The organism is Blastopirellula marina, from assembly GCF_002967765.1.
Taxonomy (GTDB): Bacteria; Planctomycetota; Planctomycetia; order Pirellulales; family Pirellulaceae; genus Bremerella; species Bremerella marina_A.
Genome location: NZ_PUHY01000010.1, coordinates 1 through 461,373, shown reverse-complemented (window position 1 = coordinate 461,373; position 461,373 = coordinate 1). Strand labels below are relative to the sequence as shown.

The 461,373-nt window shown below is 54.7% G+C and carries 372 protein-coding genes, 4 tRNA genes, 1 rRNA gene and 1 pseudogene (1 of these 378 only partly in view); 182 read left to right on the top strand and 196 right to left on the bottom strand.

Translation table 11 applies throughout. From position 1 onward, the window contains the following. Nucleotides 1-546, top strand: partial view of a LysM peptidoglycan-binding domain-containing protein gene (locus tag C5Y83_RS12860; protein ID WP_105330143.1) — the 3' portion only. The gene continues 342 nt to the left of window position 1, outside the view; 546 of the gene's 888 nt are visible here — the last part of the coding sequence; its start codon lies beyond the left edge, outside the window; it ends in the stop codon at nt 544-546. 45 nt (nt 547-591) lie between these two features. Here C5Y83_RS12860 and C5Y83_RS12855 read toward each other — a convergent pair whose 3' ends face one another. From C5Y83_RS12855 to C5Y83_RS12845, 3 genes are all read right to left on the bottom strand, one after another. After that, nucleotides 592-1,575 (bottom strand): alpha/beta hydrolase, encoded by a 984-nt coding sequence (locus C5Y83_RS12855; RefSeq protein WP_105330142.1) that lies wholly within the window; start codon nt 1,573-1,575, stop codon nt 592-594. A 205-nt stretch (nt 1,576-1,780) separates the two neighbouring features. Further along, complete coding sequence (locus C5Y83_RS12850) at nt 1,781-2,452, bottom strand: hypothetical protein (RefSeq protein ID WP_105330141.1); 672 nt, start codon at nt 2,450-2,452, stop codon at nt 1,781-1,783. 61 nt (nt 2,453-2,513) lie between these two features. Then, nucleotides 2,514-2,948: a DUF2752 domain-containing protein gene (locus C5Y83_RS12845; protein ID WP_146117762.1), complete on the bottom strand. Its 435-nt coding sequence runs from the start codon at nt 2,946-2,948 to the stop codon at nt 2,514-2,516. A gap of 177 nt (nt 2,949-3,125) precedes the next feature. On the opposite strand from C5Y83_RS12845, the gene C5Y83_RS12840 reads away from it, so the two are divergent. After that, on the top strand, nt 3,126-3,668 hold the full coding sequence (locus tag C5Y83_RS12840) for a GrpB family protein (RefSeq protein ID WP_105330139.1): 543 nt from the start codon (nt 3,126-3,128) through the stop codon (nt 3,666-3,668). A 6-nt stretch (nt 3,669-3,674) separates the two neighbouring features. Here the strand turns inward: C5Y83_RS12840 and C5Y83_RS12835 are convergent, their stop codons facing one another. Together C5Y83_RS12835 and C5Y83_RS12830 are read right to left on the bottom strand one after the other, a co-directional pair. Next, nucleotides 3,675-6,731, bottom strand: a complete 3,057-nt coding sequence (locus C5Y83_RS12835; protein ID WP_158262342.1) for a PVC-type heme-binding CxxCH protein — start codon at nt 6,729-6,731, stop codon at nt 3,675-3,677. Between the two features lie 131 nt (nt 6,732-6,862). Next, nucleotides 6,863-7,471 carry a hypothetical protein gene (locus C5Y83_RS12830; RefSeq protein ID WP_105330137.1) on the bottom strand — a complete coding sequence of 203 codons (609 nt, stop codon included), beginning with the start codon at nt 7,469-7,471 and terminating at the stop codon, nt 6,863-6,865. A gap of 53 nt (nt 7,472-7,524) precedes the next feature. Here C5Y83_RS12830 and C5Y83_RS12825 point away from each other — a divergent pair, with 53 nt between their 5' ends. Further along, nucleotides 7,525-8,409: a hypothetical protein gene (locus C5Y83_RS12825; RefSeq protein WP_105330136.1), complete on the top strand. Its 885-nt coding sequence runs from the start codon at nt 7,525-7,527 to the stop codon at nt 8,407-8,409. 38 nt (nt 8,410-8,447) lie between these two features. Here the strand turns inward: C5Y83_RS12825 and C5Y83_RS12820 are convergent, their stop codons facing one another. The 5 genes from C5Y83_RS12820 to rny all read right to left on the bottom strand — a co-directional run bounded on the left by C5Y83_RS12820 (nt 8,448) and on the right by rny (nt 14,075). Further along, a complete protein-coding gene (locus C5Y83_RS12820; RefSeq protein ID WP_105330135.1) occupies nt 8,448-9,305 on the bottom strand; it encodes a hypothetical protein in 858 nt (285 codons plus the stop codon). A 41-nt stretch (nt 9,306-9,346) separates the two neighbouring features. Continuing rightward, a complete protein-coding gene (locus tag C5Y83_RS12815) occupies nt 9,347-10,141 on the bottom strand; it encodes a bestrophin family protein (protein ID WP_105330134.1) in 795 nt (264 codons plus the stop codon). A gap of 44 nt (nt 10,142-10,185) precedes the next feature. Next, a complete protein-coding gene (locus tag C5Y83_RS12810) occupies nt 10,186-11,613 on the bottom strand; it encodes a sulfatase-like hydrolase/transferase (protein ID WP_105330133.1) in 1,428 nt (475 codons plus the stop codon). A 76-nt stretch (nt 11,614-11,689) separates the two neighbouring features. Continuing rightward, a complete protein-coding gene (locus C5Y83_RS12805; protein ID WP_105330132.1) occupies nt 11,690-12,493 on the bottom strand; it encodes a TIGR00282 family metallophosphoesterase in 804 nt (267 codons plus the stop codon). Nucleotides 12,494-12,521: 28 nt separating this feature from the next. Then, the gene (rny, locus tag C5Y83_RS12800) at nt 12,522-14,075 is read right to left on the bottom strand and encodes a ribonuclease Y (protein ID WP_105330131.1); all 1,554 of its coding nucleotides are present in this window, start codon (nt 14,073-14,075) and stop codon (nt 12,522-12,524) included. An 814-nt stretch (nt 14,076-14,889) separates the two neighbouring features. Between rny and tilS the strand changes: the two genes are divergently transcribed. Further along, nucleotides 14,890-15,915 (top strand): tRNA lysidine(34) synthetase TilS, encoded by a 1,026-nt coding sequence (gene tilS, locus C5Y83_RS12790; protein ID WP_146117761.1) that lies wholly within the window; start codon nt 14,890-14,892, stop codon nt 15,913-15,915. Nucleotides 15,916-15,932: 17 nt separating this feature from the next. Next, nucleotides 15,933-17,057, top strand: a complete 1,125-nt coding sequence (locus C5Y83_RS12785; RefSeq protein ID WP_233207204.1) for a glycoside hydrolase family 16 protein — start codon at nt 15,933-15,935, stop codon at nt 17,055-17,057. Between the two features lie 112 nt (nt 17,058-17,169). Here C5Y83_RS12785 and C5Y83_RS12780 read toward each other — a convergent pair whose 3' ends face one another. Beyond that, on the bottom strand, nt 17,170-18,768 hold the full coding sequence (locus C5Y83_RS12780) for an MFS transporter (RefSeq protein WP_105330128.1): 1,599 nt from the start codon (nt 18,766-18,768) through the stop codon (nt 17,170-17,172). A 332-nt stretch (nt 18,769-19,100) separates the two neighbouring features. Here C5Y83_RS12780 and C5Y83_RS12775 point away from each other — a divergent pair, with 332 nt between their 5' ends. From C5Y83_RS12775 to C5Y83_RS12755, 5 genes are all read left to right on the top strand, one after another. Then, a complete protein-coding gene (locus tag C5Y83_RS12775; RefSeq protein WP_105330127.1) occupies nt 19,101-20,426 on the top strand; it encodes a glycosyltransferase family 39 protein in 1,326 nt (441 codons plus the stop codon). Nucleotides 20,427-20,513: 87 nt separating this feature from the next. After that, nucleotides 20,514-23,747, top strand: coding sequence for an AsmA-like C-terminal domain-containing protein (locus tag C5Y83_RS12770; protein WP_105330126.1), 3,234 nt, complete (start codon nt 20,514-20,516; stop codon nt 23,745-23,747). Nucleotides 23,748-23,992: 245 nt separating this feature from the next. Further along, a complete protein-coding gene (locus C5Y83_RS12765; RefSeq protein WP_105330125.1) occupies nt 23,993-24,334 on the top strand; it encodes a hypothetical protein in 342 nt (113 codons plus the stop codon). Nucleotides 24,335-24,509: 175 nt separating this feature from the next. Then, nucleotides 24,510-25,388 (top strand): diaminopimelate epimerase, encoded by an 879-nt coding sequence (gene dapF, locus C5Y83_RS12760; protein WP_199195035.1) that lies wholly within the window; start codon nt 24,510-24,512, stop codon nt 25,386-25,388. Nucleotides 25,389-25,419: 31 nt separating this feature from the next. Then, nucleotides 25,420-26,268: a lysophospholipid acyltransferase family protein gene (locus C5Y83_RS12755; protein ID WP_105330124.1), complete on the top strand. Its 849-nt coding sequence runs from the start codon at nt 25,420-25,422 to the stop codon at nt 26,266-26,268. Here C5Y83_RS12755 and C5Y83_RS12750 read toward each other — a convergent pair. Further along, complete coding sequence (locus tag C5Y83_RS12750) at nt 26,265-28,070, bottom strand: NPCBM/NEW2 domain-containing protein (protein WP_105330123.1); 1,806 nt, start codon at nt 28,068-28,070, stop codon at nt 26,265-26,267. The two genes, C5Y83_RS12755 and C5Y83_RS12750, sit on opposite strands and share 4 nt — an antisense overlap. 187 nt (nt 28,071-28,257) lie before the next feature. On the opposite strand from C5Y83_RS12750, the gene xseA reads away from it, so the two are divergent. The 6 genes from xseA to C5Y83_RS12720 all read left to right on the top strand — a co-directional run bounded on the left by xseA (nt 28,258) and on the right by C5Y83_RS12720 (nt 35,052). Continuing rightward, on the top strand, nt 28,258-29,502 hold the full coding sequence (gene xseA / locus C5Y83_RS12745) for an exodeoxyribonuclease VII large subunit (RefSeq protein WP_105330122.1): 1,245 nt from the start codon (nt 28,258-28,260) through the stop codon (nt 29,500-29,502). 107 nt (nt 29,503-29,609) lie between these two features. Continuing rightward, nucleotides 29,610-29,984, top strand: a complete 375-nt coding sequence (gene xseB, locus C5Y83_RS12740) for an exodeoxyribonuclease VII small subunit (protein WP_105330121.1) — start codon at nt 29,610-29,612, stop codon at nt 29,982-29,984. A gap of 85 nt (nt 29,985-30,069) precedes the next feature. Beyond that, nucleotides 30,070-30,966, top strand: coding sequence for a polyprenyl synthetase family protein (locus C5Y83_RS12735; protein ID WP_105330120.1), 897 nt, complete (start codon nt 30,070-30,072; stop codon nt 30,964-30,966). Nucleotides 30,967-30,971: 5 nt separating this feature from the next. After that, nucleotides 30,972-32,873: a 1-deoxy-D-xylulose-5-phosphate synthase gene (gene dxs, locus C5Y83_RS12730; protein WP_105330119.1), complete on the top strand. Its 1,902-nt coding sequence runs from the start codon at nt 30,972-30,974 to the stop codon at nt 32,871-32,873. A 98-nt stretch (nt 32,874-32,971) separates the two neighbouring features. Then, the gene (locus C5Y83_RS12725; protein WP_233207203.1) at nt 32,972-33,862 is read left to right on the top strand and encodes an NAD(+)/NADH kinase; all 891 of its coding nucleotides are present in this window, start codon (nt 32,972-32,974) and stop codon (nt 33,860-33,862) included. Between the two features lie 80 nt (nt 33,863-33,942). Continuing rightward, nucleotides 33,943-35,052, top strand: coding sequence for a hypothetical protein (locus tag C5Y83_RS12720; RefSeq protein WP_105330117.1), 1,110 nt, complete (start codon nt 33,943-33,945; stop codon nt 35,050-35,052). 15 nt (nt 35,053-35,067) lie between these two features. On the opposite strand, the gene C5Y83_RS12715 is transcribed toward C5Y83_RS12720, so the two are convergent. Beyond that, nucleotides 35,068-36,303 (bottom strand): class I SAM-dependent methyltransferase, encoded by a 1,236-nt coding sequence (locus C5Y83_RS12715; RefSeq protein WP_105330116.1) that lies wholly within the window; start codon nt 36,301-36,303, stop codon nt 35,068-35,070. A gap of 84 nt (nt 36,304-36,387) precedes the next feature. Here C5Y83_RS12715 and C5Y83_RS12710 point away from each other — a divergent pair, with 84 nt between their 5' ends. Next, the gene (locus tag C5Y83_RS12710; RefSeq protein WP_105330115.1) at nt 36,388-37,155 is read left to right on the top strand and encodes a DUF6690 family protein; all 768 of its coding nucleotides are present in this window, start codon (nt 36,388-36,390) and stop codon (nt 37,153-37,155) included. A gap of 177 nt (nt 37,156-37,332) precedes the next feature. Here C5Y83_RS12710 and C5Y83_RS12705 read toward each other — a convergent pair whose 3' ends face one another. After that, the gene (locus C5Y83_RS12705) at nt 37,333-38,754 is read right to left on the bottom strand and encodes a DnaA ATPase domain-containing protein (RefSeq protein ID WP_105330114.1); all 1,422 of its coding nucleotides are present in this window, start codon (nt 38,752-38,754) and stop codon (nt 37,333-37,335) included. 448 nt (nt 38,755-39,202) lie between these two features. Continuing rightward, nucleotides 39,203-40,147 (bottom strand): GNAT family N-acetyltransferase, encoded by a 945-nt coding sequence (locus C5Y83_RS12700; RefSeq protein ID WP_105330113.1) that lies wholly within the window; start codon nt 40,145-40,147, stop codon nt 39,203-39,205. A 164-nt stretch (nt 40,148-40,311) separates the two neighbouring features. Here C5Y83_RS12700 and C5Y83_RS12695 point away from each other — a divergent pair, with 164 nt between their 5' ends. Then, a complete protein-coding gene (locus C5Y83_RS12695) occupies nt 40,312-41,421 on the top strand; it encodes a PDZ domain-containing protein (RefSeq protein WP_105330112.1) in 1,110 nt (369 codons plus the stop codon). Between the two features lie 135 nt (nt 41,422-41,556). Beyond that, nucleotides 41,557-42,033: an MgtC/SapB family protein gene (locus C5Y83_RS12690; protein ID WP_105330111.1), complete on the top strand. Its 477-nt coding sequence runs from the start codon at nt 41,557-41,559 to the stop codon at nt 42,031-42,033. A 12-nt stretch (nt 42,034-42,045) separates the two neighbouring features. Here the strand turns inward: C5Y83_RS12690 and C5Y83_RS12685 are convergent, their stop codons facing one another. Then, nucleotides 42,046-42,933 (bottom strand): LysR family transcriptional regulator, encoded by an 888-nt coding sequence (locus C5Y83_RS12685; protein WP_105330772.1) that lies wholly within the window; start codon nt 42,931-42,933, stop codon nt 42,046-42,048. A 281-nt stretch (nt 42,934-43,214) separates the two neighbouring features. Between C5Y83_RS12685 and C5Y83_RS12680 the strand changes: the two genes are divergently transcribed. Beyond that, nucleotides 43,215-44,066 (top strand): HEAT repeat domain-containing protein, encoded by an 852-nt coding sequence (locus C5Y83_RS12680; protein WP_105330110.1) that lies wholly within the window; start codon nt 43,215-43,217, stop codon nt 44,064-44,066. 11 nt (nt 44,067-44,077) lie between these two features. On the opposite strand, the gene C5Y83_RS12675 is transcribed toward C5Y83_RS12680, so the two are convergent. Next, nucleotides 44,078-44,704, bottom strand: coding sequence for an SGNH/GDSL hydrolase family protein (locus C5Y83_RS12675; protein ID WP_105330109.1), 627 nt, complete (start codon nt 44,702-44,704; stop codon nt 44,078-44,080). A 32-nt stretch (nt 44,705-44,736) separates the two neighbouring features. Continuing rightward, a complete protein-coding gene (locus tag C5Y83_RS12670) occupies nt 44,737-45,138 on the bottom strand; it encodes a methionine-R-sulfoxide reductase (RefSeq protein WP_105330108.1) in 402 nt (133 codons plus the stop codon). A gap of 200 nt (nt 45,139-45,338) precedes the next feature. Here C5Y83_RS12670 and C5Y83_RS12665 point away from each other — a divergent pair, with 200 nt between their 5' ends. The 3 genes from C5Y83_RS12665 (at nt 45,339) to C5Y83_RS12655 (ending at nt 50,004) form a co-directional block, all read left to right on the top strand. After that, nucleotides 45,339-46,778: a di-heme oxidoredictase family protein gene (locus C5Y83_RS12665; RefSeq protein WP_105330107.1), complete on the top strand. Its 1,440-nt coding sequence runs from the start codon at nt 45,339-45,341 to the stop codon at nt 46,776-46,778. Nucleotides 46,779-46,984: 206 nt separating this feature from the next. Next, on the top strand, nt 46,985-48,697 hold the full coding sequence (locus C5Y83_RS12660; protein ID WP_105330106.1) for a di-heme oxidoredictase family protein: 1,713 nt from the start codon (nt 46,985-46,987) through the stop codon (nt 48,695-48,697). Between the two features lie 41 nt (nt 48,698-48,738). Continuing rightward, entirely contained in the window at nt 48,739-50,004 is a 1,266-nt protein-coding gene (locus C5Y83_RS12655; RefSeq protein WP_105330105.1) for a glycoside hydrolase family 71/99-like protein, read from the top strand. Between the two features lie 5 nt (nt 50,005-50,009). Here the strand turns inward: C5Y83_RS12655 and C5Y83_RS12650 are convergent, their stop codons facing one another. Continuing rightward, nucleotides 50,010-50,849 carry an alpha/beta hydrolase gene (locus tag C5Y83_RS12650; protein WP_105330104.1) on the bottom strand — a complete coding sequence of 280 codons (840 nt, stop codon included), beginning with the start codon at nt 50,847-50,849 and terminating at the stop codon, nt 50,010-50,012. A gap of 457 nt (nt 50,850-51,306) precedes the next feature. Between C5Y83_RS12650 and C5Y83_RS12645 the strand changes: the two genes are divergently transcribed. The 4 genes from C5Y83_RS12645 to C5Y83_RS12630 all read left to right on the top strand — a co-directional run bounded on the left by C5Y83_RS12645 (nt 51,307) and on the right by C5Y83_RS12630 (nt 53,553). Continuing rightward, nucleotides 51,307-52,299: a DUF1559 domain-containing protein gene (locus C5Y83_RS12645; RefSeq protein WP_105330103.1), complete on the top strand. Its 993-nt coding sequence runs from the start codon at nt 51,307-51,309 to the stop codon at nt 52,297-52,299. Between the two features lie 125 nt (nt 52,300-52,424). Continuing rightward, nucleotides 52,425-52,850 carry a carboxypeptidase-like regulatory domain-containing protein gene (locus C5Y83_RS12640; RefSeq protein WP_146117760.1) on the top strand — a complete coding sequence of 142 codons (426 nt, stop codon included), beginning with the start codon at nt 52,425-52,427 and terminating at the stop codon, nt 52,848-52,850. An 81-nt stretch (nt 52,851-52,931) separates the two neighbouring features. Next, nucleotides 52,932-53,267: a hypothetical protein gene (locus C5Y83_RS12635; RefSeq protein WP_105330101.1), complete on the top strand. Its 336-nt coding sequence runs from the start codon at nt 52,932-52,934 to the stop codon at nt 53,265-53,267. A gap of 97 nt (nt 53,268-53,364) precedes the next feature. Beyond that, nucleotides 53,365-53,553, top strand: coding sequence for a hypothetical protein (locus C5Y83_RS12630; RefSeq protein WP_105330100.1), 189 nt, complete (start codon nt 53,365-53,367; stop codon nt 53,551-53,553). Between the two features lie 78 nt (nt 53,554-53,631). Here C5Y83_RS12630 and C5Y83_RS12625 read toward each other — a convergent pair whose 3' ends face one another. The 8 genes from C5Y83_RS12625 to C5Y83_RS12590 all read right to left on the bottom strand — a co-directional run bounded on the left by C5Y83_RS12625 (nt 53,632) and on the right by C5Y83_RS12590 (nt 62,635). Then, nucleotides 53,632-54,690, bottom strand: coding sequence for an alpha/beta hydrolase family protein (locus C5Y83_RS12625; RefSeq protein ID WP_105330099.1), 1,059 nt, complete (start codon nt 54,688-54,690; stop codon nt 53,632-53,634). A 32-nt stretch (nt 54,691-54,722) separates the two neighbouring features. Then, entirely contained in the window at nt 54,723-56,075 is a 1,353-nt protein-coding gene (locus tag C5Y83_RS12620; protein WP_105330098.1) for an arylsulfatase, read from the bottom strand. 127 nt (nt 56,076-56,202) lie between these two features. Then, nucleotides 56,203-58,092, bottom strand: coding sequence for a hypothetical protein (locus C5Y83_RS12615; protein WP_105330097.1), 1,890 nt, complete (start codon nt 58,090-58,092; stop codon nt 56,203-56,205). A 43-nt stretch (nt 58,093-58,135) separates the two neighbouring features. Further along, nucleotides 58,136-60,031: a hypothetical protein gene (locus C5Y83_RS12610; RefSeq protein ID WP_105330096.1), complete on the bottom strand. Its 1,896-nt coding sequence runs from the start codon at nt 60,029-60,031 to the stop codon at nt 58,136-58,138. Between the two features lie 157 nt (nt 60,032-60,188). Continuing rightward, nucleotides 60,189-60,746: an MOSC domain-containing protein gene (locus C5Y83_RS12605; RefSeq protein WP_105330095.1), complete on the bottom strand. Its 558-nt coding sequence runs from the start codon at nt 60,744-60,746 to the stop codon at nt 60,189-60,191. Nucleotides 60,747-60,790: 44 nt separating this feature from the next. Then, entirely contained in the window at nt 60,791-61,219 is a 429-nt protein-coding gene (locus tag C5Y83_RS12600; protein WP_105330094.1) for a hypothetical protein, read from the bottom strand. 123 nt (nt 61,220-61,342) lie between these two features. After that, a complete protein-coding gene (locus C5Y83_RS12595; RefSeq protein WP_105330093.1) occupies nt 61,343-62,071 on the bottom strand; it encodes a leucine-rich repeat domain-containing protein in 729 nt (242 codons plus the stop codon). 75 nt (nt 62,072-62,146) lie between these two features. Further along, a complete protein-coding gene (locus C5Y83_RS12590) occupies nt 62,147-62,635 on the bottom strand; it encodes a hypothetical protein (protein WP_105330092.1) in 489 nt (162 codons plus the stop codon). A 254-nt stretch (nt 62,636-62,889) separates the two neighbouring features. Between C5Y83_RS12590 and C5Y83_RS12585 the strand changes: the two genes are divergently transcribed. After that, nucleotides 62,890-63,801 (top strand): metallophosphoesterase family protein, encoded by a 912-nt coding sequence (locus tag C5Y83_RS12585; protein ID WP_158262341.1) that lies wholly within the window; start codon nt 62,890-62,892, stop codon nt 63,799-63,801. Nucleotides 63,802-63,954: 153 nt separating this feature from the next. On the opposite strand, the gene C5Y83_RS12580 is transcribed toward C5Y83_RS12585, so the two are convergent. The 6 genes from C5Y83_RS12580 to C5Y83_RS12555 all read right to left on the bottom strand — a co-directional run bounded on the left by C5Y83_RS12580 (nt 63,955) and on the right by C5Y83_RS12555 (nt 68,709). Beyond that, nucleotides 63,955-64,362, bottom strand: coding sequence for a hypothetical protein (locus tag C5Y83_RS12580; protein WP_105330090.1), 408 nt, complete (start codon nt 64,360-64,362; stop codon nt 63,955-63,957). Between the two features lie 364 nt (nt 64,363-64,726). Further along, the gene (locus tag C5Y83_RS12575) at nt 64,727-65,200 is read right to left on the bottom strand and encodes a hypothetical protein (RefSeq protein WP_146117759.1); all 474 of its coding nucleotides are present in this window, start codon (nt 65,198-65,200) and stop codon (nt 64,727-64,729) included. Nucleotides 65,201-65,338: 138 nt separating this feature from the next. Next, the gene (locus C5Y83_RS12570) at nt 65,339-65,623 is read right to left on the bottom strand and encodes a hypothetical protein (protein ID WP_105330088.1); all 285 of its coding nucleotides are present in this window, start codon (nt 65,621-65,623) and stop codon (nt 65,339-65,341) included. Between the two features lie 67 nt (nt 65,624-65,690). Next, nucleotides 65,691-67,235, bottom strand: a complete 1,545-nt coding sequence (locus tag C5Y83_RS12565; protein WP_105330087.1) for a hypothetical protein — start codon at nt 67,233-67,235, stop codon at nt 65,691-65,693. Nucleotides 67,236-67,444: 209 nt separating this feature from the next. After that, nucleotides 67,445-67,873: a hypothetical protein gene (locus tag C5Y83_RS12560; RefSeq protein WP_105330086.1), complete on the bottom strand. Its 429-nt coding sequence runs from the start codon at nt 67,871-67,873 to the stop codon at nt 67,445-67,447. A gap of 32 nt (nt 67,874-67,905) precedes the next feature. Beyond that, nucleotides 67,906-68,709, bottom strand: coding sequence for a hypothetical protein (locus C5Y83_RS12555; RefSeq protein WP_105330085.1), 804 nt, complete (start codon nt 68,707-68,709; stop codon nt 67,906-67,908). A gap of 146 nt (nt 68,710-68,855) precedes the next feature. Here C5Y83_RS12555 and C5Y83_RS12550 point away from each other — a divergent pair, with 146 nt between their 5' ends. The 6 genes from C5Y83_RS12550 (at nt 68,856) to C5Y83_RS12525 (ending at nt 74,212) form a co-directional block, all read left to right on the top strand. Then, nucleotides 68,856-69,233 (top strand): GntR family transcriptional regulator, encoded by a 378-nt coding sequence (locus C5Y83_RS12550; RefSeq protein WP_105330084.1) that lies wholly within the window; start codon nt 68,856-68,858, stop codon nt 69,231-69,233. A gap of 2 nt (nt 69,234-69,235) precedes the next feature. Then, nucleotides 69,236-70,183, top strand: coding sequence for an ABC transporter ATP-binding protein (locus tag C5Y83_RS12545; RefSeq protein WP_105330083.1), 948 nt, complete (start codon nt 69,236-69,238; stop codon nt 70,181-70,183). Continuing rightward, the gene (locus C5Y83_RS12540; protein ID WP_105330082.1) at nt 70,183-70,884 is read left to right on the top strand and encodes an ABC transporter permease subunit; all 702 of its coding nucleotides are present in this window, start codon (nt 70,183-70,185) and stop codon (nt 70,882-70,884) included. The genes C5Y83_RS12545 and C5Y83_RS12540 overlap by 1 nt, the downstream gene beginning before the upstream one ends. A gap of 4 nt (nt 70,885-70,888) precedes the next feature. Beyond that, nucleotides 70,889-71,932 carry a peroxiredoxin family protein gene (locus tag C5Y83_RS12535; protein ID WP_105330081.1) on the top strand — a complete coding sequence of 348 codons (1,044 nt, stop codon included), beginning with the start codon at nt 70,889-70,891 and terminating at the stop codon, nt 71,930-71,932. A gap of 436 nt (nt 71,933-72,368) precedes the next feature. Beyond that, a complete protein-coding gene (locus C5Y83_RS12530; RefSeq protein WP_105330080.1) occupies nt 72,369-73,517 on the top strand; it encodes a DUF1559 domain-containing protein in 1,149 nt (382 codons plus the stop codon). 185 nt (nt 73,518-73,702) lie between these two features. After that, nucleotides 73,703-74,212: a hypothetical protein gene (locus tag C5Y83_RS12525; protein ID WP_105330079.1), complete on the top strand. Its 510-nt coding sequence runs from the start codon at nt 73,703-73,705 to the stop codon at nt 74,210-74,212. Between the two features lie 134 nt (nt 74,213-74,346). On the opposite strand, the gene C5Y83_RS12520 is transcribed toward C5Y83_RS12525, so the two are convergent. The 8 genes from C5Y83_RS12520 to C5Y83_RS12485 all read right to left on the bottom strand — a co-directional run bounded on the left by C5Y83_RS12520 (nt 74,347) and on the right by C5Y83_RS12485 (nt 82,274). Next, nucleotides 74,347-74,634 carry a hypothetical protein gene (locus C5Y83_RS12520; protein ID WP_158262340.1) on the bottom strand — a complete coding sequence of 96 codons (288 nt, stop codon included), beginning with the start codon at nt 74,632-74,634 and terminating at the stop codon, nt 74,347-74,349. An 84-nt stretch (nt 74,635-74,718) separates the two neighbouring features. After that, nucleotides 74,719-76,059: a hypothetical protein gene (locus tag C5Y83_RS12515; RefSeq protein ID WP_105330077.1), complete on the bottom strand. Its 1,341-nt coding sequence runs from the start codon at nt 76,057-76,059 to the stop codon at nt 74,719-74,721. A 173-nt stretch (nt 76,060-76,232) separates the two neighbouring features. Further along, on the bottom strand, nt 76,233-76,706 hold the full coding sequence (locus C5Y83_RS12510; RefSeq protein ID WP_105330076.1) for a hypothetical protein: 474 nt from the start codon (nt 76,704-76,706) through the stop codon (nt 76,233-76,235). Further along, nucleotides 76,673-77,692 carry an HD-GYP domain-containing protein gene (locus C5Y83_RS12505; RefSeq protein ID WP_105330075.1) on the bottom strand — a complete coding sequence of 340 codons (1,020 nt, stop codon included), beginning with the start codon at nt 77,690-77,692 and terminating at the stop codon, nt 76,673-76,675. The genes C5Y83_RS12510 and C5Y83_RS12505 overlap by 34 nt, the downstream gene beginning before the upstream one ends. A 227-nt stretch (nt 77,693-77,919) precedes the next feature. Then, the gene (locus C5Y83_RS12500; RefSeq protein WP_105330074.1) at nt 77,920-78,411 is read right to left on the bottom strand and encodes a GNAT family N-acetyltransferase; all 492 of its coding nucleotides are present in this window, start codon (nt 78,409-78,411) and stop codon (nt 77,920-77,922) included. A 66-nt stretch (nt 78,412-78,477) separates the two neighbouring features. After that, complete coding sequence (locus C5Y83_RS12495; RefSeq protein WP_105330073.1) at nt 78,478-79,413, bottom strand: DNA integrity scanning protein DisA nucleotide-binding domain protein; 936 nt, start codon at nt 79,411-79,413, stop codon at nt 78,478-78,480. 251 nt (nt 79,414-79,664) lie between these two features. Continuing rightward, the gene (locus tag C5Y83_RS12490; protein ID WP_105330072.1) at nt 79,665-81,176 is read right to left on the bottom strand and encodes a hypothetical protein; all 1,512 of its coding nucleotides are present in this window, start codon (nt 81,174-81,176) and stop codon (nt 79,665-79,667) included. Between the two features lie 396 nt (nt 81,177-81,572). Beyond that, complete coding sequence (locus C5Y83_RS12485) at nt 81,573-82,274, bottom strand: HEAT repeat domain-containing protein (protein WP_105330071.1); 702 nt, start codon at nt 82,272-82,274, stop codon at nt 81,573-81,575. 367 nt (nt 82,275-82,641) lie between these two features. Between C5Y83_RS12485 and C5Y83_RS12475 the strand changes: the two genes are divergently transcribed. The 3 genes from C5Y83_RS12475 to C5Y83_RS12465 all read left to right on the top strand — a co-directional run bounded on the left by C5Y83_RS12475 (nt 82,642) and on the right by C5Y83_RS12465 (nt 85,251). Further along, a complete protein-coding gene (locus C5Y83_RS12475) occupies nt 82,642-83,169 on the top strand; it encodes a hypothetical protein (RefSeq protein WP_105330069.1) in 528 nt (175 codons plus the stop codon). Between the two features lie 75 nt (nt 83,170-83,244). Continuing rightward, on the top strand, nt 83,245-84,651 hold the full coding sequence (locus tag C5Y83_RS12470) for an SPFH domain-containing protein (RefSeq protein ID WP_105330068.1): 1,407 nt from the start codon (nt 83,245-83,247) through the stop codon (nt 84,649-84,651). A gap of 336 nt (nt 84,652-84,987) precedes the next feature. Beyond that, nucleotides 84,988-85,251, top strand: coding sequence for a hypothetical protein (locus tag C5Y83_RS12465; protein WP_105330067.1), 264 nt, complete (start codon nt 84,988-84,990; stop codon nt 85,249-85,251). 400 nt (nt 85,252-85,651) lie between these two features. Here C5Y83_RS12465 and C5Y83_RS12460 read toward each other — a convergent pair whose 3' ends face one another. Then, a complete protein-coding gene (locus C5Y83_RS12460) occupies nt 85,652-86,329 on the bottom strand; it encodes an NAD(P)H-hydrate epimerase (RefSeq protein WP_105330066.1) in 678 nt (225 codons plus the stop codon). A 79-nt stretch (nt 86,330-86,408) separates the two neighbouring features. Between C5Y83_RS12460 and C5Y83_RS12455 the strand changes: the two genes are divergently transcribed. The 3 genes from C5Y83_RS12455 to C5Y83_RS12445 all read left to right on the top strand — a co-directional run bounded on the left by C5Y83_RS12455 (nt 86,409) and on the right by C5Y83_RS12445 (nt 88,787). Then, nucleotides 86,409-86,645, top strand: coding sequence for an FmdB family zinc ribbon protein (locus C5Y83_RS12455; protein WP_105330065.1), 237 nt, complete (start codon nt 86,409-86,411; stop codon nt 86,643-86,645). Between the two features lie 84 nt (nt 86,646-86,729). Next, the gene (locus tag C5Y83_RS12450; RefSeq protein WP_105330064.1) at nt 86,730-88,058 is read left to right on the top strand and encodes a PQQ-binding-like beta-propeller repeat protein; all 1,329 of its coding nucleotides are present in this window, start codon (nt 86,730-86,732) and stop codon (nt 88,056-88,058) included. A gap of 378 nt (nt 88,059-88,436) precedes the next feature. Next, nucleotides 88,437-88,787 carry a hypothetical protein gene (locus C5Y83_RS12445; RefSeq protein WP_105330063.1) on the top strand — a complete coding sequence of 117 codons (351 nt, stop codon included), beginning with the start codon at nt 88,437-88,439 and terminating at the stop codon, nt 88,785-88,787. A 12-nt stretch (nt 88,788-88,799) separates the two neighbouring features. On the opposite strand, the gene C5Y83_RS29425 is transcribed toward C5Y83_RS12445, so the two are convergent. From C5Y83_RS29425 to C5Y83_RS12430, 3 genes are read right to left on the bottom strand one after another with little or no spacing between them, the layout of a single operon-like run. Continuing rightward, nucleotides 88,800-89,168 carry a DoxX family protein gene (locus C5Y83_RS29425; protein ID WP_158262339.1) on the bottom strand — a complete coding sequence of 123 codons (369 nt, stop codon included), beginning with the start codon at nt 89,166-89,168 and terminating at the stop codon, nt 88,800-88,802. Between the two features lie 23 nt (nt 89,169-89,191). After that, on the bottom strand, nt 89,192-89,632 hold the full coding sequence (locus tag C5Y83_RS12435) for an SRPBCC family protein (RefSeq protein ID WP_199195034.1): 441 nt from the start codon (nt 89,630-89,632) through the stop codon (nt 89,192-89,194). Then, nucleotides 89,629-90,000 carry an ArsR/SmtB family transcription factor gene (locus tag C5Y83_RS12430; RefSeq protein ID WP_233207202.1) on the bottom strand — a complete coding sequence of 124 codons (372 nt, stop codon included), beginning with the start codon at nt 89,998-90,000 and terminating at the stop codon, nt 89,629-89,631. The genes C5Y83_RS12435 and C5Y83_RS12430 overlap by 4 nt, the downstream gene beginning before the upstream one ends. Before the next feature lie 355 nt (nt 90,001-90,355). Between C5Y83_RS12430 and C5Y83_RS12425 the strand changes: the two genes are divergently transcribed. Beyond that, nucleotides 90,356-91,192 (top strand): hypothetical protein, encoded by an 837-nt coding sequence (locus C5Y83_RS12425; protein WP_105330062.1) that lies wholly within the window; start codon nt 90,356-90,358, stop codon nt 91,190-91,192. A gap of 9 nt (nt 91,193-91,201) precedes the next feature. Here C5Y83_RS12425 and C5Y83_RS12420 read toward each other — a convergent pair whose 3' ends face one another. From C5Y83_RS12420 to arfB, 5 genes are all read right to left on the bottom strand, one after another. After that, nucleotides 91,202-92,329 carry a DUF1570 domain-containing protein gene (locus C5Y83_RS12420; RefSeq protein ID WP_105330061.1) on the bottom strand — a complete coding sequence of 376 codons (1,128 nt, stop codon included), beginning with the start codon at nt 92,327-92,329 and terminating at the stop codon, nt 91,202-91,204. Between the two features lie 62 nt (nt 92,330-92,391). Next, a complete protein-coding gene (locus C5Y83_RS12415; RefSeq protein ID WP_146117758.1) occupies nt 92,392-93,930 on the bottom strand; it encodes an ABC transporter permease in 1,539 nt (512 codons plus the stop codon). A 138-nt stretch (nt 93,931-94,068) separates the two neighbouring features. Continuing rightward, a complete protein-coding gene (locus C5Y83_RS12410; protein ID WP_105330059.1) occupies nt 94,069-95,367 on the bottom strand; it encodes a Gfo/Idh/MocA family oxidoreductase in 1,299 nt (432 codons plus the stop codon). Nucleotides 95,368-95,572: 205 nt separating this feature from the next. Then, nucleotides 95,573-96,319 carry a UvrB/UvrC motif-containing protein gene (locus tag C5Y83_RS12405; RefSeq protein ID WP_105330058.1) on the bottom strand — a complete coding sequence of 249 codons (747 nt, stop codon included), beginning with the start codon at nt 96,317-96,319 and terminating at the stop codon, nt 95,573-95,575. Nucleotides 96,320-96,436: 117 nt separating this feature from the next. Further along, complete coding sequence (arfB, locus tag C5Y83_RS12400; RefSeq protein WP_105330057.1) at nt 96,437-96,874, bottom strand: alternative ribosome rescue aminoacyl-tRNA hydrolase ArfB; 438 nt, start codon at nt 96,872-96,874, stop codon at nt 96,437-96,439. Between the two features lie 124 nt (nt 96,875-96,998). On the opposite strand from arfB, the gene C5Y83_RS12395 reads away from it, so the two are divergent. Further along, the gene (locus tag C5Y83_RS12395) at nt 96,999-98,342 is read left to right on the top strand and encodes a PQQ-binding-like beta-propeller repeat protein (RefSeq protein WP_105330056.1); all 1,344 of its coding nucleotides are present in this window, start codon (nt 96,999-97,001) and stop codon (nt 98,340-98,342) included. Nucleotides 98,343-98,422: 80 nt separating this feature from the next. On the opposite strand, the gene C5Y83_RS12390 is transcribed toward C5Y83_RS12395, so the two are convergent. Together C5Y83_RS12390 and C5Y83_RS12385 are read right to left on the bottom strand one after the other, a co-directional pair. Continuing rightward, a complete protein-coding gene (locus C5Y83_RS12390) occupies nt 98,423-99,226 on the bottom strand; it encodes a sugar phosphate isomerase/epimerase family protein (RefSeq protein ID WP_105330055.1) in 804 nt (267 codons plus the stop codon). A gap of 284 nt (nt 99,227-99,510) precedes the next feature. Beyond that, complete coding sequence (locus tag C5Y83_RS12385; protein WP_105330054.1) at nt 99,511-100,401, bottom strand: hypothetical protein; 891 nt, start codon at nt 100,399-100,401, stop codon at nt 99,511-99,513. A 305-nt stretch (nt 100,402-100,706) separates the two neighbouring features. On the opposite strand from C5Y83_RS12385, the gene C5Y83_RS12380 reads away from it, so the two are divergent. Next, nucleotides 100,707-101,546 (top strand): hypothetical protein, encoded by an 840-nt coding sequence (locus C5Y83_RS12380; protein WP_105330053.1) that lies wholly within the window; start codon nt 100,707-100,709, stop codon nt 101,544-101,546. 108 nt (nt 101,547-101,654) lie between these two features. On the opposite strand, the gene C5Y83_RS12375 is transcribed toward C5Y83_RS12380, so the two are convergent. Both C5Y83_RS12375 and C5Y83_RS12370 read right to left on the bottom strand, forming a co-directional pair. Then, on the bottom strand, nt 101,655-104,957 hold the full coding sequence (locus C5Y83_RS12375) for an aminotransferase class I/II-fold pyridoxal phosphate-dependent enzyme (protein WP_233207201.1): 3,303 nt from the start codon (nt 104,955-104,957) through the stop codon (nt 101,655-101,657). A 280-nt stretch (nt 104,958-105,237) separates the two neighbouring features. Then, the gene (locus tag C5Y83_RS12370) at nt 105,238-105,465 is read right to left on the bottom strand and encodes a hypothetical protein (protein ID WP_105330052.1); all 228 of its coding nucleotides are present in this window, start codon (nt 105,463-105,465) and stop codon (nt 105,238-105,240) included. Between the two features lie 341 nt (nt 105,466-105,806). Here C5Y83_RS12370 and C5Y83_RS12365 point away from each other — a divergent pair, with 341 nt between their 5' ends. After that, complete coding sequence (locus C5Y83_RS12365) at nt 105,807-107,375, top strand: alkaline phosphatase D family protein (RefSeq protein ID WP_105330051.1); 1,569 nt, start codon at nt 105,807-105,809, stop codon at nt 107,373-107,375. 113 nt (nt 107,376-107,488) lie between these two features. Next, nucleotides 107,489-108,388, top strand: coding sequence for an endonuclease/exonuclease/phosphatase family protein (locus tag C5Y83_RS12360; RefSeq protein ID WP_105330050.1), 900 nt, complete (start codon nt 107,489-107,491; stop codon nt 108,386-108,388). A gap of 100 nt (nt 108,389-108,488) precedes the next feature. Here the strand turns inward: C5Y83_RS12360 and rsmA are convergent, their stop codons facing one another. Continuing rightward, the gene (rsmA, locus tag C5Y83_RS12355; RefSeq protein ID WP_105330049.1) at nt 108,489-109,403 is read right to left on the bottom strand and encodes a 16S rRNA (adenine(1518)-N(6)/adenine(1519)-N(6))-dimethyltransferase RsmA; all 915 of its coding nucleotides are present in this window, start codon (nt 109,401-109,403) and stop codon (nt 108,489-108,491) included. 24 nt (nt 109,404-109,427) lie between these two features. Further along, nucleotides 109,428-110,027 carry a riboflavin synthase gene (locus tag C5Y83_RS12350; protein WP_105330048.1) on the bottom strand — a complete coding sequence of 200 codons (600 nt, stop codon included), beginning with the start codon at nt 110,025-110,027 and terminating at the stop codon, nt 109,428-109,430. A gap of 263 nt (nt 110,028-110,290) precedes the next feature. Between C5Y83_RS12350 and eno the strand changes: the two genes are divergently transcribed. From eno to C5Y83_RS30070, 4 genes are all read left to right on the top strand, one after another. Beyond that, nucleotides 110,291-111,577, top strand: coding sequence for a phosphopyruvate hydratase (gene eno / locus C5Y83_RS12345; protein WP_105330047.1), 1,287 nt, complete (start codon nt 110,291-110,293; stop codon nt 111,575-111,577). A gap of 98 nt (nt 111,578-111,675) precedes the next feature. Further along, a complete protein-coding gene (locus tag C5Y83_RS12340; RefSeq protein ID WP_105330046.1) occupies nt 111,676-112,041 on the top strand; it encodes a hypothetical protein in 366 nt (121 codons plus the stop codon). Nucleotides 112,042-112,063: 22 nt separating this feature from the next. After that, nucleotides 112,064-112,648, top strand: coding sequence for a hypothetical protein (locus C5Y83_RS12335; RefSeq protein ID WP_105330045.1), 585 nt, complete (start codon nt 112,064-112,066; stop codon nt 112,646-112,648). Nucleotides 112,649-113,342: 694 nt separating this feature from the next. Next, nucleotides 113,343-113,717: a carbon storage regulator gene (locus C5Y83_RS30070; protein ID WP_105330044.1), complete on the top strand. Its 375-nt coding sequence runs from the start codon at nt 113,343-113,345 to the stop codon at nt 113,715-113,717. A 30-nt stretch (nt 113,718-113,747) separates the two neighbouring features. Here C5Y83_RS30070 and C5Y83_RS12325 read toward each other — a convergent pair whose 3' ends face one another. Further along, on the bottom strand, nt 113,748-115,874 hold the full coding sequence (locus C5Y83_RS12325; protein WP_105330043.1) for an esterase/lipase family protein: 2,127 nt from the start codon (nt 115,872-115,874) through the stop codon (nt 113,748-113,750). 234 nt (nt 115,875-116,108) lie between these two features. On the opposite strand from C5Y83_RS12325, the gene C5Y83_RS12320 reads away from it, so the two are divergent. Continuing rightward, nucleotides 116,109-117,167, top strand: coding sequence for a DegT/DnrJ/EryC1/StrS family aminotransferase (locus C5Y83_RS12320; protein WP_105330042.1), 1,059 nt, complete (start codon nt 116,109-116,111; stop codon nt 117,165-117,167). Nucleotides 117,168-117,262: 95 nt separating this feature from the next. On the opposite strand, the gene C5Y83_RS12315 is transcribed toward C5Y83_RS12320, so the two are convergent. Beyond that, nucleotides 117,263-117,490, bottom strand: coding sequence for a carbon storage regulator (locus C5Y83_RS12315; protein WP_105330041.1), 228 nt, complete (start codon nt 117,488-117,490; stop codon nt 117,263-117,265). Nucleotides 117,491-118,297: 807 nt separating this feature from the next. On the opposite strand from C5Y83_RS12315, the gene C5Y83_RS29420 reads away from it, so the two are divergent. From C5Y83_RS29420 to C5Y83_RS12305, 3 genes are all read left to right on the top strand, one after another. Beyond that, nucleotides 118,298-118,657: a hypothetical protein gene (locus C5Y83_RS29420; RefSeq protein WP_158262338.1), complete on the top strand. Its 360-nt coding sequence runs from the start codon at nt 118,298-118,300 to the stop codon at nt 118,655-118,657. Nucleotide 118,658: 1 nt separating this feature from the next. Then, a complete protein-coding gene (locus C5Y83_RS12310; protein ID WP_158262337.1) occupies nt 118,659-119,423 on the top strand; it encodes a tetratricopeptide repeat protein in 765 nt (254 codons plus the stop codon). A gap of 82 nt (nt 119,424-119,505) precedes the next feature. Further along, nucleotides 119,506-120,927 carry a sulfatase-like hydrolase/transferase gene (locus tag C5Y83_RS12305; protein ID WP_233207200.1) on the top strand — a complete coding sequence of 474 codons (1,422 nt, stop codon included), beginning with the start codon at nt 119,506-119,508 and terminating at the stop codon, nt 120,925-120,927. Between the two features lie 41 nt (nt 120,928-120,968). Here the strand turns inward: C5Y83_RS12305 and C5Y83_RS12300 are convergent, their stop codons facing one another. The 4 genes from C5Y83_RS12300 to C5Y83_RS12285 all read right to left on the bottom strand — a co-directional run bounded on the left by C5Y83_RS12300 (nt 120,969) and on the right by C5Y83_RS12285 (nt 123,401). Then, entirely contained in the window at nt 120,969-121,526 is a 558-nt protein-coding gene (locus tag C5Y83_RS12300) for a hypothetical protein (RefSeq protein ID WP_105330039.1), read from the bottom strand. A 120-nt stretch (nt 121,527-121,646) separates the two neighbouring features. Further along, on the bottom strand, nt 121,647-122,420 hold the full coding sequence (gene surE / locus C5Y83_RS12295; RefSeq protein ID WP_105330038.1) for a 5'/3'-nucleotidase SurE: 774 nt from the start codon (nt 122,418-122,420) through the stop codon (nt 121,647-121,649). Between the two features lie 269 nt (nt 122,421-122,689). Then, the gene (locus C5Y83_RS12290; RefSeq protein WP_146117757.1) at nt 122,690-122,962 is read right to left on the bottom strand and encodes a hypothetical protein; all 273 of its coding nucleotides are present in this window, start codon (nt 122,960-122,962) and stop codon (nt 122,690-122,692) included. A 160-nt stretch (nt 122,963-123,122) separates the two neighbouring features. After that, nucleotides 123,123-123,401 (bottom strand): hypothetical protein, encoded by a 279-nt coding sequence (locus C5Y83_RS12285; protein ID WP_105330036.1) that lies wholly within the window; start codon nt 123,399-123,401, stop codon nt 123,123-123,125. Here C5Y83_RS12285 and guaA point away from each other — a divergent pair. The 3 genes from guaA (at nt 123,400) to C5Y83_RS12270 (ending at nt 127,359) form a co-directional block, all read left to right on the top strand. Continuing rightward, nucleotides 123,400-124,983 carry a glutamine-hydrolyzing GMP synthase gene (gene guaA / locus C5Y83_RS12280; protein ID WP_105330035.1) on the top strand — a complete coding sequence of 528 codons (1,584 nt, stop codon included), beginning with the start codon at nt 123,400-123,402 and terminating at the stop codon, nt 124,981-124,983. The genes C5Y83_RS12285 and guaA overlap by 2 nt on opposite strands. 416 nt (nt 124,984-125,399) lie before the next feature. Beyond that, entirely contained in the window at nt 125,400-127,073 is a 1,674-nt protein-coding gene (gene ettA / locus C5Y83_RS12275) for an energy-dependent translational throttle protein EttA (RefSeq protein ID WP_105330034.1), read from the top strand. A 100-nt stretch (nt 127,074-127,173) separates the two neighbouring features. Beyond that, nucleotides 127,174-127,359: a hypothetical protein gene (locus C5Y83_RS12270; protein WP_105330033.1), complete on the top strand. Its 186-nt coding sequence runs from the start codon at nt 127,174-127,176 to the stop codon at nt 127,357-127,359. A gap of 165 nt (nt 127,360-127,524) precedes the next feature. Here C5Y83_RS12270 and C5Y83_RS12265 read toward each other — a convergent pair whose 3' ends face one another. Together C5Y83_RS12265 and proC are read right to left on the bottom strand one after the other, a co-directional pair. Beyond that, nucleotides 127,525-127,776, bottom strand: a complete 252-nt coding sequence (locus C5Y83_RS12265) for a hypothetical protein (RefSeq protein WP_105330032.1) — start codon at nt 127,774-127,776, stop codon at nt 127,525-127,527. A 71-nt stretch (nt 127,777-127,847) separates the two neighbouring features. Next, nucleotides 127,848-128,663: a pyrroline-5-carboxylate reductase gene (gene proC / locus C5Y83_RS12260; protein WP_105330031.1), complete on the bottom strand. Its 816-nt coding sequence runs from the start codon at nt 128,661-128,663 to the stop codon at nt 127,848-127,850. A 172-nt stretch (nt 128,664-128,835) separates the two neighbouring features. Between proC and C5Y83_RS12255 the strand changes: the two genes are divergently transcribed. The 3 genes from C5Y83_RS12255 (at nt 128,836) to C5Y83_RS12245 (ending at nt 131,820) form a co-directional block, all read left to right on the top strand. After that, complete coding sequence (locus C5Y83_RS12255) at nt 128,836-129,225, top strand: hypothetical protein (protein ID WP_105330030.1); 390 nt, start codon at nt 128,836-128,838, stop codon at nt 129,223-129,225. A gap of 180 nt (nt 129,226-129,405) precedes the next feature. Further along, on the top strand, nt 129,406-130,821 hold the full coding sequence (locus C5Y83_RS12250; RefSeq protein WP_105330029.1) for a hypothetical protein: 1,416 nt from the start codon (nt 129,406-129,408) through the stop codon (nt 130,819-130,821). A 153-nt stretch (nt 130,822-130,974) separates the two neighbouring features. After that, nucleotides 130,975-131,820 (top strand): hypothetical protein, encoded by an 846-nt coding sequence (locus tag C5Y83_RS12245; protein ID WP_105330028.1) that lies wholly within the window; start codon nt 130,975-130,977, stop codon nt 131,818-131,820. Between the two features lie 9 nt (nt 131,821-131,829). Here the strand turns inward: C5Y83_RS12245 and C5Y83_RS12240 are convergent, their stop codons facing one another. Then, entirely contained in the window at nt 131,830-132,606 is a 777-nt protein-coding gene (locus tag C5Y83_RS12240; RefSeq protein ID WP_105330027.1) for a hypothetical protein, read from the bottom strand. Between the two features lie 234 nt (nt 132,607-132,840). Here C5Y83_RS12240 and C5Y83_RS12235 point away from each other — a divergent pair, with 234 nt between their 5' ends. Beyond that, nucleotides 132,841-133,305 carry a hypothetical protein gene (locus C5Y83_RS12235; protein WP_105330026.1) on the top strand — a complete coding sequence of 155 codons (465 nt, stop codon included), beginning with the start codon at nt 132,841-132,843 and terminating at the stop codon, nt 133,303-133,305. 235 nt (nt 133,306-133,540) lie between these two features. Further along, entirely contained in the window at nt 133,541-134,467 is a 927-nt protein-coding gene (locus tag C5Y83_RS12230) for a DODA-type extradiol aromatic ring-opening family dioxygenase (protein WP_199195033.1), read from the top strand. 21 nt (nt 134,468-134,488) lie between these two features. Here C5Y83_RS12230 and C5Y83_RS12225 read toward each other — a convergent pair whose 3' ends face one another. Together C5Y83_RS12225 and C5Y83_RS12220 are read right to left on the bottom strand one after the other, a co-directional pair. Further along, entirely contained in the window at nt 134,489-134,740 is a 252-nt protein-coding gene (locus tag C5Y83_RS12225; RefSeq protein WP_105330025.1) for a hypothetical protein, read from the bottom strand. A 64-nt stretch (nt 134,741-134,804) separates the two neighbouring features. Further along, a complete protein-coding gene (locus tag C5Y83_RS12220) occupies nt 134,805-135,356 on the bottom strand; it encodes a hypothetical protein (protein ID WP_105330024.1) in 552 nt (183 codons plus the stop codon). 227 nt (nt 135,357-135,583) lie between these two features. Between C5Y83_RS12220 and guaB the strand changes: the two genes are divergently transcribed. From guaB to C5Y83_RS12180, 8 genes are all read left to right on the top strand, one after another. After that, nucleotides 135,584-137,056, top strand: a complete 1,473-nt coding sequence (gene guaB, locus C5Y83_RS12215; protein WP_105330023.1) for an IMP dehydrogenase — start codon at nt 135,584-135,586, stop codon at nt 137,054-137,056. After that, nucleotides 136,995-138,380 carry a hypothetical protein gene (locus C5Y83_RS12210; protein ID WP_146117756.1) on the top strand — a complete coding sequence of 462 codons (1,386 nt, stop codon included), beginning with the start codon at nt 136,995-136,997 and terminating at the stop codon, nt 138,378-138,380. The genes guaB and C5Y83_RS12210 overlap by 62 nt, the downstream gene beginning before the upstream one ends. A gap of 194 nt (nt 138,381-138,574) precedes the next feature. After that, nucleotides 138,575-139,183 (top strand): heme-binding protein, encoded by a 609-nt coding sequence (locus C5Y83_RS12205; RefSeq protein ID WP_158262336.1) that lies wholly within the window; start codon nt 138,575-138,577, stop codon nt 139,181-139,183. Nucleotides 139,184-139,305: 122 nt separating this feature from the next. Continuing rightward, nucleotides 139,306-140,523, top strand: a complete 1,218-nt coding sequence (locus C5Y83_RS12200) for an FG-GAP repeat domain-containing protein (protein WP_105330020.1) — start codon at nt 139,306-139,308, stop codon at nt 140,521-140,523. A gap of 293 nt (nt 140,524-140,816) precedes the next feature. Beyond that, nucleotides 140,817-142,331, top strand: coding sequence for a hypothetical protein (locus tag C5Y83_RS12195; protein ID WP_105330019.1), 1,515 nt, complete (start codon nt 140,817-140,819; stop codon nt 142,329-142,331). A 394-nt stretch (nt 142,332-142,725) separates the two neighbouring features. Further along, nucleotides 142,726-147,312 (top strand): reprolysin-like metallopeptidase, encoded by a 4,587-nt coding sequence (locus C5Y83_RS12190; protein WP_105330018.1) that lies wholly within the window; start codon nt 142,726-142,728, stop codon nt 147,310-147,312. Between the two features lie 589 nt (nt 147,313-147,901). Next, entirely contained in the window at nt 147,902-162,250 is a 14,349-nt protein-coding gene (locus tag C5Y83_RS12185; protein WP_105330017.1) for a GEVED domain-containing protein, read from the top strand. A 320-nt stretch (nt 162,251-162,570) separates the two neighbouring features. Next, nucleotides 162,571-162,963: an acyl-CoA thioesterase gene (locus tag C5Y83_RS12180; RefSeq protein ID WP_105330016.1), complete on the top strand. Its 393-nt coding sequence runs from the start codon at nt 162,571-162,573 to the stop codon at nt 162,961-162,963. A gap of 29 nt (nt 162,964-162,992) precedes the next feature. Here the strand turns inward: C5Y83_RS12180 and C5Y83_RS12175 are convergent, their stop codons facing one another. Both C5Y83_RS12175 and C5Y83_RS12170 read right to left on the bottom strand, forming a co-directional pair. Beyond that, nucleotides 162,993-165,743, bottom strand: a complete 2,751-nt coding sequence (locus C5Y83_RS12175; protein ID WP_146117755.1) for a dockerin type I domain-containing protein — start codon at nt 165,741-165,743, stop codon at nt 162,993-162,995. Between the two features lie 85 nt (nt 165,744-165,828). Then, a complete protein-coding gene (locus tag C5Y83_RS12170) occupies nt 165,829-167,781 on the bottom strand; it encodes a hypothetical protein (protein ID WP_105330014.1) in 1,953 nt (650 codons plus the stop codon). 632 nt (nt 167,782-168,413) lie between these two features. Between C5Y83_RS12170 and C5Y83_RS12165 the strand changes: the two genes are divergently transcribed. Beyond that, a complete protein-coding gene (locus tag C5Y83_RS12165; RefSeq protein WP_158262335.1) occupies nt 168,414-170,780 on the top strand; it encodes an SdrD B-like domain-containing protein in 2,367 nt (788 codons plus the stop codon). A gap of 93 nt (nt 170,781-170,873) precedes the next feature. Here the strand turns inward: C5Y83_RS12165 and C5Y83_RS12160 are convergent, their stop codons facing one another. Beyond that, nucleotides 170,874-172,292 carry a BBP7 family outer membrane beta-barrel protein gene (locus C5Y83_RS12160; RefSeq protein ID WP_105330012.1) on the bottom strand — a complete coding sequence of 473 codons (1,419 nt, stop codon included), beginning with the start codon at nt 172,290-172,292 and terminating at the stop codon, nt 170,874-170,876. A 536-nt stretch (nt 172,293-172,828) separates the two neighbouring features. On the opposite strand from C5Y83_RS12160, the gene C5Y83_RS12155 reads away from it, so the two are divergent. From C5Y83_RS12155 to C5Y83_RS12130, 6 genes are all read left to right on the top strand, one after another. Next, nucleotides 172,829-174,850, top strand: coding sequence for a preprotein translocase subunit SecA (locus C5Y83_RS12155; RefSeq protein WP_105330011.1), 2,022 nt, complete (start codon nt 172,829-172,831; stop codon nt 174,848-174,850). Nucleotides 174,851-175,182: 332 nt separating this feature from the next. Then, on the top strand, nt 175,183-177,231 hold the full coding sequence (locus C5Y83_RS12150) for an HlyD family efflux transporter periplasmic adaptor subunit (protein WP_158262334.1): 2,049 nt from the start codon (nt 175,183-175,185) through the stop codon (nt 177,229-177,231). Between the two features lie 84 nt (nt 177,232-177,315). After that, nucleotides 177,316-178,257: an efflux RND transporter periplasmic adaptor subunit gene (locus tag C5Y83_RS12145; protein ID WP_158262333.1), complete on the top strand. Its 942-nt coding sequence runs from the start codon at nt 177,316-177,318 to the stop codon at nt 178,255-178,257. 72 nt (nt 178,258-178,329) lie between these two features. After that, entirely contained in the window at nt 178,330-180,576 is a 2,247-nt protein-coding gene (locus tag C5Y83_RS12140; RefSeq protein ID WP_105330008.1) for an efflux RND transporter periplasmic adaptor subunit, read from the top strand. 182 nt (nt 180,577-180,758) lie between these two features. Next, nucleotides 180,759-181,094: a DUF3467 domain-containing protein gene (locus C5Y83_RS12135; RefSeq protein WP_105330007.1), complete on the top strand. Its 336-nt coding sequence runs from the start codon at nt 180,759-180,761 to the stop codon at nt 181,092-181,094. 269 nt (nt 181,095-181,363) lie between these two features. After that, the gene (locus C5Y83_RS12130; RefSeq protein ID WP_105330006.1) at nt 181,364-184,855 is read left to right on the top strand and encodes an Ig-like domain-containing protein; all 3,492 of its coding nucleotides are present in this window, start codon (nt 181,364-181,366) and stop codon (nt 184,853-184,855) included. Nucleotides 184,856-184,895: 40 nt separating this feature from the next. On the opposite strand, the gene C5Y83_RS12125 is transcribed toward C5Y83_RS12130, so the two are convergent. Both C5Y83_RS12125 and C5Y83_RS12120 read right to left on the bottom strand, forming a co-directional pair. Further along, nucleotides 184,896-186,308, bottom strand: coding sequence for a porin (locus C5Y83_RS12125; RefSeq protein ID WP_105330005.1), 1,413 nt, complete (start codon nt 186,306-186,308; stop codon nt 184,896-184,898). 181 nt (nt 186,309-186,489) lie between these two features. Then, nucleotides 186,490-187,845 (bottom strand): porin, encoded by a 1,356-nt coding sequence (locus C5Y83_RS12120; protein WP_158262332.1) that lies wholly within the window; start codon nt 187,843-187,845, stop codon nt 186,490-186,492. Nucleotides 187,846-188,657: 812 nt separating this feature from the next. On the opposite strand from C5Y83_RS12120, the gene C5Y83_RS12115 reads away from it, so the two are divergent. Continuing rightward, nucleotides 188,658-197,264 (top strand): cadherin domain-containing protein, encoded by an 8,607-nt coding sequence (locus C5Y83_RS12115; protein ID WP_105330003.1) that lies wholly within the window; start codon nt 188,658-188,660, stop codon nt 197,262-197,264. Between the two features lie 196 nt (nt 197,265-197,460). Continuing rightward, entirely contained in the window at nt 197,461-198,564 is a 1,104-nt protein-coding gene (locus C5Y83_RS12110; RefSeq protein WP_199195032.1) for a M24 family metallopeptidase, read from the top strand. Nucleotides 198,565-198,726: 162 nt separating this feature from the next. Here C5Y83_RS12110 and C5Y83_RS12105 read toward each other — a convergent pair whose 3' ends face one another. Continuing rightward, nucleotides 198,727-199,281 (bottom strand): YqgE/AlgH family protein, encoded by a 555-nt coding sequence (locus C5Y83_RS12105; RefSeq protein WP_105330001.1) that lies wholly within the window; start codon nt 199,279-199,281, stop codon nt 198,727-198,729. Between the two features lie 33 nt (nt 199,282-199,314). Then, complete coding sequence (locus tag C5Y83_RS12100) at nt 199,315-200,325, bottom strand: ketoacyl-ACP synthase III (protein ID WP_105330000.1); 1,011 nt, start codon at nt 200,323-200,325, stop codon at nt 199,315-199,317. 409 nt (nt 200,326-200,734) lie between these two features. Between C5Y83_RS12100 and C5Y83_RS12095 the strand changes: the two genes are divergently transcribed. Next, on the top strand, nt 200,735-201,283 hold the full coding sequence (locus tag C5Y83_RS12095) for a hypothetical protein (RefSeq protein WP_105329999.1): 549 nt from the start codon (nt 200,735-200,737) through the stop codon (nt 201,281-201,283). A 3-nt stretch (nt 201,284-201,286) separates the two neighbouring features. On the opposite strand, the gene C5Y83_RS12090 is transcribed toward C5Y83_RS12095, so the two are convergent. Continuing rightward, complete coding sequence (locus C5Y83_RS12090; RefSeq protein ID WP_105329998.1) at nt 201,287-201,817, bottom strand: hypothetical protein; 531 nt, start codon at nt 201,815-201,817, stop codon at nt 201,287-201,289. 500 nt (nt 201,818-202,317) lie between these two features. Between C5Y83_RS12090 and C5Y83_RS12085 the strand changes: the two genes are divergently transcribed. The 4 genes from C5Y83_RS12085 (at nt 202,318) to C5Y83_RS12070 (ending at nt 206,740) form a co-directional block, all read left to right on the top strand. Then, entirely contained in the window at nt 202,318-204,009 is a 1,692-nt protein-coding gene (locus C5Y83_RS12085) for a serine/threonine protein kinase (RefSeq protein ID WP_105329997.1), read from the top strand. Nucleotides 204,010-204,297: 288 nt separating this feature from the next. Beyond that, nucleotides 204,298-205,713, top strand: coding sequence for a 3-isopropylmalate dehydratase large subunit (leuC, locus tag C5Y83_RS12080; protein WP_233207199.1), 1,416 nt, complete (start codon nt 204,298-204,300; stop codon nt 205,711-205,713). A 63-nt stretch (nt 205,714-205,776) separates the two neighbouring features. Next, complete coding sequence (gene leuD, locus C5Y83_RS12075) at nt 205,777-206,373, top strand: 3-isopropylmalate dehydratase small subunit (protein WP_105329996.1); 597 nt, start codon at nt 205,777-205,779, stop codon at nt 206,371-206,373. Nucleotides 206,374-206,458: 85 nt separating this feature from the next. Beyond that, nucleotides 206,459-206,740 carry a hypothetical protein gene (locus tag C5Y83_RS12070; protein WP_105329995.1) on the top strand — a complete coding sequence of 94 codons (282 nt, stop codon included), beginning with the start codon at nt 206,459-206,461 and terminating at the stop codon, nt 206,738-206,740. Between the two features lie 22 nt (nt 206,741-206,762). On the opposite strand, the gene C5Y83_RS12065 is transcribed toward C5Y83_RS12070, so the two are convergent. Next, nucleotides 206,763-207,428, bottom strand: a complete 666-nt coding sequence (locus tag C5Y83_RS12065; protein ID WP_146117754.1) for a hypothetical protein — start codon at nt 207,426-207,428, stop codon at nt 206,763-206,765. A 233-nt stretch (nt 207,429-207,661) separates the two neighbouring features. On the opposite strand from C5Y83_RS12065, the gene C5Y83_RS12060 reads away from it, so the two are divergent. Further along, nucleotides 207,662-208,681, top strand: a complete 1,020-nt coding sequence (locus tag C5Y83_RS12060) for a hypothetical protein (RefSeq protein ID WP_105329993.1) — start codon at nt 207,662-207,664, stop codon at nt 208,679-208,681. Between the two features lie 159 nt (nt 208,682-208,840). Here the strand turns inward: C5Y83_RS12060 and bioB are convergent, their stop codons facing one another. Further along, nucleotides 208,841-209,854 carry a biotin synthase BioB gene (gene bioB, locus C5Y83_RS12055; RefSeq protein ID WP_105329992.1) on the bottom strand — a complete coding sequence of 338 codons (1,014 nt, stop codon included), beginning with the start codon at nt 209,852-209,854 and terminating at the stop codon, nt 208,841-208,843. Between the two features lie 190 nt (nt 209,855-210,044). Here bioB and C5Y83_RS12050 point away from each other — a divergent pair, with 190 nt between their 5' ends. After that, nucleotides 210,045-210,635, top strand: coding sequence for a PSP1 C-terminal domain-containing protein (locus C5Y83_RS12050; protein ID WP_105329991.1), 591 nt, complete (start codon nt 210,045-210,047; stop codon nt 210,633-210,635). A 44-nt stretch (nt 210,636-210,679) separates the two neighbouring features. Here the strand turns inward: C5Y83_RS12050 and C5Y83_RS12045 are convergent, their stop codons facing one another. Beyond that, the gene (locus C5Y83_RS12045) at nt 210,680-211,195 is read right to left on the bottom strand and encodes a DinB family protein (RefSeq protein WP_105329990.1); all 516 of its coding nucleotides are present in this window, start codon (nt 211,193-211,195) and stop codon (nt 210,680-210,682) included. Between the two features lie 38 nt (nt 211,196-211,233). Then, nucleotides 211,234-211,719, bottom strand: coding sequence for a VOC family protein (locus C5Y83_RS12040; RefSeq protein ID WP_105329989.1), 486 nt, complete (start codon nt 211,717-211,719; stop codon nt 211,234-211,236). A 330-nt stretch (nt 211,720-212,049) separates the two neighbouring features. Here C5Y83_RS12040 and C5Y83_RS12035 point away from each other — a divergent pair, with 330 nt between their 5' ends. Beyond that, entirely contained in the window at nt 212,050-212,616 is a 567-nt protein-coding gene (locus C5Y83_RS12035; protein WP_105329988.1) for a hypothetical protein, read from the top strand. 6 nt (nt 212,617-212,622) lie between these two features. On the opposite strand, the gene C5Y83_RS29415 is transcribed toward C5Y83_RS12035, so the two are convergent. From C5Y83_RS29415 to C5Y83_RS12020, 4 genes are all read right to left on the bottom strand, one after another. Further along, the gene (locus C5Y83_RS29415) at nt 212,623-212,793 is read right to left on the bottom strand and encodes a hypothetical protein (RefSeq protein WP_158262331.1); all 171 of its coding nucleotides are present in this window, start codon (nt 212,791-212,793) and stop codon (nt 212,623-212,625) included. Continuing rightward, entirely contained in the window at nt 212,783-213,508 is a 726-nt protein-coding gene (locus tag C5Y83_RS12030) for an MBL fold metallo-hydrolase (protein WP_105329987.1), read from the bottom strand. The genes C5Y83_RS29415 and C5Y83_RS12030 overlap by 11 nt, the downstream gene beginning before the upstream one ends. Before the next feature lie 197 nt (nt 213,509-213,705). Next, nucleotides 213,706-214,122, bottom strand: coding sequence for a hypothetical protein (locus tag C5Y83_RS12025; RefSeq protein WP_105329986.1), 417 nt, complete (start codon nt 214,120-214,122; stop codon nt 213,706-213,708). A gap of 21 nt (nt 214,123-214,143) precedes the next feature. Next, nucleotides 214,144-215,064 (bottom strand): DUF1559 domain-containing protein, encoded by a 921-nt coding sequence (locus tag C5Y83_RS12020; RefSeq protein ID WP_105329985.1) that lies wholly within the window; start codon nt 215,062-215,064, stop codon nt 214,144-214,146. 496 nt (nt 215,065-215,560) lie between these two features. On the opposite strand from C5Y83_RS12020, the gene C5Y83_RS12015 reads away from it, so the two are divergent. After that, nucleotides 215,561-216,529: a DUF4261 domain-containing protein gene (locus C5Y83_RS12015; protein ID WP_105329984.1), complete on the top strand. Its 969-nt coding sequence runs from the start codon at nt 215,561-215,563 to the stop codon at nt 216,527-216,529. 9 nt (nt 216,530-216,538) lie between these two features. Here the strand turns inward: C5Y83_RS12015 and C5Y83_RS12010 are convergent, their stop codons facing one another. After that, entirely contained in the window at nt 216,539-217,204 is a 666-nt protein-coding gene (locus C5Y83_RS12010; protein WP_105329983.1) for an ester cyclase, read from the bottom strand. A gap of 49 nt (nt 217,205-217,253) precedes the next feature. After that, entirely contained in the window at nt 217,254-218,273 is a 1,020-nt protein-coding gene (locus tag C5Y83_RS12005; RefSeq protein WP_105329982.1) for a putative zinc-binding metallopeptidase, read from the bottom strand. Nucleotides 218,274-218,601: 328 nt separating this feature from the next. On the opposite strand from C5Y83_RS12005, the gene typA reads away from it, so the two are divergent. Next, a complete protein-coding gene (typA, locus tag C5Y83_RS12000) occupies nt 218,602-220,410 on the top strand; it encodes a translational GTPase TypA (protein WP_105329981.1) in 1,809 nt (602 codons plus the stop codon). A gap of 76 nt (nt 220,411-220,486) precedes the next feature. Here the strand turns inward: typA and C5Y83_RS11995 are convergent, their stop codons facing one another. The 4 genes from C5Y83_RS11995 to C5Y83_RS11980 form a co-directional block, all read right to left on the bottom strand. Further along, nucleotides 220,487-222,013, bottom strand: a complete 1,527-nt coding sequence (locus tag C5Y83_RS11995) for a reverse transcriptase family protein (protein ID WP_158262330.1) — start codon at nt 222,011-222,013, stop codon at nt 220,487-220,489. A gap of 390 nt (nt 222,014-222,403) precedes the next feature. Further along, on the bottom strand, nt 222,404-224,065 hold the full coding sequence (locus C5Y83_RS11990; RefSeq protein ID WP_105329979.1) for a metal-binding protein: 1,662 nt from the start codon (nt 224,063-224,065) through the stop codon (nt 222,404-222,406). Further along, nucleotides 224,062-225,951 carry a hypothetical protein gene (locus C5Y83_RS11985; RefSeq protein ID WP_105329978.1) on the bottom strand — a complete coding sequence of 630 codons (1,890 nt, stop codon included), beginning with the start codon at nt 225,949-225,951 and terminating at the stop codon, nt 224,062-224,064. The genes C5Y83_RS11990 and C5Y83_RS11985 overlap by 4 nt, the downstream gene beginning before the upstream one ends. Before the next feature lie 89 nt (nt 225,952-226,040). Beyond that, a complete protein-coding gene (locus tag C5Y83_RS11980; RefSeq protein WP_199195031.1) occupies nt 226,041-227,345 on the bottom strand; it encodes an acyltransferase family protein in 1,305 nt (434 codons plus the stop codon). Nucleotides 227,346-227,580: 235 nt separating this feature from the next. On the opposite strand from C5Y83_RS11980, the gene C5Y83_RS11975 reads away from it, so the two are divergent. Then, nucleotides 227,581-228,141, top strand: coding sequence for a DUF6891 domain-containing protein (locus C5Y83_RS11975; RefSeq protein ID WP_105329976.1), 561 nt, complete (start codon nt 227,581-227,583; stop codon nt 228,139-228,141). A gap of 64 nt (nt 228,142-228,205) precedes the next feature. Here C5Y83_RS11975 and C5Y83_RS11970 read toward each other — a convergent pair whose 3' ends face one another. The 11 genes from C5Y83_RS11970 to C5Y83_RS11920 form a co-directional block, all read right to left on the bottom strand. Then, entirely contained in the window at nt 228,206-228,601 is a 396-nt protein-coding gene (locus C5Y83_RS11970; protein ID WP_105329975.1) for an immunity 22 family protein, read from the bottom strand. A 313-nt stretch (nt 228,602-228,914) separates the two neighbouring features. Continuing rightward, nucleotides 228,915-229,532: a hypothetical protein gene (locus C5Y83_RS11965; protein ID WP_105329974.1), complete on the bottom strand. Its 618-nt coding sequence runs from the start codon at nt 229,530-229,532 to the stop codon at nt 228,915-228,917. Between the two features lie 70 nt (nt 229,533-229,602). Then, nucleotides 229,603-229,992 carry a hypothetical protein gene (locus tag C5Y83_RS11960; RefSeq protein ID WP_105329973.1) on the bottom strand — a complete coding sequence of 130 codons (390 nt, stop codon included), beginning with the start codon at nt 229,990-229,992 and terminating at the stop codon, nt 229,603-229,605. A gap of 69 nt (nt 229,993-230,061) precedes the next feature. Further along, on the bottom strand, nt 230,062-230,580 hold the full coding sequence (locus C5Y83_RS11955; protein ID WP_105329972.1) for a hypothetical protein: 519 nt from the start codon (nt 230,578-230,580) through the stop codon (nt 230,062-230,064). A gap of 7 nt (nt 230,581-230,587) precedes the next feature. Further along, nucleotides 230,588-232,033 carry a sulfatase gene (locus tag C5Y83_RS11950; protein WP_105329971.1) on the bottom strand — a complete coding sequence of 482 codons (1,446 nt, stop codon included), beginning with the start codon at nt 232,031-232,033 and terminating at the stop codon, nt 230,588-230,590. A gap of 101 nt (nt 232,034-232,134) precedes the next feature. Next, nucleotides 232,135-236,193 (bottom strand): M56 family metallopeptidase, encoded by a 4,059-nt coding sequence (locus C5Y83_RS11945; protein WP_105329970.1) that lies wholly within the window; start codon nt 236,191-236,193, stop codon nt 232,135-232,137. After that, entirely contained in the window at nt 236,190-236,585 is a 396-nt protein-coding gene (locus C5Y83_RS11940) for a BlaI/MecI/CopY family transcriptional regulator (RefSeq protein ID WP_105329969.1), read from the bottom strand. Before C5Y83_RS11940 ends, C5Y83_RS11945 begins: the two co-directional genes overlap by 4 nt. Before the next feature lie 226 nt (nt 236,586-236,811). Beyond that, nucleotides 236,812-237,915 carry a DUF3524 domain-containing protein gene (locus C5Y83_RS11935; RefSeq protein WP_105329968.1) on the bottom strand — a complete coding sequence of 368 codons (1,104 nt, stop codon included), beginning with the start codon at nt 237,913-237,915 and terminating at the stop codon, nt 236,812-236,814. 5 nt (nt 237,916-237,920) lie between these two features. Next, on the bottom strand, nt 237,921-238,895 hold the full coding sequence (locus tag C5Y83_RS11930) for a CPBP family intramembrane glutamic endopeptidase (protein WP_146117753.1): 975 nt from the start codon (nt 238,893-238,895) through the stop codon (nt 237,921-237,923). 161 nt (nt 238,896-239,056) lie between these two features. Further along, nucleotides 239,057-240,433, bottom strand: a complete 1,377-nt coding sequence (locus tag C5Y83_RS11925; RefSeq protein ID WP_105329966.1) for a PAS domain-containing methyl-accepting chemotaxis protein — start codon at nt 240,431-240,433, stop codon at nt 239,057-239,059. 188 nt (nt 240,434-240,621) lie between these two features. Next, nucleotides 240,622-243,003, bottom strand: coding sequence for a right-handed parallel beta-helix repeat-containing protein (locus tag C5Y83_RS11920; protein ID WP_146117752.1), 2,382 nt, complete (start codon nt 243,001-243,003; stop codon nt 240,622-240,624). 286 nt (nt 243,004-243,289) lie between these two features. Between C5Y83_RS11920 and C5Y83_RS11915 the strand changes: the two genes are divergently transcribed. Further along, complete coding sequence (locus C5Y83_RS11915) at nt 243,290-243,667, top strand: hypothetical protein (protein WP_105329964.1); 378 nt, start codon at nt 243,290-243,292, stop codon at nt 243,665-243,667. 2 nt (nt 243,668-243,669) lie between these two features. Here the strand turns inward: C5Y83_RS11915 and C5Y83_RS11910 are convergent, their stop codons facing one another. From C5Y83_RS11910 to nadC, 13 genes are all read right to left on the bottom strand, one after another. After that, the gene (locus C5Y83_RS11910; protein WP_146117751.1) at nt 243,670-245,322 is read right to left on the bottom strand and encodes a hypothetical protein; all 1,653 of its coding nucleotides are present in this window, start codon (nt 245,320-245,322) and stop codon (nt 243,670-243,672) included. An 83-nt stretch (nt 245,323-245,405) separates the two neighbouring features. Then, the gene (locus tag C5Y83_RS11905; RefSeq protein WP_158262329.1) at nt 245,406-245,912 is read right to left on the bottom strand and encodes a tetratricopeptide repeat protein; all 507 of its coding nucleotides are present in this window, start codon (nt 245,910-245,912) and stop codon (nt 245,406-245,408) included. 20 nt (nt 245,913-245,932) lie between these two features. Continuing rightward, on the bottom strand, nt 245,933-248,128 hold the full coding sequence (locus C5Y83_RS11900) for a hypothetical protein (RefSeq protein ID WP_105329961.1): 2,196 nt from the start codon (nt 248,126-248,128) through the stop codon (nt 245,933-245,935). A 25-nt stretch (nt 248,129-248,153) separates the two neighbouring features. Continuing rightward, the gene (locus C5Y83_RS11895; RefSeq protein ID WP_105329960.1) at nt 248,154-248,816 is read right to left on the bottom strand and encodes a hypothetical protein; all 663 of its coding nucleotides are present in this window, start codon (nt 248,814-248,816) and stop codon (nt 248,154-248,156) included. Between the two features lie 61 nt (nt 248,817-248,877). Then, the gene (pilO, locus tag C5Y83_RS11890; protein ID WP_105329959.1) at nt 248,878-249,426 is read right to left on the bottom strand and encodes a type 4a pilus biogenesis protein PilO; all 549 of its coding nucleotides are present in this window, start codon (nt 249,424-249,426) and stop codon (nt 248,878-248,880) included. Continuing rightward, complete coding sequence (locus C5Y83_RS11885) at nt 249,423-250,151, bottom strand: PilN domain-containing protein (protein ID WP_105329958.1); 729 nt, start codon at nt 250,149-250,151, stop codon at nt 249,423-249,425. Before C5Y83_RS11885 ends, pilO begins: the two co-directional genes overlap by 4 nt. Then, nucleotides 250,148-251,221 carry a pilus assembly protein PilM gene (gene pilM / locus C5Y83_RS11880; RefSeq protein ID WP_105329957.1) on the bottom strand — a complete coding sequence of 358 codons (1,074 nt, stop codon included), beginning with the start codon at nt 251,219-251,221 and terminating at the stop codon, nt 250,148-250,150. The genes C5Y83_RS11885 and pilM overlap by 4 nt, the downstream gene beginning before the upstream one ends. A 65-nt stretch (nt 251,222-251,286) precedes the next feature. Further along, nucleotides 251,287-251,925: a Tfp pilus assembly protein FimT/FimU gene (locus C5Y83_RS11875; protein WP_105329956.1), complete on the bottom strand. Its 639-nt coding sequence runs from the start codon at nt 251,923-251,925 to the stop codon at nt 251,287-251,289. 1 nt (nt 251,926) lies between these two features. Further along, nucleotides 251,927-252,169 carry a hypothetical protein gene (locus C5Y83_RS11870; RefSeq protein WP_105329955.1) on the bottom strand — a complete coding sequence of 81 codons (243 nt, stop codon included), beginning with the start codon at nt 252,167-252,169 and terminating at the stop codon, nt 251,927-251,929. A gap of 21 nt (nt 252,170-252,190) precedes the next feature. After that, complete coding sequence (locus C5Y83_RS11865; protein WP_105329954.1) at nt 252,191-254,389, bottom strand: LamG domain-containing protein; 2,199 nt, start codon at nt 254,387-254,389, stop codon at nt 252,191-252,193. Between the two features lie 2 nt (nt 254,390-254,391). Beyond that, entirely contained in the window at nt 254,392-255,183 is a 792-nt protein-coding gene (locus C5Y83_RS11860) for a hypothetical protein (RefSeq protein WP_105329953.1), read from the bottom strand. After that, nucleotides 255,176-255,793 carry a prepilin-type N-terminal cleavage/methylation domain-containing protein gene (locus C5Y83_RS11855; protein ID WP_105329952.1) on the bottom strand — a complete coding sequence of 206 codons (618 nt, stop codon included), beginning with the start codon at nt 255,791-255,793 and terminating at the stop codon, nt 255,176-255,178. Before C5Y83_RS11855 ends, C5Y83_RS11860 begins: the two co-directional genes overlap by 8 nt. Before the next feature lie 204 nt (nt 255,794-255,997). Beyond that, complete coding sequence (nadC, locus tag C5Y83_RS11850) at nt 255,998-256,966, bottom strand: carboxylating nicotinate-nucleotide diphosphorylase (protein ID WP_233207198.1); 969 nt, start codon at nt 256,964-256,966, stop codon at nt 255,998-256,000. Between the two features lie 64 nt (nt 256,967-257,030). Between nadC and C5Y83_RS11845 the strand changes: the two genes are divergently transcribed. Next, nucleotides 257,031-257,462 carry a ComEA family DNA-binding protein gene (locus tag C5Y83_RS11845; protein ID WP_199195030.1) on the top strand — a complete coding sequence of 144 codons (432 nt, stop codon included), beginning with the start codon at nt 257,031-257,033 and terminating at the stop codon, nt 257,460-257,462. Nucleotides 257,463-257,469: 7 nt separating this feature from the next. On the opposite strand, the gene C5Y83_RS11840 is transcribed toward C5Y83_RS11845, so the two are convergent. Beyond that, on the bottom strand, nt 257,470-258,393 hold the full coding sequence (locus C5Y83_RS11840) for a hypothetical protein (protein WP_105329951.1): 924 nt from the start codon (nt 258,391-258,393) through the stop codon (nt 257,470-257,472). A gap of 285 nt (nt 258,394-258,678) precedes the next feature. Here C5Y83_RS11840 and C5Y83_RS11835 point away from each other — a divergent pair, with 285 nt between their 5' ends. Next, entirely contained in the window at nt 258,679-259,038 is a 360-nt protein-coding gene (locus tag C5Y83_RS11835; RefSeq protein ID WP_105329950.1) for a hypothetical protein, read from the top strand. A gap of 37 nt (nt 259,039-259,075) precedes the next feature. Further along, nucleotides 259,076-259,429 carry a hypothetical protein gene (locus C5Y83_RS11830; protein WP_105329949.1) on the top strand — a complete coding sequence of 118 codons (354 nt, stop codon included), beginning with the start codon at nt 259,076-259,078 and terminating at the stop codon, nt 259,427-259,429. A 137-nt stretch (nt 259,430-259,566) separates the two neighbouring features. Here the strand turns inward: C5Y83_RS11830 and C5Y83_RS11825 are convergent, their stop codons facing one another. The 3 genes from C5Y83_RS11825 to C5Y83_RS11815 all read right to left on the bottom strand — a co-directional run bounded on the left by C5Y83_RS11825 (nt 259,567) and on the right by C5Y83_RS11815 (nt 261,797). Next, nucleotides 259,567-260,013 carry a hypothetical protein gene (locus C5Y83_RS11825; protein WP_105329948.1) on the bottom strand — a complete coding sequence of 149 codons (447 nt, stop codon included), beginning with the start codon at nt 260,011-260,013 and terminating at the stop codon, nt 259,567-259,569. Between the two features lie 165 nt (nt 260,014-260,178). After that, the gene (gene rpsU, locus C5Y83_RS30170; protein WP_105329947.1) at nt 260,179-260,433 is read right to left on the bottom strand and encodes a 30S ribosomal protein S21; all 255 of its coding nucleotides are present in this window, start codon (nt 260,431-260,433) and stop codon (nt 260,179-260,181) included. Nucleotides 260,434-260,540: 107 nt separating this feature from the next. Further along, complete coding sequence (locus C5Y83_RS11815) at nt 260,541-261,797, bottom strand: PQQ-binding-like beta-propeller repeat protein (RefSeq protein WP_105329946.1); 1,257 nt, start codon at nt 261,795-261,797, stop codon at nt 260,541-260,543. A 405-nt stretch (nt 261,798-262,202) separates the two neighbouring features. Here C5Y83_RS11815 and C5Y83_RS11810 point away from each other — a divergent pair, with 405 nt between their 5' ends. Next, complete coding sequence (locus C5Y83_RS11810; RefSeq protein ID WP_105329945.1) at nt 262,203-263,888, top strand: ABC1 kinase family protein; 1,686 nt, start codon at nt 262,203-262,205, stop codon at nt 263,886-263,888. A 15-nt stretch (nt 263,889-263,903) separates the two neighbouring features. On the opposite strand, the gene C5Y83_RS11805 is transcribed toward C5Y83_RS11810, so the two are convergent. From C5Y83_RS11805 to C5Y83_RS11775, 7 genes are all read right to left on the bottom strand, one after another. Further along, complete coding sequence (locus C5Y83_RS11805; RefSeq protein WP_105329944.1) at nt 263,904-264,089, bottom strand: hypothetical protein; 186 nt, start codon at nt 264,087-264,089, stop codon at nt 263,904-263,906. 263 nt (nt 264,090-264,352) lie between these two features. After that, nucleotides 264,353-265,549: a type II secretion system F family protein gene (locus C5Y83_RS11800; protein WP_105330763.1), complete on the bottom strand. Its 1,197-nt coding sequence runs from the start codon at nt 265,547-265,549 to the stop codon at nt 264,353-264,355. A 50-nt stretch (nt 265,550-265,599) separates the two neighbouring features. Beyond that, nucleotides 265,600-267,327: a GspE/PulE family protein gene (locus C5Y83_RS11795; RefSeq protein WP_233207197.1), complete on the bottom strand. Its 1,728-nt coding sequence runs from the start codon at nt 267,325-267,327 to the stop codon at nt 265,600-265,602. Nucleotides 267,328-267,347: 20 nt separating this feature from the next. Then, complete coding sequence (locus C5Y83_RS11790; protein WP_105329943.1) at nt 267,348-267,674, bottom strand: STAS domain-containing protein; 327 nt, start codon at nt 267,672-267,674, stop codon at nt 267,348-267,350. An 18-nt stretch (nt 267,675-267,692) separates the two neighbouring features. Further along, nucleotides 267,693-268,097, bottom strand: a complete 405-nt coding sequence (locus C5Y83_RS11785) for a response regulator (RefSeq protein ID WP_105329942.1) — start codon at nt 268,095-268,097, stop codon at nt 267,693-267,695. 40 nt (nt 268,098-268,137) lie between these two features. Continuing rightward, complete coding sequence (locus tag C5Y83_RS11780) at nt 268,138-269,634, bottom strand: sensor histidine kinase (RefSeq protein WP_105329941.1); 1,497 nt, start codon at nt 269,632-269,634, stop codon at nt 268,138-268,140. A 258-nt stretch (nt 269,635-269,892) separates the two neighbouring features. Continuing rightward, entirely contained in the window at nt 269,893-270,786 is an 894-nt protein-coding gene (locus C5Y83_RS11775; RefSeq protein WP_105329940.1) for a methyltransferase domain-containing protein, read from the bottom strand. A gap of 369 nt (nt 270,787-271,155) precedes the next feature. On the opposite strand from C5Y83_RS11775, the gene C5Y83_RS11770 reads away from it, so the two are divergent. Next, nucleotides 271,156-271,341 carry a hypothetical protein gene (locus C5Y83_RS11770; RefSeq protein WP_105329939.1) on the top strand — a complete coding sequence of 62 codons (186 nt, stop codon included), beginning with the start codon at nt 271,156-271,158 and terminating at the stop codon, nt 271,339-271,341. Nucleotides 271,342-271,535: 194 nt separating this feature from the next. Here C5Y83_RS11770 and C5Y83_RS29410 read toward each other — a convergent pair whose 3' ends face one another. After that, entirely contained in the window at nt 271,536-271,709 is a 174-nt protein-coding gene (locus C5Y83_RS29410; RefSeq protein WP_158262328.1) for a hypothetical protein, read from the bottom strand. Nucleotides 271,710-272,057: 348 nt separating this feature from the next. Here C5Y83_RS29410 and C5Y83_RS11765 point away from each other — a divergent pair, with 348 nt between their 5' ends. Both C5Y83_RS11765 and C5Y83_RS11760 read left to right on the top strand, forming a co-directional pair. Further along, a complete protein-coding gene (locus C5Y83_RS11765) occupies nt 272,058-273,377 on the top strand; it encodes an AAA family ATPase (protein ID WP_233207196.1) in 1,320 nt (439 codons plus the stop codon). Nucleotides 273,378-273,497: 120 nt separating this feature from the next. Continuing rightward, entirely contained in the window at nt 273,498-274,046 is a 549-nt protein-coding gene (locus C5Y83_RS11760) for an REP-associated tyrosine transposase (RefSeq protein WP_105329937.1), read from the top strand. A 117-nt stretch (nt 274,047-274,163) separates the two neighbouring features. Here the strand turns inward: C5Y83_RS11760 and C5Y83_RS11755 are convergent, their stop codons facing one another. Further along, nucleotides 274,164-275,411 (bottom strand): CBS domain-containing protein, encoded by a 1,248-nt coding sequence (locus C5Y83_RS11755; RefSeq protein WP_105329936.1) that lies wholly within the window; start codon nt 275,409-275,411, stop codon nt 274,164-274,166. Between the two features lie 361 nt (nt 275,412-275,772). On the opposite strand from C5Y83_RS11755, the gene C5Y83_RS11750 reads away from it, so the two are divergent. Together C5Y83_RS11750 and C5Y83_RS11745 are read left to right on the top strand one after the other, a co-directional pair. Continuing rightward, nucleotides 275,773-276,870: an FHA domain-containing protein gene (locus C5Y83_RS11750; protein WP_105329935.1), complete on the top strand. Its 1,098-nt coding sequence runs from the start codon at nt 275,773-275,775 to the stop codon at nt 276,868-276,870. Between the two features lie 175 nt (nt 276,871-277,045). Next, the gene (locus C5Y83_RS11745) at nt 277,046-280,486 is read left to right on the top strand and encodes a protein kinase domain-containing protein (RefSeq protein WP_105329934.1); all 3,441 of its coding nucleotides are present in this window, start codon (nt 277,046-277,048) and stop codon (nt 280,484-280,486) included. A 6-nt stretch (nt 280,487-280,492) separates the two neighbouring features. Here the strand turns inward: C5Y83_RS11745 and C5Y83_RS11740 are convergent, their stop codons facing one another. Then, nucleotides 280,493-283,030 (bottom strand): hypothetical protein, encoded by a 2,538-nt coding sequence (locus tag C5Y83_RS11740; RefSeq protein WP_105329933.1) that lies wholly within the window; start codon nt 283,028-283,030, stop codon nt 280,493-280,495. A 101-nt stretch (nt 283,031-283,131) separates the two neighbouring features. Next, the gene (cls, locus tag C5Y83_RS11735; RefSeq protein ID WP_105329932.1) at nt 283,132-284,565 is read right to left on the bottom strand and encodes a cardiolipin synthase; all 1,434 of its coding nucleotides are present in this window, start codon (nt 284,563-284,565) and stop codon (nt 283,132-283,134) included. A 97-nt stretch (nt 284,566-284,662) separates the two neighbouring features. Between cls and C5Y83_RS11730 the strand changes: the two genes are divergently transcribed. From C5Y83_RS11730 to C5Y83_RS11715, 4 genes are all read left to right on the top strand, one after another. After that, entirely contained in the window at nt 284,663-285,271 is a 609-nt protein-coding gene (locus tag C5Y83_RS11730) for a cob(I)yrinic acid a,c-diamide adenosyltransferase (RefSeq protein ID WP_158262327.1), read from the top strand. A gap of 371 nt (nt 285,272-285,642) precedes the next feature. Further along, nucleotides 285,643-287,217, top strand: a complete 1,575-nt coding sequence (locus C5Y83_RS11725; protein WP_105329930.1) for a mechanosensitive ion channel family protein — start codon at nt 285,643-285,645, stop codon at nt 287,215-287,217. A gap of 126 nt (nt 287,218-287,343) precedes the next feature. Further along, the gene (locus tag C5Y83_RS11720) at nt 287,344-287,817 is read left to right on the top strand and encodes a hypothetical protein (protein WP_105329929.1); all 474 of its coding nucleotides are present in this window, start codon (nt 287,344-287,346) and stop codon (nt 287,815-287,817) included. 159 nt (nt 287,818-287,976) lie between these two features. Next, complete coding sequence (locus C5Y83_RS11715; RefSeq protein WP_105329928.1) at nt 287,977-289,803, top strand: SLC13 family permease; 1,827 nt, start codon at nt 287,977-287,979, stop codon at nt 289,801-289,803. 13 nt (nt 289,804-289,816) lie between these two features. Here the strand turns inward: C5Y83_RS11715 and C5Y83_RS11710 are convergent, their stop codons facing one another. Continuing rightward, nucleotides 289,817-290,206, bottom strand: a complete 390-nt coding sequence (locus tag C5Y83_RS11710; protein ID WP_105329927.1) for a VOC family protein — start codon at nt 290,204-290,206, stop codon at nt 289,817-289,819. Between the two features lie 206 nt (nt 290,207-290,412). On the opposite strand from C5Y83_RS11710, the gene C5Y83_RS11705 reads away from it, so the two are divergent. Further along, nucleotides 290,413-290,835, top strand: a complete 423-nt coding sequence (locus C5Y83_RS11705) for a YciI family protein (RefSeq protein WP_105329926.1) — start codon at nt 290,413-290,415, stop codon at nt 290,833-290,835. Between the two features lie 20 nt (nt 290,836-290,855). On the opposite strand, the gene C5Y83_RS11700 is transcribed toward C5Y83_RS11705, so the two are convergent. Next, nucleotides 290,856-291,494 carry a helix-turn-helix domain-containing protein gene (locus C5Y83_RS11700; protein WP_105329925.1) on the bottom strand — a complete coding sequence of 213 codons (639 nt, stop codon included), beginning with the start codon at nt 291,492-291,494 and terminating at the stop codon, nt 290,856-290,858. A 650-nt stretch (nt 291,495-292,144) separates the two neighbouring features. On the opposite strand from C5Y83_RS11700, the gene C5Y83_RS11690 reads away from it, so the two are divergent. The 4 genes from C5Y83_RS11690 (at nt 292,145) to C5Y83_RS11675 (ending at nt 303,990) form a co-directional block, all read left to right on the top strand. Further along, complete coding sequence (locus tag C5Y83_RS11690) at nt 292,145-292,708, top strand: hypothetical protein (RefSeq protein WP_105329923.1); 564 nt, start codon at nt 292,145-292,147, stop codon at nt 292,706-292,708. A gap of 614 nt (nt 292,709-293,322) precedes the next feature. Further along, entirely contained in the window at nt 293,323-293,718 is a 396-nt protein-coding gene (locus C5Y83_RS29130; RefSeq protein ID WP_146117749.1) for a carboxypeptidase regulatory-like domain-containing protein, read from the top strand. A gap of 99 nt (nt 293,719-293,817) precedes the next feature. Continuing rightward, on the top strand, nt 293,818-294,765 hold the full coding sequence (locus C5Y83_RS11680) for a DUF1559 domain-containing protein (protein ID WP_105329921.1): 948 nt from the start codon (nt 293,818-293,820) through the stop codon (nt 294,763-294,765). A gap of 534 nt (nt 294,766-295,299) precedes the next feature. Continuing rightward, nucleotides 295,300-303,990 (top strand): hypothetical protein, encoded by an 8,691-nt coding sequence (locus C5Y83_RS11675; RefSeq protein WP_146117748.1) that lies wholly within the window; start codon nt 295,300-295,302, stop codon nt 303,988-303,990. Nucleotides 303,991-304,150: 160 nt separating this feature from the next. Here the strand turns inward: C5Y83_RS11675 and C5Y83_RS11670 are convergent. Beyond that, nucleotides 304,151-304,223 (bottom strand) — tRNA-Arg (locus C5Y83_RS11670). 157 nt (nt 304,224-304,380) lie between these two features. Next, nucleotides 304,381-304,462: transfer RNA gene (locus tag C5Y83_RS11665), tRNA-Ser, on the bottom strand. A gap of 200 nt (nt 304,463-304,662) precedes the next feature. On the opposite strand from C5Y83_RS11665, the gene C5Y83_RS11660 reads away from it, so the two are divergent. From C5Y83_RS11660 to C5Y83_RS11625, 8 genes and pseudogenes are all read left to right on the top strand, one after another. Next, nucleotides 304,663-305,217: a hypothetical protein gene (locus C5Y83_RS11660; RefSeq protein WP_105329919.1), complete on the top strand. Its 555-nt coding sequence runs from the start codon at nt 304,663-304,665 to the stop codon at nt 305,215-305,217. Further along, nucleotides 305,214-305,735 carry a hypothetical protein gene (locus C5Y83_RS11655; RefSeq protein WP_105329918.1) on the top strand — a complete coding sequence of 174 codons (522 nt, stop codon included), beginning with the start codon at nt 305,214-305,216 and terminating at the stop codon, nt 305,733-305,735. The genes C5Y83_RS11660 and C5Y83_RS11655 overlap by 4 nt, the downstream gene beginning before the upstream one ends. Continuing rightward, entirely contained in the window at nt 305,732-306,259 is a 528-nt protein-coding gene (locus tag C5Y83_RS11650; protein ID WP_105329917.1) for a hypothetical protein, read from the top strand. Before C5Y83_RS11655 ends, C5Y83_RS11650 begins: the two co-directional genes overlap by 4 nt. Beyond that, entirely contained in the window at nt 306,256-306,756 is a 501-nt protein-coding gene (locus C5Y83_RS11645) for a hypothetical protein (RefSeq protein WP_105329916.1), read from the top strand. The genes C5Y83_RS11650 and C5Y83_RS11645 overlap by 4 nt, the downstream gene beginning before the upstream one ends. Further along, nucleotides 306,749-307,405: a hypothetical protein gene (locus C5Y83_RS11640; protein ID WP_105329915.1), complete on the top strand. Its 657-nt coding sequence runs from the start codon at nt 306,749-306,751 to the stop codon at nt 307,403-307,405. The genes C5Y83_RS11645 and C5Y83_RS11640 overlap by 8 nt, the downstream gene beginning before the upstream one ends. Continuing rightward, nucleotides 307,402-307,869 carry a hypothetical protein gene (locus C5Y83_RS11635; protein ID WP_105329914.1) on the top strand — a complete coding sequence of 156 codons (468 nt, stop codon included), beginning with the start codon at nt 307,402-307,404 and terminating at the stop codon, nt 307,867-307,869. Before C5Y83_RS11640 ends, C5Y83_RS11635 begins: the two co-directional genes overlap by 4 nt. A 10-nt stretch (nt 307,870-307,879) precedes the next feature. After that, nucleotides 307,880-308,605 (top strand): annotated as a pseudogene (locus C5Y83_RS30165) (radical SAM protein); the annotation flags it as partial. A 779-nt stretch (nt 308,606-309,384) separates the two neighbouring features. Next, a complete protein-coding gene (locus C5Y83_RS11625) occupies nt 309,385-310,128 on the top strand; it encodes a prolipoprotein diacylglyceryl transferase (RefSeq protein ID WP_105329912.1) in 744 nt (247 codons plus the stop codon). Between the two features lie 25 nt (nt 310,129-310,153). Here the strand turns inward: C5Y83_RS11625 and rho are convergent, their stop codons facing one another. After that, on the bottom strand, nt 310,154-311,482 hold the full coding sequence (rho, locus tag C5Y83_RS11620) for a transcription termination factor Rho (protein WP_105329911.1): 1,329 nt from the start codon (nt 311,480-311,482) through the stop codon (nt 310,154-310,156). Nucleotides 311,483-312,426: 944 nt separating this feature from the next. Here rho and C5Y83_RS11615 point away from each other — a divergent pair. Further along, nucleotides 312,427-313,653: a DUF255 domain-containing protein gene (locus tag C5Y83_RS11615; protein ID WP_105329910.1), complete on the top strand. Its 1,227-nt coding sequence runs from the start codon at nt 312,427-312,429 to the stop codon at nt 313,651-313,653. A gap of 82 nt (nt 313,654-313,735) precedes the next feature. On the opposite strand, the gene C5Y83_RS11610 is transcribed toward C5Y83_RS11615, so the two are convergent. The 6 genes from C5Y83_RS11610 to C5Y83_RS11585 all read right to left on the bottom strand — a co-directional run bounded on the left by C5Y83_RS11610 (nt 313,736) and on the right by C5Y83_RS11585 (nt 320,400). Continuing rightward, entirely contained in the window at nt 313,736-314,968 is a 1,233-nt protein-coding gene (locus C5Y83_RS11610; protein WP_105329909.1) for a rhomboid family intramembrane serine protease, read from the bottom strand. 110 nt (nt 314,969-315,078) lie between these two features. Then, complete coding sequence (locus tag C5Y83_RS11605) at nt 315,079-316,422, bottom strand: rhomboid family intramembrane serine protease (RefSeq protein ID WP_105329908.1); 1,344 nt, start codon at nt 316,420-316,422, stop codon at nt 315,079-315,081. A 104-nt stretch (nt 316,423-316,526) separates the two neighbouring features. Beyond that, nucleotides 316,527-316,745, bottom strand: a complete 219-nt coding sequence (locus C5Y83_RS11600) for a hypothetical protein (protein WP_105329907.1) — start codon at nt 316,743-316,745, stop codon at nt 316,527-316,529. Then, complete coding sequence (gene glpK / locus C5Y83_RS11595; RefSeq protein ID WP_105329906.1) at nt 316,745-318,238, bottom strand: glycerol kinase GlpK; 1,494 nt, start codon at nt 318,236-318,238, stop codon at nt 316,745-316,747. Before glpK ends, C5Y83_RS11600 begins: the two co-directional genes overlap by 1 nt. 18 nt (nt 318,239-318,256) lie before the next feature. Then, the gene (locus tag C5Y83_RS11590) at nt 318,257-319,834 is read right to left on the bottom strand and encodes a glycerol-3-phosphate dehydrogenase/oxidase (RefSeq protein WP_105329905.1); all 1,578 of its coding nucleotides are present in this window, start codon (nt 319,832-319,834) and stop codon (nt 318,257-318,259) included. A 44-nt stretch (nt 319,835-319,878) separates the two neighbouring features. After that, nucleotides 319,879-320,400 carry a tetratricopeptide repeat protein gene (locus tag C5Y83_RS11585; protein ID WP_105329904.1) on the bottom strand — a complete coding sequence of 174 codons (522 nt, stop codon included), beginning with the start codon at nt 320,398-320,400 and terminating at the stop codon, nt 319,879-319,881. Nucleotides 320,401-320,661: 261 nt separating this feature from the next. Between C5Y83_RS11585 and C5Y83_RS11580 the strand changes: the two genes are divergently transcribed. After that, nucleotides 320,662-321,810, top strand: a complete 1,149-nt coding sequence (locus tag C5Y83_RS11580) for a hypothetical protein (protein WP_105329903.1) — start codon at nt 320,662-320,664, stop codon at nt 321,808-321,810. A 67-nt stretch (nt 321,811-321,877) separates the two neighbouring features. On the opposite strand, the gene C5Y83_RS11575 is transcribed toward C5Y83_RS11580, so the two are convergent. Next, nucleotides 321,878-322,240 (bottom strand): response regulator, encoded by a 363-nt coding sequence (locus C5Y83_RS11575; RefSeq protein WP_105329902.1) that lies wholly within the window; start codon nt 322,238-322,240, stop codon nt 321,878-321,880. 515 nt (nt 322,241-322,755) lie between these two features. Between C5Y83_RS11575 and C5Y83_RS11570 the strand changes: the two genes are divergently transcribed. The 6 genes from C5Y83_RS11570 to C5Y83_RS11545 all read left to right on the top strand — a co-directional run bounded on the left by C5Y83_RS11570 (nt 322,756) and on the right by C5Y83_RS11545 (nt 331,532). After that, nucleotides 322,756-323,280 (top strand): chemotaxis protein CheW, encoded by a 525-nt coding sequence (locus C5Y83_RS11570; RefSeq protein WP_233207195.1) that lies wholly within the window; start codon nt 322,756-322,758, stop codon nt 323,278-323,280. Between the two features lie 136 nt (nt 323,281-323,416). Next, nucleotides 323,417-325,138, top strand: coding sequence for a methyl-accepting chemotaxis protein (locus tag C5Y83_RS11565; RefSeq protein WP_105329901.1), 1,722 nt, complete (start codon nt 323,417-323,419; stop codon nt 325,136-325,138). 102 nt (nt 325,139-325,240) lie between these two features. Continuing rightward, entirely contained in the window at nt 325,241-326,068 is an 828-nt protein-coding gene (locus tag C5Y83_RS11560) for a CheR family methyltransferase (RefSeq protein ID WP_105329900.1), read from the top strand. A 42-nt stretch (nt 326,069-326,110) separates the two neighbouring features. Further along, entirely contained in the window at nt 326,111-329,236 is a 3,126-nt protein-coding gene (locus C5Y83_RS11555) for a chemotaxis protein CheA (RefSeq protein WP_105329899.1), read from the top strand. A gap of 12 nt (nt 329,237-329,248) precedes the next feature. Next, entirely contained in the window at nt 329,249-329,854 is a 606-nt protein-coding gene (locus C5Y83_RS11550) for a chemotaxis protein (protein ID WP_105329898.1), read from the top strand. 145 nt (nt 329,855-329,999) lie between these two features. Next, nucleotides 330,000-331,532, top strand: coding sequence for an ABC1 kinase family protein (locus tag C5Y83_RS11545; protein WP_105329897.1), 1,533 nt, complete (start codon nt 330,000-330,002; stop codon nt 331,530-331,532). Nucleotides 331,533-331,562: 30 nt separating this feature from the next. On the opposite strand, the gene C5Y83_RS11540 is transcribed toward C5Y83_RS11545, so the two are convergent. The 3 genes from C5Y83_RS11540 to C5Y83_RS11530 form a co-directional block, all read right to left on the bottom strand. Beyond that, on the bottom strand, nt 331,563-331,871 hold the full coding sequence (locus tag C5Y83_RS11540) for a polyhydroxyalkanoic acid system family protein (protein ID WP_105329896.1): 309 nt from the start codon (nt 331,869-331,871) through the stop codon (nt 331,563-331,565). A 150-nt stretch (nt 331,872-332,021) separates the two neighbouring features. After that, nucleotides 332,022-332,231 carry a hypothetical protein gene (locus C5Y83_RS11535; protein WP_233207194.1) on the bottom strand — a complete coding sequence of 70 codons (210 nt, stop codon included), beginning with the start codon at nt 332,229-332,231 and terminating at the stop codon, nt 332,022-332,024. 204 nt (nt 332,232-332,435) lie between these two features. Beyond that, nucleotides 332,436-333,137: a (5-formylfuran-3-yl)methyl phosphate synthase gene (locus tag C5Y83_RS11530; RefSeq protein ID WP_105329895.1), complete on the bottom strand. Its 702-nt coding sequence runs from the start codon at nt 333,135-333,137 to the stop codon at nt 332,436-332,438. Nucleotides 333,138-333,491: 354 nt separating this feature from the next. Here C5Y83_RS11530 and C5Y83_RS11525 point away from each other — a divergent pair, with 354 nt between their 5' ends. From C5Y83_RS11525 to C5Y83_RS11515, 3 genes are all read left to right on the top strand, one after another. Then, nucleotides 333,492-335,057 carry a sodium:proton antiporter gene (locus tag C5Y83_RS11525; RefSeq protein WP_199195028.1) on the top strand — a complete coding sequence of 522 codons (1,566 nt, stop codon included), beginning with the start codon at nt 333,492-333,494 and terminating at the stop codon, nt 335,055-335,057. A 147-nt stretch (nt 335,058-335,204) separates the two neighbouring features. Next, nucleotides 335,205-336,389 (top strand): ribonuclease D, encoded by a 1,185-nt coding sequence (locus tag C5Y83_RS11520; protein ID WP_105329894.1) that lies wholly within the window; start codon nt 335,205-335,207, stop codon nt 336,387-336,389. A gap of 76 nt (nt 336,390-336,465) precedes the next feature. Continuing rightward, the gene (locus C5Y83_RS11515) at nt 336,466-337,437 is read left to right on the top strand and encodes an SMP-30/gluconolactonase/LRE family protein (protein WP_105329893.1); all 972 of its coding nucleotides are present in this window, start codon (nt 336,466-336,468) and stop codon (nt 337,435-337,437) included. A 3-nt stretch (nt 337,438-337,440) separates the two neighbouring features. On the opposite strand, the gene C5Y83_RS11510 is transcribed toward C5Y83_RS11515, so the two are convergent. Beyond that, entirely contained in the window at nt 337,441-339,666 is a 2,226-nt protein-coding gene (locus tag C5Y83_RS11510; RefSeq protein WP_105329892.1) for a DUF11 domain-containing protein, read from the bottom strand. Nucleotides 339,667-339,832: 166 nt separating this feature from the next. Between C5Y83_RS11510 and C5Y83_RS11505 the strand changes: the two genes are divergently transcribed. The 3 genes from C5Y83_RS11505 to C5Y83_RS11495 all read left to right on the top strand — a co-directional run bounded on the left by C5Y83_RS11505 (nt 339,833) and on the right by C5Y83_RS11495 (nt 343,204). Then, entirely contained in the window at nt 339,833-340,159 is a 327-nt protein-coding gene (locus C5Y83_RS11505; protein WP_105329891.1) for a tetratricopeptide repeat protein, read from the top strand. A gap of 263 nt (nt 340,160-340,422) precedes the next feature. Then, a complete protein-coding gene (gene uvrB, locus C5Y83_RS11500) occupies nt 340,423-342,498 on the top strand; it encodes an excinuclease ABC subunit UvrB (protein ID WP_105329890.1) in 2,076 nt (691 codons plus the stop codon). 280 nt (nt 342,499-342,778) lie between these two features. Next, nucleotides 342,779-343,204: a hypothetical protein gene (locus C5Y83_RS11495; protein ID WP_105329889.1), complete on the top strand. Its 426-nt coding sequence runs from the start codon at nt 342,779-342,781 to the stop codon at nt 343,202-343,204. A gap of 19 nt (nt 343,205-343,223) precedes the next feature. Here the strand turns inward: C5Y83_RS11495 and C5Y83_RS11490 are convergent, their stop codons facing one another. From C5Y83_RS11490 to C5Y83_RS11480, 3 genes are all read right to left on the bottom strand, one after another. Continuing rightward, nucleotides 343,224-344,576, bottom strand: coding sequence for a mandelate racemase/muconate lactonizing enzyme family protein (locus tag C5Y83_RS11490; protein ID WP_105329888.1), 1,353 nt, complete (start codon nt 344,574-344,576; stop codon nt 343,224-343,226). Between the two features lie 123 nt (nt 344,577-344,699). Then, on the bottom strand, nt 344,700-345,332 hold the full coding sequence (locus C5Y83_RS11485; RefSeq protein WP_105329887.1) for a response regulator: 633 nt from the start codon (nt 345,330-345,332) through the stop codon (nt 344,700-344,702). Nucleotides 345,333-345,968: 636 nt separating this feature from the next. Beyond that, nucleotides 345,969-346,040, bottom strand: a tRNA-Cys gene (locus C5Y83_RS11480). A gap of 245 nt (nt 346,041-346,285) precedes the next feature. On the opposite strand from C5Y83_RS11480, the gene C5Y83_RS11475 reads away from it, so the two are divergent. Both C5Y83_RS11475 and C5Y83_RS11470 read left to right on the top strand, forming a co-directional pair. Continuing rightward, nucleotides 346,286-346,615, top strand: coding sequence for a hypothetical protein (locus tag C5Y83_RS11475; protein ID WP_105329886.1), 330 nt, complete (start codon nt 346,286-346,288; stop codon nt 346,613-346,615). Nucleotides 346,616-346,765: 150 nt separating this feature from the next. Then, on the top strand, nt 346,766-347,104 hold the full coding sequence (locus tag C5Y83_RS11470) for a hypothetical protein (RefSeq protein ID WP_105329885.1): 339 nt from the start codon (nt 346,766-346,768) through the stop codon (nt 347,102-347,104). Nucleotides 347,105-347,205: 101 nt separating this feature from the next. On the opposite strand, the gene C5Y83_RS11465 is transcribed toward C5Y83_RS11470, so the two are convergent. From C5Y83_RS11465 to C5Y83_RS11450, 4 genes are all read right to left on the bottom strand, one after another. Next, the gene (locus C5Y83_RS11465) at nt 347,206-347,475 is read right to left on the bottom strand and encodes a hypothetical protein (protein ID WP_146117747.1); all 270 of its coding nucleotides are present in this window, start codon (nt 347,473-347,475) and stop codon (nt 347,206-347,208) included. A 115-nt stretch (nt 347,476-347,590) separates the two neighbouring features. Beyond that, nucleotides 347,591-351,166, bottom strand: coding sequence for an efflux RND transporter permease subunit (locus tag C5Y83_RS11460; protein ID WP_105329883.1), 3,576 nt, complete (start codon nt 351,164-351,166; stop codon nt 347,591-347,593). A 45-nt stretch (nt 351,167-351,211) separates the two neighbouring features. Next, entirely contained in the window at nt 351,212-352,492 is a 1,281-nt protein-coding gene (locus tag C5Y83_RS11455; RefSeq protein ID WP_105329882.1) for an efflux RND transporter periplasmic adaptor subunit, read from the bottom strand. Next, nucleotides 352,489-352,962 (bottom strand): MarR family winged helix-turn-helix transcriptional regulator, encoded by a 474-nt coding sequence (locus C5Y83_RS11450; RefSeq protein ID WP_105329881.1) that lies wholly within the window; start codon nt 352,960-352,962, stop codon nt 352,489-352,491. The genes C5Y83_RS11455 and C5Y83_RS11450 overlap by 4 nt, the downstream gene beginning before the upstream one ends. 205 nt (nt 352,963-353,167) lie before the next feature. On the opposite strand from C5Y83_RS11450, the gene C5Y83_RS11445 reads away from it, so the two are divergent. Further along, nucleotides 353,168-353,962 (top strand): hypothetical protein, encoded by a 795-nt coding sequence (locus C5Y83_RS11445; RefSeq protein ID WP_146117746.1) that lies wholly within the window; start codon nt 353,168-353,170, stop codon nt 353,960-353,962. Nucleotides 353,963-354,061: 99 nt separating this feature from the next. After that, nucleotides 354,062-354,472: a nucleotide pyrophosphohydrolase gene (locus C5Y83_RS11440; RefSeq protein ID WP_105329879.1), complete on the top strand. Its 411-nt coding sequence runs from the start codon at nt 354,062-354,064 to the stop codon at nt 354,470-354,472. A 17-nt stretch (nt 354,473-354,489) separates the two neighbouring features. Here the strand turns inward: C5Y83_RS11440 and C5Y83_RS11435 are convergent, their stop codons facing one another. The 7 genes from C5Y83_RS11435 to C5Y83_RS11405 are packed head-to-tail and all read right to left on the bottom strand — an operon-like array spanning nt 354,490 to nt 357,442. Continuing rightward, nucleotides 354,490-354,867 (bottom strand): hypothetical protein, encoded by a 378-nt coding sequence (locus C5Y83_RS11435; RefSeq protein ID WP_105329878.1) that lies wholly within the window; start codon nt 354,865-354,867, stop codon nt 354,490-354,492. A 45-nt stretch (nt 354,868-354,912) separates the two neighbouring features. Next, nucleotides 354,913-355,311 carry a hypothetical protein gene (locus C5Y83_RS11430; RefSeq protein WP_105329877.1) on the bottom strand — a complete coding sequence of 133 codons (399 nt, stop codon included), beginning with the start codon at nt 355,309-355,311 and terminating at the stop codon, nt 354,913-354,915. A gap of 21 nt (nt 355,312-355,332) precedes the next feature. Then, the gene (locus tag C5Y83_RS11425) at nt 355,333-355,752 is read right to left on the bottom strand and encodes a hypothetical protein (RefSeq protein WP_105329876.1); all 420 of its coding nucleotides are present in this window, start codon (nt 355,750-355,752) and stop codon (nt 355,333-355,335) included. Between the two features lie 33 nt (nt 355,753-355,785). After that, on the bottom strand, nt 355,786-356,187 hold the full coding sequence (locus C5Y83_RS11420; protein ID WP_146117745.1) for a hypothetical protein: 402 nt from the start codon (nt 356,185-356,187) through the stop codon (nt 355,786-355,788). Nucleotides 356,188-356,197: 10 nt separating this feature from the next. Beyond that, the gene (locus C5Y83_RS11415; protein ID WP_105329872.1) at nt 356,198-356,587 is read right to left on the bottom strand and encodes a hypothetical protein; all 390 of its coding nucleotides are present in this window, start codon (nt 356,585-356,587) and stop codon (nt 356,198-356,200) included. A gap of 7 nt (nt 356,588-356,594) precedes the next feature. Beyond that, nucleotides 356,595-357,023, bottom strand: a complete 429-nt coding sequence (locus tag C5Y83_RS11410) for a hypothetical protein (RefSeq protein WP_105329869.1) — start codon at nt 357,021-357,023, stop codon at nt 356,595-356,597. Nucleotides 357,024-357,079: 56 nt separating this feature from the next. After that, nucleotides 357,080-357,442, bottom strand: a complete 363-nt coding sequence (locus C5Y83_RS11405) for a hypothetical protein (RefSeq protein ID WP_105329867.1) — start codon at nt 357,440-357,442, stop codon at nt 357,080-357,082. Between the two features lie 165 nt (nt 357,443-357,607). On the opposite strand from C5Y83_RS11405, the gene C5Y83_RS11400 reads away from it, so the two are divergent. Beyond that, nucleotides 357,608-358,216: a nitroreductase family protein gene (locus C5Y83_RS11400; protein WP_105329864.1), complete on the top strand. Its 609-nt coding sequence runs from the start codon at nt 357,608-357,610 to the stop codon at nt 358,214-358,216. A 151-nt stretch (nt 358,217-358,367) separates the two neighbouring features. Here the strand turns inward: C5Y83_RS11400 and C5Y83_RS11395 are convergent, their stop codons facing one another. Both C5Y83_RS11395 and mnmA read right to left on the bottom strand, forming a co-directional pair. After that, entirely contained in the window at nt 358,368-358,778 is a 411-nt protein-coding gene (locus tag C5Y83_RS11395; RefSeq protein ID WP_105329862.1) for a hypothetical protein, read from the bottom strand. 386 nt (nt 358,779-359,164) lie between these two features. Then, entirely contained in the window at nt 359,165-360,289 is a 1,125-nt protein-coding gene (gene mnmA, locus C5Y83_RS11390; protein ID WP_105329859.1) for a tRNA 2-thiouridine(34) synthase MnmA, read from the bottom strand. Between the two features lie 232 nt (nt 360,290-360,521). Here mnmA and C5Y83_RS11385 point away from each other — a divergent pair, with 232 nt between their 5' ends. Continuing rightward, the gene (locus C5Y83_RS11385; protein ID WP_105329857.1) at nt 360,522-362,642 is read left to right on the top strand and encodes a prolyl oligopeptidase family serine peptidase; all 2,121 of its coding nucleotides are present in this window, start codon (nt 360,522-360,524) and stop codon (nt 362,640-362,642) included. A gap of 111 nt (nt 362,643-362,753) precedes the next feature. On the opposite strand, the gene C5Y83_RS11380 is transcribed toward C5Y83_RS11385, so the two are convergent. The 4 genes from C5Y83_RS11380 to C5Y83_RS11365 all read right to left on the bottom strand — a co-directional run bounded on the left by C5Y83_RS11380 (nt 362,754) and on the right by C5Y83_RS11365 (nt 365,680). Next, nucleotides 362,754-363,299: a hypothetical protein gene (locus C5Y83_RS11380; protein ID WP_105329854.1), complete on the bottom strand. Its 546-nt coding sequence runs from the start codon at nt 363,297-363,299 to the stop codon at nt 362,754-362,756. A gap of 90 nt (nt 363,300-363,389) precedes the next feature. Beyond that, nucleotides 363,390-363,983 (bottom strand): hypothetical protein, encoded by a 594-nt coding sequence (locus tag C5Y83_RS11375; RefSeq protein WP_105329851.1) that lies wholly within the window; start codon nt 363,981-363,983, stop codon nt 363,390-363,392. A 148-nt stretch (nt 363,984-364,131) separates the two neighbouring features. Continuing rightward, a complete protein-coding gene (locus C5Y83_RS11370) occupies nt 364,132-365,010 on the bottom strand; it encodes an endonuclease/exonuclease/phosphatase family protein (protein ID WP_105329849.1) in 879 nt (292 codons plus the stop codon). 37 nt (nt 365,011-365,047) lie between these two features. Then, nucleotides 365,048-365,680 (bottom strand): DUF6000 family protein, encoded by a 633-nt coding sequence (locus tag C5Y83_RS11365; protein WP_105329846.1) that lies wholly within the window; start codon nt 365,678-365,680, stop codon nt 365,048-365,050. Between the two features lie 161 nt (nt 365,681-365,841). Between C5Y83_RS11365 and C5Y83_RS11360 the strand changes: the two genes are divergently transcribed. Next, nucleotides 365,842-366,867 carry a phosphotransferase enzyme family protein gene (locus C5Y83_RS11360; RefSeq protein WP_105329844.1) on the top strand — a complete coding sequence of 342 codons (1,026 nt, stop codon included), beginning with the start codon at nt 365,842-365,844 and terminating at the stop codon, nt 366,865-366,867. Nucleotides 366,868-366,965: 98 nt separating this feature from the next. Here C5Y83_RS11360 and glyA read toward each other — a convergent pair whose 3' ends face one another. After that, entirely contained in the window at nt 366,966-368,219 is a 1,254-nt protein-coding gene (glyA, locus tag C5Y83_RS11355) for a serine hydroxymethyltransferase (RefSeq protein WP_105329842.1), read from the bottom strand. A 210-nt stretch (nt 368,220-368,429) separates the two neighbouring features. On the opposite strand from glyA, the gene C5Y83_RS11350 reads away from it, so the two are divergent. Continuing rightward, nucleotides 368,430-368,810, top strand: coding sequence for a hypothetical protein (locus tag C5Y83_RS11350; protein WP_105329840.1), 381 nt, complete (start codon nt 368,430-368,432; stop codon nt 368,808-368,810). Nucleotides 368,811-368,875: 65 nt separating this feature from the next. Here C5Y83_RS11350 and C5Y83_RS11345 read toward each other — a convergent pair whose 3' ends face one another. The 3 genes from C5Y83_RS11345 to C5Y83_RS11335 all read right to left on the bottom strand — a co-directional run bounded on the left by C5Y83_RS11345 (nt 368,876) and on the right by C5Y83_RS11335 (nt 371,471). Continuing rightward, on the bottom strand, nt 368,876-369,970 hold the full coding sequence (locus C5Y83_RS11345; RefSeq protein WP_105329837.1) for a hypothetical protein: 1,095 nt from the start codon (nt 369,968-369,970) through the stop codon (nt 368,876-368,878). Between the two features lie 240 nt (nt 369,971-370,210). Further along, a complete protein-coding gene (locus C5Y83_RS11340; RefSeq protein WP_105329835.1) occupies nt 370,211-370,546 on the bottom strand; it encodes a thioredoxin family protein in 336 nt (111 codons plus the stop codon). 199 nt (nt 370,547-370,745) lie between these two features. Continuing rightward, on the bottom strand, nt 370,746-371,471 hold the full coding sequence (locus C5Y83_RS11335; RefSeq protein WP_105329833.1) for an SDR family oxidoreductase: 726 nt from the start codon (nt 371,469-371,471) through the stop codon (nt 370,746-370,748). Nucleotides 371,472-371,697: 226 nt separating this feature from the next. On the opposite strand from C5Y83_RS11335, the gene C5Y83_RS11330 reads away from it, so the two are divergent. Next, a complete protein-coding gene (locus tag C5Y83_RS11330; RefSeq protein WP_105329831.1) occupies nt 371,698-372,543 on the top strand; it encodes an enoyl-ACP reductase in 846 nt (281 codons plus the stop codon). 244 nt (nt 372,544-372,787) lie between these two features. Here the strand turns inward: C5Y83_RS11330 and C5Y83_RS11325 are convergent, their stop codons facing one another. Next, complete coding sequence (locus C5Y83_RS11325) at nt 372,788-373,063, bottom strand: hypothetical protein (protein ID WP_105329830.1); 276 nt, start codon at nt 373,061-373,063, stop codon at nt 372,788-372,790. A 295-nt stretch (nt 373,064-373,358) separates the two neighbouring features. On the opposite strand from C5Y83_RS11325, the gene C5Y83_RS11320 reads away from it, so the two are divergent. The 8 genes from C5Y83_RS11320 (at nt 373,359) to C5Y83_RS11285 (ending at nt 382,986) form a co-directional block, all read left to right on the top strand. Then, a complete protein-coding gene (locus C5Y83_RS11320) occupies nt 373,359-373,865 on the top strand; it encodes a CBS domain-containing protein (protein ID WP_105329829.1) in 507 nt (168 codons plus the stop codon). A gap of 116 nt (nt 373,866-373,981) precedes the next feature. Then, on the top strand, nt 373,982-375,100 hold the full coding sequence (locus tag C5Y83_RS11315) for a calcium/sodium antiporter (RefSeq protein ID WP_105329828.1): 1,119 nt from the start codon (nt 373,982-373,984) through the stop codon (nt 375,098-375,100). Between the two features lie 121 nt (nt 375,101-375,221). Then, on the top strand, nt 375,222-376,526 hold the full coding sequence (locus C5Y83_RS11310) for a diphosphate--fructose-6-phosphate 1-phosphotransferase (RefSeq protein WP_105329827.1): 1,305 nt from the start codon (nt 375,222-375,224) through the stop codon (nt 376,524-376,526). 64 nt (nt 376,527-376,590) lie between these two features. Continuing rightward, a complete protein-coding gene (locus C5Y83_RS11305) occupies nt 376,591-377,460 on the top strand; it encodes an HAD family hydrolase (RefSeq protein WP_105329826.1) in 870 nt (289 codons plus the stop codon). Nucleotides 377,461-377,547: 87 nt separating this feature from the next. Then, nucleotides 377,548-378,993 carry a decarboxylating NADP(+)-dependent phosphogluconate dehydrogenase gene (gene gnd / locus C5Y83_RS11300; RefSeq protein WP_105329825.1) on the top strand — a complete coding sequence of 482 codons (1,446 nt, stop codon included), beginning with the start codon at nt 377,548-377,550 and terminating at the stop codon, nt 378,991-378,993. Nucleotides 378,994-379,090: 97 nt separating this feature from the next. Then, nucleotides 379,091-379,876 carry an SDR family oxidoreductase gene (locus C5Y83_RS11295; RefSeq protein WP_105330758.1) on the top strand — a complete coding sequence of 262 codons (786 nt, stop codon included), beginning with the start codon at nt 379,091-379,093 and terminating at the stop codon, nt 379,874-379,876. Between the two features lie 268 nt (nt 379,877-380,144). Further along, entirely contained in the window at nt 380,145-381,593 is a 1,449-nt protein-coding gene (gene zwf, locus C5Y83_RS11290) for a glucose-6-phosphate dehydrogenase (protein WP_105329824.1), read from the top strand. Between the two features lie 340 nt (nt 381,594-381,933). Then, entirely contained in the window at nt 381,934-382,986 is a 1,053-nt protein-coding gene (locus C5Y83_RS11285; RefSeq protein WP_105329823.1) for a tRNA dihydrouridine synthase, read from the top strand. 20 nt (nt 382,987-383,006) lie between these two features. Here C5Y83_RS11285 and queG read toward each other — a convergent pair whose 3' ends face one another. Next, nucleotides 383,007-384,155 (bottom strand): tRNA epoxyqueuosine(34) reductase QueG, encoded by a 1,149-nt coding sequence (gene queG, locus C5Y83_RS11280; protein WP_233207193.1) that lies wholly within the window; start codon nt 384,153-384,155, stop codon nt 383,007-383,009. A 117-nt stretch (nt 384,156-384,272) separates the two neighbouring features. Between queG and C5Y83_RS11275 the strand changes: the two genes are divergently transcribed. The 4 genes from C5Y83_RS11275 (at nt 384,273) to dusB (ending at nt 387,874) form a co-directional block, all read left to right on the top strand. Further along, complete coding sequence (locus tag C5Y83_RS11275; RefSeq protein ID WP_105329822.1) at nt 384,273-384,761, top strand: hypothetical protein; 489 nt, start codon at nt 384,273-384,275, stop codon at nt 384,759-384,761. Between the two features lie 51 nt (nt 384,762-384,812). After that, nucleotides 384,813-385,787: a YwqG family protein gene (locus C5Y83_RS11270; protein ID WP_105329821.1), complete on the top strand. Its 975-nt coding sequence runs from the start codon at nt 384,813-384,815 to the stop codon at nt 385,785-385,787. 198 nt (nt 385,788-385,985) lie between these two features. Beyond that, nucleotides 385,986-386,627: a hypothetical protein gene (locus C5Y83_RS11265; protein ID WP_105329818.1), complete on the top strand. Its 642-nt coding sequence runs from the start codon at nt 385,986-385,988 to the stop codon at nt 386,625-386,627. 164 nt (nt 386,628-386,791) lie between these two features. After that, complete coding sequence (gene dusB / locus C5Y83_RS11260) at nt 386,792-387,874, top strand: tRNA dihydrouridine synthase DusB (protein ID WP_105330756.1); 1,083 nt, start codon at nt 386,792-386,794, stop codon at nt 387,872-387,874. Between the two features lie 54 nt (nt 387,875-387,928). Here the strand turns inward: dusB and C5Y83_RS11255 are convergent, their stop codons facing one another. Together C5Y83_RS11255 and C5Y83_RS11250 are read right to left on the bottom strand one after the other, a co-directional pair. Then, nucleotides 387,929-388,594: a hypothetical protein gene (locus C5Y83_RS11255; RefSeq protein ID WP_146117744.1), complete on the bottom strand. Its 666-nt coding sequence runs from the start codon at nt 388,592-388,594 to the stop codon at nt 387,929-387,931. A gap of 73 nt (nt 388,595-388,667) precedes the next feature. Then, nucleotides 388,668-390,971 (bottom strand): alanine/glycine:cation symporter family protein, encoded by a 2,304-nt coding sequence (locus C5Y83_RS11250; protein WP_105329813.1) that lies wholly within the window; start codon nt 390,969-390,971, stop codon nt 388,668-388,670. Between the two features lie 281 nt (nt 390,972-391,252). Between C5Y83_RS11250 and C5Y83_RS11245 the strand changes: the two genes are divergently transcribed. The 10 genes from C5Y83_RS11245 (at nt 391,253) to C5Y83_RS11200 (ending at nt 399,842) form a co-directional block, all read left to right on the top strand. Further along, entirely contained in the window at nt 391,253-391,933 is a 681-nt protein-coding gene (locus tag C5Y83_RS11245) for a helix-turn-helix transcriptional regulator (RefSeq protein WP_105329811.1), read from the top strand. 19 nt (nt 391,934-391,952) lie between these two features. Next, nucleotides 391,953-392,552: an NADH-quinone oxidoreductase subunit B gene (locus C5Y83_RS11240; protein ID WP_105330755.1), complete on the top strand. Its 600-nt coding sequence runs from the start codon at nt 391,953-391,955 to the stop codon at nt 392,550-392,552. A 63-nt stretch (nt 392,553-392,615) separates the two neighbouring features. Next, nucleotides 392,616-393,431, top strand: a complete 816-nt coding sequence (gene sufC / locus C5Y83_RS11235) for a Fe-S cluster assembly ATPase SufC (protein ID WP_105329809.1) — start codon at nt 392,616-392,618, stop codon at nt 393,429-393,431. Nucleotides 393,432-393,541: 110 nt separating this feature from the next. Beyond that, nucleotides 393,542-394,957, top strand: a complete 1,416-nt coding sequence (gene sufB / locus C5Y83_RS11230; protein ID WP_105329807.1) for a Fe-S cluster assembly protein SufB — start codon at nt 393,542-393,544, stop codon at nt 394,955-394,957. Between the two features lie 106 nt (nt 394,958-395,063). Further along, nucleotides 395,064-396,389, top strand: a complete 1,326-nt coding sequence (gene sufD / locus C5Y83_RS11225) for a Fe-S cluster assembly protein SufD (protein ID WP_105329805.1) — start codon at nt 395,064-395,066, stop codon at nt 396,387-396,389. A gap of 77 nt (nt 396,390-396,466) precedes the next feature. After that, nucleotides 396,467-396,781: a non-heme iron oxygenase ferredoxin subunit gene (locus C5Y83_RS11220; protein WP_105329803.1), complete on the top strand. Its 315-nt coding sequence runs from the start codon at nt 396,467-396,469 to the stop codon at nt 396,779-396,781. Between the two features lie 15 nt (nt 396,782-396,796). After that, entirely contained in the window at nt 396,797-397,117 is a 321-nt protein-coding gene (locus C5Y83_RS11215; protein WP_105329801.1) for a metal-sulfur cluster assembly factor, read from the top strand. Between the two features lie 56 nt (nt 397,118-397,173). Continuing rightward, nucleotides 397,174-398,199 carry an ATP-grasp domain-containing protein gene (locus C5Y83_RS11210; RefSeq protein WP_105329798.1) on the top strand — a complete coding sequence of 342 codons (1,026 nt, stop codon included), beginning with the start codon at nt 397,174-397,176 and terminating at the stop codon, nt 398,197-398,199. 19 nt (nt 398,200-398,218) lie between these two features. Further along, nucleotides 398,219-399,229, top strand: coding sequence for a hydantoinase/oxoprolinase family protein (locus tag C5Y83_RS11205; RefSeq protein WP_105329796.1), 1,011 nt, complete (start codon nt 398,219-398,221; stop codon nt 399,227-399,229). 4 nt (nt 399,230-399,233) lie between these two features. Beyond that, nucleotides 399,234-399,842 carry a hypothetical protein gene (locus C5Y83_RS11200; RefSeq protein ID WP_105329794.1) on the top strand — a complete coding sequence of 203 codons (609 nt, stop codon included), beginning with the start codon at nt 399,234-399,236 and terminating at the stop codon, nt 399,840-399,842. Between the two features lie 65 nt (nt 399,843-399,907). Here the strand turns inward: C5Y83_RS11200 and C5Y83_RS11195 are convergent, their stop codons facing one another. After that, nucleotides 399,908-401,260, bottom strand: a complete 1,353-nt coding sequence (locus C5Y83_RS11195) for a DUF1598 domain-containing protein (protein WP_105329792.1) — start codon at nt 401,258-401,260, stop codon at nt 399,908-399,910. A gap of 511 nt (nt 401,261-401,771) precedes the next feature. Between C5Y83_RS11195 and C5Y83_RS11190 the strand changes: the two genes are divergently transcribed. Then, a complete protein-coding gene (locus tag C5Y83_RS11190) occupies nt 401,772-403,799 on the top strand; it encodes a sigma 54-interacting transcriptional regulator (protein ID WP_105329791.1) in 2,028 nt (675 codons plus the stop codon). 167 nt (nt 403,800-403,966) lie between these two features. After that, on the top strand, nt 403,967-404,494 hold the full coding sequence (locus C5Y83_RS11185) for a chemotaxis protein CheX (RefSeq protein WP_105329788.1): 528 nt from the start codon (nt 403,967-403,969) through the stop codon (nt 404,492-404,494). A gap of 133 nt (nt 404,495-404,627) precedes the next feature. Here the strand turns inward: C5Y83_RS11185 and C5Y83_RS11180 are convergent, their stop codons facing one another. Then, nucleotides 404,628-405,062, bottom strand: coding sequence for a thioredoxin family protein (locus C5Y83_RS11180; RefSeq protein WP_105329786.1), 435 nt, complete (start codon nt 405,060-405,062; stop codon nt 404,628-404,630). Between the two features lie 464 nt (nt 405,063-405,526). Here C5Y83_RS11180 and C5Y83_RS11175 point away from each other — a divergent pair, with 464 nt between their 5' ends. After that, the gene (locus C5Y83_RS11175; RefSeq protein WP_105330754.1) at nt 405,527-406,525 is read left to right on the top strand and encodes a Gfo/Idh/MocA family protein; all 999 of its coding nucleotides are present in this window, start codon (nt 405,527-405,529) and stop codon (nt 406,523-406,525) included. Between the two features lie 204 nt (nt 406,526-406,729). On the opposite strand, the gene C5Y83_RS11170 is transcribed toward C5Y83_RS11175, so the two are convergent. Then, on the bottom strand, nt 406,730-407,854 hold the full coding sequence (locus C5Y83_RS11170) for a serine/threonine-protein kinase (protein WP_105329784.1): 1,125 nt from the start codon (nt 407,852-407,854) through the stop codon (nt 406,730-406,732). A 174-nt stretch (nt 407,855-408,028) separates the two neighbouring features. Next, on the bottom strand, nt 408,029-409,000 hold the full coding sequence (locus C5Y83_RS11165) for a D-2-hydroxyacid dehydrogenase (RefSeq protein ID WP_105329782.1): 972 nt from the start codon (nt 408,998-409,000) through the stop codon (nt 408,029-408,031). A gap of 196 nt (nt 409,001-409,196) precedes the next feature. Here C5Y83_RS11165 and C5Y83_RS11160 point away from each other — a divergent pair, with 196 nt between their 5' ends. From C5Y83_RS11160 to C5Y83_RS11145, 4 genes are all read left to right on the top strand, one after another. Continuing rightward, nucleotides 409,197-410,615 (top strand): MATE family efflux transporter, encoded by a 1,419-nt coding sequence (locus C5Y83_RS11160; RefSeq protein WP_105329781.1) that lies wholly within the window; start codon nt 409,197-409,199, stop codon nt 410,613-410,615. 418 nt (nt 410,616-411,033) lie between these two features. Next, nucleotides 411,034-411,834, top strand: coding sequence for a DoxX family protein (locus C5Y83_RS11155; protein WP_146117743.1), 801 nt, complete (start codon nt 411,034-411,036; stop codon nt 411,832-411,834). Nucleotides 411,835-411,848: 14 nt separating this feature from the next. Beyond that, complete coding sequence (locus C5Y83_RS11150; protein WP_105329777.1) at nt 411,849-413,627, top strand: Gfo/Idh/MocA family oxidoreductase; 1,779 nt, start codon at nt 411,849-411,851, stop codon at nt 413,625-413,627. 166 nt (nt 413,628-413,793) lie between these two features. Continuing rightward, nucleotides 413,794-414,639 carry a sugar phosphate isomerase/epimerase family protein gene (locus C5Y83_RS11145; RefSeq protein ID WP_105329776.1) on the top strand — a complete coding sequence of 282 codons (846 nt, stop codon included), beginning with the start codon at nt 413,794-413,796 and terminating at the stop codon, nt 414,637-414,639. Here the strand turns inward: C5Y83_RS11145 and C5Y83_RS11140 are convergent. The 13 genes from C5Y83_RS11140 to C5Y83_RS11080 form a co-directional block, all read right to left on the bottom strand. Continuing rightward, nucleotides 414,608-414,940: a hypothetical protein gene (locus C5Y83_RS11140; protein ID WP_146117742.1), complete on the bottom strand. Its 333-nt coding sequence runs from the start codon at nt 414,938-414,940 to the stop codon at nt 414,608-414,610. The two genes, C5Y83_RS11145 and C5Y83_RS11140, sit on opposite strands and share 32 nt — an antisense overlap. Before the next feature lie 90 nt (nt 414,941-415,030). After that, nucleotides 415,031-416,989 (bottom strand): PDZ domain-containing protein, encoded by a 1,959-nt coding sequence (locus tag C5Y83_RS11135; RefSeq protein ID WP_105329773.1) that lies wholly within the window; start codon nt 416,987-416,989, stop codon nt 415,031-415,033. Continuing rightward, nucleotides 416,990-418,015, bottom strand: a complete 1,026-nt coding sequence (locus C5Y83_RS11130) for a S1C family serine protease (RefSeq protein ID WP_233207190.1) — start codon at nt 418,013-418,015, stop codon at nt 416,990-416,992. A gap of 1 nt (nt 418,016) precedes the next feature. Continuing rightward, entirely contained in the window at nt 418,017-419,783 is a 1,767-nt protein-coding gene (locus C5Y83_RS11125) for a S1C family serine protease (RefSeq protein ID WP_105329770.1), read from the bottom strand. Nucleotides 419,784-419,798: 15 nt separating this feature from the next. Beyond that, nucleotides 419,799-421,022 carry an NPCBM/NEW2 domain-containing protein gene (locus C5Y83_RS11120; protein WP_105329768.1) on the bottom strand — a complete coding sequence of 408 codons (1,224 nt, stop codon included), beginning with the start codon at nt 421,020-421,022 and terminating at the stop codon, nt 419,799-419,801. A 42-nt stretch (nt 421,023-421,064) separates the two neighbouring features. Then, on the bottom strand, nt 421,065-422,075 hold the full coding sequence (locus C5Y83_RS11115; protein ID WP_146117741.1) for a hypothetical protein: 1,011 nt from the start codon (nt 422,073-422,075) through the stop codon (nt 421,065-421,067). A gap of 59 nt (nt 422,076-422,134) precedes the next feature. Then, nucleotides 422,135-424,114 carry a hypothetical protein gene (locus C5Y83_RS11110; protein ID WP_105329765.1) on the bottom strand — a complete coding sequence of 660 codons (1,980 nt, stop codon included), beginning with the start codon at nt 424,112-424,114 and terminating at the stop codon, nt 422,135-422,137. Between the two features lie 57 nt (nt 424,115-424,171). Further along, entirely contained in the window at nt 424,172-426,496 is a 2,325-nt protein-coding gene (locus C5Y83_RS11105; protein ID WP_105329764.1) for a hypothetical protein, read from the bottom strand. Then, nucleotides 426,493-429,273 carry a hypothetical protein gene (locus C5Y83_RS11100; RefSeq protein ID WP_105329763.1) on the bottom strand — a complete coding sequence of 927 codons (2,781 nt, stop codon included), beginning with the start codon at nt 429,271-429,273 and terminating at the stop codon, nt 426,493-426,495. Before C5Y83_RS11100 ends, C5Y83_RS11105 begins: the two co-directional genes overlap by 4 nt. Continuing rightward, nucleotides 429,270-431,600, bottom strand: coding sequence for a BatA domain-containing protein (locus C5Y83_RS11095; RefSeq protein ID WP_105329762.1), 2,331 nt, complete (start codon nt 431,598-431,600; stop codon nt 429,270-429,272). The genes C5Y83_RS11100 and C5Y83_RS11095 overlap by 4 nt, the downstream gene beginning before the upstream one ends. Before the next feature lie 12 nt (nt 431,601-431,612). Next, nucleotides 431,613-432,515, bottom strand: coding sequence for a DUF58 domain-containing protein (locus C5Y83_RS11090; protein WP_105329760.1), 903 nt, complete (start codon nt 432,513-432,515; stop codon nt 431,613-431,615). After that, a complete protein-coding gene (locus tag C5Y83_RS11085; protein WP_105329758.1) occupies nt 432,484-433,530 on the bottom strand; it encodes an AAA family ATPase in 1,047 nt (348 codons plus the stop codon). Before C5Y83_RS11085 ends, C5Y83_RS11090 begins: the two co-directional genes overlap by 32 nt. A gap of 163 nt (nt 433,531-433,693) precedes the next feature. Continuing rightward, a complete protein-coding gene (locus C5Y83_RS11080) occupies nt 433,694-438,514 on the bottom strand; it encodes a PQQ-binding-like beta-propeller repeat protein (protein ID WP_105329755.1) in 4,821 nt (1,606 codons plus the stop codon). Between the two features lie 423 nt (nt 438,515-438,937). Between C5Y83_RS11080 and C5Y83_RS11075 the strand changes: the two genes are divergently transcribed. Continuing rightward, a complete protein-coding gene (locus tag C5Y83_RS11075; protein ID WP_105329753.1) occupies nt 438,938-439,276 on the top strand; it encodes an HU family DNA-binding protein in 339 nt (112 codons plus the stop codon). 144 nt (nt 439,277-439,420) lie between these two features. On the opposite strand, the gene C5Y83_RS11070 is transcribed toward C5Y83_RS11075, so the two are convergent. Further along, a tRNA-Phe gene (locus tag C5Y83_RS11070) sits at nt 439,421-439,493 on the bottom strand. Between the two features lie 423 nt (nt 439,494-439,916). Here C5Y83_RS11070 and C5Y83_RS11060 point away from each other — a divergent pair. From C5Y83_RS11060 to C5Y83_RS11020, 9 genes are all read left to right on the top strand, one after another. Next, nucleotides 439,917-441,539 carry a hypothetical protein gene (locus C5Y83_RS11060; protein ID WP_146117740.1) on the top strand — a complete coding sequence of 541 codons (1,623 nt, stop codon included), beginning with the start codon at nt 439,917-439,919 and terminating at the stop codon, nt 441,537-441,539. 44 nt (nt 441,540-441,583) lie between these two features. Beyond that, on the top strand, nt 441,584-442,474 hold the full coding sequence (locus C5Y83_RS11055; protein WP_105329748.1) for a hypothetical protein: 891 nt from the start codon (nt 441,584-441,586) through the stop codon (nt 442,472-442,474). Nucleotides 442,475-442,503: 29 nt separating this feature from the next. Further along, on the top strand, nt 442,504-443,193 hold the full coding sequence (locus tag C5Y83_RS11050; protein ID WP_105329746.1) for a MotA/TolQ/ExbB proton channel family protein: 690 nt from the start codon (nt 442,504-442,506) through the stop codon (nt 443,191-443,193). An 18-nt stretch (nt 443,194-443,211) separates the two neighbouring features. After that, nucleotides 443,212-443,727: an ExbD/TolR family protein gene (locus tag C5Y83_RS11045; protein WP_105329744.1), complete on the top strand. Its 516-nt coding sequence runs from the start codon at nt 443,212-443,214 to the stop codon at nt 443,725-443,727. Next, on the top strand, nt 443,724-444,437 hold the full coding sequence (locus C5Y83_RS11040; protein ID WP_114304678.1) for a biopolymer transporter ExbD: 714 nt from the start codon (nt 443,724-443,726) through the stop codon (nt 444,435-444,437). Before C5Y83_RS11045 ends, C5Y83_RS11040 begins: the two co-directional genes overlap by 4 nt. A gap of 63 nt (nt 444,438-444,500) precedes the next feature. After that, a complete protein-coding gene (locus C5Y83_RS11035) occupies nt 444,501-447,917 on the top strand; it encodes a PQQ-binding-like beta-propeller repeat protein (RefSeq protein ID WP_105329743.1) in 3,417 nt (1,138 codons plus the stop codon). Further along, on the top strand, nt 447,917-450,274 hold the full coding sequence (locus C5Y83_RS11030; RefSeq protein WP_105329742.1) for an ABC transporter substrate-binding protein: 2,358 nt from the start codon (nt 447,917-447,919) through the stop codon (nt 450,272-450,274). The genes C5Y83_RS11035 and C5Y83_RS11030 overlap by 1 nt, the downstream gene beginning before the upstream one ends. An 11-nt stretch (nt 450,275-450,285) precedes the next feature. Further along, nucleotides 450,286-451,836: a hypothetical protein gene (locus C5Y83_RS11025; RefSeq protein ID WP_146117739.1), complete on the top strand. Its 1,551-nt coding sequence runs from the start codon at nt 450,286-450,288 to the stop codon at nt 451,834-451,836. A gap of 108 nt (nt 451,837-451,944) precedes the next feature. Then, nucleotides 451,945-453,102 carry a hypothetical protein gene (locus tag C5Y83_RS11020; protein ID WP_105329740.1) on the top strand — a complete coding sequence of 386 codons (1,158 nt, stop codon included), beginning with the start codon at nt 451,945-451,947 and terminating at the stop codon, nt 453,100-453,102. A 46-nt stretch (nt 453,103-453,148) separates the two neighbouring features. Here C5Y83_RS11020 and C5Y83_RS11015 read toward each other — a convergent pair whose 3' ends face one another. Both C5Y83_RS11015 and C5Y83_RS11010 read right to left on the bottom strand, forming a co-directional pair. After that, entirely contained in the window at nt 453,149-454,456 is a 1,308-nt protein-coding gene (locus C5Y83_RS11015; protein WP_233207189.1) for a serine/threonine protein kinase, read from the bottom strand. A 228-nt stretch (nt 454,457-454,684) separates the two neighbouring features. Further along, nucleotides 454,685-455,350, bottom strand: coding sequence for an RluA family pseudouridine synthase (locus C5Y83_RS11010; RefSeq protein WP_199195027.1), 666 nt, complete (start codon nt 455,348-455,350; stop codon nt 454,685-454,687). Nucleotides 455,351-455,375: 25 nt separating this feature from the next. Between C5Y83_RS11010 and C5Y83_RS11005 the strand changes: the two genes are divergently transcribed. From C5Y83_RS11005 to C5Y83_RS10990, 4 genes are all read left to right on the top strand, one after another. Continuing rightward, nucleotides 455,376-455,963 (top strand): Maf family protein, encoded by a 588-nt coding sequence (locus tag C5Y83_RS11005; protein WP_105329737.1) that lies wholly within the window; start codon nt 455,376-455,378, stop codon nt 455,961-455,963. Nucleotides 455,964-456,007: 44 nt separating this feature from the next. Continuing rightward, on the top strand, nt 456,008-456,262 hold the full coding sequence (locus C5Y83_RS11000; protein ID WP_105329736.1) for a hypothetical protein: 255 nt from the start codon (nt 456,008-456,010) through the stop codon (nt 456,260-456,262). Nucleotides 456,263-456,341: 79 nt separating this feature from the next. After that, nucleotides 456,342-456,887 carry an RNA polymerase sigma factor gene (locus C5Y83_RS10995; protein ID WP_105329735.1) on the top strand — a complete coding sequence of 182 codons (546 nt, stop codon included), beginning with the start codon at nt 456,342-456,344 and terminating at the stop codon, nt 456,885-456,887. Next, the gene (locus C5Y83_RS10990) at nt 456,884-458,137 is read left to right on the top strand and encodes a hypothetical protein (RefSeq protein ID WP_105329734.1); all 1,254 of its coding nucleotides are present in this window, start codon (nt 456,884-456,886) and stop codon (nt 458,135-458,137) included. Before C5Y83_RS10995 ends, C5Y83_RS10990 begins: the two co-directional genes overlap by 4 nt. Before the next feature lie 4 nt (nt 458,138-458,141). Here the strand turns inward: C5Y83_RS10990 and C5Y83_RS10985 are convergent, their stop codons facing one another. The 4 genes from C5Y83_RS10985 to rrf all read right to left on the bottom strand — a co-directional run bounded on the left by C5Y83_RS10985 (nt 458,142) and on the right by rrf (nt 461,172). After that, on the bottom strand, nt 458,142-459,089 hold the full coding sequence (locus C5Y83_RS10985) for a methyltransferase domain-containing protein (RefSeq protein WP_105329733.1): 948 nt from the start codon (nt 459,087-459,089) through the stop codon (nt 458,142-458,144). Between the two features lie 106 nt (nt 459,090-459,195). Continuing rightward, a complete protein-coding gene (locus tag C5Y83_RS10980; protein ID WP_105329732.1) occupies nt 459,196-459,792 on the bottom strand; it encodes a hypothetical protein in 597 nt (198 codons plus the stop codon). A gap of 107 nt (nt 459,793-459,899) precedes the next feature. After that, complete coding sequence (locus C5Y83_RS10975; protein WP_105329731.1) at nt 459,900-460,943, bottom strand: suppressor of fused domain protein; 1,044 nt, start codon at nt 460,941-460,943, stop codon at nt 459,900-459,902. Nucleotides 460,944-461,063: 120 nt separating this feature from the next. Then, nucleotides 461,064-461,172: ribosomal RNA gene (gene rrf, locus C5Y83_RS10970) — 5S ribosomal RNA — on the bottom strand. Nucleotides 461,173-461,373: the final 201 nt, after the last annotated feature.

The window sequence follows — 461,373 nt, the reverse complement described above, 5'->3', positions numbered from 1 at the left end:
GTTGGCAGCGTGAGCCTGGCAACACGCGTTGAAGCGATGGACGCCCCAAGTTCGGCCAGTCGCGCAGTCGTTCCGATCGAAATCCCAGGTTCGGCTCAACCGCTACCTCCTTCGGTGACTTCGCCGGTGATTACTACGCGGCAAGTCATGAAGCCCCAACTGCCAGAAACGCAAGTTCAACAGCAGTTCACTCCCCTGCCCCGCATTGCCCCGCCAAATCACGGGACGAGCAATAGCGGTTCACCAATAACGCGGGAGCACCGCGTACGCGATGGAGATAGCTTGGAGTCAATCGCCGAGAAGTACCTCGGCGATCCGCTCCTCGCGGATGCCATCTATCAGGCCAATCGTTCGCAACTTGATTCGCCCGACCTATTGCCGATTGGCGTCAAGCTGAGGATTCCGTCTGGCAGCCCTGTGGCTCAAGCAGACCAAGCCGCACCACAACTGCGGCCGATGACAAAGATGAAGCCGATCCAATCAACTGGGGATCGGCTGCCTGGGGGCGACCAGCCTTGGACAACCCTCGCGCCGCCTGGGATCTAAACGTTTCCCGGCGGCGATGTGTCTGGCGATAGAAAACGCCAGCGACTATTTCAGCGGCGTCGAGCGGTCATGCCAAGGATCGTTGGCTTGCAGTTCCGCTAGATGCGTGTTGGTGAAGTAAAGGATGTCCTTCAAGCAGTTAGCCCGAGGGTCGGCCAGTAAGGCGGTGCCTGACAGGTCGTTCGGCTTCGGAGCAAAGAAGAGGGTGCGATCCATGGGATCGTCCATTCGTTTTTGTCGAAACTTCTCGAGCGAAGTGAACATTCGCTTGGCATCGGAGAAGTCACTTCGGTTGCCTTCACCGACAATGATCATGATCGACAGTTCATTCTGGATAATGGGCATCTTCAGTGCCTGATTCGCATTGAAGCCTTTAAAGCTTCGCGGCGGCGAGATCAGAACCAGCCCTTTCACGTCTTGTCCCTGCTTCAGCGAGGGAAGCGTTGGCCAGCTCCAATCGCGGGCAGCGAAATTCACGGCAGCAATCGCGCTGAAATCGCAACCGATGATCGTCAGCATCTCGATGTTGAGATTGCCCTTGTTGTTTTCATCCATCAGGAAGCTCTTAATCGCTTCCAAGTCTTGGGCAACGAAGGTCTCGAAGTCGCTAGCGCGAATTCGGTCGAGATCGATGTCGGTAACCTGCCCGCCAGGTCCTTGAACGGATTTGCTCGCTCCGTGACCGCGAAGGTCAACGGTCACGACAGCCAGTCCTTGTTTCTGCATAATCCCCGCTAGAACACGTAAGTCGTTCTGGCTGCGTTCCCAACCGGGCAACATGATCACCGGGATCGCCTTCTTTCCTTCGGCACTACCGTAGTAGGTAGCATGGATGTTGACGCCATCCTTGGTGGTCACCGTAATCGCTTCCGGTGGTGGGATTTCCTTCCGCGGCCCGGCCGGTTTGGGCGTGGGCTTCGGTGTGGTCGGCTTCGGAGTTGCTGCTGGCGGCTGAGCTTGAACGCTGGAGGCATCCCAGGTCAAAAAGGCGCACAGAGCGACGATTAGCGAGAATTTAAGCAAACGCATCTTGGCCGGATTGATTGGAGGTCGTGGGGAAGAGAACGTCACCGAAGTGGCGTAACGTAAGTCAGTGTTTGACTTTACTAAATGTTAGACGCTGTTTTCACGCGGGTCAACTTTTCCGCGTCTGAGGGGCGAATGTATGATAGCTCACCCCTCGCAAGAATATGCGAGACAAAAGTAGTCCCGTATCATTGCCGTACCCGTCCGTTTAGCGAGAAATGAAGCTCTCGTCGAGCATCAAGTCTTCGTTGACATTGTACTTATAGAAATTGCGAGCAATGCGGTGCGAGATTAACTGCATGAACGAGCTGCGGAATTCACGCTCGTTGCCCGTGCTGGACATTATGCCGTTGGTAGGGAATTCGATGGCTTTAGGGGAATCTCGGAAGACCACTTCGCCATTGTTGTGAATGTCGTAGACATTAATAACGTACTCGGCGGTTCCCTTGTAGACGCCTGGGTTGGGTTGGATTTCAAATCGAACTAGATCGATTGCCACCACCATGTCGGCCCCCAGGGCCTTGCCGGCTTCGCGGTAGTCGACACTGTCCCAGCCGCTACGATCTTTCCAGTCGTCAATCTTTTGCTGCGAAACGACCGACACGTCCTCGATATGCGAGACGAGAAGTCCTTCGACCTGTTCGGCGAGTCGACGCGAAGTTGAGGTTTCGGAATAAAAGGAAGGTCCGGCGACGCAAAGCACGGCGACCTTCTTTTCAGCGAGTCCATCGAATCTGGCCGGTTGGTAGTCGCCACGCGACAAGAGCGCTGCCAGCAAGCCGACGCAACCACTGTTACCCAGCAGCAACAAGCACAACAACAGAAGTGGCAGAATGCCCGAGAACGACTGCGGCGAAATTCGATAGCGTCCGTGTTTCATGGACTCGATCCATCCGTGGTGAATTGTCAGTTGGCCGGAAGTCGTTTCAGGCCAAGGTTTCTCATAAGTTGATTCGATAGAGCCAATCGACCAGTGTCACCGCGACCACCAACATCGTGATCGTGATTAGCACCGCGTCGCCAGGTACCCGCACGGTCATTCGCCCTACGATCGCAGAACTCATAAACCAAGGGGAAAGTACCAGAGCGATCAGTCCCATCAAACAGCCGGCCGAGTTCGCTTTCAGCGATCCCACCACGTTTCCCTTCATCAAGTACGACCAACTGGTGGTCATCCCGCAGGAAGGGCATCGCATGCCGGTCAATTGCACCATCGTGCATGGCGGAAGCCCCAATTGTTGATGGGTTCCCATGCCACGCGCGCTGGGCGTTAACCAAGCGGCTGTTCCCAGCAAAACGGCCAAGATCAGTCCGCCTGTCCCCAGCAAAAGTCGCTCGTACCAGCGAAGTGGTCGGGGAGTTGGAACTTCAGTCATGACAGAATTGCTCTTCAATCGGGCGCGAACGATACCGAATACGGGTAAACCAAGCAAGACAAGATTCACGTATTCGATGCTATCATCGTATTTTACCGGCGAAAAGGATGCTGGCAGTTTAGGCGTTCAGAACGCGGCCCCCGAACCCAAATCGTTCCTTAACCCCGTTGTCCGTCCATGACCAACCACCGCCTGATTGAAGTCGTCCCGGCTAACCCCGCATGGCCTCGCGCGTTTGAAGCCGAGACGGAGCGCATAACAGAGGTGCTAGGCGTTCTATTGATCAAAGCTCATCACATTGGAAGCACCGCCGTTCCTGGACTCGCAGCGAAACCGATCATCGATATCTTGCTGGAAGTTACGGACGTGGTGGCGCTCGATGCGAAGAATCGCGCGATGGAGCGACTCGGCTATACGCCGCGCGGCGAATTGGGAATAGCTGGCCGCCGATTCTATCTGCGTGGCCTGATTGAAAGAACGCATCACGTGCATGCGTTCGTCGTGGATTCGGCGGACGTGATGCGGCATCTCGCGTTTCGTGATTACTTGATTGCTCATCCAAAAGTTGCTGAGGAGTATGCCAGCTTAAAGCGGTGGTGTGCCCAAATGTGCCAGCACGACAACGAAAAATATTGCGACGGCAAGCAGGCATTTGTCGTCGAGCACGAGCAGAAGGCCATCGCGTGGTATCACGAGAATCATCGTGATCGCTCGTCATAATTGGCTCTACTTGTCGCTTTGCAGGTATGCGAACAAATCGCGGATCTCGGTAGCTGAGAGCCCTTCCAAGAGACGGTCAGGCATCAGTGATTTCTCAATCGCGACCGGGCCCGCTTCGATCTCATCGCGTGGGATCACGAGTTCCGGATTCTCCGCATTCTGCAGCGTGATGGTTTTTTCGTCCTGGTTCTTGAGGAAGCCGGAAATTACCCGCCCATCGTCCGTCAACACCCGGTAGTTGGTGTACTCCTCCCGAATCGCAGCACTGGGATCAACAATCGAAAGCAGCATGAAGTCGAGATTGGTTCGCTCGTAGCCGGTAAGCTCGGGCCCAATGCTTGCTCCTTCTCCATGTAGCTTGTGACAGTTCGCGCAGCGTTTCTTGAAAAGCGCCAGGCCATGCTCGGCGTTGCCGCTTCCGGTTTTCAAAATGGTTGCGGTCTGCGTTAGCTCCGCAGCCAATTGATCTGGCGTGGCACGCGTGGTGCCCCATAGCTTCGCGATGCGTTGGTTTAGCTTCTTATCGCCATGTAACTTCAGATTTTCGAGCAGGTCGACAGAAACCGCCGTACGTGGAATTTGCTCCACCTCGACGGCATCGAGCAGGTGATAAGCGGCCGCCGCACGGGCAGTTGTCAGTTCGATGATTGCCGCTTGGATTGCATCCGACTCTTGAGGATAGCGGGCCACCAATTGGTTAGCGATTGACGGGGCCTCGAACGAGCCGAGGCTAGTAATCGCCGTGACACGAACGGCTTCGGGGGCGGAAGATATGGCGACACGCAGCAAGGCATCCCGCGCCTCGCTGGAGCCAACCTGGCCTAAGAGCTGAATCAGTTTCAATCGCTGATCTTGCTTCGTCTTGGCGTTTTCGATCATCTCGATCGCCGTAGTTTCGGCTTCCTTTTGCCCAGCGCGTACTAGCAATGCCAGTTGTGAAGATGATCCTCGGTTGGCTGCCGCGACAATGGCCTCGCGTAACTCTTCAGGCATGTGCTCGATCTTGCGACCGGTGAATGCGGTATCGATCGAAGTCAACATTTCCTGACGCAACGCTTGTTCATCGGCAGCGCCAAGTACGTTCGCAAGTCGCGTTAAGTTGACTTCCGTCGGTTCAGCGGCCAAGCGTTGAGCGAACCTGGGCAACACGACTTCGCGACCAATCTTGGCGGTTTCCAAGGAATTGACGAGCATTTCGACGTCCAGAGACGAGTCGTCGGCGTGTTCTTCAATCGCCCACCAGGTGAGCAGTGGAAGATGTGGATCGCTGGCTAATTCGTCCCTTTTAGCGAGATTCGTGGCCATGTCCAAACCGACGGTGCCTGGAATGCGTTTGGCAGTGGAGGCGAGTTGGCTACAGACCTCCGGGTGAGACTCCTTCTGTGCCAACGAGATCAGCTCTGTTGCATTCGATTCGACCAGTTTCGGCGTCAACAGTCGGACACCCCACATGCGCACGTACGGATCTTGGTGCACAAGTGCGATCTCGGCAGCACGTTGTTCGTAGCGACCAAGGGCATCGATCGCCCACAAATATTCCAGGGCCAACTGATCGTTGGTTTCTGGCAGCTTCTCGATTAAGCGATCTGCAAACTGAGGATCGCCATGTTCACGCAGCATTCGCTGGCATAGTTGCCGTGTTAGCTTGTTAGAGCTGGCAAGCTTCTCGATAAGCTGCTCTGTTGAAAGCTTGCTGAGATCGCTGGGCGTTTGGGACGGATATTCAGTGGGTTGAATTCGCCAGATTCGACCTCGTTGCCGATCCCAAGTATCTCGCGGATCGACATGGGTTAGGCGGGTATCGCACCAGTCGGTGATGTACACGCACCCATCGGGGCCTGATTTAATATCGACCGGACGGAACCATACATCGTCCGTCTCCAGCACTTTGAGTTCATCTTCTGTCTGAAATGTTGAACCATCTGGAGATACCTTCGAGACCGCCACGTAGTTGTGCAGCGGGACCGGCGCGATGATGCGGTGTTGGTAACGCTTGGGTAGTGTGTTGCTTTCGTATTTGATCAGCGTGTGGCTGAAGCGTTCGACGTTGGCATGTTTCATCTGTGGGAAAAAACCGTAAGCGTGGGGATTGGTCAGCGCTCCATGCTTCCCCCAGCTTTTCTGGTAGTAGCCACCTTGCACGTAATGGAAGCCGCGTGTGTTACCTCCGTTGTGGCCTGAGTAGATCCGCCCTTTCTCGTCGAATTCGACCGCAAACGTATTGCCACCCCCTTCGGCGAAGATCTCGAACTGATGCGTCTCCGGGTGATAACGCCAAACGCCCTGCCCTTTGAAGTGAACTGGCGGATGGGAAGGATCTTTCAGGACATTGACGGTCGCCCAGCATGTGCTTCCCTGAGCTGCATACAGCCAGCCATCAGGGCCCCAAGTCAAACTGTTGGCAACCGCATGCGTATCTTCCAAGCCAAAGCCTGAAAGATGGACCTCGGGATCTCCATCCGGTACATCGTCCTGATTGGCGTCGGGATAGAAAAGGAGATAGGGGGGATTCAAAATCCAAACACCCCCGCGACCAGGCAAAGCGCTCGTCGCGATGTTCAGCCCCTCGACGAAAGTCTTCTGCGTGTCGTAGTTGCCGTCTCCGTCGATGTCTTCATGGATGGTGATCTTATCTGCTCCACGGTCATGATTCGGCGGCGCGGGCGGAACCTTGTCGAACACGGCGCGTAAGTGCTCGTCATACTTCACAATCTTGAGCCCGGCGGGAAACGGATATTGCAGATACTGCACAACCCACATCCGTCCCCTTTCGTCGAAGTTAATGCAGACTGGCTGGCGAACGCTTGGTTCGGCGAGGACTGCTTTGACGGTGACATCATCCGGCGTCACAAATTCCTTTTCCGCTTCTGCCGGGGACTTGGCCGCAATTGTGAAATCCCCCACCGCACCGCGTCCGTCGAAGTTGCGAATGTGTTCGCGAACTGCCTCGTTCTCGGCGGCATCGAGAGAACGCTGTTTGGTATTGGGCTCTTCAGCGGAAGCCACCGTACCGAACACAACAAGGAGCAGGGATAGGCCAATGCCACACAGTACGGTTTTCATGGTAGCCATCGATGCGGTGAGTGAAGGTCGGATCAGGAAGGGAAAAGGCGGGGCGTCGATGCTGTTAGTTGTACTGTGGGACTTCATGGAATGCCAGTTTTCTCCTTAATGTTTCGTGATATCGGTTCCCTTTAATTTGCTACCTTACGTCGAGCGATCTGCAGTTTATGTTGATAGGCTTTCGGGAGAATCTCCTGATAGGGCGTCAAAAGCCGAATCACCACGACAAAGTCCTTAAGCCGAAATGCCGCGTCGGCCTTCTCGCAGACTTGGGGCAGATTCTGCTGACGCTTGAATTGAGTCATCGTGGCGTCGACTTCATCGTCGGTATCGTCACCGCAGAGACGCTTGATTTCCGCATCGATTCTTTCGCAAACCTCATCGTCGGTAGCACTTGCCCGCATCTGCTGAAGGTGCGTTTGAGAAGCAAACTGCGGCAATTGGTCAAAAATCGCCAACAGCCAGACCGCCGGACGGTTTTGGGAAGAAAGGTCGGCGAGGTACGGCTGCAGCACATTTAAGGGAAAGTTGGCCAGAACATGGGCGGCTCCGCTGAGCAGTCGTTCGTCCGAATGCGAATCGGCACACATTAGCAGAGCGGGAATTACTTCGCTTGGGGAGCAGCGTGGAAGTGCACTCAGAGCTTGAGAGATGGCTTCGAACGTGGCGACATCATACGTGCCATCGGAAGGCAACGGCGAATGTTGTTTCAGCGTAGAAAGGGCTTCATGGCAATTCATTCCGCTGAGTATACCAGCTATATTGAGGGGACACCTCTTTCAAGGATTATCTTATGCGATATGTTGCCTCCCTACTTCTTCTGCTGACCCTGAGTTTGCAGTTGATTGCCGCAGAACCAAGTGTGGCTGACCTGGAGAAGATCCAGGCCAAAGTGCAGATGCGCAACGGCCAGATCTACGGCTTGCAGGTTAATTGCGACGGCTATACCGATGCCGAGTACGAAATCATCGGCAAGCTAACCGGCCTAAAATCGATTTCGCTTAGCGGGAAGGAGTTGAACGACGAACAACTCAAGATCCTGGCTCGCTTGAAGGAATTGGAGTCGATCATGATCAATGGCTCGCAGTTGACCGACGACGGCTACCGTGGCTTCACGGCATTTGGCAAGCTGTCACGTCTTTCGATTTTTCATCCGTCCCGCAAGCAGGAATCGTTCAGCGGTAAAGGGCTTGCTCATCTGAAAGCGATTCCCACGCTCACGCAGCTTACGTTCGCGGGGGCGACGGCTGGGGACGAAGCTTTGCAGGCAGTTGGTGAACTGACCCAGCTAGAGTCGTTTCGGGAGTGGCACAACACTGAGACGTCGGCCGGGCTTAAAAACTTGGTGAAGCTGAAGAATCTCAAGTCGATCCGTCTCGGGCAACGGCTGCCCAACTGGGGCAAGATGACGCCTGCAAGTTTCGACAATGAAACTCTGGCCATCCTGGCGGAAATTCCTTCGCTGGAAACGATCGAACTGACTGAGGCCCGCCTAGACTTCGACGGGATCATACAGCTGAAAGAGCTGCCGAACTTGAGAGTCCTTAAGATCAGTCAGGTTGATATCGCCGCAGAAGATGTCGATCGACTTGAGGCTGCCCTGCCCAAAGTAAAGATCGAATGGGAACCACTGACGGACGAGCAAGCCGAGATGCTCACGAAAAAGCTGAAACTCTAAGTGTGGGTCGGAAGAAGGCTTTCGTTGGCTGTCGCTTATTAACCAGTTGGTCGCTGCCAGAGGATCTCTAAATCACCGTCAACAAAGCCAAGCCCAACCCCTTCCACCGAGCGAAGGGTTTGAGCGGCTACCGAGTCGCCAGCCAGAACTTCCTTAACTACTTCGCGGAGTTGTGTGAGGCATTCTTCCCAATCGTCGCCGCTGTAGTCGAGCGGGATATGGAGGCCGCGCGTTTTCGGCTCCCAGATTTCTGCGCAGGGCCAATCAGAATCGTGACGTTGAAATTCGTCTGTGCCGACCAGTTCGACGGCGAACTTCGAGTTGGGATCGTCACCTGGTTCATAAAGGTTAAAGGCAAAGCCGACGATATCTTCCGGGGCACCGTCCGAGAGGCTTTCTCGTAACCAATTGCGAAACTGATCTTCGAAGGGTAACGCTTGCATATTGCTTATGTGAGGATGGGGACGGCGAGGAGCCGATTTACGTGAGGGTTTGTAAGTGTTGTATTCCCGAAATTTAGCGTGAACCAGGATTCCGGCAATAGTCATCACAATCACGAACAGAAGAATTCGCGACAGATACTCACTAAAGAGTGCCCATTCCCAGTACGACTGCGTTACCTCGGTCTCTCGCCCTTTGGTGACCAGAATGTAATGCCCGCCTGCGTTTATGCCGTTCATGGCACTGCCTGCCATGCCGCCTCCGTTCATCAAAAAGCCACTGGCAAATAACAGTATGAAATAGGCGAAACCGCAAGCAGAATAAAGCGTCAAGGTCGCTCTCTGAAAGTCCTTTTCCAGACGAATAAAAATCAAGCAGCCAACGATCAGAGCGGCTAGGATCATGACAATTGCCACGGCCAATGCATGCCAGAAGATTTCGATCCGAGCGTCCATTAAAGATTATTCGCTGGGATTGGTCCCTTCTTGTGGTAAAACTATCCCAACGTCTCGCGCACGAACGACTCAATCACGCCACAGTAACGTTCCAGCGGTAAGTCGTCGTAGTCGGTGCCGAATGGTTCTTCGATGGCCTCGGCCACCATCTCCATTCCAAGAAGAAACCCGCCTGCCAGCAAGTCGATTGGGATGGCAAACCAGCCATGATTGATACCTAGCGGCCAGGGCGAAACAAGGCAGTACAAGATTACGCTACTCCAGGCCATGTAACGATAGCTGGGAACCATCGGAGTATTGCGAATTCGTTCGCAACCACCGCAAACATCAAGCAGCCCATTGGCTTGTCGCTCTAAGATGCGGATGGAGGTGAATAGATCGTTGTTACGATTCCACTTGTTCATAAACTTAAAGATCTGCAGCGAGATGAAGCCGGGCCGATGCTGGACGTCGGAGATTTCCGGAAAGAGGGCTTCGAGGTTTGGTAGTGGATCGCGCTGACCACGAAGATGCATCCGCAGCGCTTGAGGAAACGTTGCCAACAATTCGGCAAACGCTTTTCGGTCGTCAGAATCGACCTCGGCAAAGGCAGCCGCCTTTACGGCCAGATTTCGGGACTCATTAATCAATTGTCCCCAAAGTGTTCGAGCTTCCCACCAGCGATCGTAGGCCGAACGATTGCGAAAAACGAGTAGAACCCCAATCGAAACACCAAGCACCGTTGTGATTTCATCTCCCCAGTCCCATTCGGGGAAGACGATTGCCTGCGTTACGGCGGTAGCGATCGTACTGTAAACCGCCAGCAGAAGCATCCAGAACAGCAGTTGGAGGTGCATTGGCTCGTTCGATGCAACAAGGGAAGCTCAAGTCATTATGTCGACTATTTCTGAGGAGCCAGTTTTATATCCCAGTTCTTCCACGGCTCAAATCCCTTTTGCCCAGTTCCGTACGGCGGGACACCCTCCTCAGGCTGCAGCTTGCGATGGGCAACCAACTTCTCGGTTAGCTGCTGCACGATTTCTGGATGTTGATCGGCGACGTTGTTCTGTTCTAGTAAGTCGCCCGGCATCGAAAAGAGGAAGATTTGATGAAGTTTCGGTTTGATGCCGTCGCGAATATCTGGGCCGTTAACGATCAGCTTCCAGTTGGCAGTCTTAATGGCGATGGTTTCCTTCTGCGGTCCCGGTTGTCCATGGTAGGAATACCAATCCCGTTCGGGGAAATCGCTTGCGGTTCCGTTGAGCAAAGCGTTCACGCTAACGCCATCCAATGGTCGATCGGCTGGTTGGCCTGACGCAGGATCGATCCCGGCACTGGCCAAGATCGTTGGCATGACGTCGATGTAACCCATCGTGTTTTCGATCTTGCGGCCACCTTTCCAGCCAGCCGGCCAGCGGACACAGGCGACGACGCGGACGCCTCCTTCAAATGTGGTCAGCTTGGCACCACGGAGCGGTCGATTGTTGCGTGGAAACTGCCCAACGCCTCCGTTGTCACTTAGGAACCAAACTTGGGTATTGTCGGCTTCTCCTGTTTGTTCGACGGCGTCCAATACCTGACCCACTGCTTGGTCGAGCGTCCAGATCATCGCGCGATAGATTTGAGAGTTGTTCGGTTTTGCGTCCGCATTGACCTGTTTCAAGGCGTCTTCTTTCGCTTGAAACGGAGAGTGTGGAGCATTGAACGGAATGTAACAGAAGTAAGGTGCGTCGTCCTTCGCTACTTCGCGAATGAACGCACAGGCCGCGTTAGCGACCAGATCGGTTGAGTAACCCTGCTCTTCCGAAGGATCAAAGTCGACGTGCCAGTCCCTCACGCCTTCACGCGTCAAATCGAAGTAGTCAATCGCGCCGTTGTAATGACCAACGAAATGTGTGAAGCCCTGCGAGTTGGGGTGCCACTTCAACTGGTGATGTCCTAGATGCCATTTTCCGAAGATGCCGCGATGTTGGTAACCCGCCTCGGCCAGGGCTTCGGGCAGGGTGCGTTCTTCAACTGGCAGGCCGTAGTCGCAATAAGGCGGAATGACCGCTCGTGCCAGGCCGAAACGGATTGGGTAGCGACCGGTCATGATGCCAGCTCGCGTCGGCGAGCACATCGGAGCGACATAGAATCGATCGAGTTCGATCCCATCGCTGGCGATCCGATCGATGTTAGGGGTCTTCACCCAATTGCCGTGATAGCCCACCGCGTTCCAGCCGAGATCATCGGCCAGCATCAGTACCACGTTAGGACGCTCAGCGGCAGCGAGTGATTTGCCCGCGAGAAGGGTAACCGTCAATGCTAAAAACAAAGTGAAACGAAACATCGATGTAGCACTTAGGCGTATGGGACCGGTGAGATGCATCGAGAAACCTAGCTTGGCGAGAGAAGGATTTGCCGGCCTACTTGAGCAGTTCTTTTAGCCCAGCTTCACGCAGTTGAAAACGCTCGATTGCGGTTGCTTTGCCCGTTTGCGAATCGACATCGACAATCGCTCCGTTGATGCGAACATCATCGCGGGCTACGTCGAAAGGCGTTGGCCGGAACGAGACAGTTGTCTCAAGAACGCGGTCAATTCGGCGACCGATGATGCTTTCGTGTGGGCCGGTCATGCCGACATCGCACATGAATGCCGTCCCCTTAGGAAAGATCTGTTCGTCAGCAGTTGCTACGTGGGTATGGGTTCCCAAGCAGTAACTGACGCGACCATCCAGGTGACGTCCCATCAATTGTTTGTCGCTGGTGGCTTCGGCATGAAAGTCGACGCAGCGAACTTTGATGTCGGACGGGATCTGAGAAAGAACGCGATCGATCGCTGTCCAGGGGCAGTCGACAGGACGCATGAAGACGCGTCCCATCACGCTGATCACGGCGACACGCAAACCTTCTTTTGACTGGACGATCGCAAAATCTTTACCCGGAGCCGAGGCCGGATAATTGGCTGGCTTCACGATGTTGGGCTGTGATTCGAGCGTTTTATTGAGTTCTTTGCGGCGATAGATGTGATCGCCCATGGTCAAACAGTCGACATGGGCGTCGATCAATTCGCGATGGGCGGCCGGCGTTAAGCCGGATCCGCCGCACGCGTTTTCCGCATTGGCCACGACCAGCGAAAGGTTGTACTTCTCGCGGAGCGCCGGAACCGCGTCGCGAACGATATCGCGTCCGACTTTGCCGACGATATCGCCGATGTGCAGAATCCTCAAAGGAGACAACCTTTCCGTGGTGAGAGTTTTACCTCGCGAATTCCGTAAAGCGGGATTCGCGAACCATGGTAACTTTGATTTCGCCCGGGTACGTCAGCTGTTGCTCGAACGCCTTGGCGATATCACGACAAATCTTGGCGGCCATCTCGTCGTTGACTTCCTTGGCGGAAGCAATCACACGCAGCTCGCGACCTGCTTGAATAGCGAACGCCTGTTCGACGCCATGGAAGCCGGTGGCAATCGCTTCGAGCTCTTCCATACGCTTGATGTAACGTTCGAGCGTCTCGCGACGGGCACCTGGACGCGAGGCACTACATGCATCCGCCGTGGCGACCAGCATCGTGTAGGGATACTCGGTGATAATCTCGTCATGATGACCGAAAGCCGCATGGACGACTTCTGGCGATTCGCCGTGTCGCTTCAAAAGGTCGGCACCAATCTTGGGGTGTCCACCTTCCAATTCGTGATCGGCTGCCTTACCGATGTCGTGCAGCAAGCCCGCGCGGCGAGCTACCTGCGGATCGAGACCGATCATTTCGGCTAACAGTCCAGCAATAAAACCGACTTCGACGCTATGTCGCAACACATTCTGGCTGTAGCTGGTGCGAAAATGGAGACGCCCCAGCATTTCGATTAACCGTGGTTGCAGCCCCATGACGTTGATTTCGGTCGCGGCCTCTTCCCCCTTTTTGCGGATCGTTGTTTCGATTTCCGCTTGGGTTTCCTTGACCACTTCCTCGATGCGCGATGGGTGAATCCGACCATCAGCGATCAACTTGTTAAGCGCCTGTCGAGCGATCTCGCGTCGAACGGGATCAAAACCACTGACAATCACCACGCCCGGCGTATCGTCGATGATGACATCGACGCCGGTTTCTTTCTCGAAGCTGCGGATGTTCCGCCCTTCCCGACCGATGATGCGTCCCTTCATCTCGTCGCTGGGGATATCGACCGTACTGGTGGTCGATTCGGCCGTGTGCGCCGCAGCGAAACGCTGCATTGCGGTCAGCAGCATGTCTTGAGCAATCGGACGAACTTCGTCCTCCAGACGACGCTGGTGCTTGAGAATGATGGCCCCTGTCTCGGATTGCAACTGCTGATCGAGCAGCTTCAAAAGCTCGCTCTTCGCCTCTTCGGCATTGAGCCCGCTCATTCGGTGCAGGCGTTCCTGCTGATCCCGAATGATGTTTTCCAAAGTGGTCGAACGCTTCTCGTTTTCTTCGATCTTCTCGGACAGACGACGCTGGTTTTTCTCGACCATGTTCTCCTGTTTGCGGAGATGAGTCGCTTGCTGTTCCAGCGATTCTTCCCGTCGATCGAGCGACTTTTCTCGTTCCCGAATTTCGTCTCGTTGCTTGGAGAGATCTTTTTCGGACTGCGTCTTCTGTTTAAGAGCTTCTTCCTTGGCTTCGAGAAGGGCTTCCTTTTTGAGATTCTCGGAATCTTGTTTGGCTTTGTCGAGAATTTGAGTCGCCTCGGTCTCCACATCTTTCTTGCGAAGCCGATCGATGAATTTGACGAGCAGCGCGGATCCAACCGCCGCGATGACTGCCGTCAACGCGATATACCATCCCGATCCCACGTTTTACTACTCCTGCAGCTAAATGGAATAGCGTTCAACGAGGCGAAGGGCATGCCTGAATGAGACTCCAGCGGTCTTCAATCGACCAGCGGAATTGCTAGGAAGAAATCCGTCGAGTTTCCGGAAGTGGGAATCGTTCCCCCGAACGAACCGACTGAGTGCGCAGGTGCGAACCCAGTCAAGTTTCGTGTCGACGACCGGACGCGGGTCCGGACGATGGGCCTGCACGTTTGGAAGAACCTTGGCGGGCTCTTTCCCAGGCGTCACGAGGGAGAAGATCGGCGTCAATTTCCAGCCAGCCAAGCAGCGGTAGATGGACCACTGCGGTTTCTCGTTGCGAAGAAGCGCGTCGCGATCCAGTCTTCGTACGAGCACGGACCGGACTCAGAATTTCCACCTTAAAAGGACAGACCGCCAACAGGAGCCGTATCACGAAAAGGAGTACTTGCACGCTTATTTGCCCTCCGAAAAGCCAAATGGGGCTAGAAGGTTTACCTATCCGGTACTTCGACTGAGCTTCTTCCAAGCCGATCTCAGGCGATGTCATTCGCTTGATTCGTTGAATGCTTAGATCAACACAATCGTGGGGAAGTGCGCACGATAATAGAGCGCCCAACCCGTTCACGCTATATTAACAGAGTTACCCCCCAAAGGGAAGCAAGCAATTTCGGCGTTGCGGGAATCCTGCTTAACATTTTTTTCGCATCGCGAGATCGACGGAAATGCTTTGCTACCCTAAGCTTTTTGGCTCTCGCATTCCTGGCAGAATGGGGGATTATTAAGGGAATTCTCCCTGCCTGCCAACGATGCCTCAGTGACGATTGTTGACCACCCCATGAGCGACCTCTCGCAGCGATTTTTCGAGCAATGGCCGCGAGATTCGTGGCGAAATCGCTCGATCTTGGTGGCAGTCTCCGGCGGGGCGGATAGTGTCGCATTATTACGGCTCTTGGCGGATAGAGCGGACCCTGCCACCCGAAATAAGCTCGTTGTCGTTCACTTCAATCACCGTCTGCGTGGGTCAGCCTCGGACGAAGATGCGGCGTTCGTCGAAGCTTTGGCTGCCAAGCTAGAACTGGCAACGTGTTTTGAAGCTGCTAGCAGTGGTTGGGTGCAAGAGGCCGTCGGTGGCCAAGGGCTGGAAGCCAATGCCCGAGGAATGCGTTACGCGTTTTTCGAGCGCGTGGCACGAGAGGTCGAAGCACGTTACTTGGTGACGGCCCACCATCGAGACGATCAAATCGAAACCGTGCTACATCGAATCTTGCGAGGCACTGGTATCGCTGGTCTGGGTGGGATTCAGACGGCTCGCGAGTGGCTGCCTGGCGTGGGCTTGGTGCGTCCCCTGCTCTCGTTCTCGCGACATGAAATCGTTCAATACTTGCGTTCGATCGATCAGCCTTGGCGAGAAGATACTTCCAATGCCACCGACGCGTTCACCCGAAATCGCATTCGCAATCAGTTGTTGCCCCACTTGCGCGATGCCTACGGCGATCACGTCGACGACGCCCTCTTTCGACTTGGTCGGCAGGCCAACGATTGTCAGGAAGTCATCGACCTTCAGGTGCAAGAACTTCTCGATACGGCGGTAAAGACTTCGACGTTCGGTCGATCGGTCGTCGTACGGAAGCTGGAAAAAGTTCATCCTTATCTGGTGCGGGAATTGTTCGTTCGCATCTGGACCGACCAGAATTGGCCACGCCAGGAAATGACGCAGCTGCACTGGGAGCGTCTGAGTAATCTGGCGAAATCGGACGATCTGACCGCCACCGATACTATGCCAGGAAATATCCGCGTCTTCCGAGACGAGGATGTCCTGGTTTTACGAATGCTTGGATAGAGAGAATCACCTCTGATATGACTTTGCGTATGCTCTTTTGTGTTGTTGGAATTGTTGCCAGCAGTGTTGGTCTCGCCCGTGCTCAAGATCTACCCTCATTACCCCCCGGGGCGAGGTTGACACTCGAAGAAGATTGGTCGTCGGAAAAGATTGACGCCGAAAAGTGGTACGTTTATCGAAAAAAATGGGGAGACGGAAACCATGGCGTGGTGCCTGAGAATGTGGCGATTGAAACGGACGAAGTGCATGGTAAGTCACGGAACGTCTTGGTCTGCACTGCGCACGGCGATCGTTATGATGGCCCCGTTCAAGGATGGTGGGGAAACAAGACGCGGGTTGGAGGAGTGATCGTCAGCCAAGCGTACTTCGCTTCGGGACGGTTCGAGGTCGTTCTGAAAATCGGGACCAAGCAATCGCATTCTGGTGGTCCTGCCGATCCGGTTAAACCGAAGGGCTGTGTCCCAGCGATTTGGACGTACGGTTATCGCTGGGTGGAGGGTGATTCGGCGAGAAAGAATGCGTTTCAAGCCGATGTCCCGCTCTATAATCCGCACATGCCAGCCTACAACATGGCGGTTAACGAGTATTGGTCGGAACTCGACTTCCCCGAGTTCGGCAAGTCGGGTGACTTTAATCGTGCGATGTATAACACGTTTCTCCAAAACCGCCACGATAACCGCTTCTTTGACGTAGCCGATGCCATCGACGGCGAGTATCACACGCTCACCACGGAATGGCGAACTCAACTCCGTCCGCTGCCAGGAATCACCGATAAGCAAGTTGTGGAAGCAGAAGGTTACTACTGGATTCACGATCCTGCAGTTCCGTTCAGCGAGTACTGGGGAAATCCGCTCAAACGAATCGGGCCAGATCAGTATTCCTTGTACGAAGGAAAGGTCGCCACGCACTATCTCGACGGAAAAAAAATTGCTGAGAACGACAAATGGGTTCCTGCGATGGCGGGGCAACTTACGCTCGGTGTCTGGTTGCCGAGTTGGGCCGGGCCGGCCGACTGGAAGACTGCTCAGGTCCGCTTCGCCCAGGTCAAAGTCTGGCAGTATGATGACGAAGGGGACGTGCGGGGCATCATGAAAGGACGCAACCCGAACAACTTTGCCCCAGATGGAACCCCTTTGAAGTAACCTCGAGTCACGTCGGCCCGGCAAGGACTACCTGGTGAACACGAACCGACAAAAAAAGGCGAGCCACGAACGTGACTCGCCTTTCTCATTGGACCTGGATATCGGTTGAGGACTACTCGACGGGGCCCTCGACACCGCCAGTGTACTTCTCGGTTTCCGATTCTTCCCCATGCAGGACGACTTGCTTATAGCCACCTTGCAATTGGAAGTAGATAACGAGAATCAGGTAGCAAACGCCCATTGTCGCCGGAACCAAGGCGGTCCACTTCAACGCCATACGTCCACCGTAGATATTGGCTTCTTCGACGATTCGCTGAGTTTCTTCTAGTTTCGCTTCGTTAGCAGGCTTGTTGGCGTCCCACCATTCATTGAGGGCCAGGGTCTCTTTGGAGACGCCCCCTTCTTTTTCTTCGATTTCGGTACGTCGTGCCAGTTCCTCACCATCGTCGCTCAGGACACCCACTTTGGCACCATTGAGGGCGTAGACTTCTGGGAAGAAAAGGAATGACTTTTTCTCGGCCGATCGGTATTCCTCGAACAATGTTGGGTCGAGTTGTTCCATCTTCTGCGTGGCGAAGTAGTCCTGCTTGTAGCCGATGCCGGGGCCGCCAAGCAAACCAGCAGAAAGCATCCCGATACCCCCCATCACACCCATCGTGATGGCACCACCACGCGGGAATCGTTCGCCGACCACACCCAGCATGGTTGGCCAGAAGAACGTTTTACCCAAGCCGTAAACCGTAGCAGCGGCGACAATCGCGTAGCCGGTGTTGGCCGATCCAAGCCAATACAAACCGGTGCAACCAAAAATGGCACAGACAAACAACAGACCAAGAGGGTTAATCTTGTGAACGATCGGTCCTGCGAAGAATCGTAGGACAAACATGATCGCCGAAGTGTAGATGAATAGCAGGAACGCGTTCTCTTTAATCACGTTTTCCATGATGTTCGTGATCCAGCTGTCGGTACCCAGTTCCACGTAACCGACCATTGCATGAATCAGGAACAGGAACAACAGCAACGGCGAAAGGAACTGAAGCAGCATTTCCTTTGTTGTCACGCCTGCGGCGGCGGCTTCCGACGGTGGGAAGGCTTCCTTCACGACCATGAGGCCGTAGATCAACGTCGGCACCATGTACAGTGCCAACGGGATTTCCCAGTAGGCGTGAACGATTTTAGCGCCTTCGCCGCAGAACAGATAACCGATGATACCGCCGATGATCAGACCAGCAGGCCAGCCTGCATGCAGGATATTGAGATAGTGGGTCTTTTCTTTTGGGAACAGAGTTGCCACCAGTGGATTGATGACCGCTTCGCACACACCGTTAGCCAATGCGAAAATGAACACCCCAACGTAAAGGCACCAGTAGGTGGCATCCTTACCTGCAAATAAGAAAACCGGAGTTGCCGCTAAGGTGATGATTACCGACAAGGCATGTAGGACGAATGCCAACGTCAACAGCTTCTTGTAGCCAAGGAAGTTGTCGGCCAGGAAGCTGAAGAAGATGATCGTGACACCGAAACCAACCAGGCCACCACCAGTGATCGTCCCGAGTTCCACCTTGGTGAAACCGTAACGGTTCGCCCAGTCGTTCAAGATCCCAGCACGAACCCCGAAACCGACACCGGCGGCGATAAGGGTCATGAAACTGGCTATGAGAAGCGCCATCCGGTTGTATTGCGGCGGCTGCGACGTTTCGGCAGTGGACATGGGATGAAGAACTCCTACACGGTGATGTGCATAATGGGGGGAAATATTGACGACCGCCCTGGAGATGGGCAGCTTGCGATCGGTATTAGTCAGTCTATGGGGTGAGACTGGAGAAGATTAGATTTTCGAGGAATGGATGCTCGCACTGGTTGCGGCAGTCCGAGTATACCGACTCAAACATGGAAGTAAACTATTGTCCTGGGGCGATTTCCGGCAAGATTTCCCCCAAGACCCTAAAATTGCACAAACGATCACAGCTTTACTGCCTTACCAGGATTGGCATCGTCGGCTGAGAACGCTGAAGGCTCAAAATTCGAGAATCATCCACCTAAATGTCTAGCGTAAAACAAGTTGCGAATCCAAAACCGCGAGAGTTTTTCTGGCTTCTGGCTTTGATCGTGGTTGTGGGGCTTCTCGTTCGGATCGGCGCGGCCGTCTGGTGGGAATCGAGAATGCCCGCAGGTGAGCGATTTTTGTTCGGTGATAGTCTCGGCTACGAGATCCATGCACGGCACATCGCTAAGGGAGAAGACTTCGCGTACGGCTCCGCCTATGTGACGCGAACGCCTGGTTACTGCGTGATGTTGGCTCCTTTCTACTGGTTTGCGGATGAGCCGCCGACGATGGCGTTACGGATGGTCGGAATCGTCTGTGGTGCGGCAGCAATCGCCCTGGCAGCGTGGATCGCGCGGATGTTGTTCGATCCGGTAGCCGCCGTGATCGCGGCCGCGCTGGTTGCCCTTTACCCCGGGGCAATCGCGATGAGCGTCTTCATCCTTAGCGAAGCCCCCTTTGCGCCGCTCATGCTGTTGAACCTCGGTTGGATCATTGTGGCACTCAGGGGCGAGACCATGACGAAGCGTCTTAACTTTGCCGCATTGGCCGGTGTTGTTTTCGGAATCGCCATTCTTACGCGTCCCAGTTGGTTGATGTTCCCCTTCTTTGCCGTGCCGTTTGGAATCGTTTTTTACCCGCAGCGTAAGCAGCAGTTGGCGATCTATGCGATGGCCGCCTTAACCGCTGCGATGGTGATGACTCCGTGGTGGGTTCGCAACTATCAAGTGATTGGCCAGTTTGTGCCGACGACCCTGCAAGTTGGTGCCAGTCTTTACGACGGCATTAGCCCGATCGCGACTGGGGCCAGCGATATGCGTTTTGTGAACGACTTCGAGCAACAACTACAAGCGATCGAAGCCGAAGCGACCCAGCCGCTACCTGGCACACACGAATCACGCCGCGATGCCATGATGAAGCAGGCCGCCATCGAGTGGGCCTTTGATAACCCAGTTCAAGTCATGCGACTGGCGGCCGTGAAGTTTTGGCGATATTGGACGCCGCTGGGCAATAACGAAGAAATGAGCGGCAAGATGGCCTTCGTTCTGGCGGCTGGTTATTTGCCGATCGTTGTCACAGGGCTATGGGGAACGACGCTTTACGCCCGGCGATCTTGGACGTATTTGCTGCTCGCGCTGCCGATCTTCTATTTCTGTTGTCTGCACATGGTCTTTGTTAGCTCGATCCGCTATCGTCAGCCCCCAATGCTAGCGTTGGCGGTGCTCAGTGCCGGGCTGTTAGCAAGCTGGCTGCATAAAGCGTGGCCGAATGCTGCTGAAGTACCCGCAACCAAGGGGGAAAGCGATTTCACCGAGAAAAGCTAGCAGGCTTCAAACCGGCGTTTACCAGGAAGCCTGATTCTGCCAAGATTTAGCGCCGGATGCTCCCATTGGAAAGGATTCCAGAGTCGGGTGAGTCGATATTTTTCCGCAACATATCGCTTTCTGAAGTGGACTACGTTTATCGTAGTGATCGTTGCGTGCGCGCTGGGGATCTATCTTTATCACAATCTGAACAACGAGATTCGCTCGTATGTCGAGCAGAAGTTCGCCAGTCATTACGACAATCTGTTAGTCTCGGTCCGCTCTGCTCGCTTTGTCGAGGGTAAAGGCATCGAGATCCGAGGCTTCTCGCTTTCCAAGCGATCGAGCGTCTATCAAACGCAAGAGATGGTCTCGGTCGACGAGATCATGGTCTACTGCACGACCAATCCAATGGAGTTCGCTTCGGGCGAGTTCCAGGTCGATCGGATCGTCGTCAAGCGTCCACGGCTGACAGCCACGATGGAAGCGGACGGCCAGTTGAGTCTCCGGCATCTCTTCCCCGCGCCTAAGTGGGGGGACGACAATCCAGAGGTTGAAGTCCAGGACGCTTCGTTTCTGTTAGCGGACCGACACGGCGGCAATGTTCGGCGAATCTTGGATGACGTTGATTTTGAAATCAAAACCGAAGTCGTTCCAGGCACCGGTCAAGCCGCGGGCAAGAACCGAATTCAAAAACGGATCAAAGCGATCCTCAATTCGCAAAGCTGGGAATCTGCGGCACTGACGGCGACGATCGACGAACAGTCGCAATCGTTCACCACGCAGGGAACCGTTAGCAATCTGCGAATCGACGACCATCTCTGGCAACAATTTCCAGAAGAACTGCGGGCGAAGATCAAAGAGCTGACCCATCTCAGTGGGATGGCCAACGCCTCGTTTCAAGCTTCCGGAAGTGCCAACGGGCCGATCAATTACTTGGCCACAATCGATCTTCGTGACGGAAGTTGGAGCGATCCACGACTGCCGAACACCATCGAGCGCATTCAGGGACGCGTGATTGCTTCGCCCCCTGGCGTACGCATCGAAAAGTTGGTTGCTTACTACGAAAACGGCTCGGTTAGTGCCTCGCTTGATCGAACCGGCTGGGCCGCGAATAGCCCGATGCACGTCTCGGCCACGCTGAAGAACTTCAACCTGCATGAGGGGCTAAAGGGATTGCTGCCGTACGCGATGCGAGAGAGCTGGGAACGGTACCAGCCATCCGGCACGCTGGACGCCTCGGTGAAGCTCGACTTCGATGGTAAGCGGTGGACTCCCGAGATTCACGCTAACTGTCGCGGTACGAACTTTGTCTATTCCAAGTTCCCTTATCCTGTGACTCAGGCACGTGGTAAGATCGATCTGAAGAACCAATTGCTCGATATCGATTTGTCCGCCTATGCCGGCAAGTCGCGGATCTCCATTATCGGCAGTGTGACTGACCCAGGCCCGAATAGCAGTGGCCCGATTCGCATTCGCTCGTTGGACCCGATCAGTTGGGATCCAACCTTTGAGCATGCTCTGAAAGTTTGTCACGATGGTGTTTACGGCGTTGCTTGTGATTTCCATTTGCAAGGGCAAGCCAACGTCGATTTCACGTTGATCACGCATAGCAATCCCAACGTCGAGGCGGAAAAGACATTGCGGATGCAGATCATCGGCGCATCGGTCAAATACGAGAAGTTCAAGTATCCGATCTCGGATATCAACGGTCACATTATTTGGAAAGATGGTGTTGTCACGATCGAGCAGCTCACGGGCTTCAACGATAGTGGACATATCACCTGTCGCGGAACGTGGCGTGAAATCCCTGGCGATAAGCGAGGCGATTTGAATCTGACGTTTGCCTGTAAAGATGTTCCTCTCGATGATGAACTCAAGGCCGCCCTGCCCGAGTCTGGACGAGAAGGATGGGACCAATTGCGTCCACGTGGGTCGATCGATCACATGGATGTTCAGCTGCATTGGCCCGATGCCCAGGGAGAATGTGATCTGTGGGTGAACGCTCAAAAATGGGAACGTAGTCGTAACCTTTCTGGTCGTGCAATCTCGGTCGAGCCGGTTGGTTTTCCTTATGTTCTGGACGACGTCGTTGGCAGTGCCGAGTTTCGTAACGGACAAGTCACGCTGAAGAATCTCACGGCTCAGCATGGCAACGTGCGTGTCTCGACCAACGGAAGTTGTTACTTTCCGGAAGATCGACGTTGGCAAATTCGATTCCAAGATCTGCGGATCGAGAACATTGTGATCGATCGTGCTTTGTTATTGGCTGTTCCCGAGAAACTGGAGAAGTCGCTACAGCAATTACAAATTGGCCCCATGTTCCATGCCAACGGCGAAGTGGTCCTATCAAACCCCAACCCTGGCCGACCCATTCAGATGAACTGGAACATGACCACGCACATGGCCGGTGGGCAGATTCGGCGTGGATCGCACATCGACAATATCTACGGAGCGATTCGTTTCGAGGGGCAAGCAGACGAAACAGGAACGCGAACCTTTGGTGAGTACATACTTGATAGTGCCACGTGTCGTGGGATTCCTGTGTCGAATATCCGCGGTCCGTTTTGGATCGACGAAACACAGTTCCTGATGGGTCGTCATGTCCCTCGTAACGATAACGAGCCACCACGCCATGTGACGGCCAACACCTTCGGTGGCATGGTGAACTTGGATAGTCGCATGCTGCTGGCCGGCGTGCAGCCGTTTCAAGTCGATGTCGCCTTGGCCAACGGAACGGTCGGCCAAATGCTGATCGATACCGGCCAGCAAAACCGAGCCCAAACTTCGGGGCGTGTTTACGGCAACATTAGCATGACCGGCACCATGGAAAGTGAATACACTTATGAAGGCTCAGGCTCGATTCAACTGCGTGATGCCAACGTCTACCAGCTTCCGTTAGCGGTGGCGATGTTGAAAGTGCTGAATGCCCGCTTCCCAAACACGAATGCTTTCGACACAGCCGATGTGAACTATCGCCTTTCTGGCAACTACATCTACCTCGACGATATCCGCCTATCTGGCGACGCCCTTTCGGTGAAAGGGAACGGCGAAGCGAAGCTCGACGGGCAGATCAGCATGCAGTTCTACACCGAATTCGGTAATCAATCGTTTGATTTGCCCGTTGTACGAACCGTACTTGGCGAAGCGAGTCGCAGTTTGATGGTGATCCATGTCGGTGGTACGATCGATAACCCAACGACCGAACAAGAGATCTTCCCCATGGTAAATCAAACGCTGGAGCAGCTCTTCCCGGCAAAATCGGTTCGCCTGCCGATCGGGGCACCACCTTTACCGGAACAGCCCGCTGGCGTGCGACGTGGTAATTCGATTCCTCATTAGATACGGACTCGATTCCCTGAATCGCCGAGATTCTCCCTGAAGATGGGGGGCGTCTGTGACGATGATATCAGATAGTACCGTTAAGATAGCGGAAAACACCTCGACGTGCTCTCACGTATCCGTAGACGTTTGACTTGCAGCGGATCCTGACCCAGGCTTAATCCTGGGGTACTCTTCTTACAACGAGAGTCCCTGATCCGTTTTCGAGAATGAATCGAACTAGGATTAGTCGAGGAGTCAACGCGATGAGTATCGGACCGACCGGAATGTCGTTTGCCGCTAGCGTAGCAGGTAGCGATCTAGCTCAGCGCAATTCGTCTGACGTATCTCAGACCCAACAGGCCACTAGCAACCAGGCCCGCGTGGTCGATTCGGCCGAGAAAGCAGAGAAAGCTGCTGGCGTTGGCGACCCAGACGAAAGCGAAAAGATTTCCGACCGCGATGGTGATGGTCGCCGAGCCTGGGAACGCCCCGAGAATCACTCCGAAGAAGCCGACGAGTTGGACGTGGAAGGAGAAGTCATCCACGACGACCGACCACCAAAAGATGGCGGAATCACGGGGCAACAGCTCGATATCAGCGGCTAGTTTTCGTCCAAAACGGGGGAGCTTTCTGCTATCTGGCTCCTCAAAGAAAAGTCTGTAACGGTCCTGCGAACGGCGTAGAATTGTCGCCAATAGCGGTCTTAACTCCTAGACCCCCTTCGCGATATGATAGAAGCTCTCGAAACGTTGCCAGAAAATCCCATAGTTTGGAATCCTGATGTCGCAGATGCGTTTTACGAAGATGCACGGAGCCGGAAACGACTACGTCTATGTGAATTTGTTTGAAGAGTCGCTCCCGGCTGCACCGGAGAAGCTGGCGCCGCTTGTTTCGGATCGCCATTTTGGGATTGGCGGTGACGGGATGATTTTGATCATGCCTTCCGAGGTAGCCGATGCCCGGATGCGGATGTTCAACTCCGACGGATCCGAAGCCGAAATGTGTGGTAACGGGCTCCGCTGTGTTGCGAAGTTCGTTTACGACCACGGTATCGCGAAGAAAGAGAAACTCCGCCTCGAAACCGGCGCCGGCCTATTGGCCGTCGAATTGGAAACCGATGGGGTAACGGCTCAGCGTGTGACCGTGAATATGGGGCAGCCGATCCTAGATGCGGCTAAGATTCCCACCACGTTCGGCGGAACACCGGTCGTCGATGAGAAGCTTGAGATCGACGGACAAATGTTCGAGGCGACATGCGTCTCGATGGGCAACCCGCACTGCGTGATTTTTGTCGACAAAGCAGACGACGATTTGGTGCTGGGGATCGGTCCGAAAATCGAACATGCTCCACCGTTCCCGGCCCGCGTGAATGTAGAATTCATTGAAGTCATCAGCCCGACCGAAGTTCGTCAACGAACATGGGAACGTGGCAGTGGCGAGACCTTGGCATGCGGCACTGGTGCTAGTGCTGTCTGCGTGGCGGGCGTGCTGGCAGGCAAGCTGCATCGCCGCATCGTAAACCACCTGCTCGGGGGCGATTTGGAGCTCTACTGGAGCGAAGAAGACAATAATGTCTACATGACCGGCCCGGCAGAAGAAGTTTTCAGTGGTGTCTGGACGATACCACAGGGTGTGCCTCTTTATTCGGAACTCGCCTAACTTACCAAAGGTTGGTAAGGGCAAGGATGCCATGCGTAAGAAACTTCATCCCTGGATTGCACGAACCGGCGGTATGGCCCTGGTGACGATGCTGAAGTCCGTGATGAGTACGTTGGACATCCGGGCGATGTACTTCCAAGCCGAGAACGATCCGGCGAATCCCTTTTGCCCGCGTCGAGGCATTTATATTTTCTGGCACGAGTACATCACGATTCCCTTTGCTTTACGGGGGTATTGTGACATCTCAATGCTCTTAAGCCGCCATCGCGATGCTGAGTGGCTCGCACATGCGGCGTCGCTGATGGGCTTTGGGACCGTCCGTGGCTCTTCCAGTTGGGGAAGCATCGCAGCGCTGAAAGAGTTGATCAAGATTTCGCGCCGCCAGCATTTGGCCATCACGCCCGATGGCCCACAAGGTCCACGTCGCGAGTTGGCGCAAGGTCCGATCTATTTGGCCTCGAAGCTGCAAATGCCGCTCATTCCGATGGGCTTCGGCATGGATCGTCCGGTGCGACTGGGAACTTGGGACAAGTTCGCCCTGCCCCGCCCTTTCAGTCGCGCACGTATGATCATGGGGGAAGCGATCTACGTTCCTCGCAAGATGGATCGTGACCAGGCCGAAGCGTACCGGTTGCAAGTCCAGCGGATGTTGACGCAATTAACCGTCACGGCTGAAAACTGGGCGGAGTCCCATTTGCCGGGCGAAAACGAAGTGGCGTTCTTCCCGACAGCTACGCCGCTGGAGGTGCAGAAAGATACCTCCGCCAAGCGCCGTTTTTGGCAACAGGCGGCCGCAAGTGATCTAAATCCCATGCGGCCGCCCGCGAAAGAAATGGCGGACGGCGAACCGGCCATTTTGCCGTTTCGTGCCGCCTCTTAACGGCTGATCTTGGGCGAACCCCAAACCGACCAGCAACCGCGATTGTTTTCGCCAGTCGATTCGGTGATCAGCTCCAGCTTGTTCACCCCGGTGATGTCGAGGTCTAGCTGAGCGATGTCCGTTCCTTGGATTTCCTTCGAGCGAAACAGTTCTTCACCGTCTCCTTTGATGATAAACACGACGCCAGCTCGGTCTGAGGAACCTGGCTGAAGGCCGGCAACCGCGGACAGCTTTTTCCATTGTCCGTCCAAAGCAAACGTGAAGTTTGATTTCGCATGGGCGTACAGTCCTTTGCCATGGAATTGTCCGCCCGGCATCAGGAAGAAGCCACCGCTGCGACTGCGACGCGATCGATAAACGGCATTCCGCATGGGACGTCCAAACTCAACCTGTTCGGTCTCAGTTGCGATATCGGACAGAAACGTTTCGTCTTCCGTCACATCCTCTAAGGAAACCGGCGTGGTTGTGCCTTCGTAGGCCAGGCATTGTTTGAGAAAGTCCGCGATGGTGGCATCGGGATGGGCTGCGAGGTACTTCTTAGCCAATGCTCTCGCTTCGGCCAGTTCGCCGTCATGCAGCTTCTGTTCGATGTCACCGGTAATCAGCGAGTCACTGAGAGCTTGGATATTCGGCTCTCCCTGTTCGTTCGCTGTGAAATTGTAGCCAACTTCCGAGGTCGCTCCGTTAGCGTGACAGAAGTTCAATCGCAAAGCACTTGAACCTGGCTTGTGCTCGTCGAGTGTGATCTCGAACGTGCCATCTGGCTGAACTTCCCGTGTCCACTGGTAAGCATCATAGTTGCTGCCCCCATCTGGATCGCTGTAGGCAATAACAGCGAACGGTTCGATGTTCGATTCCACTTTGCCGCGAACGGTCAGCGATTTCCCTTCGCCACTGAACGACACGTTGGAAACACGAACGTGACCACGATCGAACCGCTGTTTGTTGCTTTGCGTCAGAAGAGGGTGACACATCATTCGTGTCGCACTGGCAAGCGTCATGAAGCTGCCTTTCTTGCCAACAAGCTCGGCGCGGTAAGTATAGTTGCCCGAGCCCATCAAGGCGGTGCCTTTCGAACGTTCGGACGAAAGTTCGTGGTTGTGCGGCAGACTTAGCCCATGTCCCAATTCGTGGGCCATGCCGCCGATGAACACGGTGTTGAAGTCGGCCAGCGAGCGGCGTTGATTGCGGTTGTGTTCGTTGTAGCGAAACGGCTCGTCGGTCTTGGTGAGGTTCAACGTGTCGAGCATTTCGCAATCGGCAGCAAAGCAAATGCCGCGAACCTGATTCGCTCCGCCGAGGCCATAATACGGCGAGTAAATCTTATACACCCCGTCGTCCTGCTTGTCGCATAGACCACACAAGATCAACAGGAACTCGCGTTCTGGATCGACTTGTCCACGAAGTTGCTGGCCAATCTCACGCAGCATCTTCAAGCCGTACTGAACGTCGTAACCGTAGCCATCATGGTTCTCGGCTCCTTTGACGACATGAATCTTGACCTGCTCGCCGTCCATTTCGAGTGGCAACTGGGCATCTTTCAAGCCGACACGGGCGAACTCCGTATCGTAGAAGTCCTTGATATCAAGCACGATTCGGTTGATCCGCTCTTGGTACTTCGGCAGCGGTTCGCGGTCGGCGGCATGAAAGTAGATCACGCGAAGCTTGAGGTCTTCTTTATCGGCACCTTCATGAAAGGCCCGCACACGGGCTTGCAAAGCTTGGGCAATCGAGGTTTCGTCGGCCAGCACCGGGAGGCCAACGACAAGAAGCATCAACAGCGAGAAAGCAAACTTCCACATGGAAATTCGGATCCTTGGGGGAGGGAGAAAGAAGGTAGGCTGCGCACAACTATATATTAGCTCAGATCACGCTCGATGTCCTCTCCCTGAGGCCGCGTACCTTCCGAAATCGTCGGTTCTGGTCTATCATCGAGACCTCACACGTGTGCTCTCAGAATGCTGTTTTTTCCGGGATTTTATTGTCGACATGGATGCCGAACTCGAAGGCTGGCCAGAACCAGGAGACAAACCGCCGGTACTGAGTGTCTCGCAGTTGACGTCACTCATTCAGGGAACGCTTGAGATGGCGATCCCTCCGGTCTGGGTGGCTGGAGAGATCTCGAATCTGTCGCAACCTCGTAGCGGGCACGTCTATCTGACGCTCAAAGATGACGAAGCCCAGATTCGTGCGGTCATCTGGCGGAACACAGCTGCGAAGCTACCTTTCGATCTGGAAGATGGTCAGGAAGTTCTTTGCCACGGGCAACTTGATGTCTACCCACCCCGTGGCAGTTACCAGCTGGTGATCCGGGAAATTGAGCCGCGTGGCGTTGGTTCCCTGCAACTGAAATTGCGGCAGTTACAACAGAAATTATCGGCCGAAGGCCTGTTCGATGCCGATCGCAAACGGCCGCTGCCGAAGTTTCCTCGTCGTATTGCCTTCGTCACGAGTCCCACCGGGGCGGCCGTTCGCGACTTCCTCGAGGTGATGAACCGTCGCTGGAAGAATGTCGAGGTGTTGGTCATTCCGGCACGTGTTCAAGGGGAAGGAGCGGCTCAGGAGATCGCCGCCGGAATTCATCGGGCTCATCTGCTCACGGAGCGTCCCGATGTAATTGTCGTGGGACGTGGTGGTGGAAGCATGGAAGACTTGTGGTGCTTCAATGAAGAAGTCGTGGTGCGGGCAATTGCAACTTCCGAAATCCCGACGATTTCGGCCGTCGGCCACGAAATCGATGTCACGCTGGCCGACTTTGCTGCCGACGTCCGGGCACTAACTCCGAGCGAAGCAGCTGAGTTGGTCGTTCCTTCGATGGCAGAAATTGAAGAACGACTCGGCACCTTTCAGCAGCGTCTGGCCACCGGCTTACGGACGACCTACGATCGTGCCGCGGCCAAGTTGGAACTGCTTGCTCGAAATCGTGTGTTCACCCATCCATTTGAAATGGTGCACGATCACCAGCGGACCCTCGACGACTTAGATGCCGCCGCAACACGGGCCATCCGGCGCCGGCTGCAAAACGCGCAAGAAGCCTTAGCACGGAGATCAGCCCAACTGGAAGCCATGTCACCGTTAGCCGTGCTTGCGCGCGGTTACTCAGTCACGCGCACGACCGAGAAGGAAGTGATTCGTGAGCACGATCAGGTTCAGCCGGGGGATGAAATCGAAACAATTCTCCCGAACGGAAGAATTCGCAGCCGTGTCGAATCGACTGAACCAAACGAGTCGTAGAACGTAATTTCGGCTGTGGGAACCATTCTGTCGCGGGCAGCACAGCCAAATATTCAGAACAGTCGCAACTCGGTCCCCGCAGAGGGCCCCCAACCTAGGACATCCCATTGGCTAAGAAGAAGACCCCCGAGAGCCAGCCAGACGAATCCGCACCGAAATTCGAGCAAGGCTTGTCCGAACTGCAACAAATTGTTCAACAGCTGGAAACAGGACAGTTAGGCTTGGACGAGGCCCTGGAAAAGTATCAGCGTGGGATCGAAGTCCTCAAGCAGTGCCACACGGTTCTCAAATCGACCGAAAGGAAGATCGAATTGCTCTCAGGCGTCGATGCGGAAGGGAACCCCGTTACCCAGCCGTTTGAGGATGAGCAAATGTCGCTCGACGAAAAGGCTGAGTCACGGGCCAAACGGAGGGGCGCTTCCAAGAAATCTGGAGGGAAATCGACCACGGATAACGTGGACGAAGGTCGCAAGTTGTTCTAAAATAGGACCTTGCAACGGAAGGCGGCTGGGAGGCCACGAAGTAAGTGCCGTTGCCCCGTAGTCTTATAAGCGCGCAGGAATGAGCATGGCCGAAGTGTCAACGGACACGTTTCTCGAAATTGCCGAACGTCTTCGACCTGAGGTTGATGCCGCACTCGCTCGACTCACTGAATTCGACGACGACTGTCCGACCCGTTTGCGCGACGCAATTCGTTACAGTTTGCTCGCTCCGGGCAAGCGGCTTCGCCCTGTTCTGGCGTTGCTGGCCGCCGAGGCGTGCGGTTCCGATAGAAGCAATGCGATTGCTCCGGCCTGTGCCGTCGAGATGATCCATGCCTATTCATTGATTCACGATGACTTACCGGCGATGGACGACGACGACTTACGTCGCGGGCGACCGACTTGCCATCGCCAGTTTGATGAAGCGACTGCCATCTTGGCGGGAGACGCACTGTTAACGCGAGCTTTCGAGGTTTTAGCGACAGAAATCCCGGACGCCAACCAATCTCGACGTTGTTTACGCGAATTAACCCACGCGGCCGGTGCGAGCCAACTGGTCGGTGGTCAGGTCGATGATTTGCAGTTCGAGTCACTACCGGGAACGGCAGACGACCTGGCGAAGATTCACCGCCGCAAGACCGGAGCCATGATTACTGTCTCGCTTCGCTTAGGCGGAATTGTGGCCGATGCGGACGAATCCTTGCTTGATGCTCTCACACAATACGGAGACGCGGTTGGCTTAGCTTTCCAGATCACAGACGACTTGCTCGACGTCCAAGGGGACGAGAAATCGATGGGCAAGCGTGTAGGCAAAGATGCTGGGAAGGGAAAGATGACCTTTCCTGGGATTTGGGGTATTGAAGAGAGCCGACGCAAGGCGGAACAATTGATACATCAGGCGAGTGACGCCGCAACCACCCTTCCCTGCGGGGGGCACGCACTCATTTCCCTGGCTCACTACGTCCTGGAAAGGAACCATTAATCGTCATGGCGGAACTACTCCCCTCGATTAAATCGCCGGAAGACTTGCAGAATCTCAACACCGCCCAACTGAATCAGTTGGCTGGCGAGATTCGCGAGGTGTTATGCAACTTGGTGGCGACTCGGACTGCGCACTTTGCATCCAATTTGGGTGTTGTCGAGTTGTGTATTGCGCTGCACCGAACGTTTGACTTCAAACAGGATCGTTTGATCTGGGATACAGGGCACCAGGTCTATCCGCACAAACTGGTAACGGGTCGTTACGATCAGTTCAACACGATGCGGACCAAGGGCGGCCTGATGGGCTACCCGAACCCCAATGAGAGCGATTACGACCTCTTCATGACGGGTCACGCAGGTGCCAGTGTTTCGACCGTTATGGGGTTGGCCAGCGGCGACTACCTGGCCGGTCATGGCGATCGTCACGCGGTCGCGGTGATTGGCGATGGCGCGTTCCCTTGCGGGATGGTTTTCGAGGCGCTAAACAATGCCAAGACGCTTAAGGGCAACCTGCTCATCATCTTGAACGACAACAAGATGTCAATCTGCCCACGAGTCGGTGGTGTCGCTGATTATTTCGATCGGTTGCGGATGAATTCCTTCTACACCGGATTCAAGCACGAGATCGTCAAGGCGTTGAACATGGTCCCGGTCTTCGGCGACCCGACCGAACGCTTCCTAGCGCAACTCAAAGAAGGCGTCAAAGCGGGGCTTCACGGCGGAATGCTGTTCGAAGAACTGGGTGTCAACTACATCGGACCAATCGATGGCCACAACATTCCGCTGTTGCGGAAGTACATGGAAATGGTCAAGACGCAGAAGGGACCAACCCTGCTACATGTGGTGACCGAAAAAGGACACGGCTACGATCCAGCCGCGGAAGATCCGGTCTACTATCACACGCCACCTGCGATCTGTAAGCCAGGCGAAGCGAAACCGGAAGAAAAGCGAGAAGGCTCGAAGGCCTATACCAATTACGCCCGCGATGCGATCGCTGACGTGATGCGGCGTAACGACAAAGTCACCGTGCTGACGGCAGCGATGTGCCAAGGGACGAAGATGGAGCCGCTCCGTGATGAGTTTGGCGACCGCTTCTTCGATACCGGTATCTGCGAATCGCATACGGTCGCGTTTGCCGCTGGTCAGGCGAAAGCTGGGCTTCGTCCGATCGTCAACATCTACAGCACATTCCTGCAGCGGAGCTTCGATCAGGTCTTCCAGGAAGTCGCTCTGCAAGACTTGCCAGTCGTCTTCACCATGGACCGCGCTGGGATCACGGCTGCCGATGGTCCGACACATCATGGTATGTACGACGTCGGTTACATGCGGATGTTCCCGAACATGATTGTCATGGCCCCGGGCGATGCCGACGAACTAACGGAGATGCTCCAGTTTGCCGTCGACGCGGACCATCCGACCGCGATTCGTTATCCGAAGACCAACGCCGAGAACATCAAGCGAGATCGTACCCCACTGGAGCTTGGCAAAGCTGAAGTTCTGAAACGTGGCCAAGATGGTGCAGTGATTTGCTACGGTGCTCAACTTGCCGATGCGAAGAAGGCTGTAGAAATGCTGGCCAAAGATGGGCTCGACGTCACGTTGGTCAATGCTCGCTTCGTAAAGCCATTCGACGCCGAAACGATCCTCCCGATTCTGCGTGAGTCGCCATTTGTGATCACGGTCGAAGAAGGAGCCCTACTGACCGGGTTCGGCAGTGCCCTTCTGGAACAAGCCGCCGATGCGGGGGTCGACGCAAGTCACGTAAAGCGACTTGGAATTCCCGACGTCTTCGTGCAACATGGAGATAGAGCCGAAATCTTGGCCGAGTTGCAACTCGATTCGCTCGGCATTGCCACCGTTTGCCGACAATTGGCAGGCGCGGAGCGAAAGGTTTCGTCCTCTCATTAAAATCCCGTAAGGTCCGCAATCGGCGGATCGAGATGCGGTCGTCGACTTCATTTACGGGCGTAATCCGCACTCCTGGACCTTACCCGGGCATCCCTCCCATGACTTTGACTCCTCCGCGTCCAAAAACACCTGACTGGGTTGGCAAGGAAAAGCCACGCGTCATGCTGCTGGGAGCCGGCAATCGGCCTCACGTGCAGGAGGAGACCGAGCGACTGCTGCATGTGTTGCCGCAGTTCGCCGAAGTGGTTCTAACCGACTTGAACTGGGAGTCGGATCTTTCTCAGGTCGAAGCGGACTTCGCAATTGTTTTAGGTGGCGACGGCTCGATCCTCGGCGCCGCACGCAGCATGGGATACAACCAAACGCCAATTATTGGCGTGAATATGGGTAATCTCGGGTTTCTGACGACGTTTACCCCAGAGGTTTTCGTCGATCAATTGGCCTCATTGGTCGCTGGAGAATGTCAGATTCTCGAGCATATGATGCTCCGCTGCCAGGTTCTGCAGAACGACGAAGTCATTGCCGAGCGGATCGGATTGAACGAAATGGCGATTCTCGGCGGTCCGCCGTTCCAAATCCGCACGATTGACCTTTACGTGGATGGACTGTTAGCGACATCATATAGCTGCGATGGCTTGATCATCAGCACACCGGTCGGTTCGACGGCCCATAATTTGTCTGCTGGTGGCCCCATATTGCGGGCCGATCTGCGGGCGTTCGTGGTCAGTCCGATCAATCCGCACACCCTGACGATGCGGCCTGTGGTCGATACGGGAGATCGATGCTTCGAGATGCATCTGCGAGGTGCTGATCGAAAAATGTCGGTCGTTGTCGACGGTCGCGTCCTCAGTCCGATCACCAGCGACCATCGCGTCCGGGTCGATCAAGCGGAACCCAGGTTCAAGCTCGTCGCGACCCACGATCACAATTACTACCGCACGCTCCGCGAAAAACTAGGCTGGGGCGGTCAAATCGACCATGGGCGGTAGCCGAAGTTTGAAGTGTTCCGCTGCCCCCGGATGATATCGGAACACCGTTCAAAAATGACCTGAACTGCAAGGATGCAATCATGAAATTCTTCGCGACGATCGCGATTCTGTTGGGCGTGGCTGCGGCTGCGATCGCTGACGATGCCACCGTCAAGCTCGAATACAAGTTCGCCGTAGGGGACGTGGTTCGTTCAAAGATTACCCACCTCTCGACGGTCGATACCAAGATCAAAGGTGTCAAGCAAACCGCCCAGTCGCGCAGTATTTCGACGCGCAAGTGGCAAGTCGAAAAGGTCGATGACGACGGCTTGGTGACGTTCGTCCACTCGGTCGAAAACATCAACATGTGGCAGAAGGTTACCGATCGTCCCGAAGTTTCGTACAACAGCGAAACTGATGAATTGCCACCTGCGATCTACGCTCAAGCTTCTAAGAGTGTGGGTGTGCCCCTTTCGCGAATCACCATCGATCGTCAAGGTCGCTTGGTCAAACGCGAGCATCTTGGTGGCACGCCAAGCAGCGAATCGCAAATCTTGGCCATCCTCCCAGAAGATCCCATCGCGGTAGGTGCCGCCTGGTATTCGCCAGACGATCTGACCGTTCGGGCCGGCAACGGATCACTGAAACGAATCAAAACGCGTCAGGTCTTTCGTTTGGTGAACGTGAGTGCTGGGGTCGCGACCATCACCACGGAAACACAAGTCCTCACTCCGATTGACGACCCGATGCTGAAGGTCGAACTGATCCAAAAACTAACAAAGGGCAAGCTTCGTTTTGATATCGAGCAAGGTCGCATCCTTTCGCAACAGATCGACCTCGACGAAACCGTGATCGGTTTCCAAGGGGAAGAAAGCGTGATGAACTACCTCGGACGGATGACCGAAGAACTGGTCGATTCCGCTCCGAAGAAGATCGCCTCATTGCCGGCCGCACCGAAGGCGATGAAGCTGACGCCACCTAAAGCGGAAAACGTGCCGACACCTGCCGATCCCACGACCAAGCCGGAAGAAAAAGTTGAGCCTGCCGAAGAGCCAGCTAAGCAGGAAATGCCGAAGGATGAACCAGCCGAGGATACCCTTGCTGGCGAGCCAACGCCAGCGGATCCGACAACCAAGCCTGCGGAAGAAGAACCGGTTGCCGAGGTTGCGGAAGCTCCGGCACTGACTGCTCCGGAAACGAAAGAGAATTAAGGGGAATGTTCGCGGTTATCCGGTACGTCGACAAAAGAGGGCTCGATTGCCATCGACGGTCGGAGTGAAGATGATTGTACCCGTGTTCGGTCTGCGAGATTTCAATTGAACCAGTAAGGCCTCGAGCTTCAACTCGAGGCCTCTTTGTTTGAGTTCCAGCGTTCCCCAATCTGCTTTGCGAACGGCTTTCTTTAAACGTTTCGTGTCGATCTTCTCGATGTTCAAGACCTCAAATTTCGATAGCAACGGGTGGTCAACGTTTGAGGGGCCCGTCAGGTAGTGCGATTGTGCGGAAACTCGCGCCAGCCCCAATTCAGCTGCCAAGGTATCGACCATGCCCGCGGCAACCAAGGAAGGATCTGGGTCAAACAGGCTCGCCGCAATTTCCGTAGCCGGACTCGGTGGACGAGGCACGCCAACGTAGGATGCTGCCTGACCGTTATTATCGAGACGGGTTGCTCGGCGAGCGCCAGGTTGAATCGCAAGCTCACCCAACCAGACTACCAATTGTTTGCACTCACGATGGTGCGTGATCCATTCGCACTCCCCTTCCGCTTCCCACTCTGAAGGAAGCGAACTTGCCGGGGCCAGCTTTAAAGCGGCGTTGCGGTTGCGCCGCAGCATTGTTTCCAACTGCGCGAGGGACGGACTAAAGTTATCCAGCTGAATTGTGCGGCGGTTGTCGCTGCGGCGATCGGGATCGATATGCCATGCGGCGAATGCTTCCAGCGAGACTTCTTCGGCCAGGCAGCACTGTGTGTCGGCAAGCTTTGCGCCATAGGTAGAAACGTTGGCGGCAGCGAAACAAAGATGTTCCTCCGAAGCATCAACCGCTGTGGTTGGCCCGCGCTGAGCCAATGCAATCAAGTCTCCGCCGATTCCGCAGCAGAGATCAGCCAGCGGTTGGCTTGAGGGAAACTTTTCGGCTTTGTATGCCGCGATCGCTTCGTCGGTCGACTGTTCGTAACCGATACGCGTGAAGAACATCTGCTCGGCACGCGAGAACTTTTTAATACCTCGCCGACGGAGCTCGATTTGGCGAAGCAGGGCCTGAGTTTGCTCGGCCGTCAATGAATCACGCAGTTTCTTCAGCGTCGAGATGGCATTGGGATCGCTCTCGCTTAACCAGGCAAACCAATCGGCCGCTTCCTTCGATGTAAGCCAGATGGAGACGTTAAGGGATGTCGATTGGTCGGAAGATTCCATGTTGTCGTGCTGGGAAAGACGTGGCGGCGGCTCGGGTTCTAGCATGTGCTGGCATGGCATTCATGACTTAGCTGGCTGGCGCTCGATGAATACAGCTAGACGCACGCAATCTGGGAAAGGAGAACCGAGGTGTTTCGTCGAACCGTCATGTTTTGGACAGCCGCAGCCGCCAGTTTTGGTGTGCCGTACGGCTATTATAATCCAGACGTGCGCGAGTCGGTGTCGACTTATTGGAACAAAGCCCAGAGCTATCTGCCAACCGGCTCCGCTTCGCAAGGCGATGCACCGGATGCTTCGATTGAAGCTGGCCAAGGGCTAATCGCAGCCCAAACATCTTCCGGCATGCCGTCGATCAACGGAAGTGCGCTTGGTGGATCGAACTCACAGCCACTCGCGGCTCCGATCTTTCAAGAGTTTGACCACTTCATCAATTTCAACGCGACCCCACGCTGGATTATGGAAACGTGGCCGCATGTCAGCACCACGCTTTCCGACCTCAATCTTGAAGGGATGCGGGTTCCGCTGGTGAGTGGATCACGAGTCGATGACATTGCCGGTTCGCTGACCTACTACTTCGACAAAGATAAGCAGCTGCAGCGAATCACATTCCATGGAACCACCGGTGACGAACGTCGCTTGGTTTCTACGCTAACGCAGCATTACAACTTCGAGTCCGAGCCCACCGTGGCTGGCTCGCTGTACATGGTGAAATGGAACGGCGAGCCGGTGAGCGTATTCCGGGCCGAGCCTTCGCCGGTCGTCAATCAGAACTTGCCGCACACACGGTTGAAGATCGATCTCGAGATCAACCGTCCTTCTCGGTACTACTCGCTTAGCCCGGAAATGGCCAAGCTAGTCGATCACGACAAGCACGCTGGTCGCTGGGGCTTCCAGTAAGATGAGAAACCACGGATTTGACGGATGGGCACGGACAACAAATTAACGGCTGTCGACTAAGTCAACGCCTTCGTTCCGTGCGCATCCGTCAAGTCCGTGGTCAAGCGGAAGTCTATCTGAAAGGAGCTCCTGCTCTCTCTCAAAGGTAGCCAAGACTTTCAATTACCGCAGGACCAACTAGCGGCTTGTGCGTAGTTCCGCTTCGGCCAGTTCGATGGCTTCTTTGGCTTTCAGCGAACGATCGGCAATCTGCACGATCGATTCATCGGAAAGCCACTTGTTGACCTTCTTCTCAGCCGAGATCACGGTACTGTGGCTCTTACGGTGAAAGTGTTGGCAGATATCTGACAACGCCGCGCCGGTGTGCTTACGAGCCAACCACATCGCCAGCATTCGCGGGTTACTTGCTCGGCGTGACTTCGATTGCGAACGCAACAGCTTGGTATCAACACCGAAGACGCGACAAACGGCTTCTTCGACATCGTCCAGTCGCATCATGCTGCTGCGCTGTGGAATCAAGTCGGCCAACAGGTTCTCCAAAACAGGAATCGTCAGCGAGTTCCCTTGCACCGCATTAAAGGCCCATAACCGATTGATCGCACCGGAAATAAGCCGTCCTTCACCAGGCAACTGACGTGTCAGCCAATGCGTGATCGGTTCGTTCAGCGGAACGCCGCGTTTCTCGGCCAAGCGTTGAACGAGTGTTTCTTTGCAAAGGTCGTCCAGCGGATCGACCTTACAGATTAAACCACTCGAGAATCGTGCTACCAGTTCGGTACCCAGTGCCGACAATTCCGTCGGACGCTGATTGCCAGCGAGAATTACTTGGCCGCCGCGACGATTGATCGCATCGAGCGTATGGAGCAGTTCTGTTTTCGTCGCTCGTTTGCCAGCGAAGAACTGCACGTCGTCGATAATCAGCACACCAACATCACGATACTTACGGCGGAAACTGGCGACACCGGACGATTGCAGTGCTTCAAGGAAAAACGTCGTGAACTGTTCAGCCGATAGATAAACAACGCGGCCAAGTTCCTTACGCTGCTGGGCGAGACCATAAATCCCTTCCAGCAAATGAGTTTTGCCGCTACCAGATGGGCCATGGATATAGAGGGGCGAGATCTGCCCCGGCTGCTGCAGTACCATGGTCGCTGCCGTTTTCGCCATCGAATTACAATCGCTGACGACGAATTCTTTCAGTGAGGCAAACCGGCGGCGCGGCAAGCTGCTGGGGCTGCTCGCGCTACTCGAAGTCGTAGGTTGAGATGCACGTACCGGCTTGGCGGTGGCTGGCATCTTTTTCTCCGCGCGTTGTTGGCTTGGGCCTTGCGCCTTCTTGGCGGGGACTTGACCTTCGCGGTAGATGACTTGGTGACCAGAAAGTTGTACGTCGGATAAGGCCTGACAAACGGCTTCGTGGAAGTTCTTACGGAGGAAATCGAGATTCAGACGGCTCGTCGATTCGATCAGCAAACAACCCTCGCTCACGCGGAGCTGAGTGTTGTTGTTTCCGAACCAAAGATCGAAGCGATCTTGTCCTACCCTTTCGATCATTGCAAGACGCAACGCGGGCAGAATTTCGATGTCTTCCGTGACCACAGGCTGACTCTTTCAGCGAGTTAAAAGGCTTGATTCCCAATCCGAAAATCGCCTAGTAACCCCAGACGGGCGAGAGGCAAATACAGGCGGCATCAACAGCCGCGTGGAGGACGATTGTATGCAAGCTAGCACCCCTGTCAAACCTCTCGACGAACCCCTGGAAGAAAAAAAGTGGCAGGGGAAAAACGCGCCTGCGGAAAGCCCCTCATTTCTCGGAGATTCACATCGAATTGCGGCTTTCCCTTTTTCTAACATGATCTGAACAGAGGCGTGGAAAATATGTCGAATCCTGGGGAAACGCATTCAAGAAGGTAACTATTGATGTTTCTATCTCATTGAAAAGAAACATGTTACGTGTTCCAAAAACCGGATCATACCGCTTGACACGGTTGGTCACGCTTTATGAAGAATCTAGGAAGGGTCGGTAAGCGGGCTACCGAATCGCAAGTCAAGCGACGGCCACATTGAGCGAAGCGAGCGGCTTCAGATACAGCTCTTTGGAATCGGACAGACCAAACCCAAACTGGTGGTACAGGACCATCGCAGGCGTGTTGCGTTGATCGACCCCAGTCAGAATCGATTGGCAGCCCAACCGCTTCGCTTGCTGGATCACAAAGCAAAGGATCTCTCTTCCCAGACCTTGCCGCCGGAACGTAGGCAGTAGACCGAAATAAATTAGTTCCAACTGGTGGTTGGCAGTGTGATGTGCCAAGATGGTTACCCCGACCGTATCGCCCCCCTGTTTGATGGTGTACCAGTGGGCCGTGTTTTGGCTGCTGGTGGCGTAGTAACCGGCTAGCACATCGCTGATCTGACGAAGCCCGTCGACCTCGGGGCAATCGAGACTGCCATCGTACGTATTGGCCACAAGCTTCTCGAAGCTTGAACGGCGAAAGTCTTCGCAAGGGATAAATGAGAGCCGATCGGTTGGAGGAGGAACGTTCAGGTCGTCAAGGAATGCGTGCAATTGATCGAGCAACGTGATCGCTCGAAATCCCATCCGCGTCAGGTGCTCGCCAGCCGCAGGGTTTTCGGCACCAACCAGGCTCTGCACGAGATGGCTACCCGATTGCTGGGCAAATTTGACCGATCGTGTAACCAATTCATCCGCCAGGGTGTCCGGTATGCCAGAGATCAATCCTGGTCCCCAGATCGTGGCGATCTTTCCTGGCTGATTGAGGCACCACGTCGCGGCGACGACGCGATTGTTATTGGTCGCGGAAAGCAGACCATCCAGGCTGATCTTCCCTTCCTTCTCCGCAGCCAGAAGGGCCGTAACTCGGCCTCGGTTCACATGCCGAGATCGACCACCGGTGGCCAACCATAACGCGGCTCCTTGATGTCGCGGCGATGCCCGACCGATCTCGAATTGTTCTGAACCTTGCCTATCCATAGCCCTTAAGCGTAACAAGGACGCGGAAATCTGTCTTCAGGGAAATTCATGCCTCGAATCGGCCGGTTTACCTTTCCTTGATGGGGTGGATTCGGGAGAATACCAACTAACAAGGCGTCTCTTACGGCCAATTCGCCGTGATCACGATTGAGAGGGAGGTAGTTATGAGGTCGCTAACGAATTTCGGGCTGGCAATCATGCTAGGTGGCATGCTGCTGGCATTTCCTCATGGAGCGTATGCTCAGGGGGCACTCGACAAGTTAAATAACTTGCTGGATCGTGTGCAAAACAATCTGCCCGATCGCCCAGCCGATCCTCAACCACCCGCGAATACAAGCGGACGTCCCTACCTGGGCGCGATGCTTGATACCTATGAATCGGAAAACGATCCCCTTCTCAATCAGAAAGGGATTATCGTCACCGAGGTCAATCCAGGCGGTCCTGCCGATCGAGCTGGTTTGAAGAAGGGGGACCTAATCGTCACAGTTGACGGTCAGCGATTCCAAACACTGAACGACCTCGGCAAATGGATGAGCGGTAAGCAGCCGGGGGACAAGCTTAGTTTGAAGGTTGTGCAAAGTGGCCAATCCAAGGATTTGAATGTCGTTCTCGGAAGTCAGCCAAGTGACACTCCGGTTCCGCCACCATTGACCGACCCAGGGCAACCGTATGATCCGCTCGGTGTTGAAGGAACCATGCCAAGTCCAGAGCAGCTTCCGGCCGCCGCCCCGACAGGTGGTCGTCGCGTGCTTGGTGTGCGCGTACTTCCCGTCGATGATCAACTGCGTGCCCAAACCGGTGTCTCGATTCGTCGTGGTGCCTTCGTCGAAAGCGTCAGCCCTGGTGGAGTTGCCGATCAAGCTGGTATCCCTGTAGGAGCGGTGATTGTCGCTTACGACGGACGTCGTGTGGACGATGCCAACGAATTGATTCAGATGGTTCGCAACTCGCCCGACGATCGCTGGATTGGGGTGAACTACTACGTTGGCAACCGGATGGAGTCGACTAATCTGTATTATGGTGACCCACGGAATATGCCACCACAGCCCGGCACACCGCAAGCTGGTAGTCCATCGATGGGTGAAGACCGCCCTGCCCTGCGACTGCTTCAGAATGCTCTACAAGGAATCGACGGCAATGCGGGCGTCAGCGGCGAAGTTGTAACGCCGGAGCAGGTCGAATCGCTGAGTCGACGTGTGCGTGAGCTTGAACAGGAAGTTCGTCAACTTCGCGAAGAGCTGAAAGCCATCAAGTCAGGCGGCGCCGATTTGTAAGTGACTTCGCATGATCCGCACAACGCAACGAGGGCTTCAATCGAAGCCCTCGTTTGCTGCGCTGGGGCACGTTCTTGCGAAGTGAAGAGCGTGTTAAAATTGGGTTAGTCCCACACGCCCCCAGAAAGCTGTTTCATGTTCGATATTCTTCTCATTGCGACGGTCACCTCCAATCTCGACGCGTTCCTACGACTCTTGTTTGCGGTCATCTGTGGCTCGGTGCTGGGGTGGAATCGGGAGAAGCACGATAAACCGGCAGGCCTGCGAACCAATATGCTGGTCTCGTTGGGCGCTGCCACGATCATGGTGATCGGCATGAGCTTCACCGCCGAACTCGGCGAAAACGATCCTGGTTGGCTACGGATCGATGTATTTCGCCTTGTTGCGGGGATCATCGGCGGGGTCGGGTTTCTCGGCGCTGGCTCGATCATCCGAGCACATGGTGGGGTGCATGGGTTGACCACGGCAGCAACCATTTGGGTATCGGCGGCCACCGGAACCGCCTGCGGCATCGGTTACTATGGCATTGCCTGCATGGCCGTGTTATTGGCGTGGGGAACACTGGTCATCATGGGCTATGTCGAACGCACGCTTTTCGGTGAAGAAGATTAGTCGTGCGAAGCATTACGGCTGATGGGTTTGCGAGAAGGCCCGGATGTGTTCTTTGAACCGTTCCAACAGCTTGCATTGAAAGCGATACGGATTCCAGATCATGGCGAGCTTCCGGGTAGGCTTCGTGCCCGCTAACGATCGGTAGACACGCCGATTGCTTGAATCAAGTTTTTTGGCCATCGCGGGAATCATGGACACCCCGTGGTTCATCGAAACTAGTTCCTGAACGGTCGCTAGTTGACTGGTTCGCTCGACGGAGATCGGGTTGAAAGAGCGATGCCGGCAGAACGTTACGATGTTATCCGATAAGCAGTGTGCTTCGTCCAGCAAGACAAACGGGAATGGCTCGACATCGGCCAGCTTGATCTGCTTCTTGGCACACAGGGGGTGTTCGACCGGTAACACCAAGAGAAGCTCTTCTTCGAACAGTGGTTCAATCTCCAAATGTTTGGCCGAGATTGGTAGCGCCAGGATCGCCAGATCAATTTCTCCTTGTTGGCACCGGCGAAGGAGATTGTCGGTGGTGTCTTCCTGCACGGTGAGATGGGCCTTAGGAAATGCCTTGGCAAACGGGCTGAGCATTTCTGGAAGGAAGAAGGGTGCAATCGTCGGAATCGCGCCCAAGCGAACTCGCCCGCTCTCGCCGTCGTCGCAGATCTCGGCCTTCGTGTCTTCGACAAGCGAAACGATGCGATGTGCTCGTGATTGCAGCAGGTGCCCAACATCGGTCAGAACGACCTTCCGTGACTGTCGTTCGAACAGAGGTTGCCCTAGCTCTTCTTCCAACCGCGCGATCGAACGGCTGAGCGCCGGCTGCGAAATACTGAGCACTTCCGCTGCTCGGGTGAAGTTGCCCAGTTCGGCGACTTTCAAAAACTGTTGCAGTTGCTCGATGTCCACTTGCTTCTTTCGATAATACTGACGATGCGTCAAGTGCATTGTGCGTGTGGTCTAGTATGCGATGTGTGCATGGCCATGGGTACCCCTGCTCTGGTTGGAGTTCGGTAGCTACGGGTGTTTGTTCGAGGAAAGCACCGATTTATCGGATTGTGTCGTCCGTAGCTGGACAGAACGCAGCATGATCGTTTAAGACAGGAAACAGGGCAGATTTCATCAGAATGCTCCATTGAAATGATCGTGACGACTTGAAGTGCCCATCCATTTTCCAAGTTGAGGAGCATGTGGATATCTCGCAACGTGTGGAAGAGTTCCTGAAAGCACGGCCACAGATCGTGACCGATCCCGATAACTATCGCCGACTTCACCGCGAGTTAGTTGCTTGCGACCGGGACGAAGTGCTGGCCTGTTTCGAGCGTCGCATGCAGCTATCGAACGAAGAGGATCGGTCCGAAGCGGTTGAAATGGTAACTCGCCTCTACGGTAGCGACGCGACGAAAACGATCCTTCGCTTTATTGACGATCCGTCGATCGTCGTTCGCTGGGTCGTGTGCGGTTGCTTGCATGATTATGGGGACGCTCAAGCGGAGTTCGCGCTGCTCAACCGGCTGAAGTACGACCCCGATTGCCAGGTTCGCGGGACGGCAGCGAGTGCGTTAGGTAGGATCGGCGTCGTCGAGGTGTTGCCGGCGCTATACCAGGTTTTTGAAAACGATCACGATGTCGACGAGCTTGGGCATACTCCGTCTAACTGCGCGTTAGATGCGATGACGAACGTCTTGCGAGATTGGGTCGTGCGACAGATTCAGGGGACCCCGGCTCGAAAGTTCGAGGAAGTGACCAGCCGTGGAAAATTAACCGGCCAGGTAAACGCCGAAGAGATTCCATTCGATCCGGAAGGTCGTATCCAGAACACCGAACGTTACGCCCATGTTCCCCTTAATAAAATGGGCTTCGGCTGGATGTCGCAGTTGGATCTAGAGACCAGCTTGAAGGCGCCCTTCGAGATTGAAGTGGCCTACGTAGATCCAACTTGCCGTATCGAGCGGATCATGGTGTTTCAGCAAATCGCCGACGGAGGCGACGCGAACTGGGCTGGGCATACGATTCTCGATCCCAGCGTAATGAAATCGTGACTGCCGACCGTTTACACAATCACACGCCGCGGGCTACCGATCTGCAGAATCGCGTCAGCAATTGCTCGGGCGATTTTTTCACCTCCCTGCGAGGACGGCTCGATCGGGGAGACTTCGGCGTAATCGCGCGAGTCGTCGCAAACCAGTCGCAGGTCGATCATCGTTGCCCCAACGCGGAAAATGTTGCGAGTGATTGCATCGTTAAAGACGCTCAGACCAGCTCGTTCTTCCCGGCTGAGCGATGGGATGCGGTCGTATACCGTGCAAGCGACCAGCGGTTTCTCGAGCTGCTTCAAATGGAGTAACAGCTCGCGATGTTCCTGGGCGAATCGATCAACCACCTGTGCGACACGCTCCAACGAGCGCGCCATCGATTGAGGATCCTCGGTAAATAGATCCCCGGCAGCAAATAAAGCGTCGTTACCTCCGATGCTCAAAACCAAGTGCGTGGTGTCGGCCGGCAGTTGTTCCAACTGCCGGTACACATTGGTGACGCACGCTCCATCAACAGCTCGTAAACTGGCTTTACCACCACTGGGCAGGCGACGACGAAGATGGTCGATCACCGACATCCCGCCGGAAACGTAAGAGGCGTTATCGAAGATCGAATCTCCCAGCAAGACAACATGCCCCGACATCTTCCATCTCCCTCAATCAAAGAGTTAGCCAACTAGTCTTTGTTGACAATCACTTCTGGAAGTGGTTCGCCATCGGGTACGAACCGCATTGAGATCGAATTTACGCAGTGACGTGTGTCTTTCGGTGTGAATCCCTCCCCCTCGAACACATGGCCTAAGTGCCCATGACAATTGGCACAGATGATTTCAGTCCGCCGCCCGTCGGCGTCTGGGACACGTTCGACCGATTCTTCCAAGTGCTCGTCGAAGCTGGGCCAACCGCAGCGACTGTCAAATTTGTTGTTGGAGTGGTAAATCGGCAAGTTACACCTACGGCAAATGAAGGTGCCCTGTGCTTTCCAATCGGTATATTTACCCGTAAAGGGGCGTTCGGTTCCCTTTCTCAGGATGACATGTTCTTCCGCGTCGTTCAGTTCATTGAATTCTGGGGGCATCGAGCTTGAGCTCCTCTGGGTTAGTACGCTAAGCGATCGTTTCTTTATTCTAACGAGAAGTGACCACTGGAAAATCGGCGATAGAATCCGTCTTAGGTTACCGCCAAGTCGCAAATTCGTTGCATCTCTCGGCGCAATCCCCTAAACATAAAGACACGGAACCCTTCTCTTCTCAAAATCGATCAGGCAAGAGAAATCGTATGGCTAGGCGGACTTGCTTCTACAGCTTGATGGTGGTTTTCTCTCTGCTGACAACCGTTCAGGCTCAGTTCGAGCAACAAGAGGACAACGCTACCCAAGGTCGAGAACTGTTTCTTCACCAATGGCAGCCGAATGATCCTCTCAGCCCCAATGGCGACGGCCTCGGCCCGCTGTTCAATGGCAAAGGCTGTGTGAATTGCCATTCTCTGGGGGGTGTCGGCGGTAGTGGTGACAAAACGCACAATGCCCAGTTTCTCTCGTTCTTGCCAGAAGCCGGTGATTTCACGGAAAGAACCGCGAAGAAGTTCCTCGGCAACCTTCATCGGATGCACCCTGACTTTGTCGATAAGGAAGGTCGTTTCTCCCTGGGGGTCTTGTTACATCGCGAGAGCACCAACCCCGATTACGCCAGCAAGCACGCTGATGTGACCGCTACCCTACCGACCACGACCCAGTCAAAGGCGCGCATCCGCAAGATGCTGACTCGCCGCGATCTACCCTTGATCGATGCGTTGCCGCTGAATCTCGTGATGTTTCATGAAGGCATTCAATATGCCATGGCCGAACGAAATCCGCCGCAATTGTTCGGTGTGAACGATATCGATAAAAAGATCAGCGATGCCGATCTCGATGCGTTGGTCGAAATGCAGAAAGCCAGTAACAACGGGGTCTCAGGTCGCAAGTCAGGGCGATTCGGTTGGCGTGGCCAAATGAAGGATCTCGATCTGTTCATCAAAGGAGCTTGCGCGACAGAACTTGGCCTACAAGTTCACGAATTCCATCAAACCAAGGACCCGCTGAAACCTGATTATGAATTGGAAGGAAGCGATCTGACCGGCGAGCAGGTCGACTCGCTTATTCAATACGTGCGATCACTGCCACGACCGGAGCAAGTCCTTCCCGAGAACTACGAAGAAAAGCAGGAAATCATTCAGGGCGAACAGCTCTTCACTGCGGTGGGTTGTGCTGAGTGTCATGTTTCGAACGTTGGGACGCTCAAAGGGGTTTACTCCGACTTTCTGTTACACGACATGGGACGTCTGTTTGAAGACCCGATCCCAGCTGAGCCGTTGCCTGAGATTACCATCAGCGAGAATATGGATGTCATCAGTGGCTATCACGGTATGGTGCGGCGAAAACCGTCTCCTTTGTTGGCTGTTGACCAGGACCATCACAAGGAGTTTCGCACGCCGCCGCTATGGGGTGTTGCCGATTCCGCCCCATACATGCACGACGGTCGCGCACACTCTCTGCGTGGGGCAATTGAATGGCATGACGGCGAAGCGAGAACTTCGGCCCGTCGGTTTGCCTTGATGAGCGAAGAGAATCAGTACAGCCTGATTCAGTTTCTACAAACTTTGAAAGCACCTAAATCGGCCGAAGAAGCCCCGCCAGGAATTTCGGCGACTGCTTCTCTGGATGAATCGCTTGACCGCTAAGTCGATCCGTTTGGTAAAGGTGACTATCTCCATGCTATTTATGGCTGACCTGGCCTGTTTCGCGCAGTGAAAATACCGCGAGAAAAGCACTTAAAAGTGTATGTGCAAATACCTTTGCAAAATGTTTGCATGCTCAGTGTTTTTTGCCTACACAGAGGGGGATTCGTACCGCTTCGTTGGTGTTTCTCCAGGAAGGGAATTTCGAGATGTCGCGCCCCGTCAGTGCCCTCAGCTTTCTATGTGCCGCGTTCGCCGTAACGCTGGTAAACGCTCAAACCCACAATTTTGAAGAACGCGCCACCGCAGGTCGCGATCTTTTTGTCCACGAGTGGCAACCTAATGATCCACTCAGCCCGCATGGCGATGGATTGGGACCTGTTTACAACGCGACCAGTTGTGTCGCCTGCCATGGCCAATCTGGTGTCGGAGGAAGTGGCGGGAAGGCCAATAACGTCGAAATTTTGGCGGTGATTCCGGAACCTGGTGAACCGACCGTTCGCAACGAACGATCGTTTTTGAATCGGTTGAAAGAAACTCACCCGATGTTTGTCGACTCGCTCGATCGTTACTACTTGGGTGTCGTGCTTCACCGGCACAACACCACTTCGGGATATGACGACATCTACAACGAACTAACCACGCCGTTGGAAATGTCGATCGACTCCCGGTCACGTATTCGCCGAATGATGAAGCGACGAAATCTATCGTTCATCTCGCAGCTTCCGTTGAAGTTGGTTGGCTTCAAGAAAGATCTGCAATACGCGATCGCGGAACGAAACCCGCCACAGCTATACGGTGTCGACCTGATCGACCGTCACATCAAAGATACCGACTTGGTCGCGATTGCGGAGTCGCAAAAAGGAAGCTCTTCGGGCGTCTCGGGCCGTTTCACCGGCCGATACGGTTGGCGAGGTCAGATGAACGATCTCGACATGTTCATCAAAGGAGCCTGTGCGGCAGAGCTTGGCTTGCAGGTTGCGGAGATGAATCAGGCTCCCAATCCTATGAAGCTAGATTATCGCATCGAGAATCCTGACCTCGATTCTCAACAGACGAGCAATTTGATCTCCTTCGTCCGATCGTTGCCACGTCCTGAATTGGTGATTCCTGACGATCCCAACGAACGAAGCTACGTCACTCAAGGTAAGTTGCTGTTCAGCCAGGTCGGCTGTGCCGAGTGCCATGTCGAAAATGTCGGCACACTGGACGGTGTCTATTCCGACTTCCTGCTGCACAACATGGGATCGTCCTTCGAAGATCCGATTCCCGCCAAGCAAGTTCCATCCTTCCGCGTTGTCGCCGGGATCAGTGATGTGGTGATCGAAACCGGTGGCGAAGATCGCTACAACGCCGATAAGGCATCCGCGGAAGAATACAACACCGTGGGTAAAGCTCAATTTGAAGAGCATAAGGCCGAGTCGATCAAAGTTTACGACAAGTTCGTCGCAGAGAACGGCATGCCTCCTTACTACGGAATGGATCCGCGTCGCACGCAGTTCTCACCACAAGCTCCGCCAAATCCTTACTCGTCCAAGTATGATGACGACATTCTGGCAAATACGAAAACGATTCAGTTCGACTCGATTGAAGAACAGAATCACTACAAGGAATATCGCACGCCAGCCCTGTGGGGCGTCGCCGATTCGGCTCCGTATCTGCATGATGGACGTGCTGACACCTTGCGAGCGGCCATCGAATGGCATGGCGGCGAAGCGTATGCCTCGATGATGCGTTTCTCGCAACTGACGGAAGAGCAGCAAACCAGCATTCTGAAATTCCTGGGAGCTCTGAAAGCACCGAAGTCAGCCGAAAAAGTGCCCGACCACATCGCTGGCGATGAAAACTCCGAACCAGCAACCGGCGACAAGATTTCCGCGTTTTCGTCAGGTACAATCGAAAGCTTGGGGGCTGGCAGTTAGTGCTACCCAGGCTTTTGTGATCTGGAACGGAAAGACAATTCATGTCGATCGGCAATCCATGGAAACGCAGCCGAGCTCTTCAGCTCGGCTGCGTTGTTTTGTTATGGGCGTGGCTCACCTGTGCAACCAGCGGTCAAGACCTCGCCCAGACGGATACGATGGTGGATGCCACGACCCTGAACGGCAAGGCGTTATGTGGTTATCAGGGCTGGTTTCGCTGTCCCGACGACGGCACGAGTTCGGCTTGGTTACACTGGAGCCGACGTCGTTCGATCTCGCCGGAGTCGCTAACCTTCGAGATGTGGCCCGACTTAAGCGAGTTCACCCCCGAAGAAAAGTTCGCGGTCCCTGGCTTCACTCATGCCGATGGAAGTCAGGCCTACCTTTATAGTGGTGCGAAACCCAAAACGATTCACCGACACTTTCAGTGGATGCAGCAATATGGCATCGATGGGGTCTTCGTTCAGCGCTTCCTGGTGAATCTACGCCAACCTTCCTTTGATTCAATCTTGCAAAATGTACGATCCGCGGCCGAGAAGACGGGCCGTGTGTACGGCGTTTGCTACGACCTTTCAGGCTATCCCGCCGATCGAATCGTCGAACGATTGACTTCCGATTGGAAGGTATTGGTCAACCAACGCAAGGTCACCAGTGATGGGCGTTACCTGCATCATGAGGGTCGACCGGTCGTCTTCATCTGGGGACTTTACCCCGATCGTTTCGACGCTGAGATCGCGCATCAGCTAATCGATTTCTTTCATGAGGAAGGTCCGTATCAAGCGACCGTGATTGGCGGATGTCCCTGGAACTGGCAGCGCGAAGGGGACCAGCGTTGGGCCGCAGCATTTCGCAAACTGGAGGTCCTCAGCCCCTGGAATCACGGCAATGTTGTCCAGCGTCGAGGAAAGAAAGTCGCCAATACCGAAGTTTGGAAAGACGACATCCAGGTGACCGGCCCTGCTGGGGTCGCTTATCTTCCGGTGGTCTACCCTGGGTTTGCCTGGACGAATCTAAAGGGGGCGAATGCCGAGGGAGCAACGATCGATCGGCGCGGAGGCGAGTTCTTTTGGGAGCAATGTGTCGCGGCGGCCAAGCTGAAGACGGGAATGATTTATGTCGCTATGTTTGACGAGGTCGATGAAGCCACGGCCATTTACAAGGTAACCAACAACCCGCCGCAGCAGGCCCACTTCAAAACGTACGAGGGCCTGCCTTCCGACTGGTACTTACGCCTCACCGGCGAGGCGACCAAGATGATTCGGGGCGAGATACCGATTACTGAGAAGTTGCCTATCACGCCCAATTAGGGCGGCTATTTGGTTTTTGGCTCAAGCCACCCCAGCGAGGTCAGAAACTTATCGGTCTCTTCGATCGTGGCATCGTACCAGCGGTTGTTGTCTTTGCCATGATTAAAGAAGCCATGCCCCTGCCCTTCGTAGATTCGCAGTTCGCTGGTCACGCCTGCTTCCTTCATCTTCTTCTGGAAGTTCTCAGCCGTGGCAACTGGGATTAGCTTGTCCTGTGAACCGAGATAAACGATGTGCGGTGGGTCATCCTCGCTGATGTTATGCGCTGGTGAAAATTCGGTATAACGATCCTTCACCCGCTGCGTCCCCCAGCCGCCTGGCCCGTTGTCATAAACCGGGTTGAATAAGATCATCGCATTTGGCTTCGTCGATACGCCTGACTGACGCACACTTACGGTTCCTAGATACGCGGCCAAATGCCCGCCAGCCGAACCTCCAGCGGCCGCGATCCGGTTGGGATCGATCCCAAGGTCCGTGGCGTGCGAACGGACCCAACGCATCGCATCCAGGGCATCTTCAACGCATTGGGTGGGTGGATCGTTACTCTTGCGGTCTAGCAAACGGTATTCGACCTGAATGGCAACCATGCCTCGCTCCGCGAGATACTTGCTGTGCTCAGTAAACTGTCCAGGCGCACCACCAACCCAACCCCCGCCATGAAAAAAAACGACGGCTGGTCGGTTATCGGTTTTCTGCCAGCCGTCCGGTTTGGTGACGTACAGCTTCAGCTTTCTTCCATCGACCTCTTTGTAGACTTGCTCTTGGCCAGATGGTTTGGCAGCACTGAGCAGCGAAACAACAGCAAATACAAGGGTTAACGTTAAGGGGATTATTCGACTAGGCATGAGGATCTCGCACAGAAGCTTGGGAGTAGTAGGTGAATGTTGATCTTAATCGATTCCACTTGGGTGAGCCAATCAGGTTCCCCACATAACTACTAGGTGTTTCGCTTGGTGGGAAAAATGGCAGCAGATTTCTAGCAATAATTCTCAGTGTTTAAGAGAATCGGCCATGTCAGCAAATCGTTTGTCCGTATAATCTGACGCATGACCCATCAGTGATGGGGAAAGCCGCATTAATCGTACATAAAGGTACTCGAGTGTGTTAAGAAATGTAGACACATGATAAATTAGCGGCGCGAATGATATAGCAATGAAATTTAAGAAACATGTGTTTTTTTGTGTTTTTTGGTTGCGCTATTCATTTTTGAGCAAACGATAACCTCCCTTATTGCCTCTAGGGGGGCCGTATCGGCTCGACGATTCAATCTCCTCTTCCAATCTCTGTCGAAAGGTTCCTGTAATGTCGCGTTACGAAACCCGATCCCGTCGTGGGTTCACACTGGTCGAATTGCTAGTTGTGATCGCCATCATCGGTGTCTTGATCGCTCTCCTGCTGCCGGCTGTCCAGCAAGCTCGTGAAGCAGCTCGTCGTATGCAGTGCACCAACAATCTGAAGCAACTCGGATTAGCAATGCACAACTATCACGACACCTTCAAGGCCTTTCCAGCGATCAGCTACGATCATGAAGTCAACGGCGGTGACGAAGGTTCGCATTCGAGCTGGAGCTGGGGCACGCTGCTTCTGCCGTTCATCGAACAAACCACCACCTACGACGCCCTTCAGCCAAGCTCGCCGCAGCGTCTGCACGAAGCGGTCAACAACACCGTGAAGCTGAATGTGCTGAAGAACCCAATCCAAGGTTTTCGTTGCCCTTCCGACACCGGCCCTGACCTGAATACGCACTACCGCATCAACCAGGGCAGCCCCGATCACGAATTGGCTTTGTCCAACTATATCGGTGTCAACTCGGCTGGCGATATCGATCGTAGCTCGACGCACAATGGCATGTTCGTTCCCGGCACCAACGTCCAAGGCAACAGCCGTGTGCGTGTGGCTATGCGTGACGTCACCGACGGTACGAGCAATACCGCGATGATCGGTGAACGTGCCTGGATGTTGATGGGTACGGAACTAGGGGCTGGCGTCATCTACGGTCACAACGGTAACGCCGACGTCGAAAACAACCACGACTTCAATAACGGCTTCATCACCGTTGTCGGTGGTGGAAAGCCTCACATCAACGAAACCGCCACCTGCGGCAGCGGGTGTAACGACAACGATGGTCGCCAAGGTTTCTCCAGCAATCACCCAGGTGGTGCTGAATTCGTCTTTGCGGACGGTTCGGTTCACTTCCTGAGCGAAAACATCAACGACAACATCGGCGGTGCTACCGATAGCACCTACGAAATGCTGTTGAATCGCTTCGACGGCCGAGTGGTTGGCGAATACTAATCGCCGCGCGTTTGATGTTGATTGTCATCTAGCAAATTCAAGACGCCTTGTGTGGCCAACATGAGGCGTCTGTTCTTTGCAACTGCATTCGAGTTTGAGTTTTTAGATAAGAGGTATCTTTCGATATGAACAAATACAGTTGGTTTCTCTCCTGTTTCATTTGTCTGACATCCCTGGTAGCGATTGGCTGCAGCAAGGGAGATATGCCTGAGATTGGCCATGTTTCCGGAACCGTCACCCTCGACGGCAAACCCATGGAAGGCGTTCAGGTCATGTTTGAACCCGTCGATGGAGCCCGCAGTTCGACCGCCATGACCGATGCGGAAGGCAAGTACGTTTTGCAGTACAATGGTAATACCGAAGGAACGAAGACAGGCGAAAACCTCGTTCGTTTGATTTCGGCTCGTGGTGCCACGCGTGACGATAACGGCCGCGTGACCGACCCAGGTAAGAAGGAAGCCTTCCCTCCTGAATACAACTCATCTTCAACCCAAGTCGTGAATGTTGAGGGTGGCGAGAACGTTTTCGATTTCAACGTCACCACGAAGTAACCAGCTTCGCGGCACTTTGGTTCACCATGCAAGACCGGGTATCCTGAGGGGATCACCCGGTTTTTTTGTGGAGTGAGATTGGTGGACGCATTTCAGATCATGCTGGTCGTGATACTCGGCCTGGGCGTCGTTAGTGTGATTATTGGCTTGGCTGTCTTCGCCCAGCTATTTCAAGCCTGGATGCGGGTGAAGCTTGCTGGTGGCCAGGTCACATTGATCCAGATCGTCTCTATGAGGCTTCACGGAGTGCCGATCAACTTGATCGTCGACGCCTATCTGGTGTTGCTTTATCGGGGTACCCCCAAGCCGATGCAGTTGATCGAGAAGTGCTACCTCGCGCATCCCGGTACGATTTCGGATCGTGAAGATTTGATTCGGTGGGTGGAAAACGAGCCAGACAGTGCCGATGTGAAGTGACGTTCCTTCCGGTTCGCCATGACGGTGCGTGATTAATTCGCTAAACTAGGCGAGGTAACACACCACTCTACGACAAACCGTTTCGAAAGGAAGCACCATGAAGTTGACCGATTTCTACAACGAAGTTTCGCGCCACGTCGACACAGACAAGACCGAGATCACGGTCGCCGATACCAAGCGAGTCCTCAGCGAGGCCTTCCTGCTGTTGGCCAAGATGGATGCGACCGAAGCGGTCGACACGATCTCGAAAGGTCTGACCACGGCCAAGAAGAAGCTGGCCAAATAGTTTTAAGATCAAGATAGTAACGCACCCAATCGCCATCGTGGTTATTGGGTGCGGTCAAGTTGCCCGTCGATCGCACGTCTAATCCTGGTTTGCGACGTACGCGTTCAGCCAGGCGAGGACCTTGTCGCCCGATTCCATGGAAAGGGAGTGCCCTTCACCATGGTTGACCAGGCCTTGCCGGATTGGCTCGCCGTACAGTTTGGCGATCTTCTGGCCACTGAGAATCGTTGGCCAGCTTCGTTCGCCGTCGGCACATCCCCTGCCCTCTTCGCCACCGAGAACCAGGAACGGCCGTGGAGCAATCAAAGCGAACAACTCGTGGTGCGAACGCGCGAAGTCTTTCTTATCAACAGCATCGCTCAAATACCAAATCGCATTCCAATTGCTAAAGCCAATCTCGACGCCCCCTTCACTGGCCACGCCCGCACAGACACGATCGTCGAACGCCGTCAGATACAACGTTTCTTTGGCACCAAGCGAATGTCCGTACGCGCCAATCCGCTGAGGATCGACGTTCGGTTGAGCCAGCAGCACGTCGACGGCGCGCATTCCATCGGCCAACATCACGGCCATTCCCTTGCTGCCAGGATGATTCTTCAAAGCTGCTTCGGTTGAACCCTTATACGAGCTACCTTCCCACAGAAAGTTTTCCGGGCAAAGGACGACGAAACCTTCCTTCACCAAACGTAGTCCCATGTGCCGGGCTGGCTCGGCATCGAGGCCGACTAGCTTGTTAAAGGTCCCGGCATTGGTTCCATGAAAAGCTACGATCGCTGGTAGTTTGGCGTTCTTATCACCGAGCGGGGCGAGCAGATAAGCCCGAACCATGCGTCCTGGTTCAGCCTGGTAACGAATGAGCGTACGCGTGCAGTCATCCAGTTCTTCCCGCTTGATCACTTCAAGCTTTAGCGGTAAGTCGGAGTTGGCATACACACCGAGGAACTCTTTCCAGGCGGTCTCGACTTCTGCACGCTGCTGTTGCCACTGTTGGAGTGACTCGACTTCATCAACCGGCGAAGCATGCTGCTGGACGACGTGTTCTGGAACGGTCGTCACATCGGTTAGCCAAGATACTTCGTCCGCAAACGCGTAGGAAGCCGACAGCAAAACGATAACCCAGCTGAACCGACGAGGCATAGATTCTTCTTTCCAGAGCGAAGCGATTACGGTTACTTTTTCTTCTTCTTCGGCGGACCATCGTCCAACGGCCAGAACTCGTTGGGTGTGTGCGACTGAGTCATGATCGCGGCAATTTGGTCGGCGATCTGCGGATACTTGGTAGCCAGGTTCGTTGTTTCACCTGGATCGGTGTCCAGGTCGAACAGTTGCACCGGCGACTTGGTTCCGCGCCGATAACCTTTCCACTTTCTCATTCGCACAGCTTGCTGCGATCCTGGTGGAAACTCCCAGTACATCGCATCATGTCCTTTTTGCTGCTTGCCGAGCAGGGTCGGCACGACCGAGATTCCGTCGAGGTTGGCTGGCGTTTCGGTTCCGGCCAGTTCGCAAAGCGTGGGGAAAACATCACGCATTCCCCACACAAAGTCGCTCACTTCCCCGGCGGGTGTATGCCCTGGCCAGCGTACAGCCATCCCTGCACGAATGCCCCCTTCGTGTAGGTCACGTTTGATTCCTTGGAACGGTCCATTGGAATCAAGCAGTTTGACAAAAGGTGCGTTGGGACCATTATCGGAGGTGTAAAAGACGATTGTATTGTCATCGATTTTTAGTTCCTTCAGCAGATCCATGATCTTAGCCACGGTCATATCGGCCCGCGTGATCATGGCGGCGTAGTTCTTTACCTGCTGCGGCCACGGTTTGTCTTTGTAAAGTGCATAGGCGGGATCATCGGCTGGTATCTCGTACTTACCGTGCGGCAACGTGTAGGGCAGATACAAAAAGAACGGTTTGTCGTGGTTCTCGTTGATAAAGCGAAGGGTGTCTTCCTCGAAGATGTAATGGGCATAACGCTTCCCGGTCTCCATCCGCTCACCATCGTTCCACAGCCAATCGGTGTAGTGATCGTGGGCGTGGACTTGATCGAGGTATCCCAGGAAATGGTCGAAACCTTGCTTCTCAGGCGAGCCCTCGAAGCCAGGATTTCCCAGCCCCCATTTTCCGATGCCGCCGGTGACATAACCTGCTTTCTGCAAGACTTCGGCCACGGTCAGGTCTTCGTCTTTCAGGAAAACGAGCCCGTTTTGATCGGTCTTGTTGCGGTTAGCTTTGGCTTGGTTATCGCGTCGGCGGCAATGCCCAGTATGCAGTCCGGTCATCAGCACGCATCGCGTCGGCGCACAGACGGCCGATCCCGAGTAATGATCGGTGTATCGTGTCCCTTCGCGACACATTTGATCGAACGCTGGCGTTTGAACTTGTGTCGACCCCATCGCGCCGAAGTCGGCATACCCGGCGTCGTCGATCATGATGTAGATGATATTCGGCTTTTTGACGTCAGCTGCGGTGGCGAGTGAAGCGAACACACAGACGAAGGCAAACGCAAAAGCGATTCGAGCAGGCATGGCAGGCTTTCATGGACGGCGGGAAGGATGCCCTCCTAGTTTAGCCGCTACCTATGGCTACTTCCAGAATCGCTTCGTCGATTTGAGATGGAAACAGAAAGCAGGAATTCACAGAATTCTCTGGCGCCTAGGGCGTTGCAGAGATCGCTTCCAGATAGAGCTTGGCATTGGCGACGTCGGTCTTTCGCAGTCGTGGCTCGTACTGGCGAAGTGGCTGGTCACGCGTTTGCCATACGTTATCGATCATGCTGGTCGCCGCCTGACGAGCCAAATCGCGATGCCCCCGCACCCATAAGTTGGGCATCGCCATGCGGAGAGCACTGCTGCGAAAACCTGGATCGTCAAGTTTGGAAATGGCCGCCAACAGGGCCTCCCACTGTGCCCGCGCATCCTGCGGGAAGCCAGCACTTTCATAGAGGAAGGCAAGAGCCTCTCGTTCGGCGATTTCTTGCCACGGATCGGTCGGCATCAATTGACGGCGGAGATCTAAGACCCGTTTCTTTTCGGCGGGAATTTCCAACTGCCACATTATTTGACTTAGCCGTTGTCGTTTCTTGATGTCGGAGTTCTCCGGGAGGACATAGCGACGGAGTTTCTCGTCGAGCGACAATTGCGTTGGAATTGTCAGCTGTGCTGTCTTCAGCTGCCTGCGTTCATGGACCGAAAGAAGGGGCAAGACGTCATTTTCCAGCAGGTGGTCTTGTTCGGACTGGGTCAGCAGTTGGGCGAACAGAACCAGTTCGTGCCGACTCTCGTACCCGCCAGTTGGGGCTTGTCGAACAAGAGCCGTGACGTGCGGGACGTTTTGTTTCAATAGCTCGACCGCTGAGTTGTTTGCCTCGTCGTTGTTGCGGGAAAGCCAAACTCGGGCGATCTGACAAATCGCGGTCATGTGCTCAGGACGTTGCGGCGGAATGGTCTCGGCCCACTCGAAAGCTTGATCGACGTATCCTTCGGCTAGCATCGCTCGGCAGAGGGACAGCCCTTTAAGGATTTCCATTTCTTGGCGTTTGGTCGTGTCGTCTAATTCTGGTACTTGTCGGCGGGCAAGGTAGTCGGCCTCGAATCGATTGATGCATTCTGTCGCCTTGGTTGGCTGGTTCAGAATTAGCCAATAAGCGGCGGTGGTTAGGGCATCAGGACGCGAGGCTTTCGCGGCTGCCGCAATCGCGTCGCGCGCTAAAGCCTCTTCGTTTCGATCCGCCATGTGAAGACCCAACTTAGCCAAGCCAGCGAGCGACTTGTTCGCCAGGCTTTCGGGCGAAGCCTGCTGCACTTCCCCAAGAGAGGTCTGAAGATGCTGCTTCGCTCGCGATAGATCGTCAGCCGCCAAGTAGCCTTCAGCGGTGACCAGATTCGCCTGGATACGCTGAAAAGGATCGGTCTCGCCTCGAATCGCAGATTCAATCACACGATGGCGGGCTTGCCGGGCGGCCATCGATAGCCAGTGCTCGGCAAGCGTATTATTAAACACCAGCGGGCCAGCGAGCGGTAACGCGGTCATCACGTCGGAGTCTGGACTGTGACATGCCAGCATGGTCGTTAGCAATTGCTGCCCAGCTGAAACGGGTGTCACGCAGTAGGTAACCGGGATGGCACTGGCAGGGCCGACGTTTTGGTTGGCGCGAAGGACATCCCAGGCCTCACGTAGCGTTTGCTGGGCCGCTTCCTCTTGTCCCGCGGCGTACTGGCAGTAGGCAATCGTGCTGAAGTTTTGCAGACGACTCGCGCCAGCTTCCGGTGCCGTGATGAACCTCTTCAGTTCGGGGAGCAATTGAGGATCGATCGTGGTTGGCGACATGCTGGCCAGACGGTTACCGACATCGGTGCGGGCCGATTCTTCGTAAGTCGGATTCGCTGGTTGCCCAACGACCGGGGAACGTAGCGGACTTTGTTCGGGAATTGAATACTGTAAGAGCTCTGCCGCTCGCTTAAACGTCGCATCCTGTCCCATGACCGAGGAGTCAGGAAGCAGTATCAGGGCAACCAAGGGAATGAGCATTAAGCGACGAAACATCGGATCCGTTCTCCCGGGAACACGTACGGTTTATCCTTTTCGATCAACCTTCTTCGTTGAGGGCTTCTAATAACAGCTTGGCATTTTCGGCGAAGGTTACGCGTTCGATCGCCTTGAGGTCAGCGACTTCCTGTTCGTGAACTTCCCATAAATCATCGACTAGCCTCTCGGCAGCCGGTCGGGCGAGATCGATATGCCCATAGAGCAGCGCCGTGGTCATAAACCGATCAAGTTGTCTCAGGCGAACTGCAACGTCCGAAATCGCGAGCGTGTCGGTTAGCACCTCTTCAAATTTCGGACGACTCCCCTCGACGTCACCTTGCCGATGTTGACTCTTGGCGTAATCGAGATTCAGGTTGATAATGACGGCTTCGGGAAACGAAGGAAGTCGATTGAGTGTGGCCTGAAGTTTCTGAATCTTCTCCTGATCGTCAGTCTCTAACATTAAGCAGCGTAATGTATAGGCCTGGGAGGATGGCTTCTCTTGCGAAGTGACGTAGCGTTCGATTTGCTCGTCGGCCGAAAGATGGTCGTAGAAGCGACGATTCTCCCACTTGGCACACTGTTGATTGTACGGTGTTAGGTGCGGCATCATGACCTGATCGATCATCTCGAACTCGCCCACTTCGGCCAGGCGTGAGATGTAGTTCCGCACTTCCAACTCCAGGAAGCTGCCCCCCTCCTCTTTCAACTGATCGAGCTTGGCCACGTGCTCGGCGTTGCGCACCAGGATTTCTCGCGCCAGCTGACGCGACGTCTCCGTTTTCGTGGCCAGTAACGCTTTGGCAATCGCTTGGATGCTCGTAAAACGTTCGCTGGCATTTGGTGGGATCCTCTCAGCAAACGTGATCGCTTCCAGGAATTTACCTCCAGCCAAGGACGTTCGAACGAGAGAGTAATTCTTCTCAATTTCACGCTGCTTTTCGACCGAGCGACCCGGATGAAGCATGCTGGCGTACAGCGGCTGGGGACGCTGATTGTAAACTTCCAGCCACTTGTCGGCTTCTGAATCGAATCCCATGACGCGATAGACGTTTGCCAGTTGCAGAGCCATGGAAGCGGGTTCTGGTGCTTGCTCGGCGATGCGAACCATGCGCAAAGCGAGGTCCTTTTCGCCGATGTTGCAGAACAACAAAGCCATGTGTGCGGTCCATTTCGGATACGATTCGGCCAGCTCTTCTTGCGAGAACTGTTTGACTTCGTCCAGGGCATTCTCAATTGCGTCGACCGCTCGGGGATTGTCTTGGGCAGTGAGATATCCACCGGCGACCGCCACCCAAGTCAACGCATGGCGATCGGTTGTGACCTCGCGATCGACTAAGTCATTGATCAACGAGTGCCTACCCTGCGAGGCGGCCATTCTGGCTAACGTTCCGGCAGGATGATTCCAGAGTGGTGGACCGCCGACGGTAATGGCACGCATGATATCGTCGTCGCTGCTGCCGATGGCCAGCATTGCCATGGCGATCTTGTCCCCTTCGCTGTTGCTGACACCGCAAATCGGAGCATCGAGGGAATAGTCGGGCTTCTGCTTCTCGATCGCCAACACGTCGACCGCATCGCGCAGGGCTTTCTCAGCCAGCGTTTGTTCCCCTTCGCGTGCCAGCCAACTGGCCAATTGGCAGAGATGCCAGATTCGACGTTCGCCATCGACTCGATTGTAACTTACCAGCTTACAAATCGGATCGACGATCTTGCGATTGGTAAGCTTGGGCGCTCGCTCATGCAGTTCAACCGCCAGTTGGTAAGGAAGCGATGCATAGCAATTCTTCGACGGTTGCGGCAGCGAGTAGTTGAGGCTCTCGTCTTTTGGGACTTCCGTTTGCAAGAGAATCGCGATCTTCGCCATGCGACCGTTCGGCGCGTCTTCTGCGAAAACGAACTTTGGCATCGCGCTGGAAACGATCAACAAGATTACGCACGAAAAGAACAAACGCATCGATCGATCTCAGTTGGGGCATGATGTATGAGACGTTCACTTGCCGCAACATAGCGAATTGCTACCAAAGGGGGAAGCGATTCGCGCGAATATCTCTCGCATGAAGATCCAGCAGCGCAAGCCGGGAACAAGACGCATGCTGGGCAAAAGAAGGGATCTAGCCGTTTCGCTTGGTGATCACGTCCCCGACGTTCACTGTGCCAGGCTCGACGATCTTGGCATAGATTCCCCGCAAGTGCATCTGTTTGCCGGCCGGCGAATTGACAAACTTTACGGCGTCAGTTCCGAAACGCTCGGCAAACTTCTTGCAGCCGTTGTGAGCGATCGCGGTGATCTCGAGCGTCGCCTCACCGATTTGAAGCTGCGTTCCAGGCGGCAAGTTCGATTCGCTCAGATCCAAGTCGACAAACAGATTGTCGCCAGCCAAAGGCCAACGATCCGATTCGCCGGCGATTAGCTGAATGGCTCGCGAGTTCATCATGGCCACTTGAACATCCGGATGAGGCGAACCATCGGGAAGCGATTTCCAGCAGCCCAAGGCCCAGTTGTCACCATGTACGCCACCTTTGGGACTCAGCTCGCACGAGGCGAGCGATTGTCGTTGGTCGGTCGCGGGACGAATAACGATTGCTTCCAGCGTTCCTGCATTCTGCGGAGACGCTTCGATCGAAGGGATTCCCTCGTTTAACTGATCCATGGTTAAATGTTTCGGCATCAGGTCTCTCTTCTTTCCGGAATGTACGATGGTCAGCGTGAATTTTAGAAGGTGGTGCGCGACGGGGCGATAGGCAGAGGTTGTAAATCAGGCTCGACGAAAGCACGCTTCGCTTCCCAAGTCATCAACCGCTCACGCGAGTAATAATTCAGCAATGCTCGCTTCTGCATGAGCTCGGGATGATGCGCGCTAAATGCCTCGGCGGTTTTGTGAGGACCGGTGCGAAGATTGGCGGCATAAACCAGTCGCACAAATGCCTGGGTGATGGTCTCGTGATACCCGCGATCAATTGCCTCAGGGGTGTTAGTTGCCGCGTTATAAGCTTGAATCTTCGCTCGCATCGAATCGAGGGCCTCATCCCACCTGACTTGCCGACAAATTAAAAAGGCGGCGCGAATGTGTGCGGCATGCGTCCAAGCTTCCGGCGGAAGCGAGCAATCGGTAAACGCGGTGAGAAACTCGTCATCCGTCATCGAACAAAGCCTGAGAAGATGATCGCCCGACAGGTTTCATAGGAAAGACACGGCAAGCTCATGAAAGTTCGAGCAAACGTGAGGAAGAAAACGAACCGAAGTCGAGTCGGAACAAGCGTCGACTCAAGGCAACAAGTGCGGACCGACTTCGCTTTGGTAAGACCGAAGAACCCTCTCTTCGGAAACGTTGGTTCCGCTAATGTAAACGACTTCCAATGATGGAAAGTCTTCCAGCAAAACACAATTTTGATCGGTTAACGAGGTCTTCTTTAGACTCAACGAGTTCAAACTTGGTAGGTTCTTCAGCAATTCAAGCCCTTCCGCCGTGATTGCCGTCTTGTCGAGATGCAACATCCACAACTGATCGAGCTGGGCGATCTCGTTCATGCCTTGATCGGTAATCGGGCAACCTACCAACATCAGTACGTTAAGCGATCGAATCTGAGAAAGGTCTGCCAGTCCTTGGTCGGTGACCTGGGTGCCGGCTAACTCAAGCTGAACGAGACGTGGCAATTCGCTTAGGCAGTGTATGCCGGCATCGCTAACTTGTGTGTTGTTCAAGCGAAGATGTGTCAGATACGCCAGCTTGCCGATGTCAGCCAGATCAGCGTCAGTTACCGAGGTTCCGCTCAGGTCGATCGCACCGATGTACGATCGGCCTTGCCCGCCTCGTCCTTCCAGGGTGCCGCCCCAGGTAACACTGCCACCAAGCTCGGCGACGCGATCGGCCAGTTTCCGCTCGTGGGCCAATTGACGAATCGGTTCACGCAGCAGTCCGAAGAGGATGCCTGCGATGGCGATCATCAACAGCAGTAGCAAGAGCGAGAATTGCTTGAAGTGCGGTCTGGGCATGTGGGGCACGATGGTTAGGGGATGAGAAGCTTGCTGCGAATGCGTACTTGTGCCTTGACTAATGTTCGTTCAAGTTCAGTCCCGCTTCATGGTCCAGGCAATCCCTTCTTCCAGGCTCATCTCCGCATAGATCCTACCCAACTCCCGTTGACCTCTGCCCAAGGCAATACAGGACACGGCGAAACGTGTCGTTAAGTCGTCCCACTGGGTTTGGGGATGATTGGCCAAAATTTGGGGCAACGCATGGATCGCTTGGAAGTAGTCATGCTTCACCGCCACGGGCATCGCTGGACCCGACGGCCGAGCTAGATCGATTGCGGAGATCAACGCCAACGCATTCCAGTCGATGGTTACCGATCGGCGGATGTATTCGATGAGATAAGGAACGGCCGGGTACGAAACCTCGCCAACCGTGTCTTGGTAAATCAAGTAGTTCCAACATAGGTCCCACACCCCTTCCGTAACTTCGCCGTTGAGAAGCTCGTCGAGCAACATGCGGCAGTCGAACTGGCCACCCATCGCGTCGGTGAGGCCATCCCAAGAGGGATCGTTGAGGGGTAACACGTATTGGTATTGAACTCCATTGGGTATTGGGTACCGTCCATTTGCCCCCCATCGTAACGCTTCTTCCGAGCAAACGCGAACATTCGTTTCCCCTTCCTGAAAGGTATCTGAATGCTTGGCTGGAAAACTTAACCTGATTTCCGGGAACCAACCGCATTGATTTCGTTGTCCAGGTGCCTGATTTCATTTACTTTGAAATAGACCGAACCACGGTTTTCTCTCGTTAGCTTCCCTCCCGCCTAAAGGTCACGATCGTGCCGATTCATCTTTCTTCTGTCAGTCGTCGTCAGTTTTTGGCTAGCTCGGCCGCCGCGTTGGCCAGTGTTTCCGTTCTGCGTGTTGGTTTTGCTGCGGAAGGCTCCACCACGACCACGCTAGCCCTGGTATCGGATACCCACGTCCCGAAAACTACCGATACGACGGCCCGGGGCGTGAACATGACCGATAATTTGAACAGCGTCGTTCGCGAGATTAATTCGCTGGAAACGAAGCCCGCTGCGGTGCTCTTTAATGGCGACTGTGCTTACCTCAAGGGCTTGCCGGAGGACTACGCCAACTTCGCCACATGCGTTCAGCCGCTGATCGATGCCGGTCAACAGTTGCACATGACGATGGGCAATCACGACAACATTCCGAATTTCTACAATGCTTTGAAAGAACAACGTCCTGAAAAGCCGCTGGTCGCGTCGAAGCACGTTACCGTGTTGGAAACACCGCACGCGAACCTGCTCCTGCTCGACTCACTGATGAAGACCGACATCGTTACCGGCGAGTTGGGCGAAGCGCAGCTGAAGTGGTTGGCCGAGGCACTGGATGCCCGAGCCGACAAACCGGCGATCGTGATGGCACATCACACGCTACACATGGAACCCATTCAAGTCGGCAAAACCATCGGCGGAATTGCCGATACGGCTGAATTTCTGAAGGTGCTGCACGCCCGACCGCAGGTCAAAGCGTACGTCTTCGGACACTCCCACGTCTGGGCGCATACCAAGGATGGCGAGCTCGACCTAATCAACCTTCCGGCAGCCGCTTACGTCTTCGACGAAGCCCAACCCAACGGTTGGACCCTGGCCCGGTTAAGTGATTCCGGTATCGAGTTTGAGCTACAAGCGCACGACAAGTCCCACAAGCATCACAAACAGGTCTTCGCCGTCAATTGGTAACACACTGCACCGCTGTTTTGGACCATGGGATGCCACTTCCTGACGTAGGCGTGGCTCCCATTGGGCTCAGCTGGCAAATGCCAATAAGGACGTTTCTCGACGTGGTGGGCTTCTCGATTTGTCACGACGCGGTCGCTGGTATCGGACTCTCTTCTATACCGCTTCCATGGCGAATGTCACCTTTTTCGGCTGGCGGTCGGCCTCGCTGGTCTGCAGGTAGGTCGTCCATTCCTCTAACGCTTTAAGAAAGCCTTCCAGGCTGAGCGTTTGGAGGTACTGTTCGTCGTAACGAGAGTAGATTTTGGCCTTGTCGCTTTGCAATTCGACGGCCCAGGTTTCCGAGTGCCAATCGGACGAAGCCACTTCACCAGCGGCCACCGATTGAGCTCGTTTGATTCCGTCACGTAAGCGCGGAATCGTTTCGGATGCGCACAGGCCTCCGTTGTCCATCAGAACACAATCCAACAGGCTAACGCCGTGTCGATTGACGAAGTTGGAGTTGCACACCGGGGTGTAGCCAACTGGTTCAGACTTCCACGAAAAACTGCACTCGATATTCATCTTGTCACCAATGCAACAGCAAAAGGGGAAAACGAAACTCGATGAGGTGTGAATCGTCGCTACTATTCTTTAGTACTTCAGACCGATTTGGGAATGGCAAGTTCACAATTATTTCGGCACATTGTCCTTACTTTACGCTGATTTAGTAATTCGAATAGTGACCAGAAGATTATCACCTTTAAAAATTCATTAAGCTTGCATGAGAGTAACTTGAATGCAGCGTTGGCTTTCCGCTTGATGTCAAACGAAAGCAAACGGAAAGCGTCCACGTAAATAAGTTTGCGCCCGGAATATTTTGCCTAACAACGGATAACCGCCGTTGCGCTATTGCGGCTCGTTCGCGGGCATCTCGCCGTTCGGTTTGTCACTTTTGGGGTGTCAGATCGACGATACGGATATTGGCGGGCAATGCCAATTCGAGTGTCCCATTGACTGGGGGCGGCAACAAGGTGACCTTATTGACGGTCAGCTTCGAGCTATGACTTGGCGAAGCGGCATTGAGATTCTTGAGGTTGGCGGTACCCTTATCGAAACAGCGCCAGGTCACGGAAGAGACGACGTAAGCGTCGCGAGATTCAACTCGTTCGTATTGCATTTGAGGATGACGCAATACGGAACCATCGTCGTGAAAAAGAACGGACTCCCCTGGCAACTTCGTCTGACGATCGAACCTAATTAAGAGACGGTTGAAACCATTATCGATCACTAGCTGTGGCTGATCGTCTCCGTCCGAATCACCTTGCATCCGGAACTTGCCTGAATCGGCCGCAATGAGAAAAGGCTTTCCGAGCTCTGGCATAAACATCTCTCGTGGGTCCAGCGGGAGCATGCCAGGCATTTGGTCGATGCGTCGGATCGTCAGCGAGTTCTTCGCTGGTTTATAGTCGTGCCAACGGGAACCATCAAACAGTCGCTGGCGAGTGGTCTCTGAATTAGTGTGAATCAGTTGATCGAGAAAGAGCGTTAAGCTTAGTTTCTACTCAGTTCGTGGCGACCGCGTCCATTCAACGCTCCCTCCGCCAGGTAGCTCATGGATTTCGGAAATCTCTTCCGTAACGGTATGATCTCGCAAAACTTGGGTGACCACGAGTTCCACGGACCCCAACTTGACGAAATTCACCTGCCAAGCGGCCAGGATTGCTTCGCGACTTTCCTCTTCCGCTGCTGCGACGGCCGAAAGAATCAGCAAGACGAACAGGGGTAACGTGAACTTCAATAGCCCGTGAAAGGGTTTCGCAATCAGGCAAAGGGATCGACTCATCGTGCAAACGTTCCCTGATTAAACGGTGAGTTGATTCGACCGGCGGGGTCCCCTGCCCGCCCCGCGATTATTTCAAATCCAAGGAGACGTCGTCGTCGCGGAAGTCCCCTTGGTTGGGAACCATGTTCGCACCCCATGAGATCAGCCGCACGCCACCTTCAGGCGATTTTTCGTAGGCGAACTCTTTGCCAGAGTGGGTGTCGACCGGCAGCGAGGGAAGGAATTCCGGAACAAGCTGTGCCAGCTTGTCCGGGTATGCGCCATGCTTTTGTTTGTAGGCGACCAAGGCCAGACCAATGATTGTGAAGTCGCGGCGAACGCTCCCGCGATGCTCGGTATGAACTCGCTGCCAAGCATTGGCGCGGAGGGCCATCGCAACCGATTCACCGAACCAGCGACTCGCGCCTTCACGATCTTTGGCGATCGCCTCGACAAGCGTCGTTTCGTCGTCTTCCAAGTCATCGAGCCACATGTCGGCTGATTCATCCAACTCGACGATCGCTTGCATTTGCTTTTCACGATCGTCGATCGAAAGAACGGCAACCGTCTTGTCTTGGATCTCATTGGCTCGTTGGATGGCCAGGTCCCAGTTGACGTTCGCCTTGCGCAGCTTGGCGACTTCGTCTTTGTGTTCCACCATGTCCCAATCGAAGAACGACGCCAACGCTAAGTCAGAATCGCGTAGCATCTCGACTTCTTGCTGAATTACAAAACGTTCGCCAACGTCGGCGGCGATCTTCGCGGCAGGCATCGGCGGTAATTTTCTCAGAGCGGCCAGGTAAGCTTGGGCCTGTTCGGTCGACAACAGCCCACTTTGCAGCATCGCCTGCTCGGCGGCGAACCCGTGAGCATCGACCCAATGCGCTTTGGCCCCTGAAACATCCAGCGGCGAGCCTACCGCGATCAGGCGAGCCAGTTTGTGAATGGCCAGCAGGTCGGTCGTCGCCCCCGTAAAGTCTCCTTCGGCCAGCTTATTCATGCCTCGCAGACCAAGGCATTTGGCCAGGTAGGGCAGACGGTATTCAACCGCAAACGAGGCACTCATCAAGCTGGGCGGATTCGCGACCGAAAGAATCGGCGCGTAGTAAGCTGGCAAGTCGGCGATGGCAACCAATCGATCGAGCTGTGTTTGGTTGGCGGCCAGATATTCAGCCAACAGTGGATAATCGGTCGTCTTCCACGCTTTGGCGTCCGCCTCGGTGAATTCGATATTGAAAGTTTGCGACAATGATTCCATCTGTTTCTCGTCGCCACCGGCTTTCGACTGGAGGAACGGCTCGGAGTAAATCATTTTCGGTGCGGCGGGATCGAGTGTTTCAATTCCTAACATCTTCAATGAAGCAGCTCGCACTGGTTCCACCAGCACCTCGTCGCCAAACAACTGGACCAAGTGCACGACCGCGTTTTCGGCAGGATCGATATCTTGGCTCATCCGAGCATTCAGTTCGCGCGTTGCCCCGGTGACCGCCGCGGGAATCTGCGGCGTGACTATTTTGGTTCCGGCCGACAACTTGGCTTCTGCCGCCATAACGGACGAACCCAGGCCGTGGTAACCGAGCAAAGCGATAACGAGACCGAGCGAAGCGAACAACAAGCGATGTGGCAAATTCATAGAGCTGCGACCAACAGAGAGGAACATGGTTCGACGCGACCCGGCACGCGAATCGAGCGGATTGCCACGTCGAACTATGCTCGATGATAGTCGACAAACCACACGGGAGGCTACGGTTTGGTGGCTTGCGGCGATCGTCAAACACACAATCAATTGTCAATTTGCTGGAAATAATCCTTACGCTTACCTCCCACTCGTAAGAATCTTACCTAGCTGGAAATTCCTTGTCGCCACAGCTCGAATATTGTCCGTTGCCTTTCAGGCGACTCGAAGGTGTTCCTCAGCCACAGCCCGAAATCGATGTCCTCTTCCCCTTCTGAATAGAAAGGAGTTGCTGCCGGTGGACTAACTTCGTAGTCGATGTCGATCGTGATTTGTGGCATTCGCATCGAAAGCCGCCGCAATTGTCCGTCGACGACATGCGAGATTGGAAACGGCGAAGTTATCGGGCACCAAGCATTATTCCACCACAGTAGCAAGCCGTCCCGGCCTGCGAGTAAGCCGATCAGGTGTTCGCCAAGTTCGTCGTACATCCCGAGGGGCTTGGTGACAGGTGAGTTGTCATCAACGAGGCTGACAGGCACCTCGATCGCCTTCCGGTCCGAAAACCAGCGATAGTTGCAAAGTAGGATTCGCATGGTTCGCTTCTTCGCTGAATATTCCGATGGAGCTAATCCGAAGGCGCGGACAATGGTTCCAGGTCGTGCATGCTACCCGGGTTGCCGTCGGCAAGATCCGCGAGCGAATACTTAAAGACGATTCCTCGCCGGGAATAGATTAGATTTCCGCGATAATCCCAGCACGCGGAATCAACCTCTTCGTCCAGCAATGCTTCATGCCCTTCCAGGGAAAACTGAAAGGTATAGCCATGTTCCAGGTAGCCAAGATAGCGGGCAAACAGGCGTGGGTGCTTTGGGGTCGGTTGATGAACCCAGCCGTCGTCTCCCTCGCAGGCCACGGTGAACTTACTGGCTTCCGGGATATCGCGATACGTTCCGTAGTGGTCGCCAAGGCGTCGCCAACCGTCGCGCTGCCACTTGGCGTAAAGAACACTCAGGTCTTCGCCGCCATGTTCGGGCTGCAACTGGTTTAGTATGAATGGTACCCGTCCCTGCTCGGGCTCCCATCCGTTGAGCGACAACCGGTAGGCATCTTGCCAGACGCCGCCACCAAACCACGAACCCATGTTGCTTCCCTCGGCCTTGGTTCGAAGGTATGGAAGCCGGCAGATGCCATTCCAGGTCTGACCGGCATCCCCCATCGCCAGATAAACCATCCAGTCGCCATCGAACGATACGTCGCATCGCTTGGAATATAACTTGCCGTGAAACCACGAGCCATGTTCCAGCGTGTCGCGAATTGTATTCCAGCGAATCACATGAAAACACTTCGATGGCTTGCGGCGCAAGATCACCACAATCGGTGCCCCTTTCGCTGGAAGCAGGTGAATTCGAGCTGGAACGTGAGGAAGCATGACGCTATGAGAAAGCCGTGTCGGTCGTCCTGGGGCAAGTCTAGTCTGTTTGCGGGCTTTCTCCCAGGACAATTGTTGACACACATAGGTTCGGGCTATACGATGCCTTAGTGCACTAGTTCACTAGGTCAGGCCGAGGATTTCTGATGCAGATCGATCCCAAAAGTCACACGCCTATCTTTCGGCAGATTGCCGATCAAATTCGCGGCCGCATCCGCAGCGGCGTGCATCGCCCGGGCGAGTCGCTGCCTTCCCTACGGCAACTCGCCTTGGATATTAAGGTGAATCCCAACACGATTCAGCGGGCGTACGAACTGCTGGAACGGGAAGGGATGATCGAATCGCGCCGTGGTGTCGGTATCTTTGTGGCCGAAGAGAACGCCGCCCCACGAAGCATCGCCGAGCAGCAGATCCAACAGCGTCTGGCGAAACTCGTCGATTCGGCGGCGGCTAAGGGCATCAATATCGAGCGGCTGCGAACGTTGTTTGAAGATACGCTCCAAACGCGCGTTCAGGATACCTAATCATGCACCAGGCAGATCGTTCGGTTCTCGCGGCTTCTCAGTGTGCTATCCGAATCGATGGCCTGACCAAGCGTTTTGGCAAGTCGGTAGCCGTTGATGATCTTTCACTTGTCGTCCCGCCAGGGCAAACATTTGGCCTGCTTGGCCCCAATGGTGCTGGCAAAAGTACGACGATTCGGATGATGGTTGGCCTGACTCAGCCTGATGAAGGAACCATCGAGATTTTAGGAGAAGCGGCAACCGAGCGAACCGTGGCCGTAAAACGCCGCATCGGCTATGTCCCGGAGAAACATCACATTTATCCCTGGATGCGCGTAAGTGAAGTGTTGGGCTTTGTCTCGTCGCTCTATCCCCAGTGGGATGACGACCTCAGCGACGAGCTGCTAGAGGTCTTCGAGCTTCCCCGCCACAAACGGGTGCGTCATCTTTCCAAGGGGATGGTTGCCAAATTGGGGCTGCTCGTGGCGTTAGCTCCGCAGCCTGACGTGTTGCTGCTGGACGAGCCGACCTCGGGGCTCGATCCGCTGATTCGAGACGAATTCCTTGAGGGGATCTTGGCTACCCAGGCCCAAGCGAAAGGGCGTGCCGTCCTTTTTTCGAGCCACCACATCGACGACGTCGCCCGAATCGCCGATGTGGTGGGCATCATGGATGGTGGGCGGTTGATTCTCACCGAAGAAGTCACCCACATACACGATCGAGTCAAGCTGATGCAGGCCGTCATCGAGGATGGAACACTCCCTCGCTCGACGCCTGAGGAGGCGATCTGGACGCAGGTCGATCGCCGTCAGTGGAGTTTAACGCTCTATCCATTCTCTCAGGAACTAGCCGAACAGATCGCCGCGGAGAACCCGGTTACGCGTTACGAAATACTCGACATCAGCTTGGAAAATCTTTTCAAGCAAGTCATTCGAGGACGCCGGCAAGTGGCGCGGGAGAAACGCTCATAATGATTCGCGTTCTGCTTTGGAAAGATATGCGATTGATTCGGACGATTGCCCTCTTGGCGATTCTGAGCGTCCCGTCGGTGTTGCTGCTCGGGGGCATTGTCTGTTTCATCGTTCAAGACGAATCGATCGGCGGGCAAACGACAGTCGCCAAGCTGGCGGCAACCTTCGGTGGGGGCACGGCATACTTACAAGCAATTGGCTACTTCACGGTTACCGTCTGTGCCGGTTGTATCCTGGCCGGGGAACGGCAAGATCGCACGTGCGAGTTCCTGGCCTGTTTGCCCCCTCTACGCTGGCATCATTTGGTGAGTAAGTGGCTGGTTGTCGTTGGTTTTATTCTGCTTTGGCTGCTCATTTATGGGGCACTGTTCCTGACGACGGTTCAATTAGAACAATCGTTTGGGACGAAGCGATTCTCGGAACAACTCATGCCAATTGGCGGCATGGCCCAGCTTCTAATCGGATGTAGCGGTATCGCTTGGGCCGCCTCGGCGATCGCGCGAAGTTCAGTGATTCCGATCTTGGTTGGTTTCATCACGCCGGGATTTGTCGTTCCACTGATAGGCATGTTGTTTCAGTTCTTCGAGATCTCAGTCGACCTGCCCAACCAGACTCCCTTAATGTTGGCTGCCGTCTGCCTGCTGGGGGTTGCCGGATTTGTCGCAGGGGCGTTCTTTTACTTGATTCGAAGCGAGGAATAAGTCGATGTCTCTGGCGGCCATGATCAACCATTCGCGGAAAGTGTTTCTGTTGGTCAGCGTGCTGGCCGTACTGTCTACGTTCGTAGTCGTCGGTGTCTTGCTGGCGATTCGGCTCCAAGTCAACGAAAGGCGTTCTCCTTTCGTGGTACCGGAAAATGCCGATTTGGTGGCTTTGCATCAGCAAGTGATGAGGCTGCATCTCGGACCCGAGATGGATGAGTGGCAGCGGAAAGAAACCTTGGCAGCCCTCGACCGTATCATCCAGCAGCTAGAAAACATCGCTGCGCCCGACGAGCCTATTCTGCTGGAAACAAACGAAATTCGCAGTTATTACCAAGCGATCGCGATGAGCCATGGCGAGCAGCCCTCGGACGCCAAGGCTATATCGGGGCTTTGCCGAGAGGTGGAACAGACGCTAAGTCAGTGTGAAATGGCATCGACGGAAAGTCTCGGTGCCTTGATGCTGGCCGTGCAACTTCTCGCACGCCAATCGATTGAGAAGGAGGAAGTAAGTCGCCAATTGACGCACATCGAAACCATGGTTGCGGGCAAACTGCAACCTGCCGACGAATCAGGCTTCCGCAAGATGCTGAGTGGGACTCGCCACCGCTTGGAGTTGATAGGTTCAACGCTTGATTTGCGGGGCGAAACGCTGACCGGAGAAACACTGGACCTGGCGGACCTCCGAGGACGCGTTGTACTGATCGAATGCTGGAGCACACATTGTGCGCCGTGTGTCGAGGCGATGCCTGCCTTAAAGAATGCCTACGCCAAATTTCACGAGCAAGGTTTTGAGATCATCGGTCTCCCGACCGACCCCTACCCCGGCAAGCTAATCGCCTTCGCGAAGCAGCATCAAATCGCCTGGTCGCAAATCTTCGATCGGACCGGCAATCTCGAACGAATGCAAGCTTGGGGAATCCAGGCGATACCTTCGTCGATCTTAATCGGCCCTGACGGACGCGTGATCGCGCTCGACGTTCATGCCCACGCTTCCGAACCAGATCGAGACTTAAATCGCTGGCTGAAAAAGTTACTCTCGCCGTAGCACGAGCATGGGAAACGGCGCGCCGACGCCTTACGGACGATGCTTTGGTACGCCAAAGCAAAGTAATAAATCGTCATAAAGTCTTATAGTTCTGATTGTGCGCCAAAATATATATGTGCACGCTTCCGGTTTATCACTTGGGTTCAGAAATACGTCCCGCAGTCGCCAGGGTTTGCCTCCCATTTCAGGTGGTTAGTCTCCGGTTTTGGGGTGTTTTGCGCGATGCAGAGTATGCCGTGCGCAAACGAGAGGTAATTAATCCAATTAGCGCCTAGAGCACATAGATAATTAATAAAATGTGCGTGCATAATTCCGAAGTCCTCTTCTAGAATATTGCCCTATCGGGACACGAACCTACGTCCGTAAGTTATCCGGAGGAGGTCGTTTCCAGCTTCGTTGTCGTTCTTACTTCTTACTAGGACTCGGAGAATTGGCTATGTCGCGAATGCGCGCTCCACGAGGTTTCACCCTCGTCGAATTGCTGGTGGTTATCGCCATCATTGGTGTTTTGGTTGGGCTTCTCTTGCCGGCGGTGCAGCAAGCACGCGAGGCTGCCCGACGTATGCAATGCTCGAACAACATGCGTCAGCTCGGTCTGGCGGTTCACAACTTTGCCGATACCAGCGCTGGTTACCTGCCGGCCGGTTGCCGTGACTACAACTTCATGAGTTGGGTCACCTTCATTCTGCCGCAGATGGAACAAAACAATCGCTACGAAGCGATGAGCGTTTCGTATGTTGCTTACGGTGCTTCGACCGGAACCGGCGGTTGGGTTTACGACTCAAGCGACTCGACCGAAGGTGGTCGTTACGACCGCTTACAGAACGTGCGAGCCTGGGCGGGCGGTGTCGAAAATTATCAATGTCCCAGCAGCTTGGAAAACGACTTCTATACCGCTGGGCCGACGGGCAACAAGGTGTGGCCAAAGATCAATTACGTCGCTTGTGCCGGTCAGACGGCAATTGGCGACGCCCAGACCCGTACTGGTAGTTCGATCGCTGGCGGTCGCAACTGGCGGGTGTCGAACTATTACGGCTTGAAGCGAATCGGTGGTAATTCGTCCGACGTCGTTATGGAAGCAGGGGCCTTGTTTGGTAACGGCTTGAAAGTACCGCTGCCAGGTACGGCCGCCGGTCGTGAAGAAGCGATGGGTAATGCCAAAGGGGAATCGCTCGCTTCGTGCACTGATGGTTTGTCGAACACCGCGATGTTCTCGGAAATTCTGCAAACCAACAGCGACACCTCGCACAGTGCGACCTACAGCGACTTCCGTGGTGGTCCTTACCGTGGCGAAAACGCCTTCTTCTCGACCTACTACGAACCAAACACCAAGAACCCGGACGAAATGATGTCGTCGTCGTATTGCCACAAGGCGGGTACCGACGTCACTCCGAAAGCTCCATGTATCGCTGAAAACGCGCCTGCGGGTTACGCGATTCGTATCTCGGCTCGCAGCCATCATCCTGGCGGCGTGAATGTGACTCGAGGCGACGGTAGCGTCGGTTTCTTTGCCGATACCATCTCGCGTCAAATCTGGCGAGCATTCGGTACTTCGCAAGGTGCCGAACCGATCAGCTTCGACTAATTCTCGGTACTCCATCTTCAGACGCTGCCACATGATTCGCAGCGTCTGATCGATGGTGCGTATCACAACAGATGCGGTCCAGTAGACCGAGCGTGTTATATGACTTACGGCGGAACGATATTAGTCGGACTGGCGTAAGTCTTTTGGGCGTCTGAAAGGAATATAAGAAAGCGGGCAATCATATCATGAGTTTTAACGTGGATTTTAAGCGGGCTGGCCTTTCGCTGGTTGTATCAATGCTGGCATTGGCAATCGTGGGATGCAGTTCCGCCCCTCCCAATCCCGAGGGAAGACAAACGGTTACCGGTACGATCAAGCTGAACGGATCACCGCTTGGCGGGATGGCCGGGATTACCTTCGTGCCAGTGGATGGGGGCGATGGCGGTGGTAGAGGACAGATTAAGGAAGGAAGCTACGAGCTTTCTGGCTACGACGGCGTAAAGCCAGGCAAGTATATCGTTCAGATCTACGCTACGGTCGATTTCGACAAAAGCACCGGCGAGATCGGCGATAACACCATGCAGTTCGGCAACGAAATCACGGTGAGTGTGGTTCCTCCGGAATTCAACGAAAAGAGCAAGATTGAATTCGAAGTGGTCGATAGCGGAAGCAACGTTTTCGACTACGATATTCAAACCGATTACGTGCCCAAGATGCCGAAGAACGCTAAAGGCAAGGACGCCGTCCCTTTGTAAATCGCGACGTTCGGCATCCCAGCCAACTGCCAACAAAATCTTGAAAACGCCCACGTTGCGAACCGAACGTTCGCCAGCGTGGGCGTTTCTGTTTGGGATAGGAAATCGTCCTACTTATTTGGCAATACGCGGGTTCACAAACCAAAGCCACGCGTAAATCCGAACGACCAGCGGCGCGAACCGCACTTGGGGCACTTCCGAAGTACGAACACAAGGTATTCGATCAGCGAAAGCATGAAATCGAGTACCAATGCGGCAACGAAAATCATCACAAAGCCAAGCAAAATGATCGGAGGAATTTGTAGCAGACTCCACCATCCGAAATCACTCTGCTGGTGCGGGACATCACCACGAAGATACAGACGAACCATACGCACTGCGGCGGTTAACAAAAACGTGGCGATTCCCATCAGAAAAAGCATGTAGAGTCCGCACGATGTGACCGGCAGGCAGCCTCGCGCCTCCTCGAATTGGCAGTTTCGGCATTTGTAGATCATGCATCGGTGCTAGTAGTTCAAGTTCGGACCGAAATCAGGGATCTCGCCTCGCTGGACGACCTCGCTCCATTCACCAAGCGTGTCTTGATGATCCTTCCAGAATTGGCCACACGAATCGAAGAACACGAGGACGACCGACTGCTCGCCATGTTCCAGCAATGCTTTCGCCAACGACATATTGGGACCGAATGAGCCTAACGTCGGCGAACCGCTGGTCCGACCAGAGGCGAGCAGGTGTTCTTTGGCCTGAGCGAGATCGCCACGATGAATCGCCGACATGCCGAGGGCGAAATGACTATAAAAAATCGCGTTTCCATCATCGCGGAAGTACTCGGGTAACTTATCACTAGTGGCAAGGGAGAGAAGCTCCTGAGCGTAATCCTCTACCACGTCAAACTGCTTGGCTTTGACCGCGGCTTTGGCCAGTTCGCACAACGAATGGATTCTCTCCAAAGACTTCGTCATCTCCTCGACATCGATTTCTTCCGAGGCCATTGTCAGCAGTGGATCGAGAGGTGCATGTTGACGCTTTGTTTCCGCTTCTTGATAGGCATCGAGCGCCAGATCGGCGAAGTTTCGATCCTCTCCCTGCGAGCGTCCAACTTGCAGTGAATAGAGATGGGCCAGACGCTTTGGCCACTCCGGGTTCTCGGGTTCGAGCGATTTGGCTTGTTGTAGGAGCGATTCGCTTTCGACTGGGTCGTTTAGTGTGAAGAAGGCGGCTGCATTTCCGAGGACGCGCGGCTGATCGGCATGGCGTGCGACTTGTTTCCGCCAGATTCGTTGGGCGACTTCGTACGATTCGGGATCTGATCTGCGCAAGACGCTGGCCACGGGGGAACCGGCGGTGGTCGATTCTGGGGCGTTTTCAATCAACCATACCACATGCCGCATTCGTGCCTGTTGTGTGGCGATTGATTCCTGCTGTATCGCGAAGTAATAGGTAAGCAACAAGATCCGAATCGCCAAATCTTGCGGGGTCTCGCGCGATCGGGCTTCGAAGGTTTCCGCTTCCGAGGCGGTCATTTCTCGGCCAAGATGCGAGATCTCGTTTTCTGCCAGCCAGCGAATATGCTCGATCGGATCGTTGGACGCTTTTCCTAACAGGGCCACTGCCGTTTCCAAGCTCGGGCCGGCGTCGAGAGCGATGGTCGACACCGTGGTCAAGCGAACTTCGATGTCGTTGTGGTCGAGTGCCGCTTCCAGGGCGTTGACATTCCAGAAACACTTGCCTGAACGGCTAATCACGCTCAGCGCTACTTCGTTGGACTTGAGCTCAAGTTCGCACCAAGGACAGGTTCCTTGAGCGATCAGTTGGTGCATGACTTCGCAGTTTTGGTCGGACGTCATGATTGGCTTCTATAGGAGGAATAGCCGGGCATGTAAATACGGCGGCCGAGGGAAAAGAAGGACAAAACGGTCCAACTATTGTCCTGGTTGGATGGAGAATAGTCCAAGTGTTTGAAGAGAATATGCGACGATTTATCGTCGTTTGCTCGGGCGAGTCGACCAAGCAATAGGCTTTACACCAAGAAGCTTTTCTCGTTGAACATGCTGGCCAACTGAGGACAAGCAAAGCCGATTTCAAAGCAACATTGATTCACTCGGCGGCAGCGGGCCACGTTGACCTGCAAGATCCCCTGCTCTTCGGTCCACAGGAACAACTTTTCGTGCGGGAAGAGTTGTTCGCTATGGTAGACCCCGATGCCGGTCTTCGAGATGTTGGTGATCAGAACCTGGTGGAGCTCGTGCAAACGATCGATGGTGGCGAACGTTTGCCGATAACCGAGAATTCCCTTTTGCAGATGGCGAAACCGCACATGCTGGCGTTGATCCGACATGCAGGGTAAGCATGGTCCTGATTTCTTCAGTTCGTCCAGTTTGGAACGCGGGACTTGAACCTTGAACGGCAGCTTACCCAGAATATTGAGAAACGCCGGTTTCTGGTGGGGTTCGCTTTCACCTACGAAGGTTTCTTCATCAGTGCTTTCCAGCATTGCACCATCTCCGCATCAAGTTTGTCGTTGGCAAGTCGGTCCAGGGTTTCCAAGGCTTCGTTGGTCGTGTTTGCGGTGCGATATGGTCGACTACTTGTTAACGCATCGAAGACATCGACCACGCTGCAAATTCGGGCAAACGGATGGATCTCGTCACCGATCAGTCCCACCGGATAGCCTGATCCGTCGATTCGTTCATGGTGTTGATAGACCATCATCAGCTGATCGCGGCTGACTTCAGGGCGATTCACCAACGCGACGAAACCATCGAACGGATGGCGGCGGATTATGTCCCAATCCTGATTGTCGAGACGTCCCTTCTTGTTGAGGATCGTGCGGGGAATTTTTAGTTTGCCCAAGTCATGGAGCAAGCCACCAACCGAGAGCGATCGTAGCTTTTCGTCGCTGGAGAAGCCGAGTTCTTTCCCCAACAGCATCGCATAGCTGGCCACGTTATAGCTGTGCGTGTAAGTGTGATAATCGTGACGTAGAACGCTGAATAAGTCGGAAACGGCGACCTCGTTACCGGCGAAAAGTTCGACCATGTGATTGCTGAGATCGTCGACTGCTTCGAGCGTTTGGTCGAGTTGATCAGCCTGAAAGACCTCGTGCAGAATGCTCCGCCCGGTATCCCCCAGAAACTGAAGTCGCCGTTCCAGCGGCAGACTTTCGTTGGCGATAATGACTGCAACATTGTCTTCCAGATGTTGCTGATAGACTTCGACGTGGTCGCGTGAAATGAAGACTGTCTCGATTCCACTTTCCAACAACTTGGGAAATTCATCCGGCGGGATCTCGATGTTCCGGCGACGAAACAAAACGGGAGCATCGTCTCGCCCTTGGCACAAATAGATGTCGACCGGCAGTTCGCCTGTTACGCACAAGGTATGCAGCGGTACCGGTAAGAATTTCTGTCGTTGTAAGTAGGCGGTTGTCGTAGACATTGCTTCGGGGGCTAAAAGCAAATCGCCGAACGTCGTCGGCATCTGGTTTCAAAAACTACTTCAATAGTAGGGTAGGACGTCCACCCCAAGCTGGCCCGAAGAAGGTTCGTAGATTAACCAAATCATCGAACAGCCAGCGCCGGTTAAATGGCTGGCAAAGCAGAATCGGTACAAGCGGCACATTCCGCACCGCCCGGCATGGGGCTATCGGTGCGCATGAAATGTGCGGTCGATGAAATGGCTTCACGACTAGCGATTCGACAATACGTCTAACCGTCGATCGGCTTCTTCCAGAAACTCATCGCATCGGTCTTCGGATCGCCTGGGTCGAAGCCGTGGCGAAGATAAAGATTTCGTGCGCGGTTATCAGCACGGACCTCTAAGGTAACGCAGGCACAGCCGTACTGGCGGGCCAGGTTATCGACACCTTCCAGCAGCGCGGTACCTACGCCTTGGCCACGAGCCGATGGCGAAACGCAAAGATCATGGATGTTGATCAGCGGTTTCGCTTTGAACGTTGAGAAACCGAGGTAGCAAACGGCCATTCCGACGAATTTGCCTTCGATCTCGGCGAGTAGTCCACGGAAGGTATCGATGTGGCTAAGCCGCGGAATCAAGTTTTGCTTCACGTAATCAGGCAGCGGCGCTCCGTCCCCCATCGGATCCCGAGCATACTCGTCCAGCAGCGAAAGCACGGCGTTCGCATGTTGGGGATCACTTAGATCGATTGGATGAAGCGTTCCGGAGAATGTTTGGGACATGTTCGCCTCGCGTAACGACGTCGCTGACAAGGTGAGAGCCAGCGGCTCGACCAGCCTCGTCGCGAGCTAATCAATCGCGTTTTGGTTGTTATCGAAGTCGAGGTCTTTCCACTTCATCGCACGGCGAGAAGGCTCGATTCGGAGGACAACTTCGCCCCCTTGGAAAAGCCGTACCGTCCCGTTCGACTCACTTACGGCGATCGCAATGGCCTTGGTCTTCTTGCTGATCGCCGCGGCGGCCCAGTGGCGGGCACCAAGCCCTTTGCTGAGCGTGACACTGGCCGAGGCGACGTCAAGCATCCGTCCTCCGGCCTCAACGGTGCCGTCGGCATTCACGACAATCGCTCCGTCGAGTTGGGCGATCTCTTTCAAGTTCTCGCGGACGCTGCGATCGCTGATGTTGCGTTCTTTCTTCGGGTAGCCCTTCAGTGGGTCAAAGCCTGCCGGAGCACTGTTCGATAAGACCTTGCGATGATCTCCCACGACGAAACAGGTTCCCACGGGCTTTCCTTCGCGCCCTTCACGGCCGATTTCGACCGCCAAGTCGACAACCATCTTCAGTGTTTCTAACGGGACACTTGTTTCCAGCTTACGCAGATCGCGCGAGGTCAATCGGCCCAGGCGTTCGTCGAGGCGGATGAAGCTGATCGTATCGATCCGTTCTTCATCGAAGCCGCTGTACAGAGCGACTACTTTCGCCCCCGTGGAAATCTGATCATTGGCGACGGCTTCGACCAACGCGTGCATCAGCTTTTCCAGGATCGGGCTCTCTTCCAGATCGACGACGACACCCAATAGTTCGGTGTGTTCGATTCCTTCCAGGAACTCATCCCGATCGGCGGCGACAATGACTTTATGCCCTTCGGCGATCGACTTGAGTTTGTCCCACTCAGGCGTGCCGTCGATGAATATCAGGACAGCATCAGCCTCCGCGACTTCGAGCATTTGAATCGCGAGCTTGAAGAACTCGTTGAACTGACTCGAAAGCTTTTGATATTTCATCCTCGGCGGAGTTTCATTCCCAGAGGTTATTGATGGCTGCGCACGGAATTCAGAGCTTCGTGGTTGGTGTCGTGATGAATTCCGGGGCTTCTGCTCAGAGCCCTAATTTGCTGTCCTAGCGCAGGTGTCAATAATCCGACCGACCGTAGCGCGCGTGCCGATAATCGTAGGCCAGATCGCTGAGACTGACAAGCGCCGCCCAGCGATTTCCGCGCTTCGTGAACGCAATTTTTTGCGATTCACGGGAAAGCTTAATCGTGCGACGTTTGCACGATCTCGGCGGTCCGGCTTCCAGGCTTGGTACCGAAGACGATTTGATCGTACAGGACCAACGCATGCAGGGCATGGCCTTTCGGCCCGATGCTCCATTCATGCCGTGAATTTCGCTCCATGATCGTCGTCAGGTAGTTCACTGCGTTCACGATCTTGGGCGAGGTTAATTCCTCTGGCGGCAGCGATAGAATCAGGAATTCCAGGATGTGGCCGGTCGTTTGCAGCCGACGATCGACATCGCGTTCCACGCCCCGTTGTTCAAACCATTCTGTGCTGAAGCTGCCGTCCGGGTTTTGCAGTCGGAATGTATGTGTGTGGTAATCTTGGATGTATTCCTCGGCTTTGGCCCAAATACCGTCCATCGGCAGGCCTGCCTCTTTCCGTGCGGCGAGGGCGAACGCAATGCCGGTCAGGCGATGGGTTCCGCCACATGCGGCCCCCACGACTTTCTGCTGGATCTCTTCTTCCAACAAACGCTGCAGGCTCCATTCCTGGCCGTCACGCGATTTCCACGTAGCATCGGCTGGCAGGTAGTGACTCAGCGAGATCAGCTTGAAGGTCAGTTCCGACTTAGGAATACAGGTTGCCTTCTCGAACTCGATGATGTCTTGGACCGTGAATTTCTGGCCGCCTGCTTGGATCTCGAAGCTGGCTGGGACGTAGCTTTGAGCGAGCATGGCCAGGAATTGGCCATGGTGCCCTTGGACGCGTGGCCCCTGGCGTGGAATTAGCTGACCATTTTTGACCTCGAACAGGCGATGTCCACGGCAAGGTTTGTTCCAACAGATCCAACCGATCGCGTTGACCGGTTGTCGATATTCCGGAGTCCGGATTTGCGAGTCGACGCCGAACGGCAGGAAACCGTGCATCGTTTCCCAGACGTCATGCTTGCCGGCATCGGTCATTTGATATTGGTAGTAAAAATCGAGAACCCGCTCGATGCGAGGCTTCAGGGCTTGGACCGAACGTGGCAAAGGTGCTTCCGGAATCGGTTGAATCTCTGGCTTGTTGACCAGGGTTTCATCGTCCGACGCCTCGCTCTTGGCGGATTGCTTTTCTTCCGATCCATTGTCGTTGATGGGTTTGGCGGTCTCGTCTTCCATCAACTCGGCGGGCTGCTCTTCGATTGGCGCTTCGTCCGCCACGGTCATCGGCTCGAGCGCGCTAGCAGGAAGTTCGATTGCTTTGGCCGGGACGTCCGATTTTTTCTCGGTGCTGTCCTCGAGCTCTTCGCCGTTGGCGTCCCTGATGACCAGGCCGACGACTTTGTCTTCCGCCGGAGGGGTAGGTTTAAACGGATCTTTGGGGACCGCCGCCACGCGAATCATCGGTTCGTGGGCTTGCGGGGCAGGCGGTTCCAGCAGCGATTCGTTTGCTGGATTCAAGATCGGCGCGATGATCACGTCTTGAGCGAAGACCGTCGAGCCGCTGAGTGTTGTCCAGCTCCAGAACGCGATTGCGCCGAGGAGGATTTGAGTCCGTCTTTGCATTCGTCTAAATCTTTAGTACCTGAGCAGCTTGCCGGATGGGTCGTTCGGCTGCGTGAGATCGTTCGAATCGTCAGATAAGAAACGTGGGGCGAATTGCACGAGTAGGTGGGACCTCTTCCGCGGAATCGAGGGGATGTTTTGATCCCGCGTTGTGGGCAAGAGGTTCATGCAGTTCCGTTTCTAATCTTCAGTGTATACGGGACGCCACGCTAATAGCAAACGGCATCGTTAGTGGTCTTACTGAAATGAAACCAAGGGCGTTCCAAGTTTTTGCGTAACCCCTTGGGACAAGTCGATCGTCGCAAGGTGGGAATCCGTAACTTGAAGAATGTTGCGTATCTTTGCGCGGACCCGAACGACCGTACCAACTTGTCACGGTTCGGTCGGCATTACCACTTACCGCAGGAAGCTAGGGATGAGCTGTTCAGCAATCGAGGTGGTGGGAGGTTCAGGATTTCCCCCTTGGGCGAATTCGCGCCATTTGGCTGTGTCCCCTTGATAGTCGACCTTGCTGCTTTTGCGGAGCGATTCGATTGCCGCAAATCGCATGGCTGGGTCGCGTGCATCGAGTGCTGGTACTAGCGCTTCATGGGCAGCACCGCTGCTGAATTCACCGAGCGACTTCGCGGCCGACAGGCGAACATCATAATCGCGGTCGCGGATAAGGACGTCGCCTAGCAAGGCCACCGCTTCCGGATTCTTGGTGACCCCCATCGCGGTCACGGCTTCACGACGAACGGCTTCATCACTGTCGTACAGGGAAGACTTCAGCCCGGCAAATGCTTCTGGCGTATTCAGCTTGGCCAGGGCACGCACCATGTGAACGCGAATAACCGAGTTCGATTCCTCGGCCAGTTCCTTCGAGATATTGGTCGAATGCCGCGTCCGATCGGCCTGCGAAAGGCCGCTGGCCCGATTGGCCACACTATCAAGCGATTGGATCCGCTGCGTGGGGGTGGGGCCGTATTTTGCGAGTATCTCCGGGTCGTCCTTATCCCAGTAGATAAGGGGATCGACGATGGCGCCATTGGACGCACACCCGGCGAAACCGAGGAGCAAAACAAGGTACATTCCGCGAAGCGTGGACTTATGGTCCATGAATTCCGTCCAACTTGCTACCACAACGAGACTTTGGCCACTGAAGCGGGCAGACGCTACCAAAAACCGAGGCTGGGATCCAGGCGGATTTGTGTTCGATTTTTAGGTCCAGTATCTCGCCGTTAAAAACTTGCCCGGGAATGTTTTTCCTTTGCCGGAAAAACTGATATGGTAGGCACTTAGCGAGACAGAACTCCGATTTCTCGGCGTCCCAGCCGCATGCCCTAATAGGCTTTATCGGCAAGATCGAGCTAGTTTGTACGAAACACTTGCGGCGGCTCACATTTATTTCCTGGCGGTGCCAGCAGTTTGCCGCGGCCCTGTGCCACCTTTTCGGACCTTACTTCAGCCCCACGGGAGGCCTCCGGTGATCGACCCTCAAGAGCATGCCAAGAATCGCGGACTGGTTGAATCGATTCTTCAGTATATTCCTGGCTTTTCCGGCTATCTGGCCCGCGAATACCGTCGCGAGAGTGATAGCATGACACGAACCTTTCTGGCCGACCAATTGCAGAAGTCGAAGAAAGGGCTCGATGAGTATGGCCAGACGCTGGTTGGCCTGGGGGCCCTAGATCAGTTGCCGATGCTCGAACGCCTGCGAAGCCGGCTCGATATGGCCATCAATCGATTACGGGCCCAGATGCCAGGATACAGCGGATTCTTCGACTTCGTTCAAGTTGACGAAGGGTTGCTGACCGACATCTACGAGCATGACTTGGCGCTGGTCCAGCAAGTCGATGCGTTGGCGACGGAAATCCAAGGACTCGGAACTTCATCACTGACGCCGGCTCAAGTCGTTCCGGAAATCACCGCCAAAATTGACGGCCTGCTCGGCAAGATCGACCACCGCGAGAATCTACTCAAAGGGGTCGCCGCGGGACCGGACGCGAGCTAACGGATGTCCCCCAGGCCCAATTTCAACACACTCGTCATCGACCACATCGTAATTGTATAGAAAGAGAGAAACCTGATGAGCTTGCAACTGGAAGTTATTCAGTTCTTCGATAACTCCAATCGCTCCATCGTGCATCGCATGCCACCGGAAGGCTCGGCCGCCATTAAGTATGGGGCTCAGCTCATTGTGCAGCAGAATCAGGAGGCCGTCTTCTTTATGGACGGCAAGGCGATGGATTCGTTCGGTCCAGGGCGCTATACCCTGCAGACCCAGAACATTCCCATCATCACCAGCATCCTGACGATTCCGTGGGAGAAATCTCCATTTCAGGCGTCGGTCTATTACTTCGGTAAGCAGACCTTCCTGGATCAGAAATGGGGCACACGTCAGCCGATCACGATCCGTGACAAAGATTTCGGTATGATCCGCCTGCGGAGCTTCGGCAAGTTTTCGTTCCGCGTGGTCGATGCCCCGTTGATGCTGAACACCATTGTTGGCACCCAAGGCAAGTTCACCACCGACCAGGTCAGTGCTTATTTGAAAGACCTGATCGTGTCGCGGCTGACCGATTTGTTGGGCACCTCGCAGATCAGCATGTTGGATTTGCCAAGCAAGTTCGACGAGATCGCCTCGGGCACACGCTTCAAAGTGGCGGACGATTTCGCCAAGTACGGTTTGGAATTGGTCGACTTCTTCATCAACGCGATCACGCCCCCAGATGAAGTGCAGAAAGCGATCGATGCCCGCAGCAGCATGGGCGCGATTGGCGACCTGCGAGCATTTACCATGTACCAAGCCGCCAACAGCATGAGCAAGATGGCCGAAAACGGCGGCGACGGAGGTGGCGCCGGGGCAGGAGCCATGCAAATGGGTATGGGCGCTGGTTTCGGAATGATGATGCCCGGCATGATGAACGCTGCCATGCAGGGGTATCAGCAACCAGGGACGCCGCCGCAAGGTGGACCCGGCGGGCAGCCGATGGGAGCACCGACAGGCCCGGCACCGGTTGCTCCGATGGGAGGCTCGATGAGCTTTGACGACCTGCAAGGAGGAACCGCCGCCCCGGTCCCGGCGATGAGTGCCAAGGACATCATCAAGAACGTGGCCCAAGTCAGCAGTTGGCCATTGACTGAAAGCTCGGCCGATGAGTGGGTAATTAATGTTCCCGTGAGTGCTTTGCGGAAGCAAAACGTGCACGTCACGTTCGGGCAAAAGGATGACGACGGAAACGAACTGGTCGTCTACCACAGCTTCTGCGGGCCAGCCAACGAACGAAACGCTATGGCCTTGTTGCGTTACAACACCAAGATGATCCATGGTGCGTTCGCGGTCGAAAAAGGTGACGCCGGCGAAATCATCACCGTCCGGGCCAACCAATTGGCCGATGCCGTCGATCAGTTGGAAGTCACCAAGACCCTGACTGCAATCGCCTGGCAGGCCGACAAAGTCGAAGAAAAATTGCTCGGGACCGATAACTACTAAGCGGTCCTCGATCGAGTCTTCCGAAGTTGAAAAGCCCGCGTTCGCGTGGGCTTTTTCCTGCGCTAAGGATGGTTTGGTTGTTTCGATTCGTACAGCCGACGGCTTGTCAAACACAGGTTCACAATCGTCCGCCCCGGGCCTCTGGTCCGTGTCTTCCGACGTGGGACATTGGTGATCGTTGGTTTCGATCACATCGCTGGACTGGTGGGTCGCACTTTTCGAAGACCCGGTTAGGATGCCCGAGGCACACAGATTTTCTGCTTCGGCCAGGTTGATTGAAGGGCTGATTCCTTCGGCCAAATCATTCGGCGTCTCGAGGTTCACTTGTGGAGGGGAATGCGAGCGACGTCGTTTGGGCCGCGGTGTTGGGCCTGGCGGGCGCCACGACCAGAGATCTTTCTCTTCCTGCTCGCGTTGTGCTTGATAACGTTGGCGGCGATCTTTCTCGTGGCGGGCATCTTCCTGTTCGTCGTTCACACGCCGGATCATCCGGCGCAGCCGATTGCCGATTCTCGACCAGGAGAACTTGCTACGCGTGACCGGTCGGGTAACGCACAGCTGGATGTCGTCAAGAATCTCTTTCGGTGTTTGCGGGGGTAGGGGGTGATCGTTGCCCGTTTGTTTAAACTGTTTTTCTTTCAGCGAAGCGTCCAATGCTCGTAAACGTCCCGACACGTCGACCAACGTTTGATCGACATGCGAGATCAGCTCGCGGACCGAATGCTTGATCTCGTCTCCTGTTGGAGGCTTCGACCGACGCAGCGGCGGCAAAACGCCTGCGGTGTACGCGTCGAGTTCGGCAGCGAGTTGGAGATACGTATCGGACATGAAATCGGAACGAGTGCTGGCACCGCATGAAATGTTGATTTGTGGCTTCGTTTATCCAGAGATCGTGTCAACTTAGCAACTCATTTTTTCCTGCCTGCCAGCGCAAGGTGTTGCCCAGGCTAGAGAAGAAATTTTCTGGCCGGTGGCCGGGCGCCCTGTGGGTTCGATAGATTTAGCGACCTAGCACTTCCTCGAGCAACTTCCGTGGGGTCCCGATATCGATGATATGCAGTTCACCGATATACGGCCGTGCGGAATCTTTCTCGTAGCCTGGCTTGGGCGTGACGAAGGTTGCGGTGAAGTTGGCTTCGATGGTCGGATCGTTGGGCTGTCCCGTGTCGCAATCAAGACCGCTGGGAATGTCGATTGCCAACGTGCGGGCGGTTGAGGTGTTGATCTCGCGGATGGCCGAGGCGATCGGCTGGCGCGGGGCCGAAGTGACGCCAGTTCCCAGCAGTGCGTCGACAACCCAATCGGCATTCGCAACAGCCTCGCGAAATGGAGCGGAAAGAGGCTCATTCGAGCAGTCGATTATTTCGATGTCGGTCGCTTCCAGAATGCGGAAGTTAATTAGGGCGTCTCCCTGAATCCGTTCGCGTGGGCAAAATCGGGCGATCTTTACCGCGACGCCGGCCAGGTTTAAGTGACGGGCAATCACATAACCGTCTCCTCCGTTATTTCCCGGGCCACACGCGATTAAGACCTGTTTGGGGGCCTGAGCGATGAGCAACTCGGCGCAGCCACGACCGGCGTTTTCCATCAGGATTACACCGGGTATGTGGTATTTATCGGCAGCTAATTGGTCGACGGCACGCGATTGTTCTCGGCTGAGGGGAGGCCTGGAAGTCATGGGTGCAGTTTCCTGGGGTATGATTTACAATATTAGTCGTCTATTTCGACTGTAACCGATTTACGTCTCAGGTGAACCGATGCCACTGTTTGAATACACATGCCAAGGCTGCCAGTCTCAATTCGAATTGTTGGTACGTGGCAACGACAAGCCCAAGTGCCCGCAGTGCGGTAGCGTCAAGTTAGAGAAGGCATGGAGTGTTCCGGCTGCGCATACCGGCGGACGTTCCAGCGATTTGCCAATCTGCGGCCCAGCACCAAGTGGCGGCGGCTGTGGACTGCCACAATGTGGCGGCGGTGGCTGTCATCTTGGTTAGCCGTTACACGATTAGTGACCACCCTGCCCTGCTTCGTTTTCCTGCCCCGTTCGTCCTACCCTTCCACGACTTAGGTTATCGCTCATGACCCGACTCGGCGCCACTTGCTCGCTGATTGTGCTCGGACTGTTTGTTTCCCTTGCTAACGCCGAAAGCTGGCCACAATTCCGTGGCCCCAACGGCGACGGTATCACGGAAGCCAAGAATGTTCCGCTCAACTGGAGCACCACCGAAAACGTTGCCTGGAAGACGGCGATCCCTGGCAAGGGCTGGTCTTCGCCGGTCATGGTGGGCGATTCGATTTGGGTGACGACCGCGCTGGTCAATTATCTCAGCGAAGAGGAAAAGAACGAACGCTTGAAGGATGCCAAGCCGTTTGCTCGCAATCAATCGAACCTGGCGTCATCGGTCAAACTGCAAGCGATTCAGGTCGATTACAAGACTGGCGAGTTGTTGAATACGGTTGACCTGTTTGATGTCGACGACCCGCTAACGGTCCATTTGACCAATTCGTACGCATCGCCCACGCCGGTGGCGGACGGCAAGTTTCTGTACTGCTATTTCGGGACATACGGTGCATGCTGCGTCGATACCGAAAGTGGCGAAGTGGTCTGGCGAAACGAAGAAAACGACCTGGAATACAACGTCGGTCCTGGGAGTTCGCCCGTTTTGGTGGGGGACTTGTTGGTGCTGACCTGCGACGGGGTGTTCGAGCAGTACATTACCGCCGTCGATAAGAAGACCGGCAAGACCGTTTGGAAGACGCCACGTCCCCCGTTCCGGGCGGAAGATGGTGATCAACGCAAAGCGTACGCGACGCCACTGGTGATCGAGGTGGCTGGCAAGACCCAGTTGGTGATTCCCGGGGCGCAATGGGTTTGTGCTTACGAGCCTGAAACCGGCAAAGAGATCTGGCGTGTCGATCACGGCAGCGGGTTCTCGAACGTGCCGCGGCCGATCCATCATGACGGCACGGTTTACATCTGCACTGGGTTTATGCGTCCGCAGTTGATGGCCGTGCGAACCGATGGCGAAGGAGACGTTTCGAATTCGCACATCGAATGGACCTTCAGCCGTCAGGTGCCGACAACGCCTTCGCCGATCTTTGTCGATGGACTGATTTACATGGTCAGTGACCGCGGGGTTGCCACGTGTGTCGATCCAGAGACTGGCCACGATGTCTGGACGAGCCGGCTTGGCGGCAACTACGCGGCCTCGCCAACCTATGCCGACGGGCGGATCTATTTCTGCAGCGAGTCCGGCATGACTACCGTGATCAAGCCGGGAGATAAGTACGAAGTGCTGGCCGAAAATGATTTGGGCGAACGAATCATGGCCTCGCCCATCTTCCTGGATGGCAACCTCGTCATTCGCACCTCGGACCATCTGTTCCGGATCACGGAATCGAAGTAGCTGCCGCTCCTTTCCGTCTAGATACGATCTAACTTCACGCTCGCGTGACAGCCGATGGCATCGATTTCGAGATGTCAAACGGTTGCACGCGGGCTTTTTCATGTCGTGTCTGCTCGTTCGACATCGTTATTGTCTGTCGCTGATCTCAGGCAAATTGTGTTATTGCTGCATTGGGTATTGTACGGGAAAAACCGTATTCCCCCCTCGGGTGGAATGCAGCCTGCACGCTGTAGAGTGCTTTTTCAAGATTTGCTGAAACTCTGCGTTTTTCTGCACGCGCACGAATGATTAGGACCCTATTCTTCCGGCAACAGCGGGGCTTGTTTACACACATGCACGCTTAAAAGCCCAGAGACGGCACGAAAGGAATAGGCATTCATGCCAAAGAATCGATTTGAGCAAGCGTTGAAGAAGATTGCCCACGAACTCGGTGTTATGAAATTCCCCGAAGTCAGCGAACTCGATACGCACTGGGCGATTTTTGAATTGCACCGTCAGGTACAAAGCCGCGACGCGCGTGTCTCATTCTTAGCAACGAGTTTGTCGACACCAGCCAAGTCGGAACATGCCAAGTTGGTCGTTGAAAAGATCGAAGCGTTGCTGCTTTCGGAACAGCCACTCACGCCTGAACAATCGATCTCGGCTTACACAAAGTTGCGATATCTAATTGACGAATTTCATCCTGAATTCGAGTGCGCTGACGAGTTGGTACCGGTTGCCGGAAGCTAACCGAAACATCTTTTAGAACGGGCTGAGAACAAAACGCCCGTACGCGATAAAGCCACAGATCGCGGCAACGACTAACCAATAGATCACCGGGCCGAAACTCGTTTCGCCGGCGGCGAAATGAAGCCCGGTGAACAGCAGCATCTCGGCCACGATAACCAGTGCGGCGATTGGTGTCAGGAAGCCAAGCGATTTGGAAACCCCTGGCACAATCAGGCATACGCCAACTGCGATTTCCAGCCCGCTCATGCCCAGCCAAACCGGCTGTGGAATAGCTTTCAGCGAAGGCATTGTCTGTTCGGCGGAGTGCGAGAATTTCCACACGGCCCCCATGACCGTATGCAGCGCGAGCAGGACTTGTAAGACCCAAAGTAAGATGTTCATGGTTGGATTTCTGCTGAAGGCAATCAGGAATGATCGGTCGACGAGTCGGCAATAATCGTGGCAAGCTTTTCTAGCATCTTGCCCCACCCAAAGTTGGCTCCTTTGAATGCTTGCTCCACGCCCGGCTGAGTAAGGTCGAACCCGGCATGCTCGAAGCGTAATAACGTTCCCTCCCCTGCCGGCTCAAGCAAGAAGCGAACCGTGGTGCCGATCAGGTTTAACGCTGACCAGGAAAACTCCAAATGCTTGGGTGGTTCGCAGGTCAGTACTTCGCAGCGCACCACAATCCCCTCGAAACCGACTTTCGGATTGGGAGGTACATGGAAGTTGAAGTGATGTCCCACAATCGGCTCAAAGGTGTTCGGGTACATCCAATCGGCGAGTGACTCGCGATTCGCGATGGCGTCCCAAACTTCCTCGGGCGGCTGCGGCAGGTGTAGCTCTCGGCGGATACTCTCGCTCACGATTTCTTCTTTCCTTTCAGCAGATGCTGCTGGAGCCGCTCGAGATGGTGATCCCAGAACTTCTCGTAGTGGGTCAGCCATTCTCGGATCGGGATCAAACGATCAGGCAAAAGGTGATAACGCCGCTCTCGCCCGTGCCGCTCTTCCGTTACCAGGCCGGCATCGAGCAAGATGCGAAGGTGCTGAGACACCGCCGGACGGCTCATCTCGAAGTGCCCAGCGATCACTTTAACGGGCGCGTCCCCCGTGCTTAGAAGATCGAGGATTTGGCGACGCACCGGATGGCTGACTGCAGTAAACACGTCAGGTTCTGGCGTTTGTGTATTCATGATGCGATTAATATAGGTAAGCAAGTGCTTACGCGTCAAGCGGGAGATGTTTTGGCTGGCGAAGTTTCTAACTGAGATGAAGTCGATTTCATCTTCGCTTCAGCTTGGGTTCAGGGCTGCCTCGTATCCTTCTGGTACACGTTTGTTGAATTACCACGAGCTTACCGGAGGGAAGCCATGATCGATGTTGTTATGCCTGTGCAGATTATTGCTGTGATCACTGCCGTGGTTTTGATTGGGCTGTGCTGGGTATCGACCGAGTCGTACGAGGACGAAGGACAAGTCGAATAATGAGCCTGCGAAATTGTTTCCCCTAGCTTGAGGGTGGTGGTATAACCGGCGGGAGATGCGAGTTTTCTGCCAACGACTCCCCTTCCTGCTCAGGAGTTTTCTTATGTTCCCGCGGAGAATTGATGTCGCCTTATTGGCGGTTACTTTACTCTTGCCCTCATTTGCTGCTTCTGCGTTCGCCCAGCAAGCAGCCGAAGAGATGAGTTTAAGTGAGTTACAAGCAGAGCGGATTGAAGTGTTGAGCCAAGCCGTCGAGCAAGCTCGCACTTTGTACCAAAACTCAACCGTTCCGTACCACGAAGTGTGGGAAGCACAACGCACGCTTTACGAAGCTCAGTTGGAACAAAGCAATTCGAAAGAAGAACGCGTCGCGATCCTCGAAAAATATGTTGAGGCCGCCAAGTTGGATGAAGAGATTGCGGTTCAATTGCTGGAAGTAGCACGAGGTTCGAGTCGAGACGTTTCCCGCGCGAAAGCGGAACGATTACGCATCGAAATCATGCTGAAAGAGATCAAGAGCCAGAAAGAGGTTGCCGCGAACGCAGATCTTCGGCAGCAAGAGATTCTTGCTGTTCATCATTTGCAGATCCAGGAATTTGAGCTAACCAAAGCGGAAGCGAATTTGCGGATCGCGAAGTTAAGAAGTGAAGTCACCAAGCTGCATGTCGGGGAAATGCGATTGCGACACGACTTGAAGGAAGTGCAGCTCAAGCATGCGGAGAAACTAGCCCAACAAGCTGTGCAGTCGGATCTAGAGACGGCAAACTATCAATTAGAAGCCGACGTTGCCAAAGCCAGCTTGCGCAAGGCAGAAGCCAACTCTATCGAGAGTGAAATCCAAATTGCCCACGAGCAGGCAAATGTGGACATTGCGAAGGTTGAAGTTGAGGTCGCCAAGGAACAACTGGAAAGCATTCGTAAGAGACTGGCAGACGGTTAATAGCACTGGTTACGGCCGCAGGCCCGACATCATCTCGCGGACTTCACTTTCCAATTGCAGCAGGTCGGCCCCGAAATGCTTCTGAAACATCTTGATGCGTGCTCCCTCAGGCGGATCGTTTAAGGGAGCGATTTGCGAGAGCTCGGTGAGATAGGCATCGTACTCGTCTGGCATTCGCTTCTGAAGGAAATAGGTCACCGCCCAAGCTTGGGAATAGCGATCGAGCGCAGTAGCTGCTTTGCGAAGGGAGTCGTCGTTACTCAGCAAGTCTGGCAGAAAAGGTTGTCCGCCACGTGCTGCTTTTTGAAACTGACCTAAGCGTGGTTTGCTAATCTGGCCGATGCCCCGCCAACCGCGGCTGCTGGAAACGTCGGGTGTTTCAAAGTAGATCGCAAGTCCCTCGCTGAACCAAAGAGGCACGTCGGCGAAGCGCTGCTGCACTCCCGAGTTGAAGGCCAGTTGGTGCGTTGCTTCGTGGACGATTGTGGCGAGGCTCCACTGAAAGTCGGGCCGCGACATGAACCGCTGAATATCGCGGATGCCCAGATTACGGCGTGAGTCGCCTGCTCCGCCTGTTAGATCGAACATGACCACGTAGTTCGTGTGCATGCTGTAGAAACCAATCACACTTTTTGCGGCATCGCCAAGTTCGGCTTGGGCGTAGTTCGCAAAGTTGTCTTGATTGTCGAACACGAGCGCAACGAGCGGCTGCTTTGGTTCGTGGATCGTGACGCCTCGCTGCGACCAATATGAAGTGAAGCCACGATGAAGCCGCTCGAGCATGCCGGCCACCCACTGCGCGTAGGGTCGTGATGTATTGTATGCGACCAGGTAATGAGCCGTTTCGTAAACTTGCGAGCCTGGCGGCATCTCGGACAGGACTGTTTCAATCAGTTCCTGCTTCGTTTGCAGTCGAAAGGGATCCGTTGTTCTTTTGCGGTTGGTGATCTCGTCTTGCTGGATCGGCCACATCTTTCCATCAGGCGTGTGCAGGACGATGCCTGCTTCGTGCGTGGCGATGACTTGGCCGCTGAGATTGATCTGCTGCCCATCACGCTCGAACGTAATTTCGTCGGCGCATGCCGCGGATGCAGCAAGCAGGCAAATCGAAGCTACCAAGATCGGGACAAATCGCATCGTGCTTTCCTCTTCGTTTTCAGGCGTAGGGGGACACTCGCAGTATAGTACGTGGTGCCTGATTACGGCAGCGAATCGCTAAAATCGCTACGACCCGCCAGGTAACGAATCAACGTCGCCAAGATGGCAACTACGATCAGGTTCATCAGCAAAATGCCAGCCACGTTGTCCTCGCCGCCGAAATGCAGGAGGCCGAAGATTCGACGCGAGATCGTATCGATCCCTGCCGGCAGCACCAACACCGATGCCGCGACGTCGTTACAACCCAGAACGTAGGCCATTAATGTCCCGGCGGCAATCGAGCTGACGTTGCCTGGCAAGATAACGCGTGTCCAGGTTCGCCACCAGTTGCTACCATCGATCGCAGCCATCTCGTGCAATTGACGCTGTGAAGCGAACGCATGCCAGTAATAGAACGTTACGATCGGCAGGGTAATCGTCAAGATTGCCAGCACCGGGGCAAAGATGCTGCGGTCGATTAGCGGAGCTAGCCAGGCCAACCAGGGGCGATTGGTACCCCAAGCAATCGAAAGGCCGACGATAGGCCCCGGCAACGCGAAGAGGGCCGCACAGAAGAGTGTTACGAACCAGGCACCGAAGCGGCTACGTGTCGCCCAGTCGCTAAGTAACAAGGCGATAATCGTCGTCACGAATGCAACCGCGCCGCCAATTGCTAACGTCCACTTGAGTTCAGGGGCGTATACCGTAACGCTGCTGAGAGTCAGCTGCACGGCTTTGCCGAGCGACCACCCGCGAATAAATTCGCCATTCACCTGATCAATAGTGATGCCAACTTTGTAGATCAAACCGACGATCGGCGGGCCCAACGCAGCTAGAAATAGAAGCCAAACTAACAACGTCCAGAGCCACCTCTGCCGGCCTAGCGGCAATGGCGTTGGCCGACGCGTCGCAACTTCCTGTCCGCGAGGCCGCATCGCTTCTGCGACCCAAGCGGCAAGCAAAACCAGTCCAACGATCACCATGGCCCCGGGAGCAATCGTGAGCCCGGTTTCGCTGGTCGATTGTCCGAGCGGAATCCCAGTGAAGACGACCTCGGCATAGGTTCGTACATTGCAGACACTGGCGATACTCATTTCACCAAATACGGCAATCGCGATCCAAGCTGCCGCCACCAAGATGGCATCCCAGCTTTGACGAAGCGTGACACGTGCGAGCACGATCAGCGGCGAAACATCAAGCCGGGCGTCCTCTTCCAAACTGGCGGGCCCGCGACCGAACGCCACGCCTGTGAGAAGTACGGCCCAAGGAAATGCAGCGAGGCTGTGTAGCCAAATCACACCGGTCCACCCGTCGATCAAATTAGCCGAGGGATCGAACGGGTTCGCAATTTCGAGCCAACCTTGTGGCCCGAAGAGATTCCTCCAGCCGGCGATGTGTACGTAGATCGGAAGAAAGAGCCACACGACCAACAACGTTTGCAGCGTACCACGGCCTGCAATGTTGGTTCGAAATAGCAGCAACGCTGTGACGATCGCTGGAGGGAGCGTGCACAGGACGGTCGCCAAGGCAAACTTCAACGAACTGCCGGTGAGGGAAATGCTGAGTGGATCGCCCCACACCAGCAAGAGCCCGGCGAGCACGGCTAGTACCAAAGAGACGGCGGAAATGCCGATAACGTGGTTTCGAGTTGGGGAGAAGTCAGAAGTCACGAGCGCAAAAGAAAGGAGGCCAGGGTTGTTCCTGGCCTCCAGTGTAATCCGTTAGGATCGCTCGTACGATTAGACCAACTTGGTTTGGCCAGGAACGGCGATTGGAGTCGGGATTTCGACTGGACCCCAAGCGTAGCTCTTCGGAGTCAGGTCTTCCTGGCTATTCCAAGCTTCGTCCCAAGTGATCTTCTTACCGGTGTAAGTCGCCATGCGGCCCATGATGGCCATCATGGTGCTCTTGGTCATGTAATCACCATTGTTGATGATGTCACCCGAACGCATACCGGCGTAGAGCGCCTTGTGTTCCAGGTCGTACATGTCGCCGCCTGGACCGTCGTACTTCCAGTTGTTCATCCCTTCGACAACACCGGCGAGGATCTTGGCGTTACCCTTGGTCCCCATGACGAAGTCTTCGGTTTGGTTGAAGCAGCCAGCCATCTGACGGGTGTAGTGGAACACCTTCTGACCGGTTTCATATTCGTACATGACGGCGTGGTGATCGAAGATGTTACCGTATTCTTCACCGGTACGAACTTCGCGACCACCCAGGCCGTAGGCAGCTGCCGGCGGCTGATCGTCCATGCACCACAAAGCCTTATCGAGGCTGTGAATGGCTTGTTCGGCGATGTGATCGCCCGACAGCCAGGTGAAGTACAACCAGTTGCGGATCTGGTATTCCATTTCGGTCCAATCAGGCTTACGACCTCGGTGCCAGAGGGTGCCGGCGAGGTAGTTTTCCTGAATCGAAACGATATCGCCGATCGCACCCGACTTGATCTGTTCGACGGTTGCTTGAACCGACGGATGGTATCGCCAGCACAGACCGCTCACGATGCTCAGATTCTTCTGCTTGGCCTTGTTGCAGGTTTCCAGAACTTTGCGGCAACCAGGCGCGTCGATCGCGACAGGCTTTTCACAGAAGACATGCTTGCCAGCTTCGATGGCGGCTTCCAAGTGAGCCGGACGGAAGTGAGGCGTTGTGCAAAGCAGAACGACGTCGACGTCGGTTGCCATGACATCTTTGTAAGCATCAAAACCGCTGAAGCAGTTTTCATCGGACACTTCAAAGCGATCGCCCAACTGGCGGCTGAGAATTCGCTTCGATGCCTGGACCTTGTCAGGGAAGATGTCGGCCAAAACGGTGATTTTGAGGTTCTCGTCACCCTTCGTCGCATTGACCGCGGCACCGTTACCTCGTCCACCACAACCGATCAGAGCAACCTTCAAGGTGTCGCTACCAGCGGCGTGGGCACTTTGCGAAAGTGTCAGACTGCCGACGGCAGCGGCAGTACCCAACGCGGCGGAGCTTTTCAAAAAGCTGCGTCGCTCGATATTCGAGTTGGAGGCGGGAGTTGTCTTGTCAGACATGCTGTTTCCTTAAATCGATGTAGGCGGGATATACCGGGATATGTTCGGGGCAGACGAGGGTATGTTGTCGAATTGTAGCCAGTTTGAAAACCGATTGCAACAAAATCACACAATCGGGAGGTGTTAGGTAAGTTTTAAGTTTTTTGGAAGACAATCGCGAAGAAAGCAGCGCAGAAGAGTGGTTTGATTTTAGCTTTCAGGGGGGTTAACGCGGATCTTCCCGCTTTGAGATCCGATCGCGGAGCTTGGCCGCTTGTTCGTACCGTTCATTCGCGACGGCATCGGCTAGTTGCTCGTTCAACGTTTGGCCGACTTCGAACTGCTCACGAAGGGTTTCCCTAAGTTCGATTAAACGGACGTGAAGTTCGTCTTCATCGAAGTCGTTTTCTGGATCGTATTCTTGATGCACGGAGCGAAGTTGCTCGACACCCTGAGTCAATTCTTCGATCGCATGTTCCGGGGTGTGCTTTTCCAGCTCAATCAGCGCTTTCGCTTGAATGCGGTGGAACATTACAAACGGGCGAAAATGCTCGTGACTGTCGATCCATTCCTCGTCGGTTGAATGATCTCGACAGACGTCCATCAACGCCAACGTGTGATCGGCATCGCGGACTGCCTTTTCATATTCTCTGAGGGCCAGCCAACAAATGCGGCGGTGATAAAGCTGCACGAATTCCCGATCGATTTCCAGGCAATCGTCGTCGGTCAGCATGATCGAATCGTCGGCGATGTACTGAGCCTGAAGGTACTCAAGGTACGAATCGAAGTTAAATGGCTTCTCACCGTCGGGACGACCGGAGGTTTCCATTTGCAGCAATCCCATTTCGATCCGCATCTGCAGAACGTCCCGTCCGTCTGTAGCGGTAACGAGCCGGGCAGTGAGCCGACCAGGCTCGAACGTCCAGGAATTCAAGATTTGGTCGATGTCTTCGTGCTGGTCTTCGGAGGCCATAGATTCCATGCTAAGTAAAGCAATTCGCGTCGTCCAAACAGATTATAGGCCATCCGCGCTCCTGGGAAAGGTCGGCCAATCTTGGTCCGTCCTCCCTGTAGAGGGGGTGTTGGGAGCCTAATCGTCGCGAGAGATATTTTTAGACGCTCGACGCTGGCTTTTTCGCTCACTTCGCTGGCGTTTTTTCTCGGCATTGCGCCGAACCGAGCCAAGCGATGGCTTCGTCGGAACGCGGACTTTGGGACGTTTAGCCGAGATGGTCAGCATCTGCTTCAGCTTCGCCAAGCAGGCTTCCATGTTACTACGCTGGTCTCGGCTCTCTTCGCTGCTGATGACCACGCAGCCCTCTTTGTTGATTCTGGCCCCCCAATGCTTCTCGAATCGCTGCTTGATGGCTGGTCCGATCGCTTCCGTTTGGCGCACATCCCATTTCAAGATGGCCTTCGTATTCGTCTTGTTGACGTGCTGGCCGCCTGGGCCGCCAGAGCGGGCATACGAGAATTGCAGCTCGCTCCAGGGGATGTGAATCGAATTGTTGATGGTGAATGAAGACATAAAGGAAATCGATCGGTTGGCGATTAAGGACGCGGTTTTGGAGCGAACGATCGGGTTAGCTATACTGCCAGGATAAAACGAAACCTCGCCTAGCACTACCTACCGCAATCCTCAGGACTATTTCATGCCGACTTGGGTTCACTCACTCGGACTCGTGATCACCACGATTTTCACGCTGTTTATCACGGACTCTCCCAGTGCGGCGGAAGATTGGCCGACCTTTCTTGGTCCGCGGCATAACAGCACCTCCAGTGAAACTGGCTTGCTAAAGCAATGGCCCCAGCGAGGCCCGAAAGAATTGTGGCAACGAAAGCTGGGAACGGGCTATGGGATTGGTTCGATCAGCGAAGGGAAGTTTTATCAGTTCGATCGTTATGGCGACGTTAATCGCTTAGTGGTGCTGGATGCAAAAACGGGGGACGAACTGTGGACGTACGAGTATCCCACGCAGTACGACGATTACTTGGGCTACAACAATGGTCCGCGCTGTAGTCCGATTATCGACGGAGATCGCGTTTATCTATACGGCGCTGAGGGAGAACTGCACTGCGTGAGCATTCCCGAGAAGAAGCTTCTTTGGAAACGAAATCTATCGCAGGAATACATGGTCGTGCCGAACTTTTTTGGCATTGGCAGCACGCCGGTCATTTTCGAAGACAAATTGTTGGTCATGGTCGGCGGTAGTCCGGAGGAGTTCAAAGGGCTGGGCCCATACGACATCGCTCGCGTTGACGGCAATGGTAGCGGCGTCGTAGCGCTCGACAAATTGACGGGCAAAGAGATCTACAAAATCTCCGATGAGCTCGCCAGCTATGCCAGCTTAACTTTGGCGGAGATTGATGGACGTCCCTGGTGCTTCGCCTTCCTGCGAGGCGGCTTACTCGGATTCGACCCACGCGACGGCAAGATCGATTTCCATTATCCATGGCGAGCCAAGAAACTGGAAAGCGTGAATGCCAGCACGCCCGTGATCGTCGGCGACGAAGTCTTCATCTCCGAGTGTTATGCCGTTGGCAGTACGTTGTTGAAAGTGAAGCCAGGCGGGTACGAAGTCGTTTGGAAGGACGAACTGCGAAGCCGCGATCATGCGATGGAGACCCACTGGAACACGGCCGTCTACCAAGATGGTTATTTGTACGGCAGCAGTGGTCGTCATCCTCACGAAGCAGAGCTACGCTGCATTCAGTGGAAGACCGGCAAAGTGATGTGGTCGGTACCTGGCTTAGCACGCTGCTCGTTGCTGGCGGCCGACGGTCACTTGATCTGCTTAAGCGAATATGGCTCGCTCATGTTGATTCAGACCGACCCCAAGCAATATCGGCTGGTTTCCAAAGTCACTCTCCAAGACGATGATGGCCGCGATCTCCTGAAACCGCCCGCCTGGGCCGCGCCGATCCTTTCGGATGGACGTCTTTACGTGCGTGGCGAGGATCGTCTGGTCTGTCTGGAAGTTGCCGCCAAACGCTAGCAGCCTGTTGGATTTCTCAGATCGGCTACGTCATTGAGATTGGGGCGATTGCGCTGTAGCGAGGTAGGAAGTGCTGACGCTCAGCACTTCATCGCTTGCAGATAACCCATGCTGTGCGAGAGCATTTCGTCGTATTCCAACTTCTGCACGTCACGTCCCATGAGTTCGATATCGAACGGTCCATGATAGCCAAGTTGTACGAGCTTGGTGATCGTTTCGTTGAGCGCTAGATGGCCATTGCCCAGTAAGCAGCGATTCGGTTCCTCGAGCGGTTCGCAGCCGCGGTCGCCAACTTGCACCAAGGCCAGGTATGGAATCAACAGATGAAGGTTATCAAGGACATCGGCCTGATCGCCGAACTCGTAAAGGTCGAGCACCAGCTTGAAGCGAGGAGAATCGATCAAGTCGATCAGCTGCAACGCGTCGGTCATGCGGCGGATGAGGGTCCAATCGCAACCGTATTTGTGACGAATCGGTTTGATGGCCAGCGTCACGTCGTGCGCTTCGGCGTACGGAATCAGCTCGTCCAGTGCACCAGAGAACAAACGCTGAGCATGCTTGCTGATATGGCCACCGCGGGCACCGCTGTAAACGATCAAGCAGCCGGCATGAAGTTCATGGGCAAGATCCACCGCATGACGGGCGTCTTCGAGGGCGTCCTTGAAGTTGCGACCATCGCTGCCAGTGAATCCGCCAGCCCAACTAAGGGCAGAGACTTCGAGACCGAGCTCTTCGAGGAGGATTGCTCCTTTGGCCTCGCCATAATCATGAATCTTGTCTCGCCAGACATGAATTGCCGAGAGGCCCGCTTCGCGGTATCGAAAGCAGTCTTGCTCAAACGACCAGCGAAGTGTGGTCATTTGATTCATCGAGAACTTGGCCATCCGTGCGACACTCGTCAGATTAGATTCGACTCGAAGCTACCGCGTGTCCCCGAGCGGCAGCACAAAAGTGATGCCAAGTATAGGAAGCAAGTACGTTTTGTAAACGGCTTGACGAACGAGTTTTCGCTCTTCATTTTGCGAGATTCGCGTTCGCTCGGGACTGTGACGTTCTACGGCGTGCTAGCGTAATCGTTGGGCACAAAAAAAGACGCGAGGTCTTCTCCGATTTCGGCAGACCGCACGTCGTAATTGCTTGTTGGAAGCGAGAAATACTCGGCGATGGATTAGTCGAGGTCCCACGCGTCAAGGTACTCGACCGACTTGAGTTCCATGCCAAAGTCATCGAGCAATCGCTTGTGCATATCTTCCAGATGGCCGGCTCCATAGAAAACGGCAATCTTCTCTTTGCCGTTCTTGATCTCGCGACCCATGACCTCGAACGCCTTGGCGTTTCGCTGGCTGATGATGGTCGATCCGTTCTTCCCTTCAATCGCCCGCATCTGGCTGTCCATATCTGAGATTTGCGAGGCGAACACGCGGCGAAGCTTCTTCGCGCGATCGGACGAGAACAACGCCATCATGATTGCGGCATCGGTCGAGCCACCCTTGGATTGTTGAACGAGGCCCTGACCCATGGCTCGGGCAAACATTCCCAGGATGCTATCGCCTCGCTCTTCCATATCCTTAGCGAACTCTTCGGGTGACATATCGGCGTGGATAAAGTTCTCGGGGGAGTAGTCGACCTTCTCTAGCTGGAATTCAAGTTCCAGCATGTCTTTCATCCCGTTTTGCAAACCGCTGACCGGGCTACTATGCCCTGCCCCGCCTGCTGGAACCCGTGTCCCTTCAGGCGCGACCAATTCGTACATCACGGCGTCGTAGGCTTTGAATCGCTTGTTCAATTCTTTGTAGTACGAATCTTCTCCGACGTGGACCGCGCCGATCAGATCGACCTTCAGCTTGCTACCATCTTTGGCCTGGTAGTGGGCAATTGCCGTCTGCAGGGCGGCTGGCTGACCGGAGTCGTTCTTTTTAACGCGAACGAATTCTGGTCCGTTGCTCTTCTCGGCTGCTTCGGTTTGACTTCCCGACGCTAGCAGCATCGAAAGGACCAGCATCCACAAACGGCGATCACAGAGAGGACGGAGGGCAAGCAGGAAGGAACGGGCGGACATATCGGAAAATCCTCGGCAATTGCTAGCGAAACAGGACGTTACTATCCTACCCGAAATATACGCGGAACGACTGAAGAGGGGCAAATGAATTCGGTTTGGGAAGAGATTCCGGCAGTTTAGGCGGGGTTGGAGGGCTAGGATGTTGAGATTTGCCGATTAGAACGAATTTTCGGCAGAGTTTGCCAAACTGGTTCAATTCGTACTCCCAGACATTCCGATACAAACGGCAACGCAGGAACTTTCGCCATCGCTAAGGTGGCGTCGTCCATACCATTACCGTGGAAGTCACAAGGTAGAAGTGGACCATGTTGAGTAATCGTAAAGCACTGTGGACTCTGGTGATCGTGGCCAATTTGGCGGCTGCTTCCAGCGTGCAGGCACAGTACGACACCGTGTACCCCGCCGCCATGCAGCCGTTTACGGATGTGAATCTGGAAAACTATGATTTCCAGTGGTTCGCACCCCCCATCACCGAACAGTACGGTCAAGACACCATTGATCCGAACACCGGGATATTCTTCGAGTATCACCGATTGTTCATGAATGTCAGCCGTGGGCACAACGTTGAAGGCGGCTTCAACGGCGATGCCACCTACGGCAACCGCGTCGACTTCGGTTTCATGACCGAAGAGGATAGCGGATGGTTGTTTAGCGGATGGCGGCTCGATGGCCCCGCTTACGACTTGGTGAACCGAGGCGACCTGAACAGCTTCGAAGGAAACCGCACCTGGCGTCTACCCCAGTTCTATGAAGGATTCTGGATGGAGCCAATGGTCGGTCTGCGATTCACGCAGTTCAACGACAAGACCAACCCATTCATCTTCATGCAGAACAATATGCTGCTTGGACAGGTGGGTACCCGAGTCTTCTCGCACCGAGGTCAATGGACCTTGAAGAGCGAACTGCGAGCCTTCGCCGGTAACAACTGGGTGTACCGCGGCGACATCGGCGACTACTCGAACGCCGTGATCGGTGGTGAGTTCGCCCTGGGTGCTGCCTATCACCTGACCCGCGAGATCTCGATCGACGTATCGTGGAACACGTTGTACTTCGGTAAGGGTGTTGGTCGCGACCCGATCGCCATCTTCGACAGCCAGGAAATGGCGGTCACCGGCGTCGCGTTTGGTGTTACCTTAAACCGATAGCCCCTGCGAATTCCACGGAATGAAAATAAAAAGCCTCGTCATGATCGACGAGGCTTTTTTTATGCGCAGAACGAGTAATCATAAAAGGAGAAACACCGAACAATCTGCTTAGCCGGCGCTGGCGTGGTTTTCTCTTTGCAGCTTCGACCACAATGCGGCCAGCTTGTTGATCGTTTGACGGATCTGATCTTTCGTGTGATGAGCATTCACGAATAGTCGCAAACGAGCAGCCGACTCTTCGACCGCGGGATAAGTCAGCGGACGGGCGTTGACACCGTCGGCCAATAGCTTCTGTGCCAGGATCATGGTCATCATCGAATCGCCGACGATGATCGGCACAACCGGCGAAAGCTCGCTACCACCAATGTTCAAGCCCGCCTTCTTCGCCAGATCGCGAACGAGTTCCGAGTTCTGATGCAGCTTGGCGATCCATTCAGGATTCGCTTCAATCAACTTGAGTGCTGCCAAAGCGGCTGCTGTCGATGAAGGGGACAAACCGGCACTGTAAACAAAACCGGATGCGGTGTGTTTCAAGTAATCGATCAAGTCGTGACTACCAGCGACGAATCCGCCACTGGATCCCAAAGCTTTGCTGAGGGTACCGATCCAGATATCGATTTCGCTGGGATCAATTCCAAAATGTTCGTGCACGCCGCGGCCAGTCTTGCCGATGGTACCCAACGAGTGGGCTTCGTTGACCATCAGCCATGTCTTATGGCGATTGCGGATCTCGACCAACTCGGGCAGAGGACACATGTCCCCTTCCATGCCGTACACACCTTCGGCGACGATCAGCACGCGACGATAGTCCTTACGGATGTCGTGCAGTATCTCGTCGAGTTCCCGCCAATCGTTATGCGGATAAGGGCGACGACGGGCTCCGGAAAGGTTGGCCCCAGTGATGATGCTGCTGTGCGCCATCGAGTCGTGCAGAATCAGGTCACCCGTTCGTAGCAGATGGCCAATCGTTGTTTCATTGGCGGCGTGACCACCTGACATCAGCATCGAACTTTCAACCCGCATGAACTTGGCGAGTTCGCTTTCCAGCTCACGATGTATTTCGCGTTCGCCCGAGATCAGCCTGCTTCCGCTCGTGCTGGTTCCCTGCTTGTGGATTGCTTCGATTGCCGCCTGTTTGACTTCAGCATGTTCAGCGAGGCCCAGATAGTTGTAGCCAGCAAAGTTGATGACTTCTTTGCCTTCGACCGACGCCGTGGCCGACGTGGGACCGTCAAGCACTTGGAAATAGGGATTGGGCAGCCCCAATTCTCCTAGTTGATCGGCCATTTGCCGAACCTGGCGATACTCAGGTAGCGCCGAGAAGCCGAACATTTCCTGAGGGATCTCGCTCGGCACCGTAGGACGCAAATCATCGGTGGCCAGGTAGATTTCGATCGAGTCGGCGACTTGGGCAACCGTACGCATCGAGGGAAGCACATCATCGGGGAAGCGTGCCCCGTACAAGTCTTCGATCGAAGCAATAATCTCCATTCGTTCCAGCGAATCGAGATCGAGTTCTAAGATGTCGGTTTCAGGTTCGATGTTGCGAGCGCGATCCCGAGCGATCTCGCGAATCTTATCGATCACCAACTGAACGGTTCGTTGGCGGACGATCGGATCGGAAACGGCCAAACCTTCGGCGTCCGCTCGGGCAGCTTCCAACTGAGCCCGGCGAAGTTTGACGCGTTGAATCTCTTCCGAGACTTGAACTTCGTCCCACGCGACCCAACGTTCGAGGACCGGCAGGGTGTGTGTCAGAAAGTGCTCTTTGCACGCGTGCCGTTGGATTTTTCCGCTGGAAGTCTTCGGGATCGAGCCGCGTCGAATCAACGCTACGCCATCGACTGAGATCTCTTGTTCGATCGCCACTTCACGACGAATTGCCGCGATGATATCGGTGAGCTCTTTGCGTTTGGCTCGTGGTGCCTCGGCGACAATGATCAAGCGTTCGCGATCGGCGACTTCCGCCATCACCGCTGCCGCCGTCATTCCTTCCATTAGGTCGTGACACTGCGTAACGGTTTGTTCAATGTCTTGCGGATAGCGATTGACGCCCCGCACGATGATCATGTCTTTCAAGCGACCGGTAATGAACAATTCGCCGTTGTTCATGAAGCCAAGGTCACCCGTACGAAGGAAAGGCCCTTCATTGGTGTCAGAAGTGTAAGCGTGGAAGATGGTCTCGGTCGCTTCGTCGTTTCGCCAGTAACCTTTGGCGATGCTCGGTCCGCAGACCCAAACTTCTCCTACTTCGTCCGGTTGCTTCCGTTCGAGCGTATCAGGATCGACAATCAAGATGCGTTGGTCGGGCAACGTGTTCCCACAGCCAACGATCACGCGGGCTCCGTCGTCGTCGGGATCGGCGTCGACGACTTGGTGTTGATCAAGTGAGTAACCGTCGACCGCTTGGATCACCGGCGGGCTTTTCTTCATGCCACCGGAAATAATCAGCGTAGCCTCAGCCATCCCATAACACGGATAGAACGCTTCTCGTCGGAATCCGCATGGCTCGAAAGTCTTGGCGAAGCGATCGAGCGTTTCGGGACGGACTGGTTCTGCACCGTTGAAGGCCAGTTCCCAACTGCTGAGATCTAACTTCTCGCGCTGTTCAGGCGTGATCTTCTGGCAGCAAAGTTCGTAAGCGAAGTTCGGGCCACCGCTGATATTGCACTGATATTTCGAGATCGCACGCAGCCAACGATACGGTTGCTGCAGGAACGCCATAGGGGACATCAACACGTTCGGCTGACCAATTTGCATCGGCTGAAGCACACCGCCGATCAGACCCATGTCGTGGTACATCGGCAGCCAGAAACAAGCTCGCACGCTGCGGGTATGTTCGAAGGCGTATGAAATGAGGGCTGAGTTGTGCATCATGTTGCCGTGCGACAACATCACCCCCTTGGGCGTTCCGGTCGAACCGGATGTGTACTGCAGGAAGGCCATCGTCTCGGCGGTGAGGCGTGGTTGATCCCACTTCTCCGATAGCTTTTCTTCGACTTGATCGATGCGGATCCAATCGATCGTCTTCAGGCCGGGCGTCTCTTCCAGCATGGGCACCATGCGTTCGTAAACGTCGGCAATGGTCAAAGCGACCTTGGCTTGGGCGTCGTCGGCGATGGCCTGGATACGGACCATGTTACGGTTACGACGCGGTGGGTAGGCCGGCACTGCAACCACGCCGGCGTATAAGCAGCCAAAGAACGCCGCGATGAAGTCGAGCCCAGGAGGGAACAGCAACAGCGCGCGTTCCCCTTCCATACCACGGGCTTGAAGCTCGGCTGCGATCGCCTGGCAGCGGCGATCGAGTTGCTCGTAGGTGAGCTTGATCTCTTCATCTTCCCCGTCGACCAGGAAGGTGAAAGCAACCTGCGACCCCAGATGCTCGGCACGATGACGCAAACGATCCACGATGTTCGTGGACGGAGGGGTGAACGAATTGAGCATCTCGGGAGTCACGAGCTTTTCAATCTCCAATTAAGCAAATCGCAATGAAATCATATGCGTCGGAAGAAGCAGATAGTTACCAGCTTTTCCGCAAACGTTGGGCGGTAATGTGGAAAATCGATGCATACCAACCGAAGCAACCACGCAATGTGCGTGTGTTAGCGATAGGGGACGAGTCAGTTGACGAGGATTCATAGGAATAACGTGCATGCGACCATCTCGCGGTGCGTCCCTGGATCGGACCCTACGCCCAGGTACGGCCGCAGCTTTTGAGAATCCGATTTTCATAATCCCCGATCAGACCCCCCACGATATCCCAGCCTTCAGGACGTCGGACTTCGATATCCCCCTGGCGATTAATGCGGACAATGGAATTCTCGGTAATGTGCGATTTCTGCAGATCTTCGGCAGTTAATTCGTCATCGTGCAGAGCGTCCATCAACTCTCTGCCTGTCATTTCGATGAACTGCATGGCTTGGAAACTTTCGGCTATGAACGAGCTTAAGTCAATTTCGGCCCAGTTTCGGGCAAACTGTCATGATAACCGAAACGTGCGTTTGGGGGAGTATCGCGCCCTAGGATAATTGAATTCGAAAAACAGGCCCAATGGGGGAGCGAAATCAGGTTGTTTCTGGGCTTTATGGGGGATGCGAACATCCTGTCCCAGGTTCGATTACCACTTTCTTGTGAAGTTATGGTTGAGATCGGCAAGTGAATCGCTCATCCTGATTGGCTCTGCTAGATGGAAGGGATAATCTGCTTGGATCGATTATTCCTTTGCAATGAAGCCTGCCTTCGGAGTCCTTCCTGAAAATGTTTCGTTCCTCAGCTGCCACGTTTCTGGCCGATCGGCGTCAATTTGTCTTGGGGGCAGGTTCGCTGGCCTTGCTTCCTTGGTTCGGTCAATGCTTGCAAGGCTCGGCGAAGAAGAACGCCTCGTTCTCAAACGATCCCTTCACTCTGGGTGTCGCCAGTGGCGATCCCCTGCCCGACGGTTTTGTGTTGTGGACACGTTTGGCACCAGAACCAATCGAAGGTGGTGGGATGCCCGCCGAGATCTTCGAGGTGACCTGGGAGCTCTCGGAAGACGAAAGCTTCAGCACGATCGCTAAGAGTGGTAAGACATTCGCCACACCGCAGTTGGGACATAGCGTGCATGTCGAAGTCCACGGACTTCCGGCCGACAAGTGGTACTTCTACCGCTTTCAATGTGGCGACGCAATCAGCCCGGTCGGTCGCGCACGTACCACACCCAAGTTCAATGCCGACAAGGATGAATTGCGGTTTGCGTTCGCTTCGTGTCAGCACTGGGAACAGGGCTACTTCACAGCGCTAGGACACATGGCCAAGGAAGAGCTCGATTTAGTACTTCACCTGGGCGATTACATCTACGAATATGCCCCGAAAGCTGATCGCGTTCGGCGGCATAACAGCCCTGAAATCGAATCGCTGGATGATTACCGAAATCGGTACGCGTTGTACCGAACCGATCCCGACCTACAAGCGGCCCATGCGCGATGTCCTTGGTTAGTCGTGTGGGACGATCACGAGTTCGACAACAACTGTGCTGGCGATATCTCGGAAGAAAAAGGAATCGATCCGGCTAATTTTCTGTTGCGACGTGCCAACGCCTATCAAGCCTATTACGAAATGATGCCGCTTCGCCGCCGCTGTATGCCCCAGGGCCCGCACATGAAGCTATATCGCCGCATTCCTTACGGTCAGCTGGCCAATTTCCAGATGCTGGACACCCGCCAGTATCGCACCGATCAGCCGAACGGCGACGGATTGAAGCCCTACAACGAATTGGAAGCAGATCGTTTCGCGACGCTGCTGGGCGACACCCAAGAACATTGGCTGATGCGAGACTTAATCGCTTCGCACAGCAACTGGAACATCCTCGGCCAGCAAGTCATGATGGCCCATGTCGATCGCCAGGAGGGTGAGGACGAAAAATTCAGCATGGATCAGTGGCCAGGCTATAGCCACTCGCGTAATCGCTTGCTCGAGTTCATGCGTGACCGCAAAGTTCCGAATCCGGTCGTGCTGACGGGCGACATTCATAAGAACTGGGTGAACGATTTGAAGGTCGATTTCCAGAACGAACAGGAAGCCCCGATGGGAACCGAGTTCGTCGCTACTTCGATCACGTCCGGTGGAAACGGCGGTCAGATGGAAGATGCGGAGAAGATCATTCAAAGCGAGAACCCATTCGTAAAGTTCTTTAACGGCGAACGTGGTTACGTTAGCTGCACCGTGACTCCTAAGGAGTGGCGCAGTGATTACCAAGTCGTCGAGTTTGTCGACAAGCCGGACGCACCGCTCGTGACGCGAGCTTCCTTTGTTGTTGAATCGGGGCAACCGGGCGCACACCGCCTGTAATTGCCTCAGCTGAAATATTGGCAACCGCGAGCGATGTCCGGGTTGCCAAGTAGGTTCCAGCAACTCACCCTCCCCCATCGGATTTTGAACATCGCAATTGAGAAAGTTAGATCATGCGAGCCGTTTTACTTTGTGCTTTGTCGCTGATTCTAGGATTGTCGACGGTGACCGTATTGTTCGGTGCTGGGCCTGAGACGAAGCCAAACGCTGACCTTACGGTAATGTCGTTCAACATCCGTTATGGTGCAGCCAACGACGGCGAAAATCATTGGAACAAGCGAAAGGAATTCGTCGCTGAGACGATCCAGGAAGTGTCGCCCGACCTGCTGGGACTTCAGGAATGTTTGCCATTCCAACGTGATTTCATTGCGAAGCATATGCCGGACTACGCCGTGCATGCTGCTGGTCGTGAAGATGGAAAAGAGCAAGGCGAAATGTGTGCGATCTTCTATCGGAAAGATCGATTTGAATTACTCGATAGCGGTCACTTTTGGCTAAGCGAATCGCCCGATGTTGCCGGTAGCAAGAGCTGGGACAGCAGCTTGCCACGCATGGCCAGCTGGGTTTTGTTGAAGGACAAAAAGTCGGAAAGCGAGAAGCCGATTATGTATACCAACACGCACTTCGATCACCGAGGGGAAGAAGCGCGTATCGAGTCAGCGAAGATGATACGCGAGACGATCCTGAACGGAATTGGATATAAAAAGTGCGATGCCATCGTGACCGGCGACTTCAACGCTGGTGAAGGTTCCAATCCATACGAAGCGATGTTTGCCGAAGTCGACGGCGAGAAGTCACCAGTTGTCGATACCTATCGGGCTTTCGTCCCAGAAAAGAAGGATGGCGAAGGTACCTTCTCTGGTTTCAAAGCGAATGGCACCCAAGGAGCACGAATCGATTGGATTGGTGTCTCCGCCGCTTGGAAAATCGAAGACGCTCAGATCTTGCACAACAGTCGAGACGGCCGCACCCCGTCGGATCACTTTCCGATCACGGCCAAGCTGACGCGCTAGAGAACAATCTTAACCACGATTAAATGCTTCGATTTCCATCCAGGGAATCGAAGCATTTTTTATCGGTGCCCATCCTTGTAATCCGTCGTTAATCCTCGCGTTAGCTTTCTTTTTCGGCTAGTTTTTGGCGAAAAAGTTCGCTCATGGCGAGGATTTCATCGACCGTGAAGTTCTCGCTGCGGCTGCTCGCGTCGAGGCCCCCCTGCTCCATCACTTGATCGACCTCTGCTTTTTCCAAGCGACCTTTAAACGCGCTTTGCAGTACGCTACGCAGGAACTTCCGGCGGTGGAAAAAGAGCGAACGGTTGAACTCGTGAAAGAACTCGAGATCGGGGATCTGAGCCCGACGTTCAGGTTCGATGTCGATCTGTAAGATCGCGGAATGAACTTTCGGTGCCGGCCAGAAGACGCTCGGCGGCAAGATCCGCACGATCTCACAGCGACATTGGCTTTGAATCCAAACGGACAATGCGCTGTAGTCTTTGGTATTCGGCGGAGCCGTAATGCGTTCGGCCAGTTCCTTTTGAATCGTAACCGTCATGCTCTTGGGCGTGATCTCGGTTCGCAACAGGTTCGAGATAATCGGCGTGGCTACGTTGTACGGCAAGTTGGCGGCCAGCTTGAAGTGATCCGTGCCGATCTCGGCCATCTTCTCGCGGATCGTCTCAATCATCTCGGGACGGAAGTGATTTTTATTACGCAGCGCGTCGAAATTCAGCAGCGTCACGTTCTCGAAGTCGTCTAGTTCTTCCAGGGCGAACGTGGCCATGTGAGGATCGATCTCGACCGTCACCAAGTGCCCAGCCTGGGCTGCCATGCGTGTGGAAAGGGTGCCGGTACCGGTTCCGATTTCCAGAACGACGTCATCTTTCTGAATATCTGCCGAGCGAACCAACAGGTCGAGCAGATTCATATCGATCAGGAAGTTCTGACCATGTTTCGAAACAGGGCGGATTCCGATTTCGCGGAATTTGCTCGTAAGGTACGAGATCGTTTGATTGCGAAATTCAGGCATGCGGGAAATCGGTTTCCAAAGGAACTAGTTGTTGGGTTGGGTTTCGAGCTGCCGCTGGACATACTTGGCCAGCAGATCGGTTTCAATATTAACGGTGTCGCCGACCACGCGTTTGCCAAGCGTGGTGGCATCGAGCGTGTGCGGAATCAACGCAACGCTGAAACGATCATTCGTGACATCCACCAAAGTTAAGCTGATGCCGTCGATCGTTACCGAGCCCTTGCTGGCCATCTGCCGTGTGGTTTCAGTAGGTACTGAGAACCACATCGTACACCACTCGCCGTCATCGTTGCGCTCGGCCAGTGTGGCGGTGGTATCGATGTGCCCCGTCACGAGGTGGCCGCCAAGGCGATCGCCGAGTTGAAGGGATCGTTCTAAGTTCACCAGACTGCCAATCTTAAGTTGACCGAGATTGGTTCTATTGAGGGTCTCTTCCCCTGCTTCGAAATCGACGACATTTTCTTCGATCGAAACGACCGTCAAACAGCAGCCATTCACGGCGATACTGTCGCCCAGGCTCGCGCTGCCGGCGACGAGGGGATTTTCTAATGAAAGTCGAACCCCCGGTCCTTCGGGCTTAAGGGCGACGACTTTTCCTTGAGTTTCAACAAGGCCGGTAAACATGGTTTCCTCGAAACGTCCAGTTAGGGGCTGGATTGAGTAACGGAACGACTACTCACGAATTTAACGGCAGGGAAAATTCCCCACAACGACCCGTCCCATCCTTGGCAAGCACGCCCTAAATGGGTCAAAATAGCGGCGATTTTTGAAATTCCGCTTGAACCAGTCATGGATTTCGAGCTTCTCCGCATGCTGCCCCACACTTGCGGAATTCCTAAAATAGCACTCCCATTTTTGAAAACTTAGATAGAAGACGAGCCAAAACCATGAGCATGATTGTCGACGTTCGCGGGCTTCAGATCCTGGACAGCCGTGGAAATCCAACGGTGGAAGTCGAAGTGATTTTGGACAGCGGCGTGGTTGGCCGCGCTGCCGTTCCTAGTGGGGCATCGACCGGTGTGCACGAAGCTTTGGAACTTCGTGACGGGGACAAGAGCGTTTACCTGGGCAAGGGTGTCACCAAAGCGGTTGAAAACATCAACGACGTGATCGCGGATGCTTTGATTGGCGAAGACGCGACCAGCCAGACGCACATCGACGAATTGATGATCGAATTGGACGGTACACCGAATAAGAGCAAGCTGGGCGCGAATGCGATCTTGGGTGTTTCGCTCGCCGTCGCCAAAGCCGCTGCCGCAGCTTCCGGTCTGCCGCTGTACCGTTACCTGGGTGGCGTTGGCGCTCGCACGCTGCCAGCTCCGATGATGAACATCGTCAACGGTGGTTCGCACGCAGACAACAACGTCGACGTCCAAGAGTTCATGGTCTTCCCACTTGGCTTCGACAAGTTTGGCGACGCGCTTCGCTGTGGCGTGGAAGTCTTCCACAGCTTGAAGAAGGTCCTCAAAGGTAAGGGGCTCAACACGGCTGTCGGTGACGAAGGTGGTTTCGCCCCGGACCTTGGTAGCAATATCGAAGCTTTGGATCTGATCATGGAATCGATCGAAGCTGCAGGCTATAAGGCGGGCGAACAGGTCTTCATCGCTTTGGACGTTGCTTCCAGCGAACTGTACAACAAGGACAAGAAGACCTATACGATCGACGGTAAGGAAATCGATTCCGCCGGTATGGTCGACTTCCTGGCCGCTTGGGCTGCCAAGTACCCGATCGTTTCGATCGAAGACGGTTGCGACGAAGACGACTGGGAAGGCTGGAAGATGCTGACCGAAAAGATCGGTAGCAGCTGCCAATTGGTGGGCGACGACCTATTCGTGACCAACACCGAGCGTTTGCAGCGTGGTATCGACGAAGATATCGCTAACAGCATTCTGATCAAAGTGAATCAGATTGGTTCGTTGACCGAAACGATCAATGCGATTCAATTGGCCCACGCCAACAACTACACCAGCATCGCCAGCCACCGGAGTGGTGAAACGGAAGACTCGTTCATCGCCGACTTGGCCGTTGCGTTGGGGACTGGTCAGATCAAGACAGGTTCCGCTTCGCGTAGCGATCGCATGGCGAAGTACAATCAGCTTCTACGAATCGAAGCTGAACTGGGCGACCTGGCCCTTTATGGTGGTCCAGCATTGCTGAAGAAGCGTGGCAAGTAAGCCTTGGCCCGCACAGATTGCCTAATACGAACAAGGGGCCCCTCGTGGCCCCTTGTTTTTCTTTCGCGTGGTTTGTCACGGTGAGTTAGACTAAGGGCATGAGCGCCACCCCAGCCCCGCAGCAAGAGCCGATCACTGATTCTCCTTGGTTTTGGCTTTATCTGTTTGCCACGACAGCGCTCATCTTGCTGGTGGTATTCCGCTCGAAGCTGGATATCCGCCAAGCCGAGATCGAACGGCAGCATCAAGCTCGTGAGCTTGCCAGCCAGACGCTGGAAGTTGGCCAAGATGCCGCCCCGAGTGATTCCCCGTTAACAGTATCGACCCCTGAGAACACGCTAATTGGTTGGAGCTATATCTACGTCGTTCTTGGTTTGCTCGTTTCGGTCGGCTGGGTTCGATTGTGGTACGTGCGATTTCGCAAGCCAGACGATCCTCCTCCGTCAGCCGATCAGCAACCCTGAGTTACACCTACGGTGATCCTGAATGTGGATTTTTGAACAATCGCTCCCTATCATCATCATCGCCGTGGTCGGTGGTGCCGTGTTGGCGGGCACGATGTTGCAGACGGGCAAGCAGCTTTTCCTGTATCTGCTGATCGGATGGATCGCGGTTTGTTCCCTGTTGTTGGCGCTTGAGTATGTCATTGTTACCGAAGGCGAGCGTATCGAGGCGGTTGTCTACGATATCGCCGTGGCTCTCGAGGCAAATGATGTCGAAGGGGTAACCGATTGTATTTCAGATGCGGTCCCGAATCTGAAAACGCAAGCCGAACGCCAAATGAGTTTGGTTCAGATCGAGACTGTGAAGGTAAAGCAAAACCTGGAGGTAACGATCAATCATGGATCAACGCCGCCAATCGGGATTGCCAAGGTCAACGTGAAGATGACCGGCCATTTGAAGAGCAACGATGTGATGGATGGGCAGTTCGCCACATTCCTTGTGCTAACCTTCCAGCAGGACCCCGACGGCCAATGGAGAGTCGTTTCCTATCAGTTCTTTGACCCACGTGGCGAGCAGGCGGGGGAAATTACCCCTCCCCTATCAGCTGTAACCGTCTCAGCATTTTGATTTTTTTTCCTTTCGTTAAGACTATTGGAAAGGCCGTAGGTCGTTGGAACAACTAAAATCTGCGTACCTGCGTCGGGCTTGAACGACGTCACTCCGTCCATCGACGTGTGAGTGACACCGAACCGCTCAATACCAAGCCCCAGCCCGGCCATGTGACCTGAGTCGCTTTCAAAGCGGCACGCTGCCCTTGGTCATATGGCTGGGCACTTTTTTGCGCGTCGGGCTCTTTATCATCGCAGCGTTCCAGACGTCCTTTTTGATAACGCGGCTGCTAAAGCGCGGCTGTTTTGGACAGATTGCCGCGATCGTCGCCAAAAAAAGCTTCGTGCGCCCGCCTGTGAATAGTTTGCGGAAACAGCGGTTAACTCACCAGTTGATAGCATCGCGTAGGCAACGCAAGTGCTAGCTATTTAACTGGTTAGTCAAATAGTGATGATTGGATGGATACCGTCCAGTTTGGCGGTTTCGGGACTGTCATTTTGTGATTTTGACAAACTTGCTTGCCAAACTATTGAAAGTTTGTACACTACTTGGCAGTCAAGGATTTGGCTTAGTTAGTGATAACTTCCTATGAGTGAACCAGTTACGTCAAACTGGTGTCATTTGATCGTTTTTTGGCATCCTCTTTGCTAATCCAAAGAGCACCAACAAAACCACTCAAGGAAATCCCTTTTTTGCAACGGAGTGTGAATCCATGTTAGTTTTGACTCGCAAGCAGCAGCAGCAAATCCAAATCGGCGAAGGCGTCACCATCACCATCTTGAAGGTGAAGGGCAACACGGTTCGTATCGGTATCGAAGCTCCTTCGGATGTAAAGATCGTTCGCAGCGAACTCGAACCAGAGGAAGAGCCCGCTCCCGCCGAGGAAACCGAGTCAAAGACGACCGTCAATCGCATCGATCAAATCGAAGCTGCGAGTGCCGGTAGTAACTCTCAGGCAAAGGAAGAGTACCGGGTTGTTTCCTTTCGCGTGAAGGCCGATTCGACCGAATCGAAGCGAAACGATTCGCCACGTGCCGTCAGTATGAGAGACTTTCTCGCTTCGCGATCGTCGAATGCCATCGGTTAACATGGATACCTTCGACTCCCCTGATGATTGCTAATTGGGCGACGGGGGAGTCGAATAGATGCTCCTTCTCAACGGGTTCGTTTCAGCTTGAGGCGAACGTTGTACAGGAGCAAGCGGTTCCGCGACCGGGGCAGCATGACTTGCTGGCATGATCTCGTTGTCGGCTTGAGGCGTCGTTGCCGGTTGCTGGATGGAGCTGTAGTACTCTTCCCGCAACTGTTTGATATGTTCTCTTAAGATGCGTCGGACCTCTAACACGCTTTGCGGCGTTCGATGCACTGAGTTGTGGTCGGCCGTGACGACCAACTCGGAAACCGCTTCATCCAAGTGGGCGCTCTCGTATTTCACGACGCCGTCGCTGCGTCCTGAGAAATAGCCGAGCCAAGTATCTGGATCAACGATACCGATCACCGTGTGATACTTCACCCATGGTGCTTTCGGAGCTTCATTGATTGCCGGCAAGACCGGAGAGTCTGGAGCCAATGAATCGACACTAGTGCTGATCTGTAGTAGCTCTTCATTGCTGAAGAAGCCAGGGTTGCTAGACACCAGGCGATTGCTGCTACCAGTGACAAAGCTCGGTAGCGTGATCAAGCTTTGTCCCAGCCAGCGAGTTGTCGAATTTGCAAAATCGCTTCCCCGATGGGGCGTTCCCATCGTAATCACACGACGGATCGAATGGTTGGGATGAAAAAAGAGCACATCTTCCAGCGCCTTGGCATCGACCGGATCGCCTTTGAGCTCGGACGGTGGCCGCTCGGAAACCAGATGCCAGAAGTTACTTTGGCTCTCGATCGTTTGCATCCTCGAGACTAGCCCGCCCATGCTGTGTCCGACGAGCACCATCTGATCGAGCGCGATCGCCGCATGATCGGGATCGAGTTCGTTGCGCATTGTTGCCAGGTCGTTGCGGAACTGGGCGGCTGAAATCCAGAATGGTTGTCCCGTGGGGTAGAGGTAGAACCAGAACTGGTAGTTGTTTCGGATTTCAGGCTGAGCACGTAAATCGTTGAACATTTCCAGCCAGGTCATCGGGCTCGACCAGAGACCGTGCACCATCATCACGGGAATCTTTTTCGGATCGTACGGTTCCAGCATGTAGATCCCGCGTTGATCCTGCTGCTGCCCGGGGGTTAGCATCCCGAGTGTTGCCATGTAGACCTGGCTCATCGAACTGGAATCGAGCAAGTAAGCCAGCGGCGTACTGATGTCCGCTTCCAGCGGCACCTTCTTCCCTTTGACTTCGATCTCAGGTTGTTCTAGCGGATCGTACAAATGGATATGGCAGTAATGGATGTGCTTCTTCGTATCTGGGTCGACATCTTCGGTGTGCGCGACTTCAAGGAATGCGGTTAGGGCAAACGTAAGATTGGGCGGGAAGTATTCGGAACCGGGGGCCGTTGGCGGCTTATCTTTACACTCGGCGATCAGCGGCACGCCAAGTCCATACTGACGATGCTGATTCTTGAGACCTTCCACTTCGAAGTCGGAAGTGAATTGGAAGTCTTGGAATTTGGTGTCTTTCCAACGACCAACCGTATCGAGCGAGACAATAAAGACTTGGTTCGGGGTCTTGATGCGATAGGTCTCGCCCTGCTTCAGCTTGCCTTGCAGTTTGACCAGCCGCAACGAACCTTCGAGCGACTTATTGTAAATATCGCAAGCTTGGCGGAATCGCGGATCGTAACCGTCGGATCGCGCACCATCTTTGCATTCAAACAAGTAGTAATAGGCATGGGAAACGCTGCCGGCGTATAGTTCCAAGGCGGTCGCGTTCTTACCCAACGCATCTGCGCGTGTGGCAGCGATGTAGGAAAGTTCCGCGTAGGTGTAAAGTGCGTCGGCAGTCGGTTCTTTTTCGATGATCTGGGCCAACTCACTCAAGCCGCGAGAATAGTCCCCGTCGGCATATTTGTCGAGACTCAGTTGTCGCAATGATTGACGGGTGCGATCGGTGACTTTGGGGCCGCCGTACGACATTAACTGCAGCGGAGCATCCAGCGGATTGGTGGGCGTTCTTCGAACGCTGGCGAACCGAGAATTCATACAGCCAGTGTTGGCGAGGCAGCAGATTGCGACCATGGTCACAAGTATTGCCCGCGTCATTCGTGGAACCCCAGCGATGACAGGCATGATTCGGTTGTTGAAGCGGATCATGTGACGCGAACTTTGTACTCGGTGTATGTCAGCTACTTCATTGTGGGGTTAGGGTTCGCTTGGTTGCGGCTCGTCCAGGCTGGACACGAGGCGACAAGCCGGGAGACAATACAAAGATCGTGAAAAGCTCGTCAATGCGAGATCGGCTGAAAGCCACCATATTCAGGGGATTCCCCGTAGGAGCACCTAGCAATTTCATCACCGAAGACCTCCCCCTTTGATCCAAATTGGAATATGTGGCCTATTGCTAACGATCCGGCCATTCGCGAGGCGCTGCTGTGCGCTTACGAAGATGGTAGCTGGGGCCGCTATCACGGGCCGAACGTCGAACGGCTGGAGGAAGTACTGGCAGAGATGCATGGCGTGAAGCATGCAATGGTTTGTGCTTCCGGCACCATCGCGGTTCAAATTGCCTTACGGTCGCTCAACGCTCAGGATGGTAGTGAGGTGATCCTGGCAGCTTACGATTTTCCAGGCAACTTCCGCGCGATCCAAGATGCAGGGCTATTTCCTGTGTTGGCCGATATCGATCCGAATACCTGGTGTCTTGACGCCGGCAATATCGAGGCAGCCATCTCTAAATCAACGGTCGCGATCATCGTTTCCCATCTTCATGGGGGGACGGCGGCTATGCGACAAGTCAACGAAATCGCCGCGGCTCACGGAATTGCCGTGATTGAAGATGCGTGCCAGGCGACTGGCGCGATCGTGGAGGGAAAATGGGCCGGTTCGAGCGGCGAGCTTGGCGTTCTCAGCTTTGGAGGTAGTAAATTAGTCACCGCCGGGCGAGGTGGGGCGATCTTAACTGATCGCGACGATCTCTTGCAGCGCGCAAAAATATACTGCGAGCGAGGGAACCACGCGTTTCCACTCAGCGAGTTGCAAGCAGCGGTGATACTTCCTCAGCTGGAGCAACTAGAAATACGTAACCAGAAACGCAGTAAGAGCTTGTCTCTACTTCGTAAAAAGCTGACGGACATAGAATCAGTGCTTCGCCCGGTGGTGTGCAGCTCCGAACATCCCGCCTTCTACAAACATGCGTGGCTGTGCGAATCCTCGCAACGAGCGCAGCACTTAACACAATTGGCGATACGTGATCAGGTACCCTTGGGCGAGGGATTCCGCGGATTCTATAAGCGGCCGAGCAGCCAAACGCGGAAGGTGGGATTACTACAGCATTCTCGGGACGCGGCCTCAAGAACACTTCTATTGCATCACCCGGTCCTGTTACAGGACGAGATGGTTATCGATTGGCTTGCAACATGGTTGCGGTGTGCAATTTCCGAAGAATGAGAGATCCCCATTCTCTAATACGGAAATCAGTTCCCCGGCACCGCTAGCGTTGTGAGCAGCATCGTAAAAAGCCGCACGGTGCGGGGATTCTGCAATTAGGTTGTCGAGTGGCTGTAGTCGAGTTGACCGACGTTCATGAGGCCAGCGAGGGCTGCCACCGAGTCGTCATCTAGCTCGACTTCAACTTCGCCGCGAAGAATGCGGACGTCTTTGGGGGCATCGACGCCGATGGTAACTCGATTGCCAGAAATACGATTGATCACGATTTCGATGTTGTCGCCAATCTTGATCGAATCACCAATTTTTCGACTCAGTACTAACATGACCTCTCACTCCTCCCTGGCGGATAAAATAGATCGTCTTGACCAACATGGTTGTTTAGGCGGCCAGAGCACTCCGTCAACTGACCAACCCGACTTGGCTTCGAGGTAGTGCAATTCAAGGGCCAGAAATTCACAAAACTGTCTTGCTTGGGTTTGATTATTTTGTAAGTTGTTCTGCCAGCATGGTTTTCGTTTCCGTAAATCTTTCCGTTTTGATTCAAGATTATTACGGCCTTGGCCGACAGTTCGTCTTATTTTGAGATGATGGCATCAATCTGAGATGTCCCACCTAGTTCGCGCGGTCAAAGATTGGCCCATCGTGCCACTTTCAGACCTCCCATTTACGCGGATTCTTCCCTAAGACGGGGCAAATTGCCGCGAATTCCCCCGAAGTCCAGTTCTTGTGAGGGGATCCCGGCAGATAACTGGTCGGATCTCGATCAAGAATCATGGTTTGGGTACTCAAAGACCAAGTTGGTTTCCGAAGAACCATGAACAGGGCCATATCGGCAGCAATTCTCGAGTTAAAGTCGACCTGTTTTACGCATTCGTTAAGTCCGAACTCTCTACTAGCTGGACTAGCATCCCTCTGCAAGGTGGCTAATTCTAGGGAAATGATGATTTCCCAGCGGGTTCATTGCCGATACGCTGTAAGTGCACTACCATTGTGGAGGGTCCCTCTCAGGAACTAGGGGCCGTGCCTGATCGTCACCAGCTATTCATGACAGTCGACTTCGAATGCCCCCTCGAAAATGGATATGCGCGGTTATCGTTCGAAGAACGGAACTAGGGATGGAGTTTTGGTTGATGTCCGATCAACCAACCAATCGTTGGGCGTTTCCCACTTTCCCGGTTCCCTCTTTCGATGATCATTCCCAAATCATCGGCAACGTTGAAAAGCGTTGGCATCTGCGAGTTCGTCCGCTAGCATCAGAGCCCGTCGCTACCTTGCGTCGATCCCGTAACGAAGAGCCTGGTGTGATCTGGGCCTTTCCCGTGCATTACCTCGGGAAGCACTGGGATGCTGAGGGCGCGGTAGACTACCGGTATCGATGGTGCCTCTTGGAAGAGGCCCAGCGTCGTATCCGGCGAAAGCCCTTGCAACGGATTATTCAAGATGTACATCGTGAATACGCAGATAAAGTGCCTCTTCATTCTGATATCTAGCGTGACTTTTATGATGGAGGCTGGCAGGCATGCGTCTGCCGACGAGCCCACGCCATCGGTAACGGAACTCAATCAAAAGCTCGTTGAAGCCCGCGACGCCTCCGACTTCAAGCAGGCGGTTGCCGTGCTCGATCAATGGATCAATCTGCAGCCAGATCGTCCCCAACTTTATTACTTGCGTGGGTGCGACAACTTCTTCGCTGGTAAGTATCGAGATTCGGTTCGCGATTTTGATCGCTTGATTGAACTCGACCCTTCTCGCAAGCAAAGCTTGTGGGAACGAGGCATCTCGCTTTACTTCGCCGGCGACTACGCTAAGGGCGCTGAGCAATTCGCCGACTACCAGAACTATCACGATCAGGACGTCGAGAACTCGACCTTTCGGTATCTTTGCGTTGCCAAAGCGGATGGCCTCAAGAAGGCTCAAGAAACGTTACTTCCGATCGAACGCGATCCACGCCCTGGGTTGATGGAAGTGTTCCGTTTGTACGAGGGAAAGGTCACGCCGGAGAAGGTGCTAGAAGAAATGCAGAACACGATGCTCACCGGTCAGGCAGCGGCTGGGTATCGTTTCTATACGCTGCTATATGTTGGACTGTACTTCGAGGCTCACGATGAAGATGCCAAGGCGGCCAAATACTTGGCACAAGCCAGCGATCCTAAACTGCTAGAAGCGGGGAGCCAACGCATTAGCCGCTACATGTGGGACACTGCGCGTCTCGCCCATCAAGAGGCCGCCAAACGCGTCAAACAGGCCGAAAACTAGCATCCTGCTTACGCATCGGCTAGGTTAGGGGGACACGTCCTTTCATGATCCCCCTTCCCCTTCTCTGCTAAAGAGCCTGCTCGTGTTGAACACCCTACGTCTCTCGATCGCGATCTTGGCGATCTGCGCGTTTACGTCCGTAACTAAGGCGGACGATCGTTTGAACTTCCTGGTTATCATGTGCGACGACCTCGGCTACGGCGATCTCGAATGTTATGGTCATCCGTCGATTCGGACCCCTAACTTGAACAAGCTGGCTGATGAAGGTGTGCGATTTACTTCGTATTACAGTGCCGCCCCGGTTTGTTCTCCCTCGCGTGCTGGATTGATTACCGGACAAACGCCGACTCAGGTGGGGGTTTACGATTGGATTCCTGGTGGCTCACCGATGCACGTTCGTGCTGAGGAAGTTACCTTGCCGAGACTTCTGAAGTCCGTCGGGTACGAAACAGGGCTCTTCGGAAAATGGCACTGTAACGGCAAGTTCAACTCGCCCGATCAGCCACAGCCGAACGACTTGGGATTTGATTACTGGTTCGCTACCCAAAACAATGCTGGGCCATCGCACGAAAACCCGACCAACTTCGTGCGTAACGGAAAGCGGGTTGGGCCAACCCAGGGGTTCTCATGTCAGGTCGTGGCCGATGAAGCAATCCATTGGTTGTCCGAGGTTCACGATGATGATAAACCATTTTTCGCTTTGGTTACCTTTCACGAGCCGCACGAGCCGATCGCTTCGCCGGACGAGTTAGTGAAGACTTATCCTGACGCTGAGAAGAAAGGCGAGGCTCTCTACTACGCGAACGTGACCAATATGGATCAAGCGGTTGGCAAGCTGATGGCCAAAGTTGACGAGTTGAACCTGCGTGACAACACCTTGGTGGTGTTCACCAGCGATAACGGCCCGGAAACGCTCAACCGTTATAAGAACGCGTGGCGTTCGCATGGTTCGCCTGGGCCGTTGCGTGGCATGAAGCTGCATATTTATGACGGAGGAATTCGCGTGCCTGGGATCGCGCGTCTGCCTGGCAAGATCGAAGCCGGTGTGGAGTCGGACTTGCCCGTTTGCTCACTCGACTTGTTGCCGACCTTCAGCGAGTTGGCCGGAGCCGAGATCCCCGCAGGAACGAAGCTTGACGGAACGAGCCTGGCCAAGATGCTCGATGGCGAAACCGTCAAACGTGAGAAGCCATTGTTCTGGCACTATTACCGTGCATTCGGCGACTCGAAGGTAGCCGTACGGGATGGCGATTGGAAGCTTGTTGCGTTGTGGGATCAAGGGAACGTTTCGCCCGGATCGGCTTATAAAAAGGGAGACTATTCCCTGATCAAAGACGTCAAGTTCACCGACTTCGAGCTGTACAACCTTACCGAGGACATCGGCGAAACGAAGGACCTCAAGGAACAACACCCAGAGATCGCCGCTCGGCTGAAGAAGGCGTTGCTCGCCAAGTACGACGAAGCGACCGCGAATGCAATCGACTGGTTTGCTGAGCGGAACTGATTTGTCCCACCTGAATCGAGTGTCAGGCGGGAGTCAGAAAGTTAGTTGTACGGACCATAGCCTCCCGATGGCCCGTACCCACCGCCGGGACCTTGGCCGTAACCTTGACCCTGGCCATATCCCGGCCCGCCGCCAGGTCCGTTGCCAAAGCCAGGTCCGTTGGAACCTTGACCCTGGCCGTAGGGCGCGACGGGGTATGGGGCTTGGTAGGGGAAGTTTTGATAGATCGGTCCGAGACCGCCGTAAGGTGGCCCCCACAACTGATACGGTACAGAGTACGGACGGAATGGTCGCTCCCATTCGCCGTACGGGCGAACTGGTCGTCCCCATTCTTCCACGATGTGCAATTGATCCAAGCTGCCGTCCGCGTTTCGTAACGTGGCGCGACGATGGTGGTAACCCGACTTCATGTAGGTCGGGTTCTCGTAGACAAACGCAGGTTGCGGCTGGGCATACTGCGAAACTCGCTGACCTGTTTCCGGATTGTGGCTGTACTTACTGGGCGCGAGCGTCCAGTCGTTAGCTTCACCTACGGAAGGTACGAATACGAAGGCGCTAAGGGCAAGAACCCCGAGCAGAGTCACTTTTCTTACGAACATAGCAGTGTCGATGGATCTGGCGCAATCACACGAAAGTCCATTCGTGCCTATCTGCGCACTGCGACGCCGGCCTCAAATGCCGGAAAAATGAATTGAAAAGTGAATCGGGGTACTTCTACCCTAATCAACGACTCGCAAATTCCAAGGCTTCATTTCGTCAATTTGTGCTCGCTCGGTCATGTCGAAGTGCAGCGGCGAGAGGGTCAGATACCCTTTTTCGAGTGCGGAGAGGTCGGTTTCTTCCTTGCCGTGAGCAGGCGGCGGATCGCCGGTAGCCCAGTAATAGTCACGGTTTCGGGGATCTTTCCGCTTGATGAAGTGCTCGCCGTAACGGACAACGCCCATCGGTACCACTTTCAGCTCTGCTTCGCCGGGGGGGAGCTTTGTGGCAGCGGTCGGAATATTCAGGTTATACAGTCTGGGGGAGTCCGATTTGTGCTCGAGAATCTGCTGAATCACCTGACGAGCCATCTCGGCAGCCCGATCAAACTGGGCATGCTCGTTCCACTCGAGTGAGACCGCGATGCTGGTGATTCCGAAGAAAGCACCTTCAATCGCCGCTCCTACGGTACCGGAGTAAAGCACATTAATGCCCGCGTTCAGCCCGCCGTTGATGCCGCTAACAATCAAGTCAGGTCGCTCCGACATCAGCTCGACAACACCCAGCTTCACACAGTCGGCCGGGCTGCCTTCCACGGCATAGCCACGTCGACGATCGCCATCGAAGACTTCTTTGCAGACCAGCGGACTAAGGAAAGTAATCGAGTGCCCGACCCCACTTTGCTCGGTGGCTGGGGCGATGACGGTCACATCTCCCAAGCTGCGTAAAGCCTTCTCCATCGCGGCGAGGCCAGGTGCATAAATACCGTCGTCATTCGCCAATAAGATTTTCATCGTGGTTCCACCTCGGGTTTTTCCTTCATCTTACGGCAAATGAACGCCCCGTAAACGAGGCTCGCATGGACTTAACATATCAAGGCTTGCGGTAAAAATGGGTTTGTTAGCAGTCTGTTGATTTTCTGCTTCGTTAGCGAGTCATTGAGATTGGGGCGAGGGCAAGGCGTGAGTCCGCAGGCATATCCACGAGATATGTCGAGGAATTCACAACGCCGCAATCGCCCCAATTTCAATTACGTAGCCGATCTGAGAAATTCAACAGGCTGTTAGCCAGTGAGGAGTTCTTCTGCTAAGTCTTCGATGATTTGGGGAAACGTCGTTGGATTGACCTCGAAGCTAAGCCGGCAGCGAAGGTACTCGTACTTCTCAAACTCGTAAATCGATCGCACGATCGTAGCGACGAGCTGAATATGGCCGCAACGGTCCGCATTATGGATGGTTAGCTCGCATTCGCCTGGAGACAACGTTTCGAGAGTTGCCGAGCCTTCTCGTGTCTGATCGAGTCCGCGAAGTTCCCGAACAAATCGTTCGATTGCCATCCGATCGAACCATACGGATGGATTGGTTCCCATAAAGCCGTAGCCTGCGGCCCTAACCTTCGCATGAATGTGATTTCGATTCTCCGAGGTATTTTTTATCCTGCGGATCGTGAAGTACCGGCTAGTAACGTCAGCGATTCTCATTCTTGGCCTGTGTCGTTTATGCATGGGGAACCAAGCTGGCGAGGCGCAAGGTTCGCCAGGTCGCTGGACCGATCTTGCGCATTCCGAGGTAGTTCTCCAGACGTTGGTACTTCATGGGACACCAATATCCCGCACAGGTTTCCCGCGACTTGCCTCTTTCGGCGACTTCAGCCGGTTGGAAGGTGGGAAAACTCGCGATATAATCGCTCGTTTCCACTTCCCGCCACTTCCCTCGGCGGGTTTTTTCATTTCCCGGCCCTGTCCATTCGGCCCAACGACCACGGACGGAAACCATGCAAGAAACCTCCTCGGTCAATTCCCCTGGTGCCACCGACATTTACTCGGAACGTGTTCTCGTTCTCGACTTCGGTTCGCAGTACGCCCAATTGATTGCTCGCCGAGTTCGTGAGCAGCACGTGTACTGTGAGATCGTTCGTCACGACATCACGGCCGAGCGAGTCGCCGAGTTGGCTCCGAAAGGGATCATCCTATCTGGTGGCCCCTCCAGTGTTTACGAGCCTGATGCCCCCAAGTGCGACCCTGGCATCTTCGACCTGGACATTCCTGTCCTGGGCATTTGCTATGGCATGCAACTGATGTGCGATCGGTTTGGGGGAAGCGTCCGTAACGCTTCGGCCCGGGAATATGGTCACGCTCATATTAAGATCACCGATCCCTCGGATCTGCTGGCCGGGCTCCCCGACGAAACCGATGTTTGGATGAGCCACGGCGATCAGGTCGAACAAATCAGCGGTTTATTCCGCCCATTGGCTTCGACCCGCACATGCCCAGTGGCCGCGATGCGACACGTCGATCGCCTGCAGTTCGGCATTCAGTTCCACCCGGAAGTAACGCATACCCCGCTGGGCAGCCAGATTCTGCGAAACTTCGTGATCTCGATTTGCGGTTGCGATGGGACTTGGAAACTGGGTGACTTTGCCCGCGAAACAATCGCCCGTATCCGCGAAGAAGTCGGTACTTCCCGCGTTATTTGCGGTTTGTCCGGGGGCGTCGACTCATCGGTTGTGGCAGCGTTGCTCTACCGAGCGATCGGCGATCAGCTGTCCTGCATTCTGGTCGATAACGGTTTGCTTCGGAAAGACGAAGAAGCAGCCGTCATTGCGGAGTTTTCCTCCCACTTCAAAACCGACCTGCATGTGGTCAATGCACGTGAACGCTTCCTGAAGAAGCTGGAAGGCGTTTCTGACCCACAGGAAAAGCGGAAGCGGATTGGCTACGAGTTCATCGAGTGCTTCAAAGAAGAAGCCTCGAAGATCGAAGACGCCAAGTACCTGGCGCAAGGAACGCTCTATCCGGACGTGATCGAAAGTGGTGCGGCCCTCGATGGGCCCGCTGCTGTGATCAAACTCCATCACAATGTGGGTGGATTGCCGGCGGAACTTGGTTTCGACCTGGTCGAGCCGCTCCGGGATTTGTTCAAGGACGAAGTCCGGAAACTGGGGATCGAGCTTGGCTTGCCGGAAGATATCGTGTGGCGACATCCGTTCCCTGGTCCTGGCTTGGCCGTGCGTTGCCTGGGTGAAGTGACCGAGGAGAAACTGGCCGTCCTGCGAGAGGCGGACGCGATTGTGGTCAACGAGATCAAATCTGCAGGTCTCTACCGGCAGACATCGCAAACGTTTGCCGTTCTCCTGCCGGTGCAAAGCGTCGGCGTTATGGGAGACGCCCGAACGTACGACAATGCGGTATGTGTTCGCTGCGTCGACACGGACGACTTCATGACGGCGACCTGGAGCGATCTGCCCTACGAAGTGCTGGCACGCATCTCGACCCGCATTATCAACGAGGTGAAGGGTGTGAACCGCGTGTGCTACGACATCAGCACGAAGCCACCTGCGACGATCGAGTGGGAATAGAACTTCGCACGCTTGCACGCGTGCGATAGCAAGGCAAAACGGGTTGATCTCAACCGAGAAATGAGCGCATAAAAAAAGCGTGGCTAGGGGGACTAGCCACGCTGTTGATCGGGATGGTTCGAGTTAAGTTCAAGCTCATGGCAGGGCGAGGAGGGGATGGTGGATCCTCGGAGCTAAACCTAATCGTACCGATGAGATAAGTGAGATTAGTGAGGGTTGGTGTGTGCTTCCAACACTTCGGATCGTACCAGAGAATCGACCGTTTGCAACTATAAAAAAAGGCGTGGGGGAACATATTTTTCCGGCAGGATTCCCTTTAAGGGATTGTGATTTCCCTAGTGGATGCTGGCACGTGATATGTTCATAATTGCGCAAGGACTATTAATTTTCCCCTAAGAAGGGATTTGGTTGTTTCTATGAGTAAGAAGTACATCTTCCAGATGGAGCGATTGACCAAGAAGATCGGGCCTCGCGAGGTCTTAAAGGAGGTCTTCCTGGCATTCTATCCTGGAGCGAAAATTGGCGTTCTTGGCCGGAATGGTGCGGGAAAAAGTACCCTGCTCAAGATCATGGCCGGAATTGATAAAGAGTTCGACGGAGAAGCCCGCCTTAGTGATGGGTTTACGGTTGGCTATCTTTCGCAAGAGCCGCAGCTCGATCCTGACAAGAATGTCTACGAAAATGTCGAAGAAGCGGTCGCCGAACGCCGAGGGCTGCTCGATCGATTCAACGAGATTAGCGGCAAATTGGGCGAAGATCTCCCTGAAGAAGAGATGAACGCTCTCTACGAAGAGATGGCGACGCTACAAGACAAGATCGAGGCGACCAACAGTTGGGAACTCGATCGTGAGATCGAAATCGCCATGAGCGCGATGAATCTTCCCGAGCCCGAGTCAGGCGTCACGAATCTCTCTGGTGGTGAACGCCGCCGCGTGGCGCTTTGTCAGTTGCTGCTTCGGAAGCCCGACTTGCTGCTGTTGGACGAACCGACGAACCACTTGGACGCCGAATCGATTCTGTGGCTGGAACATCACCTGGCCGAATACCCAGGTACGATCGTTGCCGTGACCCACGATCGTTACTTCCTGGATAACGTCGCTGGCTGGATTCTGGAACTCGATCGTGGCAAGGGAATTCCGTTCGAGGGCAACTACTCTTCGTGGCTTGAGCAAAAGCAGAAGCGTTTGGCGGTCGAAGAGAAGCAAAGCGAAGCTCGCCAGAAGACTTTGCAGAAGGAACTGGAATGGATTCGTTCGTCCGCCAAAGCGAAACAGTCCAAAGGTAAAGCTCGTGTGAACGCCTACGAGAAGTTGGTGGCCGAGCAATACGACGATCAGCCAGACGAATTCGAAATCCAGATTCCGCCAGGCAAGCGTCTTGGCGATCTGGTGATCGAGGTGAAAGACGTTAACAAGGGTTACGACGATCGAGTTTTGGTCGAAGACCTAAACTTTCGTCTACCGCCTGGAGGAATCGTCGGCATCATTGGTCCCAACGGTGCCGGTAAGACGACTCTGTTCCGTATGCTAACCGGCCAAGAGACGCCTGATTCGGGCGAGATCGTGATTGGCGAGACGGTAGAACTCGGCTACGTCGATCAGTCCCGTGATGCCCTCGATCCTGATAAGACCGTTTTTCAAGAGATCAGCGGCGGTCACGATATCATCGAATTGGGCAAGCGGAAGATTAACGCGCGTTCGTACGTATCGCGCTTCAACTTCAAAGGCCCCGATCAGGAAAAGAAGGTTGGTGTGCTTTCCGGTGGTGAACGCAATCGCGTTCATTTGGCGACACTCCTTCGAAAAGGTTCTAACGTCCTGCTGCTTGACGAACCGACGAATGACTTGGACGTCGACACGCTCCGTGCTTTGGAAGAAGCGATTCTGAACTATGTCGGCTGCGTGGTCGTAACGAGCCACGATCGCTGGTTCCTCGATCGTATTGCGACGCACATCTTGGCGTTTGAAGGAGATGGTTACGTTCATTGGTGCGAAGGAAACTTCGATACCTACGAGCGAAATCGTAAGGAACGCATGGGTGGAAATGCCGACGAGCCACATCGCTTCAAGTACAAGAAGTTAAAGCGATAGCAGGCAGGTCCTTGACCACGCAGGCAAAACGCTTTTTACTAACAGAGATTCACGTTCCTGAATACGTTTCAGGCCATTAAGTTTCCAGGAGGTTTTTACCGTGTCTATCATTCGTGTGGGCTCCACCGAAAAGTACGCTGCCGGATGGGAATCGGCTTTTGGTCCGGCCCCAGCCAAGAAGAAATCTGCATCGAAAAAGTCCACCACCAAGGCAGCCGCCAAAAAGGCAAGCAGCACCGGCTCGTCTAAGAAGAAGGCCGCCAAAAAGAAAACCGCTAAGAAATAAGCGGTCGATAGCGATCGGATAAACCCTTCGGAGCGATGAATCCGAACAGACCCCAAAAAATAAGGACCTGGCCAATTGGCCAGGTCCTTTTTTTGTTTGTGTTAAGCGTTTTCGGGAAAACGTTGATTCGGAGTTTCATTTGGGCGATTGTTTACCGCAGAACGACTACGACCAATTTTCAAAGTCTTGGCCACCAGCATCGAGATCGTCACCGGTGTGCCACTTCTCGAGTGCTTTCAGTACCTCGTCTCGTTCTTCTCGGTTTGTCCACAGGGACTCGCCTTGTTCCAGGCGAACTTCGTATCGACCTTCGCATTGGCAGTCGTCTTCTCCACAGAAGTGGGGAACGGCTGCGATCCATAGGATGCGATAAATCGGTACGTGTTTGTCGTCAATGATGCAAAAGAGCGAACTCATGGGCGACTCCTTTTCTAGCAGGCAGTCTATTTACCATTTCATTATATTACTGGCATCGGTGGTTTGGGTTGTCAATCTAACCCTAATTCCCGAGACCGAGCTGCCGCCGCGGAAATCGCGTCGATCATTGCTCCGCGGAAGCCAGCTTTTTCCAGGACATGCACCCCAGCAATGGTGGTTCCGGCTGGGCTGGTCACTTTGTCTTTCAAGGATCCAGGGTGTTCTCCGGTAGACAACACCATTTCGGCTGCCCCTTTCACGGTTTGCGCTGCCAGTTGGGTGGCCACGGTTCTTGGCAAGCCTTCACGGACGCCGGCGTCGCTCATCGCTTCGATCAGCATGTAGATGTAAGCAGGTCCGGAACCTGACAATCCGGTGACCGCATCTAGCAACTTCTCAGGGACTTTCACGGCCACGCCAGCCGATTCGAGCAGTTGCTGGGTTCGTTCAATATCTTCCGGAGCGGTGTCGTCGGTTGCGGAATAACCGCAAGCTGCCATGCCTACCAGGCAAGGGGTGTTGGGCATGACGCGGACAATACGCGAAGTCGGAAAGATCGATGTCAATTTAGGTAAGGTGATGCCAGCGGCGATCGAAATCAGCAAGCAGCCAGCTGGGATATCGGAGATCGACTTGGCAACTTCGCCCATCATTTGCGGCTTCACCGCAAGAATGATGACGTCGCTTTCGTCGATCACCGCTTGGTTGTCTTCGGTTGTTTCGCAGCCGGGAATCGTCTTCTTAAACCGCTCTAGCGCTTCGGGATAGGGATCAGAAGCAACGATTGCTTCGGCAGCGATCCCTCCTCGATCAACGAAGCTGCGAGCCATGGCGAGGGCCATTTGCCCAGCACCGATGAATCCCACCTTTAGGGAACTTTTCGTCATGCTTGCATCCTCAAAGCGGTGTTGGTGGAACGGTCACTCTACGGAATATCGCTTTCGGGGACAATCGGCATGGCTCGTCTGCCCCTCGAAAAGCGGGAAATTGCTCTGGACAGACCTGCGGTATGTTGCGACTATCCGCGCCTGCAAATTTCTACTGTTGGGAGTCGGAGAAATGAACCGCACACATCAAGTCATCGTTTGGACACTCGTTTGCCTGTTAGGGTTATCGATGCCGCTGTCGGCCCAAGCCGATTGGTACAACCCGTTAACCTGGGGAAGCAGCACTTCGGCGCCGAAAAAGCCGAAAGGTCCGAGCACCTTCCAGAAGATCAACAACGGCACGAAAGACTTCTTCTACAAGTCGGCGGATTTCCTCAATCCGTTCAATGACGGCGACGATGCGAAGACCACCAAGCGAACTAGCTACAATGGTGGATATCGTTCGACGAGCAAGAAGCAAGAAGATTCGTCCTGGTTTGGTGGTTGGTTCTCGAGCGAACCGGAGCCGGGCCCGCCGCAGACGGTTAGTGAATTCATGGACTTGCCACGTCCGAAGTTCTAAGTCACAGCGAAAACGCATTCTCGAAAGCCACTCTGACTCCCCATGCAGAGTGGCTTTTTTCGTTCTTGCAAGAATCATGCGTCGGTGCCGAATGAACTTTCAATGCCATCGTCAACATCCATGGATCAAAAGAGGCCCGGTGAAAGCCTGGGCTGATCGGGGCATAATAGGGATTGCCCCATGTCGCAGAAAGGTTTCCGCATGTCAGATTCGCCATTAAATCGCATTCCTTCCATCTCTCAGTTGATGGAGCTTCGTCCACTGAAGGATCTCGCACACAAGGTCTCCAGCAGCACGGTCGCTGCCGGGATCAAGTCGTATCTCGAACCGTATCAGAAGATGGCGATGGAAGTGGCTCCTACCCTGCCCTACACTTCGCTTCAGGGATTGGCCAGCGAGATATCGAATTGGATTCTCGGTAAGAAGGGATTAGGTCGTCCCGAGGTCATCAACGCTACCGGTCAGGTTCTTGGACGCCAGTTTCCTGTTGGACCGATGGCGGAAGAAATCATTGTGCAGGCCCATGCCCGGCGGCATGACTATCACCTTGCTTCTGCGCAAGCCGACTTCCGGCAAAGTGTTGAGCAACTGCTTTGCGAGATGACGGGGGCTGAGGCTGCGATTGTCTTTCAAGATCGCGAAGCTGCGATGTATCTCATCACGAAGCATCTTGCAGCGTACGACACCTACGTGCCGCGTTCGCAGATGTCCGCTACCTTCGATGGACTGAACTTGCCGAAGCACTTCGAGGAAGTGAATGGCATTCATGAGATTGGAGCGAGCAACGAGATTGATTTCAACGAGCTGAAAGAAGGCATTCAGGGGAAAGCGGCACGCCTATTGTGGTTCGATCGCACAAACTTCGATGGGCCTGGCAGCACAGTAATCCCACCAACAACAAAGCTACTAGAGGCATTTCGCGGAGCTAAAGCCGAATGCTGGGTCGACCTGGGGATTGCCGGTCTCGTGTCGGATGAAACGCACGAGACATTTGAGTTGACCAGTGCCAAGCAGGCTGTCGCTGCTGGGGCAGACGTTGCTTTGGTCGGTGGTGGTTTCTTAATGGGGGGACCCGATTGTGGAATCGTGCTTGGTAAACGTGAATCGATCGCCCTGCTCCGTCATATGGCGATGGCTGCTTACCTGCAAGCGGGCGATGCCTGCTTGGTCGAATTGGAAGCTTGCTTACGAATTCATCAATCGGGCGAACGAGTTGAGGATCGTCTGCCTCTACTTTCACTTATTTCGACTTCGATCGAGAACCTTGATTTGCGAGCAACACGCTTAGCGGAACAGCTGACCATCTCTGCTTGGATTGACGAAATTACCATGCGGGAAGTCGAAGCTACGCCACTGCCAGGCGGCATCAAATTGCCGTCGCGCCAGGTTGTGTTAAAGCTCTCGGAAGAAGGCAAGATGTCGGTGCCAGAGCATCTTCAAAACTTCCCAGCGGTCGCCAGTTTAAGCGGCAGCGAGGGTGAGGTTGTATTGGATATACGGACGATCTTTCCTCGCCAAGACTCGGAAATTGTGGGAAAGTTGTTGCCAGAGACACACACCTTTGAGGGGAGTGAATCGGAAAGTGGCGAAAAATAGGGCGTCCGGGGCACTTGAATAGACCCACTTGGATGTATCGCGCTCCATGATAAAGTAACCTAGGCAAGTTAAGGCCCGGGCAATTCATGTCCCTGGTCAAATCGACTTGTCCGAAAACCGTTTCGTCTGGTTCGTTTTATCTGGGAAGTTTACATGCTCCGAGGATTCGCCCTTTTGCTGCTGCTTCTGCTGCCGTCGTGGGTAGCCGCGCAGGAACTGTTGGTTCCTCCCGAGCACCATGAGTGGGCCAGCTTTCCGGAAGGATCGTGGAAGCAGATCAAGCAGGTCACCGAAACGTTCAAGGATGGTGAACTCGTTTCTTCGATGACCACCACGTTGACGATTCGGTTGAAGGAAGTTGGCCGCGACTACATCGTGCTCGAACGCGAAGCGAAGTCAGAAGTTAGTGGGCAAGTCTTCGAGAAGCCGATTCGTGAATTCCGCAGCGGCATCAATGGTCAGACCGGAACGCAGCGCGTACGCATCACGCCTGGTGGCGAGCAAAAACTCTCGATTCTGGGTAAGCCCTTCAAATGTGAAGTACGTCAGATGGAAGTTTTGGGGGAACCAACCAGGGTCACGGGCAAAGTCTTTTACAACGCCGACACGCCCCCGTACATTCTCCGCCGCGAACACACTTTTACGCCAGCCGGAGCAGATGCCCCGGACAAGCAAATGGTCTCGGAAGTAATCGCACTAGATAAGCCATACCCGGTGCTTACCGAGATTAAAACGGTCGCCTTTATCGTTCAGAAGACGACATCAACGGATGAAACAACCGAAACCGTCGAAGCCCAATGTGCCGATGTGCCCGGCTTTGTGGTCGGAACTTGGATGACCGCTTACGGCGCGGACGGCAAGCTGAAATCGAAGACGACCGTCCAGCTTCTCAACTACGAGGTCGCTTCCGAAGTGATGGTGCCTGCCACGACGCCAAACAAGACCGGTATCTTCCGCAACAAGCGACAGCAGCGACGCGTGTTTGAGGAAGGGACTTAGTAGGCACTTTCAGCAAACGTCGACACGGATCGTCTGGCACATTTCGCACCGCTGAAAGTAGAGCGACGTATAGTCGCCAAACTCTCCGAATAGATGAACGCCTTTTGCTGGATTTCCACTCAATAACGCCAGCGGTTTAAGCTGGCCTTTCCGACTCTGTTGAGCGAGATCACAAACAGGATTCATGCAGCGGGCCTCTGGAATCCCGTTGAGAAATGGCATGTGCAAATGGTCGCGAAAGTCCTCGTCGTTTTCGAGAGGTGCATCCAACAAGTCTTCGTTCTCTTGGACGACTCTCTCTTTTAATAATTCCAAGTCGTACGTGGAAAGCTCGTCCACACCGAAGATTCCGGAGAACCTGTAGGCATCTTCGACGTTTTGCGGATCGTACCTCCGATCATGCACAGTGACCTCGCTTTGAACAAACTGCATCGGAAAGTCATCCCCCGGCCACTCTTCATGATCACTGGTCCTGGCATCGCTTCGATTGAAGAAGAATTTGAGGTGCTGATCGTCAAGCAGCTGATATCCGATCGTGACCACTTGAAAGTCAAAGCAGTAGAACAGCGGTAGCCAGCGAATCCCTGGGACTTCTATGGGGATCTTCGGATCGTTGAGATCGAACAAATAGATCAGGTGCACGTGTAATCCGTCGCAATCTTCGCGCGACGTTCCCTGGAAAGTCGAACCACCTCCGAACTGATGCGAGAACTTTCCGGGGTGGTGCTCAACGCCGGCAATTTTCTGGTTGCCAAACAAGAACGGGGAGTGGATTCCAGTCGTCATGGTCGAGCTATTCTCGTGGGCTGTGGCTGGTGAGGGGTGTGAGGTTCATCACCATTTCGTAAGGCGGTTGGCAACCGTGGTAGCAGCATTGAGTCAAATCGTTGTACTTGGTGGCTGTATCTGGCTCACTACAAATGATCGCGCATGTTGAGTAAATGCTTTACTTCGCATAATCACATGTTTATGCTTGATCCGCCAGTTACCGCACCATGATCAATTGAAAAAGGGTAAGACATGACCACTGAGATTGCCCGTGCTGAGTCGATGTGGATGCAGATTAAAAGTCAGCTTCATCTTCTCTCACCTGAGAACCTGACCGATGACGAGCAAAAGATGGCAACCCAGGTCGAGGCGGACCTGAAACGTGTCCTGAAAGGAAGCGGATGGCGGTATTCAAGCAACAACTATATTGTCCGAGGACAAAGTTGCGTTCAGGCTGCCAATGACCGAGGCGCTTATGTTGCTCCTCACCTACCATGCAAGTTTACGATCATCTCGGTAACCCATAAAAGCAAACTGCATACGTACAACGCGACCTTCTTTAGATCGAGTAAGGGAAGAAGTCACTACTGGTTATTTGATACATACGTGATGGGCACTACGAGCGTCTACTATGCCGGCCCGTTTCTTCCATCGGTGTTGTATCACAACACCGAAAACAAGACCTATTATGGTGGCCGCCCTGGGAAGTGGTGGTAGTTCCTATTGGCGTGTGGCATTGTCCGCACGCATTCTAAGAGGCCATTTAAGCAAGCTTCCGCCCTCGTTGGCGTAGCTGCTCGTTCGCTTCGGACACCGTATTGGTGGTTCCCTTTTTTCAGGATTGACGCATATAGATGACATGTCAATAATTTTCATGTGTGGTGTTTGGTGAAGTGGCTACCGGTTCGTGGATCGGTTTCACCAGGTCGTTTGGAAAGAGGAACATGTGAAGATGACGTCGGAAGATTTGTCGTCCAACGATTCGGTGAAGTTGAATCGACGCGAATTCAACACGGATGTGGCAGTGGGAGGTACCGCTATGGCCTTTTCAGGTGCGATTGGAGCCGAAGCTCTTGCCACTCCAGTAGGGCCAGATGGGGCGGGTGATGGCAAAATGCCGGTCATCTTCGTCGCCCATGGCTCACCAGATCTAGCAATCACCCCGTCGAAGGGCGCTCCTTTCACCAAGTGGGGCCAACAGCTTCCCGCCCCAAAGGCGATTCTGGTGATCTCGGCGCATTGGGAGAAGACGCGTCCCGTGATGCTTAGCACCACGGACCCCAAGGAATTGGTCTACGACTTTGGTGGCTTTCCTCAGGCCTTGTACGAAGTTCGTTATGATGCCCCTGGCGCGAAGGCATTGGCTGAACGGGTTGAAGCGATCCTGCCACGTTCATCGGTCGCGCGTTCCGGCCGTGGGCTCGATCACGGGGCGTGGACCCCGCTGGTGCACATGTATCCCAAGGCAGACATTCCCGTGCTACAGGTCTCGATGCCAAGTGCTGAGGGACCGAAAGGGCTGTTCGAATTCGGCCGAGCATTGGCACCACTGCGTAACGAAGGTGTGCTAATTGTTGGAAGCGGCAACATCACGCATCCGATGCTCGAACTACGACGTGGTTTGCCGATGGTCACGCCTCAGTTTGCTCAGGAATTCGACGATTGGGCAGCGAAGGCAATCGCGGCTCGGCAATACGATGTGCTGATGGACTACGCCAGCAAAGCTCCGGATGTTCGGCGAAACCACCCGACGCCCGATCATTATCTGCCGTTGCTGGTGACTGCCGGTGTGGCCAGCGTGGCCGATGCGAAGCCTAAGTTCCGCCTGGAAGAGTTTGAATACAATCTCTTCAGTCGACGTTCGGTTGAGTTTTCGTAGCGGGCTTAAAGCTTACGAACGCTATCGCTTTTCGCCTCGTTCCTTTTGCTGCTCCAGCTTTCGAGCCTCAGGTATCGAAACGTAAAACATCACGTAGCCGCAGTCCACGCAGACGTTGGCCAGCATGGGGCTCGAATGCGCCTCTTTAAACAGCCAGGCGCTCGGGTTGGCATAGACCTCTAGGGATAGGTTGTACATGTTGCCGCCATGGCCATGATCGACCGGCCGAACGCCGCTGACGATTCTGGTCGACTCGCATTGAAGGCATTTCATTTCGATTCTTTGGTTCACGTGGGAAGGCGGTTCACTCCGCGGACGGTCGCCGTGAGAGCCTCGTCTAGCGCGATGAGGCAGATGTGCCCGGAGCAGTCGATGGGACGGCACTTACCTTTGGAAAATCTTCTCGCTCGGTCTGCGATGGATTGATCGTCAGTTCGCACCAGCGATAAGGAGAGATCGTGATTTTCTTCGTCTCGCCTGATTTCATGATGGTACGAACATGCAAGCGATTCTCGAAGAAGATTTCTGTTTGCGGTTCGTCTTCGGGCTGGCGTTGATCGCCCAGCGACATGGCCAATTTCAGCTCGTACTTGTCGTCTTCGAGCTTCGCAAAGCGGGCTCCCATTTGCATGCCGAGCGAATGTTCCTGATCGCCGAACTTCGATTTTGCCTTGCCACCAACGTTCAGCGAGACGGGCAGATTGATCATGGTCTGGACCATCGGCTGCGACAAGGTCACCGGTTTTTCTTGGCCAGGCCGTTTTTCCATCACCTGAACCTTGAGGACGATCATTTCCTCAATTTGCGTTGCGGGCTCTTCCGCTTGCACGCTGCATGCGACGAAGCCAAGCAGAATGGTCAGGCCAATAAGTGAGATTTGGGGCGACATCTTTCCTGCATCCTTATTCGTCGAAAAAAACGTGGTACTGGGAGTCGCCAAACATACCAATTCGAGGGGGAAGCGGTCGATGGCGGTTTTTCGGAATGAAATGCACCTAAATTGTCGGTTTTCCCTAAAGTCGCATGCGTTGCCGAGAGTGCATGCTTTGGTGCATAATGCAGGGTTTCTCTACCCTGACTTGCCTGCATCCATTGCCGACTGGAGTTTGAATGTCTATGGAAGATCGCTTCGCCAAGGTCGCGATTACTTTTGATGACGTCTTGTTGAGCCCTCGCTTCAGCGACTTTGTGCCAGCAGACGTGACCACCAAGACACAACTAACGGCCAACATCGCACTGAACATCCCGCTGCTCAGTTCGCCGATGGATACGGTCACCGAGTCTGAAATGGCGATCGCCCTAGCCAAAGAAGGTGGCCTGGGGATTATCCACAAGAACCTTTCCACCGAGGTTCAGACCGAGGAAGTCACCAAGGTGAAGCGTTCTGCGAACGGCATCATCGTCGATCCCGTCACCCTGCCCCCTTCCGCTCCGGTCAATGAAGCCCGCCGTGTGATGGATCAGCATCACGTCTCTGGCGTGCCCATCATTGGGGACGATGGCAAGCTAGCTGGTATCATCACGCGCCGCGATTTACGGTTCCTGGAGTCCAATGACCTTAGTATCAAAGAGGTTATGACGAAAGATAACCTGGTGACCGCAACGGGGACCGTAACGCTTGCGGAAGCTGAGCAAATTTTAACGGCTAAAAAGGTGGAGAAACTTTTACTGGTTGACGAAGAATACAAACTGACAGGTCTCATCACGATCAAAGACATTGACATGATGAACCGGTTCCCCCAAGCGTCCAAAGACTCGATGGGACGTTTGCGGGCAGGAGCCGCTGTCGGAGTGATGGATTTCGACCGAGTTCAAAGTCTCATCAACGCCGACGTGGACGTGTTGGTAGTGGATAGTGCCCACGGGCATTCCAAGAACGTCATCGAGACCGTTCGCGAGATCAAGAAGAATTGGAGCATCGACGTGATCGCCGGAAACGTGGCGACCGCAGAAGGATGCGAAGACTTGATTAAAGCGGGCGCGGACGCGGTAAAGGTTGGCATCGGACCAGGTTCGATTTGTACAACCCGAGTCGTCTCCGGGGTTGGAGTTCCGCAGATCACGGCGATTCATGACACCAGTCAGGTCGCTTTGAAGCACGGGATTCCGATTATCGCAGACGGCGGTGTTCGGTTCTCGGGAGATATTACCAAGGCAATCGCCGCTGGGGCGAGTGTGGTCATGATCGGCGGGTTGTTTGCCGGCGTGGCGGAAAGTCCTGGCGAGGTCATCCTATACCAAGGTCGAACCTTCAAGGTTTACCGCGGAATGGGAAGCCTGGGAGCGATGGTCCGTGGCTCCAAAGAACGTTACCGGCAAGGCAGTATCACCGATGGTGGTAAGCTCGTTCCCGAAGGGGTCGAAGGCCGAGTACCGTTCAAGGGAAATTTAAGTGCGTTCGTGTATCAACTTGTCGGCGGACTTCGTTCCGGCATGGGATACTGTGGAACGAAAACTATCGAGGAACTTCGCAAGGACGCGACATTTATCCGAGTAACCTCGGCTAGTGTTAGGGAAAGCCATCCTCATGACATCGCTATCACTCAAGAGTCTCCTAACTACAGCCCGGAGACACACGACTCCGAGTAGTTTCAAGCTTGTCGCCACCTTGGTGGTTCAAGGTGGCGTCGTGTTGGGAGCGCTGTTGCCAGCCGCGGAAGCGCAAACGCCCCGTGCTCTCTCCACTTCCCAAACCGCCGCGGCGCCAATCGAAAAGCCGACGACTACGCCGCAAAGCCATCTCCAATGGCGTCCTTCCTCTAAGGTCCTTACCACCGCAAAGGTGGCCACCGAAGTGAAGCAGGTCAATCACCTGCAACTGACTTCCGCAGACGGACATGTCGTTCAGAACGCCTCGACGCTCCCCCCGGCTGATCCGTTCAACGACCCATTCAACGATCAGCTTCAGAAGTACACCGCTCAGCAGGCCGAGCCACCTCGCAGCCGCTTTTCATTGCCACAAGAGCCACCGGCCGAAGCCCCGACTCAACCGGAACCGATGCCAGAGCCAATGGCCATCGATCCAGCTCCTTCGCAGCCGATGCAGCCGGAGCCAATGGCGCCAGCACCAATCGAGGAAGCCCCGCAGAGGAGTGCTCCTTCGCAGGACTCGCAGATGCCTCCTCGTTCATCCACACCACTGCCAGCACCTAGCTACGGTGCGCAGCCGCAAGCTCCGATGGCCAATGCTGCGGACTGCAAGCAGACCTATAAACAGCGTAATTGCTGCGAAGAATCGGAAGACTGCATTGCGATTCGTGAAGAATTAGGCCGTATCGATATTCGTAACATCTCAGTCGATATCTCCGCTCCGTTTGCACCGGATGAAGAAGATTCGGACATGGCCCGCTCGCAGCAGGCCCAAGCAATGCAGGAGTCGCCAGTCCGCGAGTGGCATAACGAGTCAGGCGAGTTGATCGCGGAAGGTCGCATGCTCGATATCCGTGATCGCCGTCTCAGCATCGACACGGGTACCGAAATCAAGCGTATTCCACTCAAAGCCTTGGCCAGCGACGAGAAGTGTTTTGTCGCCGCTTACTGGAATTTGCCATACGAATGCGGTTGGACCGATCAACCTTTCCTCGGACGTCATTGGGCTCCGTTGGAAGTCAATTGGACCGCATCCGCCCTTTGTCATAAGCCACTGTACTTTGAAGAGCGAGCCCTGGAACGCTACGGTCACACGACCGGACCGATCTCGCAGGTTGTTTTATCGGGAGCTCACTTCTTTGGCAGTGCTGCCCTGCTGCCCTACCAAATGGGCATCAACCCGCCAAACGAATGCCGCTATGCGTTGGGCTATTACCGCCCGGGCAATTGTGCACCTTATTTGATCCCGCCGGTACCGCTGAGTGCCCGCGGTGCGGCCTATCAATCGGCCGCGATCTTGGGAGCCGTTTACTGGATCCCTTAAGCGATTACCTTCCCTACTGGGAGCGATTGGACCGGAAGGGCAGCCTGTACGCCAGGCTTGCCCTTCCAACGTTTCTTGACTGCAGTTCCCATCTGACGCCGTTCCAACTCGATTCGCCACGTCATGTTAAATCTCTGAATCGCTATCGGTTATCGTGAAGCGGTCCGCTTCTAACTTCCCCGATGGAGATTGCGATGAAATCGATAGCATTCATATTCGCGTTCGCGTTGCTAGCTTTTGGCCATTCGTACAGCTTCGCAGCTGACGGTAGTTCTGATGACAAGTCGGATGCTCCTCTGCCCCAAGGATGGCCAAAGCTGACGGAGCCAGGTGAGATCGAAGTAAAGACCTACCCGGCATATCGCACGGCCAAAGCGGAGTCGACCGGTAGCTTCGATCAGGCCGATAACGCTTTGTTCTGGCAGCTATTCGCCCATATTCAAGCCAACGGTGTCGAGATGACGGCTCCGGTGATTAATACCTACTCGAAAGAAGATGACAAATCAGAAGTCGAGATGGAGTTCGTCTATCGCCAGCCCGATCAAGGCAAAGCGGGGCCAGGCCTGGGGAAAGTAATCGTTGAAAATCGCGACGCGGAGGACTTCCTCACACTCGGCTATCGAGGCGCGATGAACGAGAAAGCTTTCCGAGAAGGCTTGGAGGAACTGCGTGCTTGGCTCGAGAAGAATCAACAATGGGAAGAAGCGGGGCAGCCACGCCGGCTTGGTTACAACGGACCGATGAAGCCCAAGAAGGATCGCTACTGGGAGATTCAAATCCCCGTCAAAAAGCGGGCCAAATAGCCGTTGCGACGTTTCCGTGGCGTTCGGTAGTCTTGCAAATGAATTGATGAAATTGAAGGAAGGTTGTCTATTGAAACCACCTGAGGCGGCGTTTGCTGAATACCCTAGCGAGATGAACGCTCATGAAGAATTCGTTGCTAGCGATGTGGTTTCCTTTTTTGATGATGACCTCCTTTTCCCCGGCAGGAGACGGGTGGAAAGAGCATAAGATCGCGAACGATTCGCTCGACTTTCAGCGTATCGTCGCACGTGATCTGAACGGGGATGGCCTGGTTGATGTGGCCGCGATCGCGGTCGACTCCGAGAAAGCTGGGTTAGTTCAAACCTATTTGCATCCAGGAAAAACGGTGGCAAGGAAGCTGTGGCATGCAAGCACCCTGCAAGCCGTCGCACATCCTGCCGATGTGGTAATTGCCGATCTGAATGGGGATGGCCGACCTGATATCGTAACTAGCCATCGCAGCGATGCGGAGCCATTAATGCTGCACCGGGCCGAACCGGTGATACGCAAAAACGGAAGATCTTGGCAGTGGCTCTCGGAGGTGATCGTCCGAGATCAGAAGGAAATTTCCGGCGCAAAGTTGGCTGTCGGACGGATCGACACGATTCGTGGTGAAGAGGTGTTCTGTGCTGGCGTTGGCGTCGATGCGACCATTGGTTGGCTACAGCGGCAAGGGAACACGGCGGATTATTTCTACGTGGAGGGTTTTCACCCGATCACCCGCGCCGAAGCAGGCTCGTCACTGCTAGCGCACGATCTGAATCGCGACGGATTAATCGATCTCGTCTTCACGCATCATGGAATCATTGCACCGGGAATCCACTGGCTGACCAATCCTGGCCCCGAAAACGCCACGCGTCCCGAAGCTTGGTTACACACGATGATCGGCGACGAAAGTGATAGCATCACAGCGTTAGCGATCGGTGATATTGGAAAAGACCGCCTACCGGACGTTGCCGCTGCCACGAAATCCGGCTTCGTGCGTCTTTATGTGCAACATGGGCAGCGGTCGCCAAGTTGGAAGACTTCCGTGATTCCGCCCGCTTATAATGCGAGAGAAGGCACATGCGTAGCGATCGCCGATCTCACGGGAAGTGGTCGCAGTGACGTGATTCATGGGGCTTTGCACCGCGATGGCGAAGCGACGTTGGTTTGCTATCGGCAGCAAGTTCTTGGTGATAGTCCAATTTGGATTGTTGACCCGATCGCCGTGTTGCCCAAGGGAACCTTTGAGAAGGTTTTAACGTACGACCTGGATCACGATGGTGATCTCGATTTGTTGGTGCTTCAACGTGTGGATGGGGTTGGCCGGCTAGTTTGGTATGAAAACCGAAGCTAGTGCCTCGTCCTGCGACGATCTAGACCAAGTTCTGCCCATTCAAAGCGTGGCAATGCCATTTTGCTACGCTAGCGGTGGTCGGATCGTGTTAATTTGCAAAATATCTGCGGCTCGTTCTGAAAGTGCTGGTTCTTCTTACGTTTCCATGCCGATTGGTTGTGTTGAAGGTATCGAAGATTCAACTTGAGTCACACTCAAGGTCTGCCCACTAGGGCGGCCTGCGATAGCCAATTTACCAACCGTTGTCGACCACTGGGCCATCCAGTTGCCTTTCGATTGCGAAAGAGGAACCCATGAGAGCCACTACCTTGTGGACCGCCTTGACGTTGTCCACAGTGTTTTTTGCCGCTCAGGCGAACGCTGAAAAGACAACCTATGCCAACCAAACCGGTCAGCGGACGATCGGACAAGAATCGTCCGCCGTCGGCCAATTTGCCAGTGGCGACTGGCGAGTTGAGCGGCAACAGGTTGACCAGCAAGGGCCACAGATGCCCATGCAGCCTGGGCCGAATCCGTATGTCGCTATGGACCCATACGGCCAAATGATGATGCCAGGCATGGCAGCACCGTACGGTGTTGCCCCAGCCGGATATGGCATGCCGATGGAAGCCGGATACGGCATGGCTGCTCCCGGGCAACCCATGATGGATCCAAACGTCATGCCTGCAAGTCACATGGGCGGCTACGGCGGCTGTGCAAGTTGCGGCGGCGCTGGCTGCCAAAGCTGCATGGGCGGTCGTGGAGGCCACTTCGGTGGTTGCCAGGCTTGCGGTGGAGCTGGTTGCGGCGGCTGCTGCGGTCTGACCGGCGGCGGCGTTTACTGCGGGTTTTCTCGCGGTATCGGCAACGCCTGGGACATGAGCAACTATGGTGGTCGTTGTGCTCCACGATACTTCGACGTATCGGTGGACGCGACGTTCTTCATGTTCGAGCCAGGCAACGCCAACAACACCGTGCTTTCCTCGCAAGCGGCAGCCAACAACCCAGTGCTCAGCACCGAGGACGTTGACTTCAACTTCCAAGGTGGTACTCGAATGACGCTGCAACGCTCGGCATTTGTCGGCAGCTACTTTGAGTTCAGCTACCTGGGCATGGGCAACTGGTCTTCGCTCAGTTCGGTCTCGGGAGCCGGCGACCTGTTCTCCCCGTTCTCGCGATTCGGTGTGGATCCGGTTGGTGGCTACGCTGAAACCGACAATGCAAACTTCCAATCGTTCGCAACCTCGAACAACTTCGATTCGTTCGAGCTGAACCTGCGACGCTTCTTCACCTCGCCTAACTGCTGGTGGCAAGCATCGTACTGGGTTGGTTTCCGCTATGTTCGCATGGCTGACGACTCGATCTATCTGACCGCTGGGAACACCGGTTCGATGATCTACACCGTCGACGCCACGAACGACATGTTCGGTGCCCAGCTCGGTTTGGATTCAACCTTGAAGCTGACCACTCGCTGGTCGTTGACTGCCTTCGGTGAAGCGGGTGTTTACGGTAACGCCGCAACTCAGAAGTCGACCTTGGATTTCACCGGTGGCGGCCCTGTGTATGAACGGGCAACCCAACGTCGGGCCTCGCTGGTTGCTGAAGGTGGTTTCATGAGCACCTTCCGCTTGGCACCACGAGCCACCCTGCGGGCTGGTTACCAAGTCGTGTACATCGACGGTGTCGCCCTATCGAGCGACAACTTCAACTTCTCGACCGGCGGAGCTTCGCCACTCGGGACGGCACTCGCAGGTCGAGCCGCAGTTGTTAACGACAACGGCAACGCGGTTTACCACGGTCCAACGGTTGGTTTCGAGTACACCTGGTAATCAGATCAACGCTCGAAAATTAGAGACTCTAATAGGGGGTGACCAAAAGTCACCCCCTATTTTTATGCGCTTTCAGGACACGTAGAATGGCTGTGGCGATATAGACAGCCCCGCCGGGGGGTATCGATTTCGCTAAATTCTGGTGATTTGGGTAGAAAATCGGAACATCCGCAACTATTGTCAATCTAAGTATATTCCGTTGAGCTACCCAATTGGCGGGGCAAGGTCAAAGGTAGAGGTAAGTCCAGAGCCCAGAATTGGGCCGGTGAGAATCCCTCCGCAAGCATCCGATCATGTTTATCCGTAATGCGTTTCGATCGGATCGCCATTCGCCTTATCTGCCTATTAATTCCATAACATCCACAGTGATTCGTCCTGCGTGAGGAGTGATTCCATGAAGCGTCGCGGCCTTAATCGACAAAACAAACGTCGTATCAACCGCTTGCATCATAGTCGTATTGAGCACCTTGAAACCCGCGCTCTCTTGTCCGCTGATCTATGGCAAAAACTGGACGAGGCCCCCGAAAACAACTCGGGCACCGCTGAGGACTTTGCTTACGCGTCGGCCTACGAGACGCTAAGTCTCGATATCTCGGCCCTGCGTAATCTTCTGGCCACGGCCCCTAAGGAATTCTCGACCGAGGATGGCCTTGTCATCGAATTGCCACGTCCTGACGGGAGTTTCGAGCGGTTCGAGATCTTCGAGTCGCAACTGATGGCACCCGAATTGGCTGCCCAGTTGCCTCAGATCAAGACTTTCTATGGCCAGTCGATTGATAATCCTGATAGTAGCATCGCTCTCGATGTCACTCAGCTCGGTTTTCACGCACAAGTGATTGGTTCGACGGGCGCTTACCTGATCGATCCTTATTACTTCCAAGACGATGCTCATTATGCGTCGTACTTTGGTGATGATGCGATTGGCGAGATCGCTTCGCTGGGCGATGACCTGTTGCATGAAGATGACGGCGGGGACTCGGACCATAATGGTTCCGAAGGAGAAAGTAGCGGCGGTAGTGGCACTCAGACTTTCCAGGAATTGATCAGCGCGGTTACCAGTGGTTCAGGCGTCGCACAGTTGACCTCGGGAACGGAACTGCGTACTTACCGACTCGCCGTCGCAGCCACAGGTGAGTTTGGCCAAAACTTGGGTAGCCAAGCTAACGCGATGGCGGCGATTGTTACTGCGAACAACCGAATCGATGCGATCTATCGACGTGACCTATCAATTCATCTGGAATTGGTTGGAAACAACATGAGCATCGTTTACGTTGATCCAGCGAGCGATCCGTATCCGGTGGTGGGAGCAAACGGTCTAACTTTATTGGCACCGAATCAGACCGAAGTTGACGCAACGATTGGTAACGCCAATTACGACCTATCGCAAGTTTACGGCTACGATCCGACCTCGTCTTCTTACGGTGTCGCTCGTCTTGGTTCCGCTGGTGTGGACGGGATCAAAGCTCAAGGCGTCGCGGTGACCGACGATCCGCTAAGCCCTTACTTCGCTCTCGTTTCTGCCCACGAATTCGGGCACATGTTCGGTGCGGACCATACTTGGTCCTACTGCTACGGGCCAGCCAATGGTATCGGCGTCGAGCCTGGTGGTGGTACGACGATCATGGGATACCCGCCTCTTTGCGGTCCCGATAGTTACGTGGCTGACTTTGATCCCTACTTCCATGCAGCAAGTATCGATCAGATCATCGCCCACGTCGATTCCGCTATCCCGACGGTTGGCACGCGGACCGCGACCAACAATCAGGTTCCTACAGTGGACGGTGGTGGGAACTACACCATTCCAGCGAACACGCCGTTTGTGTTGACTTCAACGGGCACTGACGGTGACGGTGACGAGCTCACGTATACCTGGGATCAAGTTGACCAAGGAGACGGTGCCCTTGCTGATGGCGATCTTGGTTACGGACCTTTATTCCGTTACATCCCGCCGACCACGGATAACTCCCGTACGTTCCCATCGCTCGACTCGTTGGTCAACAATACGACGGAAGTTGCTAATATCCTGCCGAGTACCGATCGTACTCTCAATTTCGAGGTTACGGTACGTGATTCGTTAGCTGCCGCTGGTGGTTATGGCTCAGACAACGTGCAGCTAACCGTCGTTGATACCGGTTCGCCGTTCCAAACTACCGCACCGATGCCAGGCGAAACGCTCGCTGGTGGTCAGCTCTACAACTTCGAGTGGGATGTTGCCGGTACGGATTCGGGTGCGATCAACACCCAGAACGTACGTATCGCGATGTCGACCGATGGTGGTTACACCTACCCATACACGGTGATCGACAGCACATCGAACGACGGCGAAGAACTGTTGTACGTGCCGAACCAAGCTTCCACCGAAGTTCGCTTCCGTGTTGAAGCGGTCGGCAATATCTTCTTTGACATTACCAACGGCAACGTGACAGTGCTGCAAGGTACCGATCCACCGACCGGTGGCCCCGTGGTCGACGCGTGTGGTGTGCCACTTCCTGACGGAACGGTTTCGTTCTCCGGTGCGATCGGCGGTAACTTCTACGCAAGTAACCGCGCCATTCTCGATGGCGAAGTGCCGGGCATGCTAGGTTACGACTATGCCGTCCTCGACTTCCTGCGAGGAAAAGGTACCGCGGCAGAAATCGCCAAGGCAAACTACTCGATCGCTGTGGTCGGTAACGGTTTGACCGACTGGAGTTTCTCGAACGGCGGCCATTCGGCTCCCGGTTACGAGCGTACTGATTTTTACAACATCAACTATCTCACCGCTTCCGTCTTCGATGAACTGATCAGCCATGACCTGATCATCGTTCTCTCGGGCGAAGATGCAGTAACCGATGGACTGTCTTCGTCTGAAATGGCTTTGTGGGCAACTGTTGAAACCGATATTGCTGAGGCTGTCAACGCACGCGGACTCGATCTGTGGGTTGGCGCTTCCGGTGGCAACAGCAGTTACTACGACTTCCTGCCGACTGGCGTTCTTTCGACTTCTACCTTCTCGACCGAAGATCCGCTCGACGGTTACGAAGTTACCCTGGAAGGTAGCCTGCTGGGCATTACCGATACCATGGTCGATTCGGCTCCAGCCGATGGTTACTTCGATGACTTCGACAACGATCTGTTCGGTTTGGAATACCGCGAGCTGGGCGAGATTACTGCCGTCGCAGGTCAGTCGATTGCTTTCTATAACGACGAACTTGTGGCTGCCACGGACGTTCCTGGGGGAACTTCGGTGGGTATGGTTGGCTTGGCCTTCCAAGACCTCGATATGGACGGTGTCCAAGACGACAATGAAGTCGGCGTCGGCGGAGCACGGTTCTTCCTCGACTATAACGGTGATGGTGTCATCGGGCTTTGCGAACCAACCGCAACTTCTGACTCCCTAGGACGTTTCCAGCTTCGTTCAGGCTACTCGGGACATTTCCAGATTCTGCCAGTGCCAACTGCCGGCACGGTCGTTACTTCGACCAATCCGATCTTCATTGACTTGGCAGCGGATGGAACGGCAACCTTGTCGGCTCCGCTGACGTTTGGTGTCCTTTCCGGTGCGGACTCGGGCAACGGTGGTGACGGAAGTGCTCCGATCGCCCCCGGAGCTTTTCTCGGATCGAGCCCGATCGTGGATGACGGTGTGATCTTCAACAACGGCATTAAGAAGGGCGCCAACACCGTCACGATCATTTCCAGCGTCACGCAAGCGAACACCGTGATGAATGCTTGGTTTGACTTCAACAAGGATGGCGACTGGGACGATGCCGGCGAACGAATCTTTACCAACGTCGTTTTGCGACCTGGACAGCACGAGTACACCTTCAACATCCCAACAACGGTGTTTGACGACTCGATCTTGCCTACGGCCGCTCGATTGGCTGCAAGTGTTCGGTTCCGCGTTGGTCCGACGTTGAATGTCGGTCCAGAAGCGAATGATTCCTTCGGCGAAATCGAAGATTACAAGGTATATGTGACCCAAGGTCCGGATGCCGGCTTAACGGCGAACAACGACGTATTCGAGTACCTCGAAGACACCGATGGTCAGTTCTTCAATGTCTTGGCGAACGACAGCAGTTTCTATAATCGAACGTTGTCGATCGTTCCTGGCAGCGTGACCAACATTAGCCCGGTTACTGATCCTGCACTCGATATCTCGGTGTCGACCGATGGGACTCGCATTATCTTCAATGCGGGTGGTGTCTCCGATTTGACCCAGGACATCACGTTCCAGTACACGGTCGAAGATACGGCTGGAAACACTGAAACGGCCACCGTTACCTTGGTTGCACCGCTTGATCCAACAGCTACCGGAGCCAATGGTGGTAGCGGGGTGACGCAGTCGGTCCTCGCCTTCCACAATTCCAACAGCATCAAGGGGGACGTGAATAACGATGGCTCTTTGACGGGTTTGGACTTGGTGAAGGTGATCAAGCAACTGCAAACGAGCGGTTCGCGTGACTTGCCGGAATGGTCCTTCCCGACCACGAATTTCTCGGATTACATCGATGTTAATGGTGACGGCCGTTTCTCCTATCTCGACTTGTTGAGCTTGGTTGACGCCTTCACGCAAAGCAAATGGGAAGCGGAATCGCTCGAAGCAGAGCCTGCGGCAATCGCCTCGGAAGTTGCTTCACCGATCACGAACAAGGTTGTCGAAACCTTCGCTTCTCCTCAAATCGCGGAAGTCGCGGCTCCGATTTCTAAGTCGGAAACGATTTCGCCTGTCGCTTCCTCAAGCTCGGTTTATATCGGCTGGCAGTCGATCACCACCGAGTCGGAAACGTCCTCGACCGATGAAGGCTCGCAAACGGCGGATACCAGCTTGGTCGTTGATGAAGCGTTCAGCGATGCCGGATTCGATTACTCCAATGGCGAACAGGACGATCTGCTTCTTTCGGTCGAAACCGATTCGGAAGAATCGGATTCGACTTCCAGCCGCCTCGAAGACGAAATCTTCGGTGACGAGCAATGGGATGAAGAATTGCTGGCCTTCTAATCGGTACAGCCCTCACCATCCCAATCGATGATGTACAGAGGCCTCCCCCACGTGGGGAGGTCTTTTTTCTTTTTCTGCATTGCATCGTCTTGATGCCTGCTTGACAGCAAGCTGCTACGCTGGTCGGAAATACACCCTTTGATATTTAGGGCGAATGGCCAGATTCTAGGGGAAATACGGGAACTAGCAGCCAACACAACGCGTCACAACATCGACAAGTACCGCTGTTAACTCAGCGAAAATGATTGTCGAACGATTCGGAATCATTCGTAACGTCAATGATTACAACTGCTTAAGAAGAATCTTCGGAAACCATCAGGCATCGACATTCGTTGCTGAGACCCCGCAAGATAACAGTTTGAGTCGACTGGGCGAAATAGATCGAATCATACGGCTAGAAATTGCAGTGTTAATTTGGGTAATTATAATCCGACTTGGGTCTCCTAAATGTCGGTCCATTTCTCCTTATCGCATTTGCCATTTCTAAATTGTGATCTAGGGGCCTTGTCACCAGATCCGCGACACGACGCTGCCGTCGAACTTACCTAATCAAGCTCCAGCTTTTACGAAGAATAAGAAGGTTTGCCAAATGACCAATCGTCATGCGAGTAAGCTTACCCGAGCACAACGACGAGATCTCAACAAGAAGAGCCGCCAGCTTCGGCAAACCAAGCAGCGGCGTATGCAATACGAACCGCTCGAAGTTCGTCAACTTCTGGCTGCGAACGTAGTGCCGCAACTGGTCAGTATTCAGCCGAACACCGGCGAATTGCTGGAAGAGAACGACGTACGTGGCCTCTCGCCTCGTTCGTTGACCTTCAACTTCGCAGAAATTGGAGATGCAGGCGACCTGATTGACGGCAATACGGTGGCTGACGGTATCGTCATCACCCGTGCTGGTCTCGACGGTAAGCTGGGAACGGCCGACGACGTCAAGATCACTGGACCTGATTCGAACTTTGAAGGGTTCATCGGTATTGGCGATCAGCCAAGCGAAGTGGTCGTTCGCTTCGGTGAGGCTCTACCGGACGATATCTACCGCATTCAGGTCACCAGCGCCCTGCGCGACATGGAAGGCCAGTCGGCCAACGCCTTCACGCGTAACTTCGAGCTGAACCTCGCTCCCCAGGTGATGTCGGTCGTCCCCCAGCCGGTTACTCGTAACCAGCAAACCGGCAACTTGGAAATCGCCCGGGACATGATCTACGTCTACTTCAATGACGACGATCTTGACCCAACTCTGGCCACAAATCCTGACTATTACCAGCTGACCTTCCAATACGCCGAATCGGACTCAGGAGCAGCCACCAACAACGATTTGGGGCTGGGTAACGATTCGCAGGCGTTCTACCCGGTCGAAGTGGTTTACGATGCCGACGCGGACTTGGCGATGCTTCGTTTCAGCGGTCCGATCGAAAATCTAATCGCTGCGAACGAGACGAATGCCGGTTACGCCACGGTATTCCGTCTCCAGGTTGGTGTCCGCGGTATCGCCAGCAAGGGATCGCAGATCCTGGATACGACAACCCTAGATGGTGGCACCGACGCTGGCTCCAGCTTCGAAACAGCGTTTAACCTTTCCGATCTGGCGTCGTCGGTCGATCTGCAAAGTGCTGACGGTCTGGAAAACTACGCGCCGGGTTCTAACATCTTCGCCGGTAACCATGAGTTCCGAGTAACCCGCGGTGCCTTCGAGGATACCAATAACGATGGTCAGGTCGACGTCAATCATACGACATTCACCATCGACGACGGTTTGGGGAACCTTCGTACCTTCGAGCTGACTTCGGATGGATCGTTCACTGCTGGCAACATTCCAATTAACATTGCCGCAATTGCTAACAATTCAACGGGTGCTCTTGCTGCTGCGATTCGCTCGGCAATCACGGGGCAGACGAGTGCCACGTTCGCCGTCGATGCAACGACCGTCACCGGGTTCAGTGACGACCGATCGCAGCTTCGCGGAACGCAGGGCAATCGCGTCAGCATGATCTTGGGCAACAAGACGACTGGCTTGATTGTCGATCAAACGCAGGCACTGGTGATTCGTGGTGAAATTCAAAACACCTCGTCGTACGACATCGCTCTGCCGGGCGGTAACGACGAACCGGGACATCGCGATATTGAAGTCGGTGGCGAAAACCATCTTGGAAGCGAAGACACTAACGGTTTCGGCGTCACGGTCCTAACGTACAACTTCCCAGATATTTACGGTGTTGATCCGGCCAGTGCCGACGGCGAATTGCTGCACAACCAGATCACCGAAGCACAGAAGCAACGTGCTCGCGAAATCTTCGAGATCTACTCGTTTTACTCCGGTATCGAGTTCATCGAAGTTCCTAACAGTGTTGTCGCGAACCTGGGTGTCGTTACCGGTGACCTTCGTGCCCTCGATCCAGAGATCCCAACGGGTCCTGGCGGTGCGGCTGGTTTGGCCGGTGGTGGTTTGGCGATCATGGAAACCGCTGACCATGATAAGCCAGGCGATGACGAAGTTGGGGCTGCGTGGCAGTGGACCGCTTTCCACGAAATTGGTCACTTATTGGGCCTGCAGCATACCTATGACTTGCCGATCGGCACGAACATGGGTTCCGATGACTCTAATCTCGACTTCGGCCAGAACGTCGAACGCTTGTTGCCAGGCGACTTCGATATCACTCACCTGCAACATCTGTATCGTCCCGACGTTATTGACATCGACCTATATCAGTTCGAGGTCACGCAAACCGGAACACTCAACGCAGAAATCGTCGCCGAACGTCTCAATGATTCGAGCCGACTTGATGCTGCGTTGACACTGTATCGTCGCAATGGAGACGGTACCTACACTGCGATCGCCCGCAACAACGATTACTACAGCGAAGATCCGTTCATGTCGCTGGAACTGGAACCAGGCACTTACTACATCGGTGTTTCGGCCAGTGGTAACGATGTCTACGATCCGAACATCGAAGATTCCGGTTTCGGTGGTACATCGCAGGGCGAATACGAATTGCAACTGCGATTCAGCCCAACGGTTAACGATTCGATCCGCGACACCGGTTCGACCGTCGCTCAACTGAATACGGTTGTCGTCCAAGCCGACGGAAGCGGGTTTGTCGATGGAACCACGATCACGCTGCGAGACGGCACCCTGACGCGTGTCTTCGAATTCGACACCGATGGCCAGTTGACTGATTCGACGCACGAACGCGTCGCGATTTTGACCACGTCGCTGCAAAGCGAAATCGTGGCCGCATTGGTTGCCGCGATCAATAATGCCAATTTCAACGTCGATGCGACATCGACCGGTAATCGTATCGAACTGAGCGGCTTGGCAACCAATAATCCGATCACGCTCGACCCGCAGATCATTCTCGATCAATCGATCGTGATCACCAGTGGTGCAGCCGCCGGGGCAGCTCTCGATGGCGATCTTGATGGTGTCGCGGGTGGAAATTACAACTTCTGGTTCCGCGCTGAACCATCGACCTACACCGGTCTCAGCTCGACGGCTCCACGAACCCTATTTGTCGATGCCACCTACGCAGGTACCGCTCAGACCGGTTCGATCAATCAGCCATTCAAGACGATTGCCGCTGCGATTGCCGCTGCGAAGTCAGCCAATCGCGGAGACGTCATTCGTGTGATTGGCTTGCCGGGTACCAGTGATGATCCGGATACGCTGGCCGATAACGTTGCCTACTTGATTGGTCGCGATCCTCTTACGAATGCACCACTTCGCGATGGTACGGATATTGTCATTCCGAAGGGCGTGACGCTGATGATCGACGAAGGTGCGATCCTCAAGTTCAATAATGCGAGTATCCAAGTCGGTAGCACCTCGGTGACCGACGACCGCAGCTTTGCTGCTCTGCAAATTCTCGGTATTCCGGAACGTTACCAACCACGCACCGATACCAACGGTAACATCATCGAAAGCTCGATCGATGCCGAACGTGTCGATCGCCGCGTCACGTTGACTTCGTACCGTGAAACCACCCTGTTGAACGATCCCACGGCTGAACGCGTGGGCAATGCCAGCTATCTGCAAGGCGACGCCAGCCCAGGTAACTGGGGTGGTATCCTCTTCAATCAGGAAGTCGATCGCGAACAGCTGCGTGGTAGCTTCGCCGATAGTGGTATCTTCCTGAACTCGGTCATCGGTGCGGAATTCCGTTACGCTGGTGGTATCACCGAAGTGGACGGAGCGGACGTATCGCTGGCTCCAATTTACTTGGAAGAATCGCGACCGACGATCAACTACAACATCATTCGCCTCAGTGCGGGTGCTGCTCTGTCGGCCGATCCAAACAGCTTCGAGGAATCGAATTACACGGTTTACAACGGTGCTCCGGCTGCGTTTACGCCAGACATCACTCGTGTCGGTCCCGATATCTTCGGCAACCGAGTTGTCAACAACTCGACCAACGGCATGCTGGTACGCATCAGCTCCAGCCCAGGTCAGCCGATCGAAGAAATGACCGTTGCTGGTCGTTTTGACGACACCGATATGGTGTACGTGATTCAGGAAGCCCTGCACATTAACTCGACGCCGGGCGGTGCTTATACCGACACGCAAGATGCGATCAAAGTTACGCATCTCTCGGGCATCGAAGTCGGAAGCTACTTCCGCTTCATCGCCTTGGCGGACAACAATCCTTATGCGTATCGCACGCTGGTGATTCAGTTTGTCGAAGGAGGTCAAGGGGGAACAATCGCCGAGGACGCTCTGTACCCGAACCCTTATTACAACCCGGCCGACCCGAATTCGCCGCAGTTCCTCGCATACAATCAAGTCGTAACGATCGACTTGTCTTCCGATCTAGCACTGAACTTCACGGAATCGTACCTGGCTGAGTTGATGGCCGGTTACATTAATCAGTTCCGTGACGCTCAAGCATTCGAAGGACCAGGCTACTTCCTGGATATCGATGCAGAGACACAGAACAGCATCATCACCATGCAAGGTGACTTCGATGCCAACTACTTCGACGTCAACGATTTCCAAATCTTCGGTGGAAGTCTGAACGTTGAGCCAATTTACGTTGCCCGCTTTGACGCCAGCTTGGTGGTCGACCCTAACGTGGTTGTTAAATTCAATGCTGGCCGTATCGAAGTCGAAATGGGAGCTAACTTCATTGCTGAAGGAGCTCCTGGTCGTCCGGTCGTGTTCACCTCGCTGCAAGACGATCGCTATGGCTTTGGCGGTACGTTTGATACGAACAACAACGGCGATGCCACCGCTCCCGCTCCTGGCGATTGGAGTGGTATCTACTTCGCTCACGCTTCCTCTGGCAGCATCGATCAGGCTTTGATCGCGTATGCCGGTGGTGAATCGAATGTGGCTGGTGGCCAGGCTCAATTCAACGCGGTCGAAATTCACCAGGCTGTAGTTCGTATCACGAACTCGACCTTCGAGTACAACGACGACGGCTTCGATGAAGCAGGTCAGAATTCCGGTGGTGCAACCCGTAACGGGCACATGAGCAACGCCAACGCCGTGATCTTCATGCGTGATTCGCAGCCGATCATCGTTGGTAACAACTTCCGTTACAACTCGGCCAACGTAATGAGCGTCGACACCAGCTCGCTCAGCTATGAGTTGATCGTCGACTGGGGACGTTCCACCGGCGGTCTGGATGTCCAACCAGGTTTGGGTGACAACCAGGGTGCGTTGATTCGTCGTAACCTGCTGACCGACAACGATCTGAATGGCATGGTCGTTCGCGGCGGTGTGTTGACCACGCAGAGCGTCTGGGATGATACCGACATCGTCCACGTTGTGTTCGACACCATCTATTCGACTAACTTCCACACCTACGGTGGTATCCGTATCGAAAGCTCGGCTACGGAAAGCTTGGTCGTTAAGCTTCTGGGTGCCGACGCTGGATTCGTGGCGACGGGCACGCAACTCGATATCGATGATCGTATCGGTGGCATGCTGCACGTTGTCGGACAAGCAGGCTTTCCGGTCATCTTCACCGATTTCCGTGACGACACGGTTGGTGCCGGTTTCGATCAGTTTGGTGCCGCTCAGAATGACACCAATAACGACGCCGGTGCATCCAGTCCCTTGCCAGGTGGATGGCAAGGTTTGACGATCGATCAGTTTGCCAACGATCGCAACGTGCAAGTGATCGTTGAATCGGAAGCGAACAATCTGACCGGTCAAGGGATCAACGGCAGCCCACTGACTTCGCAATACCTGGGTCAGTTAGCTCCAGATGAATACGGTGGCGACGATACGCAGCGTCTGGGCTACGAGGTCAACGGTTACCTCAGCAACAATGCCGACGTCGACGTCTATAGTTTCGTTGCCGAGCCAGGGACTGAAGTTTGGTTCGATATCGACAAGACCAGCTACTACCTCGACGTTGTGGTCGAGCTGATCGACGGCGATGGCAACGTTCTGTCCGCCTCGACCAACTCGTACGATCAGTCGGGCAACAGCTTCTACGGTCAAAGCTCGCTGCTGACCGTGACCAACCCACTGCAGAAGTCGGGCTTCTACGACGAAGATCTGTGGTCAAACAATCCACGGGATGCGGGTATGCGAGTCGTCTTGCCAGGTCAGGCCGGCACCGCTCGAACCTACCACGTTCGCGTCCGTAGCAATTCGGATAACCTGACTTCGGTCGACGGTAACGTGATGTCGGGCACCACCTCTGGTGTGTACCAATTGAACGTCCGACTACGTGAAGTCGACGAACTGGCCGGTTCTTCGATTCAATTTGCCGATATCCGCTATGCAGAAAACGGTATCTCGATTTACGGTCAGCCTGGTCACTCGCCAGTGCTGGGTGAATCCTCTGAAAATGGCAGCAACAACGACACCCAAGGTAATGCTCAGCAATTGGGGAACGTGCTGAATTCGGATCGTGCTGCGATCAGTGTCGCTGGTGAACTCGATAGCTTAACCGGGCTTGACGTCGACTGGTACGAAGTCAGCTACGACTTCGATTCGATTCAGTCGATTCCTGGAACCAGTGCCTCTGGTGAATATGGCTCGCTGGTAATCGATCTCGATTACGCGGCTGGTTTGGACAACGCTAACGCAATCGTTTCGGTCTACGATTCCACGGGCACGCTCATCTTCATCAGCGATCGTGGTGCCATCAACGACGACTTGATGCATCCGCAAACGCCTGGTGCCGAAGGTCTGACCGACCTGAGCCGAGGTTCGAGCAACACGGGCGACCCTTACTTGGGTACCGTGATGCTGCCAGCAGGTACGCCAGAAAATCCGCTCACCTACTACGTGGCGGTCAGTTCGCAGGCTCAGACTTCCGTGCAGATGGACCAGTTCTTCAGTGCTGGTGCCGCTAACTCGCTCGTCCGATTGGAACCGATCAACTCGGTTCGTCGTATCGTCGAAGATCACATCGATGGTGTTGACTACTATTCGACACCAACCGCTCCGGATTCGACGTCGATCATCGATACCAATAATCCCGATTCCAATATCAGCCCTTACGTGCTGGGTGACTTCACGCTGTTCCTGAGCCGCGATTCGGGAGCGAATATCACCGATCTGTACGCTCTGGATCCATTCACCGGTGCGGTCGAAGCTCGCGTGGGTCGTGCTGGTCAGGCCTATAAGGACTTGGCCATGGCTCCAGATGGAACGCTTTACGCCTACAACGTGGATGAAATCGGGCGTAAGGAAGATGTGAACTCCGCAAACTTCTATCAAATTAATACCGGCGACGGTTCGGCGAGCTTGGTCACGCCAACCATTATTGGTACTTACGAGATCAATAACGCCGGTAACAACGTCCGCCTCGGCAACCTGCAGAACGCGAACGAAGGTAGTGGTACCGGTTGGGGTTACCAGTTTGAAGCGACCAGTTTCCAGAACAACAGCAATGCTGCGGGGCTGGACTTATATGCCGTTGGTAGCCGTGGTGACGTCTGGAACTTCGATCCAACGTCGGAGTACGCCAACATCCTGTTCTTCATGGATGCGACCGACCTCAACAACGATTCCACCAACATCGGTATGCCGGACAATACCCGGGCCATCGACCTTGGTATCTTGGCAGACATTGCCGATACGAACATCCGAGGTGACTATACCGCGCGAATTAACACCTTGTTCGATCATGGTGTCTCCGCGGCATCGAATGCGATGCTCACCACAGGTGCCACTGGCAACAACACGACGGCCACCCTGCAAGACGGTATGCTCTTTACCGTCGATCCAGACGGAGCCGGTCCGCTCGGGACAACCGTGTTCGAGCTCGATATGGGCAACGATTTCCGCCTGAGCTTGAATCCATCCGGTAACCGTTTCGTACGTGACGGAATGGAATTCGAGGTAGAAGGCTCGACCGCGGAAACGATTCGTTTCCAAACCGGTGGCGTTCTTAATACCGTGAACTTCAATCCCGCCAACGTCGACAACACCAATACCTCGACCGCGAAGAGTTACATCACGATTAGTGATGGCGTTGTCACTCGTCGATTCGTGTTCGACAACGTGGATAACGGCTTGCTAACGCTTGCTGCCAACGAAGTACGCGTCCCATTCACGTCCACTTCGACTTCGACCGACATCTTCAACGAACTGTTGAATTCGATTAACGTTGCATCGAACGGTCTGAACGTCACCGCCAACGGTACGGTCGGAAACCGCATCTCACTGGTCGGGGATACTTCCGCCTCGGTCACCGGTAACATCGGTGGCGTCGTAATCGACGGTACTTATGGTCAGACTTCTTCCGCCGGCAACATCATTGTCAACGTGGAAGAGTTCTGGAGCGGTACTCAGGTCGCCAACGCGATTCGCAATGCCGTCGCTGCGGCCAACGGCAATGGCCTAACCAATCTGTCGGTGAGCGTTTCTGGCGAACGCTTCAACTTCCTCGAAGCAGGTACTTCGGTTGGTTACAACCAGGTTGCCAATGCTTTCGATACCTTGCTTGATCCGGCCTTCACGGCAACCAAGGGTGTCAGTGGCACGAATACGCCGGTTTACATTGGTGTCGGCTACAGTGCGACTCAGGTGGCAACAGCCGTTGCGGATGCCGCAGTCGGTGCTGGGCTCACCGCAACTTCCGGTGGCAATGTCGTTACTTACGATACCGGATCGAATATCACGACAAACACCTCGTTCGATACCCCATTCACGGTGGGTGGCAATGCGAGCGGTGGTTTCGTGACCGGTCTCGCTTGGATTGGAAGTAGCGTCTACGCGGTGACTGATCAGGGTGGTTTGTTCGATCTGGCTCCTAATGGCAATATTCAAGTCATTGGGGATGAAATCCAAGCGGATTACATTACTACTCTGACCGACGAATTCGGTAATGCTCTGAACTTCCAGAGCCTCACAGCTGGTCCGGCACGTGTCAGTGCTGGTGCCAACACCGGATACTCAGACGTGCTGTTCGGTGTGACCGGGAATGGTGATATCTACGCGTTCGACGGTAATGGTTCCGAGCAGTTCGTGTTCCAGGGTAACCAGTCCAATATTTCGACCGGTCTTTTCAACGTCAACGGCTTACAGTTCGGTACGCTAAACGAAAACCTCTGGCACGTGACCGGCACCGAAAATAACTCGGCTGGTCACGGTATTTCAGTGCCCGTTGATAACACTCGTGTTGGCCAAAATGGCGGTTCCAGCATCTACTTCGGTAACGAAGACCCTGTTTTCGGTACGGTCAACAATCAGACTGGCCGCGACAACTGGGGTAATGCAACCACCGGCGACTACAACTTGCCTGGCGATGCCCACGGTACGGTAATCACGGATACCTTCAGCCTGTACGGTTACAACTCTTCCGATCTGCCAACGCTGTACTTCACGTACTTGTTGGATACGGAAGATCAGGACTTCGTTTACAACAATGGAAACGATACTCCGGCGACCGATGCGTTCCGCGTGTTCATCGCGGGAGACAACGGTGATTGGCAGCTTCTGGCCACGAACAACACCTTACGTAACGACGACTTGGGAACGCAACCAATCGATGACGAATTCGATACGATTGGCGACGCTAGTTCTGTCGCCGTGGACGAACTGTTGCGAGCCGACGGCGAGAATGGTACCGAAGGTGTTCAGTCGTTGTTCGACAACACCGGCTGGCGTCAAGCTCGCATCGATCTGGGGGCCTTCGCTGGTCAAGAGAACTTGCGACTCCGGTTCGACTTCTCGACGGGTGGTTCGATCAACCTAGGTGGGTACCAGGCTTCGACCAATACCAATGTCAACACGGAAGAGCTTCGCGTTCTGAAGGGTTCGCAGATTGGTGACGGTGGCAGCTTCATCGTCAACGATCCAATCAACGGTGGTTCGACAACCTTTGAATATAACAAGGGGCAATCGTTCATCTTTGATTCGGCCGGACGTGTTGCGGATGCATTGAACCCGCTCGCTGCGGCTGGGAATAACATCTTCTCACTCGTACGAGCCTTGGATGGAACGACCACTCGCACCTTCGAGTACGTTTTGAATGCTGCGGACGCGGCTGCTGGGAACATTCCGATCGTCTTCTCGCTGACCAACTCGGCCAGCGAAATTCGCCAGCTGACCGAGACCGCGATCCTTGGTGCCTTTGCCGGCATGACCGATATCCGGATCTTCGACGAAGCACCGGATACCTTCAACATCCAAGGTATCGTTGATCTCGCGCAGGTCGACGCGCCTTACGGATTGACGGTAACAGGAAGTTCGACCACGACCGCCGGAAACACGGTAATCAACTACAACAGCGAAACCACGGCTGTCGAGTTGGCCACCGAAACCCAGCGTGTGATGAACCTGACGATGGCTCCTCAGGCATTCGCCCAAGGCTATCTGATGTTCAATCGCTTCCAAGAATTCATCTACGGCAACGGTTACCAGTTTGATGTCAATGACAGCGGACTAGGCTACGACGGTGCCTTGCAAGGCGATGACTTCGGTTACGCTAACCAGGCTCGAATCGGTTTGGAAACGTCTACCGGAACGAACGCAAATCAGCGTGGGCAAGACAACTTGTTCCGCGGCGTGTTCTTCGACGACATCATCATTGGTTTCGCCGAGCGTGGTGAAATGGTGACCGGTGCGACCACCGCGAACAACTTCATCCACAACTTCGCCCTGCGTGAAAACGAAATCGTCACCGGCGAATACCAGTTGGAAATCCGTCGTGGAACCGACTACGCTTCGCCAGATCTGATTGATCTCTGGGGACTTCCAGAAGATTTCCTCGGATTCGATCCAGGCTTCAACTTCGATACGAATGATCGCCTCATCGAAGGCTACTCGATCGATGTCGCTTCCGGTGACGGTTTGGGCAACGGTGATCGGATCCGCGTGAGCGACGGTACTGATTATGTCACCTTCGAGTTCTTCGATCTCGATTCGGTGACGGAACGTCAGCGACGTGGTTTGACTGGAACGAGCACGCGAAATGCTTACGACGCCAATAACAACGTCTACAGCATCGGTTTCTACAACACCGACTCGGAAGCTCAGATCGCTACTAAGTTGATGAACGCCATCAACGATCACACGGGCCAAATCGCACGCGGTTTGATTAACAGCACCAACGACGGCTTTGGGGTTTATGCTCAGCTGAATTCGCGATCTGGTGCGACGACGAGCGATCGAGTTGACCTGTCGCCCGTTACGACCTCAGATGTTGTGGTGGTCGAATACGACGTCCGCTCGGACGACGCAATTCGCGAAGCGTTCGATTTGAATCTGCGTGGCGATCTGGTTGCGGCCGGAACGTTTACCTACCGTCAGATCGCTGGTGTGATTGGCGACAACGACTCGGCAGATAAAACGGACGGATTTGCTGACATCGATGTCTACAAGTTCACCTTGGCTGAGAATCAATCGGTTCAGTTTACGCTGTCCACCTTCTTCGCCAACACGATTGGTGTGGAAGGAATGCTGCGACTGTTCATGCAGAATCCGAACGGAACGTACTCCGAAGTCAGCATGACGTTGACCGAAGGTGCGAATTCCGATGTGTACGAGTTCACCGCTGCTACCGCAGGTAACTACTTCGTATCGGTCGCTGGCAACCCAGCTCCTCTGGCTGCCAATGGCAACCAGGCAGCGGCTTCCTTGGGTTACGACCCAACGAAGATCGCCAAGAACGATCCGGGTCGTCAGGTGAAAACGTACGAAGGTCAGTACTCGCTCGACGTACGCGTATCGGATGACTTGGCGAACTCGGTCCTGGGTGATTACGCCTTCGTTAATCGCCTATTCAATGGTGAAACGCAGTCCAGTGTACGAAGCTTCACCGATCCAATCACTGGTCTGACGACCGAATCGTTGGACATCATTCGTCACGACTCGCTTGGCTTCTTCTACGAGTTCAATCTCAAGGGAGACTCCAACCGAAAACGAGATCAAGGGCAGATCATCATCGGCTCGAACTATATCTCGAATTCGGCGAACTATGGAATCTTGGTTGACGCTGGCGATCGCTTGACGGTCGAAGATCAACTCTCGGCTAACAACCGACCGCACCAGGGTGCTCCGATCAATGTCCCATCGGCTGCGAACTCGCGTCGCTTGGCTACGGGCGTGACGATCACCAACAACGTCATCTACGATGGCGGAACGGGTGGTATCCTTTACAGTGGTGACCCACAAGGTGGTTCGCTCGGAGCGGTTCCGTTCGGTCGCATCATCAACAATACGCTGTACGGTACCAACAACGGTGATGTAGGCGTTCGGGTTGAAGAAGCGGCCGGCCCGACCTTGATGAATAACATCATCGCGAACTTCGCAACGGGTATCGTGGTTGCCGACGCGACATCGCAAGCCAACACGGTTGTTTCGCGAACATTGTTCCAAGGTAACGGAACGAACTCGCCAAACGTTGGCACAGGCAGTCTGCCAGTGATTCTCTCGCCAACCGATGTCTTGTTCGTCGATCCGGCCAACAAGAACTTCTACCTGGCTGAAGGTAGCAAGGCGATCGATGCCGCAGTCGATGCGATCCAGGAACGTGCTGAAGTCGCTCAAGTGGTCAATCCACTAGGTATCGACAGCACGCCGCTTCTCGCACCTGAACGCGACATCACAGGTCAGCTTCGCGTTGACGATCCGAACGTGGTGTCCAGTGGCGGTGTCGGTGGGGTGACCTTCCGTGACATCGGTGCGTTCGATCGTGCCGACTTCACCGGGCCAACCGGTTACCTGTTCGATCCGCAGGACAACGATGCCGCGAATCGCGACCTCGATGCCAGCCCGGACATTGTCCAATGGATTTCCGGTCCGCTGACCAACATCTCAATCCAATTGTTGGACGAAGGTGAGATCTCGGATCAGGTCCAAGGTACTGGTGTTGATGATTCGACGGTTACCACGGAATCGGTTCGCTTGGAAATTGTTTCCTCGAGCACTCCAATCGTCTTGGTTGACGGCGTCGACTACCAGTTCGACTACGATGCGACGAACAACATCATTCGCTTGGTGCCGATTTCCGGTGTCTTCCAAGAAGGTGTGCTGTACAAGGTTACCTTGGACAGCGATCCAACCTCGCCATATGTGATTCGTGACATCGCGAACAACCCGATCGAGTTCAACAATCAAGTTGACGACGGCAATGGTAACCTGGTGGGCGAAACTCGCTTCCTGGTTCAGGTCGGTGGCTTGGTTGACTTCGGTGATGCCCCAGATACCTACGGTACGCTGTTGGGATCGGATGGTGCTCGTCACAACCTGGTCGATAACTTCTACCTGGGTTCGAGCGTCGATGCGGAAATCGACGGTCAACCGACCTTCGATGCCAGCGGTGACGGTATTACGGACGACGGTATCTACATCCGTACGCCAGATCCAAACAATGGGGGTTCGTTCCTCGATTTCACCCTGCGTGATAGCATCACCAACGAGATGTACATCACGGCAACGGTTCCATCGGGAAGCAAAGCGTATGGTTTCGTCGATGCTTGGATCGACTTTAACCAGGATGGCGACTTCGACGATGCTGGCGAACAGATCTTGGTGAGCCGTGCGTTGACGATCGACGCAATCGATCCATCGGGTTCGGCTTCAGGTTTGGGACAACTCATCAGCATCAGCGACCTGCCTGAAGGTGCTCTCGAAGGGGATACGATTGCTCGCTTCCGCTACAGCAGCACGGGCGGCTTGGCTGCAACGGGCTTGGCTGAAGATGGTGAAGTCGAAGACTACCAAATCACCATCGGTGCTGCGGCAGTCAACCCATGGCACAACGACGATCTGCCTGTCGGTATTACCAAGGGCGATACCAGTGTGACAGGGTTGGACTTGAACCTCCTGGTCACTGAGTTGCGTAACCGAAATTACACCTACGGTAGCAATGAAGTGCTGCCCCAGGGTAAACGGGTTGGTGACTTCCGCCCGGGATTCGAGCCAGACTTGATCGATGAAGCTCTTGTTCCCGCTTACTTAGACGTCAACAATGACCGTCGTGTTACTTCGGACGATCTGAGTATCCTCCTGAGCTACTTCACCAATCCTTCCACGGTTAATCCAGAACCATTCGAAGGTGAGATGATCTCTAGCTCGGTGGTATCCAGTGAACCGGTAGCCGACAGTGTTGTTACGCCAATTGAAGTAGGCTCGAGTGAGATCGTAACTTCGATCAGCAGCCCAATCACGCCAACGATTTCAGCTCCGGCTTCGATCCAGACCGAGTCGCTGGTAAGCACTTCATCCTTTACAACCCTCGCACCAAGCTATGCTGGCTTGCAAATGCGATCGGCCGTGGAATTGATGGGGCTTAGCTCGACCAGTATCTCCAGTGCTGAGATGGTTGAAGAAACCTATGTCGACGAGGCAATTGCCTTGGACGAACTGTGCGACGACGATCAGTTCAGCCAGTTGATCGGCGACATGGCCGACGATCTGAGTGCCACTTGGGATGCTAAGAACTTCGGCGACGATTCTGACGACGCTGAGAGTGGTGAAGATGATCTGGACGAATTGGTCGCACTGCTGAGTGAAACCAATGGCGGAAGCTAAGCGTCCACTTAACAAATCGTGAAATGGGAATCGTCCGAAGGGCTTGCTCTTCGGGCGATTTTTTTGCGCCCTCCCCTCCCCCGCTAAATCTTACATACCTTAACTGATCGCAGGTCAGGTAGACTCGAATTCAGTTCCGTAGCGGCAGGTCGACTTCTGGGTGGATTGTTTGATGTGCCTCATGTCTTTCGAAACAGACTTGCTTGCTCTCCTTCTCAAGAGAGCGATAAGATCAAGCTAGGTTGACGACAGGATGGCTTTCTGGTGACGATCGGTTCGTCTATCAAGAAGAGGGTTGTCGCAAGACAGGAAGTGCTGGCATGAACTTTCGCTATCGTTCCTTTGAAACAACGTTCACCGTCTTTCCACATATGACCAACTATATGTATCCGATGGTGTTCGGTGGAGAAATGCTAAGCCAGATGGACATTGCTGCGGCGATGAATGTGCGTCGGGCACTCTACGATTCCCCAACCGGTTGCGACAACGCGGTTACTGTCCATTGTACTGATATCAACTTTCTGGTCGGTGCCCAAGTCGGTGATCTGATTCTACTGAAGTCTGAGATCTACGAGGTAGGTACTAAGTCGATTTCCGTTCGGGTTGAAGGATATCGAGAACGAGCAGACGGCGTCGAGAAACTGTGCGACGGACGTTTCATTTTCGTAGCTCAGAAGGACGGCGCTACGAAGCCTCATGGTCTCGAGCTTTGAGTCGGACGAGTTACGCTCAAACAAAACCACTAAAGTTGGTTTCGGTCGATCCGAACTGGGGCGTCTAAGTCCGCGAAAAACAAGTCGGTTGCTTCTTCCTCTTGCTCGCTCGAAGCAAGTGTCTTGCCGTTCGTGGCAACAGTCGCATCAAGGATCACTCGTTGGTCCGAGGAAACGAATCCGATGAAAGCCGCCTTGCGCGCGTCGTCTTCGTCGTAACCATCTTCATTTAAGCTGGCATTGTCCGAAGTAAGACGGAAACTATTGGACGACGATACCGAAATAAATGTGTCGCCAAATCCGGTCGTTCTAGAAGGCGTTACGTTGGCAAGCAACGAAGCCGGCTGATAGAAAGGCAACGCCTGACGGATCTCTGTGCTCGGCGATGGTTCTGATTCTGGCGAAATAGAACCACTCGACGAGCTTGAATTGTCTAAGGGAGTGTAGGTAAAAACAAAGTCAGGTTCCCCGTCAAGGGAACTCAGATCAATGTCTTGCAAAGTCTTGGCATCGATCACTGCAAGCAAATCGAGCTTGTCGAATCGTCCATCCCCGTTCACATCGAGTAAAGGATCGCCACTGGTATGGAACGCAGTGATCGTGCGATTCTCGGTGAAAACAGGAACTTGCAGCTCGCTTAGCACAAGTTCGATATCGGTATTGTCGACGATGCCGTCAAGATTCAAATCGGCTCGCCGAATCGGATTGTGCCAAGATGTATCCGCAATGGCGACAGAAAAACTCGCCCGATTGGAACCCAGGTTCTCGTTCAACGAGACGTCGACCGTAGAGATAGACGCGAAGAATGCTTCTTCTCCTTCACCCGGAACGACCTGTAATCGATAGTTTCCAGCGACATCAAACGGAAGCGTGAAGGCGCCAAGCTCGTTGGTAATGGCCACGTTCGATCGGCCAACCTGCAGGTTATCAAGTCCAACATATAGCGGCTGCCGGTGCGGGTCGTCGCTGTCGCTCAAAAAGCCGCGGGCAACAGCGTACGCTGCGTTCGCTGAATCAATCTCGACGACCATCGTTTCCGAGCTTCCGGCCTTCATGTCACTGGTTTGGTAACGTCCCAGCAACATTCCGTTGGAATCGTAAAGTTCAAGGATGCCAATGTCACCATCAACTTGGGCGGTCGCGTCGATCGAAACCCGACTGACAGGCGTGGCAAAGTCCATACGAAGTCGGCGTTGATCGGACCAAAGGTTGCTCCAGGAATTGCCGGAATAGTTGTAGAAACCTCGCCCCCCAGTACTGGAAAGTGTGCTATTGCGCGACGATACATCCGACAAAAGGGGATCGATCTCTCCGCCGAAAGCGGACAGTGTCACGCCGTTGATCGGGTCGTAAAAAATCTCGCCTTGATCGTAGTCATCTGGCTCGATGATTGTTTGAACGGTGACTGCATTGCCTTGCGCATCGGTCACAATCACTTGCCAACCAGCCAGGCCTTCTTCCCCTGCTTCGAAGGTTCCGTTTCCATTGGCATCGTAAGTAACGTAACCGGCAAAGCCGTGGACTGGCGTGGAGTCGATATGATTGACCGAAGCCGTAAGAATTGCCGATTGAATCAGACCCGTCTCGTCGACCAAGCGAACCTGAACTTCTTCGACACCGTCTGGCAACTGCAGGGCGAAATCGATATCGGCCGTATAGTCGTCGATGACTGGGCCGGTTTCCCAAGATCCATTTCCAACGCGATACTCAACATGGCTGATCCGATTCGTGGTTATCGAATTCTGCAAACCCCATGAATTCATGTTGGGCAGAACGCCAATCGCTCCTTGCCCAACAATTCTTAGGAGGCCTGTGTTCGGATCGAAGGTCGAAGTCGCGGAGAAATCCATCGGCACGTCAAACACATCGAACAGACCATCGCCGTCCGAGTCTTGCCAGCCGATCGATGCCAGCGAGGAAGGGCTGCTGGTGTGGGCCGTATAAGCGGCGCCAAGTGATGCCGAATCGCCCAGCAAGCTGGTTACAATCGAGCTTCGATCTGGATTGCCGTCGTACGCATTAGTGTTTTGCGTATCGTAATAGCCACGTGTATCGGTATAGTCGCCTGAAGAAGCGTACTCGTCCATCGCCCAGAACTGATGCGACGTTTCGTGGGCAATTGTACTGGCCGGACGTTCCGAAGGGAGGGCCATGAATGCCCCGCCTGCTATGGAGAAGGCACCACGAATACTGCCAGGTGCGAACAGTCCGTCCGCATCATTTTGGGCATTGATCACAAAGATAGTGAACGCCCAATTCGTACCGTGATCGATCCGCTGCTGATTGTTGTAGCGACGGACGTCGTTGTCGATTTCGTTCGTGCGGTCGGCCCCTACATAATCTAAGAAGGTTCCAACCCAGGTTTCAAAGGCCGTCGCTGCCTGAGAGATGGGCTCCATTCCGATCGGAACGGGATTGTCGGCGTAAGTGTAGTCGATATCGAAATTCAACTGATGAACGCTTGACTGAATGGCGAGGGTATCTTCCCACCATTGCATCGCGTCTTCGATTCGCTGCTTCACTTCCGAGCGATGCGTTTCGGTCCAGTTTTCTGTGTTGTTCGATCCAGTACCAGTCGATTCAAAGAACACGACCGAGACGGTAACGTCCCCCAGCATGAATTCGCCGGTATCTAGATCTTCCGCTCCCCAGGGAACCGAAGAGAGAGCGAGACGCGACTCCAGTTGCTCGAGCTTCGCCACGCGACGCTGAGGCCTACGGGCCTGCTTTCGTCCGCCCGGTCGGTTGGCGGAGCGTCGGGAAGAAGTCGGTTGGGGCATGCGTTATTCCGGCAGCAAAACGCTTACGTCGTCGAGAAGAAAAGAGGGATAGCCGATCATTGGTTAAGTCGCGATCGGCGAGCGACTAAATCTGATTTTCATCTTCCCACAACGCCAATACTTCATCGGCACTCGCCGCAAAGCGGTCGTCGTCCTCTTCCGAACTGAGCGATCCGTCCCATTGCTCGGAGGTCATCGCGATCAAATCGGATTGACTATCTAAATTGGCATCGAACGCGACCGGGGAACTGACAGGATCGGCCGCAGGAGCTTCGTCCTCTTCCGGCAATTGCGTCGAATTTCCAGATACATTCGACGAGACTCCAGGGAGACTGAGTAAGTTTCCGCTGACACTGTCGGTCGAGGTCGATGTTGTCGCTGCTACAGGAGATGTTTCGGTAATGGGCGTTGGCTGCGATATAGTGCTTGAGGTACGCGTATCAATTGGTTCGCCTTCCAGCAGGAAGGAGGATCCCATCAATGGGGCGGGGCCGCTCAGATCGCCAGGATAGCCATTGGGATAGACGCGGGTAGAGTCAACAAATGCTGACTGTCCGAAGTTCTGTACAAACAAGCTGAAATCGCTAAGGCCTACGACCCCATTATGATCGAAGTCGAATTTCCGGGTCGCTGGGTCGCCGTTTACCGTTTTGCCAAAGGCAGATACGAATTCGGAGAAGTCAGCTAAACCTACCGCCCGATCTTCGCCGTTGGCGACATCATAAATCACCGGCCAGACGTCAAAGCTTGATCCGGTCGGCGTGGTGCCATTGATGACAGCGGCAATGCTCGTCGAAGTATTTACGATCGTCGCATTGGTGTGAGAAAGAGAGATAACTGAGGAAGGTGTCGATTGAAGTTCGCCGTTGGTATAGTCAACCGGCAATTCGATTTCTGAGCGAAGTTGGATGCGGCCGATCAGGGCGTATTGGTCGTCGCCCAGATTCGTAGACAGCGAATTGAATCCGACGGTCACAGTACCGTTGTCGTCATCGACTTCGGTGAACGTGACAGAATACCGAAGATTGCTTGGATCCTGAGTTCGACCGACAGCTTTCACGAAAGCAAAGTCGTCGGGATCATAGCTAACCGTGACAACACCGCTGGATACTGCGTTACCGGCAGGTGCTTTTGCATAAACTTCGACGTAGAAATAGCCCCACTCATCGATTTCGTCAAGGTTCTGAGGAAGCGACGAGACTTCTCCGCCCGACGTAAGCGTTGGGTCGACAACATAGCGAACTTGATAGTCCGCGGCTTGTGCCGCGATTACCTGCAGGCCCACTCCTTCGAAGTAGACTTGATCGCTTGCCGTTAGTCGCTGCTGGCCAAAATGGTAGAGCGAGAAGTATTCGTCCGCATCTTCCGTGGCGGCAATGAAGTCATCACCGGTCAGTCGTTCTAACTGGGGAACTCCGTCGACGTAGTTAATCTCCCAATCTTCGGGAAGCTGATTCGGGTTCTCGATATAGTCGAGCACATCGAAATGGAAGTGTGGGTTGATCCCCTCTTCCATGTTATAGGTGCCTGGTTGCTGGGCAATCATGCGGAACGACAGCAACTCGACCTCGGACGGGTACAAGTTACCACTAATATCGATGTTCTGGATTCCAAGCCGTTCGATATAACCGTCGACGTCCGTAGCCGGATTGCTGACCGCTACTGGATTGATAGATGGCCCAATTTGGATTCCGTAGCTGTCGTCGAAGTCAAAGCCGACCGAATCGTAGGTGACGTTGAAGTAGGCGGTAAAGAAGCCGTACGGATTAGCCAGAATATCATTTGCCGCATCGACATTAACGGTCACGCCTGCATCGCCGCGGCGATCTTCGATATAGGCCGTTACCAGGAAGCTTTCCCCCTGAACGATCTGTTGAATGGGGTTACCGTGAAGATCGGTCGCCTCGAGGCGGAGCGAAATCAGTTCGCCGGACGCGTCCAGCATCTCGCGGACTTCAAGTGCCTCGAAGCCGACCTGATGTTTCCAATTTCGGTCGATGGAATTGCGGCGAGCGGTGCGAGATCGAGCTTTTTTCATGATGTTCGCAAAATCGTTGAGAGACAGCAGGTGCTGGACCTGGGACGAATCTGACAAGGGTGAAATCGTACGAAAACGGCCTGCAGCGATGGCATTGCCTAGGTCCCAGCGTAATTCGCGCCGGGGTGAACGCAATCGCGCAAATGCTTAAGAGGTATAGGGTTTAGGGATTATGCGGGTTGTTCCGATTATACCCCCTTCCCTCCGCATCGAGCCGTAGAATTTGGACGAACTCTCCACGCATAAGTTCCGCCCGAGATGGCAAAAACGGGAAATTCGGAAGCTTTTATTGAAGTCCCGAGGAACTTCTGGCGGACGTCAAGCGACCAAGTGGCTAGTAGAACCAGGAAACTTTGCCGATGACGGGGAATTTACTCCCAATTAGGGATGTTCCGACCGGAAGAAAAAGTTTGCAAAGGCCAATTGGGCTAATTAATCTGGACAACGTCGGCAAAAGCCCCCTCAGTTTCCTAAACTGCTCATTTTGTAACTTGCCTAATCGAAAATATAGGTTGCCGTAGGTCGCCATGAAAAAATCTAAGAGCCGCCAGCACCGCGTACCCTCTCATTCCCTCAAACGCGCCAAACGGCAACGCGGTCTCCGCCGAATGGAGCAACTGGAAAATCGTTCCATGCTGGCAGGGGATGTCGCTTCCCCCTGGCATAACGAATTCATGCCAACCGACGTCAACTCGGATGGCGTACTCGACCAGCAGGATATCGAAATCCTCGTTGGCGAGTTGAAGTCGATGAAGTCGGGGGCCCTCGCTGCCCAAAACAGCTTGCTTGAAGGGGAACAGTCCCTCTATCTCGACGTCGATAACGACGGCAAGCTGACGCAACGCGACCTTCTGAGCGCGATGGATGCGTTGACGCTGGAGGGTGAACCAGTTGTTGCGCCTTCAGATTATCGAGCGGACTACGATGTCGAGATCGTTCACGATTCAGCGACGACCAGCGAAGGTGGTTCGAAGAACGTCAATCTGAATGATACGTTCACGCTCAATATTTATGTCACCGATGTTTCGGAAATTCAATCGGGCTTCTCTCAAGCGTTCGTCGACATAACGTTCGACTCGACCAAGTTGACAATTGATGATCCGTCGACCGCCGTCGTAACTGGCCCCGGATTCAGCTCCCAAACGGGTGACGTTCCAAGTAATGTGACACCGTATGGTGGCAAGAATGCGAACGATAATCAGTTCGTTGAGGCTGGCAAGCTCAAGTGGATGGGGGGAATCTATCCTTTTGCACCACAAAATGGGATGCAACGATTTCTGTTGGCGAGCGTAACCTTCCGTGCAGTTGCAGAAGGAACGGTTGACTTCACCGTTGATGTGCGTCCTTACACGCTTATCGACCAATTGACTGACAACCCTGATCCGGACGCAACGGAAGTGGCGTTCAACCAAATCGAACGAGATGGTCAACCGACCTCAAACGTCGAAGAGAACTTGGCAGCTACCTACGTTTACGATCAAGGAGCTTCAGGTGAACAGCTTGTCCGTTTTGACGGCGGTACTGTAAGTGTCGTGATCGAAGCCCAGCCAGTCGCTGGTGCAAACTTCGATTCCTACAATGTCAACGAAGATTACTTCGGCGACGACGAAAACAGCACGCCTCCAGCCGTTACCATTGGCGGCGTTCAGTACTACGTGTTGGACGTCCTGGCGAACGACCTCGATTCAGCGAACAACCCGGTTACTGGCGATCGTAGTCGCTTTAACATCGATTCGATAACGCAGCCAACCAACGGTACGGTCACGATTCAAACGAACGCTCAAAGCATTCCTGAAATCGTGGCGACTGGTATCACCTCGCATCAGGTACTTCTTTACCAGGTACCAGCGAATCTTGGTGGAGTTACCGAAACCTTCAACTACACGACAACTGACTCTGGTTCGCCAAACAACACCGGCACCACCAATGCTGACGTTGTGGTCGCGATTGCCAATGTCGACGACGCACCAATCGCTGGCGATGCATCCTTCACACTGAACGAAGGCGAGACGGTTTCGGGCTTCGCTCTTGATTACGCGTCGCTGCAAGGCGGTCCTGATGAAACCGAAACTCTGACATTCGTTGAGTTCATCATTCCGGCCAATCTCCAAGGGACGTTTACGCCGATTCTCGATGTGAACGACAACCCAACCGGCGAATTCACCTATACCTCGGCTATCCCAGGCCTGACCGAATCGGTGCAATACGTCGTTTCTGATGGTGGTGATCAAACCGCAACCGGTACGCTGACCTTCAATACTCTGCTCGATAGTTTGATCGAAGGTGTTGTCTACTTCGACTCTGACAACGATGGTGTCGTCGATGAAAACCTCGATAACGCCGCGAGTGCCGAATCCCGTATCGGTGGTGTCACACTGGAACTGGTCAACTCGTCGACCGGAGCCGTAATTGCCACGACACGTACCGACGCATTCGGAACGTACAGCTTTGCTGGTTTCGATGAAGGAACCTACTCGGTCCGCGTTGTCGATCCTCGTTTCACCCGCAAAGGTAAAACCACCGCAGGTGACTTCACGATCACCGGTAACGAAATCAGTGGTATTACCATTGGTAACGGCCAAGCAGGTCAGTACTCAGGCTTGAACTTCGGTTACCGCGGTCGCGACTACGCCTACATCAGTTGGGGCGATACCATGGCTTCCACTACGGAAGACAGCATCACGCTGGCCTTCTCGAAGAGTGGCGGTACTGCAACTTTGGAATGGTACAACGTTGATGAAGGTTGGGATCGCCTGACGAACATCAACTCGGACTACATCTACCTCGACCCAGTTACTAAGTCGATGCAGGTCGCCTTCGAAGTGACCGTCGACGGTCAGGCCGAATCGCAGTACGTCGTTCAAGCGTACTCGCCTTCAACGCCAGGTTACGTGGTTGTCGCGGAAACCGCAGAGGGCATCATCATCCGCATCAACGGTACTGGTTCGCAAGTGATGACGAACTTGGCAGCCGTGGATGCCGCATTCGCGAACCTCTAATCGAGCTCGCGTTAAAGCAAACAAAAAAAGAGCCAGCTTCTCGAAGGAAGCTGGCTCTTTTTATTTTCTTGAACCTGCGATGGCCAGGATTGTTTAGTAGTGGAATTCCACACCAGCGGTCATGCCCAGGATCCAGTATTCCTGTTCGTTAAACTGGAAGGTCGGAGCGGTTGTGCCTGGTGGGAAGATATTGTTGTCGATCATCGTGCCACCGGTAACAACGTCGCTGAAGTACAGGAAGGTCGTTCCGAGCTTCAGGTCGAGGTTGCAGTTGTAGGCGTAGATCATGTCGATGTTGATCTCAGGAACGTAGACGAACTTGTCACGGCTGTAAGATCCCGAGTTCCCAGCGAGAGCATAGACACCGGTGTTCTGAGCAATGGTTCCGTTGACCGAGGTCGAGCCCGCGATGGTAGCTTCCTGGTGAGCACTACCCAGGGCCAGCTTACCCATGGCTCGCCAGCTGAATGGACCGTCTTGGAATTCGGCCATCAAACCGATGTGACCACCGTGGAATTCGTTGATTGCGTCGAAGCGATCGCTGTACTGAACGATGTCGCCCGTGGCCAGACCGCCGGGAGGGGCCAAGTCTTGAACCGTGAAGGTCGCATCGTTGTAGAAGCTATCTTCCATCTTGAAGTAGGTGTAACCACCAACGAAGTCCCAGCGATTGCCGTTGTTCGTGTAGATGTGCTTGGTCAGGAACGCGTCGCCCATGTAGAACGAGTTGCGATTTTCAAGATTGACGGTAGTGTTGTTGGCAGCACCCGAACCAGTACCCGGTAGAGCAACCAGAACGGCATCCTGCAGGCCAGTGTTCAGGTTGAAGAACGGATAGGCCAAGACTGGGAACTGAGCTGAAGTTGCTGTGTAGCCCAGGCTTTGTTCTTCCAAAGCCATGAACCGGCCACCAACGCTCCAGTTTTGGTAGTCATCAAGCCATAGTCCCAGGGTAATACGGCCACCGGCAGTTGGATTGCCATGTTCGTTACCGTCGCCCCAGACGATCTGCGTGCTGGGGTTACCCAGGATACCGCGATCGACGTCGGCACTAGTCGTCAGGATCGGCGGATAGTTGCCACCCTTTCGCCAGACCATCATGGCCTCGAAGCTACCGTAAGCACGAGGTGGCAAAGCACAGCCGTCGCCACAGTCGTTGCAGGCAGCGCCGGCCACGTTTTCGTATTGCATGTAGTCGCCAGCTGGCTCGTACATCGATTGGTCGTACATCGAAGGATCGTACGATGCATTCGATGCTTGGCCGTAGTTAGGGGCCGCAGCCATTTGGGCATAAGGTGCCGGTCCCATCATCGGGCCAGGACCCATTGGGCCTGGACCGTAACCTGGCGGCATCATTCCCGGAGGTTGCATGCCAGCAGGATCATAGGGAGCGGGCGATCCGGCAGGATACGGTGATCCCATCGGAGCGTAGCCCTCTTGGGCGAAGGATCGGCCGGTTCCGAGAACCACGGCTACGATCGAGAAAGCTAGGGTGGAGTAGTTAAGCTTCATGTTGTGTGCTCGCAAACTAATGCTGTCGCTCCCAAGGCCCTGCCTCGTTCCGTACTAAGGAAGGAGAAACAAGAGCTACCGCTTGCGTCGTATGGACATCCAAAATCGACTTGGCCAACGGTGAAAATCCGCCAACTGTTGGCCACGTTCACCCCGGCGGTTTGGTTTCTGTTGTCAGGACGCTTGCCCTGCGCTCGAACGGTCCGCGTACGATTATTCCGGACGTATTAGGAATGTCGGCGATTCGATGTGTGCCGGTTAAACCAAAAAGATGCTTCCAACCCGTATAAACGGAATTCTCCACACACGCAGACTGTTTACCAGGAGAAAGGGATGGATGGGTGTAGTGGGTAGAATGAGGTGAGTTTAACGATTGCGCAGAAATGAAGGCCGCTTGGGGAGGGCAATTCTTCGGAATGTCACTGCCAAAACATGGGAACTAAAGGGGTTGTCCACCATACTAAAATCTGGCGAGGCCTATTATTAAACAACCTCGCCATCGACCAAGCTGACAGCAAGACTGGGGATCGAACCCGTTGGAAACGAATCAAACGACGCTAGACCCACCTGAAACCGAACCGACCGAAAAGCCTGACCCGCCCAAACGAGGCGAGCCACGGAAGTTTCGCGCGAATTCCTTAGGGTCCTTCTATTCGCAACTTACCAAACAGGGGTTGGCCCGGTTTGTCGGCCAACTTCCACTAATCGATAAGTTCGAGGCCGAGCTCAAAGATCGGTCCGATCGCGAAATTCGAAAATACAGTTTGGGCCTGCGCCACCGGGCTAAAAGTGGCGAGCCGCTCTACAAATTACTGCCAGAAGCGTTCGCTCTGGTTCGGATTGCTGGCGCTCGGACCATGAACATGCGGCACTACGAAGTGCAGCTGATCGGTGGCATGATCATGTTCGATGGGGCGATCGCCGAGATGGAAACGGGCGAAGGGAAAACGCTCACGGCAACCCTTCCGACCTATCTATATGCGCTACCTGGCAAAGGGGTTCATGTCGCTACGGTCAACGATTACCTGGCGGCTCGCGATGCCGAGTTAATGATGCCCGTTTACAAGATGCTGGGGATGACCGTTGGGGTGATCGAATCCCAAATGTCCTCGGATGACCGCCGAAAAGCGTACTCTTGCGATATTACGTATGGAACGTCCAAAGAATTCGGCTTCGACTTCCTTCGCGACCGTTTATTGATTCGTCAGACCCGTGAACAGGGACTTGGCGTTCTCGGACCGCTGCTAGCGGGCAAGAAGGAAAAGAATGAAGAGCCGGTTCAACGCGAGCATTTCTTCGCCCTAGTTGACGAAGCCGATAGCGTGTTGATTGATGATGCACGTACGCCTCTGGTGATCAGCGCGATCCCTGGCGAGGCGGAAAAAGTAGCCGTGGCTTGCCATCAATGGGCTGCCAATGCCGAGCGTGAATTCGAGGAAGATAATCACTACGAATACGACCACGACAAGAAATCGGTCGAGCTGACGGTCACCGGGCGATTACTCGTAAGACAGGTTCCCAAGCCAAAACTGCTAGATACGGTGGGATTAGTCGATTTATACGACTACATCGAACGGGCGATTAAGGTGAAGCGGGATTTCCATAGTGGACAACACTATGTGATCCGCGATGGCGAGATCGTCATTGTCGACGAATCGACGGGACGTATCGCGGAAGGCCGCAAGTGGAGCTACGGTATCCACCAGGCAATTGAAGCCAAAGAAGGGGTCGAAGTCACGGTTGCGACGGGACAAGCTGCCCGAATCACGGTGCAGGACCTGTTTCTACGTTATCGCCATCTGGGCGGAATGACCGGTACCGCTTCGAGCTCGAAGGGGGAGTTCAAGAAGATCTACAAGCTAAACGTCATTAAGTGCCCGACCAACCGCATTCCCCAGCGGAAGCTATGGTCCGATCGGGTGTTCGGCAATGCGGAAGCGAAATGGTCGGCAATTGTCGAAGAGATCCGTGAGATCAACGCGTCCGGTCGTCCGATCCTGGTTGGTACCCGAACGATTGAAAAGAGTGAAGAGCTTTCGAAACGACTAACCGAAGCCGGGATCGAGCATGAAGTCCTCAATGCTCATCAGGTGGCCCTCGAAGCCGAGATCGTCTCTCGTGCCGGCCAGCCGGGCAAGGTAACCGTTGCCACCAACATGGCCGGACGTGGTACCGACATCAAGCTGGGCGAAGGAGTTCATGACCTCGGTGGTTTGCACGTGATCTGCACCGAGCTGCACGATTCGGCTCGCATCGACCGCCAGCTTGTCGGACGCTGTGGTCGTCAGGGCGATCCGGGTAGCACCCGCCAGTTCATGGCCTTGGATGACGATTGTCTGCTCATCGGTCTCGGCCCCAAACGATACAAGAAGCTGGTCGCCTTTGGCGAAAACCAAAGTGCGGAGCTGCCAGCTTACGCCAAACTTTTCCGTCAAGCCCAACGTCGCATCGAGAACAAGCACTTCGGCGATCGCAAAGTGCTGCTGTATCACGAGAAACAGCGGAAGAAGATGCATCGTGAAATGGGGCAAGATCCTTACCTGGATTCGCCAGACTAGCCAGTGTGATGCACTTTGTGAACACGATGGAACGAAGTTCGACAGGTGCCCGTCAAATGTTGCATTTAATTGGCAACTTATGCACACAGCCCGTCGGGATTCTCACCGTAAGTTCCTGTAGGAAACGAACAATCGAGACTTCGGTCGAGTAGTGATCATCGGCAATACCATCCGTTTTATCCCTACATCCTACCGAAGAGTGTCCTCGGTTAACCCCTTTTCAGCTTTCAAGATTTTCGATTCCAACCTCCCTTGTTATGGTGAGACGTAGGTTTCTACGATCGCGAATCGATCGGCCCTAACCTTTAGATTCCATTATGAATAGTCCCGGCATGTCCACCGAGCCATCATCAGTGAATCCCGAGACCCTGGAAAGCACCAAGAAGCAGATTCGCGGGCTCATTCAGGAAATCGCTCAGCTTTCCAAACGGGATGTTCCACCCGAAGAGTACTTCAAGGACGTCCTGCCAAAAGTTGTCTCCGCATTGGCGGCCGTCGGTGGTGCGGCGTGGGTATACGACGATCAGCGTCGACCTCAGCTGGTGTACCAAATCAATCTCAGCCGGGGATTGATCGATCCGCAAAGTGACGAAGGTATTCGCCACTTGCGATTGATCCAAAACATGTTCCAAGGGGCGGAAGCCCAATTGCTGCCACCGCAATCAGGCGGAGCCGAAGAGAACTCTGCGGGCAATCCAACGAATCAACTCTTGGTGGTTGCCCCGATCAAAGTCGAAGACAAGGTCGAGGGGGTCATCGAGATCTTCCAACGACCTAACTCGGCCCCAAATAGCCAACGCGGCTATTTGAAGTTTCTCGAACAAATGTGCGGGTTGGCCACCGAGTGGTTTAAGACTCGCAAGCTGCGTGACTTCAACGATCGCCAATCGTTGTGGTCGAAGATCGAACAGTTCTCGCGTGCGGTTCACGAAAACCTCGACCTTCGTCAAACGGCTTATACCATCGCCAACGAAGGTCGCCGGCTGATCGGTTGCGATCGAGTTTCCGTTGTGCTGCGACGTGGCAAGTGGAAAGTGGAATCGGTCAGCGGTCAGGACGTCTTCGATTCGCGATCCACCCAAGTGCAATTGCTTGGCAAGCTGGCTTCGCGCGTGATCGAAACGGGCGAGCCTTTCTGGTTCAGCGGTGTCACCGAAGACCTGTCGCCCCAATTGGAAACGGCTGTGCACGATTACGTGGACGAGTCGCACACCAAGACAATCGCCGTCATTCCGCTTCGCCGTCCCGAACACGCAACGGACAATGAAAAACGGGAAGACGAAGAACAAGAACGCCAGTACCAAGGCGAGATCCTGGGGGCGTTGGTTGTCGAACAAATCGAAGATAGCTCGCAGCAGGAAGAGTTCTCTAAAGGGGTCGAGCTGATCTCAGAGCACAGCAGCCGTGCCCTGGCGAACGCGATCGATTACAACTCGATTCCACTGACGCCGGTCTGGCGATTATTGGGTAAGTCGAAGGTCTTGGTCTCGGCCCGCAATCTTCCCAAGACTGTGCTGGCCTTAATTGCGGCGGTCGCAATCATCGCTGCCCTGTTTTTGATTCCGGCACCTTTCAAGGTTTCGGGCATGGCCACGTTAACCCCCGTCATGCAGCGGGAGGTTTTCGTTTCGGAAGAAGGTGAAGTGACGCAGGTCACCGTCAATCACGGCGACCACGTGCAACAGGGACAAGTCGTCGTCCAACTGAATAACCCAGAGTTACAGCGTCAGTACAAGCAATTGACCGGAGATCTGGAAAAGTCACGTTCCAGTATGGAAGCGTTGGAATTCCGTCGCTTGCGGCCAGAGACTTCGCGAAATCCGGCCGAACTCGCTCAGATCACGGTCGATCTCGGCCAAGCTCGCCAGCGGGTCAATCACTTAACGCAGCAAGTTGCTTTAGTGGAAGAAAAGCTTGCCAAACTAGAAGTCAAGAGCCCGATCGAAGGCGAAGTCGTTTCGTGGGACGTGCGTGACAACTTGATGCAGCGTTACGTGACGCCAGGTCAGGTTTTGATGACCGTGGTCGATCCAAGCAAGGATTGGATTCTGGAAATCAAAATGCCAGAGAAACGTATCCAGCACATCGAAAACGCCTTGCACGACAGCGGCGAATCGGAAGCGTTGAAGGTCACTTACATCATGGCCAGCGATCCTGGTCGCCAACTGGAAGGTACCGTCACCGACATTCAGCGATTGGCTCAGCCCGACGCGGATGAAGGTCAGATCGTCAAGCTGAAGGTTGCCATCAACAAGCAAGACATCGAGAACCTTCGTGCCGGTGCCACGGCGACCGCCAAGGTTCACTGCGGTACTGCTCCGCTGGGCTATACCTGGTTCCACGAACTGTTTGAATTCGTTCAGTCGCGAATTCTGTTCTAAGACCAGCTCACTCCGTTCATCCATTTCCCATGGCAGTTCCGCAGAATGAAGCGCGGAGCATCACAAAACACGAGGTTACAACCCATGTCGAAACTCAACGCCATTCCGGTTGTTTTCGCCCTGCTGATTCCCGGCGTCGTAGCTGCCCAAGCACCTGCTCCAACTTCGCCAGGTGATATTTCCGTACCGCGTTGCCTGGTGACGCTGATCGACGAGGTTAACGTGCCGGCTCAAGAAACAGGCGTGCTGCGAAAAATCCCGGTTGAACGTGGGAAGTATGTCCCGATGGGAGGTTTGCTCGCTCAAATCGATGATTCGGTACCGAGCAAGCAGCACGAGATCGCTTCGCGAAAGTTGGACAAGGCAACCGAGCAAGCGACCAACGATGTTGACATCAAGTACGCCGCTAAGGCTGCGGAAGTCTCGCAAGCCGAGTACGACATGATGCGAGCCGCGAATGAAGGAGTCAAAGGAACGGTTGCACCAATCACGATTCGCAAAGCCAAGCTGCAGTGGGAAAAGGCAATCCTCCAAGCCGAACAAGCCGACATGAACTTCAAGGTAGCAGGTTTGACGGCGAAAGAAGCCAAAGCCGAAATGGAAGCCGCCCAAATTGTGATCGATCGTTGTCAGATCACTTCCCCAATCGATGGAATCGTCGTGCAGAAGTATCGCCATGAAGGAGAATGGGTTCGTCCTGGCGATCCGCTGATGCGTGTCGTTGGTTTGAAACGCTTGAAGCTTGATGGCTCGCTTAGCTCGGATAAGTATTCGCCAAGTATGGTCGTCGGTAAGCCGGCGACGGTGGTCGCCACGATCCCAACCGGTCAAGTGAAGTTCGAGGGTACGGTGGTTTTCGCCAGCCCAGAGATCGACTCGAACGGTAACTTTGACTTCACGGTCGAGGTCCAGAACCGTCCTGATGGAGATACCTGGATTCTGTTTCCTGGGGATGTGGCCAGCGTGACCATTCATGCGAGCCAACCATCGAGCATGCGAACCAATTTTACCGGCGTGCAGAACTAGTTTCGGACGTCACATCGACATTACGCATTGGATTGCTCCCCTTCCCTTTCTTTCGATCTCAGGTGTTAGGCGTTGGTTAGTCTTCAGGACAGTTTGGTTGCCAGTAGCAGTCGACCGTTGCCCCTTAGGGCCCGGCCTGACTTGTCGGCGCGGCAGCATACCTATCAGGGCCGCGGCTACTGGGTGGTGAAGGAACCGCTGGGGCTAAACTATTTCCGATTCCAGGAAGAGGAATACGCGATCCTGAAGATGCTCGATGGAAAGACATCGCTGCAAGAGATCAAGGATCGTTTCGAGAAGGAGTTTGCTCCGCAGAAGATCAGCTTCAACGATCTCCAGCACTTCATCGGCACCCTGCATCGCAGCGGCTTGGTGATTACCACCGCCATGGATCAGGGACGCCAATTGAAGGGACGCCGCGACGAGCGGAAATGGAAAGAAACCGTCCAGTTGATGTCCAACATCCTGGCCGTGCGTTTCAAAGGGATTGACCCCGATCGAATTCTGACAGCTCTCAACCCCTACACACGATGGCTGTTCACCGGACCAGCGATGATCTTCGTGTTGATGCTTTGTGCAGCGGCACTGCTGTTGGTCACCGTTCAGTACGATGTGTTTAAGTCACGTTTGCCCTCCTTCCAAGAGTTCTTCGGCCCATCGAACTGGTTGTTGCTGGGGGCGGTGCTGGGCGCAACCAAGATTTGTCACGAGTTTGGCCACGGTTTGTCATGTAAGCGGTACGGTGGCGAGTGCCACGAGATGGGCGTCATGTTTTTGGTGATGACGCCATGCTTGTACTGTAATGTCTCGGATTCGTGGATGCTGCCCAACAAGTGGCATCGTGCGATGATCGGCGCGGCGGGGATGTATGTGGAAGTCTTCCTGGCATCGATTGCCACCTTCATCTGGTGGTTCAGCGAGCCTGGTTTGTTGAATCACTTGGCGCTGCAGGTGATGTTCGTCAGTTCGGTTAGCACGGTCATCTTCAATGGTAACCCCCTGCTCCGTTACGACGGTTACTACATCTTGTCGGACATCATGGAAGTGCCGAACATGCGACAGAAGGCCAGCAGCGTGCTGCATCGGTTCATGTCGAAATACTTTCTGGGATTGGATCCACCAGAAGATCCGTTCCTACCAGAACGCAACCAATTCTTCTTTGGGTTGTATACCGTTGCCGCGAATCTCTACCGTTTGGTGGTGACCGCGTCGATCATGTTGTTTTTGAACAAAGTCTTCGAGCCGTACGGTTTGCAGGTGATTGGGCAGATGATTGCCTTGGCCGGCATCTATGGCTTGGTGGTGATGCCGATATACCAATTGTGGAAGTTCCTGTATGTTCCTGGGAGAATGGCACAGGTGAAGCGGAAAAATGTATTGATGACCGCTACGGCCGTGGCGGCGGTGATCGCGGGATTCGTTTACATTCCCGTCCCCCAGTGGGTAAAGTGCCCGGTTGAAGTCCAGCCGTTTAACAACGAAAGCGTCTTCGTGGTCGTACCTGGCCAGTTGGAAGAAGTGCTCGTGAAGCCTGGGCAGCACGTCACGAAAGGAACCAAGCTCGCCCGCGTGACCAACTTCGATCTGACGCTTGAACTCGTCGAGCTGGAGAACGAAGAAGAAGGCCTGGAAGACTTGCTGCAATCGATCGATCGCCAGCAATTGCGGGCGATGGATAGTTCCGAGTTCGAGCAAACCTTCGCCGAAGTAACCGAGCAACTCAAGTCGGTTCGGGAACAACTCAAGAAGAAGCGACAACAGGTGGCCCAGATCGAAGTTCCGGCGCCATTCGATGGAACCATTTTTCCGGTTCCTGACAAAGCACCGAGCCAAGGTAACGACGGTCGCTTACCGGAATGGTCAGGCTCGGTCTTCGACGAGAAGAATCAAGGCGCCTACCTTTCCACCAGCGACGTCCTGTGCCAAATCGGCGATGCCAGCCAAATGGAAGCGGTGTTGTATATCGATCAGGACTACATCGAACTAATTCATCCAGATCAGGAAGTCGAGATCAAGCTCGACGCGTTCCCGGGGCGAACCTTCAAAGGGCACATTGCCGTGATGGGAACCACTGAGGTGGAATTCGTGCCTCCTTCGCTCAGTACGCAATCAGGCGGGGAATTGCCGACGGTATCTGATCGAGAGACCGGTCGCCTCCGGCCACAGAACGCCACCTTCCCAGCTCAAGTTCCGCTTACTCAGGGTGAAGAAGGTTTAAAGCTGGGGATGCGAGGCCGTGGCAAGATCTGGGTGAAGTGGGAACCACTGGGAACACGCCTCTGGCGATACGTTTCGCGAACGTTCCATTTCTACCTGTAATGGCCAGTTTACGTAGACTGGCGAACAAATGTCCGATTGTTTCGGTTCTGCCGATTACGTCCGGTTGATGAGGCAACTTGTTCTGCCAAACTAGGCACAGGGTATCTCAACGGACACGAATGCCCTACTAAACTAGCCCAGTACCGTGAAGGTAACGCTTAAATTCTAAGGAGATAGAGACCATGTCGGACGCCCCTGAAACTAAAGAGCAACCCGCAGCACCGAAGCAAGTCGAACTGGACGAATCGGGTGCGGTCGCTTGTTACGCTAACTTCTGCCGCGTCACCGGTACGCCAGAAGAACTGATCATCGACTTCGGTTTGAACACCCAGCCGATGGTTGCTTCGCAAGAGAAGATCAAAGTCAACGAGCGAATCATTCTGAATTACTACACCGCAAAGCGTATGCTGGGCGCCCTGCACATGGCCGTTCAGCGTCACGAAGCCGCCTTCGGCACGCTGGAAACCGATATCCAGAAGCGGGTTATCCCATCCGCTCAGCGTCCAGCCAACGGCTAATACGCCCTAAGTGGAAAGATTCAGCGTGGAACGTCTTACGTTCCACGCTTTTTTTGTGCGCCGAGTGGAACGAAACGGCCCCTACAAACGTCATAAGCTCTACGGACGGTTCCGTTTCTGGGGATTGTCGACCGTCGATCGTTGGAAAAGAATCGCACCCTGACTACGATGGAGTTTTCGGCGAAACCGCAAAATTCCACACAAGATGAGCATGCGATCTCGCCGGGTCGGAACAGATTCCTGTACATGCACTTAAGTCGATTCGCTCCATGACCGAGTTATCTTTCAGCCTTACGATCAGTGCCGCCGCTGCGATCTCGTTGTGCCTGATCGTAGCGACATTCTTTGCCCTGAGAGCCAAGGCTCGCCAACTGCGACTCGCCCCTGCCCTGGCCCGCAAATCTCGCCGTCCGGGCCAAGGACAACATCTAGTCCAGCAGCTCGAGTCACGCGAGCTGCTTGATGCTGGTATGGGCAATACCGACTTGGCGTTGGAAGGTGAATCGCTGACGATCAACGGTACGACCTACGAAAATGTCGACATGATCGCGTTGGCCAAAGCGATCGCAGCCAGTGGTGCCAAAATGTACGGTGCCGATTGGTGCCCACACTGTACAACCATGAAGGAAAAGTTTGGCGAGGGACAGTACTATCTACCATTCGTTGAAGTATCGAGCCCGGACCACGCAACCAACGACATCGGCATCGCTAAAAATATTACTTCCTATCCGACATGGATCTTCAACGAGGGAACTGCTAACGAAGTTCGTTTGGTGGGATCGGATCCGTCGGTTGAAGACATTGTCAACGCGGCAGGAATCACTATTCCTCAGGGCGAGCCAATCTACTTCGCCGAGATTCCTGACCAGTTGAATCTCAAAGCGGGCCAGTCTTACCACGTTGCATTAGATGGTTACTCGCCTACCGGGCAAACATTGACCTACACGGTGACCACCTCTAATGGCACGATTGAAACGACCGTTCTGCAAAACAACCGTAGCTTGCGCGTGTCAACGGTACGTTTTGGCGATATGGAATTCTATTTATTCGAAGATGAAGCCGGGAATATCACCAGCCGCATCATCGACCTGGCTGAGTCAGGCGCCTACGATGGAATGCTCTTCCATCGCGTATACGACGAATTCGTGATTCAAGCTGGCCAGGTCACCGACGGTTCGACTCAAGCGAACCTCATGGATTCTTACGACCCGGACCTGCGAAACAATAAGACCGGGATGCTCGCCCTGGCGAAGACTTACTACGACGACTCTGGAACGTCACAGTTCTATGTGATCGAAGGGGATCAGTCGTCCCTCGATTTCAATTATCCCGTCTTCGGTTTCATGACCGAAGGGGAAGGTGTTCGTGAGTCCATCAGTAAGACACCGACGGCTTACTCGCGATCAGGTGGCAATCCCAACTTAAGCACGCAGCCTGACTGGAATGTGGTGGTCGACTCGGTTTCGGTGTTTACCGATACCGAAAACGCGGTCTTGCGACTCAAGTTGCCTGAGAACTTGCCAAGTGGCGAAACGGTAACCGTGACGGTATCGGATGGCCAAGGAAACACGATCAGCCGCACGTTTACGGTTTCTTCGGTAGCCGATACGCAAGACTATCGCCCCTTCTTCTCGTACGTTCCGAACGTGACGCTGCAACCGGGCGGAAGTACGACTTTCCAATTGAATGCCACTAGCGTTGACGGCGATACGCTTGTTTATACTTCGCTGTCGAATGCTCCGGCGAATATGTCGTTTGTTGTGAATCAGCAAACTGGCGTGGTTCAGATCAATACCAGCGTGAACTTGACTCCGGGCGATTACTTCATGTACGTCGCGGTATCGGACGAGGGAGTGGCAATCGATGCGGCGACCAACCCGGCTGGGATTCTTTCGAACAACCTAGTCGACTACCAGGCAATTAAGGTGACGATCGCCAAGCCAAATACCTTGGTGAACGATACGGTCAATTTGACCGAAGATGCTTCGGTCGTGTTCACCCCGTTGTCAAACGATAGCGTCGCGAACGGCGAGTTTGTTCTCGACTCGTTCACGGTCACCACGCCACCGGCAGTGGGGCACTTGTCTTATGATGCGGCGACCGGTCAGGTGACTTATACGCCGCCCACCGATTACAACGGCACCGTTAGCTTCCAATACAACATTGCCAACGAATTTGGTTTGGCAGGTACGCCGGCTACGGTCACGTTGTTGGTCGCTTCGATCAACGACGATCCGACGGCATTCGACGACTTGTTCATTGCTGATCGTGACTCTGCCACGCTATTGCCCGTACTGAAGAATGACGATAAAGGGGCCGCCAACGAGCAAGATGATCCGGTGATCGTTGTTCTCCCATCTGGATTCACTTCCGCTGGTGGAACAGTTGTTGTCGTCGGGGATCAAGTCGAATACACGCCGCCAACCAACTTCACCGGCACGGACACGTTCACCTACACCATCAACGACTCAGGGCTGGAAAGCACGGCGATGGTGACTGTCGATGTGCGTGACGCCAGCCAGTTCACGATTACCGCCGTCAAAGATGCGACGAGTGTCGACAGTGAAGGCGCGGTCATCGGTTTGCCTCAGAGCGATCAAATCATCGAAGAGTGGGATACGTTCTGGGTGGAGGTCTGGGTGACGGCTGACGGGTCAGGCGGCGATACCATTACTGCGGCGTCGGCCACCATTAACTTTGATCCGACCATGTACCGAGCAAGCTCGATTCTGATCGGACCTGGCTTCACCGCAGGTAGCGGCAACACTACCAATAACACGGCCGGCACGGTAAGGCTGAATGCAACTTCGGCGATCGATGGACTTGGCGGTGGACAACGCGTGCTGCTCGGCAAGGTTCGCTTCACGCCCCTAGCCAACGGTCTGGCAGCACCCGTCGTGGGTGAATCGCTGGGCGTTGATTTCTCGGAGTTCCTGACATCGGTATCGAATACTTCGATGACGGTGGACCGAGTTGGCGTGATCGATTCGCCAACGATCGATGCCACACCATCGACCCGACTGTTACCGATGATCTACGACTTGAACGACGACGGTAAAGTCGGCATCCGCGATTTCAGCGACTTCATGGCTGCCGTCGGAAACCGAAACTCTGCGCAGTTTGTCGACTTCGATCTGAGTGGCGATTTGGAGGGAACGGGTTTCTCATACTTCCAATCGGCACTGGGCTCGACCTATCAAAGCCAGGTTAGCGGGCACTTGATCTCGGCCGACGTTTATGATGCCGCGATGAGCAATGCCATCTTGGCACCTCAGTTCGGTCCGGAAGATTCGGCCAGTTTGTTGGCCATGAGTGATGTCGAGCGAATCACTTCGCAGTTGCCAGCGTTTATCATCTCGCCAACGGTCACGTCCGATACGAACGCCATTTCCATTCAGATCGCGGATCTCGATGGAACGCAATTGGCCAAGACCGTTGGCAGCGTGATCTATCTTGATCAAGACGCGGCAGGCTGGGGCTGGTTTGTCGATAGCACCCCGCTCGATTCTTCCGAGTACACGGTGTCCGCAGACGGCGGACGTCGCGTAGCTGCGGCTGATTCACCGGCAGCTGGGCGGATCGACTTGCTCTCGGTGCTGCTGCACGAGTTGGGGCATGTTTCTGGTTTGGATCATACCAGCGAAGGTATGATGAGCAGCACGATTTTGCCGGGCGAACGACTCGTTGACGGAGAAATCGAATCGTTCGACGAGACCTTCTATGTCGCCGCTGTCGATCAATTCTTTGGCGACGAAGAGTAACGACGGATGCTGATCACGATGTGAATTAGTACGTTGTGAACTAAAACACCGTGATCAAGTCGAAACCGATCGTGAACTGATCTTTAGAGGTGCCGTTGTTGTAGGCACCTGTGATGCCGGGAGCTGACAGGTCGCTCCAGTCGTATCGCAGTTCTGGACGCAGAACGAACCAGCTGGTGGGATGGTAGTTGGCACCGAAGGTCAGCTCGTAGTAGTTCCCACCACTAACCAGATTGTCGTTCGACAAACCGAACACGCGAGCGTTATCGGGATCGCCAAACCACTCGAAGCGAGCTCCGACATCCAGGCAGGAATCAACGGTGTAGTACAGGTAGTTCGACACACCGAACCAGTTGGCCTGGGCCAGGGTATTGGAAGTGGTCAGGCGGGCATTTTCTTCCGTGCCAAGATTGTGCTCCAGGACATAAGTCCAGCACTGGTTGATCTGCTGTTGGAAGACCAAGCTGTAGGTCGTGCGATTATTGTTACCGGTTGGATCTTCGCTGCCGGTAATGATGCTAAAGTTCAGCTTCGTCGCTTCATGCGGGCTGACCCAGCGGAAGCCACCTAGGAAGCTGACTTGTCCGTTGGGTTGCTCGAACGTATTCCAACCGCGGACAATCCCGCCGTACCAGGTCATGCATGGCGAAGTTTCGTAGCTGGCCAACATGCCGGTATGCGTGAACGGCTCGCCGTACTGCATCATGTACGAGTGCGAGTAGAAGAAGTTCTCAGGAGCCATGACCGACTCGTAGCCCATGATGGTATAGAAATGACCTGCTTTCAGGTTCAATCCATTGCCCCACGGAACGTTCGCTTCCACATAGAACTGTGGCAAAGCAAGGCCGTACAGGCCAGCATTGCCAGCGTTACGCGGACCGTTGCCGCTATTCCAATGCTGCGAGTTGTCGTCTCGCGTTTCCAGGCCGGTGGCTTGTACAAAGTAGTAGTCCGTACCGAACAGCACGTCGACGCGACCACCAATGTCCCAGCTACATCCATCGCGGTTTACCTTGCGACCGACGCTGAGGTAAAGCTGGTTGAGCATGTACTCGTTGGCTTGATCGTTGAAGATCAAAGGACCATTGGTCCCGGCCGGTCCGTTTGCGCCCCCATCTGAGTTGGGATTGCCAGTGAAGCCTTGTTCCAGCCACCCATTGAAGAACCACTGTGAGCAACAAACGTCGTCGAAGCAAGTGCTGCAAGTTGGGCAGTCAGCTTGTTCGTAGGCCATTGCTTCGGAGGTGAGCGAAGTCGGGCTGTAGGTCTCGGTAAGTGGCACTTCCGTCAGGGCCGACGTAGGTACCACTTCCGGTGTTGTCGTGGGTTGTGCCACGGATCCGGCTCGAACCACGCGGACAGGTTTGCCTGTCTGGGCCAGCAAAGTCGAACCGTTTAGGCATCCCAATACGACGGACCATGCCAAGACATGGGTGAGTTTTAGTTGCTTCATGATCTATTTCTGCCGGTTGCGGTCCCGCGCAAACCTTGGGGGGCGATTCTACGAAATCGTATGAATCGTATCGGTCATTCCGTCCGGGTGGGTTGATTCCAATTATTTGGATTTGCGCGATTCCGCCGCTACGGTTGATAGCGGCGGAATGATAGCAGTGCGGGCGAGCCTGCTCCCACGATTAGAAGAACAACACCACATCGAGGGCGAACGTATACATGTCGTCCTTGGTGAAGTCGTTGAAGACACCCGTCGTGCCAAGCGGATTCAAGTCAGACCAGTCGTAACGTACTTCAGGACGCACGAGCACGTGATCGCATGGCCGCCAGTTGGCACCCAACGTGATGTCGTAGTAGTTGCGACCGGTATAGAACGCTTCGATCGGCACTTGTTGAATTCGCCAGTTATCTTCATCGCAGAACCACTCGAACCGACCGCCGAATGAAAGTTCGTTCGACCATTGGTAATACAGGTAGTTCGTGAAGCTGTAGTAAAACGCGTTGTCGGCCGCGAACGATGAGTCGAGGAACGCGTCCTTCTGCACGCCGAAGTCATGCTCGAAGGTGTAATTCCAACGCGAGTTTAGCTGGCGGGTGTAGACAATCGTATGGCTGTAACGGTTTTGGTCACCGGTTGGGTCTTCGCTACCGTTGTGCATGGCGTACGACAAGCTGGAAACACCGTTGCTCCACTGGGCACCAAGGGTGACACCATAAGCACCGTTAATGTTCTCGAAGTTGTCCCAGCCGTTGGTCATACCCGCCTGCAGGGTGAAGCAGGTAGTTGGGCTGTAAGAAGCCAGGAAGCCTGTGTTCGTCTTGGGGTTGCCGTACACATAGGTGTAGCTGTGGGAGTAAAAGAAGTTCTCAGGGGCCATGGCTGATTCATACCCCATTAAGGAGTAGAAGTGCCCCATCTTCACCTTCACGCCCGAACCGACCGGGATGAATGCTTCGGCGTATGCCTGGGGTAAAGCCAAACCGTATAACGCACGGGTGTTGTTCTGTCGTGGACCGGTTCCATTCCAGTGACGGGTACCGTCGCCGTGACGTTCCAGACCGTTCGATTCCAAGAAGAAGTAGTCCGACCCGTACAGCACGTCAACGCGACCGCCGAAATCCCATCCGCAGCAATCGTCGGCAATATTCTTGCCAAACGACAGATACAGCTGGTTCATCTGGTAGTCGTCCGCGCGATCATTGAAGCCGAGTGGGCCGTTGAAATTGCTGATGGGATGGTCGGTGTTTGCCGTATATCCCTGGTCTAACCAGCCATCGACAAACCAGCTTCCCTTGCAGCAACTATCGAAGCAAGAGTTACAGGTTCCAGTCTGACAGGAACTGCAATTCGCCATTTCAATGTCGACAGCCTGGCCGGCCTCGTCAGTGAAGGCGGTTTCGTAGTGAACCTGCTCGGCATACCACGATGCGGCGGCCGGGTCTTCAGTGACCATTTCCTGGGCGTTAAGCAGGGTCGCATTGAAGCTTGCCAAAAGGCCGCTCATTGCCAAGGTTGCAGTCGTCAGTCGACGGAGCATAAGTCCCATTCCTTGTACTCGAGCCGTTCCCCGAGAGGTGTGCGGCAGGGTAAGTACAACTTGATTGAGTTCCGGTGGTAATGGTCCGCAGGCACCTGACCTAATGGTCTCGTCTCAACGAACAATCACGTTTTCCGTATTGGATTCGGTTTCAGAGCTACTAAAAGTTTGACGGAAGTGCCGGATATCACTTGGTTTAGTGCAACAGAACCGGAAAATATTGCCGTGCTTATCTATTTTGAAATGCCATGACGTAACTGCTATCTAGCGAGTTGCCCGCCTGGGAACTCTGAGGGAAGACGAGAGACCTAATCGGAAGGGGCAAACCTTGCGGGTCGCCGTTACCTTCCTGTCCCTCCTTGCGCGATTTAACCCGGCACAATCAGTAGAGATGTTATGTCCCGCTATCTGCTCTTATGGGGGGACAATCACCGGTAATATTGGGCTGGCAGAGATGCGGTTGGCGTAAGTGCAATCGTGGAAGTTGTTTAGAGATATTTTTCTAAAAGTGCCCTCGCCGTAAGTCGCGACGGATGTAAGGGTTAGCTCAAGTTTTCGGCGACATCTGGGTAGAATGGCGAGAATAGGAAACGAAGGCTCTGGTAATTCGTTGAATTTGGCACAACCCCTGATTTTAATGGAACTACCTGAACCGACCACTCCTCTCTAACCCAGGTGGAGTGTCTGTTCAGATTTAACAGAGTCAAAGGGCTGGGCCCTCCTCACTTTCCTAGTCTTCTCAAACTCGCTCCCCACACTGAACTGCAAACCGACCATTCCCCGGGAACATAGACTGGCCGTTGGTGCAAAGCATGAAGAACACTAATTCCGTTCGTGATAATCTGATCGCTCCTAAGAAGTCGCGTAAATCCGTCCGCGGCACTCGAGCAATGCGATTGGAATCTTTAGAAATCCGCGATTTGCTCGCCGCGAATACGCTCGACTTCGTCGACAACCTGGAAATTGGATCCGCGGGAGAAACGCGTGACCTCCAGTTGGAAGTCGACTCTTCGTCGGGAAGCGCAATCGTCGCCCTGCGGATCAAGGGAACCAGTGGGGATCTGAACCCAGATGTACCACTAGTCTTTGTCCAGGACACCGACCGCACCAACTCGGCCAACCATGTGCCGCTGCTGCAAGCGATGGCGGATGTCAACGGCACGACCGACAGCTACGTGCTGTTTGAGGTCAATCCGGGTGATAACTTCACCATTCAGGTTGGTGGCTCGGGGGCCGGTGGGTTCATCGCCGAGATCATGCAGTTCGGTTCGACCGACGCCGACAAGATGGTGACCGAGCAGGAATACTACGAAGCGGTAGCTGCTGAACTGCAGGCACGCGGTGCTGGCAATCACAACACGGCTGCCTACTTCCAAACGGTCTGGGGAATCAACTTCAACGAGTCGCAGTACGATGCTGGCTTCGACGCGAACTTCAACGGGATCGTTGAAGGCTTCGAGCTTGAGTACGTTAACTCGGCCATGGGCCAGCCGGTATGCGTTATCGACTTGATCGGTGACAACGAAGCTCCTGCGGTTACGGCCAGCGTTGCTGTCGACACCGGGATTTCAGCTACCGACAACATCACCAACGATATCGACGGTGCTGGCAACAACAGTGCTATCATCGGTACCGTGACCGACTTCAGCCGAATCACCAGTGCGGTCGTGACGATCGATGGCCAGCCGACCTCGATCGACCTGGTGGCTAATCCAAACATCAACGCGTTGACTGTTGGTGAAAACCAAATCAGCTTCGGCCTGAGTATCGCGGACCTGGACGCCCTGTTGGGTTCGTCGGTTGTCGATACGGGTTCGCACACGCTGACCATCGTGACCGAAGACGAACTGGGCAACACCAGTGTTACCCCGTTCTCGTTGGTATTCGAGTTTGATACCACCGCGCCAGCCGCTCCAACCGCAGTTGATCTAGCAGCAGCTAGTGATAGCGGTGTCTCGTCCACAGACAACATCACCAACGATACCACGCCAACCATCTCGGTCACTGCCGAAGCGGGGACTCGGGTTACGTTCAGTTCGAGCATTGCTGGCGTTCTGGGCACTGTCGTGGCAAACGCTTCGGGCGTCGCCACGATCACTCCAACGGTTGGCTTGGCAGAAGGCAATCACGCAATCAGTGCTACTGCGACCGACGCTGCGGGCAACACCAGCACGATTTCGACCGCCTTGGTAATTACGATCGACACGGTCAATCCTGCGGTCTTCAGCAATCTGGTGCTGTCCAATGCTACTACGCACCCGAATCTGACCGATCAAAGCCAAGCGACCTTCACGGGTACTTCGGAAGCGAATGCGGTTGTCGAACTCCGCGATTTGAACTCGGCCGTTGTCGCAACGACCACTGCCGACGGTTCCGGGAACTTCAGCTTCACGCTGTCGGACAATGTTGATCTCGACTTCGATATCAACAACTTCACCTTCGTCGCCACCGACGCCGCTGGCAATCAAACCTCGGCTGTCTTTGTTGTTTATCGCAACACGGCTCCCTCGATCGATGCAGGTCAAATTTTCTCGGTAGATGAGAACAGTGCCAACGGTAGCACCGTCGGTTCGGTTTCGGCCAGCGGCAACGATACCGGCGATGTTCTGACCTACGCGATCAGCGGCATCGATGCAGGTTACGAAGGTGCATTTGCAATCGATCCGGCCACCGGTGTGATTACGGTCGCTGATTCGAGTCTGCTGGACTACGAAGACATCACTTCTTTCTCGCTCACTATTCAAGTTACCGATAGCTACGGCGACGGTGCTGGTGGCGAAGGTCTCGTGACCACGCAGTCGGTGACGATCAATCTGAACGACGTCAACGAAGCTCCGACATTCGATCAAGCCGACTACACGTTCAGCGTCGAGGAGAATTCGGCAGCTGCAACCAGCGTTGGCACCGTAACCGGTTCGGACGTTGATGCCGACGATACCTCACTGACCTATGGTATCAGCGGCGGAACGGGGGACGGCTTGTTCGAGATTAACACCGCCACCGGTGCCATCACGGTAGCCAGCGGTGCCGTCCTCGACTTCGAAACGACGGACAGCTACACGCTGGACGTCACGCTGACTGACAATTTGAGTGCCAGCGAAGTTGGCGCGGTCAACACGGTCACCAAAACGATCACGATCAATCTGATCGACGTCAACGAGGATCCTGAATTCGTTGGCGAGCCAATCACCTTAGACGTCGCCGAAGATGCTGGCGAAAATGGGGTGGTCGGTACGATTAGTGCGACCGATGTCGACGCCGACGATTCGATGTCTGGCGATTTAACATTCGGTCTGTCCGCTGGCGGAACGGGCGACGGCCTGTTCGCGATCGATCCGACCACCGGCCAAGTCACTGTGACTGCTCTCGGGGCCGCGACACTAGACTTCGAGACGACGACTTCTTACACGCTGAACGTGACCGTCACCGACAACTTGGATGGTGACGGTGCTGGCGAAGTTGGTTCGGCATCGACGATTACCACCACGGTCACGATCAACGTTCTGGATGCAAACGAAGCTCCTGAATTTGTTGGCGAACCAATTTCGTTCTCGCTGCCGGAAGACGCGGCGGTTAACGATTCGGTCGGAACCGTTTCGGCAACTGACGTTGACGCCGACGACAGTGCTCCTGGCGATTTGACCTTCGGTATTAGTGGTGGCAGTGGAGCGAGCTACTTCGCTATCGATCCATCGACCGGCGAAATCACGGTCACCGACAATTCCGTATTCGACTTCGAAGGGACCAACACCTTCACGTTGAATGTCACCGTCACCGACAACCTCGATGGCGATGGGGCTGGTGAAGTTGGCACGCAGAAGACGACCAACACCACCGTCACGATCAACCTGACCAATGTCAACGAACTGCCGACGGTACCAGGCGATACGCTCGACCTGGGCCTAGTACGTTTAGCTTTGGTCGATGAAGTATCGGAAGAAGGGGACACAGTTAAAGTCTTGGGTCTGGTCGATCCAGAAATGCAGACGCTGACCTACACCGATACCAGCGGTAATGCCTTCTTCCATGTGGATTCCAATGGTAACGTCATTCTCGATCAGGCCATCACTCTCGGTGATCTGACTGACGGCGAACTCGACATCGTTCTGAATAATGTTCTCGTGTCGGATGGTATCGACTCGAAGACGATCAGTGTCACTTTCACGGTCGTTCAGAACTCGCCACCTGAGTTCACCTCGCCTGCCCCTGGCACTTCTGTCAATATCGACGAAAACCTGCCAGATGACGTTGTCCTGGACAATGGTGATCCGATCGACGGCACCTTGGTGCTGACGGCAACCGACCTGGAAGGTGACAATCCTCTCGTCTTCTCCGTAGGTTCGACAGTCACGCATCCTGATACGGCTCTGGCTGCTCTTTTCGCTATTGCCGAAGTAAACGGAAACTCGACGGTTGTTGTCGCTGATCCGACCAACCTCAACTACAACTACGTCAACCTGCACGGTGCGACCAACGGTACTTTCACGATCAATCTGGTGGTGACCGATGCCCTAGGTGGATTCAGCACGCAGTCGCTGACCATCACGGTCGCGGATCGCAACGACACGCCAACGTTCACCGATCCTGGTACGTTGTCGTTGGACGAATACGTCGCCAAGGATCCTAGCGTTTCCTTCGGCACTGAAGCAGGCACCGTGGTTTACGATGCCAGCAACGCATTCGCTGACGCTGACCTCGGCGACACGCTGACTTATACGCTTGATGCAGCTGTCGTTACGGGAACCAGCGTTGATATCTCTGGTGCTTTCGCGATTGATCCGAATACCGGCATCATCACCGTGGTCGATCCGACCTTGCTCGACGCCGAAGGTATTGATCCAGATAGCGTCACGCTGACCATCACGGCCAACGACGGTAGCGGCGAAGCCAATAACACCGTGACCGGCGACCTGAACATCGACATCGTTCCGCAGAACGAATTGCCGATCTATGTCACGCCTTCGGATAGCTTTGACATCCGTTACAGTCTGATCGACGGTGAAGGTACCGACGACATCACTGACCTGGGGAACATCTCCTCGGTGCTCACGGCAACCGACCCTGAAGGTGACACGATCGCCTACTCGCAACGAACCACCGGTGCATCGGGCGAAGAATTCTTTGCTCTGGCCAGCGACGGTTCGATCACCAGCTTGAAAGCGGTTGATTTCACTGCCGACGAAATGACCTTCGAGTTGGTTTACGATTACAGCGACGGTTCGCTCGACTCAGATACCGACCTGGGCTTCACCAGCGGATTCGTGTTGACCATTCGCGTCTTCAAGAACCCACCGGCTGTCTTTGACGAAGCCAACTACGACTTCTCGCTAGACGAGAACACCGCTGCTGGGGTGACCGTGGTACAAACCGTATCCGCGACCGATCCCGAAGGTGAGAACGTAACCTACGCGATTGACGATCCAAGTGGAACGTTCGCAATCAACGCGACGACCGGCGAAATCACCATTGCTGATGGGGCCGCACTCAACTTTGAAGCGAACTCGTCGATCACCTTCACGGTCACTGCGATCGATGAAGCGACGAACGAAACCGATCTTTCGGTCACCGTTACGATCAACGATCTTAACGAAGCTCCTGCGATCACCAACAATCCGCTCGAATTCGGCGTCAGCGAAGATGCCGCCAACGGGGCAGCCGTAGGAACGGTAACCGTAGCCGATCCGGATGCTGGTGACACCGCGTTCAACTTCCAGATCACCGGCGGCACCGGCCAAGGCGTATTCGCCATCGATGCCAACGGCAACATCACCGTAGACGATGCATCGCAACTCGACTTCGAGACCGCTTCTTCTTATACGCTGCAAGTTCAAGTCACTGACAACGGCGGACCAACGCCAGGCTCGAACCAGCTGTCCGATTCCAAGACCTTCACCATCACCATTGGCGACATCAACGAAGCACCGGTTCTGACGGGAGCTGCCTTTGACCTGCCGATCGTTGATGAAAGCAACCTGACCGCGACCGAAATTGGTACTGTTGGGGACGACTTCTTCACCAAGGTCTACAGCAATGCTACTTACAACTTCCTCGGTCAATTCACCGATCCGGAAGGAGACGACCTGACGCTGACGATTGCCAACAAGGCAGCCATCGAAGCTTTGGATTACGTCAACAGCATTAGCTATAACAATACGACCGACGAACTAACGATTGTCTTTGTACACTACGGTGTCAATCAGGATCGTTCGCCGTTCACCATCGAGTTCACCGCTCAGGAAACTTCCGGTGCAATGCTCTCGGCTACCTCGCCGCTGGAAGTAGGCGTATCGGTAACCAACGAGAAGGCAGTGGACTTCAAGTTGATCCCGGTTGCCAGCCCAACCGATTCCGGTCAGGCATTCACCGGCATCAGCGAAGGCCAACTGCCAGGTGCGATCGATAAGATCGCCGATGGTCAAACTTTCACGATCGAAATCTGGGGTACCACCCTGGTTGGTCAGGAAGACGTTACCGCTGGCAACGCCTGGATTGAAGGTTTCGCCACGGTCACCTTGGCGTTGGTCTTCGACACCAGCCTGGTCACCACCACGGCCGGCAATGTAGTAGCTCCACTGAAGCTGGGTGGATCCGAAACGGTGCCAATCGATGTGAATCCCACCACCGGTGAGATCTCGAACTTCAATGCCTTCTTCGGCTTCGACGATCTGCCAGCAGGCGTCGATTCGGAAGGTTACAACGGCGAATACGTTCGACTCGGCTACGTCACTCTGACCGCTTTGGACGGTGTTAGCACGTCGGGTATGTCGGTTTCGGATCTGTTGTCAATTGACTTCGGTAATGCCGAAACTTCGATCGTGCCAAACGCCGCTGATGCCAGCGAAGTCAGCCCTGCTCCGGCTCAAGGTCAGCCCGTTCCACGTGCTGGTGATATCCAACAGGACGTCTTCGATGCCCAGGTCACGGTCGAGTCTCCGGCAGTCGAGGTGGTGGATGCAACTGCCTTCACGATCTCCTCGGCAGACAGCTTGGCCAGTTTGCTGGTTGGAACCAACGGTAGCACCATCGATGGCAATCAGGTCGCTGCTCAACTAGCCGGCAGCAACAGCACGAGCGTCACCGGTACGGTCTTCGTCGTGTTCAACGGCGATGCCGCCAACCCGACTTCGATGGAAATCATCGGTAGTGAACTGATCTTCTCCGATTCCGGTTCCTATCGTCCGGGTGAACCCGCTTCCGCAGGCGGCACACCCAATACCACCACCGGCAGTGCTGCCAACATGGGTATCACTTCCTCCGATGGAAGTGGAACGACCACCAACGTCGCACTTCGTGACACGGTTCTGCGAATCGCTGGCACTTCGACCATCAACCTGACTGGCAATGCTTCCAGCGGTGGTGCCACATTCAACTCGCAGGGTGTTGGTATCAACATCGGTACCGGGTTCGCCGACGTGAATCAGCAGGTTGTTGTCGGTAACAATACCTTCAACAATCCAGATCGCGAATCGTTGGCCGGCAAGTCGCTTGGTAGCAACGGTGCCGAAAACTCGATGCTCGTCGGTGACGGTGTGGGTGGCTTCACGCTGACCCTCGACCTGAGCCGAATCTTGTTGGACGAAGTGCTGCAAATCGGAACGACCGCGGTCGACTTCAACTTGCTGCTCAACGCCACGATCGTCGCCGAAGTCAACGGTGGAGCGAACCTGAGTGGTTCGGTCTTCAAGCAAGACAATCAACCGCTGGAAGATGGCTCAGGCGTGTTCGTCACCGTCAACAAGGGACGCACCCAGCTCGATGCCAGCGGCCAGGTTACCGAACTCCCAGAAAGTGCCCAGTGGGCTTCCGAATGGGATTCGCTGTGGGTGGAAGTCTGGGGTAACACCGCTGACGCCTTGGGTATCTATGGTGGTTCGCTCGACCTGTCGTACAACACCGACCTGTACACTGCGACCGCAATCGAATACGCACCTTCGATGTCGCTCAACCGCACCGGTACCATCGATGCGGAAGGTGGCAAAATCGTCGGTCTGGGTAGCGGAACCGAAATGGACTCGCTCGGCAAGGGAGCCTTTGTCCTGCTGGGTCGCGTGAAACTGGAGTCACTGCCAACCAATGGCATTGATGTCGCTTTGGACGAGTACCACAGCGAATCGCTTGGCTTGGTTGCTGAAAACGCATCGTTGGGTCTGACGGGTGTCGGTACAACGGAAGTTGCTTCCGATGTGGCTGATCTCGACGTCTGGGGTGTCGCTTACGACATCAACAACGACGGAACAATCGGTCTGGCCGACTTCACCCAGTTTGTCCAAGCGTTCGGCAAGTCTTCGCTGCAAAGCAGTGATGCCTTGGTCGCTGCGTTGGACTTCGATAACAACGGTACCGTTGGTCTGGGTGACTTCAGCTTCTTCGTCCAGAACTTTGGTAAGGGTAAGACCGACGCGGCTAGCATCGCTTATCCAGAAACGTTCACTCAGTCTTGGGTTGGACGCAAGATCGAACTGGATGGTCCTGACTCGCTGCAAGACGTCTTCGACGAAGCACTGACCGACTGGCAAGAAGCTTTGGGCCTAGAAAACCCAATCGACGTCAAGCTGGTCGTCACCGACTACGGCGATGCTCAACTGGGTGAAGCCCAACTATTGGCAGTCGACGAAAATGGTCTGCCTTCCTACGGCATTCTGACCCTTGATGACGACGGTGCCGGTTTGGGTTGGTCTTCCGATCTGGTTGGCGGTCCGGCCGAAGGTCAGTACGACCTGTACACGGTGATCTTGCATGAACTGGGTCACTTGTACGGCTTCATGGCTCACTACAGCGGCTTCGCCGATAACATTGTTACCGACTACAGCGGTGGCAAGTTGTTCATGGGTGCTGACTTTGTCGCGACCTTGGATGACTACGGTTTCCACTTGGACGAAACCGACAATCCTGGCGACGTGATGAACGACACCCTGGACCCAGGCGTTCGCAAGACGATCTCCAGCTTGGACGTTCAGATCCTGCAAACGGCCTATGCCTCGGCAACCAGCTCGAGCTTTGTCTCGAGTGGAACGGCTGCCTTGCATACCGAAGCCCTGCACGCGGAATTGACGACCGAAATGATCGTCAACGATGCTCCTACATCGATCGTTTCGGACACGCCGATCAGCTTTGTTTACGACAAGGTTGTCGACGTCGAATCGGTCAGCGGACGGACTGGCTACGAATCGTTGATCGCTCCGGCGGTATTCGACGAACTGGTACGCAACGGTATCCGCGTATCGACGTCGTCCTCTTCCGAAGTCCAACAACAGATGGACGAGATTGACTCGGCCGTCGCCGCCTTCATGGGCGAAGACGAAGCCTTGTTGGTAGCCGATTCCATCGATGACGTACCTTCGTACAGCACCGAAGACGAATCGACCAACGTCGACGACTTGTTCGCCGACTGGGATCTTGAGTCCGATCTGGAAGGTTAATCGCTTGACGGAAGCGTGAAACCCTCAAGATCAATCGAAGAGCCGCGCCTTCCCGGGGGCGGCTCTTCTTATGCGCGCCTCGCATTCTTCGAGCGATTGTCGGCCTGGCAGGTCTTCTCACCGCGGCTTGGTAGTGCTAGGTTGGGAGAGCGCACCTATGCTTGCCCCACCTGAATATCGTATAGGGAGAACTATCATGCTGGGAATCAACGTTGAAGCGTGTCGAAGTCGGCAGAAACGCCTGCTCAAGGCCCTCGAAGATCAATCGCTGGATGCGATTGTCATCACCCAAAACGAACACGTCCAATGGCTAGCCGGCCCACGCTACGAGTGGAAGTTTTCGCCAGCAGCTGTCCTTTTTGCGGATGGTCGTTTGGCACTGGTCGCCCCGAACGAAGCCCCTGAAACGGCGGCCGCGGACGACGTTCACACTTACGAAGCACAGTGGCTGTGCACCTTGCGCAACGACCAACGGGCCGCCTCTAGTAACGCGGTTTTAGGTATTCTCCGTGAAGGAGGCAATCTGAAGCGTCTAGGCGTAGAGTTTTCCAGCTATCCGGTTCACGTCTCGAGCCAGTTCTCGGCCGAACTGGTCGATGTCGAGCCTGAGCTTTATCGTCAGCGTCGCAAGAAAGATGCGGACGAGTTGGCCAAGCTTCGCATGGCAATCAGCGGCACCGAAAAGATGTACAAAAAGGCCCGCGAGATCATTTGCCCTGGCATCAACGAGTTGGAAGTCTTCAATCAACTGCAAGCCGCTGCTGTTGCCCAATATGGCGAAGCGCTGACCGGTACCGGGAATGACTACGCCAGTGGCGAAATGGGTGGCCCAGCTCGTGATCGTAATGTGGAAGATGGCGAACTGTACATCTTGGATCTCGGTCCTGCATTCCGTGGCTATTTCGCCGACAACAGCCGCGCGATCGCCGTTAACGGCAAGCCGACCGACCAGCAGCAGGAAGCTTGGACCTACATCATGAAGGTCTTCACCCATCTCGAATCGGTGGTGAAACCCGGTAAGAGCTGCAAAGAGTTGTTCCTGGAGGTGCAAGACATCCTGAAGGAAGCTCCGATTGGCGAGTTCCCTCACCACTTGGGGCACGGTATCGGTCTCTACCCGCACGAAGCTCCTCACTTGAACTCTTGCTGGGACGATACGTTCGCTGTCGGCGATGTCTTCACCTGCGAACCCGGCTTGTACGACGAGCGTCTCCGCTTCGGCATGCGACTCGAAAACGATTACTTAGTTACCGAGACCGGCGTCGAAAATCTCTCGCCCTTCAAGATGGAACTGGCCTAGTCATCATGGAATGCCGCGCCTGCGTTGAGGTAGGCGTGGCTCTGGACTAGCTTTTCAGCCCACAGAGATTTCTGAGGCGTCCCATCCGCGAAGAAGTGTAACCACCGATTGCACAGATGGTCACGGAAAGAAGTAAGCTTGATTCCAGAGCTCCCGCACGGCTCAGTTCATGTTCGGATCTTGCGGCATGCTCTTCAGATTGAGCGATTGTCGCATGATGTTCGAGCCGACTTCTCCGGCAACGCTTTTCCATAAAAGGTCGGTATCGGATTCGAAGATCGGCTCTTTGGTGGCCGGTAGCGTTAGCCAGCCACCGACTTCCATCTCGTCTTCCAACTGCTGAGCTGCCCAGCCGGAATATCCCAGGAACAAGCGATAGGGACGTTCTCCTTCGCGGATGAGTGGCTCGATGTTCTCGCGTTGGGCGGCAAAATAAACGCCAGGGATGATCTCGATTTCGGAGAGCTCTTCCACCTGGTGAATGGCCATCAAGGGACCTTCGACCGGTCCTCCTTGCAAGACATGTTCGGTGGCGTCGACCTGTTCGCCGCTGACGTTCTTCCACATCTCTTGCACGGTCAGATTGATTGGGCGCGTTAGCACCAGGCCAAGTGCCCCTTCCTGATCGTGTTGGACCATTAGCACCACGGTCCGGAGAAAATTGGGATCAGGCAGATAGGGAGACGCGATTAAGAATTTGCCAGCCAGAGTTTCCATCGTTCGCGAACTCCTATCATTGGATTCGTAACGTCAGGCACCGCTACCGTAGGTGTCGTGCCAGATGCAGCCTCCCCACGACCAACCAACCCCGAATCCGACCAGCAAATGCTTGGCTCCCTTCTTCAGGCGACCTTGCTTTCGTAAATCGTGGATCAGAAGAGGGATCGTCGCTGAGACCGTGTTCCCCACGTTTTCCAAAGCGATCGGCATGCGGTCCGAATCGACCCCGAGGCTTTCCTGTAACTGCTCCAGCATTTTACGGGTGGCCTGGTGAAATAGATAGAGTTCGACGTCGGAATTCGGTATGCCCGCCGCCGAGAAGATGTTTCGCACCAGTTGAGGAATCGCACCGACGGTGAAGTTGATCAGCGCTGGGCCGTCCATGTACAAGCGGCTGTTCCAGCGTTTGCGATGCCGCGGCGTATGCGCGTCTTTGGCCGGTCGAGCGCCACCATCAGTCACCATCAGCGTATCAGCACCACTGCCATCGGTTCCGAATTGGAATCCATCGAGCGTCGGTTCGTCGGCCGCATCGATTAGCGTAGCGGCAGCCCCGTCTCCAAAGATCGTGCGAAGACTGCGATCGTCGTGATCGATGTATTTCGAGTAGGTTTCAGCCGTGATAAACAGCACACGCTTGGCCACACCAGCCCGGATCAGCCCTTCCGCAAGTGACAAGCCGTAGATGAAACCGGAGCAGCCCAGATTGAAATCCAACGCCCCGCACGAGAGTCGCAGGCCAAGACGCTGCTGCATCAGGCAGGCCGAGGTGGGCAACGGATAGTCAGGCGTCTGAGTACAGAACAGTAGAAAGTCGATCGACTGTGGATCGATATTGTGTTCTTCGAACAGCCGTTCGGCTGCTGCGACCCCCAAATCCGAGGCGCATTCGTCTTCAGCCGCGATATGCCGAGCCGCGATCCCCGTCTTCGGATAGATCAAGTCCATATCCCAACTGGGGTACTCGGCTTGTAACTGTTGGTTGGTCTCAATCCTTTCCGGCAGATAGATAGAGATAGGACCGATGGATGCGTATTTCACAAACGAAACTCTTCACTTCTATTTTGACTTGGGGGATCCGGCCTGTGACCAGCGAAGAACGGCTCAAGCCACCCAGGGCGCAATGCGCAACATTCGGGGTCCTCGAAGCTTATCAATTCCGCGATACGTGCGATACCCTGGCGTGCGAATTACCAACTTTGACGATGGTCGACGACCGAAGTGTAAAGCAGAATGGCCACTTGCGCATTGCCGGTGGCCATCCGCACCTCCCCTGCCCTGATGGTAACCCGCGGTAGTCCGGTTAGGTAAGCTGCTTAAGCTGTAACGCGCCGTGGGCTGGGCTTTCGCAGGAAGTGGGGAAAAACTGCGGTCGAGGTGCATTTTCTGCCGAAGAGACGAGGGTATCTAACCTACCAATCTGTGGTCGTCGTTTTGAAGGGAATCAAAATTGGCTGCCGGTCGTGTTCTGCAGTATTTGCTGAAGTCGTGGTTTTCGAAGCCGGTTCACCAGCGCGAAATCTATTCTTGGATTCGCCAACATGCCCCGGTGGTCAAGATCGCTGAGATCGGACTAGGAAGCGTCCAACGCGCCCAGGAGATCATTCAGTTCAGCCAGCTTTACGCCGAGGACCAACGGATCGAATTCCTGGGCATCGACATGTTTGAAGGTCGCCCCACCGGCGACGGCATGCCGCTGAAGACCGCCCATAAAACGTTGAATGCCACCGGCGCCAAAGTTCAATTGGTACCGGGAGATGCGTCGATGGCTTTGCCACGGGTTGCCAATGCGTTTCGCGACGTACAACTGATGATTATCTCAGCGGATCAAGACGCCGATGGCATCCGCCAGTCAATCTCGTGGATGCCACGAATGCTGAACGAAAAAAGCCTGGTGTTGTGGGAAGTCCCCGATGCCAAGGGAAATCTGAGCTTCGGTCGCTACAACATCTCGCAAATCGAAGCAATGGCTCCGGCACCGATGCGTCGGGCAGCTTAGTGTCTACGGTTCGACATTCGGCAGGGTCTTCTTCACGGCGAGATAGCCAATGATCGACCCTGCCACTGCTAGCGGCACCGAGCCGACTAGGCAGAGAAACGATCCGAGAAAATAGCCGACGCTAAATGCCCCAATGATCGGCAATCGCCCGTTGGGAATCATGCGCCAACCGATCGCACCCAACGCAAGGTTGCCGAGAATGTAAGCGGCAACCAATCCAGGGCCGTAATAGACTCCGAGTAAATAGGTGAGATATCCGAGCGGAAGTCCGATACCCGCCACGGCGAGAAAGCGAATCAGCCAGTTTCCTCTGGCGCCGACGACCGCCCCCATCCATAACCAGAGTAGGTTGATACCCATCGCCATGAAGGTTGATAGTGGGTCAGCAGGGGTTCCCAGGTAGGCGGCGGCGTTAGATAACGGACTCCAAACCCATAGTGGAACGAGGCAAACGATTGTCATCCCATCTCGAGGATGGCTGGCCTCGGCAGCGGTGGCTGGCGAAGCGAACGGGTTCTGCGAGGAAGAATTCATGGTGTTCCGAGCGCGCGATACCTAACAGTCGCGAAGGTTCTGCCCTTCTAAGATCTAAGTAGTAAAGCGAAATCGCGATAGTGAACTTCGCCTAAATTAACAGCCCACACATTTGGTTCTCGTCTGTCCGCCAGCGAAAGTGGATACCCACTCCCCAAGAGTACCAATTGGCTACCAAATAATCAGCGGAACTATGCGGCTTTCCAGAACATTTTGAAGCATAGGCGTGTCTTTTCAGGTAAGTCGTACTATAAGGAAGGAGTCTTTCCGGTGCCGCAATCGTGATCGTCTTGCTAACGGCTGATTGTGCTCCGGAAAGCTGGTGCTAAAAGTCGACTATTGAAGCTAATCGCCGGATCGTCCCGAAATGGCGTATTTCGAGAGAGCGTAAATGGTTAAGCCGAGAATTGGAAAGATTCGCCTCTTTCTTACGAACACGTTAATATAAAACAACGAAGGAACACTCCGCCCTTTTCGCGTGAGACTCTCTAAGCAGCTTTATGGCCAGTGACACTCCCCCAAATTCGATGGATCGGCATTTTGAGGAGACAATCGTTGCGCCTACGGGAGGCTCCGTCACTTCGACGCAATCTTCCTCGCCGCACATCGCGTTAGTGGAAGGATCGTCCAGCCCGCACTTCTCGCGGGTGACGCAATCGCTTCTTCGCTTCCGTCTTCGGATTGCCACGATGGTGATGTTCGGCATTTTTGCCGTCTATTTCGTATGGCATATCTACGATCATCTGATCGGAGCCGAAGTTGGCAGCAGCGAAGGGTCGTTCTTAATTAGTTTACATGCCGGCATCCTGGTAATCCTGGGCGTCAGCGGTTACATGCTGTGCCCAAAGTGTGACATGCGTCGCGGACTCTTGCGAATGCAGGAACTCGTTACGTTCGGGCTGCCAGCTTTGTTTCTGATATTGCTTCAGTATCACAGCATGCAAATCTGTGCGGTGCGGCATAACATGCTGCAGAATCCGGCGCCGGGTTGGTTGCTGTTGATCTTCATTTATGCCTTGTTCATTCCCAACAAGTGGCAGCGAGCTGCGTTGGTGATTGGGGCAATGGTCCTGGCGCCAATCGTTTTGCTGGGATATGCTTGGGCGACCGATAACGCCTGTGCCGCGGTGATGTATGGCAGCCCGGAAATGATGGCCGAAATCGCCATGAAGATGGTCCTCTGCGGCGGTGTTGCTGTGTTCGGTGTTTACACGATTAACGTGCTGCGAACAGAAGCCTTTCACGCGAAGCAACTCGGCCAATACCGACTCAGCCGCAGCCTCGGTGCTGGGGGCATGGGCGAGGTGTACCTGGCTCATCATTACCTGATGAAGCGTCCCTGTGCGATTAAGATTATTCGCCCTGAGAAGGCGGGCGACTCGAACGTGTTGGCTCGTTTCGAGCGAGAAGTTCACGCTTCGTCCAAGTTGTCGCACTGGAACAACATCGACATCTACGACTACGGCCGTACCGAAGACGGGACGTTTTATTACGTCATGGAGTACCTGCCAGGCTTGAACGTCGCGGACTTGGTCCACCGATTTGGTCCCTTAACGCCTGGGCGTGTCATCCACTTGCTTCGTCAGATTTGCGATGCGTTGAACGAGGCTCATTCGCAAGGCATGATCCACCGCGACATCAAGCCAGCGAACGTCTTCGCTGCGAAACGTGGTGGTTACTTCGACGTTGCTAAGTTGTTGGATTTCGGTTTAGCAAAGCCAATCGCTTCGACTGAAGATTCGAATCTGACTCAGGAAGGGATGATCACCGGTTCGCCGCTTTTCATGTCTCCGGAACAAGCCAGTGGCGAGAGCGAGCCTGATAACCGCAGCGATATTTACTCGGTTGGCATCTTGGCCTACTTCATGCTCACTGGCCACGCTCCATTTGAGTACGATCGCCCCATTAAGGTAATCATCGCACATGCCCACGAACCGGTTGTTCCCCCATCGCAGGTGATTGCCAGCGTTCCCGAAGACCTGGAAGCGATCGTGATGCGATGCCTCGAGAAGGACCCCAATAAACGGTATCAGGCCATTCTCGATATGGCGGAAGATCTGGAGAGGTGCGAATCGTTCGGCACTTGGCGTCAGTCGGATGCCGTCAAATGGTGGACCGAAAACGAGACGATCGCCGAATGCCCCCAACCCGATGCGGTGGAAGAAACGATGCCGGTCAGCATTCGTTCGTAAGCCACTCGCCAGGGTCCTTTAACCTTGTATTCCCCTCAGTGAAGGGGGTTGTTGCTTTGCTTTCTGGATAGGTAAACGATCGAGGGAAGTAGTATCTGAATCGGACGAGAGGGGCGGCGACTCCCCTGCCCCTCCCGGTTGGCGGCAAAACGAGATATAATACCGGGCTACCATTATGCCCACTCCCCTAGGCTCTTAGCTGGGGAAATGGCTGGCCGAGCGAACTTTCTGTGTCGCTTGTGTCCTTCTGTTATTGGCCTAACTAAATGCCGTTAGGGGAAGAGTTGAATGATCGCGGAAAATGCCCCCCGTACGATGTTCCAGAAGATCTGGGACAATCATTGTGTCGTTGCCGAACCAGGCAAGCAGACCCTTCTGTACATTGACCTTCAATTAGTGCACGAAGTTACCAGTGCGCAAGCGTTTGAAGGCCTGCGGCTGGCTGGCCGCAAGGTTCGCCGCCCGGAACTCACCAAGGCGACGCCGGACCACAACGTGCCGACGACCGATCGCTCGCTACCGATCGTCGATCCCATCTCGAAACAGCAGATCGATACGCTGCGCCGCAACTGCGAAGAATTCGGTGTCGAACTGTTCGATCTGAACGATATCAAGCAAGGTGTCGTCCACGTGATCGGTCCCGAACTTGGCCTCACGCAGCCTGGCATGACAATTGTCTGCGGCGACAGCCACACCGCCACGCATGGTGCTTTCGGGGCCCTGGCGTTTGGAATCGGGACTAGCGAAGTCGAACACGTGCTCGCCACGCAAACCCTGCTGCAAAGCCCGCCCAAGACAATGGAACTTCGTATCAACGGAACGCTTGGTAAGGGCGTTACGGCGAAGGACCTCGTGTTGTTCCTAATTGGTCACCTCTCTACCTCTGGCGGAACGGGCTACGTCCTGGAGTACACCGGCGAAGCCATTCGCAACTTGACCATGGAGCAGCGGATGACCGTCTGTAACATGTCGATCGAAGCAGGTGCCCGAGCTGGGATGATCGCTCCCGACGAAACGACGTTCGAGTACATCCGCGGTCGCGAATTCGCGCCGAAAGATATGGACGCGGCGATCGAGCGATGGAAGAACCTTCCTTCCGATCCAGGTGCGCAGTACGACAAGGTGATCGAGTTCGATGCGAAGGACATCGCACCACAAGTGACTTGGGGCACGAACCCTGGTCAGGTTTGTGCGGTGAACGCCAACATTCCTTCCCCTGGCGATTTCGCCGACGCGACCGAACGTCGCTCGACCGAATCGGCCTTGGAATACATGGACCTGAAAGCGGGCGCCCCGATGACCGACGTGCAGATCAATCGCGTCTTCATTGGCTCGTGCACGAACGGTCGTATCGAAGATCTGCGGGCGGCAGCCAGCGTTGTGAAAGGCCACAAGAAGGCGGATCACGTCCACGCGATGGTGGTGCCTGGCAGTGGTCAGGTTCGAAAGCAGGCTCAGGAAGAAGGTCTCGATAAGATTTTCACCGAAGCCGGTTTCGAGTGGCGTGAAGCAGGTTGCAGTATGTGTCTGGCCATGAACCCAGACAAACTGGAGCCAGGCGAACGCTGTGCTTCGACCAGCAATCGCAACTTCGAAGGTCGCCAAGGTAAAGGTGGTCGTACCCATCTGGTCAGCCCCGAGATGGCCGCCGCCGCTGGCATTTCTGGCCACTTCGTCGATGTCCGCGAGTGGGAATTCAAATAAGCTCGCCGATCGTTACCGCACACCGGTCGGCTCGGCCGACCTTTCCATAAGTGACATAGCACCATGCAACCATTCATTAAAGAGACCGGCTTGGTCGCGACCATGGATCGCGCCAACGTCGATACCGATCAGATCATTCCCAAGCAGTTTTTGAAGCGGATTGAACGAACCGGCTTCGGTCAGTTCCTCTTCTTCGACTGGCGTTTTCTGGACGACGGCTCGCCGAATCCCGAATTCGAGCTGAACCAGCCTAATGTTAAGGGAGCTTCCATCCTGGTAGCTCGTCGTAACTTCGGTAACGGTTCCAGCCGTGAACACGCCGTTTGGGCGATCGACGATTACGGCATCCGCGCCGTCCTGGCACCCAGCTTTGCGGATATCTTCTTCAACAACTGCTTCAAGAACGGCGTCTTGCCGATTCCGCTGACCGAAGAACAAATTGAGGACATCTTCCAGCGTCAGGCCAAGACCGAAGGCTACCAGCTGACGATCGACCTGGAAACCAAGAAGATCACGGACGAGCAAGGTCTAGAAATTCCGTTCGAACTCGATGACTTCCGCCGTCACAAGCTGCTCAACGGCCTGGACGATATCGCCTTGACGCTCGAGAAAGAATCGGACATCGCGGCTTACGAGAAAGCTCACGGCATCGGTGCTTAGTGTTCGCGAAGCCGCGAGTCTCAATCTTTGGGTCCTCTCTTCTTCGCTGAGAGGACCAGATTTTACGAGGTCTCTGAGGACTCCGATGAACGATTTCGTTACTTCCATCGCCGCCGATTTCTCCGAGAACGCTTTCCCGCAACTTGGCGTTCACGAGCCAATTGACGCGTACATCGACCCGATCGTGAATATTTTCGGTGAGTCACCCACTCAGGACGAAGCGATCGCGGTCTACAAACATCGCATTTCCGACCTGACCGCCGAACTTAGTGAATGGATGGAAATGGACCTCGAAGAAGACTTCGTCCGCCAATGGACTTATGTGGCGTTGGTGAACTATTTCGGCGAAATCATCGACGAGCCGTAGAGCGGTCTTGTTCCGGGCCCGCTTACCCGTCGGGAGTCGTCGTGGTAACCCACGAGGCATTTTCCCGCACGAAATAGAGGGTGGTCCTGGTTTTGCTAACTGGATTCGCCAACGTGCCGCTCGCTCGATTTCCGTTGATTCTGATATCCGAGAGCACGGACTTGGTAAAGGTGTCCGAAGGGTTGGGACGCGACTGGGCGCCAGGCTCCGTTCGCTTGAACAGCGTCGTGACTTCCTGCATGAACTGCCATTGGTCCTTGATTTTTCTGCCGATGGATGCCGTTAGACGCATCCGCTCTTCACTTGCCGGATCATCCAACGGTCCCACCACGCTCGCAATATTCATTTTGTCGAGCCCATGCTTGCGAAGCAGTTGCACGGCTAGTTCTTCCTTGTCGGTATGAAGCCGAATGTGACGTTCGACAAGGTAAGCATATGTTCCTGCCAGAGCATCCCTTTCTTCCCGAACGTAACAGCCAAACATCGTGTACAGGTCACGCGTTTTCATGGCTTCGGTCAAGCGATCGTAACACTCTTGGGGCGATGCGTTGACGATTCTCAGTGGCTGTTCTTCAAGCGGCAAGTTAGCTGTCGCCGGGGAAGGATCGTCGAGACCATTCTGCCCTGGCTCGCACCCAACTAGAAGAAATACGATAACCAGAATTAGACGCACTCGAAATAGAAACATTGCACGTCCGTTTATGCAAAATCGCGACGGCCAGAAGTCGCAAAAACCTGTCGAAGTGGGCAAATCGTGTCGCTTCGATGATACATAGAATCGACAGACGTAACCATTGCTAAGCAAGACAACACGTTCCGAAATCTGAGACTCAAAGGCCTCTCCACGCTTGGAAATCGCCGCCTTGCGCGGCAAACTATAGGCATACAACCGCATCTAGTTTCCGAGAACGAGGCCCTCGCATGCTCTGCCGATTTGTCCTGCCGCTTTCATTTGTCCTCTTGCTTGCCGTTTCTGCCAACGCGGAGATTAAGCCGGAAGTGATTCTTGAAGGGCTGAAGTGCCCGACCGGGGTGGCGGTGCAGCCCGAGACAGGCATCGTTTACGTTTCGGAATCGGCCGCTTCACAGATCATTCGTGTGGTCGATGGCAAGGCGGAAGTCGCCATCAAAGAATTTCCTCACGATGAATACGGCAAAGGCCCAACTTACTTGATGGGGCCTCTGGGCTTGGCGTTCATGGATAAAGATCACCTGGTGGTCGGCGACGGTAGCCTGAAAGATGGTGAAGAAGTCGTGCGGGTTTACCATGTTGACGAGATCGGCAAAGACGGTATCAAAGCCGACATGGGCAAACAAACCAACCCGCTTAAGCCGAGTGATGACGTCCCAGGCGAAGGTAACTTCTACGGTGTTGCGATCGATCAAGACGCCATCTACGTGACCTCCAACGGCGACGATAAAAAAGGCTGGGTGGCTCGCTGTCCACTGGAAATGGATGGCCTGGGGGAACTGACTCGCTATATTCCAACGAAAGAAATGGTCGATGTCGACGCACCTGCCGCGATCGTAATTAGCCCGCGCCGTGAAATCGTTGTGGGACAAATGGGCGAAATCAGTGAAGCAAAAGACAGCTTGTTGACGTTCTACGACCAAAAATCGAAGAAGCTCTTGTTAAGCCTGACGACCGACATGCACGACATCGTCGGCCTGGCCTACAGCCCTAAGACGGGCCGCTTGTACGCCGTTGACTACAGTTGGGCCGATCCGAAGCAAGGAGGGCTCTACCGCTTGGATGCCATCCGCCGCGACGGCAAGCAAGCCATTAAGGCGACCAAGCTCGTCGACCTCGACCAGCCAACCGCCATGGCGTTCAACGCCGACGGCGAACTGTACATCACCGAATTCGCTAACGGCGACGGAAAAGCAGAAGGCAAAGAGCCTGCAACTGGGAAACTGCTGAAGATTGGCGAAGGGTTGTAGGAAAAACGGCAGATTCCTGTAGGTCAGGCTGTGCCTGACAAGCAGCAGAATCGACATTCCAATCGGCTTACATACGTGCGGTGTTCTATTCGCACGAACACCGCTTCCGTCAGGCACAGCCTGACCTACTCGTTCCAGCCTACGAAATGCTTCTCGCGACTAGGCCGAGCCGACCGAGACTTCTTCCGTCTTGGTGACCGTGAAGCCCAGATCTTCCAGCATGCGATAGTCGTCTTCCGCTTTCTGCCCTGGTGTCGTCAGGTAATCCCCCAGGAAGATCGAGTTCGCGGCGTAAAGGCCCAGCGGTTGCAGGCTTCGGAGGTGGATTTCGCGGCCGCCAGCGATGCGGAGTTCGCTGGTTGGGTTGGCGAAGCGGTAGACGGCCAGGATACGGAGGCATTGGCGTGGCGTAAGATCTTTTCCCAAGCCTTGCAGCGGTGTGCCGTCGATGGGGTTGAGGAAGTTCACTGGAATCGAGTGCACGCCGAGATCACGCAGTTCGAGGGCCATCTTCACGATATCCGCTTCCGATTCCCCCATGCCGACGATACCGCCGCTGCACAGTTCGAGTCCTGCATCGCGGACGGCAGAAAGCGTTTGAATGCGATCTTCGTACGTGTGGGTCGAGCAGATTTTTTCGTAGTAGTCGGCACTGGTGTTCACGTTGTGGTTCACGCGATCAACGCCACAGGCCTTCAAGCGATCGGCTTGTTCGTTGGAAAGCAAACCAAGACAAGCACAGATCTTCAGGTCGTACTTCTCTTTAATCTCAGGGACAATCGTTTCGACCGCCTTCATTTCCCGCTCGTTGGGGCCGCGGGCCGAGATCACGATGCAGTAGGTCTTCACATCCCGTTCGGCGGCAACCTTCGCCCCTTCCATCAACTTGTCACGGCTGAGGAAGTTGTATTTGGGGATCTCAGCGTCTGAGACTTTCGACTGCGAGCAGTAGCCACAATCTTCCGGGCAGAGGCCGCTCTTGGCGTTCATCAACTGGTACAACTGCACCGTTTTGCCAAAGTGCTGGCGGCGAATCTTGAACGCGGCGGACATCACATCCAACAGTTCGTCATCGGACGAATTGAGGATCGAAAGGCCCTCTTCCAACGTCAATTGATGACCACGAAGGACTTCATCAGCAAGGACAGACCAGGATTGCGTCGTCGTCGACATCGGCGGCGTTCTCTTCTTTACTTTCGGACAGATCCAGGAACAATGAGCGGCAGGACGCTTTTCACTGCACGAAAAACGCCCCAGGCCGACCGATCATTCTAAAACGCTTGCCGCCCAATTGTAAGGTCAGTGCCCGTCGACACTTGGCAGCACCCCCGATTTGGGCCAGAATGCAGGTAAGGAGACCATTTTGATCCACGAAAACGTGACCGATTCCCCCGAAATTACGCGACATCACTTCGTCCGCATTGGCGTACTGGGACACGTCGGCCGCTTCACTTCGGTCGATGCGGTGGCGTATTCGCGTGGAATGCGGGTCATCTGCCGCACTTCCCGCGGTCTGGAAGTGGGAGAAATCTTGGCTCCGGCTGGCGAAGCCGAGAGCAATTCGGCCGATGGACCCCAGTCAGACGGTTCGATCCTACGGGGAGTAACCGTCTCGGATGACCTTCTTCTGGCTCGCTTGGAACGGAACCGCCAAGAAGCCTTCGCCGCGTGCGAGAAGGAACTGGCCGAGCGTGGGATTGGGATTCCCTTGCTAGAAGTCGAGCAGCTTTTCGACGGCAGCTCGCTCTACTTTCACTTCTTGGGGGATGTCCCGCCGGAAGTCACCGAGCTGACCGATCGCCTGGCCGAAACCTACAATGCTGCGGCCGGCATCAGCCAGTTTTCCGATTTGCTGGAAACCGGCTGCGGACCTGGCTGTGGAACCGCTGACAAGGCAGGCGGTTGCGGCGATTCGTGCGTGTCGTGCTCGATCGCCGGGGCGTGTAAGAAGTAACGCTGCCTAGCCCGGCGTTTTTCTAGTCTGCCTCATTCGCCTCGCTAAAAATCTCGCAACTCTCGAGAAGGGACGAACAATCGCTGTTTTCCGGCGGCGGCGCGGACGACGGTAAGCCCGCCAAGGTGGCCGGTCGCGTGACAGGCCACGATCAGAATGGCCGAGCCGGCCGTTTCGAATCCGCCGAAGCCTGGCGGCTGACACTTCGTCGGCTGATCGAGCCCTTCTTCCCCGACGTCATTCAGGAACGCATGCGTTTGCTCGCGTAGCTCCTTGAATTTCGCCACAACTTCTTCATACGGCGGATAGGCGGCTGGATCGTCGACCGGCTCACTCCCCCAATCGAACAGTGGCTTCCAATCTTTTACCGGATTGGGAATCCCATGGAGGATTTGTTGTAAACGTCCCTCCACCACAGTGAGATGACCAGCGATCCACATTGCGTGGTTACCACCCCACGGCCCTGGCCGTAGCAGTGGAGCGTCGCTCATTTCGCTCAGGTGTTTCATGCCCATGTCGCTAAACGCGAGGGCAGTGCGAAGGGTATCGATCGCTTTCATGGCCGGGCTCCGTTCTTGTTGGTATACACCGTGTTCGCTTAACCGCGTCGCGCTGCTTCGATGGTGGCGATGTCGATCTTCTTCATTTCCATCATCGCGTTGAACGAACGCTGGGCCGCTTCTGGATTGGGATCAGCGATGGCTTCGGTAAGTGCGATCGGCGTGATTTGCCAGGAGAGTCCCCACTTATCGCGGCACCAGCCACAAGCACTTTCTTCACCGCCGTTGTCGACGATCGCATTCCAGTAGCGATCGGTTTCGGCTTGGTCTTCCGTCGCGACTTGAAACGAGAAGGCTTCGCTATGCTTGAACGCTGGTCCACCGTTCAGGCCAAGGCAAGGAATCCCCAGCACGGTAAAGGTGACGGTCAGCACCTGCCCTTTTTGCCCGCCTGGGAAGTCGCCGGGGGCGCGATAAACCTGATCGACCGACGAATTGGGAAACGTGTCGGCATAAAACCGAGCCGCCTCTTCCGAGGCATTATCGTACCAAAGACAAATCGTGTTCTTGGCGGGTTTGCTCATGTGTATTTTCCAATGTGGTATTGGTCGCTAAGGGACTGGATCAGGATCTGTGAATAGCCTTGCGTTCGTAGCGCTCAGCATGGGAAAACCAATGGTCGGTGCTCGCTCCCGTTGAAGATTGGTCGAGTGTTTACGGGCGAGATCGACATACTCGCAGAAAAAAATGACGAAGTTAAGCTTTTTGCGCTCTACTGCCGTAAATTGAGGCGATAGAAGACCTGGTTAGCCAACTCTTGCCATGCCGCATCGTCGCTGGCGAGAACCGGATGATCTTCCGTATTTCAGGGACTGGATGCCTGGGCTCACTCGACTTGTCACCTTACCAAACAAATGATCACGCTTGCGGATATAAAAACGTCGTCAACGATTGTCGAAGATCTCGATTGGCCGTTCGATTTCTCCTTGGAACGTGCGGAAGATGACATCGACTGGATTCAACTGAAGCCAACCGTGCCGTTTACGGTCGTCGCAGGCGAAGGAACTGGAGTGGCGTTTTTAGCGTATGGGATTGGCAAACTTGAGACCTTACCCTTGTTGCACGCAACCTCGGAAGGTCAGTCTGGACGCGTCGCTACGAACCTAACCGAGTGGCTTGCTATTTTGATGGCGGTTCCGTATTGGCGAGACTTGCTCCACTTTTCAGACCAGGGCGATCTGAGTGAAATGCGGCGCACTGCAGTCTTCATGGAAAAGGAATACCAAGAAGATTATCCCGACGTGCCAGACGCCCGTCGACGGATCATGGAAGTTTTACCGATACCGATGCTCGAGGATCCAATACAGGTCTTGCATGCCAATGTACATGCGACCGATTGTGTCGTGATCGCCGAGGACGGGTATGAATATGGTTCGTTGTTCAATAAGTTCAAATCTTCCGACAATCCAAGTTGGCGATAGGGACAGTCAAGCCTCGGTAAACAGGTAGACGTTAAGATGCTCGTTTCCCGATTCTGGCTTATATTTGCCATCGTATTCGGCGTGATCTGCGTGATACCGGTTTGGCCCAGCAAAAGTGGATCGCTCTTGCCGTTCGCCTGCTCGCCATTTTGCTTCCGAAGTGTGACTACGCTCCATCAAAGTTCTTCTGGATGACGCTCGCCAGGTCCAGCAGCATAGCCTCGGCGTTCCCTTGAAACGACGAACCGTGCATCACGGCCAGTGTTTGTGGCTTGAGCTGGGCCAGCCCTTGGAGCACGCCTTCGGTTTGCGAGGTGTACGGCATGTAGCCGGCAAGCGGGCCTTGCGAGAGTAGCTGCATGCCGGCCTGGGTTGGCTCGATTAGCGAGTCGGTGGTGATTGGTGCGACGTCACCGAAATGATGAAACAGGTCAGAACAAAACAGCGTTTGCGTAGTTTCCTCAAACAATACACCCGCGTCCCAGCCATGGGGAATATGCGGTGACGGATAGAAGCGATAGCGATACTTACCGGTTTCAAGCACATCGTCCGGTGTCATTCCTTTAGCGGGACGAATGGCAAAGTCATCGACACTCACAAGCTTGCCGACCAGCGTACAAACCGGCTCAGCGTTGGGTGCGATACGCAACCAATCGTTTAGACCGCCACATTCGTCCGATTCAAAATGGCTCCACGCGACGTAGCGTAAACTGGTCGGGTCGATTAATGTCTTGACCGCCTCCAGTAGCGGTGGAAACATCTTTTTCAAACCGGCATGAAACAATAGCGGCTGCTCGTCACGCACCAGAAAGTGGTTGAACTGCATGTTCAGCTCAGGCACAAATCGTGACAAGCGAAACAGATCGGGGGCAATTTCCGTGACGGTAGTCATCGAGGGGCGACCTCTGCGCGGTAAAAGAAGAGCGTAGGAGGGGGTTGCCGTACGATAGCGGTCTGGCCCACGAAAGTCGAGCTGGTTTTCTACGACGCTACAATTCGCATCGGCGCAAAAAAAAAAACAGGCAGGCTACCGCCGGGGATGACGGTTGCCTGCCTGAGAGAGAGTAGTCTCTTTTTATGCGATGCTGACTAGCCTTTGCTTTTCAGCTCGAAGTTTTCTTCCATTTCGTTCTTGTCCTCAGCCACGGTGACGGACAAAGTCGATTCGCTATTGAACTTCCGCGGAATGAACATCTCGCGAGCAGGCGACTTCTCGCCTGGATTCACTTCGACGAACTTACCGGGAATATCGCGGTAGCCGATGATTTCGATCTTCTTCGAGCCTGGCGAGACCGAAGCCTCGTAAGCACCTTTCTGAATCGGAGCAGCATACGTGTTGCTGCCGTCATCCGCTCGGAAATAGATCTGACCATCGTCGACCGGGGTGCCGTCTAGAGTGACGGTCCCCTTCACGTCGACCATTTTGGGGCCCGCTTCACCGAAACAGCCTGTCATACCGACCAGTGCGATAGATGCCAGAAGCAAAAGCGTCTGAAATCGTTTCATGGTTGTTACTTTCCTCGTTCCTTAATATTCCGCGATCACTTCGCCGTTCTGGCGAGTGCCCAGTGCCTGGTAGGTTTGGCGATTGATGGTTTCTGGGATGAACCGAACCGAACCGTCACACAACGCTGCCATGACACCACCTGGGTGATAGCTGCGAGCATAGGTTTCGATTTCGGTCGTGCTTCCGACAGAAACGCATGGGGAACGAGGGAACGTGGTGCTCTTACATGCGTAGATACGATCAGGAACCGTGGTGTTTGGCGGCTCGTAGCAGGTGAAACCAAAGCCACCCCATTCAGCACCACCCCAATAACCGCCTGGGCCGCCCCAGCCGCCGGTATTGTTCGATCCACGAATGATCGCTTCGCTGAAGGCCAGCGTATTGCTGGTACCGTCAATGATCGACGCGAACTTGGTCTTCGAGGCGCGGTAGAAGATACCGCTGTTCTCACCTGTTCGATTGATGATTTCGCCGCCGCGGCAACCGACATAGCTTCCTTGAAAACCATCGCCACCCGATCGCGTACCACCCGAACCGCCCACGGCTGGGCAGGCACCGTCCGAAGGGCACTGCAGTGCTTCGACTTGCAGATCCTTGATCTCCGGCGGGGTATCCATGATCCACTGACCGTTCCAAGCCATGTACTGATCGTAAGCAGCACCCTGTTCGATGAACGGGAGAATCCGCTGATACCAGCAGTCTCGCTTCAACGTCTGCATCAAGCCAGAGTCGAGCCAACCGTACGGAAAGACCTTGAAGGTGTCGTGGTAGTTGTGCAGCGACAACCCCAACTGCTTCATGTTATTGCTGCAACTCATACGGCGAGCAGCTTCACGCGCTTGCTGCACAGCCGGCAACAACAGGGCGATCAAGACACCGATGATCGCAATCACCACTAGTAACTCAACGAGCGTGAAACCACGCCGTGACCTTAGAACCATGAGTTCCTCCCTCATGCCCAACAAAGAGCCAAAAATAGAAATAGAAAAGAAAAAGACGGATTCGCGCGAAAGGTCTAAATTCAACTCGTGTTCCAAAATGTCCATAACAACTCAGCGGTGCGCAAAATAGATAGGGGAATTGCGCAATAGGGAGTGTATTGGCTTGGATATCGTGCTTTCGGGGAGAATCAACCGCGATGGTTTAGGGGCTGTTCCCCCACAGTAATGAGAAAGAAATGCTCTACGGTTTTTCTCAGAACGCCTTAGATGGTTATCGCTTGAGCAGGTGGTTGCCAGTTTTGATAGCACGTTATATCAAATTCTGATTTCTAGACTTAAACACTTACACCGCTGGGGAATGGATACTCCCTGGCATAGGTATAATGCGAGCGAATTCTTCCCTGGGGTTTGGGGATTTGATCACAAACGCCCTGGTCGCTAAGCTTTGCGGAACTGCTAACGACGACGCTTTCGACCAAGAGGAGCACCACGCGGCATGCCCAAGGGAATATTCACGCAAGGAGTGATCGTTCTCACGAACCGATCGATCTCCATCGACGAAGTGGCTGCTGCGCTTTCTGGTTTTGAGCTTCGAGGGGTGCGCGAAGGGAGTGACGAGTGGGCGCTGGGCGGTACTTCGCTCCAAATTTCATATGACGAATCGGTCAACGGAATCGTCACGCTCGATGCCATCGATCACCCCTGGCCGGATCACATGGGAGATCCGAAAGATGAAGCCATCTTGTTCGGGGCCTGGGCGATGGGGAACTTTGGCCCGTTCGCCTACCCAGGCGGATTGTCACGCGCTTCCCAGCAATCGTGGAACTGGGAAGGTGGACGCAATATTGCCGACCAGCACACCGGTTTTATCCGCTTGCGTGTGACCTATGTTCTGGGGGCCAGCGAAGACGCGGTTGTCATGCCGGAAGGTTGCAACCCTGTTGCCGAACTGGAGTTCTGCATGAAGCTGGTCCAATCGCTGCTAGAGATTCCAGGCACACTTTGTTACTACAATCCCAGCGGCGAAGTCTTGCGTGATCAGGATACATTCCGAGAAAGCTTGAACTTTGCCTGGGCGAACAAGTTACTGCCGCTCGATCTGTGGTCGAATGTCCGGCTTTTCAATGTCGACGAAACGTGGTCGATGATGGACACCGTTGGTAACTGGCAACTTGATTTGCCCGACTGCGAGGCCTGTTTCTTCAGCGAAGCGTATGAATTCAACGACGTCGACAACTTCCTGCGCAACGTCACCTTATATCTGATTGAAAAAGGCGAGGTCATCGAAGATGGTGATACCATGGATGGCCCTGGCGATATTTCATGGCAGGCCGAGCTACAAGAGAACAGCTTGTGTGAACCGCCCCGAATCGTCCTTCGCTGGATGCCGCTAGACGATCGCGAGGTTCCCGACGAGATTCTTAACGCCGACGAATCCGATGAATCGGACGACGAAGAAGAGTAAACCGAAAGGTCAAACTGGTTTACTAGGATTGCCCGTCAGCTTTTGCACAAGGTCTTGCACATCCCAATGATCGCGGGCCTCGATGATCTGATCGTTGGCGTACTTTGCGAAAGAACTGCCGCGGAGGGTTACTTCTTTATTGGTTGCGGCAATTCCAAGGAAGTCCCCAATGTGTTTCTTCTCGACATACCAGTGAGCCACCGCATAGTCAGGACCTCCAATAACGTTTTCGACCCAGATTTGCAGCGGATCGAAGGCGGCGAGAATCGCTGAGACTCGTTGACGGATCATTTCTCGGCCTTGCCGTGTCTCCCCTTCCGCAATCAGGACCACGTCGGAGTGCATCAACTCGTCGATCGCTGACAGATCGCGTTGGTTGTAGACGCGTTCGAACCACTCGTGAACCAGTTCAGCCGGCGGTCGTGAGTTTCTGTTTCGGAGCAACTCGGTCAACGGAACTTCGCCGATCTCGGGAGAAAGCCTGCCGTATGCTTCTAGAACGTCTTTCACCGTTTGCAGTTGGACCGGGCCACCCCTTTCCAGCTTGCGAATCAAACGCTCGGTATAGCCAGCGCGTGAAGCGGCCTCTTCCTGGGTAAGATTGACCGTATGGCGAAACTCACGCAGGCGGTCGCCATCAACGGGCACGCTTCGAGGGTCGTCGGCTCGCGACATGGGGAAAGCTCCTTTGGAAAGGTAACCTAGCGAGCTTTCCCCGTTGGCGTCAAGCCTCAGAAGTGGGTCCCTCTTCCGCGAGGGTGTGCATAAATCGTAATTTCTCGATCACTGGCTCCGTGAAGACCTCCGGGACGAGATCGAGCAGGCCGATCTCTCGGTTGAACTCGTTGGCCATGATCCCGATTTCTCGATAGGCCTCGAACAGTTCGTCGAAGTCATGCGCCTCGAATCGCTGCTTTTCTTCCTCGAAGTGATCGGCCGTCGTGACAATGGCGACCATATCCAGATAGGTGGCAAAGCTCTCGGCAAAGTCTTCCCACGGGTGCATGCTGGCATAGCCCGAGACGTATTGTTGCTGCCAGTTGGCTTTCGGCCCGTTGGCGTAGTAAGCCTTCTGGGCATCAGCGTACGTGGGGTTCTCTTCATTGCCGAATAACTCGCGGAAAGCCTCCAATTGGTACGGCTTTACCAACAGGTCCCAGTAGTAGTGTCCCAGTTCATGGCGGAAGTGCCCGACTAACGTTCGCTGCGGTTCGCCAAACTCGACGCGTGTCTGCTCGCGATGGACACTGTCCGCTTCTTTGATATTGAGCACGATCAAACCGTTGGCGTGTCCGGTACTTACAGGTTGGGCTCCGTCCGCTTTGAATTCAAATTTCAATGGTAAGAGTTCGTCCTGGTCGGGCATCCCAATCGGGAGACCAATCGCTTCGACGACATACAGCACGCGTCGTTTGGCAGCTTCCAGTCGCCGCCATTTCTCCAGATTGCCAGCAACATTCAGGTCGGGAATCACCTGATTTAGTCGGCAAGTGGTGCACAGCGTTTGGTTTTCTTCTTCAACCAATACGCCGCGATTACAAACGGCGTGATCAACACGGTTTTGGCAAGGCTTTTGAACCTGGCCACAGCCGTTGCGAAGGCACTTCCAGGTTCCTTCGTCTTGAACTTCCATGGCCGAAACCTGGCGGCATGCCGGACACATGGCGACTGTTCGCTGGCAGGCGACACAATTGGTACTGCCGAAAAACAGCTTGCTATGACAAACGCAGCGAAATGTATGCATGGGAAACCCGCTTTCCGTCGACAATCGTTGTTAATCATGAAGACGGCCCCGCGGCTCGCCCTCCCCCGTCGGTGAGAATCGTACAGCGAGGTCAGACCAAGAGAAGCTGGCAATCAGCAACCTTTTGTGGGCGATGCCCCTCTATGGGCGGGGTGCCTTTGTGACCACGTTCCATTCACACAACGTTAACCCGACGGAAATTATTGTCCCGTTTCATGTGGATTTGTGAATGTAAGGGCGGGTCCCCTACCCCAAAAACGTGTGAATCTGATAGGATTCGGGGTTATCGAACGAGAAGTAACGGCCTTCTATTTATCACGCGAAAAGTATGCGACGCGACGACCTTCGGAATATTGTCATCATTGCCCACGTCGACCACGGCAAAACAACCCTGGTGGACTGCTTGCTGCATCAAAGTGGCCAGTTTCGGGAGAGTCAGCTTTCCAGCGAGCGAATCCTCGATTCGAACGACCTGGAAAAGGAACGGGGCATTACCATTTTGGCGAAGAACATCGCCCTGCCCTACAACGGCGTGAAGATTAATATCGTCGATACCCCGGGGCACGCTGACTTCGGTGGTGAAGTTGAGCGCGTGCTGAGCATGGCCGATGGTGCTGTGGTGCTGGTCGATGCCGCCGAAGGCCCGATGCCACAAACTCGCTTCGTTCTTTCGAAGGCCTTGGAAGTTGGCCTGAAGCCAATCGTGTTGGTCAACAAGATCGACAAGATGGATGCTCGTCCGCATGAAGTGATCGACGAGGTGCTCGACCTCTTCCTGTCGCTCGGCGCTCAAGACGACATCGCCGACTTCCCGTACCTGTTTGCCAGTGCCAAGGCAGGCTTCGCTTCGGAAGATCCGGAAGTCCGCGAAGGGGACATGCGACCTCTGTTGGACCTGGTGCTGAAGCACATTCCTGGTCCTGACGTGAACCCGGAAGAGCCCCTGCAGATGCGTGTGACGACGCTCGACTGGTCCGAGTACACCGGTCGTATCGCAATCGGCCGCATCAAGTCGGGCAAAATTAAGAAGGGACAAAGTGTTCTCGTCTCGAAGGCAGACGGCGAAATGCAACGCGGCCGTATCGTGGCCTTGCATGCCTTCGAAAATCTCGGTCGTGTCGAAGTCGAAGAAGGAACCGCCGGTGATATCATCGCCGTGACCGGCTTGGACGATATCGATATCGGCGACACGATCTGCTCGCCGGACAAGCCGAATCCCCTGCCACGCGTGGCGGTGGACGCCCCGACGCTTGAGATGATGTTCACCATCAACACTTCTCCTTTGCTGGGCAAAGACGGCAAGTACGTGACCTCGCGTAATCTCCGTGATCGCTTGGAGAAAGAACTAGAACGCAACGTTGCTCTGCGTGTTCGTCCTGGTGAAACGGCCGATAGTTTCCTGGTTAGTGGCCGCGGTGTGCTGCATCTGGCGGTGTTGATCGAAACGATGCGTCGCGAAGGGTACGAGCTGGCCGTTGGCAAGCCGCAAGTGATCATGCGTACCAACAACGGCGTCAAAGAAGAACCGTACGAACAACTCGTGATCGAAGTCCCATCCGAGAAGATGGGCCCGGTCATGGAACTGGTCGGCGAACGTCGCGGTGAGTTAGTCGAAATGCAGCCGCGTGGTGATTACACACAGGTGATCTTCACCATCCCATCACGAGGTTTGATCGGGCTGCGAACCAAGCTGCTCAACTCGACCCAAGGGGAAGCGATCGTGAATCATCGCTTCGAGGAATACCGACCCGTCTCGGGCGATGTTCCTCGCCGCGCCAACGGTGCGATGATCTCGATGGTCAGTGGTAAAGCGGTTGGCTTCGCCCTGTTCGCCCTGCAGGAACGTTCGGATATGTTCGTCCGTCATGGCGACGAAGTGTATGAAGGAATGATCGTCGGCGAAAACTCGCGTAGCGACGACCTGACGGTCAATCCGACCAAGGAAAAGAAGCTGACCAACATGCGGGCCTCCGGTTCGGACGAGAATATCGTTCTTCGTCCACCGAGAGACATGAGCCTGGAAGTTGCCTTGGAATACATCGAAGACGACGAACTAGTGGAAGTCACCCCGAACCACATCCGCCTGCGAAAGATCCTGCTAAAGGAAACCGATCGTCGCCGCCAAAGCCGCAAGTAAACGCGGATTCGGATAGACCATTCAACGATCCAAATGCCCACGCTTGCGTGGGCATTTTTCGTATCAGGCTTGGAAGCTATAACGCTTCGTACGCCTCGCGCAGCTTTTGTCCTTGCTGGGGATTGACCATCTCGACGTAGGCAATCATCCCGGTGACCCAGCCACTGAAGTTGGTGTGGCCGATGCGGTTTTGTCGTTCGAGTCCCTCGGACTTCGCTTTGTGTAAGATCGAACGCAACTGACGGATTGTTTTCCGATCAATTGAGGGCCGGTCGTTCACCACGATTCCGGTGACTGATTGCTGAGCATGGCGACGAAGAACGCGGGTCTTCGATTCTTTGACCAGAAAGCCTTCTTCACTTGTCAGGTGACGCACTCGTGCCATTAGATAGGCGACCTTCTCTTCGCTTTCTCGACAGGAAAACGAGAGGTCGTCGGCATAGCGGGTATATTGCCACTCGATGGAACGAGCCATTCCGGCGAGTCGCTTATCAAGCCGCCTGGCAATCAAGTTTGAGATCGCTGGACTGGTGCACGCACCTTGCGGGAGCGAGCGATTGCCGACCGCGACGTGCAATGTCTCGCTGCCGGAACGAATCACCCGCCGAGGTGACTCGGTTGTAAGCAAAGCCAAGATCGTAGCAACCGCCGGCGAGTAACCAAACCCACGAAACAGACCAGCCACTCGGGCGAAGTCGATCGTTGGGAAGAAGTCTTGCAGGTCGACGTTCACAAGCACCTTCGCACCCACGTGCGGTGTTGCTCCGGTCAGTGTGCTGCGTCCCGGCACAAAGCCATGGGCGGCGTCATGGGTTGGTAGCTTGGCCAGGATACTCTCTAATATCCAGCGCTGTGCGTCTTCCAGATTCTTGTGCGGGCGGCTGATTGTCCGAACTCCGCCCGATCGTTTCGCGATTTGCCACGAGTGATAATGGGTCGTTTTGCTGGCTGGATGATGATAACTCAGCCAACGCAGTGTCGCGACCGGAATGCCCATCGCTTGCGCCAGATCCGCCGGTGAGGACAACACTGGGAGGCTGCTTGCTTGTAGCCGTTCCACGTTCGAGCGACGGTCGGCCAGGCCGCGTGATACACCCCGGCCTAGAAAAACAATATCGGTCGCTTTTCGTTCGGCGATCGCGGCCTCTCGCTCTTGCTTTCGCTGAGCGGCACGCTGCTTCATTTCCGCTTTCCGCGCGGCTCGGGCATCGCGTGCAGCTTGAACGGCTGCATGGCCAGCATGCTGGATCACATGGTAATCGGTGCGATACTTGGCCATTTCTTCGCCGATGTGATGGATATCGGCGAGTTCTTCAGCATCAATCAGCCCCATGCCGACCATCGTTTGATCGATGACCCGAATCCGCGGTAGCGAGGTCGAAGGGATCACGTTCAAGGGATCCCAGTAAGCCGATTGCCAGCCTGGTTGCGACGTCGCATCTAATGCTTCGTCTTGCGATAGGGGCTGAAATCGCGACGCATCGAGCCCGGCGAGATTGCTAGTTTGCGGTTGTTCGGGTGGCGACGGATTGGACGCGGGAGCCGACGGTGTTTGGGGCGTGTTGGGGACCGTGTAATCACGATTCTCAACCGAGGCCGGCATCTGCGACGGCACCGGTTGGTCGGCAGAAGAATCCCGCCCCGAGGTGATCCACTTTGTCAGTCTGCGAAAGAAATTCATGCGTAAAGAGATGACCGGAGCGGGTGACGATTCAACTTCACGTCCGCGGACCGAGGTCGTTCACCAAGGCCACTAACGACATCTAGTGCGTCGAAAGCCTCGGCTTGTCCTGGTCGACGCACTAGATGTCGTTAGTGGCCAACCGAACAACGACCTTGGGGAAGAATGAGAGGCAAAACTCGACCACGGCGGATCGCCGCAGCAAGGTAGTCTTGAGTCGTCACCTCGCTCCCGTCATGACTCCTTAGTTTTTAGGGTGTTGGGGGTGAAATTTCAATAGTTGAACGTTGAGTTTATGATCGCCAGTCGTGACTAAGCGGGCTGCTTTGTTCGATCGAATGTGAGCCGCAGTGCCTGAATGTGGCGACAGGGACCGTTGCGAATGCCCGACTTGCGATGCCAGCCGCACAAGCATTTTCCACGTCGTATCATGCCATCGCCATCGATCATCGTTTCACAGGGAAACGTATCAACTTTGCCCGTGAGAATAATGCCACCACGCGGTCCGGCTATGGCCTCATTCAGCGTCCCCTTCCCTGATTTGGCCAAGTCTTCCGCGGCTTGCATTTCTGGGTGTGGCGGTGCAATCTCTTTGTCTGAGAGTGGCAGTGGTAAGATGCTTCGCCAGCGATACAGCCCGGCATGCAGGTCGAAGATAACTTGTCCGCGTAATGCCAACTCATTCAAAGCAGAGGAAACAATTGGTTTGGCCAGGTAAGCTTTACCAGCAATCGCGTCGAGTGTTGCCGCACGCTGATTGCTAAGCGACTCGGCGATCGACGCTACGACAGAGTCGCGCGCTTTCTCTTGCGGCATTAACATGTCAACCGCGCTGCCGGCCGACCAATCGTTGGTTGTCCAGCCACTGAGTCCGAGCGTCAAACGCATTGGGCCCATGCGCACGACCCAAAAGCTAGGCAGGCCGGTTCCCAGCAAGTAAACATCAACTCCATCGGCCAGCGGCAGCAGGCGAGAAAGCGTCAACAAGCGTCGACGTCCCCAGATACGAATCGGCTCGCAAGCTGCTCCTTGATACGTCGCACCATGCGCATCGATCGTTTTCTCCCAAGGTTCGAGTACCAGACGAGGCGTCTGTCCTTCGGTAAGTTCAAAGCGAATTGCCCGCGGGCTGGTCTTGGCCTTACTACGCCTCAGAAACGCCAGCAGGGAATAAACCGTGGCGGTCGGCAACGTGACCTTTCGCATCGGCATCGCCATCGCCGATTGCAGGCGGACAAACCCGCTTAGCCATCCGTCAGGCAGTTCAATCTTCTCTTCCCGATGCTCGCTACTACCGCCGTCGGTGGCCACTTCGAACGCCGATGGATCGATCTGAAACCGGGTTTGGCGGTAGGTTCGCAGCGATTGAAAGCTCTCGTACAAATCCCACGAGTAATCGACATTCGTCGTGCCAAGTTGTGTCTGCCCTGATTCGCCGAAGCCATCACCGCGATCGACGGTTAAGCAGCCATAACTCGATTGATCGACTGAGAAGCACTCGAAGAAGACAACGTCATCCGCCACTGTGATCACGGGATCGTACGGCATCAAACGCCGCCACAGTTGTTCATTCTCTTGCCGCAAGCGTTTGTTCAGCATCTGCCGAGCCGCCCAGTATCGTTTGAGGGCGGCCGCGTGTTGCCGCTTTAAATCGGCGGAGGGCTTTTCGATATCGCCGCGGGCAATCGCGTCACGTTTGTCTTGCATCGCCTGTTGACGGAGAGCTTGTTCCTGCTTCCGTTGTTCGACAAGCCACTGCTGGTAAGCGGTCTTGTCGCGTGGCTCGAAGCGAAGGTCGTTGATCACCACATCGTGCAGCGCGCTAATAGCCTCCCGAAATTCCAACGGTCGATTGAGTGCACCATCGAAGGAGACTTGTTGCCGGGCCAGGTTTGGCGCCATTTGCAGCAACTTCGCCCCGCCTGAGAGTTCGTACAAACCGCTGCGACTGGCGTACTTCATGCTCACATTCATCGCGAGCTCCTTTCGCTATTGCGGACAACGCTGGGCGGTTCGTCCCAACTCCACTCGGGGATTGCTTGACTGGCTTGCGTGGTCAAGTTCGGATGGCACTCGAGTATCGTGGCGATACCAGATAGGCCAGCGGCACGTTCCGGTTCGCGAATCGAACGGGCTGCGATTGCCAAAACGGAAAGCACCACCTCCGCATGCTGTGGTTCACGAATCGCCAGCGAACTAAGCTGTTTGATCGCTTTTGGTTTGCTGCGAGAGCCTCGGTCGACACACAGAATGACTGCGGAAAGGACACGGAGGTACTGCTCAGGCGAGAGTGTTTCCGTCAGCCGTTGGGGAGACTGATCGACAACGCTTCCCAGCAACGATAACAGTGCGAAACGTACTTCATCGTACGGCGTTTCGACCAGCTTCAGCCACAAGCGAGGATCGTACTGAAAGGGCTCTCCGGTCGGATTGGCCTCGAACGTGGCGAGCGAGAAGACATCGTCTTCGATCAGGGTTGCCGTCAGCCAACGACAGGCCGAATGACGCACGGCGGTCGAATGCGAATCGAAGAATTCGGTCAGCTGTTCCGGGGAGTATCGTTCGCCTTGGGCAAGTTCGACAATCGCCCAGTCGGCAATCGGTTCCGCTTCCCACTGACAGCTGGCCCCGGCCAGACGGCACAGCTGATCTGGCGACAACGGTCGTTGACGATGCCGCGTCTTCAGCCAGGTAAGTCCCAGGCGAGCGATCGCCGCCGGTCGTGCCAGGGTGAGTTCGATCAATTGTTCTTCGTTGAGCCGACTGGGATCGATGTGTTCGTGCATCGCCTCGCAAATGACCGGCAAAATCGAGAAGTCCGCTTCGTCCAGCAGTCGCAGCCAGGTGGTGATCTCGACGCGAGAAAGCGATTTGTGTTTGCGAAACAAGTCGACGGCAAACTCGCCGACCGTGGCGTCGCCGCTGGAAAGAAGCTGCAACAACTCCTCGATCGAAACATGCGACAACCATTCGGCGTGCACCGTGCGGAGCATCTCGATCGTCCACATGCGGACAAACTGACTACGGGCTGTTGCGAGTAATTTCCACAACTGACCCGCGGCCGCGTCCCCTTCCCAAACGGCAGGCAAATAAGGGGCGGCCTTCAACGTGGCCAACGATTGTTCGCGGACGATGTTGGTATGCGAGTCCGTAAACGCAATTTCCGGGGCATGGAAGTAACACGCATGCATCAGCGACCAGTTGTCGAGTATCGCTTCGCCACAATCAAAGTGAGAGTTGTTGTAAAGAGCGAGAGCCGAGCTCATCGCTTCGACGTAGCGTTCTGGCTGGCGATAGGCCATGTGACGGAAGAAACGCCACACGCGCCGACGGAGATAGGCCCTTGTTTGCTGCGTGAATAAGCGATTCTGCGGAACATTGCGAATATCAGGGAGCGGCCACTGGTACGTTTTGCCAGCGTACTTGTACTCGCGAACGCGCCCGGTTTCCTCACGCACGGTTTTGTTGGGGGCAGCGAAAAGATACTCGCGCTGATAATACGTTCGCAGCCGATAATCGTACGTATATCCCTTGATTCGTTTCCGACGCACAAGCCGATCGAGCACAACCAGGAAATGAGTCAGCAGTTCGATGTCTTCGTTCTCGATCGCCGTTTTGAACGCCCGCTTGAAGACAACTTCATGCCCTGGGAAGTTGAGCCTGCGATGCAGATATTTGATCAGCTGCTTCCTGGCCCAGGGGCTTTTGTCTTGCACCCAGCGGGTCGAGAAGTGACGCAGGAAGTCGTACGATTCAAACTGCACGAAGCAATCGAGAAACCCGTCGTCCTTCGTGGCATACAATTCGTCCAGCAGGATCTTCGAAGGCTGGCCTCCGGACGCTTTCTTGGGGTCTGCCATGCGGTTACGTCCATGAATCTAAGAAAAGTCTATCAGGGCAATAGCATAGCGGATTGAACGCGGGAATCCAGTATTTTCATTCCAGGCCGCTACACCTTCACATAGATCTTACGCCAGTCCATCACCGCCACGATCAGCCAGTACACAACCAAAAGACTAACGCTGTACAAGAACGATCCCAGACGCGGGTCGACGCCTTCCCAAGTAAAGACATTCTGGTAAAGCCACGGCAGCGTACTGGTCCACCCATTGCTGCCGACCGGGTGCCAGCGAAACATGGCCAAGGTCTTCACGACCAGCGAGCTGAACACGAAGATAAACAGCGGGTTCTTACCGAACACCTCGAAGAAGCGGAACACGCCCCCCAGTACCCACCGCGATGCGGATGCCAGACGGGGAAAGCTGCCATCTTGTTTCGCGGGAACATCGAGCCAAAACACAATCGCGGCCAATACCAGCGTTGCCAGCCCGCAGGTATGCAGCACGAAGGTCGACGTCCAGATCTTCTTATTCAGTGGGAAGAGAAACTGCCAGAAGTAGGCGATAGCTAACAGATGCACACCCACAATGGCCAAGCGGCCAATGAGGGCCAGGTTCTTTTCGCTGCGAATCATGGTGACGCCGACCCACCAGCCAATCATCACTTGGGCGATCGAAGGGATCGTACCCAGCAGCCCTTCCGGATCGAAGGGAACCCCTTCGCCGTGATAAAGATGCTTCTCGCCGAATAGGTCTCGGTCGATCTGCGTACCGATGTATCCTTCCAAACTATAAGGATCGGCCGGATCACCCAGCCACCAGCAAGCGATCCAGTAGCCAACCAGAATCAGCGTCGCCGCGCTGAGCACCCACTTCGTCTGACCGCCGCGGGCCAACAGCCAAATCAGGATCGCCGCCCCGCCGTAGCTGAGCGCAATTCGCTGAAGCACGCCCATGATGCGGCGGTCTTCCAATGCCTTCCAAGCCAGGTCGCCTGCTTCGTTCCAATAGACAAACGGGAAATAGCCCAGCAGAAAACCAATCACAAAGATCAGCACCGTTCGTTGCAAGATCCGCCAGATCACCTGGTAAGCCGGCAAGTCACGCGTTTTCTCCAGCACAAAGGCCAACGCGTTCCCCACCGCAAACAGGAAGAACGGAAACACCAGATCGGTCGGCGTGCAGCCATGCCACGAGGCATGCTGAAGCGGTGGATACATGGCCGACCACGAACCAGGATTGTTCACCAGAATCATCAGGGCGACCGACGCCCCGCGAAACACATCGAGCGAGCGAAACCGAACCGGCTTGGCTGGCTTCTCAGGCGTTTCCCCCGTTGAAGTCGTTTCCAAGTTGTCGTCAACAGCGATCTCAGGCCCGCTCGTCATCGGTACGGCTTCCCAGGGAATGATCATCACGCCGTCCCGCAGCCGAAACGAACAGCACCCATTGGGGCAAACCCTGCAACCAGCGTCAAGCAGTGAAGCGGATAGCTTTTTCAGAGATTCCGCGAAGAAAAAATGACAGTCCCCGCTCGGTATATTGCTGTCGACCCTGTGTCTCTCAGTTTCAGTTTTGCTATTCTATCCATCGCGTTAACCCGCGCTGGGCACTCGAATAATCAGCCAAAGTAACGAACGAGAAGAATCAATGCTCTCACAGGAAACGCGGACCGAAATTGCGGTGATGGTTCGATACGGTTTTTACGGTCATGGACAACTCGTCGAGATATTTACCGAAGAGATGTACGCCCCTGGGGAGTTAGATCCGAAAGAAGTTGTTGTGGCGATCGACGCTCAGTTTGCTGAATACGAACTAGAGAAGCTTCAATACCCAGACGTTACCGATTGTGATCGTCTGGATACTGCTTTCTCTTTAATGAGTGAACAAGGTATCATCGCGATTCAGAATGCCGGTTACACACAAAGTGATGGCTATGATGACGTTCGTGACTTCTACGCCCGTTGTCGCGATCAAGATTCGATCCTCGGGTATTGCTTCTATCATGGCCAAGATCTTGAGCGGGCGGTTCTAGGGCAAGGACTCTATTTCGCGTTTGGGCCGATCCAGCCTGCGGATGAACAAACAGTTGGCGTTGAAGTCGGTAACATTGTCCGATCGTCATTGGAACAAGCGGGCCTATCAGTGAATTGGGATGGGACGTTTGAGAAGCGACTAAGTGTGCCCAAACTTGTATGGCAAAAGCGTTGATCCGCAGTTCTCGGGAACTTGTTTACAAATGGAGCGCGTGTTCTGCTATGCAAAACCTGCTCTATTAGGAACGTTTCTCCTCGCAGTGTGCCAATTCAAAATTCCCCACAAAATCAAGCGGAGAGGTCGCTGGCCACTGTTCGATGTGCAGTTCATGCCTTAACAAAGCAACGACGCAGTTGGCCGATTGAATTCCCATTTGCTCGGCAGCCGCATGCACGGCATGGCAGTAGGAAGGAGAGAACGCCAGCGGGTGCAGAAGCGCTTCAATCGAAATCGGATCAGGCACCAGGTTGCCCGTTAATAGCTCACGATCATAGAAGTAATCGTGCATATCGACCGCGAATGGATTAAGAGGAGTGGCACGCGAGATCTCCTCGCGATCGATGTACTCGGCAAATTCATGCGGAGTAAGATTGCCCAGCCACACACAAACGGAATTGTCGTTTTCGACCAGCATGGAACTTGATCCCCATTCTATCGGTTGGAAGAGGGCAAGCCGCGTACTGAAAAGAAGCGGGAACGCCGTGCACCAGGTACATACGTCCCTACCATTATACCCACGTTCTGAGGAACGCTAAGAACTCTTTATCTCGTTGGTAAGAACTTGCTAAAGTTGATCGAGTTCGTGGGGTATTGTGTCTACAACCGGCGCGAACTGGCTGGGGGGATGCGTCACTGGCCGGCGAAAAACTGTGAATGGATGCAGGCTGTCACCATCATATACACCCATTTCGCAAGGCACCTGAAGACATGCCAGCTAGTACATTACGTTATTTGCCGTACGCAGCACAAAGTCGCTGATGCCAACTTGCTGAGTTGACGTGTTGGGATAGACGTAAAACGGTTTCTGAATTGGATGTATCAGGGAATTGTACGCCCGTTAAAACATCATCCGCAAAGACCTCGCCATTCATTAGTTTTAAGGATTGGGCTTCCAGTAGAACGCTTGTGAGAAGTTCTTCAAAGAACTCGCATATCTGTCGATTGTCGAAACCGGCGTCGTATGTCGGGTCGTACTCGAGATGAATAATGTCGTTTAGTTCATCAAAGAGATCATGAAATTTACTCGCGCCGTTCCACTCGCACGCATGGACTTGTTCTACATTTGAGGATGGAGTGTTGGACGCGAGTTTCTGTTGTAGATCAGGATGATCCTTTAACATTTCTAACAACTTAGGATCAAGGGACAAGTCGCCAGAAACATGATTTCGCTGCAAGTCGGCACTCGTGGCGAAGGCAGTTCCTAAGTCTCGATAGCCGGAGGACGGATAGAAAACTAAGCCACAGATTTCGCCCTTGGTGTGAGTAGACTCAAGCCGAGTGACGACATTCGCGAATGCTGCCTTGGTAAGATAAGTCAATTCGGAGTGGCGTTCGAATAACGTCATATATTGGCTTCAGAAAAACATGAGTGTCGCCGCGTTCGCTGCCCGGTAGTATTTTCGTAACGTCTCGAAGTTAAAGGGGAAGCTCACGCAGGCGATATGCTTCCGGAAAGTTGCGTCCTTCAAAGAAGCAGGTAAACAATTCGATCGCTTCCCAGTGGGTCAGGACCTCTCGCTTTTCGACGCTGACTCCCCCGTCGCTCATACGGATCTTGGTGGGAGTGGTGTCTCCTTCGCGATGTCCGATCACGCAGTGGAAATAACTGCCGTCGGCAAGGTAATGCCGCATCTCCACCGTGCAGGCTTGCTTCTCGCCACCACACTGAATGGTATCCTTTCCGTCCCGTTCCAAAATATAGAACGAGTTGGTATCGGGGTTCAAATAGTTGAACGCCTGAGGAAAAGAGTATTCCGGAGGGAGCGGAATATCGGGTTTCCATTCGCTGGAGAATCGAAACTGCATGTTAGGTGCCGTGAAGTGATTAGGTCAAGGAACGCTCTCGGAATCGTCGTTCGCGTGGGCTTGCTTTGCTCAGAAGATCCATTCGTGCAGCACGATTACTTCGCCGGTGGCTGGGTCTTCAGCGATCAGGTACAAGTCAGCACCCTCCATGAAGGTCGTCCCATAACCAGGCGTCGCGTACCAAACGCACTGCCCCCAACGAGGTTGACCCCAAGCGGATGGTGCCGATTCCATTAACCTGCCCGCCATGGGATGTTGATGATCGGCAGGTTCAAAGGGATTCTGTTTAAGCAATCGGTCGTAAAGGGGCGAGTCGGCACGCAGAAGCCAGATCGATCGGTGATCGACCCACGCTTCTAATTCATAAGGTTCAATGTCCTGCCGAAGGTTCGCGTCCTCGCCAATCAACCGCTTCAGTGCCAGTGGCCATGCGTCGAAATTCTCGTAAGGCCCTTCCTGCTTTTCCTCACGCAGCCTACTAAGCAGATAAACGCACGAGCCCAGGGGCAGCCCGCACAGCAAGGTGACCAACATCAAGCCACGAATCGTAAATCGGAAACGCGAGAATCGTGCGTTGGCTTGCTCCATCGCTGCTTTAAACCCGCCCTGGCGGTCGGTTTTCTTTTCCTTTGATATTGCGATGAGAATCGCCGAGCTTTTCGCGGATACCATCGGCTAGCTTTTCGAGACGCTGGACGACGTCAGGGTGTTCGTCGACCAGGTTCTTCGATTCGCCAGGGTCTGATTCCAGGTCGAACAAGGCCAGCGGGGTCTTGGCTTGTTCGTAGTTCGTGGGGATGCCGCCAGTTCCGCCAGGGCGTCCATTGAGCGTGCGATATTCGTGCGGGAAGACCAGCTTCCACCTGCCACTGCGGACCGCTTTCAGCCCGCTGCCGTAATAAAAGTAGTACGCTTCGTGCGGCGACTTGGCACCGGGCTGGCCCGCCATCAGCGGCCAAATGTTCTTGCCATCGATCGGCTTCTCGGGAAGTTTCGCGCCGATCAATTCGGCAATCGTTGGAAAGATATCGATCGTCATCGCCGGCGTGTGACAAACGGTGCCAGCGGGGATTTTGCCGGGCCACTTCATGATGGTTGGCTCGCGGCAGCCCCCATCCCACATGGTCCCCTTCCCTTCACGCAGCGGGCCTGCACTTCCGGCGTGATCGCCGTACGAAAGCCACGGTCCGTTGTCGGAAGTGAAGATCACCAGCGTGTTGTCGTCGAGCTTGTTGCGGTGAAGCGCGTCGATGATCTGCCCGACCGACCAGTCGACCTCCATCACCACGTCACCAAACAGTCCAGCACCCGATTTGCCTTTGAATTTGTCGGAAACGTAAAGCGGCACATGGACCATGCTGTGGGGTACATACAGGAAGAACGGGTTGTCCTTGTTTTTGTCGATGAAGGCAACCGCCTTTTCGGTGTACTGCGTGGTCAGTTGCTCTTGGGCTTTTTCATCGACCTGGGCGTTGACCACTTCGTTCTTGTCGTACAGCGGCAAATGCGGCCAACGCTTCACGCGTTCTTCCATCGAAAGATGACGCACGCCAGGATGGTAGGGCCACATGTCGTTCGAGTAAGGCAGGCCAAAATAATCGTCGAAACCATTTTGCAGTGGTAGAAACGGTTGGCGATCTCCCAAGTGCCACTTCCCGTAGCACGCGGTGGCGTAGCCCTTCTGCTTGCACAGTTCGGCCATGGTCATCTCGTCCGGGTTGATCCCGATTTTAGCATTCGGGCCAAGGGCTCCTTGGATGCCGACTCGTACGTTGTAGCAGCCCGTCATGAGGCCCGCTCGCGATGCCGAACAAACGGCCTGCGGAACGTAGAAGTCGGTAAACGTCCGTCCTTCGGCTGCCATCTTGTCGAGATTCGGCGTTTTGTACGCCTTCGCTCCGAATGGCCCAATGTCGGCGTACCCCATGTCGTCGATGAAAATCATGACCACATTCGGTGGACGCTCGGCGGCATGTGCCGAGGGAATTGCGTAGGCGAAGCCAAGCAGAGCGGCGAGAAGGAGTAGAAGCTTATGCGGCATGGTGGAAGGTCTCGACTGGGAGGGAACGATCGACAAGCTTAGAATCCGCATGATAACCGCTGGAGATAGGCACGGCAAACCGCGGAGTCGCCGCGTCACCGTCACTCCTTCGCTTGCTTCAGCACCATATTCAGCTCGCGTGGATTGTTCGGATAGATCACCAGCTCAGGTGTCATCACCCCTTGCAGCGTGTCGTCGACTTTGGCTCCTACGGCGACGAACGGTTCCGATTTTCGATCGGTCATCATGTACGGAAGATAGCCCTTGTCGGCGTCCAGTTTCCAGCCAGGCTTCTCGGCGGTGAAGTGGGCCGCTTGAACGCCAACGCCAAGCGGGGCATGCTCTTTATCGACCTTCATGTGCATTCCGGGACCGAAGTAGAGGTGGTACTTGCCCTCCGAATCGGTTGTCGTGTGGCCACCTCCCCGGAGCGTGCCCACGCCGGTCGCGGCACGTACGGTAACTTCGGAAAGTGGGTTGCCTGAAGGATCGGTGACGCGACCGAAAATCGAGAACGGAAACCGTTGATCAATTTCGGCTTGATCCAGCGTTCGCGGAGCAACTGCCAAGTCGAAGCGATTATCACCTGGAATCACGTCGATGGGATGAAACCTCTCCAGCGGTTCGTACTGCACAAACGGATTGACGCTAGCCTGCTTCCCCAACACCTGCACGGTGAATGTGCCTGACTTGAGATGAGCGAAATGAACTCTTCCGTCTTCGTCGGTCCGCTCGAAAAAGTTACCACTTCCATGACCATGCACGATCGGCATGCCGCTGCCATCGCGAAGGCGAATTGCCATGCGGGAAATCGGTCGATTGGTCTCCTGATCGCGCAGCTGCAACGTTAAGTTCGCATCGCCTGGAAGCATCGCAATGAATGTGGTAATTGCCGCTTCACCATCGTAATTGATCGGCTCGCTAACACCGTACGGTGTTGGATCAGGCGTCTTCTCCTGACGTCGGTAGGTACAAGCCGTTACACGATAGCGACCTGGCTTTAACGTGTCGAAATGGAACGATTCTCCGTCCCATCCATGTCGACCGTCGTTTGGATGGGCGTTCCGAACACGCACCCAGCGGGCATTGTTGATCTCGTCTTGCCAAATCACGGGGTCGTAATAGCCGAAGCCTCCCGGACCGTTGACTGTGTTCACAGGATCAGGTTCGCCTGATTCCAACGCTCGCCACAAGGTGAGATACGCCCGCGAAACCGGTTTGCCATTGGCATCACGTGGCCGAACCACCAGGGCTGGCTCTTGCGACTTACTCTTTGATGTTGATGAATCAGTCTGACGTGTCGTCGCCTTCGGAGGAGCCTCTGCTTTTTCGTTCGGCGTTTCATCGGCCGCCACAATCTTTCGCGGATCGCCAGGAAACGGACCGTAGAAAGTCATCGTGCTCGAGCCAAGTGGATCGCGCTGAATGTAGTACGCATCCTTACTCGGAACGTAATAGATGGTTGTATCGAGTTGATTCGCCTGACGCGGCAACGCAACGACTTCCGCTCGTATCTCGTACGACTTGGAACCGGCGGGAACTGCCTCGAACAGATCGGGGAGCTTGGCAGCGTCCGTCTGTCCCTTGTTTAGCTCGATGCCGGCTCGTTCGATCAGTTTGTCGGCGTTTACGAAGCCACCTGCGGCGAAGGCCTTAAGTTCGGCGAAAATCTTTCGATTGTTCTCAATCTCGTCGGGTGTACCGGCCCTGTTCGGATCGTGCTTCCAACGGTAATAGCAATCAGGTCCGTTCTTACAGTGATGGATCGCGAGGATGAGGAAGAAGTTGTAGGTGTTCTTCGTCGAAGGATCGTCGAAGTCGAGGCAGCCAATCAGTGCCGGGGCAGCTTCCTCGCCGCTGTACAATCGAATAAGCCGCATCGATTCATGAAACGTTTGATCGTTTATGTCGGTCGTTGCGCGAATCGTGGGAGTCAGCCAGGTAGGATCGAGCTTGTTCTCTGGCGTCATCTGCCGTAATCCATCCGCGGCCGCCACACGTAGCTGGCGATCCTCTTTGCTCAGCTGTTGTTTCAGCAGGGCCGCTTCTGACGTACCACCCAACTGGCCGAGCGAAATCGCCGCGGCACAGCGGACGGCAGACTCGGGATCGTTCAAGGCATTGGCCAAAGGCCCCAGCACTGATTTCGATTTGGTTTCCCCTAGGGCGCGCGCTGCCGAGGCCCGCAAGTCTGCGGAATCGCTGGTGAGTTGCTGGAGCAATGCGACCGTTGCTACATCGATCTTCTGGGCCGATCGCAGGGCATTGGCCGCGGCGCGTCTGACCGCGTGGTCGCCATCTTGTAAGCCGAGCAGTAGGGCATCGGTTGCCGCTTCGGTCGAGTATTTCGCCAAGCCTTCCAACGCTGGTATTTTGTTCAAGAAGTCACCCTGCTTTGCGGACTTGATCAGCGGCGCGATAACGGCTGGATCGTCGAGTGATGCTAGGGCGATCGTCGCATCACGGAGTTGGTCTTCTTTCCCTTGCGCGATCAACACGGCCAGCTTATCGATCGCTTGCTGCATCTTCGTGCGATCGTACGGCAGCACCTCCAAGGCAAACTCCGACTGGATCGCCAGCTTGCTAAATTGTGGCTGGCTGCCGTAGTTTTCTAACGTTCGTTGACACGTCACACGGTACTTGCCCGGTTGCTCGAAAGCCAACCAATGATTGAGAAACAAACGTTCCGTGTGCGTGTCGCCAGGTTCAAGGGTGATCTCGCGCGCGATCCCACCGAAGTTGTTGTAGCTGTATGGGTCTTTGACGGCTTGTCCTTTTTCATCGACGGCCGTGATATGAAAGTTGTTATGCCGAATCGATCCACGGTTATCCTCGCCGATGACAAACGAGTATGGCTGGTTGCCTCGATTGGTAACGGTAAACGTAAGAAACGTAGGTTGACCCAGCACAATCGACGCGTCGTCGGGCTGGAAACCAGCGGCGATGGTCAGCCCGTCCAGCGGATAATCTTTCACCAGCTTTACCTCTTGCTGATTCTCCTTCTCCGGTGGATCGGCGAGTGCGACATAGCTGGTGAGCATGGTGCCTGATAACAGAAGAACGACTAGCACGGCGGCCAGGCTGCTGGGACTTGGCGAACGACGATCGGCCACGCCCAAGATACGTCGAATACGCATCAGTGTCTGGGATGCGGAACTCCCCTGCACTGCCATCGCGAGGTTCGGTGCGTGGCGGCCTTGCTCGACGGCGGTTAATGCTTCGGCGTAATCAATGCGGCTGCCACACACTTCAATCGCCATGTCGTCACAGCAGTTCTCTCGTTCCAGCCGAATCCGCGACGACAACCACCACACGGCCGGATGATAGAAGAGCAGCGTTTCGATAGCCGTCTGCATCAAGTTCACCAGGTAATCGTGCCGCCGCACATGGGCCAGTTCGTGGGCCAGGATCGCCTCGACCTGCGGGATCGTTAAGCCACTTACGAGGCTTGGTGGTAGCAGAATGACCGGTTTCAACCAGCCGATCACCACCGGCGTTTCAACACGAGTCGAATGCCACAACGGAACCGGTCGTGTGATCTTCATTCGGCTGCGCAAACGCTCGGCGAGTTCGACGACATCAAGAGTCACTGGCGAAATGCCAACGCGTCGTAAACGCTGCACTCCCAGCCAGCCACCAGCCTGTCGCAACGAGAACAGGAGCACGCCGCTCAGCCAGCCTAGTGTGATCCATGGTAAGCAAGGGGTGAAAATCGCAGCATGCCATACGGGCTGCGATTTCGGTAGGGTGTCGGTGATCGGCGCGGTGGGAAGCGTGTTCGCAGCAACCGCATCGGCGAGCGGATTGATTTCAGTTGGACTAACCGCTTCCGCTCGAATTTCAGGCGGCAATTCAAGACCACCAGCTTGCGGTGTGACGGGAATCTCGTCTGAGGCGATTGCGACCTGGCCTTCTTTGGTTTGCTTGGTCACCTCGTTCACCGCGAGCGGTGACCAGAACGTGATCAAGCTGGCAACTAGCATCACTGACAGGCCAACACAGGCGAGAACGTAACGCGACTCCGCCGTGCGATTTCGTAGGAGGATCAAGCCTATCTGGACCACACCGGCAAGCAGCGTGAATTGCCACAGCGAATGTACCAAAGTCCAGCCGATTCGCTGGGCGATGTCGGTCGAAAACAGATCGAAGAGGATACTCATTTCTTCTTTCCCTGCTTCTTAGCCTCGTCGACAAGTCGTTGCATTTCGGTAAGTTCGTCCGGCGTTAGCCGTTTGGCCGAAAGCAGGCTCATCAACATGTTCTGGGTACTGCCGCCGAACGCCCGATCGACGATGTCTTCCAACAGGCTCAACTGGGTTTGATCTTTCGGCTCGGCCGCGGAATACTGCTGCGGGCGAGACGAATCATCACACACGATCAGCCCCTTGTCCCGCATCACCTGAACCATCTTGCGGGTCGTTGAATAGGCACGCTCGCCGTTGGCTGTAAGTTGCTGGTGGATCTCGCCCAGCGGACAGGGCCCATGCTCCCATAGCACGTTCAAGATCTCTAGCTCGACGGCAGTTGGTTGCACGGAAGGTCGACGCGGCATGGTGTATCTCGCTCGAAATCGTCATCAGGACACATCGCGGAAGTCGCTTCACGAAGCGCTGCCAACCACCGAAATGCCCGGCGTTATTAGTAAGACGAAGAAATTAGTCGTATGGTTTTCTCGATTATGACGAATTCTTTAGTCTCGTCAAGAAAGTTTCTGGTCGGGATCTCGCCGGGATACTGCCCGCGTGCCCCATAGACGAGAAAATGGTGCGCGCGTGCTGCTAATCGCAACGCTTGACCGAGATGAGTCGGTGATCGCAAAGTGGTGCCAGAGTCGCCCAGCGAAGGGCCGTCAACGCGTGGGCCGCGTCTCGACTTTGTTCGATCGCTTTTTCACAAAACGAGAGGTCATGGATCAGCTGGTGTAGGTGGTTCGAGAGCGACTCGACCGTGGTGTCGTACAGAAGGTGGGATCGATCGCCCACCAGTTCCGGGTAGGCCAACCGCCGCGGCAGTACCGGGACACAGCCTGAGAGAATGGCCTCGGCGGCGGAGATACCAAAGAACTCGTGCACGGCCGTCGAAACGAAGATGTCGGCGGATTGTAGTAAAGCCAGGTAATCGGCGTGACTCGGAAGAAAGCCCCACTGCTCGATCTCGTGGGCGAATTCCGTCCGCGCCTCTGTAAACACGGGCGGCACGTCGCGAAACGATTCCCCGACGACACTCAAACGAAAGACCTCCCCTCCCCTCTTGAGTCGACGTAGGGCTGCGAAAAAGTCATCGGGATTCTTATCGTGCTCCCACCGCGCCGCCCAGACGATGTGCGGCGATTGCGCGGTGAGCGTGCGACGTGGCGTCTCGATCTCCGGCAAGCCTGGCGGAACGACGCGAACCCGCGCGGCTGCTTCGTCCCACTGCGACTCCAGCGAGTAATCCGGGAACTTCCGCAAGAACGCCCGAGCCTGGGCGAGGAACTCGTCCCGATGGTAGGCCGAGTTAAACCAAGATTCTTCGGCGGCAACCATCGTTTGAATGTTATCGAACGCGTAATGAAAGTCACGCTCGGTTCGGTAAGCATCCGGATAGGTAAGTTGGTTTTCGTGAAAGTAAACAACCGCTGGCAAATTAGCGATGTGTTGCGGCGCAAGTCCTCGCAAAGTTGCCAGGTTCAGCATGTCGCTACAGAAAAGGAAATCGAATTCTTGCGGCGGCTGTGACTTTAACTGTTCGGCGAATGTCATTGGCGCATGCCGCATCCGCCACTTCCAGTGATGGGCCGGCAGCGTCAGCTTGGTCCATGTCAGCGAGCTAACACGGCTCCAGCCGTCGAGAAAAGCTTGGTGACTGCCGCCATAGTACGGTTCTAAGGCCAGGATGTGCATGCGAATTAAGCTTCAGGACTACGGACGGGAGGCCAAGGTTGGAAGTTGTCGGGGTCGAACACGTCCACGTGAATGTGATCTTTCTGTCTTTCTCGACGTTTGGCGGTTTCCGCAGTGCGGCACGACTTGATGAACTCGACGTACGACTGGGCATGATTCCGCAGGGCCAGCACCACGCTCGTATTGCAGAGAATATGAAAGACGATGGCTCCCAGTAGGCCTGACCCGAAGAGCAGCAGCCCATAGAGCAGAAGTACGGTGCAGAAGTAGAAAGCAACCACCGGAAGGATGCGCCCGACTCCTTGATACCAATGCAGCCACACGCAAACGACCAGGCCAAAGCCGACGCCTACCCAGGGGCTGCCAATCAGCTGACCGAGATAATAGACGAAGAAACCGCGACAGACGATCTCTTCAAAAACAGGCCCGAAAACTGCGGTTTGAAAAGCACTTAACGCCTGGGCCAGTCTGCCCCGTGGCAAGCTCGATCGTAAGTACATCGCGTTGTTGGTCGAGAGCGAATCCTCTTCATTTCGGGATAGTCGTTTCCGCAGTTGCTCGCTCGTAAAGGCAAAGACTGCGAAGCAGAGCATACCCAAGTAAACCGAGGAGGTCCACGGTAGCTGATTCGCAAATCCGATGGAGGCAAATGTCCATAATCGCCCATAGCTGACGGCAAGCACCAAGGTCAACGGAGCGTAGGTCAGCAGTTGATACACTTCGCTGTAAAGCGAGCCACGCGGATACCAAATTTGATCTGGCGTGTGGCGTTTGGCTGCGAAGTAATAAAAAGGAGAACGGATGAGGGCTGGGAGATGAAAGACGACCAACACCATCACCAGAATCAATTGATCTTCGCGCTGCGTGGCTGGGGAGTGGTGGATCAGTCGGAACAGCAAGACGATCAACGCCAGCAGCATCAGCAAGAATAGCAGTTGCCTTAGCAGTTCGGGAAAGAGGGGACAATATCGTTGACGCACTGGACGATCTCGGCAGAGCGTTGCCTGACTGGAAAGGTTTCCATGATCGTGGCAGAACGGACGTCCCGTTTCAAGCGAAAGACACGCAATAGAAAAGCCATGACCATCGTCGGATGGTCATGGCTTCCGTGATTTCGCCTACGTACTTGCTCTTCTGCGATTTACAGCTTTTGCAGTTCCACGCTCAATTTCACCAACTCATCGGCGGTCGTGCCCATGGTAGTGATAATCGCCGATTGTTCTTCAATCGCGGCGGCGACTTCGGTGGTGTTGCCGCTGACTTCCTGCACGCTCTTGGCGATTTCGTTGGTCGACCGAATGGCCCCATCGATGCTGGTGCGAATACGGTTGACCCGTTCCGAAATTGTTTGGGTTGCGGACTGCGTACTGGTGGCCAAGGTTTTGACTTCCGAGGCAACGACAGCGAATCCACGCCCCGCTTCCCCAGCCCTGGCCGCTTCAATGGTGGCGTTTAACGCCAATAAATTCGTTTGATCGGCCAAATCACAAATCAGAGTGACCACCTCTTCAATCTCAACACTTGAGTCTCCTAGGTTCGCGATCGTTTGGCGGGCAGTCCTCGATTGTTCTTCCGCGGTCATGGCGAGGTTTGCCGTTCGACCGATGCTCTCCGAGATTTCGGTGATCGCAGTTCCCATGTCTTGCACATTGGCAGCGACTGTCTGACCGACTTCGCCTAATGAACCGACCTGTCGCCGGATTTTCGTTTGTTCGGTAATAACCTGCCAGGTTGTCATCAACCCAATCTCCACACCTTCGCGATTGGTAATCGCCCGAACTTCAAGCGATAGGAGTTCGTCTCCCAACGAAATCGTCGATTTGATCGGGAAATTGGCCTTGTTGGCTAAGATGCGACGTTGGTGTTCCGGATTCTTATGGAACAGATCGATCGAACTGCCAAGGACTTGATCAACCGGAACCGGCAGGAGATGTGCGATCGCTCGTAGCGAGTTCAACGAAGCGGGATTCATATAGCGAATAACCAAGTCGTTGTCGGCCAGAATCAGATTTGTCGGTAGATTCTCGACCATGTTCATAAGCCGCGTGGCTTCCTCTTGGACGCGGACTTCTTCGGTTACATCCGTTGCAAACTTAATGACTTTATATGGTTTGCCATCGGGCCCGATTACCGGATTGTAGGTTGCCTGGATGAAGACCTCGCGGCCCCCCTTGCCGATCCGCTTGAAACGCTCGCTGTAAAATTGGCCTTGGTTCAGCCCCTTCCAAAAGTCTTGGTAATCACGAGTTTGGGCGAATTGAGGATCGACGAAAATGCGATGGTGCTTGCCCAAGACTTCCTCATGGGTGTATCCAAGCGTCGTCAAGAAATTGTCGTTCGCGTTGAGTATCGTACCGTCCATATCGAATTCGATGACCGCGTTAGAGCGATCAATCGCAGCTATCTTCGCCAACGCCTCGTCGAGTTGCTGCTGGAGTTGCAGGGTACGATCGATTTTCTTACGAGACCAAAACTGCGACCAGGAACCACGACGCGGTGTGGATTGAACGGTTGGCACGGAACTGACCTTGGTGATTTAAGGGCTACTTAGGCTGTTCCACAAGGGCACAACCAGACTCGGTATTCCTAAAATCGTAGGTTGCCCCAAACTTCTAAGAGATGCTTAAACCCGCAAAATATCGCTTTTTTTCTTGCCTCTCATTGGGGGGATAGGGGCCATCTTGGGGTTGTCCGCTGGTCGCAAATCTATTCCGGAATGGGCAAGCTGTTCGGGGCCACTCGTAGCGAGTTTGAGCCTGGGAAGTCGAAGATGGTTGTGCTGCCCGAAATCGTATTTTGCGAGGTGATGTCGGACACCGTCAAATTGCCAGGAACGGACTGACCATTGAACACTTCAAAGTAGGTCAAAGTGTTGTCATCGGTACGAAGGCTGGTGTTGCCGTCAATCGTGTTGTTTCGCACTCTCAAATTAACTGCCGAGGTTCCGTAGTTGTCCACAAACAAACCGTAGGTACCGTAGGTTCCGCTGATAACATTGTCTTGTACGTTGGCATTTAAGACTGTGTTGTAGCCGAGGGAGTACAATCGCACGCCAGTACTCAAACCACCAGCAAACGAACTGTTGAGGGTATTGTTCTTCAGAATTACGTTATCCGTTCCCCCACGGGACGAATAGACGTAGATGCCGTTACCGATTGCCACAGAAGAGGCGACACCAATCTTGTTGTCGGTGATGGTGGTGGTGGTATCGTCCGAGGTGTAATTCCGAACGTAGATGCCTGCATCCAATAGTTGAGCCGAAGCGAAGGTGTTAAAGGTATTGTTGTCGAAGGTCAGGTTCGAGGTACCCTCGCGGATATCTGCATAGATACCATAATCAAGGACCGAGATCGTAAGGCCGTTGGTAATCGTGTTGTCCGAAGCCGAACCGGTGATGCTATTACCGTTGGAAATCAGGTTGATCCCATATCCGCCTGCGGCGAGGAAGTTGCTGATTTGGTTGTTGTTGATCGCAAACTCCAAGTCAGATCCGGCCAGCGCCTCGATCTGAATCGCGTCGTTTCCACCGACGCTCAGATTACGCGAAATGGTGTTGTCGGCGATGGTAATCTTGGCGGTTCCCGCGGAAGCGATCGATATCGCGTCGCCACTACTGGCACTCGCCGAGGTGGTAATTGTGTTATCGCGGATCACGCCGTCACCACGCAGGTCGCTGACGAAAATACTGCTCGTGCTGTTAAGACCACTGTGTGCGAACGTGTTGTTGTTGATGTTGAATCCGTTGACCGTGCCGCCGCTGATTGCCGTATCGCCGGGATCGTCAAATCGGAAACCAGAGACTTCGTTCCCATTGGCCAGTTGTACGGTAACACCGCTCGAGTCGAGCACCGGTTTGCTACCAGCTTCGTAGCCGGGCAGATCGAACGTGCCTTGCGTGGCCGTGAACGTATGCTGCGTTGTCGAAGCTAACAACCGCTGGCGATCTTGCAGCACGATGCCGGAATCAAGATTGGTCGAAGTACCGCCGTTATTCGGATGAACGAACACGATATCATCGGCTTGCGATCCACCTTGAGCAAGGGCCAGGCTGCTGTACGGATTCTCGACGGTACCATCACCGCCGGCCGCGGCGTTGGGATCGACATGGACCACCCGCTGGGCGGCGCTGGTGGTGGTGTTGATCGCCAAGGTGCTTTCCGTTTTGGTAAAGCGATTGACGGTGACCACTTCCTTACGAATCAGCGGTTCGTCCATCCGTGTCAGCATGTCGTCGTAACGTGGCGTGCGACGGGCACGCGTTCCAGGCCAGAACAACGAGACACCAAACACCACGTTCGTATCGAAGACCTGGTCGTTCGTGACCGTCAAATAAAGCCGCATTTGATCGCTGAGGTGGCTTTCGAGGCGTGTCTTCCAACCCCAAGCTTGAGGTTGGGCACCGGCCTGGTAGTTATACGCCCCGAAGTAGGCCCGCAGGTAGTCGCCGAAGTGTGGCACCGCGCCCCCTAGTTCCGCATCGAAGCCTCGCATCGCGGTTTCCGAGAGGAACGACTCGGAGAGTTGGATGTTGTTGCCGACGTAGCTGGGGTTAAAGAAGCTGCTGCTGCCGATCTGCATCGAACGGTCATCGGTGGGTAGATAAGCGTTCGCCCGGAAATCGATACGTCCTAGCGATTCAAAGCCGGTGGCAATCTGGCTGACCGTTTGATTGCCCGTATCGCGATTGTCGTAACCGACGTAGCCGCCGAATGTGCGATCGAGTTCTTCGAAGTAGAAACGCTGCCCAATGACGGCATTCATACCGACCTTCGAGTCGTTCGCCAGCAGCACGGCCGAATCGAAGAAGGTCAGGCTTTGCGAATCAGCCGACTCATAAAGCGGCACCCAGGCTCGCAGATCGGAAAACGAATAGTCGTAGCCAGCACCCTCGGTGCGATGTTGGAACGAAACCCGCGGCAAATAGTTTCCCCACAGACCTTCGGAAAGACCGACCGTAATTGGGGCAGCGCCCGAGACCACTCCCGGAGCGGTTGGGTCTACTGTCTGGGCGATCGCCGGTGAGGCGACCAAAAGCCACACGAACGCCAAGGCAAAGATTCGCCGCCACAATCGATCTAGATCCGCCAAGATAGCCAAGTCCCATGGGCAGAAGTTTGCCATGAACGTAGGGCGAACTAATGCCAGTTGCAAAATTGTCTTTTCGCCTTATCGAACCTTTCCTGTAGAGGGGGGCATTCAATTTTCGGCGTGTCTTAAAGTGGGTGTAACTTGCACATCTTAACGGGGAAACAGCCACAGTTCGCGCCACGTGCTGGCAGCGTGGGTGATAGCATTGACAGCTGTTCCGTAGCAAGACGGCTCAACGGTTAGAATGGGGGCGAGTCATGCCTGCCGCGCTTAACAAGGCCCATCAATGTCCGAGATTATCTTCAACGAGAATGAAGCTGATATTCTGTACTGCTTCCCGCAGCCGCCGGCCGATTTGGCGACGATCGTTCGCTGCTACACCTTCCTCCATCGCACTGCACCTCCTAGTTACGACCTGTTCGCCGGCTGCCTGACCAAGGGCCTGCAAACGGGCATCGTCATCACCAGCGGCGAGCTCTGGTCTTTGGAAGAAGCGACGTACCAGAGAGTCCACGCAGCCGACGAAAGCAGCCCCAACGAGATCGAATCGATGATCGTCTTTGTCGACTGGTTTACTCAAGAGAAGCAGACCGTCGTCTGTGATGCGGTCTTTCCGTTGTCCGCATCGCAGTACGCGAGCATCGTCCGCGACGCTGCCTACTGAAACTACTCGTCCGCAACAAACTGAAACGGGCTGACCACTTCGATCGGCATGTCGCTGGTGTAGGTCCGGCCGCTGAGGTTATCGGTGAAGGTCGAACGCAGAAGGAACTTGCCAGGACGGTTGAGCGAGATCTGCATGCCGAGTGGAAGCTGCTCGTTCAATTTTTCGGCAACGCTCAGGGCTCGCTTGTGTTCTAAGACTAATTCCGTACCGGCAATCGGCTGGCCATCTTCGGTAAAGGCTTTCACGCTGTGCGTGATGTCGATTGCGTAGTCTTTGACCGTGAACTTGGTGATGTCGCAGTTGAGGTAATAGGGCTGACCAGCGGTGAGGAACTGGCCGGCAGGAACTTTATCGTGAGTGTCACGGGAAACACGGAGGTTGAGTGCGGCGAGCTCTTTCATTGGCAAGAAGCGTATCGGAGCAGAAAGAACGGTCTTTGCCCCCGTTGTTGTTTCGTGCAGTTCAATTTGCACTTTCCGCACCGGCTCGACCGGCCCTCGATCCGGATTCACCGCAAAATTTATAGCCTTAATGAAATAGCGTTCGTGGAATCCGCACCGAATTTCCACTTCTCCCAAAGAAAAATCGCTAACAACTTGGTTATTCTGATCCAAAAAGTAGGCGTGAATTTTCTGGTTTGTGACTCCACCCCGTGTTTTGTCAATAAAACCAAGCGTCACCCAAATATCTTCACCCATTAAATAATCCGAGTCGTGTTCGTTTCCATACTTTCCATGGGTGAGAGCTAGGAACGGTTTCAAATCTCCATTACTTTCCACAGACGGCATGGGGGTTTTGCCGACATAAACTGGCAGCGTCGTCGAAGCTTCAGTACCAGATAATAGGTCAGCAATATCTAGGGACAATCTGCAATTGCCAGGTCTGGTAAACTGCTCGAACGTAGGCAACCAAATCCATTCTGGAAGCTCGCTCGCGGGAGGTATCTTGAACGAATAACTCCCCTTACCCCCTTCTGCTTTCACAGGCTGATTATTTCGCCGAACGAGTTTCATCTGCGCCTGAATGCTGAAACTTCGATCGACGAATGAGAAGTGGCCGAATCGTTGTCGGAGCCAAAAGAATCTTCCTGGCTGCATCACCGGAGCCGCAGGGTACTTGCACTCACGATCCAGAAACCAGGCAAATTCGCAGCAATGAAGTATAGGATTGGTCTCCCAACGGAAGTCAGTCTGCACTTCCCATTTTCGCCCCGCCGGCATCTGTTGAATTGTGGAGACCAGCGTGTAATTGCCCGGTGCGATTCCTTTCTTGTCGCTGTCGATTATCAGCGTCGTCTCGATCGAATCGCCGCCGAGAACCTGCGAGTAATACTCCGGCTCTTTCTCCACCCGTAAGACTTCCTCGCCATTCGCATCGAGAACCATCCCTGTAACTTGGATTTGCCCTGTGTACGGCCGCTCATCACCCAGGCCTGTGATCCGTAGCGTGGCGAATACTTTTTCGCCTGTGTAGAAGACGTTATCCCGCGGCAGGCCGGACTCGCCATAGGTTAAGACGAGTTCGAGCTTGCCAAGTTCCTCAGCGAAGGAAGGTGTGCCGAAAAATGCGAACGACAACAGCGTCAGAAGGGAGAGAGTGGCAAAGTGATAGGCTGGCATGGCACACGCAGGTCGACAGAGGCGAAGTGGCAAGACGTATCGCGAAGGAAGCGAATCTTCCCTGAACGAGGTGCCTCGATCAAGGCCAAACGGGTGGCCGTGTTGCCCTGCCGTTCTTAACGCAGCATGCTGCCGGCGGCTGGTTCGGGGAGTTGGCTCATTTGGATCACGTTGCTATGGGGCGAGAGTTCGGCGGCTCGTTGGAAGGCGACCAGCGCGCTGGTTGTGTCGCCGGAGAATTCCAAGGCCATCGCATGCAGGTGATGTAAGTTGGCATCGGCTGGGTTCTTTTCGACCAGCTTCTGATAGATCGCCGCGGCGGCGGGATACTGGTTTTGGGCCATGCAGACTTCGGCCCGCAGCAGTTGCACTTCTTTCGCATCGGGATTGGTCTTGGCCAAGTCGTCGAGCACGCGATTGCAGTCGTCGTAGCGGCCATCGCTGAGCATGGCCGCGGCGGCTTGCAGATGAGCTTCTTGATGGCGATGCTCGACCAGACGCTTGATCTCTTCCTTCCGCTCGCGCTGCTGCTTGCCAGGATCGAACAAGGCTTCCTTCATCGCTGGCGACATCGCACAGCCAAGCAGCGGGCAAATCAAGGCCAGGAGAATCAAGGTTCGCATACGGATGATTTTCGCTGGGGCTATTGGGCTTCGATTCGCGGATTGATCACATGTTTCGGCGGGGGAATCACCATCCGCTCGACCGGCGGCAACTGCTCGACCTGGTTGATATGCCATGGCGACACTTCCACGCCATGCGGATGCTGCCATGGGTACAGACCCTCTTTCAAGTGCGAGTGAACCGTGCGATCCCCCAGCCCGGTCTGGCTGACGATGGTCTCTCGTAGGTTGACCGCTTCGAGATTCAAATCGTCGTAGTGGATCGCCAGGTTGACGTATCGCAGCGCGGAGACCGCGTCGCCAGTCGCCCAGGCCGACGTGGCCAAACGGTAGTAGTTCCGTCCGATATGTCGCTTGCTCAGCGGGCTCATCTTGTCGGCGCTATATTCATGCTGAATCTCGAACAGCTCGCGCGCGTTCTCGCCATCTTGAGGAATCTGACTCGGGTCGACAATTCGCGGCGTGATCAAAACGATCAGTTCTTCTCGTTCCAGCTCTTCTTTCTTCTGGCGAAACAATACCCCGACGCCAGGCAAGCTGCCCAGAAGTGGGATCTGACTTCCCTTCTTCGACTGGCCACTCTTAATCAGACCACCAATCACCACAGTGCGTCCGTCGGGGCACATGATGTTGGTGGTTACCTGGGTGACATCCTTATCGGGAATGGTCAGGCCTTCCTCGACACGCACATCGCCGGTTGAGATTTCGGGGTGAACTTCCAGCCGCACCATGCCGTCGTTGGTAATGAACGGACGAATACGAAGCTGCGTACCGACTTCCAGAAACTCAACCGTTTGCGTGGCGGCACTCTCGGTAACGGTCGTGCTGATGTAACCTTTTTGTTGACCGATCAGAATCTCGGCTCGCTGCTTGTTCAAAACCAACAACTGCGGAGCCGCAATCACGTTGGTTTCGCCCACCGTTTCCAGGGCGTCGACAAATAGGGAGAGATTCGCATCGAGATAGCCCAGCTTCAGGCCGCCCGAGGTCAGGTCCAACGACGTGACGTTGTTCAGCGGAAAGCCAGAGACAAGGCGGATGTTGTCGTTGTTTCGCAAGGCTTCGAAGCTGACGCCCATATCGAGGGCATCGTCCAGCTTGACGCTCATGATCATCGCTTCGATCGCGACTTGCAGTGGGCGACAATCGATCTCGAGGATCGCTTTGTCGATCTTTTTGAGGACCTGTTCGTAGTCGCGGACGAACACCGTTTCCAAGCCGGCGTAATCGTCCGAACCAGAGCTGCTGGAATCAGCCGCGATGCCCGTCTTTGTTGGGGCCGAGATGCTGATCATCCCGACTGTTTCGCTCAGCATCGGCGTGATCAGCTTCTGCACGTCTTCCGCGCGGATGTATTTGAGTTTATAGATGCGCGTACCCAGCTGATCACTCAAGCGATCCATGCTTTGCATGTCGGAAGGAGTGCCAACATAGATGAAGCCATCCTCTTCCTGCATGACGAAGCCAGTCGAACGTAAGATCGCCGCGAGTGCCGTGCGGACGTCGACTTTGGTGAGCGAAGCGGAGACCTGACCTTGCACGTTCTGGCTGGGCAGGATGTTGAGTTGGCCATGTTCGCTGAGCATCTCCAAGACTTCGCGAATATCGCTGTCTTGGATCACGATGGTCAACTTGTCGTCCCCTTCGTCCGGAATGATCCGTGGCTGCGAAGAAGAACGTGGCGTGTCGATCGTTTCTGCCGAGCGTGCTGGGATGGGATCGAGCGGTGGAGCAGTGGGCTGACTGTTCTCGGGCACCGCTGGTTGTGGCGGCTGAAAGTTGGCGGCCGCCGGTTGTTCGTTCTGAGCTTTATGCGTGGCGACTTCCTTGACGGTATCGAACGCTTTGTTGAGCAGATCCCACTGACGATCGTTTTGCGAGCTGCCTCCCTTGTCCATGGTGAACTGCTGCGAGAAGGGAGGTTCCATCCGGACTTGAATGGCCGAGGTCGCTTCCGTGCTAACCGGGGAAACGGCAACCGGAGTGTGGGTTGCTTCGACGACTGTCGGCGGAGAAGGTGCGGCCGATTCAGGCTTCGCTGCGGGCAATGCGGATTCGACGGAAAGAGTCGCCTCGGGCTGATCGACCGGCGCAGCTTGAGCCAGGAAAGCAGGCAATTGCCACTGCGAGAGATCGCACGACTCTAGGAAGACGGCCAGGCCGATTCCGCCTAGCGTGCTTACCAGTAGCAGCGAAATGATCAGGAGTTTTCTCATTCGACTTCCGTGTCGATCGCGGAGCTCAGTTGTCTGACGAAATCATCGTTCCGTTTCGCATGACCATTCGTTGGCCCGACTTCGGTGCGTTGTGTTCCAGGTGCAACTCGTAGGTCTGGTTGGTTCCCTGTAAGAGAACGCCCCAGTGTTTGACGGCGACCACGGTGTAGTGCAACTCCCCTTCCGGGGCGGCGACCTGGTCTCCGACGTGATAGTTTTGATTGTTGATCCGTGCGATCGGAACCCGTCCGCCAACAATCACCGACGTGATACTCAACCCGGCCGTCTCGGGCGAAACGTCCGGAATGGGCGCAGCTTCTGGCGGGGTGTCGATTGCCGTCAACTGCGTTTCCACAGGTTGTTCGGGGTAAAACGGATCGAACGTGATCGAGCGAAGCATGCCGGATTGCATCGCGGGATCTTCACTAATTCGCCGGGCGATGGTTCGCCAGTTCATCTTGCTCGAGGTCGCTGCATTGGATGCCGCAGTGCTATCAGTCTGGGTAGGCTGTGCCACGACGATCGATTCACTTTCGGAGCTTGCGGAGTCCGAAATGCCAATCCAACCCTTGATCAAGGGGAACCAAAACCACACGGCTACCACCAACAAGCCACCCAGAACCGCGGCTTTGGCTGGGTTCCGTTTGACTTCACGTGTCAGCTGATGGGAAAGTTGTTGTACGTTCACCGTTTTGAAGAGACGCCAAGGCGGCTCATCTTTCGTATTATCGGCCTGTGGAATAGTCTTCCTAATGCGAATCTTTTACCGGAACGATAAAAGCTGCGAATTCCATCTCACAGTTCAACTCATGCTTCTGCTGGTCACTGGGTGCTAGCTCGATTCGCTCGAGCCACAGCTTGTAAGGCAACGCTTCGATCTGACAGATCAGCGTGTGAATCTCCTGAAAGGTCCCCCGACACCCGAGCTGGACGGGAATCCGCTCGACTGCTTGCATGGTTTGCACCTGGCCTGGATCGAGACGCAGGGCGTCGGTGCCTGCCTGGCGTGCTTCCCGCGAGACCTTCCCCAGCAGCTGGCTCAAATGCAGGTTCGAGTTGGTGACTTCACCCCATTTCGAGGTGACCTTTTCAATCTCGCGACACTCCGTTTTGTGGGCTTCGATTTGTGCGAGTAAGGTTTCTTCCTGGTAGAGGGTGGCTTGCTGCGATGCTAGCTCCTCTTCGGCGGCGACAATACTTCGGTGCAGCGGCAGGTAAACCAGCATGACGAAGGCAACCAACACGCCGAGACAGGCGACGACCAGGGGAGTCGAACTTTTGGGAAGGGACAACTTCATCGCACGCCTCCTCGGTTTTCGACGGTTTCTAAGGCTTGCACCACCGTGGGGCTGAAGTCTTCGAAGTGACCACGCTTGATGTTGATGTGAGCCGTGAAGTTAGAGAACTCACGCCCGTCGACATCCATTTGCGGATCGATCGATTCGATCTTGGCGGCATCGACCAAAGGAGACTCGTGCAAGGCGGCCAGGAAGGTGTACAGCAGCGAGGTGTCCTCCGTGGTTCCCTCCAACTCGACCGTGCAAATCCGCCCCTTGTTATCGGCGATCAGTTGCTTCAAGTCGATTTCCAGCGGGCTTCCTTGCGGGGGCTGATCGGACGACTTCTCCGATCGTTGTCGCGAGGAAGAACTAACCGGCTGCGTATGCGTCAGTTCGATCCGCTTGATGGTGATTTCGCTGGGCAGTGGATTGGTGATCTGCGCCAAGATCTGCGACTTCGGGTAGCGATGATCGAGGAACGTCAGCAGGCGAGCATGATGCCGTTTTTGAATGACCTCGTTTCGGGTTCGTTCCACTTCCTGTTGCAGCTGGGCGATTCGCTCGTGCTGAGCTTTGAGCGTGGCTAGCTGCGACCGAACGTGGTGCAGCTTGAACAATTCGTACAGCGAAACTACCGCTAGCAAGGCGACTAATAGCGAGAAGACTAGCAGTCGCGGAATCTTGACGCTGCTGCTGCGTCGCTTCTCGCGGAACCTTTTGGGAAGGAATTCGATCTCGTTCATGCTTCCTTCGCACCTCCCAGTTGCCGCGCTGCCAAGCCGATCGCAACGTCCCACTGGCCATGTCGGCCGAAGACCTGCGGGGCCTCGTACAGGCGAAGAGGATCACCCAATTCGGTTTCGATGCTGGTCACTCGTTCCAGTTCCGAGCGAAGCGATTCCGTTGCCTCGCCACCGCAAAGCACAATTCGCATCAGCGGACGACCCCGGAAGGTCACGCTATGGTAGCGGATGCACATCGAAAGCTCTTGGTGCAAACGTTCCAGTTCGTCCCGCATTGCGTTGAGCACACTTCGTTCGACTTCAGGCATCTGCTGCGAGCGACGTCGATCGGCGTTGTGTCGACGCAAGTTCACGGCATCCGCCATGCTCATGTCAAGCTGGCGACTCACGGCCTCATCGAAGTGGCGACCGCCGACGTTTAAATACTTAACGAATAGAATCTGCGTCCCTTCGGCGATGATCACTGCCGTGTTGCTGTAACCAACGTGCACGTAAAGAACACGATCTTGTTCGTCCGATTCGCGGCGATATTGCTTGGTGAAAGCCCGCAGGATGGCCATCGGTTCGACATCGACCGAGACGGGACGAAAGCCACTCTTCTCGCACATCTCGAGCAAAGCTTCTAAGCGTGGGCGGAAGCAGGCCATGATAATCACTTCGCGGAGGGTTTGTTCCCCCTGACGAAGATCAGACGATTCGACAAAGCGAATCTCAGCGTCGAGCATCGAATAAGGAATCCGATCGGCCGCTTCCTGCTGGACGACGTTGGCGAGCGCTTTGGGTTCGTTTTTGTTGACGCGGATGTTATGCAGAAACAAATCGCGTTGGTGGACGCAGAGAATCGCATCGTGGCCGCGGAAGTTCCTCGATACACGAGCTCGCTGCAGCGTCTTGCCGAGCATGTCGAGATAGGCGTCGAAGTCTTGCTCTGGCGAAGCTCCGTCAGGCAGATCAATCGAGACCGCTTCCTGGATCGATGCGTAATCTTTCGAAAACTGCACCATCTTGATGCTTTTCGAGCCGATGTCGATGCCAATCGGTGTGTAACGGAAGAACGGTAAACGGATCATAAAACAGTTCGCGATTGCCCTGGCGTGTCGGTCGCAACGCACCAGGGAAATTCGGGCGAAGCGACTTATGTACCGGTTGGATCCGCAGGCATTAAGGGGGCTGCGGTCGTGAAATCGCCGATTTCGGTCAGCCCAGTTACCGGGTGCACGCGAATCGGCAGATAGATTTCCTTCGCCCCTGCCGTGGAGGAAAGCCAGATAAGTGTAGGTTGCGTGCGGGTGGTTTGTCCGAGTGTGCCGAATTCAATTGAATCGACCAACGTGGGCGATGTTTCATCTGTAACGATCGAAACGATTCTGACGCTGCTCCCGAGGCTGGGGAAGTCATCTGGTGAGACCGTCAGCGAGGTTGGATCGGACGATGGCTTGCGGAACGGATGATCAGGCAGATTATCGAGCGTCGGATTCACACCGCTGTGCGTCAGCACGTATTGGTTCTCAGTAAGATCAAACGTCAGTTTGTACTGCGAGCCGTTGCTGATCGCCAACGACCGCGCATAGTCGAGATCGGAAGCCAGAACCTGGGCAATGCCGGTGACCTGATCGGGCGCACTGGCTCCGATCTGAGGAATGACAACGGCCGCCAAGATTCCCAGCACGGCAATCGTAATCAAGACCTCGATCAGCGTGTAACCCGCGCGGCGCGCGGAGCGGCCTGCAGGTTGGAACGTACGGGGCTTTCTTGCAGTGATGGACGTGATCATGTTACCGATCGGAAACGACCTGGACTTTCAGCTTGCCTGACTTGAGCATGGCGTTCTGTTCGCGGAGCAGCTGATTCGACTCGGTCAGCAGACGGATCATCGATTCACGCTGTTGCACAGGATTGGCGAACGGCTGCTTGACTTCCGGAGGGGCGGCATCGCTGTGCGAGTACCACCAGCCGGCGGCCAGACAAAGGACGTTGAATGCGATCAGAAGTTGCCAGCTTTTGCGTGAGGTTTCCATGTTGAATCCTTGGTAAGAGGGTTACGTGCCGCCGTTGTCTTTCCAGCGAACCAGTTCCCAGACCAGGCCTTCGTCGCCATCGCCGACCTGGTAGATCGGCTGGCTGAGATCGAGCCACTGGTACGTGGGTGGAGTGTCGGGAAGTCCGATTGTAAACCGTTTGTGCAGTTTTCCCGAGGTCGATTGGTCCAGCCACGTGACGAAGTTCTCGGTCGTGGTCTCGCCTTTGATATTCAAGAAGTTCTGCTGGTGCGTTTCTGAATAGGAAGCGACCGACTGCCAGCTTTCGCATGCTTGCAGATCGAAAATCTCGGCAAACACGGGCCCTTCGATCTGGACATAGGAATTAGAGTCACCGGTGGAGGCTTCCATGGCCCCGAATGCGGCGACCGCCCCCTGGATGGTTGCTTGCACGGTATTGTCCATCTCGAAGTCGTCGCCAGCGATCACCGCGGGAAGCTGATAGATCGTTTCGTCTCCTTCTAAGGCCGGAAGATTTACGGCTTGAATGGTGACATTCCTTCCCCGAAGTTTGATCTTGCCACTTGCAGGTTGGCAAACTAACGTCCCTTCGATCGATACCGTATCACGGATATTGAGTGACCCGCTGGTGACATAGATACCCAGCGGGTTGGTAAGCACATTAGGAGCGAGCGTCGTGCTCTCGATCGAACCAGATAGGAGCTCAGCCGAATACTCCGGGCCGCCGGGATACAACCGGTAGGTCGACCCAGAGACGGCTGTGTTGGTATGACTACTCACGGAACTGGAGGAGTAGTTCACATTGCATCCGAGTTGACGGTAAAGCGTTAACGCCGTACTCAATGGGTTGTTGCCATTGGAAAGGGTGACATCGCCCGATAACGGTCGGTAGTCCCCTTCTCCCGCATTGGCGAGTCGCAGGAGATCTTCCAGCATTCGCGAGCGTGCTGGTCCTGGTGGGTTGTCGCCGATCCAGGTCAGATGATTGGCAGACGGAACCACGGTGCCGTAAACCGTCCACGAGTCTCGTTCGTATCCGTTATTGTAGAGCTTGAATTCGTTTTGGTCGGCGTCGAAGGTCAACACCACGAAGTTCCAATAATTCGTTATGAATTCGCCACTTTTAGGATACTTGTCATAGCGGGTGGTCGTGGTGATCACGCGACCAAAGGGAAAGGTTTTGCTGCCGGAAAGGTAGTTCCCTAGCATCCAGAAATTATTGCTCCAGCCGACTCCGTTACCTCGTGCGATGATCCGTCCGTACGCGTTGTCGCCTTTCAAGTTGGTTGGTAGCACCCAGGCGGCAATCGTGAAGTCGTTGTGATCGGGGAGGTCAAAATCGCCTAGATCGACTCGTCCAGAGACACCATCGAGCAAGACGGCTTTGTTGCCTCCTCCGACGTCGATACCAGGATAGACGCCTCCTTTGTAGGTGCCGTTTCGGCCACCCACCGAATCGGCCGCTGTCACCGAGTCGGAGTCCGATTCATTAAAACGCCACCAGTGACGAATGCCAGAGCGGCTAAGCGTGCTTGAAAGTGTGGAATTCGATTGGTTGCCTAATAAGGCGATCGAAAAAATCTCGTAACCGTTGAGCGCTCGATCATAGATGGCGAGCTCGTCGATGTAGCCACCGTACGGACGACAGACACGGTCCCAGTCTTCGCACAGCTCAAGCTTGCCATTGATGACCGCCGGCCCGGTAACTTGCCACGGTGCTTCTAGCACGTTGTCGCCCGTTCCGAAGCTGTAAAGAGCATTCTCGGATGCGGTGCGCCATTGACTCGGATTGGTTTGCAGTTTGCGACGCACCAACTGAACGACCGCGCGGATCGTGTATTGCGATTTAACGGCGGCGTTCACTTTGTCGAGCGCGTAGCCGGTTGAGATGACCGTGACGCGAAAAGGGAGTTCGGCGTAGTCGGGATCGTCTTCGGTAAGCCAAGGGTCACCGGTTTCGTAGCGGACGGCGTACGAGTGGTCGTTGCCCAGATTCATTGTCAATGTGCTATCGATACCACCCCAACTGCTCTTATACATCTCGCGGATGCCTGCCGATATACCCGAAATCGCGGCTTGGCGAGCATCGGCCTGACGGCCCATGTTGCGTTGGATTTCATTGGTGGTGGCCTGGACCCGCATCATCGAATATGACAAGGCCAGCGTCACGGTCAACAACGCGAGCACGATCACCACGGCGAATCCTCGCCGATTCGAATTTTGCAAACGTCGTGACATGGTTACTCCGTAATCTGATAGTAAATAGCGGAGGAACCAAAAAAGGGATCTGCTCGGTCCTGCAACGTGTCGTGGAGTTCCACGTTCGAGTCGGGGACCAGCTGAAATTCGAAGCGGCACCAAACTTGTCGTAAGCCTGACTGGGACGAGTAGATGCTCGTTGCCCAGTTCAAGCTTTCCCAGTCAACGTTGCCACTACGTGCGTCGACGATTGCGTCGTCGGTCGGGGTGATGCGTGTTTGAAAGCGGAGCGTTCCGTAGTAGTTCGCACCCAGCTTGCCGGCGCGCATCAAGTCGGTGATTTCGACCACATCCGAATTAGGATCCGCAATGAGAGTCCGCACGAGTGTTCGCCACGCGCTGGAGGATGCCAACGCCGGAGCCGCGCTGGCATCGCTGTCGTTAGTAATCTCTAACAAACGATTGGGCGAGTCAGGATCGCATGCGAAGATCGTCAATTGGTTGACCAGAGGGTACGTGTTGGTCGGTTCGATGCTGGGGGTCCAAATGGCGATTGCTTGAGGAAAGTCGTAGGTTCCGCTGAAATAATCGATTGTCGTCAAACCAGGAAACGCCTCGGTGGCATGGGCCTGATGAATGGCCTGTTCGATTCGCAGCAGGACGACGCGGGCATGTTGACCGATCTGGTTCTTTTCTTGCGCATACGCGTTAGCCATCTGCACCGAAACAGCCAGCGTGCCGAATCCAACACAGAGGATGCCCATCACGGCGCTGGCAACGAGAAGTTCGGCCAGCGTCAGACCTGTCTTTCGAGTTGCGTGTCGTTTAATCATGGGCCGGTATGTACGAGATAATACGTTCGCGCTGGACCACTTCGCGCCAGGTATCGTCGAGGTTCTGTCGATAAACGCGGCAAATGATCACACGGTAATTGGTGGGATTATTGTCGGCCAATTGGGTCGCGTGATCGGTTTCGCTGACATACGCCACCTCCACTTCACACCGCCAGTTGGTCAACTTGCTACTACTGGGGCGGAAGGCATCTGGCAAGACATCTCCGCTTGAATCGGTGGACGAAAGCATCGCCCCGGCGATATTGACTGGCGGGGTCGCGACGTAGTTGTTGTAGTCGTCGGTGTCGTCAAATTTTGAGCGACCCGGTGCGGCTAATTCGTCCGCGGATGCGCTTAGCGAGTTTTGATAAGGCGAGCCGCGGAGGGCTGGATCAACCCAGTTTTGCCCTTGAATCTCATCCAGCATTTGCCGAGCGATGCCATCGGCCACGATGACTTCTTCCTGCTCGACAACCGATTCCAGCGTGGCTTCAACCCCCAGCAGCAATACGCTGCCGGCGATCGCGACGATTGTCATCGCCACGACAGCCTCCATCAAGGAGAAGCCTTGATGCAACGAGAGCGTCGGTTGGTGGGAGCGGCTGAGCATGCTTCAATTCGGTCGATTGCGACGTCACAACGCCTGCGAAAATCGCCCTGCGCCAAGTGGCAAGGCACCGATTGAAACATAGGTTCGTGCTTAAATCCGCCCGGAACCGATCGAGATTTGAAATCAAAAAGCGCAAGATCTACCGGGGGGAACGTTGCGGGAATGCAACAACCGGCAAAATCGGAACCTCACAAGACGACTTCGCTACACGACCCAGTCGTAACCGAGGTCCACGTTGACCGCCGAATGGGTCAACGCACCGACGCTGATTCGGTCGACGCCGGTCTGCGCGATGGGACCAATCGTGTCCAGATTCACGCCGCCCGAGGCTTCCAACTGGACGCCCGGTGCGAGCTCGTTGCGCATCGCAACCGCTGCGGAGAGAGTGACGCAGTCCATGTTGTCGAGCAGGACAATGTCAGGCTGGCTCGGTAAGACTTCGCGCAGCTGCTCGAGCCGATCGACTTCGATTTCGATAATTCGCTTCTGCCCGGAAACTTCGCCAAGTTGGTCGATCAAAAACTGGCGAACCACGGGAACGAGATCACCCAGGTGCGCTTGCTTGCCGGTCGATTCGATATACCACGCCAGGTGGTTGTCTTTCAGCATCACCGCCTCATACAGGCCCGTGCGGTGATTGGTTCCGCCGCCGCACTGCACGGCGTACTTCTCTAAGCGTCGCCAACCAGGCGTTGTCTTGCGGGTGTCGTAGACCTTGGCCTCGGTCCCCTGCACTTTCTCGACGTAGGTTCGCGTCAGCGTGGCAACTCCGACCAGACGCCCCAGGAAGTTCAGCACGATCCGCTCCGTCGTAAGCAAGTCGCGGACACTTCCCTCCAGCGTGATCAGGCGATCGCCAGGTTCAATCGCGGTGCGATCTTCCACGTGGTGCGTTGCGGTAACGTCGAGTTCCAGATCTTGAATGATCAGATCAACGACCTTTCCGCCAGCAAGTACCCCTGCTTGCCGGGCTACGATGCGTACCTGGCCGGTTGCTGACTCGGGAACGATGCTCAGCGTCGACCAATCATGCTCGCGGCCTAAGTCTTCTCGCACGGCCAACGCAATCAACTGGCGGCAATCGTCTTGCAATAGATCGTCCCAGGCAACCTGGTGATATTCCTTAGGCATGGCATTCGGTGCGTTTGAGGGGGCGGCGACGGGGGCAAGCATCGAAAAAAGCTCGCCTTGGTTTCCTTCATTGTCAATAATGAAAGCTTCATCACCAAGGGGTGCCATGGGGCAACGAACGCAAAAAGATGATCCGCGAATCACCATGCGTTGGCTGCTGCGCCGAGGTGAACAGCTTTTCATCGCCCTGGCAATCGCCCTCGCGATGATCACCGGCGGGATCTATTACGCCACACTCCAGATGCGGAAGGTCGAGCTGATCGATATCGACGAAGTCCCGCTGATCGAACGGCCGTTTCTGGTCGACGTGAACGAGGCGGACTGGGCCGAGCTGGCTCAGTTGCCGGGCGTCGGCGAGACCATTGCCAAACGGATTGTCGAATCACGGCAGGCCCAAGGCCCCTTCATCGATCATTCCGATCTGCAACGTGTGCCTGGCATTGGGCCTCGTACCGTCGAGACACTGCGCGGCTATCTGGTCCCGATGCCGCAGGCGAGTTCGATCGCGGTAGACGCTCAGACCACCCCCGCCTCGTAGCTGGCGATTAACGCCGACCTACGTAGAAGCCAGGGTCGTCAATCACCCAAGGGGTCGACCAGCTCTTACCGTTGTCGAAGTTGAAGACGTTGAAGAACATGCCGCTGCAAGATTCGATCTTGTAGTTGTACGGCAAGTAGGAGGCGACCCGGTCTTGTTGCGTCAGGTTATCGGGCCCTTCGGAGATGAAGTAGTGGCAGCGTCCATCCGGGGTGAACGACATGCCGATGGTCCACCAGCCGAGTTGCTCTTCGGTGACCTTCAAGCTACGGACGTCGCCGCTAGGTGCACCACGAATAATCCACTGCGCTTCTGCCGGCTTATCACCTTTGGCGGGGCGAAATTCGAGGAAGATGCCTGGCCAATTTTCTTCGGTCTCGGTTCCGCGGTAGCTGAAAATTCCCACTCCTTTTTGCTTCGAGCGGCTGCCGATGCAGGTCGTGCGGAAACCGAAGGAGGCGGCGCCTGCGTATTGTTCCCACTTCTCGAACGGTGGCAGATAAACACGCGTCACCGCATTGGGGTACTGGCTAACCGAGTAGCGACCAGGCACGCGGCAGATGAAGTCGTCTTGGCCGAGCTCGTTGCTCACGCGATTGGGGATGTGCGATTGCAAGGTCATCATCAGCAGCGCGCCGGTGCTGCCGGGAATGCCCCCTTCGGGCGTTTCGACTCGGCGAATGTAGTCAGGATGACCGCGCTTGCTACTTTCGGCCCACAGCTTGTTCTTTGAGATGCCGCCGGGCAAACGGATATTGTTGTCTTGCTCGTGACTCGATTTGGGGTGATTGTCGGTGTAGGTCCACTCTTCATCTTCGAGATCGTCGAACCAGATTCGCTGCCCTTGACCAGGAACCGCAATCGACTGAGCCCATACCGAAACCGGGGCGAAAGATACAACAATCAGAAAGAGAGCGATGCGAATAAGCATGACACGATCGGTTTTGCTAGCAGTAGGAAGTGACAGCAGAACCCGCAAACCGGGCTGCCCCGTTACGGCTGTTATCGGCGCAGGATATGACGATCGTTCAGGAAATACAACGGGTGGACTCGATCAACTCATCACCAGGCAGCACCTCTGCGGAGGCAATCGATGGCCATCGGCGGCAACCGCTGCGGGGGGAACAAACCTGGGGCAATGGGTAGCTGTTTGTGCTAAAACAAAGCAAATAACGTTACGACACTGTCCTACGGAATAGGGAAAAGCTGGGTTTCTATGTTGCGATTGCTGCTAGCCCTGGTCATTGCATCGACTGCATTCATGCTGTCCGACATCATTGCGGTGCTGGTTTCCGAAAACTGTGTTGAGCTTACCGGCCTGACGCGCGACACGCTTTTTGGAACAACGTTTTTGGCGCTGACGTGCTTTCCGATGTTCGTTTCAGCGCGATTGGCGGGATGCGAATTCTCGATTCCTTTCGCGATGGAATTAGCGGTGGTGGGGTGCATCTCGGGCGTGGTCACCTCGATGTTTGACGACTACTGGGGGGTCCTCATGACCATGGCCATCGTTCTGGCCTACGTTTGGATCCGAAATTCGTTGTTGAGTTACTTCAGCATCGAACCCAAGTGGTAACAGACGGTTGCCCATGAAACCCAGGGAGCTCGCCGCGATGGAAGACGACCCGTACCGGGCACCAGAGTTCGCCGGAACGACGTCAGGATCGGACCAACGAGAGGTCTCTTGGCTCGGCCTCGGAATCGGCGCGATCGCGCTGGCCGCACCACCGACGCTATTGCATTTCCATCCAAGCCACCAATTCGATGGACCACTGCTGAATCTACTTTTCTATTTCACGTACTTTGTCTGCCCACCTCTGGCATGCTTCTGCGGATTCTGGGGACAGGGGGCGAAGGAACATCTGGTCGGTGTCTTGATTTTCACTCTCGCGATCATCGAGATGCTGCAAGTCGTTATCGGCCTGCTCGTCTGGTGGATCATCCCAATGAATGTCGAGGCCTTGTAGGTCAGGCTGTGCCTGACACGAAGCGGAGTGCGGTTGAACAGCGCGATTGATCGCAAGGCGGTTGGTGTCTTCCTTAGTGGCGATGGGGGTACCTGGGGCTTGTCAGGCAGTGCCTGACCTACGGGATTGTGGCTGCGTCATTTCCGTTTCTTGCCGCGAAATTTTCTTGCGCCGATGCGGCCGATGTAGCGGGTTCTTGGTTCGGATGGTTCTGCCGCTGAGACCATTTCTACATCCTGGTTGGACGGTTCTTCGGACGTTGATAGTGACGCTTCGTTGGTTCGTACTTCGCATGCCCACGCGGACGAGGGCATGGCACCCGTTTGGTTTTCTTGTTGTCCCGTTGGGGTTTGTGGTGGTGCTGTCGTGATGGGCGACTGGACTTTGGGGGGGGCGATTTTGTTGGACCGTTGTTTGAGTTCAGCGCGGTCCTTTTCGTCTTTCAGAATGACTTTCAACATCGACTGCACCATCCGTGAAGCCTGAAGTCGCAAGTTCAGGGGGGCGGTCAGGTCGAGCGCGATTTGCTTGGGGACTTCCAGGGCCGCTTGCCAGTGGTCGGCGGTGATGGTCAGTGCGTGCATGAGAAACGGTCCTCGAGTGGGAAACACAGGGAAGATTCAGCGAACGAATCTCTCGATTGAGCAATGTGTACGTATGTATACAAGTGTAGTGTTTCACGTGCGAGTATTATTTTTGACTTTCTTGAAACGAGCGACGGCGATGAGTCATGACAATCGGTGCCGAAATCAGGGCCATGGCCTTTTGCGAGCATACAACCAGTGGCGTCCCATCTTCATTTTGAGCGTGTTGGATTTGGGATGTGCTCGGCGGTTGATTTGCGCGAGTCTGCGCTTTCTTCGTTTGCGAACGCTCGGCTTCTCGTAGTAGCCGGCCCGAGATTTGTACCACGAACGAGAGAACTTCGTGGAGATTTGTTTATGGAACCTGCGCACGGCAGAGTCGATAGATTCGTTGCTTTGCAACTCGATCTTGGAGGTCACCAGCAGCGTCTTGACGGCCGACGCAGAGCCGAGAAATCAATGAGAAATCGTAAGAACGTGGTCGCCTCTGCTGCGTTCAACAGAGGCGACCTTCTTTCGGTATCAACTTACTCGCCAATCGCCCACAGGGCATCAAACGTTCGCAGATAGATGCGGCCGTTGCTGAGAACGGGCGAGGCGGCGATGGCTTCGCCGATTTCGTTTTGGGAGATGATCTTAAACTCGGGCCCGGCTTGGACAACGGTAACAATGCCGTCGCGGCCAGTTAAGTAGATCTTCCCGTCGGCATAGACCGGAGACGCACGGTGGCGGATGCGGTTGGTGCGTTCTTCGTAGATCTGCTTGCCAGATTCTTTTTCGAGTGCGATCAGGTTGCCGTTTTCGCGGCAGAGGTAGACATAGTCACCAACGATCAGCGGCGAAGGAACATCCGGCGTGACCTCGAAGGTCCAGAAGTAATCTTCCTTCTTGTCGGTGATGTCTCCCTTGCCAGTCGTCTTCACGGCGGCGGTGATGCCACGCTTGGCGGACGGAACGATCACCATGCCATCCTTTGCTACGGGCGAGGAGACAAAGCGGAGCGTCACATCGTAGCGGCCTGGAGGATGAAGCCCGCCAACGCGCCAAATCTCTTCGCCTGTTTCCAGATCGTAAGCGATCGAATAGTCGGCCCCATGGGTCAGCAGGAACTTGGCTTCCGGCCCGTCGTAGACGATTGGCGAGGCATAACTATGCTCGCATTCCTGGCGGGCATCGCTCTTGCGGGCCACGGCCCAGGCTTCCTTACCGGTCGCTTTATCGAGAGCCACCACCTTGGCTCCACCGCTATGAATCAACTGCAGGTAAAGCTTGTCGCCATGGAGAACCGGGGTCGAGGTCATCCCGAAGGCGATGTCGAAATCGCCGTAGCGTTCTTCGACGTCGAACTGCCAGATCTCTTTTCCATCGAAGTCGAAGCAACCGAGCGAACCGTTGGTAAAGAAGGCCCAGACGTACTTACCATCGGTGGAGGGAGATGGGGCGGCGGAGTTACCTTCGTCGCCACGGACTTCTCGGTTACCGCTGCTTAGCTTGCGACGCCATTTCTCTTCGCCATCGGTCCCAATGCACAGCAGGACTAAGTCGTCACCATCGACTGAGGTGACAAAGATGTGATCTTCCCACACAATTGGGGTGGCGCCGGCAGCACCTGGCATGGCCAGACGCCAAGCGACGTTTTTATCTTTGCTCCATTCGACTGGCAAGTTGATTTCGTTGCTGATCCCTTGGTTGCTCGGTCCACGCCAAGAAGGCCAGTTGTCGGCCAAGGCGGGGGACGTTAGCAGTGCCAGCAATGTGAGAAGCGTGGGCAGGATTGTTTTCATGCGAGGATATCCGTCGAGACAACGGGGGTGGGTGAAAGGATTTCCATATTATAGGGACGAATCGAAGGGAAAATCGGACGATTCGGCCCTAATAAGTGTTCCTCTTGCCTTTTTTGGCCTGAGAAGTGCGGACACAGAGAGTTTGCGGCATTATCCTAGGTCGGTCAAGTGTTTACGTAATTGCTGAAGATCGATTGGCCTAATGGCGGGTTGAATTTCTCAGATCGGCTACGTTATTGATATCGATGCGACTGCTGCGTTGTGAATTCGTGGACGTACCGGGTGGATATGCCTCCGGCTTCACGCCTGCCCCTCGCCTCAATCTCGATAGCTCGCTACCGAACCTGAGAAGCAACAGGCTGCTAAGACTAGAATAGAGGGTGAAAGACGCCTTTGAGAGGATTCATGAGACTCACCAACATTCCGCAGTTGTATCGCAACGTAAACCGCTGGACTGAGATTGTCTCGGTACTGAGTCGTTACGGACTGGCGGATTGGATTCAGCGATTCCACTTCGACTTCGCCAAGAATCTATTCAAAGACCGTGATGGCGAGCTACTGGCTCGTTACACGGGCGAAGCGCGCATTCGGATGGCGTTGGAAGATCTCGGCCCGACGTTCATCAAGCTGGGGCAAATCCTTAGCACGCGCCCTGATATTGTCGGTGTCGACCTGGCCGAAGAGCTGAAGAAGCTGCAAGCCGACGTGCCGGCCGATCCTCCGGAGAAAGTCCGCGAGTTGATCGAATCGGAACTCGGACAACCGGTCGAGCAGTTGTTTTCGACCTTTGAAGAAAAGGCGTTGGCCTCGGCTTCGATCGGACAAGTACACCTCGCGCGCTTGTTCACCGGCGAAAAAGTAGTGGTCAAAGTGCAGCACACTGGTATCGAGAAGGTGGTGCACGAAGATCTGGAGATCCTGACCGGTTTGGCCGCTTTAGCGGAGACCGTTCCTGAATTCCGCGATTACCATCCGAAGGCAACCGTCGCCGAGTTTCAGCGAGCCCTCCGACGCGAGCTCGACTTCGGCCGCGAAGAACGGAACATTCAGCAGTTCGAGGCGACGTTCGAGCGGAACGAAACGGTCCGCATTCCGACGGTGTACCCCGACTTGTGCACCCCGCGAATCTTGACGATGGAGTACATCCAAGGGATTAAGCTTTCGCAGCAAGCCGAACTGATTGAGGCTGGCATCGACCTCAGCGAAGTGGCCCGTCGTGGTGCTGAGCTGTACATGCACATGATCTTCGAGACAGGCTTCTATCACGCAGACCCGCATCCTGGCAACATTTTGCTGCTGCCGGGGGATGTGATTGGCCTGATCGACTTCGGGATGGTGGGGCGAATCGACGATCGACTGCGCGAAGATATCGAAGATCTGCTGATGGGGATTACCACCCGCGATGCCGATTTGCTATCGGCAACGATCATGCGGATCGGCTCGACACCGCCTGACTTGGACGAACGAGCCCTGCGCCGCGACGCGAACGACTACGTTTCGGACTACGCGAATCAGCAGTTGGAAGGATTGAATTTCGCCGACGCGGTCAACGAGATGTTCAAGATCGTGCGGGCGTATCGAATCCAGCTTCCGCCCCAGGTCACCATGCTGCTGAAGACGATGATGATGCTGGACGGTACCGGGCGAATGTTGACGCCGTCTTTTAGCCTGGCCGAACTGTTTGGCAAGCATCGTCGCCGGATCATGATGAAGCGTTTCTCTCCCTCGCGGCGGCTGCGTAAGTTGTGGCGAATGTATAGCGAGCTGGAACGCCTGGCCGAACAGATGCCGCGACGGATCAGCGAGATCTTAGAGTTAGTCCGCGTTGGCAAGTTCGATATTCACTTGGACCATCGTCGCTTGGAACCGTCGGTCAACCGAATGGTGCTGGGGATCATGACGGCCGCGCTGTTCATGGGATCGTCGATGATGCTTAGCTCGGACGTCCCTCCCCTGCTCTTCAAGAATGAAGGGTGGCTGCAGATGAAAGATCTGTCCATCCCGGGAGCGATCGGTCTGGTGATCAGCTTCGTCCTCGGAGCGCGGCTGGTATTGGCGATCAACCGGAGTGGGCGCTTAGACCGGGAGTGATCGTGGCGATCGACACTAAGCCGCTTTTTGCTGCGGATGAACCGGGATGGGGATCGGCACAACGGCCGGCTCAGGTTGTTTGGTGAGCGACTTGAGAACTTGTTCGATCTGTTTGTCGAGGCTGTCCAGCTCTTGCAGGACCTGATCCTGGCGGCGGCAAAGCTCGTCGACGATGTTGGCAATTCGAACCGATGTGCTCATAGGAAGAACCCTAAGTCTGTGAGTTATTCGACCGTAGAAAGATCGGACTCAGGGCAGGCGATCTGAACGAGGAAACGGGGCCACGCGTGCTGGCAGCGGGGGCGAAATGTTAAGATGTAACGATCGTAACGATTCTCCGCTGGCAGCCGATGCTGTCTTCCCCCTCAAAGGCAGCGGCCCACCCCGTTAGACCTTGCGCAGTTGGCGTGGAAGTGTGTGTGCGTTCAGCGAAATGCTGGCAGCTAGGAACAACGCCGCTGACGTTACACATTTCGGCTGAGCTGGAAGATCGGTAGGAGCAGCGACATCGCGATGCCCCCCACCACAACCCCCATCACGGCGATCATGATCGGTTCGATCAAGCTGGTGGTCGTTTTGATCGACATGTCGACGTCATGTTCGTAGTGCGTGCTCACCTTATCGAGCACATCGTCCAGGCGGCCCGTTTCTTCACCGGCGGCGATCATTTGCACAATGGTCGACGGAATAAGCTGGCTCTTCCGCAAGCATTCATGAATCTGGCTTCCAGAGGTAACCGCTTCGATGACATCTTTCCACATCTTCGAGTAGTGGCTGTTGTTGCAAACCTGAGAGGTCAATTCCAACGATTGCAGCATCGGGACATCGCTACGGACGAGTGTTCCCAAGGTGTTCAGACTTCGAGCGATGGCCACTTTGCGAATCATGGGACCAATGATCGGAAAATTAAGCTTCACGCTATCCAGGATGTTTCGGCCTGGCTCGCTACGACGGAAGATCAGAAACCCGATCAGCAGCGCAATCAACGCTGGCACCCAGTAGGGCCAATAGTTCAAAAGAAAGTCCGACGTCTTCATCATAATAATCGTAGGCGTCGGCAGCTTGATTCCCTTGCGATTGAATAGCGGCTCGAACTTAGGCAGCACGAACGTCAAAAGAAAAATGGTCACGCCCAAGGCCAGACAGATCATCACGGTTGGGTAAGCCAGCGCAGCCCGAATCTTGCCACGCGTTTCCGCTTCCTTGCGAAGATAGCGGGCGATCTTCTCGAGCATTTCGCCCATGAGACCCGTTTGTTCACTCGCACGAATCAGGGCGACGTACGTTTGGTCGAAGTATTTCGGATAGCGTGAAAGAACGAGCGAGAAGTCTTCACCCCCTTCGACATCTTTTTTCAAGTCGAGGATCAGCTTCTTGAGGGCTTCGTTCTTTTCCTGTGAAGCAATCCCGGACAAAGCAGACGACAGGTTGATACCGGTATCGACCATCACCGACAACTGGCTGGTCATGTAGATAATGTCGTTGCGTGTGATCCGCGATCCGCCGAGGGAGAATCCGAGTGAGACTTCCGGTTCGATCGAAACGACTTGCATGCCGTCGCTAGCAAGCAACGCCCGGGCTTCCTCGACGCTTTCGGCATCGATCGAGCTATCGTGAACATGGCCGAGCGAGTCTTTGGCTTGATAGGCGAATGTTTGCATGGTTTCGTTCTCGCGTGGTCCCTTTGCCATTGCTGGCAACGGAAGCGACGTTAATAGACGATATCCCCGGTGGCGTGAATGATTTCCTCGACCGTTGTGATTCCTTCTTTCACCTTGCGATAGCCGTCCAACTGCATACCGATGAGCGAGTTGTTGGCCTGAGCGATTCTTCGCATGTCGGCCAGCGAAGCGCCGTTGACGATGGCATCACGCAGTTCATCTGAAATCGTCAGCAGTTCGTGCACGCCGATACGTCCGCTGTATCCGGTATTACGGCAAGCACGACAACCGACTCCCTTGCGGAACGAATCGATTTCATAGCCCATCCGTTCCAGGGCTCGGCGAAGATTGCGATCGGGTTCGTACGATTCACTGCACTTCGGACAGATGCGACGAACGAGTCGCTGAGCGAGAACCATGTTGAGGGCGGCCCCGATCAAGTAGGGTTCGACCCCCATGTTCACTAAGCGGGTGACGGCCGATAGGGCGTTGTTGGTATGCAAGGTGCTAAGCACCAAGTGACCGGTAAGCGCGGCTTGAATTGCGGTTCGGCCCGTTTCTTCATCGCGGATTTCACCCACCATGATCACATCGGGATCTTGCCGCAATAAGGTTCGCAGAGCGACCGAGAACGTCAGGCCGACCTTTTCCTGCACTTGGAACTGGTTGATCAGCGGCAAGTGATATTCGATCGGGTCTTCAACTGTACAAACATTGTTCTCCATCGTGGCGATCTCGTTGAGCGCCGCGTAGAGTGTGGTTGACTTACCACTACCGGTCGGGCCGGTCACCAGCACGATGCCGTTAGGAGCATGCACATTGGCCGATAGACGCGTGAGAATATCTTCGGCGAAGCCCAGGTTCTTAAGAACGAGCGTGACCTTCTTGGTATCGAGAACACGAATCACCGTTTTCTCGCCACGGTTGCCGGGGAACGTGCTCACACGCAAGTCGATCTTACGAGAATCGAGCATCACGTGAACACGACCATCTTGGGGCAAACGCCGCTCGCTGATGTCGAGGCCGGCCATGATCTTAATACGGCTGCTCACGGCGTTGAGCAAATGGATGGGCACTTCCAGCGATTTGTGCAGCTTGCCGTCGATTCGATAACGTACCCGCATGCAGCGCTCGGCCGGCTCGATATGAATATCGCTCGCCCCTTCTTTCACTGCGTTGTAGACGACATAGTTGACCAGGCGAATCACGGGCGATTGGCCTGCGATTTCCTCGACGTCGCCGATGTCCTCGATCGCTTCTTCGATCAGCGTGACTTCGGTGTCGTTATTGTCTTCGATGATGTCGTCGATCACGAACACCCGCGAGTCGGGCAGGTTCGAGATCATGCGGCGGATATCTTTGGTCGATGCCGCGACGATTTGGACTTCGAGCCCCGTTTGATTCTTGATTTCTTCGATCAAGAACAAGTTCGAGAGTTCCGCCAGGGCAACGCTCAACACGCCGCGGATCTTGAACAACGGGAAGATGCTGTTTTTTTCAATGTATTCGCGAGGAAGCAAGTCGACCACTTTGGGGTCGTACAAGCGCGCTTCCAAGCGGGCATGAGGCACACCGTATTCGGTGGCCAGACACTCGATGACCTGGTCTTCTGCGCAGAAGTCAAGTTCGACCAAGATTTCGCCCAACAGCTTGCCACGACCGCGAGCTTTTTGATAAGCCAACGCTTCTTCAAGCTGCTCGACGGTGACGTAACCGCGGCGAATCAGCAGATTGCCGAGTCGCGGTGGAGCGTGCGTGGGTGTCATCATCGAGTCCATGGGCATCCTTTCATCACGGCTTAGGCGTAACTCTTAACCGCTTCGATCACGCTGTCGAACACTTCCAGCATCGAATCAAGGCGGGTGACTTCCAAGATCTTGCGATTGGCATAGTTGGTGGTCGCAATGCGGAGATCGCCTCCTTTTTCACGGAGGGTATCCTGCACGTCGAGCAATGCTTCCAGGCCGACGCTGTCGATAGTCTCGGTGCCGTCCAAGTCGACGATCAGATTCTTGCGATCGCGCGTTTCCAGGAATCCGCGCACGTTCTCCGCCTGATCCTCTCCTAATTCTTCAGGAGTGTGGACCACCATGACGTTGCCGAAAGTTTCCGTGGACAGATTCATCAGGTGTCGAATTTTCGCTTAGAAAGTGGCCACACTGGGAACGTACGTGCCGGTTTCCAACACTTCTTCAATGCACTGCACCAGGCCGCGCGGGCTGAACGGTTTGGCCAACACGGCGGCGACGTTCAGTTCGGCCGTTTCGTTATCATCGCCCGAAAGGTCGAAGCCTTTCGCGGTCAGCATGATGATTGGCAGGTCGGCGGTCGCTTCGTTTTGACGAACGGTACGACAAAGCTCGAGCCCGTCCATGCGTGGCATGTGGTAATCGGTAATCAAGATGTCAGGTCGTGCCTCTTGAATGGCTTCCCAAGCAGCTTGTCCATCTTCGACACAGGTCACATCGAAACCACTTCGTTTCAGTTTGAACTCGGCGGCGCGCAGAATGTGCATTTCGTCGTCGGCAAGAATGACTTTAGCGGACATGCGACTTTCCTCGTTATCGATGTAAGTGTGGGGGACAATCTTAGCTGTTGGCGTGTTCAATCACTTGAACCGTCGGCAAGGCGATTTGGAACGTGCTTCCCTGCCCTAATTCACTTTTCACCGTGAGGGTGCCGCCATGCACGTCCTCGACAATGTGCTTGGCCAGTGGCAGGCCAAGGCCCGTACCCGAGGCCATCTTTTGGTCTTTCTTCACGCGATAGAATTTCTCGAAGACCATTTCACAGTCTTCTGGGCTCAGACCAACGCCGGTGTCTTCCACCTCGAAGTGAACTTCGCGGTCCATCATGCGACTGCGCAAGGTGACCGTTCCGCCGTCGGGCGTGTACTTGATGGCGTTGGAAAGCAGATTGATCGCGGCTTGCAGGATCATATCGCGGTCGGCGAGCACACCCAGATACATGGGGCTCAGCTCGACGTTCAGGGTGATGTTCTTTTGTTCGGCCGTTGGTTGGACGATCGCGGATGCTTCTTCCAGAAGGTCGTTCAGCGAACGAGGCTTCTTGCTCACGCTGACGACGCCTGCTTCGATCCGGGCCAAGTTCAAGAGGTTGTCGATCAAACGTTGAAGGCGATCGGCCTGACCGCTGATCACGCCCAGGAACTCGTCTCGTGTCTCTTCGTCTTCCGCCTCGCCGTCGGCCAGGAGTTCGGTGTAGGCCTTGATTCCGGCTAAAGGAGTCTTCATTTCATGGCTAACAGCCGAGACGAATTCCGCGTTGCGGCGCTGAATGGCCTTGTAACCACTAATGTCACGCATCACAGCAACGGCTCCGAAACCGCTATCTGAGGCGCCTTCATGTTCTCCTTCCGAAACCGTGTTAACGGTGATTCGGTACCAATGCTTCTCGCCGTCAGGATCGGCCAGCTCAACTTCGGCGACCCGAGACGACTTGAGTTTACGACGACGTGTTTCATGGAGAAGTTGCACCAGGGCATCGCAGTTTAAAGATGATTCAACCGGGCTGCCTATCTGGGCGTCTTGCATACCGAGCAAGTTGACGGCGGCAGGGTTGGTTAGTGCCAGCTCGCCATACTGATTGACCATTAAAACGGGCTCAGTTAGCCCCTCGATCACCCAATTGATTTGAGCCGCACGCGATTCGGCTAAATGGATACGTACTTCGGCGCTCGCGGTGCGTTGTTGTAGTTCGAACAACTGTTCGCGATCGGAATGGATTGTCCGATAAATCTCGCGTAGGGCGGCTTTGGCCCGCGGCGAGAACTTGGAACCTTGCAGACGCTGTTGAAGACGTTCCGGCTCGAGCTCGTTTTCCGAGGCGTTGACGAAGTCTTGCAGGAGGTCGAAGAGGCGATTGGACAGCTTTTGGTAGAGGGTCGCTTTCCAGATCGACAGTCCCAATGCGACGGTTGTGCCGCCGATCGCAACCATGACAGGAAGCGAAGATCCAGCTGGAAATACGAAGTAAGCAGCGGTTGTCAAAGCCAGGATCGTGCCCAACGAGAGAGGGCAGATCCAAGCCAAGAGGCCAAACGCTCCTGGTTTGTCTGTGGTCATATCGCACGTCAATCTGCAAAGGTACTTAGCTTCGATCGAATCGCAATTCGTGTCGCTTGCATGTTCAAGGCAAGGCAACGGAAAGCGAAAAGCTAAGAAAACCTAGGTCAGATCAACCGGATGTCCATCGACCAAAGCGTTGACAGAAGGAAACCTACGGCCAGCAGTTTCCGTATAATCGTTACCAGCAAATCGATTTGGGAATCGGACCGTACGAAAGCTGGCTGGGGGGTATCGACACCCGACGCGCGATGCTGTTTACGCGGCGATTTTTTTCTGTCCAAAGGGAACATGCATGCGTTGCGTGATGCCATCCCACAAGTCGGTCAGTTCGGTGCAGAATTGGTAGGCGATTTCGACTTCGACACGATCGCCGATTTGCACCTCGAGCGACTCTTGCAGCGGTACCACCAAGTATTGATTGTGCCAGCAGACCTCGGTTTGCTGCTCGACCAGGATGGCAAGCACATTCTTGGTGACCAAACGCCAGGCGTTCAATGTGCCAGCATGCTGCATGGTCAAAATTCCCTTCCAGTTCACTTCGTGCTGGTAGTTGGAATCGTAAAGAACGGTTTCATACAGGGCTGGCATGCCAAGCTCGGTCGTGCCAGGCATCTCGGCGACGGGAGGCTGAAACAGCGGTACCGGCGCGTGAAAACCGGAAAACTCGTACGTTTGCATGACCGGCTGCAATGCCAACAGCGACGCTTCTGGAATGAAGCGAGGAAGCTTGGGGCCGTGTTTTTGTGTGTAATTGCGTTTGAACGCGGCGATTACTTCGGTTTGCTTTTCGCGAACCAGGCCAACATGCAACATCTCGCAAGTGACCACGTCGACTGGTTCGGGTGGCACGAACTGGGCGGCATCTTCGTGAACGATCGTTACTCGGTCGGTCACATTGTTCATTTTGACGAACCGCTCAGCGACGGCGACCAGCTCAGGATTTCGCTCGACGTAATAGACTTTGGCTCCGGCCATCGCGGCGAAATACGAGAGAACTCCGGTTCCTCCACCCAAGTCAACGACCGTCATCCCTGGCTTAACCGTCTGGGAAATCGCCTGTTGGAAGGCGGTCATGCGGTAGTTATCCCGCAGCATGTCGTAGTGGTAATGAAGCGGAATAAACTGGCCAAGGATTTCGGGTGAGGTCACTTCGTTCGATTCCTTTCCAACGGATAGGCAGAGGGAGAGCGGGCAGATAGTAGTGACCTTCCGCTGCCACCGCAAGGCAGAATTAGGAGGGTTCTAGTAGTTGCGCTCGTGCTGACGGGAAAAGGACTTACGACCAATGTAGGCCAAAACGCATGCACGATCAGCGAATGCACTAGCGGCCGTCATGCTATCAGAGAGCACAGGTTTTACCGGTCAATCCGATAAGTGGTTATCAGCTGCAGAGAATCTGTCCAATCAAGGCCTCCTCTGGCGATGCGATACTAACTCCATCCCTGGTTCGTTCCGATACATCACGATAGTTAACGCCAAGGATTTGGACATAGAATTGGATACGGATTGGATACTTCCATGCTGTCAAGGGTCGAGATCGAAAACCTGCCTGCTCACGAGCTAGAGATTCTTCTGGAGTACGGGCAAGACTTGCTATCACCGAGCGAATTGTTGGGTGTCCAACTGTTCATTCAGCGGATCGGTGGCATGCAGAACGCTCGGCAGGCGATCGAGATGCTCAAGCAATTAGAGCAGATGGACTAGGCTGGAAGAGGCGTTTTTCTGCAAGTGCCGGCTCTTACGGCACACTCTGGAAGATAACGATGCCCCGTCGTGGCAGGCTCCAGAGAAGAAAGAGCGGTGTTCGACTTTTCGTGGCGATCGATTAGCAGATGATCCGGGCGCTCGAGTCAGACCGTCGCCATGCGATTACAGATGTGACCGCCGGACGCTCGTCTTTATTGCGACGAAGCCATCTCGCACTTTTCGGAACGAAGCAACCGCAGCCAATCGAGGTAGTCCTCGATATCTTCCATCGGCATGCCCAATTGCAGGGCCGATTGAATGGCGGTAATCCGCTCGAAGTAGTCGCTGGCGTTCTCCAGCAGTAGCTTGGCTTTTTCGTTGGCCATGGTTCAACTCACATGGGAAATGGTTTTGTGAAACCTACCATGAATACGCCTGGCAAGAAATATGATTCTGCCAACTCGTTGTACGTCCTATTATCGTCGCAGAGTCAAGACTAGGTCATGGATTCCCATATGTTGAATGCTAGCGCCATGAATTTCGGGCATGTAGTTGTTTATGCCGCAACCGACACCTGGGAGATGCGCTTAAAAAAGCGGAAAATACCGTACATTTAGCGCTAAAACGACCCATTCCCAGGCCGTGCTCGACCTGCGACCTACACTTTTTGAGGTCTATGCCTATACCGTTTTCCTTCCAAGCTTGCGATCGATTCAACGACGAAAGATATAACGATGGTCAGTACCGAGCTGAAATCAGGTCTTCTTGCCGCTCTGCTAGCAGATGATGGTTTTCGTCCGGAAGAGCCCAAAACGCTGGAAGACACTCAGTTATCGCAAACGCTGGTCGAATCAATCCTTTGCAAACTGTTGCTGAACATCGGTTCGATGAGCGGTCGCAAGATGGCGGAACACATCTGTTTGCCGTTTGGCGTCGTCGAGGGAATCCTCACTTCGATGCGAACGCGCCAGGTGATCACACACTGCGGCTCCGCACCGCTGAACGATTACACCTACACGCTGACCGATCTGGGACGGACTCGGGCCCAAAACTACATGCATTCGTGCGCCTACTTCGGCCCGGCCCCGGTATCGCTGGACGATTACATCACTTCGGTTGAGGCTCAATCGGTCCGGAATGAAACCCCCAAGGAAGAAGACCTGAAGCGTGCCTTCGAGGGGCTTTCCGTCGAGCCAGGGATGTTCGATCGCTTGGGACCGGCCGTGAACTCCGGAGCTGGTCTGTTTCTTTATGGGGCTCCAGGTAACGGCAAGACGACCCTCGCCAAACGGATCACCGCTTGCTATGGCCAGGAGATTTGGATTCCACGAACGATCGTCGAAGATGGTCAGTTTATCAAGCTGTTCGATGCGGCCTTTCATGAAACGGTCGACCAGGAAGAGAACAGTATCATCAAGGCCGACAACTTCGATCATCGCTGGGTCAAGATTCAGCGTCCGACCGTTGTGGTGGGTGGCGAGTTAACCATGGATAGCCTGGAAATCCGCTTCGATCCGATTAACAACATTTGCGAAGCACCGCTGCAGATGAAAAGCAACTGCGGCAGCTTACTGATCGACGACTTTGGACGTCAGCGGATGCAGCCTCAGGAACTGCTCAATCGCTGGATCGTGCCGCTGGAAAACCGTGTTGATTACCTCGCCCTTCCCAACGGAAAAAAGATTCAAGTTCCCTTCGAACAGCTCATCATCTTCTCGACCAACCTGGAACCGTCTGACCTGACCGACGACGCGTTTCTGCGACGTATTCCATATAAGATCGAAGTGGAAGATGCTTCGCCCGAAGAGTTCCAAACGCTCTTTCAAATCTTCTCGAAGCAGTTCGGCTGCCGCTGTGATGAAGACGCCGTGACGCACCTGATCGAAAAGCACTACAAGCCACACAAACGCCCGCTACGCCGCTGCCAACCACGCGACTTGCTAACCCAGATCCGCAACTATTGCGTCTACAAAGGCTTTCCGATGGAAATGCGGCCGGAGTATTTCGATCTGGTGGTTGGTAGCTACTTCACAGTTGTGGCAGGGAACGATTAGACGCAGTGAATTGATGGGTAAGATGTGGTAGGCCGGTAATTACGTAGGCTGGAATAAGCGAAAGCGCATTCCAGCAAGCCCCTTTGGCATAATGTTGATGCAGTCGCTAAACGGTTGGGAATGCGTAAGTACGTCCGCTCACACTCTGGAAGTCTTTACTTCTTCACGCATGTGACCCACGAGCGAGCTCCGTTTCTAACCACACCGCTAGCGAGACAAGCATTGCGCAACGCGTTTCAAAAGACACGCGTTGCATGGCCATTCGATGTTGTGGCCATCGTGTTATTGCCGGATCACTTGCATTGTATCTGGCAACTTCCATCGCGCGACGCCGACTACTCAAAGCGATGGCATCTTATCAAGGCTCGCTTTTCACGTGCTTGGCTCGCTTCTGGAGGTGAAGAAGGGACGCGAAATAAGAGCCGAATGCTTCGTCACGAGCGAGGTGTTTGGCAACGCAGGTACTATGAGCATACGTGCCGTGATTTAGCAGACTTGAAACGCTGTGTTGACTACGTGCACGTGAATCCACTCAAACATGGTCTCGTGAAGTCGGTTCAAGACTGGCCTTGGTCATCTTTTCATCGGTACGTTCGGTTAGGCGAGTATTCCTCGGATTGGGGAAACGCGGATCATTGGCAACGCGACGAATGGAGCGACGTGGAATAGTGGATCTTATTCGCAATGGGCAGATGAATGACGGGCCCGCTGGAATGCGCTGGCGCTCATTCCAGCCTACGGTGATGGCGTTCTGCGCGACGGGCTATGAAGTTTATTTACCTTTGATCACGGCAATGAGACCATGACTGGGGTGTTCATCGAGGTCAAATCGTCGCAGTGGATTACGCCGACAGGATGGTTGTCTTGCAGGACTTCCAGCCAGGAGGAGTCGTTGGTTGAGAACAACGCGACGAACTCCTCGAAGTTGGCATCCCACGCTACCTTCGGCACATTGGGCAGGCAGTGGCGGCTGATCGGCTGGGAGGTATCTTCCACTTCGACCAGGTCGTCGAGGCGAATGAGTCCCGATGGTTGACCTTCGCCGTTGAGAACCGGAGCGATGTCCGCGTTCCAGAGTCGCATCTTTTCCAAGGCGGAGCTGACCGATTCAGTATCAGGCAGTTCCACGGTGGTCGGACGCATGATGTCGCGAGCCCGCATGCCGTCGAAGATACTTCCAGTCGGCTGCTGAGCGAGCCATTGGTTTTCGTTCGGCTCGTCGATCAGTAGCCCTTCGCCAAGGCTCAATGCGAGGTGCAAGCGGTCGTTCAAAACCAAGGCCATTTGCTGACTCGAGGTCGTTTCGTTGCGGGTTGTGACGAAGCTACCCGAAACGCGCAATGTGGGCTGGTCGGTACTGGTGGTGTCACTCACGGAAGCACTCGCTAATCGTTCGGCGGCCCAGTCGGAAACTTGTTCCGGTGTGGTGGCTGGGGTCACCACGGCAACCCGATGGTCGGAAAGTTCGAAGATGCGCGAATCTGGCAGTGCGGTTGCCACCAAATCTTGTAGCCAGGCTTGATAACGCTGCGGATCTTCGGTCGACGTCGAGAACATCGTTGCGCAGACGCAGTGGCCGTGAACGGTGATCTCTTCGATGGTTTGTTGCAGGGTTCCCAGAAACGCGCCTTCGCCTGGGTAGTTATTGCGCGGATCGCGTCCAAATTGCTGAGCCAGGGTAACTCGAGATTCCAGAATGGCAGCCGCGGCACGGATGCGAACCAATAACTTCGCCGGCGTTACAGGACGCACGACCACATCGTCGGCGCCTTCGGAAATCGCTTGGCGAACGTGATCGGGGCGATTGGCCGCGACAACGGCGATCTTGTAGATGTTGTTTCGTTGATAATTGGACTGCCCGCCAAGGTAATCGTAGATCAGAAGGTCGTTCTTCTTCGATCGGTCGGTTTCGCGATAGATTGTATCGCACTGGGTTTCGACCTCGTATCCGCAAGCAACAAAGAAGTCGTAACCATTGCGGAGATATTGACGATCTTCCGATACGACAACAATACGTAGTGCGCGTGCAACCATGGAACTACCTGCTACCCGAGAAGAGAAGATGAGCGACCCGTGCGCAAACCAGCGCCCACGCGTCTATGGGAAACATAGTTCGATTTCGCTCGGGAATTTGCTTTGCTTCCACATAGATTTTGCTTTTTTCTGGATGTGCCAAAAATGCCGCGAAAGTTTTTGCGCTATGGAAATGCAAATTTCCCAATCACGTTCTTCGTTCATAACCTATGGTTGATTTGGGTATCACATACCCGCTTTTCCCCGCCGAGCGAAGCAAAAAGCGCAACGCGGCACCTTTTCCAACAATATCGATGAACGTCGCGGGGCACCTTATTTTGCGACGATCAGGCGAGTTCAATGCTTAACAGGGTCAGGACGCATGCAAACCCAAGTGCTTCCAAGAACTGGAAACGACTCGATTTTTCTCGAGTATCTCGATCACGCTTCGGGCAAACAAACCAAAGCGATGATCGACGAGTTCCCGTTCATAATTGGTCGCAATGCAACTTGCAACTTGCCTGTCGAATCAGGGCGAGTATCGCGTGAGCATGCCGAGGTCGTTCGTCACGGCAGCGGCTACCTGTTGCGCGATTTGCACAGCACGAATGGCGTTTACGTCAACGGCGAGCAAATCGAAGAACATATCCTGGTCGACGGCGATACCGTATCGATCGCTGACTTCGAGTTCGATTTCCATTGTCCATCCGCAGCAACAACGCGTCAGACCGTAACGTTAGCGATGGACGATCGGGCCCAAGCAGCCGGGAAAGCGGAAGACCCCCACCAACTCATTCAAGCTTTACGCACCGTCAACCAGTGGACCGGGCTGAATCGGATCGATGCGGCCTTGTCGCCGATCGAAACCTTGTCCGATTCGCAGACCATCGGCTACTGGTGCCCCTTGTTCCGCAAGGCATATCAAGCTCACGAAGAAATCAAACCCCTCCGCGACACGGCTGTCTTGGAGAAACCGCTGCGAATGCTGCAGCATGTGTCGGCAATGTTCTCCCTGCTGGAACGAGAAGTGACCAGCGGGTTCCTGCTGCTCGAGGTCGATCAAAACGATCTACAACGAGCCGACCTGGTCGAGACCGTTGGTTGGATGCGCACCAAGTTTGGGGCTGGCGTCCATGTGGTGCTCGGAGGAAGTGTCGAACTATGGGAAGCCAATCTTATCGATAACGCCCTGGTGGACGACGTTCGTGCGATGGGCGTGCAACTTGCAGCAACCGGACTTGATCAGGTCCGACCACCGATTGTTTCCGACGCGTTTGAGCACGTTAGTTACATCGGTGTTTCCTCGAGTGTACTGTCAGGTACTTCTCGAAGTCCGGCGGTTGCCAACAGTATTCAAGAGTTCATTACGGAAGTCACGGCTGGTGGATGCAAGGCACTCGCACAAACGGGTCCCAACAGTCCTGACTCGCAGGCATTGATGCAAATGGGGTTTTGTGCCGCGGTACGATTCGCCAGTTAAAAGAAGCATGATGTCGACGATGGGTAAGGAAGCCCGGCCAGGAGCCTCGCTCAAGCTTTTTTTGCGTGAGGTCTAAAGCGATAAAGAGCTGAACGCATTGATTGCGTGACTATAAACCAAGTGGGTATTTCCTTGCGATAATCGCAATCGCAGACCCGAGATAAGGTCCCTAACCGTGTCGATCGAGACAACAGGAACCGTACGAGAAATCGATGGCTATCGACTCGTACAACGAATCGGAGCCGGTGGCTACGGCGAAGTCTGGCGCGCGGACGCCCCAGGTGGTCTTTCGAAGGCCGTCAAGTTGGTGTTCGGCTTCCATGACGAGGCTCGAGCTTCGCGCGAGTTGAAGGCGCTTAACCGCATCAAAGACTTGCGCCATCCGTTTCTTCTTTCCTTAGAACGTATCGAGGTGATCGATGCTCAGTTGGTTGTCGTTACCGAACTGGCCGATTGCTGTTTGAAAGACCGCTTCGACGCCTGCCGCAAAGAAGGTTTGCCAGGTATTCCCCGCGACGAACTGCTGCGTTACCTGGCCGACTCGGCCGAAGCGTTGGACTACATGACCGACGTCCATTCGCTGCAGCACCTCGACGTGAAGCCGGAGAATCTGCTGATTGTTGGCAACCATGCCAAGGTGGCTGACTTCGGGCTGGTCAAAAGTATCCAGGATGTCACCGCCTCGATGATGGCTGGCTTGACGCCGCTCTACGCTTCGCCAGAAGTGTTCAACGATCAACCGTCGCGCCAAAGTGATCAATATAGTCTGGCGATTGTCTACCAAGAGATGCTGACCGGCACTCTCCCCTTCCCTGGTCGGAACCTCGCTCAATTGACCGCTCAGCATTTGAACAGCCCACCACGGCTGAACATGATGCCGCCGCGCGATCGTGACATCTTATCGAAAGCGTTGGCCAAGAAACCGCAGGAACGTTACCGCAGTTGTGCGGAAATGATCCAGGCGTTGATCTCGGCTGACAGCATCGCTCATCTTCCCCAGGTGCGGTCGGGTGCGGACGATGATGAATCGTCGAAAACCGATACCAAGACCATCAACTGCAGCGACACGAAGTCGAGTGACTCTGAGGCCAAACGCGACTCGTCCGATCCCGAAACGATTCGGATGGATCGCGACAGTGCCCAGTGGCAGGTCCGGTCGAGCAAGGTCTGGGAAGAGATCATGCCGCACAAGCAGTCGGTGTTGCCTCCGTTCGTCGATGATCGGACGCAGCGCGAATTGCGACCGAGCGTGATCTTGGGAATTGGTGGTGTCGGAAACCGCATTGTGCGGCACTTCGTCGATCGTCGTTTAGAACTGGTGGGGACGCAGGCCGAACAGCACTGGTGTCAATGCGTGGCGATCGATACAGATACCAACGATTTGGTGCAAAGCACCGGCCAACTCGGCGCTGCCAATGGCACCCCTTCCCTTTCCACCTTGGAAATGCCACTCCGTCGACCGCAGGCTTACCGCAATCTTTCGCGGCAGTTGACCAAGTCGATGAGTCGTCGTTGGCTGTACAACATTCCCCTTTCGCTGAAGACGGAAGGAATGCGCCCACTCGGTCGACTGGCGTTTGCTGATCATGCGTCTCGTTTGCGCGAGCGTATTCATGACGCCGTGATCGCCGCGATGGAACAAGCGCGCGACAACATGGATCCGGCGAGTGAAAGCTATTCGTGGCAACCGAAACCACGCGTGGTGCTAGTCATGAGTAGCAGCGGCGGAACCGGTAGCGGGATGGTTTGGGACGCGTTTGCGTTGGCGCAGGAAGTCGTTCAAGAACATGGCGGAAGCGCCGCCGATGTTTCGCTATGGTTGGTCCATGCTTCGCCCAATGGGATCGAACAACAAGATCTGGCACGTTGCAATACGTATGCTTGTCTCCGGGAATTGTTCCATTTTCAAGTCACCGGCGAGTATCCAGGCGATTCGGTAACGAAAATTCCGTCGCAGCGTTGGACGCAAGATATCTCGAAGCAAATCACTTTGCTCGAAACCGGCAACAAGCCAGAAACGCGGAATATCCCCGTCGATCTGCACGACATCGCCGACCTTCTGTACATGAACATCTACGAAGGGCGACAAGTTGCCCAGCGATGTCGTGATGATGAATCGATCGAGCCGACCAAAGGGCCCAGTGTTTCCGCTTGGGCTTTCGCCGGCAAAGCCCTTTGCTCGAGCGGTCACCTCGACTTGGCCGCTGCCCACTACGCGTTAGAAATGATCAAGCGCTGGCATGGGGGAAACAACGGCGAGAAAGAACAACGCAAACTTGCTCACCTGAACGATACCGATCAACACGCTTCGGCCAGGGCAGAACAGTTTCGACATGTTCTCGATATGCGGACGGCTAAGATCTTCCAAGATGCAAACTTTGGGTTGGAATCGGTCGTCGACATGGTAACGCAAGTTGTCGAGGACGAGATTGGCAACAGTCCGGAAGACTACTTCCAAGAGACAATCGGTCGTTTCGCCAACGAGATCGGTTCGCTTCGGATCACGCCGACATCGGCCGAAATGACGATTCAAATGCTTGATTCGCTCGATACGTTGATTGGGGCTTCCAACATGGAAGCGGAGCCGGGCAAGTTGATTTCTGTCTCGTTACATACGGAGATTGCTCCCCATATTCGACAAATTGCGCAACATTTCCAAGGAGTGATCCTGGGACAGGTTCACGAGATTTTGAACGAATCAACGTTCCGTGTCCGCGGCGTGAAGCAGTTGTCAGGCGTGGTCGATCAGCACTTGAACGAACTTGAATCGAAAGCTCGTGCGATGGGCGAGCGAACGCTGATTGAGATCGATAAGGTTCGCACCGCGTTGTTTCCTGTAATTCATCGCACGAACAAGCGAGGCTATCGCAGCAATGAACCAGCCCTTAGTTTGCCAGAACTGCGAGCGTTGTGGCTGAACTATGCCTTGCTCCGCACGCATAATGTGATTGTGTTGGCTTGTTGCCAGGTGTTCCAACATCTGCGAACGGCCATCATGCGTGACAACATGTGGCTGAAGAATACGATCGTCTCTCTGGAAATGGCAGAGACCAAGATTCGACAAAAGCTGGCCCTGGACGATGTCTCGGTAACCGGCGATCCGAAGTTCCACGAGAAGTTAATCGTCCTCGAACAAAGTGTCGACGACATCTTAAACGCCGAACATGGCGGGCTTTGTAATTTGTTGCACGAAGAGCGTAATGGGGTCGATAAGCTAATCGACGTCATGCTTGAATGCGGCAAAGATCTGGCTCGTCGGAACGCCACCGAAGATGGTAACGAAAATCAATTCTTAAGTTCGATGCAAGACGGCCCCGATTGGAAGCGGCGCGTCGCCTCGAATGATTGCCGACTAACGCAACTGGGACCAGTCGTGCAACGTTTGATGTTCCTACCTGAATCGGTGGCGGAAAATACGGAGGCTACCGCTTCTGCTCCTCACCTCTCCGGGAGTTCCCCCATGGGGACCAAATTGCCGAAGGTGCTGTGGATGGAGTCTGGTGGCAATATTCCGCTGCGAGAAGCCGCGCGACTCCTGATCGAGAACCGGCCAGACTATGTGCCGGTTGCCGATCGTTTGCTCACCCGTGCCGATGTGCACTGGGCCGAACTGTAATCGACCTTAGTCGATGATATAAGTCTTCGCACTTTGTCCAGGAGCAGCGTTCTGGACACCCTCTGCGGCCCGAATTACCGGGGCCAACTTTGCTGGGGCCTTGTTGACCGGAACCGGCGTGGGACGCCAAGCTGGTCCACTGCTGGACGATGTCCCAAGCGGAGCTGGCTCAGCCGGACGAATCAAAACACCACGGGGAGGAGTCGACGGCGAAACGGGGCGCTGCGATGTCTGGCTGGGTGGTGTTACGGCCATGGGACGGAAAGCTTGCGGTGCGGCCGGTTCTGCTTGAGCGGCTGGCACTGGTGTCGCGAGAGGTTTCGCAATCCCCTTCTCTGCGACCGGCTGCGGGGCAACTTCTGGAACGCTATTCACTGCCGGATTCGTCGGTTCGAGCAGCAATTCGTCGCTTGTAGGTTGCTGCTGCACGGCCGGTGGACGTACGACCTGGGGGCGGAATGCTGGGCCAGCCGGATTGGTGAAACGCGACGTTGGTTGACTCGGAGCTGGCTGTGGTTCGACTACTGGCGGAGCGGCCGGGTTAGCATTGGCCGCAGCAGGTTCGACTGCTGGTGCTTCCACAGGCGTTGGAGTAACGGGGTTCTGCTCAGCAGGTGCTTGTTCTGGAGAAGCTTCTGGAACATTTGGGACACTCGCCTGTGGCTGAGGTTTAATCGGCTGAGGCGTTGGCTTTGGTTCCTCGGGCTGCGGCGCGGCAGGATTGGGCTCGATCGTTTTCGGTTCCGCTGGTTGAGCAGGAATGCTCGGCTGGGGTGCTCGCTCGATAAATGTGTTAATTGTCGTTCGCGGTCGCATGGTCGGGATCGGGGCCGGATGAGGCGTCGGAGCCTCTACTTTCGGTTCTTCCTTGCCTTCGACAATCTGCGGCAATTGCTCTTCGGGGGCAGGCGGTTCGAAGTCCCAATTGGTAAGTTGGTGGGCAGCTTGCAACTTGTTGACGACCGACGACTCGAAGTGAATTGTGTTGGTGGTGATGATCTTCGGTAGATCTTCCTTCTTCGGAGCGACCGACTTTTTGCTTGGAGCAGCCATTTGATTCGTGATCATTTGTGGAGTACGAGGCGTGGGAGGCGTCGTCTCCAGGGCAGCTTCTTTTCTTTCTGTACTGCCTTCAGCTGCATAAGGATTGACTGTCGTCGCTGGCTTGGCAGGTGCTGGCGGTAGAGCTGCAACAACCTGGGCCCCTTTGCGTGTCGTTTCAGTTTGCGGTTCTGGTTCGAGCGTTGCCGACCACTGCGACGAACGCGAAGGTTCCGTGGTTGGTTCGCTGAACTTGTTGTTCACGATGGTCTTCGGTTGCTGCGAAGTACCCCCTGAACTGCGCCCTGACCAGTCGGTCTTTCCGCTGCCGGAACGAAGAGGGTTGGCAAGATTTTTCGTACCAGATGGTGTTTGCGCCGGTGGAGTGAACCGGCTCGCAAATCGTGGCTCTGGTAAAGCGACCGTCTGCGGTGCAGCCGTCTTTGCTTCAGGCGGCGTGCTGGGTGCCACCGGTTCGGGAGTTGGGGATGTGGTGGCGGCAACCTGAGGAGCCTTTGGCGAAGTGGTCACCGCCGGGTTGGCTTCTTCTTTGCCAACCGATTCGAGGGCCCTGTCCAACGCATGAATCAGGGTGGTAGTTTCGCTGGAAGAATTGGCCTTTGCTTTCTTCAGCAGCGAAGATTCATTCCATGGAGAACGAGCCATCGCATCCAACGTTGATCCTTCTGGCGTCGGTTGAACGGCGATCTGAGGGGCCGATTTCGGTTGAGGCGGTTGGCGTTCTTCTTCCGATTGTGTGCCCTCGACAATCTTCGTTGCTTTGGCGGCAAACTTGCTCACCACATCAGTCGTCTCTGCCGCGGGATTAGACTTCGGAACGATGACGATCGGTAATTTGGGCTGCGTTACGACTTGCACATGACCTTGGTTTGCCGTCGGCTTTGCTTGACGTTCGGCGGCGGAAAGGTCCTCGACACGCACGACCGGCGGCAACTCTTTAGGCGGTGCGGGAATCGTCTTGGGTGTGGATGAAGGCTTCGACTGGTCGGCCATCAAAGTGGCAGCTGGAGTAATTTCAGCGGTAGCTGGCGGAGTCGCAGGAGCAGGCTGCGGTTGCGCGGCTACCGTAGGAGCAGCCGTCGTGTTTGGCGACGCCGTAGGTTGTGGTTGTGAGGAACCGCCACCGAGCATGTTGTTAAGAAAACGTGCAAACGGAGGAAGTTGTTTCTTGCCTTGGGGTGCCTGCGCGATCTCTGTCGGCTGATTCTGAGCGCCCGGGGCATTGAGGGCCGGGAGGTCTGCTAGCTGCGGTTCTGCTTTTTCCGCCGGACCTTCCGCTGCCAGCTCAGCGACTTTGTCGTCGATACTGGCTTGGCCGCCCCGAGTGAAGGGGAAAATACAGCCGGAAACGCTGACGGTTGTCGCGAGGGTCACGGTCGCGAGCAAGTTGGAACGAAGCGCTTTGGGCATGGTATCGGTCCGCATATCGACAGGTAGCAAGGTCATCGAATCACGAGCGACGTCTACCCATGGACTTCCCATAAGGCAGAACGTCTTTCTCGTTTTCGGCCTTTGACAAGCGTCCGGTTAAGTAAACTTTGACGATCCTGCCGGTTATGCGGTTGCTAGCGGGGCTGGCTGTGCTACTGAATTGGCGACATCAGCCGCGATCCGCTGACGGCCAGGCGGAACCAGAACGAGCGTTCTTCGAGCTCATGCGGATCGACCTTGCGACAATGCTCGAAGTCGGCCAACAGCATTTCTTCAATCGACTTCGCGAACGAGTGACTCACGATCGCTACCATCATTTCGAAGTTCAGGCGGAACGATCGGTTGTCGAGATTGGCCGTGCCGACGGCGGCAAATTGATCGTCGACCAGTAAGACCTTTTGATGCAGAAAGCCTGGCTGATAGCGATAAAATGAAATGCGATCGGCAATCGCAGTTTCCGAGATGAAATGGAAACTGGACAAATAAACCAGCAAATGGTCGGGCCGCTCAGGCAGCATGATGCGGACATCGCAACCACGCAGTGCTGCCAATTGCAGTGCGCAGATAACTTGTTTGTCGGGTACAAAGTAAGGAGACGCGATCCAGATACGACGGCGCGCCATATTGATCGCATGGACAAAGAATAGTCCGCAAGTTTCCAGTTCATCGGCTGGGCTCATCGGAATCACCAGCGCCGAGTGAGGAGCTTCTTCGGAAGGTTCTTCATTCCAATTGACGGTCGGCGTTTGTCCAGATGCCCAGTACCAGTCTTCCAGGAACGACCATTGAATCGCCTGGACCGCCGGCCCGCGGATTTCGATATGGGTATCACGCCAAGGGCCGAACTTCTTGGAAAGACCGAGGTATTCGTCCCCAAAATTGTGCCCGCCAACCGCCGCGACTTTGCCATCGACGACAACAATCTTGCGGTGATTGCGGAAGTTCAATTGAAAACGATTCCCCTTGCCACGCGTCGTATGAAAGGCGCTGACATGGATGCCGGCGTCGCGAAGTTCGTCGATGAATTTTCGAGAAAGCTGATAACTGCCGATCTCGTCGTATAGGAAATAAATCTGTACGCCCTCACCTGCTTTGCGGGTTAGCTGCTCGCGAAAGCGTTCCCCGATTCCGTCGTCGCGGAAGATATAGGTTTGCAGTAAGACGTATTCTTTGGCAGCTTCAATCGCGTCGTAAATGGCATCGAAGGTTGCCTGGCCGTTGACCAAAAGGCGAATCGAATTGGAGTGCGTGTACGGAAAGTCAGCCAGACGCTCGAGGACCAGGAGTTCCGGGTGATGTTCAAAGTCGGCCACGACGGAAGAATCCACCACGCGAAAGGTTTGCGTGTTGTCCTTCATGCTGCGGCTGCGAATACGCCGCGTGTTCACGTAACCTTGGAACTTGCTACGTCCAAAGATCCAATAGAACGGCAACGCGATGTACGGGATAAAGATCAGCAACAAGGCCCACCCGATTGCCCCTTGCGAGGTGCGGGATTTCATGATGGCGTCGACCGCCGTGAAGAGCCCCATCAAATGAAAAATTGGCAGTGCGATACCAATGATCGTGTAGATATTAAGTTCCATCTCGGACAGATCACTTTCAACACCGCCATTCTCTTGGCAGTGAGCATTTGCAATGATGGGGAAAACGTGTGCTCAGTTTAATCGGGAGACCTGCTTGATGTCGATTCACATTCACCGAATCTATACCCGTTCCGGCGACGGTGGAGAAACGGCCCTGGCTGGTGGGGTGAAGGTCTCGAAGGCTTCGCTCGAGGTCGAATCGTACGGCGAATCGGATGAATTGATCAGCTATCTTGGCGTTGTGCGGGCGGTCGCCAACGATCCTCATAGTCGTCCAAGTGACGAGATCGCCGAGGAAACCGACGAAGTTTTTTTAAAAATTCAGAATACGCTATATGAAGCTGGCGCGGTGCTGGCTGCCCGGCAACCACTTTCAGTCAGTGCCGACCGATACGTGGCGGCGGACGATCCGCGCGTTTCGTTCCTGGAACGACGGATCGATCGGTATCGAGAGCTGTTCGATGCGATCGACGGCTTCACGATTCCGGGCGATTGTGTGTTGAATGGGCATGCCCACGTGGCCCGCACAATTTGCCGTCGATGGGAACGCGTGTTGGTGCGTCGTCATGAAGTCGCCCCGATCGAACCATGGGTGTTAGCCTATGCGAATCGCCTGAGTGACTATCTATTTGCCTATACTCGTTGGATAACGGCAAAGCTTTCCACGCAAGAGAAACTGTGGAAAGGCCAGTCGCCCGAAGGGTGAATCGGGACATAACGGGTGAAGGGATCGCGCGCACCCTGCGACTTACTCGGTTTACTTCCCGCGCGAATACCGTCTTGTTGGCAGCAGCTCGTTTGTGAAAGTGCTGGTTGACCGAAATCGGGTTCTATTCTTTTAAGCAACAATCTTCTGAGTTGACCAAACGCGGTTCTGTTTTGCGAACAGGGTTAGATCGTTCGGCATTGAAGTTGCTGTACAGAGGAACACACCCGCGTTACTGATCGCGCAAGACAGTCGGCGGTTGTCTTGCCATATAGGTTGCCCCAAGATGTAAGGGCACCTTGCCAAGAGCGGATACTTGCCGGGTGGCTACATTGGCAAATCGACGAGAACCATGTTGAGGGGAAAACGACATGAGGCTTCCAATTCTGATCACACTAATGCTCGTCCTTTTGGGACCGGCGACGGGAGTGTTTGGTCAAGAGCAAGAAAACGGAAAAAGTTCAGCCACCGAATCTTACACGCCGGTCACCACGATCGATCCGACCATTCCTGTCGATCAACTGATCATTATGGTTCGTCCACTGACGAAGCAGGAATTGGAAGGGGAAGCCAAAGCGTGGTTCGATCTGTTACGAGTGAAATCGCGACAAATCTCGGCCGCCCGCCTCGGGGTGAAGAAGACCAACGAAGCTATGTCAGCAGGAGATGTCGAGGCTGCGAAGGCATCACTTAAGGCAGCCCAAGCGGTCAAGGAAAAGGCCGAAGCAGAAGCCAAGAAGGCCGAAAAGGAAATCGTCGACGCGGCTCAAAAAGAGCTAGGAGTTGACGGGATGGTCGACGCGAAGAAGAAGTCAGAAGAAGACCAGCCAAAGGAAGAGGTTGCCGCTGAGGCACCACCCGCTGATGAACAGCAAACTGCCGAACAAAAAGAAGCTCAGGTTGCTTCCAAGACCAAAGAAAACTTTCTGGCCGACGTGAGTATGTTGCAGGATCAACGTTCCGCGATCGCGGAACGATTATCGATCGTCCTCGATTCCCTGCAGCGGAAAGGTGGCGAGGTCGACGAATATCGAAAGTACATTACCGCAGTGGCTGGTATCGAAGTTGACGCCTCTGATTTCGCCGCGACTTGGGCCACGATCACCGGCTGGGTTGTCTCCAAGGAAGGTGGGCAACGGGTGGGCTGGAATCTGACAAAATTCCTGCTGATTCTGCTGGCTAGTTACATTGTCGCTAAGCTCATTCAGCGACTCACCAATTGGCTGTTGGAGAAGCGACTTCGTTTGAGTCGCCTAGCGGAGTCGTTGATTGCCCGCATGATTAAGAATGTGGTGATGGTGATTGGCTTTGCGATTGCTTTGACGGCGCTCGAAATCGATATCACGCCAATCGTGGCGGCGATTGGTGCCACTGGTTTGGTTGTCGGTTTGGCGCTGCAGGGAACGTTGAGCAACTTCGCGAGCGGGATCATGATTCTGGTGAATCGACCGTTTGATGTCGGCGATGTTGTCACCGCAGGCGGTGTGACCGGCGTGATCCATCAAATGAATCTCGTTTCGACCACCTTCCGCACCTTTGATAACCAGACGATTCACGTTCCTAATAACTCGATTTGGAACGATGTGATCACGAACATTACGGCGAACCCGACCCGCCGCGTCGATCTCGAATTCGGCATTGGTTACGACGACGACTTCGAGAAAGCGGAACAGATCATCAAGGAAGTAGTCGAGAATCACGAACTGGTTCTCAAGGATCCCGCACCGCAGGTGGTCACCCACGCCTTGGCGGATTCGTCCGTCAACATCGTTTGCCGACCTTGGGCTAAGACCAGCGATTGGTGGCCGGTGAAGACCGAAGTCACTCGGGCCGTGAAGCGCCGATTTGATGAAGAAGGCATCACGATTCCTTACCCACAACAAGACGTCCACTTCTATACCAAGGGCATCGAGGCGTTACAGTCAGCGGGCTCGTCCGAGAATTAGGATTACCGGTCGATATAATCCGAAATATCGAGAAATAAGAAGAACCGCTGGGAGCAATTCTAGCGGTTTCTTCGTGCGCCATTGGCAAATTTTCATGCGATTGAAATAGGAAGTTACTCTTGCCGAATGAGTCGTTCCTTGGACTTGCAAAGTCGTGTTTCTCAGGCAATTCCCACCATGACGCAACGTGCCAAATATTTCGTCGTCCTGCTTTACGGGCTGATCTACCTGGCGGCCTTTTGTCTTCCCGCAGGCAAAAATTCTGCCGTGATGTTGGGGTGGGAAGCGTTTCTCAGTGCACTGGTGCTTTGCTGGTGTTTGCCGATGTGGTGGGCGAACCCGCTTTCCTGGCTGGCTGCTTGGTTCGTCATGAAAGGAAAGCCACAGGCCGCCATGTTGGTGAGCGTGTTGGCCATCTTGTTTGCTCTGTCGCAGCCGCTGATGTTGCCTGCGGATTCGCCTGACGGATATGGATACGAGTTGCTAATGGGCTATTACGTGTGGCTTGGTTCTTTCATATGGCTGGGCGTTATGTCGACCGTGCATGCTGTGTGGCAGGTAATCGCAGAGCGAAATGGCTCGACTGTCTTAGCACATTGAAGGTGCTTGGCATGATTCATCGTTTCATAGACATGTGATCGTCCGACTCCGCGAATCGTGCGCATTCCGTAAACGGTTTCCCACTGTTCTGCGACTCTGTTTTTTGCTATCAACACTCACTCAGTATTTCTAGGAAGTGACCTCTGGGAGAAGCCGACGATGCCGTGGGATCTGGCGATCGTCTTAATTCTGTTGTTGATCTGCATTGTGCTGTTCATCCTCGACTGGCCGCGAATGGATGTCGTGGCGTTATCGGCAATGGTCATCTTGCCGGTGCTTGGCATCGTTTCAGTCAACGAAGCGCTCGCTGGCTTCTCAGATCCCAACGTCGTGCTGATCGCGGCATTGTTCATCATCGGCGAGGGGATCACGCGGACCGGAATTGCCCTGCAAGTTGGTCGCTGGCTGGCTCGTAATGCGGGGAAAAGCGAACCTCGTTTGGTTGTCTTGCTGATGCTGGCGGTCGGTATCCTCGGGAGTGTGATGAGTTCGACCGGGATTGTGGCCATATTCATCCCGGTGGTTCTGAGCGTGGCAGGTCGTTTGCAAATTCATCCGGGACGGCTGATGATGCCGCTGAGCGTCGCCGGCTTGATCAGCGGTATGATGACATTGGTTGCCACGCCGCCGAACATGATTGTCGATAGCGCGCTCGAAAGCCAAGGTATCGAAGGTTTCAGCTTCTTCGCATTTACGCCGATGGGAGCATCGATTCTCGTCCTGAGTGTTGGCTACATGCTGGTGGCCCGGCATTGGTTGAAGCGACCCGACGGAGAAACCCAGAAACGTTCTCGGCGGCGGACGCTGGTGTCGTTCGTGGAAGAATATCGGCTTGAGAAGCGGGCATTTCGTTTGCGAGTCTCACCTGAATCGCGGCTAGTCGGAAATATGCTTCGCGAAGTTGACTTGCGACAGCGAAACGGTGTGAATCTGATTGGGATTCAACGAACGATTCGGGGGCAGAAGCGAGTTCTGAATCCGGTTGCGCAGACGGTGATTCAAGCGGACGATATCTTGCTGGTCGATCTGGTGAATCCTGAGAACGACTTGGAAACTTTTACCCGAGATCTGGGGCTGAAGCATCTGCCGCTGAAAGGCGTCTACTTCACGCAGCAGTCGCAGTTCGTGGGTATGGCGGAGGTCGCGGTTTCGCCCGAATCGAATCTGGTTGGGAAGACGTTGGTCGATGCCACTTTTCGCAATGAGCATGGGCTGAGCGTTATCGGACTACGAAGAGGTGGGGAGGCTATCGAAGGACCGGTTACCGAAGAGAAGCTTCGGCCGGGCGATATCTTGTTGGTAATCGGCCCTTGGAAACAAATCCACCTAATGCAGACACAGCAATTGGATTTCATTGTCTTGTCGCTGCCAGTCGAGATCGAAGATGCAGCACCGGCCCGCTCGCAAGCGATTTATGCACTGATTAGTCTGGCGGTCATGGTCGGCTTGATGGTGTTCAGCGTGGTTCCCAACGCGATTGCGGCGCTAATTGGCTGCCTACTTATGGGGCTATTTCGCTGCGTCGATGTCGAGACTGCTTACAAGTCAATTCGTTGGCAAAGTGTGTTTCTCATCGTGGGGATGATGCCGTTCGCCGTGGCGTTAGAAAAGACCAAGGGGATTGAGCTCGCGGTCGATCTATTGATGAATGCATTGGGAGGCGCGGGCCCGCGAGTGATTATTGCCGTACTGTTCATCTTGACGACCGGTTTCAGCCTGGTGATTTCTAACACGGCGACCGCAATTCTGATGGCTCCGATTGCTTTGACGATCGCGGGTCAGCTGGAGCTCTCCCCCTACCCTTTTGTGATGACGGTCGCGATTGCCGCCTCGGCCGCGTTCATGACACCCGTCGCCTCGCCGGTTAATACTTTGGTGATGGGCCCTGGTGAGTATCGGTTTAGCGATTACGTGAAGATCGGTACGCCGCTCACCTTGTTGGTGCTGATCGTGTGCGTGATTTTGATACCGTGGATTTACGGCTAGCTCGCTTCCAAAACTAGCTTACCTGGGTCGCAACCCACCACGTGGTTCCGCCGGTGTCTTGAAACCCGCCCCGTTTATCATCCTCGGGCGAGCGTTGAGAAGGCTCTTGCACCGTGGTCGCCCCGGCAGCGATCGCTTTCTGAAAAACTTCGTCTACGTTTGGGACATAGATATGGACGTGCGATAGAACTGCTGGCCAGCCCTCGAGTTCGTCTGCGATCATGATCACGGTATCGTCGATTTTCACCTCGGCATGCATGATGCTACCGTTCTCTCGGTCGATTCGGCGAAGCGGCGTGGCGGAAAAGACTTGTTTTAGAAAGTCGATCGTGCCCTGGGCTCCTTTGACAATCAAGTAAGCAGACGCCGAGTTGTAACCTTCTGGTTTGTAGGCGGTGGACATATGATTTCCTTCTTTAGGCGTCGACACGAGATCGAAATACATCTGCGCCAAGTTTACCGCTGCCAGGAGGCAAAGGGAATTATGGCAGGTAAAATCGAAAAATCTTGGCAAGCCATGTCGATATGGCTTTAGGCAGTTCGTCTACTTAACGAAAGCCAAGAATGAGGCAAGTGAAACAAAACAGTTCCGAGAAAAGGTGAGACGCGATGAAAGTCATGGTGATCGTTAAGGCGACGCAAGAATCCGAAGCTGGCAAACTCCCCAGTACCGAATTGCTGGAGGCGATGGGCCAATTCAATCAGCAACTAGTCGATGCTGGCATCATGCTGGCCGGCGAGGGCCTGAAACCGAGCTCGCAAGGTGCACGGGTTCGGTTTCAAGGAGACGATCGCGTTGTTACGGACGGACCATTCGCCGAAACGAAGGAACTGATCGCAGGCTATTGGATGTGGAAAGTAGCATCCCTTCAGGAAGCGATTGATTGGGTAAAGAAGTGCCCGCCACCGATGGAAGGAGAATCGGAAATCGAAATTCGGCCCGTCTACGAAATGGAAGACTTTGCCGAGGCCGATCCGACCGGCGAAATCCGAGCTCACGAACAAGAGATGCGTGATAAGTTGGAAGGTTGATCGACAGAAGACAACGTCGATTACGACTTGGGGCGATTGTTCAGCTCAGCCGCTCCGGCCGCGGTATCGAAACAGTCGTCGAGGAAGACTAGCTTGCCTCGACGAAACTTCAGCAGGTTCGAGATCCGAATCGGTGTCTCCATCGGGCGTCCGATTGGGTGGATCCATGACTCGCCCCAGATAATTGCGTTGGGGCCCTGCCCGATATATTCAAAGCACTTCTCAAAATCGTGATCGGGGACCTCCAACACGCTGAAGAAGACTTTGAACATCTCCCGGGCAGCAGGAATGCCACGATATTCTCCGGCGAATGGTATTTCTTCTGGATTGCCCGCGATGCGGAAGTGAACGTTCTCGTCAATCATGTCTTCAAGAACGTCGAGCGCATTCGCTTTGTGGACATGGAATGCGGAGATATAACGCTGGGCGAGTTGAACAGGGTCGCAAGCGAGGTCTTCCCAATGAAGTTGCTCATCCTCGCTACTGAGTGCTTCGGCCAGATCCGAGATCGTTTCCCGCGCGATCGGTGCCCCAGCTTCCGCCTTGCTGATTAGACGTTCGCTGTACCCAGCTCGTCGAGCGAGATCGGCCTGCGTCCAACCGTTACGTAAGCGCAGTTGTCGAAGGAAGTCGCGATTACATGCGAACGCGCGGCTCATGTAAGTCCTGGAGAGGTCAACTGTTCCAACGAAGCGACGGTCCCTGACAAATCCGTGTCGAGAGGCGTCGATGTGCGATGTCGTTACTCTATTTCGCCTTCTAAAATTTGACAACGGATCCTTTGGGGCGTGCCGATATTGCAGTTAACAGATTCTTGATTTCAACGTCTCGAAGGGCCTATCCTAATTGAATCTCTTTGCGCTGCCGTTCGCGTATTAATCACAGACGATTCAAATGAAATACGGTAGCTTTTGTTTTCCAGCGGTGAACCGCGAGCGAAAAATAGCCGGTGAAAGGAACAATCTTCCCGCTTAATGCGAGTCAGTTGTTTTTGGGAACAAATCTCACGGAATCTTTCAAAATAGCGACAAAACCAAGTTTCAGATCTTTACGGAATCAGTGCTGCGACACAGAGCGGTGAAAAAATATTGGAAAAGTTCCTCTTCATCGGACGTTTGGGAGAAGTGTCGCGCTTGCGTGGCGAAGAAGTTAATGCAATACGCAGGTTGGAGCATGGCATTTTGCCGCTCGGCGAAGTGCTGCATGTCGATTACGATGGCGTACGTTCAGAGCCAACGACGGCGATACTTTGTTTCTTTCTGCGCATGCGTGATTCTTTTAACGACAGATCGTTAAACTGAGCGACCCGATGGAAATCAATCCGTTTCAATCACCGGAATCACGAAGCCAACCAGAATCTAGCTCCACGCGCGAGCGAAGCAGTGCCCTGTTTTCGGTTCGAGTTGCGATTGGCTTGCTATTGCCGGCCGGGCTATTTAACTTTTTTGCCTTTGATCGATTCGTCTTGCGCGACGACATGCCAGTCGGGCTTCTCTTCGCAGTACGAATATTTGATATCGCGGCGATCCTTTTGATTGGCATCGTTTGTTGGTTCTTGACGGTGCCGGTCTTAGAAGGCGTGGGACGATTCATCCGTCATTTCGTTGGACGTCGTGCTTCGGTCGATGCCTGGAACGATGCCCTGTATCGGTCACTAAAACCTATGGGGTACGTGGCTGTGCCTGGCGCGATCTTGTGGGTGATTTGGATCGTTGGCTTTTACTTTGTGCAGGGGAACTTCTTTTTTCTCTCGGTTGCTGTTGGCATTCCTGCGCACCTCTTGGCGGCCGCCTTATACATTCCGTTATTCGTGCGGTGGTTTTTACTGGCGCGCACTACGCCTGCCAAGTTACGTGACGAAGCGACGACTTAACAGCTTGTTGAATTTCTCAGATCGGCTACGTCATTGGATCGGCTACGTCATTGAGATTGGGGCGATTGCTGCGTTGTGAATTCCTCGACATATCTAGTGGATATGCCTGCGGACTCACGCCTTGCCCTCGCCCCAATCTCAAGGACTCGCTAACGAAGCGTAAAATCAACAGACTGCTAAAGCGGCTTTTCGTCGTCAATGACCTTGCATTCATCGCGGCCTTGCAGGTCGCCATCTTCTCTTCGCATTCTGCAACCGGTCCTCCGCGCGAACTTTTATTGGGCGATTTTTTGAAGGAGGTCGCTTCTTCATCAAGTCTTAAATGAATTCGCCGTTAAGACGCGGTCTGATCGACGACCTCGAGTGTTATAGTGCGGCCTTTTCAGAAATGTCGGCCGAATTTTAGTAACACTGGTGCCGCTTGTGAAACCCCCGCAAGCAGGAACCGTAACTCAGATGAAGTCGACGATCACAAGTACGCGGTTTCAAATTTCACGCTTTATATCGTCGAGGTTTGTGAATCGCCCATGATGGGAGATCGAACTTTGCCCCGAAATTTATTCTCTTTAGTAATCCTTGTCGCAATCGTTGGGTTTAGCGGATGCGACACCACAGTGAAAACCGACTACAGCAAGCTAGGCCTCGTTGATGTCAGCGGCACCGTTACTCTCGATGGTCAGCCACTTTCCGGCGCGACGGTCATCTTTGAAACGCCTGACATGAAATACTCGTACGGCGAAACCGATTCGAGTGGTAATTACACCATGATGTTCAACTCGGAACAGTCGGGTGTCACCACGGGACATAAGACGGTTCGCATCGTGACCGGAACGGTCGGCGACGAGGGAGAAGGTGGTGAGGAAGAAGAAGGCGAAGAAGAAGCTGTGTCGACCAGCATGACCGTGCCGGCTTGCTACAACAAAAAGTCATCGATTGAAGTCGAAGTTGAGTCTTCTGGCACATTCAACTTTGATCTGAAGTCTGACTGCTCGACGTCGGGCCCTACGTAATTTCTCTTTTGGCGTGTTGTCTGCGCCTCGTTACTCGTAATAGGAATCGCGTTGCTGCTGTTCGGGGGAAACAGTAACGCACCAACAGGAGTGTTTTTAATGAACCTTCAGAAGACCGAACGCGTGAATCGTCCTGGTTTTACCCTGGTGGAACTGCTTGTCGTGATCGCAATCATCGGAGTACTCATTGCACTGCTCTTACCCGCAGTCCAACAAGCTCGCGAAGCTGCACGACGGATGCAATGCAGCAACAACATGAAGCAGATCGGACTTGGTCTGCAAAACTATCACGACACCCACAAAGTATTTCCACCGGCCTGGTTCAATCGGGGCCATTTGTGGAGTGGTCGCATTTTGCCTTTCATCGAACAGAACAATCTGTACGAAACTCTATTATTCGGCGAGAGCGATAACTGGGCCCCAGCAGGTCCGAATGAAAACGCCTGCGGTACGTTTATCAATTCGTACTTCTGCCCGACGATGCCAATTGGTGAGCACTACACCTACAACAACATTAAGGATCGTGTTCCGATGAGTTATCTCGGGAACTCAGGCACGCTCGCCAGTGGTGATAAGGCGAATCAAATCACGGCTTCCTACGGCCCCCTTTCGTTACAGTCGCTGGATCAGAATGGCGTTATCTTTGGCTGTAAAGCCCAGCGTTTTGCCGACATTCAAGATGGTACGTCGAACACGATTGCCGTTGGCGAAGCTCAAACCGATCCGAAATTCGTGAAGGATGGCCAAGGTATCGATCACTGGTACATTGGCTCGAACCAGATCGATCCATGCCGCTGCGACGGAAGTAATCATGGTGGTGAATTCAGTGAAGCTGTTGGTTCCGCGGCGGTGCGGATGAACGCCCGTATTCATGAACCAGGCGTAGTGGGGCACTTGTTGGAACTGTCGTTCGGCAGTTACCACCCTGGCGGAGCGATGTTCAATCGCTGTGATGGCTCGGTAAGCTTCATTCCGGACACCATCAACTTCAACACCTACCAGGCCCTGTTCACCCGCAATAATGGTGAAGTTAACGGCAGCTTCTAGGGTTGGATCTCGCTTGTAAGCGCGTCCAGAAAATGGAACACAGAGAGACTTGCATTACAGCAAGTCTCTCTGCATTTCGGGACCGACCGTTCTCGCTTGAGAGGTCAAATTGTGATCACTTGGTCAAGACGACCTGCATCCTAACAAGAATGCAAGCTCTTACCTAAATCAAAGCTGAGAAATCGTTTGATGTTAATTCCTATAATCCGACTGTCATAAACATTGACCGGCGTTTGCCGATGCATTACGATCGGCATATCCACCGTGAGTGGGGGGCGTTTGTGCCCCGGTAGGCGATGGTTTCGCAGGTCGAGAAGTCTCTGGGTTTATTCTCGATTGCCAAAGACCATTGGCGGTTTGTGGGGCATATCATTCGGCCGAAATCCCGTCTACTGTCCACTCATATTCCTATTCGACAATCGAACTAATCCTCGGTTGTCGTTTCGCAATACGTTGTCCCCTCAATCGTTTTGCCATATTCTCCCCCTCTCCCAGTTAGACACGCTTGCCATGAAATCGTCGGATCGATTGAAGTTGAAATCTCGCCGTCAACGTCTCGCTCGCAAGTCACGTGGAAGCGTCTTTGCTTCAGAACATCTCGAAGGCCGGTTGATGCTTTCGGGGGACTCAGGGGGGATTGGGGCCGAGGCGTTATTAACTGTTGATAATAATTCGCCACCGGTTATTTCAGCTGATTTTCCTGATGTGACGGTCAACGCCGGCAGCGAGCCGCGGGTGATCGATCTCAGTAATCTATTCTCTGATCCCGATACCGTAAGTCTAGGCGACACATTGACGTTATCGATCGAGAGTAATTCGGACGATTCACTGGTCACTCCGGTGCTGACCGGTGACAAGCTGACCCTGGCGTTTTCCGAAACAAATACGGGAACCGCGACAATTGTCTTACGAGCGATCGACTCGCTAGGCGTTTATGTCGAGCACAGCTTGCAAGTGAACGTCAAGCAGGAAGCCAGTTTTGTCTCGGCCAACTTGAATACGCAGCGAAACGTTGTGTCGGTGGGATCGGTTCGGATCAGCCCGACGCCGAACGTCACGCTGAACGAGTGGGAAACCGCAATCGTTGAAATCTGGTATACGGTGGGAAGTGATACTCCGAATGTTCCCTTCGACTTCTCAGCGACGCTAAGTGCATCGGCAACACTGTATGCGGAACCAACGGTCGGAAGTAGTATGGGAGCGGGACTGACGCTCGATACGACTTCCACCGGCGAAACGCAGCGGACAGTCGCTAACTTCACAAGCTTGAATTTGTCGACTTATCAAGTTGGCCAAGCCGTGCTCGTGGGGACACTGAAGTACGCTTCCAATCAAGCGAATAATATCGGGATTTCCTTGGGGGATACTGCAGGCTATCCATCTCCTCAAGAGGATGTTGGATTTGAGTTGCTGGAATCGGAGTTCGGTTCGGGCGAAGCGATGGTCAGCGAACCCAAGGTCGAGGGTAATATTGCAGTCGTTACTTATGATGCGAACGACGACGGTAAGGTTGGGCTCGCAGATTTCTCCTTCTTCGTAGAAAACTTCGGCTACTCGTCCGATCCCGAATTGACTGGCTCTTTTAAGTCCAGTGCCTCAAGATTCGATTACGATCGAGACGGTAAAGTGGGACTATCCGACTTCAGTTGGTTTGTCCAAAACTTCGGCATGTCGAAGCAGATCAACGCGTTGCTACGGATACCTGGCCTGACGGAACCCGACGATACGCCGCCTGGGACGAACATATCCGCCTCGGTCACGATTAACGTACCGAACGCGGTGGACCATGTTTACGACACGCGACGGGACATCCTGTACGTCACGACTTCAAGTGGTGACTTAGAGCGTTGGAGCTATCAAAGCCAGACGCTACTGCAACGGTTCGAGGGAATCGCCTCGACACCGAGCGGCCTTGATGTTACCGAAGACGGAATGTTTGCCTATGTTGGCGATACTGCAGTGGCCAACGGCGAAGGAACCATCTGGAAAGTCAACCTTAACGACGGTACCAAGACGGCGCTGCACTATACATTGGAATCGTTGGAACAGGGCGTTTACGACTTGGCCATAGCGTCCAACGGCAAACTCTTCTTTACGACACGCTTTGCCGGCTCGGGTTGGAATCCGCTTCGCTCGATCGACTTAGCGACGGATGAGATGACCCAACATCAGAACGTTCGCCAAAACACGGGAATCACCCGTGGCGCTGACCGTTCCCTTCTCTTATTCCAAGAAGCAAACATCTCCTCCGGCCCACTCTTTACTTACGATGCCGACACGGATACGTTCGCCGCGAGCCGTGATACCGGGCGATTTGTGGGCAACATTCCCGCCGCAATCAATCCCGATGGCACCGCGATCGCATTCGACAACTCGATGCTTTCCGAGACGTTAGCGACGGAACACATCGGAATGAGCGGGCTTGTCGGTTTAACCTTCAATAGCACGGGTGAACTATTTTTCGCGATTGACGCTGATAGCGATGAAATTGTTGTCTTTGACGCTGACGACTACTTGCTGCTGCGACGAATTGCGATTGATGCCGATGTTACCAGCTCGACCGATGTTTCGATCACGGATCAATCGAACCTGTTGTTCGTGACGACAACCACGGGGATTCAGCAGATTGCGTTGTTCGGCCCTCATGCCGATGCCAGTGATACAGATGCACCCCATGGTGAGATTGACACACTCCCCTACCAAGGCACACCGCTGCCATTGCTGGGTATCGTGACGACATTCAGTGAAGTCGTCGAAGGTGTGACTGCTGATGACTTTATTTTGTCGCATGGGGACGGCAACAATTTGCTGACTGGCAACGAACCGGTGATTTCGATTGACGGTGGACGAACATGGGTGTTGTTCGTCAATCCGCAACGGACTTCCGAAACTGGAGCGTACTGGCTGTCCTTGCATGCCGCAGGCTCAGGTATCACCGATCAAAGCGGAAACCTGTTAGCCAGCGACATCTTTCAATCGTGGTACCGCGGCAGCAACACCGAGGAAAGTACTTGGCTTGGTATCTCTGATGCGGTTGACCAGGCATGGGACGCTTCGGAAGGGATTCTGTACGTCACAACAGCTCAAGGGTCCTTGCAGCGATGGGATATCGCCTCGCAAACCATGCTGTCGAGTTTCGACAATATTGCCGTGACCCCGCGTGGACTCGATGTCACGGCGGATGGACGTTACGCGTATGTTGGTGAAGGAGCCAGCGGTGCAACGGGGGGAATTGTCTGGAAAGTCGATCTAACCGACGGCAGCAAGACAAGTCTTTCGTTTGACTACGATGGCTACTTGGAACGAGGCGTTTTCGATCTGGCATTATCGGCGGATGGAAACTTGTTCTTCACCACCAGCTTTGCAGGTTCAGGCTGGACACCGCTGCGAAAGGTTGATCTAGACACGGGCGAGATCACCAAGCTGAAAGACGTTCGGCAAAACACCAGCATTACCCGCGGTGCCGATTACAGTCGTTTGTTCTTCCAAGAAAGTAACATCTCTTCTGGTCCGATTTTCACCTACGACGCCGGTACGTCCACTTTTTCTTCTTCTTTCAATACGATGACTTTCGTTGGTTCGTTGCCGGATGCGGTGAGCCACGATGGAAGCTTGATCGCTTTCCTAGGTTCGGTACTCGATGCGACCAACCTCGACACGACATCAACCGGTATCGTGAATGCTGGTGGTTACGCGTTCGATCCTGAGCGAAACATTCTGTATGTCGCCGATACCGCAGCCGACGCGATTATTGCCTACGATCCCCAATCGTTGAACGAGATTGCCCGCTTCCCAATAGGGAAAGACATATCTGGTACGGTGGAAGTCAGCGTCACGGGAAGCAGCGGTTACGCATTCGTGTTGACGACGGCCGGTGTCCAGGAAGTACCTATCTCGATTCCAGAAGGCGACGTCCTACGTCCTACCGCCGAGATCCTCTCTGTCGTTCCCGAAGTCCGTGCGTCGGCCGTTCAAAGTCTGACGATTCAGTTCAGCGAACCTGTTGCCGGCGTCACCTTGGATGACTTCAAATTAACACAAAATGGTGGAAACGACTTACTGGATGGAACAGTCACGTTGCAATCGACCGACGGCGGCACGACCTGGGTGTTGGGGAATCTCGGCAATCTGAACTTGGCAGAAGGAGATTACCGGTTAACGCTGGTGGCGGTGGGTTCCGGAATTGAAGACCTCGCGGGCAACACTTTGTTGGCTGACGCGACCACCACTTGGACGATCGATGCCTCGGCCCTGGGCAACGTGTTGTTGCCGTTTCAAAACGTGAGAGCTCACGTTTACGACGAAGTGAATGGAATCGAGTACATCCTGACCTCAGACGGTACCATCCAACGCTGGGATGTGACCACGCAATCCCTATTGGCCAGTTTCGAGGACATCGCGACTTCGCCGTTTGGATTCGATATTACCCCGGATGGACAATACGCGTACGTCGGAGAAGGTTATGCCGGAGCGACAGGGGGGACGATCTGGAAGGTCGGTCTCAGCGATGGAACGAAAACGTCGCTTCACTATAGTTATGACGGAAGCTTGGAACGAGGCGTATTCGATTTAGCAGTCTCGTCCAATGGCAAGCTATTCTTCACAACTCAGTTCGCTGGTTCTGGCTGGAATCCGCTGCGAGAAGTTGATCTCGCGACGGGCGAAATGACGAAACTGCGAAATGTCCGGCAGAATACCAGCATCACACGCGGTGCTGACTATAGCCGGTTGTTCTTCCAAGAGTCGAACATTTCTTCAGGACCGATCTTTAGCTACGATGCCAATACGTCGTCGTTTTCAGCAGCAGTGAATACTTCACGCTTCGTAGGATCGTTGCCCGACGCCGTGAGTTACGACGGAAGCTTGATCGCGTTTCTCGGTTCCGTCCTCGACGGTTCCACACTTGCGACGATTACGTCGGGTGTTTCTAACGCCGGCGGTTACGTGTTCGATCCGGCTCGCGATATTCTCTATGTCGCTGATACGGCAGCGGACGAGATCGTTGCCTACGATCCCACGACATTAACCATAATCGATCGATTTGAGATCGGTGAGGATATCAGTGGGACGACGTTGTTGTCGGTGACGGGAAGTTCGGGATACATTTTTCTCACCACGCCAACCGGTGTCCGCGAGGTGGCCATTTCGATCCCCGATGGCGATGTCGTACGCCCCACTGCCGAAATTCTCTCGGTGATCCCGCAATCGCGCTCGAATGCTGTTGAGCAATTAACGATCAGTTTCAGCGAAGTGGTTACTGGCGTCACGCTCGACGACTTTGTCTTGATCAAAGATGGTGGTAGTAACCTCCTGAACGCCAACGTCACGCTCGAAACGAGCGATGGTGGAAAAAGCTGGGTTCTGGGCAACCTTAGCGACTTGAATTTGGCAGAAGGTAATTACGAGATCACGCTAGTCGCCGCCGATTCCGGAATTGTCGATACCTCTGGGAACGCCCTTTTGGGAGATGCGGCCGGCACGTGGAAAATCGATATCTCGCTTTTCGGTGACATCCTTATCCCCTTCTCCGGCGTCAGCGAGCAGGTTTATGATTCCACTGGCGGAATCCTCTATGTCCTGACCTCCGCCGGTTCCATTGAACGATGGGACGTTGCCACACAATCATTTCAGACTAGTTTCGATGCGATTGTCGTTAATCCCAGTGGTTTTGATATTTCCCCGGATGGTCAATATGCCTTCGTAGGTGAAGGGAACGGCGGAGCGACGGGAGGAACGGTGTGGAAGGTCGATCTGACCGACGGTACAAAGACCAGCTTCCAGTACGACTACAACGGTTGGCCGGAGCAAGGCGTTTTCGACTTGGCCGTCGGCTCGAACGGAATGGTTTACTTCACGACACGCTTTGCTGGCTCTGGCTACGTTCCTTTCCGCGAATTGAATCCTGATACCGGCGAGATGACGAAGATTCGGAATCTCCAACAAAACACAAGTGTGACGCGTGGTGCGGATCGTAGCTTGTTGTTCTTCCAGGAAGGCAACATATCTTCCGGCCCGTTGTGGTCGTTTGATGTCGAAGCTGGCTCGTTCACTGCATCAACGAACACGCAGCGATTCGTTGGAGGGATTCCCGATGCCGTTAGCCGTGATGGATCGATGGTGGCGATCCTAGGCTCGGTCCTCGATTCGTCTGATCTGTCGACCATTTCGATCGGGGTGCCAAACGCTGGTGGTTACGCGTTTGATCCTGATCAGGACATCCTGTACGTGGTAGATACGGCGGCCGATGAAGTAGTGGCCTATGACCCGGTCAGTCTAAGTATTCTTGGCCGCTTTGCCATTGATGAGGATGTGACTGGCAGTGCCGATATTACCGTGACGCAAAGCACCGGCTATGTCTTCGTTACGACCGATTCTGGGATCAGGCAAATCGCGATTAAACTGACCGCCGGGGAGACAATTGCCCCGACGCCCAAAATTGTCGAGTTCGTACCGAACGTTCAGGCAGGGCCGATCGAGACGTTGACGATTCAGTTCAGCGAACCCGTCACTGGTGTCACGATTGATGACTTCGAGCTAACACGAGATGGCAGTGCCAATTTGCTCGATGGAACCGTGACCTTGCAATCGCCTGATGGCGGCAAGACTTGGACGCTGGGGAATCTTGGATCGCTAATCCAGTTCGAGGGGAATTATCAACTCAGCTTGGCGGCTCAAGATTCCGGTATTCAAGATTTGCTGGGTAACGATCTGATTCAGTCGGTTAGCAGCACGTGGGTCGTCAGTACGGCGGTTCCGACGAGCATCACTTTGCCGTTTGAGAATGCGAAGGATCACGTCTACGACGCAAACGGCGAAATCCTTTACATTTTGACTGCTGATGGTTCGATCGAACGTTGGGATGTCGCCTCGCAAACTCTCCTTAGCAGCATCGACCATGTTGCCGTCGATGCGAGCGGCTTTGACGTGACACCGGATGGGCAATTTGCTTACGTGGGAGAAGGATTTGACGGCGTTTCGGGAGGAGCGATCAAGAAGGTCAATCTAAGTGACGGTTCGATCACGACGTTGATCTACGACGCGGCTTCGACAGAGCGAGGTGTCGTTGATTTGGCCATCTCCGCTGATGGGAAGGCTTTCTTCACGACAAGCTATGCTGGTTCAGGCTGGATTCAATTAAGGTCACTTGATTTAGCGACCGGGGAATTTACGGAAGTTCGCAGCGTACGTCAGAACACTGGTATCTCCCGCGGGCCTGATTATCGCGTGCTCTTCTTCCAGGAGAGCAACATCTCGTCGGGCCCAATCTTCACTTACGATAGTGATACGGGTACCTTCCCGGCTTCGCTCAATACTAGCGCATTTATTGGCGCATTACCGGCCGCAATCAATCACGATAGCAGCCTGATCGCGTTCCGAGATAAGATTTACAACGCGGCTGACTTGTCGGTAGTGGCAAGTGGTTTGTCCAACGTCTCGGGATTGGCGTTCGATCCGAATCGAGACATCTTGTTTGTTGTCGATTCCGTTGCTGATGCGATCATCGCGTATGATCCACGATTCCTGTCCGAGATCGATCGCTTCCCGATTGGCGTTGATGTTTCTGGCTCACTCGATTTGTCGCTCGATGATGGGGTTGCCTTTGCATACGTAACGACCTCCGCTGGAATCCGGCAAATCCCGATTTCGATTCCCGAAGGAGACGTATTCCGACCTGTCGGAACTTTCGCGGACGTCGTACCGAGCAGTCGCTATGACGCAGTCGATGCCGTGACTCTTACGTTCACGGAGGCGGTCCAAGGGGTAACCCCAGACGACTTCCGACTAAGCTTCAACGGTGGGAGCAATCTGCTGACAGGTGCCGAATCGGTCGTATCGAGCGATGGAGGTGTATCGTGGACCCTCAGTGGGTTTGCCAGTCTCAACGATTCGGTTGGGGCTTACGACTTGACACTGATCTCTACGGGTTCAGGCATCACAGACTTGGCTGGAAATGCGTTGAATTCCAATACTACTGCGACGTGGGATGTGATTCTTCCAGAGTCTGGAGGTATGTTACTCCCCTTCACCGATGCCGTTGATCATGTGTTTGATCCGGTGAATTCGATCTTATATTTCACGCGGTCCGACGGATCGCTTCAACGTTGGGATGTTGCATCGCAGACGATGCTCGCCAGCTTTGACGAAATTGCGGCCCACCCTCGCGGTTTAGACATAACGCCAGATGGACAATTTGCAATCATCGGAGAAGCGGTCCCGGGATCGAGTTCCGGTACGCTCTGGAAAGTCAATCTGAGCGATGGGAGCAAAACAAGCTACGAATATACTTTGGCGTTCCACGAACAGGGCGTGAGTGACGTAGCGGTAACTGCCACCGGTGAGGTCTTTTTCACCACCGATTTCGCAGGCTCTGGCTGGACGCCCTTAAGGAAAATTGATCTCACGACCGGCCAGTTCACACAGTATCGAAACGTCCGCCAGAATACCGGGATCACGCGCAGCTCGGACTATCGCATTCTTTTCTTCCAAGAGAGCAATATCTCGTCTGGGCCAATTTTCACCTACAACAGCGATACCGATACGTTAACGAACGCGGTAAACACCAATACGTCGATCGGTTCGCGTCCGGCAGCGATTAGTCGTGATGGAACAGAGATTGCATTTCTTTCCAATATCTATGACGCGTCGAATCTGAATTCGAAGACATCGACCGGGATCACAAGCGTTGCTGCCTACATTTTCGATCCTACTCAGGACGTGCTATTCGCGGTGAATGCTGCGACCGATAAGATCGACGCTTACGATACGGCGACGTTTGACGTGATCGATAGCTTCGTCATTGGGGATGATATCGCCAGCATTGTCGACATCTCGATCAACGCTCAGGGAACGACGATTTTTCTGACCACCTCTAGCGGGATTCGTCTCATTCCTGTCTCGCTTCCCTCCGGGACGCAGTCGCTTCTCGAAGGGGAGTCGACCGATTTCGTAGCAACAGGCAAGAGTGGTGACGCGTACTTGGGATATACCCAAACTTCGCCCGCCATAACGTCCCCAGACATCGGTAGGACCCCGACTGAGGGTCTCAAACAATCCTCCCTGGGCCTCACTGCCGAAGAGAATCGGGAAGATCCCTTCACCGATCCAGACTGGCAAATTTGGTTGGCCAGCGACGATGAAGAGGACAGCTACGCCGAGGAAGACAATTTTGCCGAATCCGTCGACGACCTATTCTCCGATCCAGAAGAACTTTTGTTGAGCGAATAGCGGGGGAAAGAAGAACTAATTTCCTCGCAAAAATCGGCGTGAAGAATTGTGATCCTGTGTAAAAGGACCACAGCGAAGGATGCTGCGTTGCTGGCAAGTCGGTGCTAATTCGCTTAAGAATTGCCAGCATCGTTCCGAACGAACGCGAAATATGAGAAAGTGCCCCCGGGAGGAATCGAACCTCCGACCTGCGGTTTAGGAAACCGTCGCTCTATCCCCTGAGCTACGAGGGCAAGTGGTTTGAGTGTCTTGTTTTACGCCATTCTCGCGGCCAGCGGAAGTGCCGGGCGGCCTCGTTTCTTTCCCCTTACTAGGGGTAGACTGGGCGGTTCATGCCGATGCGCAAAAGTAAGGCCGTCAACGGTTTGTGTTGACGGCCTTAGCTTAAAGCGGAGGGCACGAGACTCGAACTCGCAACCCCTGACGGGGCATCACATTTCCAATGTGACCGCTAACCATTCGCTTACCCTCCAAGGAGACGCACCGTGAAGCTTCCCACAAGGGGAGGCCTGACGGGGGCTCTAGGTTCACGGTGCATCTTAACTGATCGTGCGTTTTATGAGAATAGCGGCCGCAGGAATTGACCGCAACCGGGGGAGTTTTTCGCGTATGGCATGCGGAGGATTTGGGTTATGCATTGTTCCGCCTGCTGCTTTTAACGAGGGATGTCGAATGCCAGATGGCCACGAGCCAAACCCGTTTCGGTCGCCCAAAACGGCTGATGGGGCCAGTTCGGAGGGATTTGTTCTGTCGAAGCTGGCGTTCTGGGGGACCGTACCAGCAAGCATCTTCCTGGTTGCGATCCTGGCTTGGTTTTACCCTGGCCTGGGCATTGTCGCGGCACTGATCCTGGTGCCGGCTCATTTACGAGCATTAATCCGCTTTCAGCGAACAGCCCATGAAAGTGGCGTCTGGCCGCCGACGGAACAGCAGCTCTCGATCTTCTTCACGTCCGTGCTGGTTTGCGTGCCGGTGTTGTTGGCTGGGGCCGCGGCTTTTACCGTGGTGTGCTTTGCCGGAGGGATGGCTGCTGCAAGGATCGGCAGTCCATGGGCTGCCAGCGATCCGTACGGTTTTGGGTGGATGCTGATGGTCGGTGGCTCACTCGGCACCATTGCCGGTATCGTCGCTTACGGCTTTGCATGGTGGTGGTCGCTGGGGAAGGCAAAGCCTCGGTCGAGCGACGATTCGGCAACAAGCTCAATACAGGACTCTGGGCGGCAATGAGCGAAGAAGAGAGCAATCCATTTCGCTCGCCCGTGGCTGCCGACGAAGGAGAGCGTTCCCATGTCTTGACGATCTTCTGGGGAGTTCTCTGCTTTGTGGGCATCGTAGCGATCTTCCTGCTTCCGTTCTGGCCGGGGATATCGATCATGCTGGCGATTGTTTTGGCGCCCGTATTCGTGCATGCTTATGTCCGGTTGTATCGACGATCGCGCGAGGGGGAGATTTCTGCTCCCCTGCTCCAAGTCGGCATGTTGCTGGGGTCGTTCTTCATTGTGACCGGCATTGCCGTCGGAACATCCATCGCAGGAGGTCTGTTTTGTTTCGCAACGATCGTTGTACTATCAGAAACTGGGGTGGGCGAAGGACCGATGATCCTTTCGGGATTCTTCATGGGCGTGCTGCTTCCGCTCGCTGCGTTCGGACTGTTCTACGCGATGTCACTCGGGTTTCGTTTGAAACGCCAGCAAGCATCGTCGGATCAGGTTGCTAACTCCTCCAACAGCGATGATTTGAAATGACGCAAGTGAAGGAAGAGATCAATCCGTTTCGCTCGCCTGTGGATACGGCAACCGAAGGAAAGAAGTATTCCTTGTTGGGGTTCTGGATCGTATTGTGTATCGCAGGTTGTGCGACGATCGCGCTGCTGCCGTTCGCGCCGGGCTTTTCCGTAATGATAGGAATGACTTTGGCCCCTGGGGCTGTGCATGCTTACATTCGTTTGAACCGATGTGTGAAGGACAAACGCTTGCCTAATCCCCTTCTGCAACAGGGGATTATTATTAGTTCGTTCTTTATTGTGGCGGGGATCGGATTGGCGGCGGTCTCGAGTGGTTTGATCGTATGTGTTCCTGTGATTTCTATTATTGGCGTACCACGTTCCTCCGAACTGATTGTCATGCCGATCGCATTTCTTTTGGGCGACGGTGTTGCTTTGGCGGTTTTCGTGATTCTTTTCGCCGGGTCTCTCGGGTATCGTTGGAATGGTAAGCGGTTGGAGCCCGAGGATACTCCGTATGGTCCTGGCAAGAAAGACAAGGAATGAATTTGCCTGAGCCTGTGAACCCATTTGAGACACCCCAGTCGCAACAATCGCCGACGGAGGGAACGTTTACCGCGTTATGGACGTCGATGATCCTAAGCGCAGTGGGAATTGCGATCGCCTTTGGGGTATCGATTGTCTTGGCAATCATGCTTTTCTTTTACATGGCCCCCGGGCTCTTGCGAGCCTACCTGGTGCTGCGGTCTGAACGCGAGCGACGCCAGAAAACGCCTGATTGGGATCGTCAGATGCAGGTGATCATCGCATCGATTGGTTGGATGTTGCCGATCTATTTCTTTACTGCCGTTGCGTTGTTCGGCAGTGGCTTTGTCCTCGGCACGATTGCTGAGTCCTTGCAGCTTGCTGGACTCGCCGAAATGTTGGTGGTGGGAATTATCCCAATGTCGCTCGGCCTACTTACGTTTGTCATCGGGTTTCATTCTGCTGTCAAAGCACCTACCGTGAAAGAAGCGGAGGAGAAAGGAAAGGTCCATGGATGACTCGACTCAGCTACCGCTCGAAGTACGCGATCGGCAATGGTTCATTGTTCGGCGCTGGCAAACGTATTCTGGCGAGATGCGTGTCCTCGTCTTGCGGGCGATTGCCGTTGTGGTGCTGTATGCCTGCCAGTTAGGTCATCAGTTCGGGACGCTTTCCGGCGAAGAGCGAACGGCCAACTTGCGGTTTCATCAAGGGGCAACGGCCGTGTCTGTGATGCTGCTGGTGATTTCCCTGTTGACGCTCTTACTCGTGCTGAAACGCTTCCTTCCGGTTTGGCTTCCGTTTCTCACGACTGGAATCGATTTGGTGGCGATTGCCGTATTGATTGCACTTGCTGGCGGCCCCATGGCCACTGCGCTCACCGGAGCGTTTTATTTCGTGGTCGCGATGGCAGGATTACGATTCGATTTGAAGCTTGTCTGGGCAGCGACACTCGGCGCAATGTTCGCTTACATGGCGACCGTAGGCGCGGTAGATGATTCGTGGTTCGATGCCGATCATGCCGTTCCTCTGATCCATCAAGGCGTTGGCCTGACTTGCATCGGGGGTACCGGGCTGATCGTGGGGCAGATCATTCGGCTCGCGCGTCCCATGGCAGAACAATACCATCAGCGTCTCGACCAACAACAGGCGAAGGAGGCAGAATGACCCGATCTGATTTGCCTACGTTCGTCTGTCCGGAATGCGGCGCCGAGAATAATTCGTTCGCCAATGTCTGTTGGATTTGTCGCAGTCCGTTGTATCAAGGGAAAGAAGAACTGATCGATGCCGAACTCGTGCCGCCTGAAGTTGCTGCTCGTCAAAGCAAATTTGGCCACGGCTTGTCGATCTGGGCATTCGTGCTGCTCGTATTCGCGACGGTGTTGATTACCTTCGGCATGTTGGCAAGTAGCTTCGATGGTATTATTCCCTTTCTGCTGATTGTGGTGCCCTTGGTTGTCGCCGTTTCCGCGTTCATGTTACGCGGTAGCCGCAGCGAGAATCCCGTGCTGCAAAAACTTTCGCTGGCCCTTTCGGCGGTGGTTGCCACGATCGGGACCGTGATCTTGCTGATGATTGCCACGATTATCGCGTTGTTTGCATTTTGCTTGATGTTGCTCTCGATTCATTAAAAAGAGCCGTATGAATTATCAATTTCGCGACTACACCGTTCTCGGGATCACGCAGAGTCTTTGTCCGGAATGCCTGGCGGTCGTGCCGGCGAAGATTATTACGCGGGGTAATCGTGTTTACTTTCGCAAACGCTGCGAAACCCACGGAACGCGGGACGATTTCGTTTGCTCCGACGTCAAGTGGTACGATCAAACACAATTCAACGTGCCTGGGAAGATTCCACGTGACTTTGGCGTGGAGCCAGACAAGGGGTGTCCGCTCGACTGCGGCTTGTGCACGGAACACGAGCAACATACTTGCATCGGTTTGTTGGAAGTCACTTCGAGTTGCAATCTCTCTTGCCCGATGTGTTACGCAGCGAGCGGACCTGGCGGGAAGCATTTGACGCTTGAGGAATGCCAGCGAACAATCGATCGTTATGTCGAGGTGGAAGGGAATCCGGAGGTGCTGCAGCTTTCTGGGGGTGAACCAACGATTCATCCGCAGTTCCGCGCGATTCTCGACTATGCGCTATCGCGACCGATCGACTATGTGATGATCAATACCAATGGGATTCGTCTGGCGCACGATCCTGAGTTGGTCGAGTTCTTGGCTGAGCGACGCAAACGGGTGGAGATCTATCTCCAGTTCGATGGTTTCCGCGAAACGACTTCGTTACAGCTTCGCGGCGAATCGCTGGTCGAAACTAAATTGAAAGCGGTTGAAAACTGCGGCCAGGCCGGTCTGCACGTGAATCTGGTGGCGACGCTTCAGCCGGGCGTCAACGACAATGAACTAGGGCAACTGGTCGATTACTGTGCGGCGAGGCCATGGATTACGGGGCTCAGCTTGCAGCCGGCGACGTATTCTGGGCGGCACGTCTTACCGGAAGAACTTGAGAATCGGATTACCTTCCCCGATGTCATTCATGGCATTGTCGAGCAGACCTCCGGTCGTTATACCGAGGCGGACTTCATGCCGCTGCCGTGCGCTCATCCCAATTGTCACCAGATGTCGTACGCTTATCGGCGTAATGGCGAGTTGGTTCCGCTGATGCGTTTTATCAAAGCCGCTGAACATCTCGACTTGCTCGCGGGTGGAATTTCATTTCAGCGAGGCGCGGTAAAAGAGATTCTTGAACGCTACCTCGTTCGCGAGGCTTGTTGTCCGGGTGGAAGTTGTGCTCCTCCCTCCTCCGATCTTGGCAGTGGGTTCGCGTTGCCGGTCCTGAGCTCGAAGAGTCCCGTGGACGAGTTGATCGGAGCATTGAACACGGCCGATCCTGCGTATGCCGAGGCGGCGGTGGAGTTTTTCACCAAGGCGATGCAGGAACAACTAGGAGCGCGCGACGTATTTCGCATCATGATCACGTCCTTCCTCGATGCCTACAACTTTGACGTTCGCCGGGTGATGAAGTGTTGCGTTCATCATTTGTTGCCTAGCGGTCATATCGTTCCGTTCTGTGCGTACAATGTGCTTTATCGCGATGGGCACGTTCCGCTGCCACCCTTGAAAACCGCCGTGGACAGCAACGCATGACGAGTTTGGTTTACATGGGAATCATGCTGTCGGCCATTGTGACCGGGGCGGTCCTGCTGCGTCTATTTCAAGAGAAGCTTGATCTGGCCTGGTGGGAGAAACTGGGGATTGGCGTCGGCGGATTTTGCGGCGCGATGATTGGTGCGAAGTTGCCGTTTGCCTTGCATGATTGGCAAGGCATGATCGATGGCACGGCATGGTTCGCGCACGGAAAGACGATTGTCGCCGGCCTTTTAGGCGGCTACTTTGGTGTTGAACTAGCGAAGTGGGTGCTCGAGGTACGCACGAAGACCGGCGACAGCTTCGTGGTGCCGGTGGCCGCTTCGATTGGCATTGGACGCTGGGCGTGTTACGTCGGCGGATGTTGTTTCGGCCAGGCTTGTAGCTTGCCGTGGGGGACGACGTTTCCTTTGGCACCCGACGGTGGTACCCTGCTCCGTCATCCCACGCAGATCTACGAATCGATCTTTCACTTGACCTGTGCGGTGGTCTTCTTCGTTCTGTGGAAGAAAAAGATGTTTCCCGGGCAGTTGTTCAAGATCTATTTGATCGCCTACATGACGTATCGGTTCTTTACCGAGTGGCTTCGACCGGAGCCTGTCTATGCATTAGGGCTGACGGCGTATCAGTGGGCAGCACTCGCGGCGATTCCGCTTTTCGCTTGGCTGATCTATCGTGATCATAGACTGCTAACCGGCGCAACAAAAACGGAGCCGACCATGATGGGCGGCTCCGAATGAGTTTAACGTTGTCAGCGAGTTCGCGTTATTGATAACGATCGCGGCTGTTGGCGATCAAACTAATGAACTGCTCGTTGTTGTCGTACTTACTCAGCTGGCGAGTGAGCTGCTCCATGGCATCGATGTGGTGCATCGAGGTCAGCGTTCGTCGCAAAGCGATCACCGCATTCAAAGCCTCTTCATTCAACAACAACTCTTCGCGGCGAGTACCCGACTGCGAGATGTCGATCGCCGGCCAAACACGACGGTCGGCCAGTTTGCGATCGAGAACGAGTTCCATGTTGCCGGTACCCTTGAACTCTTGGAAGATCACTTCGTCCATCTTGCTGCCGGTATCGACCAGGGCCGTACCAACAATGGTGAGCGAGCCACCTTCTTCAAAGGCACGAGCCGTGGCGAACAGCTTCTTCGGGATGTCCATGGCCTTGACGTTGATACCGCCGGACATGGTTGCATTGTTCCCGCGGCCATCCCCCACCCATTTGTTAAACGCACGAGCGAGACGTGTGATCGAGTCCAACAGCAGGAAGACGTCCTGGCCCGACTCGGCCAAGCGTTTGCAGCGTTCGATGACCAACTGCGAGAGGCGAACGTGGCTTTCGATGTCCCGATCTAAGCTACTTGCGATCACTTCACCTTTCACGCTTCGCTGCATGTCGGTGACTTCTTCCGGACGTTCGTCGATCAGCAAGACGACCAGCTTCACATCAGGATGGTTGGCCGTGATGCCTCGGCTGAGGTTCTGGATCAGCATCGTCTTACCGGTACGTGGCGGTGCGACGATCAAAGCACGCTGACCTTTACCAAGCGGGGTCAGTAAGTCGACCACGCGATTGGTAAGTGGGCCGCCGTCGTATTCCAATTTCAAGTATTGGCTCGGGTTCACCGGTGTAAGATCGTCAAACGATTTTACATTCAGGTAGTCTTCCGGAACCATTCCATCGACGTCAAAGATGTCTCGCAGGCGAGGACCTTGGCCGCGGCGGAAGTGTTGGATCATGCCGCGAATCATGACGCCGACTCGCAAGCCGTAGCGTTCAATCATCGTTCCCGGAACGAAAGGATCGGTACGTTCGCGGGCAAAGTTATTGGCGGGGCTACGCAGAAATCCGTAGCCGTTAGGGTGCATTTCCAGAAGCCCATAGCATGGCTCCAATGGAATTGGTTCACCTGGTTCGAATTCTTCGTTATCCAGGTTGTTGCGTGGCACATTCGAGCTAGGAGGAGAAGATCGGCGTCGATTACCACCACCTGATCGCCCACGTCCTTTGGGGCCCGGTCCAGATGATCCGCCGCTGTTGTTACCACGTCGCCGCCCACCAGATTTGGAGCGGGTCTGCCGTTTGTTTGACATTGAAAAACTACCTAATCACAGAAGTCAGGGTGGGTCCGCGTCTTTAGAGAACGCCAAACCGCTTTAACAGATTCCTGAGGTGAGCGCCCGCTGGAAGCGGAGCTTGCCTTGAAATGGGTTGAAAGATTCCTTTTGCCTTGGGAGCAGGAAAACTCGTACAAGCGAAGCCCGCCATCGTGCTTGGAAAGCAACGTTTAGCGTTGGGCTCGAGTCGAATTAGCCCTCGCCTCTCGCTGGGAGTGGAACTGCAATCACCTGAAGCGGTGACGCAGCCCAGAGAGGCATCCGTGTTGCGATTGAACTGAGAACCAGTGGTTTCGCCAATCGCGACTTTATAATGATTGTCGCAGGGTCAATCCGTTACCCAGCGAATCGAAAATGATAAATCTGTGGTTACCTGAGACGTAGTTACCCTAGCGAATCGTTGGTAACCGACACAGTCCCGTGAAGAACTGAAAAAGCTTCCTTGGTTCTCAAACTGGCCACGCTGTTTAAGGTGGTGGCTGAATTAAAGAAAACCGTCACTGCCCGAAGAACTTGATACCGCCTGAGGTTTCAGCAAAGCATCGTTGGGCAGAAAGGATGGTCGACTGAAGGACTGGGGAAAGCAAAGCTTCCCAGAGTTCGACGACGATCAAACTACTGGAATCATAAGGATTTACCAGGTCGTGTCAAGCTATCATTCTTATTCATTCGGCAGAGTTCCGCAAATTCTCTATATGAAAAACGTGTGATTGCTGAAGTTGTTGAAGCCAAACGACTTAGCCGTGATGCATCCGTTTCAGTATGGCTATTGCCTACCGTTGCTGGGATCGTTTCATCTAGGAAATTCCGCAAATCCGGAATATTTGATGCATTTCCCTCGGCGCCATTCCCGATACCAACCAATGGAAAACTGAACCTAGCCATTATTTTCGAATCTGCTAACCGGGGGTCGTTCATTCATGACGTCCATTACTCGTTACTCTGCTCTTGTCCTGCTGTTAGCGATTCAGGCAACAGTTCTTGCTGAAGATGCCGTTCGCTGGGCACCGAATATCGAAACGGCCCGTGCTGCAGCTGGCGGTAATCACAAGCTGGTCTACATCCACTTCTATGGCGACAACTGTCCGCCATGTCGCAAGCTGGAAGCGAACGTCTTTTCGCAAGCTTCGTTTGCTGAATCGTTAGAAGCGGATTATGTGCCGGTGAAGGTGAATGCCAGTCAGCAGACCGAAATCGCCAAACAGTACGGTGTCGATCGTTGGCCGCAAGACGTGATCATCACGCCGTCTGGTCAATTCGTGTATCGCACGATCAGCCCACAAGAGCAGGATCGCTATTTGTCCATGTTGACTGCGGTTTCCGATAAGGTGAATCCCAAAGCACAAGCTCCAACTCAAATGGTCGCGCAGGCTGGTAACGGTACCGTGACTGCTTCGATGCAGGTTCCCGTTTCGCAGCCAGCTCCACCTCAAGCCAGCCAAGGCCAAGGTGGTTCGGTTTACTCGAGCTACTCGTCGAACCCAGCCGCTGCTCAGCCTGCAATGCCGCAGCAAGCCAACTCGCGATATGCCAGTGCTCCGCCAGCCGCAGCACCATCCAGCGTTGGTCCGTCAGCCCCAACGCAAAGCCGTTTCTCGAGCGGTGCCGTTGCTTCGCAAACCACGCCTAGCCAGCCGGCTCCTCAATCGTCGTTCGGTGGTCCTGCTTCGCCTCCGCAATCCCGTTTTGCTTCCCAGCAATCGGCACCTGAGCAGCCTTCGTCGCAGCTTTCGGCACCAAGTCAGCCTGCTCCGCAACAGCCACAAGCTGCTCCGGCTGGTCAGCCGCAGTTTGCCATGGATGGTTACTGCCCAGTAACGCTAATGGAACACATGAAGTGGCAGAAGGGCGATCCACGCTGGGGTGCTCAGCACCAAGGTCAGGTTTATCTCTTCTCTTCGCAAGTCGAACAGCAGAAGTTCCTCTCGAATCCAAATCAATACAGCCCGGTTATGTCGGGTATCGATCCGGTTGCTTATCTTAGCCAGGGGCAAACGGTCCCTGGCGATCGCCGCTTCGGTCTGACTTACCGCGGTACGCTTTACCTGTTCAGCAGCGAAGAGAGCCTGCAGACGTTCTGGAACGATCCAATGCGTTACTCTTCGATGGTTCAGCAAGCGATGGCTTCGCAGAACATGCGACGCTAAGCTGCAAGCGATCATGGACTCAGCTGCGAAAAGGGCGACGGATGGAACAGCCGCCGCCCTTTTTCATGCGCGCATCGCTTCGTTAGTCTTCGAAGTGGAGTGAATCGACAACACCCCGGTCGCGCAACTGATGGGCCTGTTCTTCGCTTTGCTGCAGGATCGCGCGCTGTTTGGCGTTTAACTGGGAGGTGTCTATCTGCTGTAAGACTTCCAGGGCCTGGCTAGGGTGTTCCAGCGGATCGATGAGGATTGAGGCTAGTTTCAGTCGAACTTGATCCTGCTTGGCCCGCGGTGTTTTCAAGTAGTCACGCATAGCGCGGACGGCATCTTGGAAGTGCTGCTGTTGGCATAGTTGTTGGATGATCAGCAAGAATTCGCGATCAGGCAGGTACCACTCCGGTAGCTTCTGCAACATGCTGACGTGTGCTCGATAGGCGAGTTGCGGTTGATCTCCCGCGTCGACGATTTCGCGGATCTGGTTAAGTCCTCGCTCAATCGAGAGTGCTGTGGATACCGTGGATTGTTCCTGCGTGTCAGCTCCGCGGAAATGCGATTTCTCGTGACGTCCTTCGATTACCGTAAATGCATCGAACCCATCGCAGTCGACCCACTTCAACTTCACGAAGGCTATGCCGACAGCCAAACCGATCATCGTGCCACACGTATGCAGAAATGCAGTGAACGGCACGAAGCTGTGGGTATGGGCCGCGAAGAAGAGAGTGCTGATCACGTCGAGCAACAAAAAGAAACCAGCGAACGCGGCAATGGGAACATCGTAATGCCAGTTGTAGCGATAGTACATATTCAGGACGACCTGAATATTACTCAAGGGGGCCCACACAATACAGATCGCCATCAAACCACTGATCGCGTCGGAAGCGCCGAGAGCGATCCCTTCGTAACCAGGATTCAGAAGGCTTACGATTGCTTGGGAAAGAAAGCTGGCGATTGCACAAATGAAAAGGTAAATCCCGAGAAACCTCCACCAGCCCACTTTTCCTTCAACTATCAATCCAAACAAAGCCAGGAAGATCATGTTGCCGATCAAGTGGAGCAGATTAAGGTGCAGAAACGAGGAGGTGATCCACTGCCAAGGTTTGAGGCCTTGGCCAAATTGCAGAACATAGTCTTGGGGGGGCTCCGTATTGTGGGGCAGAACCGCCTCGATCATGACTTCAAGTGGATGACGCTCACTGCCGGTGGCTATTTCATGGATCGGCTCGGCAACGAAGATCAGCAAATTGATGACGACAAGCGTGATCGTCATGACAGGAAAATGATAGAGCGGTGCGTCGGTTCCGTAAGGGATTAGCACGAGGGGCTTGTCCGTTCGAAAGTTCGTGGAGGGCGAGTTTCGAAAGGCTATTCGCTGTGAATTACCAATTCTTGACGAAAAACTGTCAGCGACCGTGACCGAACTCGACGTTAGTCCCCGAGGAGATCAAGCACGTCATCATCCTTCATGCTTTCCGCCTTCTTGGCAAGCTGACGATAGAAAGCTCGTTCGCGATCGTTCAGTTCGCTTGCATTAACTTTCGCGAGGGTACTGAGGGCCTGGGCAGGACTTTGCATGTTGTTGAGCAAGATGGCGGCTTGTTTCAAGCGAACTTGGTTCTGCTTGGCACGCGGCGTACGAAAGTATTCGTTGATCGCCTGGATTGCTTCGTCAAACATCTGCTGGTCGGACAACTGCTTGATAATCAGCAAGAACTCTGCGTCCGGTAAATGCCACCCTTCGTACTTTTGCTGCATGCTGATGTGGGCACGGTATGCGAGTTGAGGAGCTTGGCCTTGCTGTAGTAACTCCCGAATTTGGTTGAGTCCATTCTCGATTTGCACTTTTTGTTTGGCTTGAAATGGTTCGGAATTGACCGTCATTTCGTGAGCTTCTTCGCGCGACATGCGATGCTTACCGGCCCACACTGAGAAGATATCCCAGTTGTCGCAGTCGACCAGGTCGTACTTGAGAAAGGCCATGCCGACCCCCACACCGATGACACCGCCGAGTGCATGGAGCAGATCCGTACCCGGCGTTTCGAGTACCCCCTCTCCATAGAACATGAGTCCGAGGACAACACTGTAAATGAGATAGAACCCTCCAAGACCGGCAGCCGGGAAACTCCAAGGCCAAATGATTATCAGACACTGAATATCATTTGCCGGGATCCATAGCATCGAGATAGCCATCAAGCCGAAAATGATTGACGAGGCTCCCAGCGAGCAGGACCAGGGCGTCGGGTACGAGAACAGCATCAATGTCTGTTCGATAAAGCACTCACTAATCCCAATGCCAAAGAAGACGAACAAGAAGTGCTTCCAGCCAATCTTGCCTTCAACGATCAGTCCAAAGGTCCACAGCCAGATCATGTTGCCGACGAGGTGGAAAATGTCGGCATGCAAGAAGTTGCTGGTGACCCATTGCCAGGGAAGTAGTCCGCGACCGTATTGAAGTGACAGCGGATCTGGGGCGGGAATCGACACGTCCTCGGGGGCTTCCAGTTCGAATTCTTCCTCGCCTGTTTCCTCGTCGATCAGGAACTCTTCTGCTTCTTCTTGCTCGGCGTCCTCCTCGATCTGATTGAATTCTTCATCAGAAAGAGCGCCATTCTCGTGCAGTTCGTGAACCAACGCGATAACTTGTTCGATCGAAAGATCATCGTTAGTCCGCAAGGGATACGCGAAGAAGATGAGCGTATTGACGACAATCAGCGAGACCGTCGCAATCGGCAGATGATAAAGCGTAGCGTCAGTGCTGTACGGAAGAAGCATGTGCGTCGAATCTCTGGGCGTCCAGCCACCAGGAAACAATGGGATTGCTTGCTAGATTATCTCAGAGAGGCACGGCATTCAATCTTTCGTTGGAAAGATCGCTTTTATCCTGGCGGCAGTACGATAAAGCTGACGGCCAACGCAACCAGCGCCAAGCCAACGCTTCCGACTAAGATTCGAGCACTTGGCCGGCCAAGGTGTCGTTCGACAAACGCAATCTTACGCGAAGCGAAAACTGGCTCGACATTAAAGATGGCGGCCCACATGGCCGCTAGTCCGATCGCCGCCGTGAAGACCGTCATGATCCAGACATCGAGGGCCATTACTCCCCTGCCCTTTCCCAGCCTTGGCTTCGCTTAACCGCTTCTTTCCAGCGAGCGTACATCTGATCCATGGCTTCGCGGCTAGTCGATGGTTCAAACTCACGATCGAGTCGCCAAAGTCCCCGTAATTCATCTTGCGACTCCCAGAATCCGACGGCCAAACCTGCCAGGAAGGCCGCGCCGAGTGCGGTCGTTTCACTCACTTCAGGACGCCGGACACGCGTGCCTAGGAGGTCGGTTTGAAACTGCATCAGCGCGTTATTCACGCTCGCTCCACCGTCGACTTGTAGGACTTGGAGCGGCACGCCAGCATCACGCTGCATCGCTTCGATCATGTCGCGCGTTTGAAATGCCATTGATTCGAGAGCCGCACGCGCGATATGCCCGCCGGTTGTTCCACGCGTAAGCCCAATGATTGTTCCGCGGGCATTAGGATCCCAATACGGTGCGCCTAGGCCTACGAACGCGGGGACAAAGTAGACGCCACCGTTATCGGTGACCGTTTCCGCCAATGGTTCGACCTCGGACGAGGCTTCAATGATGCCCAAGCCATCCCGCAGCCACTGTACTACGGCACCCGCGACGAATATCGAACCTTCCAAGGCGTAACTTACCTGGTCGCCAATTCGCCAACCGACGGTCGTCAGCAAATTGTTCTTAGACATGACCGGCTTAGGGCCAATGTTCATGAGTGCGAATGCCCCGGTGCCGTAGGTGTTCTTCACCATCCCTTGGTCGAAGCAGGTCTGCCCGAATGAGGCCGCTTGCTGGTCGCCTGCCATGCCTGAAATCGGGATTGTTTCGCCAAAGATTTGCGGATCGGTCTCGGCGAACTTGCCGCTGCAATCGACGATCTCGGGAAGCATGCTTTTGGGAATGTTGTATGCGGCGAGGAGTTCGTCGTCCCATTCAAGCGTCTCGACGTTCAGCATCATCGTGCGGCTGGCGTTACTTGCATCGGTAACATGCCGCTTACCACCAGTAAGCCGCCAGACCAGGTAGCAATCAACCGTTCCGAAGAGCAAATGCCCTTCATCGGCCGCTTGCCGAGCACCTTCGACGGTCTCTAGCAAATGCATGATCTTCGAGGCAGAGAAATAGGCATCAAGTACCAGGCCTGTTTTCTGGCGAATCGTCTCTTCGAGTCCGTCACTACGCAGGCGATCACAGATCGGACTTGAGATGCGACTTTGCCAGACAATCGCATTGTGGATTGGTTTGCCGGTCCGTTTATCCCAGACAATGGTCGTTTCACGCTGGTTGGTGATGCCGATGGCGGCGACTTCTTCCAAGGCGACTTTGCCGAGCGCACCTTGCGCGGTTTCAATCTGGCTGTTCCAGAGATCTTCTGGGTCATGCTCTACGTGGCCAGGCGTGGGGAGAATCTGGCGGAACTCTTGTTGAGCAACAGAGACAATCCTGGCGTCATGATCGAATAAGATCGAACGACTAGACGTCGTCCCTTGGTCCAGAGCGAGAATGTAGCGGGGCATGGTAAGTCTTTCGTGGGGCTAGGCTGGCAAAACCTGCTTTCCGAACCTCGAATGTAACCGTTGCGTGTAGCTGGTTAGAGCTTCGGCTTTGGCGTTTTCATCTAGCTTGCCGGCTGCGATCAATGCATCGGCGACCTGCTCAAGGTGCGAGTTAGAAAGCGTCGGATCGAATACCAGCATCAAGCGGCGTTCAATCACGTCGGCCATCGTCTTCGCATGCAGCTTGTCGATCGCTGCCGCTGCCATCGTCCGGGTATCGGCAGAGATATCGATGCCGGTCAACGTGTGCATGATAAAGGAAGCTCGGTTGCCAGGGGAGATGTCGGGAGTGTCTCCGGCGTAGGTCTTCCGTGTTTGTGAGTTGGCCACTACCTGACGACCAAGCTTCTCTAAGATCATCTTGGCCGAATGCTGCGCAAGCGACCGACACGTGGTGAGCTTGCCACCGACAATCGTGTAGCATGGCCATGGTGTGCCATCATGTTCATGCAACCAGTGCCCACGCGGAATCGATGCAGTCGATCCCGCAGGAACGTAAGGCAACGGACGAACACCACTGTAATGCTGCGTGATGTCTTCCCGATTCAAGGCAACATCCGGGAGAACCGAATTGACACACCGAAGCAGGTAATCGATCTCTTCATCGCTGGCCGTTGCTAACTCAGGATCGCCGTCATGGCGTAGATCGGTAGTGCCAATCAAGGCTCCACCATTCCAAGGCAAGATGAAAACGGGACGGCCGTCGTACGCTTCCGCGTAGATACCACGCTTCCCGAGCGTCTCTAGTAGGACCGGCTTATGCGAGATTAAATGCGAACCACGAGTGCCACCGAATAGCCGCTCGGAAGCGATTCCCAGTGCCTCTAAGGTCTCGTCACCCGCGGGGCCCGAGGCGTTGACGACCGCTGATGGCTCGATGGGATCGGTCGGACTGTCATTTTTTAGCAAGTTTTCGAATTCGAAATGTTTTTTCTGCAGGATCGGTTTGCGGTAGGTGCGCAACGTAAAGCGTAATCCTGCTTCATTTGCGATCTGCTGACACTCTTGCACCAGATTGGCGGTGTAAAGCTCTGGGAATTCAATCTGTCCGTCGAAGTAAGAGAAAACATCGACGAAGCTGGAATCGAAGCCAATCGGTTTCCACTCGGACGAAGGAAGCCGGCGATGTGAGCCGAGTCGCTGGCTACCAGCCAACCAATCGTACATCGTCAAGCCGCTACGAATGGCCCAAGATCCCCGCGATGGTGAGCCTGATTTCAGGAACGGCAAGTTGAAGAATCCAGCGGCCGAAGTCACTAGCCCGGCGAACTGCGATTTGACCGGGATCATCAATTCCAGCGGAGCCACATGTTCAGGCGAGTTGGCCAGAAAGCGTTCTCGTTCCGAGAGCGACTCGTAAACGAGCGAGGTCTCGCCATGCTCCAGGTAACGCAAGCCACCATGGATCAAGCGAGTGGACCAACTGGTCGTTCCGGAAGCGAGGTCACCATGATCGACCAGCACGACCGGGACTTGGTTCAGAAGAAGCTCGCGAGCGAGTGCCGCGCCGTTGATTCCGGCTCCTAGAATGAGCACGGGGTTGGAGTGGTCTGCCATGATCGCGATCCCTGCTTTGGCACCATGGTCAGTCGCGGGAAGAGTTACATCTCTTCAAGCTGACGTTCCAAGTAAGTGATTTGGGTGCGGATTGATTCGAGGTTGGGGTTCAAACGCAGGGCCCGCCGGAAGCTGTCCAGTGCCATGACATTTTCACCTTGCCGTAAATAACATTGTCCCATCGAAATCGCCGCGGGGAAGTGATAAGGATTGATTTCTAGCGTCTGGTGATTGTCGCGAAGAGCCCGCTCGAAGTTTTGACGTTTGAAATGTACCTGGGCGCGTTGGTTGTAGGCCTCGGAATACCAAGGGGCATCTACAATCAGCGAATCGGCTTCCCGTAGGGCAGAATCGAGTGAATTCCCTTGGATTTGTGTCATTACCTTTCGCAGGCGGTGCCGCTGACTAAGGGTACCGGCCCGGATCCACAGCGAGCGAATTCCGTTTTCCGCGATCAACCGGACCCCTCGATCCGCATCGCTCAGCGCCATGCCAACGGTATGGTTGGACGAGTAGTCGCTCACAAAACACAACGCCATCACCGCTGCGCGGCGTACTTCGGGCATGCCGTGTATCGAAAGTCGTTCTAAGGTACCACACGTATAGACAGCGGCTACTCGATGAATAAACGCAGCCGTATTCTCTTCAGAAAGATATTTCTGAAAGATGCTTAAAAGTGCGGGTTTTCGCTCCGGGAGATTACTCACAAATCCGCTTCATCACAATCGGTGCAACATTCCGCTCGTCCTGAGATGAGAAATCCATTATTTTCAATCCATTGAATAAAGAAGAGTGTAATCACGCGTTAACCCTGGAGCAAATCCCCTATGCCGTCGTATGCGAGCAATCGACATATCCCGATCTGTGGACTCTTGACAGCGGCAATCTTGCTATTCTCACTGCCGGCACAGGGGCAAGAGGCAATCGATTGGCGGACGAGCGCGGAACTAGATAAGCAACTGCAGCGACCGTTTGACCTGACGTGGGACTCGGTGCCTTTGCGGGACGGCCTACACAGCATTTCATTGACGCAAGGGGTTGCTATCTTTCTGGATCGGCGCGTCGACCCGGATCAGGAAATGACCATGGCGTTCAGCAGCGAACCGGTCGAAAGCGGATTGATGAGAATCGCCGCTCAGACAGGCAACGGGATGTCGCGCGTCGGAGATGTTATTTACATCGGGCCAGAATCAACCGCGAAGCGTTTGCCGACGGTTGCCGAACTGCAAGCTCAATTTGCCAAACGGGGTGGTGTGCCGGAAGCCCTGAAGTTGGTCAGTCAGAAACACTATCACTGGCCGCGACTAGCCAACCCGCGCGATGTTCTGACTGACGTTGCCGTTGCTCACGACATGGAATGGACCAATCTCGACCAAGTGGTGAAGCACGACTTATGGCCGGCGGTCGATTTCCCGGCGATGAAAACGACCGAATTCTTAACACTCGTTCTGGCGGGTTACGATGCTTCGTATCGTTTCGACAAAACGGCGGACGGTGTGAAGCTGCAATTGGTACCGATTCCAGAAAACTTATCGCTCACTCGAGTGCATCGATATGAAGGAAACCATCGTGATGCGATCGCCAAGATCAAAGAACTATTCCCGGAGGCGACCGTCAAGTCGGATGGCGAACAAAGCATCGAAGTGATCGCTTCGCAAGAAGTTCAAGAAGAGGTCGCGAAGCTGCTGCGCGGAAGAACAGCTCGAAATACCACGGTTGTGCCCGGCGATAAGGTGTTTACCTTAAAAATTCAAGAGCAACCGCTTGGTCCCATTATCCAAGCTCTCGCCGCCAAACTCGGCTACGAAGCGCAACTCCCCAAAGGAATGGAGGTCGAACTTCACCAGCGGATTTCGTTCTCGGTCGAGAAGGTCGATATGAAGACACTGCTCGATGCCGCATTCGCTGACACGCCGTTCACCTACGAATTGGATGGTACTCAATTGCTGGTCAAGAAGAAGCCAGAAGTGCAATAAAAAAAGGCGACGAAGCCCAATCGGCACTCGTCGCCTTTGCAGAATTCTATTTTGATGCTAATTGAAACTAGCAGCCGTGCTTTTCGAGCTTTTCGCGAAGCGTGTCGGCCGTGAATGGCTTGACCAGGTAATCGGAAACACCGGCCTGGATCGCTTCCATCACGCGGGACTTTTCCGCTTCGGTGGTGACCATCATGATGGTCACATCTGGATCCATCTTGCGGATCTCCTGGATCACTTCCAGGCCATTCTTGCCTGGCATGTTCCAGTCGGTGAGGACCAGATCGAATTCGCCCGGCTTGAAGATTTTGACCGCCTCTTCACCATCAGCGGCTTCGACGGCACTCGGCACCCCAACCGCTTGAAGAGAACGAAGAATGATTTTTCGCATGGTGCTGGAGTCGTCTGCGACGAGTACGCGTGCTGCCATGATTCCCTATTGCTCCTGATTAGTAGTCTGCCCGCTCGGACTTAATGTCCGGTGGTAATTGATTTGAAAATCAAAATTCCTACCGAACGATAGGTTGCTTTGAGGGACCGTCAAATCGGAACCAAAAAATATCTCGGCAGATTTCTCACTTAACGTAACCGACAGCAGGCCACGCCGATGGTGGTTGGTAATTGGCGTATCTCAGCTGTCAATTCTAGGGAACCTTCGGGAACATCGGTATCCCGCAAGAGTGGTTCGGATTGTGCCGTTTGTTCGTTCTGCGGCAGAGAGGTGCTTGGAAACACCTAGAGAAAATCTCCGCTCCTGGCAAACATTTCCACTAACACTGACCGAACTTTAATCGAGAACGCTGAGCGCTTGCAGGTGGCTGGCTGCAACCAATCGCTGACGTTCCTTTTAAGGCAAAGGAGTGCTAACCGCGGACAAGGCTGTCCTACCCGGAACTTCGGGGGCTGATCGAGATTTCGTTCCAGCAAACATCGGGAGTCAGAGCATTGTCCGTAACAACTGAAGATCTACAGAAAGAAGAACGCGAGAGCCATTCCGCTCAGCGACGTGAGGGGCTTAATTCCATGCAATTGGTCAGCTTCCAGCTGGCGAAAGAAGAATACGGAATCGAGATCACACGCGTTCAGGAAATCATCCTGATGGGTGAAATCACGCGTGTTCCCCAGACCCCTGTCTATATCAAGGGCTTGATCAACCTTCGTAACACGGTCATTCCGATCGTCGATCTGCGACTTCGATTCGGCCTGCAAGAGCAAGAGCCATCGGATGAGACACGCATCATGGTGATGAACGTCGGTGGTAAGACGGTCGGCATCATTGTGGACGCGGTCAGCGAAGTCTTGCGAATCTCGAAAGATCAAATCTCGAACCCTCCACCGACCGTGGCTGGATTGGGACGAGAATACCTGACCGGCTTGGTCAAATTAGAGAAGCGACTGCTGATCTTGCTCGATATCGACAAGATTCTCGGTAAAGCCGACAGCGAGCAACTGGATACGCTCGTCGGGTAGTCCTTCGGGAAGGGACTCGTGACTTGATAAGACCTCGGCCCGACTTCGTAACTGACTAAGGGCTGCACCGGCAGGACGCACTGGGGGATCCACTGGACGGGGGCAGCAAAATCACTCGCGTATTGAGCTTAAGAATATGACTATTAAGAAAAACACCGCATCCACCGAAAACGTTACCCAGCTTCAAAGTGAACTCTCGGTCGCTAAGGCCATGAGCGACAACTCGCCGATCAACATCATGATGGCGAACACCGATCTGGAAATCACCTACGTCAACCCAGCGAGCTTAAATACGCTGCGAACGTTGGCGGAATACTTGCCTTGCAAACCGGAAGAAGTACTGGGCTCGTCGATCGACATCTTCCACGAAAACCCAGCCGAACAACGCCGCATTCTTAGCAAGCCACAAAACTTGCCAGTTCGTACCAACATTCAAATCGGCGATCAGACGGCTGACCTGTTGGTTTCGGCGACGTACGACCAAGACGGCACCTATCTAGGTCCGATGGTAACCTGGGAAGTTATCACCGAGAAACAGCGTCTGGAACGGGCCGCGGCCGAAAAGACCGCGATTGTCGAGAACGCTCCGATCAATATCTTGCTTGCCGATCTGGACGGGATCATTACCTACATGAACCCAGCTTCGGTCAGCACACTGAAGAGCATCGAACACATCTTGCCGACGCCGGTTTCCAACATCGTCGGTTCGTCGTACGACATCTTCCACAAAAATCCAGCTCACCAACGTCGCTTGTTGGCCGATCCGGGCAATCTGCCGGTCGAAACGCAAATTGAGCTGGAAGGCGAATACCTGAATCTCCAGGCCAGTGCGATTTACGATGCCAGTGGCAATTACGTCGGTCCGATGGTTGCTTGGAGCTTGGTTACCGATCAGGTCAAAGCGAAAGAGGCGGAAGAAGCCCGTGCCGAACAAGAACGACACGAACAAGCCACACTTCGTGCCAACGTCGAACGAATCTTGAACGTCGTTCAAGGTGCTTCGGAAGGTGACCTTTCGCAGCGTATTGACTTGGAAACGGACGATGCAATTGGCCAGCTGGCTAACGGTATTGATCGCATGATTGCCGATCTGCGTGACATCATCAGTCAGGTCGTTGACAGCGGTATGCAGTTCGCTGAAGGTGCCTCGGTGATCGCTGAGAACTCGCAACATCTCGCTCAGGGTGCTCAGACACAAAGTGCTTCCGTGGAAGAAATGAGTGCTTCCATTGAAGAACTGACCCGCAGCATCGAATCGGTGAAGGACAACGCAGGCGAAGCGAATCGCGTCGCTGGAAGCACCAGCCAAATGGCCCAGGAAGGTGGCAACGCGGTTCAGAAATCGATCGAAGCAATGGAACTGATCAAGACTTCTTCCGAGCAGATCAGCGAAATCATTCAGGTCATTTCCGAAATCGCCAGCCAAACGAACCTCTTGGCGTTGAATGCTGCTATCGAAGCTGCCCGCGCTGGCGAACATGGTCTGGGATTCGCCGTTGTGGCCGACGAAGTCCGCAAGCTGGCCGAACGTTCGAGCGAAGCTGCCAAAGAGATCTCGTCGTTGATCAAGGAATCGACGCAGCGAGTTCAGGATGGTGCCACGCTCAGCGAGCAAACCGGTGCCGCTTTGGAAAAGATTATCGACGGCGTCGGTGCCACGGCTGCCAAGATTTCGGAAATTGCGACCGCAACCGTCGAACAGGCCCAGAACGCCAACGAAGTCGCCGGTGCGATCCAGCAAGTTTCACATGTCACCGAACAATCGGCGGCAGCTTCGGAAGAGATGGCATCCAGCAGCGAAGAATTGGGAGCTCAAGCGACCATGCTTCGCGACCTGGTCAGCCGCTTCCGAATCTAATCGGAACGCCACCGATAAACCAAGCGTCTCGCATAATCGCGTGCGAGACGCGACCGCAAAAGCTAATTAGCAGCAACCATTCCCAGACAAGGACACTTCAGGATGTCTCAACTATCCGCAACCTCGCAAGTCACCGACGACCAGATGCGACGTTATGCGAAAATGATTTACGATGTGGCCGGCATCGAGATCTCGCCAGCCAAGAAACAGCTGCTCTCGAACCGTATTCGCCGACGTTTGAAGCAAACCGGCATCGTCGACTTCGAGGAATACTTCAAGTACCTCAGCAAGCTGCCAACCTCACACGAGGAATGGGATGGTTTTCTGCAGGAAGTGACAACGCACGAAACGTACTTGTTCCGTGACGAATCGAATTGGAAGTGGCTTCGCGGTGAGTTCATCCCTGCGATCCAAAAGGCTGGTTCCAACTCTCTGCGAGTCTGGTCGGCTGCTTGTAGTACTGGTGACGAGGCTTACACGATCGCCAGCTGCCTGGCGGAAGACCTTCGTAATCCATCGGGATGGCGAATTCAGATCGTTGGATCCGACATCGGTATCGGAGCTGTTCGTGACGCTCAAGAGGCACGCTTTGGCGAGCGAGCGATGCGACTGGTTCCTGACACCATTAAGACGCGGCACTTTAAGCGAGTTGGCGAAGCAAATATTTGGGAGCCCAACAGCAAGTTGCGAGCGATGACCAGCTTTCGTCAGCATAACCTGCTCGATCGTATTTCAGGCCCACCATTTGACCTTGTGTTTCTGAAGAATGTGCTGATCTACTTCAACAATGAATCGAAGAAGCGAGTGATTAGCAACATCGAACAGGCGATGAAGCCAGGAAGTTTCATCGTGGCTGGTGCCGCAGAAGGCATCGGCGACTTGATGGGTGGCTTCAATCGAATCCATCCCTGGCTTTACCAACGCAAGTAATGATTAGGCCGCGAGATTCTGACAGCGAGTTGGGGCAGGAATATGACAGATTCGACAGCATCAAACGACGATTGCACGGACGATCTGCTCGCAGATTTTCTGGACGAATCGACGCAATTGATCGATCGTCTGAACGATCGATTGATGGAATTGGAAGAATGGGCTCGTCTCGACTCCGAGGAGAATGCGGAGGTCGACATCGACCTATTGAACGACATGTTCCGCTCGGCACATAGCATCAAGGGCTTGTCCGCGATGCTGGGCCTGCCTCGAATCAATGGCCTAACTCACAACATTGAAAATGTGTTTGACGCCGCACGACGAGGCGACGTATCGATTGACTCGAACGTCGTTCATGTGGTGTATGCGTCTGTCGATCGCTTGAGCGAACTCATCGATCATCTTCGTGACACTCAAAACGACAACTTGGACTGTGACAGCCAGTTACAAGCCATATCCGCAATCTTGGAAGCTCGAGGTGCCGTAAAAATGCAAGGCGAACAAAGCAGCATCGAAGAAGCGTTTGGAGAACTGGCCTCTCAGCAAGGTCCCGTGGGCCAAAGCGAAGACGAGTCGCCATCCGCGCCGGTATCGGCCGAGGTCACTGCCGAACATTACCTGGCAGAATGCGAGGCGATGTTTCGGGAGGTGGTCGATGAAACCGAAATCCCGGCGAAGTACCTTTCGATTTTTCTCGACGAAACCGAGTTGTCACTCGACGAAATGGTCGAAATGCTGCTCGACTCGAGTAGCTCGTCCGATATCGAATCGGTACGTTCACTTATGTGTACTGCTCACCGCATCAAAGGTTCGGCTGCCTCGATTGGCTTGAATCGTCCAGCAAAACTGGCTCACTTGATGGAAGATGTGCTGCAGCGTTATCGCGATAGCATGCAAACACTCAGCGCTCTGCTTGCGGACGCGATGCTGGGGTGTGCCGATGGCTTGCGAGCCTATACCAAGGGATTGCGTGAAGGTGCCGCCGCCGACGTCGACTTCGCGAATCTTGCCAGCGAACTGCAAGCGGCTGAAGCCAATCAAGCGGCCGAAAGCGAAGCCGAACAAAATGTCTCTACGGCTGAAACGACATCTACCCCTGCTGTCGAAACTGAATCCGCCGCCGCTCCGCAACCAATGCTTCATGCCATCGATCAGAACGAGCTGAAGAATCGAGCTGTCACTTGCGACATGCAGGACGGAGCCCGGTTGTGTATCGTGCGGGTCGAACTGAATCAGAATACCCCCCTGATCGGCGTCAAAGCGCAACTGTTGTGCGAAAAGTTGAATCGCCTTGGTCAGGTCTTAATGACCGAACCGCCACATAGCTCATTCGATCATTGTGAAAACCTCTCGCGGTTGGAAGTCGGTCTGCTGACAACCAAAGAAGATGGTGACATATTTCGTGCGGTTAATGTTTCCGGTGTCACCAATTACTCCCTGGAAGAGATTTCTGGCGAGTTGGTCGCCACACCGCGAGCCGCAGTTATCTCGGAATCCTCGGTCGAAGAAGTAGTTGAGGAAGCGGCTAAGTTCAAGGAAGTTCCAGCCGAACCGACACCACCTGTCGAACCTGTGAAAGCACCGGTCGAGCCGGTTGCCGTGAAGCCGCCAGCTCCGGTTTCGCCCCCGGTCGAAGTGGCGAAGCCTGTGGCTGCCACCAAACCAACGGCGGCACCCGTAGTGGCTACTGCCCCGCCGGTACCTCCCGCGGTGGCTGCCTCCGCGGCACCATCGAAAGAAGTCGCAGCGAAATCCAGCGATAACAGTGCCAAACCGGTTGAAACACTGCGGGTCGATATCGATCGTCTCGATCAGTTGATGAACCTGGCCGGGCAATTGGTTATCAGCAAAGCAAGATTCAACCAGCTGGGAGAAAACCTTCGCGGCGCAATGCCACATAAGCAGTGCCAACAGTGGTTGGATGCGACCAACCAGATGTGTAGCAAGTTGCTTGACTCGGCCGACGATCCCTCCCGACAAGGCAATGCGAAGGAATTTCACAGCGTTCATGGTCAGATCCGCAAGATCCAGCAAAACTTGAGTGCGATCAGCGCTGAGATGCAACGGGTCGACATGGTTCGCACCGGACTGACGGGATTCTTCGATGCCGTCCATCAGCTCGATCGCGTAACCGATGGAATCCAGAAGACCATCATGGATACACGCATGGTACCGATCGGCCCGTTGTTCGGTCGGTTTCGCCGCGTGGTCCGCGACATCTCGCGAACCAACGGCAAAGAGATCTCGTTGGAGATCATGGGCGAAAAGACGGAACTCGACAAACGAATGATCGACGAATTGGGCGATCCGCTGATCCACATGGTTCGCAACTCGGCCGATCACGGAATCGAATTGCCCGAAGCACGCTTGGCTGCTGGCAAGCCACGTAGCGGTGAAATCACACTCAACGCATTTCATCGGGGCAACAGCATTGTGATTCAAGTCACCGACGATGGTCGTGGTTTGAGTCGCGAAAAGATCTCGAATAAGGCAATCGAACGAGGGTTAATTACTTCTTCCGATGCCGAACGCATGAGCGATCAACAGATATTCCAGTTGATCTGGGAACCCGGTTTCAGCACTGCGGAAACGGTGACTGAGATTTCTGGTCGCGGTATGGGGATGGATATCGTGCGAGCCAAGATCGAATCGATCAACGGCGTCGTAGAAGTAGACAGCAAAACGGGACAAGGGACCGTTTTCACCATTAAGTTACCTTTGACGATGGCCATTTTGCCGAGCTTGATGGCCAATATCGAAGGAGACCTGTTCTCGATGCCGGTCGAGTCGATCGTCGAGATCGTTTGCCTCCGCCAGGATGAAATTCGCACGATTCACGGCAAGAAAACCGCCGTGGTGCGAGGTCGCCCTGTTTCGGTGGTCGAGCTTCACGAAACATTCCATTGGCATGGGCACACGGCCCAATCCAAGACTCGCGGTGATGTGACGATTGTCATTATCCGCAACGATAGCCGCGAGTTGGGATTGGTTGTCGACGGGATTTTGGGTGAAGAAGACGTGGTCGTGAAATCGCTGGCCGAGAACTATCAGAACGTGGAAGGCATCTCAGGGGCTTGCGTGCTGGGTAATGGACGCGTTGCATTGATCCTGGATCCAGCGGCCGTGATCGAATTAGCAGTCAAACGACAGGCAGAAGCCTTAGTCTAATAGGGGAATCAGATGGATACGGCAACTACCAATTCCGTGGACCGCCTCCAGGTCTTACACAACATCTTGAGCGAAGCCACCGAAGAAGCTTCCTCCGCGATGAGCATCTGGACAGGTGGGGCGATTACGTTGTCGCTGGACTGCGTGCGCGAACTTCCACTGGAACAAGTGACCCAGGAGTTCGACCTGGGGATGGAACTGTTAACGATGGTCGTGCTGACAATCGGCGGCGACGTCGGCGGTACGTTCATCTTGACCTTCGACGAAGAAAATGGACGTCGCCTGGCTGCTTCCTTGATGAAGCAAGAAGTCTCGACCGAAATCGAATGGTCGGAATTGGAAGAATCGGCTCTGAAGGAAACCGGCAACATTCTGGGCTGTGCCTACTTCAATCGTATTGCTCGTTTGATCGGCGGCGAGTTTGTCCCTTCCCCGCCCGCCTTCCTGCAAGACTACGGCGTTTGCGTGCTGCAGCAGGCCTTGATGGAACAAGTTCAAGAAGGCTCGGACGTGTTGATCTGCCAAACGACCTTCATGCAGGGGCGAGAGAAACTGAACTGGAATATCCTGTTCGTGCCTCACACGCACATGCGTGGTTTACTGCGAACTTCGCTGTAAGCGGTCGCTACAATCGTCATAAACGGCTTCGTTTCAAGCCGAACGACTTCATCTTGCCGATACCCAGTGAAGGGGTAACGGCACATACGGTGTCTCGATTCGCCCCGCCTGTCTTGCTTTCAGACAATCCCCGGTGACGAGCCTGATGCCAACTAAAACGATTCGCCGCACGCTTGAGTACGCCAGCTTGGCGAAAGAATCGATCCGTCTTCGCTGGACCCGCAACGATAAATCACGCGAGGCTGCTCAACGCCTCGTGGCCCAGCGGCTCGGTAAGCTTCGAGGTCTGCCCCAGAAGGTCGGGCAGATGATGGCATTCTCCGCCGATCAACAGCGCCGTGATGCTTTCGGCGATCTGTTTGAATCTGCCGATCCCCTGCCCTGGCAAACGATGCGGCCGATTCTCGAACAAACCTGGGAGGTCGATCCAGACACGTTGTTTGAGAAGTTCGAAACCGTGGGTAAGGCGGCCTCGCTTGGTCAAGTCCATGCCGCAACGCTTGCAGGAGGTCGCAAAGTTGCGATCAAGGTTCAGTACCCTGGAATTCGTGAGGCGGTGCTGACCGATCTGAAAGGCCTGGGCTGGCTCGCGAAACCATTTGGCAACATGAGTCGCGGATTCGATCTTGAAGGTTATCGCTCGACAATTCTGGAAGGACTCGAGGAAGAACTCGATTATCGGATTGAAGCTAAGAATCAACGTGAATTCGCCACTGGTCCTGGCAACTGTGCCGAGATCATCGTTCCCCAAGTCGATGAAGCATTGTCCAGCGAAAACATTCTCGTGACCGAGTGGGTCGATGGGGACTCTTGGGCAACCGTTCAAGCGAATTGGTCCGAGAGCGACAAATCAGAACTGGGGAGGCGACTATTTAGCTGGTTTTTGTCTTGCATTTTTTCGCATGGTCTGGTTCATGCCGACCTACATCCCGGCAATGTACGATTCCTGCGTGGAACTCAGGGACCGAAGATCGTTCTGTACGACTTCGGTTCGCTTTACCGCATGAGTACCCAGGAGCGGGCATTCTTGTTGCGACTGATCGATGCAACACGACGACAATGCGAAGCTCCCCTACCCTTACTTGCTGGTCTGGGATTCAATGCCGACTTGTTGCAACCGCTTGCAGGACGCTTGCCGGCCCTCTGCCGTGTGTTGTTTGAACCATTCTGCGTCGAACATCCCTACGACGTAAGCCAGTGGCGATTGAGCGAACGCTTGAATGAGTTGCTGGGTGAACAACGAATGAACTTTCGTATGGCCGGGCCGCCGCGATTGATCTTCCTGATGCGCGCCTTCCAAGCAGTGCTTACCTACCTGAAAGGTCTCGACGCCAAGGTGATGTGGGGGCGTTTGATCGAAGAGCACATCCGGCGTCAACGTACGCAAGTCGATCGCCTAATATTGCCGAAACTAGCGAGCGAAGATTTTTCGGTACTCGCGAAGCAGATGAAAGTCGAAGTGCGGCGAGATGGTCGCGTTAAAGCGTGCGTCGCCCTACCGGCATCTGCGATCGATCGATTAGAAGACTTTCTCGATCCCCAAACACTCAGCCGTATTAAGCAGGAAGCGCTAGATCTAGAAGCAATCGTACGCGATGTGCGTAAGCGTGGTTACGCCCCGGGGCCGGTCTTTGAATTAGCCGACCATCATCGGGACGTAAAAGTTTGGCTCGAATGATCGCTAACGAAGCAGAAAATCAACAGACTGCTAAGAAGCGATGCACTTTTCGAGTTCTTCGCGAATCGAACTCTCGATGCGTCCTTTGAAGAGCATCGCCGCGAAAGGGAGGTCCCCCTGTACGATCACGGAACTGGGTTGAACATCCATCGTTCCCTTGATGACAAGACCAGCCGTCTTGAACGAGAACTGCATCACGTCGTCGTCGGTCCAGGTTTGCTCCATATCCTTGATGGTGCCTTCGAAACGACCGCGTAGATGCTCAAGCAAACTCTTGACGCGATTAGCCGCTTCTTCTTGGCCGAGGGAATGAGGAACTTCCACCTTAAAACCGGGCATGGCTTATCTCTTCGATAGGAATGATTGAACGCTTACGTCTTCAGCAATCTTCGCTGATTGGCCAAAGATTTCAACCCGCCAGAGGCCTGGCAGGTGATTCAAGCGAGTCCTTGGAAGAAGGAAGCAAGCGGAATTTGCTCCCGCGCGGGCTTATTCTTCCGCGCGAACGGTATCGTCGTAAGATCGACGATCTTCCGGATGCCAAAGAGGAAGTCCGGTTGCTAAGCGTTGTGCCAGGATGTCCAGTTTCTCCGTCGAGCCAGGCAAGGCCACAGTCGGGTCAAATCGATTCGATTCCACTTTCTCCGGTTCGTAATCCCAAATACCCAAACGAATGGCGTCGAGAACGGAACTTGGCACAGTAGACTTCTCCTAACAACGAAGCAAAGCTCACGAGAACAGTCATAAGCAACCCTTGGTCGCACCGGCAAGGTGGTCACAAAGGAGTCGACAGTATCGAAGGCGAAAAATTAAAAGTCAAGCAAGTTTTGGTAGAAATCGAGGCTCTACCTCCGCCAGCGGGGCACTGCAAATTCAGCACCTAAGCAACCGCATCAAGCTTATTCACTGCTGTGCTGTTACTACGTGACTCTCGTGAAACGAGTTCAGAAACTTGGCAACTTGCTGTTCACAGATTTGGCTGGAACGGTCAGCAAGACACATCGCACTGCGAACGGCGACGATGTCGGGATGAATTGTTTTTACCGCTGGCAAATCATCGATTTGAATCGAACCGGCGAGTGCGAATTGGCAATTGATTGCGTGCACCGCATTGCGCATAGAGATTAGTTCACTTTCGCTCAAAAGGTTAAGCACCGTGCCCGTCAACTTGCCAAACGTATCGACCAAAATGGTCTCGCATGCCAGATGTTGTGCGACTTCCAGCACTTCTTCAAACAACGGACAACCGGCATATTGCTGATCGGCATAGTAGACCGCGACGCGTGAAACGCTTTCAGGTGCAGATTCGTAAAGAAGGCGAAGCTGGTCGGGCCAATCGGACAGACCTCTGCAACCGGAAAGTCCCACCTTGATGCTATCCGTCTGTTGGGGGACGTAACTTGCGTCGGGGCCATCCAAAAGTTCGCCAAGCGCGATACTCACACCAAAACGTTCATGCCATGTCGGGACGACATCTTGCCAGGTGTCGACTGACGTCGCTCCGAGCGATCCGTGGAGCGGCTCCTTGAGATCGAGACGATCGATTGGGTAACGGCCCATGATCTGGGCCTCGTCAGCGCTTCGTACGCTTACCAGCAGTTGCATGCGTTTGGCTAAGGAAGGAACGTTTGAGGGAGGGAGCGGTGGTGATGTCCGCAGACGTCAGTAACTAGCTCGTTTGGCGAGATCGGCACAGCCCCCACAATCGGACGCGGAATACCGTTTACGGGGCCACCTTGGCACGAATTCTTACCTCTGATAGTTTTAATTCTTACAGCATAACCTACCGTTTGAAACACATACCATTCCCGAACAGGGCGACTATCTTTCGCCCCGAGCCCCCACCGTTTGGTGAAATGGAAATCACGGTCCCTTAAACGGCTATATAGGGTGGCGGATATGGGCAATGCTGGTATCACCTCGACAGATTATCATGCGACTATCGGAGGAAATCAGACGGTGGACGATCATCATGGAAGCGGTTCAGGTTCGGACAAACCTCTACTTATCAGCATTGTCGTCATTCTAGTTGCTTATGTCATCGCCTCGTTTGCAGGATGGACAGTGTCCCCTGCCGCGAGTACCGCAGCCGCACCTCATGCGGAAGCGCACCATGAAGGTGAACACGGTGAAGAAGCACATGGCGAGCACGCAGAACACGCCGACGCCCATGGCGGGCACAAGGTTTCACTGCCACATCCATTTGCCGTGGCACCTTTTGTCATGTTGCTGGGTGCGATCGCAGTGTTCCCTTTACTCAAAGTCACCGAGCACTGGTGGGAAAGCAACACCAACCGCTTTATCGTGGCGGTGGTCCTGGCCGGTGTGACTTTGCTGTATTACATGACCATCTACGTCGATGCGAGCCCTGGGGCTGCGTGGCATCGAATCGATCACGCGATTCTCAAAGAGTACATTCCGTTTATCGTTCTGCTGTTTTCACTCTACGTGATCTCGGGCGGGATTCGGATTTCTGGCGACTTGCGAGCCCATCCTGGTACGAACACCCTGTTCATGTTGGTCGGTGGTTTGCTGGCCAGCTTTATCGGAACGACCGGAGCGGCAATGCTTCTGATTCGTCCGCTGTTGGAAACCAACAAAGAACGTCGTTTCCGCCAACATACGGTCGTGTTCTTTATATTTGTCGTTTGTAATTGCGGCGGATGCTTGTTGCCAATTGGTGACCCACCGTTGTTCCTGGGTTACCTGCAAGGGGTCGACTTCCTATGGACCATGATTGCGTTATGGCAGCCGTGGCTGGTGGCTAACGCAATGTTGCTGGGTCTCTACTTCGTGATCGACAAGTTTTACTTTTATCCAAAAGAATCGACCTCGGACGTCCAACGTGACGAAACGCAGACGACTCCGCTCACCATTCGCGGCTTGATGCCCAACGCCTTGCTGCTGTTGGGTGTGATTTTCTCGGTCGCTTTGCTTGACCCAACCAAACCACTGCCAGGCATCGGTTGGTATCCCTATGTTTACTTGCGAGAAGTCGTGCAGCTGGCCTTGGTCGGTCTGAGCTTGTGGCTCGGTAGTACGGAAGTCCGCCAACAAAACCGATTCAACTACCACGCGATTGTGGAAGTTGCGGCTTTGTTTGTCGGTATTTTTATCTGTATGCAGCCCGCCCTCGAGATCTTGAACGAACAAGGCCCGAGTCTCGGTATCGATACGCCAATGAAGTTCTACTGGATCACCGGTGGCTTGTCGTCCGTGCTCGATAATGCTCCGACTTACCTGGTGTTCTTCAAGACCGCGTTCCCGAATATGGATGCGGCGGCGATCGGGACAACCCTGGCCGATGCTTCCGCTCAGCCTCATTACAACCTGGTTGCGATCAGTTTGGGGGCTGTGTTCATGGGAGCGATGACCTACATCGGCAACGGTCCGAACTTCATGGTCCGAGCCATCGCAGAAGAGGGGGGCGTGAAAATGCCAAGCTTCTTCGGCTATATCATTTTCTTCAGTGTGCCGATTCTGCTGCCTATTTTGGGAATCGTTGCCCTGATATTCCTGCTTTAGGTTAGGCCTAAGCGGGTAAGTTTTCGCCGCTGAGGGAGTTCACCCTTTGCGGCGACACCGAGTTTATCCGATACTGGGCAGTGTGAACTGCGAGGATCGGACCGCGTAGTCTTTGTTTTTCCCCACGGATGAGAAGCGATATCGACGGTGGAGTACACCTACGTCCGTCACGATCGTGACCTGCAAGACCTTTGTCAGCAACTCGCCTCTGACCAGTACATCTTCTTCGATACCGAGTTTATTTCGGAGGATGTGTACCTGCCCGACTTGTGCTTGATTCAAGTGGCGAGTCGTTCTGGTCTGAGCGTAATCGATCCGAAGGGGATGCTCGATCTGACCCCATTCTGGGACTTGATCACCAGTGACAATGTGACCGTTGTGGCGCATGCCGCCCGCGAAGAATTCCTCTTCTGCTTTCGGGCCACCGGAAAATGGCCCACACGGTTATTCGACACGCAAGTCGCGGCAGGTCTGATTGGCATGGAGTTCCCGGTGTCTCTGGGGAATCTCATTACGCGTCTGATGGGCGAACGCTTGCCCAAGGGAGAGACACGTACCAATTGGCGTGGCCGCCCACTTTCGAAGCAGCAGATCGAATACGCCCTGAATGACGTCATCTTCCTCGACAATATCTACCAGCAACTGGTCGCCGAGATCGAAAAGCTTGGCCGGACCGAGTGGATGGTTGCCGAGATGAACCGATTCCAACAAGCTTGGGAAGATTACTCGACCCGCCCCGGCTGGCGTAGCGTGTCGGGGATCGGCAATCTGAACCGTCGATCGCTGGCAATTGTGCGCGAGCTATGGAATTGGCGCGATCATCACGCGCGGGCTCAAAACGTTCCACCTCGCCGAGTCCTACGGGACGATCTGGTCGTGGAATTGGCCAAGCGTAAGTCGAGTAAAGTTTCGCAGATCAAAGCATTGCGTGGCATGAATCGCCGCGACCTCGATCCGTACATTCAAGACTTGGCCGACTGCGTTCGCGAGGCCCTTGAGCTGCCTGACGACGAGTGCCCGGTGAATCAACGCGGCAATGCCAATTCGCAGTATACGGTCGTGGGGCAGTTTCTCACCGCCGCGCTCGGAAGTATTTGTCGTGAGGCGCGTATCGCCCCAAGTTTGGCGTGTACCGTCCAAGATGTCCGCGACCTGGTGGCCTACCATCTAGATGGTGCCGGAGACCTTCCTCCGCTGGCTAAGGGATGGCGTGCCGAGGTGATCGGACAGACGATCGAAGACCTATTAGACGGATCGTTGGTTGTCAGAATCGGAGATCCTCGAGCGGATGAACCTTTGGCGTTTCAGCGTTTGAACAATTCAACCGAGTAGCCCGAGGCGAACAGCCCATGGCAGGGTTATCGAGACAAGGATCGTCTCTTCGTGTCCTTGATTTCGTACTTGCATCATGAGCATACATCTTCCACTTCGCTCCCCTGCTCTACTGCTGGCGGCCAGCATCTGGTTGACGTGTAGCATCTTAGTGGCTGACGAAGCGGTAACGCCAACCACAAACGTTCCGGAATTATTCGCCACCGGCTTGGTGGATCATTCGGCAATTCGGTGCGATGGCGAAGGAAACGTTTTGGCGACCAACTATCGCCATGCCGGCACCGTCGGGCAAATCAACGCCGAAACAGGTGCATCAATTCTGTTTGAAGTCCCGGCAGCGATGGGACAAGATACGAAGCTTCCACTGGTTGGCCTGGCCTTAGATGGCGATGGGCGTGTGCTGACGCTCGATTCGCAACAAGGAAAGATCTTTCGCTGGAACCCTGAGACCATGATGGTCAGCGTGGTGGTCGATCGAATTCAAGGACGTCGCTTCGATTCGCTGTTCGCCATTGCCGTCGGGCCTGGTGGCAATATTTACTTCTCAGAGCCGGATAGTTCTTCGTTGGAAACGCCGAATGGCGCGGTGTATCGGTTCGATGTCGCAACCAATCGCCCTACGCTTGTGGCGGACGGTCTAGATCAGCCGACGGGAATTTGCCTGAGCTCTAACGGTAAATTCTTGTTCGTCGCCGAAGCAGGACGCTCGCGAATCAACGTGTTTGCCTTAAAGGAAGATGGTGTCGTGGAAAAGGCACGAACTTACTTCCTTGATTCGATGCTCGACCTGGATAACGGAACCGAGATCGGACGGCTAGGGCATATGACCATCGACCGCCGTGGCTGGCTGTACGTTACCTTGTGGGATCAAGGGAACATTGCGGTTATCGACACCAATTCCGGCAAGTTGCTGGAAACAATCGGGTGTTGCAGCGATCGTGTATTCGGCGTAACGCTTTGGCAAGATGCGCTACTCATGTCGATCCCAAGCAAAGAGGCGATCTTCCGTTTGGATCTTCGCCCCTTAATCAGTCGTCACGCACCGTAACACTTATTGGTAGCGGCTGAACGGTGGTGGGCTCAGCGACGTTGGAGCCGCTGGGCTGGCAGGTGGAGCCAAGCTGGTTGGCGATTGCGGTCGACCTGGCACCTGCGGCGAAGCCGTTTGTATCGCTGTGCCGTAGAAGTGAGTCGATTCTTCGATCGCCAGACGCGTGGTTGGGTCGTCGCAGCGGACTTCTGCTCGGAAGGTGTGGTTGCCTTCGCTACGACCGCGGGCCTTTACTTTGACGACGATTTCTTGTCCTGCGTTCACCGCGGGAATGGTCGCAAGTTGGACCTTGTCGCCTTGAACGTTGCCGCGACCACCGACCACCGAGAGTGGTTCGATACCGCTGCCAAAGCTAACGGTGACTTGCACTTCACGAGCTTCTTTCGTTCCACGGTTGGTCAGATGGAATTCGTATTCCACTTCTTGCCCAATTGGAATCGGACCAGTTGGGTCGTTGACCAGCAGCTTCAAGTCGGCAACCGATTCAACACGGGTGATCAACTCATGACGGCTGGTTAGACCTTGATTGGCGTTGGCACTCACTTGCAGGATGTTGTTTCCTTCTACCTGAAGCATGCCGACAACTTCCAGCGGTTGCTGCGTCCCGGCTTCGAGGCTGGCCAATTTCCAGGTCACGCGATTGGTGTTCGCATCATGAGTTCCACCATGCGAAGCCGAAAGGAATTTCGAGCCAGTCGGAAGCTGAGCTTCCACCGTGATGTCGCTCGCCGGAGCGTTACCGGAGTTGGCAACCATCACTTGGTAGTTCGCCGTCGTCGCGGCATATTTGATGCCAGGACCTTGAGCAGTAACTGCTAGTTCGGCTCGGCGAACCAGCACGTCGTGAGCCGCTTGAGCCATCAAGCCGTTATCTGCCGAAGTTTCTGCACGCAGTTGCAACGTGCCAGCCTGCTTGGCGGTCAGTTCGAGTTCGATGACCTTCTGGTCACCGGCAGCAATTGTACCAATGGAGTCGAGAACCGTTGGGTTCTGACCCTTCTTGATCGGCATGATGGTGATCGAGACGTTTTCAGCAGGTCCGGTACCGGTATTCTTAGCAATGACTTTGAAGATCTGCGAATCGCCAAACAAAATATCGGTCGGTCCATCAATGGCCATCGCCAGTTGTGGTTCGAGAACGGTGATCGGCGAAGCGGCTTGAAGTGGAGCCGAGCTGACTTCAATCGCTAGTTCAAATGGACGCGTTTGCATCGCGACTAGTTTCAAATCGAGGTAACCTTCGCTACGTCCTGGCAGCATCGGAATTTCCCACTGTACGGCCATCGCTCCACTTTGCGTGGCGATCTGGCGTGGCGAACCAAGCGTACCGCGAATGTCTTGCAACTGAACGCTGGGCGGCATGATCATCGAAACGATCACTTGGCGAGCATCGGCACTCCCGGCGTTGCGGGCATGGACACGGAAATTTGACGGCTTGCCGAGCACCAACGACTTCGGTCCCGTGGTTTCAATTTCGATCGCTGGGCTGCTCAAAGTGAACAAGCTTCCGGTTGCCGGCTCGGCTGGTTTCTGAACGGGAGCCGCCGCGGGAGGATCGGCCGTAGTCAACGATTGACGTGGAATCGAAGTTGGCTGCGAAGTGATGTTCGGTTGCTTCTGCTCTTCCGGTTCTGCTTTGACGGCAGGTGCCCCAATCGAGGCAGGGCCGTTGGCGGCAGGCGTCGCAGCCGACGGCTGGTAGCGATACGGATTGGCAGTCGGAGGCGTATTCGGTTTTGGAGCAGGCTGTTCGGCTTCCTGCTTGGGGGCCGCTGGGGTTGGTTCCAGGGCATCGTTTTCGTCGGTGCCGACGGTAAGCGGATTCGATTTCAGGCGATTTAGTGCTTCGTCCAGCGAAGACGGTAGGCCTGCTTTCGGCTCGGCAGCAGTTGGCTGCGGCTCTGGCTTGGTCTCCATCGCTTCAGGACGGACGACACGGCGTCGACTGGATGGTCGTCCTTCGTCCTCCCCCGCCGTTAGTCGGGTGCCAGATGGCGAACCGTACAGCGATGGCTCGTTCAAACGAGCTGGCATGGGTTGCAAGGGAACCGAACTCGCCGGAGCCGAAAATCGACTCGGCATGGGCGGAGCGGGATCGCTTACCTCGGCCCGGGGAGTTTCCGCCGAGGCTGCTTCCTGAGATGTAATTCCAGAAATGACAACGTGGCCGAAGGCGGCGAGGACAATCATTCCTGCGGTGCCTAGAAGTGCGCTACGATGCATCATTGAATTTCCTGTCGCCCATCAAAACAATATGAGAATTCCTTTCTCGGTATCGGCCATTTCGAGATTAGTGGTTTAAAGAAATGTTCGGATTTTAGAGAATGGATGGTTTGGGCATCCTTTTCCGGATGTGCTGGTTCGACGTAATCCTTGAAAGAGTAACGACTTCGTGGCTAATTCACGCAAAGAGCAAATTCTCAGCCTCCTCGAGAGCGATCCCAACGACACCTTCCTGAGGTATGGCCTGGCCATGGAACTGCGCAAGGAAGGAAGCCATGACGAGGCACGCCAGCAGTTTGAAACCTTGATGAAGGGAACGCCCCCCTACGTTGCCGCCTGGTTCATGTGCGGACAAATGCTGGCAGAAATGGGTGAAATCGAGGAATCCCGTTCGGTTCTTCGCGAAGGTGTCGAGATCGCCCGTGCTCAAGGCGACGGCCACGCGGCCGGAGAAATGGCCGAATTGCTGGCATCCCTCGGCAGTTTGGGGGAATAGTCGGCGGCACGGCGGTGTCCGACTCGTTAGAATGGAAAGATTCTGCCTGGGGCTTGGCCCCGGGCAGGAAGCCGCCACGAACAGAGATAACAGTCTGTTGATTTTCTGCTTCGTTAGCGAGTCATTAAGATTGGGGCGAGGGCAAGGCGTGAGTCCGCAGGCATATCCACTAGATATGTCGAGGAAGTCACAACGCCGCAATCGCCCCAATCTCAATTACGTAGCCGATCTGAGAACTTCAACAGGCTGATAAGGGAGACGTAGTGGAATTTCAGCTAGCGTCCGCATTCAAGCCGGCCGGCGACCAGCCTGCCGCGATCGAAGCGTTGACTCAGGGCATCAAAGAGGGCAAGCCACACCAGTGTCTGCTCGGGGTGACTGGTTCGGGTAAGACGTTCACCATGGCGAACGTCATTCAGAATCTGCAGCGCCCTACTCTGGTCATTTCGCACAACAAAACGCTTGCGGCTCAGCTGTACTCGGAATTCAAAGACTTCTTCCCCAACAACGCCGTCCACTACTTCGTCAGCTATTACGACTATTACCAGCCGGAAGCCTACATTCCGCAGCGTGACATCTATATCGAGAAAGACGCCTCGATTAACGACGAGATCGATCGTCTCCGGCTTGCTTCAACCAGCGCTCTGGTCAGCCGTCGTGATGTAATTATTGTTGCTAGCGTTTCCAGTATCTATGGCTTGGGTTCGCCAGACGACTACAAGAAGATGATGGTCAGCATCACCAAGGGGCAAATCGTCGACCGGGACGATATCTTGTCGAGGTTGGTCGACATCTTGTACGAACGTAACGATATCTCCTTCGAACGCTCGAAGTTTCGCGTTCGAGGCGATTGTCTGGAGATCTGGCCTTCCTACGAAGAGTTCGCTTATCGCATTGAGTTGTGGGGAGATGAGGTTGAACAACTAGCGATCATCAACCCGACCACCGGCGAGATCATTGCCCAGCAAGATCAACTGTTCATCTACCCGGCTAAGCACTTTGTGATGCCGGAAGAGCGAATTGAGAAGGCCGTAAAGAACATCCGAGCCGAGTTAAACGGGCGCTTGGAAGAACTGAAACAAGCCGGCAAGCTACTGGAAGCCCAGCGATTGAACGCCCGGACCCGTTTCGACCTCGAAATGATGCAGGAAGTCGGTTTCTGCCCTGGCATCGAGAACTACAGCCAGCCTCTGTCAGGACGTCCGCGAGGAGCGCCCCCGAGCACGTTGTACGACTTCTTCCCGAAAGACTTCTTGCTGTTCGTTGACGAATCGCATGTGACCGTTTCACAGATCTCGGCGATGTATCACGGCGACCGCAGTCGGAAGATGAATCTCGTTGAGCATGGTTTCCGCCTTCCCAGTGCCTTGGATAACCGTCCGCTGAAGTTCGAGGAATGGGAGAATATCCTCAATCAAACCGTCTTCGTCTCGGCGACCCCGTCCAATTACGAACTGGAAAAGACCACCGGCGAAGTGGTCGAACAGATCATTCGTCCGACTGGGCTGCTTGATCCGGTGGTGGAAGTCTGCCCCGCAAGAGGCCAAGTCCCCCATTTGCTGGAAGAAATTAAGGCCCGCGTGGCGGCCGGTGATCGAACCTTGGTTACGACGCTCACCAAGCGTTTGGCCGAAGATCTCTCGCATTATTTCAACGAGCAAGGTGTGCCCTGTAAGTGGCTGCACAGCGAGCTCGACGCGTTCGAGCGAGTCGAGCTTTTACGTGATCTGCGTGAAGGAAAGTTCGATTGTCTGGTCGGGGTGAACCTGTTGCGAGAAGGTTTAGACCTTCCCGAAGTGTCGCTGGTCGCGATTTTGGATGCCGACAAAGAAGGCTTCTTACGGAGTGAGACTTCGTTAATTCAAACGATTGGACGTTCGGCACGTAACGTGAATGCCAAGGTGATCATGTATGCCGATCGCGTGACCGCCGCAATGCAAAGCGCCATCGACGAAACCGCTCGCCGACGTGAAATCCAACAGGCGTACAACGAAGAGCACGGCATCACGCCGGAGACAATTAAAAAGAACATCCGCCGCGGTATCGAATCGGAAGCAGACGCTCATCGCAAAGCCAACGAAGCGGTCGGGCGAACGGACGATTCGGAGATTATCACCAAGGAGTACATTTCGGAGCTGCAGCAGGAAATGCTGGATGCGGCCGAGAATCTCGAGTTTGAGCGAGCCGCCGCGATTCGCGATCGGATTACCAAAATGGAAGATCAGATCGGTAAAAAGAAGAGCGACGTCGATACGAAAGAAGGTGGGCGAGGCCGTAAGAAGGGGCGTCGAACGCGCGGCGGCGGAAAGATCCCGCGTCCTAAAAAGGGTGCTTCTTAACAGCGGTTGAAGCGGATTGTTGCTAGCGAACTCGATCGCTGCGTGCTCATTAAGATGCCGCTGAATGCAGTGCTATCGCGGCGTGCCTGGCGATGTAGGAAAGCTGGTTGAAGCTTGCGGGCAGGCTCTTATTTCTGTGCCTGGAAATTCTGAATTTGCCGATCTTTCGCACCAATTTTGGCCGACTCTTAGAGACGTAGTATGTCCGGTTGCCGATCCAGAGTGACCCAATCTGTACCCAAGATTGCGACGACAACCATCATCCTGGAGTAGATACAGAATGACCAAGCTGATCCCCTTCACTTTTGTTTTGGCCATCGTTGCCATGACCACTCAGGTCAACGCCCAAGAAATGAAGGTTGTCGACAACAACGAGACAACGGCCAACAAGCCCGTTTCGGTGGACGAGATCCCTTCGCTGGGGAACGCCACTCCAGAGATGTGGTTCTACCTTCAAGAGATGCGTCGCTACGACGACCCTGCTTTGGCTCGACGTCGTCGTGCTGAGCTGACGGCAGCTGCTCGTCGTGCTCGCTTGTTCTCGCAGCAATGGTACGGTATCAGCAACTTGCGTCCGACCGCGAACGCAGTGCCCATGATGTACCGCTACTCGGCTCACGAATCGAACCTGCCGTACGACGTTCACTACGAAACGTTCTATCGCCAGGCTGCGACGCCAGTAACCGGCGGTCCTCGCCAGTTCTAATTGGTTTGAGCCAAGCGATCTAAAAGCCTAGCCCGGGACCGGTTAACACGCCGGTCCCGACAGTTCCGTCGGTGATCTCAAACATCGACGGAAATTGCTTGCGCCAAGCTTCGTTTCCGGCCGGACAATATTGTCGGCCATTTCCTTCGATCGCCGCGATCGTTGGAATTCTGGCTGCCAGGCTGGCTGAATGTAGGAACGATGCTCCGGGGCAAGTCAGGTCCTGCACACATAGAAACAGACCGTACTTCTGCGCCGCAGCACCCATTAAGAGTGCTTCCGAGTGTCCCTTACAGGCTTTGAGGGCAACGCCACTGTAACCTTGCTCACGAGCCAGGAAAAGGCTTTCCAGGTCGATCAGCGATTCGTCGATCACGACCGGCTTGATTTTCGCGGCCGCGTGCATCTTGTTTTCGGGATGCTTCTTCAGGTCGCGATGTGTTGGCTGCTCGATATATTGCACTCGATCGAGCGCGTTGGGGCTGGTCTCTTTCAACTTGGCCAGGAACTCGAGCACATAGTCAACGCTGGCGCACTTCTCGTTGAAGTCGAGCGAATAGTACCAGGCATCGAGGCCTCGCCCTGCTTGGACATTGCTCGAAACGGAGTCAATCTTCGCCACACGCGCAACATCCCAGGCCAGGTCGTCACCGTTCAGCTTGATTTTCAGGTGAGAGAGCCCATCGGCCAAAATCCAATCGGCCAATGTCTCTGGGAGGCCATCTCCGACGGGGGATTCCAGTTCGCTATCGTCCAGAGGATCGAGCGCGCCAACCAGGTGATAAAGCGGCATTTTTGCTTGTGGCTCGCGCGAAGTATAGTGATCGAGGTACTCTCCCTGGAAGTCGGCGTTCAGGAAGCTGCTCAGATCTTCATTGATGTACTCGGCGCCCAACGTATTGTAGCTGTTCAGGCCCAGGGCCTTGCCATATGCATCGTGGATCGCAGCATCAATCGGACTGGCGGCGACCAGTAAAGCCAACATTGGAATGGCCTCAGGCAGCGAGCGATCTGCCTCGACCTGCTTGCCAATTTCCAGCAATGGACCGTGCAGCGAACGGGCATGTTGCAGCGGGTGAGCGGCTTCCGACAAGGTGGCTGCTCGGCCGGCAAAGCGGTTGGCGACTTCCACAAGCGAGGCCAGTGTCTCGCCGCTCTCGACCTTCTGCGATGGCCATCCCCAGACGTTGCCCATCGTCATCGAGCCGAAGCCTTTACCGACTTTTCCGTCACGCGTCTCGACGGTGACGTCGACGTTAAAAAGCGTGACATCCGTGACGACTCGCCCGCCAAATTTCATCGGAGAGCGATACTGAATGGTTTCCGTCGAAGGCAGAACTTCGCGGACGACGATATCGGTAGGCTTGGTCATGGTGGCTCTTTCGGGCAGAAGAAAGGTAGGAGCCACCCATCGTAAATGTTATCAGGCGACGTGCAATTACCCACGTCGCCTGAACGAGTTAGACATTAGTCGAGTTGAAATCGCCCGATATCGTTACACAAGGCCTTTGCGTACCGCCCAGACGGCTGCCTGGGTACGATCGGAAACGCCAACTTTGCGAAGAATGTGCTGGACGTGTTCTTTGACCGTCTCGTAGCTGATATGCAAAGCTTGGGCGATTTCTTTGTTGGTCAATCCAAGCGCCAATTGGCGAAGGACTTCGCTTTCACGCTGGGTGAGAGGCACTTCGACGTCGGCGTTCAGGCGTGGGGTTGCCAGAGCACCCGTCACACGACGAAGTTCATCGCGGGTCCAAGCGTTTTCACCACGGTGTGCGGTGCGGATTGCGTCCAGCAAACGATCCTTGGGGTCTCCCTTCAAGACGTAACCGGCAGCGCCCAAAGCGACGGCGCGAGCCACGTAGGTCGGGTTGTCGTAGGTCGAAAGGACGAGGATCGCCAAATTGGGGTGATCGAGTTTGAGGCGACCCAGGGTAGTCAGGCCGTCTCCATCAGGCATGCGAATATCCAGCAGTACCACGTCCGGTTTGACTTCATCGACCATTGATATCGCGGAGTCACCGGTGGCGGCTTCTCCCACAATTTCGATATCGCTATCGGCGACAAGAGTTCTTAGTCCGAATCGGACAACTTCATGGTCATCCGCAACTAACAGTCGAATAGCCATCAATTACTCCACATCATCTCGTTAGGTCCGCATCACGAAGTCTTGGAAGCATTTCCCTAGGCACGAGTTCCCAATCGGTTGGCAATTAGGTTCCGTGGTTGTTGCATCTACTGGCCGGCGGATGCAGGCGATACGGCACTTGTCCAATTTGTTGTTGTTGATTTTGCCCATCTATCATTCCGAGTCGGTGCCATCGCGGTAATGACGAAAAAATCCTTGCACATGACTCGACTACCCCCGTGGTGTTATGGCTGACAAAGCATACCACCCACTAGAGATAGGTTAACTTAACCCATGAAAATTGCTAGGGCGGACACCCGCAATGGTCTTAGTATCCGGAATCCGGAGCCCAAAAAACACGGAATTTCCAAACACTTACGGCAATCCGCTTGCGGCACTCCCGCAGGGGGTTTCCCCTTTAAGCCTAGTCCAAGTCGGCTCATTTTTCGCCTGGACCTTCGCAGCTTGCGTAAATGCCGCAGAAGGGTGTATAGGAAAAAACTGAAAATTAATCTGGCGCAAGAATGAGCACAATGAAAAATGTACGAAAATCTTGACAGAAATGCACCTCGGTACCAGACACGCCCGAGGATCCGACCGGGAGAGAGCCTCCCGGTGTGAGAAAATGAAAGAAAGAGGCGCCGGCCGGATTCGAACCGGCGATGGCGGATTTGCAATCCGCTGCCTTAGCCACTTGGCCACGGCGCCTTAAAAGAGGAGAACCTCAGTGATTGGAATGATTATTCCAAATTCGCTGAGTTTGACAATGGTATCGACCGTTTCCAGCCACCCTCTTTATTCATTTTCTTAACATCTGGCAAGCTTTCGCTAGTTGGCAGAAAGCGTTTCCTTAGCAGGAATCTGCTGTCCTGGCCCAGCTCCGTTCGATTCCCTTATTACGGCGATGTCACGTCATGGACTCGACAAGGCAGAAGGAAAAAAGGAATCGTGCGATGCGTCGGCTTTTAGCTTGGGTCACCAGTTTCTCCCGGAAGGACCGAATCGTCAACCAAGCGGTTCGCGAACTAACTGAAATCGCACAACAAAGAGCGAATTTGTCTGCCAGCATTGCTGCCTCAGATCAGGCGATCGGTTATCAGCAGGCACGCCTACGTCGCTTGGTCCGCGAGTATCTCGCTTCGCTCGAGCATGGACGAGGCCAGTGGTCCAGCGCGATGCGGAATCGTCTGACGCACGCGGTCTTGGAAAAGCTTGGCCAGCAAAACCTTGCCGCAGCGGTCGTTCCCGTCGCGGTTGCGCAGGCGCCCCGACAAGCGGCATAACCGTTAGCCTCGCCGCGAATTGCTAGCTTTTTCCGCGGTGGTGGCAAAGCCAGGCATCAACGATCATCGCTTCTGCCGATCTCGCTTAATGAAGTCATCCGCAGACTTTGATTCTGCGACCCCCTCTCATGCCTACGCGAGGTCCTTGCCATGAATGCTACCGAAAACAAACTTCCCGATCTGCGGAAACTGAACCAACGGCTTGCCTTCAATAGTGTACGGGTGCAAGCCTTTCTCGAAGGGTTATCGCCTCGCTTGGACAGCCTGGTCGAAGCGGTTAGCTCTGGAAACATGGCCGAAGTGGGACGCCTGAGCCACTTCATTTATCGCTGTTGCGATGTGTATGGCTATGAAGAACTAGCCACGATGGCGGGAGAGGTTTGCGAGGCTGCGGCAGGTTGCGAGACGCAAGACGTCGTTGGACGCAAAGTCATTCGCTTAGTAGGAGCCTTTGCTCGAACATCGAACCAGGCGGTAGCGGCCACGTAATTCGGCCTGATTCACGCCTCTGAACTCATTAGGCCGCATTGGGAGTCATGCGGCCGATTGCCGGAATCGAGCATAGCACGGAGCCTGGAACTAACAGGCTGTTAACCTTGTTCCAGCTTTTTGAGTCGCTCTTCCTTCTCTTTCGCTTCCTGGCGTTCCTTCTTCCGCATTTCTTCGTTCTCGCGATTGGTGCCCATCCCCACGACGGCGACACCCGCACCGACCAATAGCACGACGGTGATGTAGTTTAGAACCCAGCTCTTGCCTTCTTCCTCTTCCTTCTTTTCGTCTTGGGCAAATGCCGGCGAGGCCAGCATCGGGAGGACGAGCAGGGACAAAACGATCCAGAATCGTCGTAGCTTGTTCGACATCGATAATACCTGAGAAGGAAAACGGCGTTGCACTAGATCTCTAGTTTAACCTCAACTTCCTACGCCGCAAAACCAGGGTTCGCGGCAAGGAATCAGGCACTCGGTTCCCGCTGAACTAGTTTTCCGTGAATGGGTTACCACCCGGAGCGGTGGCGTATTCGGGCTCGGCTTGAGGAACCGGTTCAACGGCCTTCGGCGGAAGGTGCGTTTCTTCGTCATCCTCGTAGAACCGACCAAACAAGCGATCGAACGTTTCAACGGTCAGGCTGAATAAGCTGGGGACCAACACCAAGGTCAGGAAGGTCGAAACCAACAAACCACCCAGCACCACGCTTCCCAGTCCGCGATACAGTTCGCTCCCAGAGCCTGGGAAAAGCACCAACGGCATCAGTCCCAGCACGGTGGTCATCGTGGTCATGAAAATCGGTCGAATTCGTGAACGCACGCTTTCGAGCACGGCATCTTGCAGCGAGAGGCCATCTTCACGCATGTAATTGAGCGCCTGGTGAACGATCAGGATCGGGTTGTTCACAACGGTACCGATCAAGATCACGAAGCCTAGCATTGTCAGCACATCGAGTGGCTGCAGAACGAACAGGTTCAACAGCGACAACGCCATCACTCCGCCGACGGCACCCAGCGGCACGCTGAGGATGATCACGAATGGATAAATCCAAGATTCAAACAACGCGGCCATTAAGAGGTACGTGATCAGTAACGCCAACAGCACGTTCAGCCGAAGCGACATCCAGGTATCTTGCAGCTTGTCGGCCGTGCCGGAAAGAGCCACGCGGTATCCATCGGGAATCGCCCCCTGCTCTTTCAAGTTGACGAGAATCGCCGAGATCTTATTCATGGCGTCTTCCAGCGCCATTTCGCGTGGCGGTGAGACCTCAATCGTGATCGATCGCATGCGTTCGCGGTGATTCACTTGTTCCGGACCGCTGGTCAGAGTGACGTCGGCCACGGCCTCCAGTGGAATCAGTTCGCCCCCTGGGGTTGCGATCGGTAACGTGCCGATTTTTTGTGTCGAGTCGGCGAACTGCGTCTCGCCAATGATCGTGAGGTCGATCTTCTTTCCATTCAGGAAATAGTCACCGGCATAAGCACCATCGATCAGGGCATTGGCCGTATAGCCAAGGTCGGCACTGCTGACGCCCATTTCGGCAGCTTGAACCAGCTTCGGTTCGATATGAACTTCCGGGCTGGAAAGGTCCAAGCTGGGAACCGGACGAGCTTGAGTGTTTTCAGGCAAGGCACCTTTCGAGGCACCGAATACGGAGCGTCCAATCCCAACCAGCGTTTCCAGGTCGGGACCGGTGATCTCGACGTCAATTGTTCGCCCAGCGGTCAAACCTTGTTCGAACAAGCTTGATTGTTTCGCAACGGCGAAGGTGCCTGGCAACTTCGATCCGACACGTTGCACCAAGTTTACCAATTCGCCGGCGCGTTGATCATCGTAGGTACGCAAGCCCATAAACACCTGGCGCCCCCGAGCCACAAAGAAGAAATCGCTGATCGGCGGAAACTCGGCGTTCAGGACTTTAGGGTCGGTGGGATCGACGTCCCAGTAGGGTCGCAAATCTTCTTCGACTTGTTCGCCCATCGCCATCAACTGGTCGATATTGTAGCCTGGCGGAGGAAGCAAAATTCCGAACACCAAGTTGCGATTGCCGGTCGGCAAGTATTCGACTTTTGGCCAGAGGGCCCAACTGGTCAGTCCGGTTGCCACCAAGATCAGCGTGATCACGCCCACGCGGCGAAGCGTGGTTTGCATTAGCCACCGATTCAAACCGACGACCCAGTCGATTGTCTTTTCGCCCAGCTTGTTGATGCTTCCCTCAATTCCAGAAATCGCAGCAGGCGATGTGGCGTGGGAGCCCTTTTCGGTAACCGGGGACGAGATATGCCCGTTTTTCTCCGGAGCTCCTTTGCGATTGCGATGAAAAAGGCGCGAGGCAGCTGTCGGAATCACCGACATCGATACGACCAACGAAAGCGCGACGGCCGCACTAATAGCCAAGGCAATGTCTCTAAACAACTGCCCCGCTTCTTCTTGAATGAACACGATTGGTAGAAACACGGCGACGGTGGTTGCCGTCGAAGCGAACACGGCCCCCCAAACTTCACTGGTCCCCTTCGATGCCGCTTTTAGTGGGGAATCTCCCATCTGGTAATAGCGATAGATGTTCTCCAGCACAACGACGGCGTTATCGACCAGCATCCCGACGGCGAACGCCAAGCCCGCCAGGCTGATCACATTCAGTGATCGACCGAGAATCCCCAACACGAGGAATGTCCCCACGATACTGGTTGGAATCGCCAAGGCGACCACCAACGCACCACGAGCAAACCAGAACCCAGCGGTCAGCAGCAATATCAGGCAAGGCAAGAACAACCAGCCGTTAACCGTTGCCGAGCCAATCGCCAACGCCATGGCCGCTGGAATGAGGAACAATGTCCGTGCCCCGAGATGCAAGAACAGCATCAGCACGCAAACGGTCAACGCACCACCGATGAAAATGTTTTGCTGCACCAGATCGACCGACGAATAGATGTAATCGGTTTCGTCGTACACCTGGACGAGTTGCAGGCCTTTCGACTTCAGCAGGCCGTTATCAAGTTCCTCACGAACTTGCTGTAATCCGTCCATCACATCAAGCACGTTGGCATTGGTTTCGCGGACACAGTTAATCCCGATGCTCGACTCACCAAATCGACGCATGATGCCGTTTGGTTTCTTGTAACCGTGACGCACTTCCCCAATATCGCGAACGTAAACGGGCACTCCTTCGCGAACGGCCAGCAGTTGATTTTCCACTTGTTCCGTCGAGCGAAACTGACCCAGCGTTCGCACAACCCAACGGCGTTTACCTTCCCAGAAGTCACCAGCGGACGTGTCTTCATTTTGGCCAGATAGCACGCGACGGACATCGTTGATGGTTAACTGCCGAGCCGCAAGTCGTTCGGGATGGACGACCACTTGGATTTCGTCCTCCAAGCCGCCAATCACGTTCGACTGCGAAACTCCTTTCACTCGCTCGAATCGAGCCTCGATCTCGTCCTCAGCGAATCGTTTCATCGTCATCACGTCGAGACTCGCCGGCGGAGCAAGTTCCGCGAACTCTGGATGGGCTTCGGCCGCATTGCGCAAGCGAAGCATCTGGACGCCCACGTTGGGTGAGAATTCGATCTCGTCCAGTTCCGCGGTAAACTCAGGGTGCTTACTGCGGAACTCGTCGAATTGCTCCTTAGATGGCTTGCGCGGACCAAGTACAAACCAGGCGATGGGGCGATCGGAAGAGTTGGCCGTGGTGATCACCGGTTGGTCGGCGTCTTCTGGATAGTTCGGAACTTGAGCAAGGCGGCTGTTGACCTTCAACAGTGCCTCTTCCATATTCGTCCCGACCAGGAATTCGAGTGTGATGGTTGCTTTCGAGTCGGTGCTTTCGGAAGTCATCTTCCGAATTCCTTCCACACTCTTCAGCTGCTCTTCCTGTTCGACGACGATTTCTTGTTCGATCTCTTGAGGGCTGGCGCCAGGCCAGGCTGTCTCGATGGTGATCGTGGGCGTTTGCACCTCTGGCGTCAGCTGCATCGGCATCTGGAACAATGCGACGGTTCCGAACAACGCAACCAGCAACACGCCAACGGCGACTTTGACCGGATTATTGAGGAAGAAGTTAATCATGGGACAAGCTTGAGGCGGGAGAGTTGAGTGCGGGAATCGACGCGGTTAGCTGCCGGCGGTTTGGTTCTCAGTCGTGGGGATAATCGAAATGGGCTGGCCTGGGCGAAGACGCTCGTTACCACGCGTCACCACCTGATCGCCTGGCTGGATCTCACCAAGGACCTCGATCAAGCCACCGTCTGCTTCACCCAGCTGAACCGTAACTGGTTTCGCGGTCAGGCCGTCGGCCGACTTAGCCACGGTGTATAGCATTGGTGCTGGGCCACCCAGAACGATCGCATCTTTAGGAACTAACTTGGCCACTTTCTGCTGGCCAGCTTGTAGCAGGACATTCCCCATCATGCCCGATTTGAGCATGGGTTTGCCGTCGACCAGTTCGTTCTTGATTCGAATTTTGACAGGAAAGGTTCGAGCCCGGACATCTGCGGAAGGATTGATCGAGAACACCTTTCCGCTGAAGGGATGTCCCTTGTAAGCGAAGACTTCCACGGTGACCTCTTCGCCTAGCTGAACGTAAGGAATATCTTGTTCCGGAACGTTGGCCACGACATCGACCGAATCGAGATGGGCGACCTCGGCAATCGGTCCACCAGAACTCGCCCAGGCACCAACCTCCGTCGACTTCTTCACGATATATCCATCGAAACGCGTACGGATCGTGTACTTCTTAATCCGATCTTCCAGTTCGTCGGCGATGGCCTGCTGCATGGCGACGCGCGCCTTGGCTTGGGCGATTTGTTCCGCACGCGGTCCAGCGACCGACAAGTCGTAAGCCGCTTTCGCTTCCAGGAACGCCTGCTTGGCGGCATCCGCGGCCGAGACCGCTTCGTCACGCACTTCGGCCGAGGTAACCTTCTGGTTGGCGTACAAGTCCTCGGCTCGCTTACGACGTAGTTCGAGATAACGCATCCGAGCTTCGGCTGCGAGCATGCGGGCTTTCATTTGCTCGATCTCTTCCGGCCGGGTCCCGTTCTCCATCTCTTCCAGCTCGGCTTTACGAACATTCAGTTCCGCTTTGGCGGCTTCCCACTGCAGATTGATCGTGTGGGTTAGCAATTGGGCAATCGCAGCTCCGTTCTCGACGCGATCGCCTTCTTCGTAGTTGAACTCGATCACGCGACCATCGACCGCGCTACCAAGAATTGCTTGCTGCGTCGGTCGAACCGTTCCGACGAACGGCTTGCGGGTGGCGATCTCCTTCTGCTCGACGGTTGCGGTACGAACCGGAGCCGGTGGAGGTGCTTTGCCTTGGGCGAGCAGTGACGAACCGATCGCCAACGAGAGCAGCAAAGATGTCGAAATATGGAGAGGGAAAGTCGTATTCATGATTGGTGTGTAGCGACTTCTGAGGAGGTAGGCGTTGATGACGTTCCGCCGAGGTTTTGCAGAACGCGACCGAGGAGTGCGTGAAGCTGATCGACTTCATGAGGCGTTAGCCCCTGAACGGCTTCCTGACGTATTTTGTTTAAAACCGCGACAATCTTTTTCCAAACCGGTTCGGCGGCAGGTCCGACTTCGAGGTACTTCTTGCGGCGATCGAAGGAGCAACTAACCCGTTGGATCCAATGCAAGGTCTCCATGCGAGTCATGATGCCAGCGAGTGTGGGTGGTTCGATGAGCATGCGTCGAGCGAGTTCGCTCTGCGTTAACGACCCGTCATATTTCAGCCAGGCTAACACTTGAAACTGACGAAACGTGATACCGAAGGGGCGCAGCTCGCTATCCACCCGTTGTTGGTATTGGTGAGCCGTAAGTGTGATCCAATAGCCCGTGCTGGCTTGGAAATCGTACTGCATACCGTACTCGCGAGTGGTGTTTAGTTAGCCTTCCTAAATAATTATGGCTTGGAACAAATAAATTAGTCAAGGAAATTCTGCTATCACAGAGTGCGACTCCTACAATCGTTAAACTTCCTTGCGCGATTCTGACGATGAAGCAGAACGACGCCAGATTAGCGAGGCGTGCGCGGTGAGTTTCTTAGCCTTTTAGCGTGGTAGCGACATGGCACAGTACAACAGCAACATCCGAAACCGGGTGCCCGGTCTCTCGAAAATGTTCGCCGGTTTGGTCCTGACGGCCTCGACCCTGGCTACGATCTCCCCGGTTTGGGGGCAGTACACCGGCGAGTCGCGCTGGTCCGTTGCCAATCCTCCGACGCCCACGCTGGTCGATCAAGGGAACGTTCGCCGCGACGATCAATTACGTCGCCTCCCTCCCATTGATCAGGTCAGCCCACCGAACTACTCCCCTGCTCCGTCGCCTGAAGTTGGGCCTCGCCAGCCAGGCGGGAATGCGCCAGAAAGTCCTCTTGATGTGGCTGCTAAAGCGGCGAATGCACAGCCAGTCGATTGGTCGAATCCCCGCGTAACGATTGGGCCAGATTCGCGCGTTGTTAGCCACGAAGAAGCACTCTCGACACCTCAAAATCGACCATCCCGCTACTCGAGTGCTCCAGCCGCTCAGCCTCAATCGCCCACTTCCCAAGGTGGATCGCGGTTCACGCAAGCTGCTCCGGTTGCCCCTGTAACGCAAGACGACGGTTCGTCTGCAGGTAAACCGAAATCAGGCAATTCAGTCTTTGCCCGCGTGTTCGACGAAAACGAGGAAACCATCGAGCAGGCATCGATGCTAGAGCCGATCGCCCAACCACAAGTTGCCCAGAAGCCGGTTACTGAAGGGCCAACTGACGAGGTCGCGGCCGTCGACTCAGGTCTTTCGCCGATCTTTGCTTGCCGTCTGCTTGGCTTGCCAGCAACAAACGGTGAAGAAGAAGCCGAACCTGCCACACAGTGGTAGTTACCGGTTGAACTGGACGGCAATATCTCCAATCATGACACGCACGCCGCCTGTGCTACGTTGGCACAACGCGGAATCGAATGTCTGAGGGAGATTCGCATGACCAGCGATCCGCAAAGCTTAGCCCAACGCATCGACGCGATTTCTGACGATCTGCAAACGCCCGTCGGGCAACTGCGCGAAATGGTCGCGCACTTTGTCGCCGAACGAGACTGGCATCAGTTCCACGCCCCCAAGAACATCAGCATGGCCTTGGCCGTGGAAGCGGCGGAACTGATGGAACATTTCCAGTGGATCACCGTCGAGGCCTCGCGTTCTGACATCGAGGCCGACAAGCGAGCTGCCATCGGTGAAGAAATCGCAGACGTGATCTGCTATGCCATGGCGCTTTGCAACGAAATGGGTTTCGACGTGGCAACTCTGATGCGCGAGAAGATGAAGAAGAACGTCGCCAAGTATCCGGCGGATAAATTCAAAGGACGGTATGGGAAAGACGATCCGCCCAAGTAGTAGCTTCCTATCGCGATTCAAGAGAAGCTGCTAAAGAACAGGATCAGCGAAATCAGTATGTAGATGAAGAATGCATCGGCCGCGAAAACCAAGCCGTTAAGAAGGATGCCGGCAAGCAGATGGGGCCAGGCGATCGACCACTGCTTGCGGACAAAAATCGCATGAATTGTCATGACCACTCCGGCGATCATCAACAGCAGCGAGATCCCAAAGAGAACCAAAAACAACGGCGTTCCGGCAAAGCTTGACGGAAGGTAGAACGCGCTAGCGAACAGCGTACCGCTTGCCAACGGCAACGCCCAGGCAAGCCAGATGTGACGTGCTGCTTCAACCTCAATCAATCCGCCATCGCTTGGCGTTGAGGGAGATTCGAACGGATTGTCGTCTCGGATCAAGCTGATGATTCTGCTTCCTGGAGGAGCGATAGTGGGGCCCGCTTGTTAACGGCTTGCTCCGATGCCAGCACAGGCAACGATCACCAGAAAGATTAACAGGCCATTGAAGGTCAAGCCATACAGGGCATTACGCCGCGCAGTGGGATTTGACTTCGAGACGATGATGTTGAAGAGCGTGAACAGCACGCCACCTCCAAAGCAGAGCAGAATTCCGAACAAAAAGACGACGTTGTGAAGTCCAGGTGTCGCGAGAAGGACGATTCCCAGCAAAGGAACCCACGCAGCAAGGGGAAAAATCCACGCCAGAGAACCAAGACCGAAGCCCGTTTCCTCTGGAGCGGCGGCCTGGGGCTCTTCTTTCTCCGATTCGGTCTCTCTTTCTGGGCCTTCTGCCTGCGAGCGAAGTTCTGCCGGAGACTCGAACGGGTTGGATGTTTCCTTCATGAAGTGATTCGCTAAAACAGCTTACTTCAGCAATTGAAGCGCAAAAAAGTGAATCCACATTCCGATCGCGGCAATGGTGGATATGACTAGCGAGATCGAGATGCTTCCTGCGATCAAATGGTAACCGACATTGGGGATGCGTTTTAACGCCTTAAGACCGAGCATCGTTGCGAACACGCCCCCAACCAAGAAGATGATCGTACCCCGGCCCAAGGCTGTCTGCGTTTCGGGCGAAGGTAGCAACGATTGGTCAGAAACCCTATTTACAAAGACAACCAGCAAGAGGCCTTCCGCGATCAGCGGCATGCCCCACGCGGACATCGCCATGATCGGGATAAGGCTCGCCCATGCGGACGATGAATTAAGGGCGTTTGTCGGCTGAGTCGAGGCTCGAGTCTCGCAAGGAGATTGAAACGGACTGTCTTTACTAATCGATTCCATGGAAAGGTGTCTTCGATCGCTTTAAGAAGGCGATCATAGGTCGGTCACGGCAAGTTCAGCGATCCCAGCGCAGCCGAGGAGCATCAGGAAAAAAAGCAGGACAATCACCCCCATTCCGAAACCTGCATGGGTGCCCGCTTCAGGAATCTGTTTGTTCCAACTGGCGGCATAAATCGCATATGCGAGCCCCAAAAGTAGGCAGAACAAGGTGGCAACTAGCAACGGCACGCCGAAGGTAGCGACTCTCGGACCGAACAGCAAAAGTGCGATAGCAGCGAAGTAACACGCCGCGCCAAGCGTAGGCAACTGCCAGGCAAGACGGGCCGCACGTATAACACTGTGACTCTTCTCTTCCGATACCGAGGGTTGAGAGCCCTCCGGCTTGCAGGGCGCAGCCGGAGATCGGTACGGATTGTCGTCGAACTGATCGTTCATCCGATCCACTTCAGAGATTCCAATAGTCGATGACGGGCCATTCGATCAAGCAGAGTCCGGTCAAAGCGGCAATCGTAACAACTCCGAGGAAAAGGTTCGCCATCACTGCCCAGCGGATGTGCTTGCTCACCGGTGGATTGTATTCCCGCAGTACGAAGGCATAAATCGTGCAGCGAATGCCAAAGAAGAGACTGACACCGCAAACGACCAAAACTCCGACCAGGAACACAAAGTTCAGGCGAACTCCGGTCATGAATAACCATTGAAAACAGCTTGCCACGCCGATCAATGGAACCATCCAGCCAACCCGACCGTACCGCATCACCGACTCCCGCGTGATGTCGGTTACCTCGGCGGTTTGGGGAGATCCGAACGGATTGTCTTTTTCTGAGGCGTCCATAGTTGGTTTACTCGTTATCCGGCCAGGCTGCTGCTTCCACGGTTGGCAACGGCCTGGCCGCCGGGACTGGGCTCGGGACATTGAGAAACAGATAGGCCACGCCAGAACACAAGATCCCGGTCAGGAACATATTCGCGGTGAGGCCGCCCAGCAGATGTGGCCATACCCCTTCGTAACCGCGGGCCATGATCAAGCCGTAAGCGAACATCGTGATTCCGAATACCCAGCAAAGCATAATCATCATCAGCACCAGGACGCTCAGCGACGTTGCGATCGGCAAGGCCGAGATCGCTATGCCGGCCACCCCCAACAGCACGCCGATCAACGGAAACTGCCACGCGAGCGCGACCCGCCGCAAGATAACCTCGCGGGCAACTTGGGGCGTGTTGGTTTCCGCCGGCGAAAGGTATGGGTTGTCTTCGTTGGGTTGCATCATGCGGTGGAGAGTGATTTTAGAAATGGATTAGAGAGACGTTGAAATGTCATCGAGGATTAAACCGTGGACCAATAACCGATCATGCCCAGCAGTATTACGCTTGTCAGTATTAAGCCGCAAATACCCCCGAGGATCGCGTGGCCGAACGCATGTGGGTAATCACGCGAAACGACAATTCCGTAAGTAGTCATTGCGAAACCTGCGAGCCAGAAAACGAGCGTGACTAGCAACAGGATGACCGCTAAGAGGAAAACGATCTTGAACTGGGAAAGGTAGCCTGCTCCCACGAACAGCAAGAACCCGATCATCGGAAATACCCAAGCCAGACTGGCCCGTTCCAGGATCGTGTCTGGCGAAAGTTCGGCTTCCTCCGCTTCGCTGGGAGACTGATATGGGTTTTCGTCCGACGAGGATTTCATAACTGCTTACCGGCGAGGGATTTCGCTTGCTGCTTTTTAACAGAAATCGGCAAAACTTCCCACGATCGTTTTGTGGAGGTGTCTGGTGAAAAAAATCCTTTCGGGCCACAATGGAAGACGAATCAAATCCACCAGACGATTGAAATCTAACGCGGAAATAACGGCATGGAAACCTTCGACGCCATTTACGGCCGCCGGTCGATCAAGCATTACCACCCTGACCACGAACTGACCGACGACGAAATCAACAAGCTGATGGAAGCGGCCATCCAGTCGCCGACTTCGTTCAATATTCAGCACTGGCGGTTCGTATTGGTTCGGGATAAGGAAACCAGAGAGCAACTTCGCGCCGCGGCTTACAACCAAGCCCAGGTTGCCGACGCGTCGCTGCTCATCGTGCTGACGGCTGATCTGGAAGCTCATGGCAAGGAGCCAGATCGCTACTGGAAGAACAGCCCACCGGAAGTCGCCGAGAAGCTGGTGAAGATGCTCTTTGGTCTTTACGACAAGAAGCCGCAACTCCAACGCGATGAAGCGATGCGTTCAATGGGCATTGCCGCCCAAACCATCATGCTGGCCGCCAAGGACATGGGGTACGACACCGGCGCCCTGGTCGGCTACGATCCAGACAAAGTCGCCGAAATCATCAACCTGCCCGACGACCACATCCTCGGCATGATGATCGTAGTCGGCAAAGCGAAACAAGGCGCCTGGGGCAAACCAGGGCAGTTATCGCTGGAGGACGTGATCGTTCACGATAAGTTTCCCAAGTAATAGGTCAGTTGTAGGTCAGGCTGTGCCTGACACGAAGCGGCGTGTGGTTGTGCAGCGCGATTGCGCGTGTGGCGGTTGGTATCTTCCTGGGTGGCGATGCGTGTACCCGGGGCTTGTCAGGCAGTGCCTGACCTACGGGATTGTGGCCGCGTCACTTCCGCTTTTTGCCGCGAAATTTTCTTGGGCCGATGCGGCCGATGTAGCGTGTTCGTGTTTCGGATGGTACTTCCTCGGGGGTTATGTCCATGTCTTCGTGGACATATTCTTGGTGCGTTGAATCGAGGGGGGAGGCGATATCGTGCTCTACGTCTGACGGTTCTTCGGACGTTGGTGGTGCTGACGCGGTAACGGGCGTTTTGACTTTAGGTGGGGCGATCTTTTCCGACCGTTGCTTGAGCTCGACGCGGTCCTTTTCGTCTTTCAGCAGCACCTTGAGCATTGTTTGCACCATCCGTGAAGCTTGCAGCCGCAGGTTGAGTGGCGCGGTCAGGTCGAGGGCGATTTGCTTGGGGACTTCCAAAGCAGCTTGCCAGTGGTCGGCGGTGATGGTCAGTGCGTGCATTGTTCGATCCGTTTTGTGGTGAGGGTGATTGTTGTGTCATCGCGTAGGGTGCCGTCTTGGCGCCCCTGAGTTCGCTGAAACGACTTGCCAAGACTCGTACAAAGCGAGCGCGTACCTTCAACGCAGGGCGACTACGCTACCACGCGATTTGTTACTTGTGGGCGTTTGGACAGAGTTTGATGTGTCGAGACACTCCCTACGATTTCTTGCACAGCCGCGTGCTGGTCAGGTGGATCCAAAGGCCTGACCGGCTTGGCTTTTTGTGTGAACACATGTATACCATAGAAGTGTTTCACACACCAAACGAAAGTTTCGACTTTTTTGCCGCGGCCTGACCAATCCTGGTAAGTCAGGCTGTGCCTGGCAGGCAGCGGAGAGAGGGTGATCTACTCGATCCACCCGCCACCCAGGACCGTGTCGCCGTCGTAGCAGACCACGGCTTGTCCGGGCGCTACGCCATTGCGTGGCTGGTCGAAGGTGACCGCGATGCGGTTTTCGGTAAGTACCGTTACCGTCGCCGGCAAAGCGGGGCTGTTGTAGCGGATCATCGCGTCGCAGCGGAATGTGTCGCTGGTTGGCTCGATCAGCCAGTTACAGCGGTTCGCGGTTAGCTCGGCGCGGCCCAGTTCTTCGATCTTGCCCAGCACGACGCTGTTGCTAATCGGATCGATCCTGGTGACATAGTGTGGTTCGCCCAAGGCAATGCCGAGGCCTTTCCGCTGGCCGATCGTGAAACGCTCGATGCCGTCGTGTTGACCGACGACGGTACCATCCGTCAGGACGAAGTCGCCAGAGGTTTGGGCGTCGGGTCGTCGCTGCTTGACGAACTGATCATGCTTGCCGGAGGTCACGAAGCAGATCTCTTGGCTGTCTTTCTTATCGGCCACGCGCAAGCCCGTTTCGCCTGCCATCGCGCGGATTTCGTCTTTATGGAAGTCGCCGACTGGCAGAAGCATCCGCTTGAGGTATTCGCGCTGGATACCAAACAGCACGTAGGTTTGGTCCTTGCCTGGATCGATACCCCGAACCAGCTTTGGCACGCCATGGTCTTCGTCGCTCGGTAACAGTTTCGCATAGTGCCCTGTCGCGACGAATTCGGCCCCGACGCTGTCCGCGTAATCGAACAGCTTGCCGAACTTGATCCAATTGTTGCACATCACGCAGGGATTCGGGGTACGGCCGCGGATGTACTCGTCGGCGAAGTACTCCATGATCTGACCAAACTCTTGCTGCAAGTTCAGCGCGTAGAACGGTATATCCATCCGATCGGCCACACGCCGCGCATCGGCCGCGTCGGATGCGCTGCAGCAACCTTGCTTGTGGTCGGCTCGCTCGTTGAGGATTTGCAGGGCCGTGCCGCCGCCAGGGGCATCCAGCGCACAGTGAGCGATCGGCGATTCTTCCCCGTGCCGCATGAACACCCCGATGACGTCGTGTCCATCACGCTTCAACAATTGGGCGGCAACACTGCTATCGACGCCGCCGGACATGGCTAAGACTACTCGGGCCACAGATCTCTCAATTCGTTTGGCTTAGTTTTCGTACGAATAAGGCATTTTAGAAAATGTCCCCCACATTCAGACACCCCCAGCGTCGGCGGGGAACCGTGAAATGGATAAAATTGAGCCAATTCCCCCAGGTTGTCACAGCCCCGACGTGCCACGTACGATAGAACGCAACGCTAAGTGCCCGCGAAAGAAGCTGCTTTCTTAAGCGGAGCGAACTCGCATAACGGAGCAAACGATGCAAAAGACCGCCTTGCTATTTGTCGGTTTGATTTCGATTTTGTTGTCTCAGGGAGGAAACCTGGTCATGGCTCAGTCAGCCGCCGAAACACCGTCCGACGATCCCAACATCTGGCTAGAAGAAGTCACCGGAGAAAAAGCCCTCGACTGGGTTAAAGAGCAGAACGCAGAAAGCGTCGCCGCGCTGACCAAGACGGAAGACTTCCAGAAGCTGAATGACCAGATCCTGAAGATCTTGGACTCGAATGAACGTATCCCGTTCGTCGTCAAGCGAGGCCCTTACTACTACAACTTCTGGCAAGATGGCGAGCATCCACGTGGTTTGTGGCGTCGTACTTCTCCAGAGGAATACAAGAAGGAAAACCCGGAGTGGGACGTCATCATCGACGTCGACGCCCTGGCCAAAGAAGAAGGGGAAAACTGGGTTTGGCATGGTGTTTCGATTTTGCGGCCTGAGTATAAGCACGCAATGGTCAGCCTTTCGCGTGGTGGTGCCGATGCCGACGTGAAACGGGAATTCGATATGGAGACCCGCACATTTGTGAAAGATGGCTTCGAGCTACCTGAAGCGAAGAGCCGCATTTCCTGGAAAAACAAAGACACCTTAATCGTCGGAACCAATTTCGGCGAAGGCTCGCTCACCGATTCGGGCTATCCACGGATCGTCAAAGAGTGGAAGCGCGGCACGCCACTTTCAGAAGCAAAGACCATCTTCGAAGGGGAAGAAACCGATGTGAGCGTCGGTGGCACCTACGACGACACGCCAGGTTACGAACGTGAATTCGTCAGCCGGAATATTACCTTCTGGACCGGCAAGCTCTACCTGGTAGAAGATGGCAAGCTGACCGAGATTGAAAAACCTGACGACGCCGAGGTGAACGTCCATCGCGATTGGATCTTCATTCAGCCACGCAGCGAATGGGAAGTTGGTGGCAAGACGTACGAGCCCGGTACGTTGATGGTTGGCAACTTCGATGCCTATATGAAAGGGGAACGAAAGTTCTCGGTGTTGTTCGAGCCGACCGATCGGAAGTCGCTGGCCGGTTACAGTTCGACTAAGAACTTTATGCTGGTCAACGAACTGGATAACGTTCGCAACAAGATCTATCTGTGGACGCCAAACGAAGATGGCACTTGGAAACAAGAGCCGCTGCCCGGCGTGCCAGAGTTTGGCAAAGTCTCAGTCGGTGCCGTCGACGAAGAGGAATCGGATGAGTTCTTCCTGACCGTGACCGATTACATCACCCCAACCACGCTGTACCTTGGGACGGCCGGCGATCCAGAGATCGAAAAGCTGAAGTCGCTGCCGGAGTTCTTCGATGCGTCCGATCTGCAAGTCGAGCAGTTCGAAGCGACCTCGAAGGATGGTACCAAGATCCCTTACTTCCAGGTTTCACACAAAGACCTGAAGCTGGACGGATCGAATGCCACCCTGCTCTATGGCTACGGCGGTTTTGAAATCGCGCTGACGCCGAACTACTCGGCGACGACCGGTACCGCTTGGCTCAGCAAGGGAGGCGTCTTTGTCGTGGCCAACATCCGCGGCGGTGGCGAGTTCGGCCCGAAGTGGCACCAAGCTGCCCTGAAGGAGAACCGTCACAAGGCGTACGAAGACTTTATTGCCGTCGGCGAAGACCTGATCAAGCGTAAGGTGACCAGTACCCCGCATCTCGGGGTGATGGGGGGAAGTAACGGCGGTTTGCTGACCGGCAACATGCTGGTCTTGCGACCTGACTTGTTCGGCGCCGTCGTCAGCCAGGTGCCGCTGCTGGACATGAAACGGTTCCACACGCTGCTGGCCGGGGCTAGTTGGATGGGGGAATACGGCAACCCAGACGACCCAGAGCAGTGGAAGTTCATCCAAACGTTCTCGCCTTATCACCTGGTGAAAAAGGAGGTGAAGTACCCTCCGACCTTGTTCACTACCAGCACCCGTGACGACCGCGTTCACCCAGGCCACGCCCGGAAGATGGTCGCCCGGATGAAGAAGATGGGACACGGCGTGCTGTACTACGAGAACATCGAAGGAGGCCACGCCGGCGCCGCCGACAACAAACAACGCGCCTTCATGACCGCTTTGGTCTATGAATTCCTGCAGCAGGAATTGATGGGGAACTGAGGTTCGTTTGAAGTTTTCAGTGTTCAGTAAGAAGAAGCCCAGGTCAGAAATGGCCTGGGCTTTTTTCATGTTTGCAACCATCGTAGGCTACGCTGTGCGTACCAAAGCTTGCTATGGGCCTGCTTGCCCGGCAGATTGCTTTGCGCGGGCAACGGCTTCTCGGTAAGTCTCCGACGCCTTCACGGTATGAAAGAGAGCATTGCCGTATTTGTCTTCGATACGGATTTCAGCCCAAATGGTAGCGTTGGCTAAGTCTTCTTTAGGAACCCAGGCTTGGGGGACATAGAAGCCGGTGAAGCCAATGGCTTTCTGGGGCTGAGTGACACCGTCGATGATGACGACAGAATTTCTGAACCCACCTACTTGTCCCAGCAACTTACCACCTTTGGACTTGATCGACATGATCGAAATGTAACGGTGGTCAGGGTGCGGTGGGTAATTGATTTTGCAGAGCCCGCCAAGTTCATTCGTAACATCCAATTCCCACGTGACTTCCGTGGCGTCCATCATTTCGAGTGCGTAGTCAGGAGCGGAGTAACGAGAATAATCCCTCGGTTGCGAATAGATCAGAAGGGCCGCCAATATACAGATGGCCGTGATCACGACGATCATCACGCGTAGCGAGAAGCGAAACTTCAGCGGCGGAAAGTACTTCATGCGCTCGTTAGCTTTGCCAGCACCGGGGTGCTAGAAGGGAGACAAAACCCACAGTTTAGTTCGCTCTACGAAGCAGGGCAAATGGTTGGATCAGGCATAACGCGCGAAGAAGGCGTGCTCGAAGGCTTCGACCTGGTAGCGGAGCAGAAAGTGTCTGCCGTCGGCCTCGTGCATGAGGTTGCCCTTCACCTCGTCTCGGTTGTCGTGATGATGGACGGGATAAAGGGCCGAGTGGCCCATCTCGTGGAGGATGGTCATTTTGTCCTTGATGTTTTCATTGCTCATTGCGATCAGGCAGGCTGGCGCTTGGGCGCCGAGCTTGGTGCTGTGCGGCGTGATGCCGGCTCCACGTGCGGCGAACTCGCAGAAGATAATGGGAACAACAAATGGGTAGCGGGGGACTTTGTTCTTAATCCGCTCGTTCACATCCTTCCGCAGCCGCTTGTATGCTTCTTCCGTATCGGGAATGGGATCTTCGTATCGCTTCAGCGGAAGCGAATTGAAGGAATGCCTGCCTCCCTTGGCTGGCCAAAGGCTGAGGCCAATATTGTATTTGTCCAGAAGCTTCTCAGCCGCCGCAAAGTTGCCCATGTCGTCGGGCTTTTTGTAGCTTGGCAAGTAAACTGCCGCCGTTTGCAGGATGACTCGCTTGGCAGCCTTGTAGTCTCGGCTATCTGCGCTCATGAGATTGTCCTGATGGAAGTAGGGTGACCGAAAAGAGAATGGTCGAACGCGTTGACGTGCCCTACAGACGATTGTCTCACGTTACCGGCAAGAGTTGCCGACTTTTTTGAGACTTTTTTTGGCCGTTTCAAGAGACGCGACGGGCGGCTCACTTTTCTAAACGAAACGTCGTGATGACCGCCGCATGGTCCGAGGGAAATTTCTCGGCGTGCTGGGTGATGATTTTCGACTCGCTCGCCTTCAGCCCTTTCCCCTGGTAATAGATGAAATCGATCCGTTCCTGCTCTTGTTCCGGGTAACGAGGGCTCCAGGTCGAATCCGTCTTGCGGCTGATCTTGGGGGTCATTTCTCGGTACGAGTCTTTCAGCCCGGCGTCGATCAACACGTGGCTGGTCTTCCAATCGAGCACACGGTGGTATTGGGCTTTTGCCTCCTGCGTGTAATCAAGATGCGACATCGAGTTGAAGTCGCCAGCAATGATCAACGGAACGTCTTGATACTTTTCGTCTTTCAGCCGCTCTTGGATTGCGGCGAACATCTTCTTCAGGTCGTTGGCCGACGGCTGGCAGGCCGCGAGCATCTGCGCGTCGCTGCTTCGTTGGCGGATTTCAGGAAGCCAGATATCTTCGCCGTACGGCAGCCAAATGCTGTAGAAGGCGATCCGCTGCTTGCTCGGCAGTTCGAGCAAGGCCCCCACGCATTTGAATTCCTCGAATACGGAAAGATCTTCGAGCACCGGAAAGCGGCTATGGATCGAAACGTTGGTGCCGCGAGGATGAAAGCTAAACTCAAGCTCCTGGGCGATCATCTCGCCCGAACCGTACGTCTCTTGCATTGCGACGATGTCCGCTTGGGAATCGCGGATCACGTCAACAACCCGCTGCGGGCCAAGCTTCTCGCCATCGTCGCGCCCGCCATGGAGAATATTCCAAGACATGACACGGAAGCTCAGCTCTTCGGCATGGACTACGTTCGTGAACGTCGCCAGGCTAAGGGCGAAGAGCACGAGAGAACCGGTGCGGTACATTCAAAATCCTTCGTCGAAAAATGCAGAACGCTGGGAACTAATCCACCTGATCCGCGATTCGCTGGATGGCTACTAAACTCGCTTCAGTGCTGGTGAGGTAACCCTCGAGATCCCAAGTGTGTTTCTCCGCAGTGAATTCCGCCCAAAGATCGAGGTAGGCTTCATGCAGCGAAGTTCCGTTGAGGCGATCGGTATAAAACAACGCACCCATTACCGCCCCTTGATCGTAGTACAAGTCGGGGCGACGCAAGTAATGGTCGAGATATTTCGTCAAGAAGTTAACCGATTCTTGCGAATTGAATCGTGCTAAGGCCAACGCGTACCCGCCACCGGCGAAGCAAACATCGGAGCGCAGCAGCAACCGGCCAATCTGAGTACAAAAGCTTGTCCGACAAGTAATCGCGGCAAAGTAAGCGGCCGTAATGCGGGGGCGCCAATTGCAATTAGCGAGCAGGCGTCCGATCAATTGGTCGTCAATCTCGCGATGCACGGCAAGGTACGCATCTCGGAACTTGTGGAAATCACGAACCAGATTGCGCAGATAGAATGGGATGACAAATCGATCCGCAGTTGCTTGATCGAGCGGCTCGTCGGTCGACGGTACTTCCAAGTCGGCATAGTCCCCTGCCCGTCGCCGCGCGGCTGCTTCAAAGTCGTATGAGTCCGACAAAGTAGCCTCCTCCTTCGAAAACGCAGTTCTTCTTACTCCCCAAATGCAGCCATCATCTGCGGCGTGAAGGCTGAGACGATGCACTTATTGCCATCTAGGTAAGTTATAATCTCAGCCTCATTGCGGAACTTTGCAACGGGAGGCGTCCGAAGGAGCTTGCCTTGGATCCGAATCATTTGCCGGTAGACGATTCTACCCCTTATCACGAAGCCTTGGAGCAAACGTTCGATCGTTGGGACCTTGTGCCTGAGAAGACGGTGCTGATACGTGATGGGCTGAACCATGTATTCGGGACGGAGTCGATGGATGGCGAGCCGGTCATCGTGCGGATCGGCGATGGTGCGCTGCGAAGTCACGGCGAGGTCGCTGGCGAGCTGCTCTGGCTGAATCATCTCAACCGGAAAGGTTGTACGGTAACCACGCCGATCCTATCGCGCCTGGGGGAACTGCTAGAGACGATCGAGACAAATCACCGCGTGATGCACGTGGCTTGTTTTGAGCGATTCGCCGGTGAGACAATTTATCCGCTGGTCGACACGCGCTGGAATGACGAGTTATTCGAAAAGCTGGGGCGCGAAGTTGGTCGCATCCATCGTGCTTCGGACGAACTTTGTCTGCCGCCGGAGCAAAACCGGAAGCATTGGTACGAAAGCAAGTTGACCCAATTTGCCGCCCCGCTTCCCGCCGCTTACAACGGGGAGGTTGTGCGGGCGATGACGGCGTTTCTCGACGAACTACGCAAGCGTCCGACAGTTCCTCGGCACTATGGCCTCGTGCATCGCGATCTGCACGCCGGTAATTTCCTGGTCGAAGCGGGACAGATCCAGGTCATCGACTTCGATTTAGGCTGTTACGGCTGGCGAACCATGGACCTAGGCATGATCCTTTTCGCCCACTACCTGTATCCTAGCTCGTGCGTACCGAATGCATCGCCGGCGTTGACCAGCCACGTTCTGGGGAAGCTGGTAAGCGGCTATCGGGAAGAGTACCAGCTAGATGACGCGCAGCTCGAGACGCTGGAAGATGCCATCTTAGTTTCGACGATCCTGAACTATCAGGTCATGAAGCCTGCGGTCGATCACTGGCAGGTCGCCCTGGGTAATCCCGCCGTGCATGTTAATGAAAGCATCGCCTGGATCGAGCAGCTTTGGATACGTGGCGAGAAGCTGGAGATCATCCGCCCGTAAGCCGGAATGAGCGTCGGCGCAATCCGGCAGATTTTCAAAGCGATCTCAAGCTAAGCTGGAATGCGCTGACGCTTATTCCACCCTACGTAGACCCTCTCTTAGTGCAGTTCGACCGGTTGACCTGGCACGGGGAATTGTTCGCATAGCGAGGCGACTTCGCCGCGGATGCGGCCATGCACGGCGGCGTCTTCTGGGGCTTTCAGTGCTTCTAGAATCCAGCCGCCGATTTTCTTCATTTCTTCCGTCTTCATGCCCCGCGTGGTCAAAGCTGGCGTGCCGATACGGATACCGCTGGGGTCCATCGGCTTGCGTTCGTCGAACGGAATCATGTTCTTGTTGACCGTGATGCCGCTGGCACCGAGGGCGTTTTCAGCGGCGGTGCCGGTCGTGCCGACGGCGGTCACGTCGACCAGCATCAAGTGGTTTTCGGTGCCGCCGGAAACCAACTTCAAACCGCCTGACATCAGCGTGTCGGCCAAGGTCTTGGCATTGTCGACGACCTGCTGAGCATATTGTTTGAACTCTGGCTGCAAGGCTTCCTGGAAGCAGATGGCCTTTCCGGCGATCACGTGCATCAACGGTCCACCCTGGGTACCTGGGAAGACGTTGCGATTGATCATCTTGGTGTGCTCTTCCTTGCACAGGATGAGTCCGGAACGAGGGCCGCGGAGTGTCTTGTGGCAGGTGGTCGTCACGAAGTCGGCATACGGGACCGGGCTATTGTGGATGCCGCCTGCGACCAAACCGGCGTAGTGAGCCATGTCGACGAACAGCTTGGCCCCAACATCGTTAGCGATCTCAGCGAACTTTTCGTGTGGAATTTCACGCGGGTAAGCGCTGGCCCCCGCGACGATCAGCTTCGGCTTGTGCTCTTTGGCCAGCTTAGCGATCGCATCGAAGTCCAGCCGGTGCGTTTCGCGGTCGACGCCGTAGCTGATGAAGTTGTACAGAATGCCCGAGACGTTCAGCTTCATGCCATGCGTCAAGTGACCGCCGTGGGCCAGGTCTAAACCAAGCACGGTATCGCCTGGTTGGATGGCCGTCAGGTAAACGGCGAAGTTGGCCTGCGAACCGGCGTGCGGCTGAACATTGGCATGCTCGGCACCGAACAGCTGCTTGGCGCGGTCGATGGCCAGTTGTTCGATCACGTCGACATGTTCGCAACCGCCGTAGTAACGACGACCTGGGTAGCCTTCGGCGTACTTGTTGGTCAAAACACTACCAACCGCCTGCTGAATGGCGGCGCTGGTGTAGTTTTCCGAGGCAATCATCTCCAAGCCGTCCGCTTGACGCACTTGTTCGGCTTCGATGGCGGCCCAGACTTCAGGATCGTTTTGCTTAATTAAGTTCATGCCAGCGTGTTGGGAAAGACCGATTGAGGTGCCCCCAGAGCGAACCTATGCCCCGGAAAGAATATTGAATTGTCGGAAAGCGGCTAGCATTCGTCAACGGGCACAGATGCCCCGGTTTTCGACCGATACAGATCTCGCTTTTGGCTCGCAATTTAGGGACAATCGGCACGAGCTAACGCCCGCTTTCCTCACTTGGACGGCCCCATTGCCATGAGCGACGAAAACCTTTTTGCCGACCATAACCCCTACCAGACGCCTGAGCACACCGGCTTGGAAGCCGCCACCGGGGTTGAACCGATCGACACCACGGGCGATGGGACCGGTGGATTGATCCCTTACAAAAACCCCGCCGCCCTGGCCGCATATTACCTGGGAATCTTTGGAATGTGTCCGATCTTGGGGATCTTCGCCTCGATTCCCGCCTTCGTGCTAGGCATCATCGGGCTACGCCGACGAGCGAACAACCCAGCGATCAAAGGTTCGGTGCACGCGTGGTTTGGAATCGTGGTCGGGGGAATCTGCACAATGCTGAACTTGGCCTGCTGGGGGATGATGATTCTTGGAATCGTTCTTAGGGTCGTGGCGCCTTAGAGAACTATTGAGAATGGTTACTTATCTCTTGGTTGCACGAGGTTTTTCTCGATGTGACGCGAGAATCAGCGAACAACTTTCCATTGGATGTAACAGTTGGGTAGTTCGGCTTGTAACTTGGCGATTCCCTCGTCGCTGACTTTGGTGAAAACAAGATACAACCGGCGCAGCGATTTCATTGTCGCCAAGTGCTTCAAGCCTTCGTCGGTGATGCGGTCATTGTCGGAAAGCTCGAGAATGGTTAACTGAGACAGACCGGCCAAGTGCTGCAAATCATCGTCCGAAATGCCGGTGTGATAGAGGTTCAGGGCCTTCAACGAGCGACACTGCCCGACGGCTTTCAAGGTTTCGGAACCGGCGGTTTCGTTGGGATATTGCAGTTCATCTGGGCGATCGCTTTCGTCGGCCAGGTAAAGGGCCTCGAGATTGGAGAATTCTTGTAGATGGCGTAAGTCTTGGGGAGCAAAGTTGTGCAGCTTGAGGATTCGGACCGAGCTCTTCCCCGGGAAACGGGCCAGTTGTGTCGAATCCCAAAGATGGACGCGGGCGATCAGATCCCCCCATGACCATACGCGATGTCCCGTCAGGCGTCGCAGCCAAACCGGGGCAAAAGGACTAACATACGAAACCATATACGAGATGGAATTCGGCCCGGATTGCACAAGATTCCACTGTTGCTGATGCGTGCGGTAGCGATAGGTCGGGTAGGCAACAACGACCCCGACCAGGGCGACCACAACGAAAAGTTGCATCAGGCGAAAGCGAAACGTCCACGGTATCGCCCATTGTTTGACCAGCCAGCCCATTGCCAAGGCCGTTGCGACAACCGCTAAAATGTCTGCCAGCAGTATCCACTTTAAAACCTTCCGACCAGGACTATTCCGCCACGGGGGCCAAATCTGATCGCTGTATAGGTTGGCCTGATCATCGTCGTACTCGAAATAAGTCCAAGGAAAACCGTGGACAACGCGATCCAGCTCTAGGCCAAACTGCGGACCGTAAACCGTGTTAGCCCAAACTTTGACTTCGTATCGCGGTTCTCCTGGCACGTTTAAGAGGGCTCCGATCACAAGCACCACACTGATTGTGGAAAGACTCGCGAAAAACGAGAGCCAACTGAAGGCTGGTTCAACCGATTGTTTAGATTCTTCGTCAGTCATGGCACGGCTGGGATTAGCAGCCTGTTGAATTTCTCAGATCGGCTAAGTTGTTGATATTGAGGCGATTGCGGCGTTGTGAATTCTTCGACATATCGAGTGGATATGCCTGCGGATTCACGCCTTGCCCTCGCCTCATTCTCAATAACTCGCTACCGAAGCAGAAAATCAACAGACGGTTAGGAATCGTTGCGAGACCGAAGTATATCGCCGTGTGGTTCATACGTCACACGATTCGCCGATTCACCCGAGCGAGTCCTGCTGAAACAGCGTGAAAGTTTGCCGCAATTCATTCGCCGACGGCCGCACCAGTTTGGTGATTACGACGCCATCCTTGAGAAAGACGAGCGTTGGCCAGAGTTTCACTTGGTACGAGCGACCGAGCCGCTTTCCCTTGCCGTCAGCAACTCGCAAATGTGCGATCTCCTTAGCGTCGGCAAGCAATGACTCGACCGTCGGGCTAAGCTGCTGGCAGTGACCACACCAGTTCGCTCCAAACTCCACGATCAGCTTTCCAGATGACTGGTCGATTTCTTCCCGAGTGGGGACTTCTTCACGGTGAGTGGGGTCAAACGGCATATTCTGACTCGATAGAAGGTACGTAGGTGAACGAGTCCTTACCACGTGCAAACTCGATGCCGAGTTTTCGTACTTGTGATATCAAAGTTCAAAGCGGCATGCTGCCGATTTTGAAGCTTGCACTAAGTATTTTCTCACCCAAGCCCACTCCCTTAGCATGGGAGAGGGCACGTGAGTCGGAGGCGTCTTGACGCAAAGATTAGGTGTATTCCTGCTTGGTCGGCTTGATAATCAGCTCGGCCACATGAGCGCGAGATGGCAAATGGCAGATGGCCAGGACCACTTCGCTGAAGTCCTCTGGCTGCAGCATGCGAGCTCGATGTTCCTCGGTGACTGGGCTAGGCCGCTGGGCGAGGATGGGGGTATCGACTTCACCGGGGTAGATATTGGTGATGCGAACGCCGTCGACGGCAACTTCATTGCCGGCAGCAGTTCCCAGGGCCGTCATGGCGAACTTTGAAGCACAGTAGGCGATGCCACCGAGGGCGTAGGCGCGTTTGCCAGAGATCGACGAGATGTTGATGATCAGACCATCTTTCCGTTCCCGCATGGACGGCAACGCGTTGTACATCAAGTTATACCCACCCGTGGCATTAATCTGCATCACCTGATCCCACTGTTCTGGGGTCATTTCGGCCATGCTGCGGGTTTTAATGTTCACGCCGGCAGCGTTGACCAAAATATCGACTGGACCGAGCGTCTTTGTTGCCCAATCGAACAGTCCTTTGACATTAGCTCGGTCGGAAACGTCCACGCTGTGGCAGTGAATTTCCGCTTCTGATTCTTTCGCGACTTCTTCCAGTACCTCGAAACGACGACCGGCGATTCCCACTTTGGCCCCATCAGCGGCCAGAGATAAGGCGATTGCCTTACCAATTCCGCTTCCACCACCCACGACCAACGCGACTTTACCTGCTAACGACATCAGTGACCGCCTTCCGAACTTCTTGGCTTGATAATAGAGGACCGTAAATCGCTGTTATTTACCACGATTCCGTGCAGCCCGCCAACCGGCAAGGGGACCTCGCTAGGGGTCGTCTTTTGCGGTGGGCGGTTTGCCGTTATCCTAAACGCTGCGCAATCGAGTGAAAATCGGTTGAGACAACGTCATCAATTACGCGAAGACATATTTCCCCTAGGGTTGAAGAAGAATGGGACTATTCACCGGAAAAAAAGGTTTGATCGTCGGCGTCGCGAACGACCGTTCGATCGCGTGGGGAATTGCTGAGAAAATCATGAACGAAGGGGGCGTCTGTGGTTTCACGCACCTTCCCGACGATCCGGAAGCGAAACGCCAGAAGAATCGCCATAAGGTGGCTCAGCTGACCGAGCCCCACGGCGGAGCCGCCAAGTTCCTCGTTCCGCTTGATGTGCAATCGGACGAAAACATCGCCGAAGTGATGAAGATTGCGGAATCCGAATTAGGCCAGATCGACTTCCTGCTGCACTCCGTTGCTTTCGCTTCGCTGGATGACCTGCGGGTTCCGACCGTTGAATGCAGCCGTGATGGTTTCAAACTGGCGATGGACATCAGCGCTTACAGCTTGATTGCCCTGACCAATGCTGCTCGCCCACTGATGAAAGAAGGTGGTTCGGTCTGTGCGATGACCTACTTCGGTGGCGAAAAGGCGGTCCAAGGCTACAACATGATGGGCGTCTGCAAGGCAGCCCTCGACAGCATTGTGAAGTATCTGGCCTTTGACTTGGGCGATTCCAATATTCGCGTGAACGCCATCAGTGCCGGCCCATTGAAGACGCTGGCCAGTAGCGCCGTGGGTGCCAAGGAAATGCTAGATCTCTATTCGGCTGTTTCGCCACTGGGACGCAATATCACGCTGGAAGAAGTTGCCAACTCAGGGGCATTCCTGCTTTCCGATATGTCGACCGGCATTACTGGCGAACTGTTGCACGTCGACGCAGGTTACAACATCATGGGTAGCCCGAATCGCTTGGCGACCGATTACAAGCGACTCAAAGACGAAGCTGCCGGCAAGTAAGCCGTTGCCAAGGCAAGCCGGATTCGAAACAACAAACGCCGCGATGACTCGCGGCGTTTTCTTTTTATCCGTCCCAGCCAACTAAAAGCCTGTTGAATTTCTCAGATCGGCTACTTAATTGAGATAGGGGCGATTGCGGCGTTGTGAATTCCTCGACATATCTCGTGGAGATGCCTGCGGACTCACGCCTTGCCCCCGCCCCAATCTCAATGACTCGCTAACGAAACAGAAAATCAACAGACTGCTAAGCAGGCGTCGGGAAGCGGCTCCTGAGGAACAAACGTTCCCACCACTTAGCCAAGCGGAGGCGAGGATCGTCGAGAGCGATGCGGTGGCTCTTCCCGCGTCGCGTGCGAACCAAAATCGCATCGGTGTCGACTTGATCGACAATCCAGTATTTATCCACCGCGTAAGTGTAGTATTCGCCACGCGATTCCGGCTCGATGTCGTGGGCTCGAGGACCAGGACTCGTGGTGTGCTTTGTCTTGGTATAGACGACCACATCGCCGGGGCGAAACATCGAAATCTCTCCAAGTCCGGAGACTACGCTAATGGGGTATTGGGCGGGCGTTTTCTTCGGGAAAAGCCCATGTTTTAGATTATCGTTCGGACGAACGCACGTCAATCTGAAGTCGATCACGCGCGACTATTGCTAGATCAGGCATGGTAGTTGCGTTTTCTACGAATCGATACGTTTTGATGTTGCCTAGGAAAAAAGGGTGGAAAGTTTCCTTTTCTGCCTGGTAAAATGAAGGCCTTGTCTTACGTCACTGCGTGATCTTTCAAACCCCACTTTTCTCGCAGGAGGATCTATTATGTCGATGCCAACTTCGGCGACTGCGCCTATTGCGCCAGCCCTTACGGCGCGCGACTTCATGACGACCAAACTGGTCACCCTGAGCCCTGACGAGGATGCTTTGGCGGCGATTCGCAAGCTGCTTTACTATCGAATTTCAGGGGCTCCGGTGGTGGACAGTGCCGGAAATTTCCTCGGGATCTTTTCGGAAAAGACCTCGATGCGTTTCCTGCTGGACGCTGCGTATTCACAGCTTCCCTCGAACAGGGTGGGAGCATTTATGAACACCGATATCGCTCGTCTCATCACGGCCGATACCGACTGGCTGAACTGCGCTCAGGTCTTCCTTTCAACGCCGTACCGGCGCCTGCCAGTATTGGATGGGATGAAACTGATCGGTCAGGTCAGCCGTCGCGACTTGCTGAATGCCGCGATTAAGATGATCGACAAGCCCGATCGTCGTAACGGCAAGTTCGTAATGTATTTCAGCGCTTTGGTCGAATTAGATCAGTCTCCGGTCGAATAACCGATCGGAGCCAACGACTACGTGTCGAAGTCCGCCGGATGCCCTTGGTTCGGCGGCCGCTGGAATGCCCCTATAATATCGGCTCCTTCCACTTTGAATGAACAGGAAAGAGCTGAATGCTAGTTGCCTCCGGTTTGATAGTCTTGGGATTGGTCGTGCTTGTGGTCGGGGGCGATCTGCTCGTTCGCGGCGCTTCTGGGATTGCATCCCTTTTAGGGATTTCTCCCCTGGTGATCGGCCTCACGGTGGTTGCCTTCGGAACCAGCGCGCCGGAACTTGCCGTCTCTCTTAGCGCCAGCTCAGGCGACGCGGCCGAGATCGCCGTGGGCAACGTGCTTGGTAGCAATATCTTTAATGTTCTCTTCATCTTGGGCATCTCGGCCCTGGTGACACCGCTGAGCGTAGCGAGTCAGTTGATTCGCCTGGAAGTCCCCTTCATGGTCGGCGTGGCGATCTTGTTGTGGGTGCTTGGCATGAACGGTCATCTTGGGCACGTGGAAGGAAGTTTGCTGTTTGGCACCCTGATGATCTACATCGTGTGGTCGATCTGGCAAAGCCGCCGCGAGAGCAAAAAGGTGGTGGAAGAATATGAAGAGGAATTCGACAACCCACCCAAATCGATCTGGGACGCTCTCCTACAACTCGTGTGGATCGTCCTGGGGCTAATCGGACTCGCTTACGGTTCGCAGTGGTTGGTCGACGGCGCGGTAATGATCGCCAGGAAACTGAACATGAGCGAACTGCTGATCGGGCTGACGATCGTCGCGGTTGGGACCTCTTTGCCGGAAGTGGTTGCCTCGGTCATGGCCTCGATCAAAGGGGAACGTGATATCGCCGTCGGAAACGTGGTGGGAAGCAATCTATTCAATATGATGTGCGTGTTGGGACTCACTGCGATTGTGGTACCGGAAGGAGTTCCTGTCCCGCAAACGGCAATTTGGCAAGAGTTCCCCGTGATGATTGCTGTTTGTGCGATTTGCCTCCCTATATTCTTCACAGGAGGGAGGATTGAACGCTGGGAAGGGGCAATGTTGTTCGGTTACTACATTCTTTACACCACTTATCTGGTGTTAGGGGCAATTGAGTCCCCCTATGCCCCAATGTTGGGCAAGGCGATGCTGTTCGGCTTGGTGCCGCTTACCATTCTGATTCTGACCGTATCGGTGCTCAATTCGCTACGTTCTACGCCCGATTTGCCATCGGAAGAAGCTCCCGAGGAAGCCACGGCCGACTAGGGCGCCTCATTGCCGCTTGGGGTGACGTCTAGTAAAATCCGCGGTTTATCCTGCCTTGCTGTTTTGTGCTGGTAGGGAGAACGCATTTTCGGCCTGTGAATCTCAGTAGCGATTGAAAAGCATGAGCACCAAGAAGAACTTGATTGTTGCCCAAAGCGGTGGCCCCAGCCCAGTTATCAACAACACGCTTCGCGGATTGGTCGAAGCCGCTTTGCAGACCGACAACATCGGGACGGTCTACGGTGCTCATCACGGGATCGAAGGGGTTTTGAAGGAAGAGCTGATCAACCTGACCGATCAGCCAGCCGAAGAGATCTCGCTGCTGCGGTACACCCCGGCTGCGGGTTCCATCGGCACGTGCCGCTATAAGCTGAAGGATTGGCAGAACGAGGACTTCGATCGCTGCATCGAGGTGTTCAAAGCCCACAACATCGGTTACTTCGTCTACATCGGCGGTAACGACTCGATGGACACCGCCAACAAGATCGCCAAGATGGCCCAAGACAAAGGGCTCGATCTGATTGGTATCGGTGGTCCGAAGACGATCGACAACGACGTCGGGGACAGCGAATTCAAGCTGATCGACCACACCCCAGGTTACGCTTCAACGGCCAAGTACTGGATGCACATGATTCAGTATGCCAACGAAGAAAACCGCGGTAGCTGCCCGGCTGACCCTGTGCTTGTGATGCAAGCCATGGGGCGCAAGATCGGTTACATCCCGGCCGCTGCTCGTCTGGCCGACCCCAAGCGAGAAATGCCACTGCAAATCTACATGGCCGAATCCCCATGCTCGCTGGAAGAACTGCACGAAAACGTCAACAAGCAGCTCAAGCAAGACGGTCGCTGCATGGTCGTGCTCAGCGAAGGGTTCGATGTGGGTGACATCGGTGCCCGTAAGGATTCCTTCGGCCACACCAGCTTCAGCGCCAGTAGTATTACTGTCGCCCAGATCGTGACCAACTACCTGAATGATCAGGGGCTGGCCGTCAAGGGTGCTGCCCGTTGTAACGTGAGCGGAACCGATCAGCGTCACGCGATGGCTTATGCTTCTTCGGTCGACCTGGACGAAGCTTACCACGCCGGTGAAATGGCCGCCGTGCTGGCCTCGACCGGACAGTCGGGCTATATGTCGACCATTCTGCGAAACGAAGGGGACGTCTATAGCGTTCGCTACGACAAAGCACCGCTTGCTGAAGTCGCCAACAGCGAACGTACCTTCCCGAAGGAATGGATTTCCGAAAGCGGTTACGACGTCACCGACGAGTTTGTCAAATACGCCAAACCACTTCTGGGCGAAGGCATGGTCAGCCTGCCGATGATCGATGGTCGTCAACGCATGACGTGCCTGCAGCCGCTGTATGCCGATCAGAAATTGCCGGCTTACGTGCCTCAAGCCGATCGCCAGGAAGCCCCCAAGAAGTAACGCCGCGTCTCAGTTCCCGACTATCACCAATCAGCAATAAAAATAGAGCGAGATCGAATCAACCATGGTTTACCAGATTGAACCAAAAGCAGAGTTTTTAGTCGGCATCGACTCGGATGGTTGCGTCTTCGACACGATGGAATTGAAGCACAAGGAATGCTTCATTCCCAACATCATCAACTACTACGAACTGCAAGGTGTCAGCAAGTACGCTCGCGAAGCGGCTGAGTTCGTAAACCTCTACTCCAAGAGCCGCGGAATCAATCGTTTCCCGGCGCTGGTCGAAGCCCTCGAATGGTTGCAGAAGCGTCCTGAAGTTCAGGAGCGTGGTGCTAAGATCAACATTCCTGAGTCGCTCGTGAAGTGGATCAAGGAAGAAACCAAGTTGGGTAACCCGGCACTGGAAGCGAAGGTTGCCGAGTCGAACGATCCGGACCTGGCTCACTGCTTGAAGTGGTCCAAAGCAGTGAACGAAACGGTCGCCGGTATGGTTCGCGGCGTGCCCCCCTTCCCTTCGGTTCGTAAGTGCCTGGAAAAACTGAGTGGCAAAGCAGATATGTTGGTCGTCTCGGCCACGCCAAACGAAGCTCTGGAAGCGGAATGGACCGAGCACGACATCGCTCAGTATGTGACGTCGATTTGCGGTCAGGAAGCTGGCAACAAGAAGGAAACGCTGACCAACGCCACCAAGTACAAGCCGAATCAAACATTGATGATCGGTGACGCCCCTGGTGACTACAAAGCAGCCGTAGCCAACGATTGCCTTTTCTACCCGATTAATCCAGGCGACGAAGAAAACAGCTGGAAACGCTTCCACGACGAAGGTATCGATAAATTCCTGAAGCTCGAATTCGCCGGCGACTATCAAAAGATGTTGCTGGAAGAATTCGATCGCTACCTGCCCGAAAAGCCAAGCTGGCCGGTCATCGACTAACGTTTCGTTCCCTCTCCTTCGCCGGGACGAGGGGACCAGAAATTACCCGAACACAAACCCGTTGGATCTCAGAGGAAACGAAACATCATGTCAGATGCTTCTTGCGACTTTGGTTTGATTGGTCTCGCCGTCATGGGCGAAAACCTGGCTCTGAACGTCGAAAGTCGTGGCTACAAAGTGGCCGTCTACAACCGAACCACCGAGAAAACGGACGAGTTCATCGAAGGCCGTGCTGCCGGTAAGAACTTTGTCGGGTGCCACGATCTGAAGACGTTGGTCGCCTCGCTCAAGCGTCCCCGCAAGGTGATGATGCTGATCAAGGCTGGTCCAGCGGTTGACGCTGTGATCGAAGAGTTGCTTCCTTACCTGGAAAAGGGCGACATCATCATCGACGGTGGTAACACCCACTACGCCGATACCGAACGCCGCACGAAGTACATCGAAGAAAAGGGCCTCCTGTTCGTCGGTTCTGGTGTTTCCGGCGGTGAAGAAGGTGCCTTGAAGGGCCCTAGCCTGATGCCGGGCGGTAGCAAAGAAGCTTGGCCCGAAATCAAAGAGATCTTCCAGGCCATCAGCGCCAAGGTCGGTCCCAACAACGACATCCCGTGCTGCGAATGGGTTGGTCCACGCGGTGCTGGTCACTATGTGAAAATGGTTCACAACGGCATCGAATATGGCGACATGCAGCTGATCTGCGAAGCCTACTTCCTGCTCAAGCATGGCCTTGGTCTGACCAACGACGAACTGTACGACGTGTTCGATCAATGGAACAGTGGCGACCTGCAAAGCTATCTGATCGAAATCACCCGCGACATCTTCAGCGTGAAAGATGACGAGGGGGACGGTTACCTGGTCGACAAGGTTCTCGACGTGGCTGGTGCCAAGGGAACCGGTAAGTGGATGAGCCAATTAGCGTTGGACCTCGGCGTGCCAAGCACCTTGGTGACGACGGCGGTTTACGCTCGTGCCCTGTCGGCTGCTAAGGAAGCCCGTGTTCGTGCCAGCAAGGTGCTGACCGGCCCAAGCGGCAAGACTACCGAAGACCGTGCGAAGTTCATCGAACAAGTTCGCGAAGCATTGTACGCGTCGAAACTGTGCAGTTACGCTCAAGGCTTTGTCCAGTTGCAAGCCGCTTCGGCGGAGCACGATTGGGACCTCAACTACGGCGAATGTGCCCTCTTGTGGCGCGGTGGCTGTATCATTCGTGCCCAGTTCCTCGATCGCATCAAGGAAGCATTCGATAAGGACGGCAACCTCGAAAACCTGCTGCTCGATCCTTACTTCACGGAAGCAGTCACCAAGGGACAAGACGGCTGGCGTGCCGTGGTGCAGTCAGCAATCGGCTTGGGGATTCCGACTCCTGCCTTCGCTGGTGCTCTGGCTTATTACGACGGCTACCGCAACGCTCGTTTGCCGGCGAACTTGCTACAAGCCCAACGCGATTACTTCGGTGCTCACACATTCCAGCGAACCGACAAGGAAGGTACCTTCCATGCCGAGTGGCTGCATCGTCGTCGCGAGCCAAAGTCGTAGTTCAGCCCCACGTCGGTTGAATTGAATTTCTAGGAACCTGCCATGGATGCCCTGACGATTGACGCCAGGGCATCCAGCCAAGAAGATCGAACGACGCATGGCATCTGACTACTTAACGAAACTGTTCGGACTCGATGGTCAAGTCGCCATCGTGGTCGGAGCATCTGGGGTTCTTGGTGGCGCAATCGCAGAAGGGTTGGCATCGGCCGGCGCGACGGTGGTTGTCAGTGGCCTGAATCCCGAACGGGGCGAGAACCGCGCCAATCTCATCCGAGAAGCGGGCGGCAAAGCTGCTTTCATCGCCGCCGATACCTTGTCCCGCGATTCGCTGGCGCAACTTCGCGATCAATGCATCGAGAAGTTCGGCCGCGTCGATATGCTGGTCAATTGTGCCGGCGTGAACTCTTCCGTCCCCTATGAAGAGATTAGCGACGACGATTGGCAACGCGTGATGGACACCAATCTCACCGGTACGCATCTCGCCTGCCAGGTGTTTGCCCCTCACTTCGCGGCCCAAGAAGAAGGCGGTGCGGTGCTTAACATCGGCAGCGTAACGGCGCACTTGCCGTTGTCGCGAGTCTTTGCTTATTCGGCATCGAAAGCGGCCGTTTTGAACCTGACCAAGAACCTGGCACGCGAATATGCCACGCAAGGGGTTCGCTTCAACGTCCTTTGCCCTGGCTTCTTCCCGGCGGAACAAAACCGCAAGATCCTCGACAAAGAACGCGTCGACAACATCATCGGCCAAACCCCGATGGCCCGCTTCGGCGAGCCTGAAGAATTGGTCGGAGCTTCAATCCTGTTGTTATCGCGAAACGCCGGAAGCTTCATCACCGGAGCCACCGTCTATGTCGATGGCGGTTTCACGGCGATGCGGTTCTAAGGAAGTGTCGCTTGACGACTCTCACAAACTTCTTCGAGCGACGCGATCTGGGCGTCGTTCGCTAGCGACACGCTGAATTAACGCAACCTCCCTGGGTTCAGCAACCGATATAGGGGGCTAGATGCGGAACAGACGCGTGCGCTTCTTATTTTTACGCCGCGTCTGGTTGTCGTGAGGGGCAAAACACTGCCACAATGGATCGTTATCCAGGCGGACCCCAAGGATTCATCAACGAGCGAAACCGAGCAGGAGCGGAACAGGAAAAGCCATGTCTCATACCATCGTGATCTTCGGCGCCTCTGGCGACCTGACTAGTCGGAAGCTAATTCCCGCTCTGTATCTCCTCTCGAAGAAGAAACGCTTGCCAGAAAACACGCGAATCGTGGGGATGTCGCGGACCGATTTCTCGCACGACGCCTGGCGGAAAGAACTGAAAGAGTCGACCCAGAAGTTCACCGGCGAGAAGTTCGAGGAAGCCAGCTGGACCGACTTCGCTGCCAACGTCTACTACCACCCTGGCGATCTCACGAAACTCGATGACCTGACCGGTTTGAAGTCGTTCCTGGAAGAAGTCGAAGGTGGTGAGGCAGAACGCGTCTACTATCTTTCAACGGCCCCGCGACTCTACGTCGAAGCAATCGATCAACTCGGTGCCTCGGGGCTGGCGAACCAAGAAGAAGGAAGTCGTCGAATCGTGCTCGAGAAGCCGTTCGGCTACGACCTGGGCACCGCTAAGAAGCTGAATTCAGATGTGAACCGCGTCTTCCCTGAAAAGAACGTCTATCGTATCGACCATTACCTGGGCAAGGAAACGGTTCAGAACATGTTGGTGATGCGATTCGCCAATTCGATCTTCGAACCAGTCTGGAATCGCAACTACATCGATCATGTCCAAATCACGGTGGCGGAAGAAGTCCTCGTTGGTCGTCGCGGTGGTTACTACGATCAAGCTGGCGTCCTACGAGATATGTTCCAAAACCATCTGCTGCAGCTGCTGATGATCACGGCGATGGAAGCCCCGGTGAAGTTCGACGCCGACATGGTTCGTGACGAAAAGGTGAAGGTCCTGCAATCGATTCGCCCGATGGATGAGTCGGAGGTTCGCACTGAAACACTGCGGGGCCAATATGCCGGATACCGCAACGAAGAAGGTGTGCCAAAAGACAGTCAAACGGAAACGTTCGCTGCCTTACGTTTGTGGGTCGATAACTGGCGTTGGAACGGCGTGCCGTTTTATCTCCGTAGCGGCAAAGGTATGTCGTGTCGAACCACGCAGATCGTAATTCAGTATCGCCAGCCACCGCTGACACTCTTCAACAAGAAAGATCGCCCAATCGATTCCAATCGGCTGGTCATTCAGATTCAGCCCGCCGAAGGCATTCAATTGCAGATCCAAAGCAAGGTGCCCGACGAAGGGATGTCGACTCGAATGACTTCGCTCGACTTTCGCTTCTGTCAGCAGTATAGCGGCGAGCTGCCCGATGCTTATCAGCGACTTCTATTGGATGCCCTGCAAGGCGATGCCAGCTTGTTCGCGCGAAGCGACGAGGTGGAATTGGCCTGGGGGATCATCGATCCGATCATCAAGACTTGGCGTTCCGATAAGGCTCCCACGCTTCATCTCTACGAAGATGGTTATTGGGGACCGAACGAGTCGGCCGATTGGATGGCCGAACATGGTCGCCAGTGGTTCGACGTCTGCCCAGTGCTGCATTAAGCCGCTGGACAATGCGGGCATTCGAAAAGAAAAAGGGTCGACCGGTTGGGGCAGGTAACCGATCGACCCCGCAGCATCGCTGGTGATCTCAGAGACCAGCGATGAATTCTGGGTGTGATCTTGGGCGAACCAAAATCACATTTTGACTTTCTTAAGAGTGTTTATCGGCCAGTCGTTCGGGGGACTTAAGCGAAGGTGTCGAAATTTCTCGGCAAACATTCATCTAGTCTTCACACAAATGCGGGTAGTCACGGGAAATCACACTTTTCGTGCAATCATCAGCTGCTATCCTGATCTAGATGGATAGGGTTAAACCGTTTAGAGGGGTTCAGAGCAGTTCATGTCGTTGCGGTTAGGTAATTTAGAACTAGATTTTCCGCTCGTTCAGGCAGCGTTGTCAGGCTACAGCGATATGTCCATGCGGGTGATTGCACGTCGAATGGGGGCCTCCTATTCGATCTGTGAGGTGATGCTGGACAAGTTTTTGGTCAATTTGAACGACCGAAAAAAGAATCGCCATTTCCTCGCTATCGCCGACGAAGAGCACCCAGTGGGTGGCCAGCTGATGGGGGCCGAGCCAGAGCAGTTCTCCGCCGGAGCCGCGAAGTTGGTCGAGGCCGGTTTCGATGTCATCGATATCAATTTCGGTTGTCCCGTGAAGAAGGTGTTGGGGCGTTGCCGCGGTGGTTTTCATCTCGGCCAGCCTGAGGTCGCCCTGGAAATCATTCGCCGCACCCGCGATGTCGTCCCCTCGGAAACTCCGCTGACAGTGAAAATGCGCCGCGGAATCGACGACACGCAGGAAAGCCGCGATAAGTTCTTCGAGATCCTTGACGGCGCGTTTGAAACGGGCGTCGACGCGATTACCGTTCATGGCCGCACCGTTGAACAGCGTTACATCGGCCCCAGCCGTTGGGAGTTCCTGGCCGACGTAAAGCGGCACGTTGGCGATCGCACCATCCTAGGAAGCGGCGACTTGTTTTCGGCCCAAGATTGCTTCGACATGATGCGCGAGACGGGCGTCGACGGCGTGACCGTGGCCCGAGGTGCGATCGGTAATCCCTGGATCTTCCAGCAAGGACGTGCTTTGGCTGCCGGCGAGCCCCTCCCCTTGCCTCCCACGACCCTCGAGCAGCGTGAGACGATTGAGGAGCACCTGCGATTGGTGGTCGAGCTCTACGGGGAAGGCCGTGCGATGACTCAGTTCCGCAAGTTCGGCGTGAAGTATTCGTTCCTCCATCCGCAGATGGAAGAACTCCGCCAGAAGTTTGTGCGAATCAAAGAGCTCGCCGACTGGCATACCATCCGCGAGGAATTCTACATGGTCGATCAGCCCGGTAAGTATATCTCTGCCGAACTTCACAATGGTCAAGTGAACTGCGCTGCTGGGTAGTGTCTTCGGCCAAGCCTGCGTCAATCGCTTGGCAGGGATCGCCCGTTTGCCAAAGCTTGCTCGATTTCACGACGAACTTGCGGTTCGGTCTCGATGTCGCTTCGTTCCTGCAAAGCTTCCACGACCCACGCTGCTTGATGTTGTCCAAGCGCCCAGGCCGCTGCACCGCGAACAAGCCACTCTTGATCGTTGAGTCCTTGGATTAGTGCCGAAACGTTGTCTTCATGCGGCCGGTTCCCGAGCACAATCGCAGCGTTTCGCAAGATGCCGCGGCGCCGAGTTCGCCAGAGCGGCGTTTTTCGGAAGCGAGCACGGAACTCGTCTTCGGTGATCTCAAAGAGAGAACGGAGTTCGAGCGGCGCACGGTCACTGGCTGGGAAGAAAGTTTCGTGCGTGGTGACCGGAGCTTTGTTGTTCCATGGGCAGACGTCCTGGCAAACGTCGCAGCCGAAAACCCAGTCTTCCATTCCATGACGCAGTTCCGCCGGAATTTCGTCACGCAGTTCGATCGTTAGGTACGAAATACAGCGTGTCGCATCCAGCACGTGCGGTTTTACAAAGGCGTCGGTAGGACAAGCATCGAGACACGCCGTACAGGTGCCACAGTGGCTGGCCTTGTGGGGTTCGTCGTAGCTTAGTGGCTGGTCGATCAAGATCGCCGCTAGAAAGAACAAGCTTCCCAACTGCTTATTCAACAGCATCGTGTTCTTGCCAAACCAACCAAGTCCCGCCTGCTGGGCGAACTCCCTTTCCAAGAGGGGCGCCGTGTCGACCACGCCACGTACTTTGGCCTCTGGAGCGAAGTCTCCGATGGATCGCTTCAATTGCTTCAGCCGGGCGTGAATCCAGTCGTGGTAATCGAGTTCACCGAACGCGTAACGCGACACCCTTCCCTTTCCAGAATCTAGCGGTGGGATTGGCTGGCTTTTGTAGTTGAGGGCCAGCATCACGATGCTTTGTACGCCATCCAGGACGTACTTCGGATGAGAATAAGCGTCCCGGCGATCTTCCAGGTACTGCATTTCGCCCGCGAAACCGGCGTCGAGCCAATCGTGCAAACGGGTAACGCCGGTGGGGCTGACCGCTGGACAGACGCCAACCGCGGAGAAGCCAACCGATAGGGCTTCGTTACGGATAAAAGTGGTCAGATCAGTGGCTGAATCGGTCACGCGCGTAAAAGCCGCAAATGCGTTTGCGTTCGTTAAGGAGCGTAATTAGGGTGAAATAGTACGGATTGATTTACCAGGGAAGGTATTTGTTCGCAGGTTCATGCAAGGTTTCGTCAGATGCGTAAGGGTACCCTGGTTTTGCTGGTCGCAGCATTCGCTGCTTGTTTGGTTTCCGAAAGCGAAGCCCAAACGGATGGTCAAATCATTGTCCATCGTACCTCATCGATCGGCTTCGGTAACGGTGGTTACTTTGGCGGAAGTTGCGGTAATCCTTGGATCTACGGACCGTGGACCCAAACACTTGGCTTCATTCCTACGCCACCGTATTACTCGCTCTATCCGCCGGTTTATTACTCGCACAACGTTTATCGCCCTTACGGCATGAGCCCATTCCCGGTTACTTCTTACCAACCAGGCACGTCGGTGAACTACGAACGTTCGACGCCAGAACCGAAATTGGTGGTCAATCCTTACGTTGATCAGGAAGTCGCCAGCGAAAGAATTCCGGCCGAGCCGATCGAGGTCCAACCAGTTATGAAAGTGGTGGACGCCAAGGGAAGCGAGATCGAAGGTGCCAGCCCGCTGGTCATCGAGAATTCTCTTTAATTTTTCAAGCGATGCTGTCCTCCGCCATGCCAGCCACGTACATTGGTTGGCATGTACGAGCACCTAACAACGCTATACGAAAATCTGGCAACTCTTCTCGAAGCTGAGCCCGAATTGGACGCTCAGCGAATCCTACGGATCGTACGTCCCTCGGTCCGTTTGATGGTCGGTTCCAAGAACCCCAGCTCCTACCCATTAGGGGCTTCTCGTTTAGGCGGTATCCCAGATGTGCCGCCTCAGTTCGTCTGGCCTTATTGGCAGCCTCGACCGGACGAAACCGATTGCTGTGGTGCTCCCCTGAAGAGCCTGGAACCCATTCCACTCAATTTCATCGCCCAACTCGATTTATCGGCGATCCCACAAATTGATGAAGCCATGCCGACCTCTGGATGGCTCTATTTCTTTTACGATCTGTTGGGGCAACCTTGGGGAACCGATCCGCACGAGGCCGATCGCTTCCGCGTGATTTACGTGAACTGTTCCCGAAATACGCTGAGTCCTGCGGAAAAACCAGAAGAGATCGATCCGGAATTCGATACGGGCGATAACTGGGATCTCGTGCCAAGCGTTGAGCTGACCTTGCCCGACGAGTATATCGGGTTCGAAGAGTACGAGTCTCCGCGTTACTTTGCCTATCAGCGACTCGCGGCCCAACTGACCTACCAGGGGAAGCACCCCAGCCGTTTCCTTGGTCACGCCGACCTGGTGCAATCGCCGCTGGAAAATCTGGGAAATCCATTCGAGACGGAGGAGGATGCGAGTCTGGATATTAGCGAGGAGGAGGTGGACGAACTGTTAGCTCAGATTCGCCGTGGCGAGCTCCAATTCGAAGACTCGCATCACGAGCGAATTCACGCTTTGGAGAACGATCTCTACCCATGGAGGCTGTTGCTTCAAATCGATGGTGTCGCCAGTGATGAAACTGTCTTTTGGAATGACGAAGGACGGCTGTTCTTCATGATCCGCAAAGACGACCTGCTAGCAGGGCGGTTCGATCGTGTCTGGCTCAATTTGCAGACAACCTAATCCCGGTTTGATCGCGGTGTGAACTTGAGAGATTTTTGTCAGGTTCTTCTGATTCGTCTTGCTGTTGGCTAGCAGTCTTTGGTACCCTCCCCCGCCGTCAGTTTTCGTCGGACGGTGGTTTTGCTTAGATTTCGGGAGGAAAACGGTTGTCCCAGAGAAGTTGAGGAGGCCGTTGCCGAGTCCGGAAAAGGATTTCCCATGAAGACGCTCGTTACCGCAAGTTTGTTGATCCTCGTCCTGGTTGTGACCGGATGCAAGAACCAGCAAGCCCAGCAGCTCAATCCATTCAACGCCTACGGTATGCAGCGCGTTCCCCCGCCGGGCACGCAGTCGTACGGCCAGTCCGCGGTAACTGCTCCGAATCCGTACTATCAGGCCCCTGCCGGTGCTCCGGCTGCGTCGCAAGCACCAACGCTCAACGGCGGTTATCAACAGTCTCCTCCAGCACAATTCTCGCCCCCTTCGACGTCCGCACCTGCCAACATGCAGCCGCCATCGAGTTATGGTCAGGGCCAGTGGCAAAAGGTTAGCGGAACAACGTCCTCCAGTGGAGTATCGCAGGCCTCGTACACAGAAGAAGTTGCCACCCAGTCCAGCAGTGCTCAAGCAGCAACCAGCTCGGCGACATCTTCGGCAAGCACCGATGCGATGGGGCCTGGCACGTCGAGCGGTACCACGAGTAACCCGTATACCAACGGAATGCGCGTCAACGATTTGACAGAAGTCGCCCAGCCGTTATCACCCCCAGCGACTTCAACGGTCCCCTACGGTGGCTGGACCACACCCCCAGCGGCTTCGGCCAGCACGCAATCGGTACCGCAGCCGAGTCGTATCCCGTAGAGCAGTCGCAGCCAGTTCGGGCGAGCAACTTCCCTTTCGTGTGTCCATCCGAGCGGTTTCCACGTCCTGTTCACAGTTGCCGGGACGTCTAAATCGCGATCCACTGGTAACTTCTCGGCGGATGCCACTTGACCATTTCGGTCGAAGTAGGAACCATGGAAGCCATGGAAACTCCGCAAAAACTTGAACATCTGACTGGGGAACCGACCACGACCGATTTGAAGCTTCCACCGCTGAAAATCGGGGAAATGGTCGTCGATCCTCCGATTCTGCAAGCTCCGATGGCCGGTTTCACGAATTATGCCTTTCGGCAGATCGTGCGCGGCTACGGCGGAGCGGGCCTACTGGCGACCGAAATGGTGAATGCTCGTGGTTTTCATTGGTTGGATGAACATGAAGCTGAGTTCCCTGATCGCTTGTGGGGTGTCGAAGACGAAGCACGTCCGCTTGCTGTACAGATTTGGGACAATCAGCCGGATGTGATGGCCAAAGTGGGCCGCCGACTGGTTGAAGAGTTCCAGGTTAGCGTGGTCGACATCAACTTCGGCTGCCCTGTAAAGCAGGTCACCGAGAAAGCCCATAGTGGCTCGTATCTCCTACGCGAGCCTGAGAGAATGGGCCAGATCATTTCGCGACTGGTCGAAGCGTGTGCACCAACGCCGGTGACCGCCAAGATTCGTTTGGGATGTTCGGAAAATACGATTAATGCCAACGAGATCGCTCGCGTCGTCGAAGAGAGTGGTGCTGCGGCATTGACGGTGCATGGTCGTGTGGCCGAGCAGTATTTCAAAGGCCAGGCCGACTGGGATCGGATCTCCGAGATCAAGTCGTATCTGAAGAAGATTCCCTTGATCGGCAACGGGGATCTCGATTCGGCGGAGAAAGTCTTTCGGGCGTTTCGCGATTACAACGTCGACGGTGTGATGATTGCGCGGGCCTGCCTGGGACGTCCTTGGCTGTTCGCTCAAGCGGCCGCCGCGATCCAAGGTCGACCAATTCCGCCAGAACCAACGCTTAACGAGCAGCGAGACTGCATGCTGGAGCACTACAAGCTAGTGGTTGAGCGGTTCGGAGAAGCGAAGGGAACGCTGCTAATGCGGAAGTTTGCCTGCTGTTATGCTCAAGCAAAGCCGGGCGCGCGGCACTTCCGAAAGCATGTGGCGAACGTTGCCACCAAGGAAGAATTCTTTGAAGTGGTCGACAAGCATTTCCCTTGCGACGTACCTTCCGAACCGGTTGCCTCGTAGATGTATTGCCCCCTCGTTATCTCGGGAGGAGGAGGCGACCGATTTGTAGCATGTCTACCAGCGACAGGTCAGCTGGTGGCTATGCTGCTGATGGCTGTGCCCTCGATAGCTGTCGTGACGAGGGCTATGGTAACTTGCCCTGTTTGGCGTGGCGATCTGATGGACTAGTCCTTCTTGCGAGTTCAGCACGCGTAGGTCGTCGTCCGTGTCGAACTTTCCATCGAGGCCAGCGCTGCGAATGCCGTAGTTACCGTTGTCTTCAGGTTCGTACCGAACGGAATTGCCGAACGCGTCCTCGAATTTGAGGACCAGCTTGTTGCCTTCGATTCCTTCCGGCAAATTGCCGTTTTCTTGGCGATACGTCTCGATCTCGACACACGCCGTGTTAAGCACGTCGTGAGTTTTCGCGATTTTAGGGACTTCAACGCGATAGTGATGGAAGGTATTAGCCGCGATGGCCAGGGTACCGATTCCGGCGGCGACAAACAGCGAACCAAGCCCACCCAAGATCAGCCCCGCCATTGCCAGGCCGCGTTTAGGCGAGAACATACCGAAGAAGCTGATTAGAAAGCCGAGCGGGCAGAGTAGCCCGAACGTAAACAATAGGCCAAACAGCGAGATCCCAAAGCCCCACGCTCCCATCAAATTGTGGGAGCGCCGTCTTGGGGAGTGACACGCTGCTTGTTCGTTTTGATTTTGGTCGTGTCGGCGAGAACACATCGGATGACTTCCTTTTTCCGGGGGAAACGTGGGAGAAATCGAGACATCTCCCACTCAGGAAGTCATTCGCGGGTTAGTGAGAAATATTGAACTCGCCTGCTTTCAATTTTCGCCAATACTCGGTTACCGCCCGCTTAACCGTGGGTGCTAACAGTAGGCAGCCTAAGATGTTAGGGAATGCCATCGAAAGGATCATGAAGTCGGAAAAATCAAGCACATTGTTGAGCGAGAAGATTGGTCCGAGGAATACGGCGATCACGAAGATGATCTTGTAGAGAAAAACGGCTCGAGCCCCGAACAGCCGTTCCCAGCAGCGTTCGCCGTAGTAGCTCCACGAAATAATCGTCGAGAAGGCGAACAGCACGACCGCTAGGGTCAGGATGTACGGGAACCAACTGATTTCAGCACTGAACGCGGCCGAAGTCAGTTCGACGCCTGCCATGCCGTTCTCGTGAACCAATTCCTTGCTGTCCCAAGCACCGGTGATCAAGATCACCAACGCGGTCATCGAGCAAACCACGATCGTATCGATAAACGGTTCCAAAAGGGCGACGAAGCCTTCGCGGACAGGTTCATCCGTCTTCGCAGCACTGTGAGCAATCGCCGCACTACCGACACCCGCTTCATTGCTAAATGCAGCTCGGCGAACGCCAATCACGATCACACCGATCAAGCCTCCCCGAACAGCATCCGGGTTGAAAGCCTGGGTGAAGATGGTGGAAACCAATCCAGGTATCTCGTTGTAATGCGTGCAGATAATCCACAGACAGGCCAGGATGTACATCAAGCACATCGCGGGAACAATCTTGCCGGCCGTGGCCCCAATTCGCTTGATCCCGCCGATGATCACCAGGCCAACCAGCGCGGCCATGATGATGCCGAATCCAATCTTGAACTGGTTCTCGAATGAGTTGATCTTGCCTAGTAATTCCTTGCGGCGTGTTTGCAGGGCTGGCAGGCGATCGAAATCTTCCTCGGCGGCCGCGGTCTTAAGCTCTGCTTGAACGGTTTTCAGTTGATCCTTGTCGGTGTTTGGCACCATCGAAAGAACCTGGGAAGCAGCTTGATTGCCTTGGAACATATTGCCGCCACCAAAGCTCGCCATCACGCACATGATCGCGAATACGATGGAGAAAAACACACCCACCGGACGCAGACCGAATTGCTCGAAAGAGTTCACCAGGTACTGCATCGGACCACCAAGGATCGTGCCGTCCGGCTTCACTTCGCGGTACATCTGACCCAGCGTACATTCGACGAATTTACTGGTCATACCGAAGAAACCGCAGAGAATCATCCAGAAGAATGCCCCTGGGCCACCATCGGTCATGGCGATTGTCACCCCAGCGATGTTGCCTAAACCAACGGTCGCGGACAGGGCGGAAGCAAGCGCTTGGAAGTGAGTCACTTCCCCGGGCTCGTTGGGATTGTCATAGGTTCCACGAACGACATTGATCGCGTGAGGAACACCCCAGAAGTTGACCAGGCCAAAGTAGAGTGTGAACAGGATTGCTCCACCCGAAAGCCAAATCACAACCAGCGGAACACCGCCGATGTATTCGGTGAAGATATAAGGTGTCTCTTGGCCGTTGGCTTTGAAATCGATGGCCATTTCGCCTGCCAAGGCCATTTCGCGAATTTGCTCCGGCGTTTTCCATTCATCTTTGTCGGTGCTCAGCGCTGAGCGAACCTTGCGCAGTGGCTTGTAAATCGCTTGGTCGCCATCTTTGTCGAGCACGTACTTGGTCGAGTCATTAATGACGTACTTCACATACTCGACACTGCGGGTCTTCTTGACTCCTTCGCGATCGACGTACGTCAGCTTCCCTTGGCGATACGGTTTGTCAGGATCGCCCGATCCGGCTGCTTTGCCTGTTTCGACCCAGGCCGATACTTCGTTCAGCGTTGCTTCGTCCGGCATATCAGCCGGTTTACGAGCTTTGCTGTTCTCGGCAATTTTGAAGGGATCGTCGGTTCCCTCGCTGCGCCAGTAATAAAGTACGTAGTTCTCTTGAGCGTATTGTTGCTCGTCCGGGAATACCGTGTAGAAAAGGGTCGCCTTGAGGATGCTCACCACCTGGCCGAAACCATTGTCGACACGCTTCATCCAATCGGGGGTTTCCACATCGGTGATATCGACCGGTGGTGGGAACGAGTTGTCAGCAGCGGGTGTTGACGCTTCTTCCGGCGAACTTGCCGCTTGTTCCCCTGCTGGCTTCTCGTCGGCTGGCTGCTCCGCCGCCATGGGGGGCTCGTCAGCTTGCGGTTGATCAGGCTCCGCGCCGTCTTGGGCAGCGACGACGACACAGATCAGTCCCATGACGAGTAGCGAACCGGCGAAGATGCGCCACGGCTTCAACAATCGATTTGCGATCATGCAAATATCCCAAACAACCAAAGCTTCCGGTTGGGCGTGGGGCCAGCCGCCGGAAGTCTGTTAAAAAAATCGATTTAGGGGGATGGGGTGTCGTACTGACAGCGATCGTTTTAAGGTGTAAATCGTGTTAAGTCAACAGTTTACGTTCGACCGGCAGAGGGGAGCGCGATTTAACGAATATATACTTGTCAAAAATGCGATAATCACTAATATTTGGGTACCGACACAACTTACCGGTCTGGCTAGCAGTTCGCCAGTCGGCGGCCGGAAAAAATGAACGAATGAGCGCAAATTCAACGCAAAACGAATCACGCTGGGCGAACGAGGTCATTCCTACGGACTTGGTCGTACTAGACCTGCTGCGGAAGACCCCGTCCCTGAGCACGGCCGACATGGCCGAGGCCATGGAGGTCACTGCGACGGCGGTTCGTCAGCGATTAAGTCGTTTGATGGGTCAAGGTTACGTTGAACGCGTTTCCGCTAAGGCGGGGCGTGGGCGTCCGACCCATAAGTACCGTCTAACGACCAAAGGCGAACGGAAAGCCGGTGCGAATTATGCCGACCTGGCAATGGCCTTATGGGACGAAATTCGTTCCATTGACGATCCGGATGTAAAACGCGGGTTGATAACGCGTATCGCCAAGCGGTTAGTCAGTATGTATTCCAGCGAGGTTCGTGGGGCAGATGCCGAGCAGCGAATTCATGAGCTTATGGCTCTTTTCGTGGGTCGGCAAATCCCGTTGGAATATGAAGAGGGCAATGAGGGCAAGCCAGTTCTTAACGTTCTGGCTTGCCCTTATCCCGATATCGCCGAGCAAGATCGAGCGGTTTGCGCCCTCGAGAAAGCGATGTTCGCCGAACTCTTGGGGCAGAACATGAAGTTGAGCCACTGCCGGCTCGACGGCGAGACTTGTTGCACCTACGAACTGACGCAGATCGGTTCGGATACGGATGACGTGTGACATGAGTCAACCGCATGAAATGTCCAAGCCATGGATTGAAGGCCGTTTCGAAGAAAACGTCATCACGACGACGATCGAGCAGGCAATTAATTGGGGACAACAAGCCAGTATATGGCCAATGACCTTCGGCCTTGCTTGTTGTGCGATTGAAATGATGGCCGTTGGGGCGAGTCGGTTTGATATCGACCGCTTCGGGGCGGGAGCCTTCCGGGCTTCGCCGCGGCAAGCTGATTTGATGATTGTCGCAGGCACCGTGACGTACAAAATGGCCAGTCGAGTTCGGCGGTTGTACAACATGATGCCTGATCCAAAGTATGTGATTGCGATGGGGGCCTGCACCGTTGGTGGCGGTCCTTACTTCAAGTATGGATATCACGTGGTGAAGGGAGTCGATCTGGTTGTCCCAGTCGACGTTTACGTCCCTGGATGTCCCCCACGCCCGGAAGCCTTGTTGGAAGGGCTGATGCGGATCCAAGATAAAATCCGCGGGCACCGCATCAATCGACGCGATGGCGTTCGCGTTGACGACGAGTTGCCGGTGCCACACCACTCTGGTTTTGTTGAGACAACCGGAGCGGAAAATCCACTTACCAGTCACCAGAAACTAACCGGTAAGTAAACCATTCAAGGCGTTTGTTTGATAACGCCGTATTCGTTGAGATCGAGAGAGCGATAGTCACTGATGTCTGACGTATTGAAGATTGAAAACCTACACGTTTCGGTCGAAGGCAAACCTATCCTGAACGGTGTCGATTTGGAACTCCGCCGCGGCGAAACGCACGCGTTGATGGGGCCAAACGGATCGGGCAAAAGTACACTTGGTTTCGCCATCATGGGTCACCCAAAGTACGAAGTGACCGAGGGCAAGATTCTGGTGAACGATGTCGATGTCACCGAAATGGAAGCAGACGAACGTGCCCGACTTGGCCTGTTCATGGCCTTCCAGCGACCGATCGCAATTCCTGGCGTTCGCTTGGCCGACTTTATGCGACATGCTACGACCAACGTCCGAAATCCTGACCGTAAGGAAGGGGAAGACCTCATCCCGATGCGTGAGTTCCGCAAGGAGATCACCACGAAGATGAAGCAGTTGCAAATGGATACGGAGTTCGCTCGCCGCTATGTGAACGATGGGTTCTCCGGCGGTGAAATGAAGCGAGCCGAAATCTTGCAACTCGCAATGCTACAGCCCAAATTCGCCATCCTGGACGAAACGGACAGTGGTCTGGACGCGGACGCCGTTCGTTTGGCCAGCCAAAGTATTGCTCAGATCGGTGGTGAAGAGATGGGGCTGTTGATCATCACGCACCACGACAAACTTTTGGAACACAATCCTCCGTCCCATGCCCACGTGATGTTGGGTGGCCGGATCGTGGAAAGCGGTAGCGTGGAACTTGCCCACGAACTGCATGCCAACGGTTACCAGCGAATTCGGGAAGCGTATCCCGAAGCCGCCGCGATGGAAATGGAAATGCAAGACGAAGAACAAGCGGTTTAGTCCCCAGCACCTCCTGGGAATTGTCCGCGGGCCGAACTGCGACCGGCTCGCACTTGTAGGACACGATTACTAAACCGACAGCGACGATATTCAACACGTTTGGAGAGATAATGGCGACCGATATTACCGAAAACGCTGTGCAAAGCCCAATCGGTGAGATCAATAAGTACGACTTCCGCACCGAAAGCAAAGGGGTCTTCAAAGCGAAGAAAGGCCTCAATGCCGAGGTGGTGAACCAGATCTCGGACATCAAGGAAGAGCCGGACTGGATGCGTGAGTTCCGCCTGAAGTCGCTTGAGATCTTCGAGTCGAAGCCGATGCCGAAATGGGGCGGCGATATCGAACTCAACTTCCAGGACATCTACTACTACCTCAAGCCGACCGAGAAGCAAGGCAAGACGTGGGATGATGTGCCGGCAGAAATCAAGGAAACGTTCGAGAAGCTCGGTATTCCCGAAGCCGAACGGCAGTACCTGGCCGGTGTGAAAGCTCAGTTCGAGAGTGAAGTGGTCTACGGGTCGCTTCAGGAAGATCTTGCTAAAAAAGGTGTGATCTTCACCGATACCGACACAGCTCTGCGGGAACACCCAGAATTGCTGCGAGAATACTTCGGTACGGTGATTCCACCGCACGATAATAAGTTCGCTGCTCTTAACTCGGCCGTTTGGTCGGGCGGTTCTTTCATTTACGTGCCACCGGGCGTCGAAATCGAATTCCCCCTGCAAACCTACTTCCGTATTAACGAAGAGAGCATGGGGCAGTTCGAGCGTACGCTAATCATCGTCGATGAAGGGGCAAAGATTCACTACGTCGAAGGTTGCACCGCACCGATGTATTCGTCGGAAAGCTTGCACTCGGCCGTGGTCGAAGTGGTTTGTAAGAAGGGTTCGCGCTGCCGCTATAGCACCATCCAGAACTGGGCGAACAACATCTACAACCTGGTGACCAAGCGAGCGCTGGCCTACGCCGATTCCACCATGGAATGGGTCGACGGCAACCTCGGTAGCCACCTGACGATGAAGTACCCAGCGGTTTACTTGATGGAACCAGGGGCTCGTGGCGAGATCCTCTCGATTGCCTTCGCCGGCAAGCACCAGCACCAAGATACCGGTGCCAAGCTTGTTCACTGTGCTCCGAACACATCGGGACAGATTATCTCGAAATCGATCTCGAAAGATGGTGGTCGCGGAAGTTACCGTGGTCTCGTCCGTGTTGAGGAAGGTGCGAAGAACACCAAGTGCAGCGTGGTTTGCGATGCCTTGATCCTTGATCCCGATAGCCAGACCGACACCTATCCTTACATCGAGATCATGGAACCGGATGTCTCGATTGGGCACGAAGCGAGTGTTTCCCGAATCGGTGAAGAGCAACTCTTCTATCTGATGAGCCGCGGCCTGACCGAGGCGGAAGCCAGCACGATGATCGTGAACGGTTTCATCGAGCCGCTGGTGAAGGAATTGCCGATGGAATACGCGGTTGAACTGAACCGCCTGATCGAGCTGCAAATGGAAGGCTCGGTCGGTTAATTCGACCCTGCCTCTCTCCTTCCGAATCTGGGCCAAGCCGCGTCGAACTCAGCTGGCGGGCTTGGCCATTTTTCTTTGAACGTGCATAACCGAACAAAACGAAATCATGAGCGTGCAAGCCGCACCCACTGTCGATCAGTGGAACGCCGAGGCCTTTAATTCTTACGTCAAACAACTAGGCGAGCCAGAATGGCTTGTCGATCTTCGCCAGAACGCCTTCGAAGCGTTCGAGGAAATGGGCTGGCCGACCCGCAAAGAAGAAGAGTGGATGCGCACCGACATCCGCGGCTTCAACCTGAAGAAGTTCGATCCTCCGAAGTTGGACGAAGTGGTTGATGCTGCATCCCTACCTTCGGGCGTGTTGGCGGAAGGCGTCGATATCGGTGGGCAAGTTATTTCCCTCAATGGACGCACCGGTCGTAGCACGGTGTCCGAAGAACTGGAAGCCAAGGGCGTCATCTTCGGCGACTTTGCAACCGTTCTCGCGGAACATGGTGACTTAGTCAAGAAGTACTTGTTCCAAGGTGAGTTTGATCCGAACTTCGATAAGTTCAGCGCTTTGCATGCCGCCTTCTTCAGTGGTGGGGCATTCCTTTACGTGCCGCGAAACGTGGTCGTCGAACAACCGCTGCATGTACTGAATCTGATCGGCGACAACGGTGTTGACCTGGCCCACACGTTGATTGTGTTGGAAGAAGGTGCCCAAGCGACTGTACTCACCGAATCGGCCAGCTTGGACGATGACCAGCCTGGTTTCCACTGCGGGGCGATTGAAGTCGTGGTCGGCGATCGAGCCAACCTTCGCTTCGTTAACCTGCAGAACTGGGGCCACAAGGTCTGGCACTTCGGTCAGCAGAAAGGTTCGGTTGGTCGCGACGGAAACCTGTTCTGGACATTGGGCGCACTTGGTAGCCGTCTGTCGAAGGTTAACCAGCACGTTGCTTTGGACGGTCCAGGGGCTCATTGCGAGGTGAACGGCGTGCTGTTCACCGAAGGAAAGCAACACCTTTCTTACCACACGCAGCAGTATCACCGGGCGCCGAACTGCACGAGTAACTTCCTTTACAAGGCTGCTCTGCAAGACCACTCCCGGACCGTTTGGCGCGGCATGATCAAGGTCGCCCCTGGTGCTCAGAAGACCGACGGCTATCAGCGAATCGATAACTTGCTGCTGACCGAACATAGCCGAGCCGACTCGATTCCTGGCTTAGAGATCGAAGCGGATGATGTTCGCTGCACCCACGGTGCCACCACCGGACGCGTCGACGAAGAGCAAATCTTCTACGCTATGGCACGTGGTTTCACTCGCAAAGAAGCGATGCGCATGATCGTGATCGGCTTCTTTCAACAGGTGTTCGATCGCATTACCTTGGAATCGGTTCGCGAAGCTCTGGGGCATGCGATTGCTCGCCGTGTTCGCGAATACGAATAAACCCTGGAACTGCGTCGCGTTAGCGATCTGATTTCCACCACAACAACCATCACCGACCCTATCGAATCGAACCCTGCATGTCCGAATTTGTTCGTGTTGCTGCCCTCTCCGAGATTCCCGACCCCGGTAAGAATGTTTACGAAGTCGATGACAGGTTTGTCATCGTGATTCATGCCGGCGGTCAGGTATACTGTTTAGACGACGTCTGCACGCACGACGACGGTCCGCTGGGCGAAGGTGATTTGGAAGGGTACGAGATTGAATGCCCACGCCATGGTGCGAAGTTTGATATTCGCACCGGCAAGCCAACGCTGATGCCGGCGACCCAGCCGACGCAAGTTCACGAAGCGAAAATTGAAGGCGATTCGATCTTCGTTCGTCTTGTTGATTGAGAAGGAAACCTAACCATGGCTCTCTCTGAAGATGCTGTTCGCGAGCAGCTGAAAAACGTGATCGACCCCGAGTTGTTCGTCAACATCGTCGATCTCGGTTTGATTTATGAAGTTAACTTCGAGGACGTCGAAGGGTCGGAAGACAAGAAAGTGCTGATCAATATGACCATGACCAGCCCTGCCTGTCCGGCTGGACCTCAGTTGATCGGTGGCGTTAATCAGTACGTCTCGCAGATGGAAGGTGTCAGCGAAGTCGACGTGAAGATCGTAATGGATCCACCGTGGTCCCCAGATCGCATGACCGATGATGCCCGGGATCAACTCGGAATCTTCTAGGATCCTCCGGCCATTTGGTGGGTTTTGATCCTGGCAGCGGGGATGACAGAATTGCGATGTCTTCTGAGGCTGAGTATCCCCGTAGCGTCTTCATCTACGAACTGATCACCGGCGGCGGCCTGTTATCGGTCGCCGAGTCCCCTGCTCCGAGCGGTTCTCTCCTTCAAGAAGGAACCGCGATGCTGGCCGCCGTTGTCGAGGACTTTGCCGCGATTCCAGGCACCTCGGTCACGATTCTGCGTGATCACCGCATCGAGCCTCTCTCGGTCGCTGCTAATAAGCAAATTGTCGTTCGCAGCGCGCAAGAAGAACACGAGACATTCGTCGAGGCCGTCCGTTCGACCGAGGCGACCTTGGTAATTGCCCCTGAGTTCGATGGTCTGCTGCTAGAGCGAACGCAATGGACCGAAGCCCATGAGGGGCGATTGTTGAGTCCTGGCTCAGATTTCGTCGAGCTCGCGACTTGTAAGTGGAAGACTTACCAGCATTGGCTGGCCGCTGGCGTCCCCACTATCGAGACCTACTTCGTTGGCGATATCGCCAGTTGGCATCACTTGCGAAACCTTCCAGTGGTCACCAAACCACGCGACGGAGCTGGTTCCGAGGAAGTAGTTTGTTGGAAAATGGGAAAACAAGTCAAAGCCGAAGTTGAGCCAAACGAAAAGATTCTCATACAGCCAAAGGTTTGTGGTGCACCGGTTAGCTGCGCCGTGCTCGGTTCAGGGGGCGATATCGTGCCATTACCGGCAGGGTATCAACGTCTAAGTAAAGGTTTTAAGTATCATGGAGGAAGCTTACCCCTTCCCGAACCACTTCTCGAGCGAGCGCATCGCCTTACAGGACAAGCAATTAGGTCCTTTCCCCCTTTTAACGGCTATGTCGGGCTTGATATGATCTTGGGGCCTTGTCCCGACGGGACGGAGGATGTCGCGGTTGAAGTTAATCCTCGCCTGACAAGCTCCTACGTTGGCTTGCGTCTGCTACTGAAGAACAACTTGGCTCAATCGATGCTGGATGTTGCCGCAGGCAAGGCGTTTGTTCCGCAACCTGGATGCGGAGGTGTTGATTTTGAAATTCACTGATTGAGGAAGCGGGAAGCTTATGGCGGTCCTCGGCGTCGATGTTGGCGGGGCCAACATAAAAATTGCCACGGGCGAAGGATTCGCTCATTCGTTCCCTTTTCCTATCTGGTCGAAAAAGAACGACCTGATCGCCAGCTTGGAGCATGTTTTGGGAATGGCGCCGGTTTTTGACCGCGTGGTTGTGACCATGACCGCCGAATTAGCTGACTGCTTCGGATCGAAGTCGGAAGGCGTTCGCTTTGTCCTCGCTTCCATTCGCGACGTCTTCGCAGACTATCCACTGCGAGTCTACACCGTAACTGGGAAGCTTGTCTCACTTGACGACGCTATCCTTGATCCCCATTCCGCCGCCGCTGCCAATTGGCATGCTTTGGGAAGCTACGCAGGTCGGATGTTTCAGGGGAAAAGTGGCTTGGTTGTCGATGTTGGTTCGACGACGACCGACATCATTCCGATTGTCGAAGGCAAGGTCGCAAGCACCTGCCGTTCTGACCTCGATCGACTTCTGTCCGGCGAACTTTACTATCTCGGTGTCGAACGGACGCCGACCTGTGGAATCTCCGACCAGGTTACCTTCCGTGGTAAAATGTGCCCCACGGCTAACGAGTGGTTTGCCACCTCGCTCGATGTCTTTCTGGCACTTGGTCTGTTAGATGACGAGCCAGAGAATCACAGCACTGCCGACGGACGAGCGGCGACTCGCGAGTTTGCTAAGACGAGACTCGCACGAATCATCTGTGCCGATGGGGACGAAGTAACCTGGACCGAGATCAACGAGATCGCCCGCGAACTCAACTCGATCATGGTCCGCAAAATTGCCAAAGCGGTTCGCCAGGTGGTGGAAGCGCATAAGATTAATGTCGAAATGACGGTGATCAGTGGCCATGGTGACTTCCTGGCGGAAGCGGCCCTCGATGCAGCCGGTGTTGTCACGCATCGCGAGTATTTAACGGACTTGATCGGGGCAAACGCGGCTCGGTGTGCCCCTGCATACGCCTTGGCCTCGCTTGCTGAAGAAGTTTGGGACTAGCCCGATGGCGCTCGTCGTGTGGAAATTGGGAGGCAGCCTGCTAGACCTGCCTGACCTTGGCGAGCGAATCCAGCAACTCAAGGGAGACCAATTCGCGGATGTGCCGGTTGTGATCATCCCAGGTGGTGGTGTTTTTGCCGATGCCGTTCGGCAGTTGGATCGAACGCATCAGCTCGATCCGCGGTACTCACACTTTCTCGCACTCGATGCCATGCAAATGACGGCTCGTTTCGTGGCTAACATCTTGGGGGCGGCGACCCCTGTGGCTGATCCGGTCGATCAGGAACAGCGATTGCAAAGGTGGAGCAAGCCTGACGACTACTCTGCGACGTTAGAAGTATGGGACGTGATCAGCGAATGGAACCGTAGCGTTCCTGATCTGCAGATTGCGTATGGCGAGTTCCCGGAAGATTGGAACCTGACCAGCGATTCGATTGCCGCGATCTTGGCCGCCTATTGGCAAGCCGATCGCTTTGTGTTGTGCAAATCGATTGATACGCCGGAAGGCAACAACTACCAAGCCTGGGCGGAAGCAGGAGCGGTGGATCTCGCGTTTCCGGCAGCTGCTCGTCATTTGCCCAGTGTCGAGTGGGTAAACCTCAGGGCGCAATAAAAAACGGCCTTCCTGCGTGGAAGGCCGTTTCAATTGATTCTCGGCTGGAGGTTTAACGCAACGCGTTAGTTCCACCACCACAGCTTGTTGTTGGAAGCCAACTGCTCGGTTCGCAGCTTGTCCATGCCGGCAACCTTTTCGGTGTGGCTGGCAACTTCCCACGAGTTGATGTCGACGCCGCCCGATGCGGTGATCACCCATTGGCTTCCCTTCTTCATCGCACTGAAGAAAGTCGGCACGGTGCTGGGCGTAGGGAACTCTTCCAGAGCGACTGGGCTCGCGTCGCTCTTGATCATGTCTAGATCAAGATTGGCCTTGGCGAGCAGTTGTTCCTTCTCCATCAGTGCGGCGATCACACACATGTCCATCACGTTTCGCAGGTCGCCGAAGATCTTGTCTTCTGCGGAAAGCTCTTCGTAATTGGCAGTCATCAGGTCGGCCCACTTCTGTGGCAGCGGGCTGGTCTTACCGCTTTGCTTGACACTACCATCTTCGGTGATGTATTCGTCTTCGGTCATCGCTTTGACGCCAGGACCTCGCAGTTGCCAGGCCAGTCCGTCTTCGCTTTGGGCCATTGGCTCGTAATTGCAAGCTAACCACCAGCGAGGCATCGCATTCTTCACGGCACGGGCGGAGGGAAGCATCTGCAGGTAGCTAGGCAGACCACGAACCGGGCTTGGATCGAGGTTCATGGCGATTCGTTTCATGCGGAAGTCAGCGGCAACCAAAACGCGAGCGAAGTGGCTGCTGGTCGGAACACCAGTGACGGTGATCACTTGTGGCCCCAGGGCACGTTCAACTCCGTCTTTGACGCTGGCGTCCATTCGCGACAGGCTCGCGAGGTAGTTATCGAGATTCTGACGACCTTGAGCGGTCGGGTCGATCGAGCAGGTGATGCCAGCACGACGGGCTTCCTGAACGCTTCGCATGGCGACGATGAAGTCTTCCAGCATCAGCACAGGACGACCTGTGGTGAGACCGACCACGTTGCCATTTTCGTCAACCGTCCAACCTTCGGCAGGACCGGCTAAGATGACGTCGTCGTTAGCTTCGTCGACGAACACGTACTCAATACGTTGTAGACCGGCCATGTACTTCACGGCGTCTGGCAGTTCGCCATCGGTTTCCATCGAGGACTTCATGATCGCGTTCAAGCCGCGAAGCGAGACCTTACGCATCTTGACTGGCGTAGCCAAGTTGCCGGGTACTTTGTCCAGAGCGGCGAGCATCTCCTGACGGAGCATTTTCTTCACCTCCGGAGTCGCCGACGTCAACTGACCTTGAGCATCAATCGACACACCACCGACTGATTGTTGTCGGAAGGCGGTTTGGCCAGCGAAAACAGGCGAACTGACCAGGGCCAAGCCCAAAGCCAGAAGCAGAGCATAGCTAACGCGCGGGAGCACAACGGCTTTCATACGAAAGATCTCCGGATTTATCGCGATGGACGACAACAGTTTCCGCCCGAATGGTGGACTGTCTTGGTCCTCAAAGAGCACTTAAAAGCTCAAACAGTATTGAGGAGGTGAACTACAGCCTAGGTTACCGAAAAGCGGGCTGCCTGGGCCGACGAGGAAGGAAAATCCGCGCAAGTCGGGATCTCCATTCAATCTACAATAGTTCGCCCCCGTTTTCCTTGCAAGGATTAGGTTTGATTCCTAATTCCAATTCTTTCAGCACCAAATCGTACCTGGAGTTTGGGGTAATGGGAAAGATGTGCTTCTGTCTAATTTTCCTAAACCTCCCAGGCTGATGTCTCTCTGGCCGAATACAACGATTGTGCCGACATGCCGCAGAATTGAGCATCAACTATTTCCCTTGAGGGCATCGTGTGCATATAAGTGTATTATTACGATACACGTTGGCGAGGGCGTGACGGCTTCGTAGGGGTGGCAAGGCAACGTAGACACGGGTCAGTAAAAACTCTGGATGATTGCATATTTAATTATTCGCGAAGGCTCCAAATGGACCGACGTCTTTCGCTTGGTTGAGGGGCAGAACGTCACCATCGGGCGAGCTCCAACCAACCAGATTGTGATTAAGGACGATCGCTGCAGTCGTTATCACGCTGAAATCTTCCTTTCCCAAGGTGTCTGGACGATTCGAGATCTCGATTCCCGTAATGGGACGTCCGTTGAAGATTCCCCTATTCGAGGGGATCAGGCCCTGACACCTGGCAACATAATCCGCGTCGCCAATACGCAATTGGCCTTCGTGAATGATCTGTCCGCCGCCTTCCCGGATGGATCCTCGAGCGCTGGTCACTTGTTTGATTCAAGCGCTGAGATCGATCCTTCGATGACCTCAGGTTATGACAGCGAACATGTGCTCGACATCGCCGAGCCGACCAACATCACGCATCGCCGGGGACATACTCGCTTTCTTAAGCCAGAGCAGGAAGATTCTAAAGAAGGTTCCGTCGTACCCCGTGTCGGCCGCGCGGCAGCACGCCTCTGTCAGTTAGCATTTGAGTTGGCTCAACAAGCCGACATCATTGCGGTGGCGAACCTGGCCTTGGAAGGATTATTCGAGAGCACACAGGTCGACTCCGGCGCGGTCTTGCTGCTGCCTCGCGGGTTCAAAGGACCTTCGACGGAGAAGGATCTCGAACTCATCAGTTCCCGTACTGATAAGTTGCCGGTATATCACCGGATTTCGCGATTCCTGGCCAACACCGTGTTGAAAGAAGGTGAAGCAGTTCTGGCGCGAAACTTCGCCGACGATAGCCGTTTTGGCAGCCGCGATAGTAAGGGAGATATTCATGCGACCAGTGTCTTGGCGGCTCCGATTCGTCAGAACGGCAAAGTGATTGGGCTGATTCACTTGTACTCGACCGACACTGGCCGAATCCCGGATCCTGAAGATCTAGAGTTCACTTTGGCTGTGGCCGAGAACGTGGCGTTGGCTCTCAAGAATTTGGAACGCCAGCAAGAGCTGACCGAGACCATTTCGCAGTCGATGGTCGAAATCGACGAACTGCGACAACGGCTCGGCGCGGAAAGCAACATCGTGGGCAGCAGCCCGCTGATTCTCGATGTGCAAAAACAGGTCGCGCGGGTTGCTCCTAGCCGTGCGACGATTCTGATTACCGGGGAAAGTGGTGTTGGTAAGGAGTTGGTCGCTCGTTCCGTACACTTCGCCAGCACGCGTAAGAAAGGTCCGTTCGTTTGTTTGAACTGTGCCGCGCTCAGCGAATCCCTACTGGAAAGCGAACTGTTCGGTCACGAAAAAGGCGCGTTCACCGGAGCGACTGATCGGAAAGTTGGTAAGTTCGAGGCCGCTCATCGTGGCACGCTGATGCTGGATGAAATCGGCGAAATGAGCGAAGCGATCCAGGCAAAGTTTCTCCGCGTGTTGGAAGGCCATCCATTTGAACGCGTTGGTGGTAATGAAGCCGTCCAGGTCGATGTACGCGTGATCGCCGCGACCAACCGTGACTTGGAGAAAGAAGTAGAACGAGGTCGGTTCCGTCGTGACTTGTTCTTTCGACTTCGCGTGGTCGAGGTTAATGTTCCTCCCCTGCGCAAACGGACGGAAGACATCCTCGACTTGGCCTCGTACTTTGTTCAGAAGTACAACGCCGAAACCGGCCGAAAGATCTTAGGCTTCACGCAATCAGCGATCGACGACTTGATGAAGTATCGCTGGCCAGGCAACGTCCGAGAATTAAAGAACGTCATCGAACGAGCCGTGGTATTGGCCCAGACCGAGCGGATCAACTCGGATGATCTGGCTCTTTCAAACTTGACCGCCGCTGGCGATACGGCGGAACTGAACGCGACGAAATCGGGTTACGAGCCTCTTTCGCTCGCGGATCTTGAGAAACGCCATATCGGTGCCACGCTCCGCGCTACCGGCTGGAACAAGAGCCGTACCGCTGGCATTCTAGGGATCGAACGCTCGACGCTTGATCGTAAGATTCGTCGCTACCAGATCCAGCCTCCGTCCGAAGCATAACGGCAAACGCAGACAGTCGTAGCGAGTGTAACGATTGTGCCACCGGCCGGCGATCTTCTCGGCTGCGGTTACCCCTAAGTCAAGGTTTAACCTGAGCAAAGCTGACCCATACTTTCGTGGCTAAAAACGCCTTTCCCCTTTTCGTAGGCCGCGAATGAGTGCTTAGAATGACAACCGCTGTTTCAGAGAACTTCGCAGGACTAGCCGGAGCCAACTCCGTTTTGGCAGAAGCGGTGGTCCATTCGGTTGAAAAAGCTTTGGTGATGTGCGGTACATCAGCACGTTGTGTCGGTGTGGCCACGGTTCCCCTACGCGAGAAAGGCCTTGTCACCGGGATTATTGGTGTGCATGGTCGGGTTTCCGGATTCATCACCGTGAACATGTCGGAGATGATGGCCATCTCGGTGGTCGAAGGCCTTCTTCAAGAAGAATTCGGTAAGCTTTCGAGCCAGGTGGTCGACGGTGCGGGCGAAGTCACCAACATGATTTGTGGTGGTATCAAATCGCAATTGTCAAAAACCGCTTTCTCGTTCCAAGGAATAACGGTTCCTTCAATCATCGTCGGGGAAGGCTACCAAATGGCTTTCGCTCGCGGTCTCGAATTTGTCAGTGCCACATTCGAGCACGAAAACAGCGAAGCGGTGATGCTGGACGACCGATTGCTCTCGGTCAGCATGTGCTTCCTGAAGCTGTAACCGCGCATAAAAAAATCTCCCAGGTCGAACTCACGACCGGGGAGATGCTTTGGTTGACTATCTTAAGAGAAGTGTCCAATCCGTTGGTTCACCGAACTCTCAGCAACGAAGTAGCGTTCTTCGCCGAAGCAAGCTACTGAGAGACGGGAATCACTTCCAGCTTATCTTTCGATTCCGCTTGTTGAGCCGCGACAGCTCGTTCGACAAGCGTCTTAATGGTCGATTCGGACTGAACGCCGACAAGTACTTGTCGCTTCCAACCGTCTTTCGATTTACGATACAACGCCAGCTGTGGGTATCCACCGCCCGACATGATCTTCCGTGCGATACCTGGTTGGGCATCTGCGTCGATTTCGGTGTAGACCACGCCGCTCAAGCGACCAGCTCGTTGCAGACGGGGGATCACCGATTGTTTCATGGTGACACAAGCGGGGCACCAATCGGTTCCGACCAGCACCAGCATCGGCTTGCCGGTTTCGTCTGCCGACTTGAAAGCGGTGTTGTAATCGGTGGTTGTGTCGCCAGTGACGGCTGCCTGCAAAAGGATCGCGAGGGTAACGCCGAGCATACAGTAGGTTCCTTACTAAATCTCTGCCCGAAAATAGAGGTGATCTGTACCTAGGGTCATTTGGGCATTTGGGTCAGATCACGTAATCCTGCAATTGGGTGGGATGTGGGGTTGGGGTTTTAAACTCCAGCACGGCGGCTGTTACAATTTCCGAGAAGGCTCGCGGAAAAGACGCGAAGTTGGTTCCTGGAATACTCGGTAAATCTCACCGCGGGGGTCGTGTCTGGGTTTAAGGTTGGGGCCAAGTTTAACGATTCAAGAAGGTATGACAAGTATTCAAATTGCAAAGTTCCTGGTGACTTTTCGGATAAGCACATCAAGTCCAGTGAAGACCGTGCGTTGTGACGCGTGAAAAGATTTCGCATTTCTGGCTGGAGTTGTGCTAGCAGAAATGCTTCAATAGCCGATAGTTACGACAAGCTCGCCGCTGTCGTTCGGCGAATTAATCAAGGATGTGGCTTTTTATGGTGGTACGTATCGGGGTTGTAGGTCTGGGGTGCGATTGGGAGTCGCGACACCGCCCTGCCCTGCACTCGCTGCAAGATCGGTATAAGGTGGAATTCATCTGCGATGAAGTCGCCTTAAGGGCTAAGAGTGCCGCATCGCAGTTCAATGCCATGGCTCCGCAAGGGTTCCGCCATGCGATCAGCGGAGAGCACATCGACGCCGTGTTCTTGCTCGATCAGCAGTGGGCGGGGCTGTTGCCACTGAAATCGGCGTGTGCAGCGGGTAAAGCAATTTATCTAAATACTGCCCTCGAGATGGACGCTCAGGCACAACAAGACGTCGTCCAGCTGATCGAAGCGACCAACGTACCCTTCATGATCGAGTTCCCGCGTCGCTTCGCTCCGGCGACGATTCGCTTGAAGGAACTGATCGCCACGCAACTAGGCCGGCCGAAGCTGATCTTCTGCCACCATCGGATTACTTCCGCATCGTGCGGCAGCAGCCCTCGCTCGCTCGTGATTCAACGGTACCTGGCCGAGATCTTCGATTGGTGCCGCTATATCGTCGACGGCAAGCCGGAGTCGCTCTTTAGTGTCAGCTACCCACGAGCCGAAGTGCCGAACGACATTGAGTATCAGATGCTGAGTGTCGATTTCCAAACGAAGGACGATCCTGGCGAGCGCGTGGTCGCCCAGATCAGCGCCGGCACCTACCTTCGCAGCGATTGGCCGGAAGCGGTCTCATTTCGACCGCCAGCCGCGATGCAGGTCTGTTGCGAAAACGGAATCGCGTTCATCGATCTTCCCAACACGCTGATCTGGTTCAACGGAGCCGGTCGTCATATGGAAAGCCTGGAAGGTGAACGCCCGGTCGGCGAACGTTTGTTCGCGGCCTTCCACCGATTGTTAGAGAACGGTAGCAATCATTTCGACTGCCTGGGCGAACTGCGCGAATCAGCCCGGGTCATCCAAGCGGCTCGGCAAAGCATTGCTGAGAACCGTCGGATTGATTTCTGACAGCGTGTGTCGCACTAAGTCGTGCCGGATGTCATCTGCCGATTACGGCGTCTTCCGGTGAAGTGGTCGAGCAAGAAGAAAAACCACGGACATCACTCGAGACACGAACGTCCGCGCGATGCGCCCACGGTGGATCATCGCAACCAGTCAGTGCCCGTCGGTGTTATCCGTGGTTGAAAAATAGTTCGCGCTTAGTAGGGCGAACTATTGGTGCTCGTCCGTCTGCTGGAGCTCTTCGATCCAGAGTCGAATTTCGTTGTCGTATTCGACCGCCAAGTCTCCCTTCACCAGTTGGCGATGGAACGACGCGGCACCGCCGCTGCGAAGATCGGCGTCTTCGGCCGAAGGGAAACGGCGTGACGGATCGGGGGCGATCAAACGGCGGCAGAAGTTCATCAACAGTTCGTTGCAGGTAACTTCGTCCGGCAAGATGTCTTGCATCCGTTGAGCGAGGAACCGTTTGGTTTCCAGAAGTTCGCGGAAGTTCTTGATGTGCCCAAATAGAGAGCGGCCTGAAAGCATCTCGATTAGCACGTAACCTAAGCTGGCCAAGTCGCTCCGTGGCGTCGCCTCAGCTCCTTCCAACACTTCCGGAGCGGCATACGCTGGCGTGCAGGTTCGCGACTCGGGGGCGTTATCGATCTCGAAAGCCGAACCGATATCGATCAGCTTCGCCGCGCCGGTTCGCTTGAGCATGATGTTCGATGGCTTCACGTCGGCATGCACGACGCCATCGCGATGAAGTGCGGCCAAAGCGGCGAGGCAGTCACGCGCGATCGCCACCGCTACGCCCGGTTTGAAGCGAGGCTGCTGCGGTCCTTTGGTGACAACCACTTGGTTGATGTAGTTCCAGCGTTCGGTTGTCACGCGGGGACGAATTCGCTCGACCATCCCGGGCGTCGATAACTGCTGCAGGTCATATCCATCGACCCACTCCATGACCATCACGCGGATTGTGCTGGAATCTAGAAAGTTGTGGATTTCGAGCAAGTTGTGCTGCTGAATCTGAGCGACGCGCGAAGCGACGCGGGCAGCACGAGCCATCGCCTCGTTGTAATGGGAAGCACTCTCGAATCGCTCTGGCGAGTAGATCTTCACCGCCAACGGAAGTGTGAAGCCGTTCGCTCCGCGACGCTCGGTTAGGAAGACGAGACCTTGGCCACCAGATCCCAGCAAACGACGAAGTGCGTAGTGCTCCGTCCAACTTGACCGACGAGCATGGATCAGCGATTCGTATCGCTCCATCAATTCTGCGGGGCACTTCCGCGCAGAGGCCTCACCGTCCAGCGAAAGGGTTGGCTGCAGATTTTGTTGGGTCGTCGTTAGCATGAGTGGCGACTTCCTGTCGGCGTCTTCGGGGTTCAAAGCGCACGTTGTCCTTTTGCATGATAGGAGGGAAAGAATCGATGGGTAAAGATTCTTTCCTGGTAATAAATGAAAATTGCGTGAATGTAAAGATTCACTTGTCTATGTCCGCTTTAGGGAACCGAACGGCACACTGGGTTAGGTGGCCGAAGGCATGCGAACTGGGAAGCCAAGCTGCTTATCGACCAGGTTAATCGGGGGTTCTCCCTGGAGATAACGACGCAGATTGGTGCAAAAAAGTTGCGTCGCGTCGGCGTTCCGAGTCGCTCCTTGAGCGCCAACGTGAGGCGTAATGATCACATTCTCCATATTCCATAGTGGACTATCGTGCGGAAGGGGTTCGATTTCGGCGACATCGATTCCGGCCCCCAGCAGCTTTTTCGATTGAAGCGCCTCCACGAGTGCCGTCTCTTTAACCACCTGTCCGCGGGCCACATTGATGAACCAGGCATCCTGCTTCATTGCGGCAAACCGCTCGTCATCGATGATGTGGTAGGTGCTTGCATTAAGAGGCAAGGTCAGGATTACCACATCCGATTGAGCCAACAGGTCGTCCAACTGATGGGCTGGCCACAGCTCTTCGACGTAGGCGGGCTTGTCGTAGGGGAACAAATCGGTCGCGATAATCCGCGTGCGAAACGCGGATAGGATCTCAGCAATCCGTCGACCGTTCCCCCCCAGGCCGACAATGCCGACCGTTTTTCCGTGAAGATCGTGGGTAGGTCTTCTTGTATAATCTTTAACTGTTTGTGCGCGAAAGAAAACCGGTAAAGAGCGAATCAGGCCTAATAAGAGGGAAAATGTTTGCTCTGCGACCTGATTGGCAAACAGGCCCGAGGCACTCGAAACGATGATGTCCGAGGCAATCACCTCGGGCACCAAGCAGTGGTCCATGCCAGCTGCCGACGATTGAATCCATTTCAGCTTCCCTTTCTTGACCACCTCTGGCCACGGCATTGGGACTTTGGCGTGCCCGCAGAAGATGTCGGCATCAAGAATTGCCTCGCCGATCCGCTCCTGCCCGGCGTCGTCGATCTCGGCGTCTGGGGCCACCTCGCGAATGGCGTCGATAAATTCAGGCTGGGTTTGGTAGCAAAGGGCGATCTTCATGATGATGCAACTCAGGGAGGAAACGTGACGCGGACACAACGGTCGGCCGAGAATGTCTCTCCTTCGAAATATAAACTATTGAGTTAATTTCGTGGATGGAGCCCTGAACCTCAACGGTTTGCGATTGTCAGATAGTTGGCCATGCGAATAATTGGGATTCGCAATTTCTTGACGCAACTCTCTGGCGGTCGCAGGCATGTTGGATTCATCCGAAACGGTTTATTCGTCCCCGGCGTTACCGGAGGGGGAAAGTTGGTGGAGCCGTCCGTGCGGAATTCGAGAACTGTTGCTGATCGCATTGCCGCTGATTGCCTCGACCGCTTCATGGTCAATGACGAACTTTGTCGACCGGATGTTTCTGTTCTGGTACTCGCCCGAGGCGATGGCCGCTGCTCTCCCCGCCGGCATGTTGCACTTCACTCTGCTCTGCTTCCCCATTGGGTTGGCTTCGTACTTGAACACATTCGTTGCCCAGTACGACGGCGCCAACCGACCCCAGCAAATTGGGGCCGTAATCCGCAAAGGGGTGATCATAGGCTCGGTCTTGATTCCCGCCTATTTCCTGACCATTCCCTTGGCCACTTGGGCCTTTCAAATGGTGGGGCACTCGGTGGAAGTTCAGCGGTTGGAAGTCCGCTACTTTCAAATATTGACGATGGGGGCTGGTGCTTCCGTGGTGGCTGCGGCGATGTCGACATTTTTTACAGGGCGTGGGAAGACAACCACTTCGATGTTCGTCGAGATCGGCTCGTGCGTGCTGAACGTGGTGCTGGACGGCCTATTGATTTTCGGGCTATGCGGCGAGTGGCTTGAAGGGATTACCGGGGCCGCGATCGCCACGATGCTTAGTCAGTGGTTTAAGGTCGTCGCTTATGCCATCTTGCTGTGGCGTCCCGCGGTGAGTGGCGAATATGGCTTTCTCGATTCGGCGAATGACGAGCCTGGCTTGCTCGGTCGAATCTTCAAATACGGCTCGGCCAGCGGCTTTCAGGTGCTGCTGGAAGTAGGGACCTTCACAGGGTTTACCTTTCTAATGGGACGGATGGGGCTGACTGCGATGACCGCCTCGACCTTGGCGATCGATGTGAATGCCCTCACGTTTGTACCTTTGATCGGTTTGGGAATTGGAATTAGCACGTTGGTCGGTCGCGAGATCGGACATGGCCAGCCGGAACGCGCCGCCGTGGCAACCTGGTCGGGATTGATGGTCGCGCTGGGGTATGCGGGGGGCATGGGGATGACTTACTTCCTGGCACCGGACTTCTTCCTCACGGCCCATGCGATGGGTATGGAGCCGACCAAGTTCGAAGAAATCCGCGTGCTTACGATCGTTCTGTTGCGATTTGTTGCCTTTTTCTGCGTGTTCGATGCGATGAACCTGGTGGCGGTGAGTGCGTTAAAAGGGGCCGGCGACGTCCGATTTATCCTGGCCGTCGGGGCGATTTTTTCCTCGGTACTGCTTCTGCTTGCTATCGCGTGCATCTGGTTCGACCAAATTCATGTCCAAGGTTTGTGGGTCGCGATGACGGGTTGGGTGATCTTGCTGTCGATCACACACTGGATTCGCTTTTTCACCGGCCAATGGCGAAGCAAAACGGTGATAGAGGCGTCTTAGTTGCGGTTACGCCCGCGAGGCGTGCAGAAAATTAGGTGTCATCGATGATTGCTCGATTCGAGATGGCTAAACGAAGCGGATCAAACTAAGCTGTGATTTCTTCCGCTGGGAACTGCAATCGGGCAGCCGATACCCTGCTCTCCGAATTAAAAGTGTCTCCCGTTCTTGGCGAACTGCGGGTTTTTGACAATAATTAACATTGGATGGATATCCGTACACTTCCGGCACGTCCATATTCTTAGAGCGTCGTACCCCATTTCAGATGCTCTCAAGAGTGCCATCCCACCTTGGATCTGCACCCCCGACGATAAGAATCTTGTGAGGAGCTAGTTCCCTGTCTACCTCGAAATATCAACTTGGCTGGATTGCCATCATTTTGCTGGTTGCCTTGCGCTTGGCGACTGGATGGCACTTTTTCATGGAAGGCTCGAAGAAGTTTCATTCGGGCGATTTTTCATCGGCTGGTTTCCTGCGAAACGCGAAAGGCCCCTTAGCGGACAACTTCCGCAACATGGTCTTCGATATCTACGGCACGCAACGGCTCAATAAGCAGTTCATCGCCGAGCGAGCAGCGGGCTATCGCGATATGGCGACGCGTACCTTTGGCGCGGATTTAGAGCCGAAATTCCAGAAACAGCTGCAAAATTACATCGCTCGCATCAACTATTACTTCGACGACAACAACGAAGATATCGAAGAATACTTCAACGAGTTGCAATCATTCGAAGCGAAGCGAAATAACCCAAGTCTGCGAGGTGTCGCCCACCACGAAGATCGCCTTGTCGAGAAAGACAAAGAGCTTTACGGCAAGCTGAACAAGTGGACAAAAGATATCGCCTTGTACGAAGCGGATTACATCGACGACTTGAACCGGATTGGCCAATCGGCCACCGAGTCGAAATACAAAGTTTGGCAGGTGAATCCGAATCAGGGACGCATCGATGTGGCCGTGGCTTGGATCCTGACCGTTTCAGGTTTGTTGTTGATTGTGGGCCTGTTTACGCGGTTAGCTGCTTTGGCGGTCGCCGGATTCTTACTACAGGTGTTCCTCGCTCAGTGGCCTTTGGCTTACGGGGCAGACACCGCCGTTTCCTACTATCAATCGGTAGAAATTATCTCGTTGCTGTTGATTGCGGCGATCGGCGCGGGAAAATTTGCTGGGTTGGACTTCATTCTTTGGAACTCATTCGCCAAGTGCTGCGGCCGCGGTACATCCTAATCAGGGAGTAAATCATGAACTTGAAACCAGAAGAACAAGCCGTCGGCAAGGAAAACTTCAACGAAGCCGTTGGCATCAGCCGTCGCGAATTCCTCCAAGGAAGTGTCGCCGCTGCCGCCGTTTCGGGCGTTGGCTTGGGTGCAGCCTACTTTGGCTATCAACAGTTGAAGGTTAACGATCCCGTTCGCGTTGGCGTCATCGGTACGGGTGATGAAGGTAGCGTGCTGATTGGTGCGATCAATCCAGAATACGTCGACGTCGTCGCGATCTCCGATATTCGCCCGTACAACGTTCACCGTGCTTTCCACGGCGATCATTCCAGCCCAGCCGCTTTGGACGCTCGTAAAGGTTTGATGTCGGTTTACGACTGGAAAACCGAAGACGAAGCCAAGAAGCACGTCAAAGTTTACACCGACTACAAAGAACTGCTGGCCGATCCCAACATCGAAGCGGTCATCTGTGCATTGCCGTTGTTCCTACACAAGCAGGTCGCCATGGACGCGATGGCCGCCGGCAAGCATGTGCTGACCGAAAAGCTGATGGCTCAAACGGTCATGCAGTGTAAAGAGATGGCCCGCATGGCCGAGGAACAAAACCTGTACCTCGCCACCGGTCACCAACGCCACTACAGCGTGCTGTATGACAACGCTGTGAACCTCATGAAATGGGGCGTTCTCGGCGAAATCCATCACATTCGTGCCCAGTGGCACCGTGGTAATCTGCCCGGTGGCGACAGTTGGCAACAACCGCTGCCAGGCGGCGAGAAGCTGGCCGACGGCAAAATGGTCGACGAGATCAAGAGTCAGATGGTCAAGTTCAAAGAACGTGCCGAGAAGGAATCCGATCCGGCACGTCGTGCTCAATACAAGGCCTTGTTCGCCCAGTACGAAGCATGGAATAACGACCGTGACATCGATCCGACCCAATACGGCTATAACGATTTCACGATCCAAAATCGTCAGGGCGAAAATCGCCAGATCTCGGCCATGGAAGAATTGTGCCGCTGGCGTTTGTGGGACCGCACCGGTGGCGGTCTGATGGCCGAACTGGGAAGTCACCAGTTGGATGCCGCGTCGATTTTCATCAGTGCCTTGCGTGCTGACGGCAAGAAGGCCCATCCGCTGACTGTCCATGCGACCGGCGGACGTCACTTGTTTGGTTACGACCGTGATGCCGACGACCATGTCTACTGCATGTTCGAGTTCCCTGGCAGTGGCTATGACAAGGACTTTGACGTCGGTTACTACGACAACGTCACCAACTGGCCACCCAAGAACAAGGGAGTTCCTTCGTACAACGACGATCCACACAAGAAGGTTGTGGTGACCTACTCGTCGATCAACGGTAACGGCTTCGGCGGTTACGGCGAGGTGGTCATGGGTAGTAAGGGTACCCTGGTCCTGGAACGAGAAAAGGACGTCATGCTGTACAAGAACGGTGTCTCGGCCGATACGAAGCTGACCGTTAAGAAGGGTGCCGACGGTCCGACCATGGACACTCAAGCCAGTGGCGGCAGCACCAAGGCAGCAGCCGTGGCAAATACCACGAACGCTGGACCTGTGAGCCGCGGTTACACCGAGGAAATCGAACACTGGGCAGCTTGTATCCGCAACCCAGACCCAGAGAACAAGCCGAAGTGTCATCCAGAGGTCGCCATGGCCGACGCGGTGATCGCATTGACGGCTCGTCTGGCGATGCAGCGGTCGAATCAAGGTAAGGGTGGCTACGTCGAATTCAAAGAAGAATGGTTCGACGTCCACAACGACGCCACCCCTGAGAAGGACCTCGCATAGTCTGCGACGAAGGTTCGAATAGAAAAAAATGGAAAAGGCTCAGTCTTAAAATAACTGAGCCTTTTTTCGTGCCCTGGCCCATCGGCATGGTTGCGGGGCGATAGCAGACGCTTTACATTCCGCTACAGCGCTTGCAAATTGACCCTCTGCATAGAAGGAGATGACTGTGGAAAAGTGGGCTATTGGCGTCTTTGCCAGTCTCGATGCCGGTCTCGGTGTGAATCTAAACGTTGCCCAGGAACTGGGAATCAAGACAATCCAACTGCATGCCCCGCAGCAGTCTTCCCGCACCAAAGAAAACGCCGACGCGTTCTTGGCCAAGCTCAACGACATGGGCATTACGCTGACTTGTGTCTTCGGTGGCTTCGACGGGGAAAGTTACGCCGACATCCCGACGACGCAAAAGACGGTTGGTTTGGTTCCTGAGGAAACACGCGCCGCGCGTACCGCCGAGATGAAAGAGATCGCCGATTTCGCGAACCTGCTAGGCTGCAAATGCGTGGGCCTGCACATCGGCTTCATCCCGCACAATACCAGCGATCCGCAATACTCTCAGGTTGTCGCCGTGGCTCAAGAACTTTGTGACCACTGCGCTTCGATGGGCCAAAGCGTTCACCTGGAAACCGGTCAGGAAACGGCTGATGGTCTGCTGCAGTTCATTGGCGATGTGGCACGCGATAACTTGAAGGTCAACTTCGATCCTGCCAACATGATTCTGTACGGGACTGGCGAACCGATTGAAGCGGTCAAGAAGGTCGGCAAGCACTTGGGCAGCGTGCACTGCAAAGATGCCAAGTGGGCCGCCAACCCAGGTCAGGAATGGGGCCAGGAAGTTCCCGTCGGCGAAGGGGACGTCAACTTCGACGCCTACCTCAATGCCCTGAAGGAAGTGGGTTACGAAGGTCCGCTGACGATCGAACGTGAAATTCCGCAAGAGCCGGAACGACAGAAGCAAGAAATCGGCCACGCCGTAACCGTGCTCACCGATCTGAAGTCGAAGATCCTCGGCTAAACCAAGGTTTTTCTTTGGGCTTCTTCTTCGGCTTAGGCGGCCGAGGTCGCAACAACCAGATAACGATTAAAAGCGGGATCACAAAGATCGCCGCTTTTTTAAATAGCAGCACGGCCAGGACCGATCCAACGCCGATTGTTGCCAGCCAAATCGGTAACATCGCCAACTGCGGGTAAGCCAGCCAAACCGCGCCCATCACCAGGCCGACCTTCAACAGCGAACCTTGGACGGTGATGAATGAGGAATCGGTCCCTCCGAAAACCCACATCGCAGCGGACGTGACCAAAGTGATTAAGGACACGATTCCAATCTTGTTGCGAAACGAAAGCATCAACAGATAAGCCGAGGAGAGAGAGTCAGGGGCAGGCAGGCGAAAGGAATGGCTCGGCGGTCAAATTCGATCGAGCGTGTTGAGCCAGATGGCCAGCTGAGCGATCTCGGCACTGGATAGGACGATCGTTTCCGCGTCCGGCATGGTTGCTTCGATGATGGGGTACTTCAGTTCCCGCAGCGATTCGACCTGCTTCTTGACGAAGTCGGCTCGCTTCTCATCGCGAGGGACGAGGAAGACCAGCTCCAACTGAGATAGCGGCTCGCAATCAGGCACATTCGTTCCTCGCGGCACGCCAGCTTCCGCAGCGACGGCTCCATTCTGGATGTCGCGATTCTCAAAGCCATGGATCAACGACATCGCCCCGCCCGACTTGCCGCCTACAGTAACCGTGCGAAGTGGAGCGATGTTGTAGTTATCGCGCACGCGATCAATCATTTTCCGCACCACCGACGACTCGGCTCGCTTCCAACGATCGCCATCCGCTGGCAAGATTTCCAAAACGGCAAAACCAAACGTCTCGGCTTGCTCGTGCCAGGCATCTCGCATCGATTCCAGTTTGAAGTCAACGTCACCCAGCAGAACCACTAAGCCTAGCTCCGGAAGCTTTTTGGCCGCTTCTGGGACAAACAACTTGGCAGCGTTTTGTTCTTCCGCGAGTTGGAAGTCACTTTCGCCGGTCGCAATGCCATCTTGCTCGGTGGCATCTTGCGGGACTTCCGGCTTAGGCGCACCCGTTAAGAACTTGTCCGGCACGGACTGCGGCTGAACTTCGATCTCTTGCTCGGCACCTTCACGGACAATTGTTAACTTATGAGGTACGTCCGGTTCGGCGGTAGCAACGGCATTTCGCAGACTCTCGGAGTCGGTGATATCGGTTTCGTCGTACCGAATGACCTTGTCCCCCGCTTTGAGATCGGCTGAGTGAGCGGCAGTGTCTTCAAAGACGTACTCGATGATCGCTTCGTCCGTCGAACGCTGCGGCAAAATGCCAAGCAGCGGTCGATCGTAAGGAACAAGCTTCTCCGCGAGTGTCACATCGATCGCTAGTTCCTCATCACCTCGTTTGACTTTAAAGGCAATGGTGTCGCCGGCGTACGCTTCACCCAGGATGTGCTTGAGTTGAGCCTGTCGCTCGATTGGGCGGCCGTTCGCTTCAATCAAGATGTCTTTGACCTGAATTCCCGCCTCTTGGGCTGGACTGTTGTAGCGGACGGCCGCGATTTCGGCCTGATCGGCAACAATGTCGTTTCCCTTCAGGTTGATGCCCAGTAGGCCAGGCATCAGATCATTTCCTTCTTTCAGCACATCGAGTCGAGATTCGAGCTCGGTCAATGGTGCGGCGAATCCAATCCCCGAGTCGTACCATTCCATGCCTCCACTTGCGCCAGGATCTTGCGGCGAAAGGGGCGTGAGGATGCCGATTACACGGCCATGAATGTCGATCAGCGGCCCGCCGTAATTGTTGGGTGAGATCTTGGCATCCGTTTGAACGGCCTTGCCCCAAACGCGATGTGTCGCACTAACAATACCGACCGAAACCGAAGGACGATCAGGGGAGAACGTTTTGCCGAGCGCAATTGCCCACTGCCCAGGGCGAAGTTCTGTCCGGGCGATCGATTCTGGAACCGTCAGTTCAACGTCCGTTTCGACCTTAAGGAGAATCAGATTGCGATTCTTGTCTTTGGCAACGATCTTCGCGGCAACTCTCTTGCCATTGGGCAAAGCAACCAGGATCCCAGACGGCTCCTGAATGAAACCAACAAGGCTGGAAAGGATGTAGCCGTCGGGCGAAATCACGGTACCAGTCGTTCGACTAGCACCTTCGAGCGGTCCCCCGCCCTGCACCAAGCCACCAACCGTTTCAATTTGCAGGACACTCGGAGCAACACGATCAACTGCCTCGCGAATAGCCGCTTCTTCCGCGACGTTCAGTTCCTGCGCGCGAGTGGTCTCAGCGACCAGCGTCAGGGCAAGAGTCACCAGGAGGAGCGACAGACGTGTCATCGGCTTCGACATTTACTTCAATTCGTTGAGTGTGATTTCAATGAGATCTTGGTTACGGAGCACGATCAGCGAAAAGCGTTGGTCGCGGTCCATATAGCTTAGCTTCTCGATCAAGGCATCTTGCGACGAAACGAGTGTTCCGTCGATGTACATGATCAAGTCGTCCGGCTGTAGCTTCCCCTCAGCGGCCAACGACTCACCTTCGACGCGTTCGATGTATAACGGAGTCTTGTCGAGTACATTCGGAACGAGCACAAGTCCGAGGTGCGCGAGCGTGAGCGGGTTTTGTGGCTTTTCCTGCTGAGGATCAACGACCGGTCGCGAACGCCCGGCGATCAGGTCTTCGATCGGCTCTTTGATCTCCCCCACCGGCAACGCGTAATTCAGCCAGATGTCGTTTCGCGAACTGCGTAGCTCTTTACCGATCAGCCCAACGAAGTGCCCTTCCTGGTCCGTCAAAACACCGCCAGCCGCTCCCGGATTGTTCACAATCGCATCGACAATCAAGACAGGACCTTGATAGGCGGAAGGAAATGCACTGCGGCGTGCTTCGAGTGGAGCGATCGCAGAAACATATCCGCTCAACACACTGGCAGGTTCATCACCGGCGGCGATTCCGAACAGGTTGCTGAACGACAAGATTCGATCGCCTGGCTCTATCTCGACCCCTTCATCCAAGTTGAAGTAGGGCAGCTCTTCCGCTTCGATCTTGAGCAGGGCGATACCGAATCGAGGATCAGCACTCGCGAGTTCCGCGGTGAAATGCCGTCCATCGTCGAGCACCACCGTGATGACGCTCGAGTCAAGCACGTAGCTCCACGCGGTGAGGATATGACCATTGGGCGTGATCAGGCTTCCAGACTGGTACGACTCAAGACCACGTAGCCCGCCGGCTCCGTAGATCTTGACGACCTTCCGTTGCACGTCTCGTGTGATGTCACGCAGCGTCGCTTCCGCTTGCAACGCGTTTGTCGTTACGCAAATCCCTGACAGGACTAACGAAAGCAGCAACAGTCGAGCAGTTGGTTTCCCGTACATCTTAAGTCCCCTCACTGGAAGGAAGGACATTCCATTTTTTAACGGTCACGATATCGAACGGCTCGTCGCCGAAGCGAACTACCATGCGATAGGGTAGCGTGTAGCCGCCGACCTCGCGGTAGTCGCTGAACTCGATTTCGCACGGATCGGCATCCGATTCCGGGAACATCTCCAGGACTGCCAGTTCGCCCGTGTCGCGGTCGAAGTAAGCCCGGATTTCCAGAGCATCGTACAAACCGACGAGTACGTCGTATTGAACGTTGAAGTCGCGTCGGGGTGCGGTGCCCAGATAGTAGACCTCGCCGAACTTCTCGAACGGTTGTCGCAATAAACGCTTCCAAGTGTAAAGCGCCAAGAACAAGCCACCGCTACCGGACGGCTCTAACTTTTGGGTCAGGTCGCCGGAAATTTCGATGTTGTGATTCACGCCCGCCAGTTTTCCTTGCACGACGGCCGGATCGATGTGAATCACACCGGTGTCGTTATCGACCAGCGAATATTCCATCTCCCAGGAATCGGACGTTTGCGACCAATCTCCTAAAGCATCGAGGGCCTTACGCAGACGATTTTGATGTTCTTGATTGAAGTGGTAGTTGGCATAGCCAGTTTTTTCCGCGTAAAGGTGTTTCCACTCTTCTGGCGGTTTCGCTTCTTCTTTGCCATGCCCTGGCGTGGGTGCCGGGCGCGAAGGTTTCTTTTCTCCATCATCCTCCCCCTCAGGCTTCTCTTCGGGGCTAGGTGGAATCGGGGCACTGCCGATCTTTTCTAGCAGTTCGCGCCGCGAGTGCACGCCTGCCAAGCGAACGATGGTGTCGTAACGCTTACCGTCTCGTCGGTACGAAAGGGGCACGCTCCAACCACGGGGATAGATGCCTAGGATGTTTTTGAAGCCATTGACCGTTGTCACGTCGCGGCCTGCGAAGCTGACGATCTCATCCCCGTAACGTAGCCCGCGCCGATAGGCATCGGAAGAGCTAAGGATGTTGGTCACCACGACGCGACCTTCCGAATCGGTGATTACCGTGGCGCCGAGCGTGGCGTGGTCGATAATGCGGCCACTCTTCAGGTAGCCCAAAAAGTTCATGACCTGATTGATGGAAATCGCATAGCCGACACCAACGTTCACGCGGCCACGTTTTTCAAACGAACCGCGTCCATTGATGCCGATCAGTTGCCCTTTCGCATTGAACAGCGGTCCGCCCGAGTTACCTGGATTGATGGCCGCGTTGGTTTGCAGACAGTCGGTGTATTCCAGTAGTGTCCCGGCTGGATATTGATAACGATGCACGCCGGAAACAATTCCCCAGGTCACCGTTGGTTGCAGATCGGTCGCTAACAAAAATGGATTGCCAACGGCAAAGCACCAATCGCCCGCCTTGACGCCGTTGCTGTCAACGATCTCGGCTGCGGGGAAGTCATCGCGACCGAGCATCTTGATGACCGCCACGTCCCCTACAGGATCCACGCCGACGATCACCGCATCGTAAACCTTACCCCCTTCTTCGGGCATACTGCACTTCATGAAGTTGCCGGCCGGATCAGCCACGTGGAAGTTGGTAACGGCATAACCGTCGGGGCTGACGATCACGCCACTGCCACCCCCGGCCGCGCCTGCGAAGACCGAAATCGTCGAAGCAGAAGCTTTTGCGACGGCGTCGATCCTTTGTTGCTCGGCCTTCAGGACGAGGTCCATATCGGCAGCTGGTAGTGGCGCAGCCGAACTCGCCAGCAAGGCAAAGACCAGGGAGAGTGGTAGATATCGTTGCATGCGGATCACTCGAAATTATTTCAGGAGGCGTGCCTGGCACAGGTGAAGTGCGTCGCCGAAGTCTTCGTCATCGAGAGCATCAACGATTATTTTCAGTCGGCGGACGCCAGCGACATTCACGACGATGTCTTCCGGAGGAGTACCTTCCTCGAACGTTTTTTCTAGCAAGATCTTTTGATTGCCGATGATTTGAAGTTTGGCGGTGCACATGCCAAGGCTGCGTGGGGCGATGCCGGCCTTCATGCGAAGTTGGCGAAACCCATCTGGAAGGTCGTAAACCAAAACGGAAGTCGCATGGATGGCAATCCCTTTCGAGTACGTCTCAGGTTGGCCATCGAACTCTAATTGCAGTGGTTCTTTCTGAAACGATTGATTCATGCGCGGACCATAGATGAGCGACAAGTCACGCATCGAAATGGCTGAGCGAACAATCGGCGTCCATTCGACCAGCGACGGTTTCATTTCGTCTAGAAACTGGATGTTACCGGCAGCGTAGTCGAGCAGGCGAACTTGCGAAAAAGGGATCGGAAGGTCTTCGTTGGCCAACGTCGAAACCTGCAAATGATCGGACGTTAAGCGAACACTTTTAGCTATCAGCTTCGAGTCATCCCGTAAATTCACCAGGCAAAGAGGAGCTGGGAAGGTACGGGCTTCACGCTGGAAAAAGAGCACCCCGTACAGTTTGGACGGGGAGACATCCTTTTGGATATTCCCGAGTTGAATGCTGATCCCTGCTTCGGAGATTCGTGGAATGATCAAATCTTGAACGACCAAGTTGCCGTCACGCAGTAGCACGATCGCATCTTGATTTGGCTTCTCCTGCAGAATCTTATTCCAGCTTTCCAGGTGTGCATCATTCGCTTGCTGCGGGTCGTTCAGAAATCGAACCGCCTTGATGCTGCTACGAGCGATGCTGACTTCTTCACCAATCGCGAGCTTCAGTTGAGCATTGCGTCCGTCGACTTTGAGGTCGGTAAGAAACAACCGAGAGTCATCCGCTAAAATCAATTCCGAAGTCGGAGCGGACAGACTTTCATTTTCTGAAGTCGCCGCTGGCTTGATGCTGATAACTTCTTTGGTCGCCATCGTGACGGCAGGCTGGCCAGACGGTTGGATGACGATCGATTTACTGGTCAGATCGACCAGTTCACCTTCGGTCTGGGAACCATCGAGTCCCTGAAGTTCGACGCCGGGTGTGGCGGCGGAAAGCAGGAGCATGATCAGGCATAACATCTTCATAGAGCGTCGTATCTCTGCGAGCGGCAATCGTTGCGCTGGTTCTTAGTTGTTGCCCGCGGATGGATCGCGAGCGATCTTGCGGAAGTACTCTTCAATGGCACGACGGTAATGCGAAGGATACTCGTTGGAAATCTGTTGCAAGGCTTCCTGGCGTTCCTTGGGTGGCACATCGCCCCAGTCGTGCTTGTGTTCCATCTCTTTCTTATCGACATCACCCGGGCCACTTTCGGTGCCGGGCATGCTGTCCTGCATCGGACGCATTGGATTATTGGAACCGTTCTGGTTTTGTTGTTGCTGTTGCTGCTGCTGTTGTTGTTTACGTTGCTCTTCTAGATCTTCGATCATCTTGTCGAGCTTCGCCACGACATCTTCTTCCGTCTTACGAACCTTCTTGCCTGCCCGACCCAGGTCGAGACGGCGTTCGATGTCACGCATTAAACGAGCGACTTCGTCGAGGGAGTCGGTTTCGAGCGGTTCGATGTCTTTAAGCATCATTTGTGATACCGCCAAATAGCGGATCGGTAGTCCTTCGCTCCGCGAGAGTAACTGCTTCAGCGTTGTCACACATTCTTCTTTCTTCAACAAATAGTGCTGGCACGAGGCCTCGAAGAACAACAGTGCGGCAGGATCGACAACCTGATCAGGAAGTGGCTCGCCCAGTTCGTTCAGGGCTTCGTCGTACAGGCCTTTTTCGGCCAGCCACTTGCCGTAAACGAACTTGGCATGATGAATCAAAAACTGAGGAGGCCAGCTATCGACGTTGGTCGTGTCCAATTCGATAGGGCCTTGGTAGTTGCCGGTCTGGCGAAAGGAATCAAGCTTCTCCCAGATTTCAGCCGAGCTGATTTCGAGAGAGCGATCGAGCAGTTCGCGAAGTGGCAGTGAAGAATCGCTGATGTTATTCCAAAGTTCGAGTAGCTGCGTCTTGGTTTCAACCGGTACGTGCGACGTCTGGCTCCAGGTGGTCAGCTCTTCGGCAAGTTGCTCGCGCGACGGCGGAGACCAACGGTCTGGTACCGCTAATCCGGCTTCGGCTTGCACGAAACGAGGCATGCAGAACAATCCTCCTAGGACTGCGATGCTCGTTAGGCTGCAGACAATTCGGCGAAAACTCATTGGTTCTTCCCCTGAACGTTGTCGCGAGTGATCTCGTAAATACGGCTTTGACGCTCGGCCAAATCACGTAACAGATTCTTCAAGTCGTCGCCGGTCGCCTGGCCAACTTCGTCGTCGGCGTCTTCTAGCATTTGGGCGTAACGATTGGTTCGCTGGTTAACACGGACTTGCATCGATTTGATCAGCCTTAGTTCGGCGATCTTGTCCACCAGCGGTTCTTCACCTTGTTGTTGTTGCTGCTGTTGTTGCTGTTGCTGCTGCTGTTGTTTTCGGTCTTCCTGCTCTTTCTGAGCTTGCTTGAGCGATTCGAGCAGTTCTTCCAAGCCCGCGACGATGTCGTCTTCAATCGTCAGCGTCAGGCTATCAAGCTTGGCTTGGCCCAGTCGGTTGGAGACTTCCTCCATGTCCTCGCGGACCATCATTAGCGATTCCGGGAAGGCAATCGATGAGCCTTCTTCTTTGAGCAGCTCTAATGCTTTGTCCGCCTCGACCACGATTTGCTTCTCAGCGAAACTTAGCTTGCCCGCTTCGGCGTCCTCAGCGGAACCACGCTGGTCGACAGGGATTTGCGAGAGACGTTCGGTGTCTTCATTCACGCGAAGCTGCATCTCCAACATCTTGGTGAACCGCGATTCCAGTCGAGCTAAAACGCGTTCGATTTCTTCTTCACGCAACTGGCGAAGGATTTCTTCGAGTTCGGCGATGGCTTGAGCGAGTTCGTCACGAGCGGCTTGCTGTTCTTGGGCGGCACCATCCTTGTCGGCTTCGTCCAGCTTCTTCTGCGCCTCTTGCATACGGCGTTGGGCTTCTTCAATCCGCTTACGGGGCGAGAACTCGTCCTGCTGCGGTTGTTGTTGATCGTTTTGAGGCTGCTGGCCTTGTTCGCCCTGTTGTCCTTGCTGACCCTGTTGGCCTTGTTGTTGGCTCTGTTGCCCCTTTTGACCCTGCTGCCCTTCCATTGGCTCACCCTCTCGAGGTTGTCCCTCTTGGGGCTGTCCTTCTTGCGGTTCGCCATCCTGAGGCTTCCCTTTTTCGCCCTCTTTGGGCTCACCCTCTTGGGACTGGCCATCCTTCATTTCGGAGTCGGATTTCTCACCTTCCGAATCGCTGGGCTCGCCTTCTTTCGGTTCGCCTTCCTCTCCTTCGCCAGGCTGGCCCTTCTGCGAATCGCCCTTCTGTGAGTCGGATTGTCCATCTTTCGACTCGGCGCCTTCGCTCATGTCGCCGGCAGATTCTTTACCTTCGGACGGCTCTCCCGATTCGCCATCTTGGCCTTCTTTTCCTTCTTCGTTCGAGGACTTACCGTTTTCGTTTTCACCTGGCTTTTTTTCCGATCCTTCTTCACCGTTCTCGCCTGATTGACCATCACCATTTTCTGAAGGTCGGCCCCCTTCTTCTTGCTCGGCGATCTTGTCGGAAAGCGATTTGGCGTCGTCGGCCAGGCGGGCTTGTTCTTCCGAGAGGGGTTTCGTATCGCTGCCCCCTTCCGTGCGGCCTTGAATGCTGCGCTGGCGGTTGAGCAGCTTCTGCGCGTTCTTGATGTAGTCTCGAATGCGGGCTTCTTCGTCTTTGATTTGTTCGTCGCGGTTTTCGCTTTGTAGAAGCTTCAGCAGTCCGCGGAGGTCGTTCTCGATCAGGGCTTGTTGGTCGCTTGCGCGCTTCAACTGACCGATCTTTAGAGAGTCGGTCGTCTCGGTCATGCGAGATTGAACGCGCAAGTTGCGGCTGTTGCGTACCGCTTCTCGCAGCAGCGTCGCCCGTTGTGGGTTGTTGGCCTCGTCGATATCGGCCATCTTCAGCATCAGCTTTTCGAGTTCGTCGAAGTTCGCTGTGATTTGCTGCTGACGATCAGAGAGCGCATCCTTGGAGGCGACTTCCTGAGCCGAGGTCAACGAGGGGAAGATGCCGAGGCAAGTCAGGAGAATGAGCCCTCGCAGTCCAAACAGCGCATTTTGTTTCGCAGGACGTTCAGGCATGTTGTTTTCCCTCGGGTGAGAAAAGGAGAATGATCACAAAATGATCATCCAAGCTTCTTAATCTAACAGATCCAGGATCTGCTGCTTTCGCAAATCTTCCGTTTCTTCGCGAAGTTTGGTCTGAGCGTCGATGAGTAGACGCATCTTTTCCATAAGTTCGTTGAAGTTCTCCAGATCAAACATCTTCTCTAGAATACGTTCCATTTCGAGAATGATTGCGTCCGTTTGTTCCAGGGCAACCTCTACGACCGGAAGAAACGGTTCGGGCTGATCGTACAGTGCCTCCAATTCTTGCGTCGTGCTCTGTAATTGAGCATGCATCGGATCGGAGAGCTTCGTGATTGGCTCGATAATCATCTTCTCAAGGCGCTCTTTGCGGGCCGTCGTATCCATACGGTTAGACGTCAGTTCAGCCCGAATTTCTTCGAAACCAACCTTGATACCCACAAGTTCTCCATCTGCCTTCTTACTGGCTTGATGGGCCCTTTGGATACGCAGACGTTGCAGATCGAGTGCCTTTCGGTACAAATCTTCGGCATTCACGGTCGAGATCCCCTCTTCCGGGGAGGACTCGCTAGCCGCAAATTCATTGATCCCAAGGACAAAACGCTTAGCATCGATCTGAATTCGGGTAAATTCCTCGCGGAGACGCATCGTTTCGTCCCGTATCTGCTCGAATCGGCGTCGTAAATCGAGCTCGCGACCTTCCAGCAACGAGAGTAGCTTATCGGGCGTGACCACATCTAATTGGAGGCGATCAGCCGTTCCAATGTTCCCTTCGCCATCCAAATCGCATTTGTCTTGCGCAAAAACCGAAATGGTCACTTTGTCGTCAGGTTCGACTCGCAGCACTCCGTCGGGGGTCTGTTGTTCCTTCAGATCGATGACGGTCGTAAAGTTGCCATCAGAATCCGTCGTCAGAGGAACCTCCATCTTCGCACCTCCGACCACTTGAACCTCAACCCATGAGCGATCGACACCGAAGTCGTCTTGGATTCGACCTTCCAGCTGAATCCGGGCATCTTTGGTAATTGCCGAGCCAACACCAACTGGGCGCATCTCAACCGCCGGAGGCATATCGGGAGCCGCAGAGATCTTCAAACGGTATGGAATCTCGTTGGCGATCCCATCAATGTCTTCCAGAGAGATTTCAAGCGGTAGGTCCCGTGACAGACTGGCGTATTTCTGTTCGATGGTAGTGACCGGCGGATCGAATTTCAGCTGCTTCGATTCCTGTGTCGATAGGTCGAAGAGCGTGGCAGCAACAATTGGCTTACTGCTGGTCATCGTCAACGTGACTTCGGAACCAACCGGCAATTGCGTTGCCCCAGAGACCACTTCCTTCCGCGGAAGCAGTTCGGTGTATTCTGGCAGGACAGCGTCAACTTCGCTGCTGGTGATGAACGGACGATCGACCACTTCGATTCGATAGTCGGCCAGTTTGTGGTCGTAACCAATTACATCAAAATCGAGCGAGTTCGCCATTCCGATCAGCGGTTTTCGATCGTAAACGAACGGCAACTGATCTTCTTCCTCACCGTTTCCCATCCGTTGCATGCGGACCGAGTCGGAGATACCGTCGGCGGTGCGGTACACGAGCGTTGCATAACGAGGGACGTATGACGCATCCGTGTTGGCGGCGACCAGCAATCGAACCGAACTGCCGCGAGCCACCTTCACCACTTTATCCTGGAACGGCAAGACAACCGTGGTGGAACCTTCGCTACCTGCGTTGTCTCGCTGAAGCACTTCCAGCCCAACCACTTCCATTTGTGCTAGGCGTGGCCAAACCTGATCGCTCAGGGCGAGCCGACTGATCCAGATTTGAAACGATGCGAACGCGATCACAGCAAAGATGCCGATGGTGATAATCGCGAAAAGTGCCCCGAGTCCGTTTCGCCATAATGGCGTGGGATCGAACAACTCGGTCAAGTTTACTTCCGGAATCGCCGCCAACGCATCGTGACGCGTTTTGGCCAGCATTTCCTGTTCGTAGGCATCGACCACTTCATGTTTCGATTCCGATGCCTCGACCGTTGTCAAAAGACATTCGCCAAGTTGCGGATAACGCCGTTCGATTAACAAGGCCAAGCTGCGATTGGGCATCGACACCCACAAACGACTTACGATCATGCGGAAGAAGAGCCACAGCGAGCCGATCCCTGCAATTGCAAGCAGCACGGTCCGGGCTTCGACCGGCATCTCGCTGGCACCGAACGTTACGGGAACGTAGTCCAACGCCAGCCCAATCCAGAAGACAACGGCCAGCCAAATCAAAATGGCGGCGAAACCTTCGAGGATGACATAGCGACGAATCCGACCGCGCAGGGTATCCAGCAAACTGGTGATCGATTCAGGGAGTGGTTCTCGTGAGGTGCTCATGCCAGTTTCGCGAACCTCCGTTGAATCCATTCCACGCTCAACGCGATTACGATGAATGCCAGAAGCCAGCCGCGTAATTGTTCCTGGAAGGTCCGATCAGTCAGATCGGGAAGTGCGGTATACATATCGCGTGGTGGCAGCACATCGGCGCCGACCAGCGTGGAAAGGTTTTTGCTGTCCATCAAATCGGTGATGCCAACAATCGACTGGCCGCCCGTTTCACTGGAGAACGCCGTCAGCACGGCATCGTCTCGCTGCGGCCTGGCGATTTCTCGATCAGGAATTCGGGCCCGAACTTCCCGCGCGAGCAGGCTGTCTTCGCCCCCGCCTGGCAAGTTGACTTCGATGCGATATTCACCATCTTGCAGCGGCGTGAACTGCCCGGCGTACTGTCCTTCTTCAAACTCAGGCAGCTGACGCAAAAGGAGCGTTTCTTCGGTCCCATCTGGCAAGATCAAGCGACCTTCGAGCTGTGGATCGGTGAGCGGATTGTGTTGAGCATCGGTCAGGAATGCACGGACCTCAACCGTTTCGCCTAACGAAACTCGCTCGGCACTGACCAACAGTAACCCCCGACTCGAGTCGCGAGCCAATCGACCTTGCGATGCGTAGCGGATGAGTTTGGTGTAGAAGGTCTCGAAATAACCGACGTCCATACTGCGGATACGCCACATCTCGCCACTGCCAAGGAATATTACCCGACCAGCACCGTAGAAATGGGAGGCCATGTAGACGGGGAGTTTGCCGTCGAGACTCTTGGTTTCGGCCTCGACATCGGCCCAATTCGCCGCACCCGGCTTCACGCCACTGACGGCGAAGTAGCCGTACACGCCAGGGAACTGTTGCCAAATGTGATTACTAACATCGGCCGCGGGATCGAGACGCAATGCCTCGGCCTTTTGCCCTTCTGGGGTCAGGACTAATTTGCGAGCGGTTTCAGAACCGAAGCGTCCTAAGCCGATCGAAGTTCCCCGGCTGAAGAACGTCACCGGATGCAAATCCTTGATGATGTCGATCGCTGGATCACCGCGACGCAGGCTGGCCCATTTAGGTGTGAAGATGGGACCGGCGATGACAATCAAGCCGCCCGCCTTTTCACCGACCCAACGTTCCAGCAGTTCGATCTGATCTTGCGAAAGTCGCGACCAGTCCGGATCGAAAGCCACGATGCAGTCGTATTCCTCGAACAGCACTGTCGGGTCGTCTGGGAACTCGAACAGCAATTCGTCCGATTCCTGCGAGATGCCAGGCTCTCCCGTTTGCAGCAGCACGTGCAGTTCGACATCTTTGTCGCGAAATAACTGATTACGGAGGAAGCGGAATTCACGCGTTGGACCGCCAGCCAGCAGCAACACTCGGTTCCGCTGTTCGATGATTTGGACTTTGACGACACGCTGATTGTCGCTCTGGTCGAGATCGGTTTCCGAACTGCCAATGATTCGCAGTTGATAGGCTCGTGTGCCAACGGTTTCGGGAGTGATCTGGAAGTCGACGGGGATCACTTCGCCATCTTTGCCCAAGCTAATAGGATTAGAAGACTTCTCGATCGCTTCTTCTCGGAACTCGCCATTTTCGTCGATGGTGCCGGAAGCAACTTGCAGTGTGACCAACTTGTTGGGCATGCCGAAGCCTTGGATGTAGCCACGAAGTTGGAACTCGTCGCCCGGATAGGCTTTGGCGGGTGCTTCCAGGTCGACTACCCGCACGCTATGGGGCTGCTCGTCCGAACCGAGTCCGACGGTGACGATGCGGGCCCCGATTTCCTGAGCCATGCGTGCGGCGTCGGCAGGAGCCGTTCCCTCGTTGTTGGCTCCGTCGCTTACCAGCAAGATGCCTGAAAAGGGCCCGCCCCGTTCTTGATTGACGACTTGAACGACCGCATCCCCAATTCGCGTTTCCATACCGGTCGGCTGGAGCGACTTAGCCCAGTCGATTTGTTCGATTTGGAGGGCTGGCTCGCCGGTGGGTGTTTCGCCTGGGGCTGGGACGAGTTCGGCTGGGTTTTCGTCCCCTGCTTCGCTTTCCTCCGACTTACCCAGGACGATTTCCCAAGGACGTACCTCATCGTTGCGGAGGTCACCCACCGCGACCAAGATCACGGCGGTTAACAGCAGAGTCGCACTCAGGAAGTTGAATGTTGCTCCGAGGCCACCTGTTGCGTTGAAGCCAGCCAGAAGCAACATCAACAGACCCGCCGAAGCGATGCCGATGCCGGTCCAGGTAATCCAGGTCAGTTCGTCCCATTGCTGTTGATAGGTGGCGGAAGCTTCCTGCTCGATTAGCGTTTCGGGTTCGCCGGTTCGCGGGAAGAAGGCCACACTTTGCGGGGGCGAACTATCATCGAACGTCATCACGCTGACGTCATGCTGCTCGCGTAACTGCGGGATGATTTCACTCTGCGATAGGAGCATGATCGCTTGATCGGCACGCGATGTCGGATCAGAACCATTGCCGGGGCGTTGGTCGGGGAGCCCCATGCTTTGGCTGGTATCGACCAGGACGGCGACTCGCGAGTTCTCGCGGACTTCACGTTGGGTTTTCTTTTCCAAGTTGAAAAAGAAGAACAACAGGCCAAGCATCGCTGCCGTGCGCAGGCCGAACAGCACGTATCGGCTGAGCGTTGGTAATGCGTGCGAGTCGCGACGGGACCACCACCAGACGAACATGGTGATCGAGGCGACTACCGCGGCCAGCAATGCCCACTGTGACCAGTACGGCAACTCGCTTAAGCGGCTGAATTGATAGGCGGTGATGGTGTTGGTTGCGGACTGGTTCATGCGGCCGTCCCTCCTGGAGTCGCCGGGTGGTAACTCGCATAGTAGGCCAACACTTGTTCTAAGAGGAGGGCCCCAATCACCAAGGCCAGCAAGATTGATTGCCAGTTGGTTCCTTGTTGGGCGGCATTATCGTACTGCCAGGCACTAGCACTGAAGTAGTTGAATTGAACTGAAGGATACAGCTGACGGAGATTTGTCTCGTTCATTCCCAGCAAGTCGCTTTCAGGTACGTCTGGCACCAGCGTCGAACGGCGAACTTCGTTCGAGCCGTCTACTTTTGTGAGCCAAGCTTCATAAACGCCAGCCTGCCCGGTGAGGAACTTGCCGGTGACGTCATCGACACCGCTAAGGACTGCCTTGCCATCGAGTGTTCCGCCAAGGGCCGCGAACTCGACGCGTTCACTTCGAACCGTTGGCAACTGGGAAGTACCAGGAGCGATAAAGCCCGGCGAGTAGAACAGCACGTCGGAACGATATTCGGACATCGGAGCGATCACCGCTACCTCTGAGCCAACCGGAAGCGAAGCACCACTAACTCGCGACTTGCTGTTGTAGTTGCGAAGCTCAAGCACGGTGACGATGAAGCTGGGATTCGTGGCCCAACTGTTCCATTGTGGCCCGAGTGAGGTCAGGAAGGTGATCACTTTCCCTTGGCCGATGTTCTGTTGTAAGACCAGCGGTTGGTCGTTGCGGAGGCTGCCAAGCACCTGAGTTCCTTCTGGCGTTTCGCTTAAAAACTCCGGGGGAACCGGGAAGTATTTGCTGACGATCAAGCGACGTAAAAACGGATTCTTTTCGCCGGCAAACACGCGGAATACTGGGTTGTCGCCAGGGACAAAATCGGGTGGCCCGTCGGGAATGTTTTGGTCCAATTCTTCCGCCGCTTGCAGCGTCGTGGGCAGAAGGCCAGCATTGGCGAGTTCGCCCAAGCCAATTTCGTTGGTGTCAGGACCGAGATACCAAACCAGGCCTCCTCCTCCTTCGACGTACTCTTTAAGAGTGGTCAAGATACGCTCGTCAAATTGCGGCGGATCGATGATAAAGATGTTCTCGAATTTCTGCAGATCTTTCAGTTCGGCCGACGTCAAAAAGCTGGTGCTGCTGGTCGTTGGCGTCACGCCGGTCGACACGTTCGGGGCCGGGTTGAAAACGGATTGCAGGTAAAACGCGTTGGTCAATTTGGGATCGCCGTCGACGATCAAAACCGGAATCGTCGGCTGAACGTCTACCGCAGCGAAGCGTGTGTTGTCGAGCGGAAGTGCGTCGTCCGGCAGATGGAATGACAAGACGTGCGAGCCTTCAGCAGGGAAGATAATTTGCGTTTGTCGCGTGACTTGATCGCCGGCGGGGATCTCGTCGAAGTTGATCGGGAGTTGTTCGGCAAGGCGTTCCAGGCTTTGACCGGCCTGAGAGATATCGGTCCTACCGGTTGTCGAACCGAAGAGATCGACCTGCAAACGGACGTCGACCGCAGCTTGTTGGCCGAAGTTACGTACGGAGACTTTCACAATGGTCGGCACGCCAGGGACGATCGTGCCGCTGCCGATCGATACATCGGTAATGGCCAAGTTGTCCTGAGGCAGGCGGGCACAGTTGATCCAGTTCATTTCGACCGAGCGTTCTTCGACGCGAGCCAGTGGATCGCGGACAGCGGCTTCCGCTCCCCAGTCTTTCTCGCGGAAGTCGGAAACAACATAGACCTTGGCCACCTCGGTCTGATCGAACTGCGAGGCAATCTCGCTTCCCCGCTGGAGCACTTCGGCTAGAGGGATCGTTTGTTCCGTCGGCGTGAGGTTGGTGAGCAATTCTTGCAGCCTGGTGATGCTGGTCGAATCCATATCGACCCGCATCCGCGTTGCCTGGTTGGGCGCGGCTTGATCGGGGCCGTCGCGAAGGATGTCGGAGTAGAGCATCACCGAGATTCGCTGCGGCTGATCTTGTTCGGCAAGTTGCTCGATCAAACGGTTCGTCGTTTGAATGCCCGCATCGAACGCGGTATCTCCACCGAGGCGTTCCCGCATCGAGAAGGTATCGTCGAGCAAAATCAGGTGATGCGTGACTCGGTCGGCCAGCATGTTGGACCAGGTTTGTGTGGTGATCAAACCGGCCAGCATGGCCACGATCAGGGCAATCGCCGCCATACGGGTTAACAGCAGCAAGAGCTGCCGAATCATGACCCAATGCTTCATGCGGCGGTGGCTCTGCATCAGGAAGTCCATCGCCGCCCATTTGACACGACGGTGCCGCATCATGTTGATCAATTGGATCAACACGGGAAGCGAAATCAGGGCAAAGCCCCAAGCCAGAGCTGAATATACAAAAAGCATTACGCCTCGAACTTAGTTACGGTGATGCATTCCCAATCGATTGGAAAGGTAGGTTGTCAGGACCGTCGCGAGCGAATCGCTGGTCCGAACCAGGGCGTAATCGATCGTATTTTTGCTGCATTCGCGCCGAATACGTGCGGTGAACTCGTTGACCGCTTCCAGGTAACCTTCTCGCAGGGCACGTGGATTACAGGTCAGGTGATCACTGTTCTCCAGACCTTCAAAGCGGGTCGAGCCAGAAAACGGGAAGTCGAGTTCATCGTCGTCCATAACGTGGAAGACCATCACGTCGTGTCCTCGTTGCCGCAAGATTCGTAAGCCCTTTGCGGTTGCTTCGACATCGCCGAAGAAATCGGATACGACCACAACCAATCCGCGGCTGGTATAACCTTCGGCGAACTGCTTGCAGATGGTCTGCATATCGGTCTTGTCGCGCGGAGACTGGTTTGCCATCGCGTCGACAATCGTGTTCAAGTGGGTTCGCTTGCTGAGCACCGGCACGCGGTAACGAATGCGATCGTCAAACACAGCACAGCCGACGGCGTCCTGCTGCTTCAGAATGAGATAGGCCAGCGAGGCCGCGATCGTGCAGCCATAGTCGTACTTCGTCAGCGGACCATTGCCGTAGCTCATGCTGGCCGAAGCATCAACCAGCATCATGCAGCGGAGATTGGTGTATTCTTCGTACTGCTTGATGAAGTACTTGTTGTGCTTGCCCCACACCTTCCAGTCGATATGGCGCAGATCATCCCCGGTCGCATATTCGCGATGCTGGAGAAACTCGATCGACTGCCCGAAGTAAGGACTGCGATGAGTACCGGAGAGGAATCCTTCAACAACGTGCCGGGCGCGTAGTTCCAGTTTGGAAATCCGCCCGAGCGTCTCAGGATGCAAATATTTTTTGGAATCGGGCATCGCTGGTTAGCTGATCCTCTTTGGCGGGCGTTTCCTTCAAGATCCGATCGATCACGTCGTCGGCCGACACTCCTTCGCTTTCCGCACCGTAGTTCAGCACAATGCGATGACGCAGAACCGGTTTGGCCAGTGCTTGAATGTCGTCGGTCGTAACGTGCGTGCGACCATGCAGCAAGGCTCGGGCTTTACCGCCCAGAATCAAAAACTGCACACTTCGGGGACCTGCACCCCAGGAAAGCATCTCTGGGACAAAGTCGGGAATGCCTGGCTCGCCGACGCGAGTCTGACGAACGAGCGTGATCGCGTATCGAATGACATGGTCCGATGCAGGGACATCACGAACAAGGCTTTGCAGCTCGATCAGTTCTTCCGCCGTAAGGACCGGTTCCAGCTTGACCGATTGTTTGACCGTCGTGCGGCGAGCGATCTCGAACTCGTCGTCGAAGGTCGGATACTTCACGAACACCTTGAACATGAAGCGGTCCTGCTGTGCTTCCGGCAGCGGATAGGTCCCTTCCTGTTCGATCGGGTTTTGCGTTGCCAGCACGAAAAACGGGTCGGCCAACTCATGGCGAACTCGCCCGACGGTTACTGTTCGTTCCTGCATCGCTTCTAGCAGCGCCGCCTGCGTTTTCGGAGGCGTACGGTTGATTTCATCCGCTAGAATCACGTGCGAGAAGAGCGGACCTTGCAGGAAGCGGAATTCGCGGTTCCCGGTCGTCTTGTTTTCCTCGATGATTTCCGTTCCGGTGATGTCCGCCGGCATTAAGTCAGGCGTGAATTGGATACGGCTGAAGCTCAGCTCAAGCACTTTGGAAAGCGTGCTGATCATGAGCGTCTTCGCCAGACCTGGGGCACCTTCCAGAAGGCAATGGCCCCGACTCATCAAGCAGATCAGCAGTTCCTCGATCACCTCCGATTGGCCAACGATGACCTGGCCCAGTTGATCTAAGATCCGCGTACGCGCGACAGATATTTTCTCGATCGCCGATTCGGCGAACTCTGATTCGGACATCCAGGCTCTTTCCGTTCTGTGAGAGATCTAGGAGGAGAAGCGGTTAAAGCGATTATGACACGGAATCGATTTCCGGATCGTTAAACTTTAACACGCTAATCGTAACTTGTACTGCGCGAAATCACAACATAAATGAAATGCCACGAAGGCCTCTTGTAGGGGGTTATTTCTTCTCTTCTCCGTCTCCGGCGGGGAACGAAAAGTCGACCTCCGTCGCCGCTGGTGGGGCTGGAGCCGGGGCTTTCGTGGGATCGAAGTTCAGCGTGATCTCGCGGGTGGCGAGTTTCAATTGGATCGACGAGTCGGTCGGATTTCCGGTCAACGAGAAGGTGACACTTAGCTCGCTGAACTCTTGGCGATATAACGCCCGTCCGTCTCGTTTGTCGAGTAGCAACACCTCTAGGGCCGAATTCATTTGCGGCGTGCGAGCATCGGGGCGATGCAATCGGGCTACCAACGCGATCACGGGTAGGCCACTCGATTGGAAGCTCTCTAGCAGGTAGTTATCGTGAACCAAAGCTGGATTGTCCCACTGCGGCTCGTTCGTTTCTGAATTGAATGCGTAGATTTCACCGCGGAGCAGCTTCTCGCTATTGTCGTACGGGATGCTACGGAAGTGAGGTCGTGGATTGATGTCGCGATAAATGGCCAGCAGGTACTGATCGTCGGATTCAACAGCTTTCAGCTGGATAGCCTCCCCTTTCTGTGCCAACGCATTTTCGTGTAGCACCTTTCCATCAGGGATGTTGATCACCTCCAATTGGCCGGTCTTGTCGAGCGTGATCAGGCTTGGCTTCCGCTGCAGCAAAACACCCTTGGTAGCGGAATCAGCTTCATAGCTACGCGACCAAACTTTCTTGCCGGTTACCGCGTCAAACGCTTCCAGCCCTTGCGGGCCTTCGGTGGGGAGTTTCTCCCAGGCCAGAACCACGCCCTCGCGAATCGTCCATACGCGATCCGAGCTAGGCAGCTCAATCGTGTCCAGCAGCTCGCCGTTGTCGGCCGAGAGGACCATGGCGTTGACCGTCAGGCCAACTTCGCCCCGCTGTGACTGTTCGTCTTCGGGAATTGCGATGATGTGTTTGCCGGTCAGAACTAATTCACAGCCCAGCTCGATCCCGTCTCGTTCCCAGTAGATCACGCCCGTCTCTGGATCGCGGCAGAACAATCGCGAGCCGACTTGGTAGCAGATCAAATCTTCGTTGCAAACGAATTGGCCGATCGGTTTGTGCGTTGTCACATCGCGAGCGGTCCGTTCCATATCGGCGAACGGATTGGACTTCTTCGTATAGACGTCGAACTCGCGGGTGCGGCGGGTGGTTCCACCAAGACCGTTCTGTAAGTCGGCATTCCAAAGAAGACGCGAAGAGTCATCGCTCGGAAGGCGTGGCATCATGTTAAATGCTTGAAGCTCACTGCCGAGCGACAAGATCAGTAGGTGCCCGATCTGCGTGGCATGCAACGCACCGATCTGCGGCTGATATAGCTTGCGACCACTTTGCGGCGTGAAAGGAATTCGTACCACCGGATTGCCGAACTCATCACGGACAATTACCAGATTGGCGTCGCTATCCAACAAGATCGAATAGTCGGTCCGCATCTGGCTGTTTTGCTCGTGCAAGCGAATCGGGTAATCAACTCGCGTGAAGCCACCATTGGGGATTTCCTTTACCGAGGCGGTTGCTTCTGCATAGGGCCAAAGGGGCTTGCCACGTACCATCGCGGAAGCCACAGGATCCCATTGCTGGAGGGCGGCGACCTGGCGGCCGGTCTTACTTCCATCAACGGCGACATTCGGGTAATCGTTGGACAACCGAGCGAACCATTTGGCCGACTCATCGGTCAGGCCCGCTTGTTTCAAACCTTTCGCTTCCAGATAGATCAGCGGAGCGATTTGATCGTCGGCGACTTCGGCTGTGAGCAATGTCCGGAGGATTGCTTCGCCTTGCATGACTCGGCCCGCAGCGAGGTGGTCCGACGCTAATTCTACGCGGGCCTCGGTCGTTACTGGGAAGCGTGGAAAGCGATCGACAAAGCGAGTTAACGCCTTGGTGTGATCCCCTTCCCCTTCCAGCAGTGTCGTCAGTCGCTTCTGCACTTCGTCGTTGGCCAGGGTTTTCTCTTCGGGGGACATCGCGTCGTACAGCTGGCTAATCATGCCGCGTGCCCAGCGGTCGGCGGTTACCTCGATTTCGGGAGCAAAATCACGAATGATCAGATCGTTGGGCACCACTTGCGAATTGAGATATTCGTCCGTCAAATCGAGAAACTCAAAGTAGTGCGTCAGTGCCTCCTTGAACTTCCCTTCCCCATGCAAACCTCGGGCGGTCAGGCGTGCTAATGAGATCTTTTCGTCAAGTGTGCTGGCCAGTTCGTTCATCTGCGGCACGACATCGCGGAACTTGACGAAATCTTCGTTTAAGGCAGCCAAACCGGTAGCGACCAGTTGCGTGCGTGTTTCTTCGACGTCTTCCAGTTCCAGGGAACGCTGGAGTGACTCTAAGGCGAAGGCCAAATCACCGTCATGCTTTTGCAGCTTGCCAAGCATTCGCAGCGCTTCCGCATCGTCTGGGTTCGTTTCCAAGCGAGCAGTGACTTCGCGTCGCAAGGCATCAATCTGCTTGTAAGCTGTCACGTATTCAGGGCTGACCGAAATCACGTAGTCTTGGTAGCAAACCATGTTGCCCAGTTCGCCGACCGCCTCAATCGGCTGATCTTGATGCCCGGTGGTGATGTCGATCGGCACAATCTGGTTTCGAGCGGTGGGCAAGTAGTACTTTCCGTCTAGTCGGAAGCCAAATCCGCTCGGCAAGGATTGTTCGGGGAGTTCCGACTTTTCTGGAGTCCAAGCAGCTTCACCGTCTTCGATGTTCACACCGGTCACGGACGACTTGCCGACTACCAGGGCAATTCCATCTTCGACGGTTGCCAAGGCAATGTTGTCGCGGCGGGGACGTTCCCATAACTTCTCGCCGGTTAGCAGATCGATGCAGTAGAGGTAGTCCGAATCGGTTGGCGTGATGAGGACTTTGCCTTGGTGAATGATCGGCGTTCCGTCAGTCCAGCGATCGGCCATGGCCAGGAAGTCATCTCCCTGGTTGTTGCTGGTGATACGTCGGGTCGGACGATTGCGATTGGGTTCTTTGTACTGAAAGCCCCACAGCAGTGTGCGATTAGCCAGGTCGACCGCGACGATCGCACCGGTATTGGTTGGACAAACCAGGATGCCGCCCTTGTGCGAAGGAGTTGCCGCCTGAAGCAGATTGGCCAGCAGATCGCCAGGCGAAGCGGCCGTTTGTCGAGCGAGTTGCTGTGTCCAATTGATCTTGCCCGTTTCAGGATCGAGACAGAGCAAGCGAATTTCGTCAATGATGCCGGCCAGCACGAATAAGTCTTTGCCGACAGGAAGTGGTGGCCCCAGGAAGCGGGCCTCGGAAAGCTGGTTCTCCTCTTGGACCGGATCAGACGAGACGCCCCCCAGTTGCCACAAAATGGCTCCTTCACGTTCAATGTCAAAACAGTAAAGGTGATTCTGTTGGCTGGCGAACATCCCGCCTGGCTGCAAAGCACCTTGCGCCAGAATCGAGCCAATTTCGTCGCTGGGATTACTTTCTTCGTGAACGTAAAACAGTCGCTTGCCGTCTGAAGAAATCAAGCCGGAGCGTGCATCGGACCAAATCGCTCGCTCAAACGCTTTTCCCAATCCTGGAAAGAGGGCTGCTACCCCATCTGATTCGTCCTCGGACAGATCGAGATCGATCGTATCCCAAGGGAACTTCCACATCACCTTGCCGCTGTGAATATCGGTCGCCAGAAGCCCCGCTGGTGTGCGGAAGATCACCTGGTTCGCGACCACCACGGGATGGATCGCTGGAAAGACGGGCACGCGATTGTCATGGAAACGTTGAACAGAGTTCTGGATGTCTTCCTGCTGTTGCCGGCTTTGAGCCATGCGAGCATTCCACTGAATCTCTTGCAGTGGTTCGCTGCCACGCGATGGTGCGGTTCGCGATTCGGAACCTTGGAACATTGTCCAAGCGTAGGGAGGAAATTCGCTCAGCGAACCAATCTGAGTAAGTTGGTCGAGAATCTGCACCGGGTTGTTCTTAGCAATCAGCGACTTCGGTAGAAGTTGATCGAGCAGTTGCTCCTTCTTTAGCCGTTCAAGGATCTCTTTCGCTTCGTCGGCCTGACCAACTTCCTTCAGGCAAATCGCCTTCATCAATTCGGTTTCGTTGCGATAGCGGCGCGAGTTATCAGGTTTGAAGTCGAGTCGGTTCAGATCAAGCAAAGCCCCCTCCCACTGCCGAGCATCCATCGCTTTGCGAGCCAGGATGATGGCTGCCTTCTCGCCTGAAGGGGTGAAAAGAAAGCGACGCGCTACGTTGGTTAGTTCCCGGTGATCGTCGGTTGTCAGGGCATCCTGCAGCATGGCTTCCGGTTCGCCACCGACTAGCAGTTGGTAAGCCTCGAGAACATTGGACGGCAGGGACTTCACCATCTTAAGCGTTGAAGTTTTGACGCTTTCTGAGGTCGTTTCATCACTGGTTTCCAGCGGAACCAGGAAGTCTTCGCTGTCTTCGACGGCCAACAGTTCGATCAGCTCTTGAGCGGCGTCGGTCCAACGTTCTTCTTCGGTAAACTCTTTGATGCGTACCAGACGAAGGCGGTCTTCGCGTGGGATCGGTAGAAAGAAGGAAGATTCGAGATCATTCTGCTCTTCGGCCCCGAACTGCGATATGGCGTGCGTCGTTAGCACGAGATCGTAGGTCAGCCCAGGGATCGGTGCGGCTTCCAGTGATGTAGGTGTGACAGAAGTGATCAGCCCAACGGCAAGCGTCAGAGCAAGCAGCTTACCGCCGCCAGAGCGAACAACGGAAGCGAGGGTGCTAGCGAAAGGTTGGATCTGAAGATTCCGATACATGAGCGTGCCCTGCATTTCCATTGAAGGGAGATAATCGGTCACCAGCGGCGTTCCGGCCACATTAAACTCCTGGCGAAGCTTAATGTACTCTATTCCAGTTTCCGTAAGGAAAACAAGTTTTGTCGATTATGGACAGTCGATTTCATCGATTCAGCAGTACGGGTTACGGCATATCGATGGTGGATGAATTGTAGGCAAGAGACCGGGAAAGGGGCGATTGGGACGGAAAAAAGGGGCTCGAAACGCCCAGTCCGGACGATTTGTAGGTAGGACAGACTGGTCGAAAACGACCTAAAAACCTCCGGTTTTGGGGCTCTCAGCCCGAATTTCCGGCAATTTTCCCCTAATTTCCCCGTAAAAAGGGCGTTTTACGCTTTGGCTGTCTTGAAAAAACGTGGCAAACTTCTTTAATCGACGCGTTCCGGAAATCGGATTTTTGTGACCCATTTTTACATTGGATAGCCTTTCTAGTAGGGAAACCCCATGGCAAAGAAAGCTGCAGCTGCAACCGTCAAGAAACCCCTTACCAAGACCCAACTGCTGACGAACATCTCGGAAGCCACGGGCATTGCGAAGAAGGATGTCAGCGCGGTCCTAGACTCGCTGTCCTCAGAAATTGGCAAGGCCTTGGGACGTAGCGGCGCCGGTGCGATCGCCATTCCTGGCATCGTGAAGATTGAAAAGAAGAAGGTTCCCGCCAAGCCTGCTCGCAAAGGCGTGCCTAACCCGTTCAAGCCGGGTGAGCTGATGGACGTTCCGGCCAAGCCGGCCTCGACCAAGGTCAAGGTTCGTCCTCTAAAGAACCTGAAGGAAATGGTCTAAGCTCTTGCCCTACAAGGGTTTAAGAAGTAGTGGCCAAGAATAGATAAAGCCCTCAAGATGAATCATCTTGAGGGCTTTTTTTGTCTCGACTGAAAGTAAGTCGGCTGAGGCGGGAACTCGAAGTCCCATCACGACTTACCGAAGTGGTCAGAGCCGGAATCGAACCGGCGACACATGGATTTTCAGTCCATTGCTCTACCAACTGAGCTATCTGACCTAGCTGGGAAGGAGCTAAGTCTATTGATCCGCTGGGTGCTTGTCAACTGGGGGGAACCACAAGCCACGATTGACGTTACAAGTTTTCCTTTGGTGGGGGAAAATCACGTCTTCAACCCGATCCGAACCCTTCCGATCCAGGCCTCCCTGCTGATGGGGATGATGCATAACCAATACTGGATCGGTATTGCGCGAATTTTCACAAATAGCTTGACAGAGTTCCGCGACGTTTCTAGCCTAACGTCAACGCAGCCTGAGAGATAGCACTGCTAACGCGTACTGCTTTTGGGGCGGGAATCGCCCCCTCAGGATGACCCAATTGGAAAAATCTGTTTGCCTGAGGCGATGCTATCGCGTTAAGTTCAGCAGATTACACCGGCCGTTGGGTCGCGCTCTTCATCGCTGGAACAGAGATACAATTCGAATGCCTTCTTATACGAAACCATCGTGGACGGTTTACGCGTGCATGCTGTTGGGCTTCGGTAGTGTGGCTGCATGGAATTCGACGGCTGAAGCCCTGAATCCGAAGTCACCAGAAGTTCAGGAGATTGTTGCGGGCGCTAACCAATATCTGCAATCGTCTAAGCCATATCATCGGATTGGTGGTAAATGCTTAGTGGCGCTCGCTCTCTACAAATCGGGCACCAAGCCAGATCACCCGCTGATCAAAAACACGGTACAAGATTGCAAACGATTTGCCGCCAAAGTTCCCAAGTTCGAGCACGACGCCGTCTACGACGCGGGGATGGTGCTGATCTTACTTTGCGAACTTGATCCCTACTCCAATCATCAAGAGATCGAGAATCTGGTTACCTTCTTCGTAAAGAACCAGAAGGCACATGGCGGCTATGGATACTCCGATAAGGAAACGGGCGACAATTCGATGACCCAGTACGCGGCCCTCGGGTTGTGGCTGGCAAAGGCTAATTCGTTCGATGTGCCGATCGAAACGATCGCCAGCCTGACCAACTGGGTCATGTCGGTGCAGGATCCATCCGGGGCGTTCGGTTATCAAGGCGTCATCTCGCCACGCGGCAAGCCACGCGTACAACAAAGCGATATCCGGCCTAGCTTAACAACGGCTGGGCTTTGCTCGCTGTACGTTTCAGCCAACGCCCTCGATCTGGGTGGCCAACGGAAGAAAGACGATTCCGACGTTCCCGACGGCTTCACTGAGATCAACGAAGAAAAACAGGCCGACAATAAAAAAGCCCGTGACTTGGTCGACACCGGAGCTTTGCAATCGGTGAAGGACCTCGGCAACGATTGGATGACCAAGCATTTCACGGTCGAAGGGACACGTTGGCAGTTGTATTACTTATACGCGTTAGAACGCTACAAAGCATTTGAAGAGCTTGACACCGGGAAGCCAGACCCAGATCCCATGTGGTACAAAGCGGGCTTCGAGTTCATCAAAAAGTGCCGTCAGAAAGATGGCAGCATCAAAGCATTCGATGAAGATCACACAATCGGCTCTGCCTTCTCGATTCTGTTTCTAGTGCGCGGAACAACCGCGACCCTGAAAAAGCATGTGAAATCGTTCGACAACGGATTGCTCGCAGGGGGACGTGGTTTGCCAACCGACCTTTCTGAGGCGGAACTTCGCAATGGCCAAGTCATCAACGTAAAAGAGATTCCTGAAACGAAGAAGTTTTTGGAGATGCTCAACTCGGACGATGGTTCGCTTGACGACCTGGTCGACGCAGATGTTGCGTTGGACTTGGACCTGAACGGTGCCGATCGAGAGATTGCCCTGAAAGCAGTCCGCCGCAAGTTACGCCAAGGAAGCTATGCTTCACGCATCATGGCCATTCGCGCCATCAAAGGTGTGAAAGATTTTGAGAGCGTGCCGGATCTCATCTATGCCTTGTCCGACCCCGATCTGAGGGTGGCCAAGGAAGCAAGAGACGCACTGCGTTTTGTCAGCCGCAAGATCGATGGCTTCGGAATGCCACTCGATCCCACGCCACCAGAACGCGAGATGGCCATTCAAAAGTGGAAAGATTGGTATCTATCGTTACGCCCGAATGCGATTTTCCTGAATTGACGCGTAACCGACTGATCGATTTCGCTTAGAAAGCATTAGATTTCATGGCCACGATAGCCTCTGAAAAGAAGAAAAAGCCGAAAGCACGTCATGGCGACTTGGCTAAGGTTTCCGCCTACGACCAAGTCTCAAGCATGCTCGTTGCTTTGCTGGTAATGGTCGCCACCGGCGTAACGGTTTTGTTTGTCATCTATCTAACGACCCGCAACTGGGACACTCCGGTGAACATCCCGGTGATCGTCGAACCGGCAGCTGGCCGTGGTGATCATGCCGAAGGGGTCGCCCAAGACCTGGAAGCACCAGGTCTGGAAGAACTGGAAGAAGTTCTCGAACCGCAAGTCGAAGCGAACCTAGAAGCGGTGACGGATGCCGTGACCTCCCAAGCTGCCTCCCTGGAATCAGTCGAAGGCGCCATCACCACTACGTCAGGCCAAGGAGGCCAAGGCGACAGTCGTCCGCTTGGTCCAGAAGGTACCGGCCCTGACTTAGTGCCCCGTTGGGAGCGTTGGCAAATTGAATTCGCCTCGACCGATTTGATCACCTACGCCAAGCAGTTGGACTTCTTCAAAATTGAACTCGGCGTTGCGGGCGGTGGTTCGCGTACGATCGACTACGCCTCGAATTTTGCCTCAGGCGGTGTTCGTACCCGCAGTGGTCCTGGCGAACAGGAAGACCGTTTGTACTTCACCTGGAAGTCAGGTTCCTTACGTCAAGCCGATATCGCCCTGCTCGATCGCGCTGGAGTTAGCTCCAGCGGACGTATCCCGATGCAGTTCTATCCTGCCGATACCGAAAACCTGTTGGCTTACGTCGAACAGCAATACATGGGGGATCGCCCCTTGCAAGAGATTAAGAAAACAATCTTTGGTATTCGCCCCAAGGGTAGCGGATACGAATTTTTCGTCATGCGTCAAAATTATCGTCAACCGAGATAGCCGAAAGCGAATTCAGCGGTACCTACAACATGGACATTTCCGGACTCACTAGTATCTTCGCGACGTCAATGTACGGCGCGTTGGCCTTGATCGCCTTGTGGGGCGCGTACTGCATCGTTGTGATTTGGATGCGGGTCGCACAGAAACGATTCCGAAACGAGTTGCAGCAAGACGCCTTCCTGGAAGCAGTCGAAGAGCCTTTGGCCCGCGGCGATTTCGAGGAAGCCAGCGAGCTTTGCGAAAGCGATCCACGTGCCCTGCCCCAACTGGCTTACCTGGCCATCGAGAACCGCGAAATCGGCTACTCGCAGGTCAAGCAGTTGATCGTCGAACGCTTTCAACGCGACGTATTGGCCGATCTCGATCACCGCATCAGTTGGGTCAACACCGTGATCAAAGGCGCCCCGATGGTCGGTCTGCTTGGTACCGTTACCGGTATGATGGGGGCGTTTGCCAAGCTGGCTTCGGCGGCCCAGGTGGAAGCCAGCCAGATGGCTAACGACATTAGTTTGGCTCTCATCACAACGGCACTCGGCCTGGTGATTGCGATTCCGCTGACGTTCTGCCTGAACAGCATCAACATCCGCATTCGCAAAATGGAAGATCTTGTCGCTGTCGGGCTGACACGCTTCCTAGGCGCTCTTCGTGAAGCGATCGCGAATGAGACGGTACACGAACTGGAAGAAGTCGAAGCTCATTCGATGGCTGGCTCCGAGTAGCACGAAAGGAACCGGAGCATGTCCGACCACATGGTGGAACTTGACGAAGGGGAAGTGATGCCGGCCCGCAAACGGCCGGACAGTGGTGAACTCGACATCACACCGATGATCGATATTACGTTCCTGCTGCTGATCTTCTTCATCGTCACCTCGAACCTCGATCAGCAAAGTGCGGCCACCATGCCGACCGCTGAGAATGGCACGAGCGTTTCGACTTCCGATTCGGCCGTATTGACGATGACGCCAGGCGGAAGCGAAGGCCGTGCATTGGTTTATCTTGGCGATGGTGTCAGTGCTGACATGCTGACCAACGACAACGACTTGAATCGCCAGGAAGAAGAAATCGCCGATTACATCGAAGGCCTCTTTTCTGGCAAGGCGGACGGAGGCGTACCGAAGGTCCACTTGCTGGTCAAAGCTGACGGCAAAGTTGCTTCCGGCGAAGTGAATCGAATCATGCTGGCCGCACTGCGAACCGGTGCCGTGGAAGAGGTGAAGCACGTCTACATCGGGACGGAGTATCAGAAGAAATGAAGCCTAGCCACGATCATTTCCGATTCCGCTGTCCTGCATGTGGGGAGTCGCTGACGGCCCGTTTCGACATGGTCGGCGGGACGACATACTGCTCCGAATGTGACACGCGACTGGAAGTCCCTAAGCCGGTTCGCTTTGACGATTCGGATGAAGAAAAACTGGAAGAATTGACCGAGCTGGACGTCATCGAAAAGCGTTCAGCCGCACCAGCAGCTCCGCACGAAAGCGTCACGGCCCAAGAAGCCCCGGTCGGTTTCACAAAGAAACGCGAAGGGGAAGATGGCGAGCTCGACCTGACTCCGATGGTCGACGTGACATTCCTGCTGCTGATCTTCTTCATGGTGACGGCATCGTTTCAGATTCAGAAATCGATGCAGATCCCCGCCCCGAAGGATAATTCGCCTAGCAGTGTGACGCAGCAGGAAGAACCGGAAGACGATCCGGACAATATCCTGGTGCGGATCGACTCGTACAACACCTATTACGTTGGTTGTGCCGCATGGGACCAGGAACGAGAAGCACCGAGCGAACAGGAACTGTATCGCCAGGTTCGTGCGGCTCGCGATTCCAATCCCTCGAAACCGCCACGCACGTTGTTAGTTATCGCCCATGAAGAATGTCTGCACGAGAAGGTCGTCACGGCCTTGGACGCAGGCATGGATGCCGGGGTCGACTCGATTCGCTTGCAGTCGACGGAAGAAGACATGTGACGCTCCGCTGACAACTTGTTTTCGCTTACCAGATACGTTCACTAGCAGAGACCAATAGCCACGATGAACATTTCGGACCTCCTCGACCTGATCGAAGCCCACGACTACATGGCGGATAACCAGATCTCCGCCATCCGTCGCCAGCTTGCGTCCGGCAGCTTGGACATGACGATCGAGGAACTCGTGCAGTTTCTGCTGGATAAGCAGCGTTTGACCAAGTACCAAGCGAAGAAGCTGCTTTCTGAGGTCAAGTCAGGCGTTAAGGCCGACTCGATCGGTGCGAGTTCCGGACGTCAAACCTCAGGCAAGTGGGCCGGCGATGATGCTGCCGAAGATTTCGGCGGCGGCGATCTCGGCGGCCTGGACGACTTCCCCACATCTGGCGACGCCATGGGCGGAGACGATCCTCTCGGCCTCGGTGGAAGCGGCTTTGGTACCGAAGAGGAAGAAGGCGACCCACTCGGCGGCGAAGAAGAAGAGACCGGCAAAGGCAAGAAGAAGAAAAAGAAGAAGTCAGGCCACACCAAAAAGGAAACCCGGAAGAATCAGTGGGATTCGCCTCTGCTGCTTTTCGGGGGTGGAGGGTTGGTTCTGCTGGTGTTGGTGGGTGGCTTGCTCTACTTCTGGCTGATGTTCGACAGCGGCGACGAAATGTTCCAAGCGGCCGAGCAAAGCTACCGCAGTGGTTCCTATGTTCAAGCAGCGACCGAATACGAGAAGTTCATCGAGCGATTCCCCGATCATCCGAACGCTCCCCTGGCGGAAGTTCGTTACGGGATGTCCAGCGTATGGCATGCCGTGGAAGGTGGTGCGAACTGGGAATCGGCTTTGACGACCACGCAGAAAGTGCTGCCCGAAATCGATACGCTGCCGGCGTTCGACGAAGCTCGCCCCGAGCTGGCAAGCCTGTTACCAGAGATCGCAGGCGGGCTCGCTGAGAATGCTCAGCTTTCGAGTGACTTAGACAAGAAAAAACACCTCGCGGAATTGGCGAGTGCCTCGATGGAACTGGTCAACGATCCTAACTACCTGCCAACTTCGCTTCGCGAGGCACAGCAATCACGGATCGATTCGATTGAGATGAATTTGATTCGTGTCCGTCGCGATATCGAACGGGATCAAGCTCGCAATGAAACGCTGGCCGCCATCGAAAAAGCGACCGCGGAAGGCAAGTTTCAGGAGGTTTATCAACTACGACGGTCGCTGCTCAATGGCTACCCAGGGCTGCGAACGGACGAGGCGCTTAACAAGGCGGTCTCAACGGCTGCCACGTCTTTGGTCGACCAGGTTACGCCGATCTCGGACTTCCCTGCCCCGGCCACGGACGATCCTGCCATGGACAGTACGTTCGCCCAATTGACCTTCGTCCAGCACGAACCAGCGCTTCCTGCCGATCCAAATTCGGACGTCGCCGTGTTTCGCTTGGATGGAACCGCCTACGCGGTGGAACTCAACACTGGACGTTTGCTGTGGCGACGGTACGTCGGCGTGGCGAACGACGCTCAAGCGATCACTTGGACCTCAAATGATGGTCAATCGCTTGCCGGCCTCATTGATTCGACCCGCAACCAGTTCCTGGCCATCAACAAGCGAACCGGCAAGTTGGTTTGGCGACAAGATTTCGGTAGCGAACTCTTCCGACCGCAGGTGCTCGATGGCGTGATTTACCTAGCCGAGCTTGATGGAAAAGTCTGGAAGCTATCGGGTGATTCGGGCGAAGTTGAAGCGGCGGTCACCTTGCCACAAAAAGTCGCGGCCCCGGTTGGGATGCTTTCGGAAGTTGCGGGCGTCTATGTTGTGGCTGAGCACTCCAATGTGTTCGCGCTTTCGACCAAGGATTTGAAGTGTGTCGAGGTTGTTCCCGTGGGGCACGAAGTCGGGACAATTACGGTTGCTCCGACCGGGACGCTGCGTCACCTATTCCTGTTCGAGAATGCTGGCCTCGAATTCAGCTTCGTCCATCTTTACAGCGTCGGTGCTGGGGGTGGTCAAGCGAAGCTTACCCAAGACACGATTCGTCAACCTGGACGCGTGGTGGTCAATCCTTCGATTTCCGATTCGCGTGTTGTCGTGACCAACGATCGAGGGGAAGTGTTGATCTATGAAGTCAACATGGCAACCAAGGACGATCCAGTTCGTCTGGTCGCGGCTACGAAGTCCGACAGTGCCGATCCAATCATCGGTTACACGGGTGTCGATCGCGGAACACTATGGGTCTGTGGCAACCGGATGACACGCTATGTGATGCAGCTTTCGCGGGGCTCCGTCGTGCGGAAGATGGTCGATCATGATGGCGATACGTTCGTCGCTCCGCCGATGATCGTGGGCGATCAGATTATCCATGCTCGTCGTAATTCGGATGCCCTCGGGTTCGTGGTCCAGTCTCAACGAATCGCGGCCAACAAGCTGACCAACATCTGGGAGACAACCATTGGCACGCCAACTGCCGGTCCGGCCTTTAAGTTGGAAGGCGCTAAGTCGCCGCTGGTGGTGACCTCGCGTGGTGCCGTATTCGATCTGCCAAACGTGGAGCCTGGTTCCTCCCAAATCGTCGATAAGACCCAAGCCAAACTCGACGTGACAACGCAGCATTACCAATTCATGGGAGCCGCTGCCGTTGACCCGAAGAACCAAGTGTTCTATCCACCCAACGACGAAACCCGTTCGTTGGTCGTCGACACGACCAACGGGAAAGTGACGGCCCGTTTGATCGCCTGGGAGATTCCTTCAACACCTCGCGATTGTCCACCACTCTTGTGGAACAAGCATGTCTTAGTACCCACGAAAATGGGCCAGATCTTGGTGGTCGATCCGATCACCGGTGCGGCGGATGTGCAGCCTTATCAGCCTGAATTGGCCTTCGGGGAACAAGTCGAATGGGCACCGCCAGTCGCAGTTGGTGGCGGCGAGCCCTCGGTGATTCTGTCCGATCGACTGAACAGCTTGTATCGTTTGGGGATCCTCGATACGCCAGAGCCCCATCTGGCATCGCTGGAGCAGGTTAAGCTGGGCGAAAGCATGAGCGGTTCGATGGCCGTCGCCGGCTTGATGCTGGTTGGCGTTAGCAGTCAGGGTGATCACGACGTGTTGCGATTGTTCCAGCTGCCTGAAATGGCTGAGCAACCATCGATCGAGATCAAGAGCGACGTAATCTACCCACCAAAAGAGGCCAAGGGTCGCGTCTACTGTGCGACCGCAGGCGAAGGGCTGTTGGCCATTCAAGATGACTTCACTTTGGCGTGGTCTCGCCCATTGGAAGGACGTCAGGTCGTGAGCGGCCCGCTGCCGATCGGTGACAAGTTGGCCGTCTCTTTTGCTCAAGGCGAAGTCTGGCTTCTGAATGCTAATTCCGGCGAAGTGGTGCAAACGTTCGATGTGGGCGAACCACTGGTCGATGGCCTATCCTGGAGCAACGATCAACTGTGGGCTCACGGTTACGATGGCACTTTGCACCGCATTCCGGTGGAGGACGCGAAATAGTGTTAGCGACTCGAGACAAATCGCGTTCGATATTCACTTGGTTCCTGCTCAGCTTCCTGGGCGGACTTTTGGCAGTTGCTTCGGTCAAAGCAGCCGACGAAGCGGCCAAGAAGGAAACGCCTGAGATCCCGGCGGAAATGAAGAAGCCGCTCGTGGAACGTGATCCGTACGACTTGATCACCGTCAATGCCGGAGGCAAGGTCCAACAATATCGGATTAAGCCACTCGACTTCCCCGGCGGGCGACCCCCAGCGAATCCAACCGGAGCGTTCCAGGTCGAACTGTTGGATCTGCCAGGTCGCAAATTCCAGATCTCTTGGAAGGCAATCCAGCGTTATCAAACATTCCCGCAGTTGCTCATGGAAGATGCCCAGGCCAAGCTGCAAGCAAAAGAGTTTGATGCCGTGTTTGGCTACCTGCAGCGAATGAAGGCCGAATACCCTGGCTACCCAGGCACCGAACAAATTCTGGAACAGTTACTCGTCCAGAACGCATTAGAGCGTTACAACACGGGCGCCCTGGACGAAGCCCTTGGCATGTTGGAAGAAGCCCACGATCGCTTCCCCAGCCGCGGCAACACCCTGCAGTCGATTCAAAGCGTCGCGCAACGCTTGGTTCAATCCGAGATCGATGCAAAGAACTGGGCTTCCGCTCGACTGCTGATGAAGCGATTCGAGGATAGCTACGGTTCGGCATTCGCCGCACCGGTAAAGCGTTGGCGAGACGAACTCGCCGGTTTGGCTGAAGCTCAGCTCGAAAATGCCCGCAAGCAAGAAGAGAAAGACAACCTTCGCGGTGCCCTGAAGCTGACCGAACTGGCCTTGGCGATCGATCCCACCATAAGCGAAGGTCCGGAACAGCTCGCCGACCTTGTCCGGCGTTATCCGCAAGTTCGCATCGCGACCTTGGCCCCTGGCGAAGCACGCCCCCCTCACTCGACGCTCACGGCAACCGGGCGTCGTAACAAACGACTTAGCTATCGTGATCTGTGCGAGATTGTCGGCTATGGTCCGGAAGGTGGCGAGTACATTTCCCCCTTCGGAGCCGTCATGCGTCCGATCGATCGCTTTGAACTATCGATCGTAATGCGAGACCGCCTGACTCCGATCACCGGTTTCGATCTGTCCCGCCAGTTGCAAGATCCTGCGTCGAAGCAAGATCCGATTTTGGCGAACTTGACCCCGCTGATTGAAAACCTCGAAGTTCAGGACATTCGCCAATTAGACATGCGAATGCGAATTCCGCACGTTCGTCCTGAGGCTTTGCTCAACTTCGTTCCCCGTGAAAAGGACTTCGGGACGTTCCCAATACCACCGAACGGTCCCTACAAGCCGATCACCGTGGAAGAGGGGCAGGCATTCGTGCCCACCGAGGAAACAAAAGCAACCGCCAAGCAGTCTCCCAGCGAGATCTTGCTGGTCCCGTATCAATCGTCGGATGATGCTTTGATTTCGCTGCGGAACGGGGAAGTCCACATGATCGATCACCTCGACCCAGCCACCGCTAAGCGGCTTTCGGTCGAAACGCCCGATGGTTTGGTCGTGGATTATTACCGAGCTCCGACGATGCACATACTTGTCCCAAACTTGAACCGGCCCTACCTCAAGAATCGCGACTTTCGCCGCGGTTTGCTGTATGGAATGGATCGGCAAGAGATCCTCAATTCGCGCCTGCTTGGTGGACTCGATGTCGACGGGTGTCGCACGCTGAGTGGCCCGATTCCCAGTGGAGTTAGCCCAGACGATCCCGTTTCGTACGGCTACGATATTTCGATCGAGCCGCGGAAGTACGAACCGGTGATGAGCATCACGCTTCGCCGCCTGGCAGAGATTCAATTGAAGAAGGAAGCCGAAGAGGATATGCAGCCGGTTCCCACGCTTGAAAAGCTGGTGATCGGCCATCCCAACTCGGAAGTCTCCCGGCAAACCTGCCTGGCGTTGGTGCAATACTACAAGCGTCTGGGCTTACCGGTTGAATTGAAAGTCGTCAGCCCCGAAGTGACCGATCCTGAAGAAGCTGACGTCGATCTGCTGTACGTCGAAGTGCAGATCGCCGAACCGCTGGTCGATATTCCTCGCATGTTTCAGACGTACGTGCCGGAAAATCACCAGACGCAGTATTTCCAATTGGCCCTGCGGCAATTGGGGGATGCTCGGACATGGCAGGAAGTGCGGGAACGATTCTGGTCGTTCCATCGCCTGGCGCACGACGACTTGCTGATCATTCCCTTGTTTCAGCTACGCGACTACTTTGTCTACCGCCGCTCGTTAGGGGGCGTTGGTTATCAACCGATGAGTTTGTTTCAGCAAGTGGAACGCTGGAATCTCGCTCCTGTTTTAGACGTGGTTCAGAATTGAATTTTCCAACGATGACATACCGGCAGAAAATTCGACGTTTGCTTCTCGCGACCTGCATGGGCATGTTTGCCCTCGTTTCGCTGGCCGATGCGGCTGATAAGCGGCCTTGGGAAGTGTCGCCATTCCGCACGCTGGTTTGGTTGGATCTTGACCCCTCGTGTCACGTCGACTCCGCGTTCACCCAGCGGTTGGCCCAAGACCTTGAACAGATTCGCTACGCTTCCAGTGGTTCGGTCTGGGAAACGACCATTACCGATTCGCCGATCGACTTGACACGCTGGTACCGATCCGATGCCGATCCCAACCGCTTTGTCGAACGATTGAAAGCCCATGAGATCATTGCCGATCAGTGGGACCGCGTGATGCTAATTTCGATCAAGCGAGATGCCATCTGGAAGATCGATTTCCGCGAATACGACAGCATGACCAACAGTTGGGGCAGCGCTCACAAGACCTCTGTCTCGCAGCGTGAGTTGCTTCCCAGCGAAACCTTGAAGCTAGTTTATGAGAAGTTCCTACCGCTGACACGTATCGACAATGTCGACAAACGAAAAGTCAAGTTGGGGCTGAAAGCGGCGAGCTTAATCGAAGAAGAGGGAATTGGTCGGCAGCAAGAATATGCCAACGCGGTCGAGTTCATCCCGCCAGCCGACGACTCGCCGATCGACTGGGGAAAGCCAGCGGCAGTCAATCAGCAAGAGGTCCCCTACCCTGACTTCATTCCTGGCACGGTTGCGATTGGCGAAGCGTTTCAGCCCGTTCTTCGTCGTAACGATCGCCAAGGAAACTTGATCAAAGAAAACGGCATTATGTTCATGCCGTGGACCTACATCAGCTGCGAAGAAAACGACGGACTGCAACTTCACGGCACGATGGTTTCTGGTTTCAACACGCCACTGCCAGGTCGACGTAATGTTAGAACCCAGCGAATCGCAATCGGTATTCGCCCGGCCGATATGACCACGCGATTGCAATTGGTCGACAAAGCGGCCGAAGAAGTTCCGTTGGCTGGCTACGAGATCTACTCGAAAGATCCGGACGGTGCCACACTGATTGGTTCGTCCGATCCAAACGGCTACATCAAAATTCCTACCAACCCTGACAACGCGGTGCGGCTGCTATACGTGCGAAGTGGTGGTAACCTCCTGGCACGTCTGCCGATGGTCCCAGGCTACGAACCAGAGTCGACCGCGCGGATTACTAACGATAGTCCCCGTTTGCTCGCCGAAGGCTTCCTGGAAGGCTGGCGCGATCAATTGGTCGATACGATGGCCCGTCGCCAAATCTTGGCTCAACGTGTACAGCGCAAGATCGATTCAGGCGACCTCGAGAGTGCTAAGAAGTGGCTCGACGAGCTCCGTACCGGACGCACGGTCAATGAACTGGCTTTCGACCTGCGAACCGCGAAAGGCCAGTTCCTGGAGGGCAATCTCGACCCAACGATCAAACGCCGCATTGACGACCTGTTTGAGAAAGGGCAACGTCTGGTCGCCCAGGACAAGAGCGTTCTCGTCGAATCCGAACTCTCGGCTCAGTTGGAAAAAGCAACCGGCAAGAAGTAGTAGCGGGATGCCCGCTGCTCGAAACATTGCTGGGTGGCACGCCGACCGCTAAAATTCCTCGGGATCTCGCACTTGGTTCGTTGCGATGCCTGGAGGAAAGGTGCTGCCATGCTGACTGGTCTGCTTGCTCTCGAAAACGTGGATTGGCCAAAGCTTCACCACGCATATGGCCCAGCAAGCGATACGCCACAGCATTTACAAGCGCTAATTGGCGACGACCAAGAAGCCCGCCGTGCAGCCGTTTCGCATCTGGGTTCGGCGATCATGCATCAAGGAACTCCCTGGACGGCCACCGGGCCGGTGGCGTTGGTCGTCGCGGGCTTCCTCTTGGATGAAGAGAGATCACTAGACTTAACGCTACAGGTCGACCTGATGTACTTCTTAGTCGATGTGGCTGAAGCGGCGGAGAGCGCTAATCGAAATAAGAAAGAACTGCAGCGCATGGTTCAGTTCGATCTTACGCCGTTTTTAGAGTCGGACGACGAGTATGCGATGTACGAAGACGAGGACGCCGCGAACGCGTTCTATGCCCAGGCAGGTTTGGGCTGTATCGACGCGGCTCCGGTTCTATCGCAAGTCATGCGGAAGGAAATGGACAGCGAACATGCTCGGTTACGAGCTTTAGCCGCCATGGGCGAAACGATCCTCGCCAAACTACAACCATCTGATGCCGACAAGACAGAGATCACGTCAAAACTACTTGCCTTAGCCCGCGCCGCTCACTCCCCCGACGAAAGGAGCGCTCATGTGCTTTCTCTCGGGGAAGTTGGTTATGCGCCGGAGGACTTCCTCGAAGATCCTTCCCCTGCGGTGCGCATGTGCGCGGCACTTGCTCCCGAACTGGCAACCAATCCGCGAGCTATTAACGAACTGATCGACATATTGGAGCAGAACGCGGGCCAAGTCTACAATTGGTTTGAAGAGAGACCTCCGCAGTTCATCTTTTATCCACGTTTTCAAATCGTGCGTCATCTCGTCGCGCAGGTTACGGACTTCAATCGCCTGATCAAAGCCGCAATCGCGGTTGTCGACATCACGGAGAAGTCGTGTGTCGACTTCGATTGGGGACCACTCCTCGCTGCGGCGTTTCCAGACGGCGATGGCGCTATTAAAACCAAATCGCAAAAACGTTTCCTGTCGGCTCTCGTCGAAAAAACCGAGCTTTGGGATCCGCTGTTCGGCAACGCGCGAACGTGGTTCCGAGCAGCAGGATTGCCGAATGACCGCCATGCCTGTGCGAAGCTGATTGCGGAAGCAAACGTTTGACCTGCTCAAGTAAGCGGATCTGAGCAAGTCGCTTCACGCTGTGATATTAACCACGGCTAAGCACCGTGGCTACGTAAGCCACAATCGCACCAAATACGGCAGAAGCGGGTAAGCCGAAGACGAGTGCCATGATTAGTTGCTTCTCGCGGCGCGTATAGCGGGTGATGACCGGAATCGGTGGCGGTCCGCTGGAAGGTCGACGATTTTCACGAATCGTTTTCGTATCTTGGTCAGCCATCAACGACTGAACCGTCGACTGCGAATACTGACTTCCCTGCTCTGAGCCAGACTCGGAAAGCTCGTAGATGTTCGAGCCTGCCTCGGTATCGTTCAACCGGCTACCTTCCGAACCGGAATATACGGGCGGCGGCGGTTGCCAGGCCGATTTGATCGGCTGGCCGGTGAAATCAGACGCACGATGGTCGGAAGCCCACGGTTCTAGCCGGGCGACGACTTCGCTGGCGGACGAAATCCGACGCAGCGGATCTTTCTCCATCATCTCGGCGATGATTTCAACCAATTCGCGATCGATCGTCGGATTGAAGCGATGCGGATGGAGCGGTGGTTCTTCGCAGTGACGACGGGCTTTGTCTTTGACATTGCCGCCGGGGAAAGGAACCTTTCCGGTCAACGCGTAATAGAACGTGCAGCCCAAGGAGTAGATATCCCACTTGGCAGATACATCGTGCGGATTGCGAATCTGTTCAGGGGCCAGGTAATCGATCGTGCCGACAATCTTACCGAGTTTCGATTCCTCGGAATTGTCGTTCATGAAGTCAGCCAGACCGAGGTCGGAGACCTTCGACGTCCCATCGCGGGTGACCAAAATGTTACCTGGCTTCACATCGCGGTGAATCAGCTTCTTTTCGTGGGCGTAGGCCAAACCGCGGGCCGCTTGCGAAATGATGCTCGCCCCTTGGTGCTGATTCAAATGGCCCTTGGCACGCACCAAGCGACGCAGGTCAGTGCCTGGCACGTATTCCGTTACCAAAAAGTGCACATTGCCATCCTGACCGGCGTCGTAAGCGCGGACCAAGTTGGCATGATCGAGCTGAGCTTGCATGCGGATTTCGCGCAAGAAGCGTCCGATCGATTCCGGAGTCGAACGTTGCTGCGGCAGCACCTTAATGGCAACTTCACGTCCCATGAAATTGTGCTCGGCCTTGAAGACCTGCCCCATGCCACCTTGGCCGATCCAATCGGTGATGACGTATGGACCGAGGGTGAGCTTGGTGAGCCCTTTCGATAACTGATCGGCCTGATACTGCGTCAGCAGGTTTTCAGTGATCAGGTACTCGGAAAGCTCCTCGTCGGAAAACTCGTGTTTCAGCGAGTTTTCGCGCAGATTCTTCATGGCGTCCTCGAGCTGCTTGGCAGTCACAAGGCCGCTGGCGATGGCAGAATCTCGGAATTTCTTGGTTTGCGAGCTGGGCACCGTTTGGTCAGTAAAAAAAGAGGCTTCAGGCTTCGATATTTTAACTTTCGGTAAACCTGCTTGGGGAGACTAAGCGAAACATTATTCCGCAAAAAGCGGAATTTCCTTTGAGTATGTTTTCCGTTCCGTCATTCTTAACCACCTATTTTAAATAAAGTTCCGCCAACTCTCAGGTAAAGGAGACGAGAAAGATAGCTTTTCACGGGAAACCGGGTGATTAATATCTAGCTGAGCCGCATGCAGGGCAATTCCTGCAGGGAACAGGGCGGAACTGCCATATTTGCGATCCCCTAGTATTGGCAAGCGGCGACTGGAAAGCTGGACCCTAATCTGGTGTTTGCGACCGGTCAGCAGCTTGATATCGAGCAAAAAACCCGAGGAAACCTCCTGAACACTTTCCACCATCAATTCGGCCTTTTGGCCACCCGCATTTTCGTGCCGGGAAGCGATCATACGGTGTTTTTTTTCGTCTTTACGTAGCCAATCGGTCAATTTACCGGGGCTGATACTCCCCTGGCCCGTGACGATCGCCCGATAACGTTTGTCGGTGGTTCGCTCCCGGAACTGCTCGTTTAGCCGTTTAGCCGCTTTCGAGGTGCGGGCAAACGGCAGCACGCCGGTGACCATTCGGTCCAAACGGCTGACCACCCCTAAAAACACGTTACCTGGCTTGTTGTATTTCTGTTTCAGGTAATCCTTCACCAAGGTAACTGCGCTCGTCTCTCCCTCGCTGACCCCCATCGTCGGCAAATCTGCCGGTTTCGTGATGACGATCAGGTGGTTATCTTCGTACAAAACTTCCAAGCGAGACAACGCAGTAACTTCCTTAGGTTTGTTGATGGCGAATTCCAAGACTTCCCTCATTTTGGCCAGTCAGTCTCCTCGTCGACAACTCCTCTTGCGAGAGGCTGGTTACGACGTCACCGTCGTCACACCGCATCCTCACGCCGAAACGCCTCCCCGGGAAGACGAACTGCCGCGTGACTCCGTTCTAAGAATTGCCCAAGAAAAAGCGGCCGACGTCGCTTACCGGGTGGAAAATGGCATCGTCCTGGCCGGAGACACCTTGGCGGAACTCAATGGCCAACCCCTGGGCAAGCCACGCGATCGAGCCCACGCCGGCGAAATTCTGCGAACCCTGCGCGGACAAGATCATTTCGTCTGGTCGGCGATTTGCTTGTGGCACCGCCCCATTGACAAAATAAAGCTCGACGTCGATCGAACGACCGTAAAGATGGCAAACCTTTCCGACGACCAAATCGAAGAGTACCTCGACTCGGGACTATGGGAGGGCAAAGCAGGCGCATTTGGCATTCAAGATCTCACCGGGTGGGTGAGTATCGATGAAGGAAGCTTGTCGAACGTCGTTGGCCTGCCGATGGAATTATTAGAGCGAATGCTGGCGGCAATGAGCGAGGACGACTAGCCTTCGCCACGATCACAGTGGCGATTCGTGCAGAGAGAATCGAGATGGACGAATCAAAAGAAGCGAAACGCTTGCCAACGGCAATTGTGATCGTCGTCGCCTTGCCGATTCTGTACCTGCTCAGCAGCGGTCCCGTGATTGGCTTGGCATTCTGGCTACGCAATGCAACCGGTTGGGACGGCTTTTATTACATCGTGCTGCTCTACTATCCCCTGATCCGCCTCGATCACCTGAATGTCATTTCGCAATACATACAGTGGTGGATCGAAGACGTCTTCCACACGGTCGGGCCGGGATAGACTGGCTTCACAGAAAAAAAGAAGCCAGCCTGTAATGAAAGCGAAACTCAGGCGACCTACAGGGCAAGGAGCCTGAAGTGTGAATGATTCGCCATCGATCGATTCAACCGAAAATGCATTGCTGCGGCAGCATGGCCAAAGTGTGTGGTCTGTCATCGTCCGGCTGTTGGGCGATGACGGACACGACGCGGCTGATTGTTTTCAGCAAGCGTACCTGCAATTTGTCGCCCAGACTGGCGGTAATGCATCGGTTCGCAATCCGAGTGCGTTACTGAAAAAGATTGCCGCGGCCAGGGCGATCGATTTTGTACGGCGCCGAATTCGCGAACGAGCCAGAACGGCAATGGTTGAGCCTGATGCCGTGCCCTCGGCGAAATCTTTCAGCCCAGAAGCTGTTCTGAAAGAAGAGGAACTTCGCGCATCGCTACGCTTCGCTCTGGCCGAAATCCCTCAGGAACAAGCCACGGCGTTCGTGTTAACGGCGATCGAAGACGTTTCGTGCGAAGATGCCGCTGCGGCGATGGGGGTGACCGTCAATCATTTGGGCGTACTTCTGTTTCGCGCTCGCAAGTCGCTGCAAGCGAAACTATCTGTTTATGCCCCGGAAGGGAGAACCAAGCGATGAATAAAGAACATGGTTTTCAGTCTCCTGACGATCTGTTAGATGCCGCGATCGAAGCGATGAAGTCGACTCCTGTTTCAATTGTTTCTGACGATTTAATCGATGCAAAGTCAGTTCACATGCCCTCTCCAGTTGATCGACGGTTGGACAGAAGGCGATGGGTTGTGCAGACCGCCCTAGCCGCTTCGATCTTGCTGGGGATAGCAGCGTTCTATTGGATGCACCTGAGTGTTCCCACGACCGCTTTTGCCCAAGTGCTGCAGCAAGTCGAGAAAACGAAGACTTTTCAGGGCAAAGTGATCATGGAAGAAGGTAGTGGCACGTTGACCGTTTGGGGAGATCGCATGCGTTTTGTCTCGTTCGACGGACGAAGCGAAGCCATTGCGGATGCTGCGACCAAAAAGTCGATTCAAATGGATCATGTTGAGAAAAGTGCCTATCACATCGAAGGAAATACCCCTTTATTCATGCTCGATCTGGTGCAAACTTTTCGCGAACTGGCGGCCTCGGCAACCCAACCGGTGAACGACTATGTGGCGCCAGACGGTAAAAGGTATCCCGGGCTGAAAGGGAGGACCGAGTGGAAAGTTGACGGGAAGAGCGTGCCTGTCGAAATTCAGGTCTGGACTGATCCAAACACGAAACTTCCTGTCCGAATGAAAATTATTCCCCAGACTTCCCCTGACGAGGCATTTGTGATTGATGAGGCGCAGTTTGATTTGGTGCTGGATGAATCCAAATTCGATCTGAAAGTGCCGGAAGGATATCAGGAGTTTGGCCAGCAAGAATTGAAAGAGCCACTTTCCCGGGATGAGGCCGCGAAGCTGGTGATTAAGCCAGGCGTTGGCGTAGGCCAGGTAACCTTTGGCATGTCTCGCGATGAACTGGTTGCCATTATGGGAGAGCCAGAGATCGACCAGTTCGATACTTACCTGTCGTATCCTTCGATCGGAGTACAGTTTTGTTTGACCGGACGCAGGCCCGATCGAATCGGGTTGATAATCTTAAATCCCGCCGATGCAGCGAACCTGAAACGGCATGACTTTCCTGGCAAGTCAGCGGAAGGAATTGGGATCGGTTCGACCCGGGAAGAAGTGATCGCCGCTTTCGGTAAGCCAGACAAAGAGTCTGATCAAGTTCCAGCGAATGTCGCTGCACAGCGAATTTACTATAAGGATCACGCGATCTTATTCAGCCTGCCTGGTGGAAAGGTCGTACAAATCGTTATGTACCCGAAGGAGGACGTTAAGTAGGCTGCTAGAACCCGCCCTGATAATCCGAAAGCAACTCCCGGTCGGACAAAATCAACGGACTCTTCTTCCCCAAAAAGAAAAAGGCTGAGGCGGCGTCCAGCGCTTGCTTCTTGCGGGCGAGGTAGTAATCGAAATATTTCAGCCAGAAAAAGGAAATGCGTGAGCCGAAGCTGACGATGCCGCGCATCCTTTCCGAGGAAAAGAAACTGAGCAGGAAGTAACGCAGCGACCAGGCCAACGCTACGCCAGGTCCGCAGCTGATGCCGCTATCGATTTCTTCAAAGTGGCGAAACAAGCGGCGATGTCCCAGGCGGGTGAACCGGGTGAAGTCATACTGCCGACCATGCACTTGCTGGATAAATGGCGTATCGGCGTACACGACGCCATCACTTTTCATTACGCGATAGATTTCATTGACGCAGCGAACCGGATCGACCACATGTTCCAGCACCGCTTGCACGACGACCGCGTCAAAAACTTCGTCTTGAAACGGAAGGTCATGGGCATCGCAGATCAACTGGGTTTGCGGTCCCCAAGAAACGTCGGTCTCGACGACTTCAATGTTGGGATCTTCCAAAACTTCGCCCAAGCCAGCACCGACCACGCCGCCACCAACCACCAATAGGCGGGCTGTACCTTCGCGCTGTTTAAGCAAGGAAAGCAATTGATGGGCGTTCCTCTCCGCATTCACATTCAACGAAACATCGGGAATGTGGCTGCTGATCCACTCACGCCACTTCGGGACCGAGCGGAAAAAAGTTTCCTGCTTCCGCATGAACGATTCGGTATCGAAAACGCTGTTATCGCCTCGCACCAGGATTGGCACGCCCTCTTTCAATGGAAATTGAGCATGGCATTCTTCGTTGGTGCAACTGCACGTCTCTACGTGTAACTCTAGGCTGCTATGACACTTAGGGCAGGCGATGATTTGCCAGTCGAGTGGCGTGGCCATGATGGGCGAATCCTTGAGGCGGCGAAAATGAATTCGGAGTTCGCCTGAAGGATAGCTTGCGATTTACGCTCGGTTGGCCCGCTTTTCGTCGAGAAAATGGCCGCAACTAGGGATTCGATGGCCCAGTTCGGGAACTGCCAGAATCGTTGGCGTCCGCAGGAACAGGAACGTCGACTTCCGCGTCAGTTCCCTCGCCTGTTTGCAAAGGCGCGAAAACGTCGTCCAAATCGGGATCACTCGAATCGCCAGGGAATTCTATCTGAGGCGTCGGCCCTAGATCAAAATCTTGGCCGTCGACTCGTAAGATACGCCGCGTACAGACGGGATCGTCGATATCAACGCATTCGACAAAGATTTGTCCTTTTCCGTCGGTGCCTCGAACGTCAAATGCCCAAACATCTTCCGATTCAAATTCTTCTTCCGCGTCAATGCTGTCAAACATCCGAGTACGAATGTAGGTGATTTCGCCTAACTCGCGTTTCACGTCGGGCAGATCGGCGACCTGGCTTTCAATTGCGTCGGCAAACTCCTGTTTGAATCCACCGTTGCTATCGGAGATGGCCCCAAGGGTGAACAGCCCGACCGTACAGCCACCGCATGCCAAACAACAGAGAACGGCAATCACACCGATGACACTGAAAATAATCAGGACAGCCTGGGCGCCGTTGCCGCGTCGACGTCCACCAATCGAAGTCCTTGCCATCACTATTTCCTTAGTCCAACTGTAATGGGGCTCTTACATCAACTCATTCGTATCATGCGATTGATTATTGCCGTAGTTGTAACGAGGCATGCGGCGCGAAGAAAGAGCTATGCTTGTTGCCAACGATCGGACGGCAACTGTTCCAATAGACGTTGGCTACCTTCTTCAATGGCAATCTGCCTTTCCGAACCGGTGATGGGCAGATACCAGAGAAGATTCACCGGATCACCAAAAACCGGGCCAAGTTCAAGTTTCTCGAGTCTCGGATGCTCATGGGAAAGAATCGCCATCGAGAATTGTGGGTCGCTCCAGCGGGAGCAAGGAATCGAGTGACCAGAGCCTAACCAGGTGTAGTTGCTCCAAGGATAACCAGCATTGCCGCTGAGATTACTGCCGAACGCTAAGATCTGCTCGTCGTTCCAAGAATGGGGAAGCAACACTCCGAGTTCGATTCGCCGATAGTCTTCCGGATTCTCGTGTGAGAGTTCGACGTTGGGTTGCGGCCGCAATGATACTCCCAGTGTTACGAGCAAGGTTCCGTCCTCGTAGGGAATTCGGACCAGCGCTTTGGGCGGCCAGTTTCCACCATCGATCGCGTAATACTTTTCGTGTGGCCCAAATCTCTCTTCGACCTGCGAAAGTAGCTGGTTCTGAACCGATCCCCAGGGGGAATCGTCCTCCCAGGATTGCCAATAGGCATCGGCGTCGCGAAACCGTTTAATCAAAACGTTGTCATCACTTAGCTCCCAGGCAACCGGCCCTTCACCCACTTGATCGCGGGCGAATCCATCAAAGCCATCGACTCCGCTCCAAGGAGGAATGATGGCCAAAATCTCCTCTCTTTCAACCAGCGCGGCACCATTTCCTTCGGGAAGCCAGATAACTCGTAAGTCATCAGCATTTGGTGCGGCCAATCCTTCGGGATGACGGCAAAACTGGATGGGATTCAGCGGCGGTCGGCCCTCCTGCATCCCTTCGACGTCTAATTTGTCAGGGGCGGGAGCGAGATTGCGAACCCAAACGGTTTTCATCGGTGCTTCCAACTCGGGATCGCTCCACAAGTAGAAGTTAATCACGCCTCCAGCCGATTCAACGACGGCCTGGACGTTACCATTGGGATTAAGCTGCTCGAGGAGAAGTTCGTCCGACATCGGTAAGGTCCCCGATGGTGAAGAGTAGGTAGCACGTTGCGCGTTGATCAGCAAGAACTTACCAAGGGCGCAACAAAAAAGCCCCGCTTTGATAAGCTGGGGCTTGTTTTGATTAAATGAATCCGGCGATACCTACTTTCGCACTGGTGGGCACTATCATCGGCTGGTTGTGCTTAACTGCTGTGTTCGGAATGGGAACAGGTGTTTCCACAACCATATGGTCACCGGAAGGAACTTCGTGAAACGTGAGGGCCTCACGAAGCTCAATTTGGATTGGTAGATCTTATTTTGTGTGTGTCGCAAAAGTCGACGATTTTCGAGAATCTTGAATCGTTACTCGTAATTCAGGCTGTTGTTCACAGCTGCTCTCGCTAAAGAGCGTTGAATATAAGTGGTCAAGCATTCGTCCGTTAGTACCAGTTAGCTGAAC

Coding starts and splice junctions, on each gene's coding strand:
- C5Y83_RS11020 (WP_105329740.1), top strand. CDS start 451,945: ATGCTGACTGGTCTGCTTGCTCTCGAAAACGTGGATTGGCCAAAGCTT.
- C5Y83_RS12425 (WP_105330062.1), top strand. CDS start 90,356: ATGTTCCCGCGGAGAATTGATGTCGCCTTATTGGCGGTTACTTTACTC.
- glpK (WP_105329906.1), bottom strand. CDS start 318,238: ATGCCCCGCTACATTCTCGCTCTGGACCAAGGGACGACGTCTAGTCGT.
- C5Y83_RS11640 (WP_105329915.1), top strand. CDS start 306,749: ATGGATGACTCGACTCAGCTACCGCTCGAAGTACGCGATCGGCAATGG.
- C5Y83_RS11305 (WP_105329826.1), top strand. CDS start 376,591: ATGGTTTACCAGATTGAACCAAAAGCAGAGTTTTTAGTCGGCATCGAC.
- C5Y83_RS11150 (WP_105329777.1), top strand. CDS start 411,849: ATGAACTTGAAACCAGAAGAACAAGCCGTCGGCAAGGAAAACTTCAAC.
- C5Y83_RS12810 (WP_105330133.1), bottom strand. CDS start 11,613: ATGTTTCGTTTCACTTTGTTTTTAGCATTGACGGTTACCCTTCTCGCG.
- C5Y83_RS11830 (WP_105329949.1), top strand. CDS start 259,076: ATGGAAGACGACCCGTACCGGGCACCAGAGTTCGCCGGAACGACGTCA.
- C5Y83_RS12385 (WP_105330054.1), bottom strand. CDS start 100,401: ATGTCCGCCCGTTCCTTCCTGCTTGCCCTCCGTCCTCTCTGTGATCGC.
- C5Y83_RS12625 (WP_105330099.1), bottom strand. CDS start 54,690: ATGCCTCGTCGGTTCAGCTGGGTTATCGTTTTGCTGTCGGCTTCCTAC.
- C5Y83_RS11845 (WP_199195030.1), top strand. CDS start 257,031: ATGGGGCAACGAACGCAAAAAGATGATCCGCGAATCACCATGCGTTGG.
- C5Y83_RS11155 (WP_146117743.1), top strand. CDS start 411,034: ATGGAAGGCTCGAAGAAGTTTCATTCGGGCGATTTTTCATCGGCTGGT.
- C5Y83_RS12250 (WP_105330029.1), top strand. CDS start 129,406: ATGTCGCAGAAAGGTTTCCGCATGTCAGATTCGCCATTAAATCGCATT.
- C5Y83_RS11055 (WP_105329748.1), top strand. CDS start 441,584: ATGGCCACGATAGCCTCTGAAAAGAAGAAAAAGCCGAAAGCACGTCAT.
- C5Y83_RS11275 (WP_105329822.1), top strand. CDS start 384,273: ATGCGTAAGGGTACCCTGGTTTTGCTGGTCGCAGCATTCGCTGCTTGT.
- C5Y83_RS12045 (WP_105329990.1), bottom strand. CDS start 211,195: ATGAAAGCGATCGATACCCTTCGCACTGCCCTCGCGTTTAGCGACATG.
- C5Y83_RS12130 (WP_105330006.1), top strand. CDS start 181,364: ATGACCGAGTTATCTTTCAGCCTTACGATCAGTGCCGCCGCTGCGATC.
- C5Y83_RS11615 (WP_105329910.1), top strand. CDS start 312,427: ATGACGTCCATTACTCGTTACTCTGCTCTTGTCCTGCTGTTAGCGATT.
- C5Y83_RS11660 (WP_105329919.1), top strand. CDS start 304,663: ATGCCAGATGGCCACGAGCCAAACCCGTTTCGGTCGCCCAAAACGGCT.
- C5Y83_RS11855 (WP_105329952.1), bottom strand. CDS start 255,793: ATGCTCAGCCGCTCCCACCAACCGACGCTCTCGTTGCATCAAGGCTTC.
- C5Y83_RS11955 (WP_105329972.1), bottom strand. CDS start 230,580: ATGGAGCAAGCCAACGCACGATTCTCGCGTTTCCGATTTACGATTCGT.
- C5Y83_RS11870 (WP_105329955.1), bottom strand. CDS start 252,169: ATGGAAACCTCACGCAAAAGCTGGCAACTTCTGATCGCATTCAACGTC.
- dusB (WP_105330756.1), top strand. CDS start 386,792: ATGGAAACTCCGCAAAAACTTGAACATCTGACTGGGGAACCGACCACG.
- C5Y83_RS11865 (WP_105329954.1), bottom strand. CDS start 254,389: ATGTCACGACGTTTGCAAAATTCGAATCGGCGAGGATTCGCCGTGGTG.
- C5Y83_RS10985 (WP_105329733.1), bottom strand. CDS start 459,089: ATGGCCACGCCACTCGACTGGCAAATCATCGCCTGCCCTAAGTGTCAT.
- ettA (WP_105330034.1), top strand. CDS start 125,400: ATGAGTAAGAAGTACATCTTCCAGATGGAGCGATTGACCAAGAAGATC.
- C5Y83_RS12030 (WP_105329987.1), bottom strand. CDS start 213,508: ATGACTACCGTCACGGAAATTGCCCCCGATCTGTTTCGCTTGTCACGA.
- C5Y83_RS12820 (WP_105330135.1), bottom strand. CDS start 9,305: ATGGACGCTCGGATCGAAATCTTCTGGCATGCATTGGCCGTGGCAATT.
- proC (WP_105330031.1), bottom strand. CDS start 128,663: ATGACGAAAAGTTCCCTAAAGGTGGGATTCATCGGTGCTGGGCAAATG.
- C5Y83_RS12460 (WP_105330066.1), bottom strand. CDS start 86,329: ATGACTTCCAGGCCTCCCCTCAGCCGAGAACAATCGCGTGCCGTCGAC.
- C5Y83_RS11040 (WP_114304678.1), top strand. CDS start 443,724: ATGAAGCCTAGCCACGATCATTTCCGATTCCGCTGTCCTGCATGTGGG.
- C5Y83_RS12595 (WP_105330093.1), bottom strand. CDS start 62,071: ATGCCCAGACCGCACTTCAAGCAATTCTCGCTCTTGCTACTGCTGTTG.
- C5Y83_RS11785 (WP_105329942.1), bottom strand. CDS start 268,097: ATGTCCGCTAAAGTCATTCTTGCCGACGACGAAATGCACATTCTGCGC.
- xseA (WP_105330122.1), top strand. CDS start 28,258: ATGGATGCCGAACTCGAAGGCTGGCCAGAACCAGGAGACAAACCGCCG.
- C5Y83_RS12120 (WP_158262332.1), bottom strand. CDS start 187,845: ATGCTCCGTCGACTGACGACTGCAACCTTGGCAATGAGCGGCCTTTTG.
- C5Y83_RS11635 (WP_105329914.1), top strand. CDS start 307,402: ATGACCCGATCTGATTTGCCTACGTTCGTCTGTCCGGAATGCGGCGCC.
- C5Y83_RS11310 (WP_105329827.1), top strand. CDS start 375,222: ATGAGCACCAAGAAGAACTTGATTGTTGCCCAAAGCGGTGGCCCCAGC.
- C5Y83_RS12335 (WP_105330045.1), top strand. CDS start 112,064: ATGTGGATTTTTGAACAATCGCTCCCTATCATCATCATCGCCGTGGTC.
- C5Y83_RS11550 (WP_105329898.1), top strand. CDS start 329,249: ATGGATACGGCAACTACCAATTCCGTGGACCGCCTCCAGGTCTTACAC.
- C5Y83_RS12655 (WP_105330105.1), top strand. CDS start 48,739: ATGTCGATCGGCAATCCATGGAAACGCAGCCGAGCTCTTCAGCTCGGC.
- C5Y83_RS12380 (WP_105330053.1), top strand. CDS start 100,707: ATGTTGAGTAATCGTAAAGCACTGTGGACTCTGGTGATCGTGGCCAAT.
- C5Y83_RS11680 (WP_105329921.1), top strand. CDS start 293,818: ATGAACCTTCAGAAGACCGAACGCGTGAATCGTCCTGGTTTTACCCTG.
- C5Y83_RS12235 (WP_105330026.1), top strand. CDS start 132,841: ATGACCACTGAGATTGCCCGTGCTGAGTCGATGTGGATGCAGATTAAA.
- C5Y83_RS11625 (WP_105329912.1), top strand. CDS start 309,385: ATGACGAGTTTGGTTTACATGGGAATCATGCTGTCGGCCATTGTGACC.
- guaA (WP_105330035.1), top strand. CDS start 123,400: ATGCAAGAAACCTCCTCGGTCAATTCCCCTGGTGCCACCGACATTTAC.
- C5Y83_RS11330 (WP_105329831.1), top strand. CDS start 371,698: ATGGGACTATTCACCGGAAAAAAAGGTTTGATCGTCGGCGTCGCGAAC.
- C5Y83_RS12410 (WP_105330059.1), bottom strand. CDS start 95,367: ATGTCTGACAAGACAACTCCCGCCTCCAACTCGAATATCGAGCGACGC.
- C5Y83_RS12845 (WP_146117762.1), bottom strand. CDS start 2,948: ATGACTGAAGTTCCAACTCCCCGACCACTTCGCTGGTACGAGCGACTT.
- C5Y83_RS12015 (WP_105329984.1), top strand. CDS start 215,561: ATGCCCAAGGGAATATTCACGCAAGGAGTGATCGTTCTCACGAACCGA.
- C5Y83_RS12515 (WP_105330077.1), bottom strand. CDS start 76,059: ATGACGTCCGACCAAAACTGCGAAGTCATGCACCAACTGATCGCTCAA.
- C5Y83_RS12565 (WP_105330087.1), bottom strand. CDS start 67,235: ATGAATTTGCCACATCGCTTGTTGTTCGCTTCGCTCGGTCTCGTTATC.
- C5Y83_RS12615 (WP_105330097.1), bottom strand. CDS start 58,092: ATGTTTCGTCGCTTAATGCTCATTCCCTTGGTTGCCCTGATACTGCTT.
- C5Y83_RS12735 (WP_105330120.1), top strand. CDS start 30,070: ATGGCCGAAGTGTCAACGGACACGTTTCTCGAAATTGCCGAACGTCTT.
- glyA (WP_105329842.1), bottom strand. CDS start 368,219: ATGAACTTAATTAAGCAAAACGATCCTGAAGTCTGGGCCGCCATCGAA.
- C5Y83_RS10975 (WP_105329731.1), bottom strand. CDS start 460,943: ATGTCGGACGAACTTCTCCTCGAGCAGCTTAATCCCAATGGTAACGTC.
- C5Y83_RS11400 (WP_105329864.1), top strand. CDS start 357,608: ATGGAAACCTTCGACGCCATTTACGGCCGCCGGTCGATCAAGCATTAC.
- C5Y83_RS11245 (WP_105329811.1), top strand. CDS start 391,253: ATGAGCGCAAATTCAACGCAAAACGAATCACGCTGGGCGAACGAGGTC.
- C5Y83_RS11950 (WP_105329971.1), bottom strand. CDS start 232,033: ATGCCGCATAAGCTTCTACTCCTTCTCGCCGCTCTGCTTGGCTTCGCC.
- dxs (WP_105330119.1), top strand. CDS start 30,972: ATGGCGGAACTACTCCCCTCGATTAAATCGCCGGAAGACTTGCAGAAT.
- C5Y83_RS11645 (WP_105329916.1), top strand. CDS start 306,256: ATGAATTTGCCTGAGCCTGTGAACCCATTTGAGACACCCCAGTCGCAA.
- eno (WP_105330047.1), top strand. CDS start 110,291: ATGAGCATGATTGTCGACGTTCGCGGGCTTCAGATCCTGGACAGCCGT.
- dapF (WP_199195035.1), top strand. CDS start 24,510: ATGTCGCAGATGCGTTTTACGAAGATGCACGGAGCCGGAAACGACTAC.
- C5Y83_RS12195 (WP_105330019.1), top strand. CDS start 140,817: ATGAGAGCCACTACCTTGTGGACCGCCTTGACGTTGTCCACAGTGTTT.
- C5Y83_RS11240 (WP_105330755.1), top strand. CDS start 391,953: ATGTCCAAGCCATGGATTGAAGGCCGTTTCGAAGAAAACGTCATCACG.
- C5Y83_RS11795 (WP_233207197.1), bottom strand. CDS start 267,327: ATGGACTCGATGATGACACCCACGCACGCTCCACCGCGACTCGGCAAT.
- C5Y83_RS11900 (WP_105329961.1), bottom strand. CDS start 248,128: ATGAGAAAACTCCTGATCATTTCGCTGCTACTGGTAAGCACGCTAGGC.
- C5Y83_RS11935 (WP_105329968.1), bottom strand. CDS start 237,915: ATGCACATCCTGGCCTTAGAACCGTACTATGGCGGCAGTCACCAAGCT.
- C5Y83_RS11165 (WP_105329782.1), bottom strand. CDS start 409,000: ATGAAGATCGCCCTTTGCTACCAAACCCAGCCTGAATTTATCGACGCC.
- C5Y83_RS11175 (WP_105330754.1), top strand. CDS start 405,527: ATGGTGGTACGTATCGGGGTTGTAGGTCTGGGGTGCGATTGGGAGTCG.
- C5Y83_RS29420 (WP_158262338.1), top strand. CDS start 118,298: ATGTCCGATCAACCAACCAATCGTTGGGCGTTTCCCACTTTCCCGGTT.
- sufD (WP_105329805.1), top strand. CDS start 395,064: ATGAGCGTGCAAGCCGCACCCACTGTCGATCAGTGGAACGCCGAGGCC.
- C5Y83_RS11005 (WP_105329737.1), top strand. CDS start 455,376: ATGGCGAATTCCAAGACTTCCCTCATTTTGGCCAGTCAGTCTCCTCGT.
- C5Y83_RS11270 (WP_105329821.1), top strand. CDS start 384,813: ATGTACGAGCACCTAACAACGCTATACGAAAATCTGGCAACTCTTCTC.
- C5Y83_RS11980 (WP_199195031.1), bottom strand. CDS start 227,345: ATGATCATTCCCTGGGAAGCCGTACCGATGACGAGCGGGCCTGAGATC.
- C5Y83_RS12815 (WP_105330134.1), bottom strand. CDS start 10,141: ATGCACCTCCAACTGCTGTTCTGGATGCTTCTGCTGGCGGTTTACAGT.
- C5Y83_RS11025 (WP_146117739.1), top strand. CDS start 450,286: ATGACATACCGGCAGAAAATTCGACGTTTGCTTCTCGCGACCTGCATG.
- C5Y83_RS12470 (WP_105330068.1), top strand. CDS start 83,245: ATGAGCTTGCAACTGGAAGTTATTCAGTTCTTCGATAACTCCAATCGC.
- C5Y83_RS12605 (WP_105330095.1), bottom strand. CDS start 60,746: ATGCCGAAACATTTAACCATGGATCAGTTAAACGAGGGAATCCCTTCG.
- C5Y83_RS12360 (WP_105330050.1), top strand. CDS start 107,489: ATGCGAGCCGTTTTACTTTGTGCTTTGTCGCTGATTCTAGGATTGTCG.
- C5Y83_RS11960 (WP_105329973.1), bottom strand. CDS start 229,992: ATGCAGTTTCGATTCTCCAGCGAATGGAAACCCGATATTCCGCTCCCT.
- C5Y83_RS12580 (WP_105330090.1), bottom strand. CDS start 64,362: ATGAATATCGAGTGCAGTTTTTCGTGGAAGTCTGAACCAGTTGGCTAC.
- C5Y83_RS11455 (WP_105329882.1), bottom strand. CDS start 352,492: ATGAATACGACTTTCCCTCTCCATATTTCGACATCTTTGCTGCTCTCG.
- C5Y83_RS11540 (WP_105329896.1), bottom strand. CDS start 331,871: ATGCCCGGTTTTAAGGTGGAAGTTCCTCATTCCCTCGGCCAAGAAGAA.
- C5Y83_RS11575 (WP_105329902.1), bottom strand. CDS start 322,240: ATGGCAGCACGCGTACTCGTCGCAGACGACTCCAGCACCATGCGAAAA.
- C5Y83_RS11200 (WP_105329794.1), top strand. CDS start 399,234: ATGGCGCTCGTCGTGTGGAAATTGGGAGGCAGCCTGCTAGACCTGCCT.
- C5Y83_RS12700 (WP_105330113.1), bottom strand. CDS start 40,147: ATGGATAGGCAAGGTTCAGAACAATTCGAGATCGGTCGGGCATCGCCG.
- C5Y83_RS29410 (WP_158262328.1), bottom strand. CDS start 271,709: ATGGCCAACGAAAAAGCCAAGCTACTGCTGGAGAACGCCAGCGACTAC.
- C5Y83_RS11545 (WP_105329897.1), top strand. CDS start 330,000: ATGCCAACTAAAACGATTCGCCGCACGCTTGAGTACGCCAGCTTGGCG.
- C5Y83_RS12765 (WP_105330125.1), top strand. CDS start 23,993: ATGAGTATCGGACCGACCGGAATGTCGTTTGCCGCTAGCGTAGCAGGT.
- C5Y83_RS11450 (WP_105329881.1), bottom strand. CDS start 352,962: ATGCAGTACGATTTCCAAGCCAGCACGGGCTATTGGATCACACTTACG.
- C5Y83_RS11805 (WP_105329944.1), bottom strand. CDS start 264,089: ATGAGCACATCGGTTCGAATTGCCAACATCGTCGACGAGCTTTGCCGC.
- C5Y83_RS12540 (WP_105330082.1), top strand. CDS start 70,183: ATGATTCGCGTTCTGCTTTGGAAAGATATGCGATTGATTCGGACGATT.
- C5Y83_RS12165 (WP_158262335.1), top strand. CDS start 168,414: ATGCTGGCAGGGGATGTCGCTTCCCCCTGGCATAACGAATTCATGCCA.
- C5Y83_RS12855 (WP_105330142.1), bottom strand. CDS start 1,575: ATGCGTTTGCTTAAATTCTCGCTAATCGTCGCTCTGTGCGCCTTTTTG.
- C5Y83_RS11530 (WP_105329895.1), bottom strand. CDS start 333,137: ATGCAACTGCTGGTAAGCGTACGAAGCGCTGACGAGGCCCAGATCATG.
- surE (WP_105330038.1), bottom strand. CDS start 122,420: ATGAAAATCTTATTGGCGAATGACGACGGTATTTATGCACCTGGCCTC.
- C5Y83_RS11410 (WP_105329869.1), bottom strand. CDS start 357,023: ATGATGCAACCCAACGAAGACAACCCATACCTTTCGCCGGCGGAAACC.
- C5Y83_RS12545 (WP_105330083.1), top strand. CDS start 69,236: ATGCACCAGGCAGATCGTTCGGTTCTCGCGGCTTCTCAGTGTGCTATC.
- arfB (WP_105330057.1), bottom strand. CDS start 96,874: ATGTCTTCATTCACCATCAACAATTCGATTCACATCCCCTGGAGCGAG.
- C5Y83_RS12510 (WP_105330076.1), bottom strand. CDS start 76,706: ATGCTGGAAAGCACTGATGAAGAAACCTTCGTAGGTGAAAGCGAACCC.
- C5Y83_RS11885 (WP_105329958.1), bottom strand. CDS start 250,151: ATGAACGAGATCGAATTCCTTCCCAAAAGGTTCCGCGAGAAGCGACGC.
- rho (WP_105329911.1), bottom strand. CDS start 311,482: ATGTCAAACAAACGGCAGACCCGCTCCAAATCTGGTGGGCGGCGACGT.
- C5Y83_RS11810 (WP_105329945.1), top strand. CDS start 262,203: ATGAGACTCACCAACATTCCGCAGTTGTATCGCAACGTAAACCGCTGG.
- C5Y83_RS11475 (WP_105329886.1), top strand. CDS start 346,286: ATGCGTCGGCTTTTAGCTTGGGTCACCAGTTTCTCCCGGAAGGACCGA.
- C5Y83_RS11160 (WP_105329781.1), top strand. CDS start 409,197: ATGTTGGATTCATCCGAAACGGTTTATTCGTCCCCGGCGTTACCGGAG.
- C5Y83_RS11555 (WP_105329899.1), top strand. CDS start 326,111: ATGACAGATTCGACAGCATCAAACGACGATTGCACGGACGATCTGCTC.
- C5Y83_RS11445 (WP_146117746.1), top strand. CDS start 353,168: ATGGCACAGTACAACAGCAACATCCGAAACCGGGTGCCCGGTCTCTCG.
- C5Y83_RS12040 (WP_105329989.1), bottom strand. CDS start 211,719: ATGAGCAAACCCGCCAAGAACACGATTTGTCTTTGGTACGATAATGCC.
- C5Y83_RS12600 (WP_105330094.1), bottom strand. CDS start 61,219: ATGACGGATGACGAGTTTCTCACCGCGTTTACCGATTGCTCGCTTCCG.
- cls (WP_105329932.1), bottom strand. CDS start 284,565: ATGGAACTTAATATCTACACGATCATTGGTATCGCACTGCCAATTTTT.
- C5Y83_RS12530 (WP_105330080.1), top strand. CDS start 72,369: ATGTCGCGAATGCGCGCTCCACGAGGTTTCACCCTCGTCGAATTGCTG.
- C5Y83_RS11135 (WP_105329773.1), bottom strand. CDS start 416,989: ATGTCGAAGCCGATGACACGTCTGTCGCTCCTCCTGGTGACTCTTGCC.
- C5Y83_RS11430 (WP_105329877.1), bottom strand. CDS start 355,311: ATGAAGGAAACATCCAACCCGTTCGAGTCTCCGGCAGAACTTCGCTCG.
- C5Y83_RS11180 (WP_105329786.1), bottom strand. CDS start 405,062: ATGCTCGGCGTTACCCTCGCGATCCTTTTGCAGGCAGCCGTCACTGGC.
- C5Y83_RS12455 (WP_105330065.1), top strand. CDS start 86,409: ATGCCACTGTTTGAATACACATGCCAAGGCTGCCAGTCTCAATTCGAA.
- C5Y83_RS12630 (WP_105330100.1), top strand. CDS start 53,365: ATGAAGTTGACCGATTTCTACAACGAAGTTTCGCGCCACGTCGACACA.
- C5Y83_RS11050 (WP_105329746.1), top strand. CDS start 442,504: ATGGACATTTCCGGACTCACTAGTATCTTCGCGACGTCAATGTACGGC.
- C5Y83_RS12670 (WP_105330108.1), bottom strand. CDS start 45,138: ATGCCCCCAGAATTCAATGAACTGAACGACGCGGAAGAACATGTCATC.
- C5Y83_RS11780 (WP_105329941.1), bottom strand. CDS start 269,634: ATGACCACAGACAAACCAGGAGCGTTTGGCCTCTTGGCTTGGATCTGC.
- C5Y83_RS12570 (WP_105330088.1), bottom strand. CDS start 65,623: ATGAGTCGATCCCTTTGCCTGATTGCGAAACCCTTTCACGGGCTATTG.
- C5Y83_RS11485 (WP_105329887.1), bottom strand. CDS start 345,332: ATGGCTATTCGACTGTTAGTTGCGGATGACCATGAAGTTGTCCGATTC.
- C5Y83_RS12110 (WP_199195032.1), top strand. CDS start 197,461: ATGCTGGGAATCAACGTTGAAGCGTGTCGAAGTCGGCAGAAACGCCTG.
- C5Y83_RS12085 (WP_105329997.1), top strand. CDS start 202,318: ATGGCCAGTGACACTCCCCCAAATTCGATGGATCGGCATTTTGAGGAG.
- C5Y83_RS11580 (WP_105329903.1), top strand. CDS start 320,662: ATGCCGTCGTATGCGAGCAATCGACATATCCCGATCTGTGGACTCTTG.
- C5Y83_RS12285 (WP_105330036.1), bottom strand. CDS start 123,401: ATGGTTTCCGTCCGTGGTCGTTGGGCCGAATGGACAGGGCCGGGAAAT.
- C5Y83_RS12230 (WP_199195033.1), top strand. CDS start 133,541: ATGACGTCGGAAGATTTGTCGTCCAACGATTCGGTGAAGTTGAATCGA.
- C5Y83_RS11860 (WP_105329953.1), bottom strand. CDS start 255,183: ATGATTAAACGACACGCAACTCGAAAGACAGGTCTGACGCTGGCCGAA.
- C5Y83_RS12225 (WP_105330025.1), bottom strand. CDS start 134,740: ATGAAATGCCTTCAATGCGAGTCGACCAGAATCGTCAGCGGCGTTCGG.
- C5Y83_RS12115 (WP_105330003.1), top strand. CDS start 188,658: ATGAAGAACACTAATTCCGTTCGTGATAATCTGATCGCTCCTAAGAAG.
- C5Y83_RS12495 (WP_105330073.1), bottom strand. CDS start 79,413: ATGAAATATCAAAAGCTTTCGAGTCAGTTCAACGAGTTCTTCAAGCTC.
- C5Y83_RS12160 (WP_105330012.1), bottom strand. CDS start 172,292: ATGAAGCTTAACTACTCCACCCTAGCTTTCTCGATCGTAGCCGTGGTT.
- C5Y83_RS12485 (WP_105330071.1), bottom strand. CDS start 82,274: ATGGACCATAAGTCCACGCTTCGCGGAATGTACCTTGTTTTGCTCCTC.
- C5Y83_RS11335 (WP_105329833.1), bottom strand. CDS start 371,471: ATGTCGTTAGCAGGTAAAGTCGCGTTGGTCGTGGGTGGTGGAAGCGGA.
- C5Y83_RS12300 (WP_105330039.1), bottom strand. CDS start 121,526: ATGTTCGTAAGAAAAGTGACTCTGCTCGGGGTTCTTGCCCTTAGCGCC.
- C5Y83_RS10990 (WP_105329734.1), top strand. CDS start 456,884: ATGAATAAAGAACATGGTTTTCAGTCTCCTGACGATCTGTTAGATGCC.
- C5Y83_RS11425 (WP_105329876.1), bottom strand. CDS start 355,752: ATGGAATCGATTAGTAAAGACAGTCCGTTTCAATCTCCTTGCGAGACT.
- C5Y83_RS30070 (WP_105330044.1), top strand. CDS start 113,343: ATGTTAGTTTTGACTCGCAAGCAGCAGCAGCAAATCCAAATCGGCGAA.
- C5Y83_RS11915 (WP_105329964.1), top strand. CDS start 243,290: ATGTCCGAGATTATCTTCAACGAGAATGAAGCTGATATTCTGTACTGC.
- C5Y83_RS11215 (WP_105329801.1), top strand. CDS start 396,797: ATGGCTCTCTCTGAAGATGCTGTTCGCGAGCAGCTGAAAAACGTGATC.
- C5Y83_RS12610 (WP_105330096.1), bottom strand. CDS start 60,031: ATGCGTTTGTTCTTTTCGTGCGTAATCTTGTTGATCGTTTCCAGCGCG.
- C5Y83_RS12370 (WP_105330052.1), bottom strand. CDS start 105,465: ATGCAGTTCATCGAAATGACAGGCAGAGAGTTGATGGACGCTCTGCAC.
- C5Y83_RS11740 (WP_105329933.1), bottom strand. CDS start 283,030: ATGGGAAGTCCATGGGTAGACGTCGCTCGTGATTCGATGACCTTGCTA.
- C5Y83_RS12750 (WP_105330123.1), bottom strand. CDS start 28,070: ATGTGGAAGTTTGCTTTCTCGCTGTTGATGCTTCTTGTCGTTGGCCTC.
- C5Y83_RS12105 (WP_105330001.1), bottom strand. CDS start 199,281: ATGGAAACTCTGGCTGGCAAATTCTTAATCGCGTCTCCCTATCTGCCT.
- C5Y83_RS12780 (WP_105330128.1), bottom strand. CDS start 18,768: ATGTCCACTGCCGAAACGTCGCAGCCGCCGCAATACAACCGGATGGCG.
- C5Y83_RS11085 (WP_105329758.1), bottom strand. CDS start 433,530: ATGTCCGAATCAGAGTTCGCCGAATCGGCGATCGAGAAAATATCTGTC.
- C5Y83_RS11760 (WP_105329937.1), top strand. CDS start 273,498: ATGCGTAAGTACGTCCGCTCACACTCTGGAAGTCTTTACTTCTTCACG.
- C5Y83_RS12535 (WP_105330081.1), top strand. CDS start 70,889: ATGTCTCTGGCGGCCATGATCAACCATTCGCGGAAAGTGTTTCTGTTG.
- C5Y83_RS11965 (WP_105329974.1), bottom strand. CDS start 229,532: ATGACGTTATTCGAACGCCACTCCGAATTGACTTATCTTACCAAGGCA.
- C5Y83_RS12170 (WP_105330014.1), bottom strand. CDS start 167,781: ATGAAAAAAGCTCGATCTCGCACCGCTCGCCGCAATTCCATCGACCGA.
- C5Y83_RS12145 (WP_158262333.1), top strand. CDS start 177,316: ATGTCGAAACTCAACGCCATTCCGGTTGTTTTCGCCCTGCTGATTCCC.
- C5Y83_RS11940 (WP_105329969.1), bottom strand. CDS start 236,585: ATGCCGCGTCGACCTTCCGTGCAACCAACTGCCGTCGAGCTAGAGATC.
- typA (WP_105329981.1), top strand. CDS start 218,602: ATGCGACGCGACGACCTTCGGAATATTGTCATCATTGCCCACGTCGAC.
- C5Y83_RS11000 (WP_105329736.1), top strand. CDS start 456,008: ATGGACGAATCAAAAGAAGCGAAACGCTTGCCAACGGCAATTGTGATC.
- C5Y83_RS12725 (WP_233207203.1), top strand. CDS start 32,972: ATGACTTTGACTCCTCCGCGTCCAAAAACACCTGACTGGGTTGGCAAG.
- C5Y83_RS12025 (WP_105329986.1), bottom strand. CDS start 214,122: ATGAAACGATTTCAGACGCTTTTGCTTCTGGCATCTATCGCACTGGTC.
- C5Y83_RS11045 (WP_105329744.1), top strand. CDS start 443,212: ATGTCCGACCACATGGTGGAACTTGACGAAGGGGAAGTGATGCCGGCC.
- C5Y83_RS11495 (WP_105329889.1), top strand. CDS start 342,779: ATGACCAAGCTGATCCCCTTCACTTTTGTTTTGGCCATCGTTGCCATG.
- C5Y83_RS12560 (WP_105330086.1), bottom strand. CDS start 67,873: ATGCGAATCCTACTTTGCAACTATCGCTGGTTTTCGGACCGGAAGGCG.
- C5Y83_RS11380 (WP_105329854.1), bottom strand. CDS start 363,299: ATGAAGTACTTTCCGCCGCTGAAGTTTCGCTTCTCGCTACGCGTGATG.
- C5Y83_RS11185 (WP_105329788.1), top strand. CDS start 403,967: ATGACAACCGCTGTTTCAGAGAACTTCGCAGGACTAGCCGGAGCCAAC.
- C5Y83_RS12775 (WP_105330127.1), top strand. CDS start 19,101: ATGTCTAGCGTAAAACAAGTTGCGAATCCAAAACCGCGAGAGTTTTTC.
- C5Y83_RS11655 (WP_105329918.1), top strand. CDS start 305,214: ATGAGCGAAGAAGAGAGCAATCCATTTCGCTCGCCCGTGGCTGCCGAC.
- leuD (WP_105329996.1), top strand. CDS start 205,777: ATGCAACCATTCATTAAAGAGACCGGCTTGGTCGCGACCATGGATCGC.
- C5Y83_RS11110 (WP_105329765.1), bottom strand. CDS start 424,114: ATGCCTGAACGTCCTGCGAAACAAAATGCGCTGTTTGGACTGCGAGGG.
- C5Y83_RS12850 (WP_105330141.1), bottom strand. CDS start 2,452: ATGAAACACGGACGCTATCGAATTTCGCCGCAGTCGTTCTCGGGCATT.
- C5Y83_RS11465 (WP_146117747.1), bottom strand. CDS start 347,475: ATGTCGAACAAGCTACGACGATTCTGGATCGTTTTGTCCCTGCTCGTC.
- C5Y83_RS12490 (WP_105330072.1), bottom strand. CDS start 81,176: ATGCAAAGACGGACTCAAATCCTCCTCGGCGCAATCGCGTTCTGGAGC.
- C5Y83_RS11995 (WP_158262330.1), bottom strand. CDS start 222,013: ATGCCGGCCTCGGTTGAGAATCGTGATTACACGGTCCCCAACACGCCC.
- sufB (WP_105329807.1), top strand. CDS start 393,542: ATGGCGACCGATATTACCGAAAACGCTGTGCAAAGCCCAATCGGTGAG.
- gnd (WP_105329825.1), top strand. CDS start 377,548: ATGTCAGATGCTTCTTGCGACTTTGGTTTGATTGGTCTCGCCGTCATG.
- C5Y83_RS11370 (WP_105329849.1), bottom strand. CDS start 365,010: ATGTACCGCACCGGTTCTCTCGTGCTCTTCGCCCTTAGCCTGGCGACG.
- C5Y83_RS12825 (WP_105330136.1), top strand. CDS start 7,525: ATGCGATATGTTGCCTCCCTACTTCTTCTGCTGACCCTGAGTTTGCAG.
- C5Y83_RS11770 (WP_105329939.1), top strand. CDS start 271,156: ATGCTGTCAAGGGTCGAGATCGAAAACCTGCCTGCTCACGAGCTAGAG.
- C5Y83_RS11170 (WP_105329784.1), bottom strand. CDS start 407,854: ATGCTAACGACGACCCAACAAAATCTGCAGCCAACCCTTTCGCTGGAC.
- C5Y83_RS11560 (WP_105329900.1), top strand. CDS start 325,241: ATGTCTCAACTATCCGCAACCTCGCAAGTCACCGACGACCAGATGCGA.
- C5Y83_RS12350 (WP_105330048.1), bottom strand. CDS start 110,027: ATGTTTACCGGCCTTGTTGAAACTCAAGGAAAAGTCGTCGCCCTTAAG.
- C5Y83_RS11835 (WP_105329950.1), top strand. CDS start 258,679: ATGTTGCGATTGCTGCTAGCCCTGGTCATTGCATCGACTGCATTCATG.
- zwf (WP_105329824.1), top strand. CDS start 380,145: ATGTCTCATACCATCGTGATCTTCGGCGCCTCTGGCGACCTGACTAGT.
- C5Y83_RS29415 (WP_158262331.1), bottom strand. CDS start 212,793: ATGGAGCGTAGTCACACTTCGGAAGCAAAATGGCGAGCAGGCGAACGG.
- C5Y83_RS12185 (WP_105330017.1), top strand. CDS start 147,902: ATGACCAATCGTCATGCGAGTAAGCTTACCCGAGCACAACGACGAGAT.
- C5Y83_RS11130 (WP_233207190.1), bottom strand. CDS start 418,015: ATGTACGGGAAACCAACTGCTCGACTGTTGCTGCTTTCGTTAGTCCTG.
- C5Y83_RS11715 (WP_105329928.1), top strand. CDS start 287,977: ATGCCGTGGGATCTGGCGATCGTCTTAATTCTGTTGTTGATCTGCATT.
- C5Y83_RS12265 (WP_105330032.1), bottom strand. CDS start 127,776: ATGAGTTCGCTCTTTTGCATCATTGACGACAAACACGTACCGATTTAT.
- C5Y83_RS12255 (WP_105330030.1), top strand. CDS start 128,836: ATGAACCGCACACATCAAGTCATCGTTTGGACACTCGTTTGCCTGTTA.
- C5Y83_RS12245 (WP_105330028.1), top strand. CDS start 130,975: ATGCTCCGAGGATTCGCCCTTTTGCTGCTGCTTCTGCTGCCGTCGTGG.
- C5Y83_RS11405 (WP_105329867.1), bottom strand. CDS start 357,442: ATGAAATCCTCGTCGGACGAAAACCCATATCAGTCTCCCAGCGAAGCG.
- C5Y83_RS11720 (WP_105329929.1), top strand. CDS start 287,344: ATGAGTCGTTCCTTGGACTTGCAAAGTCGTGTTTCTCAGGCAATTCCC.
- C5Y83_RS11375 (WP_105329851.1), bottom strand. CDS start 363,983: ATGAGCGCAGATAGCCGAGACTACAAGGCTGCCAAGCGAGTCATCCTG.
- sufC (WP_105329809.1), top strand. CDS start 392,616: ATGTCTGACGTATTGAAGATTGAAAACCTACACGTTTCGGTCGAAGGC.
- C5Y83_RS12690 (WP_105330111.1), top strand. CDS start 41,557: ATGTTCGATATTCTTCTCATTGCGACGGTCACCTCCAATCTCGACGCG.
- C5Y83_RS11710 (WP_105329927.1), bottom strand. CDS start 290,206: ATGTCCACCGCCTACAAACCAGAAGGTTACAACTCGGCGTCTGCTTAC.
- C5Y83_RS11875 (WP_105329956.1), bottom strand. CDS start 251,925: ATGATCACGTCCATCACTGCAAGAAAGCCCCGTACGTTCCAACCTGCA.
- C5Y83_RS12390 (WP_105330055.1), bottom strand. CDS start 99,226: ATGGCCAAGTTCTCGATGAATCAAATGACCACACTTCGCTGGTCGTTT.
- C5Y83_RS11035 (WP_105329743.1), top strand. CDS start 444,501: ATGAACATTTCGGACCTCCTCGACCTGATCGAAGCCCACGACTACATG.
- C5Y83_RS11970 (WP_105329975.1), bottom strand. CDS start 228,601: ATGCTGGTCGAAAACGACAATTCCGTTTGTGTGTGGCTGGGCAATCTT.
- C5Y83_RS11105 (WP_105329764.1), bottom strand. CDS start 426,496: ATGAGCACCTCACGAGAACCACTCCCTGAATCGATCACCAGTTTGCTG.
- C5Y83_RS11205 (WP_105329796.1), top strand. CDS start 398,219: ATGGCGGTCCTCGGCGTCGATGTTGGCGGGGCCAACATAAAAATTGCC.
- C5Y83_RS11265 (WP_105329818.1), top strand. CDS start 385,986: ATGAAGACGCTCGTTACCGCAAGTTTGTTGATCCTCGTCCTGGTTGTG.
- C5Y83_RS12020 (WP_105329985.1), bottom strand. CDS start 215,064: ATGGTTCTAAGGTCACGGCGTGGTTTCACGCTCGTTGAGTTACTAGTG.
- C5Y83_RS12395 (WP_105330056.1), top strand. CDS start 96,999: ATGCCGACTTGGGTTCACTCACTCGGACTCGTGATCACCACGATTTTC.
- C5Y83_RS12240 (WP_105330027.1), bottom strand. CDS start 132,606: ATGACGACTGGAATCCACTCCCCGTTCTTGTTTGGCAACCAGAAAATT.
- C5Y83_RS11565 (WP_105329901.1), top strand. CDS start 323,417: ATGACTATTAAGAAAAACACCGCATCCACCGAAAACGTTACCCAGCTT.
- C5Y83_RS11075 (WP_105329753.1), top strand. CDS start 438,938: ATGGCAAAGAAAGCTGCAGCTGCAACCGTCAAGAAACCCCTTACCAAG.
- C5Y83_RS12290 (WP_146117757.1), bottom strand. CDS start 122,962: ATGGCAATCGAACGATTTGTTCGGGAACTTCGCGGACTCGATCAGACA.
- C5Y83_RS11605 (WP_105329908.1), bottom strand. CDS start 316,422: ATGCTTCTTCCGTACAGCACTGACGCTACGCTTTATCATCTGCCGATT.
- C5Y83_RS11115 (WP_146117741.1), bottom strand. CDS start 422,075: ATGCCTCGTTTCGTGCAAGCCGAAGCCGGATTAGCGGTACCAGACCGT.
- C5Y83_RS12660 (WP_105330106.1), top strand. CDS start 46,985: ATGTCGCGCCCCGTCAGTGCCCTCAGCTTTCTATGTGCCGCGTTCGCC.
- bioB (WP_105329992.1), bottom strand. CDS start 209,854: ATGTCGACGACGACGCAATCCTGGTCTGTCCTTGCTGATGAAGTCCTT.
- C5Y83_RS12190 (WP_105330018.1), top strand. CDS start 142,726: ATGAAGCGTCGCGGCCTTAATCGACAAAACAAACGTCGTATCAACCGC.
- C5Y83_RS11295 (WP_105330758.1), top strand. CDS start 379,091: ATGGCATCTGACTACTTAACGAAACTGTTCGGACTCGATGGTCAAGTC.
- C5Y83_RS12785 (WP_233207204.1), top strand. CDS start 15,933: ATGACTTTGCGTATGCTCTTTTGTGTTGTTGGAATTGTTGCCAGCAGT.
- leuC (WP_233207199.1), top strand. CDS start 204,298: ATGATCGCGGAAAATGCCCCCCGTACGATGTTCCAGAAGATCTGGGAC.
- C5Y83_RS12715 (WP_105330116.1), bottom strand. CDS start 36,303: ATGCTAGAACCCGAGCCGCCGCCACGTCTTTCCCAGCACGACAACATG.
- C5Y83_RS11990 (WP_105329979.1), bottom strand. CDS start 224,065: ATGAATGTGAGCATGAAGTACGCCAGTCGCAGCGGTTTGTACGAACTC.
- C5Y83_RS11090 (WP_105329760.1), bottom strand. CDS start 432,515: ATGCCCGATTCCAAAAAATATTTGCATCCTGAGACGCTCGGGCGGATT.
- C5Y83_RS11600 (WP_105329907.1), bottom strand. CDS start 316,745: ATGGCCCTCGATGTCTGGATCATGACGGTCTTCACGGCGGCGATCGGA.
- C5Y83_RS12005 (WP_105329982.1), bottom strand. CDS start 218,273: ATGCATACATTTCGCTGCGTTTGTCATAGCAAGCTGTTTTTCGGCAGT.
- C5Y83_RS11725 (WP_105329930.1), top strand. CDS start 285,643: ATGAGGCTTCCAATTCTGATCACACTAATGCTCGTCCTTTTGGGACCG.
- C5Y83_RS12575 (WP_146117759.1), bottom strand. CDS start 65,200: ATGCCTGGCATGCTCCCGCTGGACCCACGAGAGATGTTTATGCCAGAG.
- C5Y83_RS11255 (WP_146117744.1), bottom strand. CDS start 388,594: ATGTGTTCTCGCCGACACGACCAAAATCAAAACGAACAAGCAGCGTGT.
- C5Y83_RS11975 (WP_105329976.1), top strand. CDS start 227,581: ATGCTCTCACAGGAAACGCGGACCGAAATTGCGGTGATGGTTCGATAC.
- C5Y83_RS12135 (WP_105330007.1), top strand. CDS start 180,759: ATGTCGGACGCCCCTGAAACTAAAGAGCAACCCGCAGCACCGAAGCAA.
- C5Y83_RS12645 (WP_105330103.1), top strand. CDS start 51,307: ATGTCGCGTTACGAAACCCGATCCCGTCGTGGGTTCACACTGGTCGAA.
- C5Y83_RS12445 (WP_105330063.1), top strand. CDS start 88,437: ATGCCAAAGAATCGATTTGAGCAAGCGTTGAAGAAGATTGCCCACGAA.
- C5Y83_RS12650 (WP_105330104.1), bottom strand. CDS start 50,849: ATGCCTAGTCGAATAATCCCCTTAACGTTAACCCTTGTATTTGCTGTT.
- rsmA (WP_105330049.1), bottom strand. CDS start 109,403: ATGCCTGAATTTCGCAATCAAACGATCTCGTACCTTACGAGCAAATTC.
- C5Y83_RS11395 (WP_105329862.1), bottom strand. CDS start 358,778: ATGCACGCACTGACCATCACCGCCGACCACTGGCAAGCTGCTTTGGAA.
- C5Y83_RS11825 (WP_105329948.1), bottom strand. CDS start 260,013: ATGCACGCACTGACCATCACCGCCGACCACTGGCAAGCGGCCCTGGAA.
- C5Y83_RS11700 (WP_105329925.1), bottom strand. CDS start 291,494: ATGAGCCGCGCGTTCGCATGTAATCGCGACTTCCTTCGACAACTGCGC.
- C5Y83_RS11790 (WP_105329943.1), bottom strand. CDS start 267,674: ATGAATCTGTCCACGGAAACTTTCGGCAACGTCATGGTGGTCCACACT.
- C5Y83_RS11100 (WP_105329763.1), bottom strand. CDS start 429,273: ATGAACCAGTCCGCAACCAACACCATCACCGCCTATCAATTCAGCCGC.
- C5Y83_RS12420 (WP_105330061.1), bottom strand. CDS start 92,329: ATGCGATTTGTCCCGATCTTGGTAGCTTCGATTTGCCTGCTTGCTGCA.
- C5Y83_RS12755 (WP_105330124.1), top strand. CDS start 25,420: ATGCGTAAGAAACTTCATCCCTGGATTGCACGAACCGGCGGTATGGCC.
- C5Y83_RS11095 (WP_105329762.1), bottom strand. CDS start 431,600: ATGCTTTTTGTATATTCAGCTCTGGCTTGGGGCTTTGCCCTGATTTCG.
- C5Y83_RS11490 (WP_105329888.1), bottom strand. CDS start 344,576: ATGACCAAGCCTACCGATATCGTCGTCCGCGAAGTTCTGCCTTCGACG.
- C5Y83_RS11905 (WP_158262329.1), bottom strand. CDS start 245,912: ATGCGAACCTTGATTCTCCTGGCCTTGATTTGCCCGCTGCTTGGCTGT.
- C5Y83_RS12340 (WP_105330046.1), top strand. CDS start 111,676: ATGAGCGCCACCCCAGCCCCGCAGCAAGAGCCGATCACTGATTCTCCT.
- C5Y83_RS12065 (WP_146117754.1), bottom strand. CDS start 207,428: ATGTTTCTATTTCGAGTGCGTCTAATTCTGGTTATCGTATTTCTTCTA.
- C5Y83_RS12835 (WP_158262342.1), bottom strand. CDS start 6,731: ATGAAAACCGTACTGTGTGGCATTGGCCTATCCCTGCTCCTTGTTGTG.
- C5Y83_RS11325 (WP_105329830.1), bottom strand. CDS start 373,063: ATGTTTCGCCCCGGCGATGTGGTCGTCTATACCAAGACAAAGCACACC.
- C5Y83_RS11385 (WP_105329857.1), top strand. CDS start 360,522: ATGCAAAAGACCGCCTTGCTATTTGTCGGTTTGATTTCGATTTTGTTG.
- C5Y83_RS11690 (WP_105329923.1), top strand. CDS start 292,145: ATGGAAATCAATCCGTTTCAATCACCGGAATCACGAAGCCAACCAGAA.
- C5Y83_RS12010 (WP_105329983.1), bottom strand. CDS start 217,204: ATGTCGCGAGCCGACGACCCTCGAAGCGTGCCCGTTGATGGCGACCGC.
- C5Y83_RS12180 (WP_105330016.1), top strand. CDS start 162,571: ATGAACTTTCGCTATCGTTCCTTTGAAACAACGTTCACCGTCTTTCCA.
- C5Y83_RS11285 (WP_105329823.1), top strand. CDS start 381,934: ATGTCGTTGCGGTTAGGTAATTTAGAACTAGATTTTCCGCTCGTTCAG.
- C5Y83_RS11945 (WP_105329970.1), bottom strand. CDS start 236,193: ATGAGTATCCTCTTCGATCTGTTTTCGACCGACATCGCCCAGCGAATC.
- C5Y83_RS11415 (WP_105329872.1), bottom strand. CDS start 356,587: ATGGACGCCTCAGAAAAAGACAATCCGTTCGGATCTCCCCAAACCGCC.
- C5Y83_RS11345 (WP_105329837.1), bottom strand. CDS start 369,970: ATGACTGACGAAGAATCTAAACAATCGGTTGAACCAGCCTTCAGTTGG.
- C5Y83_RS11420 (WP_146117745.1), bottom strand. CDS start 356,187: ATGAACGATCAGTTCGACGACAATCCGTACCGATCTCCGGCTGCGCCC.
- pilO (WP_105329959.1), bottom strand. CDS start 249,426: ATGAAGTTGTCCCTTCCCAAAAGTTCGACTCCCCTGGTCGTCGCCTGT.
- C5Y83_RS11125 (WP_105329770.1), bottom strand. CDS start 419,783: ATGCAACGATATCTACCACTCTCCCTGGTCTTTGCCTTGCTGGCGAGT.
- C5Y83_RS12150 (WP_158262334.1), top strand. CDS start 175,183: ATGTCCACCGAGCCATCATCAGTGAATCCCGAGACCCTGGAAAGCACC.
- C5Y83_RS12325 (WP_105330043.1), bottom strand. CDS start 115,874: ATGATCCGCTTCAACAACCGAATCATGCCTGTCATCGCTGGGGTTCCA.
- C5Y83_RS11985 (WP_105329978.1), bottom strand. CDS start 225,951: ATGGCAGACCCCAAGAAAGCGTCCGGAGGCCAGCCTTCGAAGATCCTG.
- C5Y83_RS12205 (WP_158262336.1), top strand. CDS start 138,575: ATGAAATCGATAGCATTCATATTCGCGTTCGCGTTGCTAGCTTTTGGC.
- C5Y83_RS11220 (WP_105329803.1), top strand. CDS start 396,467: ATGTCCGAATTTGTTCGTGTTGCTGCCCTCTCCGAGATTCCCGACCCC.
- C5Y83_RS11510 (WP_105329892.1), bottom strand. CDS start 339,666: ATGATGCATCGTAGCGCACTTCTAGGCACCGCAGGAATGATTGTCCTC.
- C5Y83_RS12555 (WP_105330085.1), bottom strand. CDS start 68,709: ATGCTTCCTCACGTTCCAGCTCGAATTCACCTGCTTCCAGCGAAAGGG.
- C5Y83_RS12550 (WP_105330084.1), top strand. CDS start 68,856: ATGCAGATCGATCCCAAAAGTCACACGCCTATCTTTCGGCAGATTGCC.
- C5Y83_RS12840 (WP_105330139.1), top strand. CDS start 3,126: ATGACCAACCACCGCCTGATTGAAGTCGTCCCGGCTAACCCCGCATGG.
- C5Y83_RS12060 (WP_105329993.1), top strand. CDS start 207,662: ATGCTCTGCCGATTTGTCCTGCCGCTTTCATTTGTCCTCTTGCTTGCC.
- C5Y83_RS11060 (WP_146117740.1), top strand. CDS start 439,917: ATGCCTTCTTATACGAAACCATCGTGGACGGTTTACGCGTGCATGCTG.
- C5Y83_RS11440 (WP_105329879.1), top strand. CDS start 354,062: ATGACCAGCGATCCGCAAAGCTTAGCCCAACGCATCGACGCGATTTCT.
- C5Y83_RS11755 (WP_105329936.1), bottom strand. CDS start 275,411: ATGGTTGCACGCGCACTACGTATTGTTGTCGTATCGGAAGATCGTCAA.
- C5Y83_RS12500 (WP_105330074.1), bottom strand. CDS start 78,411: ATGTCCCAAACATTCTCCGGAACGCTTCATCCAATCGATCTAAGTGAT.
- C5Y83_RS11705 (WP_105329926.1), top strand. CDS start 290,413: ATGAAAGTCATGGTGATCGTTAAGGCGACGCAAGAATCCGAAGCTGGC.
- C5Y83_RS11585 (WP_105329904.1), bottom strand. CDS start 320,400: ATGCCCGAAGTACGCCGCGCAGCGGTGATGGCGTTGTGTTTTGTGAGC.
- C5Y83_RS12210 (WP_146117756.1), top strand. CDS start 136,995: ATGACATCGCTATCACTCAAGAGTCTCCTAACTACAGCCCGGAGACAC.
- C5Y83_RS11195 (WP_105329792.1), bottom strand. CDS start 401,260: ATGAAAGCCGTTGTGCTCCCGCGCGTTAGCTATGCTCTGCTTCTGGCT.
- C5Y83_RS11800 (WP_105330763.1), bottom strand. CDS start 265,549: ATGCAAACATTCGCCTATCAAGCCAAAGACTCGCTCGGCCATGTTCAC.
- C5Y83_RS12675 (WP_105330109.1), bottom strand. CDS start 44,704: ATGTCGGGGCATGTTGTCTTGCTGGGAGATTCGATCTTCGATAACGCC.
- C5Y83_RS11120 (WP_105329768.1), bottom strand. CDS start 421,022: ATGAAGATGTTATGCCTGATCATGCTCCTGCTTTCCGCCGCCACACCC.
- C5Y83_RS12125 (WP_105330005.1), bottom strand. CDS start 186,308: ATGAAGCAACTAAAACTCACCCATGTCTTGGCATGGTCCGTCGTATTG.
- nadC (WP_233207198.1), bottom strand. CDS start 256,966: ATGCTTGCCCCCGTCGCCGCCCCCTCAAACGCACCGAATGCCATGCCT.
- C5Y83_RS11470 (WP_105329885.1), top strand. CDS start 346,766: ATGAATGCTACCGAAAACAAACTTCCCGATCTGCGGAAACTGAACCAA.
- pilM (WP_105329957.1), bottom strand. CDS start 251,221: ATGATCCGTTTACCGTTCTTCCGTTACACACCGATTGGCATCGACATC.
- C5Y83_RS12450 (WP_105330064.1), top strand. CDS start 86,730: ATGACCCGACTCGGCGCCACTTGCTCGCTGATTGTGCTCGGACTGTTT.
- guaB (WP_105330023.1), top strand. CDS start 135,584: ATGGAAGATCGCTTCGCCAAGGTCGCGATTACTTTTGATGACGTCTTG.
- C5Y83_RS11815 (WP_105329946.1), bottom strand. CDS start 261,797: ATGAAAACAATCCTGCCCACGCTTCTCACATTGCTGGCACTGCTAACG.
- C5Y83_RS11730 (WP_158262327.1), top strand. CDS start 284,663: ATGTCGATTCACATTCACCGAATCTATACCCGTTCCGGCGACGGTGGA.
- C5Y83_RS12365 (WP_105330051.1), top strand. CDS start 105,807: ATGTTTCGTTCCTCAGCTGCCACGTTTCTGGCCGATCGGCGTCAATTT.
- C5Y83_RS11015 (WP_233207189.1), bottom strand. CDS start 454,456: ATGAAGAATCTGCGCGAAAACTCGCTGAAACACGAGTTTTCCGACGAG.
- C5Y83_RS12830 (WP_105330137.1), bottom strand. CDS start 7,471: ATGAATTGCCATGAAGCCCTTTCTACGCTGAAACAACATTCGCCGTTG.
- C5Y83_RS11250 (WP_105329813.1), bottom strand. CDS start 390,971: ATGATCGCAAATCGATTGTTGAAGCCGTGGCGCATCTTCGCCGGTTCG.
- C5Y83_RS11840 (WP_105329951.1), bottom strand. CDS start 258,393: ATGCTTATTCGCATCGCTCTCTTTCTGATTGTTGTATCTTTCGCCCCG.
- C5Y83_RS12220 (WP_105330024.1), bottom strand. CDS start 135,356: ATGTCGCCCCAAATCTCACTTATTGGCCTGACCATTCTGCTTGGCTTC.
- C5Y83_RS12505 (WP_105330075.1), bottom strand. CDS start 77,692: ATGCCGACGACGTTCGGCGATTTGCTTTTAGCCCCCGAAGCAATGTCT.
- C5Y83_RS12665 (WP_105330107.1), top strand. CDS start 45,339: ATGGCTAGGCGGACTTGCTTCTACAGCTTGATGGTGGTTTTCTCTCTG.
- C5Y83_RS12090 (WP_105329998.1), bottom strand. CDS start 201,817: ATGAATTCTTCCTCGCAGAACCCGTTCGCTTCGCCAGCCACCGCTGCC.
- C5Y83_RS11190 (WP_105329791.1), top strand. CDS start 401,772: ATGATTGCATATTTAATTATTCGCGAAGGCTCCAAATGGACCGACGTC.
- C5Y83_RS12070 (WP_105329995.1), top strand. CDS start 206,459: ATGAACGATTTCGTTACTTCCATCGCCGCCGATTTCTCCGAGAACGCT.
- C5Y83_RS12175 (WP_146117755.1), bottom strand. CDS start 165,743: ATGCCCCAACCGACTTCTTCCCGACGCTCCGCCAACCGACCGGGCGGA.
- C5Y83_RS29425 (WP_158262339.1), bottom strand. CDS start 89,168: ATGAACATCTTACTTTGGGTCTTACAAGTCCTGCTCGCGCTGCATACG.
- C5Y83_RS11765 (WP_233207196.1), top strand. CDS start 272,058: ATGGTCAGTACCGAGCTGAAATCAGGTCTTCTTGCCGCTCTGCTAGCA.
- C5Y83_RS11590 (WP_105329905.1), bottom strand. CDS start 319,834: ATGGCAGACCACTCCAACCCCGTGCTCATTCTAGGAGCCGGAATCAAC.
- C5Y83_RS12640 (WP_146117760.1), top strand. CDS start 52,425: ATGAACAAATACAGTTGGTTTCTCTCCTGTTTCATTTGTCTGACATCC.
- C5Y83_RS11210 (WP_105329798.1), top strand. CDS start 397,174: ATGTCTTCTGAGGCTGAGTATCCCCGTAGCGTCTTCATCTACGAACTG.
- C5Y83_RS11750 (WP_105329935.1), top strand. CDS start 275,773: ATGCAAACCCAAGTGCTTCCAAGAACTGGAAACGACTCGATTTTTCTC.
- C5Y83_RS12720 (WP_105330117.1), top strand. CDS start 33,943: ATGAAATTCTTCGCGACGATCGCGATTCTGTTGGGCGTGGCTGCGGCT.
- C5Y83_RS12465 (WP_105330067.1), top strand. CDS start 84,988: ATGCGAGCGACGTCGTTTGGGCCGCGGTGTTGGGCCTGGCGGGCGCCA.
- C5Y83_RS12315 (WP_105330041.1), bottom strand. CDS start 117,490: ATGTTAGTACTGAGTCGAAAAATTGGTGATTCGATCAAGATTGGCGAC.
- C5Y83_RS10980 (WP_105329732.1), bottom strand. CDS start 459,792: ATGGCAAGGACTTCGATTGGTGGACGTCGACGCGGCAACGGCGCCCAG.
- C5Y83_RS11515 (WP_105329893.1), top strand. CDS start 336,466: ATGAGCATACATCTTCCACTTCGCTCCCCTGCTCTACTGCTGGCGGCC.
- C5Y83_RS12620 (WP_105330098.1), bottom strand. CDS start 56,075: ATGCCTGCTCGAATCGCTTTTGCGTTTGCCTTCGTCTGTGTGTTCGCT.
- C5Y83_RS11315 (WP_105329828.1), top strand. CDS start 373,982: ATGCTAGTTGCCTCCGGTTTGATAGTCTTGGGATTGGTCGTGCTTGTG.
- C5Y83_RS12035 (WP_105329988.1), top strand. CDS start 212,050: ATGATCACGCTTGCGGATATAAAAACGTCGTCAACGATTGTCGAAGAT.
- C5Y83_RS11350 (WP_105329840.1), top strand. CDS start 368,430: ATGAGCGACGAAAACCTTTTTGCCGACCATAACCCCTACCAGACGCCT.
- C5Y83_RS11650 (WP_105329917.1), top strand. CDS start 305,732: ATGACGCAAGTGAAGGAAGAGATCAATCCGTTTCGCTCGCCTGTGGAT.
- C5Y83_RS12695 (WP_105330112.1), top strand. CDS start 40,312: ATGAGGTCGCTAACGAATTTCGGGCTGGCAATCATGCTAGGTGGCATG.
- C5Y83_RS12320 (WP_105330042.1), top strand. CDS start 116,109: ATGTGGCCTATTGCTAACGATCCGGCCATTCGCGAGGCGCTGCTGTGC.
- C5Y83_RS12525 (WP_105330079.1), top strand. CDS start 73,703: ATGAGTTTTAACGTGGATTTTAAGCGGGCTGGCCTTTCGCTGGTTGTA.
- C5Y83_RS11320 (WP_105329829.1), top strand. CDS start 373,359: ATGTCGATGCCAACTTCGGCGACTGCGCCTATTGCGCCAGCCCTTACG.
- C5Y83_RS11460 (WP_105329883.1), bottom strand. CDS start 351,166: ATGATTAACTTCTTCCTCAATAATCCGGTCAAAGTCGCCGTTGGCGTG.
- C5Y83_RS12520 (WP_158262340.1), bottom strand. CDS start 74,634: ATGCTTTTTCTGATGGGAATCGCCACGTTTTTGTTAACCGCCGCAGTG.
- C5Y83_RS12405 (WP_105330058.1), bottom strand. CDS start 96,319: ATGGCCTCCGAAGACCAGCACGAAGACATCGACCAAATCTTGAATTCC.
- C5Y83_RS12200 (WP_105330020.1), top strand. CDS start 139,306: ATGAAGAATTCGTTGCTAGCGATGTGGTTTCCTTTTTTGATGATGACC.
- C5Y83_RS11340 (WP_105329835.1), bottom strand. CDS start 370,546: ATGCCGTTTGACCCCACTCACCGTGAAGAAGTCCCCACTCGGGAAGAA.